This is a genomic window from Serratia marcescens subsp. marcescens ATCC 13880 (genome assembly GCF_017299535.1).
Lineage (GTDB): Bacteria > Pseudomonadota > Gammaproteobacteria > Enterobacterales > Enterobacteriaceae > Serratia > Serratia marcescens.
In genome coordinates, this window is sequence record NZ_CP071238.1 from 4,595,230 (window position 1) to 5,055,263 (window position 460,034).

General features: G+C 60.2%; 417 protein-coding genes, 6 tRNA genes, 7 rRNA genes, 2 pseudogenes and 2 riboswitches (2 of these 434 only partly in view). Of the genes and pseudogenes, 187 read left to right on the plus strand and 245 right to left on the minus strand.

Going from position 1 to position 460,034, the window contains the following annotated elements:
- The 3 genes from lpxP to J0F90_RS21995 all read left to right on the plus strand — a co-directional run.
- Nucleotides 1-285 carry the 3' end of a kdo(2)-lipid IV(A) palmitoleoyltransferase gene (gene lpxP / locus J0F90_RS21985; RefSeq protein WP_016930250.1) on the plus strand. Its footprint begins 636 nt before the window's first position, so the window shows 285 of its 921 coding nt (coding positions 637-921); its start codon lies beyond the left edge, outside the window; its stop codon occupies nt 283-285.
- Between the two features lie 113 nt (nt 286-398).
- On the plus strand, nt 399-1,094 hold the full coding sequence (locus J0F90_RS21990; protein WP_227944621.1) for a CTP synthase C-terminal region-related (seleno)protein: 696 nt from the start codon (nt 399-401) through the stop codon (nt 1,092-1,094).
- A 703-nt stretch (nt 1,095-1,797) separates the two neighbouring features.
- Nucleotides 1,798-5,736 (plus strand): non-ribosomal peptide synthetase, encoded by a 3,939-nt coding sequence (locus J0F90_RS21995; RefSeq protein WP_033639280.1) that lies wholly within the window; start codon nt 1,798-1,800, stop codon nt 5,734-5,736.
- A 41-nt stretch (nt 5,737-5,777) separates the two neighbouring features.
- Here the strand turns inward: J0F90_RS21995 and J0F90_RS22000 are convergent, their stop codons facing one another.
- Both J0F90_RS22000 and J0F90_RS22005 read right to left on the minus strand, forming a co-directional pair.
- Complete coding sequence (locus tag J0F90_RS22000) at nt 5,778-6,467, minus strand: LrgB family protein (RefSeq protein WP_004936833.1); 690 nt, start codon at nt 6,465-6,467, stop codon at nt 5,778-5,780.
- Nucleotides 6,460-6,882 (minus strand): CidA/LrgA family protein, encoded by a 423-nt coding sequence (locus tag J0F90_RS22005; RefSeq protein ID WP_028127545.1) that lies wholly within the window; start codon nt 6,880-6,882, stop codon nt 6,460-6,462. Before J0F90_RS22005 ends, J0F90_RS22000 begins: the two co-directional genes overlap by 8 nt.
- A 140-nt stretch (nt 6,883-7,022) precedes the next feature.
- Here J0F90_RS22005 and J0F90_RS22010 point away from each other — a divergent pair, with 140 nt between their 5' ends.
- Entirely contained in the window at nt 7,023-7,910 is an 888-nt protein-coding gene (locus J0F90_RS22010; protein WP_016930254.1) for a LysR family transcriptional regulator, read from the plus strand.
- 76 nt (nt 7,911-7,986) lie between these two features.
- Here J0F90_RS22010 and J0F90_RS22015 read toward each other — a convergent pair whose 3' ends face one another.
- The 5 genes from J0F90_RS22015 to J0F90_RS22035 all read right to left on the minus strand — a co-directional run bounded on the left by J0F90_RS22015 (nt 7,987) and on the right by J0F90_RS22035 (nt 13,091).
- The gene (locus J0F90_RS22015) at nt 7,987-9,636 is read right to left on the minus strand and encodes a Na+/H+ antiporter (protein ID WP_016930255.1); all 1,650 of its coding nucleotides are present in this window, start codon (nt 9,634-9,636) and stop codon (nt 7,987-7,989) included.
- A 197-nt stretch (nt 9,637-9,833) separates the two neighbouring features.
- Nucleotides 9,834-11,195, minus strand: a complete 1,362-nt coding sequence (locus J0F90_RS22020) for an NCS2 family permease (RefSeq protein ID WP_004936819.1) — start codon at nt 11,193-11,195, stop codon at nt 9,834-9,836.
- A 332-nt stretch (nt 11,196-11,527) separates the two neighbouring features.
- A complete protein-coding gene (locus J0F90_RS22025; protein ID WP_033639279.1) occupies nt 11,528-11,935 on the minus strand; it encodes a VOC family protein in 408 nt (135 codons plus the stop codon).
- 47 nt (nt 11,936-11,982) lie between these two features.
- A complete protein-coding gene (locus J0F90_RS22030; protein ID WP_016930257.1) occupies nt 11,983-12,651 on the minus strand; it encodes a glutathione S-transferase family protein in 669 nt (222 codons plus the stop codon).
- Nucleotides 12,648-13,091 (minus strand): lipocalin-like domain-containing protein, encoded by a 444-nt coding sequence (locus tag J0F90_RS22035; protein WP_033639278.1) that lies wholly within the window; start codon nt 13,089-13,091, stop codon nt 12,648-12,650. The genes J0F90_RS22030 and J0F90_RS22035 overlap by 4 nt, the downstream gene beginning before the upstream one ends.
- A 195-nt stretch (nt 13,092-13,286) precedes the next feature.
- Here J0F90_RS22035 and bhsA point away from each other — a divergent pair, with 195 nt between their 5' ends.
- The 4 genes from bhsA (at nt 13,287) to J0F90_RS22055 (ending at nt 16,068) form a co-directional block, all read left to right on the plus strand.
- Complete coding sequence (bhsA, locus tag J0F90_RS22040) at nt 13,287-13,547, plus strand: multiple stress resistance protein BhsA (protein WP_033639277.1); 261 nt, start codon at nt 13,287-13,289, stop codon at nt 13,545-13,547.
- A 149-nt stretch (nt 13,548-13,696) separates the two neighbouring features.
- The gene (locus J0F90_RS22045) at nt 13,697-14,446 is read left to right on the plus strand and encodes a 3-oxoacyl-ACP reductase family protein (protein ID WP_033639276.1); all 750 of its coding nucleotides are present in this window, start codon (nt 13,697-13,699) and stop codon (nt 14,444-14,446) included.
- Between the two features lie 231 nt (nt 14,447-14,677).
- Nucleotides 14,678-14,890, plus strand: coding sequence for a YdgH/BhsA/McbA family protein (locus J0F90_RS22050; protein WP_004936800.1), 213 nt, complete (start codon nt 14,678-14,680; stop codon nt 14,888-14,890).
- A 221-nt stretch (nt 14,891-15,111) separates the two neighbouring features.
- Entirely contained in the window at nt 15,112-16,068 is a 957-nt protein-coding gene (locus J0F90_RS22055; protein ID WP_015379212.1) for a cyclase family protein, read from the plus strand.
- Nucleotides 16,069-16,153: 85 nt separating this feature from the next.
- On the opposite strand, the gene ssb1 is transcribed toward J0F90_RS22055, so the two are convergent.
- On the minus strand, nt 16,154-16,684 hold the full coding sequence (gene ssb1, locus J0F90_RS22060) for a single-stranded DNA-binding protein SSB1 (protein WP_004936793.1): 531 nt from the start codon (nt 16,682-16,684) through the stop codon (nt 16,154-16,156).
- A 277-nt stretch (nt 16,685-16,961) separates the two neighbouring features.
- On the opposite strand from ssb1, the gene uvrA reads away from it, so the two are divergent.
- Both uvrA and J0F90_RS22070 read left to right on the plus strand, forming a co-directional pair.
- A complete protein-coding gene (uvrA, locus tag J0F90_RS22065; protein ID WP_015379213.1) occupies nt 16,962-19,790 on the plus strand; it encodes an excinuclease ABC subunit UvrA in 2,829 nt (942 codons plus the stop codon).
- Nucleotides 19,791-20,019: 229 nt separating this feature from the next.
- Nucleotides 20,020-21,072: an NAD(P)-dependent alcohol dehydrogenase gene (locus tag J0F90_RS22070; RefSeq protein ID WP_033639275.1), complete on the plus strand. Its 1,053-nt coding sequence runs from the start codon at nt 20,020-20,022 to the stop codon at nt 21,070-21,072.
- Nucleotides 21,073-21,103: 31 nt separating this feature from the next.
- On the opposite strand, the gene maa is transcribed toward J0F90_RS22070, so the two are convergent.
- From maa to J0F90_RS22095, 5 genes are all read right to left on the minus strand, one after another.
- Nucleotides 21,104-21,661 (minus strand): maltose O-acetyltransferase, encoded by a 558-nt coding sequence (maa, locus tag J0F90_RS22075; protein WP_016930262.1) that lies wholly within the window; start codon nt 21,659-21,661, stop codon nt 21,104-21,106.
- 149 nt (nt 21,662-21,810) lie between these two features.
- A complete protein-coding gene (locus J0F90_RS22080) occupies nt 21,811-22,164 on the minus strand; it encodes an MmcQ/YjbR family DNA-binding protein (protein ID WP_016930263.1) in 354 nt (117 codons plus the stop codon).
- Between the two features lie 4 nt (nt 22,165-22,168).
- Nucleotides 22,169-22,585 carry a secondary thiamine-phosphate synthase enzyme YjbQ gene (locus J0F90_RS22085; RefSeq protein ID WP_016930264.1) on the minus strand — a complete coding sequence of 139 codons (417 nt, stop codon included), beginning with the start codon at nt 22,583-22,585 and terminating at the stop codon, nt 22,169-22,171.
- 125 nt (nt 22,586-22,710) lie between these two features.
- Nucleotides 22,711-23,904, minus strand: coding sequence for an amino acid aminotransferase (locus J0F90_RS22090; protein ID WP_016930265.1), 1,194 nt, complete (start codon nt 23,902-23,904; stop codon nt 22,711-22,713).
- A gap of 82 nt (nt 23,905-23,986) precedes the next feature.
- Complete coding sequence (locus tag J0F90_RS22095) at nt 23,987-24,454, minus strand: Lrp/AsnC family transcriptional regulator (RefSeq protein ID WP_016930266.1); 468 nt, start codon at nt 24,452-24,454, stop codon at nt 23,987-23,989.
- A 215-nt stretch (nt 24,455-24,669) separates the two neighbouring features.
- On the opposite strand from J0F90_RS22095, the gene J0F90_RS22100 reads away from it, so the two are divergent.
- Nucleotides 24,670-25,437, plus strand: a complete 768-nt coding sequence (locus tag J0F90_RS22100) for a transporter substrate-binding domain-containing protein (protein WP_033639274.1) — start codon at nt 24,670-24,672, stop codon at nt 25,435-25,437.
- A 44-nt stretch (nt 25,438-25,481) separates the two neighbouring features.
- Here the strand turns inward: J0F90_RS22100 and alr are convergent, their stop codons facing one another.
- Both alr and dnaB read right to left on the minus strand, forming a co-directional pair.
- Entirely contained in the window at nt 25,482-26,561 is a 1,080-nt protein-coding gene (gene alr, locus J0F90_RS22105; RefSeq protein WP_033639273.1) for an alanine racemase, read from the minus strand.
- A gap of 17 nt (nt 26,562-26,578) precedes the next feature.
- Nucleotides 26,579-28,003, minus strand: coding sequence for a replicative DNA helicase (gene dnaB, locus J0F90_RS22110; RefSeq protein WP_025160134.1), 1,425 nt, complete (start codon nt 28,001-28,003; stop codon nt 26,579-26,581).
- Nucleotides 28,004-28,176: 173 nt separating this feature from the next.
- On the opposite strand from dnaB, the gene J0F90_RS22115 reads away from it, so the two are divergent.
- A complete protein-coding gene (locus J0F90_RS22115) occupies nt 28,177-29,160 on the plus strand; it encodes a quinone oxidoreductase (protein WP_033639272.1) in 984 nt (327 codons plus the stop codon).
- A 300-nt stretch (nt 29,161-29,460) separates the two neighbouring features.
- On the opposite strand, the gene pspG is transcribed toward J0F90_RS22115, so the two are convergent.
- A complete protein-coding gene (gene pspG, locus J0F90_RS22120; RefSeq protein ID WP_016930270.1) occupies nt 29,461-29,679 on the minus strand; it encodes an envelope stress response protein PspG in 219 nt (72 codons plus the stop codon).
- 157 nt (nt 29,680-29,836) lie between these two features.
- Nucleotides 29,837-30,847, minus strand: a complete 1,011-nt coding sequence (gene dusA / locus J0F90_RS22125; RefSeq protein WP_033639271.1) for a tRNA dihydrouridine(20/20a) synthase DusA — start codon at nt 30,845-30,847, stop codon at nt 29,837-29,839.
- A 202-nt stretch (nt 30,848-31,049) separates the two neighbouring features.
- Here dusA and J0F90_RS22130 point away from each other — a divergent pair, with 202 nt between their 5' ends.
- A complete protein-coding gene (locus tag J0F90_RS22130) occupies nt 31,050-31,583 on the plus strand; it encodes a tetratricopeptide repeat protein (RefSeq protein WP_033639270.1) in 534 nt (177 codons plus the stop codon).
- An 18-nt stretch (nt 31,584-31,601) separates the two neighbouring features.
- Nucleotides 31,602-32,147 carry an RNA polymerase sigma factor gene (locus J0F90_RS22135; RefSeq protein WP_033639269.1) on the plus strand — a complete coding sequence of 182 codons (546 nt, stop codon included), beginning with the start codon at nt 31,602-31,604 and terminating at the stop codon, nt 32,145-32,147.
- 30 nt (nt 32,148-32,177) lie between these two features.
- Here the strand turns inward: J0F90_RS22135 and J0F90_RS22140 are convergent, their stop codons facing one another.
- Nucleotides 32,178-32,750, minus strand: a complete 573-nt coding sequence (locus J0F90_RS22140; RefSeq protein ID WP_033639268.1) for a sugar O-acetyltransferase — start codon at nt 32,748-32,750, stop codon at nt 32,178-32,180.
- A gap of 245 nt (nt 32,751-32,995) precedes the next feature.
- On the opposite strand from J0F90_RS22140, the gene zur reads away from it, so the two are divergent.
- Nucleotides 32,996-33,508, plus strand: coding sequence for a zinc uptake transcriptional repressor Zur (gene zur / locus J0F90_RS22145; RefSeq protein ID WP_015379223.1), 513 nt, complete (start codon nt 32,996-32,998; stop codon nt 33,506-33,508).
- Between the two features lie 101 nt (nt 33,509-33,609).
- Here the strand turns inward: zur and J0F90_RS22150 are convergent, their stop codons facing one another.
- The 4 genes from J0F90_RS22150 to J0F90_RS22165 form a co-directional block, all read right to left on the minus strand.
- On the minus strand, nt 33,610-33,819 hold the full coding sequence (locus J0F90_RS22150) for a CsbD family protein (protein WP_004936743.1): 210 nt from the start codon (nt 33,817-33,819) through the stop codon (nt 33,610-33,612).
- Nucleotides 33,820-34,133: 314 nt separating this feature from the next.
- Entirely contained in the window at nt 34,134-35,471 is a 1,338-nt protein-coding gene (gene dinF, locus J0F90_RS22155; RefSeq protein ID WP_033639267.1) for an MATE family efflux transporter DinF, read from the minus strand.
- Between the two features lie 103 nt (nt 35,472-35,574).
- Nucleotides 35,575-36,183, minus strand: coding sequence for a transcriptional repressor LexA (lexA, locus tag J0F90_RS22160; protein ID WP_004936736.1), 609 nt, complete (start codon nt 36,181-36,183; stop codon nt 35,575-35,577).
- 102 nt (nt 36,184-36,285) lie between these two features.
- Nucleotides 36,286-36,654: a diacylglycerol kinase gene (locus J0F90_RS22165; protein ID WP_016930276.1), complete on the minus strand. Its 369-nt coding sequence runs from the start codon at nt 36,652-36,654 to the stop codon at nt 36,286-36,288.
- 148 nt (nt 36,655-36,802) lie between these two features.
- Between J0F90_RS22165 and plsB the strand changes: the two genes are divergently transcribed.
- Nucleotides 36,803-39,268 carry a glycerol-3-phosphate 1-O-acyltransferase PlsB gene (plsB, locus tag J0F90_RS22170; RefSeq protein ID WP_033639266.1) on the plus strand — a complete coding sequence of 822 codons (2,466 nt, stop codon included), beginning with the start codon at nt 36,803-36,805 and terminating at the stop codon, nt 39,266-39,268.
- 66 nt (nt 39,269-39,334) lie between these two features.
- Here the strand turns inward: plsB and ubiA are convergent, their stop codons facing one another.
- Together ubiA and ubiC are read right to left on the minus strand one after the other, a co-directional pair.
- Entirely contained in the window at nt 39,335-40,207 is an 873-nt protein-coding gene (ubiA, locus tag J0F90_RS22175; RefSeq protein WP_033639265.1) for a 4-hydroxybenzoate octaprenyltransferase, read from the minus strand.
- 17 nt (nt 40,208-40,224) lie between these two features.
- The gene (ubiC, locus tag J0F90_RS22180) at nt 40,225-40,740 is read right to left on the minus strand and encodes a chorismate lyase (RefSeq protein WP_033639264.1); all 516 of its coding nucleotides are present in this window, start codon (nt 40,738-40,740) and stop codon (nt 40,225-40,227) included.
- A gap of 392 nt (nt 40,741-41,132) precedes the next feature.
- Between ubiC and J0F90_RS22185 the strand changes: the two genes are divergently transcribed.
- From J0F90_RS22185 to J0F90_RS22195, 3 genes are read left to right on the plus strand one after another with little or no spacing between them, the layout of a single operon-like run.
- Complete coding sequence (locus tag J0F90_RS22185; RefSeq protein WP_033639263.1) at nt 41,133-42,515, plus strand: MFS transporter; 1,383 nt, start codon at nt 41,133-41,135, stop codon at nt 42,513-42,515.
- 24 nt (nt 42,516-42,539) lie between these two features.
- Nucleotides 42,540-43,541 (plus strand): LacI family DNA-binding transcriptional regulator, encoded by a 1,002-nt coding sequence (locus tag J0F90_RS22190; protein ID WP_033639262.1) that lies wholly within the window; start codon nt 42,540-42,542, stop codon nt 43,539-43,541.
- Nucleotides 43,542-43,563: 22 nt separating this feature from the next.
- The gene (locus tag J0F90_RS22195; RefSeq protein WP_033639261.1) at nt 43,564-44,547 is read left to right on the plus strand and encodes a nucleoside hydrolase; all 984 of its coding nucleotides are present in this window, start codon (nt 43,564-43,566) and stop codon (nt 44,545-44,547) included.
- 55 nt (nt 44,548-44,602) lie between these two features.
- On the opposite strand, the gene malM is transcribed toward J0F90_RS22195, so the two are convergent.
- The 4 genes from malM to J0F90_RS24845 form a co-directional block, all read right to left on the minus strand.
- Nucleotides 44,603-45,508, minus strand: coding sequence for a maltose operon protein MalM (gene malM, locus J0F90_RS22200; RefSeq protein WP_033639260.1), 906 nt, complete (start codon nt 45,506-45,508; stop codon nt 44,603-44,605).
- A gap of 97 nt (nt 45,509-45,605) precedes the next feature.
- Complete coding sequence (locus J0F90_RS22205) at nt 45,606-46,895, minus strand: maltoporin (protein ID WP_028127550.1); 1,290 nt, start codon at nt 46,893-46,895, stop codon at nt 45,606-45,608.
- A gap of 32 nt (nt 46,896-46,927) precedes the next feature.
- Entirely contained in the window at nt 46,928-48,037 is a 1,110-nt protein-coding gene (malK, locus tag J0F90_RS22210) for a maltose/maltodextrin ABC transporter ATP-binding protein MalK (RefSeq protein WP_033639259.1), read from the minus strand.
- Complete coding sequence (locus J0F90_RS24845; RefSeq protein WP_033641343.1) at nt 48,030-49,001, minus strand: alpha-amylase family glycosyl hydrolase; 972 nt, start codon at nt 48,999-49,001, stop codon at nt 48,030-48,032. The genes malK and J0F90_RS24845 overlap by 8 nt, the downstream gene beginning before the upstream one ends.
- Nucleotides 49,002-49,359: 358 nt before the next feature.
- Between J0F90_RS24845 and malE the strand changes: the two genes are divergently transcribed.
- Genes malE through malG form a run of 3 tightly spaced genes read left to right on the plus strand, consistent with a single transcriptional unit; the run spans nt 49,360 to nt 53,090 of the window.
- Nucleotides 49,360-50,553 (plus strand): maltose/maltodextrin ABC transporter substrate-binding protein MalE, encoded by a 1,194-nt coding sequence (gene malE, locus J0F90_RS22220; protein ID WP_016930286.1) that lies wholly within the window; start codon nt 49,360-49,362, stop codon nt 50,551-50,553.
- Between the two features lie 57 nt (nt 50,554-50,610).
- Complete coding sequence (gene malF / locus J0F90_RS22225; RefSeq protein WP_016930287.1) at nt 50,611-52,188, plus strand: maltose ABC transporter permease MalF; 1,578 nt, start codon at nt 50,611-50,613, stop codon at nt 52,186-52,188.
- An 11-nt stretch (nt 52,189-52,199) separates the two neighbouring features.
- A complete protein-coding gene (malG, locus tag J0F90_RS22230) occupies nt 52,200-53,090 on the plus strand; it encodes a maltose ABC transporter permease MalG (RefSeq protein ID WP_004936696.1) in 891 nt (296 codons plus the stop codon).
- A 207-nt stretch (nt 53,091-53,297) separates the two neighbouring features.
- Here malG and psiE read toward each other — a convergent pair whose 3' ends face one another.
- The gene (psiE, locus tag J0F90_RS22235; protein ID WP_015379238.1) at nt 53,298-53,705 is read right to left on the minus strand and encodes a phosphate-starvation-inducible protein PsiE; all 408 of its coding nucleotides are present in this window, start codon (nt 53,703-53,705) and stop codon (nt 53,298-53,300) included.
- Between the two features lie 225 nt (nt 53,706-53,930).
- On the opposite strand from psiE, the gene J0F90_RS22240 reads away from it, so the two are divergent.
- The gene (locus tag J0F90_RS22240) at nt 53,931-55,364 is read left to right on the plus strand and encodes a capsule assembly Wzi family protein (protein WP_016930288.1); all 1,434 of its coding nucleotides are present in this window, start codon (nt 53,931-53,933) and stop codon (nt 55,362-55,364) included.
- Between the two features lie 61 nt (nt 55,365-55,425).
- On the opposite strand, the gene pgi is transcribed toward J0F90_RS22240, so the two are convergent.
- Nucleotides 55,426-57,072, minus strand: coding sequence for a glucose-6-phosphate isomerase (gene pgi, locus J0F90_RS22245; RefSeq protein ID WP_033639258.1), 1,647 nt, complete (start codon nt 57,070-57,072; stop codon nt 55,426-55,428).
- A 229-nt stretch (nt 57,073-57,301) separates the two neighbouring features.
- Between pgi and J0F90_RS22250 the strand changes: the two genes are divergently transcribed.
- The 5 genes from J0F90_RS22250 (at nt 57,302) to J0F90_RS22270 (ending at nt 68,830) form a co-directional block, all read left to right on the plus strand.
- A complete protein-coding gene (locus tag J0F90_RS22250) occupies nt 57,302-59,110 on the plus strand; it encodes a cation:proton antiporter (protein ID WP_028128300.1) in 1,809 nt (602 codons plus the stop codon).
- Between the two features lie 52 nt (nt 59,111-59,162).
- Nucleotides 59,163-59,356, plus strand: a riboswitch (Lysine riboswitch).
- A 107-nt stretch (nt 59,357-59,463) separates the two neighbouring features.
- Nucleotides 59,464-60,831, plus strand: a complete 1,368-nt coding sequence (lysC, locus tag J0F90_RS22255; RefSeq protein ID WP_028128299.1) for a lysine-sensitive aspartokinase 3 — start codon at nt 59,464-59,466, stop codon at nt 60,829-60,831.
- A 144-nt stretch (nt 60,832-60,975) separates the two neighbouring features.
- Nucleotides 60,976-61,893: a ketopantoate/pantoate/pantothenate transporter PanS gene (panS, locus tag J0F90_RS22260; RefSeq protein ID WP_033639257.1), complete on the plus strand. Its 918-nt coding sequence runs from the start codon at nt 60,976-60,978 to the stop codon at nt 61,891-61,893.
- A 385-nt stretch (nt 61,894-62,278) separates the two neighbouring features.
- Nucleotides 62,279-63,958: a ShlB/FhaC/HecB family hemolysin secretion/activation protein gene (locus J0F90_RS22265; RefSeq protein WP_016930293.1), complete on the plus strand. Its 1,680-nt coding sequence runs from the start codon at nt 62,279-62,281 to the stop codon at nt 63,956-63,958.
- Nucleotides 63,959-64,003: 45 nt separating this feature from the next.
- Nucleotides 64,004-68,830 (plus strand): hemagglutinin repeat-containing protein, encoded by a 4,827-nt coding sequence (locus J0F90_RS22270; RefSeq protein ID WP_033639256.1) that lies wholly within the window; start codon nt 64,004-64,006, stop codon nt 68,828-68,830.
- Between the two features lie 46 nt (nt 68,831-68,876).
- On the opposite strand, the gene J0F90_RS22275 is transcribed toward J0F90_RS22270, so the two are convergent.
- From J0F90_RS22275 to J0F90_RS22300, 6 genes are all read right to left on the minus strand, one after another.
- Nucleotides 68,877-70,526, minus strand: coding sequence for a Na/Pi cotransporter family protein (locus J0F90_RS22275; protein WP_016930295.1), 1,650 nt, complete (start codon nt 70,524-70,526; stop codon nt 68,877-68,879).
- A 241-nt stretch (nt 70,527-70,767) separates the two neighbouring features.
- Nucleotides 70,768-71,760, minus strand: coding sequence for an ABC transporter ATP-binding protein (locus J0F90_RS22280; RefSeq protein ID WP_033639255.1), 993 nt, complete (start codon nt 71,758-71,760; stop codon nt 70,768-70,770).
- 4 nt (nt 71,761-71,764) lie between these two features.
- The gene (locus tag J0F90_RS22285) at nt 71,765-72,550 is read right to left on the minus strand and encodes an ABC transporter permease (RefSeq protein WP_033639254.1); all 786 of its coding nucleotides are present in this window, start codon (nt 72,548-72,550) and stop codon (nt 71,765-71,767) included.
- 17 nt (nt 72,551-72,567) lie between these two features.
- Nucleotides 72,568-73,413, minus strand: coding sequence for an ABC transporter permease (locus tag J0F90_RS22290; RefSeq protein WP_016930298.1), 846 nt, complete (start codon nt 73,411-73,413; stop codon nt 72,568-72,570).
- Entirely contained in the window at nt 73,410-74,219 is an 810-nt protein-coding gene (locus J0F90_RS22295) for an alkaline phosphatase family protein (protein WP_033639252.1), read from the minus strand. The genes J0F90_RS22290 and J0F90_RS22295 overlap by 4 nt, the downstream gene beginning before the upstream one ends.
- A gap of 11 nt (nt 74,220-74,230) precedes the next feature.
- Nucleotides 74,231-75,292: an ABC transporter substrate-binding protein gene (locus J0F90_RS22300; RefSeq protein ID WP_004936660.1), complete on the minus strand. Its 1,062-nt coding sequence runs from the start codon at nt 75,290-75,292 to the stop codon at nt 74,231-74,233.
- A gap of 190 nt (nt 75,293-75,482) precedes the next feature.
- Here J0F90_RS22300 and J0F90_RS22305 point away from each other — a divergent pair, with 190 nt between their 5' ends.
- On the plus strand, nt 75,483-76,193 hold the full coding sequence (locus J0F90_RS22305; protein ID WP_004936656.1) for a UTRA domain-containing protein: 711 nt from the start codon (nt 75,483-75,485) through the stop codon (nt 76,191-76,193).
- A 38-nt stretch (nt 76,194-76,231) separates the two neighbouring features.
- On the opposite strand, the gene metH is transcribed toward J0F90_RS22305, so the two are convergent.
- The gene (gene metH, locus J0F90_RS22310; RefSeq protein WP_103086409.1) at nt 76,232-79,927 is read right to left on the minus strand and encodes a methionine synthase; all 3,696 of its coding nucleotides are present in this window, start codon (nt 79,925-79,927) and stop codon (nt 76,232-76,234) included.
- Between the two features lie 196 nt (nt 79,928-80,123).
- On the opposite strand from metH, the gene iclR reads away from it, so the two are divergent.
- From iclR to J0F90_RS22335, 5 genes are all read left to right on the plus strand, one after another.
- Complete coding sequence (iclR, locus tag J0F90_RS22315) at nt 80,124-80,954, plus strand: glyoxylate bypass operon transcriptional repressor IclR (RefSeq protein ID WP_033639250.1); 831 nt, start codon at nt 80,124-80,126, stop codon at nt 80,952-80,954.
- Between the two features lie 252 nt (nt 80,955-81,206).
- Nucleotides 81,207-81,746 carry a gluconokinase gene (gene gntK / locus J0F90_RS22320; protein WP_004936645.1) on the plus strand — a complete coding sequence of 180 codons (540 nt, stop codon included), beginning with the start codon at nt 81,207-81,209 and terminating at the stop codon, nt 81,744-81,746.
- Nucleotides 81,743-83,080 (plus strand): gluconate transporter, encoded by a 1,338-nt coding sequence (gene gntU, locus J0F90_RS22325; RefSeq protein WP_033641342.1) that lies wholly within the window; start codon nt 81,743-81,745, stop codon nt 83,078-83,080. Before gntK (J0F90_RS22320) ends, gntU begins: the two co-directional genes overlap by 4 nt.
- Before the next feature lie 98 nt (nt 83,081-83,178).
- Nucleotides 83,179-84,993, plus strand: a complete 1,815-nt coding sequence (gene edd, locus J0F90_RS22330) for a phosphogluconate dehydratase (protein ID WP_033639249.1) — start codon at nt 83,179-83,181, stop codon at nt 84,991-84,993.
- A 54-nt stretch (nt 84,994-85,047) separates the two neighbouring features.
- A complete protein-coding gene (locus J0F90_RS22335; protein WP_016930304.1) occupies nt 85,048-85,689 on the plus strand; it encodes a bifunctional 4-hydroxy-2-oxoglutarate aldolase/2-dehydro-3-deoxy-phosphogluconate aldolase in 642 nt (213 codons plus the stop codon).
- Between the two features lies 1 nt (nt 85,690).
- Here the strand turns inward: J0F90_RS22335 and aceK are convergent, their stop codons facing one another.
- From aceK to J0F90_RS22385, 10 genes are all read right to left on the minus strand, one after another.
- Nucleotides 85,691-87,445 (minus strand): bifunctional isocitrate dehydrogenase kinase/phosphatase, encoded by a 1,755-nt coding sequence (gene aceK, locus J0F90_RS22340; protein WP_033639248.1) that lies wholly within the window; start codon nt 87,443-87,445, stop codon nt 85,691-85,693.
- A gap of 70 nt (nt 87,446-87,515) precedes the next feature.
- A complete protein-coding gene (gene aceA / locus J0F90_RS22345; RefSeq protein ID WP_033639246.1) occupies nt 87,516-88,823 on the minus strand; it encodes an isocitrate lyase in 1,308 nt (435 codons plus the stop codon).
- A 41-nt stretch (nt 88,824-88,864) separates the two neighbouring features.
- Nucleotides 88,865-90,463 (minus strand): malate synthase A, encoded by a 1,599-nt coding sequence (gene aceB / locus J0F90_RS22350; protein WP_016930307.1) that lies wholly within the window; start codon nt 90,461-90,463, stop codon nt 88,865-88,867.
- Between the two features lie 374 nt (nt 90,464-90,837).
- The gene (gene metA / locus J0F90_RS22355) at nt 90,838-91,767 is read right to left on the minus strand and encodes a homoserine O-acetyltransferase MetA (protein ID WP_004936623.1); all 930 of its coding nucleotides are present in this window, start codon (nt 91,765-91,767) and stop codon (nt 90,838-90,840) included.
- A gap of 200 nt (nt 91,768-91,967) precedes the next feature.
- Nucleotides 91,968-92,083, minus strand: a 5S ribosomal RNA gene (gene rrf, locus J0F90_RS22360).
- Between the two features lie 45 nt (nt 92,084-92,128).
- Nucleotides 92,129-92,204: transfer RNA gene (locus J0F90_RS22365), tRNA-Thr, on the minus strand.
- 14 nt (nt 92,205-92,218) lie between these two features.
- Nucleotides 92,219-92,334 (minus strand): 5S ribosomal RNA (gene rrf, locus J0F90_RS22370).
- A gap of 99 nt (nt 92,335-92,433) precedes the next feature.
- A 23S ribosomal RNA gene (locus J0F90_RS22375) occupies nt 92,434-95,340 on the minus strand.
- A gap of 239 nt (nt 95,341-95,579) precedes the next feature.
- Nucleotides 95,580-95,655: transfer RNA gene (locus J0F90_RS22380), tRNA-Glu, on the minus strand.
- A gap of 88 nt (nt 95,656-95,743) precedes the next feature.
- Nucleotides 95,744-97,285 (minus strand): 16S ribosomal RNA (locus J0F90_RS22385).
- The 16S, 23S and 5S rRNA genes sit together here with 2 tRNA genes alongside, the layout of an rRNA operon.
- A gap of 507 nt (nt 97,286-97,792) precedes the next feature.
- On the opposite strand from J0F90_RS22385, the gene J0F90_RS22390 reads away from it, so the two are divergent.
- Nucleotides 97,793-98,335: a gamma carbonic anhydrase family protein gene (locus J0F90_RS22390; protein ID WP_004929699.1), complete on the plus strand. Its 543-nt coding sequence runs from the start codon at nt 97,793-97,795 to the stop codon at nt 98,333-98,335.
- A 40-nt stretch (nt 98,336-98,375) separates the two neighbouring features.
- On the opposite strand, the gene aroE is transcribed toward J0F90_RS22390, so the two are convergent.
- From aroE to dprA, 5 genes are read right to left on the minus strand one after another with little or no spacing between them, the layout of a single operon-like run.
- Nucleotides 98,376-99,194: a shikimate dehydrogenase gene (aroE, locus tag J0F90_RS22395; protein WP_033639245.1), complete on the minus strand. Its 819-nt coding sequence runs from the start codon at nt 99,192-99,194 to the stop codon at nt 98,376-98,378.
- A gap of 11 nt (nt 99,195-99,205) precedes the next feature.
- Nucleotides 99,206-99,775, minus strand: a complete 570-nt coding sequence (gene tsaC / locus J0F90_RS22400) for an L-threonylcarbamoyladenylate synthase type 1 TsaC (RefSeq protein WP_016930312.1) — start codon at nt 99,773-99,775, stop codon at nt 99,206-99,208.
- A gap of 7 nt (nt 99,776-99,782) precedes the next feature.
- A complete protein-coding gene (locus tag J0F90_RS22405) occupies nt 99,783-100,328 on the minus strand; it encodes a DNA topoisomerase family protein (RefSeq protein ID WP_025304489.1) in 546 nt (181 codons plus the stop codon).
- A 25-nt stretch (nt 100,329-100,353) separates the two neighbouring features.
- On the minus strand, nt 100,354-100,827 hold the full coding sequence (gene smg, locus J0F90_RS22410) for a DUF494 family protein Smg (protein ID WP_025160381.1): 474 nt from the start codon (nt 100,825-100,827) through the stop codon (nt 100,354-100,356).
- Nucleotides 100,799-101,920, minus strand: coding sequence for a DNA-protecting protein DprA (gene dprA, locus J0F90_RS22415; protein WP_033639244.1), 1,122 nt, complete (start codon nt 101,918-101,920; stop codon nt 100,799-100,801). The genes smg and dprA overlap by 29 nt, the downstream gene beginning before the upstream one ends.
- Before the next feature lie 133 nt (nt 101,921-102,053).
- On the opposite strand from dprA, the gene def reads away from it, so the two are divergent.
- The 5 genes from def to mscL all read left to right on the plus strand — a co-directional run bounded on the left by def (nt 102,054) and on the right by mscL (nt 106,873).
- On the plus strand, nt 102,054-102,563 hold the full coding sequence (gene def / locus J0F90_RS22420) for a peptide deformylase (protein WP_028127622.1): 510 nt from the start codon (nt 102,054-102,056) through the stop codon (nt 102,561-102,563).
- Between the two features lie 17 nt (nt 102,564-102,580).
- Entirely contained in the window at nt 102,581-103,525 is a 945-nt protein-coding gene (gene fmt, locus J0F90_RS22425) for a methionyl-tRNA formyltransferase (RefSeq protein ID WP_028127621.1), read from the plus strand.
- A gap of 72 nt (nt 103,526-103,597) precedes the next feature.
- Complete coding sequence (rsmB, locus tag J0F90_RS22430; protein WP_033639243.1) at nt 103,598-104,887, plus strand: 16S rRNA (cytosine(967)-C(5))-methyltransferase RsmB; 1,290 nt, start codon at nt 103,598-103,600, stop codon at nt 104,885-104,887.
- A gap of 55 nt (nt 104,888-104,942) precedes the next feature.
- On the plus strand, nt 104,943-106,319 hold the full coding sequence (gene trkA, locus J0F90_RS22435) for a Trk system potassium transporter TrkA (RefSeq protein WP_004929716.1): 1,377 nt from the start codon (nt 104,943-104,945) through the stop codon (nt 106,317-106,319).
- Between the two features lie 137 nt (nt 106,320-106,456).
- Nucleotides 106,457-106,873: a large-conductance mechanosensitive channel protein MscL gene (gene mscL, locus J0F90_RS22440; protein WP_025304493.1), complete on the plus strand. Its 417-nt coding sequence runs from the start codon at nt 106,457-106,459 to the stop codon at nt 106,871-106,873.
- A gap of 58 nt (nt 106,874-106,931) precedes the next feature.
- On the opposite strand, the gene J0F90_RS22445 is transcribed toward mscL, so the two are convergent.
- The 42 genes from J0F90_RS22445 to fkpA all read right to left on the minus strand — a co-directional run bounded on the left by J0F90_RS22445 (nt 106,932) and on the right by fkpA (nt 130,627).
- Entirely contained in the window at nt 106,932-107,138 is a 207-nt protein-coding gene (locus J0F90_RS22445; RefSeq protein WP_033639242.1) for an alternative ribosome-rescue factor A, read from the minus strand.
- 75 nt (nt 107,139-107,213) lie between these two features.
- On the minus strand, nt 107,214-107,645 hold the full coding sequence (zntR, locus tag J0F90_RS22450) for a Zn(2+)-responsive transcriptional regulator (protein ID WP_016930321.1): 432 nt from the start codon (nt 107,643-107,645) through the stop codon (nt 107,214-107,216).
- Nucleotides 107,645-108,019, minus strand: coding sequence for a DnaJ family domain-containing protein (locus J0F90_RS22455; protein WP_033639241.1), 375 nt, complete (start codon nt 108,017-108,019; stop codon nt 107,645-107,647). Before J0F90_RS22455 ends, zntR begins: the two co-directional genes overlap by 1 nt.
- Before the next feature lie 148 nt (nt 108,020-108,167).
- On the minus strand, nt 108,168-108,557 hold the full coding sequence (gene rplQ, locus J0F90_RS22460; RefSeq protein ID WP_004929726.1) for a 50S ribosomal protein L17: 390 nt from the start codon (nt 108,555-108,557) through the stop codon (nt 108,168-108,170).
- 40 nt (nt 108,558-108,597) lie between these two features.
- The gene (locus tag J0F90_RS22465) at nt 108,598-109,587 is read right to left on the minus strand and encodes a DNA-directed RNA polymerase subunit alpha (protein ID WP_002919219.1); all 990 of its coding nucleotides are present in this window, start codon (nt 109,585-109,587) and stop codon (nt 108,598-108,600) included.
- Between the two features lie 25 nt (nt 109,588-109,612).
- Nucleotides 109,613-110,233 (minus strand): 30S ribosomal protein S4, encoded by a 621-nt coding sequence (gene rpsD, locus J0F90_RS22470; RefSeq protein WP_004929729.1) that lies wholly within the window; start codon nt 110,231-110,233, stop codon nt 109,613-109,615.
- A gap of 30 nt (nt 110,234-110,263) precedes the next feature.
- A complete protein-coding gene (gene rpsK, locus J0F90_RS22475) occupies nt 110,264-110,653 on the minus strand; it encodes a 30S ribosomal protein S11 (RefSeq protein ID WP_004929731.1) in 390 nt (129 codons plus the stop codon).
- A 16-nt stretch (nt 110,654-110,669) separates the two neighbouring features.
- Complete coding sequence (rpsM, locus tag J0F90_RS22480) at nt 110,670-111,026, minus strand: 30S ribosomal protein S13 (protein ID WP_004929734.1); 357 nt, start codon at nt 111,024-111,026, stop codon at nt 110,670-110,672.
- Nucleotides 111,027-111,174: 148 nt separating this feature from the next.
- A complete protein-coding gene (gene rpmJ, locus J0F90_RS22485) occupies nt 111,175-111,291 on the minus strand; it encodes a 50S ribosomal protein L36 (protein WP_002227352.1) in 117 nt (38 codons plus the stop codon).
- Nucleotides 111,292-111,324: 33 nt separating this feature from the next.
- Nucleotides 111,325-112,656, minus strand: coding sequence for a preprotein translocase subunit SecY (secY, locus tag J0F90_RS22490; RefSeq protein ID WP_004929740.1), 1,332 nt, complete (start codon nt 112,654-112,656; stop codon nt 111,325-111,327).
- A gap of 7 nt (nt 112,657-112,663) precedes the next feature.
- Entirely contained in the window at nt 112,664-113,098 is a 435-nt protein-coding gene (gene rplO, locus J0F90_RS22495) for a 50S ribosomal protein L15 (protein ID WP_004929742.1), read from the minus strand.
- Between the two features lie 3 nt (nt 113,099-113,101).
- The gene (gene rpmD / locus J0F90_RS22500) at nt 113,102-113,281 is read right to left on the minus strand and encodes a 50S ribosomal protein L30 (RefSeq protein WP_048232028.1); all 180 of its coding nucleotides are present in this window, start codon (nt 113,279-113,281) and stop codon (nt 113,102-113,104) included.
- Between the two features lie 6 nt (nt 113,282-113,287).
- Nucleotides 113,288-113,788, minus strand: coding sequence for a 30S ribosomal protein S5 (gene rpsE, locus J0F90_RS22505; RefSeq protein ID WP_004929747.1), 501 nt, complete (start codon nt 113,786-113,788; stop codon nt 113,288-113,290).
- A 14-nt stretch (nt 113,789-113,802) separates the two neighbouring features.
- Nucleotides 113,803-114,156 (minus strand): 50S ribosomal protein L18, encoded by a 354-nt coding sequence (gene rplR / locus J0F90_RS22510; protein WP_004929748.1) that lies wholly within the window; start codon nt 114,154-114,156, stop codon nt 113,803-113,805.
- A 9-nt stretch (nt 114,157-114,165) separates the two neighbouring features.
- A complete protein-coding gene (rplF, locus tag J0F90_RS22515; protein ID WP_004929751.1) occupies nt 114,166-114,699 on the minus strand; it encodes a 50S ribosomal protein L6 in 534 nt (177 codons plus the stop codon).
- Nucleotides 114,700-114,713: 14 nt separating this feature from the next.
- Entirely contained in the window at nt 114,714-115,106 is a 393-nt protein-coding gene (gene rpsH / locus J0F90_RS22520) for a 30S ribosomal protein S8 (RefSeq protein WP_004929753.1), read from the minus strand.
- 30 nt (nt 115,107-115,136) lie between these two features.
- On the minus strand, nt 115,137-115,442 hold the full coding sequence (gene rpsN / locus J0F90_RS22525; protein WP_004929754.1) for a 30S ribosomal protein S14: 306 nt from the start codon (nt 115,440-115,442) through the stop codon (nt 115,137-115,139).
- 13 nt (nt 115,443-115,455) lie between these two features.
- Nucleotides 115,456-115,995: a 50S ribosomal protein L5 gene (gene rplE / locus J0F90_RS22530; RefSeq protein WP_004929756.1), complete on the minus strand. Its 540-nt coding sequence runs from the start codon at nt 115,993-115,995 to the stop codon at nt 115,456-115,458.
- Nucleotides 115,996-116,009: 14 nt separating this feature from the next.
- Nucleotides 116,010-116,324 carry a 50S ribosomal protein L24 gene (gene rplX, locus J0F90_RS22535; protein WP_004929758.1) on the minus strand — a complete coding sequence of 105 codons (315 nt, stop codon included), beginning with the start codon at nt 116,322-116,324 and terminating at the stop codon, nt 116,010-116,012.
- Between the two features lie 9 nt (nt 116,325-116,333).
- Nucleotides 116,334-116,705 carry a 50S ribosomal protein L14 gene (gene rplN / locus J0F90_RS22540; RefSeq protein ID WP_000613954.1) on the minus strand — a complete coding sequence of 124 codons (372 nt, stop codon included), beginning with the start codon at nt 116,703-116,705 and terminating at the stop codon, nt 116,334-116,336.
- Nucleotides 116,706-116,877: 172 nt separating this feature from the next.
- A complete protein-coding gene (gene rpsQ / locus J0F90_RS22545) occupies nt 116,878-117,132 on the minus strand; it encodes a 30S ribosomal protein S17 (RefSeq protein ID WP_004929760.1) in 255 nt (84 codons plus the stop codon).
- Nucleotides 117,133-117,324 carry a 50S ribosomal protein L29 gene (rpmC, locus tag J0F90_RS22550; protein WP_004929762.1) on the minus strand — a complete coding sequence of 64 codons (192 nt, stop codon included), beginning with the start codon at nt 117,322-117,324 and terminating at the stop codon, nt 117,133-117,135.
- The gene (rplP, locus tag J0F90_RS22555) at nt 117,324-117,734 is read right to left on the minus strand and encodes a 50S ribosomal protein L16 (protein ID WP_004929764.1); all 411 of its coding nucleotides are present in this window, start codon (nt 117,732-117,734) and stop codon (nt 117,324-117,326) included. The genes rpmC and rplP overlap by 1 nt, the downstream gene beginning before the upstream one ends.
- 12 nt (nt 117,735-117,746) lie before the next feature.
- A complete protein-coding gene (gene rpsC, locus J0F90_RS22560; RefSeq protein WP_004929766.1) occupies nt 117,747-118,445 on the minus strand; it encodes a 30S ribosomal protein S3 in 699 nt (232 codons plus the stop codon).
- 17 nt (nt 118,446-118,462) lie between these two features.
- A complete protein-coding gene (rplV, locus tag J0F90_RS22565; RefSeq protein ID WP_002223844.1) occupies nt 118,463-118,795 on the minus strand; it encodes a 50S ribosomal protein L22 in 333 nt (110 codons plus the stop codon).
- Between the two features lie 14 nt (nt 118,796-118,809).
- Entirely contained in the window at nt 118,810-119,088 is a 279-nt protein-coding gene (gene rpsS / locus J0F90_RS22570) for a 30S ribosomal protein S19 (RefSeq protein ID WP_004929772.1), read from the minus strand.
- Between the two features lie 14 nt (nt 119,089-119,102).
- Nucleotides 119,103-119,927 (minus strand): 50S ribosomal protein L2, encoded by an 825-nt coding sequence (rplB, locus tag J0F90_RS22575; RefSeq protein ID WP_004929775.1) that lies wholly within the window; start codon nt 119,925-119,927, stop codon nt 119,103-119,105.
- 18 nt (nt 119,928-119,945) lie between these two features.
- A complete protein-coding gene (gene rplW / locus J0F90_RS22580; protein ID WP_004929776.1) occupies nt 119,946-120,248 on the minus strand; it encodes a 50S ribosomal protein L23 in 303 nt (100 codons plus the stop codon).
- Complete coding sequence (rplD, locus tag J0F90_RS22585) at nt 120,245-120,850, minus strand: 50S ribosomal protein L4 (RefSeq protein WP_004929779.1); 606 nt, start codon at nt 120,848-120,850, stop codon at nt 120,245-120,247. Before rplD ends, rplW begins: the two co-directional genes overlap by 4 nt.
- A gap of 10 nt (nt 120,851-120,860) precedes the next feature.
- Complete coding sequence (rplC, locus tag J0F90_RS22590) at nt 120,861-121,490, minus strand: 50S ribosomal protein L3 (RefSeq protein WP_033639240.1); 630 nt, start codon at nt 121,488-121,490, stop codon at nt 120,861-120,863.
- 32 nt (nt 121,491-121,522) lie between these two features.
- Complete coding sequence (gene rpsJ, locus J0F90_RS22595; protein ID WP_001181005.1) at nt 121,523-121,834, minus strand: 30S ribosomal protein S10; 312 nt, start codon at nt 121,832-121,834, stop codon at nt 121,523-121,525.
- A 378-nt stretch (nt 121,835-122,212) separates the two neighbouring features.
- The gene (bfr, locus tag J0F90_RS22600; RefSeq protein WP_004929784.1) at nt 122,213-122,692 is read right to left on the minus strand and encodes a bacterioferritin; all 480 of its coding nucleotides are present in this window, start codon (nt 122,690-122,692) and stop codon (nt 122,213-122,215) included.
- A 73-nt stretch (nt 122,693-122,765) separates the two neighbouring features.
- Entirely contained in the window at nt 122,766-122,960 is a 195-nt protein-coding gene (gene bfd / locus J0F90_RS22605; RefSeq protein WP_015379266.1) for a bacterioferritin-associated ferredoxin, read from the minus strand.
- 131 nt (nt 122,961-123,091) lie between these two features.
- A complete protein-coding gene (gene tuf, locus J0F90_RS22610) occupies nt 123,092-124,276 on the minus strand; it encodes an elongation factor Tu (RefSeq protein WP_015376315.1) in 1,185 nt (394 codons plus the stop codon).
- Nucleotides 124,277-124,346: 70 nt separating this feature from the next.
- Nucleotides 124,347-126,461 carry an elongation factor G gene (gene fusA / locus J0F90_RS22615; RefSeq protein ID WP_028127620.1) on the minus strand — a complete coding sequence of 705 codons (2,115 nt, stop codon included), beginning with the start codon at nt 126,459-126,461 and terminating at the stop codon, nt 124,347-124,349.
- Between the two features lie 93 nt (nt 126,462-126,554).
- Nucleotides 126,555-127,025: a 30S ribosomal protein S7 gene (rpsG, locus tag J0F90_RS22620; protein ID WP_004956203.1), complete on the minus strand. Its 471-nt coding sequence runs from the start codon at nt 127,023-127,025 to the stop codon at nt 126,555-126,557.
- Between the two features lie 96 nt (nt 127,026-127,121).
- Nucleotides 127,122-127,496 carry a 30S ribosomal protein S12 gene (rpsL, locus tag J0F90_RS22625; protein ID WP_004930426.1) on the minus strand — a complete coding sequence of 125 codons (375 nt, stop codon included), beginning with the start codon at nt 127,494-127,496 and terminating at the stop codon, nt 127,122-127,124.
- A gap of 143 nt (nt 127,497-127,639) precedes the next feature.
- Nucleotides 127,640-127,927, minus strand: a complete 288-nt coding sequence (gene tusB / locus J0F90_RS22630) for a sulfurtransferase complex subunit TusB (protein ID WP_019456119.1) — start codon at nt 127,925-127,927, stop codon at nt 127,640-127,642.
- A 9-nt stretch (nt 127,928-127,936) separates the two neighbouring features.
- Nucleotides 127,937-128,296 (minus strand): sulfurtransferase complex subunit TusC, encoded by a 360-nt coding sequence (gene tusC, locus J0F90_RS22635; protein ID WP_033639239.1) that lies wholly within the window; start codon nt 128,294-128,296, stop codon nt 127,937-127,939.
- A 7-nt stretch (nt 128,297-128,303) separates the two neighbouring features.
- Nucleotides 128,304-128,693, minus strand: coding sequence for a sulfurtransferase complex subunit TusD (gene tusD, locus J0F90_RS22640; protein ID WP_016930329.1), 390 nt, complete (start codon nt 128,691-128,693; stop codon nt 128,304-128,306).
- Complete coding sequence (locus tag J0F90_RS22645; protein ID WP_033639238.1) at nt 128,693-129,415, minus strand: helix-turn-helix transcriptional regulator; 723 nt, start codon at nt 129,413-129,415, stop codon at nt 128,693-128,695. The genes tusD and J0F90_RS22645 overlap by 1 nt, the downstream gene beginning before the upstream one ends.
- 372 nt (nt 129,416-129,787) lie before the next feature.
- Entirely contained in the window at nt 129,788-130,627 is an 840-nt protein-coding gene (gene fkpA / locus J0F90_RS22650) for an FKBP-type peptidyl-prolyl cis-trans isomerase (protein WP_016930330.1), read from the minus strand.
- Nucleotides 130,628-130,983: 356 nt separating this feature from the next.
- Here fkpA and J0F90_RS22655 point away from each other — a divergent pair, with 356 nt between their 5' ends.
- Nucleotides 130,984-131,211, plus strand: a complete 228-nt coding sequence (locus J0F90_RS22655; RefSeq protein WP_004930414.1) for a SlyX family protein — start codon at nt 130,984-130,986, stop codon at nt 131,209-131,211.
- A gap of 15 nt (nt 131,212-131,226) precedes the next feature.
- Here the strand turns inward: J0F90_RS22655 and J0F90_RS22660 are convergent, their stop codons facing one another.
- The 7 genes from J0F90_RS22660 to kefG form a co-directional block, all read right to left on the minus strand.
- Nucleotides 131,227-132,399, minus strand: coding sequence for a MalY/PatB family protein (locus tag J0F90_RS22660; protein ID WP_033639237.1), 1,173 nt, complete (start codon nt 132,397-132,399; stop codon nt 131,227-131,229).
- 1 nt (nt 132,400) lies between these two features.
- A complete protein-coding gene (gene nhaC / locus J0F90_RS22665) occupies nt 132,401-133,840 on the minus strand; it encodes a Na+/H+ antiporter NhaC (protein ID WP_016930332.1) in 1,440 nt (479 codons plus the stop codon).
- Between the two features lie 122 nt (nt 133,841-133,962).
- Nucleotides 133,963-134,991, minus strand: a complete 1,029-nt coding sequence (locus tag J0F90_RS22670; protein ID WP_016930333.1) for a LacI family DNA-binding transcriptional regulator — start codon at nt 134,989-134,991, stop codon at nt 133,963-133,965.
- Between the two features lie 92 nt (nt 134,992-135,083).
- The gene (gene slyD, locus J0F90_RS22675; RefSeq protein ID WP_004930407.1) at nt 135,084-135,671 is read right to left on the minus strand and encodes a peptidylprolyl isomerase; all 588 of its coding nucleotides are present in this window, start codon (nt 135,669-135,671) and stop codon (nt 135,084-135,086) included.
- A 112-nt stretch (nt 135,672-135,783) separates the two neighbouring features.
- The gene (locus tag J0F90_RS22680; RefSeq protein WP_015379274.1) at nt 135,784-135,987 is read right to left on the minus strand and encodes a YheV family putative zinc ribbon protein; all 204 of its coding nucleotides are present in this window, start codon (nt 135,985-135,987) and stop codon (nt 135,784-135,786) included.
- 14 nt (nt 135,988-136,001) lie between these two features.
- Nucleotides 136,002-137,810 (minus strand): glutathione-regulated potassium-efflux system protein KefB, encoded by a 1,809-nt coding sequence (gene kefB / locus J0F90_RS22685; protein WP_015379275.1) that lies wholly within the window; start codon nt 137,808-137,810, stop codon nt 136,002-136,004.
- Nucleotides 137,811-137,812: 2 nt separating this feature from the next.
- The gene (gene kefG / locus J0F90_RS22690) at nt 137,813-138,364 is read right to left on the minus strand and encodes a glutathione-regulated potassium-efflux system ancillary protein KefG (RefSeq protein ID WP_028127618.1); all 552 of its coding nucleotides are present in this window, start codon (nt 138,362-138,364) and stop codon (nt 137,813-137,815) included.
- Between the two features lie 129 nt (nt 138,365-138,493).
- Here kefG and J0F90_RS22695 point away from each other — a divergent pair, with 129 nt between their 5' ends.
- Nucleotides 138,494-140,407 (plus strand): ABC transporter ATP-binding protein, encoded by a 1,914-nt coding sequence (locus J0F90_RS22695; RefSeq protein WP_033639236.1) that lies wholly within the window; start codon nt 138,494-138,496, stop codon nt 140,405-140,407.
- A 3-nt stretch (nt 140,408-140,410) separates the two neighbouring features.
- Here the strand turns inward: J0F90_RS22695 and tauD are convergent, their stop codons facing one another.
- From tauD to J0F90_RS22725, 6 genes are all read right to left on the minus strand, one after another.
- A complete protein-coding gene (gene tauD / locus J0F90_RS22700; protein ID WP_033639235.1) occupies nt 140,411-141,259 on the minus strand; it encodes a taurine dioxygenase in 849 nt (282 codons plus the stop codon).
- Nucleotides 141,256-142,092, minus strand: a complete 837-nt coding sequence (gene tauC / locus J0F90_RS22705; RefSeq protein ID WP_033639234.1) for a taurine ABC transporter permease TauC — start codon at nt 142,090-142,092, stop codon at nt 141,256-141,258. The genes tauD and tauC overlap by 4 nt, the downstream gene beginning before the upstream one ends.
- Entirely contained in the window at nt 142,089-142,856 is a 768-nt protein-coding gene (tauB, locus tag J0F90_RS22710; RefSeq protein ID WP_004930385.1) for a taurine ABC transporter ATP-binding subunit, read from the minus strand. The genes tauC and tauB overlap by 4 nt, the downstream gene beginning before the upstream one ends.
- A 9-nt stretch (nt 142,857-142,865) precedes the next feature.
- Nucleotides 142,866-143,861 (minus strand): taurine ABC transporter substrate-binding protein, encoded by a 996-nt coding sequence (tauA, locus tag J0F90_RS22715; RefSeq protein WP_004930383.1) that lies wholly within the window; start codon nt 143,859-143,861, stop codon nt 142,866-142,868.
- Between the two features lie 114 nt (nt 143,862-143,975).
- Nucleotides 143,976-144,758: a PhzF family phenazine biosynthesis protein gene (locus tag J0F90_RS22720; protein ID WP_033639233.1), complete on the minus strand. Its 783-nt coding sequence runs from the start codon at nt 144,756-144,758 to the stop codon at nt 143,976-143,978.
- A gap of 11 nt (nt 144,759-144,769) precedes the next feature.
- Nucleotides 144,770-145,372 carry a LysE family translocator gene (locus J0F90_RS22725; RefSeq protein WP_033639232.1) on the minus strand — a complete coding sequence of 201 codons (603 nt, stop codon included), beginning with the start codon at nt 145,370-145,372 and terminating at the stop codon, nt 144,770-144,772.
- A gap of 118 nt (nt 145,373-145,490) precedes the next feature.
- Between J0F90_RS22725 and J0F90_RS22730 the strand changes: the two genes are divergently transcribed.
- From J0F90_RS22730 to J0F90_RS22740, 3 genes are all read left to right on the plus strand, one after another.
- Complete coding sequence (locus J0F90_RS22730) at nt 145,491-146,471, plus strand: hydrolase (RefSeq protein ID WP_033639231.1); 981 nt, start codon at nt 145,491-145,493, stop codon at nt 146,469-146,471.
- On the plus strand, nt 146,468-146,701 hold the full coding sequence (locus tag J0F90_RS22735) for a YheU family protein (RefSeq protein WP_004930376.1): 234 nt from the start codon (nt 146,468-146,470) through the stop codon (nt 146,699-146,701). Before J0F90_RS22730 ends, J0F90_RS22735 begins: the two co-directional genes overlap by 4 nt.
- Before the next feature lie 151 nt (nt 146,702-146,852).
- Nucleotides 146,853-147,722 carry a phosphoribulokinase gene (locus tag J0F90_RS22740; RefSeq protein WP_016930343.1) on the plus strand — a complete coding sequence of 290 codons (870 nt, stop codon included), beginning with the start codon at nt 146,853-146,855 and terminating at the stop codon, nt 147,720-147,722.
- 38 nt (nt 147,723-147,760) lie between these two features.
- Here the strand turns inward: J0F90_RS22740 and J0F90_RS22745 are convergent, their stop codons facing one another.
- Nucleotides 147,761-148,168, minus strand: coding sequence for an OsmC family protein (locus J0F90_RS22745; protein WP_004930372.1), 408 nt, complete (start codon nt 148,166-148,168; stop codon nt 147,761-147,763).
- A 382-nt stretch (nt 148,169-148,550) separates the two neighbouring features.
- Here J0F90_RS22745 and crp point away from each other — a divergent pair, with 382 nt between their 5' ends.
- Both crp and J0F90_RS22755 read left to right on the plus strand, forming a co-directional pair.
- Complete coding sequence (gene crp, locus J0F90_RS22750; RefSeq protein ID WP_004090925.1) at nt 148,551-149,183, plus strand: cAMP-activated global transcriptional regulator CRP; 633 nt, start codon at nt 148,551-148,553, stop codon at nt 149,181-149,183.
- Between the two features lie 50 nt (nt 149,184-149,233).
- Nucleotides 149,234-151,312 (plus strand): YccS/YhfK family putative transporter, encoded by a 2,079-nt coding sequence (locus J0F90_RS22755; protein WP_033639230.1) that lies wholly within the window; start codon nt 149,234-149,236, stop codon nt 151,310-151,312.
- A gap of 40 nt (nt 151,313-151,352) precedes the next feature.
- Here J0F90_RS22755 and argD read toward each other — a convergent pair whose 3' ends face one another.
- The 3 genes from argD to J0F90_RS22770 all read right to left on the minus strand — a co-directional run bounded on the left by argD (nt 151,353) and on the right by J0F90_RS22770 (nt 154,873).
- Nucleotides 151,353-152,570 carry a bifunctional acetylornithine/succinyldiaminopimelate transaminase gene (gene argD / locus J0F90_RS22760; protein WP_033639229.1) on the minus strand — a complete coding sequence of 406 codons (1,218 nt, stop codon included), beginning with the start codon at nt 152,568-152,570 and terminating at the stop codon, nt 151,353-151,355.
- Nucleotides 152,571-152,701: 131 nt separating this feature from the next.
- Entirely contained in the window at nt 152,702-153,277 is a 576-nt protein-coding gene (locus J0F90_RS22765) for an aminodeoxychorismate synthase component II (protein ID WP_016930347.1), read from the minus strand.
- Between the two features lie 72 nt (nt 153,278-153,349).
- Entirely contained in the window at nt 153,350-154,873 is a 1,524-nt protein-coding gene (locus tag J0F90_RS22770; RefSeq protein WP_016930348.1) for a helicase HerA-like domain-containing protein, read from the minus strand.
- A 218-nt stretch (nt 154,874-155,091) separates the two neighbouring features.
- Between J0F90_RS22770 and J0F90_RS22775 the strand changes: the two genes are divergently transcribed.
- Both J0F90_RS22775 and J0F90_RS22780 read left to right on the plus strand, forming a co-directional pair.
- Nucleotides 155,092-155,358 carry a hypothetical protein gene (locus tag J0F90_RS22775; protein WP_033639228.1) on the plus strand — a complete coding sequence of 89 codons (267 nt, stop codon included), beginning with the start codon at nt 155,092-155,094 and terminating at the stop codon, nt 155,356-155,358.
- A gap of 20 nt (nt 155,359-155,378) precedes the next feature.
- Nucleotides 155,379-155,657 (plus strand): type II toxin-antitoxin system RelE/ParE family toxin, encoded by a 279-nt coding sequence (locus tag J0F90_RS22780; protein ID WP_033639226.1) that lies wholly within the window; start codon nt 155,379-155,381, stop codon nt 155,655-155,657.
- On the opposite strand, the gene btsR is transcribed toward J0F90_RS22780, so the two are convergent.
- The 3 genes from btsR to ppiA all read right to left on the minus strand — a co-directional run bounded on the left by btsR (nt 155,658) and on the right by ppiA (nt 158,793).
- Complete coding sequence (gene btsR / locus J0F90_RS22785) at nt 155,658-156,383, minus strand: two-component system response regulator BtsR (protein ID WP_033639225.1); 726 nt, start codon at nt 156,381-156,383, stop codon at nt 155,658-155,660.
- The gene (locus J0F90_RS22790; protein WP_033639224.1) at nt 156,383-158,068 is read right to left on the minus strand and encodes a sensor histidine kinase; all 1,686 of its coding nucleotides are present in this window, start codon (nt 158,066-158,068) and stop codon (nt 156,383-156,385) included. Before J0F90_RS22790 ends, btsR begins: the two co-directional genes overlap by 1 nt.
- 155 nt (nt 158,069-158,223) lie before the next feature.
- Nucleotides 158,224-158,793 carry a peptidylprolyl isomerase A gene (gene ppiA / locus J0F90_RS22795; RefSeq protein WP_015379288.1) on the minus strand — a complete coding sequence of 190 codons (570 nt, stop codon included), beginning with the start codon at nt 158,791-158,793 and terminating at the stop codon, nt 158,224-158,226.
- Nucleotides 158,794-159,146: 353 nt separating this feature from the next.
- Between ppiA and J0F90_RS22800 the strand changes: the two genes are divergently transcribed.
- From J0F90_RS22800 to tsgA, 4 genes are all read left to right on the plus strand, one after another.
- On the plus strand, nt 159,147-159,485 hold the full coding sequence (locus tag J0F90_RS22800) for a PTS lactose/cellobiose transporter subunit IIA (protein ID WP_016930352.1): 339 nt from the start codon (nt 159,147-159,149) through the stop codon (nt 159,483-159,485).
- A complete protein-coding gene (locus J0F90_RS22805; protein ID WP_016930353.1) occupies nt 159,482-160,789 on the plus strand; it encodes a 6-phospho-beta-glucosidase in 1,308 nt (435 codons plus the stop codon). Before J0F90_RS22800 ends, J0F90_RS22805 begins: the two co-directional genes overlap by 4 nt.
- A gap of 70 nt (nt 160,790-160,859) precedes the next feature.
- On the plus strand, nt 160,860-161,840 hold the full coding sequence (locus J0F90_RS22810; RefSeq protein WP_016930354.1) for a LacI family DNA-binding transcriptional regulator: 981 nt from the start codon (nt 160,860-160,862) through the stop codon (nt 161,838-161,840).
- A 191-nt stretch (nt 161,841-162,031) separates the two neighbouring features.
- Nucleotides 162,032-163,216 carry an MFS transporter TsgA gene (tsgA, locus tag J0F90_RS22815; protein WP_004930336.1) on the plus strand — a complete coding sequence of 395 codons (1,185 nt, stop codon included), beginning with the start codon at nt 162,032-162,034 and terminating at the stop codon, nt 163,214-163,216.
- Between the two features lie 54 nt (nt 163,217-163,270).
- On the opposite strand, the gene J0F90_RS22820 is transcribed toward tsgA, so the two are convergent.
- Nucleotides 163,271-164,539 (minus strand): cytosine deaminase, encoded by a 1,269-nt coding sequence (locus J0F90_RS22820; protein ID WP_033639223.1) that lies wholly within the window; start codon nt 164,537-164,539, stop codon nt 163,271-163,273.
- A 303-nt stretch (nt 164,540-164,842) separates the two neighbouring features.
- Between J0F90_RS22820 and nirB the strand changes: the two genes are divergently transcribed.
- The 4 genes from nirB to cysG are packed head-to-tail and all read left to right on the plus strand — an operon-like array spanning nt 164,843 to nt 169,986.
- Nucleotides 164,843-167,392 (plus strand): nitrite reductase large subunit NirB, encoded by a 2,550-nt coding sequence (gene nirB, locus J0F90_RS22825; protein ID WP_033639222.1) that lies wholly within the window; start codon nt 164,843-164,845, stop codon nt 167,390-167,392.
- On the plus strand, nt 167,389-167,715 hold the full coding sequence (gene nirD, locus J0F90_RS22830) for a nitrite reductase small subunit NirD (RefSeq protein WP_016930361.1): 327 nt from the start codon (nt 167,389-167,391) through the stop codon (nt 167,713-167,715). The genes nirB and nirD overlap by 4 nt, the downstream gene beginning before the upstream one ends.
- Nucleotides 167,716-167,731: 16 nt before the next feature.
- A complete protein-coding gene (gene nirC, locus J0F90_RS22835) occupies nt 167,732-168,532 on the plus strand; it encodes a nitrite transporter NirC (RefSeq protein WP_016930362.1) in 801 nt (266 codons plus the stop codon).
- A 50-nt stretch (nt 168,533-168,582) separates the two neighbouring features.
- Nucleotides 168,583-169,986 carry a siroheme synthase CysG gene (gene cysG, locus J0F90_RS22840; RefSeq protein WP_033639221.1) on the plus strand — a complete coding sequence of 468 codons (1,404 nt, stop codon included), beginning with the start codon at nt 168,583-168,585 and terminating at the stop codon, nt 169,984-169,986.
- 50 nt (nt 169,987-170,036) lie between these two features.
- Here cysG and trpS read toward each other — a convergent pair whose 3' ends face one another.
- From trpS to pilM, 12 genes are all read right to left on the minus strand, one after another.
- A complete protein-coding gene (gene trpS / locus J0F90_RS22845) occupies nt 170,037-171,044 on the minus strand; it encodes a tryptophan--tRNA ligase (protein WP_004930324.1) in 1,008 nt (335 codons plus the stop codon).
- 2 nt (nt 171,045-171,046) lie between these two features.
- Nucleotides 171,047-171,745 (minus strand): phosphoglycolate phosphatase, encoded by a 699-nt coding sequence (locus J0F90_RS22850; protein ID WP_033639220.1) that lies wholly within the window; start codon nt 171,743-171,745, stop codon nt 171,047-171,049.
- Nucleotides 171,738-172,415 carry a ribulose-phosphate 3-epimerase gene (gene rpe / locus J0F90_RS22855; RefSeq protein ID WP_004930320.1) on the minus strand — a complete coding sequence of 226 codons (678 nt, stop codon included), beginning with the start codon at nt 172,413-172,415 and terminating at the stop codon, nt 171,738-171,740. Before rpe ends, J0F90_RS22850 begins: the two co-directional genes overlap by 8 nt.
- 51 nt (nt 172,416-172,466) lie before the next feature.
- Nucleotides 172,467-173,279, minus strand: a complete 813-nt coding sequence (gene dam, locus J0F90_RS22860; protein WP_033639218.1) for an adenine-specific DNA-methyltransferase — start codon at nt 173,277-173,279, stop codon at nt 172,467-172,469.
- 84 nt (nt 173,280-173,363) lie between these two features.
- Complete coding sequence (locus J0F90_RS22865) at nt 173,364-174,377, minus strand: SPOR domain-containing protein (RefSeq protein WP_016930365.1); 1,014 nt, start codon at nt 174,375-174,377, stop codon at nt 173,364-173,366.
- A gap of 156 nt (nt 174,378-174,533) precedes the next feature.
- A complete protein-coding gene (gene aroB / locus J0F90_RS22870; protein WP_033639217.1) occupies nt 174,534-175,634 on the minus strand; it encodes a 3-dehydroquinate synthase in 1,101 nt (366 codons plus the stop codon).
- A 106-nt stretch (nt 175,635-175,740) separates the two neighbouring features.
- Nucleotides 175,741-176,262 (minus strand): shikimate kinase AroK, encoded by a 522-nt coding sequence (gene aroK, locus J0F90_RS22875; RefSeq protein ID WP_004391482.1) that lies wholly within the window; start codon nt 176,260-176,262, stop codon nt 175,741-175,743.
- Nucleotides 176,263-176,611: 349 nt separating this feature from the next.
- The gene (hofQ, locus tag J0F90_RS22880; protein WP_042706084.1) at nt 176,612-177,856 is read right to left on the minus strand and encodes a DNA uptake porin HofQ; all 1,245 of its coding nucleotides are present in this window, start codon (nt 177,854-177,856) and stop codon (nt 176,612-176,614) included.
- Entirely contained in the window at nt 177,853-178,212 is a 360-nt protein-coding gene (locus tag J0F90_RS22885; RefSeq protein WP_028127614.1) for a HofP DNA utilization family protein, read from the minus strand. Before J0F90_RS22885 ends, hofQ begins: the two co-directional genes overlap by 4 nt.
- Nucleotides 178,205-178,699, minus strand: a complete 495-nt coding sequence (locus tag J0F90_RS22890) for a hypothetical protein (RefSeq protein ID WP_033639216.1) — start codon at nt 178,697-178,699, stop codon at nt 178,205-178,207. Before J0F90_RS22890 ends, J0F90_RS22885 begins: the two co-directional genes overlap by 8 nt.
- On the minus strand, nt 178,692-179,231 hold the full coding sequence (locus tag J0F90_RS22895; RefSeq protein ID WP_033639215.1) for a PilN domain-containing protein: 540 nt from the start codon (nt 179,229-179,231) through the stop codon (nt 178,692-178,694). Before J0F90_RS22895 ends, J0F90_RS22890 begins: the two co-directional genes overlap by 8 nt.
- A complete protein-coding gene (gene pilM, locus J0F90_RS22900; RefSeq protein ID WP_033639214.1) occupies nt 179,231-180,064 on the minus strand; it encodes a pilus assembly protein PilM in 834 nt (277 codons plus the stop codon). Before pilM ends, J0F90_RS22895 begins: the two co-directional genes overlap by 1 nt.
- Nucleotides 180,065-180,185: 121 nt before the next feature.
- On the opposite strand from pilM, the gene mrcA reads away from it, so the two are divergent.
- Entirely contained in the window at nt 180,186-182,744 is a 2,559-nt protein-coding gene (mrcA, locus tag J0F90_RS22905; RefSeq protein ID WP_031300057.1) for a peptidoglycan glycosyltransferase/peptidoglycan DD-transpeptidase MrcA, read from the plus strand.
- Between the two features lie 51 nt (nt 182,745-182,795).
- Here the strand turns inward: mrcA and nudE are convergent, their stop codons facing one another.
- On the minus strand, nt 182,796-183,350 hold the full coding sequence (gene nudE / locus J0F90_RS22910; protein ID WP_033639213.1) for an ADP compounds hydrolase NudE: 555 nt from the start codon (nt 183,348-183,350) through the stop codon (nt 182,796-182,798).
- Nucleotides 183,351-183,795: 445 nt separating this feature from the next.
- Between nudE and J0F90_RS22915 the strand changes: the two genes are divergently transcribed.
- The 7 genes from J0F90_RS22915 to J0F90_RS22945 all read left to right on the plus strand — a co-directional run bounded on the left by J0F90_RS22915 (nt 183,796) and on the right by J0F90_RS22945 (nt 190,697).
- Nucleotides 183,796-185,931, plus strand: coding sequence for an intracellular growth attenuator family protein (locus J0F90_RS22915; RefSeq protein ID WP_028127610.1), 2,136 nt, complete (start codon nt 183,796-183,798; stop codon nt 185,929-185,931).
- A gap of 97 nt (nt 185,932-186,028) precedes the next feature.
- Entirely contained in the window at nt 186,029-186,709 is a 681-nt protein-coding gene (gene yrfG, locus J0F90_RS22920) for a GMP/IMP nucleotidase (protein WP_016930376.1), read from the plus strand.
- Nucleotides 186,706-187,113, plus strand: a complete 408-nt coding sequence (hslR, locus tag J0F90_RS22925; RefSeq protein ID WP_016930377.1) for a ribosome-associated heat shock protein Hsp15 — start codon at nt 186,706-186,708, stop codon at nt 187,111-187,113. The genes yrfG and hslR overlap by 4 nt, the downstream gene beginning before the upstream one ends.
- A gap of 25 nt (nt 187,114-187,138) precedes the next feature.
- Nucleotides 187,139-188,017, plus strand: a complete 879-nt coding sequence (hslO, locus tag J0F90_RS22930) for an Hsp33 family molecular chaperone HslO (RefSeq protein WP_015379307.1) — start codon at nt 187,139-187,141, stop codon at nt 188,015-188,017.
- A 194-nt stretch (nt 188,018-188,211) separates the two neighbouring features.
- The gene (gene pckA / locus J0F90_RS22935) at nt 188,212-189,831 is read left to right on the plus strand and encodes a phosphoenolpyruvate carboxykinase (ATP) (protein ID WP_015379308.1); all 1,620 of its coding nucleotides are present in this window, start codon (nt 188,212-188,214) and stop codon (nt 189,829-189,831) included.
- 126 nt (nt 189,832-189,957) lie between these two features.
- Nucleotides 189,958-190,221: a FitA-like ribbon-helix-helix domain-containing protein gene (locus tag J0F90_RS22940; protein ID WP_004930730.1), complete on the plus strand. Its 264-nt coding sequence runs from the start codon at nt 189,958-189,960 to the stop codon at nt 190,219-190,221.
- Complete coding sequence (locus J0F90_RS22945; RefSeq protein ID WP_033639212.1) at nt 190,218-190,697, plus strand: type II toxin-antitoxin system VapC family toxin; 480 nt, start codon at nt 190,218-190,220, stop codon at nt 190,695-190,697. Before J0F90_RS22940 ends, J0F90_RS22945 begins: the two co-directional genes overlap by 4 nt.
- A gap of 33 nt (nt 190,698-190,730) precedes the next feature.
- Here the strand turns inward: J0F90_RS22945 and envZ are convergent, their stop codons facing one another.
- The 4 genes from envZ to cbpA form a co-directional block, all read right to left on the minus strand.
- Nucleotides 190,731-192,101, minus strand: coding sequence for a two-component system sensor histidine kinase EnvZ (gene envZ, locus J0F90_RS22950; RefSeq protein WP_033639211.1), 1,371 nt, complete (start codon nt 192,099-192,101; stop codon nt 190,731-190,733).
- Nucleotides 192,098-192,817, minus strand: a complete 720-nt coding sequence (gene ompR, locus J0F90_RS22955) for an osmolarity response regulator transcription factor OmpR (protein WP_004709363.1) — start codon at nt 192,815-192,817, stop codon at nt 192,098-192,100. The genes envZ and ompR overlap by 4 nt, the downstream gene beginning before the upstream one ends.
- 257 nt (nt 192,818-193,074) lie before the next feature.
- The gene (locus tag J0F90_RS22960; protein ID WP_033639210.1) at nt 193,075-193,380 is read right to left on the minus strand and encodes a chaperone modulator CbpM; all 306 of its coding nucleotides are present in this window, start codon (nt 193,378-193,380) and stop codon (nt 193,075-193,077) included.
- A gap of 5 nt (nt 193,381-193,385) precedes the next feature.
- On the minus strand, nt 193,386-194,348 hold the full coding sequence (gene cbpA / locus J0F90_RS22965) for a curved DNA-binding protein (protein WP_033639209.1): 963 nt from the start codon (nt 194,346-194,348) through the stop codon (nt 193,386-193,388).
- A 230-nt stretch (nt 194,349-194,578) separates the two neighbouring features.
- Between cbpA and greB the strand changes: the two genes are divergently transcribed.
- The 5 genes from greB (at nt 194,579) to J0F90_RS22990 (ending at nt 201,000) form a co-directional block, all read left to right on the plus strand.
- Nucleotides 194,579-195,052 carry a transcription elongation factor GreB gene (gene greB / locus J0F90_RS22970; RefSeq protein ID WP_016930381.1) on the plus strand — a complete coding sequence of 158 codons (474 nt, stop codon included), beginning with the start codon at nt 194,579-194,581 and terminating at the stop codon, nt 195,050-195,052.
- Nucleotides 195,053-195,209: 157 nt separating this feature from the next.
- Entirely contained in the window at nt 195,210-197,543 is a 2,334-nt protein-coding gene (locus J0F90_RS22975) for a Tex family protein (protein WP_033639208.1), read from the plus strand.
- A gap of 606 nt (nt 197,544-198,149) precedes the next feature.
- Complete coding sequence (gene feoA / locus J0F90_RS22980; protein WP_028127609.1) at nt 198,150-198,374, plus strand: ferrous iron transporter A; 225 nt, start codon at nt 198,150-198,152, stop codon at nt 198,372-198,374.
- A gap of 71 nt (nt 198,375-198,445) precedes the next feature.
- Nucleotides 198,446-200,761, plus strand: coding sequence for a Fe(2+) transporter permease subunit FeoB (gene feoB, locus J0F90_RS22985; protein WP_033639207.1), 2,316 nt, complete (start codon nt 198,446-198,448; stop codon nt 200,759-200,761).
- Nucleotides 200,761-201,000, plus strand: coding sequence for a FeoC-like transcriptional regulator (locus J0F90_RS22990; RefSeq protein ID WP_033639206.1), 240 nt, complete (start codon nt 200,761-200,763; stop codon nt 200,998-201,000). Before feoB ends, J0F90_RS22990 begins: the two co-directional genes overlap by 1 nt.
- A gap of 41 nt (nt 201,001-201,041) precedes the next feature.
- Here J0F90_RS22990 and J0F90_RS22995 read toward each other — a convergent pair whose 3' ends face one another.
- Entirely contained in the window at nt 201,042-201,326 is a 285-nt protein-coding gene (locus tag J0F90_RS22995) for a YdgH/BhsA/McbA-like domain containing protein (protein ID WP_004930765.1), read from the minus strand.
- A 270-nt stretch (nt 201,327-201,596) separates the two neighbouring features.
- Nucleotides 201,597-202,367: a pimeloyl-ACP methyl ester esterase BioH gene (bioH, locus tag J0F90_RS23000; protein WP_016930386.1), complete on the minus strand. Its 771-nt coding sequence runs from the start codon at nt 202,365-202,367 to the stop codon at nt 201,597-201,599.
- A 40-nt stretch (nt 202,368-202,407) separates the two neighbouring features.
- On the opposite strand from bioH, the gene gntX reads away from it, so the two are divergent.
- Together gntX and nfuA are read left to right on the plus strand one after the other, a co-directional pair.
- The gene (gene gntX, locus J0F90_RS23005) at nt 202,408-203,091 is read left to right on the plus strand and encodes a DNA utilization protein GntX (protein WP_033639205.1); all 684 of its coding nucleotides are present in this window, start codon (nt 202,408-202,410) and stop codon (nt 203,089-203,091) included.
- A gap of 58 nt (nt 203,092-203,149) precedes the next feature.
- The gene (gene nfuA / locus J0F90_RS23010; protein ID WP_004930777.1) at nt 203,150-203,725 is read left to right on the plus strand and encodes a Fe-S biogenesis protein NfuA; all 576 of its coding nucleotides are present in this window, start codon (nt 203,150-203,152) and stop codon (nt 203,723-203,725) included.
- A gap of 184 nt (nt 203,726-203,909) precedes the next feature.
- Here the strand turns inward: nfuA and malQ are convergent, their stop codons facing one another.
- Both malQ and malP read right to left on the minus strand, forming a co-directional pair.
- Nucleotides 203,910-206,000, minus strand: a complete 2,091-nt coding sequence (malQ, locus tag J0F90_RS23015) for a 4-alpha-glucanotransferase (protein ID WP_033639204.1) — start codon at nt 205,998-206,000, stop codon at nt 203,910-203,912.
- Between the two features lie 9 nt (nt 206,001-206,009).
- Nucleotides 206,010-208,415 (minus strand): maltodextrin phosphorylase, encoded by a 2,406-nt coding sequence (malP, locus tag J0F90_RS23020; protein ID WP_033639203.1) that lies wholly within the window; start codon nt 208,413-208,415, stop codon nt 206,010-206,012.
- Nucleotides 208,416-208,875: 460 nt separating this feature from the next.
- Here malP and malT point away from each other — a divergent pair, with 460 nt between their 5' ends.
- The 5 genes from malT (at nt 208,876) to glpD (ending at nt 215,572) form a co-directional block, all read left to right on the plus strand.
- Nucleotides 208,876-211,590 carry an HTH-type transcriptional regulator MalT gene (gene malT, locus J0F90_RS23025; RefSeq protein ID WP_033639202.1) on the plus strand — a complete coding sequence of 905 codons (2,715 nt, stop codon included), beginning with the start codon at nt 208,876-208,878 and terminating at the stop codon, nt 211,588-211,590.
- A gap of 82 nt (nt 211,591-211,672) precedes the next feature.
- On the plus strand, nt 211,673-211,999 hold the full coding sequence (gene glpE / locus J0F90_RS23030) for a thiosulfate sulfurtransferase GlpE (RefSeq protein WP_004930790.1): 327 nt from the start codon (nt 211,673-211,675) through the stop codon (nt 211,997-211,999).
- A gap of 171 nt (nt 212,000-212,170) precedes the next feature.
- Nucleotides 212,171-213,007 carry a rhomboid family intramembrane serine protease GlpG gene (glpG, locus tag J0F90_RS23035; protein WP_033639201.1) on the plus strand — a complete coding sequence of 279 codons (837 nt, stop codon included), beginning with the start codon at nt 212,171-212,173 and terminating at the stop codon, nt 213,005-213,007.
- A 50-nt stretch (nt 213,008-213,057) separates the two neighbouring features.
- Nucleotides 213,058-213,816 carry a DeoR/GlpR family transcriptional regulator gene (locus J0F90_RS23040; RefSeq protein WP_004930797.1) on the plus strand — a complete coding sequence of 253 codons (759 nt, stop codon included), beginning with the start codon at nt 213,058-213,060 and terminating at the stop codon, nt 213,814-213,816.
- Nucleotides 213,817-214,063: 247 nt separating this feature from the next.
- Nucleotides 214,064-215,572, plus strand: a complete 1,509-nt coding sequence (gene glpD / locus J0F90_RS23045; protein WP_004930801.1) for a glycerol-3-phosphate dehydrogenase — start codon at nt 214,064-214,066, stop codon at nt 215,570-215,572.
- Between the two features lie 59 nt (nt 215,573-215,631).
- Here the strand turns inward: glpD and glgP are convergent, their stop codons facing one another.
- The 6 genes from glgP to asd form a co-directional block, all read right to left on the minus strand.
- Nucleotides 215,632-218,079, minus strand: a complete 2,448-nt coding sequence (gene glgP, locus J0F90_RS23050) for a glycogen phosphorylase (protein ID WP_004930804.1) — start codon at nt 218,077-218,079, stop codon at nt 215,632-215,634.
- 140 nt (nt 218,080-218,219) lie between these two features.
- The gene (gene glgA, locus J0F90_RS23055; protein ID WP_033639200.1) at nt 218,220-219,650 is read right to left on the minus strand and encodes a glycogen synthase GlgA; all 1,431 of its coding nucleotides are present in this window, start codon (nt 219,648-219,650) and stop codon (nt 218,220-218,222) included.
- Between the two features lie 134 nt (nt 219,651-219,784).
- Nucleotides 219,785-221,062, minus strand: a complete 1,278-nt coding sequence (glgC, locus tag J0F90_RS23060) for a glucose-1-phosphate adenylyltransferase (protein ID WP_016930394.1) — start codon at nt 221,060-221,062, stop codon at nt 219,785-219,787.
- 15 nt (nt 221,063-221,077) lie between these two features.
- Nucleotides 221,078-223,060 carry a glycogen debranching protein GlgX gene (gene glgX / locus J0F90_RS23065; protein WP_033639199.1) on the minus strand — a complete coding sequence of 661 codons (1,983 nt, stop codon included), beginning with the start codon at nt 223,058-223,060 and terminating at the stop codon, nt 221,078-221,080.
- Nucleotides 223,057-225,243: a 1,4-alpha-glucan branching enzyme gene (gene glgB / locus J0F90_RS23070; RefSeq protein ID WP_033639198.1), complete on the minus strand. Its 2,187-nt coding sequence runs from the start codon at nt 225,241-225,243 to the stop codon at nt 223,057-223,059. The genes glgX and glgB overlap by 4 nt, the downstream gene beginning before the upstream one ends.
- 443 nt (nt 225,244-225,686) lie before the next feature.
- Nucleotides 225,687-226,790 carry an aspartate-semialdehyde dehydrogenase gene (gene asd / locus J0F90_RS23075; protein WP_016930397.1) on the minus strand — a complete coding sequence of 368 codons (1,104 nt, stop codon included), beginning with the start codon at nt 226,788-226,790 and terminating at the stop codon, nt 225,687-225,689.
- 395 nt (nt 226,791-227,185) lie between these two features.
- Between asd and J0F90_RS23080 the strand changes: the two genes are divergently transcribed.
- Nucleotides 227,186-227,779, plus strand: coding sequence for a YhgN family NAAT transporter (locus J0F90_RS23080; protein WP_004930825.1), 594 nt, complete (start codon nt 227,186-227,188; stop codon nt 227,777-227,779).
- Between the two features lie 30 nt (nt 227,780-227,809).
- Here J0F90_RS23080 and gntK (J0F90_RS23085) read toward each other — a convergent pair whose 3' ends face one another.
- The 4 genes from gntK (J0F90_RS23085) to J0F90_RS23100 form a co-directional block, all read right to left on the minus strand.
- Complete coding sequence (gntK, locus tag J0F90_RS23085) at nt 227,810-228,337, minus strand: gluconokinase (RefSeq protein WP_033639197.1); 528 nt, start codon at nt 228,335-228,337, stop codon at nt 227,810-227,812.
- Between the two features lie 101 nt (nt 228,338-228,438).
- Nucleotides 228,439-229,755 carry a gluconate transporter gene (gene gntT, locus J0F90_RS23090; protein WP_033639196.1) on the minus strand — a complete coding sequence of 439 codons (1,317 nt, stop codon included), beginning with the start codon at nt 229,753-229,755 and terminating at the stop codon, nt 228,439-228,441.
- Nucleotides 229,756-230,095: 340 nt separating this feature from the next.
- Nucleotides 230,096-231,091: a gluconate operon transcriptional repressor GntR gene (gntR, locus tag J0F90_RS23095; RefSeq protein ID WP_033639195.1), complete on the minus strand. Its 996-nt coding sequence runs from the start codon at nt 231,089-231,091 to the stop codon at nt 230,096-230,098.
- Nucleotides 231,092-231,221: 130 nt separating this feature from the next.
- Nucleotides 231,222-231,917, minus strand: coding sequence for a pirin family protein (locus tag J0F90_RS23100; protein WP_004930835.1), 696 nt, complete (start codon nt 231,915-231,917; stop codon nt 231,222-231,224).
- Between the two features lie 389 nt (nt 231,918-232,306).
- Here J0F90_RS23100 and J0F90_RS23105 point away from each other — a divergent pair, with 389 nt between their 5' ends.
- Both J0F90_RS23105 and J0F90_RS23110 read left to right on the plus strand, forming a co-directional pair.
- Nucleotides 232,307-232,822, plus strand: a complete 516-nt coding sequence (locus J0F90_RS23105) for a GNAT family N-acetyltransferase (RefSeq protein WP_033639194.1) — start codon at nt 232,307-232,309, stop codon at nt 232,820-232,822.
- Nucleotides 232,815-233,993, plus strand: coding sequence for a P1 family peptidase (locus J0F90_RS23110; RefSeq protein ID WP_033639193.1), 1,179 nt, complete (start codon nt 232,815-232,817; stop codon nt 233,991-233,993). Before J0F90_RS23105 ends, J0F90_RS23110 begins: the two co-directional genes overlap by 8 nt.
- Before the next feature lie 62 nt (nt 233,994-234,055).
- Here the strand turns inward: J0F90_RS23110 and iolE are convergent, their stop codons facing one another.
- From iolE to iolD, 4 genes are read right to left on the minus strand one after another with little or no spacing between them, the layout of a single operon-like run.
- Entirely contained in the window at nt 234,056-234,952 is an 897-nt protein-coding gene (gene iolE / locus J0F90_RS23115; protein WP_016930404.1) for a myo-inosose-2 dehydratase, read from the minus strand.
- Between the two features lie 59 nt (nt 234,953-235,011).
- On the minus strand, nt 235,012-235,896 hold the full coding sequence (locus tag J0F90_RS23120; protein ID WP_004930845.1) for a sugar phosphate isomerase/epimerase family protein: 885 nt from the start codon (nt 235,894-235,896) through the stop codon (nt 235,012-235,014).
- A 39-nt stretch (nt 235,897-235,935) separates the two neighbouring features.
- On the minus strand, nt 235,936-236,949 hold the full coding sequence (gene iolG / locus J0F90_RS23125) for a bifunctional inositol 2-dehydrogenase/D-chiro-inositol 1-dehydrogenase (protein ID WP_033639192.1): 1,014 nt from the start codon (nt 236,947-236,949) through the stop codon (nt 235,936-235,938).
- Nucleotides 236,950-236,990: 41 nt separating this feature from the next.
- The gene (gene iolD, locus J0F90_RS23130; protein WP_033639191.1) at nt 236,991-238,931 is read right to left on the minus strand and encodes a 3D-(3,5/4)-trihydroxycyclohexane-1,2-dione acylhydrolase (decyclizing); all 1,941 of its coding nucleotides are present in this window, start codon (nt 238,929-238,931) and stop codon (nt 236,991-236,993) included.
- Between the two features lie 549 nt (nt 238,932-239,480).
- On the opposite strand from iolD, the gene J0F90_RS23135 reads away from it, so the two are divergent.
- Nucleotides 239,481-241,412 carry a bifunctional 5-dehydro-2-deoxygluconokinase/5-dehydro-2-deoxyphosphogluconate aldolase gene (locus J0F90_RS23135; RefSeq protein ID WP_033639189.1) on the plus strand — a complete coding sequence of 644 codons (1,932 nt, stop codon included), beginning with the start codon at nt 239,481-239,483 and terminating at the stop codon, nt 241,410-241,412.
- A gap of 203 nt (nt 241,413-241,615) precedes the next feature.
- Nucleotides 241,616-242,452, plus strand: coding sequence for a MurR/RpiR family transcriptional regulator (locus tag J0F90_RS23140; RefSeq protein ID WP_004930856.1), 837 nt, complete (start codon nt 241,616-241,618; stop codon nt 242,450-242,452).
- A 41-nt stretch (nt 242,453-242,493) separates the two neighbouring features.
- Here the strand turns inward: J0F90_RS23140 and J0F90_RS23145 are convergent, their stop codons facing one another.
- The 4 genes from J0F90_RS23145 to J0F90_RS23160 all read right to left on the minus strand — a co-directional run bounded on the left by J0F90_RS23145 (nt 242,494) and on the right by J0F90_RS23160 (nt 245,695).
- Entirely contained in the window at nt 242,494-242,832 is a 339-nt protein-coding gene (locus J0F90_RS23145) for a type II toxin-antitoxin system RelE/ParE family toxin (protein ID WP_004930859.1), read from the minus strand.
- A gap of 14 nt (nt 242,833-242,846) precedes the next feature.
- On the minus strand, nt 242,847-243,116 hold the full coding sequence (locus J0F90_RS23150) for a hypothetical protein (RefSeq protein ID WP_004930864.1): 270 nt from the start codon (nt 243,114-243,116) through the stop codon (nt 242,847-242,849).
- Between the two features lie 174 nt (nt 243,117-243,290).
- On the minus strand, nt 243,291-244,112 hold the full coding sequence (iolB, locus tag J0F90_RS23155; protein ID WP_033639188.1) for a 5-deoxy-glucuronate isomerase: 822 nt from the start codon (nt 244,110-244,112) through the stop codon (nt 243,291-243,293).
- A 77-nt stretch (nt 244,113-244,189) separates the two neighbouring features.
- Nucleotides 244,190-245,695, minus strand: a complete 1,506-nt coding sequence (locus J0F90_RS23160) for a CoA-acylating methylmalonate-semialdehyde dehydrogenase (protein ID WP_015379335.1) — start codon at nt 245,693-245,695, stop codon at nt 244,190-244,192.
- Between the two features lie 556 nt (nt 245,696-246,251).
- Here J0F90_RS23160 and J0F90_RS23165 point away from each other — a divergent pair.
- Both J0F90_RS23165 and J0F90_RS23170 read left to right on the plus strand, forming a co-directional pair.
- Nucleotides 246,252-247,694, plus strand: a complete 1,443-nt coding sequence (locus J0F90_RS23165; RefSeq protein WP_016930409.1) for a sugar porter family MFS transporter — start codon at nt 246,252-246,254, stop codon at nt 247,692-247,694.
- Between the two features lie 32 nt (nt 247,695-247,726).
- Nucleotides 247,727-248,563, plus strand: a complete 837-nt coding sequence (locus tag J0F90_RS23170) for a TIM barrel protein (protein ID WP_033639187.1) — start codon at nt 247,727-247,729, stop codon at nt 248,561-248,563.
- A gap of 36 nt (nt 248,564-248,599) precedes the next feature.
- Here J0F90_RS23170 and fetB read toward each other — a convergent pair whose 3' ends face one another.
- The 5 genes from fetB to J0F90_RS23195 form a co-directional block, all read right to left on the minus strand.
- Nucleotides 248,600-249,373 carry an iron efflux ABC transporter permease subunit FetB gene (fetB, locus tag J0F90_RS23175; protein ID WP_004930878.1) on the minus strand — a complete coding sequence of 258 codons (774 nt, stop codon included), beginning with the start codon at nt 249,371-249,373 and terminating at the stop codon, nt 248,600-248,602.
- The gene (gene fetA / locus J0F90_RS23180) at nt 249,360-250,037 is read right to left on the minus strand and encodes an iron efflux ABC transporter ATP-binding subunit FetA (protein ID WP_033639186.1); all 678 of its coding nucleotides are present in this window, start codon (nt 250,035-250,037) and stop codon (nt 249,360-249,362) included. Before fetA ends, fetB begins: the two co-directional genes overlap by 14 nt.
- A gap of 191 nt (nt 250,038-250,228) precedes the next feature.
- Nucleotides 250,229-250,516, minus strand: coding sequence for a FaeA/PapI family transcriptional regulator (locus J0F90_RS23185; RefSeq protein WP_004930885.1), 288 nt, complete (start codon nt 250,514-250,516; stop codon nt 250,229-250,231).
- A 37-nt stretch (nt 250,517-250,553) separates the two neighbouring features.
- Nucleotides 250,554-251,663, minus strand: coding sequence for an FKBP-type peptidyl-prolyl cis-trans isomerase N-terminal domain-containing protein (locus tag J0F90_RS23190; RefSeq protein ID WP_080286906.1), 1,110 nt, complete (start codon nt 251,661-251,663; stop codon nt 250,554-250,556).
- A gap of 29 nt (nt 251,664-251,692) precedes the next feature.
- The gene (locus tag J0F90_RS23195; RefSeq protein WP_033639183.1) at nt 251,693-252,106 is read right to left on the minus strand and encodes a hypothetical protein; all 414 of its coding nucleotides are present in this window, start codon (nt 252,104-252,106) and stop codon (nt 251,693-251,695) included.
- Between the two features lie 757 nt (nt 252,107-252,863).
- Between J0F90_RS23195 and J0F90_RS23200 the strand changes: the two genes are divergently transcribed.
- From J0F90_RS23200 to pdxR, 9 genes are all read left to right on the plus strand, one after another.
- On the plus strand, nt 252,864-253,394 hold the full coding sequence (locus J0F90_RS23200; RefSeq protein ID WP_015379342.1) for a fimbrial protein: 531 nt from the start codon (nt 252,864-252,866) through the stop codon (nt 253,392-253,394).
- 91 nt (nt 253,395-253,485) lie between these two features.
- The gene (locus J0F90_RS23205) at nt 253,486-254,037 is read left to right on the plus strand and encodes a fimbrial protein (protein ID WP_016930414.1); all 552 of its coding nucleotides are present in this window, start codon (nt 253,486-253,488) and stop codon (nt 254,035-254,037) included.
- Nucleotides 254,038-254,123: 86 nt separating this feature from the next.
- Entirely contained in the window at nt 254,124-256,610 is a 2,487-nt protein-coding gene (locus J0F90_RS23210) for a fimbria/pilus outer membrane usher protein (RefSeq protein ID WP_042706109.1), read from the plus strand.
- A gap of 24 nt (nt 256,611-256,634) precedes the next feature.
- Complete coding sequence (locus J0F90_RS23215; protein ID WP_016930416.1) at nt 256,635-257,381, plus strand: fimbrial biogenesis chaperone; 747 nt, start codon at nt 256,635-256,637, stop codon at nt 257,379-257,381.
- 11 nt (nt 257,382-257,392) lie between these two features.
- A complete protein-coding gene (locus J0F90_RS23220; protein ID WP_033639182.1) occupies nt 257,393-258,004 on the plus strand; it encodes a fimbrial protein in 612 nt (203 codons plus the stop codon).
- 14 nt (nt 258,005-258,018) lie between these two features.
- Complete coding sequence (locus J0F90_RS23225) at nt 258,019-259,023, plus strand: fimbrial protein (RefSeq protein ID WP_016930417.1); 1,005 nt, start codon at nt 258,019-258,021, stop codon at nt 259,021-259,023.
- A gap of 18 nt (nt 259,024-259,041) precedes the next feature.
- A complete protein-coding gene (locus tag J0F90_RS23230; protein ID WP_033639181.1) occupies nt 259,042-259,581 on the plus strand; it encodes a fimbrial protein in 540 nt (179 codons plus the stop codon).
- Nucleotides 259,582-259,689: 108 nt separating this feature from the next.
- Nucleotides 259,690-260,313, plus strand: a complete 624-nt coding sequence (locus tag J0F90_RS23235) for a LuxR C-terminal-related transcriptional regulator (protein ID WP_016930419.1) — start codon at nt 259,690-259,692, stop codon at nt 260,311-260,313.
- Between the two features lie 79 nt (nt 260,314-260,392).
- Complete coding sequence (pdxR, locus tag J0F90_RS23240; RefSeq protein WP_033639180.1) at nt 260,393-261,886, plus strand: MocR-like pyridoxine biosynthesis transcription factor PdxR; 1,494 nt, start codon at nt 260,393-260,395, stop codon at nt 261,884-261,886.
- Here the strand turns inward: pdxR and J0F90_RS23245 are convergent.
- A complete protein-coding gene (locus J0F90_RS23245; protein WP_033639179.1) occupies nt 261,883-262,800 on the minus strand; it encodes a DMT family transporter in 918 nt (305 codons plus the stop codon). The two genes, pdxR and J0F90_RS23245, sit on opposite strands and share 4 nt — an antisense overlap.
- Before the next feature lie 294 nt (nt 262,801-263,094).
- Here J0F90_RS23245 and J0F90_RS23250 point away from each other — a divergent pair, with 294 nt between their 5' ends.
- The 3 genes from J0F90_RS23250 to J0F90_RS23260 are packed head-to-tail and all read left to right on the plus strand — an operon-like array spanning nt 263,095 to nt 269,464.
- Complete coding sequence (locus J0F90_RS23250) at nt 263,095-264,333, plus strand: SrfA family protein (protein WP_033639178.1); 1,239 nt, start codon at nt 263,095-263,097, stop codon at nt 264,331-264,333.
- The gene (locus J0F90_RS23255; protein ID WP_033641341.1) at nt 264,333-267,278 is read left to right on the plus strand and encodes a virulence factor SrfB; all 2,946 of its coding nucleotides are present in this window, start codon (nt 264,333-264,335) and stop codon (nt 267,276-267,278) included. Before J0F90_RS23250 ends, J0F90_RS23255 begins: the two co-directional genes overlap by 1 nt.
- Nucleotides 267,275-269,464, plus strand: coding sequence for a virulence factor SrfC family protein (locus J0F90_RS23260; protein WP_033639177.1), 2,190 nt, complete (start codon nt 267,275-267,277; stop codon nt 269,462-269,464). Before J0F90_RS23255 ends, J0F90_RS23260 begins: the two co-directional genes overlap by 4 nt.
- 33 nt (nt 269,465-269,497) lie before the next feature.
- Here the strand turns inward: J0F90_RS23260 and J0F90_RS23265 are convergent, their stop codons facing one another.
- Nucleotides 269,498-270,397, minus strand: a complete 900-nt coding sequence (locus J0F90_RS23265; protein ID WP_016930425.1) for a LysR substrate-binding domain-containing protein — start codon at nt 270,395-270,397, stop codon at nt 269,498-269,500.
- Between the two features lie 142 nt (nt 270,398-270,539).
- Between J0F90_RS23265 and J0F90_RS23270 the strand changes: the two genes are divergently transcribed.
- From J0F90_RS23270 to J0F90_RS23290, 5 genes are all read left to right on the plus strand, one after another.
- Nucleotides 270,540-271,550 (plus strand): aldo/keto reductase, encoded by a 1,011-nt coding sequence (locus J0F90_RS23270; RefSeq protein ID WP_033639176.1) that lies wholly within the window; start codon nt 270,540-270,542, stop codon nt 271,548-271,550.
- A gap of 54 nt (nt 271,551-271,604) precedes the next feature.
- The gene (locus J0F90_RS23275; RefSeq protein WP_033641340.1) at nt 271,605-272,402 is read left to right on the plus strand and encodes an SDR family NAD(P)-dependent oxidoreductase; all 798 of its coding nucleotides are present in this window, start codon (nt 271,605-271,607) and stop codon (nt 272,400-272,402) included.
- 36 nt (nt 272,403-272,438) lie between these two features.
- A complete protein-coding gene (locus J0F90_RS23280) occupies nt 272,439-272,855 on the plus strand; it encodes an SRPBCC family protein (RefSeq protein WP_033639175.1) in 417 nt (138 codons plus the stop codon).
- Nucleotides 272,856-272,981: 126 nt separating this feature from the next.
- On the plus strand, nt 272,982-273,398 hold the full coding sequence (locus J0F90_RS23285; protein ID WP_033639174.1) for a VOC family protein: 417 nt from the start codon (nt 272,982-272,984) through the stop codon (nt 273,396-273,398).
- 119 nt (nt 273,399-273,517) lie between these two features.
- Nucleotides 273,518-273,757 carry a hypothetical protein gene (locus tag J0F90_RS23290; protein ID WP_033639173.1) on the plus strand — a complete coding sequence of 80 codons (240 nt, stop codon included), beginning with the start codon at nt 273,518-273,520 and terminating at the stop codon, nt 273,755-273,757.
- Nucleotides 273,758-273,760: 3 nt separating this feature from the next.
- On the opposite strand, the gene J0F90_RS23295 is transcribed toward J0F90_RS23290, so the two are convergent.
- A complete protein-coding gene (locus J0F90_RS23295; RefSeq protein ID WP_016930433.1) occupies nt 273,761-274,960 on the minus strand; it encodes a BaiN/RdsA family NAD(P)/FAD-dependent oxidoreductase in 1,200 nt (399 codons plus the stop codon).
- A 300-nt stretch (nt 274,961-275,260) separates the two neighbouring features.
- Between J0F90_RS23295 and pitA the strand changes: the two genes are divergently transcribed.
- Nucleotides 275,261-276,763 carry an inorganic phosphate transporter PitA gene (gene pitA / locus J0F90_RS23300; protein ID WP_016930434.1) on the plus strand — a complete coding sequence of 501 codons (1,503 nt, stop codon included), beginning with the start codon at nt 275,261-275,263 and terminating at the stop codon, nt 276,761-276,763.
- A gap of 73 nt (nt 276,764-276,836) precedes the next feature.
- Here the strand turns inward: pitA and uspB are convergent, their stop codons facing one another.
- Nucleotides 276,837-277,172, minus strand: a complete 336-nt coding sequence (uspB, locus tag J0F90_RS23305) for a universal stress protein UspB (RefSeq protein WP_016930435.1) — start codon at nt 277,170-277,172, stop codon at nt 276,837-276,839.
- A gap of 433 nt (nt 277,173-277,605) precedes the next feature.
- Here uspB and J0F90_RS23310 point away from each other — a divergent pair, with 433 nt between their 5' ends.
- The 10 genes and pseudogenes from J0F90_RS23310 (at nt 277,606) to J0F90_RS23355 (ending at nt 288,742) form a co-directional block, all read left to right on the plus strand.
- Nucleotides 277,606-278,379, plus strand: a complete 774-nt coding sequence (locus J0F90_RS23310) for an SDR family oxidoreductase (RefSeq protein ID WP_033639172.1) — start codon at nt 277,606-277,608, stop codon at nt 278,377-278,379.
- A gap of 104 nt (nt 278,380-278,483) precedes the next feature.
- The gene (locus tag J0F90_RS23315; RefSeq protein WP_033639171.1) at nt 278,484-279,392 is read left to right on the plus strand and encodes a LysR family transcriptional regulator; all 909 of its coding nucleotides are present in this window, start codon (nt 278,484-278,486) and stop codon (nt 279,390-279,392) included.
- 267 nt (nt 279,393-279,659) lie between these two features.
- The gene (gene uspA / locus J0F90_RS23320; RefSeq protein WP_004930988.1) at nt 279,660-280,097 is read left to right on the plus strand and encodes a universal stress protein UspA; all 438 of its coding nucleotides are present in this window, start codon (nt 279,660-279,662) and stop codon (nt 280,095-280,097) included.
- Between the two features lie 199 nt (nt 280,098-280,296).
- Nucleotides 280,297-281,640 (plus strand): NADP-specific glutamate dehydrogenase, encoded by a 1,344-nt coding sequence (gene gdhA / locus J0F90_RS23325; RefSeq protein ID WP_016930438.1) that lies wholly within the window; start codon nt 280,297-280,299, stop codon nt 281,638-281,640.
- A gap of 328 nt (nt 281,641-281,968) precedes the next feature.
- Nucleotides 281,969-282,955 (plus strand): autoinducer 2 ABC transporter substrate-binding protein, encoded by a 987-nt coding sequence (locus J0F90_RS23330; RefSeq protein ID WP_028128102.1) that lies wholly within the window; start codon nt 281,969-281,971, stop codon nt 282,953-282,955.
- Nucleotides 282,956-283,060: 105 nt separating this feature from the next.
- Nucleotides 283,061-284,555 (plus strand): annotated as a pseudogene (locus J0F90_RS23335) (sugar ABC transporter ATP-binding protein).
- Nucleotides 284,548-285,537: an ABC transporter permease gene (locus J0F90_RS23340; protein WP_033639170.1), complete on the plus strand. Its 990-nt coding sequence runs from the start codon at nt 284,548-284,550 to the stop codon at nt 285,535-285,537. Before J0F90_RS23335 ends, J0F90_RS23340 begins: the two are co-directional and overlap by 8 nt.
- A 1-nt stretch (nt 285,538) precedes the next feature.
- Nucleotides 285,539-286,492, plus strand: coding sequence for an ABC transporter permease (locus tag J0F90_RS23345; RefSeq protein ID WP_016930441.1), 954 nt, complete (start codon nt 285,539-285,541; stop codon nt 286,490-286,492).
- A 13-nt stretch (nt 286,493-286,505) separates the two neighbouring features.
- Nucleotides 286,506-288,143, plus strand: coding sequence for an FGGY-family carbohydrate kinase (locus tag J0F90_RS23350; protein ID WP_016930442.1), 1,638 nt, complete (start codon nt 286,506-286,508; stop codon nt 288,141-288,143).
- Nucleotides 288,143-288,742, plus strand: a complete 600-nt coding sequence (locus J0F90_RS23355; protein WP_016930443.1) for a KpsF/GutQ family sugar-phosphate isomerase — start codon at nt 288,143-288,145, stop codon at nt 288,740-288,742. The genes J0F90_RS23350 and J0F90_RS23355 overlap by 1 nt, the downstream gene beginning before the upstream one ends.
- A gap of 28 nt (nt 288,743-288,770) precedes the next feature.
- On the opposite strand, the gene rsmJ is transcribed toward J0F90_RS23355, so the two are convergent.
- The 4 genes from rsmJ to J0F90_RS23375 form a co-directional block, all read right to left on the minus strand.
- Nucleotides 288,771-289,517, minus strand: coding sequence for a 16S rRNA (guanine(1516)-N(2))-methyltransferase RsmJ (gene rsmJ, locus J0F90_RS23360; protein ID WP_028128290.1), 747 nt, complete (start codon nt 289,515-289,517; stop codon nt 288,771-288,773).
- A gap of 8 nt (nt 289,518-289,525) precedes the next feature.
- Nucleotides 289,526-291,568, minus strand: coding sequence for an oligopeptidase A (gene prlC, locus J0F90_RS23365; RefSeq protein ID WP_016930445.1), 2,043 nt, complete (start codon nt 291,566-291,568; stop codon nt 289,526-289,528).
- A gap of 118 nt (nt 291,569-291,686) precedes the next feature.
- The gene (locus tag J0F90_RS23370; RefSeq protein WP_033636385.1) at nt 291,687-292,148 is read right to left on the minus strand and encodes an HIT family protein; all 462 of its coding nucleotides are present in this window, start codon (nt 292,146-292,148) and stop codon (nt 291,687-291,689) included.
- 16 nt (nt 292,149-292,164) lie between these two features.
- Nucleotides 292,165-292,569, minus strand: a complete 405-nt coding sequence (locus J0F90_RS23375; protein WP_033639168.1) for an ASCH domain-containing protein — start codon at nt 292,567-292,569, stop codon at nt 292,165-292,167.
- A gap of 135 nt (nt 292,570-292,704) precedes the next feature.
- On the opposite strand from J0F90_RS23375, the gene J0F90_RS23380 reads away from it, so the two are divergent.
- Both J0F90_RS23380 and gorA read left to right on the plus strand, forming a co-directional pair.
- Entirely contained in the window at nt 292,705-293,547 is an 843-nt protein-coding gene (locus J0F90_RS23380; protein ID WP_004931012.1) for a 23S rRNA (adenine(2030)-N(6))-methyltransferase RlmJ, read from the plus strand.
- A gap of 130 nt (nt 293,548-293,677) precedes the next feature.
- A complete protein-coding gene (gorA, locus tag J0F90_RS23385; protein ID WP_016930448.1) occupies nt 293,678-295,030 on the plus strand; it encodes a glutathione-disulfide reductase in 1,353 nt (450 codons plus the stop codon).
- Between the two features lie 78 nt (nt 295,031-295,108).
- On the opposite strand, the gene J0F90_RS23390 is transcribed toward gorA, so the two are convergent.
- The 3 genes from J0F90_RS23390 to J0F90_RS23400 all read right to left on the minus strand — a co-directional run bounded on the left by J0F90_RS23390 (nt 295,109) and on the right by J0F90_RS23400 (nt 297,208).
- Complete coding sequence (locus J0F90_RS23390; RefSeq protein ID WP_033639166.1) at nt 295,109-295,627, minus strand: DinB family protein; 519 nt, start codon at nt 295,625-295,627, stop codon at nt 295,109-295,111.
- A gap of 66 nt (nt 295,628-295,693) precedes the next feature.
- Nucleotides 295,694-296,545 carry a PhzF family phenazine biosynthesis protein gene (locus J0F90_RS23395; protein ID WP_033639165.1) on the minus strand — a complete coding sequence of 284 codons (852 nt, stop codon included), beginning with the start codon at nt 296,543-296,545 and terminating at the stop codon, nt 295,694-295,696.
- A gap of 33 nt (nt 296,546-296,578) precedes the next feature.
- Nucleotides 296,579-297,208, minus strand: a complete 630-nt coding sequence (locus J0F90_RS23400; RefSeq protein WP_033639164.1) for a LysE family translocator — start codon at nt 297,206-297,208, stop codon at nt 296,579-296,581.
- 139 nt (nt 297,209-297,347) lie between these two features.
- On the opposite strand from J0F90_RS23400, the gene J0F90_RS23405 reads away from it, so the two are divergent.
- The 3 genes from J0F90_RS23405 to J0F90_RS23415 all read left to right on the plus strand — a co-directional run bounded on the left by J0F90_RS23405 (nt 297,348) and on the right by J0F90_RS23415 (nt 301,134).
- A complete protein-coding gene (locus tag J0F90_RS23405) occupies nt 297,348-298,697 on the plus strand; it encodes an aminotransferase-like domain-containing protein (RefSeq protein ID WP_033639163.1) in 1,350 nt (449 codons plus the stop codon).
- A gap of 161 nt (nt 298,698-298,858) precedes the next feature.
- Nucleotides 298,859-299,353: a putative pterin-binding protein gene (locus J0F90_RS23410; RefSeq protein WP_004931017.1), complete on the plus strand. Its 495-nt coding sequence runs from the start codon at nt 298,859-298,861 to the stop codon at nt 299,351-299,353.
- Nucleotides 299,350-301,134 carry an ATP-binding response regulator gene (locus tag J0F90_RS23415; RefSeq protein WP_016930453.1) on the plus strand — a complete coding sequence of 595 codons (1,785 nt, stop codon included), beginning with the start codon at nt 299,350-299,352 and terminating at the stop codon, nt 301,132-301,134. Before J0F90_RS23410 ends, J0F90_RS23415 begins: the two co-directional genes overlap by 4 nt.
- Here J0F90_RS23415 and J0F90_RS23420 read toward each other — a convergent pair.
- From J0F90_RS23420 to J0F90_RS23435, 4 genes are all read right to left on the minus strand, one after another.
- Nucleotides 301,124-301,975 carry a helix-turn-helix domain-containing protein gene (locus J0F90_RS23420; RefSeq protein WP_016930454.1) on the minus strand — a complete coding sequence of 284 codons (852 nt, stop codon included), beginning with the start codon at nt 301,973-301,975 and terminating at the stop codon, nt 301,124-301,126. The two genes, J0F90_RS23415 and J0F90_RS23420, sit on opposite strands and share 11 nt — an antisense overlap.
- A gap of 454 nt (nt 301,976-302,429) precedes the next feature.
- Nucleotides 302,430-305,534 (minus strand): autotransporter serine protease, encoded by a 3,105-nt coding sequence (locus J0F90_RS23425; RefSeq protein WP_373978602.1) that lies wholly within the window; start codon nt 305,532-305,534, stop codon nt 302,430-302,432.
- A gap of 118 nt (nt 305,535-305,652) precedes the next feature.
- The gene (locus tag J0F90_RS23430) at nt 305,653-308,676 is read right to left on the minus strand and encodes an autotransporter serine protease (RefSeq protein WP_042706123.1); all 3,024 of its coding nucleotides are present in this window, start codon (nt 308,674-308,676) and stop codon (nt 305,653-305,655) included.
- 478 nt (nt 308,677-309,154) lie between these two features.
- Nucleotides 309,155-309,808: a TetR/AcrR family transcriptional regulator gene (locus J0F90_RS23435; protein ID WP_042706136.1), complete on the minus strand. Its 654-nt coding sequence runs from the start codon at nt 309,806-309,808 to the stop codon at nt 309,155-309,157.
- 249 nt (nt 309,809-310,057) lie between these two features.
- Here J0F90_RS23435 and J0F90_RS23440 point away from each other — a divergent pair, with 249 nt between their 5' ends.
- Complete coding sequence (locus tag J0F90_RS23440) at nt 310,058-311,275, plus strand: Tm-1-like ATP-binding domain-containing protein (RefSeq protein WP_033639161.1); 1,218 nt, start codon at nt 310,058-310,060, stop codon at nt 311,273-311,275.
- Nucleotides 311,276-311,369: 94 nt separating this feature from the next.
- Here the strand turns inward: J0F90_RS23440 and spy are convergent, their stop codons facing one another.
- Complete coding sequence (spy, locus tag J0F90_RS23445) at nt 311,370-311,861, minus strand: ATP-independent periplasmic protein-refolding chaperone Spy (RefSeq protein ID WP_033641337.1); 492 nt, start codon at nt 311,859-311,861, stop codon at nt 311,370-311,372.
- 531 nt (nt 311,862-312,392) lie between these two features.
- On the opposite strand from spy, the gene pdeR reads away from it, so the two are divergent.
- Nucleotides 312,393-314,387, plus strand: a complete 1,995-nt coding sequence (gene pdeR, locus J0F90_RS23450) for a cyclic di-GMP phosphodiesterase (protein WP_033639160.1) — start codon at nt 312,393-312,395, stop codon at nt 314,385-314,387.
- Between the two features lie 16 nt (nt 314,388-314,403).
- On the opposite strand, the gene J0F90_RS23455 is transcribed toward pdeR, so the two are convergent.
- Nucleotides 314,404-315,270: a crotonase/enoyl-CoA hydratase family protein gene (locus J0F90_RS23455; protein ID WP_016930461.1), complete on the minus strand. Its 867-nt coding sequence runs from the start codon at nt 315,268-315,270 to the stop codon at nt 314,404-314,406.
- A gap of 341 nt (nt 315,271-315,611) precedes the next feature.
- Here J0F90_RS23455 and yhjD point away from each other — a divergent pair, with 341 nt between their 5' ends.
- The 3 genes from yhjD (at nt 315,612) to J0F90_RS23470 (ending at nt 319,151) form a co-directional block, all read left to right on the plus strand.
- Nucleotides 315,612-316,631, plus strand: coding sequence for an inner membrane protein YhjD (gene yhjD, locus J0F90_RS23460; RefSeq protein ID WP_033639159.1), 1,020 nt, complete (start codon nt 315,612-315,614; stop codon nt 316,629-316,631).
- 329 nt (nt 316,632-316,960) lie between these two features.
- Entirely contained in the window at nt 316,961-318,283 is a 1,323-nt protein-coding gene (locus J0F90_RS23465; protein ID WP_033639158.1) for an MFS transporter, read from the plus strand.
- A 100-nt stretch (nt 318,284-318,383) separates the two neighbouring features.
- On the plus strand, nt 318,384-319,151 hold the full coding sequence (locus J0F90_RS23470) for a CDP-diacylglycerol diphosphatase (protein ID WP_033639157.1): 768 nt from the start codon (nt 318,384-318,386) through the stop codon (nt 319,149-319,151).
- On the opposite strand, the gene J0F90_RS23475 is transcribed toward J0F90_RS23470, so the two are convergent.
- Both J0F90_RS23475 and pdeH read right to left on the minus strand, forming a co-directional pair.
- Entirely contained in the window at nt 319,152-321,191 is a 2,040-nt protein-coding gene (locus J0F90_RS23475; RefSeq protein WP_033639156.1) for an AsmA family protein, read from the minus strand.
- Between the two features lie 89 nt (nt 321,192-321,280).
- Nucleotides 321,281-322,072 carry a cyclic-guanylate-specific phosphodiesterase gene (gene pdeH / locus J0F90_RS23480; RefSeq protein WP_016930466.1) on the minus strand — a complete coding sequence of 264 codons (792 nt, stop codon included), beginning with the start codon at nt 322,070-322,072 and terminating at the stop codon, nt 321,281-321,283.
- Between the two features lie 238 nt (nt 322,073-322,310).
- On the opposite strand from pdeH, the gene kdgK reads away from it, so the two are divergent.
- A complete protein-coding gene (gene kdgK, locus J0F90_RS23485; protein ID WP_033639155.1) occupies nt 322,311-323,243 on the plus strand; it encodes a 2-dehydro-3-deoxygluconokinase in 933 nt (310 codons plus the stop codon).
- A gap of 243 nt (nt 323,244-323,486) precedes the next feature.
- Nucleotides 323,487-324,188, plus strand: a complete 702-nt coding sequence (locus J0F90_RS23490) for a LuxR family transcriptional regulator (RefSeq protein ID WP_033639154.1) — start codon at nt 323,487-323,489, stop codon at nt 324,186-324,188.
- A 47-nt stretch (nt 324,189-324,235) separates the two neighbouring features.
- Here the strand turns inward: J0F90_RS23490 and ilvC are convergent, their stop codons facing one another.
- Nucleotides 324,236-325,711 (minus strand): ketol-acid reductoisomerase, encoded by a 1,476-nt coding sequence (gene ilvC / locus J0F90_RS23495; RefSeq protein WP_016930469.1) that lies wholly within the window; start codon nt 325,709-325,711, stop codon nt 324,236-324,238.
- A gap of 168 nt (nt 325,712-325,879) precedes the next feature.
- Here ilvC and ilvY point away from each other — a divergent pair, with 168 nt between their 5' ends.
- The gene (ilvY, locus tag J0F90_RS23500) at nt 325,880-326,770 is read left to right on the plus strand and encodes an HTH-type transcriptional activator IlvY (protein ID WP_004929971.1); all 891 of its coding nucleotides are present in this window, start codon (nt 325,880-325,882) and stop codon (nt 326,768-326,770) included.
- A 9-nt stretch (nt 326,771-326,779) separates the two neighbouring features.
- On the opposite strand, the gene J0F90_RS23505 is transcribed toward ilvY, so the two are convergent.
- The 10 genes from J0F90_RS23505 to J0F90_RS23550 all read right to left on the minus strand — a co-directional run bounded on the left by J0F90_RS23505 (nt 326,780) and on the right by J0F90_RS23550 (nt 337,153).
- Nucleotides 326,780-327,481, minus strand: a complete 702-nt coding sequence (locus J0F90_RS23505; RefSeq protein WP_016930470.1) for a DUF2461 domain-containing protein — start codon at nt 327,479-327,481, stop codon at nt 326,780-326,782.
- A gap of 21 nt (nt 327,482-327,502) precedes the next feature.
- Nucleotides 327,503-328,081 carry an immunity protein Sip4 gene (gene ssi4, locus J0F90_RS23510; RefSeq protein ID WP_016930471.1) on the minus strand — a complete coding sequence of 193 codons (579 nt, stop codon included), beginning with the start codon at nt 328,079-328,081 and terminating at the stop codon, nt 327,503-327,505.
- Complete coding sequence (gene ssp4 / locus J0F90_RS23515) at nt 328,081-329,076, minus strand: Ssp4 family T6SS effector (RefSeq protein WP_016930472.1); 996 nt, start codon at nt 329,074-329,076, stop codon at nt 328,081-328,083. The genes ssi4 and ssp4 overlap by 1 nt, the downstream gene beginning before the upstream one ends.
- Before the next feature lie 112 nt (nt 329,077-329,188).
- Nucleotides 329,189-330,733, minus strand: a complete 1,545-nt coding sequence (gene ilvA / locus J0F90_RS23520) for a threonine ammonia-lyase, biosynthetic (RefSeq protein ID WP_016930473.1) — start codon at nt 330,731-330,733, stop codon at nt 329,189-329,191.
- Nucleotides 330,734-330,738: 5 nt separating this feature from the next.
- Complete coding sequence (gene ilvD, locus J0F90_RS23525; RefSeq protein WP_033631836.1) at nt 330,739-332,589, minus strand: dihydroxy-acid dehydratase; 1,851 nt, start codon at nt 332,587-332,589, stop codon at nt 330,739-330,741.
- Nucleotides 332,590-332,695: 106 nt separating this feature from the next.
- The gene (locus J0F90_RS23530) at nt 332,696-333,622 is read right to left on the minus strand and encodes a branched-chain amino acid transaminase (protein ID WP_016930475.1); all 927 of its coding nucleotides are present in this window, start codon (nt 333,620-333,622) and stop codon (nt 332,696-332,698) included.
- Between the two features lie 23 nt (nt 333,623-333,645).
- Entirely contained in the window at nt 333,646-333,903 is a 258-nt protein-coding gene (ilvM, locus tag J0F90_RS23535) for an acetolactate synthase 2 small subunit (RefSeq protein WP_004929955.1), read from the minus strand.
- Nucleotides 333,900-335,546, minus strand: a complete 1,647-nt coding sequence (gene ilvG, locus J0F90_RS23540; RefSeq protein ID WP_033639153.1) for an acetolactate synthase 2 catalytic subunit — start codon at nt 335,544-335,546, stop codon at nt 333,900-333,902. The genes ilvM and ilvG overlap by 4 nt, the downstream gene beginning before the upstream one ends.
- A gap of 142 nt (nt 335,547-335,688) precedes the next feature.
- Nucleotides 335,689-335,787, minus strand: a complete 99-nt coding sequence (ilvL, locus tag J0F90_RS23545; RefSeq protein WP_013814970.1) for an ilv operon leader peptide — start codon at nt 335,785-335,787, stop codon at nt 335,689-335,691.
- Between the two features lie 133 nt (nt 335,788-335,920).
- Nucleotides 335,921-337,153, minus strand: coding sequence for an MFS transporter (locus J0F90_RS23550; RefSeq protein WP_004929950.1), 1,233 nt, complete (start codon nt 337,151-337,153; stop codon nt 335,921-335,923).
- A 341-nt stretch (nt 337,154-337,494) separates the two neighbouring features.
- Here J0F90_RS23550 and J0F90_RS23555 point away from each other — a divergent pair, with 341 nt between their 5' ends.
- Nucleotides 337,495-339,018 carry a YifB family Mg chelatase-like AAA ATPase gene (locus tag J0F90_RS23555; protein WP_016930477.1) on the plus strand — a complete coding sequence of 508 codons (1,524 nt, stop codon included), beginning with the start codon at nt 337,495-337,497 and terminating at the stop codon, nt 339,016-339,018.
- 27 nt (nt 339,019-339,045) lie between these two features.
- Here the strand turns inward: J0F90_RS23555 and J0F90_RS23560 are convergent, their stop codons facing one another.
- A complete protein-coding gene (locus J0F90_RS23560; RefSeq protein ID WP_004929946.1) occupies nt 339,046-339,384 on the minus strand; it encodes a MaoP family protein in 339 nt (112 codons plus the stop codon).
- Nucleotides 339,385-339,503: 119 nt separating this feature from the next.
- Between J0F90_RS23560 and hdfR the strand changes: the two genes are divergently transcribed.
- A complete protein-coding gene (gene hdfR / locus J0F90_RS23565) occupies nt 339,504-340,331 on the plus strand; it encodes an HTH-type transcriptional regulator HdfR (RefSeq protein ID WP_028128092.1) in 828 nt (275 codons plus the stop codon).
- A 269-nt stretch (nt 340,332-340,600) separates the two neighbouring features.
- On the opposite strand, the gene J0F90_RS23570 is transcribed toward hdfR, so the two are convergent.
- From J0F90_RS23570 to btuB, 9 genes are all read right to left on the minus strand, one after another.
- Nucleotides 340,601-340,676 (minus strand) — tRNA-Trp (locus tag J0F90_RS23570).
- A gap of 51 nt (nt 340,677-340,727) precedes the next feature.
- Nucleotides 340,728-340,804, minus strand: a tRNA-Asp gene (locus tag J0F90_RS23575).
- A 94-nt stretch (nt 340,805-340,898) separates the two neighbouring features.
- Nucleotides 340,899-341,014 (minus strand): 5S ribosomal RNA (gene rrf, locus J0F90_RS23580).
- 99 nt (nt 341,015-341,113) lie between these two features.
- Nucleotides 341,114-344,020 (minus strand): 23S ribosomal RNA (locus tag J0F90_RS23585).
- A gap of 206 nt (nt 344,021-344,226) precedes the next feature.
- A tRNA-Ala gene (locus tag J0F90_RS23590) sits at nt 344,227-344,302 on the minus strand.
- A gap of 38 nt (nt 344,303-344,340) precedes the next feature.
- Nucleotides 344,341-344,417, minus strand: a tRNA-Ile gene (locus J0F90_RS23595).
- Nucleotides 344,418-344,491: 74 nt separating this feature from the next.
- Nucleotides 344,492-346,033 (minus strand): 16S ribosomal RNA (locus J0F90_RS23600).
- Nucleotides 346,034-346,406: 373 nt separating this feature from the next.
- On the minus strand, nt 346,407-347,270 hold the full coding sequence (murI, locus tag J0F90_RS23605) for a glutamate racemase (RefSeq protein WP_033631312.1): 864 nt from the start codon (nt 347,268-347,270) through the stop codon (nt 346,407-346,409).
- Nucleotides 347,215-349,086, minus strand: coding sequence for a TonB-dependent vitamin B12 receptor BtuB (btuB, locus tag J0F90_RS23610; RefSeq protein ID WP_033639152.1), 1,872 nt, complete (start codon nt 349,084-349,086; stop codon nt 347,215-347,217). Before btuB ends, murI begins: the two co-directional genes overlap by 56 nt.
- A 69-nt stretch (nt 349,087-349,155) precedes the next feature.
- Nucleotides 349,156-349,368: riboswitch (cobalamin riboswitch) on the minus strand.
- Nucleotides 349,369-349,490: 122 nt separating this feature from the next.
- Here btuB and trmA point away from each other — a divergent pair.
- Complete coding sequence (gene trmA, locus J0F90_RS23615) at nt 349,491-350,594, plus strand: tRNA (uridine(54)-C5)-methyltransferase TrmA (protein ID WP_033639151.1); 1,104 nt, start codon at nt 349,491-349,493, stop codon at nt 350,592-350,594.
- Between the two features lie 33 nt (nt 350,595-350,627).
- Here the strand turns inward: trmA and J0F90_RS23620 are convergent, their stop codons facing one another.
- Nucleotides 350,628-350,999: a YijD family membrane protein gene (locus J0F90_RS23620; protein WP_016929728.1), complete on the minus strand. Its 372-nt coding sequence runs from the start codon at nt 350,997-350,999 to the stop codon at nt 350,628-350,630.
- A 14-nt stretch (nt 351,000-351,013) separates the two neighbouring features.
- Nucleotides 351,014-351,646: an HTH-type transcriptional repressor FabR gene (gene fabR, locus J0F90_RS23625; protein WP_004931044.1), complete on the minus strand. Its 633-nt coding sequence runs from the start codon at nt 351,644-351,646 to the stop codon at nt 351,014-351,016.
- Nucleotides 351,647-351,864: 218 nt separating this feature from the next.
- Here fabR and sthA point away from each other — a divergent pair, with 218 nt between their 5' ends.
- Entirely contained in the window at nt 351,865-353,262 is a 1,398-nt protein-coding gene (sthA, locus tag J0F90_RS23630; protein WP_004931047.1) for a Si-specific NAD(P)(+) transhydrogenase, read from the plus strand.
- Here sthA and oxyR read toward each other — a convergent pair.
- Nucleotides 353,245-354,162 (minus strand): DNA-binding transcriptional regulator OxyR, encoded by a 918-nt coding sequence (gene oxyR, locus J0F90_RS23635; RefSeq protein WP_015379402.1) that lies wholly within the window; start codon nt 354,160-354,162, stop codon nt 353,245-353,247. The genes sthA and oxyR overlap by 18 nt on opposite strands.
- A 151-nt stretch (nt 354,163-354,313) precedes the next feature.
- Between oxyR and J0F90_RS23640 the strand changes: the two genes are divergently transcribed.
- The 3 genes from J0F90_RS23640 (at nt 354,314) to J0F90_RS23650 (ending at nt 357,058) form a co-directional block, all read left to right on the plus strand.
- Entirely contained in the window at nt 354,314-355,045 is a 732-nt protein-coding gene (locus J0F90_RS23640; RefSeq protein ID WP_015379403.1) for a glutathione peroxidase, read from the plus strand.
- 72 nt (nt 355,046-355,117) lie between these two features.
- Nucleotides 355,118-356,566 (plus strand): dihydrolipoyl dehydrogenase, encoded by a 1,449-nt coding sequence (locus tag J0F90_RS23645; protein ID WP_033639150.1) that lies wholly within the window; start codon nt 355,118-355,120, stop codon nt 356,564-356,566.
- Nucleotides 356,567-356,731: 165 nt separating this feature from the next.
- Complete coding sequence (locus J0F90_RS23650; RefSeq protein WP_016929725.1) at nt 356,732-357,058, plus strand: type II toxin-antitoxin system HicB family antitoxin; 327 nt, start codon at nt 356,732-356,734, stop codon at nt 357,056-357,058.
- Nucleotides 357,059-357,094: 36 nt separating this feature from the next.
- On the opposite strand, the gene argH is transcribed toward J0F90_RS23650, so the two are convergent.
- The 4 genes from argH to argC all read right to left on the minus strand — a co-directional run bounded on the left by argH (nt 357,095) and on the right by argC (nt 361,582).
- The gene (argH, locus tag J0F90_RS23655) at nt 357,095-358,468 is read right to left on the minus strand and encodes an argininosuccinate lyase (RefSeq protein ID WP_016929724.1); all 1,374 of its coding nucleotides are present in this window, start codon (nt 358,466-358,468) and stop codon (nt 357,095-357,097) included.
- 69 nt (nt 358,469-358,537) lie between these two features.
- Complete coding sequence (locus tag J0F90_RS23660) at nt 358,538-359,758, minus strand: argininosuccinate synthase (protein ID WP_004931061.1); 1,221 nt, start codon at nt 359,756-359,758, stop codon at nt 358,538-358,540.
- Nucleotides 359,759-359,783: 25 nt separating this feature from the next.
- The gene (gene argB, locus J0F90_RS23665; RefSeq protein ID WP_016929723.1) at nt 359,784-360,557 is read right to left on the minus strand and encodes an acetylglutamate kinase; all 774 of its coding nucleotides are present in this window, start codon (nt 360,555-360,557) and stop codon (nt 359,784-359,786) included.
- Nucleotides 360,558-360,577: 20 nt separating this feature from the next.
- Nucleotides 360,578-361,582, minus strand: a complete 1,005-nt coding sequence (gene argC, locus J0F90_RS23670) for an N-acetyl-gamma-glutamyl-phosphate reductase (protein WP_015379409.1) — start codon at nt 361,580-361,582, stop codon at nt 360,578-360,580.
- 216 nt (nt 361,583-361,798) lie between these two features.
- Here argC and argE point away from each other — a divergent pair, with 216 nt between their 5' ends.
- Nucleotides 361,799-362,944, plus strand: a complete 1,146-nt coding sequence (gene argE / locus J0F90_RS23675; protein WP_015379410.1) for an acetylornithine deacetylase — start codon at nt 361,799-361,801, stop codon at nt 362,942-362,944.
- 258 nt (nt 362,945-363,202) lie between these two features.
- Nucleotides 363,203-365,839, plus strand: coding sequence for a phosphoenolpyruvate carboxylase (ppc, locus tag J0F90_RS23680; RefSeq protein WP_033641336.1), 2,637 nt, complete (start codon nt 363,203-363,205; stop codon nt 365,837-365,839).
- 105 nt (nt 365,840-365,944) lie between these two features.
- On the opposite strand, the gene metF is transcribed toward ppc, so the two are convergent.
- The 3 genes from metF to metB all read right to left on the minus strand — a co-directional run bounded on the left by metF (nt 365,945) and on the right by metB (nt 370,668).
- Complete coding sequence (gene metF / locus J0F90_RS23685; RefSeq protein ID WP_004931071.1) at nt 365,945-366,841, minus strand: methylenetetrahydrofolate reductase; 897 nt, start codon at nt 366,839-366,841, stop codon at nt 365,945-365,947.
- 228 nt (nt 366,842-367,069) lie between these two features.
- Nucleotides 367,070-369,505, minus strand: a complete 2,436-nt coding sequence (locus tag J0F90_RS23690; protein ID WP_033639149.1) for a bifunctional aspartate kinase/homoserine dehydrogenase II — start codon at nt 369,503-369,505, stop codon at nt 367,070-367,072.
- Nucleotides 369,506-369,507: 2 nt separating this feature from the next.
- Nucleotides 369,508-370,668 carry a cystathionine gamma-synthase gene (gene metB / locus J0F90_RS23695; protein WP_015379413.1) on the minus strand — a complete coding sequence of 387 codons (1,161 nt, stop codon included), beginning with the start codon at nt 370,666-370,668 and terminating at the stop codon, nt 369,508-369,510.
- Nucleotides 370,669-370,972: 304 nt separating this feature from the next.
- Here metB and metJ point away from each other — a divergent pair, with 304 nt between their 5' ends.
- A complete protein-coding gene (gene metJ, locus J0F90_RS23700; protein ID WP_004931076.1) occupies nt 370,973-371,290 on the plus strand; it encodes a met regulon transcriptional regulator MetJ in 318 nt (105 codons plus the stop codon).
- Nucleotides 371,291-371,367: 77 nt separating this feature from the next.
- Here metJ and rpmE read toward each other — a convergent pair whose 3' ends face one another.
- The gene (gene rpmE, locus J0F90_RS23705; RefSeq protein WP_004931078.1) at nt 371,368-371,583 is read right to left on the minus strand and encodes a 50S ribosomal protein L31; all 216 of its coding nucleotides are present in this window, start codon (nt 371,581-371,583) and stop codon (nt 371,368-371,370) included.
- 200 nt (nt 371,584-371,783) lie between these two features.
- Here rpmE and priA point away from each other — a divergent pair, with 200 nt between their 5' ends.
- From priA to rraA, 7 genes are all read left to right on the plus strand, one after another.
- Nucleotides 371,784-373,979, plus strand: coding sequence for a primosomal protein N' (gene priA, locus J0F90_RS23710; protein ID WP_033639148.1), 2,196 nt, complete (start codon nt 371,784-371,786; stop codon nt 373,977-373,979).
- 291 nt (nt 373,980-374,270) lie between these two features.
- Entirely contained in the window at nt 374,271-375,299 is a 1,029-nt protein-coding gene (gene cytR / locus J0F90_RS23715) for a DNA-binding transcriptional regulator CytR (RefSeq protein ID WP_004931082.1), read from the plus strand.
- Nucleotides 375,300-375,364: 65 nt separating this feature from the next.
- Entirely contained in the window at nt 375,365-376,303 is a 939-nt protein-coding gene (ftsN, locus tag J0F90_RS23720) for a cell division protein FtsN (protein ID WP_033639147.1), read from the plus strand.
- Between the two features lie 102 nt (nt 376,304-376,405).
- A complete protein-coding gene (gene hslV / locus J0F90_RS23725; protein WP_004931085.1) occupies nt 376,406-376,936 on the plus strand; it encodes an ATP-dependent protease subunit HslV in 531 nt (176 codons plus the stop codon).
- Between the two features lie 12 nt (nt 376,937-376,948).
- Nucleotides 376,949-378,283, plus strand: a complete 1,335-nt coding sequence (gene hslU, locus J0F90_RS23730; protein WP_004931086.1) for an ATP-dependent protease ATPase subunit HslU — start codon at nt 376,949-376,951, stop codon at nt 378,281-378,283.
- Nucleotides 378,284-378,365: 82 nt separating this feature from the next.
- Nucleotides 378,366-379,283 (plus strand): 1,4-dihydroxy-2-naphthoate polyprenyltransferase, encoded by a 918-nt coding sequence (locus tag J0F90_RS23735; protein WP_033639146.1) that lies wholly within the window; start codon nt 378,366-378,368, stop codon nt 379,281-379,283.
- Nucleotides 379,284-379,358: 75 nt separating this feature from the next.
- On the plus strand, nt 379,359-379,844 hold the full coding sequence (rraA, locus tag J0F90_RS23740) for a ribonuclease E activity regulator RraA (RefSeq protein ID WP_004931090.1): 486 nt from the start codon (nt 379,359-379,361) through the stop codon (nt 379,842-379,844).
- Between the two features lie 59 nt (nt 379,845-379,903).
- Here the strand turns inward: rraA and zapB are convergent, their stop codons facing one another.
- Nucleotides 379,904-380,143, minus strand: a complete 240-nt coding sequence (gene zapB / locus J0F90_RS23745; protein WP_004931092.1) for a septal ring assembly protein ZapB — start codon at nt 380,141-380,143, stop codon at nt 379,904-379,906.
- Between the two features lie 524 nt (nt 380,144-380,667).
- On the opposite strand from zapB, the gene J0F90_RS23750 reads away from it, so the two are divergent.
- The 3 genes from J0F90_RS23750 to glpX all read left to right on the plus strand — a co-directional run bounded on the left by J0F90_RS23750 (nt 380,668) and on the right by glpX (nt 384,204).
- The gene (locus tag J0F90_RS23750) at nt 380,668-381,513 is read left to right on the plus strand and encodes an MIP/aquaporin family protein (RefSeq protein WP_015379417.1); all 846 of its coding nucleotides are present in this window, start codon (nt 380,668-380,670) and stop codon (nt 381,511-381,513) included.
- Between the two features lie 42 nt (nt 381,514-381,555).
- Nucleotides 381,556-383,064, plus strand: a complete 1,509-nt coding sequence (gene glpK, locus J0F90_RS23755; RefSeq protein WP_004931097.1) for a glycerol kinase GlpK — start codon at nt 381,556-381,558, stop codon at nt 383,062-383,064.
- A 129-nt stretch (nt 383,065-383,193) separates the two neighbouring features.
- On the plus strand, nt 383,194-384,204 hold the full coding sequence (gene glpX / locus J0F90_RS23760) for a class II fructose-bisphosphatase (RefSeq protein ID WP_033639145.1): 1,011 nt from the start codon (nt 383,194-383,196) through the stop codon (nt 384,202-384,204).
- A gap of 194 nt (nt 384,205-384,398) precedes the next feature.
- Here the strand turns inward: glpX and emrD are convergent, their stop codons facing one another.
- Complete coding sequence (gene emrD / locus J0F90_RS23765) at nt 384,399-385,583, minus strand: multidrug efflux MFS transporter EmrD (RefSeq protein WP_033639144.1); 1,185 nt, start codon at nt 385,581-385,583, stop codon at nt 384,399-384,401.
- A 297-nt stretch (nt 385,584-385,880) separates the two neighbouring features.
- On the opposite strand from emrD, the gene J0F90_RS23770 reads away from it, so the two are divergent.
- Both J0F90_RS23770 and fpr read left to right on the plus strand, forming a co-directional pair.
- Entirely contained in the window at nt 385,881-386,492 is a 612-nt protein-coding gene (locus J0F90_RS23770) for a helix-turn-helix transcriptional regulator (RefSeq protein ID WP_016929711.1), read from the plus strand.
- A 3-nt stretch (nt 386,493-386,495) separates the two neighbouring features.
- Nucleotides 386,496-387,242 (plus strand): ferredoxin--NADP(+) reductase, encoded by a 747-nt coding sequence (gene fpr / locus J0F90_RS23775; RefSeq protein ID WP_004931107.1) that lies wholly within the window; start codon nt 386,496-386,498, stop codon nt 387,240-387,242.
- An 11-nt stretch (nt 387,243-387,253) separates the two neighbouring features.
- Here fpr and J0F90_RS23780 read toward each other — a convergent pair whose 3' ends face one another.
- The gene (locus J0F90_RS23780) at nt 387,254-387,673 is read right to left on the minus strand and encodes a DUF805 domain-containing protein (protein ID WP_033639143.1); all 420 of its coding nucleotides are present in this window, start codon (nt 387,671-387,673) and stop codon (nt 387,254-387,256) included.
- Between the two features lie 199 nt (nt 387,674-387,872).
- On the opposite strand from J0F90_RS23780, the gene J0F90_RS23785 reads away from it, so the two are divergent.
- Both J0F90_RS23785 and tpiA read left to right on the plus strand, forming a co-directional pair.
- On the plus strand, nt 387,873-388,457 hold the full coding sequence (locus J0F90_RS23785) for a DUF1454 family protein (protein WP_016929709.1): 585 nt from the start codon (nt 387,873-387,875) through the stop codon (nt 388,455-388,457).
- A 127-nt stretch (nt 388,458-388,584) separates the two neighbouring features.
- The gene (gene tpiA, locus J0F90_RS23790; protein ID WP_004931113.1) at nt 388,585-389,352 is read left to right on the plus strand and encodes a triose-phosphate isomerase; all 768 of its coding nucleotides are present in this window, start codon (nt 388,585-388,587) and stop codon (nt 389,350-389,352) included.
- A 65-nt stretch (nt 389,353-389,417) separates the two neighbouring features.
- Here tpiA and J0F90_RS23795 read toward each other — a convergent pair whose 3' ends face one another.
- The 4 genes from J0F90_RS23795 to cpxP form a co-directional block, all read right to left on the minus strand.
- A complete protein-coding gene (locus J0F90_RS23795; RefSeq protein ID WP_033641335.1) occupies nt 389,418-390,407 on the minus strand; it encodes a sulfate ABC transporter substrate-binding protein in 990 nt (329 codons plus the stop codon).
- Nucleotides 390,408-390,590: 183 nt separating this feature from the next.
- On the minus strand, nt 390,591-391,553 hold the full coding sequence (gene pfkA / locus J0F90_RS23800) for a 6-phosphofructokinase (protein WP_004931116.1): 963 nt from the start codon (nt 391,551-391,553) through the stop codon (nt 390,591-390,593).
- A gap of 231 nt (nt 391,554-391,784) precedes the next feature.
- Complete coding sequence (gene fieF / locus J0F90_RS23805; RefSeq protein ID WP_033639141.1) at nt 391,785-392,687, minus strand: CDF family cation-efflux transporter FieF; 903 nt, start codon at nt 392,685-392,687, stop codon at nt 391,785-391,787.
- Nucleotides 392,688-392,819: 132 nt separating this feature from the next.
- Nucleotides 392,820-393,299, minus strand: a complete 480-nt coding sequence (gene cpxP, locus J0F90_RS23810; protein WP_004931122.1) for a cell-envelope stress modulator CpxP — start codon at nt 393,297-393,299, stop codon at nt 392,820-392,822.
- 148 nt (nt 393,300-393,447) lie between these two features.
- Between cpxP and cpxR the strand changes: the two genes are divergently transcribed.
- The 5 genes from cpxR to J0F90_RS23835 all read left to right on the plus strand — a co-directional run bounded on the left by cpxR (nt 393,448) and on the right by J0F90_RS23835 (nt 397,655).
- Entirely contained in the window at nt 393,448-394,146 is a 699-nt protein-coding gene (gene cpxR, locus J0F90_RS23815) for an envelope stress response regulator transcription factor CpxR (RefSeq protein ID WP_004931124.1), read from the plus strand.
- Nucleotides 394,143-395,537 carry an envelope stress sensor histidine kinase CpxA gene (cpxA, locus tag J0F90_RS23820; protein WP_015379421.1) on the plus strand — a complete coding sequence of 465 codons (1,395 nt, stop codon included), beginning with the start codon at nt 394,143-394,145 and terminating at the stop codon, nt 395,535-395,537. The genes cpxR and cpxA overlap by 4 nt, the downstream gene beginning before the upstream one ends.
- Nucleotides 395,538-395,580: 43 nt before the next feature.
- Nucleotides 395,581-396,054 (plus strand): tRNA (uridine(34)/cytosine(34)/5-carboxymethylaminomethyluridine(34)-2'-O)-methyltransferase TrmL, encoded by a 474-nt coding sequence (gene trmL / locus J0F90_RS23825; RefSeq protein WP_033639140.1) that lies wholly within the window; start codon nt 395,581-395,583, stop codon nt 396,052-396,054.
- 51 nt (nt 396,055-396,105) lie between these two features.
- Nucleotides 396,106-396,879 carry a CHAD domain-containing protein gene (locus tag J0F90_RS23830; RefSeq protein ID WP_033639139.1) on the plus strand — a complete coding sequence of 258 codons (774 nt, stop codon included), beginning with the start codon at nt 396,106-396,108 and terminating at the stop codon, nt 396,877-396,879.
- Nucleotides 396,880-396,983: 104 nt separating this feature from the next.
- On the plus strand, nt 396,984-397,655 hold the full coding sequence (locus J0F90_RS23835) for a DUF3313 domain-containing protein (protein ID WP_033639138.1): 672 nt from the start codon (nt 396,984-396,986) through the stop codon (nt 397,653-397,655).
- A 61-nt stretch (nt 397,656-397,716) separates the two neighbouring features.
- Here the strand turns inward: J0F90_RS23835 and cysE are convergent, their stop codons facing one another.
- The 5 genes from cysE to J0F90_RS23860 form a co-directional block, all read right to left on the minus strand.
- On the minus strand, nt 397,717-398,538 hold the full coding sequence (cysE, locus tag J0F90_RS23840; RefSeq protein WP_004931135.1) for a serine O-acetyltransferase: 822 nt from the start codon (nt 398,536-398,538) through the stop codon (nt 397,717-397,719).
- A 106-nt stretch (nt 398,539-398,644) separates the two neighbouring features.
- On the minus strand, nt 398,645-399,664 hold the full coding sequence (gene gpsA / locus J0F90_RS23845) for an NAD(P)H-dependent glycerol-3-phosphate dehydrogenase (protein WP_016929701.1): 1,020 nt from the start codon (nt 399,662-399,664) through the stop codon (nt 398,645-398,647).
- Nucleotides 399,664-400,134, minus strand: coding sequence for a protein-export chaperone SecB (gene secB, locus J0F90_RS23850; protein ID WP_004931139.1), 471 nt, complete (start codon nt 400,132-400,134; stop codon nt 399,664-399,666). The genes gpsA and secB overlap by 1 nt, the downstream gene beginning before the upstream one ends.
- 57 nt (nt 400,135-400,191) lie before the next feature.
- Nucleotides 400,192-400,440, minus strand: coding sequence for a glutaredoxin 3 (grxC, locus tag J0F90_RS23855; RefSeq protein WP_004931142.1), 249 nt, complete (start codon nt 400,438-400,440; stop codon nt 400,192-400,194).
- A gap of 28 nt (nt 400,441-400,468) precedes the next feature.
- A complete protein-coding gene (locus J0F90_RS23860) occupies nt 400,469-400,903 on the minus strand; it encodes a rhodanese-like domain-containing protein (RefSeq protein ID WP_016929700.1) in 435 nt (144 codons plus the stop codon).
- A gap of 297 nt (nt 400,904-401,200) precedes the next feature.
- Between J0F90_RS23860 and gpmM the strand changes: the two genes are divergently transcribed.
- From gpmM to J0F90_RS23875, 3 genes are read left to right on the plus strand one after another with little or no spacing between them, the layout of a single operon-like run.
- Nucleotides 401,201-402,745 carry a 2,3-bisphosphoglycerate-independent phosphoglycerate mutase gene (gene gpmM, locus J0F90_RS23865; RefSeq protein WP_033639137.1) on the plus strand — a complete coding sequence of 515 codons (1,545 nt, stop codon included), beginning with the start codon at nt 401,201-401,203 and terminating at the stop codon, nt 402,743-402,745.
- A 9-nt stretch (nt 402,746-402,754) separates the two neighbouring features.
- Complete coding sequence (gene envC, locus J0F90_RS23870) at nt 402,755-404,089, plus strand: murein hydrolase activator EnvC (protein ID WP_033639136.1); 1,335 nt, start codon at nt 402,755-402,757, stop codon at nt 404,087-404,089.
- 2 nt (nt 404,090-404,091) lie between these two features.
- Nucleotides 404,092-405,045, plus strand: coding sequence for a divergent polysaccharide deacetylase family protein (locus tag J0F90_RS23875; protein WP_033639135.1), 954 nt, complete (start codon nt 404,092-404,094; stop codon nt 405,043-405,045).
- Nucleotides 405,046-405,085: 40 nt separating this feature from the next.
- On the opposite strand, the gene tdh is transcribed toward J0F90_RS23875, so the two are convergent.
- Together tdh and kbl are read right to left on the minus strand one after the other, a co-directional pair.
- Nucleotides 405,086-406,111: an L-threonine 3-dehydrogenase gene (gene tdh / locus J0F90_RS23880; protein WP_016929697.1), complete on the minus strand. Its 1,026-nt coding sequence runs from the start codon at nt 406,109-406,111 to the stop codon at nt 405,086-405,088.
- A gap of 9 nt (nt 406,112-406,120) precedes the next feature.
- The gene (kbl, locus tag J0F90_RS23885; RefSeq protein ID WP_004931154.1) at nt 406,121-407,317 is read right to left on the minus strand and encodes a glycine C-acetyltransferase; all 1,197 of its coding nucleotides are present in this window, start codon (nt 407,315-407,317) and stop codon (nt 406,121-406,123) included.
- A gap of 240 nt (nt 407,318-407,557) precedes the next feature.
- On the opposite strand from kbl, the gene rfaD reads away from it, so the two are divergent.
- The 6 genes from rfaD to J0F90_RS23915 are packed head-to-tail and all read left to right on the plus strand — an operon-like array spanning nt 407,558 to nt 413,931.
- Nucleotides 407,558-408,487, plus strand: coding sequence for an ADP-glyceromanno-heptose 6-epimerase (gene rfaD / locus J0F90_RS23890; RefSeq protein WP_016929696.1), 930 nt, complete (start codon nt 407,558-407,560; stop codon nt 408,485-408,487).
- A gap of 22 nt (nt 408,488-408,509) precedes the next feature.
- A complete protein-coding gene (gene rfaF, locus J0F90_RS23895; protein WP_016929695.1) occupies nt 408,510-409,556 on the plus strand; it encodes an ADP-heptose--LPS heptosyltransferase RfaF in 1,047 nt (348 codons plus the stop codon).
- 2 nt (nt 409,557-409,558) lie between these two features.
- Complete coding sequence (rfaC, locus tag J0F90_RS23900; protein ID WP_033639134.1) at nt 409,559-410,524, plus strand: lipopolysaccharide heptosyltransferase RfaC; 966 nt, start codon at nt 409,559-409,561, stop codon at nt 410,522-410,524.
- Entirely contained in the window at nt 410,521-411,687 is a 1,167-nt protein-coding gene (locus tag J0F90_RS23905) for a glycosyltransferase (protein WP_033639133.1), read from the plus strand. The genes rfaC and J0F90_RS23905 overlap by 4 nt, the downstream gene beginning before the upstream one ends.
- A 28-nt stretch (nt 411,688-411,715) precedes the next feature.
- Nucleotides 411,716-412,957: an O-antigen ligase family protein gene (locus tag J0F90_RS23910; protein WP_033639132.1), complete on the plus strand. Its 1,242-nt coding sequence runs from the start codon at nt 411,716-411,718 to the stop codon at nt 412,955-412,957.
- Nucleotides 412,954-413,931, plus strand: coding sequence for a glycosyltransferase (locus J0F90_RS23915; protein ID WP_033639131.1), 978 nt, complete (start codon nt 412,954-412,956; stop codon nt 413,929-413,931). Before J0F90_RS23910 ends, J0F90_RS23915 begins: the two co-directional genes overlap by 4 nt.
- Nucleotides 413,932-413,967: 36 nt before the next feature.
- On the opposite strand, the gene J0F90_RS23920 is transcribed toward J0F90_RS23915, so the two are convergent.
- Nucleotides 413,968-415,062, minus strand: coding sequence for a glycosyltransferase family 9 protein (locus tag J0F90_RS23920; protein ID WP_025304689.1), 1,095 nt, complete (start codon nt 415,060-415,062; stop codon nt 413,968-413,970).
- Nucleotides 415,063-415,070: 8 nt separating this feature from the next.
- A pseudogene (locus J0F90_RS23925) lies at nt 415,071-416,026 on the minus strand (polysaccharide deacetylase family protein).
- Between the two features lie 210 nt (nt 416,027-416,236).
- Here J0F90_RS23925 and rfaQ point away from each other — a divergent pair.
- The 3 genes from rfaQ to J0F90_RS23940 are packed head-to-tail and all read left to right on the plus strand — an operon-like array spanning nt 416,237 to nt 419,546.
- Complete coding sequence (gene rfaQ / locus J0F90_RS23930) at nt 416,237-417,319, plus strand: putative lipopolysaccharide heptosyltransferase III (protein WP_033639129.1); 1,083 nt, start codon at nt 416,237-416,239, stop codon at nt 417,317-417,319.
- The gene (locus J0F90_RS23935; RefSeq protein WP_016929688.1) at nt 417,316-418,443 is read left to right on the plus strand and encodes a glycosyltransferase family 4 protein; all 1,128 of its coding nucleotides are present in this window, start codon (nt 417,316-417,318) and stop codon (nt 418,441-418,443) included. Before rfaQ ends, J0F90_RS23935 begins: the two co-directional genes overlap by 4 nt.
- A gap of 2 nt (nt 418,444-418,445) precedes the next feature.
- Entirely contained in the window at nt 418,446-419,546 is a 1,101-nt protein-coding gene (locus tag J0F90_RS23940; protein ID WP_033639128.1) for a glycosyltransferase, read from the plus strand.
- 44 nt (nt 419,547-419,590) lie between these two features.
- Here the strand turns inward: J0F90_RS23940 and J0F90_RS23945 are convergent, their stop codons facing one another.
- Nucleotides 419,591-420,604 carry a glycosyltransferase family 9 protein gene (locus J0F90_RS23945; protein WP_033639127.1) on the minus strand — a complete coding sequence of 338 codons (1,014 nt, stop codon included), beginning with the start codon at nt 420,602-420,604 and terminating at the stop codon, nt 419,591-419,593.
- 125 nt (nt 420,605-420,729) lie between these two features.
- On the opposite strand from J0F90_RS23945, the gene waaA reads away from it, so the two are divergent.
- The 3 genes from waaA to coaD are packed head-to-tail and all read left to right on the plus strand — an operon-like array spanning nt 420,730 to nt 423,270.
- The gene (gene waaA, locus J0F90_RS23950) at nt 420,730-422,007 is read left to right on the plus strand and encodes a lipid IV(A) 3-deoxy-D-manno-octulosonic acid transferase (RefSeq protein WP_016929685.1); all 1,278 of its coding nucleotides are present in this window, start codon (nt 420,730-420,732) and stop codon (nt 422,005-422,007) included.
- Entirely contained in the window at nt 422,008-422,781 is a 774-nt protein-coding gene (locus J0F90_RS23955; protein ID WP_033639126.1) for a glycosyltransferase family 2 protein, read from the plus strand.
- Nucleotides 422,782-422,784: 3 nt separating this feature from the next.
- A complete protein-coding gene (gene coaD, locus J0F90_RS23960) occupies nt 422,785-423,270 on the plus strand; it encodes a pantetheine-phosphate adenylyltransferase (RefSeq protein WP_004931181.1) in 486 nt (161 codons plus the stop codon).
- Between the two features lie 3 nt (nt 423,271-423,273).
- Here coaD and mutM read toward each other — a convergent pair whose 3' ends face one another.
- From mutM to radC, 4 genes are all read right to left on the minus strand, one after another.
- Entirely contained in the window at nt 423,274-424,089 is an 816-nt protein-coding gene (gene mutM / locus J0F90_RS23965) for a bifunctional DNA-formamidopyrimidine glycosylase/DNA-(apurinic or apyrimidinic site) lyase (RefSeq protein WP_033639125.1), read from the minus strand.
- A gap of 81 nt (nt 424,090-424,170) precedes the next feature.
- Complete coding sequence (gene rpmG / locus J0F90_RS23970) at nt 424,171-424,338, minus strand: 50S ribosomal protein L33 (protein WP_002442576.1); 168 nt, start codon at nt 424,336-424,338, stop codon at nt 424,171-424,173.
- Between the two features lie 11 nt (nt 424,339-424,349).
- Entirely contained in the window at nt 424,350-424,586 is a 237-nt protein-coding gene (rpmB, locus tag J0F90_RS23975; protein ID WP_004931195.1) for a 50S ribosomal protein L28, read from the minus strand.
- Between the two features lie 262 nt (nt 424,587-424,848).
- On the minus strand, nt 424,849-425,532 hold the full coding sequence (gene radC, locus J0F90_RS23980) for a RadC family protein (protein WP_016929682.1): 684 nt from the start codon (nt 425,530-425,532) through the stop codon (nt 424,849-424,851).
- A 183-nt stretch (nt 425,533-425,715) separates the two neighbouring features.
- Between radC and coaBC the strand changes: the two genes are divergently transcribed.
- From coaBC to slmA, 3 genes are all read left to right on the plus strand, one after another.
- Entirely contained in the window at nt 425,716-426,933 is a 1,218-nt protein-coding gene (coaBC, locus tag J0F90_RS23985) for a bifunctional phosphopantothenoylcysteine decarboxylase/phosphopantothenate--cysteine ligase CoaBC (protein ID WP_033641334.1), read from the plus strand.
- Complete coding sequence (dut, locus tag J0F90_RS23990) at nt 426,911-427,369, plus strand: dUTP diphosphatase (RefSeq protein WP_016929680.1); 459 nt, start codon at nt 426,911-426,913, stop codon at nt 427,367-427,369. The genes coaBC and dut overlap by 23 nt, the downstream gene beginning before the upstream one ends.
- Before the next feature lie 250 nt (nt 427,370-427,619).
- Nucleotides 427,620-428,216: a nucleoid occlusion factor SlmA gene (gene slmA, locus J0F90_RS23995; protein WP_025304700.1), complete on the plus strand. Its 597-nt coding sequence runs from the start codon at nt 427,620-427,622 to the stop codon at nt 428,214-428,216.
- A gap of 31 nt (nt 428,217-428,247) precedes the next feature.
- Here slmA and pyrE read toward each other — a convergent pair whose 3' ends face one another.
- The gene (gene pyrE, locus J0F90_RS24000) at nt 428,248-428,889 is read right to left on the minus strand and encodes an orotate phosphoribosyltransferase (protein ID WP_004931204.1); all 642 of its coding nucleotides are present in this window, start codon (nt 428,887-428,889) and stop codon (nt 428,248-428,250) included.
- A gap of 96 nt (nt 428,890-428,985) precedes the next feature.
- Nucleotides 428,986-429,702, minus strand: a complete 717-nt coding sequence (rph, locus tag J0F90_RS24005; protein WP_025160305.1) for a ribonuclease PH — start codon at nt 429,700-429,702, stop codon at nt 428,986-428,988.
- Between the two features lie 126 nt (nt 429,703-429,828).
- Between rph and J0F90_RS24010 the strand changes: the two genes are divergently transcribed.
- Nucleotides 429,829-430,692, plus strand: coding sequence for a YicC/YloC family endoribonuclease (locus tag J0F90_RS24010; RefSeq protein WP_015379441.1), 864 nt, complete (start codon nt 429,829-429,831; stop codon nt 430,690-430,692).
- Nucleotides 430,693-430,747: 55 nt separating this feature from the next.
- Here J0F90_RS24010 and J0F90_RS24015 read toward each other — a convergent pair whose 3' ends face one another.
- On the minus strand, nt 430,748-431,137 hold the full coding sequence (locus tag J0F90_RS24015) for a hypothetical protein (protein ID WP_033639124.1): 390 nt from the start codon (nt 431,135-431,137) through the stop codon (nt 430,748-430,750).
- A gap of 371 nt (nt 431,138-431,508) precedes the next feature.
- On the opposite strand from J0F90_RS24015, the gene J0F90_RS24020 reads away from it, so the two are divergent.
- Entirely contained in the window at nt 431,509-432,693 is a 1,185-nt protein-coding gene (locus J0F90_RS24020; protein WP_004931212.1) for a NupC/NupG family nucleoside CNT transporter, read from the plus strand.
- Between the two features lie 34 nt (nt 432,694-432,727).
- Here J0F90_RS24020 and J0F90_RS24025 read toward each other — a convergent pair whose 3' ends face one another.
- The gene (locus J0F90_RS24025) at nt 432,728-433,162 is read right to left on the minus strand and encodes a DUF3574 domain-containing protein (protein ID WP_033639123.1); all 435 of its coding nucleotides are present in this window, start codon (nt 433,160-433,162) and stop codon (nt 432,728-432,730) included.
- A gap of 253 nt (nt 433,163-433,415) precedes the next feature.
- On the opposite strand from J0F90_RS24025, the gene J0F90_RS24030 reads away from it, so the two are divergent.
- The 6 genes from J0F90_RS24030 to recG all read left to right on the plus strand — a co-directional run bounded on the left by J0F90_RS24030 (nt 433,416) and on the right by recG (nt 440,106).
- Nucleotides 433,416-434,033, plus strand: coding sequence for a trimeric intracellular cation channel family protein (locus tag J0F90_RS24030; protein ID WP_025304704.1), 618 nt, complete (start codon nt 433,416-433,418; stop codon nt 434,031-434,033).
- Nucleotides 434,034-434,243: 210 nt separating this feature from the next.
- Nucleotides 434,244-434,867, plus strand: a complete 624-nt coding sequence (gmk, locus tag J0F90_RS24035) for a guanylate kinase (RefSeq protein ID WP_004931218.1) — start codon at nt 434,244-434,246, stop codon at nt 434,865-434,867.
- A gap of 54 nt (nt 434,868-434,921) precedes the next feature.
- The gene (gene rpoZ, locus J0F90_RS24040) at nt 434,922-435,197 is read left to right on the plus strand and encodes a DNA-directed RNA polymerase subunit omega (RefSeq protein ID WP_004931221.1); all 276 of its coding nucleotides are present in this window, start codon (nt 434,922-434,924) and stop codon (nt 435,195-435,197) included.
- Nucleotides 435,198-435,215: 18 nt separating this feature from the next.
- Nucleotides 435,216-437,327: a bifunctional GTP diphosphokinase/guanosine-3',5'-bis pyrophosphate 3'-pyrophosphohydrolase gene (gene spoT / locus J0F90_RS24045; protein ID WP_015379445.1), complete on the plus strand. Its 2,112-nt coding sequence runs from the start codon at nt 435,216-435,218 to the stop codon at nt 437,325-437,327.
- Nucleotides 437,328-437,332: 5 nt separating this feature from the next.
- Entirely contained in the window at nt 437,333-438,028 is a 696-nt protein-coding gene (trmH, locus tag J0F90_RS24050) for a tRNA (guanosine(18)-2'-O)-methyltransferase TrmH (protein ID WP_033639122.1), read from the plus strand.
- On the plus strand, nt 438,025-440,106 hold the full coding sequence (gene recG, locus J0F90_RS24055) for an ATP-dependent DNA helicase RecG (protein ID WP_016929649.1): 2,082 nt from the start codon (nt 438,025-438,027) through the stop codon (nt 440,104-440,106). The genes trmH and recG overlap by 4 nt, the downstream gene beginning before the upstream one ends.
- 42 nt (nt 440,107-440,148) lie before the next feature.
- On the opposite strand, the gene gltS is transcribed toward recG, so the two are convergent.
- A complete protein-coding gene (gene gltS / locus J0F90_RS24060; RefSeq protein ID WP_025304708.1) occupies nt 440,149-441,360 on the minus strand; it encodes a sodium/glutamate symporter in 1,212 nt (403 codons plus the stop codon).
- A gap of 240 nt (nt 441,361-441,600) precedes the next feature.
- Between gltS and J0F90_RS24065 the strand changes: the two genes are divergently transcribed.
- Together J0F90_RS24065 and J0F90_RS24070 are read left to right on the plus strand one after the other, a co-directional pair.
- Nucleotides 441,601-443,001 carry a nucleobase:cation symporter-2 family protein gene (locus J0F90_RS24065; RefSeq protein ID WP_019452186.1) on the plus strand — a complete coding sequence of 467 codons (1,401 nt, stop codon included), beginning with the start codon at nt 441,601-441,603 and terminating at the stop codon, nt 442,999-443,001.
- Between the two features lie 128 nt (nt 443,002-443,129).
- On the plus strand, nt 443,130-444,791 hold the full coding sequence (locus J0F90_RS24070; RefSeq protein ID WP_033639120.1) for an AsmA family protein: 1,662 nt from the start codon (nt 443,130-443,132) through the stop codon (nt 444,789-444,791).
- A 38-nt stretch (nt 444,792-444,829) separates the two neighbouring features.
- Here the strand turns inward: J0F90_RS24070 and fabY are convergent, their stop codons facing one another.
- The 5 genes from fabY to typA form a co-directional block, all read right to left on the minus strand.
- Nucleotides 444,830-445,777 (minus strand): fatty acid biosynthesis protein FabY, encoded by a 948-nt coding sequence (fabY, locus tag J0F90_RS24075; protein WP_025304711.1) that lies wholly within the window; start codon nt 445,775-445,777, stop codon nt 444,830-444,832.
- Between the two features lie 21 nt (nt 445,778-445,798).
- Nucleotides 445,799-446,236 carry a D-aminoacyl-tRNA deacylase gene (dtd, locus tag J0F90_RS24080; RefSeq protein ID WP_016929644.1) on the minus strand — a complete coding sequence of 146 codons (438 nt, stop codon included), beginning with the start codon at nt 446,234-446,236 and terminating at the stop codon, nt 445,799-445,801.
- Nucleotides 446,233-447,126: a virulence factor BrkB family protein gene (locus J0F90_RS24085; RefSeq protein WP_016929643.1), complete on the minus strand. Its 894-nt coding sequence runs from the start codon at nt 447,124-447,126 to the stop codon at nt 446,233-446,235. Before J0F90_RS24085 ends, dtd begins: the two co-directional genes overlap by 4 nt.
- A 51-nt stretch (nt 447,127-447,177) precedes the next feature.
- Nucleotides 447,178-447,768, minus strand: coding sequence for a glucose-1-phosphatase (gene yihX / locus J0F90_RS24090; protein ID WP_004931242.1), 591 nt, complete (start codon nt 447,766-447,768; stop codon nt 447,178-447,180).
- Between the two features lie 166 nt (nt 447,769-447,934).
- Nucleotides 447,935-449,758, minus strand: coding sequence for a ribosome-dependent GTPase TypA (typA, locus tag J0F90_RS24095; protein WP_004931243.1), 1,824 nt, complete (start codon nt 449,756-449,758; stop codon nt 447,935-447,937).
- Between the two features lie 370 nt (nt 449,759-450,128).
- Here typA and glnA point away from each other — a divergent pair, with 370 nt between their 5' ends.
- The 4 genes from glnA (at nt 450,129) to J0F90_RS24115 (ending at nt 454,439) form a co-directional block, all read left to right on the plus strand.
- Nucleotides 450,129-451,538: a glutamate--ammonia ligase gene (glnA, locus tag J0F90_RS24100; protein WP_004931244.1), complete on the plus strand. Its 1,410-nt coding sequence runs from the start codon at nt 450,129-450,131 to the stop codon at nt 451,536-451,538.
- A 194-nt stretch (nt 451,539-451,732) separates the two neighbouring features.
- Nucleotides 451,733-452,782: a nitrogen regulation protein NR(II) gene (glnL, locus tag J0F90_RS24105; RefSeq protein WP_004931246.1), complete on the plus strand. Its 1,050-nt coding sequence runs from the start codon at nt 451,733-451,735 to the stop codon at nt 452,780-452,782.
- Nucleotides 452,783-452,790: 8 nt separating this feature from the next.
- Nucleotides 452,791-454,203 (plus strand): nitrogen regulation protein NR(I), encoded by a 1,413-nt coding sequence (glnG, locus tag J0F90_RS24110; protein ID WP_015379452.1) that lies wholly within the window; start codon nt 452,791-452,793, stop codon nt 454,201-454,203.
- 113 nt (nt 454,204-454,316) lie between these two features.
- Complete coding sequence (locus J0F90_RS24115; protein WP_004931250.1) at nt 454,317-454,439, plus strand: YshB family small membrane protein; 123 nt, start codon at nt 454,317-454,319, stop codon at nt 454,437-454,439.
- A gap of 34 nt (nt 454,440-454,473) precedes the next feature.
- On the opposite strand, the gene hemN is transcribed toward J0F90_RS24115, so the two are convergent.
- On the minus strand, nt 454,474-455,847 hold the full coding sequence (gene hemN / locus J0F90_RS24120) for an oxygen-independent coproporphyrinogen III oxidase (RefSeq protein WP_033639119.1): 1,374 nt from the start codon (nt 455,845-455,847) through the stop codon (nt 454,474-454,476).
- A 182-nt stretch (nt 455,848-456,029) separates the two neighbouring features.
- Nucleotides 456,030-456,572 carry a Der GTPase-activating protein YihI gene (gene yihI / locus J0F90_RS24125; protein ID WP_015379455.1) on the minus strand — a complete coding sequence of 181 codons (543 nt, stop codon included), beginning with the start codon at nt 456,570-456,572 and terminating at the stop codon, nt 456,030-456,032.
- 734 nt (nt 456,573-457,306) lie between these two features.
- Between yihI and yihA the strand changes: the two genes are divergently transcribed.
- On the plus strand, nt 457,307-457,951 hold the full coding sequence (gene yihA / locus J0F90_RS24130) for a ribosome biogenesis GTP-binding protein YihA/YsxC (protein ID WP_004931258.1): 645 nt from the start codon (nt 457,307-457,309) through the stop codon (nt 457,949-457,951).
- Nucleotides 457,952-458,229: 278 nt separating this feature from the next.
- Here the strand turns inward: yihA and spfP are convergent, their stop codons facing one another.
- A complete protein-coding gene (gene spfP / locus J0F90_RS24935; RefSeq protein WP_071892919.1) occupies nt 458,230-458,277 on the minus strand; it encodes a small protein SpfP in 48 nt (15 codons plus the stop codon).
- Between the two features lie 191 nt (nt 458,278-458,468).
- On the minus strand, nt 458,469-460,034 hold the 3' portion of the coding sequence (gene polA / locus J0F90_RS24135; RefSeq protein WP_033639118.1) for a DNA polymerase I. It continues 1,233 nt past the right edge of the window; the window shows 1,566 of its 2,799 coding nt (coding positions 1,234-2,799); its start codon lies off the right edge, out of view; it ends in the stop codon at nt 458,469-458,471.

The window sequence follows — 460,034 nt, forward strand, 5'->3', positions numbered from 1 at the left end:
CTGTTCGCCGTCGATCAGGCCGCCACCACCAGCGGCACCTTCATGCTGGCGCGCATGGCCAACCCGGCGCTGGTGCCGGTGGTGCTGATCCGCCGCGAAGGCGGCCGCGGCTACGACCTGCTGATCCAGCCGGCCCTGGAAGACTATCCGCTCAGCGACGAACAGGCGGCGGCGGCTTACATGAACAAAGTGATCGAGAAAGAGATCATGCGGGCGCCGGAGCAATACATGTGGCTGCACCGCCGCTTCAAAACCCGACCGGCTGGTGCGCCCTCGCTGTACTGACCTTTTTTTCAGCCCGGCCGACGCCGGGCTTTTTTGTGCGCCGCGTTTAAAAAATCTGCGGCTCAAAATCCCGCTTTCCTGTAATCTCCTTCTTTACCCGCACAGGAAAGGAAATGATGAAAGCTCAAGTCCGCATTGCTCTGGTCGGTGATTACAACCCGCAAGCCGTGGCCCATCAGGCCATCCCCGTGGCGCTCCAGCTCACCGCCGCCCATCTCGACATCGACGTGCAGCCCCAGTGGCTACCGACCGAAACCTTGACCTCCCCCGATGTCCTGCAAGATTTCGATGCCATCTGGGTGGTGCCGGGCAGCCCGTATCGACACGACGACGGCGCCTTTATGGCGATCCGCCATGCGCGGGAAAACGACGTGCCGTTCCTCGGTTCCTGCGGCGGCTTTCAGTACGCCATCATCGAGTACGCCCGCAACGTGATGGGCTGGCACGACGCCGGCCATGCGGAAACCGACAGCGGTGGCCGGTTGGTGATCGCCCCGCTGAGCTGCTCGCTGGTGGAAAAAACCGGCGACATCGTTTTTCAGCCTGGCACCCGCGTCGCGCAGGCCTACGGCTGCCTGAACACCCATGAAGGCTACCACTGCAACTTTGGCGTGAATCCGGACTTCGTCGCCGACCTTGAGCGCTTCCCGCTGATTATCAGCGGCCACGATGCCGAAGGCGACGTGCGCGCCATCGAACTGCCGGGCCGGCGTTTTTACGTCGCCACGCTGTTCCAATCAGAACGCGCTGCGTTGCGCGGCGAGCTTTCGCCGCTGGTGGTGGAACTGATCAAAGCCGCCGTCTGCTAACCTGCCACCTTCCCCGTAGGATCCAGCCGCAGCGAGACACGGTTCTCGTTGCGTCTTTCATTTCGGGTATCAACTCGACATCAACGTTTCACATTTATTATCTCATTAAAGTTAATCCATTAATCGCTCAATAACGGATCATTCATCGCAGTTTAATTGAAACGTCATACTCCTATGAAAGTTAACAGCAGCATTACGAATAAAGAAATGCATGAAATCACAATAAGCTTTATTTCTTATTATTCATTATTATTTCTTTTATAATAATACAGCATAAGAAATTCTTTATAATTTTTTATGATTCAGCCTGTTATCTCTGGCAGAGAAGCCATCGAACTTGCCCGCTTAGATACCACTCCGTTATCGTTCACGATCCTCCTCAGCGCCGCCCCTTTTCATCAAAAATAAAAAAACACAAATAAAACATAGCATTATACCATTACACCTGCTGATGACACGCAGAAAAAACAGTCAATCTTGATTAACACGCGACAAAAGCAATGACAAAAAATTAGTTTAAAAATAAATAAAATATAAATCATTAATCATGAAAATATTGAATTAATTATAATTAAACAAAACCATTAAAAATATTTAATGTGAAAACAGGCCAACTTAATAATCACCTTTTATAATATTCGAGTGCTTGGCTGCGACTCACTTTATTTAATTCGATTCATTCCTCATTTGTGGAGGTGGTTCCGTGTCCGCTTATTCCCTGACGACCGTGCAACAAGCCGTGTGGCTAGACCAATCTTTAAACCCCGATATCCCCTTATATAACGTTGGGTGTTTATGGCGCGTAGAGCGCGAGATTTCGCTACCGCTTTTTCAAGAAGCCATACGGCAAATACAGCAACAACATGATGCGTTGCAAACCACGCTGAAAGAAACGCCGCAAGGCATTACCCAGGAAACCTGCGACCGGGCCTATATCGACCTGCATTACCATGATTTTTCGCAGAGGCAAGATGCCATCAGCCTGGCAGAAACACACCTTCGTTCTCAATTCCTGCAGCCTTACTCACTGTATGACAGCCTGCTTTGGCGCTGCCACCTGGCCAAAGTCAGCGGATCCAGCACGCTATGGCTGCTTGCTTCCCATCATCTGATTGCGGACGGCACCTCAATTTCCCTGCTGAGCAAAATGATCATGGAGCGCTATAAACAATTAAAAGCAGGGATAAAAAACGAAGCCCCCCGCTCGCGTTACCAAGACTTCGTCATTAGCGATCGCGCCTATCAGCAGTCCCCACGCTACGAGCGCGATCGTGATTTCTGGTTGAAGCGTTTCATCGACGCGCCCCCCTCCATGCTGGAACGCCGCCAAAATCACTGTGAGCAACAAACCTACCCCAGCCATCAGATAATCAAGCGGTTGCCACGCGAGCGTTTCCTTCAGTTGGAACAATGCGCCGCCGCACAGGGCGGTTCTGCCATGCATTTTTTTAGCGCTTTGCTGGCCACCTGGTTCGCCCGGATTTGGCAAACCGATCAATTCACGCTGGGCGTGCCGGTACATAACCGCAGTACCGCCGAACATAAGCAAACTTTGGGCATGTTTTCCTCGATGATCCCACTGCGCATCACGGTCGATTCACAGCAGTCCTTCGGCCACTTACTGCGACAAATCGGCAGCGAGCTGCGCCAGTGTTATCGTCACCAGCGTTTTCCCATTGCCGAACTCAACCGCCAGTTGAACCTGCATCAGCAGGAGCGGCGCCAGCTGTTCGACATCAGCTTTTCGCTGGAGGTTTTTCCGACCGACATCGAACTGGAGGGCAGCCAGTTCAAAGTTGAAAACCTGCACCACGGTCAGGAACAGCTGCCCCTCGGCGTCTACCTGCGCCATTACCATCCGGGCGACGACCCGCTGCTGGAGTTCAACTTCAATCAGGCCTGGTTCGGTCAGGAAGACGGTGAACGCATCGCCGCCCGCATACTGCACCTGCTGAACACCCTACTGGACGGCGATCCGGCGCTGCCGCTGGGGCAGTTGCCGCTGCTGTTGCCGCAGGAAAGACAGCAAATCTTCCATCAATGGAATGAAACCCGACAAACATGGGCAGACATGCCGCAAGGCGTACATCAATTCCTGGAACGGCAGGCCGCGCTGACGCCAGAAGCGCCGGCGCTGTGCTACGAAGACCACGAGATCAGTTATCAACAGCTGAATCAGCGGGCGAATCGATTGGCTGCCTTTCTCAGGCTGCAGGGATTACAGCCTGACGATCGCATCGCGGTATGCGTCAACCGCAGCCCGGATATGGTGATTGCCCTGTACGCCATCCTGAAGGCGGGCGCCGCCTATGTACCGCTCGATCCCGACTATCCGCAAGACCGTCTGCGCCACATGCTGCAAGATTGCGGCGCCAGATTCGTTCTGATCGACAATGGCGGCGAACACGCGCTGCACCCGCTGTGCGATATCGCCGTGCCGCGATTGCATCTTCAGCGTGAGAGTCATCTGTGGCGGCAAGCGCCGGATGGCAACCCGCCGCCGCTGGCCTCCGATCCACAGCGCAGCCTGGCTTATGTGATTTACACCTCCGGCTCGACGGGGAAACCCAAAGGGGTGATGAACGAACACCGCGGGGTGATCAACCGACTACTGTGGATGCAAAAGGCGTATACACTGACGCCGGATGATGTCGTGCTGCAGAAAACGCCGTTCAGCTTCGACGTCTCTGTGTGGGAGTTTTTCTGGCCGATGATGGTCGGCGCCCGGCTGGCCATCGCCAAACCGGGCGGTCACCAGGAACCGGATTATCTCAGCGCCTGCATCGCACAACATGGCGTCACCACACTGCATTTCGTCCCCTCTATGCTGCAACTGTTTCTGCGCCACGGCGATATGGCGCAGTGCGCCTCCCTGAAACGCATCGTGTGCAGCGGCGAGGCGTTGCCGCTCGCTACGGTACAACGTTGCCTGCAGCAGTTGCCGCAGGCGGAACTGCACAATCTCTACGGCCCGACGGAAGCCGCCGTAGACGTTTCCAGTTGGCAATGCCTGCCCGATGATCCTCGCCCACTGGTACCGATCGGTAAACCGATCGCCAATACCCAGCTCCATATTCTGGATGACCAACTACAACCGTTACCGCCTGGCATCGCCGGCGAATTGCATATCGGTGGTATTCAGGTTGCCCGTGGTTATCTGAACCGCGCGGCGCTGAGCGCCGAGCGATTTATCGCCGACCCTTTCAGCGCCGAGCCGCAGGCTCGCCTGTATAAAACCGGCGATCTGGCCCGCTGGCTGCCGGATGGCAACATTGAGTATCTGGGCAGAAACGATTTCCAGGTCAAAATCCACGGCCTGCGCATTGAATTAGGTGAGATCGAGCAACAGCTCAGACAGTGTTCAGGGGTTGAAGACGCGGCCATTCTGGCGCGGGAAGACGAAAGCGGCGGCAAGCGCCTGGTCGCCTATGTCATCGCCCCAGAGCAAACGGCCGCCGCCGCCGAATGGCGTCGGCAATTGCAGCAACACCTGCCGGACTTTATGGTGCCGTCCTGTTTTATCCGGCTGGATGCTTTTCCGCTGTCGCCCAACGGCAAGCTGGATCGCAAAGCGTTACCGGCACCGGCCAACATGCAGGAAACCGCTGCTTATGAAGCCCCGCAAGGCGAGCTGGAACAGCAGTTGGCCGAACTGTGGAGCGAACTGCTGGGCACAACGCGCATTGGCCGCGACGATGATTTCTTCGCGCTGGGCGGCCATTCGCTGCACGCCATTCAACTGCTGGTTAAACTGAAGCGACACGGGCATTCGTTAGGCATTAAGACGCTGTTTGCTCACTCGACGCTGCGCGGCCAGGCCCGTATCCTCACCGACGGCGTGCCCGCAACGGCTCCAGCCACCTCCGAACCCCTGCAGCAGCTGTTGACGCGCCTGAATCAGGCCAGTTTTACCTTTAAACAGGTAGAGCGCCTGAACCACGCCATCACCCCCGACAGCGTTTGGATGATCCATCCCGCCGTCACCGGTTGCGATGTTTATCGCGATCTGGCGAACTATTTAGAAAAAGATTTCAATGTGTTAGGCATCAACAATTATAACCTGTTCCAACAGCCGCACATCACTTCGCTACGCGAGCTGGCGGCGTATTATCTCGGCCATATGCGGTTGTCGCCGGCGCGCCCCGTCCGTCTGTTGGGTTGGTCGCTAGGGGGCCTGATCGCGCTGGAGATGGCAGCTCAACTGGAAAGCCAAGGCTATCGCGATATCCAACTGTTCCTGCTTGATACCTTCTACCGAACCCCATTCCAGATCCGCAGCGAGCCGGGCATGCTGGCGGCGATGCTGGCCATGTTGGGTATTGACGGCGAGGCCGCCGACCGGGCATTAAAGGCCGAGCCGACGGAGCTGACATTGGCGAAACAAACGCTCAGCGCACCGTTGCAACATGCACGCATCACGCTGTTCAAGGCGACCGAAGATGCAAATCTGAATATCACCGGCCTGGGCGATGAGCGGGAGCTGCTGGCGATTGCCGACAATGGCCTGTCGGCAATCTGCCAGCATCTGCAGGTGCATCCGTTGCCCTGCAATCATCACTCTATTATCTTCAGCCACGAGGAGATAGGACGCGCCTTGCGCCAGTCATCGCGCACGCCGGCGATGCTCGGCAACCTTCCTTGACGCTCTACGGTCTGCGGCGCCGTTCGCCGCAGACCGCCTCCTTACCACATCAGCCGGCCGATAAGTGGCGCGGCCACCACCGTGATAATGCCGGCCAACATCATCACCAGGCTCGACACTACGCCCTCCTGTGGCCCCAGTTCATAGGCGCGGGCGGTGCCGGCGCCGTGCGACGATGCGCCAAAGCCGGCCCCTTTCGCCAGGCGGCTGCGTACAGCCAGCCGCAGAAACAGAATGTCGCCCACCGCCATGCCGAACACCCCGGTGATCACCACGAACAGCGCCACCAGGTCCGGCTGGCCGCCCATCTGCTTGGCGGCCTCCAGCGCAAACGGCGTGGTGATCGAGCGCACCGCCAGGCTGCGCTGCACCTCTTCCGGCAGCGTCAGCAGGCGCGCCAGCCACACCGAGCTGTACACCGCCACCAGCACCGCCGTCGTCACCCCGGCGGTCAGCGACAGCCAGTGGCGACGAATGATATGCAGGTTCTCGTACACCGGCACCGCGAAGGCGATGGTCGCCGGCCCCAGCAGCCACAGCAGCCAGTGGGTTTCACCGATGTAGTCCTGATAGGAGATGTGGGTGACCACCAGCAGCAACACCAGAATCATCGGCGTCAGCACCAGCGGCATCAGCAGCAACGTGCGGCGGCGGCGATAGAGTTTCTTGTTGGCGAAATAGAGCGCCAGCGTCGCCAGAAAACAGGCCAGGCTAAGGATAAAATCATTCATGGCGCTGCTTCCGCCGCTGCAGCCAAATCTCCAGCCGATACACCCTGTCCACCACCAGCCCGGTGGCGCCCAGCGTCAGCATGGTGCTGATCGCGATCACCAGAAAGATCTTCCAGCCCTCGACCATCAGCAGCTGGGCATAGTTGACCACCGCCACCACCGCCGGCACGAAAAACAGCAGCATTTCCGCCAGCAGCCAGCGGGAGCCGGCCTTGACCCAGCTGAGCGGCAGAATGCGCAGCAGGATCAGCGCCAGCAGCATCAGCATGCCGACGATATTGGCGGGGAGCGGCAGGTGGAATTGTTGCACCAGACGATCGGCGATCAGGAACAGCGCCGCATACAACGCCACCTGGATCGGTACCTGCAAACGGGTCAGCAGGGAGGGGGCAACGCGGCGTAACGCCAGAGACATGAAAGATGACCTCGAACAATAAATTGACGGCCTACAGTATACGCAGCCGGGAAACCACGCCTGAAATGAATTAAAATTATCGTCATCATGCCGTCCGGGAATAGTTTCCCGCCGGTAGCGTCCCCAAGGAGAACCCTAACGTGGATGTCCGCACCCTGCGCTACTTCGTTGAAGTGGTGCGCCAGCAAAGCTTCACCCGCGCGGCGGAAAAACTGTTCGTCACCCAGCCCACCATCAGCAAAATGCTGCGGCATCTGGAGGAAGAGCTGGAATGCACGCTGCTGATCCGCGAAGGCCGCAAGCTGCGCCTGACCGACAGCGGCCAGGCGGTGTACCAGCGCGGCCTGACGATCCTCGACGAATTCCGCCAGCTGGAGGCGGAACTGGAAGACATCAGCTCGGTGAAAAAGGGCGTGCTGCGGCTGGGCATTCCGCCGATGGTCGGCAGGCAGATCGCCGATCTGATCCGCCGCTTTCGCCAGACCTACCCCGGCATTGAATTGAAGATTTCCGAACTGGGCGGGTTGTCGGTCGAACAGGCGGTGATGTCCGGCGAACTGGATCTGGCGATGACCGTGTTGCCCTTCGATTCGGCGCAGCCGCTGACCTTTCTGCCGCTGCTGGGCCACCCGATGTGCGTGGTGGCGCCGCGCACGCCGCAATGGCTCAACCGCACCCGCATCAATATCGCCGAATTGGCCGACAGCCCGATCCTGATTTATAACGAAGACTTTGCGCTGTACAAGATGCTGATGAAGGCGTTTCGCCAGGCCGGTTTTGAACCGCAAATCGCGGTGCGCAGCGGCCAATGGGACTTCCTCGCCTCGATGGTGCAGGCCGGCGTGGGCATCGCCATGCTGCCGGAGCCGGTTTGCCGCTGGCTGGACAAGGAAAACCTGGTCTGGCTGCCGCTGGAGCCGCGCATGGAGTGGAAAATCGGCCTGATCTGGCGCCAGGGCAGCTACTTGTCGCACAGCGCGCAGGCCTGGATCGCCTGCTGCCGCGACTACTGGCCGCCGCTCAAGTAGCCAAAAAACAAGGGCCGCACAGGCGGCCCTTCAGGACAGAAATAAAGAGGAAAAACGTTAATTCCCCCTCTGAGGTTTACCCTTCGCGTTCGATCAACAGCGCTTCGAGCAGGTCGAGATCGTGCAGCAGTTTTTGCAGCGTCTCGTTGCTGATTTTCTGCGTGGCGCGCAGATGGTACAGCTCGCCGCGCTCGGCGCGCAGCGCCGTCAGGCGGAAACGCCGCTCGAGGTTTTCCATCGCCAACGCATTCTCGATATCGTCTTTCGACGCGATACGCCGCCGCAGCATGCCCGTCACCCGCGAGCTGACCTCTTTCAGCACCTGCGGATCGAGGTTTTCTTCGGTATCGGCAACCAGGCGCTCTTCCATTTTATTCACGCTCTCGATCGCCACCTCGGCCGCCATGGCGATCGCCATGCGCTCTTCCTGCTTGCTGGCGCTCTTGTCGGCCACCTGCACGCCACGCAGCAGCAGCGGCAACGCCAGCACGCCGACGATCAGCGACAGCAGGATCACCCCGGCGGCGATAAACACCAGCTGATAGCGCGCCGGGAAGGCAGTGCCGTCGCTCAGCAACAGCGGTATCGACAGCACGCCGGCCAGGGTAATCGCCCCGCGCACCCCGGCGAACGACGCCACCCACAGCTCACGCGTGCTGTAATCGCCGAACTGCAGCGGACGCTTTTTCATAAAGCGGTTGCTGGCCTTCTTCATTATCCACAGCCAGGTAAAACGCAGCACCAGCAGCGCGGCGTAGATGGTGGCCACGTCGGCGAACAGATACCAGGTCTGGATGGTCGGATCCAGCTCCGCCTGCAGGATGGAGGTTTCAAGAATGCCCGGCAGCTGCAGGCCCAACATGATGAACACCATGCCGTTGAACACGAACTCCAGCATCGCCCACACGCTGTTGGCGCGCAGGCGCATCGCCAGCGGCGCGTTGCGGATCACGCCGGACTGGCTGATGGTCATCCCCGCCGCCACCGCAGCCAGGATGCCGGAGACGCCGATATGTTCGGCGATCAGATAAGAAGCGAACGGCAGCAGCAGCAGGAACACGATCTGGGTCGCCGGATCGTCGCCGCTCCAGCGGCTCATCACCCGCAGCGATTTACTGTAGGTCCAGGTGACCGCCACGCCGGCCAGCAGGCCGCCGATCGCCACTTTGAGGAATTCAAGGGTCGCGCCGCCCACGGTGAACACCATGGTGCCCATCGCCACCGCGATGGCGAACTTGAGCGACACCAGGCCGGACGCGTCGTTCATCAGCGCCTCGCCCTCGAGCACCCCCATGATCGGCTTGGGAATGCGCCCTTTGCCGACGATGCCGGACAGCGCCACGGCATCCGTCGGCGACAGCACCGCCGCCAGCGCGAAGGCCGCCACCAGCGGAATGCCCGGCACCATGGCGTAGATCAGATAACCGACGCCGACCACGGTGATAAGCACCAGCACCAGCGCCAGGCCGAGAATTTCACGCCCGTGATGCAGGAACTCCCGCGTCGGCGTTTTCCAGCCGTCGGCGAACAGCAACGGCGGGATGAACAGCACCAGGAACAGTTCGGGATCAAAATCGACGTGCAGCCCGAAATGCGGCCAGGCCAGCAGGGCCCCGATGGCGATTTGCATCAGCGGCAGCGGCACCTGGAACGGCAACATGCGCGTCACCACCCCGGACAGGGAGACCACCAGGATCAAAATGAGGATTGTAAAAAAGATTTCCATGCTTTCCTTAGACTCTACGATTCAGACGACATCGGCTCAGGGCCTGCGTTGGTCACGATAGTAGATCACTTTTTTTACAGCCGTTAAAGCTTGTTGTGCCTTTCAAAACGCGGTGCAGAGCAGAAGAAGACTTATCTTAAGAAGGGAATTGCCGTAACAGGCTCCCCCGCCCGGCGGGCGAGGGAAACCCAAGGGGCTTAAATCGCCCAGCCGCCGGCGTAGAACGCCACCAGCGCCACGGCGATCAGCACGGTGCCGATGTTCAGCTTGCGCCATTCGCCGGAGAAGATGCGGCCGATGACCAGCGAGCTGAAGCCCAGCATGATGCCGGTGACGATGTTGCAGGTCAGCACGATGAACACGGCGCACAGCAGGCCGGCCATCGCGTCGACGAAGTCGTTGAAGTCCAGCTTGGTGACATTGCTCAGCATCAGCAGGCCGACGTACATCAGCGCCGGCGCGGTGGCGTAAACCGGCACCAGATAGGCCAGCGGCGACAGGAACAGGATCAGCAGGAACAGAATGCCGACCACGGTGGCGGTCAGGCCGGTCTTGCCGCCCGCGGCGGTGCCGGCGGCGGACTCGATGTAAACCGCAGCGGGCGCGGCGCCCACCAGGCCGGAGAAGATGCTGCTAAGGGAATCCGAGGTCAGCGCCTTGCCGCCGTTGATGATCTGCCCGTCTTTATCCAGCAGATTGGCCTGCCCGGCCACCGCGCGGATGGTGCCGGTGGCGTCGAACACCGCAGTCATCACCAGCGCCAGCACGCTCGGCAACACCACCGGCTGCAATGCGCCCATGATGTCCAGGCTGAAGATCAACGACTTGCCGTCAGCGTCCGCCAGGCTCGGCATGGCGAACAGCCCCTGGTATTTCACCGCCGGGTCGAAGATCAGGCCGATGATGGAAATGGCGATGATCACCAGCAAAATGCCGCCGGGCACGCGCAGTTTCTCCAGGCCGAAGATCACCGCCAGGCCGACCAGCGTCATGACGACCGGGAAAGAGGTGAACGCGCCGAGCGCCACCGGCAAGCCATCCAGCGGGTTCTTCACCACCAGGCCGACGCCGTTGGCGGCGATCAGCAGCAGGAACAGCCCGATGCCGATGCCGGTGCCGTGCGCCACGCCCATCGGCAGGTTGCGCAGGATCCAGGCGCGGATGCCGGTGACCGAGATAATGGTAAACAGCACGCCCATCAGGAACACCGCGCCCAGCGCCACCGGAATGCTGATGTGTTGGCCCAGCACCAGGCTGAAGGCGGTAAAGGCGGTCAACGAGATCGCACAGCCGATGGCCATCGGCAGGTTAGCCCACAGCCCCATCAACAGCGACCCCAGACCGGCCACCAGGCAGGTGGAGACGAACACCGCCGCCGGCGGGAAACCCGCTTTGCCCAGCATGCTCGGCACCACGATCACCGAGTACACCATCGCCAGGAAGGTGGTCAGCCCCGCCACCACCTCCTGACGCACGCTGCTGCCGCGCGCGGAAATTTTAAAATAGCCATCAAGCCCGCCGGTTGGTTTTGCGGCGTGGTTCGCTTGAGAGTTCGACATAGGTTACTTCCCCTGTGTTTCATGAATCGGCCCGTCACAGCAGGCCTGTAATCTCGCCCGCGCCCGATCGCCACGTAATCGTTTAGGTCACGTTCCGCATCCTTGCCCTTATGCCACACCGCCAACGGCGATGCGCACCCAGGCAAACGTTTAACTCGCAGCGCGCGGTACGGGTGATTTATGGTGGTTTATTCAAGGCAAACGATTATCCTGCCTTCCCTAGCGTCTAATCAACTAAAGATCGCGGCAATTTATGCAGAAAGCGGCGGTAATGGCGCTCGCGCGATAAAACCGGGACGACGGTCGCCCCGGCGAACGCCGTCATGGCGGGGTTATTGCGTCTGCACCGCAGCGGGATCCATATACATCAATTCCCAGATATGACCGTCCAGATCCTGAAATCCATGGCCGTACATCACGCCGTAGTCCCGCGGCGGGTGGTAGGTGTTGCCGCCGCCGGCGACCGCCTTGCGCACCAGTTCGTCCACCGCCGCCCGGCTGGGTTGCGACAGGCACACCAACACTTCGGTGGCCTGGTTGGCATCGCCGATCGGGTTCGGGGTAAACATCCTGAATTTGTCGTGGGTCAGCAGCATCACGTAAATCGTGTCGCTGACCACCATGCATGCGGCGGTATCGTCGGTAAATTGCGGGTTGAAGCTGAAGCCGAGCTGGGTAAAAAACGCCATTGAGGCGGGCAGATCGCGTACGGGCAGGTTAACGAAGATTTGCGTAGCCATGGGCTACCTCCGATGAAGAATGACCCCATCGAGTATAGCCCATCCGCTTAACTCAGCAGGTCGTAAGGACCGCCCTGCTCCAATGCTCGCTGGTAGGCGGGCCGGGCGTGAATGCGCTGCAGGAAGCCGCGCAGTTTCGGGCAATCATCCAACGCGCCGCGCGCCGCCATCGCCTCCAGCGGGAAGCTCATCTGAATATCCGCTGCGCTGAAGTCGTTGCCAACGAACCAGCTGCCCTTATTCAGGTGCTGTTCGAGGTATTCGCAGTGCGGCGCGATCTGCTTGTCGAGGTATTCCCGCTGCACGCCTTTGCCGATCGCGCCGGCCACCGGCCGCAGCAGCCAGGGGATCGGCGGCTGGCCGAGACGGCTGAACACCAGCTTCATCACCAACAGCGGCATCAGCGATCCTTCGGCGTAGTGCAGCCAGTAGCGGTATTGCTGACGCGCGTGGAAGTCGGTTGGCATAAACATGCCCTGTGCGTCGTAGGCTTCCTGCAAGTATTCGATAATGGCGCCGGATTCCGCCAGCGTCAGATCGCCATCGACGATCACCGGCGATTTGCCCAGCGGGTGGATCTTTTTCAGCGCCGGCGGCGCCAGCATGGTCTGCGGATCGCGCTCGTAGCGCTGCACCTGATAAGGCACGCCCAGCTCTTCCAGAAACCACAGAATGCGCTGCGACCGCGAGTGATTGAGATGATGAACGATGATCATGACGAAGCCCCTGTCCGCTGCCACACCAGTTCGCCAACCTGCACGCCGTTGCCGAGCTGCAGCGGCACCGTGCGCAACGTCAGCCGATCGCCGCTGAAAGCGTAAAAACGCACCTGACGGCTGCCTACCCAGTTGGGGAACGAACAGCCTTCGACCTGATGCACCACCCGCTGCTCGCTTTCTTCCACCTGATAGTGGCCAAAGTAGCAAATCATATTGATGAAGGCGGCGCGGATCTCCCGCTCAGACCCCTGCGCCAAATCGGCGGCGGCGAAACGCGGCCGCACGGCGCTGTAAAGCTGCGCCGCCATCGTGCCGTTGGCCTCATAGTGGATGCGCCCCAACACCTGCTCGCCCAGCGGGTAATTCAGCTCGCCGTTCTGGTTTTTGAACACCGACGACACCAACGCCCAACTGCCGATAAACGCGCTTATCGTCATGACGCTTCTCCGGTTAAGGATCGTCTGTAAAGGGTAGTGGCGATTTTTGCCCCGCGCCAGCGGATGAAAAACAATCAATTTATTTGACAGAGATACTCAAAACTCTCCGATTTTTTATTCACATCCGGTGCACTAGTATTTAACACATCGAGAGACAACGGGCTCTCACCTAACAAACACTCTGAGGAACGCATCATGAAAAACGTCAAAATTTTTGCTACCGCTGCGCTGCTGGCTACCGCTTCTTTCGCAACCTTCGCCGCTGACCTGCCTTCCAGTCAACCTGCTGCAGACGCCCAGAAGATCGGCGTCGTCACCGTGAGCGGCGCCGCTAACCTGAGCGCGCTGGAAAGCGAACTGGCCAGCAAAGCCGCCGCGTCGGGCGCCAGCTCCTACCGCATCGTCGCCGCCGGTGGTCAGAACAAACTGTACGGCACCGCAGAAATCTTCAACTGATCGTCGGACAGCCAACCGACGGAAGAAAGAAGCCCCGCAAGGGGCTTTTCTCGTTGTGGGCAGGCAAAGCTCTTTGTGAACAGTGGCCGCCGGACATTTCACCGATACTGGGAATAACGCCTTACCCTCACCCACTTTGGAGAAATAACATGACCACAGCACTCCCACTGCAAGGCAAAGTCGCATTCGTTCAGGGCGGTTCCCGCGGCATCGGCGCCGCCATCGTTAAACGCTTGGCGAGCGAGGGCGCCGCCGTCGCCTTTACCTACGCCGCCTCGGCCGATCGCGCCGAAGCGGTGGCGAGCGCCGTTACCACCGCCGGCGGCAAAGTCCTCGCCATCAAGGCCGACAGCGCCGATGCGGCGGCGCTGCAGCAGGCGGTTCGCCAGGCGGTGAGCCACTTCGGCAACCTGGATATTCTGGTGAACAACGCCGGGGTATTTACGCTGGGCGGCACCGAGGAACTGGCGCTGGACGACCTGGATCGCATGCTGGCGGTCAATGTGCGCAGCGTATTCGTCGCCAGCCAGGAGGCGGCGCGCCACATGAACGACGGCGGCCGAATCATCCACATCGGCAGCACCAACGCCGAGCGCGTGCCGTTCGGCGGCGCGGCGGTGTACGCGATGAGCAAATCGGCGCTGGTCGGGTTGACCAAGGGCATGGCGCGCGATCTCGGCCCACGCAGCATCACCGTCAATAACGTGCAGCCCGGCCCGGTGGATACCGAGATGAACCCGGACGCCGGCGAGTTCGCCGATCAGCTCAAGCAGCTGATGGCGATCGGCCGTTACGGCAAAGATGAAGAGATCGCCGGTTTCGTCGCCTACCTGGCGGGCCCGCAGGCGGGTTATATCACCGGCGCCAGTCTGAGCATCGACGGCGGCTTCTCGGCGTAGCGCTCAAAGCCCCGCAAGGGGCTTTTTTTCATTCGCTCGCCGACGACCGCTCCCCACCTCGCACGGCATATTCGCCTTCAAAGACAATAATAGAATTAGTTTATGCGCAAAAATGGAATAGTTTATTGACGATTCTGTTATTTATTCACCAGGCCGACGTCTTTATCCTTCGCTCCATCGTGTCGTACCGGACACCCTTATTTTTCGAACCTTCGAACACAGGATAAAGATATGAAAACCATGACCACCGTTATTTCACTCGCTCTGTTTTCCATGCTGTCGTTTAACGCCGCGGCAGAAAGCGTGACCGCAACCGGCAGAACGCTGGACTCCACCGAAGCCCTCATCGCTAAAAAAGCGCAAGAGGCCGGCGCAAGCGGCTACAAAATCACCAGCGCCTACATGGGCAATTTCGTCACCATGAGTGCAGAGCTGAAAAAATAATATCAATGACGCCGCTCGCACGGCGTTATTTATTTCCGCATAAGGAAGTCATCGTCGGGTGGTTATTCACCACGCGTTATAAAGCATTACGCTAAAGCACCCGCGTACTAAAAAATGAGCCTCTTTCTCCACCGGTTATTATTCGGCGGCCTCACGCCGCCAATTTCCGGAGGCTCATTTTCATTCACCCTGCAATACTCCGTTATAAGGATGAGTCACTGATGAAATCATTGTATCGCCTCTCCCTCTTGCTGCCCTTGCTGGCCGCAGTGCCCGCGCACGCCGCAGAATCCGCCGCGCAGTCGTCAGACTGGTATCCTTCCGTTTACGGCGCAAAAGACGAAATCGGCGCAGCCAACCTGCTCACGCCAGAGGTCGTATTACAGTCTGTGCAGTTGGTAAAACAAGGCAAGACATTGCCATTGGCGGTGCCCGTCGATAAAGATTTCCCGGCGTTCCGCCACCGCAGCTTCCGCTTATATAATATTCAGCCTGGTCAGCAGGACGGTAAAACGCTTGGCCCAAATAAATTCACCTTTAATGATGAATTGGTGAATGCCTGGACCGGCGTCGGCACCCAGTTGAATGGCATTGGCCATATCGGCATCGACAACGTTTATTATAACGGCAATAAGGCGGCGGACTTCGTCACCGTAGATGGCGTGAAAAAATTGGGCGTGGAAAAAGTGCCGCCCATGGTCACACGCGGCGTGGTGCTCGATATGACGGCTTATTATAATAAAGCGATCGTTCCGGGCGGCACCGAATTTTCCGTTGCGGATATTCAAGCGGTGCTTAAAAAGCAGGGCATCAGTTTACGCAAAGGCGACGTTGTCTTGTTCAATACCGGCTGGCTGGAGCTGATTGGCAAAGACAATAAAAAGTTCCTGGAAGTTGAACCGGGCATCGGCATGGAAGCGGCGAAATGGTTGGCCGACCAAGGCATCGTGGCCTTCGGCGGTGATACCTGGGCCTCCGAAGTTTACCCTAACCCGAAAAATGACGAAGAGTTCCCGGTCAACCAGTACCTGCTGGCCAAACGCGGCGTCTATAACCTGGAGCTGATCGACAGCCGCCCACTGGTGCGCACGAAAACCTGGGAATTCCTGTTCGTACTGGGGCAACCGCTGTATGTCGGTTCAACCCAGGTCAACATCAACCCGGTAGCAATTTACTGATTGGCGACACCGCCGCAGAAAATCAGCGGCTAACGAGCACAAAAAACCCCGCCTGAGCGGGGTTTTTTTAGCGCTGTCGCCAGGCTTAGAACGGAATATCGTCGTCGAAATCCATTGGTGGTTCGTTGCTGGTCGCCGGTGCGCTGTTCTGCGCCGGGCGAGACTGCTGCTGGCCGCCGCTGAACTGGTTGCCGCCCTGTGGCTGCTGAGGCTGGCCCCAACCGCCCTGGCCGCCGGCAGATTGACCTGCCGGTGCGCCGCCGCCCTGACGGCCGCCCAGCATCTGCATGGTGCCGCCGACGTTAACCACGATCTCGGTGGTGTAGCGATCCTGGCCGCTCTGATCCTGCCATTTACGGGTCTGCAGGGAGCCTTCGATGTAGACCTGAGAGCCTTTACGCAGGTATTCGCCCGCCACTTCGGCCAGTTTGCCGAACAGCACGACGCGGTGCCATTCGGTCTTCTCTTTCTGTTCGCCGGTCGCCTTGTCACGCCAGCTTTCGGAGGTCGCCAGGGTAATGTTGGCCACTGCGCCGCCGTTCGGCATGTAACGGACTTCTGGATCCTGACCCAGATTCCCGACCAGAATTACTTTGTTTACGCCTCTGCTGGCCATGAGCACTTCTCCCGATGATTGATTTCTACACAGTATAAACGCGTCAGTTTACCACGCTGAGTGCGAAACCACACCCGTGTTGATAAGTGCGAATTGCATTCCAGAATTGTCTTTTCGATCGGCCTTGTTGCATTCGCATACTGGATATTCATTCAGGTTTTTTTGTGTCATAATTATGCGTTTCGACCAGGCTGTGCCGGTTTTTTGCGAGATCCATCACAAAATCCCCCGCAAAAATCGCGACAGGCGCGGTGTATCATCAAGACGGGAAGTGTAAATGGACAATATCGAAGTTCGTGGTGCTCGAACCCATAATCTGAAAAACATCAACCTGATCATCCCGCGTGACAAACTGATCGTCGTCACCGGCCTGTCCGGTTCCGGCAAGTCTTCGCTGGCTTTCGATACGCTGTACGCCGAAGGGCAGCGGCGCTATGTCGAATCACTCTCCGCCTATGCGCGCCAGTTCCTGTCGCTGATGGAAAAACCGGACGTCGATCATATCGAAGGCCTGTCGCCGGCGATCTCCATCGAGCAGAAATCCACCTCGCACAACCCGCGATCCACGGTCGGCACCATTACCGAGATCCACGACTACCTGCGCCTGCTGTTCGCCCGCGTCGGCGAGCCGCGCTGCCCGGACCACCATGTGCCGCTGGCGGCGCAAACCGTCAGCCAAATGGTCGATAATGTGCTGAGCCAGCCGGAAGGCAAGCGCCTGATGCTGTTGGCGCCGGTGGTGAAAGACCGCAAGGGCGAGCACACCAAAACGTTGGAAAACCTGGCCGCCCAGGGCTATATCCGCGCGCGCATCGACGGCGAAGTGTGCGATCTGTCCGATCCGCCGAAGCTGGAGCTGCAGAAGAAACACACCATCGAAGTGGTGGTCGACCGTTTCAAGGTGCGCGACGACATGGCGCAGCGCCTGGCCGAGTCGTTCGAAACCGCGCTGGAGCTGTCCGGCGGCACCGCGGTGGTGGCGGACATGGACGACGAAAAAGCGGATGAGCTGCTGTTCTCCGCCAACTTCGCCTGCCCGATCTGCGGCTACAGCATGCGCGAGCTGGAACCGCGCCTGTTTTCCTTCAACAACCCGGCCGGCGCCTGCCCGACCTGCGACGGCCTGGGCGTGCAGCAGTTCTTCGATCCTGATCGCGTGGTGCAGAACCCCGAGCTGTCGCTGGCCGGCGGCGCGATCCGCGGCTGGGATCGCCGCAACTTCTACTATTTCCAGATGCTGCGCTCGCTGGCGGAGCACTATGAGTTCGACGTCGAAGCGCCATTCAACACCCTGAGCGCCAACGTGCAGAAGGCGGTGCTGAGCGGCTCCGGCAAAGAGTCGATAGAATTCAAATACATCAACGATCGCGGTGACACCACCGTGCGTCGCCATCCGTTCGAAGGCGTGCTGCACAACATGGAGCGCCGCTATAAAGAGACCGAGTCCAGCGCGGTGCGCGAAGAGCTGGCGAAGTTCATCAGCAACCGCCCTTGCGCCTCGTGCCACGGCACTCGCCTGCGTGAAGAAGCGCGCAACGTGTTCGTCGAAGACACCACGCTGCCGGAGATCTCCGATCTGAGCATCGGCCATGCGATGACCTTCTTCCAGAACATGAAGCTCAGCGGCCAGCGCGCCAAGATCGCCGAGAAAGTGCTGAAAGAGATCGGTGACCGCCTGAAATTCCTGGTGAACGTCGGCCTGAACTACCTGTCACTGTCTCGCTCGGCGGAGACGCTCTCCGGCGGCGAAGCGCAGCGAATCCGTTTGGCCAGCCAGATCGGCGCCGGCCTGGTGGGCGTGATGTACGTGCTGGATGAGCCGTCGATCGGCCTGCACCAGCGCGACAACGAGCGCCTGCTGGAAACGCTGATCCACCTGCGCAACCTCGGCAACACGGTGATCGTGGTGGAGCATGACGAAGACGCCATCCGCGCCGCCGATCACGTGATCGACATCGGCCCCGGCGCCGGCGTACACGGCGGCCAGGTGGTGGCGGAAGGCACCGTCGACGACATCATGGCGCAGCCGGAATCGCTGACCGGCCAGTTCCTCAGCGGCAAGCGCGAGATCGCCATCCCCGCGCAGCGCGTGCAGGCCGATCCGACCAAGGTGCTGAAGCTGAGCGGCGCGCGCGGCAACAACCTGAAGGACGTGACGCTGACGCTGCCGGTCGGTCTGTTTACCTGCATCACCGGCGTTTCCGGTTCCGGCAAATCGACGCTGATCAACGATACGCTGTTCCCGATCGCCCAGCGCCAGCTCAACGGCGCCACCATCGCCGAACCGGCGCCGTTCCGCGAAGTGACCGGCCTCGAACATTTCGACAAGGTGATCGACATCGATCAGAGCCCGATCGGCCGCACGCCGCGCTCCAACCCGGCCACCTACACCGGCATCTTCACCCCGGTGCGCGAGCTGTTCGCCGGCGTGCCGGAATCGCGCAGCCGCGGTTACACGCCGGGCCGCTTCAGCTTCAACGTCAAGGGCGGACGCTGTGAAGCCTGCCAGGGCGACGGGGTGATCAAGGTCGAGATGCACTTCCTGCCGGACATCTACGTGCCATGCGACCAGTGCAAGGGTAAGCGTTATAACCGCGAAACGCTGGAAGTGAAGTACAAGGGCAAGAGCATCCACGAAGTGCTGGAGATGACCATCGAAGAAGCGCGCGATTTCTTCGACGCGGTGCCGGCGCTGGCGCGCAAGCTGCAGACCCTGATGGATGTCGGCCTGTCCTACATCCGCCTCGGCCAGTCGGCCACCACGCTCTCCGGCGGTGAAGCGCAGCGCGTCAAGCTGGCGCGCGAACTGTCGAAGCGCGGCACCGGCCAAACGCTGTATATCCTCGACGAACCGACCACCGGTCTGCACTTCGCCGATATCCAACAGCTGTTGGCGGTGCTGCATCAGTTGCGCGATCAGGGCAATACCATCGTGGTCATCGAGCATAACCTGGATGTGATCAAGACCGCCGACTGGATCGTCGATCTGGGGCCGGAAGGCGGCAGCGGCGGCGGCGAGATCCTGGTCGCCGGCACGCCGGAAACGGTGGCCGATTGTGAGAAATCGCACACCGCACGCTTCCTGAAGCCGCTGTTGAACCAGTAATGCCGCCGGCGTGCGGGCCGTCGCTCAGGCGGTCCGCACGCTGACCCGTTTCCCCGCAATCAAACAGAAACGGGCAAGATTTCGACATTTTCAGGCATTTCCCTCCGCACTCACCGCTTTTATCATCAATGTTCCCTCGGCGGCCGCCCTGTCTGATTCAGGCCGCGTCTCGCCGGCACTTCGCTGCCGGTCAAACGTTGTCCCCCATACATTGATAACTGGAGCGACCATGAACATTACCCATGCCTATGCCGCGCATGACGCGAAGTCTGCGCTGGTGCCTTTCGATTACCAGCCGCGCGCCCTGCGCGACCACGATGTGCAAATTCAGGTGTTGTTCTGCGGCGTCTGCCACTCGGATCTGCACCAGGCGCGCAATGAATGGAGCAATACGATTTACCCGGTGGTGCCGGGCCACGAAATCGTCGGCCGCGTTAGCGCCGTCGGCGACCATGTCTCGCGTTACCGGGTCAGCGATCTGGTCGGCGTCGGTTGCATGGTGGATTCCTGCCGCAGCTGCCCGAGCTGCGATGAGGGGCTGGAACAGTATTGCGAGAACGGCTTTACCGGCACCTATAACGGCCAGGATCGCCACACCGGCGCCGTAACCTACGGCGGCTACTCCACCAATCTGGTGGTGGATCAGGACTTCGTGCTGCGCGTGCCGGAAAACCTCGATCCGGCCGGGGTCGCGCCGCTGCTGTGCGCCGGCATCACCACCTATTCGCCGCTGCGCCAGTGGGGGGCGGGGCCAGGCAAAAAGGTCGGCATCGTCGGCCTCGGCGGGTTGGGACACATGGGCGTCAAACTGGCGCGGGCGATGGGCGCGCACGTGGTGCTGTTCACCACCTCGCCGTCGAAAATCGAAGACGCCAAGCGCCTCGGCGCCCATGAAGTGGTGATTTCGCGCAACCCGGATGAGATGGCGCAGCACGTTAATAGCTTCGACTTCATCCTCAACACGGTAGCGGCTCAGCACGATCTGAACCCGTTCCTCAACTTGCTGCGCCGCGACGGCACCCTGACGCTGGTCGGCGCGCCGGAGCACGATCATCCGTCGCCGCAGGTGTTCAACCTGATCATGAAGCGCCGCCGCATCGCCGGTTCGCTGATCGGTGGCATCGCGGAAACGCAAGAGATGCTGGACTTCTGCGGCCAACACGGCATCACGTCCGATATCGAGCTGATCCCGATGCAGCAAATTAATGAGGCCTATGAGCGCATGCTGAAAAGCGACGTGAAGTACCGCTTCGTGGTGGATATCGACTCGCTGCGAGCCTGATGACGGCGGGCGCCCGGCGGCGCCCGTTTTTTTATAGCTGCTTGATGACCCTGGCCGGGTTGCCGCCCACCACGCAGTTGGCCGGCACGTCTTTGGTCACCACCGCGCCGGAGGCCACGACCGCATTATCGCCGATGGTCACCCCCGGATTGATCACCGCGCGCCCGCCGATCCACACATTGTCGCCAATCCTGACAGTCTTACCGAACTCCGCGCCGCCGACGCGGGTCTCGGCGTCCAGCGGATGGGTCGCGGTGTAAATATGCACGCCCGGCGCCAGCAGGCAGTTGTCGCCGATATGCACCTCGCACACGTCGAGGATCACGCAGTCGAAATTGGCGTAGAAGTTCTTGCCGAGATAAATGTTATAGCCGTAGTCGCAGCGGAAGGTCGGCTCGATGGTGCCGCCCTGATAGCCGCCCAGCAGCTCACCCAGCCACTGTTTGCGCAGCTCACCCTCTTCCGGCGAGGAGTGGTTATAGCGATGCGTCAATTGGCGCGCGCGCCGACGTTCGCTGCGCAGCAGGTCGTCGCCGGCGTCGTACAGTTCCCCGGCGATCATCTTGCGCTTTTCTTCGCTCATGGCCATGTCGGCCTCCTTAATCTTATCCGCGTTTCTTGAATGCCCAAGCGTAGTCGCTTTTGCCTGGCGACAAAAAGGGAACGTTCCCAATTTAAAACCGCGATCACGATTTAACACGGGAAAACAGGAGAAAAACGGGCGCCGCCGCCCGGCATTCAGGCGCGCAGTTCCTGGCGCACGTGTTCGGGCAGGCCTTCCACCACCAGCTGATAGGAGCTGTCGATCAGCGTGTAAAACTGCGAGTTCGGCAGGTTGCCGTCGAGAAACACCGTATTCCAGTGCGCCTTGTTCAGGCCGTCGCAGGCGACGATCTCCGGATGGTGTTCACGCAGGCTTTCCGCCAGCTCCGGGCTGGACTTGACCGCCAGCGCCGGCCGCCCTTCGATCTCGCACACCATGGCGAACATCACGTCGCCCACCTTGATCTGGCTGGCCTGCCACTGGTTCTGGTCGCTCTGCTCCGCGCCCGGCTTCGCCATGCAGTACTCCAGCAATGCGCTGTTATTCATTGGGTTATTCCCCCTGTAATGTGGCCACAATACGGCGTGCTCCGCCGTGGATGCGGTGCTCCCCCAGCCAGATGCCCTGCCATGTGCCCAACATCAGCCGCCCATGCCTGACGGGCAGCGTCAAGGAAGCGCCCAGCAGCGAGGATTTGATGTGCGCCGGCATGTCGTCCGGCCCTTCGTAGTCATGCTGATAGGGTGCGTTTTCCGGCACCTGACGCAGGAAATGCTGCTCCATATCGGCTCGCACCGTGGGATCGCAGTTCTCGTTGAGCGTCAGCGAGGCCGAGGTGTGCTGCAGCAACAGATGCAGCAAGCCGGTTTGCAGGCGGTGTAAGTGGGTTAACTGGTTGGTGATCTCGTCGGTAACCAGATGAAAGCCACGCGCTTTTGCGCTGAGGATTAGCGTTTGCTGATGCCACATGAGTGAGCGCCCCTCAATCAGTATATTCTCTCTCCGGTTTGCGGCAACTTCGGCGGCGCGCCGGCAATAAAAAAGGAGCGATATCGCTATCGCTCCCGATGAACGTCCGTTCAGACTAACAGGCGTTACTGCACCGCGGCAAACGCCTCGGCCACCTGACGCACGTTGTTGTGGTTCAGGCCGGCCACGCACATGCGGCCGCTGTGGATCAGGTAGACGCCGAACTCTTCACGCAAGCGATCGACCTGCGCCGCGCTGAAGCCGGTGTAGCTGAACATGCCGCGCTGCGCCAACAGGTAGTCAAAGTTGCGCTGCGGCAGCGCGCTCTTCAAGGTGTCCACCAGCGCGTGACGCATTTCGAGAATGCGGGTGCGCATGCTCTCCACTTCGTCCAGCCACTGGGTTTTGAGCTGGGCGTCGTTCAGCACCTTGGCCACCAGCTGCGCGCCGAAGTTTGGCGGGCTTGAGTAGTTGCGGCGCACGGTGGCCTTCAGCTGGCCCAGCACGCGCCCAGCCGCCTCTTCGCTTTCGCACACCACCGACAGGCCGCCGACGCGCTCGCCGTACAGCGAGAAAATCTTCGAGAACGAGTTGCTCACCAGGCACGGCAGGCCGGCCGCCGCGATGGCGCGAATGGCGTAGGCGTCTTGCTCCATGCCGCCGCCGAAGCCCTGATAGGCGATATCGAGGAACGGAATGATTTCACGCTCGGCGATCACCTTGACCACCTCATCCCACTGGGCGGGAGTCAGGTCGGAACCGGTCGGGTTGTGGCAGCACGGGTGCAGCAGCGCGATGCTGTGCTTCGGCAGCTGTTTCAGCGCAGCGAGCATGGCGTCGAACTTCACGCCCAGGCTTTCGCTGTCGAAATACGGATAGGTATTCACTTTGAAACCGGCGCCGCTGAAGATGGCGACGTGGTTTTCCCAGGTCGGATCGCTGACCCACACCTGCGAATCCGGGAAATAGGTTTTCAGGAAGTCGGCACCCACTTTCAACGCGCCGGAACCGCCGACGGTCTGAATGGTGGCGATGCGCCCCTGCTGCAGCATCGGGTGCTGCGCGCCGAACAGCAACTGCTGGATGGCGGAACGGTAGGGTTGCAGCCCTTCCATCGGCAGGTATACCGAGGCGCCGTGCTCGACGCTGTTCAACTGCGCTTCCGCCGCAGCGACCGCCCGCATCTGCGGAATGATGCCCTGCGCATCATAGTACAGGCCGATACTCAGGTTCACCTTGTGCGCACGCGGGTCTTGTTTGAATTTTTCCATCAGCGACAGAATGGGATCGCCGGCATAGGCGTCAACGTTCTGGAACACGGGGTTTTTCTCCTGGTTTATTGTGGTTTGGGCACAGCGTTACGTTCCTAATATAGACGGAAAAGCGCATTCGGTTTTAGCTTTATCTCGTCACCGGCAACAAACCGTTTTCCTTGATGCGATTGAGCACCACCGCCGTTTTGATATGCGCCACGCTTTTGTGCGGCGACAGCGTCTGGCTGATGAATTCGCTCAGCGCCGGCAGGTCAGCCACCGCCACTTTCAGCAGGTAATCGGCGTCGCCGGTGGTCTTGTAAGCGTCGAGGATCGCGTCCACGTCCTCCAGCATCTGATGAAAGCTGTCGATCTGCTCCTGCGCGTGCGTGATCAGGCTGACTTCGATCAGCCCCACCAGCCCCAGGCCGACCGCCTCCGGCGCCAGCCGCGCGTGGTAACCGCGGATCAGCTGCGCCTGCTCCAGGCTGATGCGCCGCCGTGAACATTGGGAAGCGGAAAGCCCCACCAACTCGCTCAGTTCCTGATTGGTCAGACGGCCGTTGGCCTGTAACAGCGTCAGGATTTTCATATCAAAATCGTCAATGTTGTACATAGCCACCTGTAAACTGTGTTAATAAATGTTGACGTTACAGCCTACCAGTTTTTTTACCGTTGCCGACGTCACACCCTGGCGTTTGAATCGCGTACAGCAGCAACGCCCGGCGTTTTCGCCGGTAAGCGGCATAAAAAACGGCTAACTCATGCAAGCAAACGACAATTAACGGCGAAGTAACGCATAAAACCACGAATGTATAAAAAGGACGCCAGATGAAAAAGCTTCTCCCCCTCGCGCTGCTGCTCGCCGCCGGCGGCGCCGGCGCGCAATCCCACCTGGACAAGGTGCTGCAGCAGAAGACCCTGGAGGTCTGCACCACCGGCGACTACAAGCCCTATACCTTCCTCAAGGAAGACGGCGGCTATGAAGGCATCGATATCGACATGGCGGAATCGCTGGCGAAGAGCCTGGGCGCCAAGGTGAAGTGGGTGAAAACCAGCTGGAAAACCCTGACCCCGGACTTCGTCGGCGGCAAGTGCGACATCGCCATGGGCGGCATCTCCGTCACGCTGGAGCGGCAAAAGCAGGTGTTCTTCGCCGACAAGCTGGATACCGACGGCAAAATCCCGCTGGTGCGCTGCACCGACGTGAAGAAATACCGCACGATAGAACAGATCAACAAACCGTCGGTGCGTCTGTTGGAACCGGCGGGCGGCACCAATGAAGCCTTCGTGCACGCCTATCTGCCGAAGGCCAAACTGACGCTGACGCACGACAACATGAGCATTTTCCAGCAGTTGGTGGATCGCAAGGCGGACGTGATGATCACCGACGCCTCCGAGGCGTTGTACCAACAAAAGCGCTATCCGAAGCTGTGCGCGGTGAATCCGACCAAACCGATGCAGTACGGCGAGAAGGCTTACATGCTGCCGCGCGACGATCTGAGTTGGAAACTGTATGTGGATCAGTGGCTGCACCTGGCCAAGGCGACCGGCGAGTATCAGAAGATTATCGATAAGTGGTTGGCGGTAAAGAAGTAACGCGCTGAGAAACGGGGCCGACGCGCGTCGGCCCCTGCGGCGCATCAGTCGCCGATGTATTCCATCGCCACGCGCTGCGTGAGCTTGGTGATCAGTTCATAAGCGCTGATGCCGGTGCAGGCGGCGATACGCTCGACCGGCAATGCCGGCCCCCACAGCACCGCTTCATCCCCCACCTTATCGGCGGCATCCGGCCCGAGATCGACCGAAATCATGTCCATCGACACCCGGCCGACGATCGGCACTTCACGGCCGTTGATCAGGATCGGCGTGCCGGTCGGCGCGCTGCGCGGGTAACCGTCGCCGTATCCCATCGCCACCACGCCCAGCCGGGTATCGCGCGGACTTACCCAGGCGCCGCCGTAGCCGACCGCTTCGCCGGCCTTGTGCTCGCGCACCGCGATCAGGCTGGATTTCAGGGTCATCGCCGGCTGCAGACCATGCTCGGCGCCGCTGCCGTTATCCAGCGGCGACACGCCGTACAGAATGATGCCGGGACGCACCCACTCGTTGTGGGCGTCCGGCCACAGCAGCGTGCCGCCGGAGGCGGCGACCGAGCGCTGGCCCGGTTTGCCGCGCGCGAACTGCTCGAAGCAGGCGATCTGTTTCAGGGTGGCGTCGGACTCCGGCTCATCGGCGCGGCTGAAGTGGCTCATGATATTGACCGGCTGCGCCACGTTGCGGCAGGCGCACAGGCGCTGATAAAACGCTTCCGCCTGTTCGGGACGCACCCCCAGCCGATGCATGCCGGTATCGAGCTTCATCCACACCGGCACCGGGCGCGCCAGTTCGGCCTGCTCCAGCGCTTCGAGCTGTTCGATGCAGTGCACCGCGGTTTCGATGTTGTTCGCCACCAGCACCGGCAGGTCTTCGGCACAGAAGAAGCCTTCCAGCAGCAGGATCGGTTTGACGATGCCGCCGGAGCGCAGCATCAGCGCCTCGCCGATGCGCGCCACGCCGTAGCAGTCGGCGTCTTGCAGGGTGTGTGCTGTTTCCAGCAGGCCATGTCCATAAGCGTTTGCTTTCACAACGGCAATCAGGCGGCTTTGCGGCGCCTGGCGGCGCACCTGTTGCAGATTATGTCGCAGAGCGCGGCGGTCGATTACAGCGGTTGCCGCTTTCATTTCAGTTCCTTAGCTGATTATTCGTCATCGTATTGTGGCCCCGCGTAGTTGTCGAAACGCGACCACTGGCCGTTAAAGGTAAGGCGCACGGTGCCGATGGGGCCGTTACGCTGCTTACCGATAATAATTTCCGCGATCCCTTTCAGATCGCTGTTCTCGTGATACACCTCATCACGATAGATGAACATAATCAGGTCGGCATCCTGCTCGATAGAGCCGGATTCACGCAGGTCGGAGTTGACCGGGCGTTTGTCGGCGCGCTGCTCCAGGCTTCGGTTCAGCTGCGACAGCGCCACCACCGGCACCTGCAGCTCTTTCGCCAGCGCCTTCAGCGAGCGCGAAATCTCGGCGATCTCCAGCGTACGGTTGTCGGACAGGGCCGGCACGCGCATCAACTGCAGGTAGTCGATCATGATAAGGCTAAGCCCGTCGTGCTCGCGGAAAATACGCCGCGCGCGCGAGCGCACTTCGGTCGGCGTCAGGCCGGAGGAGTCGTCGATGTACATGTTGCGCTTCTCCAGCAGGATGCCCATGGTGCTGGAAATGCGCGCCCAGTCCTCGTCGTCGAGCTGGCCGGTACGGATGCGCGTCTGATCCACGCGCGACAGCGACGCCAGCATACGCATCATGATCTGCTCGCCGGGCATCTCCAGGCTGAAGATCAGCACCGGTTTTTCCTGGGTCATCGCGGCGTTTTCGCACAGGTTCATGGCGAAGGTGGTTTTCCCCATCGAAGGACGGGCGGCGACGATGATCAGATCGGACTTTTGCATGCCCGCGGTTTTCTTGTTGAGGTCCTGATAGCCGGTATCGACCCCGGTCACGCCGTCGTGCGGCTGCTGATACAGCTGCTCGATGCGCGACACGGTGTCTTCCAGGATGCGCTCGATGCCCTTCGGGCCTTCGTCTTTGCTGGCGCGGTTCTCGGCGATTTGGAACACGCGGGATTCCGCCAGATCGAGCAGGTCTTCGCTGCTGCGCCCCTGCGGATCGTAGCCGGCGTCGGCGATCTCGTTAGCCACCGAGATCATTTCGCGCACCACCGCGCGCTCGCGCACGATGTCCGCGTAGGCGCCGATGTTGGCGGCGCTCGGGGTGTTTTTCGACAGCTCGGCCAGGTAGGCGAAGCCGCCGACCGAGTCCAGCTCGCCCTTCTGCTCGAGCGATTCGGACAGGGTGATGAGGTCGATCGGCTTGCTCATCTCCAGCAGACGCTGCATCTCGGTAAAGATCAGGCGGTGCGGGCGGCTGAAGAAGTCGTTGGCGACCACGCGCTCCGCCACGTTGTCCCAGCGCTCGTTATCCAGCATCAAACCGCCCAACACCGACTGTTCTGCCTCCAGCGAGTGCGGCGGCATCTTCAGCCCTTCCATCTGACGATCTCTGGAACGCTCTCTGGTTTCGTCCGCGTTTGTTTTGTTGGTTGGTTTTTTTCCTGCCATGAAACGTAGTCTTTATCCGGTTGCGAATGAGGGTGAGGCTGCTGACGCAAGAGTATACGTGATTTTTCCGCACGATTCCGCCGCATAATTGCCACAGGCCGGCGCACGGGCAGGCTAGATCTCCGCAGCCAAAAGGCATAGGGTGAATTCAGATAACCAAATGAGGGTAGAACATGGCCAAGCGCATTCAATTCTCCGCCACCGGCGGGCCGGAAGTCTTGCAATACGTTGATTTTACACCGCTCGATCCGGCTGCCGGCGAAGTGCAGATCGAGAACAAGGCGATCGGCATCAACTACATCGATACCTATGTACGCAGCGGCCTGTATGCGCCGGCGAGCCTGCCGAGCGGCCTCGGCACCGAGGCGGCCGGCGTGGTGACCAAGGTCGGCGCCGGGGTCAGCTTCCTCAAACCTGGCGACCGGGTGGTGTATGCGCAATCGGCGCTCGGCGCCTACAGCGAGATCCACAACGTCTCGGCAGAACGCGTGGCGCTGCTGCCGGACAACCTGAGTTTTGAACAGGGTGCAGCCTCTTTACTCAAAGGGCTGACGGTATACTACCTGCTGCGCCAGACCTATGACGTGCAACCGGGTGAAGTGTTCCTGTTCCATGCCGCGTCCGGCGGCGTCGGGCTGATCGCCTGCCAGTGGGCGAAAGCGCTGGGTGCGCGCCTGATCGGCAGCGTCGGCTCCGACGAGAAGGCCGCGCTGGCGAAACAGGCCGGCGCCTGGGCCACCATCAACTACCACAAAGAGGATATCGCCCAGCGGGTGGCCGAGCTGACGCAGGGCGAGAAGGTCGGCGTGGTGTACGATTCGGTGGGTAAAAGCACCTGGCTGGCCTCACTCGACAGCCTGAAGCGGCGCGGCCTGATGGTGAGCTTCGGCAACGCCTCCGGCCCGGTGACCGGCGTCGATCTGGCGCTGCTGAATCAGAAGGGCTCGCTGTACGTCACCCGCCCTTCCCTCAACGGCTACATCACCAACCGAGCCGAGCTGCAGTACGCCAGCAACGAGCTGTTCTCCCTGATCGGCAGCGGCGCCATTCGGGTGGAAGTGAAAGAAGAGCAGAAATTCGCGCTGGCCGACGCCCAGCGGGCACACCAAGTATTGGAAAGCCGCAGCACCAGTGGCTCCAGTCTGCTGATCCCCTGATCGCGGCAAAAGAAAAGGGCTCCTTGCGGAGCCCTTTCTGTTACTGCGTTTTGTAGGGGTAGAGCAGAGTCCGCCAGAGACCGGGGGTTGCTTCAGCAACACGAATTTTGGTTGTCTCTCACGGTGATGAAATCGGTCGCATCACTGCATCGACCAACATCCTAACAGCCCCGTCCGGCAAAAAACACGCTTTATGTGCCACATCGCCGGGTAAAACTGCCAAGCTGTGATCGCTGCCGCATTAGCGTGGCGGGCAGTTATGCAAGTTTCATCGCGACTGACTGATTATTCGGCAAAAAATCAGTAACGCCGGATCTGGGGTTTCTGCATCGAACGGTAAATCCATACCCCAACCACCGCCAAAATCAACCACGGCAACAGCTTAATCACCACCGCGAACAACCCGCCCAACAGCATGAACGCCGCCGCCGCCAACAGCGCAGCGAAGATCCCCAGCAGCGAGATGCCGGTCACCATCAGCATCACCACAAAGCCAATGAGAAAGAAGATTTCCAACATGATTGCTCCTTTGCAACTCAACGTATCTGCAGAGTGGATTACAAGAAGCGTGCCAGAACGGCGGAAGGGCTAACCTATTGAAAAAACGGGGCAGACATCCGGCAACACGCCGAATGCCTGGCGAAAAAGACTAACTATTGGTCAAACTTTTTGTGGGTTACGCCATTTCGACGCGCGGCTGACGCACCAACGCCAGCGCCTGCTCCACCACCCGCGCATCGGCGCCCGGCTTGTGGGCGTTCTCGCTCAGGTGGCGACGCCACTGGCGCGCGCCCGGCACCCCCTGGAACAAACCGAGGATGTGGCGGGTGATGTGGCCGAGATAGGTGCCGTTGGACAGCTCGCGCTCAATATACGGATACAGCGCTTCGACGATCGCCACGCTGTCCGGCACCGCGGTCTGCGCGCCGAACAGTTCGCTGTCGACCCGCGCCAGGATGCCCGGATTCTGGTACGCCTCGCGCCCCATAATCACGCCGTCCAGATGCTGCAGGTGCTGTTGCGCCTCTTCCAGCGTTTTCACTCCACCGTTGATGGCGATGGTCAGCGCCGGGAAATCCCGCTTCAACTGATAAACGCGCGGGTAGTCCAGCGGCGGCACTTCGCGGTTCTCTTTCGGGCTGAGGCCGGAGAGCCAGGCTTTGCGAGCGTGGATAGTGAACATGTCGCACTCGCCGCGCCCGGCGACGGTCTGGATAAAGTCGCATAGGAAGGCGTAGCTGTCCTGATCGTCGATGCCGATGCGGGTCTTCACCGTCACCGGTATCGATACGACGTCGCGCATCGCCTTGATGCAGTCGGCGACCAGCGTCGCCTGGCCCATCAGGCAGGCGCCGAACATGCCGTTTTGCACGCGATCGGACGGACAGCCGACGTTGAGGTTAATCTCGTCATAACCGCGCTGCTCCGCCAGTTTGGCGCAGTGCGCCAGCGAGGCCGGATCGCTGCCGCCCAGCTGCAGCGCCACAGGATGCTCTTCTTCGCTGTAGGCCAGGTAGTCACCCTTGCCGTGTATGATCGCGCCGGTGGTCACCATTTCGGTGTACAGCAGCGTTTCCTTGGTCAGCAGGCGGTGGAAGTAACGGCAATGACGATCGGTCCAGTCGAGCATTGGCGCGATGGAGAAGCGATTGGCGGCGTAGGTTGGGGCGTGGTTGTCTTTCGTCATGCTGAGTTACTGGCTACCTGAGTCTGTCTGGGTTCAACGAACGGCGCGCGGCCGCAAACGGCTATTATAGCGACAATCGGCGCCGTTGGGAAAACCGCCTTGCCGGCGGCGTAAATAAGCGGGAGTAAGGCGAATAAATTCACGCGTTCAGGTGTTATCTCATTACGGGCGCGCACGGCGCCTCTGCCTTGAGGACACAACCATGAACAGCTTCATTAAACGCCTGCTGGCATCGACCATTGCCGGCTGCCTGCTGTTTTCCGGCGGGGCGCTGGCGATGGGCGGCGACGGCAGCGGCCAAACCCCGCCGACCTGTCCGAAAGGCCAGGTCTATGACAGTAAAACCCAGACCTGCACGGTGGATAAAAGCAGCAAAGTCGACGACGCCGACCGCACTAACTATGCCTATGCACTGGCGAAAAGCGGCCGCTATCAGGAAGCGATCGATATGCTCAACACGCTTAAAAATCCCAACACCGCCGTCGCACTGAATTATCGCGGCTACGCCACGCGCAAACTTGGCCGCACCGATGAGGGTATCGGCTATTATTTAAAATCAGTCGCCCTCGATCCGAAATACCCCAAAGTGCGCGAGTACCTGGGGGAAGCCTATATGCTGAAAGGGCGGCCCGACCTGGCGCGCCAACAGCTGCAGGTGATCCAGTCGCTGTGCGGCACCGGGTGCGAGGAGTACCGTGATTTGGCGGCAGCCATCGACCGCCACCCGGAATCTTGATCCGACGCGCCTGCGGAGGTGACTATCAGCGGCGATGCGATACGCGATGAACTCGGCCACTATCTCTCCCGCCTGTGGCGCTATGCGCTGGTGCTTTCGCACCGGCGGGATATCGCCGACGATCTGGTGCAGGCGACCTGCGTGCGTGCGCTGGAGCGCGCCGCGCAATTCACCCCCGGTTCTCACCTGGATCGCTGGTTGTTTTCCATCCTGCACTCCATCTGGCTCAATGAAGTTCGCGCCCAGCATCTTCGCCAGGGGCAAGGCTGCATGGCGGCGGAAGAGCTTGGCGATGCGGACAACGGTGAACAGCCAGTCTGGCTCAATGAAGTGATGCGGCGCGTAAGCCGGCTGCCAGCGGCCCAGCGCAACGCGCTGTTTTTGGTGTATGTCGAAGGGCTGTCCTACCGGGAAGCGGCGAAAGTGCTGGCGGTGCCAATCGGCACCGTCATGAGCCGCCTTGCGGCCGCACGTCAGGCCTTGGCCGATGACCGCCAGTTGCCAAACGACGATTCGCACCATAAGAAGACCCCTCCTCCCCCCTTGCCCCGCACTCGCCGATAAACCGCTGGCCGCCGATTCGTATTCAGCGCCCTATTCCAACGCGCGGATAACCCGGCACGGCTGCCCCAGCGCCAACACATTGGCCGGAATGTCGCCGGTGACGATGCTGCCCGCGCCGATAGTCGTGCCATCGCCGATGGTCACTCCCGGCAGGATCACCACGTTGCCGCCGATCCACACGTTGCTGCCGATGGACACCGGCTGCGCCGAGGTGCGGAAAGGAAAAGCCGGATCGCCGGTAAAGCGTTCACCGGCCTTCAGCGGATGACTCGGCGTGTAGATTTGCACGTTGGGGCCGATCAGCGTGTTGTCGCCGATGGTGATGGTGTTGCAATCGAGGAACACCGCATTGACGTTGATAAAACAGTTTTTGCCGATGCGGACATGCTGCCCGTAGTCGCACCAGAATGGCGTTTCGATCCAGCTCGCCTCACCCCAGCTGCCGAACAGCTCGCCGAGCAGGCGATTTTTCTCGTCCGCCTGATGCGAATCCAGCGCCTCCAGGCTTTTGGTCAACGCCCTGGCTCGATGGTACAGGGCGATCAGTTCTTCATCGCGGCTGTTGTACTCCAGGCCGCTTAACAGCTTCTCTCTTTCCGTCATCACACAAGGCTCCTGCTTATCACGCGGATGAAGCGCGTTATACCGCTCTCGCCCGCTGCTCTCCAGCGCTAAAATCGGCAACGTTGATTTGCCGTCCGGCGGAGGGGAAAAGTTGTGATGCATCTCTCTTTTAGCGCGCTCAGCGCGCCTTTCTCTGCGCTATCCTCAGGGGAAAAGGGGGCAACTCTCGGCGATTCGCCGTAATCATGGTAAAATCGGCTTTTTTACGTACCGGGATATTTGCGATGAACTCAACCACCCAGGAAAAGCTGCTGGCGCAGGCGGAACGCCTCTGCCAGCAACGCAATGTGCGATTGACGCCGCAACGGCTGGAAGTGCTGCGTCTGATGACTCAGCAACCCGGTGCAATCAGCGCTTACGACCTGCTCGATCTGCTGCGCGTCGCCGAACCGCAGGCCAAGCCGCCGACGGTCTACCGCGCGCTGGATTTTCTGCTGGAGCAAGGGTTTATCCATAGGGTGGAGTCCGCCAACAGCTACGTGCTGTGCCACCACTTCGAACAGCCGATGCATACGTCCGCGCTGTTTATCTGCGACCGCTGCGGCCAGGTGACCGAACGCACCACCGAAGGCGTAGAGGAAACGCTGCAGAAGCTGGCTCAGGAGGCCGGATTTGCGCTGCGGCACAGCGTAGTGGAAGCGCACGGTCTGTGCGCCGGCTGCGTGGAAGTTGAAGCTTGCGACAGCAAGCATGACTGCGCCGAACACGATCACAGCATCGCTATCAAGAAGAAGTAAGACAAAATCAGGTACCTCCCTGTACCTGCGGCCGGAGCGCCAGAGGATGGAGCGACGCCGGCCTGCGCTGTGCAAGCCGCCTTCAATGGCGGCCCTGCAGATTACCAGCGGTGTTTGGTGTGATCTTCCCAGGCTTTCACCTCTTTTTCGGCCGCCTCTTTCTGGTAACCGTAGCGCTCCTGGATTTTGCCGACCAGCTGTTCGCGTTTCCCTTCGATGACCGTCAGATCGTCATCGGTCAGCTTGCCCCATTTCTCTTTCACTTTGCCTTTCAGCTGCTTCCAGTTACCGTCGGCTTGATCTTTATTCATAGTCTCTCCGTTAACCTGTGGTGAATCAGTGATCCCTGTCGCCGGCCGGGGTTAACCAGAAACTTTTCTGGCTGATGCTCCCTTCACCTTAAGAAGCAACGCTCCCCTTCATTTACCAGCCACATGATTCATTCTAGTTAAACATGGAAATAAAAAAGCCAATTTGCAGAATAAAAAACCATTAAAAAACACAATAAAAACAAAAAACGCCAACAAACAACGAGCTAACGCGAACGGATCTGGACTGAAAACATGTAAGCAAACATGAATAAAACATAAGATAAATTAATAAATAACCCAACAAAGCGTTCGACCTAGCGTGCAGCAAACCAGCTGCCGCGCACCTGATGACGGTGCCAAATCCAGCCCAACGCCAGGCCGCGCAGCGCCAGAAACACCGCCAGCGCCAGCCAGAGCCCGTGGTTGCCTAGCAGCGGCACGCTGAACAGCGCCAGACCGTATCCCGCAGCGGCCACCGCCATGCTGTTACGCATCTCGGCGCCGCGCGTGGCGCCGATAAACATGCCGTCCAGCAAATAGCACCATACCCCGACCAGCGGCAGAATGACCTGCCAGGGTAAATAATGGGCGGCCAACGCACGCAGTTCCGGCAAAGAGGTCAATGCCGCCACGATCTGCTGGCCGGTAACGGCATACGCCAGGCCGAAGGCCAACGCGACCAGCCCTGCCTGCCTGCAGGCCGCGTGCCACACCTTGCGCAGTTGGCTGTCGTCCCGGGCGCCGTAGGCGTGGCCCGAATGAGCCTCCACCGCATAAGCAAAACCGTCGAGCGCATAGGCGGTGAACGTCAGCAGATTCATCAATACCGCATTGACCGCCACCACCTCGCTTCCCAGGCGAGCGCCGAAAATGGTCAACGACGCAAAGCACAGTTGCAGCAACAGTGAACGCAGCATGATGTCGCGGTTGAGCGCCAGCAGGCGACGCAGATCGCCACGCCAGGCCTGGCGCAGCATCTGCAGGGTAATACCGCGCAGGCGCATCACCCGCCACGCCAACCACAGCCCGAGCAGCAGCGTAGCGTATTCGGCGATGGCGGTTGCCGCCGCCGCCCCCCGCACGTTCCAGCCCAGGCCCATCACCAGCCAGATATCCAGCACGATGTTCAGCAGGTTGCCGACGATCAGCAGGATCACCGGCGCCCGCACGTACTGCACGCCGAGCAGCCAGCCCAGCAGCACCAGATTGGCCAGCGCCGCCGGGGCGCTTAACCAGCGGATCTCAAGAAAACGCCGCGCCTGTTCCAGCACCTCGCCATCGCCACCGACGATCCGCAGCGCCAGTTCGATCAGCGGATAACGCAGCAGGACGATCGCCGCGCCGCCCAACAGCGCCAGCAGCAGCGGTTGCATAAAGGCGCGCGCCAGCGCTTGCGGGTTCTGTGCCCCCAGCGCTTGCGCCGCGAGGCCGGTGGTGCTCATGCGCAGGAATAACAGCAGCATGAAGAGGAAGCTGGTCGCCACCGCGCCGATCGCCACGCCCCCCAGGTAGATCGGGCTGTCGAGGTGGCCGATCACCGCGGTGTCCACCAGCCCGAGCAGCGGCACGGTAATATTGGAGAAGATCATCGGCAGGGCGAGGCGCCACAGGGCTTTATCGGTGTCGCTGGTGAAGGCGGAAATCAGGCGCATGATGGGATGTTCCTGTGACTGAGTGACAAAGGGCGAGGTCAGAAACAAAAACGCCCCAAAACAGGGGCGATTGATACAGGGAGCGGCGGTGATGGGCCGGCGATTAAATCCAGTCGCCGTTGCGGATCACGCCGACCGCCAGCCCTTCGATAGTGAAATTCTGCTGACGCAGATCGACCACTATCGGTTGGAATTCGTTGTTCTCCGGCAGCAGTTCAACCACATTGCCGTGCTTTTTCAAGCGCTTGACCGTCACTTCGTCTTCGATCCGCGCCACCACGACCTGGCCGTTGCGCACGTCTTGCGTTTTGTGCACCGCCAGCAGATCGCCGTCCAGAATGCCGATGTCGCGCATTGACATGCCGTTCACCCGCAGCAGGAAATCGGCGCTCGGTTTAAACAGGGAAGGATCCACTTGGTAGTGCCCTTCGATGTGCTGCTGCGCCAGCAGCGGCTCGCCGGCGGCGACGCGGCCGATCAGCGGCAGCCCTTCTTCTTCTTCCATCAGCAGACGGATACCGCGCGAGGCACCGGAGACGATTTCGATCACGCCTTTGCGTGCCAGCGCCTTCAGGTGTTCTTCGGCGGCGTTAGGCGAACGGAACCCCAGACGCATCGCGATCTCGGCACGCGTTGGCGGCATGCCCGTTTGCGAAATGTGCTCGCGAATCAGATCGTAGACCTCTTGCTGTCTGGTAGTTAGTGCTTTCATTCCGCCCCCTGTTTGTTTATACAGTCTTGCTGTGAGTATATACAGGTAAGCGCGGATTGGGAACCGAAGAATAAATAAAAATCAGTCAGTAGGCGCTTTTCGTCAGCCGAAATGCTGCCATAGGACCGTGCCCCAAACGAACAGCGCCAGCGCGATCGCCAGCGACACCGCCGCCGATCCCATGTCCTTGGCCCGCCCGGACAGCTCGTGATGTTCGCTGCCGATGCGATCCACCACCGCCTCGATCGCGCTGTTCAGGATCTCGACGATCATCACCAGCGCTACCGATCCGATCAATAAAATGCGCGCTATCGCACCCACATCCAGCCAGACAGCCAGTATGATAGCCAGAAGGGTGACCACCAGTTCCTGGCGGAAAGCCGCTTCGTGCTGCCAGGCGGCGGATAGCCCTTTATAGGAATAGCCGGCGGCCTTGATGATGCGGGTCAGTCCGGTTGCTTGGTTTGCCATGTTTTCGTGCCTTTCTCAGAGGTCGGTCATAATAAAAAGAGTCTAGAACAGTCCGCGCTGACGGCTCTCGGTTTTCGAACACCACAGATCTGCTACCCGGTTTCTGGTATGCTTGCGGCGCATTGCTAACAAGAGGCTTCACGTTGTTATGTCAGGTTGGCGTAAAATTTATTATAAAATATTGAATTTACCACTTAAATTGTTGGTAAGAAGTAAGGTCATCCCTTCAGATCCGGTTACCGAGCTAGGGTTGGATCCCTCACGGCCGATTTTGTATGTTTTACCTTACAATTCCAAGGCGGATTTGCTGACGCTGCGCACCCAGTGCCTGGCGCAGGATCTGCCCGATCCGCTCAACTCGCTGGAGATCGACGGCACCGTGCTGCCGAGCTACGTGTTCATTCACGACGGCCCGCGCGTGTTCCGCTACTACACCCCGAAAGAAGAGTCGGTAAAGCTGTTCCACGACTATCTGGATCTGCATCGCAGCAACCCGGATCTCGACATTCAAATGCTGCCTGTTTCGGTCATGTTCGGCCGCTCGCCGGGCCGCGAAGGCCACGGCACGCCGCACCTGCGTCTGTTGAACGGCGTGCAGAAATTCTTCGCCGTGCTGTGGCTCGGCCGCGACAGCTTCGTACGCTTCTCCAACACCGTGTCGCTGCGCCGCATGGCTACCGAACACGGCACGGATAAAACCATCGCGCAGAAACTGGCGCGCGTGGCGCGCATGCACTTCTCGCGCCAGCGCCTGGCCGCGGTGGGCCCAAGCCTGCCGGCCCGTCAGGATCTGTTCAACAAGCTGTTGGCGTCCAAAGCGATCGAAAAAGCGGTCGAGGACGAAGCGCGCAGCAAGAAGATCTCGCACGAGAAGGCCCAGCAGAACGCCATCGCGTTGATGGAAGAGATCGCCGCCGACTTCTCCTACGAAACCGTGCGTCTGTCCGATCGCGTGCTGAGCTGGACCTGGAACCGGTTGTATCAGGGCATCAACGTCACCAACGCCGAGCGCGTGCGCCAGCTGGCGCAGGACGGCCACGAGATCGTCTACGTGCCCTGCCACCGCAGCCACATGGACTATCTGCTGCTGTCCTACGTGCTGTATCACCAGGGCCTGGTGCCGCCGCACATCGCCGCGGGCATCAACCTCAACTTCTGGCCGGCCGGCCCGATCTTCCGTCGCCTGGGCGCGTTCTTCATCCGCCGCACCTTCAAGGGCAACAAGCTGTACTCGACGGTGTTCCGCGAATACCTCGGCGAGCTGTTCACCCGCGGTTACTCGGTGGAATACTTCGTGGAAGGCGGCCGTTCCCGCACCGGGCGCCTGCTGGAGCCGAAGACCGGCACCCTGTCGATGACCATTCAGGCGATGCTGCGCGGCGGCACCCGTCCGATCACGCTGGTGCCGATTTACATCGGTTACGAGCACGTGATGGAAGTGGGTACCTACGCCAAAGAGCTGCGCGGCGCCACCAAGGAAAAAGAGAGCCTGCCGCAGATGCTGCGCGGCCTGCGCAAGCTGCGCAACCTGGGTCAGGGTTACGTCAACTTCGGCGAACCGCTGCCGTTGACAGCTTACCTCAACCAGAACGTGCCGCAGTGGCGCGAGTCGATCGATCCGATCGAAGCTCAGCGTCCAAGCTGGCTGACGCCGACGGTCAACGATCTGGCCGGCCAGATCATGGTGCGCATCAACAATGCCGCCGCGGCCAACGCCATGAACCTGTGTTCCACCGCGCTGCTGGCCTCGCGTCAGCGTTCGCTGACCCGCGAACAGCTGGTCGAACAGCTCGAGTGCTACCTGCAGCTGATGCGCAACGCGCCTTACGCGCATGACGTCACCGTACCGACGCAAACGCCGGACGAGCTGCTGGATCACGCGCTGAACATGAACAAGTTCGAGGTGGAAAAGGACAACATCGGCGACATCATCATTCTGCCGCGCGAACAGGCGGTGCTGATGACCTATTACCGCAACAACATCCACCACCTGCTGGTGTTGCCGTCGCTGATCGCCAGCATCGTGATGCATCACCGCCGGGTATCGCGCGCCGAGCTGCTGCGCCAGATCGGCATGATCTACCCGATGCTGAAAGCCGAGCTGTTCCTGCATAACGACAAGGAACAGCTGCCGGAAGTGCTGCGGCCGATGATCGACGAGCTGATCCGTCAACAGCTGATCTGCGACAAAGGCGACGATCTGGTGCTCAACCCGGCGCGCATTCGCCCGCTGCAGCTGCTGGCCGCCGGGGTGCGCGAAACCCTGCAACGCTACGCCATCACCATGTCGATCCTCAGCGCCAACCCGAGCATCAACCGCGGCGCGCTGGAAAAAGAGAGCCGCATCATGGCGCAGCGTCTGTCGGTGCTGCACGGCATCAACGCGCCGGAGTTCTTCGACAAGGCGGTGTTCTCCACCCTGGTGGCGACGCTGCGTGAAGAAGGTTACATCAACGACAGCGGCGATGCGATCCGCGAGCACACCCTCGAGGTGTACAGCATGCTGAGCGATCTGATCACGCCGGAAATCAAGCTGACCATCGAAAGCGTCAACATGCCGGAAGAGACTAACGCTCTGCCGCAAACCGATGCGGAAGAAGAGAAAGACGAGTGATTTCGCCCGGCGCGAAAACACAAAAGGCACCCCTTGGGGTGCCTTTTTTCTTGCTGCAGGAAACCGTTACGCCGGCAGATAGCTCAGCGCGATGCCGATAAACACCACCAGCCCGACATAGTTGTTCTGCAGGAAGGCCTTGAAGCAGGCTTCGCGCTCGCGCCCGGCGATCTGCTTCTGCTGGTGAATGAACAGCGCGCCCGCCAGCAACAGCGACCAGTAAAACGCGCCGCCGAGCTGCGCCAGATAACCAACCCACGCCAGCAGCAACAACGTCGCGAACTGCAACAGCCCGACGATCAGCTTGTCATAACGCCCGAACAGGATGGCGGTGGACTTGATGCCGACTTTCAGATCATCGTCGCGATCGACCATCGCATACAGCGTGTCATAGGCTACCGTCCAGCAGATGTTCGCCAGCAGCAGCAGCCAGCAGCTGAGCGGCAACGATTCGCTGACCGCCGCATAGCCCATCGGAATGCCCCAGCCGAACGCGGCGCCCAGCACGAACTGCGGCAGGTTGGTCACCCGCTTCATAAACGGATACACCCAGGCCAGCGCCAGCGCCGCCAGCGACAGCCAGATGGTCATCGCATTCAGCGTCAACACCAGACAGAACGAAATCAGCACCAGCACCACGAACAGCACTTTGGCCTCTTTCGCGCTCACCCGGCCGCTCGGCATCGGCCGCCCGGCGGTGCGCTTTACGTAGCCGTCCACCGCGCGATCGGCGTAGTCATTCACCACGCAGCCGGCGGCGCGCATCAGGAACACGCCGAGCACGAACACCACCAGAATCGACAGCGGCGGCACGCCTTTCCCGGCCAGCCACAGCGCCCACAGCGTCGGCCACAACAGCAACAGCGTGCCGATCGGTTTATCAATGCGCATCAAATGGCTGTAAGCCCGCCATTTACTTTGAGTCACGCTTCCCTCCAACGTCTTGTTCTCCTCTCTTATGCAGGAACCGCTGAATACAGCGGTGAAGCCGGTAAAAACAGTTCGGTCAGCAGCAGCGGCTTGCCCGCCAGCCGCAGCCGTGAACGACGCGCCCACAGCGCGTCCTGTCGGCCGATATGGATATAGTCGCGGGTCAGATCGCCGCTGCTGAACAAATAGCGCCCCAGCGGCAGCGTGCCCAGATCCACCAGCGCCTGGTCGGGGCCGGTCAGCGTATGTTCCGGGATCACCGTGCGCCCCAGCAGCCAGGGCTGGCCGTCGCCCAGCAGCACCACTTCGCGCAGCCAGTAGCGCGGGCTGTCGGGCAGGTGGTTCGCCTCGTCGCCCAGCGCCTCGCGCGTGACGAAGCATTCGCGCTGCGGTTCAACGCGCACCTGGGTGCAATGGCGTTCAAATCGGCGGGTCATGGAGCCTAACTCCATCAGCCAGTCGCTGACGGCGGCGGGCGCCGGAGGATCCTGTTCGGATAACCACTCCAGCGGCGGCAGGATGGAATCCCTGATGCCAGACATTGCTTTACTCCTCGCCTGAACCGCAGCCGGTACGGCGCGCCAGACGATACAAACTGTTAACAGGCCCCCATTGTAGCGCAGAAATGCGAAAGCGGCAGGCTGATTCGTGGCGAAAACGGCAGGTCTGTCGACCGGAAAAACCGGGGTTCTGTCATCTTTTTGCCATCCGCATTCTCTATCTTCGTTTCCCGGCGCGCTGACGATTCTGTGATCGCCCGCAAAGTTTCAGCTTCCTCGCGTTGTGTTATCTACGCGCGTAGATACCCTGATACGGCAGCGTTGAATCGCCATGCGTCCGACATGATTTGTCGGCACACCTTTGTTGCCGGCACCAGGGAAACCATCTTTAACCGCGCCCCTCCAGGCGCAGAACAAAAGAGGATAGCACTGCCATGAGCGAAACAACGCTTGCCCCTTCACAGACCGCCGACGCCGCGCTGGCGGCCGATGAACGCCTGGCAACCAAAGAGGGGCGCAGCCAATTTTGGCGCGCCACCTTCTCCTGCTGGCTCGGCACCGCCATGGAATACGTCGACTTCGCGCTGTACGGCCTGGCGGCCGGCATGGTGTTCGGCGACGTGTTCTTCCCCGAAGCCACGCCGCTGGTGGCGCTGCTGGCCAGTTTCGCCACCTACTCCGTCGGCTTCGTCGCGCGGCCGATCGGCGCGCTGGTGTTCGGCTGGATCGGCGACCGCAAAGGCCGCCGCGTGGTGCTGATCACCACCGTGGCGCTGATGGGCCTCTCCACCACATTGATCGGTCTGATCCCGTCCTATGCGCAAATCGGCGTCTGGGCGCCCGCCTGCCTGGTGATCCTGCGCTTCGCGCAGGGGTTCGGCGCCGGTGCGGAGCTGTCCGGCGGGGCGGTGATGCTGGCGGAATACGCGCCGGCCAAGCGGCGCGGGCTGGTCGCGTCGATCATCGCCATCGGCTCCAACAGCGGCACCCTGCTGGCGTCGCTGGTGTGGCTGCTGGTGCTGCAGCTGGACAAGGAAGATCTGATGAGCTGGGGCTGGCGCATTCCGTTCCTCGCCAGCATTCTGATCGCCGGCGCGGCGCTGTACCTGCGCCGCCACGTGCGGGAAACGCCGGTGTTCGAACGCGAGCTGCAGCAAAACCACCAGCGCATGCTGGACGCCGCCCAGACCGCGCCGGACTCACGCAGCTACCTGCAACGCACCAAGGCGTTCTGGGTGATGCTCGGCCTGCGCATCGGCGAAAACGGCCCCTCCTACCTGTGCCAGGGCTTTATCGTCGGCTATGTCGCCAAGGTGCTGATGGTCGATAAATCAGTGCCGGCGCTGGCGGTGCTGATCGCCTCACTGTGCGGTTTTCTGGTGATCCCGCTGGCCGGCTGGCTCTCCGATCGCTTCGGCCGCCGCATCACCTACCGGTGGTTCTGCCTGCTGCTGGTGCTGTACGCTTTCCCGGCGTTCTGGCTGCTCGACAGCCGTGAGCCGGCGATCATCATCTCGGTGATCGTGGTCGGCATGTGCATCGCATCGCTGGGGATCTTCGGCGTACAGGCGGCCTATGGCGTCGAACTGTTCGGCGTGAAGAACCGCTACTCCAAAATGGCGTTCGCCAAGGAGCTTGGGTCGATCCTCTCCGGCGGCACCGCGCCGCTGATCGCCACCGCGCTGCTGTCCGGTTTCGGTCACTGGTGGCCTGTCGCCTGCTATTTTGTTGTAATGGCGGCCATCGGCTTAATCACCACCTTCTTTGCTCCCGAAACCCGCGGCCGCGATCTCAACCTGCCGCAGGATGCCGCGTAGCGGGAAGGCGAACAGGACCTCAATTTGGATAATCACTCCGCGCGCCGCGTGACCCGCGCCGACGTGGCTCGCATAGCGGGCACCTCCGTCGCCGTGGTCAGCTATGTGATCAACAACGGCCCGCGCCCGGTGGCGGAAGCCACCCGGCTGCGCGTGCTGGCGGCGATCGAGCAGACCGGATACCGGCCGAACGACATCGCGCGGGCATTGGCCTCCGGCAGCACGCAAACCTATGGGCTGGTGGTGCCGGATATTTCCAATCCGTTCTTCGCCACGCTGGCGCGGGCGCTGCAGCAAGAGGCCTTCAGCCGCGGCCGCGTGCTGCTGCTGGGCGACGCCGGCGACGACCGGCAGCGCGAATATGAGCTGATCAACAACCTGCTGCGCCGCCAGGTCGACGGCCTGTTGTACACCAGCGTCGATCGCCATCCGTGGTTCGAGCTGATCCGCGCCTCCGGCACGCCCTGTGTGATGATAGATACCATCGACAGCCAGGCCGGGGTCTGCGCCATTCGCGTCGACGAGCGCGACGCCGCCTGCCAGGCGACCCGCCATCTGCTGCAGCACGGCTATCGCGACATCGGCATTTTTATCGGCCCGCTAACCATGCTCAACGCGCAGGATCGCCTGAACGGCTGGCGCGATGCGCTGCTGGAGGCGGGCATCGCGCCGCGCGACGAGTGGATTTTCGAGGTCCCCTACACTCGCCAGGGCGGCTACCAGGCCACCCAGCGCATGGTGCAAGGCCCGCGCCCACGCGCCGTTTTCACCTCCAACGAGCAGCAGGCGCTCGGCTGCCTGTCGGCGCTGGCGGAACATGGGCTGCGCGCGCCGGACGATCTGGCGCTGATCTGTTTTAACGGCACGCAGCAATCCGAATTCAGCGTGCCGCCGCTCAGCGCGGTCGAGCAGCCGATCGACGCCATGGCCAAGCGGGCCATCGCCATGCTGGCCGCCGGCGCCGCGCCCGCCGAGCTGCATGAATTCGCTTTTCAACTGCGCATCCGCCATTCATGCGGCTGTTAGCGGTTTTTCAGGACACCTTACTATGCGTTTAATCATTGATTGCGATCCCGGTAACGGCGTTCCCGGCGCCAACGTCGACGACGGTCTGGCGCTGGCCCTGGCGCTGGCGGCCAAACCGCAGCTGCAGCTGGAGCTGATCAGCATCGTGGCCGGCAATACCCCGCGCGAAGTGGGCTTCGCCGTCGCCACCGATCTGCTGGCGCAAAGCGGCTACCAGGTGCCGGTCGCCCTCGGCGCGGCGCGCGCCCTGAGCGAGCCGCCAGAGCCATGGCGCGCGCATCTGGACCGCCCAATCGCCGATCCCAAGCTGGCAGCGCTGTGGCGCGACCTGCCCGCGCCCCCGCTGGCCAACGCGCCCGCACCGGACGCCGCCATCGCCATCGGCGAACTGATCTGCCGGCATCCCGGCGAGATCACGTTGGCGGCGATCGGCCCGCTGACCAACGTTGCGCACGCCATGCAGCTGTACCCGCAGATGGCGCAGGCGGTGAAAGAGATCGTGATCATGGGCGGCGTGTTCAACGTCGAAGGATACATCAAGGACACCAATTTTGGTTTGGATCCGGAAGCGGCGCGGCTGGTGTTGAACAGCGGCGCCAATATCACGCTGGCCCCGCTGGACGTCACCACCCAGACCATGCTGACCCAGGCGGATCTGGCCGCACTGACCCAGCCGGATACGCCGCTGTGCCGCTATTTGCGCGCCACCACACAGCCGTGGATCGACTATTCGCGCCATACGCGGCGCCTGCCGGGCTGCTGGATCCATGATGCGCTGGTAATCGCCTGGCTGTTGGAACCGCAGTTGGTCACGACCGAAATGTTCCATGTGGATGTGGCGCTGGAAGGGGCGTTGACGCGCGGCAGCTCACGCCGTTGGCGACCGGGCGGCCTGCGCCTGACGGTCGGCCTGCCGCCGCCGCAGGGCAAGCCGGTGCGCATCATGCAGCAGGTGGACAACCCCCGTCTGCTGACGCTGATCGGCGCAACGCTGGCGCGCGGATGAAAAAAGGTGCGCCAAGGCGCACCAATCATCGAGCCAGCATCGGCAGCGCCGGGTGTTACCCCTTGCCTTTAACGCTGCTGATAAACGTTTTACGCGCAGTGGTCGAGCCCAACTTCTCGGCCTCATTCATCAGCTTCAGCGCCTTGTCGATATCGCCCGCCTTCACCGCCTGCTTGATGCCGTTATTGAAGTAGCTTTCGGTATCGTCGAGCATCGGCTCCGCCGGTTTCTCCGGGGTCGGTGCCGGCGCCGCCACGGCGGCCGGTGCGGTTGATCCCACCACCACCGGCGCCACGGTCGGCGCAGGCTGCAGCATGCCGATCATCACGTTGCCGGTGCCCTGTTCCGCGGTGACCTTAAGCTTCAGCGTGCCGGTCGTCGCGTGGCCGGCGATCGGATCCGGGATATCCGGCACCGCGTTGCCCACGCCCTGCGCATAGGCCTTGGCCGGATTGGTCAGCTGCGTGGTTTTCGCCAAATCCTGGCGGGTGGTGTACACCAGCAGGTAAATCTGTTTTTGCCCGAGCGCCGGCGTCAGCTTCAGCGTGCCTTCGAGACGATCGGAGGACATCGCCCCCGGCGGCTGATACGGGAAATAGCTGCTCGGGTAATATGCCGCCGGGCGCAGATGCTCGTCCAGCACCAGCACGCTCGGCGCGTACAGCGAATTGTTCTTGGCGAGGCTGCTCAGCGTCACTTCCAGCGAACCGCGATCGGCCGGCAGGGTATAGGCGGCGATCGCCCCCTGGATCTCGCCCTGATTGAGCTGCGGGCTGACGGCGTCGAGCTTCACTTCTTGCGACACCGGCGGCTGCAGCGGCTGCCACGGCAGGCTTTGCAGCGTGGCGGCGCTGATGGCCGGCGCGACGGAAACGTTGGCCGGCGTATCGGCATTGGCCGCCAGAGGCGCGCCGACGGTCAGCGCCAGCGACAGGCAGAGTGACAGCAGATTCTTTTTCATCGTTATATCCTCTTTCAGCGCCGCGATGGATCAGGCAAGAGATCCGGCCGCGGCGAATGCGGTTGGGGGAGGGCCTGCGGCCCTCCCCGTCCTGTCGTTACCACCAAATTTCCATCTGGGCGCCGAAGGTGACTTCGTCATCCTTGCCGCGGCTGAAGGTATGCATGCTGGTGTCGTTGTAAGCGGTGCCGGCGTTATACCCGGTGTCATCGCCGGTGGCGTAGCCCCACTTCTCATCCCACTTGGCGTAGGTGGCGAACAGGCGGATGGCCGGACGCGACCAGATGCTGTTGCCCGCCTGCCATTGCTGCGCCAGGGTCACTTTATACTGGCCGTTGCGATCGCCGGTGCGTTGGGACTTGACGTTGTCATAGCCGGCTTCCAGCAAGGTGCTCATGATCGGCGTCCATTTGTACATCGGGCGCACGCCCACGGTGTACCAGGTGGTGCCGTTGTTGTTGTCGCGGTCGATGTCCTGGAACATGGCGACATACATCAGCGCCCATTGATCGTTGAAGTCGATGGCGCCGTGATCCAGCACGCGGATCATCTTGCCGTTGTTATCGATGGTGGCGCCTTCGTTGCGGCCGTTGTTCTGCGAGGTCATCGAGTCGGTCGCGTACTGCAGCACGAACTTGTTGTAACCGTTCAGGATGCTCTGCGTGTGTTCCGCGGTGAACATCCAACCGTCTTTGCTGGCGCCGTCGGCCAGGCGGTAGTTATCCTGCGCATTGGCGCGGCCGTAGTCCACGCCCAGCTCCAGGGTGCCGCCCGGGTTCAACTCCAGGCCGGCCAGACGCAGGTCGAAAGTGTCGTTGACGGTCGGACGCTGTTTCCATTCGTTATCCAGATAGCCGTAAGAGCCGCCGGATTCGGAGTTGCGGGTCACGGCGGCGGACAGCTTGCCGAAGCCCAGATCGATGTTTTCCAGACCGGCGCCCGGGCCGGAGATATCCCAGTAGTAGAAGTCGATCATGTGAACGTCATGACGCTGATAGAAACGCTTACCGGCCCACAGCGTGGAGCCCGGCAGCCACTCGATCAGGTTTTTACCCTGCACGTTCACTTCGCGGAAGCCCGGCGTCACGTCTTCCCAGTCGGAACGCTGCGAGACCGAATAGGCCAGGTTAGTGTCGAAATAGAAGCTCTTGTCGCCTTCTTTCCACACTTCCTGCCCCAGTTTCAGTTCGGCGTAGGTTTCGCATTCGTTGCCGAGACGGTATTTGCTCGCGGCGCCGGTGGCCTTGAAGCACTGTTGCTCACCGCCGCTGCCGGTCCAGCCGATGCCGGAACGGGCGTAACCGTGGAAATCCACGGCCAGCGCCTGAGTAGAGAGAACACCGGCGGCGACAGCCAGTGCCAGAGGAAGTTTGCGCAGAGTAGTCATCATTATTCTCCTGTTATACCGACTTTGATGCTTTAAACGCCCGGCTCCTGGTGCAGCCGTTTACATGCCGTACCGTCTTCACGGAACAGATGGCAGCGGTGAGGCGGCAGGCCGATGGCGAATGTGGCACCTTCTTCTACCAGCACCACGTCGTTCTGGCGGTACACCAGGTTTTGACGGATGGCCGGGATTTGGATGTGGATTTGCGTCTCGTTGCCGAGCTGCTCCACCACCTGTACGTCGCCGGTAAGCCGCACTTCAGAGGCTTCGCCGGGCAGCAGATGTTCGGGGCGAATGCCCAGTGACAGGTTGGCGCCGGGCTGAACGCCCGCGCCTTCCACCGGCAGCCAGACCAGTTGGCGGTTGGGCAGTTCGACCTGCACCTGTCGCGGCTCCGCCGCGGTGACCTTGACCGGCAGGAAGTTCATCTTCGGCGAGCCGATGAACCCGGCGACGAAGCGGTTGGCCGGGTAGTGGTACAGTTCCAGCGGCTTGCCGACCTGCGCCACGCGACCGGCGTCGAGCACCACGATCTTGTCGGCCAGCGTCATCGCTTCGACCTGATCGTGAGTGACGTAAATCATGGTGCGCTGCAGGCGCTTGTGCAGACGGGAGATCTCGATGCGCATCTGCACCCGCAGCGCGGCATCGAGGTTGGACAGCGGTTCGTCGAGCAGGAATACGTCCGGCTCGGCCACCAGCGTGCGGCCGATCGCCACCCGCTGACGCTGCCCGCCGGACAGCGCCTTCGGCCGCCGATCGAGCAGGTGCGCCAGCTGCAGCACCTCGGAGACCTGGTTCACCCGTTGATTGATTTCCGCTTTCCTGGCGCCGGCCAGCTTCAGGCCGAACGACATGTTGTCCGCCACCGACAGGTGCGGATACAGCGCGTAGGACTGGAACACCATGCCGATGCCGCGCTCGGAAGGCGGCACCTCATTCATACGTTTCTCGCCGATCAGCAGGTCGCCGGAGGTGATGTCCTCCAGCCCGGCGATCATGCGCAGCAGCGTCGATTTGCCGCAGCCCGACGGCCCGACAAACACCACAAACTCGCCGTCTTCGATAGTCAGATTGACGTCTTTGGAAATCACGGCCTCACCGAAGGCCTTATAAACGCTGCGCAGTGTCACGCTAGCCATGCGTTACTCCCCTGCTTTCGCAGTTAACATGTCGTGTGAAAATGGCGGAGGCAAAGCCCGCCAAAACCCATTGATGACCCTCTTGCTGCGCGCCGTGCTGCCATGCCAACGGCAAGGTCGCCTCAGACGGCGCGGCCGCCTGAGTATAAGGCTGCAGGTTTATCAGCGCTTCAAGGCATTGATCCTGATGGGTAATAAGTAAGCGCACCACGCCGTCCCGCTGGCTGACCGCGTTCAGCTCGCCGCGCTGGATGAGCGGCGAACGGCGCAGGGCCAACAGCGCCTGGCAGTAACGTAAGGTGGAGTGGCTGTCGTGCTGTTGGCGGCTGATGGCCAATGCGCGGTGTTCGATCGCCACCTGCTGATACCAGCTGATCTCCCCGGCGGTGACCTGTTCGGGGGCTTCATGCCACGGCATCGGCGTTCGCGCGCCGCGCGGATCCTGCAGGCCGGCGGCATGCGGCAGCCCCAGCTCTTCGCCCTGATACAGGCAGATCGGCGCCGGCAACATCGCCAACAGCGTCAAAAAGGCGGCGGCGGAACGCAGGTCGCCTTGCCCCCAGCGGCTGACCACTCTTGGCTGATCGGCGTCCCCGGTGCTCCACAGGCTATCCGTCAACGTGGCGCGGCGGGCGTGCAACACCGCCGCCAGCTTCTCCGCGCTGAACGGCATCACGTCCAGCGCCAGCGCGCCGTGGGCGAACCGCTGCGGCGCGACGGCATTGCGAACGCGGTTGGCTTCATCGCCGTACCACAGCGTCAGCCCTTCGCCCGTCACCGTCGCCTCGGCCTCCGGCGCCAGCGTCTGCGGCAGCAGCAGGCCGTCGATCGACAGCGCTTTCAGGTACGGCAGCGCCGCCAGCATGCCGTGTGCGTCGCCCACGCCGTCCCCGTTTCCGTCACGGAAACTGGCCGGATGGATCCGGTACAGGGTGGGCTGAGTGGCGATAGGCATTGACGACATAAATCCGGTATCCCTGCTGCGCGTGGCGTTAAAAATCGATGGGCCGATAGTGCGGGAGTCACCGGAAAGGGTAATCATCCGTAACAGGATTTTTCATGGGGGAGGAGGCGGGAGGATGAGAGAACGACCGCGGCGATGAGAAGTTCCGCGCTTAAGGCAAATCTGTGATCCGGCTGGCAAAAATCGCCCCCCTATTTTGTGCCTGACGCCACAGAATAGAGCACAACGTTAACTGGATCACACTCCTCATCTTAGGGGCGTAGAGGGGGGGAGGATGAGAATATGTCGCGTTGTGACCCACTATTACCGCGAAACGTCTCTCCTTGATTTATGTGCCCACAAAAAGAAGGACTGGATTATGACTCGCAGCATTACCCTCGCCCGCACGCTGGCGCTCTCGGCACTGGCCACCCTGGTGCTCTCTTCTTCCGCCTTCGCCAAGATTGAGGAAGGCAAACTGGTTATCTGGATCAACGGCGACAAGGGCTATAACGGCCTGGCGGAAGTCGGCAAGAAATTCGAAAAAGACACCGGCATCAAGGTTACCGTCGAGCACCCGGACAAACTGGAAGAAAAATACCCGCAGGTGGCCGCCACCGGCGACGGTCCTGACATCATTTTCTGGGCCCACGACCGCTTCGGCGGCTATGCGCAGTCCGGCCTGTTGGCCGAAATCCACCCGTCCAAAGCCTTCCAGGACAAGCTGTTCCCGTTCACCTGGGACGCCGTGCGCTATGACGGCAAGCTGATCGGCTACCCGATCGCCGTCGAAGCGCTGTCGCTGATTTACAACAAGGACCTGGTCAAACAGCCGCCGAAGACCTGGGAAGAGATCCCGGCGCTGGACAAACAGCTGCGCGCCGGCGGCAAGAGCGCCATCATGTGGAACCTGCAGGAACCCTACTTCACCTGGCCTATCATCGCCGCCGACGGCGGTTATGCCTTCAAGTATGAAAACGGCAAATACAACATCAAGGATGTCGGCGTCGCCAACGCCGGTTCGCAGGCCGGCCTGCAGTTCATCGTCGATCTGGTGAAAAACAAACACATCAACGCCGATACCGACTACTCGATCGCCGAAGCCGCGTTCAACAAAGGCCAGACCGCGATGACCATCAACGGGCCGTGGGCCTGGAACAACATCGAGCAGAGCAAAATCAACTACGGCGTGACGCTGCTGCCGACCTTCAAAGGCAAGCCGTCCAAACCGTTCGTCGGCGTGCTGACCGCCGGCATCAACGCCGCCAGCCCGAATAAAGAGCTGGCGACCGAGTTCCTCGAGAACTACCTGCTGACCAACGAAGGGCTGGCGGACGTCAACAAAGACAAACCGCTGGGCGCGGTGGCGCTGAAGTCCTATCAGGAAGCGCTGGCCAAAGATCCGAAGATCGCCGCCACCATGCAGAACTCGCAAAACGGGGAAATCATGCCGAACATCCCGCAGATGAGCGCCTTCTGGTACGCCGAACGCAGCGCGGTGATCAACGCCGTCAGCGGCCGTCAGACGGTGAAAGCCGCGCTGGACGACGTACAGACCCGTATCACCAAGTAACGACGCCGTGCGGGGCGCCGTGGCGCCCCGCCGTTGCTTCACAGAAAGGAACGCCCTATGCAATTCGCTCACGCCGGGACGCCCGCGCGTAAAAAATCGAAGTGGTGGCAAAGCGACGCGCTGAAATGGCTGGTGGTCGGCCTGTTCAGCCTGGTGACCTGCTACCTGATTGTGTTGATGTATGCACAGGGTGAATACCTGTTCGCCATCCTGACGCTGATCCTGGTCAGCGCCGGGCTTTACGTCTTCGCCAACCGCCGCGCCTACGCCTGGCGCTATGTGTATCCCGGCATCGCCGGCATGGGGCTGTTCGTCCTGTTCCCGCTGATCTGCACCATCGCCATCGCCTTTACCAACTACAGCAGCACCAACCAGCTGACCTTTGAGCGCGCGCAATCGGTGCTGATGCAACGCCAGTTCCAGAGCGGCAAAACCTTCACTTTCGGCCTCTACCCGGCGGAAAATCAGCAGTGGCGTCTGCAGCTGACGCCACCGGACAGTGAACAGCCGCTGCTCTCCGAGCCTTTCCGCCTCGACGCCGCGGCGCCGCAAACCCTGACATTGACCACACAGAGCGCCGCGCCGCAGGGCGAGCGCGCCACGCTGCGGGTGATCACCCAGAACCGACAGGCGCTGAGCCAGCTGGTGGCGCAACTGCCCGACGGCGGTGAATTGCGCATGAGTTCACTGCGCCAGTTCTCCGGCACCCGTCCGCTGTATGCGCTGGACAAAGACGGCAGTACGCTGACCAATAACCAGACCCAGGTGCGCTACCGGCCGAACGGCGACATCGGCTTCTATCAGGCGATCAACGCCGACGGCGGCTGGGCGCAGGAAACCCTGAGCCCGGGCTATACCGTCACCACCGGCTGGAAAAACTTCCTGCGGGTGCTGCAGGACGAGGGCATCAAGAAACCGTTCGTATCGATCTTCATCTGGACCATCGTGTTCTCGGTGATGACGGTGATCCTCACCGTGGCGGTCGGCATGGTGCTGGCCTGCGTGGTGCAGTGGGAGGCGCTGAAAGGCAAGGCGATCTACCGCGTGCTGCTGATCCTGCCCTATGCGGTGCCGTCGTTCATCTCGATCCTGATCTTCAAAGGGTTGTTCAACCAGAGCTTCGGCGAAATCAACATGATGCTCAGCCATCTGTTCGGCATCAAACCCGCCTGGTTCAGCGATCCGCTCACCGCCAAGAGCATGATCCTGATCGTCAACACCTGGCTCGGCTACCCGTACATGATGATCCTGTGCATGGGGCTGCTGAAAGCGATCCCGGACGATCTGTACGAGGCCTCGGCGATGGACGGCGCCAACCCGTGGCAAAACTTCTTCCGCATCACCTTACCGCTGCTGATCAAGCCGCTGACGCCGCTGATGATCGCCAGCTTCGCCTTCAACTTTAACAACTTCGTGCTGATCCAGCTGCTGACCAACGGCGGCCCGGACATGATCGGCACCACTACGCCGGCCGGCTATACCGATCTGCTGGTCAGCTACACCTACCGCATCGCCTTCGAAGGCGGCGGCGGACAAGACTTCGGCCTGGCGGCCGCCATCGCCACGCTGATCTTCCTGCTGGTGGGCGCGCTGGCGATCCTGAATTTGAAAGCCAGCAAGATGAACTTTGATTAGGGAGAATAACGATGGCCATGGTTCAACCCAAATCCCAGCGCCTGCGCCTGTGGATCACCCATATCTTGATGCTGTGCTTTATCGCCCTGATCATGTTTCCGCTGCTGATGGTGGTCGCCATCTCGCTGCGCTCCGGCAACTTCGCCACCGGCAGCCTGATACCGGAAACCCTCTCTTGGGATCACTGGCGGCTGGCGCTTGGCTTCAGCGTCACCCACGCCGACGGCAGCGTGACGCCGCCGCCGTTCCCGGTGCTGCTGTGGCTGTGGAACTCCATCAAGATCGCGGCGATCACCGCCATCGGCATCGTGACGCTGTCCACCACCTGCGCCTACGCCTTCGCCCGCATGCGTTTTCGCGGCAAGAGCACGTTGCTGAAAAGCATGCTGATCTTCCAGATGTTCCCGGCGGTGCTGTCGCTGGTGGCGCTGTACGCCCTGTTCGATCGCCTGGGCCAGTACATTCCGTTTATCGGCCTGAACACCCACGGCGGCGTGATTTTCGCCTACATGGGCGGCATCGCGCTGCACGTCTGGACCATCAAGGGCTATTTCGAAACCATCGACAATTCGCTGGAAGAAGCGGCGGCGCTGGATGGCGCCACGCCGTGGCAAGCGTTCCGTCTGGTGCTGTTGCCGCTGTCGGTGCCGATTCTGGCGGTGGTATTCATTCTGTCATTTATCGCCGCCATCACCGAAGTGCCGGTGGCGTCGCTGCTGCTGCGCGATGTGAACAGCTACACGCTGGCGGTGGGGATGCAGCAATATCTCAACCCGCAGAACTACCTGTGGGGCGACTTCGCCGCCGCCGCGGTGCTGTCGGCGATACCGATTACCGCCGTGTTCCTGCTGGCGCAGCGCTGGCTGGTGGGCGGCCTGACGGCCGGCGGCGTGAAGGGGTAATTTGTGCCACTGCAGTGCGTTTGATGTTTTTCCTTATCTTTTACCCTATGGATTTCAAGTTACAGCTAGGCGACCAGCTCGCTAAGCCCAGGCGCTTACTTCAGTAAGCAACTGGGGTTAGCGATGCAGTCAACAACGCTGTCGCTTGAAAGACGACGGGTAATGATATCCTGTGTCTTTGGCGGCCTTTGGCCGCCATTTTTATCGCTACTCCCGTTTCAGCCGATCGGTATTGGCCAGGTAGAGCGTCACCACCAGCACCAATATCGCCGCGGCGTAGATCAGGGTATCGATGGGGTTTTTGTGGTCCACGATAATCAAACGAATAATCGCGGTAATGCCAATGTAAATAAAATAGCGCAGCGGGAAATGATACCCCGACTCAAAATACTTGACGATCAAAGCGATAAATTCAAAGTACAGGAAATAAATCACGATGCCTTCAATCAACAGGTAAGAGGACGACTCTTCGCTGTTGATAAATAACACCTTCGCCAGATGGATGGTTTCCTTGACCAGAAACACCACCAGAATTGCCGCCAGCAGCAACAAGCCCACGTTCAGCACTCGCTGCAGCCCTTTCGCTATCATGATCGAACGCGACGTTTTTGCCATAAAACCTCTCTCTGAATACCGCTTATATGATTCAACCCTGCCAATATAGGCATTGTCCTAAAAATTCCGTCCCAGGTGAAAGCACTTTAAACCCCATTTAATTCATCACGTTATAATAAGATGTTTCTGCCTTATAGATTTGTAGCAAATCGAAATGTCAACTATCATGGGTCACAGAGATCTTTACATAAAACCAATAACCTCGAATTAACAAGGGAATTCTTTATGCGCGCTAAACTTAACGGACTGGTCGCTGCGGGCCTGTTTACCTGTGCATTGTCCGGCCACGCCGCCGGCCTGGTAGCCCCTGACAACGATCTGCGTAACGATCTCGCCTGGTTGTCTGACCGCGGCGTCATCAACGTCAGCCTGTCCACCTGGCCGCTGAGTCAGGAAGAGATCAGTTCCGTTATCGCGCAGGCCAAGCCGGTGACCAACACCGAGAAAAACGTCATCGACCGCGTACAGCGCCGTGTCGATGCTCTGAAAGCCAACATCCGCGTCAGCGGTTACGCGTCGACCGATAAACCCGGCACCCCGCAGGGCTTCGGCCAAAACGAGTACGCCGACGATCGCCTGACCATCGGCGCCGGCGCCAACGGCGAGTTCTGGGACGTGCGTCTGCAGGGCTCGGTGGAAGGCGATCAGCGCGTCAGCGACGGTTCCAAATTCAACATGAACGGCTCCTACGGCGCAGTGAAAATCTGGAACCAATGGCTCTCCTTCGGCGAGGTTTCCCAGTGGTGGGGGCCGGGTTACGACGGCAGCCTGATCCGCTCCGACGCCGCGCGCCCGGTGGCCGGCTTTATGCTGCAGCGCGCCGACCAATCGCCGTTTGAAACCCCGTGGCTGTCGTGGATCGGCCGCTGGCAATACCAGCTGTCCGCCGGCCAGCTGTCGCAATACGCAGCCGTACCGGACACCAAGCTGATCGGCGGCCGCCTGACCATGATGCCGACCGACTTTCTGGAGCTGGGCGCTTCACGCGTCATGATGTGGGGTGGTGATGGCCGTCCGCACTCCTGGAGTTCCTTCTGGGATGGCGTAACCGGCAACGATAACACCGGCGATCCGAAAAACGATCCGGGCAACCAGTTGGGCGGTTTTGACTTCAAACTCAAGCTGCAGCCGCTCATCGGCATGCCGGTCAGCTTTTATGGCCAGATCACCGGTGAAGATGAAGCAGGCATGTTGCCTTCGCATAACGCTTACATGCTGGGGCTTGAAGGCCATCCGGAATGGGGCCCGACCACGATCAACTGGCATATCGAAGGTTCTGATACCCGCTCTAACGGCAACGCCAACAACGTAATGTACAACCACTACATCTATCGGGGCGGTTACTACCAGCAAGGTTATCCGCTGGGCCACGCGATGGGCGGCGACGGCCAGATGCTGTCCGGGCGCGTGGAAATGGTGCTGGACGATGGCCAACGTTGGAGCACCCGTCTGGTGTACGCCAAGGTGAACCCGAACAACCAAACCATCAACCGGGCGTTCCCGCGTTCCGATACGCTGAAAGGCATTCAGCTCGGCTGGGGTTACAGCTTCGATTCTCAGGTTAAGTTCGATACCAGCCTGTGGTACACCGACAGCGATCACAGCACCGCCGATGACGTGGGTGCAGGCATCAGCTTCGAAGTGCCAATCAATCTGTAACTTTCGCAGACGTAAAAAAACCCGCCGCGGCGGGTTTTTTTATTGGCTTCAGCTCAGGCGCTTAGCGCCATTCCTTGAAGCGGTTGATCAGCGCATTGGTCGAGCTGTCGTGGCTGCTGATTTTCTCGCTGCCCGCCAGCTCCGGCAGGATGCGGTTAGCCAGCTGTTTGCCCAGCTCCACGCCCCACTGATCGAAGGTGAAGATGTTCAGGATCGCGCCCTGGGTGAAGATCTTGTGCTCATACAGCGCGATCAGGCTGCCCAGACTGAACGGGGTGATTTCGCGCAGCAGGATCGAGTTGGTCGGCCGGTTGCCTTCAAACACCTTGAACGGCGCCACGTGCTTGACCTGCTCAGGAGTTTTGCCCTGCGCCGCGAACTCGGCTTCCACCACTTCCAGCGACTTGCCGAACGCCAGCGCTTCGGTCTGAGCGAAGAAGTTGGACAGCAGTTTGGCGTGATGATCGCCCAGCGGGTTATGGCTGATGGCCGGCGCGATGAAATCGCACGGCACCAGCTTGGTGCCCTGGTGGATCAACTGATAGAACGCATGCTGGCCGTTGGTGCCCGGCTCGCCCCAAATGATGGGACCGGTCTGGTAATCCACCGGGTTGCCGTTGCGATCGACGTACTTGCCGTTGGATTCCATGTTGCCCTGCTGGAAGTAAGCGGCAAAACGGTGCATGTACTGATCGTACGGCAGAATGGCTTCGGTTTCGGCGCCAAAGAAGTTGTTGTACCAAATACCGATCAGCGCCAGCAACACCGGCAGGTTTTTCTCCGCCGGCGTTTCGGCGAAGTGCTTGTCCATGGCGTGCGCGCCGCTCAGCAGCTGCTCGAAGTTGTCATAACCGATGGACAGCGCAATCGACAAACCGATCGCCGACCACAGGGAGTAGCGGCCGCCGACCCAGTCCCAGAATTCGAACATGTTGTCGGTATCGATGCCGAACTCGGCCACCGCTTTGCCGTTGGTGGACAGCGCGGCGAAGTGCTTGGCCACGTGCTGTTGATCGGCGGCGCTGCTCAGGAACCAGTCGCGCGCGCTGTGGGCGTTGGTCATGGTTTCCTGAGTGGTGAAGGTTTTGGAGGCCACCAGGAACAGCGTGGTTTCCGGATTCAGCGGCTGCAGCGTTTCGGCGATGTGGGTGCCGTCGACGTTGGAGACGAAGTGCATGTTCAGGTGGTTTTTATAAGGGCGCAGCGCTTCGGTCACCATGTAAGGGCCGAGATCCGAACCGCCGATGCCGATGTTCACCACGTCGGTGATCGGCTTGCCGGTGTAGCCTTTCCACTCGCCGCCGATGACGCGCGCGCAGAACTGTTTGATCTTGGCCAATACCGCGTTCACTTCCGGCATCACGTCTTTGCCGTCGACCAGGATCGGGCTGTTGCTGCGGTTGCGCAGGGCAATATGCAGCACCGCGCGATCTTCGGTGCGGTTGATTTTCTCACCGGCGAACATCGATTTGATGGCGCCTTGCAGATCGGTTTCTTTCGCCAGCGCCTGCAGCTTCTCCAGGGTTTCCTGCGTGATGCGGTTCTTGGAATAGTCCACCAACATTTGGTCGTTGAAGGTCGCGGAGAACCTGGAGAAACGATCGCTGTCCTGGGCGAACAGGTCGGCGATCCGTACGTCTTTCATCTGTGCATAATGTTGCTGCAGGGCTTGCCAAGCAGCGGTTTGACTAGGATTGATATTTTTCATAGCAACACTCTTAGGCTTGAGAATAAAAATGACGCGTTTGTCCGATTGTAGCCTGTTCGACTGTGATTATGATCTCTTTTCTTGCGATAGGCGCTAACTGTCAACGCATTGCCGCCTCGTTTCAGCTTTCACTCTATACTTTTGGCTAACGGCCTGTTATCGGGGTTGCCGAATTGTCATCAGGCTGTGTCATCGTCGCTTATTTCGTCATTTGAAAGGGATCTCGCTTATGGAATTATCCGCCCCGCTCATGTTGGTGCTTATCGGTCTGGCGTCGCTGCTGGCGCAGTGGCTGGCCTGGTTGCTGCGCCTGCCGGCCATTTTGCCGCTGCTGCTGTTCGGCATCGTGCTCGGCCCGACGGTGCATCTGGTGCAGCCGGATCTGCTGTTCGGCGATCTGCTGTTTCCGCTGGTGTCGCTGTCGGTGGCGATCATCCTGTTCGAGGGGGCGCTGACGCTGCGCTTCGAGGAGATACGCGGCCTCGGCGGCGTGGTGCGCAACCTGGTCACCGTCGGCATGCTGGTCACCTTTCTGGTCATCAGCCTCGCCAGCTGGTGGCTGCTGGATTTCCCGCCGGAGCTGGCGGCGCTGATCGGCGCGGTGACGGTAGTGACCGGGCCGACGGTGATCGCCCCGCTGATGCGCGTGGTGCGGCCGAACGCCAACATTAACCAGGTGTTGCGTTGGGAAGGGATCGTCATCGATCCGGTCGGCGCCATCTTCACCCTGCTGGTGTTCGAGTTTATCGTGCTGAAGCAGAATGCGGAGTCCTATACCCACCTGTTTTGGACGCTGGGCGTGACCGCCGCCGTCGGCCTGATCGCCGGCGCGCTGTTCGGCTACCTGCTCGGCCTGGCGCTGCGCCGCGTCTGGCTGCCGCGCTATCTGCAGAACCTGGCGGTGCTGGCGATCATGCTGACCGCCTTCGGCGTTTCCAACGCCATCGCCGACGAATCCGGCCTGCTGACCGTCACGGTGATGGGCATCTGGCTGGCCAACATGCGCGACGTGGACACCAGCGATATTCTGGCGTTCAAAGAGGAGCTGTCGGCGATCCTGATCTCGGCGCTGTTCATCATTCTGGCGGCGCGGCTCGACATCCAGGCGCTGTGGCACATGGGCTGGCCGCTGCTCCTGCTGCTGCTGGCGGTGCAGTTCATCGCCCGGCCGCTGTGCATCGCGGTGTCGACCTGGCGCTCTTCCCTGCACTGGCGCGATCGGCTGCTGCTGTGCTGGATCGCCCCGCGCGGCATCGTCGCCGCGGCGGTCAGCTCGCTGTTCGCGCTGACGCTGCAGCGCAGCGGCTATCAGGGCGCCGACCGGCTGGTGACCGTGGTGTTCGCCATCATCATCGGCACCGTGGTGTTGCAAAGCCTGACCAGCGGCATGATGGCGCGCTGGCTGCGGGTGCAGCAGCAGAAACCGCGCGGCGTGCTGATCGTCGGCGCCAACAGCGTGGCGCGCATGCTGGCGCAGGCGCTGATCAAGCTGAACGTGCCGGTGATCGTCACCGACAGCAGTTGGGAATACTACCGTCAGGCGCGCATGGACGGCATTCCGGCCTACTATGGCCACGCCTACTCCGAACACGCCGAGAACTACCTCGATCTGAGCAATATCGCCCAGGTACTGGCGCTGTCGCCCAATCGCCACCAAAACGCGCTGGCGGTCTACCACTTCGGCCATCTCTTCGGCGAAGATCACGTGTTCGCCATCCGTTCGGGGGCGCCGCTGAAAGGGCGCGGCGCCAGCGCGGAAAGTTCGCGTTTCCGCCGGCATGAAATTTTATTTAATCAGGAAGCCACCTACGGCCGCCTGAGCAGCCTGCTCGCCAGAGGGGCCACCATCAAAGCGACCAAATTGAACGAAAATTTCGGTTGGCTGGAGTATTTGGAGAAACATCAGGGCGTTATTCCGCTATTCAGCCAAAAGGAAGACGGTTCTCTGCAACCGATTGGCGCCGGTTCCACGCCCGCGATGCCCTGTACGCTTATCGCGCTGGTGCAAGATGAAAATCCCTCACCGTCTGTACGTTGACAGAATGGCGATAACCGGCTATTCCTAACAGCCTACTTGCGCACCCGGTGCGCAAGCCAGAAGAGGCGCGTCGCCCAGGTAGAGTGTCAGAGGAGCCGTTTCTCCGTTGACGGCACCCGAGGGGGAGCGACGCCGAGGTACGATAATGGCCGGCCATTATCGTATCGACTACAGGGGCTGAATCCCCTGGGTTGTCACCAGGGGATCGCCACAGGGCGATCGACAAGGTGGGGCGCTTCTGGGTGTATCGTAGCCTGACCTCTACGCCTGCCCCCTGTTTACCGCTCTCCCCTTGTGCCAAGGCTATGGAATTACAGTGCCCCAAACGGGCATCCCTGACACGAGGTTTCTAGATGAACCAAGCAGCACCCCAGAATTCCACCGTGGTAGCCAAGTTCGGCGGCACCAGCGTCGCCGACTTTGAAGCCATGAACCGCAGCGCCGACGTCGTGCTGGCCAATCCGCAGGTCCGCCTGGTGGTGTTGTCCGCCTCGGCGGGCGTCACCAACCTGTTGGTCGCCCTGGCCGAAGGTTGCGAGGCCGACAAACGCAACTACCAGCTTGATGAAATTCGTCGCATCCAGTACGCCATCCTCGATCGCCTCGCGGCGCCTGCGGTGATCCGCGACGAGATAGACCGCCTGCTGGAAAACATTGCCATGCTGTCAGAGGCCGCGTCGCTGGCCACCTCGACGGCGTTGACCGACGAACTGGTCAGCCATGGGGAGCTGATGTCCACCCTGCTGTTCGTTGAAATCCTGCGCGCCCGCAACGTGCAGGCCGAATGGTTCGACGTGCGCAAAGTGATGCGCACCGACGATCACTTCGGCCGCGCCGTACCGGACAGCGCCGCGCTCAGCGAACTGGCCCGGTCGCAGTTGCAGCCGCGCCTGCAGGAAGCGCTGGTAGTCACCCAGGGCTTTATCGGCAGCGAGCCGAAAGGCCGCACTACCACGCTCGGCCGCGGCGGCAGCGACTATACCGCCGCGCTGCTCGGCGAGGCGCTCGGCGTCGGCCGGGTGGATATCTGGACCGACGTGCCGGGCATCTACACCACCGATCCGCGCGTGGTGCCGGCGGCCAAGCGCATCGACAAAATCGGTTTCGAAGAGGCGGCGGAAATGGCCACCTTCGGCGCTAAAGTGCTGCATCCGGCCACCCTGTTGCCGGCGGTGCGCAGCGATATTCCGGTGTTCGTCGGCTCCAGCAAGGATCCGGCGGCCGGCGGCACGCTGGTGTGCAACACCACCGAGAACCCGCCGCTGTTCCGCGCGCTGGCGCTGCGCCGCAAGCAAACGCTGCTGACGCTGCACAGCCTGAACATGCTGCACGCGCGCGGTTTCCTGGCCGAGGTGTTCAACATCCTGGCGCGCCATAATGTCTCCGTCGATCTGATCACCACTTCGGAAGTCAGCATCGCGCTGACCATGGACACCACCGGCGCCACCTCCGTCGGCGGCAGCCTGCTGACCACCTCACTGCTGACCGAACTGTCGTCGCTGTGCCGGGTGGAAGTGGAAGAAAACCTGGCGCTGGTGGCGATCATCGGCAACCAGCTGTCGCGCGCCTGCGGCGTGGGCAAAGAGGTGTTCGGCGTGCTCGATCCGTTCAATATCCGCCTGATCTGCTACGGCGCCAGCAGCTATAACCTGTGCTTCCTGGTGCCGGGCGAAGAAGCCGAGCAGGTGGTGCGAACCCTGCATCACAACCTGTTCGAATAAGTCATTATCCCTGATTGCGGGCGCAGCATGCTGCGCCCCTGCGTCTAAAAAATCCGTTCAAAACCTGCAGGGGTTCAGCATGTTGAGCCCGCAATAAAAACACAACCACACCCGCCGTTCTCAATCTGGCTAAGGAAAACCTGCATGCTGGCACTGCTCACGCGCTTATTCCCCCTCTGGGCGATACTGCTGTCCGTCGCCGCTTATTACACGCCGACCACCTTTACCGGTATCGGCCCCTACGTCAGCCCGCTGCTGATGCTGATCATGTTCGCCATGGGCGTCACGCTGCGGCTCGACGACTTCAAACGCGTGCTGGCGCGCCCCGGCCCGGTGGCGGCAGGCATCTTCCTGCATTATCTGATCATGCCGCTGGCGGCCTGGCTCCTGGCGATGCTGTTCCGCATGCCGCCGGATCTGTCCGCCGGCATGGTGCTGGTGGGCAGCGTGGCCAGCGGCACCGCGTCCAACGTGATGATCTATCTGGCCAAGGGTGACGTGGCGCTGTCGGTGACCATCTCGGCGGTCTCAACGCTGGTGGGGGTGTTCGCCACGCCGCTGCTGACCCGTCTGTACGTCGACGCCAAGATCAGCGTCGATATCATGGGCATGTTGTTGAGCATTCTGCAGATCGTGGTGATCCCGATCGGGTTGGGCCTGATCGTCCACCATACCCTGACCAAGGCAGTGAAACGCATCGAGCCACTGCTGCCGGCGCTGTCGATGGCGTGCATTCTGGCGATCATCAGCGCGGTGGTGGCGGGCAGCCAAAGCCATATCGCCTCGGTCGGTCTGGTGGTGATCGTCGCGGTGATCCTGCACAACGGCATCGGTCTGCTGAGCGGCTATTGGGGCGGCAAGTTGTTCGGCTTCGACGAGTCCACCTGCCGCACGCTGGCGATCGAAGTCGGCATGCAGAACTCCGGGTTGGCGGCCACGCTGGGCAAAATCTACTTCTCGCCGCTGGCCGCGCTGCCGGGCGCGCTGTTCTCGGTCTGGCACAACCTCTCCGGTTCGCTGCTGGCGGGTTATTGGTCCGGCCGCCCTATCAAGAAAAAATAAACCGCCTGCAGGGACGCAAACAATTGCGTCCCTTTTCTTCTCTGCGAAATTTCGTATTTCCCACTGGTCGGATTGTCATAATTTCCCCCATACCCTATCATCCGTGAAAAATAAAAACTCAGATTCTTCCTATCCATGCCGATAATGTTGGCAAGAGGAAGAGACGCTCCACTTTTTTTAATTAATTAAGTCACCAGGGTTGCCCGCCATAAAAGAAGCAGCCTAATTATTATTTAGATATATACCCACCGTCTTATTTGCTGCGGCAAATCAAGATATCTCGCAATGTGCATGTCGCTCATTATTTCGGGCCGGCCGTCGGCCGCCCGTGGTTAACCTCATGGATTGGGCTGGCTGCCCCGGCGGCCTCTCATAATGGATTACAATGATAAAAAAAATCACCGCCTTGACGCTGTTGGTCAGCACGGCCCTTTCCGCTGAAACCCTGCCGGACTCCCACATGATGCAGGATATGTCGATGGGGGAGTCGCGCCGCGCGCTGCAAGACAGCACGCGTGAAGTCAACCAGTTGATTGAGCAACGCCGCTACCAGCAGCTGAAACAACAGCGCCTGCTGGCGGAACCGGAACCGGCCGCGCCCGCCCTGCCGCAGTCCGCGCAGTGCCTGCCGATCGCCGGCGTTTATCTGCAGGGTGTCACCCTGCTCTCGCCGGCCGATTTATCGGCCCTGAGCGCGCTGCCGGAACAGTGCATCAGCAGCAACGATATCAATCGCCTGACCCGTGAATTAACGCGCCTTTATGTGCAAAAAGGCTATATCACCGCGCGCGTGCAAATTGTTCGCCCTAATTCACAAGGAGAATTGGGGTTAAGCGTGACCGAAGGATTTATCGAGAAAATAGAAGGCGGCGATCGCTGGGTCAACAGCCGTTTATTATTTCCGGGGCTGGAAGGCAAGCCGTTGAAATTAACCGAGCTTGATCAGGGATTGGATCAGGCCAACCGTTTGCAATCGAATACCACCAAGCTGGATATATTGCCCGGCCGCCAGGTTGGCGGTTCGGTTATTCGTTTGCGCAATCAGCATGCCAAGCCCTGGCTGATTACCGCCGGCACGGATAATTACGGCCAAAAAAGCACCGGCCGGTGGCTGGCGCGCGCCACCGCCACGTTGGACAGCCCGTTCGGCCTGTCGGACTTTGTCAGCCTGAACGCCAATAGCACACTGGAAAATCCGGCTCACCGCTATAATCGCGCCTATACCCTGCTCTATTCGCTGCCGTACGGCGCGTTCACCTTCAGCGGGTTCGCCAGCTTCTCGTCCTATGAAAACCACCAGCAGTTGCCGCACAACGTGGTCAAACTGCACGGCCAGACCCAACAGTACGGGCTGCGCAGCGACTACGTGTTTTATCGCGATCACGATCAGATAGACAGCCTGAGCGGCCAGCTGACCTACAAGCGCATCGATAACTACTTCGAAAGCGTGCGCCTTGAGGTCAGCAGCCCAACGCTGACCCTGGCCGAACTGAGCGCCAGCCACCTGCAAATTCTGCCCAATGGCGTGTTCAGCGCCAACCTCAGCGTCGAGCAGGGGATGCCGTGGCTGGGGGCCGGCCGCCACCCGAGTTCGGTGCACCTCGACAGCCAGTTCACCAAGGGCAAGCTGTTCGCCAACCTCAGCCAGCGCCTCAGGCTGGGCGACGCCACCTATCAGCTCAACAACCTGTTCTACGGCCAGTACAGCCGCGATCCGCTGCCCGGCGTGGAGTGGCTGAGCCTCACCGATCGCAGCGCCGTACGCGGCTTCAGCCGCAGCACCCAGTCCGGGGACAACGGCTGGTATCTGCAGAATACGCTGTCGCGCAGTTTCAATCTGGGCGCCACCACGCTGACGCCGCGCCTCGGCGCCGACGTCGGCCGCATTCTGCCGCGTCAGGACAACTCTGGCTGGCGCAGCAGCGCCGGTATAAGCACCGGCGCCACATTGCGTTATCAGCGAGCGCTGGTCGATCTGGAGGTCAGCCGCGGCTGGATTTTGTCCAACCACGCTACGCCGGAAGATCCCGTTCAGGTGTTGGCCCGCTTTTCTTACACCTTTTAATCAACAGTTTTGCAGGACCCCACGGCAATATACGGAGAGACATGGATGAAAAATAATAACTTCAGACTTTCGGCGGCAGGCAAACTGGCCGCTGCGCTGGCGATTATTCTCGCCGCTTCCGCCGGCGCCTACGCCGCAGAGATCGTTGCGGCCAACGGCGCCAACGGCCCCGGCGTCTCCACCGCCGCCACCGGCGCGCAGGTGGTCGATATCGTCGCGCCGAACGGCAACGGGCTGTCGCACAACCAATATCAGGACTTCAACGTCAACCAGCCCGGCGCGGTGCTGAACAACTCCCGCGAGGCGGGACTGTCGCAGCTGGCCGGCCAACTGGGCGCCAACCCCAATCTGGGCGGACGCGAAGCCAGCGTGATCCTCAACGAAGTGATCGGCCGCAATCCGTCTCTGCTGCATGGCCAGCAAGAGATCTTCGGCATGGCGGCCGACTACGTGCTGGCCAACCCGAACGGCATCAGCTGTCAGAGCTGCGGGTTCATCAATACCAGCCATTCCTCACTGGTGGTCGGCAACCCGCTGGTGGAAAACGGCGTGCTGCAGGGTTACAGCACCTTCGGCAACCGCAACACTCTGAGCCTCAATGGCACCCTGAACGCCGGCGGCGTACTGGACCTGATCGCGCCGAAGATCGACAGCCGCGGCGAAGTGATCGTGCAAGATTTCAAACAGTCGAATGGTAAAGTGACCTCGGCGGCGATCAACGCCATCAGCGGCCTTAACCGTGTGGCGCGCGACGGCACGGTGCAGGCTAGCCAACAGATGCCGACCGCGCTGGACAGCTACTACCTCGGCAGCATGCAGGCCGGGCGCATCAACATCATCAACACCGCGCAGGGCAGCGGCGTGAAACTGGCCGGCTCGTTGAACGCCGGCGATGAGCTCAAGGTGAAAGCCTATGATATCCGCAGCGAAAGCCGCGTCGACGACGCCAGCAGCAACAAAAACGGCGGCGATAACTATCAAAATTACCGTGGCGGCATCTACGTCAACGATCGCAGCAGCAGCCAGACGCTGACCCGCACCGAACTGAAAGGCAAGAACATCAGCCTGGTGGCGGATAATCACGCGCACCTCACCGCCACCGATATCCGCGGCGAAGACATTACGCTGCAGGGCGGCAAGCTGACACTCGACGGCCAGCAGTTGAAGCAGACGCAAGGCCATACCGACGATCGCTGGTTCTACTCCTGGCAATACGACGTTACCCGCGAACGCGAGCAACTGCAGCAGGCGGGCAGCACCGTCGCCGCCAGCGGCAGCGCCAAACTCATCAGCACCCAGGAAGACGTGAAGCTGCTGGGCGCCAACGTCAGCGCCGACCGCGCGCTGAGCGTCAAAGCGGCGCGCGACGTACACCTTGCCGGGCTGGTGGAGAAGGACAAATCCAGCGAGCGCGGCTACCAACGCAACCACACCTCCAGCCTGCGCACCGGCAGATGGAGCAACAGCGACGAAAGCGAAAGCCTGAAGGCCAGCGAACTGCGCAGCGAGGGCGAACTGACGTTGAAAGCCGGTCGCAATGTCTCGACTCAGGGCGCCAAGGTTCACGCCCAGCGCGATCTGACGATCGATGCAGACAACCAGATCCAGGTCGGGGTGCAGAAAACCGCCAACGCCAAAGCGGTGCGCGATGACAAAACCTCCTGGGGCGGCATCGGCGGCGGCGACAACAAGAACAACAGCAATCGCCGCGAGATCAGCCACGCTTCCGAATTGACCAGCGGCGGCACCCTGCGCCTGAACGGTCAGCAAGGCGTCACCATTACCGGCAGCAAGGCGCGCGGTCAGAAAGGCGGCGAAGTCACCGCCACCCACGGCGGCCTGCGCATCGACAACGCGCTGAGCACCACCGTGGACAAAATCGACGCGCGCACCGGCACCGCCTTCAACATCACCAGCAGTTCGCACAAGGCCGACAACAGCTACCAGAGCAGCACCGCCAGCGAGCTGAAGTCCGACACCAACCTGACGCTGGTCAGCCACAAGGATGCCGACGTGATCGGCAGCCAGGTCGCCAGCGGCGGTGAGCTGAGCGTCGAGTCAAAGACCGGCAACATCAACGTCAAGGCCGCCGAGCGGCAGCAGAACATCGACGAGCAGAAGACCGCGCTCACCGTTAACGGCTACGCCAAAGAAGCCGGTGACAAGCAGTACCGCGCCGGTTTGCGCATCGAGCACACCCGCGACAGCGAGAAAACCACCCGCACCGAGAATAGCGCCTCAAGCCTCAGCGGCGGCAGCGTGAAGCTCAAGGCGGAGAAGGACGTGACCTTCAGCGGCTCCAAATTGGTCGCCGACAAAGGCGACGCCAGCGTCAGCGGCAATAAGGTTTCGTTCCTGGCGGCCGACGACAAAACGGCCTCAAACACCGAACAAACCAAGATCGGCGGCGGTTTCTATTACACCGGCGGCATCGACAAACTCGGCAGCGGCGTGGAAGCCGGCTACGAGAACAGCAAAACTCAGGCGCAAAGCAGCAAGGCGATCACGTCCGGCAGCGACGTCAAAGGCAATCTGACGATCAACGCCCGCGACAAGCTGACCCAGCAAGGCGCGCAGCACAGCGTCGGCGGCGCCTATCAAGAAAACGCCGCCGGCGTCGATCACCTTGCCGCCGCCGACACCGCCAACACCACCACCACCAAAACCGACGTCGGCGTGAACATCGGCGCCAACGTCGATTACAGCGCCGTGACCCGTCCGGTCGAGCGCGCGGTCGGCAAGGCGGCCAAGCTGGACGCCACCGGCGTCATCAACGACATCGGCGGCATCGGCGCGCCTAACGTCGGCCTGGATATCGGCGCACAGGGCGGCAGCAGCGAAAAACGCAGCAGCAGCTCGCAGGCGGTGGTCAGTTCGGTGCAAGCCGGCAGCATCGACATCAACGCCAAAGGCGAAGTGCGCGATCAGGGCACGCAGTACCAGGCGAGCAAAGGCGCGGTCAACCTGACGGCGGACAGCCACCGCAGCGAAGCCGCGGCAAACCGTCAGGACGAGCAGAGCCGCGACACCCGCGGCAGCGCCGGCGTGCGCGTCTACACCACCACCGGCAGCGATCTGACCGTGGACGCCAAGGGCGAAGGCGGCACCCAGCGCAGCAACAGCAGCGCCAGCCAGGCGGTGACCGGCTCGATCGACGCGGCCAACGGCATCAACGTTAACGTGAAAAAAGACGCGATCTATCAGGGCACCGCGCTGAACGGCGGCCGCGGAAAAACCGCCGTCAACGCCGGCGGCGATATCCGCCTTGATCAGGCCAGCGACAAACAGAGCGAAAGCCGCAGCGGCTTTAACGTCAAAGCCTCCGCCAAGGGCGGTTTCACCGCCGACAGCAAAAACTTCGGCGCCGGGTTCGGCGGCGGCACCCACAACGGCGAAAGCAGCAGCAGCACCGCGCAGGTCGGCAACATCAGCGGCCAACAGGGCGTTGAGCTGAAGGCGGGCCGCGATCTGACGCTGCAGGGCACCGACGTCAAGAGCCAGGGCGACGTCAGCCTGAGCGCCGGCAACAAGGTCGCACTGCAGGCGGCGGAATCGACCCAAACGCGTAAGGAAAGCAAGCTGTCCGGCAATATCGATCTGGGCGCCGGCAGCAGCGACAGCAAGGAAAAAACCGGCGGCAACCTCTCCGCCGGCGGCGCCTTCGACATCGCCAAAGTCAATGAGTCCGCGACCGAGCGCCAGGGCGCCACTATCGCCTCAGACGGCAAGGTCACCCTGTCCGCCAACGGCAAAGGCGATGACGCGCTGCATCTGCAGGGCGCCAAAGTCAGCGGCGGCAGCGCCGCGCTCGAAGCGAAAAACGGCGGCATCCTGCTGGAGTCCGCCAAAAACGAGCAGCATAAGGACAACTGGAGCCTGGGCATCAAAGCCAACGCCAAAGGCGGCCAAACCTTCAACAAGGACGCCGGCGGCAAGGTCGATCCGAACACCGGCAAAGATACCCACACGCTGGGCGCCGGTCTGAAAGTCGGCGTGGAACAGCAGGATAAAACCACCCACGCCAACACCGGCATCATCGCGGGCGACGTGGCGCTCAACAGCGGCAAGGATACCCGTCTCGCCGGCGCGCGCGTCGACGCCGACAGCGTCCAGGGCAAGGTGGGCGGCGATCTGCGCGTTGAAAGCCGCAAAGACGTCGAGACAGGCGTGAAGGTGGATGTGGATGCCGGTCTGAGCCACAGCAACGATCCGGGCAGCAGCATCACCTCCAAGCTGTCGAAGGTCGGCACACCGCGTTACGCCGGTAAGGTGAAAGAGAAACTGGAGGCCGGAGTGAACAAAGTGGCCGACGCCACCACCGACAAGTACAACAGCGTGGCGCGTCGCCTCGATCCGCAGCAGGACACCACCGGCGCGGTCAGCTTCAGCAAGGCCGAAGGCAAAGTCACGCTGCCGGCAACGCCGGCCGGCGAAAAACCGCAAGGCCCGCTGTGGGATCGCGGCGCACGCACCGTCGGCGGCGCGGTGAAAGACAGCATTACCGGTCCGGCCGGTCGCCAGGGGCACCTCAAGGTCAATGCCGACGTGGTGAACAACAACGCGGTCGGCGAGCAATCGGCGATCACCGGTAAGAACGGTGTGGCGCTGCAGGTCGGCGGCCAAACCCAACTGACCGGCGGCGAGATCCGCAGCCAGCAAGGCAAGGTGGAACTGGGCGGCAGCCAGGTCAGCCAGCAGGACGTCAACGGCCAACGCTATCAGGGCGGCGGCCGCGTCGATGCGGCGGCCACGGTCGGCGGGCTGTTAGGCGGCGCGGCGAAGCAAAGCGTCGCTGGCAACGTGCCGTTCGCCAGCGGCCATGCTTCAACTCAGCAGGCGGACGCCAAAGCCGGCGTGTTCAGCGGCAAATAACGCGCCTTTCCTGCACAACGCCCCCGGTTTTCCGGGGGCGTTTTTTTTACAGCGTGCTCGGGGTGTCTTCCCAGTCGCGATCGTCATCCTTGGCATCCTGATCCAACACGTTGTAAGCCACGGCGCAAAACAGCGAGTTCAGGCGCTTCATGTCCCCCAACAATCCCAAATGCAACGAACTGGTCTCGATGCTCTGCACGTTTTGCTGGTGCAAACGATCGACGTGCGCGTGCGCGTAGCGGCGATCCAAAATGCGGAAGCGGTGCTTGGAACGGCGCAGGCGTTTGGCGCTGGTGACGTCGCCGGACAGGAACACCGACAGCCCCAGGCGCAGGTTGCCGATCAGCCGTTCGTGCAGCCCGTCCAGCTCCGCCAACCCTTCCGCCGAGAAGGCGCGGCGCGCGGCGTGCGACTTGGCGCCCACGTCGCCGGCCATGCGCTCGATGATGTCGCCCGCCTGTTCCAGGTTGAGCGCCATTTCGATGATTTCCGCCCAGCGGCGCGAGTCTTCCTCGCCCAGATCTTCCTTCTGGATCTGCGCCAGATACAGCTTGATGGCGGTGTACAGCACGTCGACGTCATCGTCGAGGCGCCGCACCTCTTTATCGACCCCCTGCTTACCGTGCAACACTTCACGTTGCAGGATCATCATGTGTTCCACCACGTCGCCCATGCGCAGCGTTTCGCGCGCCGCGTTGGCCAACGCCAGCGTCGGCGTGTCCAGCGCGCTGGCGTCCAGATGGCGCGGCCGCATGCGCGGATCGTCGGCCGCTTCGTCGACGATCAGCCGTTCGCACAGCGTCGCCATCGGCCCGGCCAGCGGGATCATCACCAGGCAGCGGATCAGGTTGTAGAACACGTGGAAATAGATCACCAGCTCTTCGCTGCCGCCCGGCAGTTGAGCCATCAAATCCGCCAGATAGGAGACGAACGGCAGCACCAGTATGCAGCCCACCAGCTTGAACAGCAGGCTGCCGAGCGCCACGCGCCGCCCGGCGGCGTTCTGACCGCTGGCGTTGATCATCGCCAACAGGCCGCTGCCGAGGTTGGCGCCGATCACCAGACAGAGCGCCACCTTCAGCGAAATCACGCCGGTGGCGGTCAGGGTGGCGGTCAGCAGCACCGCCGCCAGGCTGGAATAGCTGACAATGGCGAACAGCGCGCCGGTCAGGGCGTCCAGCATCACGTCGCCGGTCAGCGACGAGAACAGCACTTTCACCCCGGCCGCCTGGGTGATCGGCGTGGCGGCGGCCACGATCAGCTCCAGCGCCAGCACGATCAGCCCGAGGCCGATCAGAACGCGTCCGATCTGGCCGATCCGCATCTGCTTGCGGCTGAGGAACAGGAAGACGCCGACCAGGATCAGCAGCGGCGACAGCCAGGAAAGATCGAAGGTCAGCACGCGCGCCATCAGCGCGGTGCCGACGTCGGCGCCGAGCATGATCACCAGCGCAGGCGCCAGCCCCACCAGCCCCTGTGCGACGAAAGAGGTCACCAGCAGCGCCGTGGCGTTGCTGCTTTGCACCAGCGCGGTCACACCGATGCCAGAAACGAACGCCAACGGTTTTTTCTCAACGCTGTCGCTCAAAACGCGCCGCAGATTGGCGCCGTAAACCCGCATGATCCCGGTGCGCACGATGTGGGTTCCCCACACCAACAGCGCCACGGACGAAAGCAGGTGAAGAAGAGTCAGCACGGAAGATACGCTCCATTAACGCCCGGCCAAAGGAGGCTGATACCCGATGCTTGTCAGGCGGCGCGGACGGACGGAACGGTTCTGTTCGCCCCAGCCGCAGCCGGCGGGCAAAAAAGACTGACGGGTACAGCGCGCGGTCCCGCCTGCCGGGCGTGGGTCTGGCAGGACAGCGGGCGGGGGCAGACCGCAGAAAAGAAGGGTTAAGACGGCGGTGGGAGAGCCCCTGCGCCGCGCTGCGAAGTCATGCAACTTCCCGCAATACAACAGGTTCCAAGTGTAGACCAATTTCCGCGCCGTCGGGCCGCAGATCGGCCACCGAACGGTTGAGCACGTCAACCAGCAACTCTACCTCACGAACCTGAATCCGATAGCGTACCACATTCCCGAGCAAACTGTGGCCCAGGATCACCCCGCCGATCCCCTGTCCGGCCGGCAACAGGCCGATCGATTCGGGACGGATCGCCACCTTGCCGGCATAACTGCGCCCGGTCAGCCGGCCGGCCTGTTCGGCGCTCAGCAGGTTATAGTTGCCGATAAAACCGGCGGCGAAAGCGTCCGCCGGCTGGGTATACAGGGTTTCCGCATCGCCGCTCTGCACGATCTGCCCCTTGTTCATCAGGACGATGCGATCCGACAGGGTCAGCGCCTCTTCCTGATCGTGAGTGACGAAGATCGCCGTCAGGTTCAGCTCGCGCTGAATGCGCCGAATTTGCTCACGCAGGTGTTTGCGGATGCGCGCGTCCAGCGCCGACAGCGGTTCGTCGAGCAGCAGCAGACGCGGGCGAGTGACCAGCGATCGCGCCAGCGCCACGCGCTGACACTGGCCGCCCGACAGCTGATGCGGATAGCGCTTCGCCAGATCGCTCAGCTCCACCAGCGCCAGCGCCTCCTGCACCCGCAGGCCGATCTGCCCGGCCGCCAGCTTCTGCATTTTCAGGCCGAAGGCCACGTTGCCTTCCACCGTCATATTGGGAAACAGCGCATAACTTTGGAACACCATGCCGATGCCGCGCTTTTGCGGCGCCAGCGGCACCAGATCCTGGCCCTGCAGCAAAATATGCCCGCTGTCGACCGGGGTCAGGCCGGCCAGACAGCGCAGCAGCGTCGATTTGCCGCAGCCGCTCGGCCCCAGCAGGGTGACGAACTCCCCCTCTTCGGCGGTGAAATCGATATCCTGAAACACCTGAGTCTGGCCATAGTGTTTGTTCAAACGGGTGACGTTGAGATAAGCCATCGGGTTAGCCCTTGTTTTTATTCAGCAGGTTCGCCAGCCAGGTGACGAGCAGCACCACGGCGAAATAAGAGATGACCAGCGCGCTGGTAAAGTGCCCGCTGCCGTTGCGCATATTGAACAGATAGACCTGCAGCGTTTCATACTGGCTGCCCACCAGCAGGTTGGCGAACACGAACTCGCCGATCAGGAACGAAAACGACAGCAGCACGGCGATCGTTCCGCCCTTGCGCAGGTTCGGCAGCACCACCCACAGCGCCGCCTGCCAGGTGCTGGCGCCGAGCAGGTGCGCGGCGTCCATCAGATCGCGCAGGTTAATCGCCTGCATGTTGTTGCTGATGGCGCGGTAGATAAACGGCAGCGCGATGGTGAAATAGCAGCCCACCAAAATCCAGGGGGTGCCGAGCAGCGGCAGCGGATCGGCGGCGAACAGCTGCATCAGCCCCACCGCCGACACCACCGGCGGCACGGCGAACGGCAGCAGAATCAGCACATTCATTACCGCGTCAAGCCTAGGGAAGTAGTAAGCGATTACAAACATCGCCGGCAGGATCACCACCACCGACAGCAGTAGCGTGCCGAAGCAGATCAGCAGCGAGTGCCACAGCGCCTGCAAAAAGCGCGGGTCGCTCCACAGCGCCGTCAGCCACTTCAGGGTAAAGCCGTCCGGTAAAATGGTGGCGCCCCACTGGGTGGCCAGCGCGTAAATCAGCGTCGCCGCCAGCGGCAGCAGCAGGATCAGCAGCAGCAGGCCGGTCACCGTGCGGTGATAGAGGCGTTCAGCACGCGACATGAGCATTCTCCATCCGATTATGAGCGCGCATTGAGGTAACTCCTGCGCAGCATCCATTGGTGGATCACCGTGATAAACGCCATCATTACCACCAGCAGCATCGCCAACGCGCTGGCCAGGTTCGGATCGAGGGAGATGTCCCCCGCCACCAGCGCCGAGATGCGGATCGGGATCACGTTGAAGTTGCCGGTGGTCAGCGCGTACACCGTGGCGTAGGCGCCCAGCGCGTTGGCCAGCAGGATGACGAAGGTGCCCATCAGCGCCGGCGCCAGTACCGGCAGGCCGATATGCCGCCAGTAGCGCCAGGGGCCGGCGCCGAGCAGCGCCGCCGATTCGCGCCAGTCGGCGCGCAGCGCGTCGAATGCCGGATACAGCAGCAGCACCCCGAGCGGGATCTGGAAGTAGGTATACAGCACGATCAGGCCGCTCTTCGAATAGAGGTTGAAGCTCTCCATCAAACCGTATTTTCGCAGCAGCAGCGTCAGGCAGCCGTTCAGCCCCAGCAGAATGACGAAGGCGAACGCCAGCGGCACCCCGGCGAAGTTGCTGGTCATGTTGGTGAACGACATCACAAAGTCATGAAACCGGGTCTGGCCGAGCTGGCGCAGTGAGTAACTGCCCACTAATGCAATCAGCAAGCCGTAGACGCTCGACCACAGCGAGATCTCCAGCGAGAACTGAAAGGCCTGCAGGTAGAACGGCGACGTGAGGATATCGACATAGTTGCCCCATCCCCAGCCGCTGCTCTCGCTGAAAAAGCTGTGAACGGCGATCCACACCAGCGGGGCGATCTGAAACGCGCCGAACAGCACGATAAACGGCAGCAGGCACAGCGCGGCGATCCATTTGGTTTTGCTGTTCATCGCGCATCCTGCGCCAGCAGCGCCCGGCAGCGCGGCTTGTCGTGCGGCGCCTGCAGCAGATCGCAGATCGTGCCGCACAGCTCGGTTTGCTGCGGATCGGCGTCATCCTGGCTGAAGCCCGCGCCGAATACGAACAGCGGCACCTGGCGCTCTTCCGGCAACACCCCGCCGTGGCTGCGATCGTCGTTCATGCCGTGGTCGGCGGTAACCAGCACCTGATAACCGGCCGCCAGCCACTCGGGCAGGTAACGCGACAGCGAACCGTCGGCGCGGCGCGCCGCGTTGCGGTACTGCGGCGAAGAGAGGCCAAAGCGGTGGCCGGCATCGTCGATGTTCATCGGGTGGATCAGCAGGAAGTCCGGCTGATGACGCTGGCGCAGGCTTTCGGCGTCGTCGAACAGATGGCTGTCGGGATAGCCGTCGTCGTAATAAAAATGCCCGTGCTGGATAGGCAGCTCGGGGGCGTCGGTATGGCGGTCGCGCGCGGCGTCGAACGGCGTGCGGTTATACAATTCGCTGAACCAATGATACGCGGCGGCGGCGGTGGTCAGCCCGGCGGCGCGCGCGTAATGAAACACGCTTTGTTGATGAGAAAGGCGCGAGACGTGGTTATGCACCACGCCGCTCTCCACCGGCGTGACGCCGGTGAGGATGCATTCATACAGCGGCCGGGAGAGCGAGGGCAACTCGCTCTCCAGCAGGTACAACCGCCCGCGTCCCGCCGCGCATTCGGCCTGCAGATACCCCATGGCGTCGTGCGCCACCCGGTAGTTGAGGCCGTCCAGCAGCACGAGGATCGTTTTCATGGTGCGTTAACTCACTGCTGCATAAACATAATGACGTTTTCCTGCCACAGACGCGGCAGCGCTTTGGCGCTCTGTTCCCAGGCCGCCGGATCGGCGATCGGGTGCGCATTCTTGTACTGCTCGGCCGGCAGCAGCTTGGCCTTGACGTCGTCCGGCAGCGTCAGATGCTCGGCGCGGATCGGACGCGCATAGCCGCGCGCCAGGTTGATCTGGCCGGCGTCGGAGAAGATGTATTCGCGCGCCAGTTTGGCGGCGTTCGGGTGCTTGGCGTATTTGTTGATGATGGTGGTGTAGCCGGAGGTGATCGAGCCGTCCGACGGGATCAGCACTTCAAAACGGGTTTTGTCGATCTGGTCGCGGTAGTTCAGGCCGTTGAAGTCCCACACCACGCCAACCTGCACTTCCCCTTTCTCCAGCGATGCGATCACCGGGTTACTCAGGCTCAGTCGGCCGGCCTTGGCCAGCTTGCCGAAGAATTCCAGGCCCGGCTTGAGGTTTTTCTCGTTGCCGCCCATGGCGTAGGTGGCGGCCAGCACGCCGCTGGCCGCCTGCGACGCGGTGCCGACGTCGCCGATGGTGACCTGATAGCTGCCCTTCAGCAGATCGGCCCAGCTGTGCGGGATGTCTTTCACCTGCTGTTTGTTGATGATAAAGGCGATGGTGCCGGTATAAGCCAGCGCCCAGTGGCCGTCTTTGTCTTTCGCCCAATCCGGCACCTGATCCCAGGTAGAAGGTTTGTACGGCTGCGTCACGCCCTTCTGTACCGCCACCGGGCCGAAGGCCGCGCCGACGTCACCAATGTCCGCCGTGGCGTTGTTCTTTTCCGCATCGAATTTGGCGATCTCCTGCGCGGAGCTCATGTCGGTATCGACATGCTTCAGGCCGTACTTGCTCAACAGATCTTGCCAGGTGCCTTTCCAGTTGGCCCAGCTGTCCGGCATGCCGACGCTGTTGACTTCGCCTTCTTTCTTCGCGGCCTGCTCCAGCGCCGCCAGATCGGTATCCGCGGCCCAGCTCATCTGGCTGGATAACACGATGGCACTGGTTAACACAGAAGCGCACAAACGTTTCATAACTGATGCTCCAGGTGGTAGTGTGGGGAGGGCTGGACTAGTCCAGCAAGGACCAAACCAATCTAACGGACGAATGTGATAATTATATGTCAGCTTAAAAAAGCGACAGTTTTATCACCCATTGCAACGGCGAAAACGCGACGCTGGTCTACCTTAAAGGCCAAACGCACTGAAACGGGACACCCGCTGTATGAGTGAAGCACCGACGACCGTCGCCACCATCTGCCAAACGCTGCACGCCCGCATCACCGCCGGCGAGTTCGCCGTGGGCGGCAAGCTGCCCTCCGAACGCGCCCTGAGCGAGCAATTCGCCACCACCCGCATTACCCTGCAGGAGGCGCTCGGCCAGTTGGAGGCGCAGGGCGTCATCTACCGCCAGGTGCGGCGCGGCTGGTTCATCTCGCCGCCACGTTTGATCTACAACCCGCTGCAGCGCAGCCATTTTCACGCCATGGCGCAGCAGCAGGGGCGCGCCGCGCATACCGAAGCGATCGACAGCGCGGTCGTCACGCTCGACGCGCCGCTGGCCGGCCGCCTGGCGCTGCCCTCCGGCGCCGAGGCCTATCGCATTCGTCGGCTGCGCTACATCGACGGACGTGCGGTGCTGTACTGCGAGCACTACCTCAATCCGGCCTATTTCCCCGGCATTCTGGACGAAGATCTGACCCAGTCGCTGACCGCGCTGTACGCCGCGCGCTACGGCATTCACTACGGCCGGGTGCGTTTCGACATGCTGCCCACCCTGCTGCCGCAGCAGGCCGCCGCCATGCTGAAGGTGACCTACGGCAGCCCGGCGCTGTTCATTACGCGGGTGAATCGCGATCAACATGACCGGGTGATCGATTGCGACCTGGAGTATTGGCGGTACGACGCGCTGCATATCGATGTGGAAGCGCTGTAAATGACAAGGGCGCATCGCTGCGCCCTTAAAGAGGAAAGTCAGTCGGCGTCGTAACCGAGGTTTGGCGCCAGCCAGCGTTCGACCTCGCTCACGCTCATCCCTTTACGCGCCGCATAGTCTTCCACCTGATCGCGCTGGATCTGCGCCACCGCGAAGTACTTGCTCTCAGGATGGCTGAAGTACCAGCCGGACACCGCCGCCCCCGGCCACATGGCGAAGGACTCCGTCAGTTCCATGCCGGTGTGGCGGTTGACGTCCAGCAGCTGCCAGATGGTCGCTTTTTCGGTGTGCTCCGGGCAGGCCGGGTAGCCCGGCGCCGGCCGGATGCCCTGATAGTTTTCGCGGATCAGTTCCTCGTTGCTCAGGTTCTCGTCGGCGGCATAACCCCAGTGCAACTTGCGCACCTGTTCGTGTAGGTATTCGGCGAAAGCCTCCGCCAAACGATCCGCCAGCGCCTTGACCATGATTTTGTTGTAATCGTCGTGCTGTGCATCGTACGCCGCGGCCAGCGCGTCCTCCTCCAGCCCACCGGTCACCGCGAAGGCGCCGAAGTAGTCAGCCTTGCCGCTGCTTTTCGGCGCCACGAAGTCCGCCAGACAATAGTTCGGGAAGTCGGTTTTTTCCGTCTGCTGGCGCAGATGGCGACTCACCGCCAGCACCTCGGCGCGCTGTTCGTCGCAGTACACTTCCACGTCGTCGCCGACGCGGTTGGCCGGGAACAAACCGTAAACGCCGCGCGGGTTGAGGCTGCGCTCGGCCGCCAGCCGATCCAACATCTGATTGGCGTCGTGGAACAGGCGCTTGGCCTCTTCCCCCACCACCTCATCCTCGAGGATGCGCGGGTATTTGCCCGCCAGCGACCAGGTCATGAAGAACGGCGTCCAGTCGATATAGTGGCGCAGCGTCTCGATGCCGGCCGACACCGGAAACACGCCAAGCTGCCGCGGCGCCGGCGGCTGATAGTCGGCCCAGTCCAGCGCCATGGCGTTGGCGCGTGCCTTCTGCAAATCGACCGGCGGCGTGCGCGGCTTTTTGCGCGCGTGTTGAATGCGCACCGTTTCATACTCTTTGCGGGTGCGCGCCACAAACTCGTCGCGCTGGGTGGCGGACAGCAGCGCCGACACCACGCCCACGGTGCGCGAGGCGTTTTGCACGTAGGTGGTCGGGCCGCTGTAGTTCTGCTCGATTTTCACCGCGGTGTGCGCCTTGGAGGTGGTGGCGCCGCCGATCAGCAGCGGCAGCGTAAAGCCCTGGCGCTCCATCTCTTTGGCCACGTTGACCATCTCGTCCAGCGACGGCGTGATCAGCCCCGACAGGCCGATGATGTCGACGTTCTCCTCGCGCGCGGTGCGCAGGATTTTCTCCGTTGGCACCATCACGCCAAGATCGACGATTTCATAGTTGTTGCACTGCAGCACCACGCCGACGATGTTCTTGCCGATGTCGTGCACGTCGCCCTTCACCGTCGCCAACAGGATTTTCCCCGCGGAGGTGCCCTGCTGCTTGCTGGCCTCGATGTACGGTTCCAGGTAGGCCACCGCCTGCTTCATCACGCGGGCGGATTTCACCACCTGCGGCAGGAACATCTTGCCCTCGCCGAACAGATCGCCGACCACGTTCATCCCGGCCATCAGCGGCCCTTCGATCACTTCGATCGGGCGTTCGGCCTGCTGCCGCGCTTCTTCGGTGTCCAGTTCGATAAACTCGGTGATGCCCTTCACCAGCGAATATTCCAGCCGCTTCTCCACCGGCCAGCCGCGCCATTCCGCCTGCTGCACCGCCGCTTCGCCGTCTTTGCTGCCGCGGTACTTTTCCGCCAGTTCCAGCAGGCGTTCGGTGCCGTCCTCGCGACGGTTGAGGATCACGTCTTCTACCGCCTCGCGCAGCTCGCCAGGCAGATCGTCGTAAATCGCCAGCTGCCCGGCGTTGACGATGCCCATGTCCATGCCGTTGCGAATGGCGTGATACAGGAATACCGCGTGGATCGCCTCACGCACCGGATCGTTGCCGCGGAACGAGAACGACACGTTGGACACCCCGCCGGAGATCATCGCGTGCGGCAGGTGGGTTTTGATGTCGGCGCAGGCTTCGATAAAGTCGACGGCGTAGTTGTTGTGCTCTTCGATGCCGGTGGCGACTGCGAAGATGTTCGGGTCGAAAATGATGTCTTCCGGCGGGAAGCCGACGCGCTCGGTCAAAATTTTATAGGCGCGGCGACAGATCTCGAACTTGCGCTCGCGGGTGTCCGCCTGGCCCACTTCGTCGAACGCCATCACCACCACCGCGGCGCCGTAGCGGCGCACCAGCCTGGCGTGATGGATAAAGGCCTCTTCGCCCTCCTTCATCGAGATCGAGTTGACGATGCCCTTGCCCTGAATGCACTTCAGGCCTTTCTCGATAACGGACCACTTGGAGGAGTCGATCATGATCGGCACCCGGGCGATATCCGGCTCGCCGGCGATCAGGTTGAGGAAGCGCACCATCGCCGCTTCGGCGTCGAGCATCCCCTCGTCCATGTTGATGTCGATGATCTGCGCGCCGCTCTCGACCTGCTGACGCGCCACGTCGAGCGCCTCGTTGTATTTCTCTTCTTTGATCAAGCGTTTGAAACGCGCCGAACCGGTGACGTTGGTGCGCTCGCCGACGTTGACGAACAGGGTGTTGGCGTCGATGGTCAGCGGCTCCAGACCGGCCAGGCGACAGGCGACCGGGAGCTCCGGCAGCCGGCGCGGCGGCACGCCCTCGACCACCTTGGCCATCGCGGCGATATGTTCCGGCGTGGTGCCGCAGCAACCGCCGATGATATTGAGGAAGCCGGCCTGCGCCCACTCCCCGACCTGACGCGCCATCTCGGCCGCATCCAGATCGTACTCGCCGAAGGCGTTCGGCAAACCGGCGTTCGGGTGCGCGGTGACATAGGTCTCCGAGATGCGCGCCAGCTCGGCGACGTACTGGCGCAGCTCGTCCGGGCCCAGGGCGCAGTTCAGGCCGAAGGTCAGCGGTTTGACGTGGCGCAGCGAATTGTAAAACGCTTCGGTGGTCTGGCCGGACAGGGTGCGGCCGGAGGCGTCGGTGATGGTGCCGGAAATCATGATCGGCAGTTCCACCCCCAGCGCTTCGAATTCGGTTTCCACCGCAAAAGCGGCGGCCTTGGCGTTGAGGGTGTCGAAGATGGTTTCGATCATGATCAGATCGACGCCGCCCTCCACCAGCGCGCGGGTCGATTCACGGTACGCCGCCACCAGTTCATCGAACGAGATGTTGCGGAACGCCGGATCGTTGACGTTCGGCGAGATGGACGCGGTGCGGTTGGTCGGCCCCAACACCCCGGCGACGTAGCGCGGTTTTTCCGGCGTGCGCGCCGTCCATTCGTCGGCGCAGGCGCGCGCCAGGCAGGCGGCCTGATAGTTAATCTCGGCGGACAGCGACTCCATGTGGTAGTCGGCCATGGCGATGGAGGTGGAGTTGAAGGTATTGGTCTCAAGGATATCGGCGCCCGCCTCGAGATAGGCGTAATGAATGGCGGTGATCACTTCCGGCTTGGTCAGCACCAGCAGATCGTTATTGCCTTTCAGATCGCTGCGCCAGTCGGCGAAACGCTCACCGCGAAAATCGCGCTCGTCCAGACGGTAGCTCTGGATCATGGTGCCCATGCCGCCGTCCAACACCAAAATGCGCTGCGCTAACTGGCGGCGCAGTTGTTCTACTCGATTCGTCACTGTAACCCCTTCCATTGCCATCCAGCCCATTGCTCAACTGCCGCAAACACCAACGAGTCATCCTAGCACAGCTTGTAAGGACAAAGGGCCAGGCGACAATTGAGAGTTTTTCAGGTTGTGCGCCAACACCTCCGATGAGCTGACGGCGGCTTGCAATTCATCGACAAAAAACGAAAATGAATTCCATCATACGGAAAAAGGAATCTCACCCATGGCCACCCCTGCTCCCGCCAAGCGCGGCAAGAAGCCCCGCGCAGCAGCCCCCGCCGCCAGTGCGACGACCGGTCAGGTACAATCATTGACCCGTGGCCTGAAACTGTTGGAATACATTTCGGAAGCCCAGGGCAACGTGGCGCTGACCGATCTGGCCCAGCAGGCCGGCCTGCCGAACTCCACCACTCACCGCCTGCTCACCACCATGCAGCAGCAGGGATTCGTGCGCCAGGTCGGCGATCTCGGCCTGTGGACTATCGGCTCGCACGCTTTTGTGGTCGGCAGCAGCTTCCTGCAAAGCCGCAACCTGCTGGCGATGGTGCATCCGACGCTGCGCCGCCTGATGGAAGAGTCCGGCGAAACCGTCAACCTGGCGGTGCTGGATACCAGCGAGTACCAAGCGATCATCATCGATCAGGTGCAGTGTACGGCGCTGATGCGCATGTCGGCGCCGATCGGCGGCAAACTGCCGATGCACGCCTCCGGCGCCGGCAAAGCGTTCCTCGCCACCCTGCCGGACGATCAGGTGACCAAACTGTTGCACAAGAAAGGCATGCACACCTACACGCCGCACACCCTGACGCCACACAACCTGAAAGAGGGGCTGGCGCAGATCCGCAAACAGGGCTTCTCCTTTGACGACGAAGAGCACGCGCTCGGCCTGCGCTGCGTGGCGGCCTGCATCTTCGACGAGCACCGCGAAGCCTTCGCCGCCATTTCCATCTCCGGCCCGGTGTCGCGCATCACCGACGATCGCGTGATCGAGCTGGGCGCGCTGGTGATCCATGCAGCCAAAGAGATCAGCCTGGCCTACGGCGGCGTGCGCTGATCCAGCCCATCCGAGGGGCGCCCCAGCGCGCCCCTGCTCCCCTGCCATGCTCTGTTGTCAGCATGTAACAGGCTGTCGGCATCCTGTTTAGCACACAGGCAAAAAGCTTGAAGCCGATCACAGTTAACGATCCTCACGGCGAAAGCCCATTGCAACCGCTCAAACTTCCTTCGACAATGTTACCGATAACATGTTACCGGTAACAATCAGACTAAACGAAGGTAACGTCACCCGGTGTTTTGGAGCCAAACCATGACCAACAATCAAAATCGCATTTACGTCGTTATGGGCGTTTCCGGCAGCGGCAAGTCCGCCGTCGCCGCCGCCGCGGCCCGCCAACTCTCCGCCGGCTTCCTCGACGGCGACTTCCTGCACCCGCGCAGCAATATCCTGAAGATGGCCGCCGGCGAGGCGTTGAACGACGACGATCGCGCGCCGTGGCTGGCCGCGCTCAACGACGCCGCCTTCGCCATGCAACGCACCAACAACGTGTCGATCATCGTCTGTTCGGCGTTGAAAAAGCAGTATCGCGACCGCCTGCGCGCCGGCAACGGCAACCTGTCATTCATCTATCTGCACGGCGAGTTCCCGGTGATCGAATCCCGCCTGGCGGCGCGCAACGGCCACTTCTTCAAGCCGCAGATGCTGGTCACCCAGTTCGCCGCGCTGGAGCAACCGGGCGCCGACGAGAACGACGTGATGGCGATCGACATCAATCAACCGCTGGACGCGGTGATCGCCGATACCGTGCGCCATATCCAAAGTTTCCTCCCGCAGGACGTGTGCGCGTGAGTACTGTAACGCTGGTCGGTACCGCAGTCGGCTCGGTTTTACTGCTGTTATTCCTGGTGATGAAGGCGCGCATGCACGCCTTCGTCGCGCTGATGCTGGTGTCCATCGCCGCCGGCATTTTCTCCGGCATGCCGCTGGAACACATCGCCGACACCATGCAGAAAGGCATGGGCGACACGCTGGGCTTCCTGGCGATCGTGGTGGCGCTCGGGGCGATGTTCGGCAAGATCCTGCATGAGGTCGGTGCGCTCGATCAAATTGCGGCGCAATTGCTGAAACGATTCGGACAAAGCAAGGCGCACTACGCGCTCGGCATCGCTGGCCTGATCTGCGCGCTGCCGCTGTTCTTTGACGTGGCGGTGGTGCTGCTGATCGGCATCGTGTTCGCCGTGGCGCGCCGCACCGACGGCAATATCGTCAAGCTGGCCATCCCGCTGTTCGCCGGCGTGGCCGCCGCCGCGTCCTTCCTGCTGCCGGGGCCGGTGCCGATGCTGCTGGCATCGCAGATGAAGGCCGACTTCGGCTGGATGATCGCCATCGGCCTGGTGGCGGCGGTGATCGGCATGCTGATCGCCGGCCCGCTGTACGGCAGCTTTATCAGCCGCTTCGTCAACTGGCCAATGCCGCCGGAAGAGAATGAGCCGACGCTGACCAAGGGCAATCTGCCGTCGTTCGGCTTTAGCCTGGCGCTGGTGCTGTGCCCGCTGGTGCTGGTCGGCATGAAGACTATCGGCGCGCGGCTGGTCACCCCCGGCTCGCAGCTGCAGCAGTGGCTGGAGTTTATCGGCCACCCGTTCACCGCCATCCTGCTGGCCTGCCTGATCGTGATTTACGGTCTGGCGAAACCGCGCGGCATGAGCAACGAACAGACCCTGGCCATCTGCTCCGCCGCGGTGCAGCCGGCCGGGATCATCCTGCTGATGACCGGCGCCGGCGGGGTGTTCAAGCAGATCCTGGTGGATTCCGGCGTCGGGCCGGCGCTGGGTGACGCCATGATCGGCGCCGGCCTGCCGATCGCCGTAGCCGCGTTCGCGCTGTCCGCCATGGTGCGGGTGATTCAGGGCTCGGCCACCGTCGCCTGCCTGACCACCGTCGGCCTGGTGCTGCCGGTCACCAGCCAGCTCGGGCTCAGCGGCGGGCAACTGGCCGCGCTGGCCATCTGCATCGCCGGCGGCTCCATCGTGCTGAGCCACGTCAACGACGCCGGCTTCTGGCTGTTCGGCAAATTCACCGGCGCCAACGAACTGCAAACGCTGAAAACCTGGACGGTGATGGAAACCATTCTGGGCACCGTCGGCGGCGCCATCGGCATGATTGCATTCACGATGTTTTAAATCCCAAATCGCCCCCGGCCTTGCACACCAGGGCTGCGAATCACCCCCGGGGGCACCGCCACAGGCGGCGACTATAACAACAGCAATGTGAGGAAGGCATGATTAATCCAACCTTGTCCCGTGTCACACAGCGCATCATCGACCGTTCCCAGGCCAGCCGCGCCGCTTATCTGGCGCGTATCGAGGCGGCCCGCGCCCAAACCGTCCACCGCGCGCAGCTGGCCTGCGGCAACCTGGCCCACGGCTTCGCCGCCTGTCAGCCCGATGACAAGGCGTCGCTGAAAAACATGGTGCGCAGCGATATCGCCATCATCACCGCCTACAACGACATGCTGTCGGCCCACCAGCCGTACGAACACTACCCGCAGCGGCTGAAGCAGGCGCTGAAGGCGGTCGGCGCCGTGGGCCAGGTGGCCGGCGGCGTGCCGGCGATGTGCGACGGCGTGACGCAGGGGCAGGACGGCATGGAGCTGTCGTTGATGAGCCGCGACGTGATCGCCATGTCGGCCGCCGTCGGCCTGTCGCACAATATGTTCGACGGCGCGCTGTTCCTCGGCATCTGCGACAAGATCGTACCGGGGCTGGTGATGGCCGCCCTCTCCTTCGGCCACCTGCCCGCGCTGTTCGTGCCGGCCGGCCCGATGAGCAGCGGCCTGCCGAACAAGGAAAAGGTGCGCGTACGCCAGCTGTACGCCGAAGGCAAGGCTGATCGCCTGGCGCTGCTGGAGGCCGAGGCCGCCTCTTATCACGGCATCGGCACCTGCACCTTCTACGGCACCGCCAACACCAACCAGATGGTGATGGAAGTGATGGGCCTGCATCTGCCGGGCGCCTCCTTCGTCCATCCTGACACGCCGCTGCGCGACGCGCTGAACGACGCCGCCGCGCGCCAGGTGACCCGACTGACCGATACCGCCGGCAACTACCTGCCGATCGGCCGCCTGGTGGACGAGAAAGTGGTGGTGAACGGCATCGTCTCGCTGCTGGCCACCGGCGGCTCCACCAACCTGACCATGCATCTGGTGGCGATGGCGCGCGCGGCGGGCATCATCATCACCTGGGACGATTTCTCGGAGCTGTCGGAGGCGGTGCCGCTGCTGTGCCGCATCTATCCGAACGGCCCGGCCGACATCAACCAGTTCCAGGCCGCCGGCGGCGTGCCGCTGGTGGTGCGAGAGCTGCTGCAACACGGGCTGCTGCACGAAGACGTGCATACCGTGGCCGGTTTCGGCCTGCGCCGCTACACCCAGGAACCGTGGCTGGATAACGGCCAACTGGTGTGGCGCGAAGGCGTGGCCGGCTCGCTCGACGCCAGCGTGATCGCCAGCGTCACTCAGCCGTTTGAACATCACGGCGGCACTAAAGTGATGGCCGGCAACCTGGGCCGCGCGGTGATGAAAACCTCGGCGGTGCCCGCCGACAACCAGATCATCGAAGCGCCGGCGGTAGTGTTCGACAGCCAGCACGACATCGTGCCGGCGTTCGAAGCCGGCAAGCTGGATCGCGATTGTGTGGTGGTGGTGCGTTTCCAGGGGCCGCAGGCCAACGGCATGCCCGAGCTGCACAAGCTGATGCCGCCGCTGGGCGTGCTGATGGATCGCGGCTTCAAAGTGGCGCTGGTGACCGACGGCCGCCTGTCCGGCGCCTCCGGCAAGGTGCCTTCCGCCATCCACGTCACCCCGGAAGCCTATACCGGCGGCCTGCTGGCGAAAGTGCGCGACGGCGATCCGATCCGCGTCAACGGCCGCAGCGGCGAGCTGCAGGTGCTGGTCGACGCCGACGAACTGGCCCGGCGCACGCCATGCCAACCCGATCTGAGCGCGGAACACATCGGCTGCGGCCGCGAGCTGTTCGGCGCGCTGCGCAGCCAGCTGTCCGGCGCCGAACAGGGCGCCTGCTGCATCAAATTTTAATCGATAGCCTGGCCGCATCGCCGCCTGGCGGCGGCCACAGAGGAGAACGTCAGCATGAACAAGTGGACAACAAGCGCCGAGCAGATCCTGACGGCGGGGCCGGTGGTGCCGGTCATCGTGATCAACAAGCTGGAATATGCGGTGCCGCTGGCGAAAGCGCTGGTCGCCGGCGGCGTGCGGGTGCTGGAGGTGACGCTGCGCACCGCCTGCGCCATGGACGCCATTCGCGCCATCGCCCAAGAGGTGCCGGAAGCGATCATCGGCGCCGGTACGGTGATCAATCCGCAGCAGTTGCGGGAAGTGACCGAAGCCGGCGCGCAGTTCGCCATCAGCCCAGGCCTGACCGACGAGCTGCTTAAGGCCGCCACCGCCGGTTCCATTCCCTTGATCCCGGGCATCAGCACCGTTTCCGAACTGATGCAGGGCATGGATTACGGCCTGCGCGAGTTTAAATTCTTCCCGGCGGAAGCCAACGGCGGCGTAAAAGCGCTGCAGGCGATCGGCGGCCCGTTCCCGCAGGTGCGCTTCTGCCCGACCGGCGGCATCTCACCGGACAACTACCGCAGCTATCTGGCGCTGAAAAGCGTGCTGTGCATCGGCGGCTCCTGGCTGGTGCCGGCGGACGCGCTCGAAAGCGGCGACTACGCGCGCATTACCGAACTGGCGCGCGCCGCCGTCGCGGGCGCTCAAGCCTGATTTACATCGCAGCGGTGGCAGCCGGCAGCGCCGCCCCGCTGCGCTGGCTGAACCGCTGCTTCTTGCGATAAGCGAATACGTCTTCCACATGCCCTTCGCGGATGCGCTGCTGCAACCCGCGCCAATACTCCGCGGTAAACAGATCGCTGTGCAGCTCTTCAAACATCTGCCGAATGCGCCGATCGCCGCACAGAAAGTGGCGGAACTCTTCCGGGAACACGTCGTTGGGCGCGATGCTGTACCACGGCTCGCTGGCCAGTTCATCTTCCGGATAACGCGGCGGCGGGATATCGCGGAAGTTGACCTCGGTCATGTAGCAAATCTCGTCGTAGTCGTAGAACACTACCCGCCCGTGGCGCGTCACGCCAAAGTTCTTGAACAGCATGTCGCCGGGGAAGATATTGGCGGCGGCCAGCTGTTTGATGGCATTGCCGTACTCTTCAATCGCATCGCGCATCTGCTGGTCGTTGGCCTGCTCCAGATACAGATTCAGCGGGGTCATGCGCCGTTCCATATACAGGTGCTTAATCACGATGCGATCGCCAAGATCTTCCAGTTTGTCCGGCACTTCGCGTCGCAGCTCCGCCAGCAGTTCCGGGCTGAGGCGCGCCTTGTCGACGACGAAATTCTCGTACTCCTGGGTATCCGCCATGCGCCCGACGCGATCGTGCTCTTTCACCAGCTGATAGCAAGCCATCACCTGCGCCTGCGTCACCTCTTTTTGCGGGGCGAATTCGTCTTTGATCACTTTAAACACCCGATCGAAGGACGGCAGGGTAAACACCAGCATCACCATGCCCTTCACCCCCGGCGCGATGATGAACTGCTCCTGCGAGTGCGCCATAAAAGTCAGGTATTCGCGGTAGCATTCGGTTTTGCCGTGCTTCTGGCAGCCGATCGCCATGTACAGCTCGGCGGTGGTCTTGCCCGGCAGGATCTCGCGCAGCCACTCCACCATCGCCGCCGGCAGCGGTGCGTAGACCATGAAATAAGAGCGGGCGAAACCGAAGACGATGCTGGCCTCGGCCTTGCCGGTCAGGCAGGCGTCGATAAACAGCGCGCCCGATTCGCTGTGGTGGATCGGCAACAGGAACGGGTAAACGCCGTCGGCCAGGCGCAACTTGCCGACCAGCCAGGCGGCCTTGTTGCGATAGAACAGCTCGTTGGCGATCTGGAAGGTCGCCCCCGTCAGTTGCTGTGGGCTGAAGGCGCGCTGCAGCGCCTGAGTGATGTAGCGAATATCGCGCGTCAGATCCTCCCACGGCAGCCGCAGCGGCAGATCGCTCAGCACGCTGCGCAGCATCGCCGGCAGATCGCCATTGGCGGTAAAATCGCGCGCCAGCGGACGCGGAATGTCGCGAAAGCGCCGTTCCGGCTGCGAACTGAAGACGAACAGCTTGTCCGGCGTCAGATCGCGATGCTTGAACAACCGGCAATAAACCGAGTTGAAGAAGCTTTCGGCGATCTCAAAACGCGGGTAGTCCGGCAACAGGTCGATATAGACCGCTTTGACCCGGCTGGGGAAGTCGGCGTCGAAATATTTCTGCCCGGTGATGCATTTGAGCTGCTCCACCACCAGGCCGACGTGATGGTCGTACAGATGGATGCGCTTTTTCATCGCCTGCTGCACCGCCGGCCAATCCGCCTGCTCAAAGCGCTGCTGCGCGCCGGCGGTCACTTCCAGAAAGCGGCCGTACTGCGCATCGAAGCCCTGCAGGATCGTCTGAGCGATCAACAACTCCAGTTTTGCCGCCATCCTTACCCCCCGCCAGAAAAAGAAGCCTGCGCATGCAGGCTCCGGGTGAAACGTCTTCAAGCTTGCCGCATCAGAACTGCTGTTCTTCCGTCGAACCGGTCAGCGCGGTGACCGAAGAGGCGCCGCCCTGAATGATGGTGGTGACCTTGTCGAAGTAGCCGGTGCCCACCTCTTGCTGGTGCGACGCGAAGGTGTAACCGCGCTCTACCGCGGCGAACTCCGCCTGCTGCACCTTCTCGACGTAGTGTTTCATCCCTTCACCCTGCGCATAGGCGTGCGCCAGGTCGAACATGTTGAACCACATGCTGTGGATGCCCGCCAGCGTGATGAACTGATACTTGTAGCCCATGTCCGACAGCGCCTGCTGGAAGCGGGCGATGGTCTGGTCGTCGAGGTTCTTCTTCCAGTTGAACGACGGCGAGCAGTTGTAGGCCAGCAGCTTGCCTGGGTATTTGGCGTGGATGGCGTCTGCGAAGCGCTGGGCGGCATCCAGATCCGGCGTTGAGGTTTCGCACCACACCATATCGGCGTAAGGGGCATAAGCCAGACCGCGGCTGATCGCCTGTTCGACGCCGGCATGGGTACGGAAGAAGCCTTCCGCCGTACGCTCGCCGGTGACGAAGGCGCTGTCATACGGATCGCAGTCAGAGGTCAGCAGGTCGGCCGCATCGGCGTCGGTACGGGCGATCACCAGCGTCGGCACGCCGAGCACGTCGGCCGCCAGGCGCGCGGCGACCAGTTTCTGGATCGCTTCTTGCGTCGGCACCAGCACTTTGCCGCCCATATGGCCGCATTTCTTCACCGCCGCCAGCTGATCTTCGAAGTGCACCCCGGCGGCCCCGGCGGTAATCATCGCTTTCATCAGCTCAAAGGCGTTCAACACGCCGCCGAAGCCGGCTTCCGCATCGGCGACGATCGGCAGGAAATAATCGGTGTACCCTTTGCTGCCCGGCTCAATCTGGTTCGCCCATTGGATCTGATCGGCGCGGCGGAAGGTGTTGTTGATGCGCTCGACCACCTTCGGCACCGAGTCCACCGGATACAGCGATTGGTCAGGGTACATGGCCGCCGCGCTGTTGGCGTCGGCCGCCACCTGCCAACCGGACAAGTAGATGGCCTCGACGCCGGCTTTGGCCTGCTGCAGCGCCTGGCCGCCGGTGAGCGCGCCCAGGCAGTTCACGTAGCCTTTGCGCGCCTTGCCGTTCAGCAACGCCCACAGTTTGGCGGCGCCGTTTTGTGCCAGGGTGCATTCCGGGTTGACCGAACCGCGCAGGTTGATCACGTCTTCAGCGCTGTAAGGGCGGGTAATGCCTTCCCAACGGGCCGATTTCCATTCCTGTTCCAGCTGCTGGATCTGTTGAGAGCGAGAGGTAGACATAATTTTTATCCTTTCAGTCATGTAGGGTTGATTGGGAAAGTTCAGGCCAGCAGCGCATAGCCGGGCAACGTCAGGAAATCGATTAATTCATCTTGCGTGGTGATGCGCTCCATCAGGCGCGCCGCCTCTTCGAACCGGCCGGCGTTAAAGCGCGCTTCCCCTACTTCTTCACGCACCACCAACATCTCTTCTTGCAACATCTGGCGGAACAGCGCCTTGGTGACCGGGCGCCCGTCGTTCAGGCTCTTCTCGTGGTGGATCCACTGCCAGATAGAGGTACGGGAGATCTCCGCCGTCGCGGCATCTTCCATCAACCCATAGATAGGCACGCAGCCGTTGCCGGAGATCCAGGCTTCGATGTACTGCACCGCCACGCGGATATTGGCGCGCATCCCCGCTTCGGTGCGTTCGCCGTCGCATGGCTCCAGCAGCTGCGCGGCGCTGATTGGCGCATCCTGCTCACGCATCACGTCCAGTTGGTTCTGGCGATCGCCCAATGCGTTGCCGAACACCTCCATCACCGTGTCCGCCAGCCCCGGGTGCGCCACCCAGGTGCCGTCGTGGCCATTGTTGGCCTCCAACTCTTTGTCCGCCCGCACCTTGTTCAGCACCCAGGCGTTTTTCTCAGCGTCTTTGCTCGGGATAAACGCCGCCATGCCGCCCATGGCGAAGGCGCCGCGCTTATGACAGGTTTTGATCAACAGGCGTGAATAGGCGCTGAGGAAAGGTTTCTCCATGGTCACCGACTGACGATCCGGCAGCACGCGATCGCCGTGATTCTTCAGCGTTTTGATGTAGCTGAAGATGTAATCCCAGCGGCCGCAGTTCAGGCCAACGATGTGATCGCGTAGGTGATAGAGGATCTCGTCCATCTGGAACACCGCCGGCAGGGTTTCGATCAACACCGTCGCCTTGATGGTGCCGCGCGGCAGATCGAATCGATCCTCGGTAAAGCTGAAGACATCGCTCCACCAGGCCGCTTCTTCCCAGGACTGGGTTTTCGGCAGGTAGAAATACGGGCCGCTGCCCTTAGCCAACAGCTGGCGATAGTTGTGATAAAAATACAGCGCGAAATCGAACAGGCCGCCGGGAATGGCTTCATCACGCCACAGCACGTGTTTTTCCGGCAAATGCAGGCCGCGCACGCGAGCGATCAACACCGCCGGATTCGGTTTCAGCTGGTAGATTTTGCCGGCTTCATTGGTGTAGGAGATGGTGCCGTTAACCGCATCGTGCAGGTTGATTTGACCGTCGATGACTTTATCCCAGCTTGGCGCCAGGGAGTCTTCGAAGTCCGCCATAAACACTTTTACGTTGGCGTTAAGCGCATTGATCACCATCTTGCGTTCTACCGGCCCGGTGATCTCGACCCGGCGATCGCGCAGATCTTGCGGAATGCCGCGGATCTGCCAGTCGCCTTCACGAATGGAATTGGTTTCCGAAATAAATCCAGGCAGCTCGCCGCGATCGATATTTTGCTGCCAGCGGGCACGCGCCGCCAACAGCTCATTGCGCCGCGGCGTGAATTTCCCCACCAGTTCCGCCAGGAATTCAACCGCTTCATCCGTTAATACCTGGCGCTCCGCAGCGGCGAAACCCTGGGTAAACCTTAACTCCGTGCCTGCTATCTGTTGCGTCATGACCTTGCTCCTTCCCATCATTGCGCCCGAGCGACCGGCGCATTTTCATCAGAAATCACTGTGGATCAGGGCGGATGAAACGATCCCAAACTGGTCAGATCTCATCCCGATAGCTCTAAGAATACTCAACAAAAAATAAAAATCAAAAACCATTTCCATTTTATTATTAAATATTTTATTAACACTTTATTATCAATTGGTTAGAACAAATAACATAACCAACGGGTAAGGAAATCGGTTCCAATAGAATCGCAAAGACAGGCTAACACGCTGTTGGCCAATGGTTTTTTAGGAAAAGTGGCGGGTAAAAAGAGGATCGTACAGAGGATCAACAGCGCGGCGGCCTCGATTCAGCCGCCGGCAGGCAGAAAAGATCAGTCGAGAGTCGGATTCATATGGCGCAGATCGTAAGGCGTGATCTGGTAGACGTAATAGTTGAGCCAATTGGAGAACAGCAGGTGGCCATGGCTGCGCCAGGTGGCTTTCGGTGTCAGTGCGGGGTTGTCATCGGGGAAGTAGTTGAGCGGTACGGCAGGATCGAGGCCAGCTTCGTTGTCGCGACAATACTCCCCGGCCAGGGTCAGGGCATCATACTCAGGATGGCCGGTGACAAATGCCAGGCGCTTATCCCTGCTGGCGAACAGGTAGGCGCCAGCCTGCTCGGATTCGGCCAGAATATCCAGGTCGGTATATTGGCGAATCACCTCGGTCGGGAAATCGGCATAGCGTGAATGCGGCGCCAGGAAGCTTTCGTCGAAGCCGCGCGTCAGCAACGCATGCTGCTGCAGCGTTTGGTGCGGATAAACGCCGGAGAGCTTCACTTCGCGCGTCATCTTGGGAATGCCGTACAGGATATTCAACGCCGCTTGTACCGCCCAGCACACGAACAGCGTAGAGGTGACATGGTTTTTGGCCCAGTCAATGACCCGTTCGATCTGCGGCCAGTAGGCAACATCGCAGAAATCAACCAGCCCCAGCGGCGCGCCGGTGACAATCAGGCCATCGAAGTTCTCATTCTGGATATCCTCGAAGTCGCAGTAGAAGTTGTTCAGATGCTCGGCCGGCGTGTTCTTCGATTCGCGGCTGTCGATGCGCAGCAGCTGGATATCAATCTGCAGCGGCGAGTTGGACAACAGACGCAGAAACTGGTTTTCCGTTTCGATCTTCTTTGGCATCAGGTTGAGGATCAGCACTTTCAGTGGCCTGATTTCCTGTGTTTTTGCCCGCGAGGATGTCATCACGAAGACATTCTCACCGCGCAAGAAATTGACCGCAGGTAACTCATCAGGAACACGAATCGGCATTGCTTAACCCTCACATATCCATTTATACGTTTAGACTTCTAGATGCCCGAAGATAGCGTTTTTTTCCGTCGCTGTCGAGCATTCAGCGGAAAGGTGAAAATGTTTCATTGCACGAGGATCGCCAGGATATCGGCGCGGGAGATGAGAAGCCCTAAAAGCAAAAAGGCCATCCTTTCGGATGGCCTCTTGGCTTATTTGATGCTTGGCAGTGTCCTACTCTCGCATGGGGAGACCCCACACTACCATCGGCGCTACGGCGTTTCACTTCTGAGTTCGGCATGGGGTCAGGTGGGACCACCGCGCTATTGCCGCCAAGCAAATTCTTTTTTCTGCCGAACTTCTAAACCCACTTTAAATAAAGTGGTGCTGATACCCAGAGTCGAACTGGGGACCTCACCCTTACCAAGGGTGCGCTCTACCAACTGAGCCATATCAGCACGCTTAATTTGATGCCTGGCAGTGTCCTACTCTCGCATGGGGAGACCCCACACTACCATCGGCGCTACGGCGTTTCACTTCTGAGTTCGGCATGGGGTCAGGTGGGACCACCGCGCTATTGCCGCCAGGCAAATTCTGTTTCATTCCAACCGCTTCACTTCCATGAAGCCATCAGAACCAATCTCGGAACTTCGCTGAAAATCTCTCTAAAAACACCTTCGGTGTTGTAAGGTTAAGCCTCACGGATCATTAGTACTGGTTAGCTCAATGCATCGCTGCACTTACACACCCAGCCTATCAACGTCTTAGTCTTAAACGTTCCTTCAGGGGCCTTAAAGGCCCAGGGAAGACTCATCTTGAGGCAAGTTTCGCGCTTAGATGCTTTCAGCGCTTATCTTTTCCGCACTTAGCTACCGGGCAATGCCATTGGCATGACAACCCGAACACCAGTGGTGCGTTCACTCCGGTCCTCTCGTACTAGGAGCAACCCCTCTCAATCTTCCAACGCCCACGGCAGATAGGGACCGAACTGTCTCACGACGTTCTAAACCCAGCTCGCGTACCACTTTAAATGGCGAACAGCCATACCCTTGGGACCTACTTCAGCCCCAGGATGTGATGAGCCGACATCGAGGTGCCAAACACCGCCGTCGATATGAACTCTTGGGCGGTATCAGCCTGTTATCCCCGGAGTACCTTTTATCCGTTGAGCGATGGCCCTTCCATTCAGAACCACCGGATCACTAAGACCTACTTTCGTACCTGCTCGAGCCGTCACTCTCGCAGTCAAGCTAGCTTATGCCTTTGCACTAACCTCACGATGTCCGACCGTGATTAGCTAACCTTCGTGCTCCTCCGTTACTCTTTGGGAGGAGACCGCCCCAGTCAAACTACCCACCAGACACTGTCCTCACCCCAGATTATGGGGCCGAGTTAGAACATCAAACATTAAAGGGTGGTATTTCAAGGATGGCTCCACGCAGACTGGCGTCCACGCTTCAAAGCCTCCCACCTATCCTACACATCAAGGCTCAATGTTCAGTGTCAAGCTATAGTAAAGGTTCACGGGGTCTTTCCGTCTTGCCGCGGGTACACTGCATCTTCACAGCGAGTTCAATTTCACTGAGTCTCGGGTGGAGACAGCCTGGCCATCATTACGCCATTCGTGCAGGTCGGAACTTACCCGACAAGGAATTTCGCTACCTTAGGACCGTTATAGTTACGGCCGCCGTTTACTGGGGCTTCGATCAAGAGCTTCGCCTTGCGGCTGACCCCATCAATTAACCTTCCAGCACCGGGCAGGCGTCACACCGTATACGTCCACTTTCGTGTTTGCACAGTGCTGTGTTTTTATTAAACAGTTGCAGCCAGCTGGTATCTTCGACTGGCTTCAGCTCCATCCGCGAGGGACTTCACCTACATGCCAGCGTGCCTTCTCCCGAAGTTACGGCACCATTTTGCCTAGTTCCTTCACCCGAGTTCTCTCAAGCGCCTTGGTATTCTCTACCTGACCACCTGTGTCGGTTTGGGGTACGATTTAATGTTACCTGGAGCTTAGAGGATTTTCCTGGAAGCAGGGCATCAACTACTTCTGCACCGTAGTGCATCGTCATCACGCCTCAGGGTTGATATGCAACCGGATTTACCAGGTCACACCCCCTACACGCTTAAACCGGGACAACCGTCGCCCGGCTAGCCTAGCCTTCTCCGTCCCCCCTTCGCAGTAACACCAAGTACAGGAATATTAACCTGTTTCCCATCGACTACGCTTTTCAGCCTCGCCTTAGGGGTCGACTCACCCTGCCCCGATTAACGTTGGACAGGAACCCTTGGTCTTCCGGCGAGCGGGCTTTTCACCCGCTTTATCGTTACTTATGTCAGCATTCGCACTTCTGATACCTCCAGCAACCCTCACAGGCCACCTTCAACGGCTTACAGAACGCTCCCCTACCCAACAACGCTAAGCGTCGCTGCCGCAGCTTCGGTGCATGGTTTAGCCCCGTTACATCTTCCGCGCAGGCCGACTCGACCAGTGAGCTATTACGCTTTCTTTAAATGATGGCTGCTTCTAAGCCAACATCCTGGCTGTCTATGCCTTCCCACATCGTTTCCCACTTAACCATGACTTTGGGACCTTAGCTGGCGGTCTGGGTTGTTTCCCTCTTCACGACGGACGTTAGCACCCGCCGTGTGTCTCCCGTGATAACATTCTTCGGTATTCGGAGTTTGCATCGGTTTGGTAAGCCGGGATGGCCCCCTAGCCGAAACAGTGCTCTACCCCCGAAGATGAGTTCACGAGGCGCTACCTAAATAGCTTTCGGGGAGAACCAGCTATCTCCCGGTTTGATTGGCCTTTCACCCCCAGCCACAAGTCATCCGCTAATTTTTCAACATTAGTCGGTTCGGTCCTCCAGTTAGTGTTACCCAACCTTCAACCTGCCCATGGCTAGATCACCGGGTTTCGGGTCTATACCTTGCAACTAATCGCCCAGTTAAGACTCGGTTTCCCTACGGCTCCCCTATACGGTTAACCTTGCTACAAAATATAAGTCGCTGACCCATTATACAAAAGGTACGCAGTCACACCACGAAGGTGCTCCCACTGCTTGTACGTACACGGTTTCAGGTTCTATTTCACTCCCCTCGCCGGGGTTCTTTTCGCCTTTCCCTCACGGTACTGGTTCACTATCGGTCAGTCAGGAGTATTTAGCCTTGGAGGATGGTCCCCCCATATTCAGACAGGATGTCACGTGTCCCGCCCTACTCATCGAACTCACGACCTGTGCATTTTAGTGTACGGGGCTATCACCCTTTGCTGCGCGACTTTCCAGACGCTTCCACTAACACACAAGCCGATTCAGGTTCTGGGCTCCTCCCCGTTCGCTCGCCGCTACTGGGGGAATCTCGGTTGATTTCTTTTCCTCGGGGTACTTAGATGTTTCAGTTCCCCCGGTTCGCCTCATGCCACTATGTATTCATGACATGATAATGTGTCGAAACACACTGGGTTTCCCCATTCGGGTATCGCCGGTTATAACGGTTCATATCACCTTACCGACGCTTTTCGCAGATTAGCACGCCCTTCATCGCCTCTGACTGCCTAGGCATCCACCGTGTACGCTTAGTCACTTAACCTCACAACCCGAAGATGTTTCCATCGTTCGCGCTGCAAACATTTGAGAGACTCTATGACAGGTTACTCTTTATCCCAATACGTCTACGGAGGGATAAATTTCAGCCGTCATGTTTCAATTTTCAGCTTGTTCCAGATTGTTAAAGAGCAATATCTTAAACATGACTCGGAAGTCATCTTTAAGATATGGTGTATCGTCAGATACTTGAGACCGCCGCTTTCACCGGGTGGGTCGGAAGCTTGGCGTCCCCTAGGGGATTCGAACCCCTGTTACCGCCGTGAAAGGGCGGTGTCCTAGGCCTCTAGACGAAGGGGACACGACACCGTACTTTTATGACGCTTTTGCTCGTTACTTTTTCATCAGACAATCTGTGTGAGCACGCCACTCGAACTAATATCTTTAGGTAAGGAGGTGATCCAACCGCAGGTTCCCCTACGGTTACCTTGTTACGACTTCACCCCAGTCATGAATCACAAAGTGGTAAGCGCCCTCCCGAAGGTTAAGCTACCTACTTCTTTTGCAACCCACTCCCATGGTGTGACGGGCGGTGTGTACAAGGCCCGGGAACGTATTCACCGTAGCATTCTGATCTACGATTACTAGCGATTCCGACTTCATGGAGTCGAGTTGCAGACTCCAATCCGGACTACGACATACTTTATGAGGTCCGCTTGCTCTCGCGAGGTCGCTTCTCTTTGTATATGCCATTGTAGCACGTGTGTAGCCCTACTCGTAAGGGCCATGATGACTTGACGTCATCCCCACCTTCCTCCAGTTTATCACTGGCAGTCTCCTTTGAGTTCCCGGCCGAACCGCTGGCAACAAAGGATAAGGGTTGCGCTCGTTGCGGGACTTAACCCAACATTTCACAACACGAGCTGACGACAGCCATGCAGCACCTGTCTCAGAGTTCCCGAAGGCACCAATCCATCTCTGGAAAGTTCTCTGGATGTCAAGAGTAGGTAAGGTTCTTCGCGTTGCATCGAATTAAACCACATGCTCCACCGCTTGTGCGGGCCCCCGTCAATTCATTTGAGTTTTAACCTTGCGGCCGTACTCCCCAGGCGGTCGATTTAACGCGTTAGCTCCGGAAGCCACGCCTCAAGGGCACAACCTCCAAATCGACATCGTTTACAGCGTGGACTACCAGGGTATCTAATCCTGTTTGCTCCCCACGCTTTCGCACCTGAGCGTCAGTCTTCGTCCAGGGGGCCGCCTTCGCCACCGGTATTCCTCCAGATCTCTACGCATTTCACCGCTACACCTGGAATTCTACCCCCCTCTACGAGACTCTAGCTTGCCAGTTTCAAATGCAGTTCCCAGGTTGAGCCCGGGGATTTCACATCTGACTTAACAAACCGCCTGCGTGCGCTTTACGCCCAGTAATTCCGATTAACGCTTGCACCCTCCGTATTACCGCGGCTGCTGGCACGGAGTTAGCCGGTGCTTCTTCTGCGAGTAACGTCAATTGATGAGCGTATTAAGCTCACCACCTTCCTCCTCGCTGAAAGTGCTTTACAACCCGAAGGCCTTCTTCACACACGCGGCATGGCTGCATCAGGCTTGCGCCCATTGTGCAATATTCCCCACTGCTGCCTCCCGTAGGAGTCTGGACCGTGTCTCAGTTCCAGTGTGGCTGGTCATCCTCTCAGACCAGCTAGGGATCGTCGCCTAGGTGAGCCATTACCCCACCTACTAGCTAATCCCATCTGGGCACATCTGATGGCAAGAGGCCCGAAGGTCCCCCTCTTTGGTCTTGCGACGTTATGCGGTATTAGCTACCGTTTCCAGTAGTTATCCCCCTCCATCAGGCAGTTTCCCAGACATTACTCACCCGTCCGCCGCTCGTCACCCGGGGAGCAAGCTCCCCTGTGCTACCGCTCGACTTGCATGTGTTAAGCCTGCCGCCAGCGTTCAATCTGAGCCATGATCAAACTCTTCAATTAAAAGCTTGATTTGCTTCCACTCGAGAAGCGATGCTCAAAGATTTACTGCATGAATTTTACTTCAGTTAGTCACTCTTCAAGACTTGATATTTTTTTGCATCCGAAGATGCTGGATATCGTCTTGTGGAGTGCCCACACAGATTGTCTGATAAATTGTTAAAGAGCAGTGAGTTAGGCGCTTTCGCTTGCTAACTCGAGGTGGCGTATATTACGCTTTCCTCTTTCAGAGTCAACCCTAATTTTCAGGATTTTTTCTCTTTCTTCCCGGCCGCTGTGTGAAGTGAATCACTTGCGCCGTGTCGATGGAGGCGCATTATAGGGATCCGAGTTTTTTGCACAACCCCTTTTTTGATCTTTTCTTTCCGTTTGCACACTTTTCAGCCCTTCCGGGTGGATCTTGTGCGATCAGGGCCATTTTCCGCAGGATCCGGCGCGGCGACTGGTTGTAATTCCATCGCCAGGGTCTAGTATTGCCGGTAAATATGATCCCGACGTGAGGCAAGCACCATGTCTGATGCAGTACGTTCTTATCTTCAATACACACCCAAACTCGGTCAACGCGTCTTGATCGATCCTTCCAGCGTGGTGATCGGTGATGTCGATCTGGCGGATGACGTCAGCATCTGGCCGTTGGTCGCCATTCGCGGTGACGTCAATGCGGTAAAGATCGGCGCGCGCAGCAATATTCAGGACGGCAGCGTGCTGCATGTGACTCATCGCTCCGAACATAATCCCGACGGTTATCCCCTGCTTATTGGAGAAGACGTGACCGTTGGCCATAAAGCGATGCTGCACGGCTGCGCCATCGGCAACCGGGTGCTGGTCGGTATGGGATCGATCCTGTTGGACGGCGTAGTCGTAGAAGACGATGTGATGATTGGCGCCGGCAGTTTGGTAGCGCCGGGCAAACGCTTGGCCAGCGGCTATCTTTATATGGGTAGCCCAGCACGCCAGGTTCGGCCTTTGACCGCCGCCGAGTTGGAGGGATTGCTTTATTCTTCTAACAACTATGTACGCTGGAAAGATGAATACCTGTCGGAAGACATCTGACGGGCTCCCCGTTCCCTATTAAGAGAACGGGGTAGGGGATTTATGCCGCCAGTTCGCTGCGCAGCTGGCGTAATACCGGTTCGATCTCTGGCATCACTCCGTGCCAAAGCAGGAAAGCATGCGCCGCCTGCCCCACCAACATGCCCAGCCCATCGGCATATTCCGTTGCCCCTTGCTGCTGCGCCCAGGCTAGGAACGGCGTGACGCCCTGCTGATAGAACATGTCATAGCAACGGGTTTGCGCGTTGACTACGCCCGTAGGCAACGCCGGGATCTCTCCACTGATGCCGGACGCCGTCGCATTGATCACCAGATCAAAAGCTTGTTGACCCAATTGATCCATCGGCACCGCCGAGATCTCCCCCAGATGCCGGAAAGCGTCGGCCAACTCTTGGGCCCGGCTGAAGGTGCGGTTGGTGATCGTGAGCCGGCAGCCGAAAGACAGCAGCGGCAGGATCACGCCGCGCGCCGCGCCGCCGGCGCCCACCAGCAGAATGCGATCCTGCGGCCGGATCAATTGCTGACGCTGCAGATCGGTCAGCAAACCGATGCCGTCGGTGTTATCCCCCAATAGCCCACCATTCGGCAACACCTTCAGGGTATTGACCGCCCCGGCCATCGCTGCACGCTCGCTCAGCTCAGAAGCGGCCGAATAAGCTCGCTCCTTGAAAGGCACCGTGACGTTCGCCCCCTGCCCTCCGGCGCGGATAAATTCCTGCAGGCTGATTTCAAAACCGTCCAGCGGCGCCAGCACTGTTCCATAAGGATGCTCTATGTCAGTCTGGGCAGCGAACAGCGCATGAATTCGCGGCGACTTACTGTGGCCGATAGGGTTGCCAAATACCGCAAACTTCTCCATGCCCATTTCCTCTAGCCCTGACGGATCTGTTCGCCGGTCAGAGCATCTCTGATTTCGGAAGGATTAAGACGACCGCCTACCTTGCCGGCCAATACCGGGAAAGCCTCGCCAAATTGCCGTGTGACCTCATCCGCGCTGCGGCACGGTTCTAGCCCACTGAGATTGGCGCTGGTCGACACCAGCGGCTTGCCGTACTGCCGGCACAGCAACTGCACCAACGGATGATCGCTGACGCGCACCGCCAGTGAACTGAAACGCCCGGTCAACAAACGCGGCGTCTCCGGGCGAGCAGGCAACACCCAGGTTACCGGCCCAGGCCAGCTGGCGAACATCGTCGCGCGCTGCTGTTCGCTGAGCGTACTGTCGTCAATATAAGGCTTAAGCTGCGCATAGTCGGCGGCGATCAGAATCAGCCCCTTTTCCCACGGCCGCTGTTTCAACGCCAGCAGCGCATTGACCGCCTGTTCGCTGTCGGGATCGCAACCCAGGCCGAATACCGCTTCGGTGGGATAGGCAATCACCTGCTGTTGATGCAAAGCATCGATGATAGATAAAAGGTTCGGGCTTAATTCTGAATTCATGATGTGATTATTCTGTAGTCGCAACGGGTTTCCCGCACAGCTTGCTGGCACAGCACAGGACGGGGCCTTTTGCCGTGCGCTTTTCCATCAGCAGCGGATAATGGCAATAGGCGCATTCACCGGCGACGGGTTTAACGTTGAGAGCGAACTGGCATTCCGGGTAACGATCGCAGGAGTGGAAAACCTTGCCGTAACGCGACTTGCGCTGCAACAGTTTGCCTTGGCCGCACTGCGGACAGGTAATGGCGGTTTCATCAGGCTTATCGATCACTTCAGTGTGATCGCACTGCGGATAATCGCTGCAGCCGATAAACATGCCATAGCGCCCCTGGCGCAGCACCAACGTCGCCTGACACTTCGGGCACGGTTGCCCATCCAACACTTTGACGATATGCCCATCGGCCTGCGCTTTCAGCGGGCGAATATATTGGCATTCAGGATACTGGGAACAGCCGAGGAAGGGGCCGTGGCGACCGCTACGGATCACCAGCTCGGCCCCGCATTCCGGACAGGGTTCATTTTGCCTGGCGGCAAAAATCGCGTTTTTTGTCATAACGTCTTCTATGCGCGTTATCGGCTCAATGCAGATAACCTTCGTTCACTTCAAACAACAGTTCTTCCATTTGCTGATAGGCGCTTTCATATCCGGGGATATTAAACAGCACCATCAACACGACCCATTTCAGATCTTCGAGATCGAATTCCGCATTATCCAAAGCCATAACGCGGTCGATAACCATTTCACGGGTTTCGAGGTTCAATACCTGAATCTGTTCCAGGAACAGGAGAAAACCACGGCAGCCGGCGTCCAAACGCGCACCTTCCTCTTCGGTATAGATCCGCATTGCCAGCGGATCGGCATCCATAAAGTAAGGGGCATTTTGACCTTCTTGCAGGTCAGCCAACTTCTCAAGCCAATTCAACGCGTTGTAGATATCATCCCGATGAAACCCCGCCTGAGCGAGATCATCGGTCAGTTGATCCTGATCGACGCGCATCTCTGGTTCATTGTGGATATAAGTTTCAAACAAGTACATGAGTACGTCGAACATGGCTTGCCCTCCTTATTCGGACATAGCCGCCGGGTACAGCTGCGATCCACCCTGCTAACTCCAGTTCGAGTAACTTGATTACCACCACTGGCACAGGTTGGCCGGCACGTTCAGCGACGACGTCAACAGGTGTCACCTCATCTCCTACGTTAGCCAACACATCGGCAAATGGCAATTCAACTTCAGCCTGCGACGCACAAATAGTTGTATTTTCGTTCAGTGACAGCCATTGGAGGCCGCTTCCCAGCAATTCGGCGATATCTTTCGGCCCGGTGACCAGATGCGCACCCTGCTGGATTAACCAATGCGTACCCTCACTCATCGGGTTTCCCAATGGCCCCGGCAAGGCGAATACCTCACGCCCCTGCTCCAGCGCATAGCGAGCTGTCACCAAGGTACCGCTGCGCAACGAGGCTTCTATGACCAGAACGCCCTGGCTGAGCCCGCTGATAATACGGTTACGGCGAGGAAAATGGTCGGCCAGAGGCAAGTCGGTGACTAAATGATCTGAAATCACCGCACCGCCCTGCTCGACTATCTGCTCCGCGAGCCGGCGGTGCCGGCGCGGATAGATATTGCCCAGCCCGCTGCCCAACACCGCAATCGTGCAGCCACCGGCCGCCAGCGCCGCACGATGGCAAATGCCGTCGATGCCGATAGCCAGACCGCTGGTGATGGTGAAGCCGCAACGCGCCAATTCCTCGGCGAAATGGTGAGCCCAACGCTCGCCGTAGTGGCTGAACTGCCGGCTGCCCACCATGGCGAGCTGCGGGTGCGACAACGCCTGAGGATCGCCCTCGATCAGCAAAAATAGCGGCGCATCGTCGATCTGGGCCAGGCGTTCGGGATAACCGGCCGCCCCATAGTTCAGCATACGGTGCGCCGGCAGCTCCAACCAACGCAGGCTGGCCGACAGATAACCGGGATCCAACTGGTTGAACTGCGTCTGCTGCCGTTCGTTCAATCCCAGCTCATGCAGCACGCGGCGAGGCTCGCAACCCATTTGCGATAGCTGCTGCACGATCCGGCTGGCCACGACGGTCTGTAGCCCCGTTACCCCTCGCATCCGTAAAGCGATCTCTTCCGGCCGCATCGTCTGTTCCCTCAGCAAAAACGGTGGTATTACCAATCTGAGCAATTGGTGCACAATGCTGTCAATCAGGTCGGGAAATGTCTAGAATAGAGGTTAAACCTCGTTCATTACTCGGATACAGATCTAAAGATATATGTCAGTCTTGCAGGTATTACATTTCCCAGACGAGCGTCTGCGCAAAGTCGCAGCGCCGGTAAAAGAAGTCAATGCAGATATCCAGCGCATCGTGGATGATATGTTTGAAACCATGTACGCAGAGGAAGGCATTGGCCTGGCTGCGACTCAGGTGGATATCCATCAGCGCATTATCGTGATCGACGTCTCCGAGAATCGCGATCAGCGCCTGGTGCTGATCAACCCGGAGCTGCTGGAAAAAAGCGGTGAAACCGGCATCGAGGAAGGCTGTCTTTCCATTCCCGAGCAGCGTGCGTTAGTGCCGCGCGCCGCGCAGGTAAAGATCCGCGCGCTGGATCGCGACGGCAAACCTTTCGAGCTGGAAGCGGACGACCTGTTGGCGATCTGCATCCAGCACGAGATGGATCACCTGATGGGCAAACTGTTCGTCGATTACCTGTCGCCGCTCAAGCGTCAGCGCATTCGTCAGAAACTGGAAAAAATGGCCAAGCTTCAAGCCCGCGCCTAACCGATCAGGAAATCAACGTGTCTGACTCTTTACGGATTATTTTCGCCGGAACACCAGACTTCGCAGCGCGTCATCTTGACGCGCTGTTGTCATCTGAGCACCAGATTGTCGGCGTTTTTACCCAGCCCGACCGCCCGGCGGGCCGCGGCAACAAGCTGACGCCAAGCCCGGTCAAAGTGCTGGCCGAGCAGCACCAACTGCCGGTATTTCAGCCCAAATCGCTGCGTCCCGAAGAGAACCAGCGCCTGGTGGCCGATCTCAACGCCGACGTGATGGTGGTAGTGGCCTACGGGCTGATCCTGCCGCAGGCGGTGCTGGATATGCCGCGTCTCGGTTGCATCAACGTACATGGCTCGCTGCTGCCTCGCTGGCGCGGCGCGGCGCCGATCCAGCGTTCGCTCTGGGCAGGTGACAGCGAAACCGGCGTGACCATCATGCAGATGGACGTCGGTCTCGATACCGGTGACATGATGCACAAGATTGCTTGCCCGATTGAGAGCAGCGATACCAGCGCCAGTCTCTACGACAAGCTGGCCCAGCTCGGCCCGCAGGGCATGTTGACTACGCTGCGCCAAATGGCAGACGGCAGCGCCACCCGCGAAGTTCAGGACGAAGCGCTGGTCACCTACGCCGAGAAACTGAGCAAAGAAGAAGCCCGCCTGGACTGGACACTGTCCGCCGCCCAGTTGGAGCGCTGCATCCGCGCCTTCAACCCTTGGCCGGTCAGCTACTTCACCATCGACGATCAACCGGTGAAAGTGTGGCAGGCCAGCGTACTGGCGCAAAGCGCCAACGCGGAGCCAGGCACCGTTGTCCATGCCGACAAGCACGGTATCCAGGTGGCGACTGCCGACGGTATCCTCAACCTGATCCAACTGCAGCCCGCCGGCAAGAAACCGATGTCGGCGCAAGACCTTTTAAATTCACGTCGTGAATGGTTTACCCCGGGTAACCGGCTGTAAGTCGCTCCACTGCCCGGCCGTTCATCGCCGGGCCGTTATTTTCTTAATGCCGATCGTTATCAGCTTCAGCCTATGAAAAATAATTACAATCTCCGCAGCATCGCTGCCAAAGCCATCGGCCAGGTGCTGGATCAGGGGCAGTCGCTCAGCACTGTCCTGCCGGCGCTGCAAACCTCCATCAGCGACAAAGATCGCGGATTGCTGCAGGAGCTGTGTTTCGGCACGTTGCGCGTGCTGCCGCAGCTCGAATGGTGCATTCAGCAATTGATGGCCAAGCCGCTGACCGGTAAGCAGCGTACGCTACACTACTTGCTGATGGTCGGCCTGTATCAGTTGCTGTATACCCGCATCCCGGCGCACGCCGTGTTGGCGGAAACCGTGGAAGGCGCGGTGGCGCTGAAACGGCCGCAGTTAAAAGGCCTGATTAACGGCGTCTTGCGGCAATTCCAGCGCCAGCAGGAAGAGCTGCTGCAGCGCGCCTCTAACAATGACAGCCGCTATCTGCACCCGAGCTGGTTGCTGAAACGCATTCAACAAGCTTATCCCGCCAACTGGGAACAGATCGTCGACGCCAATAACCAGAAACCGCCGATGTGGCTGCGCGTCAACCGCCTGCATCACACCCGTGACGCTTATCTGCAGCTGCTGAGCGACGCCGGCATCGCCGCGGAAACTCATTCAGACTATGCCGATGCGGTGCGTTTGCTGGCGCCTTGCGCCGTGACCGATCTGCCAGGGTTCGCCGAAGGCTGGGTCACCGTGCAAGATGCCTCAGCCCAGGGGTGTGTCGATCTATTGGATCCGCAAGACGGCGAACAGATCCTCGACCTGTGCGCCGCACCCGGCGGCAAAACCACGCATATTCTGGAAGCGGCGCCGAAAGCGCACGTCATGGCGGTCGATATCGACGAACAGCGCCTGGCGCGAGTCAAAGAGAACCTGCAGCGTCTGCGTTTGCACGCAGAGGTTAAATTGGGCGATGGCCGCACTCCGCAGCAGTGGTGCGGGGACAAACAGTTCGATCGTATCCTGCTGGACGCGCCTTGTTCCGCCACCGGCGTGATCCGCCGTCACCCCGACATCAAATGGCTGCGCCGCGATCGCGACATCGCCGAACTCGCCGCACTGCAGGCAGAAATTCTGGAAGCCGTCTGGCCGCATCTAAAATCAGGCGGCGTGATGGTTTACGCCACCTGCTCTATCCTGCCGGATGAAAACAGCAGCCAGATCGCCGCGTTCTTGCAACGCCACGCCGATGCCAAGCTGGTTGAAACCGGCGATGCGCAACGGCCAGGGCGACAGAATATCCCGCATCCCGAGGACGGCGATGGCTTCTTTTACGCTAAGCTGATTAAAATGTAATGCTTCAGGGCGTGCGTGCGCGCCCTAAGTCTTTCAGTGTGAAGCAGAGAACACGATGAAAATAATTATTCTTGGTGCCGGTCAGGTTGGCGGGACGCTGGCGGAAAACCTGGTGGGTGAAAACAACGATATCACCGTCGTCGATACCGATTCCGGCCGCTTGCGCCAACTACAGGATAAATTCGATTTGCGGGTGGTTCAGGGACATGGTTCCCACCCTCGGGTGCTGCGCGAAGCCGGCGCAGAAGACGCCGACATGCTGGTCGCCGTCACCAACTCCGACGAAACCAACATGATCGCCTGCCAGATCGCCTATTCTCTGTTTAACACCCCCAACCGTATCGCCCGTATCCGCGCGCCGGAATATATCCGCGAGTCGGAAAAACTGTTCCTGCCGGAAGCGGTGCCAATCGACCATCTGATTTCGCCGGAGCAGCTGGTCATCGACTATATCTACAAGCTGATTGAATACCCTGGCGCCCTGCAGGTGGTTAACTTCGCCGAAGGCAAGGTCAGCATCGCCGCGGTTAAAGCCTATTACGGCGGCCCGCTGGTCGGCAATGCACTCTCTTCAATGCGCGAGCACATGCCGCATATCGACACCCGCGTCGCCGCTATTTTCCGCCAGGACAGGCCGATCCGTCCGCAAGGCTCGACCATTATCGAAGCCGGTGATGAAGTGTTCTTCGTCGCCGCCTCACAGCACATCCGCGCGGTGATGAGCGAACTGCAGCGGCTGGAAAAACCGTATAAGCGCATCATGATCGTCGGCGGCGGCAACGTCGGCGCCGGCCTGGCCGCCAAACTGGAAAAAGACTACAACGTCAAACTGATCGAGCGGAATCAGCAACGCGCCGCCGAACTGGCCGAACAACTGCACGATACCATCGTGTTCTATGGCGATGCCTCCGATCAGGAACTGCTGGCCGAAGAGCACGTCGAGCAGGTGGATGTTTTCATCGCCATCACCAACGACGATGAGGCCAACATCATGTCCGCCATGCTGGCTAAGCGCATGGGCGCCAAGAAGGTAATGGTGTTGATTCAGCGCCGCGCCTATGTCGACCTGGTGCAGGGCAGCGTGATTGATATCGCCATTTCGCCGCAGCAGGCGACCATCTCCGCCCTGTTGGGGCACGTGCGCAAAGCGGATATCGTCAGCGTTTCGTCGCTGCGCCGCGGCGTGGCGGAAGCGATCGAGGCGATTGCACACGGCGATGAAAGCACATCCAAAGTGGTCGGCCGCATCGTCGAAGATATCAAGTTGCCACCGGGGACGACCATCGGTGCGATCGTGCGTGGCGACGACGTGATCATTGCCAACGGCAACAGCAAAATCGAACAGGGCGATCACGTCATCATGTTTATTACCGACAAGAAATTCGTGCCTGACGTTGAACGCCTGTTCCAACCGAGCCCGTTCTTCTTGTAGAACGAATTTATTTGGCTATGGTCTATAATCGCGTGGTTGTTCTCTGCCTTGGGAGGAGATAAAACTTCTCTCCTTTTGTGGCAAAGGGAAATTGCTTTGTTAAACTTGAGTTATTAATTCTGCAAGGGGTGCGTTCTATGAGTATGTTGAAAGAGTTTCGCGAATTTGCCATGCGTGGCAACGTGGTCGATCTGGCCGTCGGTGTGATTATCGGTGCCGCATTCGGCAAGATTGTTTCGTCCTTCGTGGCTGATATCATCATGCCACCACTGGGCTTACTGATCGGTGGCGTCGACTTTAAACAGTTCCATCTGGTGTTACGCGAAGCTCAGGGCGCCGTACCGGCGGTGGTAATGAACTACGGTTCATTCATCCAAACCGTATTCGACTTCGTGATTGTCGCCTTCGCCATCTTCCTGGCGATTAAATTGATGAACAAAATGCGCCGCAAACAGGAAGAAGCGCCCGCAGCGCCGCCGGCACCTACCGCAGAAGAGAAACTGCTGACGGAAATCCGTGATTTGCTGAGCCAGCAACAGCAGCCAAAACTGTAAGACAGCGTTTGGTTATGCCAATAAAAAGCCACCTGATGAAGGTGGCTTTTTTAATGCCTTAAAACCAGAAGGCCAGTGGTAAATTATCGCTTGATAGTTTACCACTGGCCTCCCAGTTACCGCCTTTGTTGTGTTTTTCTTTACGCCGATAGCTGCCTTTGCCTTTCACATTCTTTTCTACCCGCTGACGGAATAGCGGATCATGCAGCAGCGCCTCAATGGCGTTATCTTGAATCTGACCTTTGGTGTGACGATATTTCGTCATGATAATGCTCCTGTAAAAGGTAGGGTAATAAAACGAGCCGATAATACTGCCGGCAATATAAAAATTAAAGTGCCGTCAGCAACCTTTTTTGCCTTTATCATCGCTGGCACCCTGTTCCAAGGCTTCCAGAATAGAACAATAGTTGCTGGTATGGGCAGTGCCGCAGCAGGCGTCGCTCAAGCGTTTCAACGATTCGCGCATGCGAGTCAGCTCCGCCAACTTGCTTTCCACTTCGCTCAGGCGAGCATCGACGATCGACTTCGACTCCTGGCAGGTATGATGTTCAGGATCAACCCGGATCGACAGCAGTTCGGCGATCGTTTCCAGAGTAAAGCCCAACTGTTTGGCATAGCGAATAAAACGCAGCCGCTGCAGATCCTGCTCGGTGTAGAGTCGATAACCGCCCTCTGTGCGGACATTGTGATCCATCATGCCCTGCTTTTCATAGTAACGCACGGTATCCGGCGTCACTTCGGCAAGCTTGGCCAACTGACCTATCTTGAACATTACTTCTCCTCCCGAGTGAATTTACCGTCCAGCGCGCGCTGATATTCGCCATGCAAGAAATCGGTGCTCATCCCAGCCTGACGCAACCGATGTTCCAGCAGTGCCATGCGCTTGCTGAGATCGACATAGTCCGGATGCTCACTGTTGATCCCTTGCAGTAAGTGAGCAACGGTCAACGCCTCTTTGCGATCTTCCAGCGCCGGCGGCAGGTAACCGGCATTTTTCAGCAGACGGTAACCGGCGCGCAGCTCAGCAGGCACCGCGCTGTCATCGTCCAGCGCCAGCGGTTGGCCCTGGCCGGGCAGATTGTCGAACTCGCCTTTATCCTGGGCATCAAGGATATGACGTTCCGCCCATTGGTCGAGCAACCCCATAACAGACAGTCTCAGTGAGCCTATTGAATGAGTCTTAGCATAACGGATAGGGGCGAGGATCTTAAGCACGGCGGGGGAATTGAGCACATTTGGCGGGATTTGGACGTAAAAAAACCGGGCAAGCCCGGTTTTTTTACGCGTCTACAGATTACTCTGCAGTTGCTACTTCTGCTTGAGACTCAGCACGATCAACCAGCTCGATGTATGCCATCGGCGCGTTGTCGCCTGCGCGGAAGCCACACTTCAGAATGCGAGTGTAACCACCGGCACGGCTCGCGAAACGCGGGCCCAGCTCGTTAAACAGTTTTGCCACGATCTCGTTATCACGAGTACGGGCGAATGCCAGACGACGATTAGCTACGCTGTCGGTCTTGGCAAGAGTAATCAGCGGCTCAACAACGCGACGCAGCTCTTTTGCTTTTGGCAGGGTCGTCTTGATGATCTCATGACGAACCAAAGAGCCGGCCATGTTACGGAACATAGCCTGGCGATGGCTGCTGTTACGGTTCAGTTGACGACCACTCTTACGATGGCGCATGACCTTATCCTTCTCAGTAAAACCTTAACCTGTGATCCGGTTACTCGTCAGCAATGCTTGCCGGCGGCCAGTTTTCCAGGCGCATGCCCAGAGACAGACCACGTGAGGCCAGCACGTCTTTAATCTCGGTAAGAGATTTTTTACCCAGGTTTGGCGTTTTCAGCAACTCAACCTCGGTACGCTGTACCAGATCACCGATGTAGTGGATAGCTTCTGCCTTGAGGCAGTTAGCAGAGCGGACAGTCAATTCCAGATCGTCAACAGGGCGCAGCAAGATCGGATCGAATTCCGGTTTCTCTTCTTTAACTTCCGGCTGACGCACATCACGCAGGTCAACGAAAGCTTCAAGTTGTTCAGCCAGAATGGTGGCCGCACGGCGGATCGCCTCTTCAGGATCGATCGTGCCATTGGTCTCCATTTCGATGACCAGCTTATCCAAGTCAGTACGCTGTTCTACACGCGCAGCTTCAACATTGTAGGCGATACGCTCTACAGGGCTGTAGCAGGCGTCAACCAACAGACGACCGATTGGGCGCTCATCTTCTTCCGAATGAATTCGGGCAGAAGCCGGCACATAACCGCGACCGCGCTGAACTTTGATACGCATGCTGATAGCCGCGTTCTCATCAGTCAGGTGGCAAATCACGTGCTGAGGCTTGACGATTTCGACATCACCATCATGGGTGATGTCGGCAGCGGTCACAGGGCCAATGCCAGATTTATTCAGGGTAAGAATAACTTCGTCTTTGCCTTGAACTCTCACCGCCAGCCCTTTCAGGTTGAGCAGGATCTCCAGGATATCTTCCTGTACGCCTTCTTTGGTGCTGTACTCATGCAGTACACCATCAATCTCAACCTCGGTCACCGCGCAACCCGGCATAGATGAAAGCAGAATACGGCGCAGTGCGTTGCCAAGAGTATGGCCAAAGCCACGCTCTAAAGGCTCAAGGGTCACCTTGGCGTGCGTCGAACTGACTTGCTCGATATCTACCAGGCGCGGTTTTAGAAACTCTGTCACAGAACCCTGCATTGTGTCCTCTCTTTGGTACTAAGCTTTACTTGGAGTAAAGCTCGACGATCAGGTGTTCGTTAATGTCCGCAGACAGATCGGTACGTTCAGGCATACGCTTGAACACGCCTTCCATCTTAGCAGCATCAACTTCCAGCCAAGTCGGCTTTTCACGCTGCTCAGCCAGCTCCAGAGAAGCTTTAACACGAGACTGCTTTTTAGCTTTCTCGCGGATGCTGACTACGTCATTCGGAGATACCTGATAAGAAGCGATGTTAACAACGCGACCGTTTACCATAACTGCTTTGTGGCTAACCAGCTGACGTGACTCTGCACGAGTAGCGCCGAAGCCCATACGGTAAACAACGTTGTCCAGACGACCTTCCAGCAGCTGCAACAGGTTTTCACCGGTGTTGCCCTTCAGGCGGGTTGCTTCTTTGTAATAGTTGCGGAATTGACGCTCCAGAATGCCGTACATACGACGAACTTTCTGCTTCTCACGCAACTGAACACCGTAATCAGACAGACGCGGTTTACGCGCACCGTGCTGACCAGGTGCTTGTTCAATTTTACACTTGGAATCGATCGCGCGAACGCCAGACTTAAGGAACAGGTCTGTGCCCTCACGACGGCTCAGCTTGAGCTTAGGACCCAAATATCTTGCCATTTTCTTTCTCCAACAATCCTAAAAGCTGCGTTACACGCGGCGCTTTTTCGGCGGACGACAACCGTTATGAGGGATCGGAGTCACATCAGTAATGTTAGTGATGCGGAAACCAGCCGCGTTCAGAGCGCGGATAGTAGACTCACGACCAGGACCAGGTCCTTTAACCATAACTTCCAGGTTCTTGATACCGTATTCTTTCACTGCGTCAGCACAACGTTCTGCTGCAACCTGTGCTGCGAACGGAGTGGACTTACGAGAACCACGGAAACCGGAACCACCGGCTGTTGCCCAACCCAAAGCATTACCCTGACGATCAGTGATGGTAACGATGGTGTTGTTGAAAGAAGCATGGATATGAGCCACGCCGTCAGAGACTTGCTTTCTTACACGCTTACGTGTACGAACAGGTGCCTTTGCCATTATTCAATAACCCCGATTATTTCTTGATCGGCTTGCGCGGACCCTTACGGGTACGAGCGTTGGTCTTGGTGCGCTGACCGCGTACCGGCAGACCACGACGATGACGCAAACCACGATAGCAACCAAGGTCCATAAGACGCTTGATGCTCAGGGTAATTTCACGACGCAAATCACCCTCAACGGTGTATTTGGCAACTGCATCACGAAGCTTTTCGATTTGCTCTTCAGACAGCTCACTGATCTTAACATTTTCAGCAATACCCGTGGATGCACAGATAGCCTGTGAACGGGTTTTACCGATACCGAAGATCGACGTTAAGGCGATAACGGTATGTTTATGATCAGGAATGTTAATGCCTGCTATACGGGCCACTATGCACTCCTACTATTTTATACAGCAACACCATTCTGAAAAGCCCGTTTTCAGGATACTCAAATAATGTTGCAGTGCGACATACAAAAGATTGGCTGGCTAATCTAGCCAGCTCAACCCAACTTTGCAAGAAAAATATGCGAGATAATCAGCCTTGACGCTGTTTATGCTTCGGCTCGGCGCTGCAAATCACACGAACGACACCGTTACGCTTAACGATTTTGCAGTTACGACATAATTTCTTGACGGAAGCACGAACTTTCATTTTTACTCTCCGTAACTTCTCAAACGAATCTGACTAGCGGTTATAGCCTTTCAGATTTGCTTTCTTCAATGCAGACTCGTACTGACTTGACATCATCAGAGTTTGCACTTGAGCCATAAAGTCCATGATGACGACAACCACGATCAGTAGCGAGGTACCACCAAAGTAGAATGGTACTTTCATTGCATCACGCATGAACTCCGGGATCAGGCAGATGAAAGTAATGTACATCGCGCCCACCAGGGTTAAACGCGTCATTACTTTATCGATATACTTCGCCGTTTGCTCTCCCGGACGAATTCCTGGTACGAAGGCACCGGACTTCTTCAGGTTATCTGCTGTCTCACGCGGGTTGAAGACCAACGCCGTGTAGAAGAAACAGAAGAAGATGATTGCAGACGCATAGAGTAACACATAAAGCGGTTGCCCTGGCTGCAAATACAGCGAAATCGTAGTCAGCCAGTTCCAACCGGTACCGCCCCCAAACCATGATGCAATCGTGGCCGGGAACAGAATAATGCTGGAAGCGAAAATCGCCGGGATAACACCCGCCATGTTCACTTTCAACGGTAAGTGTGTACTCTGTGCTGCATAAACACGACGACCTTGTTGACGCTTCGCATAGTTAACGACGATACGACGTTGACCACGCTCGATGAAAACAACGAAGAAGGTTACTGCAAACACCAATACTGCAACCAACAGCAGCAGGAGGAAGTGCAGGTCGCCTTGCCGCGCTTGCTCGATAGTATGGGCCACTGCCGGCGGGAGCCCCGCTACAATACCCGCGAAGATAATGATCGAGATACCGTTGCCGATACCGCGCTCAGTAATCTGCTCACCCAACCACATCAGGAACATTGTCCCGGTTACCAGGCTCACAACCGCAGTAAAGTAGAATGCAAAGCCTGGGTTTAACACCAGGCCCTGCATACCAGGCATATTCGGCAGACCGGTAGCAATACCGATCGACTGGAATATGGCCAATACCAGCGTACCGTAGCGGGTGTACTGGCTAATCTTGCGACGGCCAGCCTCCCCTTCTTTCTTGATTTCCGCCAACGCTGGATGAACCACCGTCAGCAGCTGGATAATGATCGACGCCGAGATATACGGCATGATCCCCAGAGCAAAGATAGAAGCACGGCTGAGGGCACCACCAGAGAACATGTTAAACATTTCAATGATAGTGCCTCTCTGCTGCTCAAGCAATTTGGCAAGCACAGTGGCATCGATACCAGGAATCGGAATGAAAGAGCCGATGCGGAAGACAATCAGCGCGCCGATGACAAACAAAAGTCTGCGCTTCAGCTCGCCGAGCCCGCCTTTAGCACTTTGAAAATCTAATCCTGGTTGCTTAGCCATCTGCTACTTATTCCTCAATTTTACCGCCAGCAGCCTCGATAGCAGCACGAGCGCCTTTGGTGACACGCAGACCACGCAGGGTTACCGGACGAGCGACTTCGCCAGAAAGTACAACTTTCGCGAATTCGATCTGGACACCAACTACGTTAGCGGCTTTCAGCGCGTTCAGGTCGATAACATCGCCTTCAACCAGAGCCAGTTCAGACAGACGAACTTCTGCCGTGATCATCGCTTTGCGTGAAGTGAAGCCGAATTTCGGCAGACGACGGTACAGAGGCATCTGACCACCTTCGAAACCACGACGTACGCCACCGCCAGAACGAGACTTCTGACCTTTGTGACCACGGCCGCCGGTTTTACCCAGGCCAGAACCAATACCACGACCTACACGCTTAGGCGCATGCTTGGCACCTTCAGCCGGAGACAGAGTATTTAAACGCATCTGTTACTCCTCAACTTTAACCATGTAGGAAACCAGGTTGACCATACCGCGAACAGCAGGAGTATCCTCGCGCTCTACGGTGTGACCAATACGACGCAGACCCAGACCGAGCAGAGTAGCTTTATGCTTCGGCAGACGGCCAATTGAGCTGCGAGTTTGTGTAACTTTAATAGTCTTAGCCATGGTCAATTACCCCAGAATGTCGGCAACGGATTTACCACGCTTAGCAGCGACCATTTCAGGAGACTTCATATTCGCCAGAGCGTCGATAGTTGCACGAACCACGTTGATCGGGTTGGTGGAACCATAAGCTTTAGCCAATACGTTGTGCACCCCAGCAACTTCGAGAACGGCGCGCATTGCACCGCCCGCGATGATACCGGTACCTTCATGAGCAGGCTGCATGAACACGCGAGAACCCGTGTGAGCGCCCTTAACAGGGTGCTGCAGGGTGCCGCTGTTCAGCGCGACGTTCATCATGTTGCGACGGGCTTTTTCCATCGCTTTCTGGATCGCTGCTGGAACTTCGCGTGCTTTGCCGTAGCCAAAACCAACGCGACCGTTACCATCACCAACTACAGTCAGTGCGGTAAAGCTGAAAATACGGCCACCTTTTACGGTTTTAGATACGCGGTTTACCGCGATCAGCTTTTCCTGCAGTTCGCCAGCTTGTTTTTCGATGTGAGCCATCTTAAACCTCTTCCTTAGAACTGAAGGCCAGCTTCACGGGCAGCATCTGCCAGTGCCTGGACTCGACCATGATATTGGAAACCGGAACGGTCAAAGGATACTTTCGCAATCCCTTTTTCCAACGCGCGCTCAGCCAGAGCTTTACCTACGGCTGCTGCTGCGTCTTTGTTACCGGAATACTTCAGTTGCTCCGCGATAGCTTTTTCTAAAGTAGAAGCGGCTACCAGTACTTCAGAACCGTTTGGAGCAATCACCTGTGCGTAAATGTGACGCGGGGTACGATGTACCACCAGGCGGGTTGCACCCAGCTCTTGGAGCTTGCGGCGTGCGCGGGTCGCACGACGGATACGAGCAGATTTCTTATCCATAGTGTTACCTTACTTCTTCTTAGCCTCTTTGGTACGCACGACTTCGTCGGCGTAACGAACACCCTTGCCTTTGTAAGGCTCAGGACGACGGTAAGCGCGCAGATCTGCTGCTACCTGGCCAATTACCTGCTTATCAGCGCCTTTCAGCACGATTTCAGTTTGGCTTGGGCATTCAGCAGTGATACCTGCCGGCAGCTGGTGATCGATAGGGTGAGAGAAGCCCAGGGCCAAATTCACCACGTTGCCTTTAACGGCAGCACGATAACCAACACCTACCAGTTGAAGCTTCTTGGTGAAGCCTTCGGTAACACCAACAACCATTGCGTTCAGCAGAGCGCGCGTGGTACCCGCTTGGGCCCATGCGTTAGCAAAACCTTCGCGCGGAGCGAAAGTCAGTGCGTTAGCTTCTTGCTTCACTTCAACGGCGTCGTGGATAGTACGAGTCAACTCGCCGTTTTTACCCTTAATCGAAATAACCTGACCGTTGAGTTTTACCTCTACGCCGGCAGGAATGACGACGGGTGCTTTTGCAACACGAGACATTCTTTCCTCCCGAATTAAGCTACGTAGCAGATAATCTCGCCACCCAGACCAGCCTGGCGAGCTGCACGATCGGTCATAACACCTTTAGAGGTAGAAACAACAGCGATACCCAAACCGGCCATAACTTTTGGCAGCTCATCTTTTTTCTTGTAGATGCGCAGACCTGGACGGCTGATACGTTGAATGCTTTCTACCACAGCTTTGCCCTGGAAGTACTTCAGTACCAGTTCCAGAACAGGCTTGGCGTCGCCTTCGATTTTGAAATCTTCAATAAAACCTTCTTCCTTCAGCACGTTGGCAATTGCCACTTTCAGCTTGGAGGAAGGCATGGTGACCGCAACTTTGTTCGCGGCTTGACCGTTACGGATACGGGTCAGCATATCCGCGATCGGATCTTGCATGCTCATCTGTCTTTACTCCCGTGATTCAATTGGTAATTACCAGCTAGCCTTTTTCAAGCCTGGTACTTCACCGCGCATAGCGGCTTCACGAAGCTTAATACGGCTCAACCCGAATTTGCCCACATAACCATGTGGACGGCCAGTTTGGCGGCAGCGTTTACGCTGACGAGACGGGCTGGAATCACGCGGCAGAGTTTGCAGCTTGAGAACGGCATTCCAACGATCTTCATCGGATGCGTTCACATCAGAGATAATAGCTTTCAGTTCAGCGCGTTTTGCAAAGAACTTGTCAGCTAATTTCACGCGCTTGACTTCGCGTGCTTTCATTGATTGCTTAGCCATCAGTAACCCTGCCTTACTTGCGGAACGGGAAGTTAAAAGCAGCCAGCAGCGCGCGGCCTTCATCATCAGATTTCGCAGTAGTGGTAATGGTAATATCCAAACCACGAACGCGATCGACTTTGTCGTAGTCGATTTCTGGGAAGATGATTTGCTCACGCACGCCCATGCTGTAGTTGCCACGGCCATCGAATGACTTGGCGGACAGGCCACGGAAGTCACGGATACGTGGAACAGCAATGGAGATCAGACGCTCAAAGAACTCCCACATGCGTTCGCCACGCAGAGTTACTTTACAGCCGATCGGATAGCCCTGACGGATTTTGAAGCCTGCAACAGATTTGCGGGCTTTGGTGATCAACGGTTTTTGACCGGAGATGGCTGCCAGGTCCGCTGCGGCGTTATCCAGCAGTTTCTTGTCAGCAATCGCTTCACCAACACCCATGTTCAGGGTGATCTTCTCGACCCGAGGGACTTGCATGACAGAGTTGTAATCAAACTGAGACATCAGTTGTTTGACTACCTCGTCTTTGTAGTAATCATGCAGTTTCGCCATCGTATTACTCCAAATTACTTGATAGTTTCGCTGTTAGACTTGAAGAAACGGACTTTTTTGCCGTCTTCGAATCTAAAGCCTACACGGTCAGCCTTGCCGGTAGCCGCGTTGAAGATAGCAATGTTAGAAACCTGAATTGCAGCTTCTTTTTCAACAATGCCGCCTGGTTGGTTCAGAGCCGGAACCGGCTTCTGGTGTTTCTTAACCAGGTTGATGCCTTCAACAATGACCTTGCCAGCAGACAGGACATTTTTTACTTTACCGCGCTTACCTTTGTCTTTCCCGGTAATCACGATAACTTCGTCATCACGACGGATCTTCGCTGCCATGTTCGCTCCTTAGAGTACTTCTGGTGCCAGAGAGATAATTTTCATGAACTTCTCATTACGCAGTTCACGAGTTACCGGCCCAAAAATACGCGTACCGATTGGCTGCTCGCTGTTATTGTTCAAAATAACGCATGCATTGCCATCGAAGCGAATGACAGAACCGTCCGGGCGACGTACACCCTTCTTGGTGCGCACCACTACCGCCTTCAGAACATCGCCTTTCTTCACCTTACCGCGAGGAATTGCTTCCTTGATGGTAATTTTGATGATGTCGCCGACGCCTGCGTAGCGACGGTGCGAGCCACCTAGAACCTTGATACACATTACGCGACGTGCACCGGAGTTGTCGGCGACGTTCAGCATAGTCTGTTCTTGGATCATTTTAGTGCTCCGCTAATGTCAACTACTACTTTAAAGACCCAAGTAAAAATTAGGCCGTTGAAAAGCCCCATAACCGAGGGCGCAGCATTATAACACCGCTTACTTGGTATGGGTAGAAAAAATAAACGGCTCATTTTCTGAGCCGTTTATTAAGTGAGAGCCAGCTACTCTATTACAGAATCGCTTTCTCTACAACGCGAACCAACGTCCAGGACTTGGTCTTGGACAGTGGGCGGCATTCGCGGATTTCCACCACGTCGCCGGTACCACATTCGTTGTTCTCGTCATGTACGTGCAGCTTGGTCGTACGTTTGATGAATTTCCCGTAGATCGGGTGCTTCACAGTACGCTCGATAGCAACAACGATGGATTTCTCCATTTTATCGCTAACAACACGACCCTGCAGGGTACGGATAACTTCAGTCATTTACACACCCGCCTTTTGAGTCAGTAAAGTCTTAACGCGTGCGACGTCACGACGCACTTGTTTCAACAGGTGAGTTTGTTGCAGCTGGCCACTGGCCGCCTGCATGCGCAAGTTGAATTGCTCACGCAGCAGGTTGAGCAGCTCGGCATTCAGCTCTTCAACGCTTTTTTCACGCAGCTCTTGTGCTTTCATTACATCACCGTCTTAGTTACAAAGGTGGTTTTGATCGGCAGTTTCGCTGCTGCCAGTTTGAATGCCTCGCGGGCAACCTCTTCTGGCACGCCGTCCATTTCGTACAGGACCTTACCAGGCTGGATCAGGGCAACCCAATACTCCACGTTACCCTTACCTTTACCCATACGCACTTCCAGCGGCTTCTCGGTGATCGGTTTGTCCGGGAATACACGGATCCAGATCTTGCCTTGACGCTTAACTGCACGAGTCATTGCACGACGAGCTGCTTCGATTTGACGAGCAGTCAGACGGCCACGGCCAACAGCTTTCAGACCGAAAGTGCCGAAGCTAACATCCGTACCTTGCGCCAGACCACGGTTGCGGCCCTTGTGCACCTTACGGAATTTTGTACGCTTTGGTTGTAACATCAGCGACTCTCCTTACTTGCGGCCTTTACGCTGCTGCTTTTTAGGTTGAGCAGCCGGTTCCGGTTGTTCAACTGCAGCCATACCACCCAGGATCTCACCTTTGAAGATCCATACCTTAACGCCGATTACACCATAAGTGGTGTGCGCTTCAGATGTGTTGTAGTCGATGTCCGCACGCAGAGTGTGCAATGGAACACGACCTTCGCGGTACCATTCGGTACGTGCGATTTCGGCGCCGCCAAGACGGCCGCTTACTTCAACTTTGATACCTTTAGCGCCAAGACGCATTGCGTTCTGTACTGCACGCTTCATAGCACGACGGAACATAACGCGACGTTCCAGCTGAGAAGTGATGCTGTCAGCAACCAATTTAGCGTCGAGTTCCGGTTTACGGACTTCGGCGATGTTGATCTGTGCAGGAACGCCAGCGATGTCCGCTACGACCTTGCGCAGTTTTTCGACGTCTTCACCTTTCTTGCCGATAACGATGCCTGGGCGAGCAGTGTGAATGGTCACACGGATGCTCTTCGCAGGACGCTCGATAACGATGCGAGAAACGGAAGCTTTCGACAGTTCCTTAGTCAGGAATTGACGAACTTTAAAGTCGCTGTCCAGGTTGTCAGCGAATTCTTTGGTATTCGCATACCAAGTAGAGTTCCAAGGTTTGACAATACCCAGGCGAATACCATTAGGATGTACTTTCTGACCCATTGCTAGTCTCCAGAGTCTCAGCGATCGGACACAACCACAGTAATGTGGCTGGTGCGCTTCAGGATGCGATCTGCACGACCTTTTGCACGCGGCATAATGCGCTTCATGCTTGGGCCTTCGTCTACGAAGATTTTCGTAACTTTCAGATCATCGATGTCAGCGCCATCGTTGTGTTCTGCGTTAGCAATGGCAGACTCCAGCACTTTCTTAACCAGACCAGCAGCTTTCTTGTTGGTGTAGGTCAGAGTTTCCAGAGCTTGCGACACTTTCTTACCGCGAATCAGGTCAGCAACAAGGCGAACCTTCTGAGCAGAAGAACGAGCGTGGCGATGTTTAGCGATAGTTTCCATCTCTTCCTCCTACCTTAGCGCTTTTTAGCTTTTTTATCAGCCGCATGGCCGCGATAAGTACGAGTCGGCGCGAATTCACCCAGTTTGTGACCGACCATTTCATCGGAAACGAACACTGGTACGTGCTGACGACCATTATGGACAGCGATGGTCAAACCGATCATGTTAGGAAAGATCGTTGAACGACGGGACCAAGTGCGCAAAGGCTTCTTGTCACCGCTTTCCACCGCTTTCTCTACCTTCTTCAGCAAGTGCAGGTCAATAAAAGGACCTTTCTTGAGAGAACGTGGCATGGCTTATCCTCTAATTATTTTTTGCTACGGCGACGTACGATGAACTTATCAGTACGCTTGTTGCTACGGGTCTTCTTACCTTTGGTCTGAACGCCCCACGGAGTTACCGGGTGCTTACCAAAGTTACGACCTTCACCACCACCGTGCGGGTGATCTACCGGGTTCATCGCCGTACCGCGAACGGTAGGACGAACACCACGCCAACGTGCAGCACCTGCTTTACCCAGAACGCGAAGCATGTGTTCAGCGTTACCGACTTCACCCAGGGTGGCGCGGCAATCAGCTGGAACTTTACGCATTTCGCCGGAGCGCAGACGCAGAGTTACGTAGGAACCATCACGAGCAACGATCTGAACGTAGGCACCAGCGGAGCGAGCCATCTGGCCGCCTTTACCTGGTTTCATTTCTACGTTGTGAACCGTTGAACCAACTGGAATGTTGCGCATCGGCAGGGTGTTACCCGCTTTGATTGCAGCATCAACGCCAGATTGAATCTGGTCACCAGCTTTCAGGCCTTTCGGCGCCAGGATGTAACGGCGTTCGCCGTCTTTGTACAGAACCAGCGCGATGTTCGCGGAACGGTTCGGATCGTACTCCAGACGCTCAACCACAGCAGGGATACCGTCTTTGTTGCGCTTGAAGTCAACCAGACGATAATGTTGCTTGTGGCCACCACCGATATGACGGGTGGTGATACGGCCATTGTTGTTACGACCACCGCTTTTGCTCAGTTTTTCCAGCAGCGGGGCATAAGGTTTACCCTTGTGCAGCTCAGGGTTAACCACTTTAACAACGTGGCGACGACCCGGAGATGTAGGTTTACATTTAACAATTGCCATTGTTCTTACTCCTCCGACTTACTCTGCGCCGCCGATGAAGTCCAGATTCTGGCCTTCTTTCAGGGTGACGTAAGCTTTTTTCCAGTCGCTACGACGACCAACACGCTGACCGTGACGCTTCACTTTCCCTTTAACTACCAGGGTGTTCACGTCTTTGACTTCGACTTCAAACAGTTTCTGCACTGCAGCTTTGATTTCTGCTTTGGTCGCGTCTTTGGCAACTTTGAGAACGATGGTGTTGCTTTTTTCCATCGCAGCGGATGCTTTTTCAGATACGTGCGGTGCACGCAGCACTTTCAGCAAACGTTCTTCACGGATCATGCCAGCATCTCCTCAACTTGCTTCACAGCATCAGCAGTCATAACCACTTTGTCGAAGGCGATCAGGCTAACCGGATCGATACCTGCTACATCGCGCACGTCAACCTTGTACAGGTTGCGAGCTGCCAGGAACAGATTCTCATCCAGTTCACCGGTCACGATCAGCACGTCTTCCAGAGCCATATCTTTCAGTTTCTGTGCCAGCAGCTTAGTTTTAGGCGCTTCTACAGAGAACTTCTCGACAACGATCAGACGATCTTGACGTACCAGTTCGGACAGGATGCTTTTCAGCGCGCCGCGGTACATCTTTTTGTTTACTTTCTGACTGTGGTCCTGTGGCTTAGCAGCAAAGGTCACGCCGCCTGAACGCCAGATCGGGCTCTTTACAGAACCTGAACGCGCACGGCCGGTGCCTTTCTGACGCCATGGCTTTTTGCCGGAACCAGTTACTTCAGCACGGGTCTTCTGAGCACGAGTACCTTGACGGGCACCTGCTGCATAAGCAACAACAACCTGGTGTACCAGCGCTTCGTTGAAATCACGACCGAAGGTAGTTTCGGAAACAGTCAGCGCGCTTTGCGCGTCTTTCAATACTAATTCCATTGCTATCCCCTTACGCCTTCACAGCTGGTTTAACGATCAGGTTGCCACCGGTTGCACCCGGTACAGCACCCTTAACCAGCAGCAGGTTGCGCTCAGCGTCAACACGTACTACGTCCAGGCTTTGAACGGTTACGCGCTCATCACCCAGGTGGCCAGCCATTTTCTTGCCTTTGAACACTTTGCCCGGAGTCTGGTTCTGACCGATAGAACCCGGAACGCGGTGAGACAAGGAGTTACCGTGGGTAGCGTCTTGGGTACGGAAGTTCCAGCGCTTAACAGTGCCAGCAAAACCTTTACCTTTAGAAGTACCGGTAACATCGACTTTTTTAACGTCAGCGAAGATTTCTACGCTAATTTCCTGACCTGCAGCGAATTCTTGACCTTCTTCCAGGCGGAATTCCCACAGACCACGGCCAGCTTCAACGCCAGCTTTAGCGAAATGGCCCGCTTCCGGCTTGGTTACACGGTTAGCTTTTTTGCTACCAGTGGTAACCTGAACGGCACGGTAACCGTCGGTGTCCAGGTTTTTAACCTGAGTCACGCGGTTCGCTTCAATTTCAATTACGGTTACTGGGATAGAAACGCCATCTTCAGTGAAGATACGGGTCATACCCACTTTTTTACCGACTAAACCAATCATTGTTTCAACCTCTCAATCGCTCAATGACCTGATTAACCCAGGCTGATCTGCACGTCTACACCGGCAGCCAGATCCAGACGCATCAGAGCATCAACGGTTTTCTCGGTTGGCTCAACGATGTCAACCAGACGCTTGTGAGTGCGAATCTCGTACTGATCGCGCGCGTCTTTGTTGACGTGCGGAGAGATCAGAACGGTAAAGCGCTCTTTGCGAGTTGGCAGCGGGATCGGACCACGGACTTGCGCACCAGTGCGCTTTGCAGTCTCGACGATTTCCGCGGTTGATTGATCGATCAGACGATGATCAAACGCTTTCAGGCGGATACGGATTCTTTGGTTCTGCATGAGACCAGAGCTCCAATTATTTATAAACGTAAATAATTACTCCTCACACCCATTTCGATTGATGGGGGAGTGTAATCGTCAACATATAACCCCCATATCGGGAGTATTGTTCGAAAGGCAAAAAAGGCCTGCCAATCGACTGATTCGCTAAAATCAGGCTTACCAAGATTAGGTAAGCCCGCGCATTATACGCAAAATGGCCCAGGAAGCAAGCCGCAGTTGGAAATATGCTCAGGAAATCGTCATTTTTGCGCTTTCAGCGACGGTCACGGGATGAAGGTGGTGATCAAGGTATGAATTATGCTTGGCGGGCAGCTCCCCTGCCCCACCGTAAAAACGGTCGCCGGCAGGAGAGGCGATGACGAACGGAAGGCAGGCTTACTCTTTGCGCTCTAAAATCTGGGCCTGGGCATAGTTTTGAATGCCGAGGCGAGCGATCAGATCCAGCTCGGTTTCCAGCCAGTCGATATGCTCTTCTTCATCGGCCAGAATGTCGATCATCAAATCACGGCTGACATAATCGTGAATCGAGTCGGCGTAGGCGATACCTTCGCGCAGGTTCTTGGCGCCCGCCAATTCCAGCGCCAGATCGGAACGCAGCATCTCTTCAATGTCTTCGCCGATGTTCAACTTGCCGAGGTCTTGCAGATTAGGTATTCCTTCCAGGAACAGGATGCGTTCAATGTAGCGATCGGCATGTTTCATTTCGTCGATCGACTCGTGATATTCCTTATCGTTGAGGCGCATTAAACCCCAATTCTTGAACATGCGGGCGTGCAGGAAATATTGATTGATGGCAACCAGCTCGTTGCCGAGCAGTTTGTTGAGGTGAGCAATGATCTTTTTATCGCCTTTCATAGGTAACTCCTCCTGGCCAGTTCTAAAAGTGTAGAACTTGTAAGCCAAGAGTCAAAAATAACCTTACCCTTTGTTAGGCAACTTCATGCATTGGGATGATAGTTCCGCGTTCCTCCACCATAATCTGTCTTGCCTGACGAATGCACTTTCCACAATCGGTACCAATCGGCACAAGTTCACGCAGTTGCTTCATGGTATGGGGGTTGTGCTGACGCACCGCATTACGGATCGCTTTGTCAGTCACCGCATTACACAGACATACATACATAGAGAGACTCACTTCTTAACCAATGCATTGAGTCTAAATAGGAATGGTTTTTATTTCAATTAAGATTTGTACAAATTGCATAAAAAAAGGGCACCTAAGTGCCCTTTTTTGTGTCGAAAAATTATTCGCGATTAAGCGATAACTTTAGCAACAACACCAGCGCCTACAGTACGGCCGCCTTCACGAATTGCGAAACGCAGACCGTCGTCCATCGCGATTGGGTGAATCAGGGTTACAACCATGTTCACGTTGTCGCCTGGCATTACCATCTCTACGCCTTCTGGCAGTTCGATGGTACCGGTCACGTCAGTGGTACGGAAGTAGAACTGTGGACGGTAGCCTTTGAAGAATGGAGTGTGACGACCACCTTCATCTTTGCTCAGGATGTACACTTCAGATTCGAACTGGGTGTGCGGCTTGATGGAGCCTGGCTTAGCCAGTACCTGACCACGTTCGATTTCTTCACGTTTGATACCACGCAGCAGAACACCTACGTTCTCACCAGCACGGCCTTCGTCCAGCAGTTTGCGGAACATTTCAACGCCAGTACAGGTAGACTTAACGGTGTCTTTGATACCAACGATTTCAACTTCTTCGCCAACTTTGATGATACCGCGCTCAACACGACCGGTAACAACGGTACCACGACCGGAGATGGAGAATACGTCTTCGATTGGCAGCAGGAACGGCTTGTCGATAGCACGCTCTGGCTCTGGGATGTAGCTGTCCAGGGCTTCGGCCAGTTCGATGATTTTCGCTTCCCACTCAGCTTCGCCTTCCAGCGCTTTCAGCGCGGAACCGCGGATTACCGGCAGGTCGTCGCCAGGGAAGTCGTAAGCGGACAGCAGTTCGCGAACTTCCATTTCTACCAGTTCCAGCAGCTCTTCATCATCAACCATGTCGCATTTGTTCATGAATACGATGATGAAAGGAACGCCAACCTGACGACCCAGCAGGATGTGCTCACGAGTCTGAGGCATTGGGCCGTCAGTCGCAGCTACTACCAGGATCGCGCCGTCCATCTGAGCAGCACCGGTGATCATGTTTTTCACGTAGTCGGCGTGCCCTGGGCAGTCAACGTGCGCGTAGTGACGAGTCGGGGTGTCATACTCAACGTGAGAGGTGTTGATGGTGATACCACGAGCTTTTTCTTCTGGCGCGTTATCGATCTGGTCGAAAGCACGTGCAGAACCGCCGTAGGTTTTAGCCAGTACGGTGGTGATCGCTGCAGTCAGGGTAGTTTTACCGTGGTCAACGTGGCCGATAGTACCAACGTTAACGTGCGGTTTTGTACGTTCAAATTTTTCTTTAGACACGGCTATATTCCTTACTATAGCGCTCTCCCCTTCTGGAGAGAGCACGGGACTTTGGTTTTAACCCTGCGGCTTATTTGCCACGGGCTTCGATTACGGCCTGAGCGACGTTGTTCGGTGCATCATCATACTTCAGGAATTCCATGGTGTATGATGCGCGACCTTTAGTCAGAGAACGCAGCTGAGTTGCGTAGCCGAACATTTCGGACAACGGTACTTCAGCGTGGATCTTAACGCCAGTCACTTCAGATTCCTGACCGCGCAGCATGCCGCGACGACGGCTCAAGTCACCGATAACGTCACCGGTGTTCTCTTCTGGAGTCTCAACTTCAACCTTCATGATAGGCTCAAGCAGAACTGGTTTCGCTTTCTTAAAGCCTTCTTTAAAGGCGATAGACGCGGCCAGTTTAAACGCCAGTTCAGAGGAGTCAACGTCGTGGTAAGAACCGAAGTGCAGACGAATACCCATGTCTACTACCGGGTAACCAGCCAACGGACCAGACTTCAGCTGCTCCTGGATGCCTTTATCAACGGCAGGGATGTATTCGCCAGGAATTACACCACCTTTGATGTCGTTGATGAACTCGTAACCTTTCGGGTTAGAGCCCGGCTCCAGTGGGTACATGTCGATCACAACGTGACCGTACTGACCGCGACCACCAGACTGCTTGGCGTGCTTACCTTCAACATCGGTAATCTTCGCGCGAATCGCTTCGCGGTAAGCTACCTGAGGTTTGCCCACGTTAGCTTCAACGTTGAATTCACGCTTCATGCGGTCAACGATGATGTCGAGGTGCAGTTCACCCATACCGGCGATGATGGTCTGGTTAGACTCTTCGTCAGTCCATACGCGGAATGACGGGTCTTCTTTAGCCAGACGGCCCAGAGCCAGACCCATTTTTTCTTGGTCAGCTTTGGTTTTTGGTTCAACGGCGATAGAGATTACCGGCTCAGGGAATTCCATACGCTCCAGGATGATTGGAGAGTCTGGATCACACAGGGTGTCCCCGGTGGTCACGTCTTTCAGACCGATCGCAGCGGCGATGTCGCCTGCGCGAACTTCTTTGATCTCTTCACGCTTGTTGGCGTGCATCTGAACGATACGGCCGAAACGCTCGCGCGCAGCCTTAACGGAGTTCAGCACGGTGTCGCCGGAGTTAACAACGCCGGAGTACACGCGGAAGAAGGTCAGGTTACCCACGAACGGGTCGGTAGCGATTTTGAACGCCAGCGCAGAGAACGGCTCGTCATCACTTGCGTGACGCTCAGCCGGAGTGTCTTTGCCATCGTCCAGGATACCGTTGATCGCAGGAACGTCAGTTGGTGCCGGCAGGTATTCGATTACCGCATCCAGCATCGCCTGTACGCCTTTGTTCTTGAACGCAGAACCACAGGTAACCAGGATGATTTCGTTGTTCAGCACGCGCTGACGCAGAGCGGATTTGATTTCTTCCTCGGTCAGCTCTTCGCCGCCCAGGTATTTTTCCATCAGCTCTTCGGAAGCTTCCGCAGCGGACTCGATCAGGTTCTGGCGCCATTCTTCAGCCAGATCCATCATGTCAGCCGGCACGTCTTCGTATTCGAAGGTTACGCCTGCGTCTTCTTCGTTCCAGTTGATCGCCTTCATCTTCACCAAGTCGATAACGCCGGTGAATTTGTCTTCTGCGCCGATAGCCAGCTGCAGAGGAACAGGGTTGGCGCCCAGACGAGATTTGATCTGGCCAACAACTTTCAGGAAGTTAGCGCCCATGCGGTCCATTTTGTTAACGAACGCGATACGTGGCACTTTGTATTTGTTAGCCTGACGCCATACGGTTTCAGACTGTGGCTGAACACCACCAACAGCACAGTAAACCATTACCGCGCCATCCAGCACACGCATGGAACGTTCTACTTCGATGGTGAAGTCAACGTGCCCTGGGGTGTCGATGATGTTTACGCGATGCGGTTCGAACTGCTTGGCCATACCAGACCAGAAGGCAGTAGTCGCTGCAGAAGTGATGGTAATACCACGCTCCTGCTCCTGTTCCATCCAGTCCATGGTGGCAGCGCCGTCATGAACTTCACCGATTTTGTGGTTTACACCGGTGTAGAACAGAATACGTTCGGTAGTGGTGGTTTTACCGGCGTCGATGTGAGCACTGATACCGATGTTACGGTAGCGTGCAATGGGTGTTGTACGAGCCATTTGATTCCTCTATTCCTAGGGCGTTCAAGTTCAGTTAACCCAAGCGGGCCGATTTGACGCGCCCGCTTGGTTAGCATGACTACAGCCGGGTGATTACCAGCGGTAGTGGGCGAACGCCTTGTTGGCTTCGGCCATACGGTGAACGTCTTCACGCTTCTTAACAGCAGAACCTTTGTTCTCTGCTGCGTCAGACAGCTCGTTCGCCAGGCGCAGAGCCATGGATTTATCACCGCGTTTACGTGCAGCATCAACGATCCAACGCATTGCCAGAGCATTACGACGAACCGGGCGGACTTCAACTGGTACCTGATAAGTAGAACCGCCAACGCGACGCGACTTAACTTCTACAGTCGGGCGAACGTTGTCGAGAGCGACTTCGAAAGCTTCCAGGTGATCTTTACCAGAACGCTGAGCCAGGGTCTCCAGCGCGGTATAGACGATTGCTTCTGCAGTAGATTTTTTACCGTCTACCATCAGGATATTTACAAATTTGGCCAGCAGCTCAGATCCGAACTTAGGATCTGGCAGGATTTTACGTTGGCCGATTACGCGACGACGTGGCATGGAAATACTCCGTTGTTAATTCAGGATTGTCCAAAACTCTACGAGTTTATTTTGACATTAAAGTTAAAACGTTTGGCCTTACTTAACGGAGAACCATTAAGCCTTTGGCTTCTTCACGCCGTACTTGGAACGAGCTTGCTTACGGTCTTTAACACCGGAGCAGTCAAGTGCACCACGGACGGTGTGGTAACGCACACCTGGCAAGTCTTTTACACGACCGCCACGGATCAGGATTACGGAGTGTTCCTGCAGGTTGTGGCCTTCGCCACCGATGTAGGAAGTCACTTCGAAACCGTTGGTCAAACGCACACGGCAAACTTTACGCAGTGCGGAGTTTGGTTTTTTCGGGGTAGTGGTGTATACGCGGGTGCATACGCCACGTTTCTGCGGGCAGGCTTCCAGCGCTGGAACGTTGCTTTTAGCAGCCTTCACAGAGCGTGGTTTGCGAACCAGCTGGTTAATTGTTGCCATTAAAAAAGCTCCTGGTTTTTGCTTCGTACTAGCTTCGTAAACATGTGATAAATCCCCTCGTATGCACTATTGGCAAAGTACGAGGACGCAGAATTTTAGGGCTGACCAGTATGGGTGTCAAGAAATATACAACATCACTCTCATTACCAGGCCATTTGGCTGCGGTGTTGTTCGGTTAATTCAACGAAGTGATTATAGCCGACGACAGTGATTTTGTGCGAAAAATGACCAACCAATCCCCGGGCTTCCAGGTCGTCCTGCAACGCATAAAGGGATATGGGGGCGGCGAGCAGCAATTCAAGATGGGCGCTGCCGGCAAGGCCTGCAAGCACGCCGTCCTGCAACAGCAGCAGCGCGTCGCCCTCCGCCGTCAGGCGCAGCAGCGCAGGTAAGTCACATTGGTTTGGCGAATGGCTCAGGGTATACAGCATCAGAGGATCCTAAAACGTCATCACGGCGTCGTAGCCGGCAAGCTCGCGGCGCAGTTCGTCCGGCGCCAGTACTTCCGCATCCAGCACCCAATCGTTCACTTGGCTCAATCCGCGTTCCTGCAGTGAAGCCTGGCACAGATAGCACCGCTCCACGTCATACAGCGGCAGCACGCCGAAGGTGGCAATGTAATTGCGCGCCAAAATCTTTTCCGGTTGCTGGCCCGGCAACAGCTGCAATACGCCATCGCCGACAAAAAACACCCCCACATCTTCACTGAGCGCCGACGTGGCGAGCAGCGCATCCAGCCCTTCCCTGCCGCCGGCACCGCCGTGCGGCCCATGGGTGAAAACAAAAGCGACTCGTTTCATCCTATCCTCAGAACTGCACCAGACGGTCGCAACTTAGCGACGCTTCGGCCAGGGAACCCAGCCCGCTCAGGGTAAAACCGGGCTGCAGGTTGGCGCTTGCCAGCCCCTGCTGCGCCGCCTCCCGCTCGTCGGTGACGCCGCGGCGCAACGCGGCGGCCACGCAGACGTTGAGCGCCACGCCGTGTTGCTGAGCCAGCTGCGCCCAACCGCGCACCAGGTCGAACTCATCGCTGGCGGGCGCGGTCAACTGGTTGGCGTTCAACACCCCTTCACGGTAGAAAAAGACGCTGGAAAGCCGGTGCCCTTTCGCCAGCAGGGCCAGCGCGAACTGATAGGCGCTGCTGGCCTGCTGCGTGCCGTAAGCCGGGCCGGTGACCAACAGACAATAATCGAGCATCAACGGTCGCTTCCCAACAGATCGCCGCTCTTGAACTGGCGGATGTACAAATACACGGTGTGTTTGGAGATATTCAGGCGATCCGCCACCTGATTGATCGCATCCTTGATGTCGAAGATGCCTTTCTCATAGAGGTTGAGCACTACCTGGCGGTTCTTGGCATTATTGGATACCGAGCGATCGGCATTCACCTCTTCGATGGTGAACTCCAGCGTCTGCGCCACCAGATCGTCGACTGAAGACGCGAAATTCACCGACGACGGCACGTCCTGCGTGGCCGGCGGCATAAAGGTCTGCATGATCTGCGAGAACGGCACATCGAGGTTCATGTTGATGCACAACAAACCGATTACCCGCTGTTCGCAATTGCGAATCGCGATGGTCACCGACTTCATCAGCACGCCGCTCTTGGCGCGGGTGAAGTAGGCTTTCGACACGCTGCTGTCGTCGCCGGCCATGTCGTGCAGCATGCGCAGCGCCAGGTCGGTGATCGGCGAACCGATTTTACGCCCGGTATGTTCCCCGTTGGCGATGCGCACCGCTGAGCTGTTCAGATCTTCCAGCGCGTGCAATACGATCTCGCAGTGGCCGCCGATCAACATCGCCAGCCCATCGACCACCGCTTCATAGGATTTCAGGATTTCATGATCCGTTTGAGTAAACGGACGTTCATTCAGCAAATCAAGTTCGCTGGCTTCGCTGGATAAAAGCGAATTCGACATCGAAGATACCACCCTCATAGATCGCCTGTGCCAGGGGGCGCAGCTAAAACCGCTCGGACCGGATCGCTGCCGTCGTCGGCACGCCGCAGCGCGGCTGGCTGAGAGCAGCATAAACGGCACGATGACATCCGCGGGCGAGGCGGCCGGGAACAATTTTAGGTACACGCCCTAAGGGGCAGACGCATGACTGATAAGTCAGAATTATTAGTCTAGCAAAGCGGCCGGAGCAAAGTCCTTGCGTTTGCGCGTGGTATTGACGTTAAGCCCGATGCCCGGCAGGCGTCAAGCGTTCAATGGAGAGAGAGGCGGCGGCGGCCGAAATGAAAACCGCCGCGGAGGGCATCCGCGGCGGTGGCAAACAGAGCGACGAGATTATTTCGCTTTGGCGTCTGCTTTCGCGTCAGCCGGTTTTTCGGCTTTAGCGTCGGCTTTCGGCGCCGCTTTCACGTCCAGCAGCTCAACGTCGAACACCAGCGTGGAGTTAGCCGGGATGCCCGGAACGCCGGTTTTGCCGTAGGCCAATGCCGGCGGGATCACCAGCTTGATTTTGCCGCCTTTCTTGATGTGCTTCAGGCCTTCGGTCCAGCCAGGGATCACGCCGTCCAGACGGAACGACAGCGGCTCGCCGCGGGTGTAGGAGTTATCGAACTCGGTACCGTCGGTCAGGGTGCCCTTGTAGTTTACTACCACGGTGTCGCTGTCTTTCGGCGCTTCACCCGCGCCCGGTTTCTCTACCTGGTACAGCAGGCCGGATTCGGTTTTCTTCACGCCCTTTTCTTTAGCGAAGCTGTCGCGGTACTTGGCGCCTTTGGTTTCGTTGTCCTTGGCGTCCTGTTCCATCTTCGCCTGAGCGGAAGCCTTCACGCGCGCTTCGAAGCCCTGCAGGGTCTTCTCGATGTCGGCGTCGTTCAGCTTGCTCTTGTTGGCGAACGCGTCCTGAACGCCGGCGATCAGCTGATCTTTGTCCAGCTTGATGCCCAGCTTCTCTTGCTCTTTCAGAGAGTTGTCCATGTAACGGCCGAGAGACGCACCCAGTGCGTAAGCGGCTTGCTCGTCGTCGTTTTTGAACTTGCCGGTGCTCGGTGCTGCCGCCGCGTCCGCTGGTTTAGCGGCTTCTGCCGGTTTGGCGGCATCGGCTGCCATGACCTGGGTCGCATTCAGAGCAAAAGCCATGGTGGTTGCCAGAAGCGTGACTTTAAACAAAGATTTCATCCATTTCTCCAGTGTCTGAAGCAATGCCCCAAACAATCATTAGGTAAGATAACCGGGCTACTATAGCTGCCTGAAACAAAACAAAACAGTCGCACAGGTAACCAATCGAGTCAAAGTGTGACTCCCGCTTTGCCAAGAAGTTTCCCCCTGCGTGCTACTCGCATGATAAATCAGATTTTTCTTGCAGAATATTCGGCGAGGTTAGCAAAAAACGGCGTATCGGGCGTGCAACTTTTCAGCACTTTACACTGCCGATCGCAACGTTGCGCGCCGCCTGGAGAAATAGCGCGAGCAAACCCGGCGTCAGCTGTTACCATAGCGCCGAATCAGGATTTTATCGCGTCAGAGGTAGCCTCATGCACAACGCCGACATTCAACGCCTGCTACAGCGGCTTGAAGAACTGGAGAGCCGTCAGGCCTTCCAAGAGCTCACCATCGAAGAGCTCAACCAGACCGTCATCCAGCATCAAATGGAAATGCTGAAGATGCGCGAACACCTGCGCATGTTGACCGACAAGCTGCGCTCGACCCAAACCTCAATGATCGCCTCGCAATCGGAAGAAACCCCTCCGCCGCACTATTGAGGGCCCGCTGCGCGGTTATTTCAGGCGTGCCAGCCCTTCTACGGCACGCTCGAGATACCGGCGCGGGCACCCCAGGTTGATGCGGATAAAACCGCTCCCCTGCGGGCCGAAACCGCTGCCCATCGACGGCGCCAGCTTCGCCACCGCCACCAGCGCCTGCTGTAAGTCAGCATCGTTCAAACCCAGTGCACGGCAATCCAGCCAGGCGAGATAGGTCCCTTCAGCCTGGGTCATCGAGCACCAGGGCGCGGCGGCCGCCAGCGCCCGCTCAAACCAACGCCGATTCTCCGCCAGGTAGCCGAGCAGCTCATCAAGCCAGGCAGCGCCCCGTTGATAGGCCGCGGTCGCCGCCGTCATCGACAGCGCGTTGAATACATCCAGCCCGTGGGCGTTCAGCCGATCGACAAACCCCTGCCGCAGCCGGGCATTGGGGATCAGAAAATTCGAAATGCGCAGCGAAGAGAGTCCGAAGGTTTTGCTGGCGGACGTCGCCGCAATCACCCGCTCGCGATATTCCTCGTCCAGATGCAACACCGACGTAAACGTCTCGCCGGGCAGCAGCAGATCGGCCCAAATTTCATCGGAGATCACCGTGACGTCGTGGGCATGGCAAAGCGCCATGAGCCGCTCCAGTTCATCGCGGCGCCAGCAACGGCCTGTCGGATTGTGCGGATTGCACAGCAACAACAGCGGCGGTTTACGCTGCGCCAGACAGGCAGCCAACTGGTCGAAATCGATCCGATATCCCTGCGGAGTTTCCAACAGAGGATCCTCAAGCACCTCTCTGCCGTTCATGGTGACTATCTTGGCGAACGAGCCATAATACGGCCCCTGCACCACCACGCCGTCCCCCGGCTTGCTGAGCAGTTGGATCAGCATCGCCAATCCGGGCACCACCCCTTCAATCGACGTAAACCACTCGCGCCGCAGCGGCAAGTCGTGCCGCTTGGCGAACCAGTCGATCGCCGCCTGATAGTAGGCGTCGTCGCGCTCGCTGTAGCCAAAGACGCCGTGATCCACCCGCTGATGCAGCGCCTGTTGCACCTCTGGCGGACATGGAAAATCGAAATCGGACACCCACATCGGCAACAGTTCGCTGCCATCCAGTTGCAGATAGCGGTCGATGAAGTCCCACTTCACGGAGCTGGTGTTGTGGCGATCGATGATGGCGTTGAAATGACTCGTCATGTCAGGCTTCCTTACGCTGCAAGTCGTTCTGAGGTTGAAGTTTGGCGATACCGAAGCCGGTGAACCCATAAATCAGGGCGAACACCACCGCGGCATAACATTGGATCGCCCACGGCAGCAGATCGAGCGTGCTGACTCCCAGCGTGGTCGCCATGTAAATACCGGCGGCCGTCCACGGGATCAGCGGCTCGATAACGGTGCCCGCATCTTCGACGGTGCGCGACAGGTTTTTGTTGTCCAGCCCCATGCGTCGATAGGCGCCTTTGAACAGCTCCGCCGGGATCAGCAGCGCCAGCTTGCCGTCACTGGTCGCGCCGGTCACCAGGATGGTGGTGGCAACGGTAGCGGCGATCAGTTGACCGGTGGTGTGCACCACTTTCAGCAGCCGGCTGATGATCACCGTCAGCGCGCCGGTCAGCGTCAAGGCGCCGGCGAAGGAAAAGGCGCAGAACACCAGCAGGATCGTACTCATCATCGAGAACATGCCGCCGCGGTTCAGCAGGCGCGGCACATCGGCGACGATCCCTTCGACGTTATGGCCCTGGCTGGCGAACATCGACAGATTGAAACCGTCCATCAACGCATTCAGCCCCTGTTGCAAGCTAAAACCCTGCAGCGCGACGCCGATGGCGATCGCCAGCGCGCAGGCGGCCAGCATGACGGGGATCACCGGCCGTTTGGTCACCGCGCCCCACAGCACCAGCACCGGCGGCAGGATCAACAGCAGATTGAAATGGTACAACCCCTCAAGCGCGCTGACGATTTCGGTCACTTTTTCCGGCGTTGCCACGCTGCCCACCGCGCCGGTGTGGCCGGCGATCAGGTACACCACGGCGGCCAGGATGAAGCTCGGCAGCGTCGTGTACATCAGATGCTGGATATGGCTGTAGAGATCGGTATCCGCGACGATAGCCGCGAAGTTCGTCGAATCGGACAACGGCGAAATTTTGTCGCCGAAGTAGGCGCCGGACACCACTGCCCCGGCCGCGGCGGCCAGCGGCACGTCCAGACCGGCGGCCACGCCCATCAGCGCCACGCCCACGGTGCCGGCCGCCCCCCACGAGGTGCCGGTGCACACCGAGATCACGCTGGTGATGAAGAACGCGGCGATCAGAATGTATTGGGGGCTAATCAGCTTCAGCCCCCAATACACCATGTAAGGGATTGTGCCGCTGATCATCCAGGTGCCGATCAGGCCGCCCACGCAGATCAGGATCATGATCACCGGCATCGCCTTAGCCAGCTTGGCCACGATGGCCTCGATGATGTCATCCCAGCGGTAGCCTTGCCACCAGGCCAACGCGGCGGCGATGGCGGCGGAAACCAGCAGCAGCGGTTCAATGCGCAGGCCAAACTGGCCATAGCCGATGATGAGCAGCAACAGCATGGCCACAATCGGCAGCGTCGCCAGCCCAAGGTTGAGCGTTTTCTTATTATCCATATACGGCTCCTGTTGAAGAGGGGGTACTGCAACAGCGTAATGGCTTCGGTAATCGGAGGATGTGAGCGCAGGCCACTGGCCATGTAATCGGTTTCATGAGATGGCGTTATGTGAACCGCCTCTCATTCGCCGCGCTTGCTTTGCTCAGGCCTCTCACCATCGGCGACGGAGTCTCGCAGGATAAGTTCGGCCGAAAAGCGGTTGTTCTGCGGCGCGACGTCGCTGCCGCTGTGGATTTGTAGCGCCAGACGCGCGGCACGTCGGGCCATTTTTTCTATGGGGTAATGCACGGTGGTCAACGCGGGGTGGAGGTATTTCGCCAGGGCAATGTCGTCAAAACCGACGATCGACAGCGCTTCAGGCAACGGAACTTGCCGTTGGTGGCAGGTGCGCATCATGCCGGCGGCCATCACGTCGTTGAACGTCACTGCGGCGGTGAAGCGTTGGTCGCTGGCCAGCACGCGCTCGGCCGCCAGTTCGCCCCCTCTTTCATTGAAGGGCACGCTGATGATCCAGCTGCCGGGCACCTCAATGCCGCCGGCGGCCATGGCCTGGCGGTAACCCGCTAACCGCTGCGCGCGGTCGTCGATCGGCAGATCCGTCGTCACGCAGGCGATTCTCCGATGCCCCTGACGAATGAGCAGCTTGGTCGCCGCCTGCGCCGCCTTGGCATTGTCGAGCCAAATACAACGATTGGCGATGGCCGGCAGGTAGCGATTGATCAGCACCAGCGCGGGCGTGTGGGCGGCGTAGCGCAGCAGCTCCTCTTCTCCCATGCGCGTGACGTGCGCCACAATGGCTTCGCATCCCTGATTGATGAGAAAGTCTAGGCCGCTTTTTTCCAGTTCGGCCTGATGCCCGCCGCTGCACAACATCAAACGCACGCCGGCCTGCCGCGTGATGTCTTCCACGCCCCGCGCCAGGCGCGAGAAAAACGGATCGTCGAGGTTGCCGGTCAGCAACCCCAGCATATTGCCGCTTCTTTTCGCCAGCGCCAGCGCGGCGGCGTTGCGGTGGTAGTTAAACTCGCGCATCGCTTTCTCGACGCGTTCGCGGGTCACCGGTTCAACGTAGGCGGTATTATTGATCACCCGGCTGACGGTGGCCGTGGAAACGCCGGCGCGGCGCGCAACGTCTTTCATGGTGGCCATGGCATGTCCTGTTGTGCCGTTCGGCGCCTGGTGCGCCGCGCATAAAAAAGGGCAGCCAATGGCCGCCCTCTTGTCTCGGGATTGCGTTCTGCTTAGTGGCAGCCGCAACCGCCGTTACCGCAACCGCCTTTACCGTGGTCGTGACCATGGTCGTGATCGTGGCTGTGGCCATGACCGCCGCAGCAGCCTTCACCGTGCTCGTGGTGATGGTCGTGCTCGCCGTGTACGTGACCGTGCGCCAGCTCTTCTGCGGTCGCTTCGCGGATCGCGACAACTTCCACGTTGAAGTTCAGGTTTTGGCCGGCCAGCATGTGGTTGCCGTCAACCACCACGTGGTCACCGTCAACTTCGGTGATTTCAACCGGTACCGGGCCCTGATCGGTGTCAGCCAGGAAACGCATGCCGACCTGCAGTTCGTCAACGCCCATGAAGACGTCTTTCGGTACGCGCTGCACCAGGTTTTCGTCGTAGTTGCCGTACGCGTCGTTCGCGCCGACGTGAACGTCAAAACGATCGCCAACGTCGTGGCCTTCGAGCGCTTTTTCCAGACCTGCGATCAGAGAACCATGCCCGTGCAGATAGTCCAGCGGTGCGCTCACCGGAGACTCATCAACCAAAACACCGTCTTCTGTACGTACTTGGTAAGCCAGGCTGACCACCAAGTCTTTTGCTACTTTCATGATATCTCCTACCGTTGGCTACTAGGACGCGCACCGTTATCGGGATGCGCGCCTTTTCCGGACAGATTGTAACGGAAATCTGCCTCGCTGTACCCTCCGGGATAAAAAAACGCTACTTCGGCTGGAAAATGCCGATCACCTGCTCTTGCGGGCGAACGTGTTTTTCCACCTGTTGTTCGGTCTGGCGCTGATGGTGGCCGCACTTGACGCACTCCACCACTTCCACCTGATCCTCCCGCCATACCGCCAACGTATCCATGGCGCTACAGCTCGGGCACACCGCCCCGGCGATAAATCTCTTACGTGTTGCAGACATCGTTATGCTCCCGCTTATTCGTATTCGTCCCAGCCGTCGAACTGGCGACTTTCTTTTTGCATTTCGCGATGGAACAGCTCTTCCAGCTCGCGCCGCGCCTCTTTCACGCGGGAAATTTGCGCCACGTCGCCCTGATGCGGCGGCATCAGTTCACGCAGCATGCGCATGTCCAGGCGGCGGAAATGCTGCTGGGCGCGGAAGGCCTGATGCGGGTGCATGCCCAACTCCATCAACGCCTTGCGCCCCAGTTCCAGCGCGCTGGAGAAGGTTTCGCGGCTGAACTGTTTCACGCCCGCCTGCAGCAGCTCATGCGCCTCCACGCGGCCGCGTGCCCGCGCCAGAATGCTCAGATTCGGGAAGTGCTGCTGGCACAACCGCACGATCTCCATGGTGTCTTCCGGCTCATTGCAGGTTATCACGATCGACTTGGCCTTTTCGGCGCCCGCCGCGCGCAACAGCTCCAGCTCAGTGGCGTCGCCGTAATAAACCTGATATCCGTAACGCCGCAGCACGCCGACGGCGCTGACATCGCGTTCCAGTACGGTAATGCGCATTTTGTTGGCCATCAACAGGCGGCCGATCACCTGGCCGAAACGCCCGAAGCCAACGATGATCACCTGCGGATCGTCGTCCTCTACGTACGGCGTCTCCTCGTCTTCGCCTTTGGCGTTGTAGCGGCGCGCCAAAATGCGGTCGATGGCCTGCATGAGTAGCGGCGTGGTCATCATCGACAGCGTCACCACCACCAGCAGCAAAGAGAGTTGATCCGGCTGCAGCACCTTTTGCGCGCCCGCCGCAGAAAACAGCACGAAGGCAAACTCGCCGCCCTGGCTGAGCACGCCGGCAAACTGCAGGCGCACCGAACTACGCAGGCCGAACAGCCGCGACACCCCGTAGAGCACGCCGGATTTGACCGCCACCAGCGCCAACACGCCGATCAACACCTCGGCCAGATGGGTATAGAGCACGCCGATATTCAACACCATGCCCACCGAGATAAAGAACAGCCCCAGCAGCAGCCCTTTAAACGGCTCGATAGAAATCTCCAGCTCGTGGCGGTATTCGCTCTCCGCCAACAGCACCCCGGCGATGAAGGTGCCGAGCGCCATCGACAGGCCAAGCGTCTCCATAAACAGCGCCGAGCCGAGCACCAGCAACAGCGCCGCGGCAGTGAAGATCTCGCGCACGCCGGAAGCGGCGATATAGCGGAACAGCGGCCGCAGCAGGAAACGGCCGCCGATCAGCATGCCGCCAAACGCCGCCACCTTGAGCGCGATCTTGGCCCAGTCGTCGCTGGTGCCGCCGGCGCCGGCCAGAATGGGGATCAACGCCAGCGCCGGGATCACCGCCATATCCTGGAACAGCAGCACCGAGAAACCCAGCTGTCCGCCTTCATTGCGGTTCATGCCCTTTTCGCGCATCAGCTGCAGCGCCATGGCGGTGGAAGACATCGCTAGGCCGATACCGCCGATCACCGCCGCCTGCCAGGCGAAGTGCGTCAGGTACAGCAGCGCGCCCAGCACCGCCGCGGTGATCAACACCTGGCCGGCGCCGGCGCCAAAAATCGAGCGCCGCAGCTCCCACAGCTTGCTGGGATTCAGCTCCAGGCCGATGATGAACATCAGGAACACCACGCCCAACTCGGAGAAGTGCAGGATCTCGTCGACGTCGCGAATGAAGCCCAACCCCCACGGGCCGATGGCGATGCCGGCGATCAGATAGCCCAGCACCGCGCCAATCCCCAGACGACGGGCGATCGGCACCGTCACCACCGCGGCGAACAGGAACAGCAAAATGGCGGTCAGTAAGGTCGATCCTTCCATGATCACCGCCCTCCATGCGGCAGCGGGTGGCTCAGCCACTCCCCGTAGGCGTCTGCGTGGCTGCGCAGCACCTCCGGCTTTTGCCGCCGCGCCCAATAGACCACGAACGGCGTCAACCAGTGCATATGGCACATCCCGGCGGTCAGCTCGAACGGCCGCAGGATATCTTCCATCGGATAGTGGTTATAACCGCCGGTGCGGTAGGCGCCTTCCGGCTCGCCGGTGGTGATCACCGAGCGCCAGTATTTGCCCGCCAGCGCATTGCCGCCCACGCCGCTGGCGAAGCCGCGCGCCAGCACGCGATCCAGCCACTCCTTCAGCAGCGCCGGGCAGCTGTAGGTGTACAGAGGGTGCTGAAACACGATGACCTGATGCTCACGCAGCAGCTGTTGTTCGTGATGGATATCGATAAAAAAATCAGGATAGTGCGCGTAGAGATCGTGCACGGTGACATGTTCCAACTGCTGCGCCGGTCGAAGCAAAACCCGGTTCGCCACCGAGTCATGAGATTCCGGATGGGCATACAGCAGCAAGACCTTGGGCGGCTGCGACATCATTCCCCTCCAAAGCGTCGTCAGGGTAGCGGTTTTCCGTTACCATGCATCGCAAAGACAAAAACAGCGCGCGGTGCGCGTTCTGTTACCTTAATGATAATTTAACATACTCTGAACATACGGCGCTTTATGATTGTATTCTCCTCGCTACAAATCCGACGCGGCATCCGCGTCCTGCTGGACAACGCCACGGCGACGGTTAATCCAGGTCAGAAGGTCGGCCTGGTGGGCAAAAACGGCTGTGGCAAATCCACGCTGTTGTCGCTGCTGAAGGGCGAGATCGCGGCGGACGGCGGCAGCTTCACCTTCCCCGGCAACTGGGCGCTGGCCTGGGTCAACCAGGAGACGCCGGCGCTGGACGTGCCGGCGATCGAGTATGTTATCGACGGCGACCGCGAGTTTCGCCAGCTTGAAGCCGAGTTGCAGGCGGCCAACGATCGCAACGACGGCCACGCCATCGCCACCCTGCACGGCAAGCTGGACGCCATCGACGCCTGGACCATCCGCTCCCGCGCCGCCAGCCTGCTGCACGGTCTCGGCTTCTCCAACGAACAGCTGCAAAGCCCGGTGCGCGACTTTTCCGGCGGCTGGCGCATGCGTCTTAACCTGGCGCAGGCGCTGGTGTGCCGTTCCGACCTCCTGCTGCTCGACGAACCAACCAACCACCTGGATCTCGATGCGGTGATCTGGCTGGAGCGCTGGCTGAAGAACTATCCCGGCACGCTGGTGCTGATCTCGCACGATCGCGACTTCCTCGATCCGATTGTCGACAAAATCCTGCATATCGAACAGCAGACCCTGAACGAATACACCGGCAACTACTCGTCGTTCGAACGCCAGCGCGCCACCAAATTGGCGCAGCAACAGTCGCTTTATCAGCATCAGCAAGAAAAAGTGGCGCACCTGCAAAGTTATATCGACCGTTTTCGGGCAAAGGCCTCCAAGGCCAAGCAGGCGCAGAGCCGCATCAAGATGCTGGAGCGCATGGAGCTGATCGCCCCGGCGCACGTCGACAACCCGTTCACCTTCAGCTTCCGTCCGCCGGAAAGCCTGCCGAACCCGCTGCTGCGCATGGAAAAAGTCAGCGCCGGATATGGCGATAAAGTGATCCTGAAGTCAATCAAGCTGAACCTGGTGCCCGGCTCGCGCATTGGCCTGCTCGGCCGCAACGGCGCCGGGAAATCGACGCTGATCAAACTGCTGGCCGGCACCCTTGAGCCGCTGAGCGGCGAGATAGGCCTGGCGAAAGGCATCAAGCTGGGTTACTTCGCCCAGCATCAGCTGGAATTCCTGCGCGCCGACGAATCGCCGTTGCAGCACCTAAGCCGCATCGCCCCAAGGGTGCTGGAGCAGCAGTTGCGCGATTATCTGGGCGGTTTCGGCTTCCAGGGCGACAAGGTCAGCGAAGTGACCGAACGTTTCTCCGGCGGCGAGAAGGCGCGGCTGGTGCTGGCGCTGATCGTCTGGCAGCGCCCGAACCTGCTGCTGCTCGATGAACCGACCAACCACCTGGATCTCGACATGCGTCAGGCGCTGACCGAGGCGCTGATCGATTTCGAAGGCGCGTTGGTGGTGGTATCGCACGACCGTCACCTGCTGCGTTCCACCACCGACGATCTGTACCTGGTACACGACGGCCAGGTCGAGCCTTTCGAGGGCGATCTCGACGACTACCAGCAGTGGCTTGTCGACCTGCAGCGCCAGGAAAGCCAGCAGGACGCACCGGAAAAAGAGAGCGGCGGCAACAGCGCGCAGGCGCGCAAGGATCAAAAACGCCGCGAGGCGGAGTTCCGTACGCAAACCCAACCGCTGCGCAAGCAGATCGCCAAGCTGGAACAGCAGATGGAAAAACTGGGCGCCGAGCTGGCGGCGGTGGAAGAGCAGTTGGCGGATCCCGCGCTGTACGACATCAGCCGCAAGGCCGAACTGACCGACCGCCTGCAAAAGCAAAGCCAGGCCAAATCCGCGCTGGAAGAGACAGAAATGACCTGGCTGGAGGCGCAGGAACAGCTGGAACAGTTAACGCAGGCGTTCGACGCCTAAGCTTCAGGCTTTGTAAAAAGGCCTATCCCCCAGAATGGTCGCGCGGTGCATGATGCGCCGCTGCGGCAGATAATCCGCGTTGGCGTAGTGCTGCGTCACGCGGTTATCCCAGATCGCCACGTCATTTTCCTGCCATCGCCAGCGCACCTGAAACTCCGGTTTGGTGATGTGAGCAAACAGGAAGTTCAGCAAAGCGTCGCTCTCCTTCGGCGCCAGATCGACGATCCGCGTGGTGAACCCTTCATTGACGAACAGCGCCTGCCGGCCGGTGACCGGATGGGTACGCACCACCGGATGCAGCAGCGGCGGGTTTTTCTGCACCGCCAGTTGCCAGCGCTGATGCTCCTCTTCACTGCCGCGATGCTTGTGCTCCGGGAACGACTTGGTGAAGTCATGCTCCGCGCGCAGCCCCGCGAGCAGCGTTCTGAACGGCGCCGACAGCGCCTCATAGGCGGCGATGCCGCTGGCCCACAGCGTATCGCCGCCGGTGGCAGGCAGCCTCTTGGCCGCCAGGATCGCTCCCAGCGGCGGGTTCTCGATAAAGGTCACGTCGGTGTGCCAGTTGTCGTTGTCCGGCGGGTTGTCGTCGTGGGTATCGAGCACGATGATCTCTTCCACGTCGGTGGCGTGCGGATAGACCGGATGGATATGCAGATCGCCGAAACGGCCGGCCAGATCGCGCTGCTGCAGCGGCGTGATCGGCTGATTGCGGAAGAACAGCACCTGATGCTTCAACAGCGCATGATAGAGCTGTTCAAACTGACCGTCGCCCAACGGCCGGGCCAACTCGACATTTTCCACCAACGCCCCGATGTAAGGCCCCAGCGGGGTGATATTCAGACGTTCGTTCATTGCTGTACTCCATGCCACGGGGTCAATCGGCGCTGCAGGGCGCGCAGCCCCAGCTCCAACCCAAATGCAATCACCGCAATCACGCCGATGCCGGCCAACACTACGTCGGTCGCCAAAAACTCACCGGCGGATTGCACCATAAATCCCAGGCCGCGCGTGGCGGCGATAAGTTCGGCGGCCACCAGCGTCGACCAGCCGACGCCCAGCCCGATGCGGATGCCGGTCAGGATCTCCGGCAGCGCGCTCGGCAGCACCACGAAGCGCAGCACCTGCCAGCGCGTGGCGCCCAACGCGCGGGCGGCGCGCACCCGCACCTGCGCCACGCTGCGCACGCCGGCCACGGCGGACAGCGTCACCGGCGCGAAGATCGCCAGATAAATCAGCAAGATTTTCGAGGTCTCGCCGATGCCGAACCAAATCACCATCAGCGGCAGATAGGCCAGCGGCGGCACCGGGCGATAGATCTCAATCAGCGGATCGAGGATGCCGCGCACCGTGTCGTTCAGTCCCATGGCGATGCCCACCGGAATGCCGATAATCACCGCCGCCAGCAGCGCCACCAAAATGCGCCCCAGGCTGGCCGCCAGATGCTGCCATAGCGTGGCGTCCATAAAGCCTTGCGGGCTGGCAATGGTGATCAGTTGGTGCAGCACCTGCTGCGGCGCCGGCAAAAACAGCGGGCTGATCAGCTGCAGCGCCGTCACGCCCCACCACACCGCCAGCACCGTCAACAGCGTGGCGCCGCTCAACCAAACGTTGCGCGGCACGCTGAAACGGCGCGCCGCTTTGCCCTGCGGCTGGGCCGCGGCCTTCATAGTGGAATGCAGGCTCATAGCAAGGCCTCGCGCTGTTGGAAAACTTTGCCCAGCACGTATTCGCGCTGCGCGATAAATTCAGGATCGGACTTGATGGCGCGGCAGGCTTCGCCGTCGGCATAGCGCTGGCCGAAGTTCAGCGACAGCCGCTCCACCACCTGCCCCGGCCCCGGCGACAGCAGCAGCAGCTCGCTGGCGAGGAACACCGCCTCTTCGATATCGTGGGTGATCAGCAGTACCTGCTTGCCGGTATCACGCCAGATGGTCAGCAGCAGCTCCTGCATTTGCTCGCGCGTGAACGCGTCGAGCGCGCCGAATGGCTCATCCAGCAACAGCAGACGCGGATCGGCGGCCAGGGCGCGGGCAATGCCGACGCGTTGGCGCATGCCGCCGGAAAGCTGCCAGATGAAGTGCTGTTCATAGCCCGCCAGCCCCACGCGCTGCAGCATCTGCTCCGCCACCTGGCGGCGCTGCGCCTTGCCGATGCCGGCCAGTTGCAGGCCGAACTCGACGTTGTCCACCACGTTGCGCCACGGCAGTAAGCCCTCATGCTGGAACACCACGCCCCGTTCGGCCCCCGGGCCGTGAACGGGCGTTCCATCCAGCGTGATGCTGCCAGCTGAAGGCTCGATAAACCCGGCGATCAAATTCAGCAGCGTGGTCTTGCCGCAGCCCGATGGGCCGAGCACCACCACCAGTTGCCCGGCGGCGATCTGGAACGACACGTCACGCAGCGCGGGCCGCCCCTGATACTCTGCTGAAAGATGATTGACGTTTAGCATCCTGCTTCCTTACGACTGCGGCGCAGCCTGCACCTGTTTCACAAAACGGTCGGTGACGTAAGCGCTGTAGTCGCTGTCGACCTGCGGGATCTTGCCCTGCTGCTTGAGGAATTCGGCGGTATCGCGGATTGCCTTGTCCACCGGCTGGCCGAGTTGGGCAACCTGATCGGCCACCGGCAGATAACGGTTCCCCTTAACCAGTTCCGGCACCTGCGCTTCCGGTACGCCGCTCAGGCGCGCCAGCGTGCTGAGATGGCTCGGATCTTTCAGCCACTGTTCCGGCGCCGCCAGGTAGGCCTTTTGCGCCTGCAGGGCGCTGGCGGCAAAGGCGGTCACTACGTCGGGATGTTTCTCGGCGAAGTCTTTGCGCACCACCCACACGTCCAGCGTCGGTGAACCCCATTCGCCCACCTGCGCGGAGTCGGTCAGCACCTTGCCCTGTTTGGCCAGTTCGTTGACCACTGGCGCCCAGACATAAGCGCCGTCGATGTCGCCGCGCTGCCAGGCGGCGGCGATGGCCGGCGGCTGCAGATTGAGGATCTTCACCTGTTCAGGCTTGATGCCCCAATGTTTGAGCGAGGCCAGCAGGCTGTAATGGGTGGTGGAAATAAACGGCACCGCAATGCGCTTGCCGATCAGATCCTGCGGGCTTTTGATGTCATTTTTCACCACCAGCGCTTCGGAGCTGCCGAGCTGCGAGGCGATGAGGAACACTTCGATGGGGAGTTTTTGGCTGGCGGCCACCGCCAGCGGGCTGGAGCCGATATTGCCGATCTGCACGTCGCCGGAGGCCAGCGCGCGCAGCACGCTGGAACCGCTGTCGAACTTACGCCAGTCGACGGTCGCGCCGGACTGTTTGGCGAAGCTGTTTTCCGCCTGCGCCACCTTGGCCGGCTCCGCCGACGTCTGGTACGCCACGGTCACGTCCACCGCGTAGGCGCTGGCCGCGCTGAGCGACAACGCCAGCAGCGCCGCGTTACGTAAAGAAAAGAGTTTGCCCGCCATGTTGCGCTCCGTTGATAAAAATCTGTTCAGTTGCTGACAGTTTTATCTGAGCGATGACGGGCGATAAAAGAATAAAAAAGTCTTCTTTATTACCTTAGGTAATATTAAAGCGGATCACAGCGCGATCGTCCCGCGCAAGAACACGTGAGCGTAGCCGCCCAGCAGCGTGCGGTCCCCTTGCAGTTCGCAGAACAGCTCGCCGCCGCGCGCCGAAATCTGCCGGGCGTGCAACCGATGGCGGCCGAGACGCGCCGTCCAGTAAGGCATCAACGTGCAGTGCGCGGAGCCGGTGACCGGATCCTCACCGCCGTCGAGCGTGAAATAGCGCGAAACGAAGTCCACGGTGTCACCGAGCGCGGTGACGATGACCGCACGCCCGGCCAGCGCGATCAACGCGGGAATGTCCGGCCGCAGCGCGCGCACCTGCGCCTCATGTTCAAGCACCACCAGCAGCGCTTTCGCCTGCCACACTTCCTGCGGCTGCACGCCCAACAGCGCCGCGAGGCCTGCCGGTTCGGCGACTTTCTGCGGCGGCCGGGCGGGGAAATCAAGTACCAGCCGCTCCCCGTCCTGCGCATCGCGCTTGACGAGCAGCTCGCCGCCGGCCGAACGGAAGCGAATATCTCGCAGCGCCGGGTTAACCGCGCTGAACATCACATGCGCCGCCGCCAGGGTGCCGTGGCCGCAAAGGTCGACCTCGCGTTCCGGAGTAAACCAGCGGATGGCGGTCATGTCGCCGTCATCCCAGACAAAGCTGGTTTCCGGCAGGCCGATCTCGTTGGCGATCGCCTGCAGCCGCTCCGCCGGCAGCGGCTGCGTCAGCAGACAAACCCCGGCCGGGTTGCCGCGCAACCCTTCGCCGGTAAAGGCGACCACGTGATAATAGTTTTCCGCCATCGTTCCGCTCCTTAATGCCAAATCAGTAATACGCAGGCTGCCGTCAGCAGCCCCATGGAAACGTTGAAGATAACCCAGGCCTTTTTGCTGCGCAGCAGGCGGCCGATCAGGGTGCCGAACGCCAGCCAGATAATGCCGGCGACGATGTTCACCGCCACAATGCCCAGCGCGATCGCCGCTATGGAACCGTTGTACTTATCGCCCGCCAGGCTGAAGCTCGCCACCGCGCCCAGCGCCATCAGCCAGGCTTTCGGGTTGAGGAACTGCAGCAGCCAGCCCTGATACAGCCGCACCGGCTGCGGCGGCGCCACGTCGGTTTCCAGCTTTTCATAGGCGGCGGTGGCGACTTTCCACGCCAGCCACAGCAGGTACAAACTGCCGAGGATTTTCAGGATCAGGTGCAGCGACGGGTAGATCAGGATCAGGCTGCCGACGCCGAACGCCACCAGCAGCAAAATGCTTTGCATGCCGAGCATGATGCCGACCATCAGCCACAGCGATCGCATAAAGCCGAAGTTAGCGCCGGAGGTGGTCAGCAGCAGATTATTGGGGCCAGGCGTGATGGCCGCGACCCACAGGAAGCCCAGCATCGAAAGGAATAAACTCGGTTCCATGGCACGGGTGCTCCTCACCCAAGGCGCTTTTTTGCAGTATCATTGTTAATTCTTGGTATTGAAGCTAACAGTGCGCTAGGGATCTCACAATAGCCGCCCACAACATTTTACTCAGCCTATGCCTAACACCTTTCGCCCTCTGACCGGGGCCAGTAACCCGCACCTGCAAACGCTGTTGCCGCGGCTGGTGCGCCGCCGCGTGTTATTGAAACCGCATTGGCAACGGCTGGAATTGCCCGACGGCGATTTCGTCGATCTCGCCTGGAGCGAGGATCCGGCGCAGGCGCGCGACAAACCGCGCGCGGTGCTGTTCCACGGCCTGGAGGGCAGCTTCTACAGCCCCTACGCGCATGGCCTGCTCAACGCCTGGCGCGATCGCGGCTGGCTGGGCGTGGTGATGCACTTTCGCGGCTGCAGCGGCGTGCCCAACCGCAAACAGCGCATCTATCACTCCGGCGAAACCGAAGACGCGCGCTTCTTTCTGCGCTGGCTGCGCGACCGCTACGGCGAAGTGCCAACCGCGGCGGTAGGCGTTTCGCTCGGCGGCAACATGCTGGCCTGCTATCTGGCGCAGCAAGGCGCCGACAGCCTGCTGCAGGCGGCGGTGGTGGTCTCGGCGCCGCTGATGCTGGAACCCTGCGCCTACCGCATGGAGCAAGGCTTCTCCCGCGTTTATCAGCGCTACCTGCTGGGGCAGCTGAAACAAAACGCCACCCGCAAGCTGTTGCACTATCCGGACACCCTGCCGCTCAAGCTATCACAGCTGAACGGTTTGCGGCGCATCCGCGAGTTCGACGATGCCATCACCTCGCGCATTCACGGCTTCAGCGACGCCACCGACTATTATCGCCGCTGCAGCGCCCTGCCGCTGTTGCCGTCCATCCAGACGCCGCTGCTGATCATCCATGCGCAGGACGACCCTTTCATGACCCCTGAGGTGATCCCCGACGTCGCCGGCCTGCCGCGCAATATCGAATATCAGCTGACTGAGTTCGGCGGCCACGTCGGCTTCGTCGGCGGCACGCTGAAAAAACCGCACATGTGGCTGGAGCATCGCATTCCGGCCTGGCTTTCCCCTTATCTGGACATTCCGACGTGATTATTCCCTGGCAAGAACTGGCAACCGACACCCTGAACAGCCTGATCGAATCCTTTGTGCTGCGCGAAGGCACCGATTACGGTGAGCACGAACGATCGCTGGAGCAGAAGGTGGAGGACGTGCGCCGCCAGCTGAAAAACGGCGAAGTGGTGCTGGTGTGGTCGGAACTGCACGAGAGCGTCAACATCATGCCGCGCGGCCAGTTCCGCGCCGGGCAGGAAGAAATTTAGTGGCGCCCGGTTCTATGACTGACGGAAAAAATCAGGTAACAATGGGACATTGCAAACCAGCGCGCGCCATTTTTTCCTGACATAGAGAGCGTCAACAAGAGCCACAATAATCCCCTGACGCCGGCGCATTCAACACGGAGTGACAACCACCATGTCTGCCAAACATCCCGTTATCGCGGTGACCGGTTCCAGCGGCGCCGGCACCACCACCACCAGCGTGGCGTTCCGCAAAATCTTCCAGCAGCTCAACATTCGCGCCGCCGAGCTGGAGGGCGACAGCTTCCACCGCTATACCCGGCCGGAAATGGACGCGGCGATCCGCAAGGCGCGCGATCTGGGCAGACACATCAGCTATTTCGGCCCCGAGGCCAACGACTTCGGCCTGCTGCAGCAGAGCTTTATCGAGTACGGCAAAAACGGCACCGGCCGTTCGCGCAAGTACCTGCACACCTACGACGAAGCGGTGCCCTACAATCAGGTGCCGGGCACCTTCACCCCGTGGGAGCCGCTGCCGGCGCCGACCGACGTGCTGTTCTACGAGGGGCTGCACGGCGGCGTGGTCACCGAGCACCATGACGTGGCCAAACACGTCGATCTGCTGGTCGGCGTGGTGCCGATCGTCAACCTGGAGTGGATCCAGAAGCTGATCCGCGATACCGGCGAACGCGGCCACTCCCGCGAAGCGGTGATGGATTCGGTGGTGCGCTCGATGGAAGACTACATCAACTACATTACGCCGCAATTCTCGCGCACCCACATCAACTTCCAGCGCGTGCCGACGGTGGACACCTCCAACCCGTTCGCCGCCAAGGCCATTCCCTCACTGGATGAAAGCTTCGTGGTGATCCACTTCCGCGGCCTGGACCAGATCGACTTCCCCTACTTGCTGGCGATGCTGCAGGGCTCGTTTATCTCGCACATCAATACGTTAGTGGTGCCGGGCGGCAAAATGGGGCTGGCGATGGAGCTGATCATGGCGCCGCTGGTGCAGCGGCTGCTGGAAGGCAAGAAAATCGAATAAGCGCGTTGAGCGCGGCGCCGAGCCGCGCTCCGTCTCGATTACGCCGGCTGGCGGATCTCGAAGCTGTGGGTCACCGTGGCGGCCTTGTTGAGCATCAGCGCCACCGAGCAGTACTTCTCCGCCGACAGGTTCACCGCTCGCTCGACGATTTTGTCGGTCAGATCCTGGCCGGTAACGATGAAGTGCAGGTTGATATGGGTGAACAAGCGCGGGGCTTCTTCGCGGCGCTCGGAGGTCAGCTTCACCTCGCAGTCGCGCACGTCGTTGCGCCCTTTTTGCAGGATGGAGACCACGTCGATCGCGCTGCAGCCGCCCACCGACATCAGCACCATCTCCATCGGGCTGGGCGCTTTATCACCGGCGTTGCCGTCCATCAGCACCTGATGGCCGGAGGCCGATTCACCCAAAAACGTTAACCCTTCCACCCATTTAACTCTTGCCTGCATTCTGGTCACTCCGGTTGATTTCTTAAAATCAGAGTACGCTTTCGCATAGAAACAGGCAACGTAACCTGATGCTAATCATGCTGAAGCGAGACAACACGAGACACCCGCCTTACTCTGTGCTACAAACAGAGCCGCAATAAATCTTTCCGGGACACTGTATTTCAGGGAAACGCCCAGAGAAAGGCTCCTTTACCGGTATGTTAACAGAATGTAGCTTGCAGCGCTTACGGCAAGTTAATATGCTAGAGCGACAGCGTATTTTTATGACACGCCTCAAAACTTGCCGGTAGCCCTCGCTCATGACTGCGGCTACAGGCGGGTTTTACAGGGAACTCTGACCCCTGTGACACAAGGCAGCGATAACAACAGAGGATAACAGCGAATGGTTCTCGGCAAACCGCAAACAGACCCTACTCTCGAATGGTTCCTGTCTCATTGCCATATCCACAAATATCCATCGAAGAGTACGCTGATTCACCAAGGTGAAAAGGCCGAAACGCTTTACTACATCGTGAAAGGCTCCGTCGCGGTGCTGATCAAGGATGAAGAAGGTAAAGAGATGATCCTGTCCTACCTCAACCAGGGGGATTTCATCGGCGAGCTCGGATTGTTCGAAGAAGGCCAGGAGCGCAGCGCCTGGGTTCGCGCGAAAACCGCCTGTGAAGTGGCCGAAATTTCCTACAAGAAATTCCGCCAACTGATCCAGGTGAACCCGGACATCCTGATGCGTCTGTCCGCCCAAATGGCGAGCCGCCTGCAGGTCACCTCCGAAAAAGTGGGCAACCTCGCCTTCCTGGACGTGACCGGCCGCATCGCGCAAACCCTGCTGAATCTGGCGAAGCAACCCGACGCCATGACTCACCCGGACGGCATGCAGATCAAGATCACCCGTCAGGAGATCGGCCAGATCGTCGGCTGCTCGCGTGAAACCGTTGGCCGTATTCTGAAAATGCTGGAAGATCAAAACCTGATTTCCGCCCACGGCAAAACCATTGTCGTCTACGGCACCCGTTAATCTCCGAAGAAACGGCGCAATCTGCGCCGTTTTTTTATCTGCTCTCTGCCATGTGGCGCCGCCTGATCTACCACCCGGAAATCAACTACGCACTGCGACAAACGCTGGTGTTGTGCCTGCCGGTGCTGTTCGGCCTGCTGATAGGCCAGCTGCAGCTCGGCCTGATGTTCTCTCTGGTGCCCGCCTGCTGCAATATCGCCGGTCTGGACACGCCGCATAAGCGCTTCTTTAAACGGCTGATCGTCGGCGGCTCGCTGTTCGCCTTCAGCAGCGTGCTGTTGCAACAGGCGCTGCTGTGGCACGTACCGCTGCCGGCGCTGATGCTGGGCCTGGCGCTGCTGCTCGGCGTCACCGGTGAAATCAGCCCGCTGCACGCCCGGCTATTGCCGGCGGCGCTGGTGGCCGCCATTTTCGCTCTCAGCACGGCCGGCACGGTGCCTCTCTGGCAGGCGCCGCTGCTGTACGCGATCGGCACCGTCTGGTACGGCTTATTCACCTGGTTCTGGTTCAAGCTGTGGAAAGAGCAGCCGATGCGCGAGACGCTGAGCCAGCTCTACCTGGAGCTGGCGGACTATTTCGAAGCCAAATACTCACTTCTGACCCAGCACACCGATCCGCAAACCGCGCTGCCGCCGCTGCTGGTGCGCCAGCAAAAGGTGATGGATCTGATCAGCCTTTTGTACCAACAGCTCAATTTCCTGCCGCACGCCAACAACCTCGAACAAAAGCGCCTGCAGCGCGCCTTTCAGGTGGCGATGGATCTGCAGGAGCACATCACCGTCAGCCTGCATTTGCCGGAGGAAGTGCAAAAACTGGTGGAGCAGAGCCAGGCCGAAGCGATCATTCGCCGCAATGCACTGGTGATCGCCGGCCGGCTGCGCGTGGTGGCGCACGATATCCTCTACCATCAGCATTCGAAGCGCTTCTCCATGAGCCACGAACTGGCGGCGCTGGAAAAAATGGCGGCGCAGCATCCCGATAACCCGGTCGGCCAGTTTTGTTATTACCACTTCAGCCGCATCGCCCGCCTGCTGCGCACCCAGCATCCGCTGTACCGCCGCGACCTGATGCCCGGCCAGCACCGCCTGCCGTTTTGGCCGGCGCTGGCCAGCTATCTGTCGTTCAAATCCACCGCCCTGCGCAACGCCGCGCGGCTGGGGGTGACGCTGGCGGTCGGCAGCAGCCTGGGTGCGGTCTTCAACCTGCCGAAGCCATACTGGATCCTGCTCACCATCATGCTGGTGAGCCAAAACGGGTATAACGCCACCCGGGTGCGTATTCAGCACCGTGCGCTGGGCACGATTGCCGGACTGTTGCTGGCGGCCGGGCTGCTGCAGCTGCAGCTGCCGGAGGGAGAAACGCTGAGCATCATGCTGGTGATCACCCTGCTGGCCTACCTGGTTTCGCGCAAGAACTACGGGCTGTCGGTGATTGGCTTTACGGTCACGGCGGTTTACACCCTGCAGCTGCTGGCGCTGAACGGCTCGCATTTTCTGGTACCGCGCCTGATCGATACGCTGATAGGCTGCGTGCTGGCGTTCGGCGGCACCATTTGGCTGTGGCCGCAGTGGCAAAGCGGGCTGCTGCGCAAGAATGCCCATCAGGCGCTGGAACACGATCAAACCGCGCTGCGGCTGATGCTGAAGCAACCGGAACCGGACGCCACCGCATTGGCCTATACCCGCATGCAGGTCAACCAGGCGCACAACGCGCTGTTCACCTCGCTCAATCAGGCGATGCAGGAGCCGGGGTTCGCGTCGAATTATCTGGCGGACATGCGGCTGTGGGTCACTCATAGCCAGTTCATCGTCGAACACCTGAACGCCATGACCATTCTGGCGCGCGAGCACTACATGCTGACGCCGAAACTGGCGGAAGCCTATCTGCAAACCTGTGAAATCGCGCTGCAAAGCTGCCAGCAGCGGTTGGAATACGACGGCCCGAGCAGCGGCAACAGCGGCATCATGCAGCCGCCGGATCTGCATCCGGAGATGCCCGTCACCGAGATGGAACGTCATTTGCGGCGCATCCTGTCGCACCTGAACGTGATGCATACCATTTCGTCGCTGGCCTGGCGCCAGCGCCCGCACCACGGCATCTGGCTCAAGCGCAAACTGCGCGATCAATAAGGGCGCGGCATGCCGCGCCCCGTTATGCGCCGCACGGGCTTCAGGCGTTGATCACATCCTGCACCGCCAGCTCGAACAGCGCCATGCCGGCCTCGATATCCTGCAGCTCCACCACCAGCGACGGCGCGAAACGGATCACGTTCGGCCCGGCGTTGAGGATCATCAGCCCACGCGCGGCGGCGGCGGTGAGGAAATCGCGCGCTTTGCCGTGATAATGCGGCGTCAGTTCGGCGCCGATCAGTAACCCCATGCCGCGAATGGCGGTGAAAATACCGTATTTATCGCCGATATCCTGCAAAGCCTGCACATACAGCGCGTGGCGCTGTTCGATGCCGCTCAGCACTTCCGGCGTATTGATCACATCCAACGCCGCCTCCGCCACCGCGCAGGCCAGCGGGTTGCCGCCGTAGGTGGTGCCGTGAGTGCCCACCTGCATCACCGACGCAATCTCTTCGGTGGTCAGCATGGCGCTGACCGGGAAACCGCCGCCCAACGCCTTGGCGGTGGTGAGAATGTCCGGCGTCACGCCATAATGCATATAGGCGAACAGTTTGCCGCTGCGCCCCATGCCGCTTTGCACTTCGTCGAACACCAGCAGCGCCTGATGCTGGTCGCACAGCTCGCGCACGCCTTTGAGGAAGCCGGCGTCGACCGGCGTAATGCCGCCCTCGCCCTGAATCGGCTCCATTACCACCGCGCAGGTATGGTCGTCCATCACCGCTTTCACCGCCGCCAGATCGTTGAACGGCACGTGCACGATGTCGGCCGGCTTCGGCCCGAACCCATCGGAGTATTTGGCCTGCCCGCCCACCGACACGGTGAACAGCGTGCGGCCGTGAAACGCGTTATAGAAGGCGATGATTTTGGTTTTGTACGGGCTGTGGCGGGTGATAGCGTAATGACGCGCCAGTTTGAACGCCGCTTCGTTGGCCTCTGCGCCGGAGTTGGCGAAGAACACCCGGTCGGCGAAGGTGGCGTCGATCAGTTTGCTCGCCAGGCGCAGCGCCGGTTCATTAGTGAAGACATTGCTGGTATGCCACAGGGTTGCGCCCTGGCGTTTGAGCGCCTCGACCAGCGCCGGATGGCAGTGCCCCAGCGCTGTCACCGCGATGCCGCCGGAAAAATCGATGTACTCTTTTCCCTGCTGATCCCAGACTCGGCTGCCTTGGCCGCGCACCGGCACAAACTGGGCCGGTGCATAAACAGGCAGGATCACCTGGTCAAAGGTGCTGCGGCTCACTGCGGATTTTTCAGTCATTTTCGGCTCCACCCTGAAGGTTTTTCAGCGCTATCGTAATATTAGATTGAAAACATAATCACGAAATATGCATAAAAAACCAATCAAGCGCAAACGCAAAACGCCTGACGAGCGAAAAAAACGCATCGGGATTAACGGTTGAGGAAGTTATCCAGCAGCTGATGGCCCTGCTCGCTGAGCACGCTTTCCGGATGGAACTGCACCCCTTCCAACGCCAGCGTGCGGTGGCGGATGCCCATAATCTCGTCGCGCACGCCGTCGCGTTCGCTCCAGGCGGTCACTTCAAAACAGTCCGGCAGCGTATCGGCTTTCAGCACCAGCGAGTGATAGCGGGTCACGGTCAGCGGATCGTTCAGGCCGCGAAACACGCCGACGCCCAGATGGCGAATCGCCGAAGTTTTGCCGTGCATCACCGCGCGGGCGCGCACCACCTCGGCGCCGAACGCCTGCCCCAGCGCCTGGTGCCCCAGGCACACGCCGAGGATCGGCAGTTTGCCGGCGAAATGACGAATGGCGGCCAGCGAGATGCCCGCTTCGTTCGGGGTGCAGGGGCCAGGGGAAATCACCAGATGCTGCGGCGCCAGCCGCTCGATATCGGCCAGCTGCAGCTCATCGTTGCGCTTCACCATCACCTCGGCGCCCAATTCGCAGAAGTACTGGTAAAGGTTATAGGTAAAGGAGTCGTAGTTATCGATCAGCAGCAGCATGTTAGGTCCGGCAGAGAAAAATGCCGCCACAGTGTACTGATTTAACCCGCCGCTGCCGACGATAATTTCCGCTTACTTTTTTCGGCCGCCGGTGATCGAGCCCAGCACGCCACGCAGGATCTGGCGGCCGAGATCGCGCGCCATGCTCTTGGCGGCAGTCTGGACGATGCCGTCGCGTTTGCCGCCGCGCGGGCCGGTGGAACCGAACAGCAGCTCGTTCAATCCGTCCATCAGGCCGCCGCCCGTCTGTTGCTGCGCTTGCGCCTGCGGTTGCTGCCCCTGCTGCGCAGTGCCGACGGTGGCGAAGCCGCCCGACGACAGCTTCTCGTAGGCGGACTCGCGGTCAATCATGTCTTCATAGCGGCCATACAGCGGCGACTTGTTGATCGCGCTGTTCAGCCCTTCCGCGCCGAGCATGCCCATCTTGGATTCCGGCGCGATGACCATCGCCCGCTCCACCACGTTCGGCCGGCCCTTCTCGTCGAGGAATGACACCAGCGCTTCGCCCACGCCCAGCTCGGTGATCGCCGTTTCGGCATCGAAGGCCGGATTGGCGCGCAGGGTTTGCGCCGCCGTTTTCACCGCCTTCTGATCGCGCGGCGTGAAGGCGCGCAGCGCATGCTGTACGCGGTTGCCCAACTGGCCCAGCACGCTGTCCGGGATATCCAGCGGGTTCTGGGTGACGAAGTAAATGCCGACGCCTTTGGAGCGGATCAGGCGCACCACCTGTTCGATCTTGGTCAACAGCGCCGCCGGCGCGTCGTTGAACAGCAGGTGCGCTTCATCGAAGAAGAACACCAGCTTCGGCTGTTCAGGGTCGCCCACTTCCGGCAGGTGCTCAAACAGCTCGGCCAGCAGCCACAGCAGGAACACTGAATACAGCTTCGGCTGATTGATCAGCTTGTCCGCCGCCAGCAGGTTGATCACGCCATGACCGTTGGCGTCGGTTTTCATCAGATCGTTGATGTCCAGCATCGGCTCGCCGAAGAACTGGTTGGCCCCCTGCTCTTCCAGCGTCAACAATCCGCGCTGAATGGCGCCGATAGAGGCGGCAGAGATATTGCCGTACTGGGTTTGGAATTGTTTGGCGTTGTCGCCGACGAACTGCACCATGGCGCGCAGATCCTTCATGTCCAGCAACAGCAGCGCGTTGTCATCGGCGATTTTGAACACCAGCTGCAGCACGCCGCTTTGCACCTCGTTCAGATCCAATAGTCGCCCCAACAGCAGCGGCCCGAGATCGGAAATCGTGGCGCGGATCGGGTGGCCCTTTTCGCCGTAAATATCCCACGGGATAATGGTGCAGGCCTGCGGCTGCCAGTCGGTGACGCCAATCGCCGCCAGACGCGCCTGCAGTTTCTCGGAAGGCGCGCCCTCAGCGCCAATGCCGGACAGATCGCCCTTCACGTCCGACAGGAACACCGGCACGCCGATGCGCGAGAACTGCTCGGCCATTTTCTGCAGCGTCACCGTCTTGCCGGTGCCGGTTGCTCCGGTGATCAGCCCGTGGCGGTTGGCCAACGCCGGCAAAATCACCAGATCCTGTTCCGGTTTTCCGTCTTTCATCGCCTTGGCGATAATCCGTGGTTCACTCATTTTCGATTCCTTTGACGCTGACGCGGCGCAAAACGCGCCTGTTGATGCAATAAAGCTATAAGCGCCGCGTAACCCCGTCAAGGACAAACAAAAAGGGCGCCGTCGGAGCCTGATGAATTCAGATTGCGCTTAACGCCACAGCCTCCGACCGTCCTTGCTTGAACAATAAAGCAGCGGTGTTATAGTGAATATTACGCTGTATATACGAGGTAAATACCATGTCTGAATCTACCGTGGTAATCCGCGTGGATGAAGAGTTAAAAACCGCTTTCGCCAGCGCGGCAAAGGCCGCCGACCGCACGGCTTCACAACTGCTGCGCGATTTCATGCGCGAGTTTGTCAGCCGCCAGGCGCAGCAGGAAGAATACGACCAGTGGTTAAAGGAAAAGGTCGAGGTGAGCCGCAAGGCGTTGCGTGAAGGCAAGTTCGCCGACGATGAAGAGGTGGCCGCTTATTTCGCCGAACGCAGAGCTAAGGCAAAGTAATAAAACACAAAAGGACTTTTGTGAAACTGATATGGACGGAACCCGCCATCGCCGATCGTCTGGCGATTTATGAATGGTTGGAACTTAAAAACCCGGCCGCCGCCGCAGAAAATGATGTAAAAATCGCTGACGCGGCGGCACGCCTCGTGCATCATCCCGCCAGCGGAAAAACGGGTCGGATAGCCGGCACGCGCGAGTTGGTCATCTCTCCGTCCTATCTGCTGGTCTATGAATGGGCGGATCAGCGCGTCATCATATTGGCCATCGTGCATACCCGCCGCCGGTGGCCACCCGTATAGTCACCCCCGCAGCCCCAGTTGCTCCTTCAGCGCTTTCAAATAGCGCCGGCTGACCGGCACCGGATCGCCGGCCGACATGATCATCTCCGCCGCGCCGCCTTCTTCGAAGCGGATCTCGCGCACCTGCTCCAGGTTGACCAAATACTGCCGATGGCAGCGCACCAGCGGCGTACGGCTTTCCAGCGTGCGCAGCGTCAATTCGGTGAAACACTCCATGCCGTCGCTGCGCACCACGAATACCCCGCTCAGTTTGGAACGGATCGCCAACACCTCGTCGAACCGCAGCAGATAGATGCGGCTGTGGCCGGTGCAGGGAATGTATTTCAGGTAACCGGCGCTCTCATCCAGCGCCGTCACGTCCTGCGGCGCACTGCGCTGCCGCAGGCGTTGCAGCGTCTTGCTCAGCCGCTTCGGCTCCGCCGGCTTCAGCAGATAATCGAAGGCGTGCTCCTCGAACGCCTGCACCGCGTATTCGTCGTAGGCGGTCAGAAACACGATGTGCGGCATCCGGTTGGGATCCAGCATGCCGACCATTTCCAGCCCGCTGATACGCGGCATTTGAATATCGAGAAACACCACGTCCGGCTGCAGCCGGTGGATCTGGCTGATGGCTTCGATGGCGTTGGAGCATTCGCCGATGATCGTGATCCCCGCTTCGGCCTCCAGCAGATGGCGGAGGTTGTCGCGCGCGGAAGGCTCATCGTCAACAATCAGTGCGTTTAACATCAGGCGGCCCTCTCCATGGGAACATTGAGCGTAATGCGGGTATAGGCGTCCGGCCGGCAATCCACCCGCACGCCATAGCCTTCGCCGTAGCGCACGCGAATGCGCTTATCCACCAGGTTCATCCCCAGCCCGCTGCAGTTCGGCTTCGGCTGGAACAGCCCGGCGTTGTCCGTCACCTGCAATAGCAGATGTTCGCCTTCGCAGCAGGCGCCGATTTCGATGCGGCCCACGCCCAACAGATGCGAGGTGCCGTGCTTGATGGCATTCTCGACGATCGGCTGCAGCGAAAACGCCGGCAGCCGCGCCGCCAACAGCGCCTCCGGCAACGATACCGCGATCTCCAGCCGATCGGCGAAGCGCGCTTTCTCTATCTGCAGGTAGGCGTTCACATGTTCAATTTCGTCCGCCAGGCTGACTTCGTCATCCGAGCGTTTGAGATTTTTACGAAAGAAGGTCGAGAGGGACTGCACCAGATCGCAGGCGCGCTCGCCATCGCGGCGGATCACCGCTACCAGGGTATTCAAGGCATTGAACAGGAAATGCGGATTGACCTGCGCATGCAGCAGCTTGATCTCCGACTGCGCCAGCAGTTGCTTGTGGCGCTCGTACTGTCCGGCCATAATCTGCGCCGACAGCAGGCTGGCGATGCCTTCGCCCAGCGTACGGTTGATGGTGCTGAACAGCTGGCTTTTCGGTTCATACAGCTTGATGGTGCCGATGACCCGCTGGTTTTCGCCGCGCAGCGGGATCACCAGCGTCGATCCCAGCTTGCAGGCCGGATTGATCGAGCAGCAGTAAGAGAGCTGATTGCCGTCGGCGTACACCACCTCGTTGTTGTCGATGGCGCGATGCGAATGCACCGAGGCGATCGGCGTGCCCGGCAGGTGGTGATCGTCGCCGATGCCGATAAACGCCAGCAGCTTGTCGCGATCGGTGATCGCCACCGCGCCGATGCCCAGCTCCTGATAAATCACCCGAGCAACCTTCATGCTGTTTTCCTGATCGAAGCCCTGCCGCAGGATGCCCTCGGTGCGCTCGGCGATCTTCAGCGCCTTGGAAGAGAAAGCGCTGGTGTATTTCTCGAACATCGCGCGCCGATCCAGCAGGATTTGCATAAACATCGCCGCGCCGACGGTATTGGCGATCATCATCGGCAGCGCGATGTGTTCCACCAGCTGCAACGCCTCGTTATAAGGGCGCGCCACCGCCAGAATGATCGCCATCTGCAGCACTTCCGCCACCAGCGCCACGCCGCCGACGAACAGCGGATTGAACAGCAGCTCGATGCGCCCCCGGCGCATGGCGATGCTGTGCACGATGCCGCCGACCAGCCCCTCGGACACCGTGGAGATCGCGCAGGCCACGTCGGTCATGCCGCCGAGCGTATACCGGTGCAGGCCGCCGGTCAGCCCGACCAGAAAGCCCACGGACGGCCCGCCCAACAGCCCGCCCAGGACCGCGCCTATCGCGCGGGTGTTGGCGATCGAATCCTGAATATGCAGCCCGAAGTAGGTGCCCATGATGCAAAACACCGAGAAGATCACGTAGCAGAGCAGCTTGTGCGGCAGGCGAATGGTCACCTGCATCAGCGGAATGAACAGCGGGGTTTTGCTCAGCAGATAGGCGATAACGAGATAGACGCACATCTGCTGCAACAGCAACAGCACCTGGTTAAATTCATACATGGCAGCAACTCATCCAGAGACAACAAAGGGCGAACGCCGGATTTCCGGTCTGGTTATTGTCTGCCGATTAGAGCATGGGGCGCGGGAGAAAACAGTGATGAAGGCAAGGCTTCGGGAGGAAGGACGGCCGACCCCGACGGGATCGGCCAAAAAATTTACGGCAGCACCTTGGCCGACAGAATCACCACCGGTTTGGTCGGCACATTCTGGTAAGGGCCGACGTTGCCGGTCGGCACCTGAGCGATCTTGTCCACCACGTCCATGCCTTTCACCACTTTGCCGAACACCGCGTAGCCGAAGTCGCGCTGGCCGTGATCCAGGAAGGCGTTATCCGCCACGTTCAGGAAGAACTGGCTGGTGGCGCTGTCCTTGTCGGCGGTGCGCGCCATCGAGATGGTGCCGCGCAGGTTGCGCAGGCCGTTGTCGGCTTCGTTCTTGATTGGCGCCTTGGTGGATTTTTGCTGCATGTCAGCGGTGAAACCGCCGCCCTGGATCATGAAGCCCGGGATCACGCGGTGGAAAATGGTGTTGTTGTAATACCCGCTGTTCACGTAATCGACGAAGTTCTGGGTGGAAACCGGTGCCTTCTGGCTGTCGAGCGCCAATTCGATATTCCCCGCCGAGGTCGTCAGCATGACGTGGGTCTCACCGGCGGCGAGTGCGGCTGGTGCCACTGCGGACAGGGAACACAGCGCGACGAAGGTCACTAAAGTACGTTTGAACATTAACGGGTCCTTTCTCTGAGAGACAAACAACGGAAAAGCGCTTTGATTCTAAAGAGCTGTATCGGCAAGTACCAGCCATTTACCTATATTTACCCAATTACGGGACATATCCTAGGCGGCCCTGAATTTTGCTGCGGAAAGTATGGGCGCAGAAGGCTTTTTTGCCAACCGCATCACGCATTTTTTGCCCCGTGCCGCCCCGGGGCGGTTTTTGCGATCTGCCTCCCAGTTTGCACACGCATTGTCGTTACTCTATATAAATGAGAGCGCTCTCATTATAAAAAGAACGGATACTGAAGCATCCCACGGCGGCGTCGCCGCGCAACCCCTGGAGAAATGACGTGAGTGAATTGATGACTGAAGTCAGCCCCGAGTTTGAAAGCACCATCATGGAACTGCTGGTGTTCTCCGGCAGCGCGCGCAGCAATGCGTTGATGGCGTTGCGGCAAGCGCGCGCCGGCGACTTCGCCGCCGCGGCCAAACACATGGCCGAATCCAAAGAATGGGTGAAGAAAGCACACCTGATCCAGACCGAGCTGATCGGCCTGGACGAAGGCTGCGGCAAGCTGGCGATCAACCTGATCACGGTACATGCGCAGGATCATCTGATGAACGCCATGGTGATCCAGGATCTGGCCGACGACATGATCGAGCTCTATCGCCGTCAGTCGCAAACGGAGGGCCGCCAATGAGCACGCTCAAAATCGCGGTGATCGGCGGCGGCAGCAGCTACACTCCCGAACTGGTCGATGGGCTGATCCAGCGCATCGAGGAGCTGCCGGTCACCGAACTGGCGCTGGTGGACGTCGAGCCGGGCCGGCAAAAAGTGGAAACCATCGCCGCTCTGACCCGCCGCATGCTGGCGCGCCACGGGCTGGAGCAGGTGAAGGTCAGCGTGCACTTCGCGCTGGACGACGCCATTCGCGGCGCCGCTTTCGTGCTGACCCAGTTCCGCGTCGGGCAACTGCCGGCGCGCGCCGCCGATGAACGGCTGGGCCTCAAATACCAGCTGCTCGGCCAGGAGACGACCGGCGTCGGCGGCTTCGCCAAGGCGCTGCGCACCATTCCGGTGATGCTGGATATCGCCCGTCGGGTGGAAAAGCTGGCGCCGGACGCCTGGATCATCAACTTCACCAACCCGGCCGGTATCGTCACCGAGGCGGTGTCTCGCTTTACCAAAGCGAAGATCATCGGCCTGTGCAACGTGCCGATCAGCATGCATCACATGATCGCCAACATGCTGCAGGCGCCTTACGCCGACGTGCAGCTGCGGTTCGCCGGTTTGAATCACATGGTTTGGGTGCATCAGGTCACGCAGCAGGGGCGCGACGTCACCGCCAAAGTGATCGACATGCTGTGCGACGGCGCGGCGCTGACCATGAACAACATCAAGGAAGAGCCCTGGCAGCCGGACTTCCTGCGCGCGCTCGGCGCGATCCCCTGCCCGTACCACCGCTATTTTTACCAGACCCGTGAGATGCTGGCGGAAGAGATGGCCGCCGCCGGCGAGCGCGGCACCCGCGCCGAGCAGGTGATGCAGGTGGAGAAAGAGCTGTTCGAGCTGTATGCCGATCCGCAATTGAACACGAAACCGGAACAGCTCAGCTTCCGCGGCGGTTCTTTCTATTCCGAGGTTGCGCTGGAGCTGATTCGTGCTATCCATAATAATCTCGGCACGCAATTAGTGGTCAACACCGCAAACCGCGGCGCGATCCATGGCCTGCCGGACGATGCTGTGATAGAAATCAACTGTATCGTCGATGCCCAAGGCGCGCATCCGCTGACGTTCGGCCCGCTGTCGGAGCCGATGCAGGCGCTGACGCAGCAGGTGAAAGCCTACGAACGCCTGACCATCGAGGCCGCGGTGCACGGCGATCGCCGCAGCGGCTTGCTGGCGCTGATCGCCAACCCGCTGGTGGGCAACGCGAACCTGGCGCAGCCGTTGCTGGACGAGGTGTTGACGATAAACGCGCCGTATTTGCCGCAGTTCAGGTAAGCGCCTGCGCGGTATGACAGGGGTTCGGCGCGCCGAACCCATTTTTTTAGCCGTAATCAGGAGTTGGACGATGGTGACACTGGAAGATGTCGCGGCGCTGGCGGGCGTTTCGCGCGCCACCGTATCGCGGGTAGTGAACGGCGACAGCAACGTCAAGGCGCCGACCCGCGAGAAGGTTGAACGCGCCGTCGCCCAGCTCGGTTACACCCCCAACCCGGCAGCCCGCGCGCTCGCCTCCAGCCACAGCAATACCCTCGGGCTGGTGACCACGTCGTATCGCGGCGGCTTCTTCGGCGCGCTGATGGACTTCGTGCAGACCGAGGCCGAATCCCACGGCAAGCAGCTGCTGGTGACCCAGGGCCGCAACAGCGCCGAAAACGAATGGCAGGCGGTGCAACGGCTGTTCAGCCTGCGCTGCGACGGCGTGATCCTGCACGTGCGTTTTCTCAGCGACGATCGGCTGCGCCAGCTGGCGGCGGAACAACGTGATTTCGTGTTGCTCGATCGTCTGGTGCCGGGGCTGGAAGACCGCTGCGTCACCTTCGATCACCCGCTCGCCAGCCGCATGGCGACGCAGCAGTTGCTCGACGCCGGGCACCGGCGCATCGCCTGCATCAGCGGCCCGCGCGAGCGCCCGTCGAGCCGCCTGCGGCTGCAGGGGTTTGAAGAGGCGATGCAGGCGGCGAATATCGAGCCGGTGGCCTGTCTGGAGGGCGTCTACGATCTGGAAAGCGGTTACCGCTGCGCCGATCACCTGCTGCAGCAAACCGCACGGCCCAGCGCCATCTACTGCTGCAACGAAGAGATGGCGATCGGCGCGCTGCTGGCGATCAACGAGCACCGCCTGCGGGTACCGCAGGATATCTCCTTGATCTGTTACGACAGCGGCGAACGCGCACCTTTCGTGCGCCCGGCGTTGAGCAGCGTACATTTTCCCATCAGCGAAATGGCCCAATACGCGGCGCGCAGGCTGATCGACCCCGCCACCCCGGCGCACCGGTTTGAGCCGACGATCATCAGCCGTGATTCCATTGTGACGGCACGCAAATAGATCACAATAATGCGTATCATCTCTTCATGGGTTGCATCAAAAAATCGACAGCCATCACAAAAAATCCCGTTGTCTGTGCTAGGATCCGCCCCCTGGTGGCCTGATCGGGACTTTTTTCTGCGTTTGCCAGGAAAAGCCAGCGGCCTTATGCCAGCGTTAAAACCTCTAACAGACATATTCAGGCCTATACAATGAATGACAGTAACCGCATACGGCTTACCTGGATCAGCTTCTTTTCGTACGCGCTGACCGGTGCTTTAGTGATCGTCACAGGGATGGTGATGGGAAACATTGCAGAGTACTTTAATCTGCCGGTTTCCAGCATGAGTAACACCTTTACTTTCCTCAACGCCGGTATTTTGATTTCGATCTTCCTTAATGCCTGGCTGATGGAAATCATCCCGCTGAAGCGTCAGTTGATCTTCGGCTTTGTCCTGATGGTGCTGGCGGTCGCAGGGCTGATGCTCGGCAAGAGCCTGACCATGTTCTCGCTGTGCATGTTTATCCTCGGCGTGGTGAGCGGCATCACCATGTCGATCGGCACCTTCCTGATCACCCACATGTATGCCGGCCGCCAGCGCGGTTCGCGCCTGTTGTTCACCGATTCCTTCTTCAGCATGGCCGGGATGATCTTCCCGATCGTCGCCGCGATGCTGCTGGCCCGCCATATCGGCTGGTACTGGGTTTATGCCTGCATCGGCCTGCTGTACGTGGCGATCTTCGTGCTGACCCTGTGCTCCGAATTCCCGGTGCTGGGCAAGAAAGGCGCCGATGCCGGTCAACCGGTCGAGAAAGAAAAATGGGGCATCGGCGTGCTGTTCCTGTCGATCGCCGCGCTGTGCTACATCCTCGGCCAGCTGGGCTTCATTCAGTGGGTGCCTGAGTACGCCACCAAGTCGTTCAACATGGACATCGGCCAGGCCGGTAAGCTGGTGAGCGACTTCTGGACCTCTTACATGGTCGGCATGTGGGTGTTCAGCTTCATCCTGCGCTTCTTCGATCTGCAGCGCATCGTCACCGTACTGGCCGCGCTGGCTACCGGCGCGATGTACCTGTTCGTCAGCACCGATAATCCGGAACACCTGGGCTACTACATCATGGCCCTGGGCTTCGTTTCCAGCGCCATCTACACCACGCTGATCACCCTCGGCTCGCTGCAGACCAAGGTCTCCTCGCCGAAGCTGGTCAACTTTATCCTGACCTGCGGCACCATCGGCACCATGCTGACCTTCGTGGTCACCGGCCCGATCGTGGCGAAAGGCGGCGCGCACGCGGCGCTGACTACCGCCAACGGCCTGTACCTGGCGGTATTCGTGATGTGTCTGCTGCTGGGCTTCGTGACCAAGCACCGCAGCCACGGTCACGTGACGCACTGATTTCTTCGTATCAAATACATCAAGGGCGCCCGCAAGGCGCCCTTTTTTTGCGCCTTAGCGCCGAAAATTCACCGTCTCATCCTGCTGCAAATGCAGCGTGGTTTCCGCCGGCCGCGTTTCGGCGATCACCGCGCCCTGGCGAATCGAATAACGCACCGGCGTCTGGCGGCGCACCGCGTCGAAACCGCTTTCCGCCGGCAGGATCACCAGGTTGGCGCTGTTGCCGGCCGCCAGGCCGTAGTCGCTCAGGTTAAGCGTGCGCGCGCTGTGGTGGGTGATCAGCTTCAGCCCATCGTCGATTTGGCCATAGCCCATCAGCTGGCACACGTGCAGCCCCATATGCAGCACCTGCAGCATGTTGGCGGTGCCGAGCGGATACCAGGGATCGAACACGTCGTCGTGGCCGAAGCAGACGTTGATCTCCGCCTCCAGCATCTCCTTCACCCGCGTCACGCCGCGCCGTTTCGGATAGCTGTCGAAACGGCCCTGCAGGTGAATGTTCACCAGCGGATTGGCGACGAAGTTGATGCCGGACATTTTCAGCAGGCGGAACAGCCGCGAGGCGTAAGCGCCGTTGTAAGAGTGCATCGCCGTGGTGTGGCTGGCGGTGACTTTCGCTCCCATCTCCAGCTTCAGCGCCAGCGCCGCCACGGTTTCGACGAAACGCGATTGCTCGTCGTCTATCTCGTCGCAGTGCACGTCCACCAGCCGATCGTATTTTTGCGCCAGCGCGAACGCCTTATGCAGCGACTCCACGCCGTATTCGCGGGTGAATTCGAAGTGCGGAATGGCGCCCACCACGTCGGCCCCCAGCCGCAGCGCCTCTTCAAGCAGCGCTTCGCCGTTGGGATAGGAAAGGATCCCCTCCTGCGGAAAGGCGACGATCTGCAGCGTCACCCAGGGCGCCACCTCCTGCTTCACCTCCAGCATGGCGCGCAGCGCGGTCAGCGTAGGATCGGAAACGTCGACGTGGGTGCGCACATACTGCACGCCGTTGGCGATCTGCCACTTGAGCGTTTGCCAGGCGCGCTGTTTGACGTCTTCATGGGTCAACAGCGCTTTGCGTTCGGCCCAGCGCTCAATGCCCTCGAACAGCGTGCCGGACTGGTTCCAGGCCGGCTGACCGGCGGTTTGCGTGGTATCCAGGTGGATATGCGGTTCGACGAACGCCGGCAGCGCCAGCCCGCCCTGCGCATCCAACACGTCGCTGCGCCACTCCTGTCCTTCCGGCTGCGGCACCAGATGCGCGATGCGCCCCTGCTCGATCGCCAGTTGCCACAATCCTTCATGCCCGCTTAAACGCAGGTTGTCGATAAACTTCAATGGACGTTTCGCCACCCTTCACCTCTGCCGTTGCGCTGGTTTTCTTCATCATACTGGCAGCGGATCGCGCTGACAAAGTCGCCGTGTCGTGCCTACCCCCTGCGTTTACTCCCTGCGGGGTAATTTACCTGCAAACTGACTCGCTTCAGCTAAAGATGAATAAAATCCGCAACTTATCAAAAAACGTGAAAAATCATTCATATACCACATTGGAGGTATATGGGAGTGTGATTGATTTGCATCAATAAATTGCTCATCGGGAGGGATAAGGTAACCCTAGGAAACCAGAATTTTGAGGCAATAATGAGCAGAGTCAAACTTGCCGTCGTCGGCAATGGCATGGTCGGCCACCGGTTCATCGAAGATCTGTTGGATAAAGCAGACAAAGACCAATTCGAGATCACCGTATTTTGCGAAGAGCCGCGCATCGCTTACGATCGCGTGCACCTCTCTTCCTACTTCTCTCACCACACCGCCGAAGAGCTGTCGCTGGTGCGCGAAGGCTTTTACGAAAAACACGGCGTGAAGGTGCTGATCGGCGAACGCGCTATCACCATCAATCGCGACGAGAAGGTCATCCACTCCAACACCGGCCGCACCGTCTATTACGACAAGCTGATCATGGCCACCGGCTCCTATCCGTGGATCCCGCCGATTAAAGGCTCGGATAGCCAGGACTGCTTCGTTTACCGCACCATCGAAGACCTGAACGCCATCGAAGCCTGTGCGCGCCGCAGCAAACGCGGCGCGGTAGTCGGTGGCGGGCTGTTGGGGCTGGAAGCCGCCGGCGCGCTGAAAAGCCTGGGGGTGGAAACGCATGTGATCGAGTTCGCTCCGGTGCTGATGGCCGAACAGCTCGACCCGATGGGCGGTGACCAGCTGCGCCGCAAGATCGAGCGCATGGGCGTCAAGGTGCACACCGGCAAAAATACCCAGGAGATCGTCAACGGTGGCGGCACGGCGCGCAAAACCCTGCATTTCGCCGACGGCAGCCTGCTGGAAGTGGATTTCATCGTGTTCTCCACCGGCATCCGCGCCCAGGACAAGCTGGCGCGCCAGTGCGGGCTGGAGATCGGCCGCCGCGGCGGCATCGCCATCAACGACAGCTGCCAGACGTCGGATCCGGACGTGTACGCCATCGGTGAGTGCGCCGCCTGGCGCGATCGCACCTTCGGCCTGGTGGCGCCGGGATACAAAATGGCGCAGGTGGCCGCCGATCGCCTGCTGGGCCGCGAAAACGGCTTCCAGGGCGCCGACATGAGCGCCAAACTGAAACTGCTGGGCGTGGACGTCGGCGGCATCGGCGATGCCCACGGCCGCACCGAAGGCGCCCGCAGCTACGTTTATCTGGATGAAAGCAAAGAAGTCTACAAACGCATCGTGGTCAGCGCCGACAACAAAACCCTGCTCGGCGCGGTGCTGGTGGGCGACACCAGCGACTACGGCAACCTGCTGCAGCTGGCGCTGAACGGCATCGCGCTGCCGGAGAACCCGGACGGCCTGATCCTGCCGGCCCACGCGGGCAGCAAACCGGCCATCGGTGTGGATTCGCTGCCGGAAAGCGCGCAGATCTGCTCCTGCTTCGACGTCAGCAAAGGCGACATCATCCAGGCGGTCAACAAAGGCTGCCACACCGTGGCGGCGCTGAAGGCCGAAACCAAGGCCGGCACCGGTTGCGGCGGCTGTATCCCGCTGCTCACCCAGGTGTTGAACGCCGAGCTGAGCAAGCAAGGCATCGAGGTCAACCATCACCTGTGCGAACACTTCGCCTATTCGCGCCAGGAGCTGTTCCACCTGATCCGCGTCGAAGGCATCAAGTCGTTCGAGGCGCTGCTGGCCAAATACGGCAAAGGCTACGGCTGCGAAGTGTGTAAGCCGACCGTCGGCTCGTTGCTGGCTTCTTGCTGGAACGAATACATCCTCAAGCCGCAGCATACGCCGCTGCAGGATACCAACGACAACTTCCTCGGCAATATCCAGAAAGACGGCACCTACTCGGTGATCCCGCGCTCCGCCGGCGGCGAAATCACCCCGGACGGCCTGCTGGCCATCGGCCAAATCGCCAAGGAGTACAACCTGTACACCAAAATGACCGGTTCGCAACGCATCGGCATGTTCGGCGCGCAAAAAGACGACCTGCCGGCCATCTGGCGCAAGCTGCTCGCCGCTGGCTTTGAAACCGGCCATGCTTACGCCAAGGCGCTGCGCATGGCGAAAACCTGCGTCGGCAGCACCTGGTGCCGATATGGCGTCGGCGACAGCGTCGGTTTCGGCGTCACGCTGGAACATCGCTACAAAGGCATCCGCACCCCGCACAAAATGAAGTTCGGCGTCTCGGGCTGCACCCGTGAATGCGCCGAAGCGCAGGGCAAGGACGTCGGCATCATCGCCACCGAGAACGGCTGGAACCTGTACGTCTGCGGCAACGGCGGCATGAAACCGCGCCACGCCGACCTGCTGGCCGCCGATCTCGATCGCGAGACCCTGGTGCGCTACCTCGACCGCTTCATGATGTTCTATATCCGCACCGCCGATAAGCTGCAGCGCACCTCGGTGTGGCTGGAAAGCCTGGAAGGCGGCATCGATTACCTGCGCAAGGTGATCGTCGACGACAAGCTCGGCATCAACGCGCAGTTGGAAGCCGAGATCGCCCGCCTGCGCGACGCGGTGGTCTGCGAGTGGAAAGAGACCGTCGAGCACCCGGAAACGCAGCTTCGCTTCGCTCACTTCATCAACAGCCCGCTGCGCGATCCGAATGTGCAGGTAGTGGCCGAACGCGACCAACACCGCCCGGCGCGCCCTGATGAGCGCATTCCCGTCACCCTGATCGATACCGAGGAGAGCCACGCATGAGCCAGTGGATTACCGTTTGTCCCGTCGCCGACATTCTGCCCGGCACCGGCGTGTGCGCCCTGATCGGCGATCGGCAGGTGGCGGTGTTCCGCCCCTATGCCGACGAGCAGGTGTTCGCCATCAGCAATATCGACCCGTTCGCCCAGGCCAGCGTGCTGTCGCGCGGCCTCATCGCCGAGCATCAGGGCGAGCTGTGGGTCGCCAGCCCGCTGAAGAAACAGCATTTCCGCCTGTACGACGGCCACTGTCTGGAAGATGACAACCGTTCCGTCGCCAGCTTCACCAGCCGGGTGGTCGACGGCATCGTGCAAGTCGCGGCATAACCTTTCGGGAGGCAACATGTTTACCGATACGATCAACAAATGCGCCGTCAACGCGGCGCGCATCGTCCGCCTGGCGAAGGAGAGCCCGCTCGGCTTCTGGATCAGCTCGGCGATGGCGGGCGCCTACGTCGGCCTCGGCATCATCCTGATCTTCACCCTCGGCAACCTGGTCGACCCAAGCGTGCGGCCGCTGGTGATGGGCGCCACCTTCGGCATCGCGCTGACGCTGGTGATCATCGCCGGTTCCGAGCTGTTCACCGGCCATACGATGTTCCTGACGCTCGGCGTCAAGGCCGGCACCATCCGCCAAAGCCAGATGTGGGCGGTGCTGCCGCAAACCTGGCTCGGCAACCTGCTCGGCTCGGTGCTGGTGGCGCTGATGTATTACTACGGCGGCGGCAGCCTGCTGCCGGTGGATACCAGTCTGGTGCACAGCGCCGCGCTGGCGAAAACCACCGCGCCGGCCGAGGTGCTGTTCTTCAAGGGCGTATTGTGCAACTGGCTGGTTTGTCTGGCGATTTGGATGGCGATCCGCGTTGAAGGCGCCGCCAAGTTCATCGCCATTTGGTGGTGCCTGCTGGCCTTTATCGCCTCAGGTTACGAACACTCCGTCGCCAACATGACGCTGTTCGCCCTCTCCTGGTTCGGCAACCACAGCGAGGCCTACACCCTCGCCGGCATTGGCCACAACCTGCTGTGGGTGACGCTGGGCAACATCCTCTCCGGCTCGGTGCTGATGGGCCTGGGGTATTGGTACGCCACGCCGCGCGCCGAACGCCCGCTGGCGGCGAAAGCCGCCGCACGTCAGACCGCCTGAGTTTTCGGGGGCGCATTTCGCCCCCACATTGATTACCCCGAGGAGTGCCGATGGACTACCTGCCGATTTTCTGCCAACTGCAACACAAAGCCTGTCTGCTGATCGGCGGCGGCGAGATCGCCGAACGCAAGGCGCGCCTGCTGCTGGACGCCGGCGCGGCGCTGACCGTCAACGCCCTGGACTTCACCCCGCAGTTCCGCCTGTGGGCGGAAGAAGGCCGGTTGACGCTGGCCGCAGGCGAATTCAGCCCGGCCCTGCTGGCGGAAAAATGGCTGGTGATCGCCGCCACTGACCGGCTGGAGGTCAACGCGCGGGTATACCAGTGCGCCAACCAGCAACGGGTGTTCTGCAACGTGGTCGACGATCCGAAACGCGCCAGCTTTATCATGCCGTCGATTATCGATCGTTCGCCGATCATGGTGGCGGTGTCCTCCGGCGGCAAAGCGCCGGTGCTGGCGCGGCTGCTGCGCGAGAAGCTGGAAGCGATGCTGCCGCAGCACCTCGGCAAGCTGGCCCAACTGGGCGGCTCGCTGCGGCAGCGGGTAAAACAACGCTTCAGCGGCCTCGGCGCACGCCGTCGCTTCTGGGAAAGGTTGTTCGCCCACGATCGGCTGGCGCAATCGCTGGCCAACGGCGACGCCGCGCTGGCCGAACGCCAGCTCGAGCAGTTGTTCAGCGAACAACGGGAAGATCGCGGTGAAGTGGTGCTGGTGGGCGCCGGACCAGGCGATGCCGGTTTGCTGACGCTGAAAGGGCTGCAACAGATCCAGCAGGCCGACGTGGTGGTTTACGACCGGCTGGTCTCCGAAGAGATCATGACGCTGGTGCGCCGCGACGCCGAGCGCATCTTCGTCGGCAAACGCGCCGGGCACCACTGCGTGCCGCAGGAACAGATCAACCAAATCCTGCTGCAGCAGGCGCTGCAAGGCAAACGCGTGGTACGCCTGAAGGGCGGCGATCCCTTTATCTTCGGCCGCGGCGGCGAAGAGCTGGAGACGCTGGCGGACGCCAACGTGCCGTTCTCGGTGGTGCCTGGCATTACCGCCGCCTCCGGCTGTTCCGCCTACAGCGGCATCCCGCTCACCCACCGCGACCATGCGCAGAGCGTCCGCCTGGTGACCGGCCACGCCAAGGCCGACGGTGGATTGGACTGGGCGACGCTGGCCGCCGGGCAACAGACGCTGGTGTTCTATATGGGGCTGTCGCAAGCGACGGAAATCCAGCGCCGGCTGATCGCGAACGGGCTGCCGGCCGCCACGCCGGTGGCGCTGGTGGAAAACGGCACTTCTTGCCGCCAGCGGGTGATCGAAGGCGAACTCCACCAACTGGGCGACTTGTCCCTGCAGGCCGCCAGCCCCAGCCTGATCATCGTCGGCAGCGTGGTCAGCCTGCGCAGCAAGCTCAATTGGTTCGCCAGCGAGGAATCGCCCGCCAGCCTGGCGCAAATGGCGTGATACCGACGTAAAAAAAGCGGCCTAAGGCCGCTTTTTTATTTGCGCCGGCGTTACGCCTGCGGCGGTACGAAACCGACGGCCTGATAGACCTTCGCCAGGGTTTCCTGCGCGCGCGCGCGCGCCTTGGCGGCGCCGTCGCGCATCACCTGCTGCAGATAGGCTTCGTCGTTGCGGAAGCGGTGGTAGCGCTCCTGCAGCTCAGCCAGCATGCCGGAGACGGCTTCCGCCACCGCGCCTTTCAGATGGCCGTACATCTGGCCTTCGAACTCGGCTTCCAACTGCGCGATGCTCTTGCCGGTCACGCCGGCGAGGATATCCAGCAGGTTGGAGACGCCCGCCTTGTTGACCACGTCGTAACGCACGACAGGCGGCTCTTCCGAGTCGGTCATTGCGCGTTTGATCTTCTTGGTCACCGCCTTCGGATCTTCCAGCAGGCCGATCACGTTGTTGCGGTTGTCGTCCGACTTGGACATCTTCTTGGTCGGCTCCTGCAGCGACATCACGCGCGCGCCGGATTTAGGAATAAACGGCTCCGGCACTTTGAACACGTCGCCGTACAGCGCGTTGAAACGCTGGCCCACGTCGCGGCTCAGCTCCAGGTGCTGTTTCTGGTCTTCGCCCACCGGCACCTGGTTGGTTTGATACAACAGGATATCCGCCGCCATCAGCACCGGATAGCTGAACAGCCCGGCGTTGATGTTCTCGGCGTAGCGTGCGGATTTGTCCTTGAACTGCGTCATGCGGCTCAGTTCGCCGAAATAGGTGTAACAGTTCAGCACCCAACTCAGCTGCGTGTGCTCAGGCACGTGCGACTGCACGAAGATGGTGCTTTTTTCCGGATCGATGCCACAGGCCAGATACAGCGCCAGCGTATCCAGCGTGGCCTTGCGCAGCTTCTCGGCGTCCTGGCGCACGGTGATGGCATGCAGATCGACGATGCAGTAGATGCAGTCGTAGTCGTCCTGCATCTGCACCCACTGACGCAGCGCACCCATGTAGTTGCCGATGGTCAGTTCGCCGGACGGCTGCGCGCCGCTAAATACGATGGGCTTACTCATGTTTAAATTTCCTGATTCTCTAAAGATGACAGCCCAAGAGCGGGCAACAAATCGGCGAAGCGCTCCAACACCCGATCGGGGTGGCTCAGGGCGATCGATTCGCCGTAGTTATAACCGTAGGTAAAGCCGACGCTCGGACAACCGGCGCCCTGCGCGGCTTGAATATCGTTGCGTGAATCGCCGACGAACAGCAGCTCATGCGCGCGCAGCCCAAGCTTGCCGAGCACCAGGTACAACGGCGCCGGGTGCGGTTTCTTTTCCGTCACGTCGTCGCCGCCGATCACCAGCGAGAAATAGTCGCCAATGCCCAACGATGCCAGCAGCGGCGCCACGAACGGCGTCGGCTTGTTGGTCACCAGCGCCATCGGGTAACCGTGCGCGGCCAGGCGGGCCAGCGTCTCTTGCACCTGTGGGAACAAACGGCTGCCGCTGTCGACGGTCTGCGCGTAGAAATGGTCGAAGCGTTCACGCAGCCGGCTGCACTGCGCCGGCGTGCCTTCCGCCTCCGCCCAACGCAGCGCGCGCTGCACCAGCACGTCGGCGCCGTTGCCGATCCAGGTGCCGACCCGTGCCTCACCCGCTTGCGGCAGGCCCGTCTCTTCCAGCGCCATATCGATGGCGGCCGCCAGACCCGGCGCGCTGTCGACCAGCGTGCCGTCCAGATCGAAGGCCAATGCGCGGATCGCGCCGAAATCAGCCATGGGTAACCTTCGCCAGCTCGCTGCGCATTTCGTCAATCACCTTGCGGTAGTCCGGCTGGCCAAAGATGGCGGAACCGGCGACGAACATATCGGCGCCTGCGGCGGCGATTTCGGCGATGTTATCCACCTTCACCCCGCCGTCGACTTCCAGGCGGATATCGCGACCGCTGTCGTCGATCAGTTTGCGCACCTGGCGCAGCTTGTCCAGGGTGCCGTGGATGAACGACTGGCCGCCGAAGCCCGGGTTGACCGACATCAGCAGGATCACGTCAATTTTATCCATCACGTAATCGAGGTAGCTCAGCGGCGTCGCCGGGTTAAACACCAGACCGGCCTTACAACCGTGCTCTTTGATCAGCTGAATGGTGCGATCGACATGTTCGGAAGCTTCGGGGTGGAAAGAGATATAAGACGCGCCGGCCTTGGCGAAATCTGGCACGATGCGATCTACCGGCTTGACCATCAGATGCACGTCAATCGGCGCGGTAATGCCGTAGTTGCGCAGCGCTTCGCACACCATCGGACCGATGGTCAGATTGGGCACATAGTGGTTGTCCATGACGTCGAAGTGCACCACGTCGCCGCCTGCGGCCAGCACGTTAGCGGTATCTTCACCTAACCGGGCAAAATCTGCCGACAGAATGGACGGGGCAATCAAAAACTTTTTCATCCGCTTCTCCAAACGTAGGGTCGAGTTGTTATGCGCCGGGGTGCCCCCGGCTTAGCGATACAGCGCCAAAAGCTCGTTCACTTTACTGCGGCCGAGAATGTTGCGGCTGATTGTGCGGCGCGCTTTCACCACATACAGCGCGGCATGCTGGTACCAGTCGCGCGTCAGCTCGGTATCGTGATTGGAGATCAATACCGGTACCTGGCTCTCTACCGAGAGCTGGTGCGCCAAATGCGCCAGGCTCTGCTGATCGGCGATGCTGAAGCTGTTGGTGTGGTAAGCGGTGAAATTCGCCGTCGCCGACAGCGGCGCGTAAGGCGGATCGCAATACACCACGGCACCGGCCACTGCCTTCGCCATGGTATCGCGGTAATGCTCGCAGACAAAAGTGGCATTGCGCGATTTTTCGGCAAACCAGTAGAGCTCTTCTTCCGGGAAGTACGGTTTCTTGTACCGGCCGAACGGCACGTTGAACTCGCAGCGCAGGTTATAGCGGCACAGGCCGTTATAGCAGTGACGGTTCAGGTACAGGAACAGCAGCGCCCGGCGGTAAGGCTCGGTGCTAGTATTGAACTCTTCTCTCAGCAGGTAAAACTGATCCGAGTTATTGAATTCATCGGCGAAAAGCGTGCGGGCATCGCGCACGAAGTCATCCGTGCGCAGCTTAACGATGTTATACAGGTTGATAAGATCGCTATTGATGTCGGCGAGAATGTAGGCGTCGTAATCCGTATTCAGAAAGACGGATCCCGCACCCACGAAGGGCTCGATTAAGCAGTCTCCCGCCGGCAGATGGCGACGAATCTCATCTACCAGCGGGTATTTTCCACCAGCCCATTTTAAAAAAGCGCGGTTTTTCTTCATGCCGTCAATTAGCTACTTATACAATTCAGAGCGGCGGATTGTACTCTGTTTCAGACAGCACATCAGCGCACAAATTTAAATGATTTATTTTTTAAGATCTTGCTGCACTTGGTGTACAGGTCGGACCCACGGTTTTTTCGCCTGCACATCCGCCGGCAACGAAGCAATGGCGCGCTTCGCTTCTGCGGAAGAAGCATAGTTGCCGCTCACCAGCACGTACCACGGCTTGCCGTCACGCTTGGTGGCGTACACCAGGTAATTCTGCAGTTTCTGCTGTTTGGCGTAGGCGTTCAGCGTATCGGAACGCGAAGCGCTGCTCAGTTGCAAGGTATAGTGGCTGCCCGGCGCAGACTGCAGAGAGCTGCCGCTGCTGGCGACCGCTCCCGCTTTCGCGGTGGAAGACGGCTTGGCCGGCGGCGTATACACCGTGGTCGGTGATTTATGCTGCGTTGCGGTCGGTTTGGCGGCGGCGGTTTTCGCCGGCGTTTTATGCTGTTGCGGCGCGGTTCCCTGCACAGGACGCGTCGCTTCGCGCGCTGCGGCACCGCTCATCACCGTCGCCGGTGCGGTCGGCAACGTCGACGCTGCGCCAGTCATGCCTTGGGTCGCCGCATCCACCTGCCCCTGCTGCTGCGACAGCGCATCCGCCATGTTGCCCGGCAAATCGACGCGCTGCTGCGCACCGCCCTGCTGAGGCTGCGTTTGCGCTTCGGTCGGCGTGCCGGAGATCGGCGGAACGCTGACGTTCTGCGGTTGCTGCGGCTGAGTCGCGCTCACGCCGTTGTTATCGTGGGTATCCGTCGTGCCGCCCGGCACGCCGTTGTTGGCGGTGGTCAGCGACGAAGAACCGGACAGGTTGATATCGCGGGCTCCGCCGTTTTGCGCGCCGTTCTCCTGAGCCGCTTCATGTTTGGTCGGCGCCTTCAGGGCTGAACCGATGCCGATAATCAGCAGCAGCAGCACCAAAATGCCGATGCCAATCATCAAATGTTGGCGCGAAACGGCGAAGCGCGGCGCGGCGGCCGGCTTGCGCGAGCGCGTAGGGCGACGATCGCTGCTATCAGGTCTGAGATCGTCTTCCGGTTTAAACTCGTCCATCTGAAACCCTCCAACTAGAGGCAAAAGCCCGCCACCGTAGACCTACCGTGGCACGGGCAGATTAACCCGATGATGGCAAAGCGACACCCGTCGTGCTCTGCTCACTGTATTAATATAGATGCAAATGGCGGCTAAGCCACTGTTACTTAGTCCGATTTAATTACGCGCCCGCTCAGGCAGGCAGGCGGCGATCGACGCCAACACCAGCTCATGCCCTACGCCGCCGCGCACTTCCGCCGCACCGATCGCGGTCGGCAGCACCAGACGCAGTTCACCCGCCAGCACTTTCTTGTCGCGCAGCATGTGCGGCAGATAGGATTCCGGCGTCATTTCCTGCGGCCCGCAGACCGGCAAGCCGGCGCGCAGCAGCAGCGTTTTGATGCGCTCGATGTCTTCAACGGAGAACTGGCCGAGACGGTGCGCGGTTTCCGCCGCCATCACCATGCCCGCAGCCACCGCTTCGCCGTGCAGCCATACGCCGTAGCCCATTTCGGCTTCGATGGCGTGGCCGTAAGTATGGCCAAGATTCAGCAAGGCTCGCAGGCCGCTTTCGCGTTCGTCGGCGGCCACAACCTCGGCCTTGAGCTCGCAGCAGCGGCGGATACAGTAGGCCAACGCCTGCATATCCAGCGCCATCAGCGCATCGATGTTGTTTTCCAACCAGACGAAGAACTCGCGATCGAGGATGATCCCGTATTTGATGACTTCTGCCAGGCCGGAAGAGAGTTCACGCGTCGGCAACGTTTTCAGGCAATCCAGATCAACCACCACCGAAGCGGGTTGATAGAAAGCGCCGATCATGTTTTTGCCGAGCGGGTGGTTGACGGCGGTCTTGCCGCCCACGGAAGAGTCCACCTGCGACAACAGCGTGGTGGGAACCTGAATGAAGCGCACGCCGCGTTGGTAGCACGCGGCGGCAAAGCCGGTCAGATCGCCGACAACGCCGCCGCCGAGGGCGATCAGCGTAGTATCGCGCCCGTGCGGTTTTTCCAGCAGCGCCGAAAACACCTGCTCCAACACCGCCAGAGATTTGTACTGCTCACCATCAGGAAGGATCACCTGATCCACCACGACGCCGCCCTGCTCCAGCACCTGCCGGACACGCTCCAGATAAAGCGGCGCCAGGGTCTGGTTGGTGACCAACATCGCTTGCTCACCCGCCTTCAACGGCATAAAAGAAGCCGGATCGTTGAACAATCCGGCGGCGATGGTAATCGGGTAGCTGCGCTCCCCAAGCGTTACAGTAATTCTCTCCATGTCGCGCTCAGTTCTCTGTATGGTGCGGCGGTGGTTGATCCCCGCAACTGCGGGGAACACAAATCAGTTATCCGCATTGGCCGACGGCGAACGCGGAAAGCGGCAATCAGTTGCTTTCCAGCATGTTGATGATCTGGTTGGCAACCACTTTAGCGCTCTGATCGTCGGTGCGGATGGTGACATCGGCAATCTCTTCATACAACGGATTGCGTTCTTTCGCCAAGGCTTCCAGCACTTCACGCGGCGGAGAATCGACCTGCAGCAGCGGGCGTTTTTTATCACGCTGGGTACGAGCAAGCTGCTTCTCGATCGTGGTTTCCAGATAGACCACCACGCCGCGCGCGGACAGACGGTTGCGCGTTTCGCGCGACTTCACCGAACCGCCGCCGGTCGCCAACACAATCCCTTGTTTTTCCGTCAGTTCATTAATGACTTTTTCTTCACGATCGCGGAAACCTTCTTCCCCTTCCACGTCGAATACCCAGCCCACGTCAGCTCCGGTACGTCGCTCAATTTCTTGATCGGAGTCGAAGAACTCCATATTGAGTTGCTGAGCTAACTGACGGCCAATAGTGCTTTTGCCGGCACCCATAGGCCCAACCAGAAAGATATTGCGTTTCTCTGCCATGTTTTTCGGTATTACTAAGACAATTCGTTAATGTTAACCCGCCCCGCCAATCAAATCAGCGGCGGGACCTAAACTGAAACCTCATGAGCGATAGTGCGAGATCAGACGAAAAATTATCTCAACACTCTTGGTAGTTTGGCAACCGAATAAATCGCAATCCACGCCGCGGGAGGGAAACCATATGTTTTTAACGGCGTCTTGACGCTAACAAAAAACCTCGGTGCTCAATTCGGTAACCCTTGTAAGCTAAATCGGCCGCAGCGTCAAACGCAGATCCCCCCAAGGGGATAAAAAAGTGTATCTGCTCATCAACTTTAGGAGATTTGCCGCCCAGCCGACAGGCAGCCGCTTATCCCTTAATCAGAGTCGGCGTAATGAAGATCACCAGTTCGCGTTTTTTCTGTTGTGCGCCGCTTTGCCGGAACAAGCCCCCCAGCAGTGGCGCATCCCCCAATCCCGGCACCTTGTCCGCCGTCTTGCCGCTATGCCGTTGAAAAATACCGCCGAGCACCAGGGTTTCGCCGCTTTTCACCGTGATCTGCGTCTTAATCTCTTGTTTATCGATGGTCAATGCCTCACCCGCCCCGCGGCTGATGGCGCGCCCCGGCATATTTTGGCTGATGTGCAGCGTCAGCGTGATGCGCCCGTCCGGCAACACTTTCGGCGTCACCTCCATGCCCAGCACCGCCTCTTTGAACTCGATGGCGGTCGCACCGCTGGCGCCGCTCGACACTTCATAAGGGATCTCCGTCCCCTGTTTGATGCTGGCGGTTTGCAGGTGCGCCGTCAGCAGGCGCGGACTGGCGATGATCTCCACCTGATTCTCCTGCTCCAGCGCCGTCAGCTCGAGGCTCAACAAACGCCCGCTGATGCGCGCCAGATGAAAACCGGCGTTCACGGCGCCGCGTTCCAGCGGCAGATTGACACCGACATTGCCCGGCCGCAACGGCCGCGCCGGCCTGTCGTCGGCCGCCAACCCCCAACGCACGCCAAGCTCACGCAGGCTTTCGCGGTTGATGGTCACGATATGCGCCGCCAGTTGCACCTGCGCCAGCGGCGCGTCCATTTCCGTTATCCGCTTTTTCAACTGCGTCAGGATTGGCGCGGTGTCGCGCAGCAGCAACGTATTGGTGCGTTTATCCGCCAACACGCTGCCACGCTCGCTCAGCAACGCGCCGCGTTGGGCGTTGAGGCTTTCGGCAATTTCCGCCGCATCGCCGTTCTGTAACGTCAGGGTCAGGCTGTGCAGCGGTTGCCGCTGCGCCAACGCCTCTCGCTGCTGCCTTTTTTCCTGCGCGTCCGGCTCCGGCGAGATCAGTATCACGTTGCCTTCCCGCGTCATCGCCAGTTTGCCCATGCGCAGGGTCAACGCCAGCGCCTGAGGCCAGGGCACATTCTCCAGCCGCAGCGTCAGGTTGCCGCTCACGCCGGGCGCGGCGATCAGGTTCATCTGCCGATAATCCGCCAACGCCTGCAGGATGACCGTGACCGGCGCATCCTGAAATTCCAGGGAAACCCGCTGCTTATCCTGCGCCTGCGCGGTGCCGAGCGTCAGGCTCCACAGCGCCACGCCCAATCCAGCACATCCTTTCATGGTTTGCCATCCTTGTTGTCCATCATGAGCGAGACGTCGCCCTGGCTCGCCGGGCAATCCGGTTCGGCCGTCAGCGCCGTTAACGTCAAGCTACGCGCCTGCACCTGCGTCACCTGCCAGCGCTCGGCCAGCACCCGTTGCTGCGGCCGCAGGCGCAACCATTGTCCCGCCGGCGTCACCACCCAGCCATAGCGCAGCGTCGGTTGCCCGATGACGCCTTTCAGTCGCCAGCTCGCCGGCGACGCCTCCGTTTGGGCACAAGCAGGCATCGGAAGCGGCGCAAACGGGTCGCGCGGCTCAGCGCATAGTGCCCATGGCCACAGCAGCCACCACCAACGGCCGGGTCTTTTACTCATTGGGCTGATCCTCGGCGGCATCCTGCAAAACCAACCGCGCCGTCATGCCAAGGGGCGGCGTCTCCACGCTCAGCTGCTCGAGGCGTAAATCGGCGGGCAGCGCCTCCAGCAGCGCCAGCAAACCGGCGTAGTCAATGCGCAAGCTCAGCGTTTGCCGCGGCGGTTTTTCCTGCCGCTGCCAGCGCAACAAGGCGCCTCCCGCCCGTTGCAGCACGCTCGCCAGATCGCCGTTGGTGGACGGAGGAAGCGGCGCCGCCGGGATAGCGGTTTCCGGCACCTCGTCCAGTTGGCGTTGCACCATGGCGATCTGTTGCAACAGGCGCTGTTGCCGCTCCCCCGTGCTTTCCCGCTGACGCCATTCGTCTTGCAGCATCCAGCCACCGCCCAACAGCGCCAACGTGCCGATACCCAACCCTTGCGACAGCAGCAATAGCCAGCCCGGCAAGCTCAGCCAGAGGCGCAGCCCGGATGACAAACGGTTATCCATCACGCCCCCACTGCGCCGCCAGATGAAAGGTGTACAGGCCGTCGTCGCGTTGCGCCACCTCAGCCAAACGCAACCGCGGCAACGCAGGCATCCCCGCCAGCCGCCGTTCGAACTGCGTGATGGCCGCAGGAGAACGGCTCAATCCACGCAGCCGCAGGCCATTCACCGCATCGCTCTCCAGCGCCGTGAGCCACAGCGGTGGAGGAATGCTGGAGGACAATTGCTGCAGCAGATGAAAATAACGCCGGTTATGCTGGGCGTTGCTCGCCTGCCGTTCGGCGCGGGCGCGGTGCAGCGCCCGCTGCGCCCGCTCTTGCTGTTGCTGACGGGCGAGCAACGTCAGTGCCGCCAGCTCTTCACCCAGCATCGCCAGCCGCGCCTGCCGCAGCGCCTGTTGGTGACGCAATTGGCCGGCGACCAGGAACAGCGCCAGCAACAGTGCCGTTACCTGTAACATCAGCACGCCCAACCAGAAATAGCCGCGTCGCCGATCGCGGCGTTGTCGCCAAGGCAGAAAGTTGACCTGATACATCAGCGATCCTCCTCGCGCAGCGCCAGGCCACCGGCCAACGCGAACGCCGAAGGATGCGCAGGCAACGGCGGACGCAGCTGCGTGAAGGCGCTGAGCGGCGACCAGGCAAGGCAACCGGCGGGCAAGGCTCCCGCCAGCACGCTGCCGGCATAGACCGGCCGATCGTCGCCCGCCGGCATCTGAGCTTGCAGCGCCCGCAGCGCCTGCGCGTCATCGTCGCCCGGCGCCAGACCAAAAGCGAACGCGCCGTCGGCCGGCGCCACCCACAGCCATTCTCGTTCGAGACGGTGCATCAGCCCCGCAGCGGGCGGCACGCCTGCCGCCGTCGCCATCATCCGCAGCGCGCAGGGGGTGATATCGACCGCTTGCGGATGCAGGCCAGCCTGACGCAGACAATGCAGCCACTGCTGCAGTTCCTGCCGCCGCGCGGCGGTCAGCAACAGCGCCGCCTCATCCGCCGGCGCGGTGCGATAGTCGAGCGCCAGCGTCTGGCCGTCGAGCGGAAACTGCTTCACACCGTGGCCGCCGATATAGTCGCTGCGTTCCGGCTCGCGCAGCCGCACGTCCGGCTGCGCCATGCGTTGCTGCAACACGCGCTGCGCCGGCAGGGCAATGCGTAAGGAAATATGTCGCGGCAGTTGGACGCGCCATTGCCGCAGCGCCCGGATCAGGAATTCAGAAGGTTCCAGACAGCCATCGCGTAAAACCGCCTGCGGCAGCGCCTGCTGCCACCAGTGGCGCAACTGCCAGCCGTTGCGGCGGCGTTGGGCCGCCACCGCCCGCACGCAGTCGATTTGTATATCCAGCCCCACCTGCCATGCTTGAGGGAACATGTTTCGCAAGCCTCCATAACATCAGATGATAAAAGAACATATCCATGTCGCAGGCTTGCCTTTATACTACCGCGCGGTTGTTTATAAACTGCCCAAATGACTTAGAAATGGGAAATCTCAGGTGAAGTTCGTAAAGTATTTACTAATCCTTGCAGTATGTTGCATCGTGCTGGGAGCAGCCTCGATTTTCGGCTTGTACAAATATGTCGAGCCGCAGCTGCCCGACGTCGCAACGCTGAAAGATGTGCGGCTGCAGATACCGATGCAGGTCTACAGCGCCGATGGCGAACTGATCGCCCAATACGGCGAGAAGCGCCGCATTCCGCTGAAACTGGATCAAATTCCGCCGGTGATGGTGCACGCATTCATCGCCACCGAAGACAGCCGCTTCTATGATCACCATGGCGTCGATCCGGTCGGCATCTTCCGCGCCGCCTCCATCGCGTTGGTCTCCGGCCACGCTTCGCAGGGGGCCAGTACCATCACCCAACAGCTGGCGCGTAACTTCTTCTTAAGCCCGGAACGCACCCTGATGCGTAAAATCAAGGAAGCCTTCCTGGCGGTGCGCATCGAGCAGATGCTCACCAAGGATGAAATCCTTGAGCTGTATCTGAACAAGATCTATCTGGGTTACCGCGCCTACGGCGTAGGCGCCGCCGCGCAGGTCTATTTCGGCAAAGACGTCAGCCAGCTGACCCTGAGCGAAATGGCGACCATCGCCGGCCTGCCGAAAGCGCCGTCCACCTTCAACCCGCTCTATTCGCACGATCGCGCCGTTGCCCGCCGCAACGTGGTGCTGTCGCGCATGCTGGACGAACACTACATCACGCAGGCGCAGTACGATCAGGCGCGCTCCGAAGATCTGGTCGCCAATTACCATGCGCCGGAAATCAGCTTCTCCGCGCCGTATCTCTCCGAGATGGTGCGTCAGGAGATGATCAAGCGTTACGGTGAAAACGCCTATACCGACGGTTACAAGGTTTACACCACCGTCACCAAACGGCTGCAGTTGGCGGCGCAGGAGTCGGTACGCAACAACGTGCTGGCCTATGACATGCGCCACGGTTACCGCGGCCCATCCAACGTGTTGTGGAAAGTCGGCGAAGCGGCCTGGGATCGCAAACAGATTGTCGATTCGCTGAAAAACCTGCCGAACTACGGCCCGCTGGCGCCGGCGGTGATCACCGCCGCCAACCCGCAGGAAGCGACGGCGATGCTGGCCGACGGCAGCAGTATTGCCCTGCCGATGGCGACCATGCGCTGGGCACGCCCATACCGTTCGGACACTCAGCAAGGCCCAACGCCGAAACGCGTCACCGACGTAGTGCAGGCCGGCCAGCAAGTGTGGGTGCGTAAAGTGAATGAAGCCTGGTGGCTGTCGCAGGTGCCGGACGTCAACTCGGCGCTGGTCTCTATCAACCCGAACGACGGCGCGGTGAAAGCGCTGGTTGGCGGCTTCGACTTCAATCAGAGCAAGTTCAACCGCGTCACGCAGGCTCTGCGTCAGGTGGGCTCGAACATCAAACCGTTCCTGTACACCGCCGCGATGGATAAAGGCCTGACGCTGGCCACCATTCTGAATGACTTGCCGATTACCCGTTGGGATGCCGGCGCCGGCACCGACTGGCGGCCGAAGAACTCGCCGCCGACCTACGACGGCCCGATTCGCCTGCGACAGGGGCTGGGGCAGTCGAAGAACGTGGTGATGGTGCGTGCGATGCGCGCGATGGGCGTCGACTACGCGGCGGAATATCTGCAGCGCTTCGGCTTCCCGGCGCAGAATATCGTGCATACCGAATCGCTGGCGCTGGGGTCCGCCTCCTTCACCCCGATGCAGCTGGTGCGCGGCTACGCGGTGCTGGCGAACGGCGGTTATCTGGTCGACCCGTACTTCATCACCAAAATTGAAGACGATAACGGCAATACGGTGTTCGAAGCCAAACCGAAAGTGGTGTGCGGCAGCTGTAACCTGCCGGTGATCTACGGCGACACCCACCGTTCGGCGGTGCTGTCCGACGACAACATCGAAAACGTCGCCACCTCGCAGGAAGGCAACAACAGCACGGTGCCGATGCCTCAGCTGGAGCAAGTCACCCCGGCTCAGGTACAGCAGGACGGCGATCAACAGTATGCGCCGCACGTCATCAGCACACAGCTGGCCTTCCTGATCCACGACGCGCTGAACAGCAACATCTTCGGCGAACCGGGTTGGATGGGTACCGCCTGGCGCGCCGGCCGCGATCTGAAACGTCATGATATCGGCGGCAAAACCGGTACCACCAACAGTTCCAAGGACGCCTGGTTCTCAGGCTATGGCCCGGATACCGTGACCTCGGTGTGGATCGGTTTCGACGATCACCGCCGCGACCTGGGCCGTTCGACGGTATCCGGCGCCATCCCGGATCAGATTTCCGGCGGTGAAGGCGGTGCCAAGAGCGCCCAGCCGGCGTGGGACGACTTTATGAAAACCGCGCTGGAAGGCATCCCAGAGCAGAAAGTCACGCCGCCGCCGGGCATCATCAGCGTCACCATCGACAAGAGCAGCGGCAAGCTCTCTGGCGGTGGCGGCGGCAGCCGTTCCGAGTACTTCATCGAAGGAACGCAGCCGACGGACTACCCATCGCGCGATACCGGCACCACGTTGACCGATCCGGGCGGTGAAAGCCACGAGCTGTTCTGATCGAAAAGGGCCAGAGAAATCTGGCCCTTTTTTTATTCGGCGTGAAGCGTATCAGCGCGACGCGCGCAAAAATGCCTCGGAAAGGAACAGCGCGCTGACGTTGCGCGCCTCACGGAAATCCGGTTCCGCCAGCAGCGCCATCATGTTGGCGATCGGCCAGCGCACCTGCGGCAAGGGCTCCGGCTCATCCCCCTCCAGGCTCTGCGGATAGAGACCGTGCGCCAGCACGATATTCATTTTGCTGGAAAAGTAGGACGGCGCCATCGTCAGCTTACTGAGAAAATCAAAGCGTTTCGCGCCGTACCCCACCTCTTCCATCAGCTCGCGGTTGGCCGCCTCCAGCACCCCTTCGCCGGGATCGATCAGCCCTTTCGGGAACCCCAGCTCATAGGATTCGGTGCCGACCGCATATTCGCGGATCAGCAGCAGGTCATCGCCAATCACCGGCACGATCATCACCGCTTCGCGATCCGAAGGCCGCATGCGTTCATACACCCGCCGAACACCGTTGCTGAATTCCAAATCGACCGACTCGACGTTAAACAAACGCGAACGCGCGACCGTTTCCACTTTCAGAATTTTAGGTTTTTGCAGGTGTTTATCCATGATTGCCTCAAAGAGGTTACCCAGGCGCGGACGGGGCAACCGAAAAAATGATTGGCGTAACGCACGGCTCGTTGGCGCTCAAACGCTGACCAAATTCGATCCTGATCACATTGTGCGTTAAGGGCAAGCTCCGCCGCAACGCGCATGAACAGTAATTTACTTTCTTTTAACAAGCGTAGCCAGCGGCCGGCGATTTTCCGTACTGATTCAGCAAACAGCGCGCAAGAAAATAGGATAATACCGATATCGACGGCAGAGACCGGTTGCTAGTATCACGCAGGCAAGAATCAGTGATAAAATGGCCTTGCGTCATGAAGGAATGAGATCCAGAGCGAGAATCTGTTTGTTCCCTCATTAGTTCTGGGTGCCTCCTGGCGGTTTACTCCGTATAATATTCAGCTTTTCATCAGGTTGGCGAAATTCACGGGTGTGAGATGGGGATTGCATGAGCACAATAGTGTTGATATTGGCCTTAGTGCTTGTCTGCCTGATTGCCGCCGGCCTGTACCTGTGGTTCAAGGCCCGCAACCCGTCGGCGCTGGCGCACGCATTGCCGTTTATCAAGCCTGCCCACCGCAAGCTGACCGACGAAGAGCGCGCTGCAGTCGAGTTCTATCTCAATCAGCAAAACAAGCTGAGCAACAAACTGTTGCCCGGCGGCGGCGCTACGCTGCCCGCGGCCAAGCTGGCGCTCACACCGCAAAGCGATAACGTATATCCGGTCACGCACGCCATCACCCGCTACGGGCTGGCCAGCGACGATCCCAATAAATGGCGCTATTACCTCGACGCGGAAGAGGTGCATCTGCCGCCGTTTTGGGAACCCTATATCACCGCCGACAACCATGTGGAAGTGATCAGAACCCAGACGCTGCCGCTGGTGATTTCGCTCAACGGGCACTCGCTGAAAGATCATATTCACGATCGGCCGCAGCCGCCGGTGGTGGCCGCCACGCCGACCAAAAACGCGTCCATCCGCAAGGAAGAGAGCGAGCATGTCGAGCTGGTCAATATTCGCAAGGAAACGCCGGAAGAGCATGCGCTGAACCGGCCGAACGGCATCCGTGAAGCCGTCATCATCTCCGCCGCGCTGCTGCTGCTGTTCTTCAGCCTGATAAGCCCGGTGCTGGTTATCCCCTGGATGATTTTTGTGGCGGTGCTGATGATCGCCTGGGGATGCTGGAACCTGTTCCGCCGTCCGGCGTCGCGTGAGCTGAAAGAGATCCACTGCCTGCGCGGCACGCCGAAGCGCTGGGGCCTGTTCGGCGAGTCCGATCAGGGGCAGATCAGCAACATTTCGCTCGGCATCATCGATCTTATCTACCCGCCGCATTGGCAGCCGTACCTGACGCAGGATCTGGGCAAGACCACCGATGTGGACGTCTACCTCAATCGGCAGGTAGTGCGCCAGGGGCGCTTCCTCTCGCTGCATGACGAAGTGAAGAATTTCCCGCTGCAGCAGTGGGGCCGCAACGCGGTGCTGGTCGCCAGCTCGGCGCTGGTACTGCTGTTGCTGCTGATCTATATTCCGCTCAACCTGCCGCTGACCCTCAGCATGGCCTGGCTGCAGGGTGCGCAAAAAGTGGAAGTGACCAGCGTGCAAGCCCTGGAAGCCACGCCGCTGCGCATCGGCGACACGCTGAAAGTGCGCGGCAGCGGCATGTGCTATGTGCCGCCGCCGGCCAACGGCGGCGGCACCGTCAATTTTGCGCCGTTCGACTGCTCCGGCATCTATTGGAACAACGCCGCCCCGCTGCCGCAGCCGGAATCGGAAGTCATAGACAAAGCGACGGCCCTGCTGGCCACGGTCAACAGCCAGCTGCATCCGAGCGGCGCCGATCAGAAGGTCAACCCGCAGCTGGCCAGCGCCATCGAGAAATCCGGCATGATCCTGTTGGATGACTTCTCTGATATCGTTCTGAAAACACAGGATTTGTGCCAGGCAGAAAACGACTGCGTGCGGTTAAAAAACGCCTTGGTCAACCTGGGCAACGCCAAAAACTGGAGCGGCCTGGTGAAACGCGCCAGATCCGGCGCGCTGCAAGGCGTCAACGTCCTGCTGCGCCCGGTAAGCGCCGAGTCGCTGGAAAGCCTGACCAAAGTGGCCACGTCGTCGTTCATCTTCAATGAAACGCGCCTGGCCGCCGCGGCGCTCAACAGCCCGCCGCCGGGCGGTTTCCTGATCCGCAGCGATGAAGGCCGCCAGCTGGTCAGCCATCCGCAGTCTTCAGCGCCGCAGAGCGAATACAACGCCCTCGACCAGTGGAATGAGCTGCAGCGCCTTTCCACTCTGCTGCTGCATACCCCGTTCCAGGCGCAAGGGGTGATCACCAGCCTCAGCGTCGATGCCAACGGCACCCGCCACGTGGCGCTGCACAGCGAACCGGACATGATCACCCTGTGGCGCTACCTCGGCACCAGCCTGCTGTTGCTGGCGGTGGTCGTCAGCCTGGGCTATAACGCCTGGCGGCTGGTGCAGCGTCGGCGCATCAATCAGCACCGCGTCGCCGATATCCAGCGTTACTACGACAGCTGCTTCAATCCGCAGATCAATCCGATGTCGATGCGGCCGATGGCCTGAACCTGACGCCGGGCCTCCGCCCTGTCATCTGCTTATGCTACGCTAACGCTATTATTCTCATCTGCGGACCGCCCGTCGGTCCGCCCGTGGAGTTTTTATGGTTCCCGAATTTGATTGGCCGCAGATCGATACCGTGCTGCTGGATATGGACGGCACCTTGCTGGACCTGGAATTCGACAGTCACTTCTGGCTCAGCCTGGTGCCGCAAGCGCTGAGCGAAAGGCGCGCCATTCCGTTTGACGAAGCCCGTCATATCATTGAGCGGGAATATCAGGCGGTGCAGCACACCATGAATTGGTATTGCTTCGATTACTGGAGCGAGCGGTTGGATCTGGATATCTACCGCATGACCAGCGAAGTGGGCAGCCGCGCCCGGCTGCGCGAGGATACCGAGCCGTTTTTACGGGCGCTGCGCGGCGCCGGCCTGCAAACCATTTTGCTGACCAACGCCCATCCGCACAGCCTGGCGGTGAAAATCGAGCATACCGGTCTGGATCGGCACCTTGATTTATTGTTTTCCACCCACACATTTGGTTATCCGAAAGAAGATCAGCGTCTGTGGCAGGCGGTGCAACAGCACACCGGGTTCAACCCACAGCGCACGCTGTTCGTCGACGACGGCGAGCCGATCCTCGACGCGGCGCGCACTTTCGGCATTCGTTACTGCCTGGGCGTGCAAAACCCGGACTCCAGCACGGCGGAGAAAAGCTTCCAGCGCCATCCGTCGATGCGCGACTATCGCCTGCTGATACCGGCGCTGGCCAAGGGGGAAGCATGAAGGACAAAGCGACGCGCGACGACGCGGTCCGGCTGGATAAATGGCTGTGGGCCGCACGCTTCTACAAGACCCGCGCGCTGGCGCGCGAAATGATCGACGGCGGCAAGGTGCATTACAACGGCCAGCGCGGCAAGCCGAGCAAGATTGTCGAACTTAACGCCGAGCTCAAGCTGCGGCAGGGCAACGAAGAACGTACGGTGATCGTGCTGGCGCTGACCAGCCAACGCCGCGGCGCCGGCGAGGCGCAGCAAATGTATCAGGAAACCGAAGCCAGCATCGCCAACCGCGAAAAAATGGCGCTGGCGCGCAAGATGAACGCGTTGACCATGCCGCATCCGGACCGTCGTCCGGACAAAAAGGAGCGGCGCGACCTGATGAAATTTAAATTTGGTGAGCCGGAATAAGCCCTCACCGCAATGAGAGAAGATTATGTCCAACCATGACCAATTGCACCGTTACCTGTTTGAAAACTACGCGGTGCGCGGCGAGCTGGTTACCGTCAGCGAAACCTATCAGCAGATCCTGAATAACCACGACTACCCGGCGCCGGTGCAAAAGCTGCTGGGTGAACTGCTGGTCGCCACCAGTCTGCTGACCGCGACCCTGAAGTTCGACGGCGATATCACCGTTCAGCTGCAAGGCGACGGCCCGCTGAAGCTGGCGGTGATCAACGGCAACAACCGCCAGGAGATGCGCGGCGTTGCGCGCACCCAGGCGCCTATCGCCGACGACAGCACCTTGCATCAGATGATCGGCAACGGCGTCATGGTCATCACCATTTCCCCGACGGAAGGCGAGCGCTATCAGGGCGTGGTCGGTCTGGAAGGTGAAACCCTGGCCGAATGCCTGGAAGCCTACTTCCGCCAGTCCGAGCAGCTGCCAACCCGCCTGTTCATTCGCACCGGCGAAGCGGAAGGCAACGCCGCGGCGGCCGGTATGCTGCTGCAGGTGCTGCCGGCGCAGGACGGCAATCTCGATGATTTCGATCATCTGGTGCAACTGACCAACACGGTCAAAAGCGAAGAGCTGTTCGGCCTACCGGCCAACGAAGTGTTGTACCGCCTGTACCACCAGGAAGAGGTCACTTTGTACGAACCGCAGGACGTGCAGTTCCGCTGCACCTGTTCTCGCCAACGTTGCGCCGACGCGCTGCTGACCCTGCCGACCGACGAAGTGGCGGACATGCTGGAGCAGGACGGCAACATCGACATGCACTGCGACTACTGTGGCAGCCACTATGTCTTTGACCCGGTTGATGTTGCCGCGTTGTATGCGGGTAACACCGGCGAAAGCGACCAGTTGCACTAAGTTACACCCTTTCGGCGGGCGCGCCCGGCGCCCGCCAACGCCCGCCGTTTGCACGTTTGCTTTTTTCCGTGTGCTATCTCTCAGATCGTAACGAAATACCGCCTAAAACGTTAAATATTTGATACCCATCGCGGTTACGCACCGTTAGATCCCTACAATTGCCGCCAGAAATTCTGTGACCAAGGAGTAGTAACATGCGCGTTAAAGGTATAACCCCTCAGGATCTGGCCGCTTACGGCATTCACGACGTTAGCGAAATCGTTCACAACCCGAGCTATGAACTGCTGTTTAAGGAAGAAACAGACCCATCTCTGGAAGGTTTTGAGCGTGGGGTAGTCACCAAGCTGGGTGCCGTCTCCGTCGATACCGGCATCTTCACCGGCCGCTCGCCGAAAGACAAATACATCGTCCGCGACGACATCACCCGCGATACCGTGTGGTGGGCCGATCAGGGCAAAGGCAAGAACGACAACAAACCCCTCAGCCCGGAAGTGTGGGCCGATCTGAAACACCTGGTCACCGAACAACTGTCCGGCAAACGCCTGTTCGTGGTGGATACCTTCTGCGGCGCCAACGCCGACTCGCGCCTGAAAGTGCGCTTCATCACCGAGGTGGCCTGGCAGGCGCACTTCGTGAAAAACATGTTTATCCGCCCGAGCGACGAAGAGCTGGCTGACTTCGAGCCGGACTTCGTGGTGATGAACGGCGCCAAGTGCACCAACCCGAACTGGCAGCAGCAAGGCCTGAACTCGGAGAACTTCGTCGCCTTCAACCTGACCGAGCGCATGCAGCTGATCGGCGGCACCTGGTACGGCGGCGAAATGAAGAAAGGCATGTTCTCGATGATGAACTACCTGCTGCCGCTGAAAGGCATCGCCTCGATGCACTGCTCGGCCAACGTGGGCGAGAAAGGCGACGTGGCGGTGTTCTTTGGCCTGTCCGGCACCGGCAAGACCACCCTCTCCACCGATCCTAAGCGTCAGCTGATCGGCGATGACGAGCACGGCTGGGACGACGACGGCGTGTTCAACTTCGAAGGCGGCTGCTACGCCAAGACCATCAAGCTGTCTGAAGAAGCTGAACCGGACATCTACCACGCCATCAAACGCGACGCACTGCTGGAAAACGTCACCGTGCTGGCCGACGGCAGCATCGACTTCAACGACGGTTCGAAAACCGAGAACACCCGCGTTTCTTACCCGATCTATCATATCCAGAACATCGTCAAGCCGGTGTCCAAGGCGGGTCACGCCACCAAGGTGATCTTCCTGACCGCCGACGCTTTCGGCGTGCTGCCGCCGGTATCGCGCCTGACCGCCAACCAGACTCAGTACCACTTCCTGTCCGGCTTCACCGCCAAACTGGCCGGCACCGAGCGCGGCGTAACCGAACCGACGCCAACCTTCTCCGCCTGCTTCGGCGCCGCGTTCCTGTCGCTGCACCCGACGCAGTACGCCGAAGTGCTGGTGAAACGCATGCAGGCCGCCGGCGCCCAGGCTTACCTGGTCAACACCGGCTGGAACGGCACCGGCAAACGCATCTCGATCAAAGATACGCGCGGCATCATCGACGCCATCCTGAGCGGTGAAATCGACAAGGCGGAAACCGTTACCCTGCCGATCTTCGATCTGGCGATGCCGACCGCGCTGCCGGGCGTGAACCCGGAAATCCTCGATCCGCGCAACACCTACGCCAGTCTCGAGCAGTGGCAGGAAAAAGCGCAGGATCTGGCCGAGCGCTTCATCACCAACTTCGACAAATACACCGATACGCCTGCGGGCGCCGCGCTGGTTAGCGCCGGCCCGAAGCTGTAATTCGGTAACGTTACCTCTTCAGCTAAGGCGCGGATCCCGCGCCTTTTTTTATTTCAATTGATTGCTTTTTAATCGGCAAGACGAGAAAATAAGTCAATGCAATCATTGATAGCAAAGGAGGTTTCAATGGCTACTATCACCGTCAGAAATCTGGACGACGAAATCAAAGAGCTGCTGCGTATCTCAGCGGCGAAAAACGGCCATTCCATGGAAGAGGAAGCGCGCATGATCCTGAAACAGGCGCTGGTGAAAAAGCCGCCGCGCTATGGATTGGGTACCTGGATGCATCAGCACTTCGCCGAATTCGGCGGCGTTGAGCTGGAGATCCCACCGCGTGACGCCGTGCCGCCACGCATCGTCACCTTTGATGATGAAGATGACAACGCATGATCATTATCGACACCAACGTCATTTCAGAAACGCTGCGTCCCAGCCCGTACTACAACGTCATTAACTGGTTAAATGAAAAGGACAATGACGAGCTCTATCTCAGCGCCATTGTCCTCGCCGAACTGTTCAGCGGCGTCGCCTGCATGCCTGACGGCAGGCGCCAGCGGGATCTCAAGCTGAAATTGGCGGACGCCATTGAATTGAAGTTCGAGGGGCAGATATTGCCGTTTGATGGGCTGTGCGCGATGCAATACGCGGAATTGACGGCAAGGAATCGGCTGCTGGGTAAAGCGATGAGCGTGCCGGATACCCAAATCGCCGCCACCTGCCTGCATTACGGCGCCGCCCTGGCCACCCGCAATACCAAAGACTTCCTCCACTGCGGCATCGAGTTAATCGATCCGTGGCAGGCGCCGACCGGCCGTCGGTTGCATGAAGATGCGGCGGAATACTACGTGATGAGCAGAAAGTCCTGACGGGGCCGCAGCGGCGCGGCCCACGCCAGAGTGTCAGGCGTTTTCCCTGCCCGTTTGATGGCCGTTGGTCGACTCTTTTTTCTCCATCGGCAACGGAATATACGCGCGGATCAACAGCCCACCGCGCTCGCTGGTGCCGATATCCAGTTCGCCGTCATGCGCGTCGATAATACGCTGCACGATCGCCAGCCCCAGACCGGTGCCGCTGGTGCTGCGCGCGCTGTCACCGCGTACGAACGGCTGCAACAGGTGCTTCAATTCTTCCGGCTTGATGCCCGGGCCGTCATCTTCCACCTGGAACCAGCCGCGCTGCAGCTCGCGGCCGCTGCTGACCTTGATCCAACCGTTGCCGTAACGCGCCGCGTTCACCACCATGTTCACCGCCGCCCGCTTAATCGACAGCGGATGCACATTCATCATCAGCTCGCCCTGCGACAGCGCGGTTTCAATCACCCGCTCATAGCCGCTTTCCGCCGCGACCACTTCGCCTAAAATGGCGTTCAGATCGCTGCTTTCGGTCGGCATCTCCTGCCCGGTACGCAGATAATCGATGAACTGCTCGATGATGGCATTGCACTCTTCGATGTCTTTATTGATCGACTCGGCCAGATAACCGTCTTCGGCGCTCATCATCTCCGTCGCCAGCCGAATGCGCGTCAACGGCGTGCGCAGGTCATGGCTGACCCCGGCCATCAGCAAGGTGCGATCGTCCGCCAGCTGCTTGACGCCCGACGCCATCTGATTGAATGCGCGAGTCACTGACCGCACTTCGGAAGCGCCATACTCGCGCAGCGGCGGCGGAATGATGCCCTTGCCCACCTGCAGCGCCGCATGTTCCAGCTCCACCAACGGGCGGTTTTGAATGCGGATAAACAGCCAGGCGCCGCCGATCGCGAGCAGCATGATCGCCAGCGTATAGCGGAACAGCGGCGAGAAGTCGCCCTGGTGGATTTCCGTCAGCGGCACGCGCACCCAGATATCGGGCTGCAGCCAGGTTTTCAGCCACACCACCGGGGAGTTCTTGTTCACCTCCACCCGCACATCAGTCGGCCCACCGAGCTGCTGCGCCATCTGCTGGCTGAGGAACTGGTAGTGCTGCGCCCAGCGCAGGCCGCTCTCCTCCGCCGCCGAATTCGTGTAGAGAGAGATGCCCAGTTCGCGGTAGATCTCACGGCGGAATGCCGGCGGCACTTCCAGCAGCGTGCCGTCTTCCAGCTGCAGCCGATCGGTCATCAGCATACGCACTTCGTAGGCCAACACCTTGTTGAACTGCTGCAGGCTGGGCAGGATGGCGAAGTTCAGCACCACCAGATAGGTCGTCACCAGGCTGACGAACAGCAAGGTGACGATCAACAACAGGGTTCGGGCAAACGAGCTACGCGGTGAAAAGCGCAATCGCCTCATGCCTTGCTGCCGTCCGGTACGAAGACGTAGCCGAGACCCCACACGGTCTGGATATAACGCGGATGCGCCGGATCTTCTTCAACCATGCGGCGCAGGCGAGAGATCTGCACGTCAATGGAACGCTCCATGGCGCTGTATTCGCGGCCACGCGCCAGGTTCATCAGCTTATCGCGCGACAGCGGTTCACGCGGGTGGCTGACCAGCGCCTTCAGTACCGCGAACTCGCCGCTGGTCAACGGCATCGGTTCGTCTTCGCGGAACATTTCGCGGGTGCCGAGGTTCAGTTTGAATTTGCCGAACGCGATCACCGCCTCTTCCTGCGAAGGCGCGCCCGGCAGTTCGTTCGCCTGGCGGCGCAACACCGCGCGGATACGAGCCAACAGCTCACGCGGGTTGAACGGTTTAGGAATGTAGTCGTCGGCGCCGATTTCCAGGCCCACGATGCGATCGACCTCTTCGCCTTTCGCGGTGACCATAATGATCGGCATCGGGTTGCTCTGGCTGCGCAGGCGGCGGCAGATGGACAGGCCGTCTTCGCCCGGCAACATCAGATCGAGCACCATCAAATGGAAGGATTCACGAGTCAGCAAGCGATCCATTTGCTCAGCGTTGGCAACGCTGCGAACCTGGAAGCCCTGCTCGGTTAAATAACGTTCTAAAAGCGCGCGCAGGCGCATGTCATCATCGACAACCAGGATCTTATGATTCTCTTGCATGGTATTACTCCCAAAGGCTTTATTGCCTGACTCGAATATTGTTAGAAAACCTTGCCATTTGAGACAGCGTTTAATGGTATGTATTCTAGACGAAATTGTTACAAAGCTTATTCTTTTCCCCATTTATCAACAATTTTCAGTGAATGTCGACGGGGGTTCGTTAAAATTTCGCCCTTTATCGGCGCAATGTGGGGCGACGGCCCAATTTTGCACAATTTCGCCACCGGCGAACCGACCGGTGGCGTTTAGCCGTCGGGTCAGGAAGTCTGCATGAAACGCGCCAGCTGCCGGCGCAACTGCCGGTTCTCTTGCTGCAGCGCATCAACCCGATCGAGCAACGTCAGCGCCATGGCGATCCCCGGCCAATCCAGATCCAGCTCGGCACGCAGCCTGCGCGCGCGCTGCAGATGGCTCAGCGCCGGGTAATCGAACTCCCAGCGCGGCTGCGCCGGCTCCAGCGGCACGATCACGCCCAGGCCGACGATCTCGACCAATTCGTCCTCTGAAATCTCCACTCGCTGACACAGTTCCACCACGGTGAATGTGATCTCTTTCTTCATCATGTGCTTTACTCCCATTCCGCACGCGGATTGAACGCCGCCTGCTCAGCCAGCTCTCGCCACAGGGCGCTGGCCTTCTCGTTCGGCTTCGGCGGCATCACCACCTTGAGAATGACATACAGATCGCCGGGCTCTTTCTTGCCCGCCAGCCCTTTGCCCTTGACCCGCAGCCGTTTGCCGCTCTGGCTGCCGGCCGGCACGGTCAACGCGATTTTGCCGGTCAGCGTCGGCACCTCGATGCTGGCGCCGAGCGCCGCTTCCCACGGGGCGAGCGGCGCCACGATGCTCAGATTGTGGCCATCAATTTCGAACAGCGGATGCGGCGCGAGGCGGATGACCAGATACAGGTCGCCGTTCTGGCCGCCACCCACGCCGGCAACGCCCTGCCCCTTGAGGCGAATGCGCTCGCCGTCGCCCACGCCGGCCGGGATTTTCACGTTCAGCGTTTTGCTGGCTTCGCTCACCTGCCGCCCCAGCTCGTCGTACACCGGCAGCGTGTAGGATATCTCGCGGCTTTGGCCATGCAGCGTTTCCTCGAGGAACAGCGGCACCTCCATTTCGAGATCCTGGCCGCGGAAGCCATGCCCGCCGCGCGAGTGCGAAGCGGAGCGATGCCCGCCCGCCGCCCGCCCGCCGAACATGCTTTCGAAGAAATCGGAGAAGTCTTGCGCGTCGGCGCCGCCGCCGTGCCATGAAGCGCTCTGCTGATAGCCGCCGTGATCGCCGCGCGCCTGGCGGCCAAAGTTCGGATCGTTGCGATGCAGCCGGATCTGATCGTACTCGGCGCGGCGCTCCTCGTCCTTCAGCACCTCATAGGCTTCGGCCACTTCCTTGAACTTGCTTTCGGCGTCGTCTTCAGTGCTCACGTCAGGGTGATATTTACGCGCCAGCCGACGGTAGGCCGTTTTGATGGTTTTCAGATCGGCGTTGGGCTCAACGCCCATCGTGGCGTAGTAATCTTTAAATTCCATGCGGTAATACCTTCAATGTGTTGGGTTGTGCGCCAAAATTCCTTGTCTCTCTCGCCAGATATCCTCCTTTCGTCACATTCCTTTTCCGCTATCGCTAAGCATACTCCCGATTGTTAAAAGCTGCGCAAACTGAATAAAAACCGTGCGACAACGCGCAGGCCCGCGCGCCATTTCTAAAGCCCCCCGCATTCACGTACACTGTGGCGGTGACCCCATAAAGATAAATCACGATGAGAACTCAACTGATAACCCGTGAAGGGTATGACAAGCTCAAACAAGAGCTGGATTACCTCTGGCGCGAAGAACGTCCCGAGGTGACCAAGAAAGTGACCTGGGCCGCCAGCCTGGGCGACAGAAGCGAAAACGCCGATTACCAGTACAACAAGAAGCGGCTGCGCGAAATCGATCGCCGCGTCCGCTATCTGACCAAATGCCTGGAGCAGTTGAAGATCGTCGATTACTCCCCGCAGCAGGAAGGCAAAGTGTTCTTCGGCGCCTGGGTAGAGGTGGAGAACGAAGACGGCGAAATCAAACGCTTTCGCATCGTCGGTTACGACGAGATCTTCGGCCGCAAGGATTACATCTCCATCGACGCGCCGATGGCGCGCGCCCTGCTGAAAAAAGAGGTCGGGGACGTCGCCACCGTCAATACGCCGCTGGGCGAGGCGCAATGGTACGTGAACGAGATAGACTACCCGAAGTAAGCTTTCAGCTTTTTCCGAACCGCCGCCAACGCCGCCGCCTGAGCTGTTCTCCACGCCGCGGCCGCGCGGCCGCGGCCCGCTCCACTGGCATTTTCCCCGATCAATCCGTATAACTGTCCCCTGTTTATTCACCGTTCTCAATACAGATACCAGACCTATGAATGACCCACTGAGCCGCATTATTGCAACAGAACTGCAGGCCCGGCCGGAGCAAGTCGACTCCGCCATCCGTCTGCTGGATGAAGGTAATACCGTGCCCTTTATTGCACGCTATCGTAAGGAAGTCACCGGGGGCCTGGACGACACCCAACTGCGCCAGCTGGAAACCCGCCTGGGTTATCTGCGTGAACTGGAAGATCGTCGCCAGACCATCCTGAAGTCGATCGATGAACAGGGCAAACTGACTGAACAACTGGCGGGGGCGATCAACGCCACGCTGAGCAAGACCGAACTCGAAGACCTCTACCTGCCGTACAAACCGAAGCGCCGCACCCGCGGCCAGATCGCCATCGAAGCCGGCCTGGAACCGCTGGCGGACACGCTGTGGCAGGATCCGCAACAGCAGCCTGAACAACTGGCCGAACGCTACGTCGACGCCGACAAGGGCGTGGCGGACGTGAAAGCCGCCCTCGACGGCGCGCGCTATATCCTGATGGAGCGCTTCGCCGAAGACGCCGCGCTGCTGGCCAAGGTGCGCGACTACCTGTGGAAAAACGCCCATCTGGTGTCCAAAGTGGTCGAGGGCAAGGAAGACGAAGGCGCCAAGTTCCGCGACTATTTCGATCACCACGAACCGATTTCCCAGGTGCCTTCGCACCGCGCGCTGGCGATGTTCCGCGGCCGCAACGAAGGCGTGCTGCAGCTGGCGCTGAACGCCGATCCGCAGTTTGAAGAAGCGCCGCGCGAAAGCCAGGCGGAGCTGATCATCATCAATCACCTCAATCTGCGCCTGAACAACGCTCCGGCCGACGCCTGGCGCAAGGCGGTGGTCAACTGGACCTGGCGCATCAAGGTGTTGCTGCACCTGGAAACCGAGCTGATGGGCACGGTGCGCGAGCGCGCGGAAGATGAAGCGATCAACGTGTTCGCCCGCAACATGCATGATCTGCTGATGGCCGCGCCGGCCGGCATGCGCGCCACCATGGGCCTCGATCCGGGCCTGCGCACCGGAGTGAAAGTCGCCGTGGTCGACGCAACCGGCAAGCTGGTCGCCACCGACACCGTCTACCCGCACACCGGGCAAGCGGCGAAAGCCGCCGCCATCGTCGCGGCGCTGTGCATCAAACACAACGTGGAGCTGGTGGCCATCGGCAACGGCACCGCTTCACGTGAAACCGAGCGTTTCTATCTCGACCTGCAAAAGCAGTTCAGCGACGTCCGGGCGCAGAAAGTGATCGTCAGCGAAGCGGGCGCGTCGGTGTACTCCGCGTCCGAACTGGCGGCGCAGGAGTTCCCGGATCTCGACGTATCGCTGCGCGGCGCGGTGTCCATCGCTCGCCGCCTGCAGGATCCGCTGGCGGAACTGGTGAAGATCGATCCGAAATCCATCGGCGTCGGCCAATATCAGCACGACGTCAGCCAGAGCCAGCTGGCGAAGAAGCTGGATTCGGTGGTGGAAGACTGCGTGAACGCCGTCGGCGTCGATCTGAACACAGCGTCGGTGCCGTTGCTGACCCGCGTGGCCGGCCTGACGCGCATGATGGCGCAGAACATCGTCAATTGGCGCGACGAGAACGGCCGCTTCAGCAACCGTGAACAGTTGCTGAAGGTCAGCCGCCTGGGGCCGAAAGCGTTCGAACAGTGCGCCGGCTTCCTGCGCATCAACCACGGCGACAACCCGCTGGATGCCTCCACCGTTCACCCGGAAGCCTATCCGGTGGTGCAACGCATCCTGGCCGCCACCGAGCAGGCGCTGCAGGATCTGATGGGCAACGCCTCCGCGGTGCGCAGCCTGAAAGCGGTTGATTTCACCGACGACAAGTTCGGCGTGCCGACGGTCACCGACATTCTGAAAGAGCTGGAGAAGCCGGGCCGCGATCCGCGTCCGGAGTTCAAAACCGCCACCTTCGCCGAAGGTGTGGAAACCCTCAACGATCTGCAGCCGGGCATGATCCTGGAAGGCTCGGTGACCAACGTCACCAACTTCGGCGCCTTCGTGGATATCGGCGTGCATCAGGACGGCCTGGTGCACATCTCCTCGCTGGCGGACAAATTCGTCGAAGATCCGCACACCGTGGTGAAGGCCGGCGACATCGTCAAAGTGAAGGTGATGGAAGTCGATCTGCAGCGTAAACGCATCGCGCTGAGCATGCGCCTGGATGAGCAACCGGGCGAAGGCTCGCCGCGCCGCGGCGGCAACGCGCCGGCACAGTCGCGCGACACCGCCAACCGTTCGGCGGGCGGCAACAAGGCCAAACCGCGCAACGCGGCGCCGGCCGGCAACAGCGCCATGGGCGACGCGCTGGCGGCGGCATTCGGCAAGAAACGCTAAGTCAGAGCCAACAGGGCGGAGCCTGCTCCGCCCTTTCTGATGAATAAAACTTGCGGCATTTCTTGACCCGTCTCAATAAACCGTCATCTTTTTATTTCCCGTTCCTGCGTGACCACCCTCTCATTATTCAGCCAGCAAAAATGCCTTCTGCAGCCATTTATTAACAACTTTGTTAACACGCATTTTTCATCTCGCCAATTGTGAGAGAAACACAAATGGTTACCGCTCGCATTACGGCGGAATAATGTTATCGAATTGCTTTTCAGCGGAAATAAATAAAGGGAAAAAACCCTCGATATTTGCAAACGAGAAAACTTGGCTACAAATACGCAACTGATTTAACTCGCCATTCTCATTTGTTCCCCATCGCAAGCGGTGGTAAAACGTCGTTAGTCAAGACAACGCCATCAAAAACTGTCGACGCCATAATAATTGGTTACAATACCCCTACTTTTTGTATTGAACGCGATAATGATAATTACTATTATTTGCGCTCACTTTATTGCATGACCTTATGGATGAATACCGCCGACGGCGTGGCATTTTCGCCGGCAACGTCCAATTATCATCAGCCCGATGTTCATCGGCACCCGGAAGGTTAATCACATGCAGCTTCAACCTAAACACACATATAAGATTATCGGCTTTTCCGGTGAAATTGCGCCGGCCTACCGCCAGAAACTGTTATCGCTCGGCATGCTGCCCGGCTCTTCGTTCGACGTGGTGCGCGTCGCGCCGCTGGGCGATCCGATAGAAATTAAAACCCGCCGCGTCAGCCTGGTGCTGCGCAGGAAGGATCTGGCGCTGCTGCAGCTCGACGGCCAGCCCTGAACCGGCACGCCTCCATTTGCCGACGCGCCCTTGCGCCGGCGCTGTTCTCCTTGAAGACGACACGCTGAACTATGAAAAAACTCACCATCGGCTTAATCGGTAACCCGAACTCCGGCAAAACCACGCTGTTCAACCAGCTGACCGGCGCACGCCAACGGGTCGGCAACTGGGCGGGCGTGACGGTCGAACGCAAAGAAGGCCATTTCACCACCCCGCAGTCCGACGTGCGGCTGGTCGATTTGCCCGGCACCTACTCCCTCACCACCATCTCGGAGCAAACCTCGCTCGATGAGCAGATCGCCTGCCACTACATTTTGAGCGGCGACGCCGATCTGCTGATCAACGTGGTCGACGCCTCCAACCTGGAGCGCAACCTCTACCTGACGCTGCAATTGCTGGAGCTGGGCATCCCCTGCATCGTGGCGCTGAACATGCTCGACATCGCCAAAAGCCAGCATATCGATATCGACGTCGCCGCGCTGTCGGCGCGCCTCGGCTGCCCGGTAGTACCGATGATCTCCACCCGCGCCGACGGCATCGGCGTGCTGAAACAGATGATCGACAATCATCGCATCAACGAACAGCAGGCGCTGGTGAACTACCCGCCGTTGCTGCTGAAAGCGGTCGCCACGCTGAGCGACGCCATGCCGCAAACGCTGCCGGCGGTGCAACGCCGCTGGCTGGCATTGCAGATGCTGGAGGGCGACATCTACAGCCACCGGCTGGCCGGCCCCGCCGTCGCGCTGCTGCCTGCGGCCATTCAGGCGTTGCAACAGCAGCAGCAAGAAGACCCGGCGCTGGTGATCGCCGACGCGCGCTACCAGTCCATCGCCGCCCTGTGCGACGCGGTCAGCAACTCGCAGCAGGCGATGCCCAACCGCCTGACCGATATGCTGGATAAAGTGATCCTCAACCGCTGGCTGGGTGTGCCGATCTTCCTGTTGGTGATGTACCTGATGTTCCTGCTGGCGATCAATATCGGCGGCGCGCTGCAGCCGATCTTCGATATCGGCTCGGCGGCGATCTTCATTCAGGGCATTCAGTGGCTCGGCTACACCCTGCACTTCCCCGACTGGCTGACCGTATTCCTGGCGCAGGGCGTCGGCGGCGGCATCAACACCGTGCTGCCGCTGGTGCCGCAGATCGGCATGATGTACCTGTTCCTGTCGTTCCTGGAAGACTCCGGCTACATGGCGCGCGCAGCGTTCGTGATGGATCGCCTGATGCAGGCGCTCGGGCTGCCGGGCAAATCCTTCGTGCCCCTGATCGTCGGCTTCGGTTGCAACGTGCCGTCCATCATGGGCGCCCGTACGCTGGACGCCCAGCGCGAGCGCCTGATCACCATCATGATGGCGCCGTTCATGTCCTGCGGCGCCCGTCTGGCGATCTTCGCGGTGTTCGCCGCCGCCTTCTTCGGCCAGGACGGCGCTGGGGTGGTGTTCTCGCTGTACATGCTCGGCATCGCGGTGGCGATCCTGACCGGCCTGGTACTCAAATATACCCTCATGCGCGGCGAAGCCTCGCCGTTCGTCATGGAGCTGCCGGTTTACCACGTGCCGCACCTGAAAAGCCTGCTGCTGCAAACCTGGCAGCGATTGAAAGGCTTCGTGTTGCGCGCCGGTAAGGTGATCGTGGTGGCCAGCATATTCATCGGCGGCCTGAACAGCTTCTCGTTCAGCGGCAAAACGGTCGACAACATCAACGACTCCGCGCTGGCTTCGGTCTCCAAGGTGCTGACGCCGTTGCTGCAGCCGATGGGCGTCCACAGCGATAACTGGCAGGCCACCGTCGGCCTGGTGACCGGCGCGATGGCGAAAGAAGTGGTGGTCGGCACGCTGAATACGCTGTATACCGCCGAGCACATCAACAAAGAGGCGTTCGACGCCGCCAACTTCAACTTGCTCGATGAACTGGGCGGCGCGCTGCAGGAAACCTGGGACGGCCTGAAAAACACCTTCAGCCTGAGCGTGCTCTCCAACCCGATCGAAGCCAGCAAGGGCGACGGTGAGATGGGCGTCGGTTCGATGGGCGTGATGAGCAGCAAATTCGGCTCCGGCATTTCCGCCTACAGCTACCTGATCTTCGTGTTGCTGTACGTGCCTTGCGTCTCGGTGATGGGCGCTATCGCCCGTGAGTCAAGCCGCGGCTGGATGACCTTCTCAATCCTGTGGGGGCTGAACGTCGCCTACTCGCTGGCGACGCTGTTCTATCAGGCGGCCACCTTCAACCAACACCCGCAGTACAGCCTGACGGCGATCCTGGCGGTGGTGCTGGTGAATCTGCTGGTGCTGTTCGGCCTGCGCCGGGCGCGCAGCCGCGTCACGGTGCGCCTGGGCAACGCCACGCCGGCGGCCTGTTGCCAGAGCGCCAAAGGGAGCTGTCACTGATGGCCGGGCTGCTGCAGGTGCGCGATGCGCTGGCGCTGCGCGGCAGCGCCCAGGCGCAGCAGCTCAGCCAATCGCTGGCGACGCCGCTGCCGCTGGTGCAGGCGATGCTGGATCGTTTGACAGCGATGGGGAAAGTGGAACGTATCGAACAGGATGGCGGCGCCTGTCTGAGCGGCAGTTGCAAAAGCTGCCCGCAGGGCCAGGGATGCAGCACGGTGTTCTACCGGCTGAAGGCCTGACGATCAGGGGCGCCGCAGCGGCGCCCCTTGCCGTTCAAGGCTTATTGCTTGTCTTTGTAAACTTCGGCGATGGCGCTGAATTTACCGTGTTCGCGGCCCGCCAGGATCACGTAGTATTGACCGCCCTTTTCGTCCGCCAGTTTGGACAGCTCTTCCTTGGCATCCATCGGTGACGTGGTTTCCGCCGTCGTGGTGACGGTGCCGATCTTCTCGTATTTACCCGGATTCTTATCCAGATCTTCCTTGGTCAGCAGGGTTGCCGCCATGGAGCCGAAAGACACCGAACCCAGCACTGCCGCTGCAATAATCATCTTCAATGATTTCATGACACTAACCTCTCAATGGATAATTTATCTGTTATGAAAGCCGTCCAGGATCCATGCGTAGTACCGCAGGCTGCCGCGACATCCTCAGGCCTCGTTGCTTTCCCTGACGGGGCCTGTTTCCCAGAGACGAAACGCCAAAATGAAAATCGCCGCACGCGGTCTTTTCATTTTGCAGCCAACGCATTGACTCACTAAGTATTGAACAGCTTTGTCTTTTATCCACCCGGCGGCGTTTTTTTTCGCGCTCTATCGTGCGTTTTCCCGCTGCATTCAATGTGCTGCAATAAACGCTTCGATCATCGTCACAAATTCATCGGGATGAGAGATAAACGGCGCATGGGCGGCTTTGGCCACGATCTGCGACGTGGAGTTCGGCCAGGCGGCGTCGAGCAGCTCGGCGACCTTGCGCGGCACCAGCCCGTCCAGATAGCCGTAGATCCGCAGCAGCGGCAGATTCAACTCCGCCAGCGGCGCGCGCAGATCGGCGGTGCGCAGGATCTCCAGCCCGCCGTTCAGTACCTCGACGCTCGGCGTCGGTTGGTTGAGCACCACCGCTTTCAGCTGGCGCGCATCCTGACGCGCGCTCTCGGTGCCCAGCGTCTGCAGCGCCAGAAAACGCTCGACGGTGCGCTGGAAATCCAGGCTTAGCTGGTGCTGGAAACCGCTCAGCACGTCCGGACGGATCCCCGGCCACGCATCGCGGGCGGCAAAGCACGGCGAAGAGGCCACGGTGATGAGCCCGCTGACCCGCTGCGGCTGCATCAGCGCCGCCTGGCTGGCCACCAGTCCGCCGAGCGACCAGCCGAGCCACCAGGCTTGCGGCGGGGCGGCCGCCAGCACGATCTCCGTCATCTGCTCCAGCGACAGGGCGCCGAACCCCTGGCTGCGGCCGTACCCCGGCAGATCGACCAGGTGCAGGCGAAAATGCGGCGTCAGCCGCGCCTGAATGCAACGCCACACTTCGGCGTTCAATCCCCAGCCGTGCAGCAGCACAAGATCGCGTTCGCCTTCGCCTATTGTTTGCCAGTACAGCGCTGTCATTGGTTATTGTCCTTTCATGCTTACCCGTCTCGGAGACGCTATGCTATCAATCCGCAGCCGCTGTTGGCTATGCCGACAACCGTTGAGCCTGATGCGTCATGGCATCTGCAGTTGCTGCCTGCGCCATCTGCCGGCCCACCCGCCGTGTTGCCCGCGCTGCGGATTGCCCGCCGGGAAGGCGCGAACGCCCTGCGGCCGCTGCCTGCAACGGCCGCCGCCCTGGCAACGGCTGGTGTTCGTCGGCGACTACGCTGCGCCCCTCAGCCAACTGGTAAAAAGGTTCAAGTTCCACCGCGCGCCCGAGCTGGCGCCGACGCTGGCGCGCCTGATGCTGTTGCGGTGGCAGCAGGCGCGCAGAGAGCAGTATCTGAACAGACCCGACCTGATTTTAGCGGTACCCTTGCATGCATCACGCTGCTGGCGCCGTGGCTATAACCAGAGCGATCTGCTGGCGCGGCCGCTGGCGCGCTGGCTGGGCTGCGCCTATCAGCCCGCCGCCTTGCGCCGGGTGCGCAAAACCGCCCTGCAACAGCGGCTGAGCGCCTCTGCCCGCAGACGCAATCTGCAGCACGCGTTCGCCTGTAGCGTGCCGGTCGCCGGCCGGCATATCGCCTTGGTGGATGACGTGGTGACCACCGGCAGCACCGTCGCGGCGATCGCGGCGCTGCTGCGGCGGCAAGGCGCCGCCTCGGTGCAGATATGGTGCGTTTGCCGCACGTTGTAGTGCCACGGCAATGGGCGTATTATAACCGACTATAGAAGTCAACTATTGAGCTAATGCTATGATCCGTATAACAGATGCTGCACAGGAACACTTTGCCAAACTGCTGGCAAATCAAGAAGAAGGCACCCAAATCCGCGTATTCGTGATCAACCCGGGCACGCCGACGGCCGAATGCGGTGTCTCTTATTGCCCGCCGGACGCGGTAGAAGCGACGGATACCGAACTGAAGTTCGACAAACTGTCCGCCTATGTCGATGAGCTGAGCGCGCCGTATCTGGAAGACGCCGAAATCGACTTCGTGACCGACCAGCTGGGTTCTCAGCTGACGCTGAAGGCGCCGAACGCCAAGATGCGCAAGGTCGATGACGACGCGCCGCTGATGGAGCGCGTGGAGTACGTGCTGCAGTCGCAGATCAACCCACAGCTGGCGGGCCACGGCGGCCGCGTAACGCTGATGGAGATCACCGACGACAACATGGCTATTCTGCAGTTCGGCGGCGGTTGCAACGGCTGTTCGATGGTCGACGTCACGCTGAAAGAAGGCATCGAGAAAGAGCTGCTGCAGAAATTCCCGGAGCTGAAGGGCGTGCGTGATTTGACCGAGCACCAGCGCGGCGAGCACTCCTACTACTGATACCCTTCTTACTTGAAGTTGCAGCGTTGTTGGCCGCATGCGCGCACCCCAGTCACTTACTTAAGTAAGCTCCTGGGGATTTACGCACTTGCCGCCTAGCTGCAACTCCAATTAATTCGGGTATCCGTCATTTGGATGGGACTAAAGTTCTCGTCCTTTGACCTAATACAACGACACCTCATCGTCACCCCACCGACACCTTGCGTCGGCGCTTGTCCAAATCCTTCAGCAGCCGGTTTATCCGCGGGTCGGCGAACATCTCCTCCAGCGTCCGGGTCAGCTTGCGCCGCCAGTTAGGGTACTGATCGCTGGTGCCGGGAATGTTAACCGGATCCGCCATATCCAGCCAGTCTTCCGGCTGCAGGCCGAGCAAGGCGCTGGCGCTGTCGGCGACATAACGCTGCAGGCCGCGGTTGAGCAGCGGGCTCATGCCGAGCAGCGCCGCCTTCTTGCCCACCTTCTGCGGCACGCAGCCATAGCGATGCAATCCGTCCAGCAATCCCTGCTTGGCGCGTTCCCGATCGGCGAACAGCGCCCGCAGGATTTCCGCGTCCGGGTAAAGACCCAGCCGGTTGCCGAGCGTCAGGTCGTCGCTTTGCCAGTAGCCGCGCAGCGTCGGCAGATCGTGGGTGGTGATGGTCGCCATCGCCTGCACCGGATAGGCCTGCGGCGCGCGGAAATGGTGTTCGCCGTCGCTTTCGAAATAGAGCACTTTGTAGGAATAGACGCCGCTGTCGCGCAGCTTGCCGACGATTTCCACCGGCACCGTGCCGAGATCCTCACCGATCACCATGCAGCGGTGGCGCTGGCTTTCCAGCGCCAGTACCGCCAGCAGATCGTCCACCGGGTATTTGACGTAGGCGCCGCGATCGGCGGTTTCGCCATACGGGATCCACCACAGCCGCAACAGCGCCATGACGTGATCGATGCGCAGCGCGCCGCAGCTGGTCATGTTGGCGCGCAAAAGATCGATGAACGGCTGATACCCGCGCGCCGCCATCACGTGCGGATCCATCGGCGGCAGGCCCCAGTTTTGCCCCAGCGGCCCCAGAATATCCGGCGGCGCCCCGACCGACGCTTTCAGGCAGTACAGCTCACGGTCACACCAGGTTTCCGCCCCGCCTTCCGCCACCCCGACCGCCAGATCGCGATACAGGCCAATCGGCATCCGCTGCTGTTGACTCTGGTCAAAACACTGCGCGAACTGCGTGCCCGCCAGCCATTGCAGCCACAGGTAGAAGCGAACCGCGTCCTGATGTTCAGCGCAGAACTGCCGCACCGCGTCGCTCTGCCCCTGCCGATAACGTTCGGGCCAGGCCGGCCAGCCCCACTGGCTGGCGTCTTTGGCCGCCAGATGGGCGTGCAGCGCATCAAACGCCGCCTGCTGATACAGGCTGTCGCCGCCCTCAGCCACAAACAGCTCGAACGCCTGACGCTGCGCGTCGTTCGGCTGGCGCGCCTGAAACAGCGGGAACGCCAGCTTCAGCGCCGCCAGCTTCAGCTGCATCACGGCGGTGTAATCCACCCACTCCGCGGCGCGCGCCCTGGCCAGCTGCTTCTGCGTCGCCGGCTTCTGCCACCAGCGCTGCGCCGCGTCGCTGCGCTGGAAATCCTCCACCGCGTTGACGTCGATATACGCCAGATTCAGCCAGCGGCGCGACGAGGGGCTGTAGGGGCTGGCGCTCTCCGGGTTGGCCGGATACAGCGCATGGATCGGATTGAGGCCGACGAAGGCGCCGCCGCGTTCCCCCACCTGCTCCACCATCAGGCGCAGATCGCCGAAATCGCCGATGCCCCAGTTGCGATCGGAACGCAGCGTATACAGCTGAACGCAGGCGCCCCACAGTTTCTTGCCGGTCAGCAAGGCGTCCGGCTCGAAGCAGCGCCTCGGCGCGACGATCACGCGGCATGACCACTGCCGCACGCCCTGGCTCAGCGTCAATTGATGGTAGCCCGCCGGCAGATCGCCGGGCAACGTCAGGGTCTTGCGCGCGCCGACGCGCCCCTGCAGGCATTCGCCGTCTTCACGCTGCAGCGCCCACAGGTACTCGCCTTCACCCGCCGGGGTCAACGCCAGCGGCGCGCCCTGATAGAACACCTTGACCGCCGGTAACGGCGACGCCGCGCCTTCCTGCGCGGCATCGGCCCGATTCATGGCCGCCAACAGCTTGCGCTTGGTCTCCGGTTCAATCGCCTGCCGCTTGCCGTGGGCATTGATGAAATCGGCAGCGATCCCCGCCTGCGCTGCCGCCTGATCGATACGCTTGCGATCCATTCGCTCTCCTTAACGTTTGGCTTGCCAGATGCGCTGCTGATAATCGCGGATCGAGCGATCCGAGCTGAACATGCCGACGCGCGCGGTGTTAAGGATAGCCCGCCGCGTCCACTCGTCCCGATCGCGATACAGTTCATCGACCCGGCGCTGCGCCTGGCAGTACGAGGCAAAGTCCGCCAGCACCAGGTAGGGATCGCCGCCTTCCAGCAGGCTGTGCAGCATCATGTCGAACGCGTGCTTGTCGCCGTGGCTGAAGGCGCCGCTCGCCAGCTCGTCCAGAATCGCCTTCAGGTGCTTGTCTTTCTTGCGGTAGCTGAGCGGATCGTAACCCTTCGCCACTATCGCCTTCACCTGCTCCACGGTATTGCCGAAGATAAAGATATTGTCTTCGCCCACCTGCTCGGCGATTTCGACGTTGGCGCCGTCCAGCGTGCCGACCGTCAGCGCGCCGTTCAACGCCAGCTTCATGTTGCCGGTGCCGGAGGCCTCTTTGCCGGCGGTGGAGATCTGTTCGGAGATATCCGCCGCCGGGATCATCAGTTCGGCCACCGAGACGCGGTAGTCAGGGATGAACGCCACTTTCAGGCGATCTTTCACCAACGGATCGTTGTTGATCTTCTCGGCCGCCTGATTGATGGCGTAGATGATGTTCTTCGCCAGGTAGTAGCCCGGCGCCGCCTTGGCGCCGAACAGGAAGACGCGCGGCACGATGTCCAGGTTGGGGTTGTCGCGCAGCTGGCGATACAGCGACAGGATGTGCAGCAGGTTCAGGTGCTGACGTTTGTATTCATGCAGGCGTTTGATCTGCACGTCGAAGATCGCGTCCGGGTCGAGCTTCAACCCCATCACGCCGTGCACGTAATGGGCCAGCGCCACCTTGTTGTCGCGTTTGATCTGCTGATAACGCTGGCGGAACGCCGCGTCGTCGGCGAATTTTTCCAGCCCGCGCAGCGCGTCGAGATCGCTCGCCCACTCCACCTTCAGCGTCTCGTCGATCAGGCCCGACAGCGCCGGGTTGCACTGTTTCAGCCAGCGGCGCGGCGTGATGCCGTTGGTGACGTTATGGAATTTGTTCGGCCACAGCTGGTGATATTCCGGGAACAGATCTTTCACCACCAGATCCGAGTGCAGCTGCGCTACGCCGTTGACCGCAAAGCCGCTGACCACGCACAGGTTGGCCATGCGCACCTGCTTGTTGTGGTGCACCGCCAGTTTGGCCCACACCGCCTCGTCGCCCGGCCAATGCTTATCCACCAATTTTTTAAACCTGGCGTTGATTTGTTTGATGATGGAGAAATGGCGCGGCAGCAGGCTGCGCACCAATTTTTCATCCCAGCATTCCAGCGCTTCCGGCATCAGGGTGTGGTTGGTATAGGCGAAGGTGTTGCTGGTGATCGCCCAGGCCGCCTCCCACTCCAACTGGTGTTCGTCCAGCAGAATGCGCAGCATTTCCGGAATGGCGATGGTCGGGTGGGTGTCGTTCAGCTGGATCACTTCGTACTTCGGCAGCTCTTCAATCTTGCGGCCGGCCTGATGGTGCTTGCGCAAAATGTCCGCCACCGAGCAGGCGCACTGGAAATACTGCTGCATCAGGCGCAGGCGCTTGCCGGCCTGATGGTTATCGTTCGGGTAGAGCACCTTGGTCAGCTTGTCGGCTTCTACGCCCTGCTTCTCCGCCTGCAGGAATTTGCCGTCGTTGAAATCGCTCAGGTTGAACGGATGCTGATGGGTCGCCTGCCACAGGCGCAGCGGCTGCGCCACGCCGTTGCGATACCCCAGCACCGGCAGATCCCAGGCTTCGCCGCGCAGGGTGAAGGCGGGGCGCCACAGTTCGCGGCCGTCGGCCTGCTTTTCCAGCTTGCCGCCGATGCCCACGTCCACCGCCAGCGCGGCGTTGTGGCGGAACCACGGGTAGCTCTCGCGCTGCCAGTTATCCGGCGCCTCTTGCTGTTGCCCTTCGCGGAACGACTGGCGGAACAGCCCGTACTGGTAATTCAGCCCATAGCCGGTGGCCGGTTGTTCCACCGTCGCCATCGAGTCGAGGAAACAGGCCGCCAGCCGCCCCAACCCGCCGTTGCCCAGCGCCGGATCGGTTTCCTGCTCCAGCAGATCCGCCAGCTTGACGTTCTGCTCGGCCAGCGCCTGCTCGACGGTGTCGTACCAGCCCAGGTTGATCAGGTTGTTCGCCGTCAGCCGGCCGATCAGAAACTCCATCGAGATGTAGTTCACGTGGCGCAGCGGTTTGGCGCTTTTGCGCGGCGCCGGCTGCGCGGCCAACTGCTCGGCCAGCGCCGCACTGACGGCTTCCCACCATTGATGTTGCGTCATCTGCTGTGCGGAACTGAGGCCGAACCGTTGCCACTGACGGGCGAGCGCCGCCAGAAAAGCATCCTTCTTGAGCGTAGGCTGTGACATAAGGAAAACTCTCTATCCAGTAAGTGGGTCAAATTGCCGCTATCGTGCCGGTGAGAAAGCCTGACGGCATCATCCCGCCTGGGGATTAGCTGGGGAGGAGGATTGGGGCGTAGCTGGAATTGTGATCTCAGGCACTGTTTGACTCCCTTGCAACGATGCAAAAAAGCCCGCCAACGCGTGCGGCGAGCACTGAGAACGTTAACCATGACGTTAGCACAAGTATTCGCGCTGCTGAAGTTTTGTCCATGGCCGGAAATGCGATCCGCCGCCGCATCGCCGCGCGCCGGCGCCAAACGTAAAAAAGTGTGATCGATAGCAACTTAACTCCAAGCCGATGCGGAAGCTTGTTGCAATACGTTTAGGGTTGGCAGAAGTTAGGGGGAGCTATTAATTACGAACCATAAAATAATTAGCGCCACTCCAATCCCGGCGGGAACCGCGATTTATACCCTGGAATACTATGCTGATCCCATCAAAACTGAGCCGCCCGGTACGGCTGCAAAATACCGTGATCCGCGATCGCCTGCTGGCCAAACTGGCCAGCGCGGGCAACTATCGTCTGACACTGGTCAATTGCCCGGCGGGATACGGGAAAACCACGCTGATCGCTCAATGGGCGGCCGGCAAGGCCGATCTGGGCTGGTATTCCCTGGATGAGAGCGACAACCAGCCGGAGCGCTTCGCCAGCTACCTGATCGCCGCGCTGCAGCAGGCCAGCGGCGGCCGCTGCGTCAAGAGCGAGGCGCTGAGCCAGAAACACCAGTACGCCAGCCTGTCGGCGCTGTTTGCCCAGCTGTTTATCGAGCTGGCCGACTGGCATCAACCGCTGTACCTGGTGATCGACGACTATCACCTGATCACCAACGACGCCATTCACGAAGCCATGCGCTTTTTCCTGCGCCATCAGCCGGAAAACCTGACGCTGATCCTGCTCTCGCGCACCTTGCCGCCGCTCGGCATCGCCAACCTGCGGGTGCGCGATCAGCTGTTGGAAATGGGCACGCAACAGTTGGCGTTCACCCACCAGGAGGCCAAACAGTTCTTCGATTGCCGTCTGGCGGCGCCAATGGAACAGCAGGACAGCAGCCGCCTGTGCGACGAAGTCGAAGGCTGGGCCACCGCGCTGCAGCTGATCGCGCTGTCGGCCCGCCAATCCGCCTCCTCAGCTCAGCTGTCGGCCAAACGGCTGGCGGGGCTGAACGCCAGTCACCTGTCCGACTATCTGGTGGACGAAGTGCTGGACCACGTCGATGCCGATGCGCGCGCTTTCCTGCTGCGCTGTTCGGTGCTGCGCTCAATGAACGACGCGCTGATCGTGCGGCTGACCGGCGAAGACAACGGCCAGCAACGGCTGGAGGAACTGGAACGCCAGGGGCTGTTTATCCACCGCATGGACGACACCGGCGAATGGTTCAACTTCCATCCGCTGTTCGCCTCTTTCCTGCGCCAGCGTTGCCAGTGGGAACTGGCGCTGGAGCTGCCGGGGCTGCATCGCGCCGCCGCCGAGGGCTGGCTGGCGCTGGGGTACCCGGCGGAGGCCATTCACCACGCGTTGGCAGCCAGCGACGTCAGCATGCTGCGCGATATCCTGCTGCAACACGCCTGGTCGCTGTTCCACCACAGCGAACTGGCCTTGCTGGAGGAGTGCCTCAACGCGCTGCCCTATGAACGCCTGATCCAAAACCCCAAGCTGGCGCTGCTGCAGGCCTGGCTGGCGCAGAGCCAGCACCGCTACAGTGAGGTCAACACCCTGCTGGAGCGCGCCGAGCGCACCATGCGCGAGCAGAAAATCGAGATAGACCAAACGCTGCACGCCGAGTTCGACGCCTTGCGCGCCCAGGTGGCGATCAACGCCGGCAAACCGGAAGAAGCCGAGCGGCTGGCGACCGAAGCGTTGAAATTCCTGCCGCTGTCCAGCTACTACAGCCGCATCGTCGCCACCTCAGTGACCGGCGAAGTGCACCACTGCAAGGGTGAACTGGCGCGCGCGCTGCCGATGATGCAGCAGACCGAGCAGATGGCGCGTCGTCATCAGGCCAACCATTACGCGCTCTGGGCGCTGCTGCAGCAGAGCGAAATCCTTATCGCCCAAGGCTTCCTGCAGGCCGCTTACGAAACCCAGGATAAGGCGTTCGAACTGATCCGCGAGCAGCACCTGGAACAGCTGCCGATGCACGAATTTCTGCTGCGCATCCGCGCCCAGATCCTGTGGTCGTGGTCGCGGTTGGACGAAGCGGAAGACGCGGCGCGCGCCGGGCTGAAAATTCTGGCCAACTACCAACCGCAGCAGCAGTTGCAGTGCATCGCCATGCTGGCCAAATGCTCGCTGGCGCGCGGCGATCTGGACAACGCCAATACCCATCTGCAGCGCTGCGAAACCCTGCTGCACGGCGCCCACTATCATCGCGACTGGCTGACCAACACCGACAAGTCGCGGGTGATCCACTGGCAGATGACCGGCGACACCGCCGCCGCCGCCCAGTGGCTGCGCCACACCGAAAAACCCGGCATGGCGGACAACCACTTCACGCAGGGCCAATGGCGCAACATCGCGCGGGTGCAAATCCTGCTCGGCCAGTATGAAGAGGCCGGCGTGGTGCTGGATGAACTGAACGAAAACGCCCGTCGCCTGCGGCTGGTGAGCGATCTCAACCGCAACCTGCTGCTCAGTAACCAGCTCTACTGGCTGCTGGAGCGCAAGGGCGAAGCGCAGCAGGCGCTGATCGAAGCGCTGTCGCTGGCTAACCGCACCGGCTTTATCAGCCACTTTGTCATCGAAGGCGAAGCGATGGCGCAACAGCTGCGTCAGCTGATCCAGCTCAACACGCTGCCGGAGCTGGAGCAGCATCGCGCCCAGCGTATCCTGCGCGACATCAACCAGCATCATCGGCACAAGTTCGCGCATTTCGACGAGAACTTCGTCGATAAGCTGCTGACCCACCCGCAGGTGCCGGAACTGATCCGCACCAGCCCGCTCACCCAACGCGAATGGCAGGTGCTGGGGCTGATCTATTCCGGTTACAGCAACGACCAGATCGCCGGCGAGCTGGACGTGGCGGCCACCACCATCAAGACGCACATCCGCAACCTGTATCAGAAACTGGGCGTGGCCCATCGCCAGGAGGCGGTGCAGCAGGCGCAGCAACTGCTGAAGATGATGGGCTACGGCGCGTAAAAACCCTGATGTCCCTCTGGTCTTAAACGCCGCAGAGTTGGTTACAATAGCGGCGTCCCCCTATTACGAGGCAGTCAGCAGTATGGAACAGTTCGAAGCGATCAACGTTGAGCAGGCGTACACCCGCTGGAAAGAGGGCAGCGCCGCCCTGGTCGACATCCGCGATCCGCAAAGTTTTGAAGCCGGGCATACGCCGGGCGCCTTTCACCTCACCAACGCCACCCTGTCGGCCTTTATGCAGCAAAACGACTTCGAGCGGCCGGTGATGGTGATGTGCTACCACGGCAACAGCAGCCGCAGCGCGGCGCAGTACCTGCTGCACCAGGGGTTCGACGCGGTCTACAGCATCGACGGCGGTTTCGAGGCCTGGGCCCGCCAGTATCCGCAAGACGTGGAAACCTCTGCCTGATCCCCGCCGCCCGCCGCGCGTCGGCGGGCTTCCCCTTCGTTTTTATGCGCGTTTTCGCGGGTTTTTCGCAGATCCGTTTGCCAGCGCTCAGGATTTCGACGTTATAATCGGCCGTCAGGGTCGCCGGCGAGCAAGCCGCGGCCAAAATCATTCACTTACGACGGAAGAGCAATGGTTAGAGTAATCGCCATATCCAACCCGCGCCTGGCGCTGGCCTTTGTCGACTATATGGCGACCCAGGGCATCCGGCTTGAGCTGCGCAACAGCAGCGAGGCGGCGGAAATCTGGCTGGCCGACGACGGTCACCTCGAGCAGGTGCAACACGAGCTGCAGCAGTTTCTGGCCGATCCGCTCAACCGCCGTTATCAGGCCGCCAGTTGGCAGACCGGCCATACCGACGCCGGCCTGCATTATCAGAGCGAATCCTACCTGCACACCCTGCGCAGCAAGGCCGGTCCGCTGACGCTCGGCGTGATGGTGCTGTGCATCGCGGTCTATATTCTGATGCAGGCGCTGGGCGACGATACCGTGATGTACTGGCTCTCCTGGCCGCAGGACAGCAGCCAATACACCCAGCTGTGGCGCTGGATCAGCCATGCGTTCCTGCATTTCTCCCTGCTGCATATCCTGTTTAACCTGATGTGGTGGTGGTATCTCGGCGGCCAGATGGAAAAACGCCTCGGCGCCGGCAAGCTGTTCGTGCTGGCGGTGGTGTCGGCCTTCTTCAGCGGCTGGGCGCAATCGCTGTTCAGCGGCGCGCTGTTTGGCGGGCTGTCGGGCGTGGTCTATGCGCTGATGGGCTATGTGTGGCTGTCGGGCGAACGGGCGCCGGAGCGCGGCCTGATGCTGCCGCGCGGCCTGATGGTGTTCTCGGTGTTGTGGCTGGTGGCCGGATATTTCGATATTTTAGGAATGTCGATCGCCAACGCGGCACACGTAGCCGGTTTAGTGTTAGGGTTATTGATGGCATTTTGGGATACGCGTCATCGCGCACACAACGAACAATAACAGCCGGGAGCTATGTCCAGCGGGCATAGCGGGCGTTTTAGGGGATTATCGTGAAGCAAACACAGCGTCATGACGCAATTATCGAGCTGGTGCGCCTGCAGGGTTACGTCAGCACGGAAGAGCTGGTCGAACATTTTGACGTCAGCCCGCAAACGATTCGCCGCGATTTGAATGACCTGGCCGACCAGAACAAGATCCAGCGTCACCACGGCGGCGCGGCGCTGCCTTCCAGCTCGGTCAACGCTGCCTATAACGATCGCAAGGTGATGTGGTCGGAAGAGAAGGCCCGCATCGCGCAGCGCGTCGCCAGCCAGATCCCGGACGGCGCCACGCTGTTCATCGATATCGGCACCACGCCGGAAGCGGTGGCCCATGCGCTGATGAACCACAAGAACCTGCGCGTGGTCACCAACAACCTTAACGTCGCCACCCTGTTGACCGCCAAGGAAGACTTCCGCCTGATCCTGGCCGGCGGTGAAGTGCGCACACGCGACGGCGGCATCATGGGCGAAGCCACCCTGGACTTCATCTCCCAATTCCGTCTCGATTACGGCATTCTCGGCATCAGCGGCATCGATATGGACGGCTCGCTGCTCGAATTCGACTATCACGAAGTGCGCACCAAACGCGCGATTATCGAAAATTCCCGCTGCGTGATGCTGGTCACCGACCATTCCAAATTCGGCCGCAACGCCATGGTCAACCTGGGCAACATGAACCTGATCGACTACCTGTTTACCGACCAACTGCCGCCGCCGAGCGTGATGAAAATCATCGAACAGTACGACGTGCAGCTGGAGTTGTGCTGATTCGGCCTTAACCTGCGGGGCGCGCCGCCGCCCCGTTTCATACCTTCAGGCTCCCCTCATCGACAGCCGTTTGCGCGCCCGCGCCATATCCATACTGCTTGTGTGACTATCATCACTAAACTGTTACCTCTATCACGCCTAAATGTTTTTGTTTGGTTAACTCTTGGCTTGCCTGTTGGTTTTTGATTACAATCATGAGCGAAAACGAACATGAAAGAGCTATTTCGAACATCTGGAGGAAGATGACGTGGAAACCAAAGACTTGATCGTTATCGGTGGCGGCATCAACGGTGCCGGCATCGCGGCGGATGCTGCCGGGCGCGGGCTGTCGGTACTGCTACTGGAAGCGCAAGACTTGGCCTGTGCTACGTCTTCCGCCAGTTCCAAACTGATCCACGGTGGCCTGCGCTACCTGGAACACTACGAATTCCGTCTGGTGAGCGAAGCGCTGGCCGAACGTGAAGTGCTGCTGAAGCTGGCGCCGCACATCGCGTTCCCGATGCGTTTCCGCCTGCCGCACCAGCCGCACCTGCGTCCGGCCTGGATGATCCGTATCGGCCTGTTCCTGTACGATCACCTGGGCAAACGCACCAGCCTGCCGGGCAGCAAGGGTTTGCGCTTTGGACCAGAGTCGGTGCTGAAGCCTGAATTGAAGCGCGGTTTCGAATATTCCGACTGCTGGGTCGACGATGCTCGCCTGGTGGTGCTGAACGCGCAGGAAGTGGAAAAACGCGGCGGCGAAGTGCGCACCCGCACCAAAGTGACCCGCGCATGGCGTGAAAACGGCCTGTGGATGGTGGAAGCGGTCGATATCGACAGCGGCAAAACCTTCACCTGGCGCGCCAAAGGCCTGGTGAACGCCACCGGCCCGTGGGTGAAAAACTTCTTCGACGACGGCCTGAAGCTCAAATCACCTTACGGCATCCGCCTGATCAAAGGCAGCCACATCGTGGTGCCGCGCGTGCACGATCAGCCGCAGTCTTACATTCTGCAGAACGAAGACCACCGCATCGTGTTCGTGATCCCGTGGAATGACGAGTTCTCCATCATCGGCACCACCGACGTGGAGTACAAAGGCGATCCGAAAGACGTGAAGATCGACGAGAACGAAATCGCTTATCTGCTGAAAGTGTACAACGATCACTTCAAGAAGCAGCTGGGCCGCGACGACATCGTCTGGACTTACTCCGGCGTGCGTCCGCTGTGCGACGACGAGTCCGATTCACCGCAGGCGATCACCCGCGATTACACGCTGGACGTGCACGATGAGCAGGGCAAAGCGCCGCTGCTGTCGGTCTTCGGCGGCAAGCTGACCACCTACCGCAAGCTGGCCGAACATGCGATGGAAAAACTGGCCCACTACTACCCAGGCTGCGGCCCGGCGTGGACCAAAAACGCCACGCTGCCGGGCGGTGACATCGACGGCGATCGCGACGGCTACGCGGCCAAACTGCGCCGTGCGCACGGCTGGCTGCCGGAAGCCCTGGCGCGCCGCTATGCCCGCACCTACGGCAGCCAGAGCGAGCTGATCTTGGCCGGCGCCAACGGCCTCGCCGATCTGGGCGAAGATTTCGGCCACGGTCTGTATGAAGCCGAGCTGCGTTACCTGACCGAGAAAGAGTGGGTCGTAGAGCTGGACGACGCCATCTGGCGCCGCACCAAGCTGGGCATGTGGCTGGACGAGGCGCAGCAGGCGCGAGTGAAAGCCTGGCTGGCGGAACACGCGAAAACGAAAGCGCTGTCTCTGGCTTCCTGAGCTGCAGCGTAACGACAAAGGGCCGGTTATCCGGCCCTTTGCTTTTTTCCTCTCCCGCTTTACAGCTTCACCGGCTTAATGTGCCAAATTTCATCCGCATACTCCTGAATGGTGCGATCGGATGAGAAGTAGCCCATATTGGCGATATTCAGCACCGCGCGCCGCGTCCACTCGTCCTGATTGAGATACACCTCGTCCACCTTGTCCTGCGTGTCCACATAGCTGCGGTAATCCGCCAACAGCTGATAGTGATCGCCGAGGTTGACCAGCGAGTCGAACAAATTGCCATAGCGTTTCGGCTCTTCCGGGCTGAACACCCCGGTGGCGATCTGCGTCAGCGCCTGATGCAGCTCCGGGTCTTGCTCATAGTACTGGCGCGGGTTGTAACCGTTGCGGCGCAGTTCCTCAACCTGCTCGGCGGTATTGCCGAAAATAAAGATATTCTCCTCCCCCACGTGCTCGCGCATCTCGACGTTGGCGCCGTCCAGCGTGCCGATGGTCAGCGCGCCGTTCAGCGCGAACTTCATGTTGCTGGTGCCCGAGGCCTCGGTGCCCGCCAGCGAGATCTGTTCCGACAGATCCGCCGCCGGGATAATGATCTGCGCCAGGCTGACGCCGTAGTTCGGAATGAACACCACCTTCAGTTGGGTATGCACGCGCGGATCGTTGTTGATCACTTTGGCCACGTCGTTGATCAGACGGATGATCTGCTTGGCGGCATAGTAGGCAGAGGCCGCCTTGCCGGCGAAGATCACCACCCGCGGCACGCGCTCGATGTCAGGGTCAGCCAGCAAACGGTTATACAGCGTGATGACGTGCAGCACGTTGAGCAGTTGCCGTTTGTACTCGTGGATACGCTTGATTTGCACATCGAACAACGCATCCGGGTTGACCACCACGTTGAGCGTTTTGGCGATATACAGCGCCAACCGCTCCTTGTTCTGCCGTTTGGCGCGCTGCACCGCCTGCAGGAAGCTCGGGTAATCGACGTTGGCTTTGATCTCGCTCAGTTGGCTGAGATCGGTGCGCCAGGTTTGGCCGATGCAGTCGTCCAGCACCGCCGCCAGCGGCGGGTTGGCCAGCGCCAGCCAACGGCGCGGCGTCACCCCGTTGGTTTTGTTGCAGAAACGAGTCGGGAACAGCCGGGCGAAGTCGGCGAACAGCGACTGCACCATCAGTTCGGAATGCAGGGCGGAAACACCGTTGACCTTGTGGCTGGCCACCACCGCCAGCCACGCCATGCGCACCCGGCGGCCGTTGGTTTCGTCGATGATCGAGACCCGCGCCAGCAGGTCGTTGTCGTCCGGCGCCACTTCCTGCACCATCTTGAGGAAGTGATCGTTGATTTCGAAAATCAGCTGCAGATGGCGCGGCAAGATGCGGCCAATCATGTCCAGCGGCCAGGTCTCCAGCGCCTCGCTCATCAGCGTGTGGTTGGTGTAAGAGAACACCTGCTCCACCACTTCCCAGGCGTCGAGCCACTTGAATTTGTGCTCGTCGATCAGCCGGTGCATCAGCTCGGGGATCGACAATACCGGGTGGGTGTCGTTGAGGTGAATGGCGATCTTGTCCGCCAGGTTGTCGAAGGTTTTGTGCATCAGCCAATGGCGGTTAAGAATATCCTGCACCGTGGCCGACACCAGGAAATACTCCTGCCGCAGCCGCAGCTCGCGCCCGGAGGAGGTCGAATCGTCCGGATAGAGCACGCGCGACACGTTCTCCGAGTGGTTTTTGTCTTCCACCGCCGCGAAGTAATCGCCCTGGTTGAACTTGCCGAGGTTGATCTCATTACTGGCCTGCGCGCCCCACAACCGCAGGGTGTTGGTAGCGTCGGTGTCGAAGCCGGGGATCACCTGATCGTAGGCGATGGCCACGACCTCTTCGGTCTCCAGCCAACGCGCCTTGGCGCCCTCCTGCTGCACGCGGCCGCCAAAGCGCACCTTGTAGCGGGTGTTATGGCGCGGAAACTCCCACGGATTGCCGTACTCCAGCCAGTAGTCCGGCGACTCCATCTGTTGGCCGTTGACGATGTTCTGCTTGAACATGCCGTATTCATAGCGAATGCCGTAGCCGCGCCCCGGCAGCGCCAGCGTCGCCAGCGAGTCGAGGAAACAGGCCGCCAGCCGGCCCAGGCCGCCGTTGCCGAGCCCGGGGTCGTTTTCTTCCTCCAGCAGCTCCGCCAGGTTCAGCCCCATCTCGTTCAGCGCGTTGTCGATGTCCTGATAGATGCCCATCGACAGCAGCGCGTTTGACAGGGTGCGGCCGATCAGGAACTCCATCGACAGGTAATACACCTGCCGCACGTCTTGAGACAGCTGGGCGCGGTTGGAACGCAGCCAGCGCTCCACCATGCGATCGCGCACCGCGAACAGCACGGCGTTCAGCCAATCGTGCCGGTTGGCGATGGCCGGATCCTTGCCGACGATAAACATCAGCTTATAGGCGATGGAGTGTTTCAGCGCTTCCACACTGACCGTAGGTGAGGTGTAACTAAACGGTGAAGTCATGGCTTTTTAATCCCTTGTGGGGAGCCCGCCATTCGCCGCGGAATAGCGGGCTCCGCTGAACATGGACGCGGCACGCCGCGCCCCGACAATCTACCCTTACGGCTGCCCGCCGCGCGTCAACCCGAGACGCGAAACGCGGGCTACAAGCGTTGATAAAGCGATAAATACTCTTTCGCCGCCACCGGCCAGCCGAAGTCCACGCTCATGGCGTGGCGCTGAACGTGGCGCCAGTGTTTCGGCCGGCTCCACAGCACCATGGCGCGGCGGATGGCGTTGCCCAGCGCGACGGCGTCGCAATCGTCGAACACGAATCCGCTGGCGGTGCCGTCGGCCAGGTTCTCCAGCGCGCAGTCCACCACCGTGTCCGCCAGCCCGCCGGTGCGGCGCACCAGCGGCAGCGTGCCGTACTTCAGACCGTAGAGCTGCGTCAGACCGCAGGGCTCGAAGCGGCTCGGCACCAGAATAACGTCGGCGCCGCCGATGATGCGGTGGGAGAAGGATTCGTGATAACCGATCTGCACGCCGACCTGTTCAGGGTAGTCGGCGGCGGCGGCCAGAAACGCCTGTTGCAGCACCGCATCGCCGGCGCCCAGCAGCGCCAGCTGCCCGCCCTGCGCCAGCAGTTCAGGCAACGCCTGCAGCACCAGATCCAGGCCTTTTTGGCTGGTCAATCGGCTCACCACCGCGAACACCGGCAGCGATTCGTCCACCTTCAGCCCCATGGCCTTTTGCAGATGCAGCTTGTTTTTGACCTTGCTTTTCAGATCGTCGGCGTCATAACGGGCGCTCAGCCGCGGGTCGTGGGCCGGATCCCAAATCTTGTCGTCCACCCCGTTGAGGATGCCGCTCAGCCTGCCCTGCCGCTGCCGCTCCTGCAGCAGCCCCTCCATGCCGTAGCCGAACTCCGGCCGGGTGATCTCGCGCGCATAGGTCGGGCTGACGGCGGTCACGTGGTCGGCATAAAACAGCCCGGCCTTGAGGAACGACATCTGGCCGTAGAACTCCAGGCCATAGACGTTGTAAAACGACGCCGGCAGCCACAGTTCGGTCACGTGATGGGCGGAAAACAGCCCTTGATAGGCCAGGTTATGCACCGTGAACACCGAACGCGCCGGGTGGCCGTTGGCGGCCAGATAGGCGCAGCTAAGACCGGCGTGCCAGTCGTGGGCATGCACCAACTGCGGCCGCCAGTAGCGATCCATCCCCTTGGCCAGCTCGCAGGCCATCCAGCCCAGCAGCGCAAAGCGGCGGTGGTTGTCGGGGTAGGCGTACATGGACTGATCGTGGTACGGGCTGCCCGGCCGGTCATACAGCCAGGGCGCATCGATGAGATAGATGCCCACGCCATGGTAGGTGCCGTAACGCAGGCCAACCCGGCCGGCGAACGAGTCGATTTCCGCCACCAGCACGGTGTCGGGTATGCCGTTGCGTACGTCAGGGAAAGCGGGCAATAGCACCCGAACATCGGCGCCTTCGGCGATTTGCGCCGCCGGCAGCGCGCCAACCACGTCTGCGAGTCCGCCCGTTTTCAGCAGGGGGAACATTTCAGAACATACGTGTAAGACCTGCATTATCACTCCTGAAAGTCGGCCGAAGGCCTCTGGATAAGAAATAAAGCAGGCTTGCCGCTGTTATGTGTGCCGCGTTGCGCAAGCCATCGAACCGTTCATCGGGCGGCAGGCTATCGTTCTGCCCCCACGTTAACTCACAATTTTGACAACATTTCGCGCGTCACCAGCACGATGCCGCCTTCCGAGCGATAGAAACGCTTGCTGTCCTCATCGGCGTTTTCCCCGATCACCATGCCCTCCGGAATATGGCAGGCGCGGTCGATGATGCAGCGCCGCAGGCGGCAGGAACGGCCGACGTTCACGTCCGGCAACAATACGGTAGAGTCGATGGTGCAGAACGAGTTCACTCGCACGCGCGGGAACAGCACCGAATGCACCACCACCGACCCTGACACGATGCAACCGCCGGACACCAGCGAGTTCATGGTCATGCCATGGCTGCCGGAGCGATCCTGCACGAACTTGGCCGGCGGCAGCGGTTCCATGTGGGTGCGGATCGGCCAGGCGCGGTCGTACATGTCCAGCTCCGGTGTCACCGACGCCAGATCGAGATTGGCGCGCCAATAGGCGTCCAACGTGCCCACATCGCGCCAGTACGGCGGCAGATCGGGATTGGACGTCACGCAGGACAAGGTAAACGGATGCGCCCACGCCGCCTGCTGCGCGGTGATTTTCGGGATCAGATCCTTGCCGAAATCGTGGCTGGAGCCGGGGGTCGACATATCCTCTTGCAGCAGCTGGAACAGGTAGGCGGCATTAAAAATATAGATGCCCATGCTGGCCAGCGACATATCCGGGTTGCCCGGCATCGCCGGCGGATCGGCGGGCTTTTCCAGAAACTCGATGATGCGGTCGCTTTCATCCACCTTCATCACGCCGAATTCGCCGGCTTCGCTGCGCGGCACCGGCAGACAGGCCACAGTGCACTGAGCGCCCTTCTCGACGTGATCGATCAGCATGCGTGAATAATCCATCTTGTAGATGTGATCGCCCGCCAGGATCACCACGTATTCGGCCTCGTAGCGGCGGATGATATCCAGGTTCTGGTACACCGCGTCGGCGGTGCCCTTGTACCAATGCTCGGTGCTGAGGCGCTGCTGGGCCGGCAGCAGATCGACGAACTCGTTCATTTCCTCGTTGAGGAATGACCAGCCGCGTTGAATGTGCTGCACCAGCGTGTGCGACTGGTATTGGGTGATCACGCCGATGCGGCGGATGCCGGAGTTCAGGCAGTTCGACAAGGCGAAATCGATGATGCGGAATTTGCCGCCAAAGTGGACGGCGGGCTTGGCGCGGGTGGAGGTCAAATCTTTCAAACGTGAGCCGCGGCCGCCGGCCAGGATCAGCGCTACGGATTTAATCGGCAACTGGCGCGCCAACATCAGGGGGTCTTTATTTTCAAACCTAACCATAGCGGACTCCTTTTATTATTTCCGTACCAGTACGCAAAGCGAGCGCGCGGCCTGGTGCCAGGCGGGCAATACCGCCCGTGAGTCTTCCTGAGTGAACGGAGCGACAACCTGCCAATCGCCTTCCGGCAATCTCATCTCCGTCGTTTGCGGCGTGGCGTTGACCAGCAGCAGCCAGCGCTGCGACAGCAGGATCTGCATGAGCAACTCGCCCCGCTCCCACTGCTGCGCGTCGAGCGGCTGGCCTTGCGCGTTCAGCCACTGCACGCTGCCGTCGTCCTGCTGCCACCAGCGGTCCTGCTGCAGCGCGGGGATCTGGCGGCGCAGCGCGATCAGCGCCGCGACGTAATCGGTCAGCGCGTCGTCCGCCGTGGCCCAGTCGAGCCAGGTGGTGGCGTTGTCCTGACAATAGGCATTGTTGTTCCCCTGCTGGCTGTGTCCCTGTTCATCGCCGGCCAGCAGCATCGGCGTACCCTGGGACAGCAACAGCGTGGCGAGCATCGCCCGCTGGCTGGCCCTGCGGCGTTGCACAATGGCGTCGTCGGCGACCAGGCCTTCGACGCCGTGGTTGTTGCTGAAATTGCGATCGCTGCCGTCGCGGTTGCCCTCGCCGTTCGGCTGATTGTGTTTCTCGTTGAAGCTGACCACGTCCTGCAGGGTAAACCCGTCATGGGCGGTCAGCATGTTGACGGTGGCGTAAGGCGCCCGCCCGCGCTGGTTGTACAGATCGCTCGAGGCGGCAAAACGCCGGGCGAACTGGCCGAGCGACACGCCGCTCTGCAGCCAGAAACGGCGCATGTCGTCGCGGTAATGGTCGTTCCATTCGGCGAAGCGGCCGGGGAACGCCCCCACCTGATAACCGCCGGGGCCAATGTCCCAGGGTTCGGCGATCAGCTTGCAGCGCGACAGCAGATCGTCCGCCAGCATCGCCTGGAACAGCGGCGCATCGCGATCGAACCCCGGCGTGCGGCCGAGCACGCTGCCCAGATCGAAACGGAAGCCGTCGACGTGGCACTCCCGCACCCAAAAACGCAGGCAATCCATCACCCAGGCCACGCCCTGCGGCTGATCCAACCGCAGCGTGTTGCCGCAGCCGGTATCGTTGACATAGTCCCCTTCGGGCGTCAGCCAGTAGTAGCTCAGGTTATCGATGCCGCTCAGCGACAGCATCGGCCCGTCCCTGTCCAGCTCGGCGCTGTGGTTAAACACCACATCGAGGATCACTTCGATGCCGGCTTGGTGCAGCGCCTTGACCGCATCGCGGAATTCGTTGAGCGGCGTGGCATCGGTGCTCAGGCTGGCGTAGCGGTTGTCCGGCGCATAGGGCGCCAGCACGTTATAGCCCCAATAGTTGATCAGCCCCAGCCGCTGCAGGCGCGGTTCGGAGGTATGTTGCTGCACCGGCAGCAGTTCCAGCGCGGTGATGCCGAGGCGTTTGAAGTGGGCGATCATCGCCGGGTGCCCCAATGCGGCGAAGCTGCCGCGCAGCGCCGGCGGTATCTGCGGGTGCAGCAGCGTCAGACCGCGCACGTGCGCTTCGTAAATCACCGTCTGCCCCCAGGGCGTGGCGGGCGGGCGATCGTCCTGCCAGTCGTACCGTTCGTCCACCACCACGCATTTCGGCATCAGCTCCGCGCTGTCGTGCGGGTCCGGCTGCTCGTAACCGCCGTGCAGGTGCGGGTGGTCCGCCACCGGCCCTTCCACCGCGCGCGCGGCCGGATCGAGCGCCAGTTTGTTGGGGTTGAAGCGCTGCCCGTTCGCCGGATCAAACGGGCCGTAGACCCGGTAACCGTAACGTTGTCCCGGCTTGCCGCCCGGCAAATAGCCATGCCAGATATCGCCGCTGCGCGCCGGCAGCGGCAGGCGCACTTCGCGCTGCTGGCCGTCGAACAGGCACAACTCCACCCGCTCGGCGTGCGCCGAGTACAGGGTAAAGTTGATGCCTTCGCCGTCGTACTGCGCGCCCAGCGGCGCGGCGAGGCCGGCTGTCAGCTCCGTCATGGCGCCTCCCGCAGCAGATAAATGGTCGCCAGCGGCGGCAACGTTACGCAGATGGAGAAGTCGCGGCCGTGGCTGCCGACCGCTTCGGAAGAAACCCGCCCCTGATTGCCGGCGTTGCTGCCGTGATAGTGGTGCGAATCGGTATTGAGGATCTCGCGGTAGTCACCGGCGCGCGAGAGGCCGATGCGGTAGCGGTAGCGCGGCACCGGGGTAAAGTTGCTGATGGCGATCAACTCATTGCCCTGCGAATCGTAGCGCGCGAAGGCGAACACCGAGTTGTCGTGATCGTCGACCACCAGCCATTCGAAGCCGTCCGGGCGGTAGTCGCGCTCGTACAGCGGCGCCTGCTGGCGGTAGCAGTGGTTCAGATCGCGCACCAGCCGCTGCACGCCGTTATGCCAGTTATCCAGCCCTTCCAGTAAATGCCAGTCAAGGCTGGTATCGAAATTCCACTCGCGCCCTTGCGCGAACTCGCAGCCCATAAACAGCAGCTTTTTGCCCGGATGCGCCCACATAAAGCCGTAATAGGCGCGCAGGTTGGCGAACTTTTGCCAGGCATCGCCCGGCATACGGTCAAGGATCGATTTTTTGCCGTGCACCACTTCATCGTGCGAGATAGGCAACACGAAGTTCTCGGTATAGGCGTAAAGCATGCCGAAGGTCATCTGGTTGTGGTGATACTTGCGGTGCACCGGATCGCACTTCATGTAATTGAGCGTGTCGTGCATCCAGCCGAGGTTCCATTTGTAGTGGAACCCCAGGCCGTTGGCATCCGGCGGCAGGGTGACGCCGGGATAGTCGGTGGACTCCTCCGCCAGCGTCACCGCGCCCGGCTGCGCCTGGCCGATAGTCTGGTTGGTATAACGCAGGAAGGCGATGGCCTCCAGGTTCTCGTTGCCGCCATAATAATTCGGCACCCACTCGCCGTCGGCGCGGCTGTAGTCGCGATAGATCATCGACGCCACCGCATCGACCCGCAGCGCGTCGATGCCGAAACGCTCCAGCCAATACAGCGCGTTGCCCGCCAGGTAGTTGCGCACCTCGTGGCGACCGTAGTTGTAGATCAGCGTATTCCAGTCCTGATGGTAGCCCTCGCGCGGATCAGCGTACTCGTACAGCGCAGTGCCGTCGAAATTCGCCAGGCCGTAGGCGTCGCTCGGGAAGTGCCCCGGCACCCAGTCGAGGATCACGTTGATGCCCGCCTCATGCGCCGCCGCCACAAACGCCCTGAAGTCGGCCGGCGTGCCGAAGCGCCGGGTCGGCGCATACAGCCCCAGCGGCTGATAGCCCCAGCTGCCGTCGAACGGGTGCTCGTTGATCGGCAGCAGCTCGATATGGGTGAATCCCATGTCCTTCACATAGTCGATCAGCTGCACCGCCAGCTCGCCGTAGCTGAGCCAGAAGTGGTTGTCAGTGTGGCGGCGCCATGAGCCGAGATGCACCTCGTAGATGGCGATCGGCTGGTCAAAATCGTTGGCGCGGCGGCGCGCCGGCGTCGACGGCACCACCTCCGGCAGCGGCGCCACCAGCGAGGCGGTGTCCGGGCGCATCTGCGCCTCGAAGGCGTAAGGATCGGCTTTCAGCTGGGTATTGCCGTAGCAATCGACGATTTCATATTTGTACAGCTGGCCGGCCCGCACGCCGGGCAGGAACAGCTCCCAGATGCCGTTTTCACGCCGCAGACGCATCGGATGGCGGCGGCCGTCCCAGAAGTTGAACTCCCCCACCACCGAGACGCGCTGGGCGTTGGGCGCCCAGACCGCAAAACTGACGCCGTCGATGCCATCCAGCGTAACGAGGTGGGCGCCCAGCCGTTCATAGGGACGCAAATGCGTGCCCTCGGCCAATAGCCAACTGTCGATATCCTGCAGCAGCGGGCCAAACCGGTAGGGATCGTCGACAGTCTGTTGGTGATCGCGCCAGCTGACCTGCAGCTGATAGCGGAAAGGATTTTTTCGCCGCGGCACCACCGCGCTGAAGAAACCGCGCGGATCGTCGCAGTTCAGCTGCACCAGCCGCCGGCCGGTTTGCTGTTCTACCAGCCAGACTGCGCCGGCGTCCGGCAGCAGCGCGCGCACCTGCAGACCGTTATCGGTCGCATGCATGCCAAGCAGAGCAAAGGGGTCGGCGTAATGGCCGGAGATGATCTGATCAATCACGTCACGATCGGGAAGTACAGGCATAGTCTTCTTCCTTAGATTAACAGCATGATCTAAGCACGGCTTGTTGGTTATTCCTTGGCCGTTTTGGTCATCATGCAATGCATTCGGACTCTAAAGCGTGATTGCGGTCGGTTATTGACCAATCTTTACTCTGCCGACCTGAATTTCGCTCTTTATGCTTATTTTTTGAAATATTTCAGTCATGGTGAAAAAGTGTTCACCCATGCGTTAAGCATAGCCAATGTCTGTTAAAAACTGCTCGGCATTGGTGAGGAAAATTCTTCATTAAGAAAACTGCCAGCCTGGCGGCGTTTGCATGCAATGACTGACGAGGAGATAGGCGGGATCCCGCCCATTGAAACGAGGCTTGCGATGACGTTGCCCGACGCGGTGCGCGGCGAACAAAAAAGCGGAAAATAAGGCATTAGGGGGCTGAAAGCAGCCAGCCCCCTGGAAGTGCGGGTTTACAGCAGGATGCGCAGCATGCGGCGCAGCGGCTCGGCCGCGCCCCACAGCAGCTGGTCGCCCACGGTGAACGCCGATAGATACTCAGGCCCCATATTCAGCTTGCGCAGACGGCCGACCGGCGTATTCAGCGTGCCGGTCACCGCCGCCGGCGTCAGTTCGCGCATGGTCAGTTCGCGGTCGTTCGGGATCACGCGCACCCAGTCGTTGTGCGTCGCCAGCATCTGCTCGATTTCCGGCAGCGACACGTCTTTTTTCAGCTTCAGGGTGAACGCCTGGCTGTGGCAGCGCAGCGCGCCGACGCGCACGCACAGACCGTCGACCGGGATCACGCTGCCGGTATTCAGAATCTTGTTGGTTTCCGCCTGACCCTTCCACTCTTCACGGCTCTGGCCGTTGTCGAGCTGCTTGTCGATCCACGGGATCAGGCTGCCGGCCAGCGGGACGCCGAAGTTATCGGTCGGCAGTTTGCCGCTGCGCGTGGCTTCGGTCACCTTGCGCTCGATATCCAGGATGGCGGAAGCCGGATCCTGCAGCTCTTTCGCCACGTCGGCATGCAGCATGCCCATTTGGGTCAGCAGTTCGCGCATGTGGCGCGCGCCGCCGCCGGAGGCCGCCTGGTAGGTGGCGACCGACGCCCACTCCACCAGATCGTTGGCGAACAGGCCGCCGAGCGACATCAGCATCAGGCTGACGGTGCAGTTGCCGCCGACGAAGGTTTTGATGCCTTTGTCCAGGCCCTGCTGAATCACCGCGTGGTTGACCGGATCCAGGATGATGATGGCGTCGTCCTGCATGCGCAGCGACGAGGCCGCGTCGATCCAGTAACCCTGCCAACCGCTGGCGCGCAGCTTAGGATAAACTTCGTTGGTATAATCGCCGCCCTGACAGGTAATAATGATATCGAGCGCGCTCAGCGCGTCGATGTCATACGCATCCTGCAGCGTGCCCTGCTGGCCGCCGAAGGCCGGCGCGGCGGAACCGTGCTGCGAGGTGGAGAAAAAGACCGGGCGAATGGCGTCGAAATCGCGCTCTTCCGTCATGCGTTGCATGAGAACCGAGCCGACCATTCCGCGCCAACCGATGAAACCAACGTTTTTCATAATATCTGTGTCCCGCCCGGATAAGGGCTTATGTAGGTGATAACGAGTTGTGTGCAATATCTCCTCACCTTACAAAATGTCGGCGCGGGCGCAAAGTGAATTTATTCGATGGCTGAGGATTTCTCAGCAATCCTTCTTATATACCCGTCGTCTTTCAAACTGCAGCGTTGTTACCTGCACGTAGTTACGTGGCCCATCCGTGGGCCACGCCCCAAGGGGCCGCTGCGAGCAGCGTTCAAATCTGCTCCCGGCAGATTTGTCATACCCCAGTCACTTACTTGAGTAAGCTCCTGGGGATGCGATCGCTGGGCGCCTAGCTGCAATTTGAAATCCATAGGGGATAGGCAAGGATGCGGCCGGAAAGGCCGAGGCGTTTTCCCGATCACGAGGTCACCATGACAGAGATGATTTCCGCTACGGTATTGCTGTTTTTAATTATGGATCCGCTGGGCAATCTGCCGATTTTCATGTCGGTGCTCAAGCATCTGGAACCGCGCCGCCGCCGGGTGGTGCTGATCCGCGAGCTGCTGATCGCCCTGCTGCTGATGCTGATTTTCCTGTTCGCCGGCGAGAAAATTCTGGCGTTCCTCAACCTGCGCACCGAAACCGTCTCCATTTCCGGCGGCATCATCCTGTTTCTGATCGCCATCAAGATGATTTTCCCCACGCAGGAGGGGAACAGCTCCGGGCTGTCCGCCGGCGAGGAGCCGTTCCTGGTGCCGCTGGCGATCCCGCTGGTGGCCGGGCCGTCGATTCTGGCTGCATTGATGCTGCTGTCGCACCAATACCCGCATCAGTTGCCCCATCTGGTGGCGGCGCTGCTGATCGCCTGGGGTCTCTCTGCGGCCATTTTGCTGATGTCGAACCTGTTCCTGCGCCTGCTGGGCAGCAAAGGCGTCAGCGCGCTGGAGCGGTTGATGGGGCTGATTCTGGTGATGCTGTCGACCCAGATGTTCCTGGATGGCGTGCGGGCTTACATGAAGCTGTAGGCGCCTGGCGGCGCCGACAACGGTCCGCGCTCAGCGGGCGGTAACGCGGCGAATATGGGCGAGCGTATCGGCGACCACGCCGTCCAACGGCTGGTTGATGTCGATCGCTTGCACATCCGGTTCCTGCTCGCCCGGCTCTTCCAGCGTGGCGAACTGGGAAATCAACATCTGCGGCTTGAAGAAGTGGCCCTTGCGTTGCTTCAGACGCTCCTCGATCACCGACTGGTCGCCTTTCAGATACAGGAAATGCAGGTTGAGATTGCCGTCGCGCAGGCGATCGCGATAGCTTTTCTTCAGCGCCGAGCACACCAGCAGCGACACGTCGTTGGTGCGCTGCATGGCGAAGATGGCGTCGTTCAGGGCCGCCAGCCACGGAGCGCGATCGTTGTCGTCCAACGCATGCCCGGAGGACATTTTGATGATGTTGGCGCGCGGGTGCAGGTAGTCACCATCCAGCATGGCGGCGTTGGCCTCGTGGGCGACGGCGCTGGCCACGGCGGATTTGCCGCTGCCGGAAACGCCCATCAAAACAAATACGTGATTCTGCGGATTACTCATTGTGTCATGCCCTTATGGGAACTGGCGCGAGCGCGCCAAATGCGTCCCAACTGATAAAGATACTCTGGAACGCCGACGCCCCGCAGGGCGCCGGATAAAGATTATACGACCGTCGCCAGCAGCAGACAGCCCACCAGGCCACACACCGAGATAATGGTTTCCAACACCGACCAGGATTTGATGGTTTCCATGATGCTCAGGTTGAAGTACTCCTTGAACAGCCAGAAGCCCGGATCGTTGACGTGCGAGAAGATGACGCTGCCGGAACCGACCGCAATCACCATCAGCTCGGGGCTGACGCCGGTGGTGGCGATCAGCGGCGCGACGATGCCGCCGGCGGTGATCGCCGCCACGGTGGCGGAACCCAGCGCCAGACGCAGCGCGGCGGCGATTGACCAGGCCATCAGGATCGGCGAAACGTTGCTGCCTTCCATCAGGCCGGCGATGTACTGCTCGACGCCGCTGTCCACCAGCACCTGCTTGAAGGCGCCGCCGCCGCCGATGATCAACAGCATCATGGCGATGATTTTAATCGAATCGGTGATGGTGCCCATCACTTCATCCATGGTGCGGCCGCGGTTCAGGCCGAAGGTGAAGATGGCGATCAGCACGGCGATCAGGGTCGCCATCACCGGGTCGCCGAAGAACTCGGCGAAGCGCAGCAGGCTGTGGCCCTTCGGCAGCACCATTTCAGCGACCGCGCGCAGCGCCATCAGGATCACCGGCACCAGCGACGTGGCAACGCTGACGCCAAAGCTCGGCATCTCCGTGTCGGTAAAGGTTTTCGGGTTGTACAGGCCTTCCGGCACCGGCTTGTCAATGCCTTTCAGGAAGCGGGCATAGACCGGGCCGGCCAGGATCACCGTCGGGATCGCCAGCAGCGTGCCGTACAGCAGGGTTTTACCCATGTCGGCATGGAAGATGGTGGCGATGGCGGTCGGGCCTGGGTGCGGCGGCAGGAAGCCGTGAGTCACCGACAACGCGGCGGCCATCGGCACGCCGACGTACAGCAGCGGAATGCGCGCGGAGGCGGCGATGGTGAACACCAGCGGCAGCAACAGCACGAAGCCCACTTCGTAGAACAGCGCGAAGCCGACGGTGAAGCCGGTCAGCACCACCGCCCATTGAATGTGTTTTCTGCCGAACTTGTCGATCAGCGTGGTGGCGATGCGCTGTGCGCCGCCGCAGTCCGCCAGCAGCTTGCCGAGCATGGCGCCGAAGCCCATGATCAGCGCCAGGCTGCCCAGCGTGCCGCCCACGCCGGCCTTGATGGAGCCGATGACCTTATCGACCGGCATACCCTGTGCAATCCCGACCGCCAGGGCAACCAGAACCAGAGAGATAAAGCCGTTCAGCTTGAAGCGGATCATCAGCAGCAGCAGCAGCGCTACGCCGCCTGCAACAATCACTAATGGCATAGTTTTTCTCCAACCTTTTATCGCGACTCTCTTTACGATAGGCGTAAAGCGTGCGGTTGTTTTATTTTTAGGCTCTTTCCCGGTGTTTAAGAAGAGCTGTAGGTGTTGTTGAGTCAGAGGTTCAGTCTTGCAGCAAGATGACCGCGCACTCGTTGTTACCGGTATCATGATACCGGTAACAGAATAAGCACCGGAACCGGGTAATCGGCTAAAATTCGCGTTCTGGGACAGAGATCAAACTTATGTCGGCAACGAGCTGCGGGCTTACAGGCGGGATAACCAGCGCGCCTCAGGGCGCGCTGCAAAAAGAAAGGGTGTTAAAACAGAACGTTAAAATGGCTCAGATACTGCCGCCGGGGATCACGGTGAAACCGACGTCCACCATGCGCGGGCACACCGTTTCACCGCGCAGCCGGGCCAGCAGGCGCTCGGCGCCGATCTGCCCCATGCGTTCACGCGGCGTCAGCACGCTGGCCAGCTTCGGCACCATCACCTGGCCGATGTCATGGCCGTGGAAGCCAGCGATCGCCATCTCCTGCGGGATCGACAGCCCCTGCCGCTGGCATTCAAAGGCCGCGCCGATCGCCAGGTCATCGTTGGTGCAGAAGATACTGTCGATCTGCGGATAGTCACGCTGCGCCTGGCGCAACAGCTCCCCGCCGGCGGAATAAGAGGAAGAACGCGCGGTCATGATGCTGTACGGCTCCAGGCCGGATTCGCGCATCGCCTGCTCATACCCCTGCTGCTTGATAATAGTACGCTCATCCTGGCGAGCGCCGAAATAGACTACGTGACGGTGGCCGTGCGCGATGATCTGTTGGGTCATCTGGCGCGCCGCCTCGAAGTTGTTGAAGCCCACCGCCAGATCGATGCACGGCGAGACGCAGTCCATCAGTTCCACCACCGGAATGCCCGCCACCTCGATCATCTTCAGGGTGCGCGGCGTATGGTGGCGCTCGGACAGGATCAGGCCGTCGATATTGTAAGAAAGCAGCGAAGTCAGACGCTCTTCTTCACGCTCCGGCAGATAACCATAGTGCGCCAGCATGGTCTGGTAGTTGTGCGCGTCGGTGACGCTTTCGATGCCGCGCAGCACTTCGGCGAACACCTGGTTGGTCAGCGACGGCAACAGCACGCCAATCGCCCGGCTGGTGGCGTTGGAGAGGATGTCCGGCGCGCGGTTGGGGATGTAGCCCAGCTCATCCAGCGCGACGGCGATTTTTTGCTGCAGGGCGACGGAAACCTGGTCGGGATTGCGCAGATAACGGCTCACCGTCATCTTGGTCACGCCCACCTTGTCCGCCACATCCTGGAGTACCGGCCGTTTTTTCTTCATTATCAATGAACTGACTAACCATGAATGGGCAGTCATTTTAGCAAAAAAAACGGCGGGCCGATATTGTCGGTTATGCGACGGCCAACGCAAAAAGGGCTCACACCGTGAGCCCTTGATATTTACCGCTTAATCACACTGGCGGCAGATCGAACAGCAGGATTTCGCTCTCTTCGTCGGCCTGGATCGTCAGCGCCGATTCATCCCACACCGCGAACGCGTCGCTGATGCCGGCGGTCTGGCCGTTGACCGAGACCTTGCCGCGCACCACCTGGATCCAAACGCGACGGCCGGCGGCGATCGGGCATTCCCCCTGCTCGCCTTTATTCAGCGCCCAACGCGACAGCGTCATATCCTGGAACACCTTCAGCGAACCGTCGCGCGCATCCGGCGACAGCACCAGCTGACGGCCCTGCGGCGCATCAAACATGCGCTGCTCGTAGCGCGGCTCCAGCCCGACCTGATCCGGAATGATCCAAATCTGGTACAGGTGCAACGGGCGATCCTGATTGGCATTGTACTCGGAGTGACGCACCCCGGTGCCCGCACTCATGATCTGGAATTCACCGGCCTGGATCTGCTCCTTGTTGCCCATGCTGTCCTGATGTTCCACCGTGCCGCTCAGCACGTAGGTCAGGATTTCCATGTCTTTATGCGGGTGAGTACCGAAACCCTGCCCTGCATCGATCACATCTTCGTTGATCACCCGCAGCGCCGAGAATCCCATAAAGTTCGGATCGTAGTAATCGGCAAATGAGAAGGTGTGCCAGCTATCCAGCCAGCCATGATTGGCGTGGCCGCGGTCTTCCGCTTTACGTACATAAATCATATTCAACTCTCCTCAATGTTTTTTTACAGTCTAGTCCTGCCAGCAGAATAAGAAAGCGTAAAAAACTCATGCCTCTGTTCAAAAATTTCGATGGAATGAAACAGCTGATGGGCAGCGGATTTGTTGAAGGCGGAAACGGCTGAAAAAAGGGCAAAAAAAAGCCAGCACCCGAGCTGGCTAAGTAAACACTGGAAGCAATGTGAGCAATGTCGTGCCTTCGCAGCGAGAGTATCAAGGGTTGATGCCCTCCCCGGAACGCATCGCAATAATAATCATTATCATTCGCACCTGTAAAGCGTTTTTTTTGACCCGTTGAAATAATATTGACTCAAGACAGTAAACGGATAAATTCAGAGGTTATTCAACCGGTAAGCAAAAGGAGCAGCGAGATGAGCGAGATCGCGATACGCCACGTGGAAACATCGGATGCGCAGGCCCTGCATCATCTTTATTCTCAGACGCCCGTCTACCGCGATACGCTGCACCTACCGCTACCGACAGTCGACCTGTGGCATAAACGCCTCGCCAATCCCGAACCGGGCACGCATAACCTGGCGGCCTTCGTTGACGGACAGCTTGTCGGTCAGTTAGCCGTGATGCTGAATCAGCGCGTGCGCCGCCGCCACGTGGCCACCTTCGGCATCGGCGTCGATCCGCGCTACCACGGTAAAGGCGTCGGCAGCCGCCTGATGCAGGCGATGATCGACCTGTGCGACAACTGGGCGGCCATCGAGCGCATCGAACTGACGGTGTTTACCGACAACCCGGCGGCCATCGCGCTGTATCGCAAGTTCGGTTTTGAGATTGAAGGCACCAGCCGCGCTTTCGCCATGCGCGACGGCGTGCTGGTCGATGCCTACCATATGGCGCGTTTTCGCTCCGGGCAGCCGCGCGGCGATGCGTGATATCATCCCCCCGCAGGGGCCGCTGCGCCGGCCCCTGAATATCAACCGCCGAACCTTTTTACACGCGCTGGCCGGCCTGACCGCCGCCGGCATGTTCCCCCCCTTCACCCCATTAGGTGCCGCTATGCCAACTTCCGCCGCCGGGCGCCCTGGCGCCCGCAACCTGATTACCGATGTACCCGGCCTGAAGGTCGGCGTGGCGCAGGACAGCCGGGTGCGCACCGGCGCGACGGTGATCCTGCCGGACGGCCCGGCGATTGCCGCCGTGGACGTGCGCGGCGGCGGCCCCGCCACCCGGGAAACCGACGCGCTGGGTGAGGACAATTTGGTACAGACCATCGATGCGCTGACGTTCAGCGGCGGTTCGGTATACGGCCTGGCGGCGGCGGACGGCGTCGCGGCCTGGCTCGGGCTACAAGGCAGAGGCTATGCGCTGCGGCCGGCTCCCGGCGTGCCGGTCTCACCTATCGTGCCCACCGCCTGCCTGTACGACCTGGCCAACGGCGGCGATAAAAACTGGCAGCTCACGTCGCCGTATCGCCAGCTAGGCATCGACGCGGTCGGCAAGGCCGGCCTGGACTTTCCGCTGGGCACCGTCGGCGCCGGCTACGGCGCCATGACCGGCATGGGCAAGCTGAAAGGCGGGCTTGGTTCGGCATCGATCGTTGCCGCCAATGGCGCTACCGTCGGCGCACTGGTGGCGGTCAACAGCCTGGGTGCGGTGGTAGCGCCCGGCACCCGCGCCTTCTGGGCGACGCCCTATGAAATTGATGGTGAATTCGGCAACGGCGGCGCGGCGGCTCTGGCGCAGCTGCGTGCGCAGGGCGAAGACGGGATGGTGCAAGAGCCGCAGGGCGGCAGAAAGAACACCACCCTGGCCTGCATCGCCACCGACCTGGCGCTGACGCGGGTGGAGTTGAAACGGGTGGCCATCATGGCGCAAGACGGCATGGCGCGCGCCATCCGCCCGCTGCACAGCCCGTTTGACGGCGACGTGGTGTTCGCCCTGTCCACCGGGCAGCGCGAGGTGCAGGGCAGCCGTGAACTGGCGGTGCTGCAGATCGGCGCGCTGGCGGCGGACACCCTCGCTCGAGCGATCGCCCGTGGCGTATACGCCGCCACGCCGTGGCCGGGCAGCCAGGTCACAACCTGGCAAACGCTCGGCGGCTAACGCGCCGCCATCAAAAAAAGGGGCGCCGGCGGCGCCCCTCGATCTCTATTGCCCCTCGCAGCCTAAATGCCGGCGGTTTCCCGAATATAACGGCGCGCCTTCACCGCATACTCGAACGGGTTGGCCAGCGCCGGATCCTGCTCGGCCTCCACCACCATCCACCCTTTGTAACCGCGCTCGTCCAGCAGCTTGAACACCGGTCTGAAATCGATCACGCCATCACCCGGCACGGTGAAGGTGCCCTTCTTCACGCCATCGAGGAAACTCAGCTTGTTGGCCTTCACTTCCGCCACCACCTCATCGCGCACGTCCTTCAGGTGGACATGGTTGATGCGCGGCAGATACTTCTCCAGGATCGCCATCATCGCCTGTTGGCTGCCTTCCGAATAGTAGGCGTGGCCGGTATCGAACAGCAGATAAACGTCGTCGTTGACCATGCTCATGTAGCGATCGATTTCGGCCGTGGTCTGAATGCCGGTGCCCATGTGGTGGTGCAGGCACACCTGCATGCCTTTATCGGCGGCGATCTTCGCCAACTCGTTGTAACCGTCGGCCACCCGCCGCCACTCTTCATCGCTGAAATACGGCTTCTCTTCGAACACGCCTTTGGTGGTGCCCTGAATGCTCTTGCTCTGCTCGGAACAGCCGATCACCCTGGCGCCCATGGCATGCAGGAAATTCATGTGGTTGATAAATTCATCAATGGTTTTGTCTTTCTGGCCGTCGGCGAAAAAGGTGCTGAACCAGGCGTTGCAGATCTGGATGCCGCGAATATCCAGCATCGGTTTCAGCACCGCCGGATCGCGCGGGTATTTGCTGCCCACTTCGCTGCCGGTGAAACCGGCCAGCGCCATTTCACTGACGCACTGCTGGAAGGTGTTTTCCTTGCCCAAATCGGGCATGTCATCGTTGGTCCAGCCGATCGGCGCAATGGCCAATTTCACGTTGTCTTTATTCATGGTTTGCCTCGGTCCTTGCAGGGCCGCCGGTACAAACGCCGCCGGCGAGCCGAATCAGATTATTTGCCCAACAGCTCTCTTTCGATGCGTTCTCTGGTCGCCACCGCCTGGCTCGGCATCTTTTCCGGGTAGCCGAACAGCGAGGTGCAGATGATCGATTCGCCGCCGACCTTGAAGCTGCGGTTGGCGAATTCCATGTCGCGCAGCGTCTGGAACAGGGCGTCGAAATTCACTTCGCCTTCGCCGATGCCGACGTGCTGGTGCACCGCGGCGTCAACGCCTGGCGGGTTGACGATATAACGGCAATGCTTGGTGTGATTCATGGTGTCGGCGATCAGCACGTGGGAAAGATCGTCCCCGGCGTACTGCAGCATGCCGGCTACGTCACCCTGTCCCTTGTCGTAGTAGAAGGTGTGCGGCACGCTGTAGAGGTATTTGACGTGGTCGCTGCGCAGCGACTTCACCAGATCGGCGGTTTCGTTGCTCAGCTCGCAGAAGTCCCACGGGTGCGACTGGATCTCCATACGAATACCCTCGCGCTCAACGATCGGCAGCAACTCCTCCATCGAGCGATACCACAGCTCCTCGCAGATCTCCGGTTCGTTGGGGTTGCCGGCCAGTTCGGTGTTGATCACCTGCACGCCCATTTCCACCGCGATTTCGATCATCCGCCGCCAGTTTTTGACCGCCGCCTGGCGGCGATCTTCCCCCGGCCCGGACCAGCGATACACCACGATAAATGAGGAGATCTCCACGCCGGTCGCTTTCAGGGCGTTTTTATACTCCGCCATGATTTCGCGGCTGGCCTTCGGATGTTTGTAAAACGGGTTGATCTGCGGGTGCGGCGACTGCTCGATGTATTTGTAGCCCCAGTCCGCCACCTGCTGAACCATTTTGGTGACGCCCAAATCCCGGATAACGTCGACATCAAAAGCGATCTTCATGGTCACTCCTCTACAATCATGGGTACGCGCTGCGAGCGGTTATTTGCCGTAAAACGCCGGGCGCGCCGGCAGGGTCAGCGGCACGATCTCGCCGCTGAGCTGGGCGGCCACGCAGGCGTCGGCGGTCACGGCGGCGGCGTAGCCGTCCCAGGCGGAAGGCCCGGTCAATTTGCCCGCGGCCACGTCGTTGATGAACCCCTGCAGCTCGACGTCATAGGCGTCGATAAAGCGATCCTTCCAGTCGGTCAGGATTTCGGTCGACAGGCGGGCGCCGCTGCGCATCTGCACCGAGGACGGCTCCGGCAGTTTGGCGATGCCGGTTTCCCCCACCACTTCACACTGAATGTCGTAGCCGTACTGGCAGTTGACGAAGATTTCGACGTCGATGCGCGTCCCTTTGGCGGTTTCAAACAGCACAATTTGCGGATCTTTCAGGTGCGGGAACGCCTTCGGGCTCTTGCGCGGGAACACCACCTGCACCGACACATAGTCGTCGTCGAGCAGCCAGCGCAGCACGTCGATTTCGTGGATCAGGGTGTCGGTGATCGCCATATCGGTGGTGTAGGCCTCGCCGACCGTCGGATTGCGGTGCGCGCAGTGCAGCATCAGCGGCTCGCCGATCTGGCCGCTGGTCAGCACCTGTTTCAACGCGCGATACCCCTGGTCATAGGGGCGCATAAAGCCGACCTGCACCAGCCGCTTGCCGTGCTTCGCTTCGGCGTCGACGATGTTTCTGCAGCCCTGCGCGGTCACCGCCAGCGGCTTCTCGCAGAATACCGGTTTGCCGGCGGCGATGGCCGCCAGCACGAACTCTTCATGACTCGGCCCCCAGGAGGTGACCAGCACCGCCTGCACGTCGGCGGCCTTGATCAGATCGTGGCCGTTGTCATACACCCGCGCATCCAGCTGCAGATCGCTCACCACCTTGGCGGCGTTGTCGCGATTGATGTCGTTCACCGCCACGACGCGGGCGCCCTGCAAAACTTTGCTGCAGCGGCGGATATGATCGCGGCCGATGGCGCCGGTGCCGATAACCCCAATGTTCAATGTCATTTTCGCTACCCTCTGGAAAGTGTGTTGTGTTCGAAAACGAATCAGTAATCGCGCGCCTTATCGATGTTTTCCTGCAGCTTGCGCGCCACTTCGACGATTTTCTCGCTGTCGGCCACCTGAGCGCCGCCCACGCGCCACCAGCTGAGATATTTGTGCACCATGGTCTTCGGCAGCACCTTGATGTCGAGCAGCGTGGACACGGTCTGCCTGCGGGCGTCGGCCAGCGCATCGAGCAGCTGCTGCTCGGTGGTGACGCGATAGGTTTTGCAGCCGTAAGCCGCCGCCAGCATGGCGAAATCGACCGGCACCAGTTTGCCGTCGAGCTTGCCGCCCTCTGGATTGCGGAAGCGGAATTCGGTGGTGTAACTGTCCATGCCATGTTCCATCTGCAGGTTGTTGATGCAGCCGTTGGTCATGTTGTCGAACAGCACCACGTTGATCTTGCAGCCTTCCTGAATCGAGGTGACCAGCTCGGAATGCAGCATCATGAACGCGCCGTCACCCACCATCGCGTACACCTCACGCTGCGGCTCGGCCAGCTTGACCCCCAATGCGGCGTTCACCTCGTACCCCATGCAGGAGTAGCCGTATTCCACGTGGTAACCGTGCTCGCCGCGGTTGTGCCACACCCGCTGCAGGTCGCCCGGCAGGCTGCCGGCGGCGGCGACGATCACGCTGTCCGGCGGCAGTTCGCGGTTCAGCACCCCCAGCACCCGGCTTTGCGTCATCGCCGAGTCGGTCTGAGCGATAAATTCGGCGAACACCCGCTCGCGATCGAGGTGATCGTCGATCTCCGGCACAAAGCCTGCGCCGCTGTATTCCACCGCGTAAACCCGCTCGGTCTCTTCATGCTGCGCGCTGCGCGCCGCGGCGATGGCGTCGCCCCAGCCGGCGCGATAATCGGCCTGCGCCAGCCGTGCGCCCAGTTCGCTCAGCGCCTCGCGGGCGTCCGCCAGCACCTGCACGCCGTCAAGCTTGCCGGCGTCGAAGGCGCTGACGTTGACGTTGAGGAAGCCGACGCTCGGATGTTGGAACAGCCATTTGGACGAGGTGGTGAAATCGGTGTAGCGGGTGCCGACGCCGATCACCAAATCCGCCTGTCGGGCCAGCGTGTTGGCCGCCAGGCAGCCGGTTTCGCCGATGCCGCCGAGGTTGAATTCATGGTCGCTCGGCACCGCGCCTTTGCCGGCCTGGGTCTCGGCGAACGGAATGCCGAAGCGCTCGGCGAATTCGCGCAGCGCCCGCCCGGCCTGCGAGTATTTCACGCCGCCGCCGCACACCAGCAGCGGTTTGCGTTTGGCCGTCAGCAGCGCCAAGGCGTCCGCCAACATGCCCTCGGTCGCCGGGCGACGATCGAGCCGATGCACGCGTTTTTGGAAGAAATAGTCGGGATAGTCGTAGGCTTCACCCTGCACGTCCTGCGGCAGACACAGCGTCACCGCGCCGGTTTCCGCCGGATCGGTCAACACGCGCATCGCATTGATGCAGGCGCTCATCAGCTGTTCCGGGCGCACGATGCGATCCCAGTATTTGCTCACCGCACGGAACGCGTCGTTGGTGCTGATGCTGAGATCGTAAGACTGTTCGATTTGCTGCAACACCGGATCCGGCTGGCGAGAAGCGTAAACGTCGCCCGGCAGCAGCAATAAAGGGATGCGGTTAGCGGTGGCGGTGGCGGCGGCGGTGATCATATTGGCGGCGCCGGGGCCGACTGATGAGGTGCAGGCGTAAATTTGCCGACGCAGCTTCTGTTTGGCGAAGCCGATCGCCGCATGGGCCATCCCCTGCTCGTTGCGGCCCTGGTGCACCCGCAGATCGCCGCTATCCTGTTCCAGCGCCTGCCCCAGCCCCAGCACGTTGCCGTGGCCGAAAATCGCGAAAATGCCCGCGACGAATTTGGTTTCCACGCCGTCGGCCAGCAGATACTGGTTATCGAGAAATCTGACGAGCGCCTGCGCCATGGTTAACCTGATCTTGCCCATTTACTCACCCTTTAGATTGAGGGCCGCCCCGGAAAGCGCTCATGCCGAGCCGACAATCCCGTGTTTGTGTTACGCGGCGGCAGCTATTATCTTGAGCAGACGATGCCCGCGCTGCTCACGAAGTCGACAACCTGAAACGTGAAGCGATTATAAACAAATATATTTTTCATAAAATCACATTACAGAAGAAACATTTCATTTTGCGATAAAGATCGCATATTACATGAAAAGCGCGTTTCATCTCGTGGTTCAGCCTTCATGGGCTTCGTGCCGCGCACCGGCCGTTAAAAGTCGTTGGCACATGGGCTGACAGCCTTTTACCCTGCCCTCACCCCCCCCTTTATGTACGGCCCCGGCGGCCCTTCTCCAGCCGGTTCACCGCCTTTTCCCACGCCTCTGTCGATGTTTTAAACACATCACATTTTTGGGGTGTAAATTTCATTTCATATTGAAATTGAAATTTTCATTCCCCATACTGTCCCCATGCTTCCTGCAGGGCGCCACGCTCGGGCCGCCGCCGGAGTTTTGCTTAAACAGAAGGAAACGGGTATGGCTACACAACAAAAACAGCTTGATGTCATTTGTCTCGGGCGCATCGCCGTCGATTTCTATGCTCAGCAGATCGGCGCGCGTCTGGAAGACGCCGGCACATTCGCCAAATACCTCGGCGGCTCTTCCGGCAACGTGGCCTACGGCACCGCCATTCAGGGGTTGAAATCCGGCATGCTGGCCCGCGTCGGCGATGAACACATGGGCCGCTTTCTGCGTGAAGAGCTGCAGCGCGTCGGGGCCGATACCCGCTGTCTGATCACCGACAAGCAACGATTAACCGGCCTGGTGATCCTCGGCATCAAGGATCAGGAAACCTTCCCGCTGATCTTCTACCGCGAAAACTGCGCGGACATGGCGCTGACGCCGGACGACATCGACGAGGCCTACATCGCCTCCGCGCGCGCGCTGGCCATCACCGGCACACACCTGTCGCACCCGAACACCCGCGCCGCGGTGCTGAAGGCGCTGGAGTATGCGCGCCGCCACGGCCTGCGCACCGCGCTCGACATCGATTACCGCCCGGTACTGTGGGGGCTGACGTCGCTGGGGGACGGCGAAACCCGCTTTGTGGAATCAGACCAGGTGACCCGTGAACTGCAGGAGGTGCTGCACCATTTCGATCTGATCGTCGGCACTGAAGAGGAATTTCATATCGCCGGCGGCAGCACCGACACGCTGACGGCGCTGAAAAACGTGCGCCGGGCCACGGCGGCCACGCTGGTGTGCAAGCGCGGCGCGCAGGGCTGCTCGGTGTTCGAAGATGACATCGCCGACGACTGGGAACGGGTGAAGCTGCACGCCGGCGTGCGGGTGGAGGTGCTGAACGTGCTGGGGGCCGGCGACGCCTTTATGTCCGGGTTGCTGCGCGGCTACCTGAACGATGAAGGCTGGGAGCAGGCCTGCCGCTACGCCAACGCCTGCGGCGCATTGGTGGTTTCGCGCCACGGCTGCGCGCCGGCGATGCCGACCAAACGGGAGCTGGACGACTACCTGCAGCGTGAACAACAGGTCACGCGCCCGGACCGCGACGCACGCCTGAACCACCTGCACCGGGTCACCACCCGCAAGCAACAGTGGCCGGAACTGTGCGTGTTCGCCTTCGATCACCGCAAGCAGCTGGCGGACATGGCGCGCGAAGCCGGCGTCGGCGAGGAACACATTCCGCGCCTGAAGACCCTGCTGCTCACCGCGGCGCAACAGGCTGCCGCGCAGGCCGGCCTCGACGGCAACAGCGGCATTCTGGCCGACACCACTTACGGGCAGGCGGCGCTGAACGAAATCACTGGCCAGGGATGGTGGATCGGCCGGCCGGTGGAGCTGCCCAGCTCGCGCCCGCTGCGCCTGGAGCACGGCAATATTGGCTCGCAATTGATCGACTGGCCGCAGGAGCACGTGGTGAAGTGCCTGGTGTTCTATCACCCGCACGACGCGGCGGAACTGCGCCGCGAACAGGATGAGCTGATCGCCGACGTCTACCGCGGCTGCTGCAAATCCGGCCACGAACTGCTGCTGGAGGTGATCCTGCCGGACAGCAACGCCGACAAAGACGAACGCTATTACCTGGAGATGATTGAACACTTCTACCAGTTGGGCATTCAGCCGGACTGGTGGAAACTGCCGCCGCTGAGCGCGGAAAACTGGCGGCAGGTCGGCGCCCTTATCGACGCCTACGATCCCGACTGCCGCGGCGTGCTGATCCTGGGGCTCGACTCCCCGGAGGCGGTGCTGAAGGCGGGCTTTGCCGCCGCCGCGGATGCGCGCTGGGTCAAAGGTTTCGCCGTCGGCCGCACCATTTTCGGCCAACCTTCGCGCCGCTGGCTGCAGGGGGAAATCGACGACGCGGCCCTGATCGAGCAGGTGAAACAAAAATACCTGACGCTGATCGGTTTCTGGCGCCAGTACCGTCCGCAGGCGGGCGGCGCGCACTGACAGCCACAGCAGGTTCACGTCCCCTTAAGGCCATTTCGCCGCTTTAAGGGGATTTTTTTGCCCATTTTCTGTGAAGTCGCGCAATGTGCGATCGAATAAATCGCTTTTTGAGGAAATGAAATTTCCGCTCCGTCTGTTAAAATACCCTGTCAATATTTCAGGCGTCAGGCCAATGCGCCTTCACCCCACTGCGAGCCGAATGGATGAACAACCCAACTCAACTTTCGCTGTTACAGGACGAGATCCGCCACCGTTATGAAACGCTGAGCAAGCGTTTGAAGCAGGTGGCGCGCTATATTTTGGATAACAGTAACAGCATCGCTTTCGATACCGTTGCCTCCATCGCCGCACAGGCCAGCGTGCCGCCTTCCACCCTGATCCGTTTCGCCAACGCCTTCGGCTTCAGCGGCTTCAACGAAATGAAGCAGGTGTTCCGTCAGCATCTGATGGAAGAAACGGTGAACTATACCGAGCGCGCACGCCTGTTCCGCCAAACCTCCACCGACGACAACGTCGCGCCGGAGAAGCCGGCGGAGATTCTCAACGTATTCACTATGGTCAACGCGCAGGCGCTGCAGCAGCTGGCGATGCAGATCGCCCCCGAGCAGTTGGATCGCGCCGTCGAGCTGCTCAACAACGCTGAAAACATCTACGTTATCGGCCTGCGCCGCTCGTTCAGCGTCGCTTCCTACCTCACCTATGCGCTGCGCCATCTGGAGCGCCGCGCGTTTCTGATCGACGGCCTGGGCGGGATGTTCACCGAACAGCTGAGCATGGTGAAACCGAAGGACGTGGTGATCGCCATCAGCTATTCGCCATACGCCCGCGAGGCGGTGGAACTGGTGGAATTGGGCGCCAAGCGCGGCGCGCAGCAGATCGCCATCACCGACAGCCAGGTCAGCCCGCTGGCCGCCTTCAGCGACGTCTGTTTCGTGGTGCGCGAAGCGCAGGTGGACGGGTTCCGTTCGCAGGTGGCTTCGATGTGCCTGGCGCAGACGCTGGCGGTCTCGCTGGCGCTGAATAACGCCCGGGACGAGTAAGGCGGATGTGAACGCGCCCGACTGGCTCGGGCGCGGCGGGATTATTGCAGCAACAAATAGCGGTAGAGCGCGCTTTCCAGATCCTGCTTCATGCTGATGAAAAGCAGAATCTCCACCGTTTGGCCGTCGTAGTCATAGATGACGCGGTATTCGCTGTCGGGATCCAATCGTTCGTGCAACCGCACTCCCATGCCCGCCAGCACGGCGTTGAAGCGGTAGCGGGCGGGATCGTCGGCAATTGCCGCGAGGGACGATAACAACAGATTGTCCACGAACATCCCGGCTGCGACGGCCCCTATCGTTCCGCTCTTATAAGACTCGATGTCTTTCAGGCTCCATTCCGCCGCCGGCGCGACGGTAAAACGTATTTCCTGGGGCATCCTGCACCTCGGGTCTATTTCCGCGCGTCACGCAGCCGCTGCAAGGTTTCTTCGGGCGACAGACCGCGCTGATTTTTAATCTCTTGCTTCGCCATCATAGTCAGTTTCAACAACGCGTTGGACTGGCGCTCGAGATTGCGTTCCCGTATTTCGGCCTCTCTCTCAGCCGCCGTTTGTACAAACAGCTCGGCAACACCATTTTTTGTGACGTAAACCCCGCCTTCAAACAGATCGGGCGAACCTAATCCTTCGCGCGCCGCTTTTTGAGACATGGTGGTTGTCATAATTTTTCCTCCTGTGTACCGGCATTCTCACTGCATAACAGCGGTTCGTTAGATTCACTCAGCCAGGGAGCAATCGCGTGCGGACAGGTTATCATTTGAGCAAGATAGAGGGCAAATTTAGGTCAAATTTATCCCCTGATAAAGAGAAAGCCCGGCAAGCCGGGCCTCAAGCGCTTATTGCGCGGCGGGATAGCCGTCGCCGTTAATCCAGGCGTGGTCTTTTTCCCAGGTGAATTTCCACTGCCGCACCGGCCCGGCCATCACGTTGAGGTAATAGTTGTCGTAACCCGCCAGGGTCGCCACCGGGTGATAACCGCGCGGCACTTTCACCACGTCGCGATTGTAGACCGGCATGCATTCGTCGAGCGTGCGATCGTCGGTATAGACGCGCTGCATGCAGAAGCCTTGCTCCGGCTGAATGCGGTGATAGTACGTCTCTTCGAGATAGGTTTCGTCCGGCGAGTCTTCTTGATCGTGCTTGTGGCTCGGGTAGGAGCTGGTGTTGCCCTCGTCGGTGTAAACCTCCACCACCAGCAGACTGTCTGCCGGCTCGCTGTCCGGCAGAATGTTGTGCACCAACCGCTGGTTGCGCCCCTTGCCGCGCCGCTCCACGCCGATTTCCGCCGGCGTGATCAGCCGTGAAGGCAGGTGGCCGCTGCCGGGCGCGCTGCACACCGCCAACTCCAGATCGGTTTCTGCCCGCACGTCGATGCGATCGTGGTGCGGCACGTACACCGCGTAAGGCGGCGTGCGCTCGAACGGGCTCATGCGTTTGCCGATATGCGGGTATTCGGCGCGCAGCGTGGCGACGGAGGCGATACCGGCCACCAGCACCAGACACAGTTCCCTGCCACCGCATTCCAACTGCAGCGACTGCCCGGCGGCCAGGCGGTAAACGTCAAAGCCGACATAGCCCCAACCGGCATTTTCCGGCGTCACGTGCTGGATGCGCCCCTCGGCGTTCGGCGCCTGACATTTGGCAAGCAGTGAAGACATTTCGATTCTCCTGTTAACTCCCCGTGCAAAGGCCGCTGCCCCAAAGGAGCAACGGCCCGCTCATATTCTGCGATCGCTTAACCCAGCGTCGGCATGCTGAATTCGGACACCGTCTGCTGCCCGGCCGGCCAGCGCGCGGTGGCGGTCTTCATGCGCGTGTAGAAGCGCACGCCGTCGGTGCCGTGCACGTTCAGCGCGCCGAACACCGAGCGCTTCCAGCCGCCGAAGCTGTGGAACGCCATCGGCACCGGCACCGGCACGTTGACGCCGACCATCCCGGCCTGCACTTCCTGCACGAACTGACGCGCGTAGTGGCCGCTGCCGGTAAAGATGGCGCTGCCGTTGCCAAACTCGTGGCCGTTGACCGTGTCGATGGCGGTGCGATAGTCCGGCACCCGCACGATGCCCAGCACCGGCCCGAAGATCTCTTCGCGGTAGATGCGCATGTTCGGCTTCACATGGTCGAACAGCGTGCCGCCGACGTAGTAGCCTTCAGGGTAGCCCGGCACCTGATAATTGCGGCCGTCGGCCACCAGGGTGGCGCCTTCTTCCACGCCCAGATCGATGTAGCCCAGCACCTTTTTCTGATGGGCGGACGACACCAGCGGCCCCATTTCATTCTCTTCGCCACCCTGCTGCAAGCCCGGCCCGACGCGGAGCTGCGCGATCAGCGGCTTCAGTTTGGCGATCAGTTTGTCAGCGGTATCGTCACCGACCACCACGGCGATCGGCAGCGCCATGCAGCGCTCGCCGGCAGAGCCGAACGCGCCGCCCATCAACGCGTTGACCGTGGCGTCCAGATCGGCGTCCGGCATGACGATCGCCTGGTTTTTCGCCGCGCCGAAGGCCTGTACCCGCTTGCCGTGCGCGCTGGCGGTGGTATAGATATGTTCCGCCACGGTGGAGGAACCGACGAAGCTCACCGCCTGAATGCGCGGATCGGTGCACAGCTGCGCCGCATCTTCATTGGCGCAGTGCACCACGTTGAACACGCCGTCCGGCAGGCCGGCTTCTTTCAGCAACTCCGCCAGGCGCACCGAGGCCGAAGGCACCAGCGCCGGCGGCTTGAGGATAAAGGTATTGCCGCAGGCCAGCGCGATGGGGAACATCCACATCGGCACCATCGCCGGGAAGTTGAACGGGGTAATGCCCGCCACCACGCCCAGCGGCTGCATCAGCGAGAAGCTGTCGACGCCGCTGCCGACGTCCGGCGAATACTCGCCCTTGATCAGATGCGGGATACCGCAGGCGAATTCGACCACTTCCATGCCGCGCGTCAGTTCGCCCAGCGCATCCGAATACACTTTGCCGTGCTCGCTGACGATAAGCTCGGCCAGCTCGTCGCGGTGCTGTTCCAGCAGCGCCTTGAAATTGAACATGATGCGCGCGCGGCGCAGCGGCGTGGTGCGCGACCAGTCGGCGAACGCCCGGTGGGCCACGTCGATGGCCTGTTTGACTTCGGCGGCGGTGCTCTGCGTAACGCGCCGCTCAACCTGCCCGCTGGCCGGGTTGTGCACGTCGACGGTTTGATTGCTGCTGCTCAGGCACACCTGCCCGTCAATAAAGTTACCCACGGTTTTCATGTCACGCCCTCTTTTCAAGTCCGCTGTCGCCTGGCCACACCCAGGCGGCGCGGCGTTAATCGTCCCGCTCGCCAAACTCCGTCGGCAAGCCGGCTAAATCCTGACCGGATGCAGCAAACTCTATTTCATTGAAAAAAAAGTTTCAAATAAATTGTTTTGAAAAATTTGTTTTTAGTGCGTGAAGTCGCAATTTTGCGGTGTCGATCGGGCGAGCGCTTGCATTGCCGTGCCAGGGAAAGCGCAACGGCGGCGGCGAAAGTTGGGGGAATGCACACTGACTTTGCTACAGAAAACCCGCACTGCGCCTACCCTGTCGCCGTTACCGCACGCCCTCGTTCGCCCAAGAGACCCGGCACAGAGGTGACGGTTTTTTTTGAACTGGATCTAAAAATCAATATTCCATTATTCACTAATTATGAAATAAATGTTCCTGTTTGTTCCAGCATTTATCGACGACATCGCCTTGATGACAGGCACGGTTCACACCCTTCCGCTCGCCCCCTTCCCGACACCCCAACCGTGCGGACGGAAGCCAGGATAAAAATCGGAGCAACACATGTCATATCAGCGTAAGCACAATACCGGCTACATATTGCGAATTTGCGGCATCGCCGCCCTGGGCGGCATTCTGTTCGGCTACGATACCGCCGTGATCTCCGGCGCGATCGAAGCGTTGAAAGCCTATTTCGATCTCAGCCCGGCCGAAACCGGCTGGGCAGTCTCCAACGTGGTGATTGGCTGCGTGGTCGGCGCCTTCGCCGCCGGGCCGCTGGCGGCGCGCTGGGGCCGTAAAAAGGCGCTGATGCTGGCGGCGCTGCTGTTCACCGTGTCCGCCGTCGGCGCAGCCTTGGCCCCGACCTTCACCTGGTTCGTCATCTACCGCATCATCGGCGGGCTGGCGGTCGGCATTGCCGCCACCGTGTCGCCGATGTACATGTCGGAGGTGTCGCCGAAAGACATGCGCGGGCGGGCGCTCAGCATGCAGCAATTCGCCATCGTCTTCGGCCAGATCGTGATTTTCTACGTCAACTTCAAAATCGCCAGCATCGCCAGCGAAGCCTGGCTGGTGGAAATGGGCTGGCGCTGGATGTTCGCCTCGGGCGTGATCCCCTGCATTCTGTTCTGCATCCTGGTGTTCGTCATTCCTGAATCGCCGCGCTGGAACGTGATGATGGGCCGCGACGATCAGGCGCTGGCGATGTTGACCAAGGTATCCAACGCCGCCCACGCGCAGAATCTGCTGAAAGAAATCAAAGACTCGCTGCAGCAGGATCAACAGCAGCAGCACCGGAAGCTGAACTACGGGGATGTGCGGGTGCGGTTCATTCTGTTCGTCGGCTGCATGATCGCCATGTTGCAGCAGGTCACCGGCGTCAACGTGATGATGTATTACGCGCCGGTGGTGCTGAAAACCGTCACTGAAAACGCGCAGGAAGCGCTGTTCCAGACCATCTGGATCGGCGTGCTGCAGCTGGTCGGTTCGGTCATCGGCGCCATGCTGATGGATCGCATGGGCCGCATTCCGCTGATGCGTTACGGCACGCTGGGCGCCATCGCCGGCCTGCTGCTCACCTCGTACGCGCTCTACACGCAGGCCACCGGCTATTTCGCGCTGTTCGGCATGCTGTTCTTCATGGTGTTTTATGCGCTGTCCTGGGGCGTCGGCGCCTGGGTGCTGGTATCGGAAATCTTCCCGAACCGCATGCGCGCGCAGGGGATGAGCATCGCCGTCGGCTGCATGTGGGTCGCCAACTTCGCGGTGTCGCAGTCGTTCCCGATGATCAACGACCACCCTTACCTGTTCTCGCATTTCCACGGCGCCTTCCCGATGTGGATCTTCGCCGCCTGCTGCCTGTTCAGCTACTGGTTTATCGGCCGCTATATTCCGGAAACCAAAGGCGTCTCGCTGGAAAAAATGGAACAGGTGGTGCTGGCCAAACGCCACCGCCAACCCCTGCCCGACGGCAAGCCGCTGCCGCTGGAAAACGGCAAATCCTGATCTCTCACCCCTGACCGCTGGAGTAATGCCTCATGACCATTGCGCTGAACCGCTTCTGCATTAACCGCAAGATCGCGCCGAATCTCGATCTGGACAATTTTTTCCGCCTGGTGAAACGCTGCGGGCTCAGCAAAGTTGAGCTGCGCAACGACATGCCCAGCGGCAAGGTGACCGACGATCTGAGTAACGCGCAGCTCAACGCGCTCGCCGAGCAATACGGCATTGAAATCGTCACGATCAACGCCCTCGGCATGTTCAATCGGGTGGATGACCCGGCGGCGCTGCAGCAGCGCGCCGAAGCGTTGCTGGCGCAGGCGCAGGCTATCCACAGCCGGGCGCTGGTGCTGTGCCCGCACTGCAGCGCCGACGACACGCGCAGCGAGCAGCAAAAACGGGACGACACCCTCGCCGCGTTGCGTCTGCTGGCGCCGCTGTTTGCCCGCTATGGCGTGCAGGGATACGTCGAACCGCTGGGCTTCGGCATCAGCTCGTTGCGATCGTCGCTGCTGACCCAAGCGATCATCCGCGATTCGGGCGCGCCGTACCGCATCGTGCTCGATACGTTCCACCACTACCTGAGCGATGTGACGCAGGCCGACTTCGACGCGCAGATCCAGGTGGCGCAGATCGGCCTGGTGCATCTGTCCGGCGTGGAGGACGGGCGGGATAAAGGCGCGTTGAGCGACGAAGAACGCATTATGCTGAGCGAGGGCGACCGGCTGGAAAGCCGCCGCCAGGTACAGAACCTGGAACGCCTGGGCTATACCGGCGTCTATGCCTTCGAGCCCTTCTCTTCACAGCTGGACGGCTGGAGCGAGGCCGATATCGAACGGGAAATCCGCCAGAGCATCGCCCTGCTGCAAGGGTAAAAAAAACGGCCTCCGCGGAGGCCGTTTTTCATGGCGTTACTTCAGGTTGCCGACCACCAGTTGGTGGCGCGCGTTGTAGAACTTACGGTAAGCCAAATAGCAGGCGATGATGGTCGACAGGCTGGCGGTGGAAAGCAGCATAAAGGTCACCATAATCTGGTATTTAATCGCTTTCACCGGGTCGATGCCGGCAAAGATCAGCCCGGACATCATGCCCGGCAGGCTGACCAGCCCAACGGTTTTCGCCGAGTCCACGGTCGGGATCAGCGAAGCGCGGATGCTGTCGCGGATCAGCGCCGCCGATGCGAACTTGGGCGTCGCTCCCAGGCTGAGCATCTCCTGAATCTTCTGCTGCTCGCTTTTGAAACGCTGGCCGAGGTTGGTGTAGCACAACCCCACCGCCACCATGGCGTTGCCGGCGATCATCCCGGAGATGGGGATCACCTGCATCGGCGTAAATTCGATGGAACCGGTCAATACCAACACCGCCAACGTCAGCACCGCGCCGGTGGTGATGGCGATAAACGACGTCACGAACGCGTGTTCGACGTACTTGCTGCGTTTCTTGGCGTTATAGGCCGCGTTAAAGCAGATGAAGAGCACCATCAACACGGTGAGAACGGCGTTATCCAGGTCGAAAATATACTTCAGCACGTAGCCGACGATGATCAGCTGCACCACCGCGCGGCAGATGCTCCAGATAATGTCCTTTTCCAGCGCCAGCTTTTCCCGGTGGCTGATCAGGATGGCGACCACCACCAGCACCATCGACAAGCCCAAGGATTCGTTGGTGATGTTATGCTGATTCATGTTGTTGCTCCTGTTGCTCGGCGCCGTGCGCGCGCAGGGTGATCACTTCGTCCGCATGCGCTATCTCTTCGGTATCGTGTGTCACCCACAGCACCGCCAGCCGGTGTTCCGCCGCCAGCTGATGCACGATCTCATTGACGTTGCGTTTGTTTTCCTCGTCCAGCGCGCTGGTGATCTCGTCGAGCAACAGCACCCGCGGCATAAACTGCAGGTTGCGGATCAGGGACACCCGCTGCTTCTCCCCGCCGGACAGTTCATTGATGCTTTTGGTCAGCATCGCCTCCGGCAGCCCGAAACGCGCCAGATCGGCCTTCATTTTTCGCTCGGCTGGCGGTTCCTGGCGGATCTGGTAAGGCAGCGCCAGATTGTCGTAAACCGTATTGCCGAACAGTGACGGCGTCTGGAAGCAGTAAGAGACCTGCTTGCGATACGCCTCCGGCGACATCTCGTCGATCGCCTGCCCCTCGAAATAGAGCTTTCCGCTGGTCGGATCCATTAAGGAAGAGATGATTTTCAGCAGGGTGCTTTTCCCGCAACCGGAAGGCCCGGTGATCAGTTTGAACTCGCCTTCACCCAGCGTGAAAGAGACGGAATCCAGGATCACCTGACTGTCTATTTGATAATGAATATCATCCAATCTCAGTATGTCTTTCTTTTCCTTCATTACGATGCCGGCTCCCTACACCTGTTCCCGTCTGAGCGATAAGTATATGGCCGCCAAAAACATCTTAGCAATGGCTGTGCGGATGGCAGCGAACGAAGGGGGAGGATTGACGGAGCGTAACGCTCCGTCAAATGATAAATTTAATTAATGATTAGCTGTAGAAATAGTCAAAAGCGACCGCCAGGGTCGAATCACTCTTTTTTTATCGCTGCCTGTTCGTCGCAGCTGTACCAGCGGAGGGAATTGTTGATGCTGCGGTGGGTGCAGTGAACCTTACCCTCCTTTTCCAGCGCCAGCAGCAGGGTGCGGGTGGTATAAATATTTTCGCCGCATTTATCCGCCAGCTCGCGCGTCTTCGGCCACTGCTCCGGCGGGGGATGATGGCCCCCAGATCCTTCCACACGCTCCCTGCACAATCCTTGCAACACATTCAGCATCAGCGATTTTCTGCTTTCAAACGTTTTCGGCGCCTTGGCCATAGCATTCCTCCTGAGTGGTTACTGCTGAGCACCCCGCTCACGGCTGCACGTCAGCGATGCGCAGGGTGTAAATCATGGTGGCATTCGGGGGGATCGCCGGCGGGTTGCCCTGTTTGCCGTACGCCAGCGCCGGCGGCACCACCAGCGTGATCGCGCCATGGCGCTGCAGCTTCTCGATAGCCGCGCGAAACAGCGGCGGGTAGCGCGTCAACGGCTGCGAGATCACCGTCCCCGCCAGCTCCATGTCTTTGACCACCCGGCCGTCGGTCAGGCTTTCGCGCACCACGATATCCACCCGATCATCGGCGCCGATCGCCCCGCTGCCGGCATAGTCCACCCGGTAATAGAAACCGAGCGCATCCTGCTTGCCCCCCTCCTGACGGACGAAATTGGCCAGGTAGGCGTTGTCATCCCGAGGTGGCGCCTGCGTCTGTTGCGCCTGCTGCAACCGCTGCTGCGCCGTGTGCAGCGCGCCGTCGATGGCGGTTTCATCGAGCCGCAACCGCCCGGCCAGGGTATCGGCGATGCCCGCCAGCAATAGCTGGGTATCCGCTTCCAACCCCGCGCGCCGGTTCTCCTGCTGCAGATGCAGAATGTCGCGTCCGAGCGACACGCCGGCGGCATACGCCTGCTTGTCCGCCTCGCTGGCCAGCGCGGGCGGCTCGGCCGCCTGCTGCCGTTCGGCCAGCAAGGTCTCTACCCGCCGGCGCTGCTGCGCCAGCTGCGCCGCCAAACTTGCGCTGCGCTGTTCGGCCCGCGTTAACGAAGCGGCCAGCACGCTCACTTCAGGCACCGGCGCAACGGCGTGCCGCAATCCCTTCAGGGCATCGGCCAGCGGCCGAATATCGACGACGGCCGGTTCCCGTTTCGGCGCCGCCGCGGCCTGAGCCGCCGCCAACTGCCGCTCCAACTGACGGATTTTCTCCGTCTGCTGTTGCAAAGACTGCTTCAACGACGTTAAACGAGCGCTGTCTGCCCCGACGATAGCGGCCGGTTTGGCGGCCGGTGCTGACGCCGATTGACGCACGGTGTCTTCCCTGGGCGCGGCCGGTGGCGCCTGCCGCTGTTCGGCAAACTTCAACAGCGCGGGAATGCCGTCATCGGCGGCGCAAGCGGCCCCGCTCGCCGCCAACAGCAAAAGAGCCATCGCCCATCCTTGCGCGCATCGCTTCATGGCTACAGATTCTCAACCCGGCTGGACAGATCGGACATCAGCTCATGCTCGACGTCGGCGCAGAATTTCTCGGTTTTATATTGATAAAGAGCATCAATCGCTTTACGGGTACTCTCATCCACGTTGCCGCGCACCCCGGCATATCCCGAAGCGTTGGAAAGCAGGCCATTAAAATAGGCGATGCGTTTTTGGTAACTTTGCGGATTAATATTCTTTAATGAATTAACCCGCTGCTGACAAAGCGCGATGCGTTGCTCATCGGATTTATCATTAGGATTGTTCTGTGAGATTTTTTTCACGGAATTCAGTTTTGTCTTGCTCCCGCCCGCACAGCCAGAAAGCGCCATAAAAGACAGCAGAAATAGGGTCAACCCCACCCAACGGCGCCCGCCGCAAGCATTAATCATCGTTATCATTCCGTTTATAATCCTTTAATTGTCACTTAGGTCATCATTATGTGGCGAACGGCAGCAGCACATGCCTTAATTTGATTAATCAAAATGGGTTAGGCAGCGAAAAATCCCTATTCCGCAAGGTGATAGGATAATTCACTACCGGTGAAATTGTTATTTAATTGTTAATCAACTAGGCTTAAACGCGAACTAAACGCGAATAAGAAACCCAATCTCTCGTGAACAGAAAATCACTAAACAACAATAAAAACAATAAATTATGTTTTATATTTTGTTTCTAAAGGGAAATGCATCATCTGCTGCCTCAGAGCGATATTAGCAAAACAATATTGTGAATTGTAGGTGCCGCCCTATTTCCCCCGATCTAATATCTCGCATATCGTTATTTATATAGTGATTTATACTGGATAATATTTGTATACGATCTATTGATTTTAAAGCAAATATGTTTCTTTTTCCTTTTGGTTTTATATTCTGAATTTGACTTAATTTAATAAAATCTATTTCCAAGCAATACTATTATTTGCAAGAATATTCCCAGCAACACGCCACACGTAAAAATCGTATTTTATTTACCAGAAAATCCATTATCGATTTTCCAAATCTCGTTATTTCTCATAAATAACGGATGTCGGCGTATTGCCCAGAGCAAAAGGATCTGGCTCCAACCGCACGGACGGCGACATGGCGTTGCCGCCGCCGCGGGGGATTTAGATGTGCTGTTCTTTTTATTTAAAAACTCTCTACAGGAACCTGAGAAATGAAACTGAATAAATTAATGCTGGCAACCGTGATTGCTTTCGCTTCCGCATCTGTTGCTCATGCCGCATCTAATCAGGGCAGCGGTAAAGTCACCTTTACCGGCGAAATTATCGATGCGCCATGCAGCGTCGCGCCGGAATCCGTTGACCAAACCGTGCCGATGGGCCAGATCAGCAGCCGCATCCTGGCCAACCAGGGTAAATCCAGCATGCAGCCTTTCAACATCGAACTGAAAGATTGCTCCATCTCCACCATGAAAAACGTCAAAGTGACCTTTACCGGCACGCCTGATCCGGTCAACAACAAACTGCTGGCCCTGAGCGGCACGGCAACCGGCGCCGGCATCGTGATCTACGACAACCTGCACTCCAAAGAGGTGGAACTGGGCACCGCGACCGACGGTCAAGGCCTGAACGACGGCGACAACTCGCTGAAATTCGCCGCTTATCTGCAGGGCAGCAGCGCCTCAAGCGCCGTGGTGCCGGGCGACTTCACCAGCGTGGCGAACTTCACTCTGGCTTACCTGTAATACCCCACAGGGGATGTCTCAGGGCATCCCCCGCTTTATTGCATGCCGAGGATACCGGCAAGGGAACAGGGAAAGACAGGGAGACGCCAGCATGACTATCCGCCTTTGCGGCCTGTTGCTCATCGCGCTCAGCGTCGGCAGCGCGGCGGCGGCAGCGAAAAATCAGGGCCACGGCAAAGTCAGCCTGGGCGGCACCATCGTTGAAACGCCGTGCGGCATCGCCAGCGACAGCCTGGATCAAACCGTCGATTTTGGTCTGATTTCCATGACCGACGCCTCGCAGGACGGGCAGTCGGTGCTGATCGGCAGCCGCCGCCATTTCACGATCAAACTGGTGAACTGCGAACTGGCCAGCCAGGTGAAGCCTGACTTCATCTATCGCGCGGCCAACGTCACGTTCGACGGCACCGCCGACAGCGGGGATCCGTCCCTGCTCGGCGTTTACGGCGAGGCGAAGGGCGTGGCTATCGAGCTGTTGAACGATGCCGGCGCGCCGATCCCGCTCGGCAGCACGACGGCGGATTACCAGATCGTCGCCGGCGACAACACGCTGCGCTTTGGCGCGCAGTTGCGCCTGCATCCCGACAAGGCGCGGGCGGGCGGCTTCAGCTCTCTGGCCAAATTCACCCTGTCTTATCTCTAGCGCCGGCGGGCGCTGCACAGCATTACGTATTCAGGTCGTACGGATGACCTGCTATTGGGCGCGGACTTGCCATGAGTGATTATGCTATGACGTCATTACTGACACGGAAACACCTACCTCTCCTCGTCATTCTATCTTTCCTCTGGGTGCGTCCGGCATTTTCCGCCACGGAATTCAATACCGACGTCCTGGATATCGGCGAGCGCAGCAAAGTGGATCTTTCGCGCTTCTCCGACGCCGACTACGTCATGCCCGGCGCTTATTTGCTGGACATCAAGATCAACCAGAAAACGCTGCCCCAGCGCAGCATTCAGTATTTCCCGTCACCGGATAACAAGAGCGGCAGCCAGGTGTGCCTGCCGCCTGACCTGGTGGAAAAAATGGCGTTGAAAGAAGAAGCAGCCAAAAAAATCACCCTGTGGCACGACAACCAGTGCGCCGACATTCGCGGCATCAAAGGCGCGACCATCTCCGATCGCATCGGCGGCGGCGTGCTGGCGATCACCATCCCGCAGGCGTGGATGAAATACTCCGATCCCGACTGGACGCCGCCCGAGCAGTGGGACGACGGCATTCCCGGCCTGCTGCTGGACTACAACCTGAGCGGCCAGTTAGGCAAGCAGAGCCACAACAACAACACCGCCCAGAACCTGAGCAGCTATGGCACGCTGGGCGCCAACCTGGGCCCCTGGCGCCTGCGCGCGGACTACCAAGCCAATTACAATCAGCAGGCCGGCGATCGCAGCACCGGTTTCGACTGGAACCAGATCTACGCCTATCGCGCGCTGCCGATGCAGGCCGCCAAGCTGACGCTGGGTGAGATTTATCTCGACTCCGGGGTGTTCGACGCCTATCGCTTCACCGGCCTCAACCTGGCCAGCGACGAGCGCATGCTGCCGCCCAACCTGCAGGGTTATGCGCCGGAAGTGCGCGGCATCGCCAAGAGCAATGCCAAGATCACCGTTTCGCAGGAAGGCCGCACGCTGTACGAAACCACCGTGCCCGCCGGGCCGTTCGCCATTCAGGATCTCAACAGCTCGGTGCGCGGCAAGCTGGACGTCAAGGTGGAAGAACAGGACGGCACCGTCTCGACCTTCCAGGTGGATACCGCCACCATTCCGTACCTGACCCGCCCGGGTTACGTGCGCTACAACGTGGCGCTCGGCAAAACCTCGGCCTACGATCACCGCACCCAGGGGCCGCTGTTTTCCGCCAGCGACTTCTCCTGGGGGCTGAGCAACGCCTGGTCGCTGTATGGCGGCGCGCTGCTCGGCGGCGACTATAACGCCTGGGCGCTCGGCCTCGGCCGCGATCTGAACGTGTTCGGCGCCATGTCGCTGGACGTCACCCAGTCGATCGCTCGCCTGCCCGGCGAGCCGACCGCCAGCGGCATGTCGTTCAAGCTCAACTACGCCAAACGCTTCGACGAGCTGAACAGCCAGATCACCTTCGCCGGCTACCGCTTCTCGCAACGCAAATTCATGAACATGTCGCAGTATCTGCAGGAGCGCTACGGCGATTACGACAAGAATTACAACGGCCGTCAGAAAGAGCTGTATACCATCACCGCCAGCAAAACCTTTATGGCGGAAGACAGCGCCAGGGCGATCACCACTTATCTGACCTACTCGCACCAGACCTATTGGGACGCGCGAACCCAGGATCGTTACGGGCTGTCGACCAGCAAGTTGTTCAGCATCGGCGATATCAGCAACATCACCGCCTCGCTGTCGGCTTACCGCACCTATTACCAGGGCCGCACCGACGACAGCGTGATGATCAACTTCACCGTACCGATCGGCGATCGTCGGCGCGTCGGCTATGCGCTGCAAACCAACAACGGCGACGTCACGCAGACCGCCTCGTACAACGACTACAGCGATCCGGACAATACCTGGCAGGTCAGCGGCGGCTTTAACCAGTCCGGCAAATCGCTGGCGCGCGGGTACTACACCCACAACGCCTCGTTCGGCTCGCTGAACGCCAGCGCCTCTTACCAGCAGGACAGCTACTCGTCGATCGGCGGCTCGTTCCGCGGCGGTCTCACCGCGACCCGGCACGGTATCGCGGCGCATCAGAACTCGAGCAACGGCGGCAGCCGCATGATGCTCGACACCGACGGCATCGCCGGCGTGCCGATCAATAACGGCCGCGCCTATAGCAACCGTTTCGGGCTGGCGGTGATTTCCGACATCACCAGCTACTACAACACCGACACCCGCATCGACGTCAACAAGCTGGCGGACGACGTCGAAGCCACTCGCGCCGTGGTGCAAGGCACGCTGACCGAAGGCGCCATCGGCTACCGCCACTTCGAGGTGGTGAAAGGCAGCAAGCTGCTGGCCACCATTCGCCTCGCGGACGGCAGCGAACCGCCGTTCGGCGCCGCGGTGCTGAGCGAGAAAGGCCGCGAGGTCGCGGTGGTCAACGACGGCGGCTCGGTCTACCTGACCGGCGTACAGCCGGAGGAAAAACTGGACGTCGCCTGGGAAGGCCAACGCCGCTGCCGCATCGTGATCCCGGGCGCCGCCAAGCCGCTGGACCAGCTGCTGCTGCCGTGCGCCACCCTGTAATCCGTAACGCTGAGAAATAATGACATGAACAAACACCCGATAACGCTACTGACCGCCGCCGGCCTGGCCCTGAGCGCCGTACTGCCCACCGCCGACGCGGCGATATCGCTGGATCGCACGCGCGCCGTCTATGTGAGCGACGCCAAATCGATCAGCCTGAATATCGTCAACGAAAACAAAGAACTGCCTTTCCTGGCGCAGTCCTGGCTGGAGAACGAGCAGCATCAGAAAATCACCTCGCCGCTGGTGGTGCTGCCGCCGTTGCAGCGCGTGGAGCCGAGCGAGCGCAGCGTGGTGCGCATCACCAAGACGCCGGAGGCGGATCGCCTGCCGCAGGATCGCGAGTCGGTGTTCTACTTCAACCTGCGCGAAATTCCGCCGAAAAGCACCAAAACCAACGTGATGCAGCTGGCGCTGCAAACGCAGATCAAACTGTTCTACCGGCCGAAGGCGATTGTCGCGCCCAAGGGTGAAGTGTGGCAGGAAAAGCTGGTGTTCCGTAAAAGCGGCGGCGCCATCACCGTCGACAACCCGACGCCGTTTTACATCACCCTGACCGGCATGACGCGGCAGACGCAAAAACAGGGCGGCGGCGCGATCGGCGGTTTTCAACCGCTGATGCTGAAGCCGAAATCCAGCGAAAGCCTCAAGCTGCACGACACCGGCATGAACAGCTTCGTCATCACCTACATCAACGACTACGGCGGCCACCCCGAGCTGCGCTTCGCCTGCAACGGCAGCGTTTGCACCGCCGTGCCCGAGAAAAAATAAGGAGGTCCAGCATGGCTGAATTCACCGATCGACTGCGCCCGCTGCTGCTCGGCGCGCTGTTGTGCGGCGGCGGCGCGCTGGCGGCAACGCCGCTGGGCGTGATCGAAGGCACCACCGGCACCGTCAGCTTTCACGGCGGCCTGCTCAGCTCTCCCTGCAGCCTGACGCCGGACAGCCGGGATCAGTCCGTCGATCTGGGCGACGTCAGCGCACGCGACTTCCGCAACGCCGGCGATCGCAGCGCGCCGGTGCGTTTTCGCCTCTCGTTCCGCAACTGCCTGCTGGGCGCGCGCGCGCTGGCGGATAATCCGGCCGGCCCGCGCAACGGCGACGCCAGCCGCCTCTACCTGCAGGGTGAACAGGCCGCCACGCTGGTGTTTCTCGGCGAAAGCGACGTCGACAACCCGTCGCTGCTGAAGCTGAACGGCGGCGTACAGGGCATCGGCCTGCGGCTGCAAGACCAGCAGGGCCAGGCGTTGGAGCTGAATCAGCGCAGCCGCCCCTACATTCTGCAACCCGGCAGCAACACCCTGTGGTTCAGCGCCAGCGTGGAATCCACCCAGCGGGCGGTGATGGCCGCCGGTTTCGCCGCCGTGGCGCACATTCAGGTGATTTACCTGTGAGGCTCGAGAACGCGATGAAAACACAACTGACCAAACTCTGCCTGCCGCTGGCGATCGCGCTGGCGGCCCCCGCCGCCTGGGCCAACGGCTACGTCACGCCGGACGGCGGCCCCAAACAGTTCTATATCGATCTGAATGAAAGCAACATCACCAACCAGGTGGGGTTCACCAAACTGTTTCCCTATGATCTGGGCGGCACCTATACCGGCAAGGTGTATTGCGATACCCCTATCCCCACCAGCCCGCACTTTTACAAGTCGGATTCGTCGTTGCCCCCCTCCGACTACGGCAACGGCTATTTAAAGCTGAATGACTTTTTGGATTTAAAAGCCGAGGTGTGGATTGCCGGCAACAAGAACGCCTACGTCACCGTGCCTTTTTACAACGAATCGAATTTGCTGAGCCAACACCGCTGCCAGCCGCCGTACTTACAGGTCAACAACTACGGCAGCGGCTCCAAAGGCAAGATCACCTTCCGGGTGCGCAAAAAAATCATTAACGGCGTTGAGATTAACGATCGGCAGATCATCGAGATGTACGGCCGCCTCGGCTCGACCGACGGCGGTTTCGGCCCCAATCCGATGGCGCAGGTGTTTATCCAGTCCGCGATCCTCTACGTGCCCGATAAATGCGTGGTGAATGAAGGCCAGTTGATCAACGTGGAGTTCGGCGAGATCGGCGGCAGCGATCTCAACGGCTCCAACTACCCGCAAAGCATTCCGGTGCGCTTCCAGTGCGAGGGCGGCAGCTTCGAGGACGGCACGCTGAATATCAAGCTGGCGGTGTCGGGCACGGCGGCCTCCTTCAGCAACGAGGTGTTCAAAACCGACAAGAACGATCTCGGCATCCGGCTGACGCACAACGGCCAGTTGGTTATCCCGAATGAGTTTTACCCGGTGCCGAACATCGGCAACGGCGGCTCCTGGAATCTGGTGGCGGCGCCGTTCGCCAACGGCGGCGCAGAGATCGGCGAAGGGGAATTCAACGCATCGGCCACCATCGTGGCGGCATTCCAGTAACCGAGGGAGGAACGGAAAATGCGTCTACGCGCTTTAGCGCTGCTGAGCTGCGCGCCCTGGTGGTTTGCCGCCATGCCGACGGCGGCGAACACCGAACTTATCGGCGCGCCGGTGCAGTTCCACGGCACCGTGGTGAGCCGCCCATGCAATATCGAACCGCAGTCCGCCGATCAGCTGGTGGAAATGGGCACGGTGATCGTCAAAACCCTGTACCGCTATGGCCACACCACGCCGGTGCCATTCAGCATCAAGCTGACCGACTGCAAGACCACGGTATTCAAATCCGTCAGCGTGACCTTCAGCGGCGCCGAAGACGGTGAGCTGCCGGGCAAGCTGGCGATCAACAACGGCGCGAACGGCGCCGCCATCGCGCTGTTCGATCATCAAGGGGCGGACATCGACCTGAATAAGGCCACCAGCGCCGTCGCGCTGCAAAACGGCCCCAACAGCCTGAACTTTACCGCCTATGTGCAGGGGCGGCCGAGCGCGATCCAGAACCAAAGCATTACCGAAGGCGAATTCACCTCCGTCGCCAATTTTGTGCTGGCGTACCAATAAGCCCCGCACCGCCCAGGGAAATCAGGAAAACGACCGGCGCGCGAACGCCGGCAATGGGCCGTCACCGTTCGCTCCGGCGCGGCGCCACGGCCTTTTAAGGAGCCACCCATGCCAGATATTCGCTTCACGCTGTTCGACAGCGATAACTTCTACCAGCAGGGGCTGCGTCTGCTGCTGCAGGATTATCTGCACTCCCTGAACGAATGCCAGCGCCTGTACCCGCAGTTCTCGCCGCTGGCGCTGCAGGCGTTGGATAACATCGAAATCGTGTTCCGCACGCCGGAAGAGCGCTGGGGCTGCGCCTGCTGTTACCAGAGCCCCTACGGCATCCCGCGCCAGCGGCAGCTGACTTTGCTGATCCTCGACGACGCGACCCAGCAACAGGTGAAAAACCTGCCGCCGCTGTTCAGCATCCACCGGCGCGATTCGGCCTACGCCATCCGCCTCAAGCTGCAGATGGCGCTGGAAAAATTTATCCAGCATCCGTGGATGGCGCTGCACGCCGCCGGCATGTGGAAATGCCAGGCCTGCCGCATCGCCGCGCTCAGCCACTGCGAAAAAAAAGTGCTGGGGTTGATGAGCAGCGGCATGTCCGCCTGCAGCATCGCCGGCCTGCTGCAGCGCAGCCAGAAAACCATCAGCGCCCATAAGCGCTCGGCGATGCGCAAGCTTAACGTGCGTAAAAACAGCGAGTTGAATAAAGTGCTGCTGAATCAGCGTGGGCTAAGCTGACTGACAACGGACTCGCGAGCGCCGACAGAGTGGTTTACTCTGAATACTCATTTTCGCACTGCAAAGCGAGCCGGAATCCATGCCCAGAACAGCCAAAGTCGTTGACGTCCCCGCCCTCGGCGAGCTCGATCGCCAGGCGGGCCAGCTAAGCCACCAGTTGGCGCAGGCCCTGCGTCAGGCCATCCACCGGGGCGATCTGAAAGCGGGCGATCTGCTGCCCTCGACGCGCCGGCTGTCGGCGGCGCTGACTCTGGCGCGCGGCACGGTATTGGAAGCCTTTGCTCAACTGACGGCGGAAGGCTTTCTCGAACCGCAGCCCGGTTCCGGCACCCGAGTTGCCCACTATCAGACGCCGCGCCGCGCGCCGCACGCCACGGTGCAGGCGAGTTCGGCGGTAGCGGCTCCGCTTTCTTCACAGGCGCAGCATCTGGCGCGCTTTGCCACTCAGGCGCGAGCGCTGCCGCCGGTGCCGTTCACTGTGTCAGTGCCAATCGGCGATACCGCGCCCGACGATATCTGGCGGCGGCTCGGCAACCGCATCCGCGCCCGCGGCCCCGGCGCGCCGTCGGGCTACGGCGATCCGCTGGGCGCGCTGCCGCTGCGCGAAGCGATCTGCGACTATGTGCGCCGTTCCCGCTCGGTAAACTGCACGCCGCAGCAAATCCTCATCACCTCCGGCACCCAACAGGGACTGTATCTGGCCGCGCAGATCCTGTTGGACGCCGGCGACAGCGCCTGGGTCGAAGATCCTGCCTACGTCGGCATTACCGCCATTTTCGATAGCCTGTTTCGCGATCGGCGCATGATTAGGGTGCCCGTCGCCGACGACGGCATCGACGTCGCCGCCGGCGTGCGTCTGGCCGCCAATGCCCGCGCCGCCTTTGTCACGCCGTCGCATCAGTATCCGCTGGGCATGCCGATGAGCATGGCGAAAAGAAGCGCCCTGCTGGCTTGGGCCAGAGAGCGGCAGGCCTGGATCGTGGAAGACGATTACGACAGCGAGATGCGCTACGCCGGCCACCCGTTCCCTTCGCTGCAGGGGCTGGCGCCCGAGCGGACGCTTTATCTCGGCACCTTCAGCAAGGTGTTGTTCCCTTCGCTGCGGTTGGGTTACGCCATCGTGCCGCCGCCTCTGGTCGACGCCTTTTGCGGCGCCAGGATCCTGATGGATCGTCACCCGCCCAGCGCGGATCAATACGTGCTGGCCGCCTTTATTGCCGAAGGGTATCTCGACCGGCATATCCGAAAAATGCGCGGCGTCTACGCCGAAAAACGTCGGGTGCTGATCGAGGCGATCAACGCGTACATCCCGGCCGAGCTGGCGGTGGTGCAGCCCTGCGATCAGGGCATGCACATGGTGCTGTGGTTGAGGAAAGATCTCGACGACGTGCGTGTCGCCCAGCAGGCCAACGAAGCCGGGTTGGCGCTGCGGGCGGTGTCGCCGATGTATGCGCCCGGCCAGGGTGAGCCGGGCCTGGTGCTGGGGTTGGGCGGTTACGCCGACCGCCAGGTGCAACAGGCGGTGGAACGGCTCGGACAGGTGATCCTGGCCTGCGCCGGCAGCGGCGCCTAGCGGGAAAAACGTTTGGCGCCGAACACGCAAACCACCACGCCGGCCATCACGGCGATCATCATCGGCTGGACGGCCTCATGCAGCAGCCAGCCCGCCAGCGCCAGGCCGAAGAACGGCTGCAGCAGCTGCAACTGCCCGACGGCGGCGATGCCGCCCTGCGCCAGGCCGCGATACCAGAAAATAAACCCAATCCACATGCTGAACACCGAGACGTAAACCAGCGACAGCCAAGCGGCGCCGCTGACCACGGGCCAGGCGGCCGGCGCCGCCAGCCAGGTGGCCGCCAGCGTCAACGGCAACGCCACCACCAGCGCCCAGGAGATCACCTGCCAGCCGCCGATCCGACGCGACAGCACCGCCCCTTCGGCATAACCCAGACCGCACAGCAGCACCGCGCCGACCATCAGCGCATCCCCCTGCCAGGCGCCGCCGCTCCCCTGGCTCAGCGCGAAAGCGCCCACCAGCGCGGCGCCGACGCCCGAAAAAGCCCAAAAAGCGGGCTTGGGCCGCTCTCCGCCGCGCAAGACGCCAAAACCGGCGGTCGCCAGCGGCAGCAGGCCGATATACACCAGCGAATGCGCCGACGTGGTGTGCTGCAGCGCCAGCGCCGTCAGCAGCGGAAAACCGATGACTACGCCGAGCGCCACAAACAGCAGCGGCGGCAAATCGGCCCGCGTCGGCCGCGCCTGGCGGGTGATCAGCAGCGCGCACAGGGCCAGCAAGGCGGCGATCGCCGCCCTGACCGCCGTCAGAAACAGCGGATCGAGCTCCAGCACCGCCACTCGCGTGGCGGGCAGAGAACCGCTGAAGATAATCATGCCAAGAAAACCGTTCATCCAGCCCTGGGCCGAATGCCCGGCGGCGGGATGTGCAGGGGTAACAACGAGAGTTTTTTCAGACTGGCTGTCCGTCATGTGAACGCTCCGCACGCCTGAGGCATACCGAAATCGGCAACCCGCGAGGCGATGTCATAGTGAAAGAGAACATCGTTCCCCGGCGTCGCTTGCCGGGCCTGCGTTCTATTTTTCAGATAAAGCGGTTCACAGACAGGTCCAGATAGCGAGATTTTCACTGTGCCGGTTGCCAAAGTGCGCCGCTAACGCCAAAGAAGGGCGTTTTTCGGGCTGTCCTTGGCCGTTTGGCGGCTCTGCCCGCGAGGTATCATGGACTTTTATGCGTTTTTGCAGAACAGGACAAGGTGCGGCGCCGTGGTGAAACCCTTCTTACGCAGTGGCAGTTTGGATGATGTGCTGGCTTTAGGCGAAAACGGGCAATCGATCTACGCCTGCGCGCAGCAGCTGCGGGAAACCCTGCGTCTTCGCCGGCAGCAGCAGGCCGCCGACTGTCTGGCGATCCCCCAACCGAACGAAAGCGGCACCCGCATCGACTGGTATGCGCCCTTTCCAGGCAAGGTGACCTCCTGGCTGGCGGCGAGCGACGCCCAGCGCGCTCAGGCGGTGCGCCATCTGGAACACTGCCTGACGACCTTCCGCAGCCTGACCGAACAGGCCCGGGCGACCGATCACCCCAGCCATCGCCTGTTCGGCGCGCTGCTGACCAAAGCGATGCACATTCCCGATCCCAACCACGTCTACCTGGTGGACGATCGGCCGGTGCTGACCTTTTGGGGCTTTATCAAACCGCAGGCGCAGAGCCCGGACGATCCTTTAGCCTGCCTGCGCCCTGCCGAAACGGAGGTAGAAAAACCGGCGCCGATCGCCGCCGCTCCGCGCAAACCGGCCGTTGTCGAGCCGGCCAAACCGGCTCCGACGGCAGAGCCTGAACCGGTGCCCGCCCCGGCGACGCCCGTCGAATCCCCTGGCGTTGTTCGCCCGCGCCGGCGTCACGCCCTCTGGCTGTTACCGGTACTGCTGCTAGGCAGCGCGGCGCTGGCCGCCTGGCTGCACCGCTCGCCGGCCCCGCAACCGGCGATGCCGGCGGAGGTGCGCCATCCGGCGCCGCCGGAAAAAACCGCCGCGCCATTGCCCAAGCTGCGCTTGCCGCTGGCGCACGCCACGCTGATGCCGCCGCCCCCGGCGCCGGCCATCCCGCAACCGCTGGACAAAAATGCGCTGGTGCTGCCGCCCGAGGCGGTGAAGGCCGGCTCCACCCGTTTCCTTAACGGCAAATGGCGCGCCACAGTGGCGCTGAAAGATCCGATCACCGGCAAGCGCCCCAGCCTGCAATACCGCCTGAACGCGGGCAAAGGCAGCGCCGTCATCGCCTACGGCGACGGCGTCACCTGCCGGGCGGCGGTCGAGGCCGGGCTGATGCAGTCCGGCAATCTGGTGATCAACAGCCGCACCAAGGCGCGCTGCAGCGACGGCAGCCGCTATCAGATCCCGGAAATCGTTTGCCGCCAGGGCGAAACCGGCGCGGCGGAGTGCACCGGCCGCTACGATGCGGACACCACCTATCCCATGACGTTCAAGCGCGAGAGTAAATGATGCTGGCCCCCCTAACTGACTACAAACACGGCATTACGCTGATTCAGGACAGCGGCATTCAGTTTCTGGACTTTGCCCTGACGCCGCGACTGGACGCCGAGTTTCCCGGCAAATTCGTGCGCAAGACCGCCAGCGGCCCGCTGCTGCGCCTGCAATGGGAGGCCGAGAGCGGCAAATACCAGTTGCCGGCCGTGGGCGACCAGGCCGCCGAAGTGGTGCGGCCGGAGTTCAGCTATCCGCTGCAGCAGTCGCTGCACCTGCTGGATAAGCTCTGGCTGCCGCTGCCCTTCTTGCGCCACACCCCGGCGGGCCTGTTTTTGTCGGGCCCGGACAACTGGGCGCGCCTGCAGGTGGTGCAGCTGGATGAACCGGATCAGGACGGCAACCTGCTGCGGGTGGTGCTGGCCTTCGACACCCGCGCCGCCGCGCCCGGCCAGGAAGCATTGGCGCCAAGCGAGAGCGATCTCGGCGCCGGCCTCAGCTTTGCGCTGGCGCACCGCAACCACGAGCTGGGCGAGTTCCTCGATCTGACCTGGGTGGACGGCTGGCTGCGCGAGGCGTTCAGCCAGCGCGCCGCCGAACGGGAACAGCGCGCCGAGGCGGAGATCAACGCCGGGCTGAAAACCTTCGAGTATCAGGCGCACTACCTCAACCTGTTGCACATGCTCGGCCATCAGTCGACGGTGCCGCAGATAAAAATGGCGGCGGCGACGCTGCAACAGCCGGCGATCGACGTCGATCTGGTGCTGGACGTCGGCAATTCTCACACCTGCGGCGTGCTGGTCGAGGACCATCCGGAAGAGAGCAACGGCCTGAAGCAAACCTATGAGCTGCAGCTGCGCTCGCTGTCCGAACCGCACTGCGTCTACAACGAACTGTTCGAGAGCCGGGTGGAGTTTTCTCGGGCCTCGTTCGGCAAGCCGCATCTGTCCTTCCAGAGTGGACGCGACGACGCCTTCCAATGGCCGTCCATCACCCGCGTCGGCCGTGAAGCCGCGCAATTGGCGCAGCGACGCGAAGGGCATGAAGGCACCACCGGCATCTCCAGCCCACGGCGCTATCTGTGGGACGAGGAGCGCTATGCGCCCGGCTGGCGCTTCAACGAGCGGCACGAGCCGATGGCCGCCGCCGCGCCGTTGACCACCTTGATCAACGACGAGGGCGTGCCGCTGTCCGCCCTGCCGACGTCCCAACGGCTGCCGGTATTCGCCGCCCATTACAGCCGCAGCGCGGTGATGAGCCTGATGCTGAGCGAGCTGCTGGCGCAGGCGCTGATGCAGATCAACAGCATCGCCCAGCGCAGCCGCATGCCGAACGCCGCCGCGCCGCGCCGTTTGCGCGCCATCATTCTGACGCTGCCTTCGGCGATGCCGAAGCCGGAGCGCGAGATTTTCCGCCGCCGCATGCAGGAGGCGATCGGGCTGGTGTGGAAGGCCCTCGGCTGGCACCCGCAGGATGCGCCGTTCGACGGCGCGCGCACCCGCTTCCCGGCGCCGCAGGTGCAGATGGAGTGGGACGAGGCCACCTGCGGCCAGATGGTCTATCTGTACAACGAAACCCAGGTGAACTTCGCCGGCCGCACCGACGCCTTTTTCGCCGCCATGGCCCGGCCCGACCGGCCGCTGGCGCCAAGCGAACAAGCAGGCAAAACGCTGCGCATCGCCTCCATCGACATCGGCGGCGGCACCACCGATCTGGCGATCACGCACTACTCGCTCGACGACGGCGTGGGCAACAACATCAAAATCAACCCGCGCCTGCTGTTCCGCGAGGGCTTTAAGGTCGCCGGCGACGACATCCTGCTGGACATCATCCAGCAATTTGTTCTGCCCGCCGTGCAACAGGCGTTCGAAGCCGCCGGCGTGAGCGCCGCCGCGGCGCTGATGGACAAACTGTTCGGCAACGAAGGACGCATGGACGGGCTTTCCACCCTGCGCCAGCAGGCCGCGCTGCAGATCTTCATGCCCGCCGGACGCGCGCTGCTCGGCGCCTATGAAGAATACGATCCGCTGGACAGCCGGGCGGAAATCGCCGCCAGCCTGGGCGATCTGCTGCCGCAGCCGCCGACGCCGCAGGTGCTGGCGTTTATCAACGGCGAAGTGCAGCGCGAAGCTGACAGCAACGCCTTCGATATCCTGCACACCCCGCTGGTGATCCGCCTGGCCGATCTGCACGCCGCCTTCTTGTCCGATCGCATCGGCATCGGCCGCTGCCTGCGCCTGCTGGCTGAGGTGGTGGCGCTGTACACCTGTGACGTGCTGCTGCTGACCGGCCGCCCGGCGCGCTTCCCCGGCGTGCAGGCGCTGCTGCGCCACCTGCAGCCGCTGCCCGCCAGCCGCATTCTGCCGCTGGAGGGGTATCACACCCGCAGCTGGTACCCGTTCAACAAACGCGGCCGCATCGACAACCCAAAATCCACCGCCGCCGTGGGCGCCATGCTGTGCCTGCTGGCAATCGACCTGCGGCTGGAGAGCTTTTACTTCAACGTCGGGGATTTCCAGCCCTACTCCACCATTCGCTATCTGGGCATGCTGGACGGCAACAACATGCTGGCGGACGATAACGTCTATTACCGCGACATCGATCTGGATCGCGCCGATTTCGCGCTCGATCCCGCCGGCAGCTTCCAGCTGCGCGGCCCGCTGCGCCTGGGCTTCCGCCAGTTGGACAACGAACGTTGGCCGGCCTCGCCGCTCTATACGCTGACCATCAATGACGCCCAGTTGGCGCGTAAGCTGGCCGGTGACGCGGTGATCAGCCTGCGGCTGGCCATCACCGCCAGCGCCGAACAGGGCGCCGAAAGCGTCAAGATCGCGCAGGCGGTGCTGGCCGACGGCAGTGCCGTCCCGGCGCACCATCTGCAACTGAAACTCAATACCCTGGCTGCCAGCGCCTCCGGCGCGACCCACTACTGGATAGACAGCGGGAGCATTTACCCACGATGAAAGCGACTACCACCGTCCAATCAGCCCCAAATAACGCGCTCAGCGCCGGCATTCTGCAGGCGATCGACTGGGTGGACGCCGCGCGCCGGCAGTCCGCCCGTTTGGAACAGGAGGCGGATCGCCTGACGCTGCGCCTGCGCCGTTGCCATAATCGCGCCGTCCAGTTGGAAAACACCCAGCCTGCGCAGGTCGCCATCGGTTTGTATGGCCACAACGCCGCCGCCAAGGCCCACCTGCTGGCGGCGCTGGCCCCTGGCGCAAAGCGCTTCAGCGCGGACCTTTCGCTCGCGGTGCGCTACTGCACGGCGGCCGAGGCGGGGCCCGCCGAGTATCCGATCGCCCTCGCCCTGCTCAATGAAGCGCAGTGGCTGGCCATCACGCTCGATGCCGCCGCGATGGGCGGCTTCCGGCTGGACTGGGACGCCCGCGCGATCGCCGGCCATCTGCAAACGTTGGCACGCCACCGCCAAGCCGTCGCCCCCGACGGCCTCAGCGACAGCGATGTGCTGGCGCTGTGGGATAGCCAACGCCGCCACGGCGACAAGGGGCAACAGACGCTGGACAGGCATTTCTGGCCGCAGGCCGTGGCGCTGGCGCCGCAGCTGAGCATCGACGATCGCGCGCGCCTGTTTGCGCCGCTGTGGGGAGAGGAAACGACGCTGACGACGCATTATCGCCAGCTGGCACATACGCTGCATGCCCTCGGTGACAGCCGACAGGTTCATGCCCCGCGCCGCGCCTTGACGCTGCTGACCGCGAGCGCCGCACCGGAAAACACGGCAATCGTCGTGATGGCCGAACACGGCGGTGAACGGGAGATCGCGCTGAGCGATCTGGCCTGGCTGACCGCCGAAGTGACCACCGGTCTGCCGCAGACGGCGCAGGCGGGCCTGCCCGCCGACGTGGCGCTGATCGACCTGCCCGGCAGCCGCGCCCGCCCGCAGGCGGAGCCGGCGCAGCGGCTGCAACAGGCGAAACGCGCCCATTTGCTGACCCGCTGCGCGGACGGCCTGCACGCCAACCTGCTGCTGGTGACCGATGCCGCCGCCGCGCCGCAGGACGCCGCGCGCATCGGCCAGGCGCTCGCCGGTTGGGTCGACCACACCCAGGGGGAAACCCCGGCGCTGCGCCAACGCCGCAAACCCGGTTTAATCTGGGCAATCACGCCGTTCGACCCACGCCAGGAAGGCAAACCGCGCCCTGACGACGCCGTTCAGCGTCAGGTCGGCGAACCCGGTGACAGCTGGGCCACGCTGCTGGCGCTGGATGAGCAGGATTGCCGCCGCATGGTGAACTACCTGGCCGCACAGGCGCGCCCGGCCCACAAGCAAGCGCGCCTGCTCGAGCTGCGCGAAGAGTTGCAGCGCGAGCTGACGGACAGCCTGCTCGGCAACTGGCTCACCGCCGCCGATCCGTACGCGACCCAGCAACGCGCCCAACAGCTGCTGCGCGCGCTGCAGGCGCAGGCCGGCCGCCACGGCGAACTGCTGGAACGACTGTTGCCCCAGCGCGATACGCTGCGCCAGCTTTACCAGCAACAGCAGCACGCCGCGCCGACCCCGGCGACGCCTGCGCCGTTCGGGCTCGACATCGATCTGTTCGGCGCACCGGAAACGCCGGCCTCCGGCGAGCCCCCCGCGTCACCCTTTGCCGCGCGGGTATTCGCGGATTGGATCAACCATCTGCGCAGCCTGCCGGACAACCGCCGGTTGCTGGATCTGCTCGGTGTCGACAAACCGCATCTCGAACTGCTGGTCGATGCGTTGATCGGCGCCGCCTGCCGCCAGCGGCTCGACGACGAACTGGAGCGAGCGCTGTGCGCCGGCGGCCTGCCGGAACAGGGAGAAGATCGGCAGATCAGCCAGGCGCTGGCGCTACTGGGCGACTTCGTCGCCTGGCTCGGCTTCCAGCGGCGCGATGCGGCAACGCGCCCCGAGAGCCGCGTCAATCCCGGCCAGCCGATCTTTACCCCGCCGCCGCAGCCGGCGGTGGACTGGAGCGGCCAGCAGCGGCTCACCCGGCTGGCGCCGACGCCAACCAAAAATACCGCGTTTTATATCTATGACTGGCTGATCGGCCTGCAGACCCTGCTGGCGGAAAATGCCGCGCAGGCGCAGCCCGCGCTGGCAGACGAGCAGCGCGGCGCACTGACGGCGATCGTCGCCGCCCTACGCGCTGTGCCGTAGCGGGCGCAAGCCGGGCCGGACACCGCCGCGCAGTCAGTGGCAGGCCGGACCGGCCGACATCACTTCGCGGAAATGGGTGACCAGCGGGCGCAGGTTGGCCTTGTGCCACACTGCCCACAGCTGCGTGGTGTATTGCATCCAGGGCAGTTCGCGCAGCACTACGCCTTGCGGCGCGTTATGCCGCAGGCTGTGCTGGATCAACGTCATCCCCAATCCGGCGGCGACCAGCCCCAGCGCGGTCAGCGGCTCGCCCGCCTCCAGCCGAATATCCGGATCGAACCCGGCCTTCACGCAGGCCGCCACGAAGTCGTCGCGCGAATGGGCATCCTCTTTGTGGATCACCGAGATCCAAGCCTGATCGGTGAGATCCGCCGGCTGCAGCGTTTCCCTGTCCGCCAGCGGATGCGTCTGCGGCAAGGCCAGCAGCATGCGATCGTCCAGCACCTGCGTATATTCAAAATCCGGATCCGCGCGATCCGGCGCCGTATTGACCAGCGCCACGTCCAGGCTGCGCTGCCGCAGCCCTTCCAGCTGCATGGAAGAAGGCTGGCTGTAAAGCACGATGTGCACATCCGGCCGGGAAACCCGCAGCGACCGCAATGCGTTCGACAAGACGCCGGAGTGCATCGCATTTTCGATATAGCCGATGCACAGCCCGCCGTCTTCCCCCCGCCCCAGGCGGCGCCCGAGCGATTCGAGCCGGGTGGCGTGCGTCAACAGCGCGCGGGTTTCGGCCAGAAACGTCTGGCCATCGGCGGTCAGGCGGATGCGCTGCTGATTGCGCTCGAACAGCATCAAACCCAGACGTTCCTCAAGCTGGGAAATCTGCCGGCTCAGCGGTGACTGGGAAATGTGCAGCCGTTCGGCGGCGCGGCCAACGTGCTCCTCTTCCGCCACCGCCACAAAGTATTTCAACTGACGTAAATCGATCATCTCAGACCTCAAAGGACTTAACTTAGACAAATTATGTCCTATCAAGTCACAACTTGCCAAGTTATCTTTAGCCTCGTGACGGGGCAGACGCTGTATGAGCCCCACAAGTTTCCCTGAAAAGATAACGTATTGAGGATTCACCATGAGCATCAAAAATATTTTACCCGGCAAGATCGGTTTGGGCGGCGCGCCGCTCGGCAATATGTACCGCGCCATTCCAGAAGAAGAAGCGCTGGCTACCGTAACCAGCGCCTGGGACTTGGGCATCCGCTACTTCGACACCGCGCCGCTTTACGGTTCCGGCCTGTCGGAAATTCGCATGGGCGAAGCGCTTTCTCAGTACCCACGCGATGAGTTCGTACTGAGCACTAAAGTGGGCCGCATCATGCTGGACGAAATGGAAGATCCCGCCGCCCGCGATCTGGGTGAGAAAGGCGGCCTGTTCGAACACGGTTTGAAAAACAAGATCCTGAATGACTACTCGGAAGACGGCACGCTTCGCTCCATTGAAAACAGCCTGAAGCGCCTGAAAACCGACCGTCTGGATATCGTCTGGATCCACGACGTCGCTCAGGATTTCTACGGCGACAGCTGGCTGGAACAGTTCAATATCGCCCGTACCGGCGCCTTCCGCGCGCTGTCCCGCCTGCGTGACGAAGGCGTGATCAAAGCCTGGGGACTCGGGGTCAACCGCGTCGAGCCTTGCGAGCTGACGCTGGCGCTCGATGAACCTAAACCGGATGCCTTCTTGCTGGCCGGTCGCTACAGCCTGCTGGATCACGAACGCGCCCTGCAACGCCTGATGCCGGAAGCGCTGGAACAGAATGTCGATATCGTCGTCGGCGGCCCATACAGCTCCGGCGTGCTGGCCGGCGGTGAACATTTCGAATATCAGAAAGCGTCCCCGGCTATTCGCCAACAAGTCGCGAAAATCAAAGAGATCGCCGCTCGCTTCCAGGTAGACGTCAAAGCCGCTGCGCTGCAGTTTGCGCTGGCTAACCCGGCCGTCGCCGCCGTGATCCCCGGTTCGAGCCGTCCTGGCCGCATGGCCGAAGATCTGGCGGCGCTGGATGCAGTGATCCCGGCTGAGTTCTGGGCGGAGATGCGCCGTCAGAAACTGGTGGCCGACAACGCACCGCTGCCGATTCGTTAAGTTTTATGGGGCCGCCCCCGGCCCCATTACCCACATTACAGAGTGATATACATGATGAAACTGGATCTTTCAGGCAAAGTCGCCGTCGTCAGCGGCTCCACCTCCGGCATCGGCTTGGGCATCGCACGCGGACTCGCCAAAACGGGCGCCACCGTGGTGATCGTCGGCCGTCAAAAAACCGGGGTCGATAACGCTATCGCCGACATCAGCGCCAACGTGCCCGGCGCGCAAGTGCGCGGCGTGGTCGCCGATCTCGGCACGGAACAAGGGGCAGAAACCCTGTTCGCCGCGGAGCCTAAAGCTGACGTGCTGATCAACAACCTAGGCATTTTCAACGATAAAGACTTCTTTACCGTGCCCGACAGCGAGTGGATGCACTTCTATAACGTCAACGTCCTCTCGGGCGTGCGTCTGGCGCGCCACTACGCGCAGAACATGACCGAACAGGGCTGGGGACGCATTATTTTCGTGTCGTCCGAATCCGGCGTCGCCATCCCGGCGGACATGATCAACTACGGCGTGACCAAAAGCGCCAACCTGGCGGTGTCTCACGGCCTGGCGAAACGCCTCGCCGGCACCGGCGTGACGGTCAACGCCATCCTGCCAGGGCCAACCTTTACCGAAGGCCTGCAGGAGATGCTGGCGGATGCGGCGGCCAAATCCGGGCGCAGCGCGCGCGATCAGGCCGACGAGTTCGTTAAAACCGAACGCCCAAGCTCCATTATTCAGCGCGCGGCGGACGTCGATGAAGTGGCCAACCTGGCCGTTTACCTTGCGTCCCCGCTGTCTTCGGCCACTACCGGCGCGGCACTGCGCGTCGACGGCGGCGTCGTCGACACCCTGGCAATGTAATTCCGTACCCTAAACCGATATCAAGAGAGAACGAAAATGGCTAATACATCCGTATCTATGAGCATCCCGGCATCCGCCGACACCGTATGGCAACTGATCGGCGGCTTCGACGCCCTGCCTGACTGGCTGCCGTTCATCCCGAAAAGCGTCATTTCGGAAGGCGGCCGCGTGCGTACCTTAACCACCGCCGACGGCGGCACCGTCATCGAGCGGCTGGAAGCGTTCGACAACCGTCAACGCAGCTACAGCTACTCCATCATGCAGGCGCCGTTCCCGGTGGTGAATTACCTGTCCACCCTGTCAGTGCACGCCACCGACGACGCCAACGTGGCGCGCGTGGAATGGTCGGGCAGCTTCACGCCGGTCAACATCAGCGACGACGAGGCCGTCGCCCTGTTCAGCGGCATCTACCAGGGCGGCCTGGATGCGCTGAGCGGCAACTTCCCGCGCTAACGCCGGTATGCTCAAGCGCTCGCGGCCGATGGTGAAAGCCATTGGCCGTTTTTTTGTCTTTAGCTCTGGAGCAGGATAAATCCGCCAGCGCCGTTTATGCTGTAAAGGAGACTTCCGTTTGAGGAGATGGCCGTGCGCCCTTTCAGCCTGAAGACTATCGACCATGTGGTGCTGCGCGTGCGCGATATGCAGAAAAGCCTGCATTTTTATACCCAGATCGTCGGCTGTGATATCGCCAAACAGCGGCCGGATTTGGGGCTGATGCACCTGCGCGCCGGAGCGGCCATGATCGATCTGGTGGATATTAACGGCGTGTTGGGGAAAAAAGGCGGCGCGGCGCCCGATCATCACCGGCAAAATGTCGATCACGTCTGCCTGCGCATCGATCCTTTCAACGAGGACGAGCTGCTGGCCTATCTGCGAGCGCAGGGGATCGGCGTGGATCCCGCCGAATCGCGCTATGGCGCTGAAGGCGACGGCCCGTCCATTTATTTCAGCGATCCGGACGGCAATCGCGTGGAATTGAAGGGGCCGGCGGGATGAGACTAATGGGCCATAGATAATAGAGCCTTATCGGCTCCATCTGTTTGAACGCTACGGGTAGGTATTGGCACCAACAATAAGCGGCTAGCCTATATTGGCGATGAGAGGCGCGGCCCCGTATGAGAAAACCGATCGCCTCGGTGATTTTTGTCCTGGTATTCGCTGTCTTGCCGAACATCATTCCCTCTCGGCTACTGCTGACACCGGACATGGCGTTAGAAATGGTTCACAAGTCTAATGAATGGGGTCTCGGCGATCCGCAAGCGCTTTCGACAACCGACCTGCTAATGCTTTATGGCGCTCGCTGGGTTGTATCTGCGTTTTATGCCAATAACATCGGCCTGACCCGTCACCGCTGAACGCTAACGCCCCTGCGCCGCCAGCGCCTGGGCGCAGGCCCAGGCCGAACTCCAGGCCCACTGGAAGTTGTAGCCGCCCAGCCACCCGGTCACGTCCACCACTTCGCCGATGAAATAGAGCCCTGGCGCCTTGTGGGCTTCCATCGTCTTGGAAGAAAGTTCGTTGGTGTCAACGCCGCCGAGCGTCACTTCCGCCGTGCGGTAGCCTTCGGTGCCGTTCGGCTGCACGCGCCAGTTTTGCAACAGATCCACCAACGCCGCCTGTTGCGGCGCATTCAGTTGCTTCAGCGTCGCCTCCGGCAATTGTCCCAGGGTCTGCAAACACTCCACCAACCGCTTCGGCAAATGCAGCGCCAGGGTGTTTTTCAGGCTTTGGTTCGGGTGCTCTTGGCGTTGGTTATCCAGGAAGCCCGCCAAATCCAGCTCAGGAAGTAAGTTAACGCTCACATACTCACCCGGTTGCCAGTAGCTGGACAGCTGCAATACCGCCGGGCCGGAGAGACCGCGATGGGTGAACAGGATGCTTTCACGGAAGCTGACGCCGTTCTCGGCGGTGATCACCGCCGGCACCGACACGCCGGACAGCGTCTGCACATGCTCCAGCAGCGGCTTATGCAGGGTAAAAGGCACCAGCCCGGCGCGCGTCGGCAACACCCTGAGGCCGAACTGCTCCGCCAGTTTGTAACCGAACGGCGACGCGCCCAACCCCGGCATGGATAATCCGCCGCTGGCCACCACAAGTGAGCGAGCACTTACTTTTTCGCCATTGAGCGCCAGCTGGTAGCCGCTCTCGGTTTTCTCCACGCCCAATACTTCGCTGCGCAGGCGCATCGTCACCTGGCCCAGCTCGCACTCTTTGACCAGCAGATCCACCACCTGCTGCGCCGAATCGTCGCAGAACAGCTGCCCCAGCGTTTTTTCATGGTAGGCGATGCCGTAGCGGTTGATCAGATCGATGAAGTCCCACTGGGTGTAGCGCGCCAGCGCCGACTTGCAGAAGTGCGGGTTGTTCGACAGATAGGCCGCCGGTTCGGCGTACATGTTGGTAAAGTTGCAGCGCCCGCCGCCGGACATCAGGATCTTGCGGCCTGGTTTTTTGCCGTTGTCGAGCAGCAACACGCGGCAACCGAGTTGCCCCGCCTGCGCGGCGCAAAACATGCCGGCGGCGCCCGCCCCAATCACTACGACATCAAACTGTTCCACCTGAGCCTCACTTATCAAAACCACAATCGCGACAAAAGAGCGCCATATTACGCCGTTTCGCCGCCGGTCACCGCCAAATTCACGGCGGCAGATTGTAAAGCCCCGGCGCCGCCAACGCCACAGTAAGAAAATATTACAGAGGTCAGAGGAGAATAACGCGTTGATATTCAATATTTTTGTTATAGGCGCGTCATCGTTTCGTCATGTCCAAATCAAAAAAACGTCATATTTTCCTTTTCCCCGGCCCCGGTTGTCACTGATAATGCGCGGCGTTCATGTCCACAAACTGGCGTAACGCTTATGCTGCATTTGTTCGCTGGCCTGGATTTCCATACCGGCCTGATGTTAATTCTCGCATTGTTGTTCGTGTTGTTTTATGAAGCCATCAACGGTTTTCATGATACGGCCAATGCGGTCGCTACAGTTATTTATACCCGCGCCATGCGCTCGCAACTTGCGGTCGTGATGGCAGGTTTGTTCAACTTTCTTGGCGTAATGCTCGGCGGTTTGAGTGTTGCTTACGCCATCGTCCACTTGCTGCCTACCGATCTGTTGTTGAACGTCAGTTCAGCACACGGATTAGCCATGGTCTTCTCCATGCTGTTGGCGGCAATCATCTGGAACCTCGGCACCTGGTATTTCGGTCTGCCGGCGTCCAGTTCCCATACGCTGATAGGCGCAATCATCGGTGTCGGTTTAACCAACGCCCTGATGACCCACACTTCGGTGGTGGATGCGCTTAACGTCCCGAAAATGATTGGCATTTTCCTTTCTCTGCTGTTCTCGCCGCTGGTCGGCATGATGGTGGCGGGAGTGATGGTGTTCGCCTTGCGCCGCTATTGGAGTGGCACCAAGAAACGCCAGCGTATCCACATGACTCCTGCGGAACGTGAAAAGGTCGACGGCAAACGCAAGCCGCCGTTCTGGACCCGTATCGCGCTGATCCTGTCGGCGATTGGCGTCAGCTTCTCGCACGGCGCCAACGACGGCCAGAAAGGCATCGGCCTTATCATGCTGGTGCTGATCGGCGTTGCGCCGGCCGGCTTCGTGGTCAATATGAATGCAACCGGTTATGACATCACCCGTACGCGTGACGCCGTGACCCACCTGCAGCAATATTACCAGCAGCACGGCGACGCGCTGTCGCATGCGGTGTCGCTGACGCCGCTGGTGCCAAGCCCGGATGACGAAGCTGCGTCTGGCAAGCCTGCCGAGTTCCACTGCGACAGTTCGCGCGCCATGCCGGCCATCGAACTGGCTCAGGGCATGCTGACCAACCTGCAAAGCTACGATCAGCTGACGGTTGACCAGCGCAGCCACCTGCGCCGCCTGCTGATGTGCGTGACCGACACGGCGGATAAAGTCGCCAAGCTGCCGGAAACCTCATCCGCCGACCAGCGCTTCCTGAAGAACCTGCGTCAGGATCTGCTGCAGACCGTCGAGTACGCGCCGATGTGGATCATCGTCGCCGTCGCGCTGGCGCTGTCGCTCGGTACCATGGTGGGCTGGAAACGCGTGGCCACCACCATCGGCGAGAAGATCGGCAAGAAAGGCATGACCTACGCCCAGGGCGTATCGGCCCAGATGACCGCGGCGCTGTCGATCGGCGTGGCGAGTTATACCGGCATGCCGGTCTCCACCACCCACGTCCTCTCTTCGGCGGTTGCCGGGACGATGATTGTGGACGGCGGCGGCGTGCAGAGCAAAACCGTGAAGAACATCCTGTTGGCCTGGGTACTGACCCTGCCAATCTCGATTCTGCTTTCCGGTGCGCTGTATTGGGTTGCGTTGAAGCTGATCTAAGCGATAAGCACCACGAGAAAGGCGGCCGCAGGGCCGCCTTTTTTTTGCCTGCATCAAGGGAAACAGGAAGGCATTAATACCAGATCATCAGCGCTATCAGGCTGATGACCACCAGGCCGCACAGGGCCGAGGTCAGCATAAACTGCCCGCGCACCCGCTCACAGCGGCGAATAAACTCCGGATCGTGGTGTTCGACATAGCGCTGCGCGAAGATATAGCGCACCAGCCTCAGCTGCTTGCTGGGTTGCCCGTGGGCGGTGAAGAAGCCGCCGCCGTCGACGTATTGGTACAGCAACGGGTCACAGCCGCGCAATACCACCAGCAACGCGCGCAGAGAAGAGTAATACCGCACCATGTTTACCACACACACCACACATAAGGCCCAAAACAGCGCGACGGTACTGATCATGATTACCCCCTCAAGGCGTTGTTATCCGCGGCCATCCGCCGGGTCCAACCGCCCTACCTCATTACCCGATACTCTGCTGGAGCTTACCGCTCTCATCCCCTTTTTTTGCCTGCACGAGCCACGCCCATAACCCACCGCCTCCAAAGACGTTGCCGCGCCGCACAGAGAGATTTGCACGGCATGGTTCTACTCAGAGGAGAAATGGTGAAGCCCATATCCATCATTGTAGGTTAATGGAACGCAAACTGGCCTGAGCAGTGGATAAAATTTACCGCCCTGTACCGAAAAGTCACCTGCCGGGGCGTTATAAGCGATAACCATCCGTTTCGATTATGTCGCTTTTCTGGATAGTCTATCCCGCGCCGCGCCGCTGATCTTTCCCCCCACGCTGGCTAGACTCAGGTTTCCGTTACGTTCATCCAAGGAAACTGTTATGGCAAACCATTCAATCAAGGGAAAAACCGTCCTCATCGCCGGCGGCGCCAAGAATCTCGGCGGGCTGATCGCGCGCGATTTGGCTGAACAAGGCGCCAAAGCGGTGGTGATCCACTACAACAGCGCCGCTTCCAAAGCCGAGGCGGAAAAAACCGTCGCCGCCATTCAGGCCGCCGGGGCGCAAGGTGTCGCGCTGCAGGCCGATCTCACCACCGCGGGCGCGGTCGAGAAGCTGTTCGCCGACGCGGTCGCCGCCGTCGGCAAGCCGGATATCGCCATCAATACCGTCGGCAAAGTGTTGAAAAAGCCGATGATCGACATCAGCGAAGCCGAGTACGACGAAATGACCGCGGTCAACGCCAAAACCGCGTTCTTCTTCCTGAAAGAGGCGGGCAAGCACCTTAACGACAACGGTAAAATCTGCACGCTGGTCACCTCGCTGCTCGGCGCCTTCACGCCGTTCTACGCCGCTTACGCCGGCACCAAAGCGCCGGTGGAGCACTTCACCCGCGCCGCCGCCAAGGAGTTCGGCGAACGTGGCATCTCCGTGACGGCAGTCGGCCCCGGCCCGATGGATACCCCGTTCTTCTACCCGGCTGAAGGCGCGGACGCCGTGGCCTACCACAAGACGGCGGCGGCGCTGTCGCCGTTCAGCAAAACCGGCCTGACCGATATCGAAGACGTGGTGCCGTTCATCCGCCATCTGGTCAGCGACGGCTGGTGGATAACCGGCCAAACCATCCTGATCAACGGCGGCTACACCACCAAGTAAGTTCGACGGGGGCGGAGAGGCCCCCGCACCTGCTCGCGCGCAACCGCGCCATGCGGCTACACTCTACTGTCAGAAACGGCGCCAAGGAACAGCAGGTCAGCGAGATGGACAGATTCAATCAATACCGCGTATTCGTACAGGTGGCGGAAATGGGCAGCTTTATCCGGGCGGCCCATGCGCTGGAGGTGCCGCGCGCCTCGGTGTCCGCCGCCGTGCAGCAATTGGAAACGCAACTGGGCGTACGGCTGCTGCACCGCACCACGCGGCAAGTGCGGCTGACCGCCGACGGCGAACAGCTGCTCGAGCGGCTGCGCCCGCTGCTGGCCGAAGTGGAAGACATCGATCAGTCATTTCAGGCCAGCCAGCGGCAGGCCTCCGGGCGGCTCAGCGTCGACGTGCCGAGCCGCATCGCCCGCCGGCTGATCGCTCCGGCGCTGCCCGGCTTGCTGCGGCGCCATCCTCACCTGCAGCTGGCGCTCGGCTCCGCCGATCGCGCCATCGATCTGGTGCAGGAAGGGGTCGACTGCGCGGTGCGCGTCGGCGATCTGCACGACAGCAGCCTGGTGATGCGCCCGCTCGGCCATATCGCGCTGATCAACTGCGCCAGCCCCGCCTACCTGAGCGAATTCGGTCATCCGCTCCACCCCGACGATCTCGTCGAGGGGCACTGGAGCATCGGCTACGCCTCGCCCAGAACCGGCCGCGAATCCCCCTGGGAATACCTGACCGGCGACGGCCATACGCAACGGCTCGAACTGCCCAGCCGGGTGGTGGTCAACAACGCCGAAAGCTATATCGCCTGCTGCCGCGCGGGGCTGGGGCTGATGCAAATCCCGCGCTACGACGTACAACACCTGCTCGACGCCGGTGAACTGGCGGAAGTTCTACCCGGTTACCGCGCCGCCTCCATGCCGATCGCCCTGATCTACCCCCATCGCCGCCAGCGCTCAAGGCGTCTGGCGGTGTTTCATGAGTGGTTTGAAAGCCTGCTGCAGCCGCATCTGGAGCGCTGATTGCACATTTAGCGCTATACTTTGTTTAATAACGCTTATAATTCAAGCGGTCAGACCGTTAAAACCCGCATAACCCATAGGCTTTTACGCCGCGCGGGTGTACAACGAAAGGTATCGTGCGCAGAGATTTCCGATGCGGCGCAGTGTGATCGCCCCAACATATCATTGCGTTATCCAAATGATACTATGGAACCAACAGCGCCAGGCGGGTACACGGAACGCCTGCTAACCCTTTTTAATCGGCATGTTTATGGAAGGAGTATTCTTATGGCTTACAAACACATATTGATCGCGGTGGACCTATCCCCGGAAAGCAAGATCCTGGTAGAAAAAGCCGTCTCTATGGCGCGGCCGTATAACGCCAAAGTTTCTCTGATCCACGTCGATGTCAACTATTCCGACCTCTATACCGGCCTGATCGACGTCAATCTCGGCGACATGCAAAAACGCATCTCTGAAGAAACCCATCAGGCGCTGACCGAGCTGTCGCAAAACGCCGGCTACCCGATCACCGAGACCCTGAGCGGCAGCGGCGATCTGGCGCAGGTGCTGGTGGACGCCATCAAGAAATACGATATGGACCTGGTGCTGTGCGGCCACCATCAGGACTTCTGGAGCAAGCTGATGTCTTCCGCGCGCCAGCTGATCAATACCGTGCACATCGATATGCTGATCGTGCCGCTGCGCGACGAAGAAGACGAATAAAGTAAGCGCCTGCTAACTTAACTGACCAACGCCCGCGCCCTGCGGGCGTTTTTCATGCCGCCACGCCGATTAATCGCTTGATAATCAACCGCCCTCCGATGATATAGTCGCTAAAGACACAACATCCTCCCCCGAGCATCGCCAACACCCAAATCTATAAGAAATAGCGGGGGAAATTTAATGCGAAAAGGAGTTATCCATGGAATATGCCGTATCGGTAGAGTCTTTCCTGTCCTCGTTACAACGCCATAACCCCCACCAGCCGGAATATCTGCAGGCGGTGCGCGAAGTGTTCACCTCGCTGTGGCCGTTTATCGAACGCAATCCGCGCTATCGCGAACAGGCGCTGCTGGAGCGCCTGGTGGAGCCCGAGCGCATCATTCAGTTCCGCGTCAGCTGGGTGGACGATCGCGGCCAGGTGCAGGTCAACCGCGCCTTCCGCGTGCAGTTCAACTCGGCCATCGGCCCCTACAAGGGCGGCATGCGCTTCCACCCGTCGGTGAACCTGTCGATCCTGAAATTCCTCGGCTTTGAGCAGACCTTCAAGAATGCGCTGACCACCCTGCCGATGGGCGGCGGCAAAGGCGGCTCCGATTTCGATCCCAAAGGCAAAAGCCAGGGGGAGATCATGCGCTTCTGCCAGGCGCTGATGACCGAGCTGTATCGCCATCTGGGCCCGGACACCGACGTGCCGGCCGGGGACATCGGCGTCGGCGGCCGCGAAGTCGGCTTTATGGCCGGCATGATGAAAAAACTGTCCAACAACACCGCCTGCGTGTTTACCGGCAAGGGTCTCTCCTTCGGCGGCAGCCTGATCCGCCCCGAGGCGACCGGCTATGGCCTGGTGTACTTCACCGACGCCATGCTGCAGCGCCACGGCCTGGGCTTTGAGGGCATGCGGGTGGCGGTATCCGGCTCCGGCAACGTGGCGCAGTACACCATCGAGAAAGCGCTGGAACTGGACGCGCGCGTGATCACCGTGTCGGACTCCGGCGGCACCCTGGTGGACGAAGACGGCTTCACCACCGAGAAGCTGGCGCACCTGGCGGAGATCAAGAACCAGCGTTACGGCCGGGTGGCGGACTACGCCCGCGAACGCGGCCTGACCTATCTGGCGGGCCAGCAGCCGTGGAGCGTGCCGGTGGATATCGCCCTGCCGTGCGCCACCCAGAACGAGCTGGATCTCGAGGCGGCGCAGACGCTGATCCGCAACGGGGTGAAAGCGGTGGCGGAAGGCGCCAACATGCCGACCACCATCCAGGCCACCGACGCCTTCCTTGACGCCGGGGTGCTGTTCGCGCCCGGCAAGGCGGCCAACGCCGGCGGCGTGGCCACGTCGGGGCTGGAGATGGCGCAAAACGCCGCGCGCATCGGCTGGCGGGCGGAAAAAGTGGATGTACGTTTACAACATATCATGGCGGATATTCACCATGCCTGCGTGGAATACGGCGGCGAGGGCAAGCAAACCCACTATGTACACGGCGCGAATATCGCCGGTTTCGTTAAGGTTGCGGAGGCGATGCTGGCGCAGGGCGTGCTGTAATCGGGCGCAAAGGTGATCTTGTTCACACATCGATTAAATGCTTCAATGCCGGCTCCTTCGCCGGCATTTTTTTTCGCGTCCAAGCCATCAAAATGATGCACATACGTTAATTAAAAGTTAATAAAAAGTTATTTACAGCCGTTTAGTTGGTAGTAAATTTACCACCGTCAAATAATTAAACATTTATTTAACATTAAATACGTCAATATTTTACTTAAATGTGCGCAGATCACATTTCGTTAACTTCGGCTACGCCCCCTCTTCCATTCCTTTGTAATCTGCAGCGGTGGAAAAACCGCCACCCCTACAGATAAAAAAGGTACAGCTAATGAAATTTAACCTCGCATTATTAAATGCATGTGTGGTTTCTGCGTGCATGTTATCGACAACACCTGTGTTCGCCGCTGATAAATATGAGATTGCCGTGGTCGCCAAAGTGACCGGCATTCCGTGGTTCAACCGCATGGAAGTGGGCGTCAACGAAGCGGCGAAAAAGCTCGACGTCAACGCTTACCAGACCGGCCCTTCTACGCCGGATCCGGCCGCGCAGGTCAAGGTGATTGAGGATCTGATCGCCAAGAACGTCAACGCCATCATCGTGGTGCCGAACGACGCCAAGGTGCTGGAGCCGGTGCTGAAAAAAGCGCGTGACAAAGGCATCGTGGTGCTGACCCATGAATCCCCGGACCAGCAGATCGGCCAGTGGGACATCGAGACCATCGACAGCGAGAAATACGCGCAGGCCAACGTCGATGAACTGGCGAAAGACATGGGCGGCAAAGGCGGCTACGCCATCTACGTCGGCTCGCTGACCGTGCCGCTGCACAACGCCTGGGCCGATTCCGCCATCAAGTACCAGAAAGAAAAATACCCGGACATGTTTGAAGTCACCTCGCGCTTGCCGGTGGCGGAAAGCATCGACAAATCCTACGCCACCACGTTGGATCTGATGAAAACCTATCCGCAGATGAAGGGCATCATCGGCTTCGGCTCGCTCGGCCCGATCGGCGCCGGCCAGGCGGTGGCCAAGAAGCGCGCCAAGGACAAAATCGCGGTGGTGGGCATCGCCATGCCGGCGCAGGCCGCCCCTTACCTGATGCGCGGCGACATCAAGAAAGCGCTGCTGTGGGATCCGAAAGACGCCGGTTATGCGCTGGTGACGGTGGCCGATCAGCTGCTGCAGGGCAAGGACGTGAACAAAGACCTGTCGATCGAGGGCCTCGGCAAGGCCGACGTCGATATGGAACACAAAGTGATTCGGTTTAATAAGATTTTGGAAGTGACCAAAGACAACGCCAAATCGCTCGGATTCTGATTTTTCGCGTAATTTCGCTACACCGGGAAAGTAGTTAAACCCTCGTAGGGGCGCAGCGTTGCTGCGCCCAGGGCTTCGGCCGCTACGCAAGCACAGGTTAACGTTATGACAGCCTCCCCCGCATTTATCACCCTGGAGAATATCAGCAAGCGATTCCCAGGCGTGCTGGCATTAGACCAGATCAACCTGACGCTGAATAAAGGCGAAGTGCACTGTCTGGCCGGGCAAAACGGCTGCGGCAAAAGCACCATTATTAAAATCATCTCCGGCGTCTATCAGCCGGAAAAAGGCGCCAATATTTCGCTGGAAGGCAAACTCTTCCACGCCCTGACGCCGCAGCTGTCCGGTTATTACGGCATACAGGTGATCTACCAGGACCTGTCGCTGTTCCCTAACCTGACGGTGGCGGAAAACATCGCCATCCACCGTTACCTGCCCGGCGGCCACTTCTGGGTGCGCAAGCGGGTGATGCGACAGACGGCGCTGGACGCCATGGCGCGGGTCGGCGTACACATCGATCCCGATAAAAAGGTGGAAAAACTGTCAATCGCCGATCGGCAGCTGGTGGCGATTTGCCGCGCCATCGCCGCCGAGGCGCGGTTGGTTATCATGGACGAACCGACCGCCTCGCTGACCCGCCAGGAGGTCGACGGCCTGCTGCGGGTGGTTAACGAACTGAAAGCAGCCGGCATCTGCGTGGTGTTCGTCAGCCACCGATTGGATGAAGTGATGGAAGTCGCCGATCGCATCAGCGTGATGCGCGACGGCAAACTGGTGGGCACCTGGCCGGCCAGCGAACTGGACAGCCATGAACTGGCGTTCCTGATGACCGGCCAACGCTTCCATTACAGCCCGCTGCCGCCGCTGCCGCCGGCCGAACAGGCGCCGCTGCTCGAGGTGCGCAACCTCAGCCGCGGCGAGAAATACCGCAACGTCAATCTGGCGCTGCGCGGCGGCGAGATCGTCTCGATCGTCGGCCTGCTCGGCGCCGGCCGCACCGAACTGTGCCTCAGCCTGTTCGGTGCGGCCGGACAGCGGCGAGATCCGCATCGAGGGCCGGGCGGTGCAGCTGCACAACAACCGCGAAGCGGTGCGCCACGGCATCGGCTATGTGTCGGAGGATCGCCTGACGCAGGGGTTGATCATGGAGCAATCGATCTACGACAACACCATCGTCACCGTCTTCGATCGGCTGCATACCTCGCTCGGGCTGTTGGATCACGCCAAGGCGACCGAGCTGGTCAACCGGCTGATCCGCGATCTGAACATCAAGGTGTCCGACAGCGCATTGCCGGTGAAAACCCTGTCCGGCGGCAACGCCCAGCGCATCGCCATCGCCAAATGGGTGGCGACCCAGCCGAAGATCCTGATCCTCGACTCGCCCACCGTCGGCGTGGACATCGCCAACAAAGAGGGGATCTACCAGATCGCCCGCGATCTGGCGCAGCTGGGCATGGCGGTGCTGATGATCTGCGACGAGATCCCGGAAGCCTATTACAACAGCCATCGGGTGATGGTGATGCGCAAGGGCGAACTGATCGCCGAATTCGCGCCGCACCAGAGTACCGAACAACAGATCGCCGAGGTGGTGAATGGATAAGTCATTATTGGCCCGCCTGGCCGGGCGACACGAGTTTTATCTCGGCCTGTTGGTGTTGCTGCTGGCGATCGGCCTGAGCGCCAGCACCGATGAGTTTCTGACGCTCGGCAACCTGACCGATGTCGCCACCAGCTACGCCATTCTCGGCATCCTGGCCTGCGGGCTGTTCGTGGTGCTGATCGCCGGCGGCATCGATATTTCGTTCCCGGCGATCACCGCCATCGCCCAGTACGTGATGGCCAGCTGGGTGATCCAGCACGGCGGCAGCTTCCCGCTGGCGTTCGCCCTGGCGATCGGCGTCGGCCTGCTGCTCGGGTTGGTGAACGGTTTCCTGGTGTATTGGCTCAAGGTGCCGGCGATCATCATCACCATCGCCACCCTCAACCTGTTCTATGGCCTGCTGGTATACGCCACCAACGGCACCTGGCTGTACGGCTTCCCGGACTGGTTCATGAACGGCATCAACTGGTTCTCGTTCCAGGGCGCCGACGGCTACGACTACGGCCTGACGCTGCCGCTGCTGTGCCTGCTGGCGACCATCGTCGTCACCGGCGTGCTGATGAACCGCACCCGGCTGGGGCGCCAGATCTACGCCATGGGCGGCAACCGCGACGCGGCGTCGCGCCTGGGGTTGAACCTGCTGCGGCTGCACTTCTGCGTCTATGGCTATATGGGCATTCTGGCCGGCGTCGCGGCGGTGGTGCAGGCGCAGATCACCCAGTCGGTGGCGCCCAACTCGCTGCTCGGCTTCGAGCTGACGGTATTGGCGGCGGTGGTGCTGGGCGGCACCAGCATGAGCGGCGGCCGCGGATCGTTGACCGGCACCCTGCTCGGCGTGGTGCTGCTGGCCTTCCTGCAAAACGGGCTGACGCTGCTCAGCGTCTCGGCCTATTGGCACCAGGTATTCAGCGGCGCGATCATTTTGATCAGCATCAGCACCACCGCCTGGAACGAAAAACGCAAGCTGCTCAAGGAGATCTGACATGACGCAGTTAACTCGGTTGATCCCAAACGATCGGATCATTCGCCTGCAGGGCGCGATCATCATCGCGGTGGCGCTGCTGTTCGCCGGGCTGCTCGGATCGCGCTTCTTCAGCCTCGGCAACTTCCAGTCGATCGCCTCGCAGCTGCCGATCCTCGGCCTGCTGGCGCTCGGCATGGGCATCACCATGCTGACCGGCGGCATCAACCTGTCGATCATCGCCGGCGCCAACGCCTGTTCGCTGGTGATGGCGGCGATCATCGTCAGCCATCCCGACCAGCCGCTGTTCCTGGCGCTGGCGCTGTTGGCCGGCCTGTTGGTGGCGGTGGCGATCGGCGCGCTGAACGGCGCGCTGGTGGCCTGGATCGGCGTTTCGCCGATCCTCGCCTCGCTTGGCACCATGACGCTGATCACCGGCCTGAACATCCTGCTGTCCAACGGCGCGGTGATCTCCGGCTTCCCGGCGGCGATTCAATTTCTCGGCAACGGCGCCGTGCTCGGCGTGCCGGTGGCGCTGATCCTGTTCCTGCTGGTGGCGGTGGGGCTGTGGCTGCTGCTGGAGCACACCACGCTGGGGCGCAGCCTGTACCTGATCGGCTCCAACGAGCAGGCCACCCGCTTCAGCGGCGTGAACACCGCGCGGGTGCAGATCGCGGTGTATATCCTGTCGGCGCTGCTCGGCTGGGGCGCCGCGCTGCTGATGATGGCCAAGTTCAACTCGGCCAAGGCCGGCTACGGCGAATCTTATCTGCTGGTGACCATTCTGGCCTCGGTGCTGGGCGGCATTAACCCGGACGGCGGTTTCGGCCGCATTCTGGGGCTGGTGCTGGCGCTGATCGTGCTGCAAATGTTGGAAAGCGGCCTCAATTTGCTGGGGGTCAGCAGCTACCTGACCATGGCCCTGTGGGGCGGCGTGCTGATCCTGTTTATCGCGTTACAGAATCGAAAAGCTTAGGAGAAAACAGATAATGGCGAGCTATTTTATTGGCGTAGATGTGGGCACCGGAAGCGCGCGCGCGGGCGTATTCGATCTCAATGGGCGCATGGTCGGCCAGGCCAGCCGGGCCATCGATCTGTACCGGCCGAAGGCGGATTTCGTCGAGCAGTCGTCGGATAACATCTGGCAGGCGGTGTGCAATGCGGTGCGCGACGCGGTCAACCAGGCCGACATCAACCCGATCCAGGTCAAAGGGCTGGGCTTCGACGCCACCTGTTCGCTGGTGGTGTTGGATAAAGAAGGCAAACCGCTGACCGTCAGCCCCTCCGGCCGCACCGAGCAGAACATCATCGTGTGGATGGATCACCGGGCGATCGCCCAGGCCGAGCGCATCAACGCCACCAAACACCGGGTGCTGGACTTCGTCGGCGGCATCATTTCGCCGGAGATGCAGACGCCGAAACTGCTGTGGCTGAAGCAACACATGCCCACCACCTGGGCCAACGCCGGTTACCTGTTCGATCTGCCGGACTTCCTCACCTGGCGCGCCACCCAGGACGCCACCCGTTCGCTGTGTTCAACGGTATGCAAGTGGACCTATCTCGGCCACGAGCAGCGTTGGGACAAGAGCTACTTCCAGCAGATCGGGCTGGAAGACGTGCTGGAACACGACGCGGCCAAGATCGGCAGCGACGTTAAAATGATGGGCGAGCCGCTGGGCCACGGCCTGACTCAGCGCGCCGCCGCTGAAATGGGACTGATCGCCGGCACGGCGGTGAGCGTATCGATCATCGACGCGCACGCCGGCACCCTCGGCACGCTGGGCGCCACCGGCGTCTCCGGCGAGGTGGCCGACTTCAATCGCCGCGTCGCGCTGATCGGCGGCACCTCCACCGGCCATATGGCGATGTCGCGCACCGCCCGCTTTATCGGCGGCGTCTGGGGGCCGTATTACTCGGCGATCCTGCCGGAATACTGGCTGAACGAAGGCGGCCAGTCCGCCACCGGCGCGCTGATCGACCACGTCATCCAGTCGCACCCGTGCTATCAGGAGCTGCTGGCGCAGGCGAAAACCCAGGGGCAGACCATCTATGAGGTGCTGAACGCCATTCTGCGCCGCATGGCCGGCGAACCGGAGAACATCGCCTTCCTGACGCAGGACATTCATATGCTGCCGTACTTCCACGGCAACCGCTCGCCGCGCGCCAACCCGACGCTGACCGGCATCCTGACCGGGCTGAAGCTGTCGCGCACGCCGGAAGACATGGCGCTGCACTACCTGGCCACCATTCAGGCCATCGCGCTCGGCACCCGCCACATCATCGAAACCATGAACCACAGCGGCTACAGCATCGATACCATCATGGCCAGCGGCGGCGGCACCAAGAACCCGATCTTCGTGCAGGAGCACGCCAACGCCACCGGCTGCGCCATGCTGCTGCCGGAGGAGAGCGAAGCAATGCTGCTGGGCGGCGCGATGATGGGCACCGTGGCGGCCGGCGTATTCGACACCTTGCCGGAGGCGATGAGCGCCATGAGCCGCATCGGCAAGACGGTTACGCCGCAGACCAACCAGATAAAAAGCTACTACGACCGCAAATACCGGGTGTTCCACGAACTGTACAACGACCACATGAAATACCGCCGGCTGATGCAGGAGGAGGCGTGATGCAGCAGGAATGGCGGCAGGCCGTACAGGGCTGGCAAACTTACAGCCGGGAACTGGCGCAGCTGGGCGAGCGCCTCGACGCGCACACCTGGCAGCGGCTGCTGGGGCTGCTGGCCGGCTGCCGCGGTAAAATCGCCGTCACCGGCGTCGGCACCTCGGGAATTGCGGCGCGCAAGATAGCCCACATGCTGGCCTGCGTGGAGCGACCGGCGGTCTACCTCGACGCCACCGGCGCGGCGCACGGCGATCTGGGCTTTCTGCGCGCGGACGATCTGCTGATCCTGATCTCGCGCGGCGGCAATTCCGATGAGCTGACCCGTCTGCTGCCGACGCTGCAGACCAAGGGGGTGCCGCTGATCGCGGTGACGGAAAACCCGCACTCCGCCATCGCGCAGGCGGCGCAGCTGACGATCGCCACCGGGGTGCAACAGGAAATAGATCCGCTGAATATGCTGGCCACTACCTCGATCGTGCTGGTGTTGGCGATCTTCGACGCCGCCTGCGCCTGCCTGATGGCGCGCAGCGGTTACGACAAGAGCGCCTTGCTGGCGGTGCATCCGGGCGGCGGCGTGGGGAAAAGTTTGCGAGAGGAAAACTGAGGGCCCGACACGGCGGGCCCGGCAGACATTACAGCGGCATGTAGATATCGAAACGGTGGCTTTTGGTCAGCGTGGCGGCGTGCGCCGGCACGTCGGCCAGCGGCGGCGCGTAGTCCGGGCGTTTCACCACCACGCGCTTGGTCGCCAAACGGCGCGCCGGTTCCAGCAGGCCGTCGGCGTCATCGTCGCTGCCCACCAGCGATTGAAACACCCGCATTTCTTTCTTCACCAACGCGCTTTTCTGCTTGTGCGGGAACATCGGATCGAGATACACCACCTCGGGGCGCGGGCTGAGATCCGCCAGCGCCGTCAGGCTGGAGGCGTGCAGCAGCGTCAGACGCTCGCGCAGCCACGGGCCGATTTCCGCATCCTGATAGCCGCGCTGCAGACCGTCGTCCAGCAACGCCGCCACCACCGGATTGCGCTCCAGCATCCGCACCCGGCAGCCCAGCGCCGCCAGCACGAAGGCGTCGCGCCCCAGCCCGGCGGTGGCGTCCACCACGTCCGGCAGGTAGCTGCCCTTGATGCCGACCGCCTTGGCCACCGCCTCGCCGCGGCCGCCGCCGAAGCGGCGCCGATGCGCCATGGCGCCGGAGACGAAATCGACGTAGATCCCGCCCAGCTTCGGCTCGTCGCGCTTGCGCAGTTCCAGCCGCTGCGGGGTCAATACCAGCGCCATCGGCGCGTCGTCGTCGGACGTCAGCCGCCAGCGCTGCGCCAAAACAGACAAGGCGCCGGGATCGGCGCCTGCTTCACACAATAAACACACGCTCACGTGTCGGGTTATCCTTTAATGCCGTAATGGCGCAGCATAGCATCCAGCTGCGGCTCGCGGCCACGGAAGCGTTTGAACAGCGCCATCGGCTCTTCCGACCCGCCGCGCGACAGGATGTTGTCGAGGAAGGATTTGCCGGTTTCGGCGTTGAAAATCCCCTCTTCTTCGAAGCGCGAGTAGGCGTCGGCCGACAGCACTTCCGCCCACAGGTAGCTGTAGTAACCCGCCGCGTAGCCGCCGGCGAAGATGTGGCTGAAGGCGTGCGGGAAGCGGCCCCAGCTCGGCGAAGGCACCACCGCCACCATTTTCTTCACTTCCGCCAGCGTCGGCAGGATCTGCGCGCCTTTTTCCGGGCTGTATTCGAAGTGCATGCGGAAATCGAACAGGCCGAATTCCAGCTGGCGCAGAATGAACAGCGCCGCCTGATAATTCTTGGCCGCCAGCAGCTTGTCGAGCATGGCCTTCGGCAGCGGCTCGCCGCTCTGGTAGTGGCCCGAGATAAACGCCAGCGCTTCCGGCTCCCAGCACCAGTTTTCCATAAACTGGCTCGGCAGTTCGACCGCATCCCACGGCACCCCGTTGATGCCGGAGACGCCGGCGGTATCGATCTGCGTCAGCATGTGATGCAGACCGTGGCCGAATTCGTGGAACAGCGTGGTCACTTCGTTATGGGTGAACAGCGCCGGCTGGTCGCCCAGCGGACGGTTGAAGTTGCAGGTCAGGTAAGCGACCGGTTTTTGCAGCGTGCCGTCGGCCTTGCGCAGGCTGCCGACGCAGTCGTCCATCCAGGCGCCGCCGCGTTTGTTCTCGCGGGCGTACAGATCGAGGTAGAAGCTGCCGCGCAGCTCGCCGTCGGCGTCGAACAGATCGAAGAAGCGCACGTCCGGATGCCAGGTTTCCACGTCTTTACGCTCTTTGGCGGTGATGCCGTAAATGCGTTTCACCACTTCGAACAGCCCTTCCACCACCCGCTGCTCCGGGAAGTACGGGCGCAGCTGCTCGTCGCTGATGGAGAACAGGTGCTGCTTCTGTTTTTCGCCGTAGTAGGTGATGTCCCAGGCGTCGAGCTCGTCCACGCCATAGTGCTGTTTGGCGAAGGCGCGCAGCTGCGCCAGCTCTTGCTCGGCCTGCGGGCGGGCGCGTTTGGCCAGATCGCTCAGGAAGCCGATCACCTGCTCCGGGCTTTCCGCCATTTTGGTCGCCAGCGACTTGTCGGCGTAGGTGGCGAAGCCCAGCAGCTGAGCCAGCTCGTGGCGCAGCGCCAGCGTTTCCGCCATCACTTCGCTGTTGTCCCATTTGCCGGCGTTCGGCCCCTGGTCAGAGGCGCGGGTGGCGAAGGCGCGGTACATCTCTTCACGCAACGCGCGGTTGTCGGCGTAGGTCAGCACCGGCAGGTAGCTCGGCATGTCCAGCGTCAGCAGCCAGCCGTCTTGCTCTTTGGCCTGCGCCATCGCCTGCGCCTGCGCCAGGGCGCTTTCCGGCAGGCCGCTCAGCTCGGCTTCGTCGGTGATCAGTTTGCTCCAGCCCATGGTGGCGTCGAGCACGTTGTTGCTGTAGGTGGAGCCCAGTTCGGACAGGCGCGCGACGATCTCGCCGTAGCGCTGCTGTTTGTCCGCCGACAGGCCGATGCCCGACAGTTCGAAGTCACGCAGCGCGTTGTCCACCGCCTTGCGCTGCGGCACGCTCAGCGCCTCGAACGCCGCGCCCTCTTTCAGGCTGCGGTAGGCCTGGTACAGCCCTTCGTGCTGGCCGACCCAGGTGCCGTACTCGGACAGCAGCGGCAGCGCCTGCTCATAGGCGGCGCGCAGCTCCGGGCTGTTTTTCACCGAGTTCAGGTGCCCGATCGGCGACCAGATGCGCGACAGGCGATCGTCCGACTCCGCCAACGGCTGACACAGATTGTCCCAGGTGAACGGGCCCGGCTGCGCGACCACGCGCTCTACCGCAGCGCGGCAGTCCGCCAGCGCGGATTGCACCGCTGGCACGATATCTTCAGGGCGGATCGCCGAGAAAGGCGGCAGGGAAAACGGGGTCAGCAACGGATTTGTCATAGGGCAGTCCTGATTAGCGTTGGGGCCCGCCGCACGGGCGAGCCTTAAAATGCGTATGAATCTCTAACATGGAGCCAGGCAGCAGGAAAATCAATGCCCGGCGTTGATCGTTCGTGCCTTAAATGGCGCTTTGGCGGATGCGGGCAGCCAGCGCCGCCAGCTGCTCGTCGTCGGCACGCGCGGCGTCATGGGAGGAAATATAGCCTTCGTAACGCGCGAAAAACTTCGGCGAGGTCGATTCGATCGGCCGCCACTGTTCCAGCGACGCGGTGCCGTGCAGCGGGATCAGTTTGGCGTGCACGTGGTCGACGCCGTAGCCCTCAAACACCATGCCGCAGCGGCCGACATCGTCGAACGCGCGATCCAGCTGCTTTGCCACCCGCTTGGTCGCCAGCATCAACGCGCTCAGCACCTCGTCCGGCAGGTCAAAGGCGTAGCTCGGGTGGTGCGCCTTGGGGATCACCACGCTGAAGCCGTCGGTGTTGGGAAAGATGGACAGGAACGCCAAATGGTCGTCGTCTTCCCAGATTTTATGGCACGGCGCCTTACCCGCCACGATGTCGCAAAAAATGCAGCTCATCCTTTCTCCTTGTGATTCACAGCGTTTCAACCCATTCGAACTCTTCGAACACCAGCCACATGTCCGGCGCAAAGGTGCCCTCGCGGGTGAAGAACGCCTGATGCCCCTGGCGCCAAAACGCCAGGCTTTTGTCGCCTTCACCCTCTTTGGCCGCCATCTCGGCGGTCACCCGATCGTAGCGCATCAGGCGCAGCGCCAGGGTTCTGATCACGCAGGCCGGTTCGCCGCGGCCATCGAGAACGATGCTGTAATCGCCGATCCGCGGGGTTTGTTCCCGACGATAGCTCGCATAGGAACTGCAGGTGGCGGTTTTATCCCCGCTCAGCACCAATCCCAGCAGTTCGTCGGCTAACGCCGGGCCGTCGCCGAACGCCCAGCGCGCCGCGTCGGGGTAATTCGCCAAAATCGCCTGTTTGCTCATCGTCCTGTCCCTTTCTGTTAACGTCTGCGGCAACGGAGTCCGGTTTTTCCCGGCCAGACAGTTTATACTGTGCAGATTATAAGCCTTATTGCATTGAATGCTCCGTCTGCGGAGCACAAGGAACCGCCACCCGTCATGTTAAGTTATCGCCACAGTTTCCACGCCGGCAACCACGCCGACGTGCTCAAGCACACCGTTCAGAGCCTGATCATCGAGTCGCTGAAGGAAAAAGAGAAGCCGTTCCTGTATCTGGATACCCACTCGGGCGCGGGCCGTTATCAGCTCAGCGGCGAACACGCCGAGCGCACCGGCGAATACCTGGAAGGCATCGGCTTGCTGTGGCAACGCGACGATCTGCCGGAAGAGCTGGCGGCCTACATGAGCGTGGTGCACAACTTCAACCGTTCCGGCACGCTGCGCTACTACCCCGGCTCGCCGCTGATCGCCCGCCAGCTGCTGCGCCCGCAGGACAAAATCCACCTGACCGAGCTGCACCCGAGCGACTACCCGCTGCTGCGCAGCGAGTTCCAGAAAGACGAGCGCGCCAAAGTGCAGCGCGCCGACGGCTATCAGCAGCTGAAATCCCAGCTGCCGCCACTGTCGCGCCGCGGCCTGATCCTGATGGACCCGCCGTATGAAATGAAGACCGATTACCAGGACGTGGTCAAAGGCATTCAGGAAGGCTACAAGCGCTTCGCCACCGGCACCTACGCGCTGTGGTACCCGGTGGTGATGCGCCAACAGATCAAACGCATGCTGCGCGATCTGGAAGCCACCGGCATTCGCCGCATCCTGCAGATCGAGCTGGCGGTGAAACCCGACAGCGATCAGCGCGGCATGACCGCCTCCGGCATGATCGTCATCAACCCGCCGTGGAAGCTGGAACAGCAGATGAAGAACGTGCTGCCGTGGCTGCACAAGGTGCTGGTGCCGTCGGGCATCGGTCACCATCTGGTGAACTGGGTGGTACCGGAATAATCCCCATCAGGGCGCGGTTTGCCGCGCCCTGCGTCCACCTATCGCAGCCATCGACGCAATCTTTGCGACAAACCCCGGTCAGGCGTTAAACTCTTACCCTCTTCAAATTCACAACTCATGGAAATCCCAGATGACGAAACATTACGATTATCTAGCAATTGGCGGCGGCAGCGGCGGTATCGCATCGATCAACCGGGCAGCCATGTACGGCCAAAAGTGTGCGCTGATTGAAGCCAAAGAGCTGGGCGGCACCTGTGTAAACGTGGGTTGTGTACCGAAAAAAGTCATGTGGCACGCGGCGCAGATCGCCGAGGCCATCCATCAGTACGGCCCGGACTACGGCTTCGACACCACCGTCAACGCCTTCGACTGGAAAAAGCTGGTCGCCAACCGCACCGCCTATATCGACCGCATCCACAATTCCTACGACAACGTGCTGGGCAAGAACAAGGTCGACGTGATCAAAGGCTTCGCGCGCTTCGTGGATGCGCACACCGTGGAAGTGAATGGCGAAACCATCACCGCCGACCACATCCTGATCGCCACCGGCGGCCGCCCGAGCCATCCGGCTATTCCGGGCGCGGAATACGGCATCGACTCCGACGGCTTCTTTGAGCTGGACGCCATGCCGAAACGCGTCGCCGTCGTCGGCGCCGGCTATATCGCCGTAGAGATCGCCGGCGTGCTGAACGCGCTGGGCGCGGAAACGCATCTGTTCGTGCGCAAGCACGCGCCGCTGCGCACCTTCGATCCGATGATCGTCGAAACCCTGGTGGAAGTGATGAACACCGAAGGACCAAGCCTGCACACCGAATCGGTGCCGAAAGCGATCGTCAAGAACGCCGACGGCAGCCTGACGCTGCAGCTGGAAAACGGCAAGGCATTCACCGTCGACTGCCTGATTTGGGCCATCGGCCGCGAACCGGCGACCGACAACCTGAACCTCGGCGTCACCGGGGTGAAAACCAACGAACAAGGCTACATCGACGTCGATAAGTTCCAGAACACCAACGTCAAAGGCATCTATGCGGTGGGCGACAACACCGGCGCGGTAGAGCTGACCCCGGTCGCCGTGGCCGCCGGCCGCCGTCTGTCCGAGCGCCTGTTCAACAACAAGCCGGACGAACACCTGGATTACAGCAACATCGCCACCGTGGTGTTCAGCCACCCGCCGATCGGCACCGTCGGTCTGACCGAGCCGGAAGCCATCGAGAAATTCGGCGCGGACAACGTGAAGGTGTACAAATCCTCCTTCACCGCCATGTACAGCGCCGTGACGCAGCACCGTCAGCCGTGCCGCATGAAGCTGGTGTGCGCAGGTAAAGAAGAGAAGATCGTCGGCCTGCACGGCATCGGCTTCGGCATGGATGAAATCCTGCAGGGCTTCGCGGTGGCGGTGAAGATGGGCGCCACCAAGAAGGACTTCGACAACACCGTGGCGATCCACCCGACCGCGGCGGAAGAGTTCGTCACCATGCGCTGAGGCGCAACCTCGCCGGGTTCCGGCGCGTAACAGGCCAGGCGCGAAAGCGTCTGGCTTTTTTTATTTATCTCGCTCGCCTCACGGCGCCCGGCGGTAATGATCGCGAAGAAACACCGGCAAATCGTTCGCCGGTGAAGCAAAGGGCACCTGATAGAGCATATCGCCGACAAAACCGCGATGATAGGTAGCGTGGTTGACGACATGCAGCACGATTTCCTGGCGCGTCATGCGGCCTTCCCCCCCGCCGACGAACTCGAAATGCACCACCTGCGCCAGCGCCTCCGGCGACCAGTTGTCCACCTGTTCGATATACCAGCGATCCATTTCCTCCACCGCGCACCGCAAGTCGTCAAGCGCAGGCGTTTGCTCGGTGTTGCGCGCGAGGTAGCCATGCTTGCGGCCTTGCAGATGGTGCCTGAAGATATCGTCCACCACATACACATGATTCAAGGTATGCACCATATTGCCGAAACGGGTCGGGCGCGGCCGCAGCGCTTCGCCTTCCGGCAAGGCCGCCACACAGTCAAAGGTCAAGGCGTTCGCCCAGGCTTTGTAACGCACCAGCATTTTCAAGGTATCGATGGCCGTTGCAGACATACTGCTCACTCCTTGTCGGATGAAAATCGATATTCAGCTCAGCCGCACGCGGTGCGGCGGCGCGTTCTACGCCGCGCCAATCCCTTGCAGCCGCCCTTCGACCTGCGTGCGCGTATCGCCGCCCACCCAAATCCGGCCGCTCGCGTCGCGGGTGACATGCACGCGTCCGTTGCGCCCACGGCAGCGCCCCTGAGCGGCGATATAGCCGCCGCTGACCACGCCGGTTGCGAACAACCACTGGGCCAGGGAGGCATTGAGGCTGCCGGTGACCGGATCTTCAACGATAGCGCCAAGATGATCGCTCAAAAAGGCGCGAACTTCGAAGGCTGCGTCACCATCGGCATGTGGGCCGACGACGCCAATGTCGACCCTGCGCGACCAGCTTCTCGCCGGCGTCAGGGAAAGCACACGCTCGGCGCTGGCCAGCCGGATCCCCAACCACCCCGGACCGTTATCGATCCAGGCGGCATCGAGCGCCTCCTCAGGCGCGATCCCCAAAAACCGCAGCGCGTCGGCCAACGCCGCTTCTGAAGGCGCCCCGGAGCGAATCAACGGCGGCGCGGCAAAACACAGCCGTCCGGCCTCGCGGCGAATGCTCACCAAGCCCGCCCCGCACTCCTGGATGATCTCCGTCTCATTGCGCGGCATACCCTCCGCAGTAAGCCAGGCATGACAACTGCCGAGCGTCGGGTGCCCGGCAAACGGCATTTCACGATCCAGCGTGAATATCCGCACCCGGTAATCCGCCTGGGGGTGCGTCGGCGGCAGCAAAAAGGCCGTCTCCGACAGGTTGAACCAACGCGTCAAACGCTGCATGTCCTCCGTCGACAACGCTTCGGCGCCCGTGATCACCGCCAACGGATTGCCGGCGAGCGGCCCGGCGCCAAAGACATCCACCATCTGCATGCCAAAAACCATCGCTTATCTCCTCAGGTTAACGCCGGGCGTTCATTACCCCCGCGATATCAACAGCTCCAGGCCCGCCAAAGCGAACAGCAGCGCAAGCGTTCCTTCAATCCAGCGCCTCACCCGGGTGTAAAACGCGATCATCGGCGCCGTTGAGAACAGCAGGGCATACCCCCCGAAAATCGTCACGCCGAGCAGCGCGCAACCGCCAATAATTGCCGGTAAAACCTGCTCAGGCGCGCCTTGCCGCAATCCCAGCGACATGATCGCCATCCAGGACATGATGGCCTTGGGATTGCCGAGATGCATCAGCACGCCCTGCCGATAAAGCGCCCGATAAGGCCGCGCATCGCGCCCCGCGGCCATGCCCGACGTCGCGGCGGACGTGCGTAACGCGGACTTTCCGGCGCGCAGCGCCAGATACAGCATATACACGCCGCCAACGATCTTGATGGTCCACAGCGCCTGCGCATACGTGGCCAACACGGCGGAAAGGCCGGTCGCGGCCAACATCGCCCAGCACAGCGATCCGGTCATCACGCCGGCGGCCAGCACCAATGCGGGCCTGCGGCCGTCACGCATCGCCACGCCCATGATCGCCATGTTGCTGGGGCCGGGGCTGGCGGTTGCGAGGAGATAGGCGCCGTAAACCAACGCAAGCTGACTGACCATCATGGAAAAACTCCGCTGACCCGCCTTACGGCCGAGCCGTTGTTGAAAACGCCGGGACTCCTCACCAACATAGTATGTGTTACACTTTTCGCCTATTTAAATAGTGTCACGTGACACTATATTCTTTCTCCGGAGAGCGACCATGCGGCTTCAATCCCCCTGGCAACCCCGCCTGGCCAACGTAGAAGCCACTACCGTCGAACGGCTGGTGCTGGCGTTGGCTGACGACATTATCGAGGGCAAGCTGCAAGGGGGCGATCGTTTGCCGGCTCACCGTCCCCTCGCCTGGCAATTGGCGATCGGTCTGGGCACGGTGACCAAAGCCTACGCCATCCTGGAACGACGCGGGCTGGTTCGCAGCGTGAAAGGCCGCGGGATGTTCGTGGCGATTCGCCGCGCCCGTGAAAAACGCGAAATCGATCTTTCAGCCAATGCGCCGCCGGCGATGCTTACCGATCGTTTGCTGGCGCGCACGCTGGCCGGCATTGCGCGGAAAATGGATGCGGATCATCTGAACTTCTATTCCCCACCGACCGGGCATCTGGAGCACCGGCGTTTGTTGGCCCGCTGGCTGGAAAACGCCGGCGTCACGATCGATCCGTCGCACCTGGCGCTGACCAGCAATGCCCGTCAGGCGATTTCGCTGGCGTTTGACCTGGCCTGCGGGCCACGCGGCACGATACTGACGGAGAGACTCACCTACCCCGGCGCGATCGCGCTGGCCCGGCGTAAAGGCCATCGCCTGATCGGCGTGGAGATCGATGCGCAAGGCATGGTGCCGCAGGCGCTGGCGAGCGCGCTCGAGCGAGTCTCCTCCGGCCATACCGCGGTCTATCTGACGCCGACGCTGCATAACCCGACGACCGCCACCATGAGCGCCGAGCGCAGGCAGGCTATCGTCGAGATATGCCGGCAGGCGAATGTCTGGATCATCGAGGATGGCGTCTACGCGCTGGGTCACTCTGCGGCGCCTGCGCTCGCGGCTTTAGCGCCCGAGCGGGCGTTCCATGTCAATGGCCTGTCGAAAACGCTCGGCCCGGGGTTGCGGATCGGCATGCTGACTCTGCCGCCCGGCATGCAAACTGCGGCGGAAGAAGCCTTGCAAGATATTCCTTTCGCGCCTTCGCCACTGTCTTGCGCTGTGGTGGAGGAGTGGTTGTCCAGCGGCGCAATCGAGACGATACCGCAAGCGTTGCGCCATGAGGCTCAGCGAAGAGTGCATCTGGCCACCTCGATATTTGATGCCGACGACTGCGTATCGCATCCCGACGCTTATCATGTCTGGCTGCCGATGCCGCGTGAAACCGCCGAGTCGGTGGCCGCCGCCGCCGCATTGGTCAACGTAAAGGTGACGCCGCCGGACACCGTGATGGTGGCCCGCGACGAACGTGCGACGGGCATTCGCCTGTGCCTGGGTTCCCCCTCGCCGGACGAGCTAACGGCAGGCCTGACGCAGCTGGCACAGCTGTTGAAAGAGCATCGGAACGGCTGACAAACGGAAGAGAAAGGTTACGCGCACGGGCCGACCGGCTCAGGACTGTTCTTTTTGTGCGGTTTACTATTCCCTTCGCACCCGCCTGCTTTTTCTGCCATTATTCTGCCTGATAAATTAGCGGGACTGATACAACCTCCCCGCGCCTCTGGAGAACACCGATGCTGTTCAAACTATGCAAAACCCTTGCGATGGCCTGCGTGGCCCTGATTATCGCCCAGAGCAGCGCGCTCAGCTTTACCCTAGAAGTGGCGGGCAAGATCGACAACGTGACCGACCCGGTCAAAAAAAGCTATCTGTTCACCGATAAGCAGCTGTTGGCGATGCCGGTGCGCAGCATCACCACCTCCACTTCCTGGACGCCGCAGAGAAAATTTGAAGGGATTTCGGTGGCCGATATCCTGGAGCGCGTCGGCGCCAAGGGCGAGACGCTGACTTTCTACGCGCTGAACGATTATTACATCGACGTGCCGCTGTCCGACGTCAAGAAATACAACATGATCCTGGCCTACAGGATGGACGGGGAAATGCTGAAGCTCAGAAACTTCGGCCCGCTGTTCCTGGTTTACCCACGCGACGCCGCCGGGCCTGAACTGAACTCGCCGTTGTACAATTCACGCTTTATCTGGCAAGTCGACAGGATCGTGATCAAATGAAGCTGACGACCTTTAAGAACGGCAGCAGGCTGGCGATCCCGGCCATCTTTGCCGCGCTGTTTTTAGTGGCTTCGACCGTCACGCTCTATTACTACAGCGCCACCCTGTCGAAAAAAGGGCTGTATGCCATCGCCGGCACGCAGGAGAATTACTCCTGGTCTATCGCCAAGTTCTCCATCAAGCTGGCGGAGTTCGACACGCTGGTCGAGCAGCAAAGCCATGCCGCGCAGGTGGACAGCGACAATCTGCGGCTGCGGTTCGAAATCCTCTATTCGCGCTTTTACGTGCTGGAAACCGTCTCCGAATCCACGCAACCGCTGTACGCCGAGCCGGGCTACCCGGAAGTGGTCAAGCAGATGCGCCTGCAGATGGATCGCATCGATAAACTGCTGGATAACCCGAAAATCGACTTCAGCCAGGTTTTCGCGGCCATGAAGGCCATCAAGCCTTACGCCATCGAAATGGCCAACCTGACCGACCACGCCGAGGTGAAGCAGCGCACCGCAGCCTATGAGGATTACATCGAGAAACGGCACATTATTTTCTATGGGCTGGTGATCGTCATGTTCTCGGTGATCGCGCTGATCGCCATCACCCTGATCGTGTTCCGCCAGCAGCGGCTGACCATTCGCCAGCAGGCCAAAGCCATTGAGGCGGAGAAAGCGACGCGCACCAAAAACGCCTTCCTCGGCGCCATCGGCCACGAGCTGCGCACCTCATTGCAGAGCGTGATGTCGGCCATCGACGTGCTGGTGAACACCCGAGTGTCGGCGGAGCATGCGGACACTTTCCAGCGGCTGGAGACCGCCGCGCAGCAAATCGAAAGCCAGATGAAGGATCTGACCGACTACGCGCACCTCGACAGCGGCATGATGGAATTGCGCATCGTGCCGTTCGACGCGCAGAAGCTGATCGCGGAAACCGCCAACGAAATCGCCACCCTGACCCGCAAAGAGCAGGTCAAACTGAGCTGCGAAGTGGAGTGCAGCCACCTGTTGGTGCACTCCGATCCGCTGCGCATCCGGCAGATTATCGTCAACCTGCTGACCAACGCCTACAAATACACCGAAAGCGGCAGCATTACGCTGCACAGCTGCCTGCGCCGCCAGCCGGGCGGCAATTCGTTGATCATCGAAGTGACCGACACCGGCATCGGTATTGAAAAAGACCAGCTCGATCAGATATTCAAACCCTTTACCCAGTTGGATCAGTCGCATACCAAACAGTATGCCGGCGTGGGGATGGGGCTGGCGATCGTGCACGGCCTGGTGACGCTGCTCAACGGCACCATCACGGTATACAGCGAAATCAAGAAAGGCAGCACCTTTATCGTCAGCATTCCGGTGCAGATCAGTGAAGAAGAGCGCGCCGACGAGCCCGCCGCCGCCAATGCCCCCCTGCAGCAAAAGCCGCAGCAGGTGCTGGTGGTGGATGACAACAAGTCGGTGGGTGACGCCTTTGCGGCGCTGCTGGACAAGCTGGGCTACCAGCACGAACTGTGCGACTCGCCGGAGCGCGCGTTGCAGAAACTGCTCAGACGCCCTTACGACGCGCTGTTGCTGGATCTGCAGATGCCGGGCATCGACGGCGCCGCCCTGGCCAGGCAGCTGCGCAATCGTCGCGGCCCCAACCGCCATGTGCCAATCATCGGCATCAGCGCCTATACGCCGGAGCAGCTGACGGCGGATCAGCGCGCCCTGTTCGATAACTACCTGATGAAACCGGTTCGGCTGGATGCGCTATCGAGCGCGCTGGCCGAGGTGTTCCCCGCTAAAGATTAAAACAGCGTTGCAGTGCGGCTTCGATCACATGGAGCCGCACCGGTTTTTCATAAGGACCGAGCACATCGTACTCGCGCATCGCCTGAGCGATCTCCGACTCGCGTCGGTCGGTGCCCAGTTCGCCGGTCAGCACCAGTACCGGCGCGTCCGGGTTGTCGGAGGCGCGGATGGTGGCGATACAGCGATCCGCCGTTTCCTCACCGATCAGCCAGTCCACCACGTAACCGTCGAACAGGCTTTGCTGCAGCGCTTGGCAGAAGCTGTCGACATCGTAAAACGCCACTGCGTTGAAACCGCAGCCGCCGAGGTACTTGGCCAGCTCATCGGCCGCCTGATGCGAATCGTCCAATACCGCGATGCTCAACCGCTCGTCATCGCCGTAACCGGGCCGAATTTCTATCAGTTCGACGCCGTAACGCGGGCCTGCCGGCGCCTCATCGGCGCGATAGATATGCCATTGCCCCTCCACGCGCAGCGCCACAAATTCCGCCGGCCGCCCGGCAGGAAGTTCGTCGCCAATGTGCCCGACGCAGGGCATCGCCACCCCCGCCACGAAAAAGATGGCATCACGCGCCATGTTTGGCTCGGTCGTCTCATGTTCGGCGCTCAAATCGGCGATCGCCGCCGGCGTTTCTCCCAACGCGGCCGCGACGCTGTTGATCTGTTCCAGCGTCCAGGGGCTTTGCCCTTTCAATTTGCGGTGCGCATGTGAAAAACTCAGATCCAAGATGCGGCTGAGTTCGCGGGCATGCTGACGTTTTCCAATCCCGTAATGTAAAAACAGCTCCCTGACCCGATTGGCAATCGACTGTGAATCGAATTTTTGATGATTGTTATCCATTTGTTCCTTCGATTTTTTTTACTGATTTATCAGTCGTTTTGATTATTTCTGCTGAAAAAGCCACACCTAAAACTAGCATCCCATGCAATTATGCGTTAAAAACGTTGCTTGACATACCATGTTGTATCGTCAAACATGGTATCAAAAGAGACATACAGCAATACACTATAAAAAATAACACCAGCACGATTTTTAATAATAACCATAGTAACACCAGGGAAAATTTGTTCCGTTGCCGCTACTGAGACGATGCTCACATCGCTTGGACTGCATAAGCAAAACGGGGCTTGAGCCTTTAGCGCTAATCTGTTTTACCCACTTTTAAGCCGGGATCCGTCAGGGTCCCGGTTTTTTATTGCCCTGGTGCCGCGCCATCATACGGACTCACCCCGCAGCCGCAAATAAAAACGGAGCCGGCATGCCGGCTCCGTTCACCCTGTAATGACCGCTTGGCTTAGAAACGCCAGGTGAAACCGGCGTTGACGCTGTTGTCCTGGTGGTTCTGCGACAGCAGCCCGCCGTAGCCCAGCGACAGCGAGGCGTTCTCGTTCACCGCCACTTCCGCCCCCGCCTTCAGCACCATCCCGTCGCGCGACACCGGCACGCTGTCCACCACGAACGGCGCGTTGCCGCCGTTGAACCGCAGCCCGGTGCCACGCTCCAGCCCGCCGTACTGGTGTTGCCACCCCAGCTCGCTGCGCAGCGCCACCGTCGTGCCCGGGCTCACCTGCCACTCAGTGTCCGCGCGCAGTCCCAGCGTCGACACCGTCGCGTCGGTGTGCTGCTTGTCGCCGCGCAGCGCCGCTGCGCCGCCGCTTTCCGCAATGCCGTTGTTTTCAAAGTTCACGTACGCCAGGTTGACGAACGGCTCCAGGTTCAGCCACTCGCCCTTCACGCTGTAGCCCGCTTCCGCGAACAGCTGCTCGGTGCGCGCGCTGTACTTCGCCGTGTCGCGGTCCGACTGCATCCCGTAGTTCACCGACCGCTTGGTGTCGATGCGGTGCCAGGTGTAGCCCGCCCCGCCGCGTAGCGCCAGCGCCCCGAACTGCTTGTCGCCGTACGCCGCCAGGTGGTAGTTGTCGCTGTCCGCCTTCGACCCGTACCCGCCGTGCAGCGAGGTGCGGGTGTAGCCGGTCGCCACCCCCAGCCGCCAGTCGGCCGCCGCCGCCGAGTCCAGCCCCACCAGCACCCCGTAGGTCGAGGCCTGATAGCCGGTGGCGTTGGCGTCGCCCGACGCATGGTCCCACGCTCCCAGCAGCTGCGCCCAGGCGCCGTCCTCGTCCGCCTTGATGGCCGACGAGCTCGCCAGCCCTTCCGCCTGACGCAGACGCCCGTTCAGCGCCTCACGCAGGTAGCGGCTGTCGTTCACCAGCGCCGACGCGATGTCCGCATGGATTTGCCCCGACAGCTGACGGAACGCCTGCCGCGCCTCGCCCGCCGTGCCGCTGTTGAGCAGGCTCTCGTACACCGGGTTGCCCGCCGCCAGCGCATCCGCCGCCGCCGCCACCGCCCGTTCGTTCGGCGTCTGCGCCACGCTGGCGAAGCTTGTGCCGTTGCGCCCGACGCTCAGCGTTACCCCGGTCGGCTGGTAGCTCAGCCCGGTGCCGAGGAACAGGTAGTTCGGCGCCACCGCGTCAAACTGCCCGCTCACCCCCTGCTGCGCGCTCAGGATGGTGTACTGCTGGCCCAGCAGGCTGCGCACCTCGCTTTGCGTCAGCAGGTTGCTGCTGTTCTCCAGCGTGACCGCCACCTCGCCGCCGCCGATCGTCGCCGCTCCACCGCTCTGGATCCGATCGCTCTGGCCGTTCGGCCCCACTTCCACCGCATAGCGCGAACCCGGCTCGAAGCTGACGTCGCCGGCCACGTTCAGGGTGCCGATCGAGTTGCCCGGCGCCACGGTGCCGCCGCGGCGGGCGGTCAGCGAACCGACGGTGCCGCTGCCGCCGACGATGCCGCCGCTCTGCACGCTGACGGCCGAGGTGACCGAGCCGTTGATCGCCAGCCGCCCCTGATTGACCAGCGTCGGCCCGGAATAGGTGTTGGCGCCGGTCATGACCAGCGTGCCCCTCCCTTCTTTGGTCAGGCCGCCATGGCCGGAGATGTTGTTGGAGTAGACTTCCAGTTCGCAACTGATGTCGTCACACTTTCTGGCGTGCAGCGTGCCGGCATCCACCTCGGCGCCCAGACCCGGAATATTGGCGACAAACTGGGTCGGGCCGTAGGCCACGCCCGTCGGATCCGGAATGCGGAACTCCGCAGGAATATCTTCGACGGTATAGAACATGCCCGGGCCGTTGATGGCTTTGCCCAGGTTGATCATCCCCCAGCCGTAGAGCGCGTCGATGCCCGGCGCGCCCATGTCGGTGGCGGTGGTTTTCAGCACGTCGGCAATCTGCGCCGAGCTCATGTACGGGAAGCGCTGCAGCAACACCGCCACCGCGCCGGTGACGTGCGGCGTCGCCATCGAGGTGCCGTTTTTATTGCCGTAGTCCGACACCAGGTTGGCCGGATCGGAACCGTTGGCCACGGTGCTGTAGATTTTGCTGCCCGGCGACGAGACGCAGAAGCTGGCGGTATAGCCGCAACGGGAAGAGAAGCTGCTGATGGTGTAAGGCACGCTGTTGGTCGATGTCGCATCCTGCGCCACGCTGGCGACCGACAGCCAGTTCGGCGCGATGTCCGGCACGAAATAGGCCAGGCCGCTGATCACATCCGGCTGATTGTAGTTGCCGTCGTTACCGGCGGCGAACAGCACCAGAATATTTTTGCGCGCCGCGTCGATGGCGCCCTGATAGCCTGCGCCGGCCAAACTGCCGAGCAGCGGTTTGACCTGATCGAACTGTTCCTGCGCATCCTTCAGCTCAAAGTGCAGCGCGTTGGGATCGCGGCCGCCGTCGGACAGGAAATCGGGAATACTGACGCCCCAGCTGTTGTTGATCACCCGCACGCCGCTCTTGATCATCGCCTGCCAGCCGGCATTGGTGACGGCGCCGTCCAGGCCGAGGAATTCGCCGTAGGCCGGGCCGTCGTTGTCATTATCGACGCTGATCACCTGCGAATCGAAGGCCACGCCGTGCATGCCGACGCCGTCGCGGTTCGCCGCGCTGATGCCCGCGACGTGCACCCCGTGATTGCTCAGCATGCCCTGTGAACCGCTGTAGAAGTGGAAGGTGCCGTCGAAGTAAAAGCGATCGCCGGCGTTAATCCCCGGCCGGTGCGGATCGGTATAGGCGCGATAGCCTTCGGTGACCACGTTGATCAGTTTGCCGTCGCCGGCGAACTCGGGATGGCGGTTGACCGGGGTATCGAAAATGCCCACCTTCTGCCCTTTGCCGGTGTAGCCGGCGGCATAGGCCTCATCGGCGTGGATCGCCCCCAGCCCCCAGTTGGCGTTGAATTCGGCGCTGCGCCAGCTGGCCGGATCGCCGGCTTGGCCGCTCACCTCGTGCGGCGCCGCCTGCGCATACCCCGCCAGCGCCATGCAGCAGACCAGCGCGTTCAGCCGCCACGGCGAGCGGCGAGCGTTTCCTTTGCTATCAAAACCCATTGTTGTTGTCATTTCCTTACCTTTTGCTTGTTATTGGCCGACGCCCCAGGTGCGCCGGGTTCTCATTAGCAGGATGTGAAAAAGGAACCGCCCGCAGGCGGTTCCCGTACAAGGATTGAGTCGATGTTGCTTAGAAGCGCCAGGTGAAGCCGGCGTTGACGCTGTTGTCCTGATGGTTCTGCGACAGCAGCCCGCCGTAGCCCAGCGACAGCGAGGCGTTCTCGTTCACCGCCACTTCCGCCCCCGCCTTCAGCACCATCCCGTCGCGCGACACCGGCACGCTGTCCACCACGAACGGCGCGTTGCCGCCGTTGAACCGCAGCCCGGTGCCACGCTCCAGCCCGCCGTACTGGTGTTGCCACCCCAGCTCGCTGCGCAGCGCCACCGTCGTGCCCGGGCTCACCTGCCACTCAGTGTCCGCACGCAGTCCCAGCGTCGACACCGTCGCGTCGGTGTGCTGCTTGTCGCCGCGCAGCGCCGCTGCGCCGCCGCTTTCCGCAATGCCGTTGTTTTCAAAGTTCACGTACGCCAGGTTGACGAACGGCTCCAGGTTCAGCCACTCGCCCTTCACGCTGTAGCCCGCTTCCGCGAACAGCTGCTCGGTGCGCGCGCTGTACTTCGCCGTGTCGCGGTCCGACTGCATCCCGTAGTTCACCGAGCGCTTGGTGTCGATGCGGTGCCAGGTGTAGCCCGCCCCGCCGCGCAGCGCCAGCGCCCCGAACTGCTTGTCGCCGTACGCCGCCAGGTGGTAGTTGTCGCTGTCCGCCTTCGACCCGTACCCGCCGTGCAGCGAGGTGCGGGTGTAGCCGGTCGCCACCCCCAGCCGCCAGTCGGCCGCCGCCGCCGAGTCCAGCCCCACCAGCACCCCGTAGGTCGAGGCCTGATAGCCGGTGGCGTTGGCGTCGCCCGACGCATGGTCCCACGCTCCCAGCAGCTGCGCCCAGGCGCCGTCCTCGTCCGCCTTGATGGCCGACGAGCTCGCCAGCCCTTCCGCCTGACGCAGACGCCCGTTCAGCGCCTCACGCAGGTAGCGGCTGTCGTTCACCAGCGCCGACGCGATGTCCGCATGGATTTGCCCCGACAGCTGACGGAACGCCTGCCGCGCCTCGCCCGCCGTGCCGCTGTTGAGCAGGCTCTCGTACACCGGGTTGCCCGCCGCCAGCGCATCCGCCGCCGCCGCCACCGCCCGTTCGTTCGGCGTCTGCGCCACGCTGGCGAAGCTTGTGCCGTTGCGCCCGACGCTCAGCGTTACCCCGGTCGGCTGGTAGCTCAGCCCGGTGCCGAGGAACAGGTAGTTCGGCGCCACCGCGTCAAACTGCCCGCTCACCCCCTGCTGCGCGCTCAGGATGGTGTACTGCTGGCCCAGCAGGCTGCGCACCTCGCCTTGCGTCAGCAGGTTGCTGCTGTTCTCCAGCGTGACCGCCACCTCGCCGCCGCCGATCGTCGCCGCTCCGCCGCTCTGGATCCGATCACTCTGGCCGTTCGGGCCCACTTCCACCGCATAGCGCGAACCCGGCTCGAAGCTGACGTTGCCGGCCACGTTCAGGGTGCCGATCGAGTTGCCCGGCGCCACGGTGCCGCCGCGGCGGGCGGTCAGCGAACCGACCGTGCCGCTGCCGCCGACGATGCCGCCGCTCTGCACGCTGACGGCCGAGGTGACCGAGCCGTTGATCGCCAGCCGCCCCTGATTGACCAGCGTCGGCCCGGAATAGGTGTTGTTACCGGTCAGCACCAACGTGCCGATGCCCTGTTTGGTCAGGCCGCCATGGCCGGAGATGTCGTTGCTCCAGACGTCCAGCCCGCACAACACATCGCTGCAGACGCGCTCGGTCGGTTTGCCCTTGTCCAGCACCGCGCCGACGCCCGGCAGATCCACTACAAACTGGGTCGGGCCGTAAGCCACGCCCGTCGGATCCGGAATGCGGAATTCTTCGGGAATATCCTCGGCGGTCACCAACATGCCCGGGCCGTTGATGGCCTTGCCCAGGTTGATCATCCCCCAGCCGTAGAGCGCGTCGATGCCCGGCGCGCCCATGTCGGTGGCGGTGGTTTTCAGCACCTCCGCCACCTGCGCGCCATTCAGATACGGGAAACGCTCCATCAGCACGGCAACGCTGCCGGCCACGTGCGGCGCCGCCATCGAAGTGCCGCTGTATTTGGCGTAACCGGTCGTCAGATTCTCCACGCTGGTGCCTTCGATTACCGAGCTGTATACCCGGGTGCCCGGCGCCGAGACGCAGAGGCTGGCGGTGTAACCGCAGCGAGAAGAGAAGGTGCTGATGCTGTAATCGCCGGTATTGGTCGGATCCTGCAGGCTGGCGACCGACAGCCAGTTCGGCGCGATGTCCGGCACAAAATAAGCCAGACCGGCCATGGCATCGGGGTTATTCAGATTGCCGTCGTTACCGGCGGCGAAGATGGTGACCACGCCGCTGCGGGCCGCGTCGATCGCGCCCTGATAGGCGCCGCCGGGCTTGGTGCCGAGGATCTGTTTGATCTGATCGAACTGCTTTTGCGCATCGTTTACTGTGAAATGCGGATAAGCCGGGTCATAACCGCCCTCATCAAACTTTTCGGTGATGCCGATGCCCCAGCTGTTGTTGATGATGCGCGCGCCGCTGGCCACCAGCGCATCCCAACCGGCCTGGTACACCGCGCCGTCGTTGCCGAGGATGATGCCGTCCTCCGGGCCGGGATCGCCGTTTTCCGCGCTGATGATCTGCGCGTTGAACGCCACGCCGTGCATGGCGCCGCCGTCTCGGCTGCCGGCGGCGATGCCGCCCACATGGGTGCCGTGCGAACCGAGCGTACCATCGGAATCCACGCTCGGTGTGCCGTCATAGCGGAAAGCGTCGCCTTTTTTCACCGGAATATAGGGGTCGGTATATTCGCGGATGCCTTCGGTAACCAGATTGATCACCTTATTCTCACCGGCGAACTCCGGGTGCTTGGCGTAGACTGGCTGATCGAAAATGCCAAGTTTGATGCCTTTTCCGGTATAACCGGCGGCGTAGGCCTGGTCGGCGTGGATTGCCCCCAGCCCCCATTCCGCATTGAACTCACTGCTGCGCCAGCTGGCCGGATCGCCCGCTTTGCCGTTCTCTATATAGCTGGAGGCCTGCGCCCCGCCAATCGCCGTCAGGCAGATCAGCATCGCGCTCCATTGTGCGCGATTAACTCCGATTTCAGGCCAGCCGAAGGCCGCCCGAGCGGATTTGACTCCTCTAAGTTTCTTCTCCATCCCAGATACCGTCCGTTGTTGTTTGCAAATGTTTTATAAGATTTTTTGTGTAACAGTTTGGTAACACCAAATAAATAAAGCACAACAATCTCAAGTGCGCTTAATGTGTCATCCGGCAGCTCGACGGGAGGAGAGAATGTTTCAAGGGTGAATCAGGCCAGTGCCGATAAGAAATGACAATGACGTTTGCCGGTATCAAAATGGCGATAACACGTGAAGGGATAAATTATAATCTGCTGATAAATAAAAATATAACCTAGGGAGACATAAAGAATGCGGCCGCCTGAAAAGTGCTTAACAGGCGTCTTTTATCACTTTTAATTATAAATTTTGCCAATATTCACTCAGTGAATTATGCTGGTTTTTCACTCGGTCATCGGCAAAAATTGGATTATCCTGCTGATGTTTTTTTGCAGTTCGTCGCGTCCTCTTCCGCCTGACGCAGAATGGCTTTGGCCATCCATTGCGTGACGTCCTGAATGCTCTCAAGCTCCAGCCCCCAGATATCTTTCAGCACCAGGAACACCTCCGAGCCGTAAATCAGCGAGAAAGCATGAATCACTCTCTGCAGAGAGTCCGGCGGCAGTTTGCCCTGCAGCGGTTCCACCGCCAGCGCCAACAGACGCTTGCGGTTGCCGCGCACGAATTTCTCGCCCGGCGTCGCGTGCGCCCACTGTTGCAAAGAGAGTTGCAGCGCCGCGCGCAATGCTCCCTCGTGCCGCTCCATCTGAGGATAGGCGAAAGTCAGCAACTGCCGGATGCGTTTCAGGGCGTCATCGTCTTGCGGGCGCCATTCCAGAATAGGCCCCAGGCTTTCCGCCACCACGGCGCTAATCAGCGCACTCTGGGTCGGAAAATAGCGGTAGGCCGTCGCACGCGATACCTGCGCATGCGCCGCCAGTTCGGTGATCGAAGGAAACGCCCCTTCGTCATACAGCGTCATCGCGCTGGCCAGCAACAAACGGTAGGTTTTTGCCCGGGTGGAAGTCAGTGAAGGATCAAACGGGGTGGGAAAGGCATCTATCGGCACATAAACCTCATGCATCTGCACACGCTTGCGCAACAGAGGATGCGCCTCTGTCGACTGGCTGCCGGCAAAGCGCCGGCCACGTTGAAAAGCCAAAAATGAGACAGGAGTCCCATTTTGCACTGAGCTGCCCTTGCAAAAATGATACTGCCGTCTCATTATATAAATACATTAATCAATTTAATTTAAACGCCAACACCAGGGCACCCTATAAAAATATAATAAAATGATTTTTAAATAAAAACTAGAAACACCCTAGGGAAATACATGAAAGACACTTCAAATTTTGTCTATATTGCTACCACAGCAGATACGAAAGGACAAGAGCTGGAGTATGTACGGCGGCTGATCGCTGCCCTGAATTTACCCACGCGAACCGTCGATCTTTCCACTCGTCGCTTGCCGTTTGACTCCCCGGCCGATATCGGTCCAGAGGACGTCGCACGCCACCATCCGGCAGGCGCCGACGCGGTCTTCTGCGCCAGTCGCGGCCAGGCGATCGCCGCCATGGCGACCGCTTTCGAACGTTTTATCCTGACGCGCCGCGATATCGCCGCCTTGCTTGGCCTGGGCGGTTCCGGCGGCACCGCCATCATCACGCCGGCCATGCAGCAGCTGCCGATCGGCCTGCCGAAAGTGATGGTCTCGAGCATGGCGGCGGGAGACGTTTCCGCCTATGTCGGCGCCAGCGATATCAACATGCTGTATTCGGTCACCGATCTCGCCGGCCTGAATCGCATCTCGCGACGGGTGCTGGGCAACGCGGCGCGCCAGATAGCCGGCGCAGTGCACTTCGCCGCCGTCGACTATCACGACAACAATCCCGCGATCGGCCTGACGACGTTTGGCGTCACCACGCCCTGCATTCAGGCGTTGGTTGCCGAGCTGGGATCGCAATGGGATTGCCTGACGTTTCATGCGACCGGCAGCGGCGGCAGATCGTTGGAAAAACTGATCGATAACCGCCAACTGCACGGCGCCATCGATTTGACCACGACCGAAGTGGCCGATTACCTGTTTGGCGGCATGCTGCCCTGCAATGCGGATCGTTTCGGTGCCATCGCGCGTACCGGCATCCCGTGCGTGCTCTCCTGCGGCGCGATAGACATGATCAACTTCGGCGCGCCGAATACGGTGCCGGCTCGCTATGCCAACCGTCTTCGTCACCATCACAACCCGCAAGTGACGCTGGTGCGCACCAGCGCGCGAGAGAATGCGTTAATGGGGCGTTGGATGGGCGAAAAAATCAACGCCTGCGCGGGCGAAGTGCGTTTCGTTATCCCGGCGGGCGGCGTATCGGCTTTGGATGCGCCCGGCCAACCGTTCTGGGATCCGGCGGCGCTGGCCGCCTTTACGCAAGCGCTGGAAGAAACGGTGCACGCCACCGGCAAACGCCGGTTGATAAAAACGCCTTATCATATTAACGACCCGCGCTTTGCGCAGGCCGTTGCCGAACAGTTTCGGCACATTGTCGGCGGAGAATGATGATCACCCACGGCAAAGCCTGCCGGTGATAACGCCAAATAGAAAAAGGGCCAGACAAATAGTCTGGCCCTTTATTATTTACCGCGAGCGAATATTACTGACCGGCGGACATCTGCTCCTTCATTTTATTCATGTGGTCCATCATCTTTTGCTCGCGTTTCTGATAATTCTCATTGTATTGTTTTTTCTGCTCAGGCGTCAGCAGGTTATACATTTTATTTTCCGCTTTGGCGCGTGCCAGCATGCGTTCGGATTGCGCTTTACCGATCGCGTCAATTTGCGCCTTCGCCTTCGCTTCGTCAAAGCTGTCGGAAGCGACCAGATTGTGCAGCGCCTGGCGCTCCTCTTTCATGCCCGGCCCGCGCTTCTGGTGCGACTCTTTCATGATGTCGCGCATCTGCTGGCGCTGCTGCTCGGTCAGGTTCAGCCCGGCGAACGGGCCGCCTTTGCCTTCACCCTTGTGATGCATCATTTTCATCGGCGCCGCATCCGCCGCCGGAGCCGTCGCCGTATCGGCGGCGAACGCCGCGGAAGCAGAACCCAGAGCCAGCGTGGAAGCAATAAATAAAGCCGTCAATTTACGCATAATCATTTCCTTAAAAATTTTCTTCATCAGGAGCGCTGTACGTTAACAGGCTCATTCGTTGTCGGAGATAATAATAGGCTGATAAATTTCAAGTAATGCGAGGGTGTGTAAACTTTTTAAAACCCGCCTCGGATTTATTCACCAATTATGAGAAAACTATGAAGATGGCGTTTATTTGATGGAAATTTTAATTTCTCGGCAAAAATCCCCCCGGTGGAGTTATTTTTCCGCTTTCCCCTCATCGCTATAATTTACTCACCTGCACGGCAACCTTGCATCAACCGTTTTCCGATAGCAGGGGAAATCAGTAAGCATCACACGATCCGATGTTCTCCTACACTTTAAGACAAGCAGCGCCGGGCGACGTTTACACCGCAAAACTAATCATTGCTTATATAATAGTTTCCATCACCCGCCCCGCCTGTGAAAACCTGTTATATGATGCACAGATGCGTACGGCGATCGCTTTCGGGCCAACAGGCTGCCCGGGGCTGTGCCGCCCGCCCGCCCGTGCTCTTTTGAGGAATCGTCATGCCCGCAGACCAAGGCCCTGAGCTTCTTAGCGCTCACTTCGGCACCCAAAGCCCCCACTGGCGGCTGGCGTTTGACAGCAATGCCCTGGAGCTGTCCGCCGTTAAGGGCAAAGCTCATATCGCGGTAGCGCTCAGCGCCATGGAAGCGGCGAAAATCCGCCGTCTGACCGGCGTGACCGCCAGCCTTGAGCTGACCATTACGTTGGCCGGTGAACCGCTGCATCTGCATCTGGTCGGGCGCCGCGTCAACAACCTCGAATGGGCGGGCACGGCTTCCGCCTTCAGCGACACCCAATCGGTGGCGCGCGACCTGGTGCACGGCCTCTCCTTCGCCGAGCAGGTGGTGTCCGAAGCCAACTCGGTGATCGTGATCGTCGATCAGCACGGCCGCATCCAGCGCTTCAACCGACTGAGCGAGGAGTACACCGGACTGCACGAACACGAGGTGATCGGCAAAAACGTTTTCCAGCTGTTTATGAGCCCGGAAGAAGCCGCCGCTTCGCGGCGCAACATCGCCGGCTTCTTCCGCAACGGTTCGTCCTATGAGGTGGAACGCTGGGTAAAGACGGTCAAGGGCGAACGGCTGTTCCTGTTCCGCAACAAATTCGTGCACAGCGGCAGCGGCAAAAACGAAGTCTTTCTGATCTGCTCCGGTACCGACATCACCGAAGAACGCCGCGCGCAAGAGCGGCTACGGGTGCTGGCCAACACCGATCTCATCACCGGCCTGCCGAACCGCAACGCCATCCAGGACAAGATCAATCACGCCATCGCCACGCGCGGCGAAGAGAGTTTCGGCCTGGTGTACCTCGATCTCGACAACTTCAAAAAGGTCAACGACGCCTACGGCCATATGTTCGGCGATCGGCTGCTGGTCGAGGTCGCGCTGGCGATCCTCGGCTGCCTGAGCCCGGATCAAGTGCTCGCCCGCCTCGGCGGCGACGAATTCTTGGTGCTGGCGCCGCAAAGCGATCGCGAGCGCCTGCAAACGCTGGCGCAGCGCATTATCGACAGGCTGAAGACCCCTTTTCGCATCGGTCTGATTGAGGTGTATACCGGCTGTTCGATCGGCATCGCGCTGTGCCCGGAGCACGGCAACGATCTCGACAGCCTGATCCGCAGCGCCGATACCGCCATGTACGTCGCCAAGGAGCACGGAAAACGCACCTATACCGTCTTCTCGCCGGAGATGAACAAACGCGTCGCCGAATACATGTGGCTGGACACCAATCTGCGCAAAGGGTTGGAACAAAATCAGCTGGTGCTGTATTACCAGCCTAAAATCGACGCGCACAGCGGCGAAGTGCACAGCGTGGAAGCGCTGGTGCGCTGGGATTCGCCGGAGCGCGGCCTGATCCCGCCGCTGCAGTTCATCTCCTATGCCGAGGAGTCCGGCCTGATCGGCCCGTTGGGCCAATGGGTGCTGCAAACCGCCGCCGGGCAGGCGGCGCAATGGCAAGAGCAGGGATTGAATCTGCGGGTGGCGGTCAACCTCTCTGCCCGTCAGCTGGCCGACGACGGCATCGTCAACGACCTGCTCGGGGTGCTGCACCGTCACCGCATGGCCCCCTGCCTGCTGGACTTCGAGTTGACCGAAAGCAGCCTGATTGAAGACGAGAACCGCGCGCGCGCGCTGATCACCCGGCTGCGCGAACTGGGCGCGCAGGTGCATCTCGACGACTTTGGCACCGGCTATTCGTCGCTGGCGCAGCTGGCACGCATTCCTCTGGACGCCATCAAGCTGGATAAAAGCTTCGTGCGCGGGGTGAATTTCAATCCGGTATCGCAATCGCTGGTACGCGCGATCGTCGCGGCGGCGGAGGCGTTGGCCTTCCGCGTGATCGCCGAAGGGGTGGAGACCGAGAGCGAAAACCACTTCCTCGACGAGGTCGGCGTGGACGAAAAACAGGGCTTTCTGTTCGCGCGGCCAATGCTCCCGGAACAGCTGGAGCATTGGCTGCAGTCCTATCGCCCGCGCTCACCCTCCGCATGAGGCGGGCGCGTTAACGTTAGCCGGCACGACGCAGGTTCAGGGTATGGCGATCCTGCAACATCACCAGCCGCTCGATGTAGGCACGGTCTTTTTCCTCAATGGTAAAGGCCGAGTGCACCCAATCTTCGGTAATGTCCATCAGCTCGGAACGCGTCAGCTGCAACACGCGCTGACGCGCCCGCAGCATGGCGCGCATGCCGTTGAGCTTCGGCCGGATGGTATCGATGAAGGTGCGCGTCGCCAGGTAGGCGTCGCCGGGCTGGAACAGCTGGTCTACCAGCCCGCGGCTCTCGAACCACTCTGCGGTGTGCGACTCGCCGCCCCAAATCAGCTCCTCGGCCAAGCGCATGCCCGCCTTGCGCGCCACCAACGAGTAACCGCCCATACCGGGAAACAGGTTGAACGCAATCTCCGGGAACCCCATGCGCGCATTGTTTTGCGCCAATACGAAATGGTGCGCCAGCGCCGCTTCAAAACCGCCGCCCAGCGCACTGCCTTCAACCATCGCAATGCTGATCGCACCGGTGTCGAAACCGCGTGCCGCCGCATGCACGCAGTCGATGCAGGCGCGCGCGTAGGCCATCATCGCCTCGCGCTTGCGGTTTTTGATCGCTTCGGCGAAGAACTGCAGATCGCCGCCGACGTTGAACATGTTCGGCACCAGCGAGCCGGTGACCCAGAAGTCGAACCGCAGCGAAGACTCCTTCGCCGCCTGCGCCAGCGTCATGATGTCTTCAATCAACGCCTGGTTGAAGCAGGGGCGCGGCGCGGCGCGCAGCAGCATCCACATGATGTGCCGCCCCTCTTCATAGTAGGCGGAGATCTGCGACAGATTGCCCGCTTCGGTAAACGGACGACAGGTGGGGTGATTAAGCAATTTCATAAGACCTTCCAGTTTTTCTGTTGATGACGGATGAGACCGTTCCAGCCCCTACGGCTGCAGCGGAGCGGCGAGCGGCAAAGCGCGACGCCACATCATGAGTAAACGCTTTCTCGCCGACGAAACAGATAAAAATTGGAGGTAGAGAAGTGAAAAAAACCGAGGCGCCACGGGGTTTTCATAGGAATTTTACCTATCGCGCCATCCCCGGCATTTCATGCCGGGCGCTAACGCGTTAAGCTCGGAAATTGACCGTTTGCCGCCCCGGCGCTCAAAACGCCGCAGGGCTTTGGCTATAATCAACGCTGATACATGCCGTTTAACGTTAAGGAAATCGTGAAGTAATGCCTACAGGACCAGACCAGGAACGCCGCCAGCCCACACAAGACACGCCGCCGAAGCCGCTTATCGCCATCAAGACCGGCCATGAGACTCTCGACCGCCGCATCAGCGGTTTTTCACGTCTGATTGAACGCATCAAAGCCTGGCCGAGCGTGGCGCACCTGCTGCGCGCCGCCGAACGCTTTAACGATCGGCTGGGCAGCCAGTTTGGCGCCGCCATCACCTACTTTTCATTCCTCTCGCTGATCCCGATCCTGATGGTGTCGTTCGCCGCCGCCGGTTTCGTGCTGGCTTCCAACCCGGATCTGCTGGCCCGCTTGATCAACCGGATCGTCGGCAGCATCAGCGATCCGACGTTGGCCAGCACGCTGAAGAATACCGTCAACACCGCCATTCAGCAGCGCACCACCGTGGGATTGACCGGTCTGGCGCTGGCGCTCTATTCCGGCATCAGTTGGATGGGCAACCTGCGCGAGGCGATCCGCGCGCAGTCGCGTGACGTCTGGGAGCGCAATCCGCAGGATCAGGAGAAAATCTATTTCAAGTACACCCGCGACTTCATCTCGCTGACCGGCCTGGTGGTGGCGCTCATCATTACGCTGTCGCTGACCTCGGTCGCCGGGTCGGCGCAGGCGGCGATCGTCAACGCGCTGGGGTTGGACGGCATCGAATGGCTGCGGCCGGCGTTGACAACGATCGCGCTGTCGATCTCGATTTTCGCCAACTATCTGCTGTTCCTGTGGATTTTCTGGATGCTGCCGCGCCACAAACCGAAGAAAAAAGCGCTGCTGCGCGGCACCTTGCTCGCGGCTATCGGCTTTGAGGTGATCAAGTTCGTGATGACGATGACGCTGCCGCAGGTGGCGAAGTCGCCTTCCGGCGCGGCCTTCGGCTCGGTGATCGGGCTGATGGCGTTCTTCTACTTCTTCGCCCGTTTGACGCTGTTTTGTGCCGCCTGGATCGCTACCGCCGACTACAAAGGCGACAAAGCCTTGCCGGAACGCGAGCCGCCGGCCCCCTGAAGCCATGCAATCGTGCCGGTGTTATCGCACACGCCGGCACTTTCCTCTGGTTAATAAGCAAAAACCCAGTCAATCCCTCTAAATCATGCGGCATGACATTCGGAAAACCAGCATAACAAACTACCCATTCACTTTTCTTTCCCGTTTTTACAGCCATTCCCTCTGTATGAAACCCATTTCTCAACGTTTAACGCTACAGAAAAGAAGCCCGGTAAAACATTAGTCTTTTTAACCGGTTAGCGGCGGCGTTGCCCAAAGTTACAGCGTTGAAAAGGCGGAATGCTGTCACTAAGATGGATTTTTACCCCCTCCAACAATAAGAAATAGATATGCAAGCCACCATCGCACCCCCACTCGACGCCGACGACGCGTCTACACCGGTGAATTCCCGCGGGAAAGTCATCGTCGCCTCGCTGGTCGGCACCGCCATCGAGTTCTTCGACTTCTACATCTACGCCACCGCCGCGGTGATCGTGTTCCCGCACATCTTCTTCCCGCAGGGCGACCCGACCACCGCGACGCTGCAGTCGCTGGCCACCTTCGCCGTCGCTTTTGTCGCGCGCCCTATCGGCTCTGCGCTGTTCGGCCACTTCGGCGATCGCGTCGGGCGCAAGGTCACGCTGGTCGCCTCGCTGCTGACCATGGGGATTTCCACCGTGCTGATCGGCCTGCTGCCGAGCTATGAAACCATCGGCATCTTCGCCCCTATCCTGCTGGCGCTGGCGCGCTTTGGGCAAGGCCTGGGGCTGGGCGGCGAATGGGGCGGCGCAGCCCTGCTGGCGACGGAGAACGCGCCGGCCAAAAAGCGCGCGCTGTACGGTTCTTTCCCCCAGTTGGGGGCGCCTATCGGTTTCTTCTTCGCCAACGGCACCTTCCTGCTGCTCTCGTGGCTGCTGAGCGACCAGCAATTTATGGAATGGGGCTGGCGCGTGCCGTTCATCCTCTCCGCGGCGCTGGTGCTGATTGGCCTGTATGTGCGGGTATCGCTGCATGAAACGCCGGTGTTCGCCAAAGCGGCCAAGGCCGGCAAACAGGTGAAAGTGCCGCTCGGCACGCTGCTGAGCAAGCATCTGAAAGCCACCATCCTCGGCACCTTCATCATGCTGGCGACCTACACGCTGTTTTATCTGATGACGGTGTATTCGATGACCTACGGCACCGCGCCGCAGCCGTTGGGCCTCGGCTACTCCCGTAACAGCTTCCTGTGGATGCTGATGGTGGCGGTGATTGGTTTCGGCGTGATGGTGCCGATCGCCGGTCTGCTGGCGGACGCGTTCGGCCGCCGCAGGACCATGATCGCCATTACCCTGCTGATGATCGGCTTCGCGTTCCTGTTCCCGACCCTGCTGGGTTCCGGCAACCAGGCGCTGGTGATGGGCTTCCTGCTGTGCGGCCTGAGCATCATGGGGCTGACCTTTGGCCCGATGGGCGCGCTGCTGCCGGAGCTGTTCCCTACCGAAGTGCGCTATACCGGCGCGTCATTCTCCTACAATGTCGCGTCGATCCTCGGCGCGTCCGTGGCGCCTTATATCGCCACCTGGCTGGCGGCCCACTACGGGCTGTTCTACGTCGGCATGTACCTGGCGGCGATGGCCGGGCTGACGCTGCTGGCGCTGCTGCTGATGAAAGAAACCCGCCACCAGTCGCTGTGATCCGCTGCGGCCCCCTCACTGCGGGGGCCGCACGCGTTGTTCGTTTCCTGTCATAAAACCGGGCTATGCTGAATGTTTCTCTCGGTAACAGGATCGGCCGATGTCTTTGCGTCGTGGGGTATTTGTCTGCGTGGCGCTGCTGGCGGCTCTCGCCATCGCGCTCTATTACGGGTTGAAGCCTGACCATCCCGATGCGCTATGGCGCATCGTCAGCCAGCAATGTCTGCCCAATCAGCAAGCGCATGACAACCCGGCGCCCTGCGCGCAGGTGGATGTGCCGGCCGGTTTCGTGGTGTTTAAAGATCGCAACGGGCCGCTGCAATACCTGCTGATGCCCAGCGCCAAAATCACCGGTATCGAAAGCCCGGCGGTGCTGGACGCCGCCACGCCGAACTTCTTCGCCCAGGCCTGGCGCGCGCGCCACGTGATGGCGGAGCGTTATGGCAAACCCATCGACGACGGCGATATTTCACTGGCGATCAATTCGGAATATGGCCGCACGCAAAACCAGCTGCACATTCATATCTCCTGCCTGTCGCCGGCGGTAAAACAGCGGCTGGCGCAGATTGGCACCGATTTCATCGAGCAATGGCAACCGCTGCCCGGCGGCCTGTTGGGGCATGACTATCTGGGGCGGCGGGTGACCCCCGCCGAACTGGAACAACAGGGCGCCTTCCGCCTGTTGGCTTCCGGCCTGCCGCGCGCCGACGGGCGCATGGGCAGCTTCGGCCTGGCGATGACCGCGCTGCCGGACGGCGATTTCCTGCTGCTGGCGACCGAGCGCAGCCTGCTGCCGTTTACCCTGGCCTCGGCGGAAGAGATCCAGGATCACGACTGCCGGCTGCTCACGCCGCCGCCGCACGCCTGATTATTTTTTGCCTTTAATCTCCCGCAGGATCTGCCCGCACGGATTCTCCTCGCCGCCCTCACTGGGCGAGACCAGCGCCAGCAGCGCCGCCGCCGGCGTCAGCACCGCCCCCAACGCCACCGCCGCCGCGCCGCGCGCGATCAGCGGTCCGGCTTTCACCCCGGCGTCGGGGTGCTTGAAGGTCCCTTTCACGTACAGCGGCGAGCGCAGGGTCAGCACGCGCATGCCCTTGCTTTCCGGATCGATGGACAAATCCAGCCGTTCGGTGGCGAGGTTGGTGTTGCCGGTGATGTTGATCACCGCGTTCTCGGTGTCGAACACGAACAGCCGCGGCGCGGCGACGCCGCTGCGGATGCCGACGTCCGCCGCCGCGCAGTTGATGCCCACCACGTCGTCACCGAACAGCTGCGCCACCAGATAGTTGCCGACGTTCAGACCGAGGATCTCCATCAGGCTACGGCTGATCACCCCGTTATTGATCAACAGGCGCAGGTCGCCGTTGCTGGTCGCCAGCAGCTCGGCCACCGAATTGCCGCTGCCCGTCAGCCTGGCGTCGCCGTTCATCTGCCCGAGGCTGCGCTTCATCGCCGCCACGTTCGGCAACAGCTGTTTGAGCTGGAGTTTGCGCGCGTGCATATCTACCTGACCGCGCATCGGCTTTTTGCCGCCGTCGAGGCGCACGACGGCGCTCAGGCTGCCGCCCGCCATCCCGAAGCGCAGCGGATCCAGACGCAACTCGCCATTGTTCAGCTTCAGGTGTGTGGCCAGATCGCTCAGCGGTAAATCGCTGCCGCGCTCGATGCGCGCGGCGGCAAACTTCACGTCCGCATCCATCTTGCGCCAGCTTTGCGTATCGAACTGTTCGACCGGCAGCACCTTATCCGCCGGCTGGCGGCTCTTCTCGCCGCGCCCGGCTTTGGCGGCGTTGGAGTCCGCACCGATCAGCGGCGCCAGATCCGCCAACCTCAGCTGCCGGGAGCTCACCGCGCCGCTCAGCGTCGGCCGCGGTTTACCGGCGACGTATTTCAAGCTGCCGTGAATATCGCTGTCGCCGATTTTGCCGTCAAATTTCTGATACTCGAACACGGCGCCGCCCGGCTGATGCAGACGAGCCATCAGATGGCCATCGGTCGCATACGGCGGCGTGTTCGGCAGCAGCACGCCGGTCAGGCCATAGAGATTCCCCAGGCTTTCACCGGAAAATTTCAGCTGCACGTCCAGGCCGCCGAGATTCAGCGGATCGGACAAGGTGCCCGCCACCGCCACCCGGGTGCTGCCGGAGCGCACATCGGCCTGCAGCGGGAACGGCAAATCGGCGCTCTGCAGCGACAGCATGCCGCCGATCTTGCCGCTGCCGCTCAGCGGTTCGCCGTTATATTTGCCTTTCACCTGCCAGCCGAAAACATAATCGGGTGTAGCGCTCTTGCCGCCGCTCTGTTTGCCGGTCACTTCACTGAACGGCAGCGGTTTGCCGAGCGGATCGATAACGGCGCGGAAATCCGCCTTTAGCGTGGCGTCTTTAAAGGCGATCTGTCCCTTGTCGAACACGATATCGTGAACGGTGAACGACCAGGCGGAAGGCGGCTGCTTGGGATCCTGGCCGCCGGCCAGGTCAAACGTCCAGTTGTTGTCGCCGTTGGCCAGGCGTTGCAACGACGCATTCGGCTGCTTGAGCCAGATGCGCGGGACAAGCAGTTCTTTCCTCAGCAGCGCCAGCGGTGCGATGCTGGCGTCGACGCGCTGCAGCGTCACCATGCTGTCGCCGGGGATGTTTTTCGGATTACCCAACCACACGTCTTCGGCATGAATATGCGGCCAGGGCACCCAGGCGCGCCAGCCGCCCTCCTCAGGGTTACGCGACCAGTCGACGCCCAGATCGCCGCGGATAGCGAAGGGCCGCCGCAGTTCGGCCGACACCTTGTCGTTGATGGTAGGCTTGAGTCGATTCCAGTCGAAGGTGGCGATGAAGATCGCCAGCGCGGCGATCGCCAGCAGCACAATGCCGCCCAGCCAGCTGAAAACCTTTCCTGTTCTTGTCATAGCGGCTCCCTCAGCGCATAAACCGGGCTGCCGAATAAGGAAAAGGAATTAGCAGCCCCGTTTAAGCCTAGCTGAGGATAGGCCGGAGTTCACGCCGGCGCGCCGGGCGCAGCGAACAGCGTCGGCACGCTGTGCAGCGTTTCAAAGCACGCCGGACGGGAAAGGTAGTAGCCCTGTGCGGCCAACGCGCCGGAGCGCTGCACCAGGCGCCACTCCTGCTCGGTTTCCACCCCCTCGACGATCACCCCGTCGCTGTGCTGGTTCATCATCTTGATCAGGGTGCCGAGCAGCTGCACCCCCTCTTCCGACTGTTTGAGCAAGGTGAACAATTCGCGCGCCACCTTGATGTATTGATACCGCCAGGCACCGACGGCGGAGAAGTTGGCCAGCCCGCTGCCGAAATCGTCCAGCCACAGCCGCTCGCCGCCGACAATCTGCTGCAGCGGGCGGTTTGATGCCGTTGCGGCGTGCTCCACCAGCTCGAAGCGCAGATAGGGCATCTCGGCGATCTGCCGTTGCAACGCGCGATGACGCTGCAATGCTTGCAGCGCGATGCCGTCGATATTGACCGATACCATCACCGCGTGGCGGATGAACAACGCCTGCCAGCGCTGCAACAGCGCCAGCTGTTCCTGAACCACCCGCAAACGCTGGGCGACGCCGAGCGAGGCAAAATACTGTTCCGGGGATTGCCGCTTGTCCGGCTCATTCGGGTGATGCACCGCCGTCAGCAGTTCCACCGCCAACAGCGCGCCGCTGGTGCGATAAATCGGCTGGAAGGTATACAAGCGCCGGCATTGCCGCCAGTAGCGCCGCGATTTGGCGCAGGCATAGAGGGCAAAACAGGGCGCCAGCAGACCCGAGATCAGATTGGTTATCATCGGTACTATCGCCGTGGCGGGGAAGTGAGAGCGCTGCCGCTGTTTCTTTACCCAACTTATCGGCCACGCCACGTAAAACTTTAAGCACGAATTGCCGCACGCTTTCCTCTTCACCCTGTCGGCGTTGGCCGATCGCGATCATAAAAAATTAAAACACTGTTTTAATTTATTGACTCCCTTATCGCCTTGCGTGGAGACTGGTGGCTGTTGCTTCTTCTTTAGCCAGGGCTTATTGACGATGACTATCCGAAACCTCGCCGTGATCGGCGAATGCATGATCGAGCTGTCACAGCAGGGCGCACAGCTGACGCGCGGCTTTGGCGGCGATACCCTCAACACCGCCGTCTACCTCGCCCGCCAAATGCCGAAACAGACGTTGCAGGTGCATTACGTCACTGCGCTCGGCACCGACAGCTTCAGCGGCGAGATGCTGCAGGCCTGGCGGCAGGAGAAGATCGAGACCGGGTTGATTCAGCAGTTCGACAACAAGCTGCCGGGCCTGTACGTGATCGAAACCGACGCCGCCGGCGAACGCACTTTCTACTATTGGCGCAATGACGCCGCCGCCCGCTATTGGCTTGCTGGACCGCAGGCCGACGCACTGTGCGCGCGGCTGGCGCAGTTCGATTACCTGTACCTCAGCGGCATTAGCCTGGCGATCCTCGCGCCTGCCGACCGCACGAAGCTGCTGACGTTGCTGCGCCGCTGTCGCGCCAACGGCGGCCAGGTGATCTTCGACAACAACTACCGCCCGCGTCTGTGGCCAAGCCGTGAGGAAACGCAGCAGGCCTACCGCGAGGTGCTGGCCTGCACCGACATCGCCTTTTTGACGCTGGATGACGAAGAATTGCTGTGGGGTGCGCAGCCGGTTGAACAGATAGTGACGCGCACGCAGGCGCTCGGCGTCGGCGAGATCGTTATCAAACGCGGCGCGGATGCCTGTCTGGTGTTCAATCTGGAGGGGGAGCGGCTTGAGGTGCCGGCGATCGCGCTGCCGCCGGAGCGCGTGGTGGATACCACTGCAGCGGGCGACTCTTTCAGCGCCGGCTACCTGGCGGTGCGCCTGAACGGCGGCGGCGCCCGGCAGGCGGCGCAGCGCGGCCACCAGCTTGCTGCGACGGTGATCCAACATCGCGGCGCCATCATTCCCGCAGCGGCGATGCCCGCATAATCAATAAGGCGGCGCCGAAGTCGCCCCGCCGCCCACGCAATGGATCCCAGAAGCATTGATCAGAGGATGATTGAAAGAATTTCCCTGGCGTTGGCTTATTTCCGCCCAGAGCTGCTAAGCTCGGGTCTTGGCATTGCCGTCTTTTTGAATTTATTAGCCGAGTATAAATTTCAATCCGCCGCACTGACTAGCTGGACTTTGGTGCAGGTCGGGCTGAGCCGCCGAACGACAGGGAGGTTACCGATGGCCGTCACATTCGCCAACGCCGTCGCCGCAAGACTGCATCTTGATGGCCGGCTACAGGCCTTCAGCCAATTCAAATACGCTTACTTGACCTTCAACAAACATCATCCCGATCGCCATCTGTTGGTATCGAGCTACCCGCAAGAATGGCTGGACATCTACAGTGCCAATCGCTATCAGCGCATCGATCCCGTCGTGCGCGCCGCCCATAACCGCTGTGCGCCCTTTATGTGGCACGACACCGCCCTCACCACCGAGGATCGGCATTATCGGAAGATCTTCAGCCAGGCGCGGGAGTACGACATCGTGCACGGCTGCAGCTTTGTTTTGCACGATCACGACAACAATCTGGCGATCTTGTCGATCAGCGCGACGGCGGCCGATGACGCCGAACTGCGGCAGCTAATGGAGGAAGAAAGGGCCAGCCTGCAGATGGTCTTGGTCGATACCCACCAGCACGCGCTTGCGTTGGCCAGCGCCGAGGCGAGCCGAAAGGATCGGCTCTCGCCGCGCGAAGGGGAAATTCTCTATTGGGCCAGCCAGGGCAAAACCTATAATGAGATCGCGCTGATCCTGGGGATCAAAACCGGCACGGTGAAGTTTCATATCGGCAATGCGGTGCGGAAGCTGGGGGTCGCCAACGCCAAACACGCGATCCGGCGCGGCCTTGAACGGCAACTGATCGCGCCGCCGCAGGCATAAAAAAGCCGGCATTGCAGCCGGCTTTTTGTTTTTTATCTTGCGGAAAATCAGCCCGCAACGGCGATACGTTTCATGTCGGTCATGTAGCCACGCAGTTTGCGGCCGACGGTTTCGATTGGGTGGCTGCGCACCGCTTCGTTCACGTCGCGCAGCTGCGCGTTGTCCACCGCCGTACCCGCCACGGCTTTGCCCAAATCGCCCGCCTGCAGGGTGGTCATGAAGTCCTTCAGCAACGGCACCGCCGCGTTGGCGAACAGGTAGTTGCCGTACTCCGCGGTATCGGAGATGACCACGTTCATTTCATACAGACGCTTACGCGCAATGGTGTTGGCGATCAACGGCAGCTCGTGCAGCGACTCGTAGTAAGCCGATTCTTCGATGATGCCGGCATCGACCATGGTTTCGAACGCCAGCTCAACGCCCGCTTTCACCATCGCCACCATCAGCACGCCGTGATCGAAGTACTCTTGCTCGCTGATTTTGCCTTCAAACTGCGGCGCATTCTCGAACGCGGTTTTGCCGGTCTCTTCGCGCCAGGTCAGCAGTTTCACGTCGTCTTCCGCCCAGTCGGCCATCATGCCGCTGGAGAAAGCGCCGGAGATGATGTCGTCCATGTGCTTCTGGAACAGCGGCGCCATGATGGTTTTCAGCTGTTCGGACAGCGCATAGGCGCGCAGCTTGGCCGGGTTGGACAGGCGATCCATCATCAGCGTGATGCCGCCCTGCTTCAGCGCTTCGGTGATGGTTTCCCAGCCGAACTGAATCAGTTTCTCGGCGTAAGCCGGATCGGCGCCTTCAGCAACCAGCTTGTCGAAGCACAGCAGAGAACCCGCCTGCAGCATGCCGCACAGAATGGTCTGCTCGCCCATCAGGTCAGATTTCACTTCAGCGACGAAGGAGGATTCCAGCACGCCGGCGCGGTGGCCGCCGGTCGCCGCCGCCCAGGCCTTGGCGATCGCCATGCCTTCGCCTTTCGGATCGTTTTCCGGGTGAACCGCAATCAGGGTCGGCACGCCGAAGCCGCGCTTGTACTCTTCGCGCACTTCGGTGCCCGGGCACTTCGGCGCGACCATCACCACGGTGAGGTCTTTGCGCACCTGCTCGCCCACTTCAACGATGTTGAAGCCGTGGGAATACCCCAGCGCCGCGCCGTCTTTCATCAGCGGCTGCACCGCACGCACCACGGAAGAGTGCTGCTTGTCCGGGGTCAGGTTAACCACCAGATCCGCCTGCGGGATCAAATCTTCGTAGGTGCCAACCTTAAAGCCGTTTTCGGTCGCCTTGCGCCAGGAAGCGCGCTTCTCGTCAATCGCTTCTTTGCGCAGGGCATAGGCGACATCCAGACCGGAATCGCGCATGTTCAGTCCCTGGTTCAGGCCCTGGGCGCCACAGCCGACAATCACCACTTTTTTACCTTTCAGGTAGCCGGCTTCGTCAGCAAATTCGTCGCGCGCCATAAAGCGGCATTTACCCAATTGCGCCAACTGCTGACGCAGGTTCAATGTGTTGAAATAGTTAGCCATGGTGGTACTCCGGTTTGATGTTGTCTTGCATTGTTATTTTCATTCCCCGCCCTGTCTGTGCGGAGATTCGTTAAACTCAATGTATAACAGGAAATGCGTTGCTTAAATTGATATATTGAGAACGTGACATTGCAATTTTTGCAACACTTTCACTGCGAGCGTATCGATATGGATTTACGTGATTTAAAGCTGTTCCTGCATCTGGCCGAAAGCCATCACTTCGGGCGCACCGCCAAGGCGATGCACGTCAGCCCGTCGACGCTCTCCCGCCAGATCCAGCGGCTGGAAGAGATCCTCGGGCAGCCGCTGTTCCTGCGCGATAACCGCACCGTGCAGCTCACCGACGCCGGCGAACAGCTGAAAGAATTCGCCCAACAGACGTTGCTGCAGTATCAGCAGCTGAAACACTCGCTCGGCCAGCACGGCCCTTCGCTGAGCGGCGAACTGCGGCTGTTCTGCTCGGTGACCGCGGCGTACAGCCACCTGCCGCCGATCCTCGATCGCTTCCGCGCGCAGCACCCGCTGGTAGAGATTAAGCTGACCACCGGCGACGCCGCCGACGCGGTCGACAAGGTGCAATCCAACGAGGCCGATCTCGGCATCGCCGGCCGGCCGGAAACGCTGCCCGCCAGCGTGGCGTTCACCAAAATCGGCGAAATTCCGCTGGTGCTGATCGCGCCGGCGCTGCCCTGCGCGGTGCGCAGCCAGGCGTTCGCCGACAAGCCCGACTGGGCCGAGATCCCGTTCATCCTGCCGGAGCACGGCCCCTCGCGAAAACGCATCGAGCTGTGGTTCCGCCGCCACCGCATCAGCAATCCGCTGATTTACGCTACCGTCGGCGGCCACGAGGCCATCGTGTCGATGGTGGCCCTGGGCTGCGGCATCGCGCTGATCCCAAGCGTGGTGGTGGACAACAGCCCGGAGCCGGTGCGCAACCGCATCTCGCAGCTGGATAACATCTCGATGGTCGAACCCTTCGAGCTGGGGGTTTGCGTTCAGAAAAAGCGCCTCAGCGATCCGTTGATCGACGCCTTTTGGCGGTTGCTGCATCCCCGCTGACGCGGGGTTTCAAAGGTCTGCCGGATCGATCTGCTTCATCGCCTCTACCTGCATCAGCCAGTGGTAGAGCGGCTCAAGCTGCAAAAACGCCCCGGCCAGCAGCGGCGCCAGATCGGCGTTGAACAGCTTTTCCACTTCGCTGTCCGTCACCATCACCGCAAACGACTTGCGGTTGTACCAGGTGGCGATCTCCGCCGCCTGCTCCTTCACCAGCGGGCGCTTGTAGCTTTCGCCCACCAGCTCGAACGGCGGCCGGCAGCAGGCGGCCACCTCCAGGAAAGGCTGCGGCCGTTGTTTCAGCGTATGGCGGAACAGATCCATGGTCGGCTTGTTGGCGCTGTAGTAGCCGAGCCCATAGCGCAACATGTCCGGCCCCAGTTCAAAAAAATAGACCGGCGCATCTTTCCAGTCTTTGCTCGGGCGTTTGAACGTCAGCCACATGCGGCTGCGGTAGCGCGACTTGTCGTGAGAAAACCGCGTATCGCGATGAATGCGCGACAGCGTTTTGCCGATCGCCGGGCGAGTCTCAAACTGCGGATCGATCGCCAGCATGCCGGGAGCCAACTGCTCCACCAGCGCGCGAAACGGCGCCAGCAGTTCGCGATCGTAGATGTCGCGGTTGCCGTCGAACCACGCCTTATCGTTCTCGATCCGCACCTGCTGCAGGAAATTCAGGCCCTGCTGGCTAAAGCCGGAGAAAGGTTGCGTCATAAGTTTTTCCGTTCTGACGGTTTATCGGGTGTTGCGCAGATCTTCCCTCTGCCAACGGCGTTTGATAAACACGCGCCGACGCGTGCGGAAATAGGCGACATACAGGTAGAACGCCGCCCGGTTGCTGAACAGCGCCCCGCCAACCGCGCCCCCCAGCAGCAGGGCGCCGGTGGCGATGCCGGTCATGCCCGCCGCCCACGCCGCCGCGGCGCCGAGGCAACACAGACCGAGCATGCCAAGGTAATATTGCAGCAATACCACCCCGCTGTTTTTACCCTGCACCAGTTGGAACAGGATCAGCGTCATCCACACCGCCACGATCGCGCCGCTGCCCATTAGAACGGCGGCAGAAGTCTTGCCGCTCCAGGCGGCCGCCACGTCCGTGGCCAGGCCCATCACACCCGCCAGCCCCAGCGTCAGGCATACCATCAGCAACATGACGTTGCCGACGCCCGGCGGTGACAACCGCTGGCCCGGCGTCAGGAAATGCTGCTCAAGCTGCGCATCCACGCCGGCGAAAAGCGCACGATCGCGCGCCGCGATTTGGCTTTCCATTTCCCGGCCCTGCACAATCAGGCGTTTAATCATCCAGTCCGCCATTACCTCACCATCTGCGGCAATTTCTGCATAATGCCCACAAAATACTGCCCGGTGGTTTTCACATTCACCGGCGCAGACAGGGTGCCGCTGATGCCGCTGCCCACGAACGTCAATGAGTTATTGAGCGCCGAATGCAATTGCTGACGCAGCCCGTTTTGGATCGCTTCCGTCGGATAGCGCTTCGGGTATAAGCCGTTCTTCACCATCTCTTTCAAGACGTTATTGGAAATCCCCGGGTTTTCCGCCCGAATGATGTTTTCGGTCAGCCGCTTCCTTTCGCTGCGGGGCATGCTTTTCAGCCATTCCGTCGCCTTGCGCGCCGAAATGCGGCGCATGGCGCGGTAGGTCATCGTCGCTTCCTTCAGGGCAGCCCCGGCGCTGGCCAGCGAGATCACATCGAGTACGGTGCTGGTGGCGATATACCACTGCTCTGAATCGAGCTGAGCCAATTCATCGCCTTTCCCGTCATAAAGCTTGTTGACGCGGTACAGCCCATTGCCGCACTGCAGCGCGCTGGCGGCCATGCCGGCATAGCCCAGATAAGCCACCGCTGAGCTGGTGCCGCCGGTAAACGGCACGGCGACGCTGCCCGACGCCAGTAAAAAGACCGATACCAGCAGCGTTCCACACGACAGCGCGGCCGAGGCCAGCTCTTTGCTGACGCTGGGTTTGCTCAGCGCTTCCGACAGCGTATTGGTCGCGGCAACGCGCGAGGTATGAGCCACCGTTTTGCTGATGACCACATGAGTGACCTGCGAAGCGTTTGAGTAACCGGTGTGCTGCGTCGGGCGGACTAAAAATGAGTTTTGCCCGTCGGAAAAAATAATCCCCACGCCATGAAAGGCGAGGCTGCAGTCCAGCGAGTCCTGCAGGGCTTGCAGATTAATATCGCGATAGAATTCTTGTACCCCGGCATTGCCCAACAAGCGGGCAAATTCGGCGTTGGTCAAATCGTCTTCGGGAGAACCGAACGGCGTAGAAAAAGCAGTTTTCATTGTCGTGCATCCCTATACGTCAGAAGTCTTGGCAGTATAAAAATGCACGACAAAATCACAACCACGCAACCTATAAACTGACTAACGCGTCACGGTTGCTTATCAATCCGGCTCACCCCTGCAAAAAGAAGCGGAACGCCGGGTTGTCGGTTTCGTCGTGGCAATCGTAGCCCAGCGCCTGCAGGTGCCGCTCGAATTCCGGCTCGCTTTGCGCCAGCTCGAAGGCCGCCAGCACCCGGCCGAAGTCGGTGCCGTGGCTGCGATAGTGGAACAACGAGATGTTCCAGTGCGTGCCCAGCGTTTGCAGGAACTTCAGCAGCGCGCCCGGCGACTCCGGAAACTCAAAGCTGTACAGCCGTTCGCGCAGCGGCTTCGACGGACGCCCGCCCACCATGTAGCGCACGTGCAGCTTGGCCATCTCATCGTCCGACAGATCCACCACCTGATAACCGCCGGCGTTGAGTTCGTCGATGATCTCCCGTCGTTCGGCGTGGCCGCGCGTCAGACGCACGCCGACGAAAATGCAGGCGTTGTCGGCATCGGCGTAGCGGTAGTTGAATTCGGTCACCGAGCGCCCGCCCAGCAGTTGGCAGAACTTGAGGAAGCTGCCCTGTTGTTCCGGAATGGTCACCGCCAGCAGCGCTTCGCGTTGTTCGCCCAGTTCGCAGCGCTCGGAAACGTAACGCAGCCCGTGGAAGTTGAGGTTGGCGCCGGACAGCACGTGCGCCAGACGCTCGCCCTGAATGTTGTGCTGCTGGACGTACTTTTTCAGCCCCGCCAGCGCCAGCGCGCCGGAAGGTTCGGCGATGGCACGCACGTCCTCGAACAGATCTTTGACCGCCGCGCAGATGGCGTCGCTGTCCACGGTGATCACGTCGTCCAGATACTCACGGCACAGGCGGAACGTTTCGTCGCCGATGCGTTTCACCGCCACGCCTTCGGCGAACAGCCCGACGCGCGCCAGATCCACCGGATGGCCGGCATCCAGCGCCGCGCGCAGGCAGGCGGAGTCTTCCGCTTCGACGCCGATCACTTTGATCTGCGGCATCAGCTGTTTGATCAGCACCGCCACCCCGGCGGCCAGGCCGCCGCCGCCGACCGGCACGAAGACCCGATCCAGATGCGCGTCTTGCTGCAGCAGCTCCATCGCCAGCGTGCCCTGCCCGGCGATCACCGTCGGGTGATCGAACGGCGGCACGAAGGTCATGCCCTGCTGTTGGGAAAGTTCAATCGCCTTTGCCTTGGCCTCGTCGAAATTGGCGCCGTGCAGCAACACTTCGCCGCCGAAGCCGCGCACCGCATCCACCTTGATGTCCGCGGTGGACACCGGCATCACGATCAGCGTTTTGATGCCCAGCCGTTTACCGGAGAAGGCGACGCCCTGCGCGTGGTTGCCGGCCGAAGCCGTCACGACGCCGCGCGCCTTCTGCTCTTCGTCCAGCCCGGCGATCATCGCATAGGCCCCGCGCAGCTTGAAGCTGTGCACCGGTTGGCGATCTTCGCGCTTCACCAAAATGGTGTTGCCGAGGCGCGAAGAGATTTTGCTCATGGCCTGCAACGGGGTGACCTGCGCCACCTCGTAGACCGGCGAGCGCAGTACCGCTCGCAGATATTCCGCGCCGCAGGGGGCGCTGGGTAGGGGTTGAGAGACCGCCATGCTGCTTATCCCCCCAGTTTGCTCTTGTCGCGCACCGCGCCTTTGTCAGCGCTGGTGGCCAACGAGGCGTAGGCGCGCAGCGCGAAGGATACCTGACGTTCACGGTTTTTCGGCGTCCAGGCCGCGTCGCCGCGCGCCAGTTCCGCCTCATGCCGCGCCGCCAGCTCCTGCTCGCTGACGTCCAGTTGGATGCCGCGATGAGGAATGTCGATGGCGATCATGTCACCGTCCTGCACCAGGGCGATCAGGCCGCCGCTGGCCGCTTCCGGCGAAGCGTGGCCGATGGACAACCCGGAGGTGCCGCCGGAGAAACGCCCGTCGGTGATCAGCGCACACGCCTTGCCCAGCCCCATCGATTTCAGGTAAGTGGTTGGATAAAGCATTTCCTGCATGCCCGGGCCGCCTTTCGGCCCTTCGTAACGGATAACGACCACGTCGCCCGCTACCACTTTGCCGCCGAGGATGGCGTCTACCGCCTCATCCTGGCTTTCATAGACTTTGGCCGGGCCGCGGAAGGTGAGGATTTCTTTGTCCACGCCGGCGGTTTTGACGATGCAGCCGTTTTCCGCCAGGTTGCCGTACAGCACCGCCAATCCGCCGTCCTGACTGTAGGCGTGCTCACGGGTGCGGATGCAGCCTTCCTTGCGGTCGGTGTCCAGCGAATCCCAACGGCAGTCCTGAGAGAATGCCTGCGTGGTGCGGATACCGGCCGGACCGGCGGAGTACATTTTCTTGACGCTTTCGTCGCGGGTCAGCATCACGTCGTAGGCTTCCAGCGTCTGCGGCAGGGTCAGCCCCAGCACGTTGTTCACCTCACGGTTCAGCAAGCCGGCGCGATCCAGCTCGCCGAGGATGCCGATCACGCCACCGGCGCGGTGCACGTCTTCCATGTGATATTTCTGCGTGCTCGGCGCCACCTTGCACAGGTGCGGCACTTTGCGCGACAGGCGATCGATGTCCTCCATGGTGAAGTCCACCTCGCCTTCCTGCGCCGAAGCCAGCAGGTGCAGCACGGTGTTGGTCGAGCCGCCCATGGCGATGTCCAGCGTCATGGCGTTTTCAAACGCCGCCTTGTTGGCGATATTGCGCGGCAGCGCGCTCTCGTCGTCCTGCTCGTAATAGCGTTTGGTCAGCTCGACGATGCGCTTGCCGGCGTTGAGGAACAGTTCCTTGCGATCGGCGTGGGTGGCCAGCAGCGAACCGTTGCCCGGCTGCGACAGGCCCAGCGCTTCGGTCAGGCAGTTCATTGAGTTGGCGGTGAACATGCCGGAGCAAGAGCCGCAGGTCGGGCAGGCGGAACGCTCGATCTGCTCGCTGTCGGCGTCGCTGACGTTCGGGTTCGCGCCCTGGATCATCGCGTCCACCAGATCCAGCTTGATGATCTGGTTGGAGAGTTTGGTCTTGCCGGCTTCCATCGGACCGCCGGAGACAAAGATCACCGGAATATTCAGGCGCAACGCCGCCATCAGCATGCCCGGGGTGATCTTGTCGCAGTTGGAGATGCACACCATCGCATCGGCGCAGTGGGCGTTCACCATGTATTCGACCGAGTCGGCGATCAGCTCGCGCGACGGCAGGGAATAGAGCATGCCGCCGTGGCCCATGGCGATGCCGTCATCCACCGCGATGGTGTTGAACTCTTTGGCCACGCCGCCGGAGGCTTCGATCTGTTCGGCGACCAGTTTGCCCAGATCGCGCAGATGCACATGGCCAGGCACGAACTGGGTAAAGGAGTTGACCACGGCGATGATTGGCTTGCCGAAATCGGCGTCGGTCATCCCGGTCGCGCGCCACAATGCGCGGGCACCCGCCATATTGCGGCCGTGGGTGGTGGTGGCGGAACGGTACTTAGGCATGCTCTTTTCACTCCAAATGTATTTATGACAGGCGGCGAACGAACCGCCTGGATATTCTTATCTTGTCTGTCTTGTCGTCCGCCACGCTGCGCGGCGAACCTTGTCGTTACGGATTGACCGGATCCAGCCAACCGTATTTGTCTTCGGTCTTGCCGCTGAACAGGCCGAAGAACGCCTGTTGGATCTGTTTGGTCACCGGGCCGCATTTGCCGATGCCGACCTGAATGCCGTCCACGCTGCGCACCGGCGTGATCTCCGCCGCGGTGCCGGACATGAACACTTCGTCGGCCAGGTACAGCGATTCGCGCGACAGCACCTGCTCGCGCACCTCGAAGCCCATGTCTTTCGCCAGCTTGATGATCGCGTCGCGGGTGATGCCCGGCAGCGCCGAAGAGGTGAACGGCGGGGTATAGAGCACGCCGTCTTTCACTTCAAACAGGTTTTCGCCCGCCCCTTCGGAAATGTAACCGTGCACGTCGAGCGCAATGCCTTCCTGATAGCCGTGGCGACGCGCTTCGCTGCCCACCAGCAGGGAGGAAAGATAATTGCCGCCGGCCTTGGCCGCAGTGGGGATCGTGTTTGGTGCGACGCGGTGCCAGGAGGAGACCATCGCATCGATGCCTTGATCCAGCGCTTCTTCACCCAGGTAAGCGCCCCAAGGAAACGCCGCGATAATCACGTCCGTTTTATAACCGGCCGGCGGGTTGACGCCCATGCCGACATCGCCGACGAACACCAGCGGGCGAATGTACGCGCTGACCAGGTTGTTCTTGCGCAGCGTAGCGCGGCAGGCTTCCATCAGCTCGTCGACGCTTTGCGACACCGGCATGCGGTAGATTTTCGCCGAATCGTGCAGGCGCTGCATATGCTCGCGATGACGGAATACCACCGGCCCCAAGTGCGAGTCGTAGCAGCGCACCCCTTCAAATACCGACGTGCCGTAATGCAACGCGTGCGACATCACGTGCACTTTGGCCTCGGCCCAAGGAACCATCTCACCATTGAACCAAATGTAATCGGCTTTCTTTGTCATTGTTATTTATCCTTCTCGGCGCCTCAGGCGCGTATTTGTTGTGATGTTGGCTGCTGGATCTCGACGCAGGAGACGTCCATCAGTTTGCTTAATTGAGATGACAACAGGGCGACCGGGCGCGGGCTGGCAACGGTCAATTCGATATTGATGCTGTCGGCGTTGGCCGGGGAAACCATATTCATAGCACAAACCTGAAAGCCGCGATGACGCACGACCCGCAATACGCGCTCTAACATTTCGGGGCGAAAACGCGCCTGGATCGAGAGTTGATGCTGCATCATGATATTTCCTCCAACATGGTTTCGTTGCCGGCGCCCGGCGGCACCAGCGGCCAGACGTTTTCGAGTTCGTCGATAGAGACCTGCAGCAGATAAGGGCCTTCGGTGTTGAACAGCGCCTCGAGCGCGCCCTCCACCTGATCCTTGCGGCTGATGCGCTGGCCGGGAATGCCGAAGGCGGCGGCCAGCATCAGGAAGTCGGGGTTATCGGACAGGTTGGTTTCGCTGTAGCGGCCGTCGAAGAACAGCTGCTGCCATTGGCGCACCATCCCGAGACGCTGGTTGTCCAGCAGCACGATCTTCAGCGGCAGCTGTTTGCGCTTGATGGTGCCCAGTTCCTGCACGTTCATCATGAAGGAACCATCGCCCGAGACGCAGATCACCGTATCTTGCGGACGGGCAATTTGGGCCCCTACCGCCGCCGGCACGCCGAACCCCATGGTGCCGAGACCGCTGGAGGTGATGAAATTCTCCGGGCGCTCGAACGTCATGTGTTGCGCGCTCCACATCTGGTGCTGGCCGACGTCGGTGGTCACCACGCTGTTGGCCGGCTTGCGGGCGGACAGCTGGCGCAAGAACAGCGGCGCGTAGATCGGCTGGCCGGGGTGATCGTAGCGGCAGGCGTGCTCGGCTTTCAGCGCCGTCACCTGCTGCTGCCAGGCGGCGATATTCAGCGGGCGCTGCAACGCCGGCAGCAACGTTTTCAAATCGCCCTGCAGGGCCACATGCGCCTGGCGCAGCTTGCTCATTTCCGCCGGGTCGATATCCATGTGGATCACTTTGGCGTGCGGCGCGAAGGCGTTCAGTTTGCCGGTCACGCGGTCATCGAAACGCGCGCCGACGGCGATCAGCAAATCGCACTCCTGCACCGCCAGGTTGGCGGCCTTGGTGCCGTGCATGCCCAGCATGCCGAGGTACAACGGATCTTGCGCATCCGGCGCGCCCAGCCCCTTCAGGGTGGCGACGTTCGGCATGCGGGTCACCGCGATGAACTCGCGCAGCGCCGGCACCGCCTGCGCCATGCCCACGCCGCCGCCGACGTACAGCATCGGTTTATGCGCTTGCGCCAGCAGCTCAGCCGCCTCGGCCAACGCCGCCGCCGGGAACGCCGGCGCTTCGTCGACCGGCATCAGATGCGGGTGCAAGTCGCCCTGCGCCAGCTGGATGTCTTTCGGGATATCGATCAGCACCGGACCGGGACGGCCGCCTGCGGCGATGGCGAACGCTTCCGCCATGATGCCCGGCAAGGCGTCCAGCGACTCCACCAGGAAGCTGTGCTTGGTGCAGGCCAGAGACAGGCCGAGAACATCGATCTCCTGAAAGGCATCGGTGCCGATCAGCGCGGAACCCACCTGACCGGTGATGGCGACAACGGGAACAGAATCGAGCAGCGCATCAGCCAGGCCGGTGATCAGGTTGGTGGCGCCGGGGCCGGAAGTGGCGATGCAAACGCCGACTTTGCCGGTGGCGCGGGCGTAGCCGATGGCGGCCATGGCGGCGCCCTGTTCATGGCGGCACAGCAGGTGTTCCACGCCGCCGTCATACAACGCATCGTACACCGGCATGATTGCCCCGCCCGGATAGCCGAATACGGTATCCACCCCCTGCGCACGCAACGCTTGAACTACCCACTGAGCGCCATTCATGGTTATTTCCCCGCCTTACTTCGACAACTGCATGATTTTGTTCTGTTTTTCATGTTCTGCCCCTTGCTCCACTTTTCTCTTGCCAATAAAAAACCCCCGGACCTGACGGTGCGGGGGTTCTCTTGCGATTCCGGCTTGTTTGCTAAGCCTTTCTTCGTCCAAGTGCAGCCCCGCACGGTGGGATAATAATCACCACCACGCTAATCACGACTAGGCTAATCACTTGGGCAAAGGCTTTCATAATGGGTTTGTTCACTGTGCTCATTCAGAACTAATGCTTACAGAGGTATCATAGTCACGCGCGGCATGACAACACTTTTTTTGCGTTATTATTCGGCGCAATCTGGTCATACCTCACGCGAATCGCCCATCTTTCACACGTTGGCGCGCATACCCGGATTTTCTACCGCGTCGGTGATCGCCTTGCCGCGCGTATCCTTGCCGAAGAACACCAACAGGGCGATCGCCACCGCCACCGTACCGGCGACGATCGCCATCGCCAGGCCGTAATTATGCCCATGATGCTCGGCGATGGTGGCTTGCAGCGTGGCGTTGACCGAAGCGATCAGGTTACCCAGTTGGTACACAAACCCCGGCAGCACCGCGCGGGTGTTGGCCGGCACCAACTCGGTCAGGTAGGTCGGCACCACGCCCCAGGCGCCCTGCACCATGAACTGCATCAGGAAAGCGCCGATCCCCAACATCAGCGAACCGCTGGAAAACGCCCACAGCGGGATCACCGGCAGCGCCAGCAGCGCGGCAATGATGATCGCTTTTTTGCGGCCGATCTTTTCCGACAACGAACCGAAGAAAACACCGCCGATAATTGACGCGATATTGTAGCTAATGGCGATGATACTGACGGTTTTAGGGTCGAAACCGTGCTGAACTTTCAGAAACACCGGATACAGATCCTGCGTGCCGTGGGAGAAGAAATTGAACGCCGCCATCAGCAGCACCAGATAGCAGCACAGCTTCCAGTGGCTCTTCAACACCGGCAGCAAGGCGGTGCTCTCTTTGCGTTCACGCGCCGCCAGCCACACCGGCGACTCCTGCACGCAATAATAAATAAACGGCAGCAGCAGGATCGGCGCCGCGCCGATGACGAACATGCCGCGCCAGCCGACCGTCTCGAACAGCAGGCCGTACACCACCGCCGCCAGCAGATAACCAAACGGATAGCCGGCCTGGAAAATACCCGACATCAGGCCGCGTGAGCGGTCCGGTATGGTTTCCATCGCCAACGACGACGCCACGCCCCAGATGCCGCCCATCGCGACACCGTACAACACCCGCAACAGCAAGAAGACCGTCAGCGAGGGCGCGGCGGCGGAGAGCAGCTCAAACACCGAGAAAAAGACGATATTCAACATCAGGATCGGTTTGCGGCCATACTTTTCCGCCGCACGCCCGAAGATCAGCGCGCCAATCGGGCGCACCGCCAGCGTGAGCAGAATCGCCAACGTGACCTGTTCCAGACCGACGTGAAAGGATTGCGCGATGTCGCTGAGTAAGAATACCAGCACGAAAAAATCGAAAGCGTCGAGCGTCCAGCTTGAAAAGCTGGCGATTGCCGCGTTGCGTTGCAGCGGGGTCCAACCAAACATAGTGTTATCCCTACCGTAGAGTACGAAGTCAGGAGGTTTAGCGGCTGCCGGGCAGAATGCGGCGGCGGTCGGAGCTTGTTAAAGAAGTGATTTTTCTTTTAATCAATTGTTAAATACACCCGTTAACCCTATGATTGCAATGCGTATGGGCCGCTAATGTGTTGCAGCCTTCAGCGAATTGTTAATGGGTATTGCCACAGGTTGCGAGGCGGCTCGCACAATCTCATTTACTTCGATGAAAATGAGCAATTACGCTGCGAAACCCCTAGAAAAACCACCAATAACGCCGCGCAATGCCAGGATGAACCTCGCATCATGTCGTCCTCAGCAAGGAGAGCGATATGTCACTGGCGTTAATCTATAGCCGCGCCATCATCGGCGTTCAGGCCCCTTCCGTAACGGTGGAGGTGCATATCAGCAATGGCCTGCCCGGCCTGACGCTGGTCGGCCTGCCGGAAACCACGGTAAAAGAGGCGCGCGATCGGGTGCGCAGCGCCCTGATCAACAGCGGTTTCACCTTTCCCGCCCGGCGCATCACCGTCAATTTGGCGCCCGCCGATCTGCCGAAAGAAGGCGGGCGTTACGATCTGCCGATAGCGCTGGCGATCCTCGCCGCCTCCGAGCAATTACCCCTCGCGCCGTTGGCGCGCTACGAGTTTCTTGGCGAGCTCGCGCTGTCTGGCTCACTGCGCGCGGTCAGGGGAGCGATCCCGGCGGCACTGGCGGCGGCTGATGCCGGGCGGCAACTGATCCTCTCGACGGACAACGCCGCCGAAGTCGGCCTGATCGCGCAGTCGCGCTCCCATACCGCCCAACACCTGCTGGAAGTCTGCGCTTTTTTGCTCGGCCAAGGCGAACTGCCGGTAGCGGCCACGCCCCCCGATGCGGACAACGCGTGCGAAAACGCCGACCTGCGCGACATCATCGGTCAGGAACAGGCCAAGCGGGCATTAGAGATCGCCGCCGCCGGCGGGCATAACCTGCTGTTGATTGGGCCACCGGGCACCGGTAAAACCATGCTGGCCAGCCGTCTCACGGGCTTGCTGCCGCCGCTGACGGAGGCTGAGGCGCTGGAAAGCCTGGCGATCGCCAGCTTGCAGCATCACATTCCCGCCGCGCTACCATGGCGCCAGAGGCCGTTTCGCGCGCCGCACCACAGCGCCTCGATGGCGGCATTGGTCGGCGGCGGCTCACTGCCGCGACCGGGCGAGATCTCGATGGCGCATAACGGCGTGCTGTTTCTGGATGAACTGCCGGAATTCGAGCGTAAGGTACTGGATGCGCTGCGTGAGCCGTTGGAATCCGGCGAGATCGTGATTTCACGCGCCAACGCCAAGGTCTGTTTCCCCGCCAGGGTGCAACTGATCGCGGCAATGAACCCCAGCCCGACAGGGCATTATCAGGGGTTGCACAATCGCGCCTCACCGCAGCAGGTGTTGCGCTATCTGGCCCGGCTGTCAGGGCCTTTTCTCGACCGTTTCGATCTGTCTATCGAAGTGCCGTTGTTGCCGCCGGGTACGCTCAGTCATCGGAAAGCTCATGGAGAAAGCAGCGAACAAGTACGGAAAAGGGTGCAGCAGGCACGCGCCCGGCAGCTCGAACGCGCCGGTAAAGTCAACGCGCTGTTGAGCAACCGTGAAGTGGAACGAGATTGCGTTTTGCAGGCGGCAGACGCCGAGTTTTTGGAAGCGACATTAAACACGCTGGGGTTATCGGTCCGCGCCTGGCAGCGCATCTTGAAAGTGGCGCGCACGCTGGCGGATTTGGCGGGAGATGCTGAGCTCGACAGGCGCCATCTCAGCGAAGCGCTGGGCTATCGCAGTATGGACCGTCTGCTGTTACAACTGCATCGCAGTCTGGAATGAAAATGGGGCCCGCAGGCCCCATCGTCTTTAGTCTTCGCTGTCGCTGTAATCTTCTACTGCGTCAGCCTGCGGTTTACCGCCGGACAGAGTATGGAATTTCTTCGGGCGACGTGTGCGCGCCAGATATTTAGCCCATACTTTTTCCTGCTCGGTAGCCGCTTCGCGCTCACCGCGGCACACTGCGACGAACAGCTGTTCTTCTTCAGTGGCCGGCTGGCGTTTACCCGAGTCCAACTCGTTAAACGCGTAGCCGAAGCGCTCTAGCAATTGCGCCTCTTTAATGGTGAAATCGCCGTGACGGGAGAACCCGCGAGGGTAATGTTTATTATCAAAAAAACGATTGGTCGTGGTGAAGCTATCCGCCATCTGACACGCTCCTAATTCTCTTATGGCCGTGCTGTTTATGGCGCGGAGTATTAGATAGGCTTGACAGCGTGTAAAACAAAACATTTAAATCTTAACGACAAATTTTTTTGGAGATAGGTGTGGATACCGAATTACTGAAAACCTTTTTGGAGGTCAGTAGAACGCGTCACTTTGGCAGAGCCGCAGAATCTTTGTACTTAACGCAGTCCGCGGTCAGTTTCCGCATCCGTCAGCTAGAAAACCAGTTGGGCGCAAATTTATTTACCCGTCATCGCAATAACATCCGCCTGACGCCTGCCGGTGAGCGGCTTCTGCCCTATGCCGAGAGCCTGATGAACACCTGGCAGTTGGCGAAGAAGGAAGTCGTGCGTTCGCTGCAACACACCGAGTTGTCGATCGGCGCTACCGCTTCGTTGTGGGAGGCCTATCTGACTCCCTGGTTGCAAGCACTCTATCAACAACGCGAGGCGCTGCAGCTAGAAGCCAGGGTGGCATTAAGGCACTCTTTGGTAAAACAACTGCATGAAAGGCAGCTCGATTTACTGATCACCACTGAACCGCCGAAGATGGATGAGTTGGCCAGCCAGCAACTGAGCAATTTCTCATTACGCCTGTTCTCATCCGCTTATCGTGACAAACAGGCCCCAATGCCCTACATCAAGCTGGAATGGGGAGCCGACTTCCACCAACAAGAAAACCGCATGTTGGAAGGTGATAACGTACCGGTGCTTACCACCACCTCCGCTCACCTGACGCGTCAGCTGTTGGAAACCACGGGCGGATGCGCTTTCCTGCCCAGCCATTGGGAAAAAGAGTACCCACAGCTGGTGGCCGCCACCGAGATCCCGCCGATTATCCGCCCACTGTATGCCGTCTGGTTGCAAAACAGCGATCAACAACCTTTGATTCGGCAATTACTTAAAATACCTTTAAATACCGCAGCCTAAAGCGCCATGGCGGCCTTAAAAGCCGCCACCGTGGTCTTGGCTGTCTATCATGCCAAAAGCCGCCCATCGCCTTCTGAGAGAAGAAAATGCAAAATGGTAGGAGAATCAGGAGGTCCGCGGGGGTAAAGATCGAAAGGCTATGGAGCAACTCGGATCAGATAAGCATCAGCATAGAGCAGCAGATGCGCTCTTTTCCAAAACGATAACGCTCTAAGGATCGGGATAATAGGCAAAAAAAAACCCTTTGCTTTCGCAAAGGGTTCTTAATATGGCAGGGGCGGAGAGACTCGAACTCGCGACACCCGGTTTTGGAGACCGGTGCTCTACCAACTGAGCTACGCCCCTAAATCTCGCTTAACATTATGCCTGCTAATAAAGCAGGCATAATTAAATAAGTGGCGGAACGGACGGGGCTCGAACCCGCGACCCCCTGCGTGACAGGCAGGTATTCTAACCAACTGAACTACCGCTCCACCGATTCTTTTACGTTGCATCTTTCGATGCCGGCAACATCGCGTTCTGCGATTTGCGCATTACCAGTCGTCACACTGATAACGTTTATTTGATGCCTGGCAGTGTCCTACTCTCGCATGGGGAGACCCCACACTACCATCGGCGCTACGGCGTTTCACTTCTGAGTTCGGCATGGGGTCAGGTGGGACCACCGCGCTATTGCCGCCAGGCAAATTCGTTTCATTCCAACCGCTTCACTTCCGTCAAGCCATCAGAACCAATCTCGGAACTTCGCTGAAAATCTCTCTAAAAAACACCTTCGGTGTTGTAAGGTTAAGCCTCACGGATCATTAGTACTGGTTAGCTCAATGCATCGCTGCACTTACACACCCAGCCTATCAACGTCTTAGTCTTAAACGTTCCTTCAGGGGCCTTAAAGGCCCAGGGAAGACTCATCTTGAGGCAAGTTTCGCGCTTAGATGCTTTCAGCGCTTATCTTTTCCGCACTTAGCTACCGGGCAATGCCATTGGCATGACAACCCGAACACCAGTGGTGCGTTCACTCCGGTCCTCTCGTACTAGGAGCAACCCCTCTCAATCTTCCAACGCCCACGGCAGATAGGGACCGAACTGTCTCACGACGTTCTAAACCCAGCTCGCGTACCACTTTAAATGGCGAACAGCCATACCCTTGGGACCTACTTCAGCCCCAGGATGTGATGAGCCGACATCGAGGTGCCAAACACCGCCGTCGATATGAACTCTTGGGCGGTATCAGCCTGTTATCCCCGGAGTACCTTTTATCCGTTGAGCGATGGCCCTTCCATTCAGAACCACCGGATCACTAAGACCTACTTTCGTACCTGCTCGAGCCGTCACTCTCGCAGTCAAGCTAGCTTATGCCTTTGCACTAACCTCACGATGTCCGACCGTGATTAGCTAACCTTCGTGCTCCTCCGTTACTCTTTGGGAGGAGACCGCCCCAGTCAAACTACCCACCAGACACTGTCCTCACCCCAGATTATGGGGCCGAGTTAGAACATCAAACATTAAAGGGTGGTATTTCAAGGATGGCTCCACGCAGACTGGCGTCCACGCTTCAAAGCCTCCCACCTATCCTACACATCAAGGCTCAATGTTCAGTGTCAAGCTATAGTAAAGGTTCACGGGGTCTTTCCGTCTTGCCGCGGGTACACTGCATCTTCACAGCGAGTTCAATTTCACTGAGTCTCGGGTGGAGACAGCCTGGCCATCATTACGCCATTCGTGCAGGTCGGAACTTACCCGACAAGGAATTTCGCTACCTTAGGACCGTTATAGTTACGGCCGCCGTTTACTGGGGCTTCGATCAAGAGCTTCGCCTTGCGGCTGACCCCATCAATTAACCTTCCAGCACCGGGCAGGCGTCACACCGTATACGTCCACTTTCGTGTTTGCACAGTGCTGTGTTTTTATTAAACAGTTGCAGCCAGCTGGTATCTTCGACTGGCTTCAGCTCCATCCGCGAGGGACTTCACCTACATGCCAGCGTGCCTTCTCCCGAAGTTACGGCACCATTTTGCCTAGTTCCTTCACCCGAGTTCTCTCAAGCGCCTTGGTATTCTCTACCTGACCACCTGTGTCGGTTTGGGGTACGATTTAATGTTACCTGGAGCTTAGAGGATTTTCCTGGAAGCAGGGCATCAACTACTTCTGCACCGTAGTGCATCGTCATCACGCCTCAGGGTTAGTATGCAACCGGATTTACCAGGTCACACCCCCTACACGCTTAAACCGGGACAACCGTCGCCCGGCTAGCCTAGCCTTCTCCGTCCCCCCTTCGCAGTAACACCAAGTACAGGAATATTAACCTGTTTCCCATCGACTACGCTTTTCAGCCTCGCCTTAGGGGTCGACTCACCCTGCCCCGATTAACGTTGGACAGGAACCCTTGGTCTTCCGGCGAGCGGGCTTTTCACCCGCTTTATCGTTACTTATGTCAGCATTCGCACTTCTGATACCTCCAGCAACCCTCACAGGCCACCTTCAACGGCTTACAGAACGCTCCCCTACCCAACAACGCTAAGCGTCGCTGCCGCAGCTTCGGTGCATGGTTTAGCCCCGTTACATCTTCCGCGCAGGCCGACTCGACCAGTGAGCTATTACGCTTTCTTTAAATGATGGCTGCTTCTAAGCCAACATCCTGGCTGTCTATGCCTTCCCACATCGTTTCCCACTTAACCATGACTTTGGGACCTTAGCTGGCGGTCTGGGTTGTTTCCCTCTTCACGACGGACGTTAGCACCCGCCGTGTGTCTCCCGTGATAACATTCTTCGGTATTCGGAGTTTGCATCGGTTTGGTAAGCCGGGATGGCCCCCTAGCCGAAACAGTGCTCTACCCCCGAAGATGAGTTCACGAGGCGCTACCTAAATAGCTTTCGGGGAGAACCAGCTATCTCCCGGTTTGATTGGCCTTTCACCCCCAGCCACAAGTCATCCGCTAATTTTTCAACATTAGTCGGTTCGGTCCTCCAGTTAGTGTTACCCAACCTTCAACCTGCCCATGGCTAGATCACCGGGTTTCGGGTCTATACCTTGCAACTAATCGCCCAGTTAAGACTCGGTTTCCCTACGGCTCCCCTATACGGTTAACCTTGCTACAAAATATAAGTCGCTGACCCATTATACAAAAGGTACGCAGTCACACCACGAAGGTGCTCCCACTGCTTGTACGTACACGGTTTCAGGTTCTATTTCACTCCCCTCGCCGGGGTTCTTTTCGCCTTTCCCTCACGGTACTGGTTCACTATCGGTCAGTCAGGAGTATTTAGCCTTGGAGGATGGTCCCCCCATATTCAGACAGGATGTCACGTGTCCCGCCCTACTCATCGAACTCACGACCTGTGCATTTTAGTGTACGGGGCTATCACCCTTTGCTGCGCGACTTTCCAGACGCTTCCACTAACACACAAGCCGATTCAGGTTCTGGGCTCCTCCCCGTTCGCTCGCCGCTACTGGGGGAATCTCGGTTGATTTCTTTTCCTCGGGGTACTTAGATGTTTCAGTTCCCCCGGTTCGCCTCATGCCACTATGTATTCATGACATGATAATGTGTCGAAACACACTGGGTTTCCCCATTCGGGTATCGCCGGTTATAACGGTTCATATCACCTTACCGACGCTTTTCGCAGATTAGCACGCCCTTCATCGCCTCTGACTGCCTAGGCATCCACCGTGTACGCTTAGTCACTTAACCTCACAACCCGAAGATGTTTCCATCGTTCGCGCTGCAAACATTTGAGAGACTCTATGACAGGTTACTCTTCATCCCAATACGTCTACGGAGGGACAAATTTCAGCCGTCATGTTTCAATTTTCAGCTTGTTCCAGATTGTTAAAGAGCAAAATACTTCGCAGCATACTGTCGCCAATATACTCTGAAGTATTAAATACCGGACTATATGGTGGAGCTAAGCGGGATCGAACCGCTGACCTCCTGCGTGCAAGGCAGGCGCTCTCCCAGCTGAGCTATAGCCCCATACAGTCACGCGCAGTACCTTTTCCACTTCCGAGAAGTGGTAGGCCTGAGTGGACTTGAACCACCGACCTCACCCTTATCAGGGGTGCGCTCTAACCACCTGAGCTACAAGCCTATAAAGGTATTTCTGCTCGTTACTTTCTATCAGACAATCTGTGTGAGCACGCCACTCGAACTAATATCTTTAGGTAAGGAGGTGATCCAACCGCAGGTTCCCCTACGGTTACCTTGTTACGACTTCACCCCAGTCATGAATCACAAAGTGGTAAGCGCCCTCCCGAAGGTTAAGCTACCTACTTCTTTTGCAACCCACTCCCATGGTGTGACGGGCGGTGTGTACAAGGCCCGGGAACGTATTCACCGTAGCATTCTGATCTACGATTACTAGCGATTCCGACTTCATGGAGTCGAGTTGCAGACTCCAATCCGGACTACGACATACTTTATGAGGTCCGCTTGCTCTCGCGAGGTCGCTTCTCTTTGTATATGCCATTGTAGCACGTGTGTAGCCCTACTCGTAAGGGCCATGATGACTTGACGTCATCCCCACCTTCCTCCAGTTTATCACTGGCAGTCTCCTTTGAGTTCCCGGCCGAACCGCTGGCAACAAAGGATAAGGGTTGCGCTCGTTGCGGGACTTAACCCAACATTTCACAACACGAGCTGACGACAGCCATGCAGCACCTGTCTCAGAGTTCCCGAAGGCACCAATCCATCTCTGGAAAGTTCTCTGGATGTCAAGAGTAGGTAAGGTTCTTCGCGTTGCATCGAATTAAACCACATGCTCCACCGCTTGTGCGGGCCCCCGTCAATTCATTTGAGTTTTAACCTTGCGGCCGTACTCCCCAGGCGGTCGATTTAACGCGTTAGCTCCGGAAGCCACGCCTCAAGGGCACAACCTCCAAATCGACATCGTTTACAGCGTGGACTACCAGGGTATCTAATCCTGTTTGCTCCCCACGCTTTCGCACCTGAGCGTCAGTCTTCGTCCAGGGGGCCGCCTTCGCCACCGGTATTCCTCCAGATCTCTACGCATTTCACCGCTACACCTGGAATTCTACCCCCCTCTACGAGACTCTAGCTTGCCAGTTTCAAATGCAGTTCCCAGGTTGAGCCCGGGGATTTCACATCTGACTTAACAAACCGCCTGCGTGCGCTTTACGCCCAGTAATTCCGATTAACGCTTGCACCCTCCGTATTACCGCGGCTGCTGGCACGGAGTTAGCCGGTGCTTCTTCTGCGAGTAACGTCAATTGATGAACGTATTAAGCTCACCACCTTCCTCCTCGCTGAAAGTGCTTTACAACCCGAAGGCCTTCTTCACACACGCGGCATGGCTGCATCAGGCTTGCGCCCATTGTGCAATATTCCCCACTGCTGCCTCCCGTAGGAGTCTGGACCGTGTCTCAGTTCCAGTGTGGCTGGTCATCCTCTCAGACCAGCTAGGGATCGTCGCCTAGGTGAGCCATTACCCCACCTACTAGCTAATCCCATCTGGGCACATCTGATGGCAAGAGGCCCGAAGGTCCCCCTCTTTGGTCTTGCGACGTTATGCGGTATTAGCTACCGTTTCCAGTAGTTATCCCCCTCCATCAGGCAGTTTCCCAGACATTACTCACCCGTCCGCCGCTCGTCACCCAGGGAGCAAGCTCCCCTGTGCTACCGCTCGACTTGCATGTGTTAAGCCTGCCGCCAGCGTTCAATCTGAGCCATGATCAAACTCTTCAATTAAAAGCTTGATTTGCTTCTACTCGAGAAGCGATGCTCAAAGATTTACTGCATGAATTTTACTTCAGTTAGTCACTCTTCAAGACTTGATATTTTTTTGCATCCGAAGATGCTGGATATCGTCTTGTGGAGTGCCCACACAGATTGTCTGATAAATTGTTAAAGAGCAGTGCCGAGAAACTCATCGGCGCGGGCTGCGTATACTACGCTTTTCGCCCGGAGAGTCAAGCGTTTATTTCGCTTTCTTCTCGCTGACCCGGCGGCTTGTCAGTCGTTGTTCCCGGTCAGTGGAGGCGCATTATAGGGAGTTCTCGGCGGGCCGCAACCCCTATTTTCAATATTTTTTCCAACCGTTGAATGTTTGACCAAAACACCGTTAAAGCGGCAGTTTTTTCAACGATTTAAAGCCGTAGCCCTGCAAAACGGGCAATAAAGCGTCAGTATCTTCATTTAACGCCATGCAATACGCCAGATTCTCTTCCTGGCTCGAGACCAGGCTTTCCTGCGTAGAGATGAGCCAGGCTGTGCGGCGGGCAATCGCCGCGCCGGAATCCACCAATCGGGTGCCTTCCGGCAACACCTGCATCAGCTCTTCAGCTAACAGAGGAAAATGGGTGCAGCCCAGCACGACGGTATCCGGCGGCTCGCGCATGCTCAGCCACGGATGCAGGATCTTCTTCAGCACCGGCAGCGGCACGGCTTCGCCATGCAGCTTGGCTTCCGCCAGCTCCACCAGTTCTGAAGAGCCCAGCAGTTCAATCTTGCAGTCGGTGGCGAAACGGGAAATCAGTTCGTGGGTGTAGCTGCGCTGTACGGTGCCGCGGGTCGCCAACAGGCCGACAATGCCGTTGACGGTAAGACGGGCCGCCGGTTTAATGGCGGGCACCACGCCCACGACAGGGAAACTGAAACGCTCGCGCAGGGCCGGCAAGGAAACGGTGCTGGCGGTGTTGCAGGCAATGACGACAATCGCCAGAGGATGACGCTGCTGCACCGCGCCGACAATCTCCAGCACGCGCTCAACGATAAACTCTTCGGACTTCTCGCCGTAGGGGAACGCCACGTTGTCGAACGCGTATATATAGTGGAGATCCGGCAGCAACTGCCGAATCTCCTGATACACCGACAGCCCGCCGACGCCGGAATCAAAAACCAGCACCGTCGGGCGAGGTGTGGCGGTGCTGTTAGAAGGTATAGCTTCCAGTGAGGTAGTATTCTCTTCCTGGAGTAGCGTAGCCATAGGCCGTCTCATAATCTTTATCAAACAGGTTGGCAATTCTACCACGAACTGTCAGATGAGATGTGACCGGATACGAAACTGCGAGATCCCACAGACTCACGCCGCCAAGTTTAACGCTTTGTTCCGGATAGGTACTGTAATCCTTGTCATAACGTTGACCCAGATATTGATAAGTCACCGCCCAGTCAAAGTCATACAGCTGCCAGTCCAGCTCATATTTCACCTGCTGCTTGGCGCGCCGCAGCAGCACTTCATTGGTCTTGGCGTTGCGAGGATCGACATAGTCATAACCAATCTGATGCGTCAACGGGCCGGTATCAAACGAGGCCGTAGCTTCAATCCCTTTGATGGTCGCCTTACCCACGTTGTAATAGACGTAGTTGGTTTCCCCCGTGGAATCGATCAAATTGTCGATGTCGTTGCGATAACCGGAGATGCGCCAGGTCACCGGGCCGGTCAGCCCTTCAAAGCCACCTTCCCACTGCTTGCTTTCTTCCGGTTTCAGATCGGTGTTGTTACCGAAGTTGCCGTATAGCTGGCTCATATTCGGTGCTTTGAACGCCGTGCCATACGACGCGATAAAACGGTATCCCTCGACGAATTCCCATGCCGCGCTGGTTTGCCAGGTGCCATGCCAGCCAAACTCGGAATGATCGTCACCTCGAACCGCGCCTTCCAGCGTTACCGGGCCAACCAGTTGCTGCGCAGTCAGATAGATGCCTGCATCACGTTGGCTTTTTTCACCCTTCACGGTGGTGGAATCCGGTTTGATTTTCTGTTGCTGCCAGTCGACGCCAGAGCTTACGGTACCCTGTCCAACCTGCAGCGTATTGCCCCACTGCAGGTTGTACTGTTCGGAATCCACCAGGCTGGCAGAGCTGTCATGCATGCCGAGGCGAGGATCGTAATCGTAATCCTTGCTATGGCTGTAGCTGCCAATCACTTGTGTTGCGTAAATGCCTTCTTTATAGCGCAATCCGGTATCCCAGGTTTGGCTATACAGTTTGCGCGTATCCAGCAGAGGGCTGGTCGGTGAGGAATAATAACTATCATACGCCGTGCGGTTGTCGTAACCATACCCGCGCACAAAACCGCTGACCGATTCGCTGAACTGGTGCTCAAGCGCACCATACAGCGACTTACTCATAAAGCCATCGCGATCCTGCTGGCTTTGCATGCCGGTGCTGCCGTAGGCCACCACGTCATACCCTTTGGTGTAGGTGTAGTCACCCGCCACCGTCGCCACGGTGCTGTCGCCCAACGGCTGTTGAGTCGACGCGTCATAGGATTGATAGCCGTTGGAGCCGACGCCGGCTGAGAGCGTAGTACCGTTCTTTTCACGCGTGGTAATGATGTTGACTACGCCGCCGATGGCGTCGGAACCGTATACCGCCGAACGCGGGCCGCGAATGTATTCGACTTTCTGCACCAGAGAAATCGGGATTTGGCTGAGATCGGAAGAGCCGCTGACGCCCGCCTGATTAAGGCGAATGCCGTCAATTAGCACCAGCACGTGGCTGGAGTTGGTGCCGCGAATAAACAGCGAGCTCTTTTGCCCCAACCCGCCGTTTTGGCCAACGTCCACGCCCGGCAAACGGCGCATCACGTCGGTCAGGCTCTTGGCCTGCCAGCGATCGATATCGTTACGGGTGACGACAGAGGTCGGCGCCAATACGGAAGAAACCGGCTGCGGGAAGCGGTTGGCGGTCACCACCAGGTTATCGCCATTCGTGGCAGTGGTGTTGTCTTGCGCCCATCCAGAAAAAGCCGTGACGGAGGAGACCACCGCCAGCAGCGTATTTTTTGTAATTGTCATGAGAAAAGCATCCAAACTTAATTGGCGGATGCCGCAGGATCATGGCCGGTAGTTCGCGACGGCCACGGACATTGCGACGTAACACCGGCAGGTCTTCGGGCTTGGGATTTGCGGGCCGCGGGGCGCGACCGGCAACGGGCGATGACTTCCCATCCTGCAATGGACAGTGTCTGCGTCGAAACGCTATCGCCGTGACTTCCCCTTACCGCTGCGCGTCAGCTCCGGATTCACACCGGATTCCCTTTTCACTCGCTGTTTGAGGCCGGACGGCAATGCTACGATCAATGCAAATAGATGTCTAGACTGCTATTAATGTTACAAATAATAAACGCGACAAAACTGGACTTCACGGGCTGATTCCCTACAATCCCCGCTGATCAAATTTGCCTGACGAGAAGACACACATGACGCCCGAGAATTTGCCTATTGAACGTTACGATGACCAACTGGCGGAGAAAGTCGCCCGCCTGAAGACGTTGATGTCACCGTTCGCGGCGCCCGAGCCGGAAGTGTTCCGCTCGCCAGTCGACCACTACCGCATGCGCGCCGAGTTCCGCATCTGGCACGACGCGGACGACATGTATCACATCATGTTCGATCAGCAGACCAAGCAGCGTATTCGCGTCGATCAATTCCCGGCCGCCAGCGAACTGATCAACCGCCTGATGAGCGCCCTGATCGCCGCGCTGAAACCGGAGCCGATCCTGCGCCACAAGCTGTTTCAGATCGATTATCTGTCGACGCAAAGCGGTAAAATCATCGCCTCGCTGCTGTACCACCGCAAGCTGGATGACGTTTGGCAACGGCGCGCCGAGCAGCTGCGCGACGAGCTGCGCGCTCAGGGTTTTGACCTGCAGTTGATCGGCCGGGCGTCGAAGACCAAAATCATGCTCGACCAGGATTATGTTGACGAAGTGCTGACGGTCGCCGGCCGCGATATGATCTATCGCCAGGTGGAAAACAGCTTCACTCAACCCAACGCGGCCATGAACGTGCAGATGCTGGAATGGGCGCTGGCGGTCACCGCCGGTTCCAAAGGCGATTTGCTGGAACTGTATTGCGGCAACGGCAACTTCTCGCTGGCGTTGGCGCGCAATTTCGAGCGCGTGCTGGCGACCGAGATCGCCAAGCCGTCGGTGGCGGCGGCGCAGTACAACATCGCCGCCAACCATATCGACAACGTGCAGATCATCCGCATGGCGGCGGAAGACTTCACCCAGGCGATGAACGGAGTACGCGAATTCAACCGGTTGAAAGGCATCGATCTGAGCGGCTACAACTGCGAGACGATTTTCGTCGATCCGCCGCGCAGCGGGCTGGACGCGGAAACGGTGAAGATGGTGCAGGCTTACCCGCGCATTCTGTATATTTCATGCAATCCGGAAACGCTGTGCGCCAACCTGGAAACGCTGCAGGCCACGCACCGGGTCAGCCGTCTGGCGCTGTTCGACCAGTTCCCGTATACCCATCACATGGAATGCGGCGTGTTGCTGGAAAAACACCGCTGATACGACAGGGGCGCCATATGGCGCCCCGTTTCATTACGGCTCTTGAGTCGGCGCATCCAGCGTCTTGCGCGCCTTCAGCTTGACCCCAATCCACAGCACCAGCGCCACACACACTACCGACGGCAGGAAGTTGGAACCGATCTGCGGGTATTCGGCGCGCACGATGGCGCTGTACATCAGCAGCCCCAGCAGGAAGCAGGCCGCCGCCAGCTTCGGCATGCCGTCCGGCATGGCGCGGTTCAGGTAACGCTGATGCAGGCAGTACACCGCCAGCACCAACGCAATCAGCGGGAAGATCGAAAACGGCACCACCGAGCTGAACAGCGCGGCAAAGGAACCGTTGATCGAAAGGCCGGCAATCAACGCCAGCAGTAAGGTGCCATTTTCACGGCCTGGTTTTTCCATCATTGTTTACCTTTTTATACGTGGGACACAGAAGCTTTTTCTTGTTCGCGACGATACCAGTAATACGCCCCTTTGGAGATCATACGCAATTGCAGCACCAGCCGCTCTTCCAGCTGCTGCCGCTGCTCGACGTCGATATCCAGCGCTTCCGCGCCGGCGCTGAACACGATGGTGACCATCGCCTCCGCCTGCGCTTCGGTAAAGCTGCGCGGCATATGGTTTTCCAACTCGAGGTAGTCCGCCAGTTCGGCGATGAAATGCTGGATCTCGCGCGCCACCGCCGCACGGAATGCCGCCGACGTGCCGGAGCGCTCGCGCAGCAGCAGGCGGAAGGCGTTCGGGTTGTTGCCGATAAATTCCATAAAGGTGGACACCGAGGTGCGGATCACGCTGCCGCCCTTGGCGATGCGTTGGCGCGCCTGGCGCATCAACTGACGCAGCATCAGGCCGCTTTCGTCCACCATGGTCAGCCCCAGCTCATCCACGTCGCGGAAATGGCGGTAAAACGACGTGGGCGCGATGCCCGCCTCGCGTGAAACTTCCCGCAGGCTCAGGCTGGCGAAACTGCGTTCGGCGCTCAGCTGGCTGAATGCGGCTTCGATCAGGGAACGACGAGTCCGTTCTTTTTGTTGTGCTCTGACGCCCATATGCATATCCGGATAGGTTCCATTCTCTCAGTCTAACGCCCTAGACTCGGCAATATAGCAAATTTTATTGCAACAGCATTTATACTAACGCGCTCTATCACACTTCCGCCCTGAGCCGATTGTGCTTTGACTCAAAAAGCCTAATGGTGATTGGGTGAGCAGCGCTATGATGTTAAGATACCGTTGTAATCTTGTATAAAAAAACAGGTCTCTCCTACATGCAACAGCACTATCAATTTGATGCCATTGTGATTGGCTCGGGCCCTGGTGGTGAAGGTGCCGCCATGGGGCTGGTGAAACAGGGCGCCCGCGTGGCCGTTATCGAACGGTACAACAACGTAGGCGGCGGATGTACCCACTGGGGCACCATCCCTTCCAAAGCCCTCCGCCACGCCGTCAGCCGCATTATCGAATTCAACCAGAACCCGCTTTACAACAACTCGCGCACGCTCAGCGCGACCTTCCCTGACATTTTACGCCACGCCGATAACGTCATCAGCCAGCAGACCCGCATGCGCCAAGGGTTTTATGAGCGGAACCAGTGCAAACTGTTCGCCGGCGACGCACGCTTCATCGACGCCAACACCGTCAGCGTCAGCTACATGGACGGCACCCAGGACACCATCCGCGCCGACCACATCGTGATCGCCTGCGGCTCGCGCCCTTACCATCCGGCCAGCGTCGATTTCAATCACCCGCGCATCTACGACAGCGACTCCATTCTCGAGCTGAGCCATGAACCGCGCCACGTGATCATTTACGGCGCCGGGGTGATCGGCTGTGAATATGCGTCTATCTTCCGCGGTCTGAACGTCAAGGTGGATCTGATCAACACCCGCGACCGCCTGCTGGCGTTCCTCGATCAAGAGATGTCGGATTCGCTCTCTTATCACTTCTGGAACAACGGCGTGGTGATCCGCCACAACGAAGAATTCGAGAAGATCGAAGGCACCGAAGACGGCGTGATCGTGCACCTGAAGTCCGGCAAGAAGGTGAAAGCGGACTGCCTGCTGTACGCCAACGGCCGTACCGGCAACACCGATTCGTTGGGGTTGGAGAACGTCGGTCTGGAGTCGGACAGCCGCGGGTTGCTGAAGGTGAACAGCATGTATCAAACCGCGCTGTCGCACATCTACGCGGTCGGTGACGTGATCGGCTATCCGAGCCTGGCTTCCGCCGCCTACGATCAGGGCCGCATCGCCGCCCAGGCGATCGCTTCCGGCGAAGCCAGCGGCCATCTAATCGAAGATATCCCGACCGGCATCTACACCATTCCGGAAATCAGCTCCGTCGGCAAAACCGAGCAGGAACTGACGGCGATGAAAGTGCCGTATGAAGTGGGCCGCGCCCAGTTCAAGCATCTGGCGCGCGCGCAGATCGCCGGGATGAACGTCGGCAGCCTGAAGATCCTGTTCCATCGCGACACCCTGCAGATCCTCGGGATCCACTGCTTCGGCGAGCGTGCGGCGGAGATCATCCACATCGGTCAGGCGATCATGGAACAGAAAGGTGAAGGCAATACTATCGAGTATTTCGTTAATACGACCTTCAACTATCCGACCATGGCCGAAGCCTACCGGGTGGCGGCGCTTAACGGCTTAAACCGCCTGTTTTAACGCGCTGTCGATGTAGCCCTGCATGTGCTCGCGGATCGCTTCGGCCAACTGCTCATAACGGCTGCGCAGTGGGGAACCGGGGCGATACACCAACGCGATGGTGCGCTTCGGTTCCGGCTTGTAGCAATCCAGATAGCACACGCCGTCGCGTTCGCGCTGCGGCGGCACCGCCAGTGACGGCAGCAGGGTAATGCCGCTGCCGGCAGCGACCATATTGCGCAACGTTTCCAGACTGGTGGCGCGGAAGTGAGTATCTTCGTCCGCGCCCGCCTGGAAGCAGAAGCCCATCGCCTGATCGCGCAGGCAGTGGCCATCTTCCAGCATCAGCAGCTTCTCTCCCGCCAAATCCGGCATCGCCACGCGCTCGCGCTGCGCCCACGGGTGATCGGAATACACCGCCAGCTTCATCGGTTCATCGAACAGAGGCACTTCGATAAACGCCTCGGTTTCCTTCACCAACGCCAGAATGGCGCAGTCCAGTTTGCCGCTGTCGAGTTGCGCCAGCAGTTGGTGAGTTTGCGCTTCGTGCAGGTACATTTCCAGTTTCGGGAAGGTTTTGTGCAGTGTCGGTATGATCTGCGGCAGCAGATAAGGCCCCACGGTCGGGATCAGGCCGATGTGCAGCGGCCCGGACATGGCTTCGCCCTGCTGGCTGGCCATCTCCTTCAACACTTTCACTTCGCGCAGCACGGTACGCGCCTGCTCCACCAGCAACAGACCCGCCTGGGTGAACAGCACCTTGCGGCTGGTGCGCTCGAGCAGCATGACGCCCAACTCGTCTTCCAGCTTGCGGATCTGCCCGCTCAGCGTGGGCTGGCTCACATGGCATGAATCGGCCGCACGGCGGAAGTGCCGGTGCTCAGCCAAGGCGACCAGATACTCTAAATCACGAATATTCATTGTTTCCCTCCATTCCATGATAGCTCATGGCGATAGATAAGATAGCAATGAGCGATTAGATCTATCAAGCCCCAGCGACAATAATGTGTCCCAACGAAGCGATATCGCGCTAAATGCTAAAAATTACTTTTCCTAATTAAGGGGTTAATCAATGTTTACCAGTCAAGAAGGCAAGAAAGTTCCTCAGGTTACTTTCCACACCCGTCAGGGCGACCAATGGATTGATGTGACCACTGATGACCTGTTCAAAAACAAAACCGTTATCGTGTTCTCGCTGCCGGGCGCGTTTACGCCGACCTGCTCTTCAAGCCATCTGCCGCGTTACAACGAGCTGTCCAGCGTATTCAAACAACACGGCGTCGACAGCATTCTGTGCGTCTCGGTGAACGACACCTTCGTGATGAACGCCTGGAAAGCCGACCAACATGCGGAAAACATCACCTTCGTGCCGGACGGCAACGGTGAATTCACCAAAGGCATGAACATGCTGGTCGAGAAAGCGGATCTGGGCTTTGGCCCTCGCTCATGGCGCTACTCAATGCTGGTGCGCAACGGCGTGGTCGAGAAAATGTTTGTCGAGCCGAACAAGCCGGGCGACCCGTTTGAAGTGTCCGATGCCGACACCATGCTGAAATACCTGGCGCCGGAATTCAAAGTGCAGGAATCGGTCTCTCTGTTCACCAAACCGGGCTGCCCATTCTGCGCCAAAGCCAAGCAGATGCTGCAAGAGCGTGGCATTCAGTATGAAGAGATCGTGCTGGGCAAAGACGCCACCACCGTCAGCCTGCGCGCCGTCAGCGGCCGCGCCACGGTGCCGCAAGTATTCATCGGCGGTCGTCACATCGGCGGCAGCGACGATCTGGAAACCTTCCTGTCAGCTTAATAAGTAATAACAAAGCCAACGTGAACTTTGGCGGGCTACGGCCCGCCCTTTTTTTACCTTTCAGGAGCGGATATGAAACTGTTGAACGTTGATGTCGCGGTCATCGGCGGCGGCACCGCAGGGCTCGGCGCCTACCGCGCGGCCAAACTGTCTACCCCCAGCGTGGTGATGATTGAAGGCGGGCCTTACGGCACCACCTGTGCGCGCGTCGGCTGCATGCCATCCAAATTATTGATCGCCGCCGCCGAAGCGGTGCATCAAATCGAGCGCGCGCCTGGCTTTGGCGTGCACCCAACCGGCAAAACGCGTATCGACGGACGCGAGGTGATGGCGCGCGTCAAACGCGAACGCGACCGTTTCGTCGGCTTCGTGCTGGAAGGCGTGGACGAGATCCCGGCCGCCGACAAAATTCAGGGCTATGCCCGCTTTATCGACGACAACACGCTGCAGGTCGATGACCATACGCGCATCGTGGCGCAGCGCATCGTGATCGCCACCGGTTCCCGCCCCAGCTGGCCGGCGCCGTGGAACGAACTGGGCGATCGCCTGATCGTCAACGACGACGTGTTCAACTGGGATGACTTGCCGCAATCCGTAGCGGTATTCGGCCCCGGCGTCATCGGGCTGGAGCTGGGGCAAGCGCTGCACCGCCTCGGCGTCGACACCAAGGTATTCGGCATCGGCGGCGCCGTCGGGCCGCTGACCGACAGCGCCGTGCGCGATTACGCCGCCAAAGCGCTGGGGGAAGAGTTCTACCTCGACGCCGACGTGAAGGTAGAGATGATGCAGCGCGAAGGCGACCGCGTATTTATCCGCTATCAGGATCTGCAGGGCCAACCGCAGGAGATCCTGGTGGACTACGTGCTGGCCGCCACCGGCCGCCGCCCCAACGTCGATCGGTTGGGCCTCGAAAATACCGGCTTGCAGCTCGACGCCCGAGGCGTGCCGCTGGCCGACCGCCTGACGATGCAAACCAGCGTGCCGCATATTTTCATTGCCGGCGACGCCAGCAACCAACTGCCGCTGCTGCACGAGGCCAGCGATCAGGCGCGCATCGCCGGCGCCAACGCCGGCAGCTTCCCGGAGATCAATCCGGGTCTGCGCCGCAGCGCGATTTCGGTGGTGTTCTCCGATCCGCAGATCGCGATGGTCGGCTCAACCTTCCGCGAGCTGAGCGAGAAGTTCAGCGCCTGCGGCTGCTTTGAAGTGGGCAACGTCTCGTTTGAGAATCAGGGCCGCTCGCGGGTGATGCTGCGCAACAAAGGCATTCTGCACGTCTACGGCGAGCAAGGTACCGGCCGTTTCCTCGGCGCGGAAATGATCGGTCCGGACGCCGAACACATCGCGCACCTGCTGGCCTGGGCGCACCAGCAGCAGATGACCGTCGATCAGATGCTGGACATGCCGTTCTATCATCCGGTGATCGAAGAAGGCTTGCGCACCGCGCTGCGCGACCTGCAGGCGAAGCTCAAGCTCGGCGCGACCGAAATCGAGCGCTGTCAGCGCTGTCCGGGCGAGTAACCTCTTATTCTCCGTTCATCCCCACCGGGCCTTCAGGCCCGGTTTTTTTGCGTAGCACTTCCCTCTTGCCTCACGGCCCTTCTGCGCTCATTTTTATGCGTCGACATTGAAATGATACCAATAGTGACACCAAAACGAAGAAAGGAGCCAAAATGGAGGAAGAACATGGAAAGGCATGAACACTATACCTATCGCATCACCTGGTCAGCGGAAGATCGTGAATATGTCGGGCTGTGCGCCGAATTCCCCTCGCTGTCCTGGCTGGCCGCCACGCGTACCGGCGCATTGGAGGGTATCGAGAAAGTGGTGAGCGAAACGATCGCCGATATGCTGGCGCAAGGCGAAACGCCGCCGCAGGCGCTGGCGGAAAAGAACTTCAGCGGAAAACTGGTGTTGCGCATGACGCCGGAACAGCATCGCCGGCTGGCGATCGGCGCGATGGAGGAAGGCGTGAGCCTGAACCGTTACCTGTGCGCACGCCTGGCGGGGTAAAGGTTCAAGGGCGGCGCAGGGCCGCCCTTGTCGTCGTCACGCCAAACGCTGTTTCGCTGCGGCGATTGCCGCCGCGACCTGCTGCGGCGCGACGCCGCCTTTGGCCGCACGCTTGTCCAGGCAGGATTGCAACGCCAGGATCGGGTAGACATCGTCGCCGATCGTCGCGCTGAACTGCTGCAAATCCGCCAGCGGCAGCGCTTCCAGCGGTTTGCCTTGGCGAATCGCTTCTACCACCGCCTCACCGACGATATGGTGCGCTTCGCGGAACGGCACGCCTTTGGCGACCAGGTAGTCCGCCAGCTCGGTGGCGTTGGCATAACCCTGCTCCGCCGCTTCCCGGCAGCGCGGACGCTTCACCTGAATGCCGTCCAGCACCAGCGCCGCCATCTGCAGGCAGTCCATCCAGGTGTCGAGCGCGTCGAACAACCCTTCTTTGTCTTCCTGCATGTCTTTGTTGTACGCCAGCGGCAGGCCTTTCAGCGTCATCATCATGCCGGTCAGCGCGCCCTGCACGCGGCCGCACTTGCCGCGGATCAGCTCCAGCGCATCCGGGTTTTTCTTCTGCGGCATCAGCGAAGAGCCGGAGGTCACGCGGTCAGACAGCTCGACAAACGCCGCCTCGCCGCTGTTGAAGAAGATCAGATCTTCGGCGAAGCGCGACAGGTGAACCATGCTGATGGCGGCGTTGGACAGCAGCTCCAGCACGTGATCGCGATCGGAGACGCTGTCCAGGCTGTTGCGGGTCGCCGAGGCAAAGCCCAGCCAGCCGGCCAGCTGCTCGCGATCGATAGGATAAGCGGTGCCGGCCAGCGCGCCGCTGCCCAGCGGGCTGACGTCCAGCCGTTTCAGGGTATCCTGCAGACGGCTCTCATCGCGCGCCAGCATCTCGACATAGGCCAGGCACCAGTGCGCGAAAGTCACCGGCTGCGCGCGTTGCAGGTGGGTATACCCCGGCATCACCGCATCCTGGTTGGCTTCAGCAGTCTCCACCAGCGCCTGCTGCAGTTGGACGATCGCCTGATGCAGATCGCCGATCTGCTGTTTGCACCACAGCTTCAGATCGGTCGCGACCTGATCGTTGCGGCTGCGGCCGGTGTGCAGCTTCTTGCCCAAGTCGCCGACCTTCTCGATCAGCTTCTGCTCCACCCAGCTGTGGATGTCTTCCGCATCGCTTTGGACGATCGCCAAAGGATCGGCCTGGACTTCCTTCAGTAGCGCATTCAGCGCCTGCTCCAGCTGCTGTTGCTCCGCTGCGGTCAACACGTTAACGGTCACCAGCGCCTTCGACCAGGCCACCGAGCCCACGATATCCTGCTCCGCCAGGCGATAATCGAACCGCAGCGAATCATTGAGTTGTTTGAACCGCTGATCCGCCGCCTGAGTGAACCGTCCGCCCCAAAGTGCCATACCTTTACTCCTGAATTTTTATGCGAAAGGGCGCAGCATGCTGCGCCCTTGCAGAGTCACGCCAATCGGTTATTTATTCTTTTTCTCGTTCAACGCGCGGATGCGTGAAGACAGAGAGAACAGGCGGATAAAGCCGCCCGCGTGGCTGTGATCGTAAACTTCGTCTTCGCCGAAGGTGGCGAACTCTTCGGAGTACAGGCTGTTGGCGGATTTTTTCTGGGTCGCCGTCACCTGGCCTTTGTACAGCTGCAGCACCACTTCGCCGTTCACCTCTTCAGCCAGCGCTTCGGCAGAGGCCTGCAGCGAACGGCGCAGCGGCGCGAACCAACGGCCGTCGTACACCACATAAGACATCTCCAGGCCCAGCTGCTCGCGCCATTTGAAGCTGTCGCGATCCAGCACCAGCTGCTCGATGGCGCGCAGCGCCGCCACCATGATGGTGCCCCCCGGGGTCTCATAGCAGCCGCGGGATTTGATACCCACCAGACGGTTTTCCACGATGTCGATACGGCCGACGCCGTGCTTGGCGCCCAGCGCGTTCAGGGTTTCCAGGCACTGGTACGGCGACAGTGCTTTACCGTTAACCGCCACGACGCGGCCTTTCTCGACGGTAACGGTCACCTGCTCAGGCTGGTCCGGCGCTTCCTGCGGATCGACGGTCCATACCCAGCAATCCTTGTTCGGCGCATTCCACGGGCTTTCCAGCACGCCGCCTTCGGTGGAAATGTGCCAGGCGTTCTCATCGCGGCTGTAAATCTTCTCCAGCGACGCGGTGGTCGGGATGTTGCGCTCTTTCAGGTAATCCAGCAGCGCTTCACGGGAACGCAGGTTCCACTCGCGCCACGGCGCTACCACTTTCAGCTGCGGCGCCAGCGCGGTGTAGGTGGTTTCGAAACGCACCTGATCGTTGCCTTTGCCGGTCGCGCCGTGGCACAGCGCGTCTGCGCCCACTTTCAACGCCAGCTCGACCTGCGCCTTGGCGATGATCGGCCGCGCCATCGAGGTGCCCAGCAGGTAGCTGCCTTCGTACAGGGCGCCGGTCTGCAGCACCGGATAAACGTAATCGCGGATAAATTCTTCACGCAGATCGACCACGTGGCATTCAGAGGCACCGGACTGCAGGGCTTTTTGCTCCACGCCTTCCAGATCGCTGCGCTCCTGGCCGATGTCCGCCACGAACGCCACCACTTCACAGCCGCCGTAGTTCTCTTTCAGCCATGGAATGATGGCCGAGGTATCCAGGCCGCCGGAGTACGCAAGAACGATTTTTTTGATGCCTTGGTTTTGCATGATCTATTCCTTTCTAATTCTAAAATTAAGCGAGGATCCGGGTGCCAATCGACACGCCGTTAAACAAAGCAGGAAGCTGATCGGCATGGCGCCAGCTGGCGATATCCACCGGGCGGCCGAGGGTGCGGGCGGCGTCGAGCGCCGCATTCACCTTCACCACCATACCATCGGTGATGATGCCTTGCGCGATCAGTTGTTCCGCTTTTTGCGCCGTCATTTCCGCAATGCGTTGCCCCTTGCCGTCGAGGATGCCGCTGACGTCCGACAGCAGGATCAGATCCGCCCCCAGCGTCGCCGCCAGCGCCGTCGCCGCCTGATCGGCGTTCACGTTCATTAACTGCCCTTCGGCGGTGATGCCGATGGAGCTGATAACCGGCAGGTAGCCGGCGCCCAGCAGGGTATTGAGCAGCGCGGGCGAGCCGGGCTGCGCGTTGCCGACGTGGCCCAATGCCGGATCGAGCGGGGTCACGACCGCGCTGCCGCCATCCGCCAGGCTCAGGCCGACGGCGTTGATTTGGTGTTTAATCGCCCACGCCAGCAGCGTTTTGTTGGCGGTGCCGGCCAGCGCGCCGGTGATGATGTCGATCTGATCGGCCGGCGTGACCCGCAGGCCGTTCTTTTTCACCACCGGCAAAGCGAGCTGCTTCATCAGTTCGTCCACCACGCAGCCGCCGCCGTGGACGATCACCAACGGGCGCTGGTGCTGCTGCCGATAGCTGTCCAACGCGGTAAACAGACGCTCCAGCGCTTCTTCACTGTCTAATAACACGCCACCTAACTTGATAATTAACGGGTTCATTGCTGTTTACTCACGCTGGTTTAAAGGAGTGATTGGGTTTCCGGGAAGCCGAAACGGATATTCAGGCATTGCACCGCCTGCGCCGCCGCGCCTTTCAGCAGGTTGTCTTCCGCCGCCACGGCGATCAGATGCTCGCCCTGCACCGCAAAGCCGATGTCGCAGAACGGCAGCCCCACCACCGCTTTCAGCGCCGGCACGCCCTGGTCGTACAACCGCACCAGCGGCTTGTCGTCATAGGCGGCGTGATAGGCGGCGGCCACGTCCTGCGCGGTCACGCCGGCTTTCAGGCGGCAGGTGATGGTTTCAAGGATGCCGCGCGGGAAGTTGCCCAAGTGCGGCGTAAAGATAACCGGCACGCCCAGGTGCGCGGCGATCTCCGGCTGGTGCCGGTGAGTGAAAATGCCGTACGGCTGCAGGCTCACTTCGCAGAAACTGGTGGTCATGCTGGCCTTGCGCCCGGCGCCGCTGACGCCGCTGGTGGCGTTGATCACCGGCCACTGATCCAGATTCAGCAACTGTTTTTCGATTAACGGTTTCAGCGCCAGCTGCGCCGCCGTCGGGTAACAACCCGGCACGGCGATCAGCTGCGCCTGTTTGATCTTGTCGCTCTGCCACTCCGCCAGACCGTATACCGCCTGCTCCAGCAGGGCGCCATGCTGATGTTCGAAACCGTAGTACTGGCTATAGAAACCGGCATCCTGCACGCGGAAGGCGCCGGACAGATCGAACACCACGCAGCCTGCCGCCAGGAAGGCCGGTGCGATATCGTGGCTGACTTCATGAGCGGTGGCGAGGAACACCACGTCGATGCCCTGCGCCGCCTTGGCGACGTCGGTCAACGGCTGCAGCGGCAGATCGACGATGCCTTTCAACTGGGGATGGAGATCGGAAAGCAACTTTCCTGCATCTGCACTTTGCGCTGAAACCGCTAAAGCGGTTATGTTCATGTGTGGGTGGCGATTCAGGTAAGCCGTGAGCTCCGCTCCGGCGTAACCGCTGGCACCAACGATCAGCGTATTCAACATGTGGCCTTTCACCTTCTAAACTGACGTGCGGTCGCTTGCGACCCAGGTAACAGGGCTCGCCAGCGTTGTTGCGCCGTTCACCCACGGAGCCAGGCGTTGATGCTTTTATAAACATCCGGGTATCGGGTTCCCTTACGCTTCGGCTTACTGTATTTTTATTCAAAATAAATGCATGAATATTGATACTATCCTAACCAAAGGCTGTCAACAGTGAAGATGAAATTACCTCCATTTATTGAGCTGTACCGGGCGTTGATCGCCACTCCGTCGATCAGCGCCACCGATGCCGGCCTCGATCAGAGCAATGAGGCGTTAATCAACTTGCTGGCCGGATGGTTTGCCGACCTGGGCTTTCGCGTCGACGTACAGCCGGTGCCGGAATCGCGCCACAAATTCAACCTGCTGGCCAGCATCGGCGAAGGCAGCGGCGGCCTGCTGCTGGCCGGCCACACCGATACGGTGCCTTACGACGAAGGCCGCTGGACGCGCGATCCCTTCACCCTGACCGAGCACGACAACAAGCTCTACGGGCTGGGCACCGCCGACATGAAAGGCTTCTTCGCCTTTATTCTGGACGCGGTGCGCGACATCGACGCGAGCAAACTGACCAAGCCGCTGTACATTCTGGCGACCGCAGATGAAGAAACGACGATGGCCGGCGCACGTTATTTCGCCGCCTCCACCGCCATTCGGCCGGATTTCGCCATCATCGGCGAACCGACCTCGCTGCAGCCGGTGCGCGCGCACAAGGGCCACATGGCCAACGCCATTCGCATCGTCGGCCAGTCCGGCCACTCCAGCGATCCGGCGCGCGGCGTCAACGCCATCGATCTGATGCACGAATCCATCGGCCGCCTGATGGAGCTGCGCAAAACCCTGCAGGAGCGCTACAACAACCCGGCGTTCGCCGTGCCTTATCCCACCATGAACTTCGGCCATATCAGCGGCGGCGACGCGGCCAACCGCATCTGCGCCTGCTGCGAGCTGCACCTGGACATCCGCCCGCTGCCCGGCATGACGCTCGACAACATCAACGAACTGATGCATCAGGCGCTGGAGCCGGTGAGCCAACGCTGGCCGGGCCGCCTGACCATCGAAGAGCTGCATGCGTCGGTGCCGGGCTACGAGTGCCCGACCGACCACCGCATGGTGGCGGTGATCGAGGAGCTGCTGGGCACCCGCACGCAGGTGGTCAACTACTGCACTGAAGCGCCGTTCGTGCAGCAGGTCTGCCCGACCCTAGTGCTCGGCCCCGGTTCCATCGATCAGGCCCACCAGCCGGACGAGTACATCGACACCGCGTTTATCGAACCGACGCGCAAACTGCTGGGCCAACTGGTCAATCACTTTTGCCGGCAATAAACCCGACATTTAGCAGGGGAAATGCTTTATGCTTTCCCCTAACTCAAAATAAGTAGAAAACGGCGAAATAAGCCGTGCTGATAACCGACGCGCCGTAATTAAATTTCAGAAAATGCGCCGATTTTGATGTTTTTTTGCTAAAAATAGTGTCAATTGACGATTGGACAGGAACGCGATGTGATCAGGCAGGCGGTCTGCGCCTGACGCGTGAAATTTATTTACAAGATAAAAATCATACAGAACTGGGTCAGGGGTTATATGAACGAACAATATTCGGCAATGCGCAGTAATGTCAGTATGCTCGGCAAATTGCTCGGCGATACCATCAAAGAAGCGCTGGGTGAGCATATTCTCGATCGCGTTGAGACCATCCGTAAGCTTTCCAAATCCTCACGCGCCGGCAACGAAGCGCATCGCCAGGAGCTGCTCTCCACCCTGCAGAACTTGTCCAACGACGAGCTGCTGCCGGTGGCGCGCGCCTTCAGCCAGTTCCTCAACCTGACCAACGTCGCCGAGCAGTACCACAGCATTTCGCCCAACGGCGAGGCCGCCAGCAACCCGGAAGCGCTGGCTCAACTGTTCAGCCGTCTCAAAGACAAAAAGCTCAGCGACAAAGAGCTGCAGCACGCGGTATCGCAACTCTCCATCGAGCTGGTGCTGACGGCGCACCCGACGGAGATCACCCGCCGCACCCTGATCCACAAGCTGGTGGAGGTCAACACCTGCCTCAGCCAGCTCGATCACAACGATCTGGCCGACTACGAGCGCAACAAGATCATGCGCCGCCTGCGTCAGCTGGTGGCCCAGTCGTGGCACACCGATGAAATTCGCAAACACCGCCCTTCCCCGATCGACGAAGCCAAATGGGGCTTTGCGGTGGTGGAAAACAGCCTGTGGGAAGGCGTGCCGGCGTTCCTGCGCGAATTCAACGAACAGCTGGAAAACTCCATCGATTACAGCCTGCCGGTGGAAGCGGTGCCGGTGCGCTTTACCTCCTGGATGGGCGGCGATCGCGACGGCAACCCGAACGTGACCGCCGAAATTACCCGCCATGTGCTGCTGCTCAGCCGCTGGAAAGCCTGCGACCTGTTCACCCGCGATATCCAGGTGCTGGTCTCTGAGCTGTCGATGACCGAATGCACCCCGGAGCTGCGCGCCCGCGCCGGCGGCGATGAGGTGCAGGAGCCGTACCGCGAAATCATGAAGCAGCTGCGCAGCCAGCTGATGAGTTCCCAGGCTTATCTTGAAGGCCGCCTGAAGGGCGAGCGCGTGCTGAAACCGCACGACCTGCTGGTGAACAACGAGCAGCTGTGGGAGCCGCTGTATGCCTGCTACCAGTCGCTGCAGGCCTGCGGCATGGGCATCATCGCCAACGGTCAACTGCTGGATACCCTGCGCCGCGTGCGCTGCTTCGGCGTGCCGCTGGTGCGCATCGACGTGCGTCAGGAGAGCACCCGCCATACCGAAGCCATCGCCGAGCTGACCCGCTACCTGGGGCTGGGCGACTATGAAAGCTGGTCTGAAGCCGATAAACAGGCGTTCCTGATCCGCGAGCTGAACTCCAAACGCCCGCTGGTGCCGCTGAAATGGCAACCGAGCGCCGACACGCAGGAAGTGCTGGAAACCTGCCGGGTGATCGCCGAAGCGCCGCAGGGTTCGATCGCCGCCTATGTGATTTCGATGGCGCGCACGCCTTCCGACGTGCTGGCGGTGCACCTGCTGCTGAAAGAGGCCGGCTGCCCGTTCGCGCTGCCGGTCGCCCCGCTGTTCGAAACCCTCGACGACCTGAACAACGCCGACGACGTGATGACCCAGTTGCTGAACATCGACTGGTATCGCGGCTTCATCCAGGGCAAACAGATGGTGATGATCGGCTATTCCGACTCGGCGAAAGACGCCGGCGTGATGGCCGCTTCCTGGGCGCAGTACCGCGCGCAGGACGCGCTGATCAAAACCTGTGAAAAGGCCGGCGTGGCGCTGACGCTGTTCCACGGCCGCGGCGGTTCCATCGGCCGCGGCGGCGCTCCGGCGCATGCGGCGCTGCTGTCGCAGCCGCCGGGCAGCCTGAAGGGCGGCCTGCGCGTCACCGAACAGGGCGAGATGATCCGCTTCAAGTTCGGCCTGCCGGAAGTCACCATCAGCAGCCTGGCGCTGTATGCCGGCGCGATCCTCGAGGCCAACCTGCTGCCGCCGCCGGAACCGAAGAAAGAATGGCGGGCGCTGATGGACGACCTGTCCGAGACCTCCTGCCGGATGTATCGCGGCTACGTGCGTGAAAACCCGGACTTCGTGCCTTACTTCCGCGCGGCCACGCCGGAGCTGGAGCTGGGCAAACTGCCGCTGGGTTCACGCCCGGCCAAGCGCAAGCCGAACGGCGGCGTAGAGAGCCTGCGCGCCATTCCGTGGATTTTCGCCTGGACGCAGAACCGCCTGATGCTGCCGGCCTGGCTCGGCGCCGGCGCCGGATTGCAGGAAGCGGTGAAAGCCGGCAAACAGACGGAGCTGGAAGCGATGTGTCGCGACTGGCCGTTCTTCTCCACCCGTATCGCCATGCTGGAAATGGTGTTCGCCAAAGCCGACCTGTGGCTGGCGGAATACTACGATCAGCGCCTGGTGGATAAAGCACTGTGGCCGCTGGGCCAACAGCTGCGCGATCAGCTGGAAAGCGACATCAAGGTGGTGCTGACCATCGCCAACGATGCGCACCTGATGGAAGACCTGCCGTGGATCGCCGAATCCATCGCGCTGCGCAACGTTTACACCGACCCGTTGAACGTCTTGCAGGCCGAATTGCTGCACCGTTCTCGTCAGCAGGAGCAACCGGACGCCCGCGTCGAGCAGGCGTTGATGGTCACCATCGCCGGCGTCGCCGCCGGGATGCGCAACACCGGCTAGTGAGCCTCATCGCGGCCCCGTTTATCGGGGCCGTTTTTTTATGCCTTCCCCCACAAAAAAAGGGCGCCGCGGTAAAGCGGCGCCCTTTTAAATGGAACAGACCCGTCAGGCGGCGGCCACCGGACGCACGCCCAGCGTGTGGCAGATGGCGTAGCTCATCTCGGCGCGGTTCAGCGTATAGAAGTGGAAATCTTTCACCCCTTCGCGGCTGAGGATCTTCACCATGTCCATGGCGATGTTGGCGCCGACCATTTTGCGGGTCTCCGCATCGTCGTCCAGCCCTTCGAACATGCTGGTCATCCAGCTTGGCACCCGCACGTTGGTCATGGTGGCGAAGCGCTGCAGCTGCTTGAAGTTGGACACCGGCAGAATGCCCGGCACGATTTCCACGTCGATACCGGCGGCAACGCAGCGGTCGCGGAAGCGCAGGTAGCTCTCAACGTCGAAGAAGAACTGGGTGATGGCGCGACTGGCGCCGGCGTCAATCTTGCGTTTCAGGTTAATCAAATCGGCCTGGGCGCTCTTCGCCTCCGGGTGCACTTCCGGATAGGCGGCGACGGAAATGTCGAAGTCGCCCACGTCTTTCAACAGCGCCACCAGATCGGTCGCGTACATGTCCGGCTTGCCGCCGCCCGGCGGCAGATCGCCGCGCAGCGCCACGATATGGCGGATGCCGCTGTTCCAGTAGTCGGTCGCGATGTCGCGCAACTGCGCCGGGCTGGCGTCGATGCAGGTCAGGTGCGGCGCAGCCTCCAGGCCGGTGCGCTCCTTGATCCCCTTGATGATGCTGTGGGTGCGATCGCGCTCGCCGGAGTTGGCGCCGTAGGTGACGGAAACGAATTTAGGTTTGAGGATGCTCAGACGATCGATCGACTGCCACAGGGTCTCTTCCATCTCGCTGGTGCGTGGCGGGAAGAACTCGAATGATACGTTAATCTGGCCGTTCAACTCCGCCAGACTCTGATTCAGCGCTTCCCGCTGGTTTGCGTGGAAAAAACTCATACCCTGCTCACCTCTTCTCGATCACTGTTTTTATTTCATCTTGATGAGCGTCTATACGTTTAGACGTCTAGATAGAAAATGCCGCATGTTGGCTAAAGAGTCAACAGGAAAATGAGGGGAATAAGATGATTAATCCTCACCCGCTCAAAGAGGAAATTTCATGACAGCGGCAGGGATAAGTATGGCAGGAAAAGCAAAGGGGCGCGGTGAACCCGCGCCCGCAGAGGATTAAAGCAGCTGCGCCAATCGGTTAAGGTCTGACTGGATCGCGCCGGCGGTCACATCGCGGCCGGCGCCCGGCCCGCGGATCACCAGCGGATTATCGCGATACCAGCGGCTCTCGATGGCGAACACGTTGTCGCACGGCAGCAGCGAGGCCAGAGGATGCTCAGGGCGCACCGCCTCCACGCCGACCCGCGCCTTGCCGTTGGCGTCGAAACGCGCCACGTGACGCAGCACCAGGCCCATTTCGCTGGCGGCCTCAAAGCGCTGTTGCATCTGCTGATTCAGCGCCTCGCCGTTCTCGAAGAACTGATCGACGGAGCCCAGTTCGCAGCCCGCCGGCACCAGTGACTCGACCCGCACCTGGTTCGGTTCGATGTCATAGCCCGCCTCACGCGCCAGGATCACCAGCTTGCGCATCACGTCCTGGCCGGAGAGATCGACCCGCGGATCCGGTTCGGTGAGCCCCTGCTGCCAAGCCTGATCCACCAGCTCGGTAAACGGCACCGTGCCGTCATACTGCAAGAACAGCCAGGAGAGCGTGCCGGAGAAGATGCCGCTGATCGCCAGAATGCTGTCGCCGCTGTCGCGCAGATCGCGCACCGTGTGGTTGACCGGCAGGCCGGCGCCGACGGTGGCGTTGTACAGCCAGTGGCGGCCGGTTTTGGCGAAGGCGTCGCGAATTTGGCGATAGCTGTCGCTGCACGAGGCCCCCGCCAACTTGTTGGCGCTGATCACGTGGAAACCGTGGCTGGCGAAATCCAGATACTGCCCGGCCAGCTCTTCGCTGGCGGTCACGTCAAGCACCACCAGATCGTCGAACGGGTGCGCGCGCATCCACAGGAACAGCGATTCTTCGTCCAGTTCCTGCGCCTCATCCTCAAAGAACGCCAGCGCGCGGCTGGCATCCAGCCCGTCGTAGTTCAGCAGGCTGCGGCGGCTGTCCACCACCCCCGCCAGGATGAATTCGAAGCCGCTGCGCGCGGAAATATGGGTCTGCTCGCGGGCGAACAGCTCCAGCCAGCGGGAGCCGATGTTACCCTTGCCGAACAACACCAGGCCGATGCGCTTCTCGGCGCGGAACAGGCTTTGGTGCAGCCCCTGGATCAGCAGCGCGGTCGGCCCCTGGCGCAATACCGCCACCAGGCTGATGCCATCTTCCGCCTGCCAGATAAACTCGACCGGCTGATCTTTCAGCTGCTGATAGAAACGGTGGCTGTGCAGCGGATTCTTGCATACCCCGGCGCCGACCATCGCCACCAGCGCCAACCCTTCGCGCAGGCGCAGCTCGCCTGGCAGCGCCGCGGCCTGCAGCGTCGCCAGCGCGCTGTTGACCACCTCGGAGGTGTAGCACAGCTGCACCCGATTGCGGTCAGGGTGGATGCCCACCGCCAGCGGTTTGATCTGCGCGCGCTTGAGCACCAGATCCAACTCTTTCTGCGCCAGTTTGAAGTCATGCTGAGCGGCGACGTGCAGTTCAATCAGGCACACGTCATCGTGGCTGGTGACAATCTTGGCGCCGGTGCCGGACGCCAATACGCGCTCGATGCGCGTCGAGCCCTGCTCCGGCTGATAGCTGCAGCGCAGCTGAAGATCGATATCGCTGCCGGAGACCGGCTGCAGAGTACGGGTGTGCAACACCGGCGCCGCCAGACGCGCCAGCTCGCTGGCTTCGTCCAGACGCAGCAGCGGCAGCAGGCAGGCGTCTTTCACCTTGCGCGGATCGGCGCTGTATACCCCGGCCACGTCGCTCCAGATGGTGACGCGAGCAGCGCCGGCCAACGCGCCGACCTGAGTGGCGGAGTAGTCGCTGCCGTTACGCCCCAACAGCACGGTTTCCCCGGCGTCATTGCGCGAAATGAACCCGGTCACCACCAGGCGTTTGCCCGGATGTTGGGCCAACAATTGCTGCAGCAATGGGTAAGAACGGCCTTCATCCACCTGCGGCTGCGCGGCGCGCTCGGCGCGCAGGAAATCACGCGCGTCCAGCCAGGCCGCCTGCATATCCAGGTGGTTGAGCACCGCCGCCATCAGGCGCGCCGACCAGATCTCGCCGTGCCCGACCACTTCGGCATAGCACACGTCGTCGACGTTGCCGTCCAGCAGCGCCGCCAGACGTTCCAGATCCTGAATGAACTTGGCGATCAGCGGCTCGGCGCTTTCCGGCGGCAACAGGCCGCTGATAAGATCGCTGTGATAGCGACGCAACGTCTGCTGCACCTGGTGCGCAGACAGGCGATCGCTCTGGCTGAGCTTCAGCCAGTTGATCAACTGGTTGGTGGTACTGCCGGCGGCCGATACCACCATCATGTCGCCCGGCTGGCTGTATTCCGCCATAATCCCGGCCACACGCAGATAACACTTCACATCCGCCAGACTGCTGCCGCCAAACTTGTGCAGTTGACGCCCGCTCACCGGCCCTGCTACAGCAATTGCATTCATGCTTACCTCGTTGCCGCCGCCTGGAAAGCGCGTTCCAGATCGGCAATCAAATCTTCACTGTCTTCAATACCCACGGAAATGCGCAGCAGGCTCTCGGAGATGCCGGCCGCTGCCCGCGCCTCCGCCGCCATGCCGGCGTGAGTCATGGTCGCTGCATGCGAGATCAGGCTTTCTACGCCGCCCAACGATTCTGCCAGAGTAAACAGCTCAAGGGCAGAGAGAAAACGGCGCAGCACCGCTTCATCGCCGTCCAGTTCAAAACTCAGCATCGCGCCGAAACCGCGCTGCTGACGGCGGGCGATCTCATGCCCCGGATTCTCCGGCAGGGAGGGATGATACAGCTTTTTCACCAGCGGTTGCTGCTGTAAATAGTCAACAATCGCTTCAGCATTTTGTTGCGCCGCCTTGATGCGCGGCGACAGCGTGCGCATGCCGCGCAGCAACAGATAACTGTCGAACGCGCCGCCGGTCACGCCAATGTTGTTCGCCCACCAGGCCAGCTCGACCGCCAGCTCGGGATCTTTGGCAATCACCGCCCCGGCCACCACGTCCGAATGCCCGTTCAGGTATTTGGTGCAAGAATGGACCACCAGATCGGCACCGAGTTCGATCGGCTGTTGCAGGGCCGGGCTGAGGAAGGTGTTGTCCACCACCGTCAACGCGCCCGCCGCATGCGCGGCAGCGCAGATCGCCGCGATGTCCACCACCCGCAGCAGCGGATTGCTGGGGCTTTCTATCAGCACCAGCTTCGGCTTTTGCGCCAGCGCCTGCTGCAGGGCTTCTTCATTACCCTGATCGACGAACAGCACGCGATAGGCGCCGCGCTTGCTCAGGCTGTCGAACAGCCGATAGCTGCCGCCGTAGCAGTCGTGCGGCGCCACCAGCAGATCGCCGGGCTTCAACAACACGGTGGTCACCAGATGGATCGCCGACATCCCGCTGCCGGTCATCACCGCGCCGGCGCCGCCTTCCAGCTCCGCCAACGCGCGCTGCACTACGTCGCGCGTCGGGTTGCCGCGTCGCGAGTAGTCATGGGCTCGGGGTTGGTTGAAGTCGGTAAAGTTATAGGTGCTGGACAGATGAATCGGCGGGACAACGCAGCCGTACTGTTCGTCGTCGTTCAGGCCGCTGCGTACGGCAATCGTGGCTGGTTTACGCGTCATGGGCTCGCTCGGCTCTCGGTTCGGTGGATGAGGCCTAAAGAGTAATCGCAGGATTGATAGACGTCAATACATCTGGACATCTAAACTTCTTTGCGTATAGATTGAGCAATGACACAATACCCGCTAAAATTATGCCGATATGACATGACGATAAGATGTTAAGCGGCAATGCCTGGCCGAAGCGGGGCATTCAGTGACCCTGGTCGCGTAAAATTGACATTTATTTAGTGAGAACAGTGAAGATCGGGCATAATTGGCCGGTTTTTAGAATTTTGTAATTTTTCTGACAAAGTTAAGGTGTCCCATGGCTGAGTGGAACGGCGAGTATGTCAGCCCTTACGCTGAACACGGTAAAAAAAGCGAGCAAGTCAAAAAGATCACGGTATCCATTCCGCTGAAGGTCCTGAAAATCCTCACCGACGAACGGACCCGTCGCCAGGTGAACAACCTGCGCCACGCCACCAACAGCGAACTGCTGTGCGAAGCGTTTCTGCATGCCTTTACCGGCCAGCCGCTGCCGAACGATGAAGACCTGCGCAAAGAGCGCAGCGATGAAATCCCGGAAGCCGCAAAAGCGTTGATGCGCGAACTGGGTGTCGATCCCGATACCTGGGAATATTGAGAACCGCCCGGCGAACGCCGGCGGCAGAAAAGAAAAAAGGCGCCCAGGGCGCCTTTTTCATCGGTCGATAAGAAATCTTATTTCTTAGCGCCTGGTACGCTGAAACGCTTGTTGAAGCGGTCAACGCGGCCACCGGTAGCAACGTCACGCTGCTTGCCAGTGTAGAACGGGTGGCATGCGCCACAAACGTCCAGGTTCAGATCGTGGCCCACGGTGGAGCGGATCTTCATCACGTTACCGCAAGAGCAGTTAGCAGTAACTTCTTCGTATTTTGGGTGGATACCTTGTTTCATGGGAAACCTCAGTTAAGGCCGTGTCGCTATCCAGCCCTGTTTCGCCAGACACCACACGTGGTTGATAATAGAATTTTGGTATCGAATTATACCAAAGGCGGCAAATTATACAGCATTAGTCGGGGCGCGCAATCGGAACCGTACATTTGCCGATGCGCCGTGTAAACTGATGCCCACTTTTTTTCAATTTGGATGAGATCATGCCCGTCGTACACGTTGCTTTGCCGGTCCCCCTCGCCCGCACCTTCGACTATCTGCTGCCGCCCGGCATGCAGCCGGTGGCCGGCGCGCGCGTGGGCGTGCCCTGGGGCAGGCAGCATGCAATCGGCATCGTCACCGGCTGCAGCGACACCAGCGAACTGCCGCTGGACAAGCTCAAGCCGATCGACAGCGTGATCGACACCGAGTCGCTGTTCTCTCCCAGCCTGTGGCGCATCCTGCGCTGGGCCAGCGATTACTATCACTATCCCATCGGTGAAGTGCTGTTCCATGCGCTGCCGATCCTGCTGCGCCAAGGCAAACCGGCCGAGGCCGCGCCGCTGTGGCAGTGGTTCGCCACCGAAGAGGGGCGCGCCACCCCGCCCGAAAGCCTGAAACGCGCGCCGAAACAGCAGCAGGCGCTGGCGGCGCTGCTGCAACGCCCGGTCTATCGCCATCAGGTCAGCCAGCTTGAGCTGACGGAAAACGCTCTGCAGGCGCTGCGCGCCAAAGGGCTGATCGACCTGCGCGCTCAGGTCGCGGCCACGCAGGACTGGCGCCCCAACTTCGCGGTGCTGGGCGAGCGGCTGCGGCTGAATACCGAACAGGCCACCGCCGTCGGGGCGATCAGAAGCGAGGATGAGCAGTTTGCCGCCTGGCTGCTGGCCGGGGTCACCGGCTCCGGCAAGACCGAGGTGTATCTCAGCGTGCTGGAGAACGTGTTGGCCAAAGGCCGGCAGGCGCTGGTGCTGGTGCCGGAAATCGGCCTGACGCCGCAAACCATCGCCCGCTTTCGCGAGCGCTTCAACGCGCCGGTGGACGTGCTGCACTCCGGGCTGAACGACAGCGAACGGCTGGCGGTTTGGCTGCGCGCGCGCAGCGGCGAAGCCGCCATCGTCATCGGCACCCGCTCGGCGCTGTTCACGCCGTTCCGGCAGCTGGGCGTAATCATCATCGACGAAGAGCACGATAGTTCTTATAAACAGCAGGAAGGCTGGCGCTACCATGCCCGCGATCTGGCGGTGTTCCGCGCCCGGGAAGAAGACATCCCGATGGTGATGGGCTCCGCCACGCCGGCACTGGAAACGCTGCACAACGTGCAACTGGGCAAATATCGCCAGTTGAAGCTCACCCAGCGCGCGGGCAACGCCAAACCGGCAGCGCAGCACCTGATCGATCTGAAAGGGCTGCCGCTGAAGGTCGGCCTGTCGCAACCGCTTTTGAAAAGCATGCAGCACCATTTAAAAGCCGGCAACCAGGTGATGCTGTTCCTCAACCGCCGCGGTTACGCCCCGGCGCTGCTGTGCCACGAGTGCGGTTGGATCGCCGAGTGCCAGCGCTGCGATCACTACTACACCTTCCACCAGCATCAGCGCCAGCTGCGCTGCCACCACTGCGACAGCCAGCGACCGGTGCCGCACCAGTGCCCGCAGTGCGGCTCCACCCACCTGGTATCGGTCGGCGTCGGCACCGAACAGCTGGAACAGGAGCTGGCGCCGCTGTTCCCCGACACGCCGATCACCCGCATCGATCGCGACACCACCAGCCGCAAAGGGGCGCTGGAGCAACACCTGGCGGATATTCATCGCGGCGAAGCGCGCATTCTGATCGGCACGCAGATGCTCGCCAAAGGCCACCATTTTCCCGACGTCACGCTGGTGGCGTTGCTGGACGTGGACGGCGCGTTGTTCTCCGCCGACTTCCGCTCCGCCGAGCGTTTCGCTCAGCTGTATACCCAGGTCTCCGGCCGGGCGGGCCGAGCGGGCAAACAGGGTGAAGTGTTGCTGCAAACCCACCATCCGGAGCACCCGCTGCTGCAGGTGCTGCTGCAACAGGGTTACGACGCCTTCGCCAAACAGACGCTGGCGGAGCGCAACAGCGTGTTTCTGCCGCCCTACACCAGCCACATCATCGTGCGCGCCGAAGATCACGATAACCAACAGGCCCCGCTGTTCCTGCAGCAGTTGCGCAACCTGCTGGAAGCCAGCCCGCTTAAGGACGATTCGCTGTGGGTGATGGGCCCGGTGCCGGCGCTGCAATCAAAACGCGGCGGCCGTTTCCGCTGGCAGCTGCTGCTGCAGCACCCGACGCGGCGCGTCCTGCAACAGCTGATGAAAAGCTCGCTGCCGCTGATCGGCACCCTGCCGCAAACGCGCAAGGTGAAATGGACGCTGGATGTCGATCCGATCGACAGCTGATCCCGGAAAAGTCCGATTTAGCTGCCGCAGTGCAAACGTTTACCCTTGAAATTGCGAGCGAACGCTAAAAAACCTTCTCAGGTCACATTTTTTATGCAAATTAGGTAACAAAGGCGGGGCGTATTCTGTTTAGAATGTCTGCGAGGGCAAATTTTGTCGCCACATCGCAGCGCGACGGAGTGCCCGAACGCGAGTGGCGCTCAATGACAACAATCCCGCCACCGCATGCCGGACATTGTGAGCAAACAGCAGTAGTGGCGTCGGCATGGGGCTGACGCAAGGAGAAAGGCGTTGGAACACAAGAAAGAGTTATCCATGGCGACCATGAAAGACGTCGCCGAAATGGCGGGCGTTTCAACGGCTACCGTATCGCGTGCGCTGATGAACCCGGAAAAGGTGTCAACGCCAACGCGCCAGAAAGTGGAACAGGCCGTGCTGGCCGTGGGTTATTCTCCTCATGCTCTGTCACGCAATATCAAACGCAACGAATCCCGCACCATCCTGGTGATCGTGCCCGACATCTGCGATCCGTTTTTCGCCGATGTGATCCAGGGGATCGAACAGACCGCGGCCCAACAAGGTTATCTGGTGCTGATCGGCGACTGCGCGCAGCAAAATCAGCAAGAGCGCACCTTCGTCAATCTGATCATCACCAAACAGATCGACGGCATGCTGCTGCTGGGCTCCAACCTGCCGTTTGACGCCAGCAAGGAAGAGCAGCGCAACCTGCCGCCGATGGTGATGGCCAACGAGTTTGCCCCCGAGCTGGAACTGCCGACGGTGCACATCGATAACCTGACCGCCGCCTTTGAAGCCGTGCATTATTTGCACCAATTGGGCCACCGGCAGATCGCTTGCGTCGCCGGGCCGGAACAGATGCCGCTGAGCCATTATCGGCTGCAGGGTTACGTTCAAGCGCTACGTCGTAATGGCATTACCGTCGAAAGCAGCTATATTACCCGGGGTGATTTTACCTACGAAGCCGGCGCGCAAGCGCTGACGGCGCTGATGGCTCAGCCGAAACCGCCGACGGCGGTGTTCTGCCACAGCGACGTCATGGCGATCGGCGTGCTGTCCCAGGCGAAGAAAATGGGGCTGCGGGTACCGCAGGATCTGTCGATCGTCGGCTTTGACGACCTCAAGCTGGCGCAGTATTGCGATCCGCCACTGACCACGGTGGCGCAGCCGCGTTTCCAGATAGGCCAACAGGCGATGTTATTGCTGTTGGAGCAGTTGAACGGCCAGACGGTGGCCAGCGGCTCCCGGCTATTGGACAGTGAATTGATTATCAGAGGCAGCACCGCTGCCCCGAAACGCTAGTCAAATATTTTAGGGTTCAGTAACATGACGGACTTATCCTCTCATCAGGACACAGCGGAATAATAGTGGCACAAAAAGACTATGTAAGCCGTGGGCGCGCAGCAGGAGCTAAGCGTAAAACCCCCAGCCGTAAAAAACGCAGTTCTCCGAAGGTTTCCAAAACCGTGCTGGCGTTAGCCGCCGCGTTGCTGGTTATCTTTGTCGGTGGCCTCTATTTCATTACCCACAACAAGCCGGAAGACGCGCCGTTGTTGCCTGCGCACACCACGCGCCCCGGCAACGGCCTGCCGCCGAAGCCGGAAGAGCGCTGGCGCTACATCAAAGAGCTGGAAAACCGGCAGATCGGCGTGCAAACCCCGACCGAACCGACGGCCGGCGGCGAGCTCAATTCCAAAACTCAGTTGACCGCCGAACAGCGGCAGTTGCTGGAACAAATGCAGGCCGACATGCAGCAGCGCCCGACGCAGCTGAACGAAGTGCCGTATAACGATCCGGGCCAGGTCAACGCGCGCAGTAACCGCCAGCAGCAGCAGATGCAACAACAGCAAATGCAGCAGCAGCCGGTACAGCAACAGCAGCAGCAGGTTACCCAGGCGCCGCGCAACCCATTCAACAACGGGGCCGCCACCGCGCCGGTGCAGCAGCACCAGCAGCCGAAGCCGGTCACCCCACCGCCGGTGCAGGCGAAACAGCCTGAGCCGAAGCCGCAACCGAAGCCGGAGCCGAAACCGGAAGTGAAACAGGAAACGGCCAAGCAGGACACCAAGCCGGAATCGAAACAGAAGTGGATGGTGCAATGCGGTTCGTTCCGCGCCACCGATCAGGCTGAATCCGTGCGCGCGCGCCTGGCGTTCGAAGGCATCGAGAGCCGCATCACCGCCGGAGGCGGCTGGAATCGCGTCGTGCTCGGCCCCTACAGCAGCCGCGCCGCAGCGGATAAAACCCTTTCACGCCTGAAGGGCGTCGGCATGTCGAGTTGCATTCCCCTCTCCGTTGGGGGTTGAAAAGCGTCAATCCCCCCCCATCTATACTCTCAATATGCCTCGTAGCGTCTGCGAAAGCAGGCGCTGCGGGGACTTCTTTCCGTCTTTAACGAGGGTCTGCTCGTGACAACAATTGTAAGCGTACGCCGCAACGGCCAGGTCGTCATCGGTGGTGATGGCCAGGCAACCCTGGGTAATACGGTGATGAAGGGTAACGTCAAGAAAGTGCGTCGCCTGTATAACGACAAAGTGATCGCCGGTTTCGCCGGTGGCACCGCTGACGCCTTCACGCTGTTTGAACTGTTTGAACGCAAACTGGAAATGCATCAGGGCCACCTGGTGAAAGCCGCCGTCGAACTGGCGAAAGACTGGCGCACCGACCGCATGCTGCGCAAGCTCGAAGCGCTGCTGGCGGTCGCCGATGAAACCGCCTCGCTGATCATCACCGGCAACGGCGATGTGGTGCAGCCGGAAAACGATCTGATCGCCATCGGCTCCGGCGGCCCGTACGCCCAGGCCGCCGCCCGCGCCATGTTGGAAAATACCGAGCTGAGCGCCCGCGACATCGTTGAGAAATCCCTCAACATCGCCGGCGACATCTGTATTTACACCAACCATTTCCACACCATTGAAGAATTGCCTTCCAAAGCGTAAGGATCGAATACCATGTCTGAAATGACCCCGCGCGAGATCGTCAGCGAACTGGACAGCTATATCATTGGCCAAAACAAGGCCAAACGCGCTGTCGCCATTGCCCTGCGCAACCGCTGGCGCCGGATGCAGCTCAACGAGATGCTGCGTCACGAAGTGACCCCGAAAAACATTCTGATGATCGGCCCGACCGGCGTCGGTAAAACCGAAATCGCCCGTCGTCTGGCGAAGCTGGCCAACGCGCCGTTCATCAAGGTTGAAGCCACCAAGTTCACCGAAGTGGGCTATGTGGGCAAAGAAGTGGACTCCATCATCCGCGATCTGACCGATGCCGCCATCAAAATGGTGCGCATGCAGTCGATCGAGAAAAACCGCACCCGCGCCGAAGAGTTGGCCGAAGAGCGCATTCTCGACGTGCTGATCCCGCCGGCCAAGAACAACTGGGGCCAACCGGAAGAAAATCAGGAACCGTCCGCCGCCCGCCAGGCATTCCGCAAGAAACTGCGCGAAGGCCAACTGGATGACAAAGAGATCGAAATCGATCTGGCCGCCGCGCCGATGGGCGTGGAAATCATGGCGCCTCCGGGCATGGAAGAGATGACCAACCAGCTGCAGTCGATGTTCCAGAACCTCGGCGGCCAAAAGCAAAAACCGCGCAAGCTGAAGATCAAAGAAGCCTTCAAGCTGCTGGTGGAAGAAGAAGCCGCCAAGCTGGTAAACCCGGAAGAACTGAAAGAGCAGGCGATCGAAGCGGTTGAGCAGCACGGCATCGTGTTTATCGATGAGATCGACAAAATCTGTAAGCGCGGCGGCCAAAGCTCCGGCCCGGACGTTTCCCGCGAAGGCGTGCAGCGCGATCTGCTGCCGCTGGTGGAAGGCTGCACCGTGTCCACCAAGCACGGTATGGTGAAGACCGACCACATCCTGTTCATCGCCTCCGGCGCGTTCCAGACCGCCAATCCGTCGGATCTGATCCCGGAACTGCAGGGCCGTCTGCCGATCCGCGTTGAGCTGCAGGCGCTGACCACCGAAGATTTCGAGCGCATCCTGACCGAGCCGAGCGCGTCGCTGACCGAACAGTACAAAGCGCTGATGGGCACCGAAGGCGTCAATATCGAGTTCACCGCCGACGGCATCCGCCGCATCGCCGAAGCCGCGTGGCAGGTCAACGAAAGCACCGAGAACATCGGCGCGCGTCGTCTGCACACCGTGCTGGAGCGTCTGATGGAAGATATTTCCTACGATGCGAGTGAAATTAATGGCCAATCCATTACAATTGATGCGGATTACGTGCGCAGTCATCTGGATGAACTGGTGGCGGATGAAGATTTGAGTCGTTTTATCCTATAATCGCTCAATCATTGTCTTGTCAGTCATCTGTGTGGGAGGCATTGCCTCCCACAATTATTTCTAACGGACACAGAAGCGAAACATGAGCTCATCAACCCCCACCACCCCGATCTCCGCCTGGCTGGAAAGTCTACGCCCCCGCACCCTGCCGCTGGCCTTTGCCTCCATCGTGGTCGGCTCGGCAATCGCCGCCTGGCACGGCAGCCTGAAACCTGAAGTGGCGCTGCTGGCGCTGTTGACCGCCGGCCTGCTGCAGATCCTCTCCAACCTGGCGAACGACTACGGCGATGCGGTCAAAGGCAGCGACAAAGAAGATCGCATCGGGCCATTGCGCGGCATGCAGAAAGGCATGATCACCCAGGCGCAGATGAAACGGGCACTGGTGGTGACGGTGGTGCTGATCGCCCTCGCCGGCTGTTCGCTGATCGCCGTCGCCTGCGAGCAACCCAGCGACGTGGTGGGCTTTCTGGTGCTGGGCGGGCTGTCTATCGTGGCAGCCATCACCTATACCGTCGGCAACAAGCCCTACGGATATTTGGGGTTGGGCGACATCTCGGTACTGGTGTTCTTCGGCTGGCTGAGCGTGGCCGGCACCTACTATCTGCAAACGCACACCTTCGACAGCGTGGTGATGCTGCCTGCCACCGCCTGCGGCCTGCTGGCGACGGCGGTGCTCAACATCAACAATCTGCGCGATATCGAGAGCGATCGCGAAAACGGCAAGAACACGCTGGCGGTGCGTCTCGGCCCGCACAAGGCGCGCATTTACCATGCCCTGCTGCTCGGCGGCGCAGTGCTGTGTTTCGCGCTGTTTACGCTGTTCAACCTGCACAGCCCGTGGGGTTGGCTGTTCGTGTTGGCGATCCCGCTGCTGATGCGCCACGGCCTGCGCGTGCTGCGCGATCCGACGCCGGTCGGCATGCGGCCGATGCTGGAACACATGGTCAAAGCGGCGTTGCTGGCCAACCTGCTGTTCGCCATCGGCGTGGCGCTCAGTTAAAAACTGATGATTTTGCCAACAGGGCGAATAAAGGGATATACTGAACATTCCAGCGGCAAACAGACGTAAAATCCTATGAAATACGATACTTCCGAACTTTGCGACATCTATCATGAAGAGGTAAACGTTGTTGAACCTCTGTTCTCCAATTTTGGCGGGCGTACTTCATTTGGCGGGCAGATCACCACGGTGAAATGCTTTGAGGATAACGGCCTGTTGTTCGATCTGCTTGAAGAAAACGGCCGCGGCCGCGTGCTGTTGGTCGACGGCGGCGGTTCGGTACGCCGGGCGCTGATCAACGCCGAACTGGCGCGCTTGGCCGCCCAGAACGAATGGGAAGGCATCGTGGTGTACGGCGCGGTGCGCCAGGTGGACGATCTGGAAGAACTCGACATCGGCATTCAGGCGATGGCGGCGATCCCGGCGGGTGCCGTGAGCGAAGGCGTGGGCGAAAGCGATATCCGCGTCAACTTCGGTGGCGTCACCTTCTTCTCCGGCGACCACCTGTATGCCGACAACACCGGCATCATCCTCTCCGAGGACCCGCTCGACATCGAGTGATTTCCGGTCATGAAAAAGGGCGCCTCAGGCGCCCTTTTCGTTGCGACATGGCGTGAGGATTAGACCTCTTCCATTTTGCCCAGCAGCGCGCGCAGGCGATCTTGCCATACGTGCTGTTCTTCTTTCAGCTGTTGGTTTTCGCGCACCAACGCTTCGTGGTTGCCGGAGGCAGCCTGAACTTCCTGCGACAGAGAGTTGTTTTTGTCTTTCAGCTCTTCAATTTCCATCTGCAACAAGGTGATGGTATCAATCGCCTGCTGTACTTTTGCTTCCAGTTTCTCAAATACTTCAAATGACATGCTTCAGTCCCCTCATGATAGCAAGGCGTACATCTATAAGTAGCGGCCGCAACATCGGCTGCAGCTACTGCGAATATTGCATCGCGCTCAGTGACGCGCGCCGTTACGAAAGGCGCGCCGGTCTCGATTCGTTAAAAACGATTGTAAGTAGCCAGTCTCCGCCTGTCTAGCAACATACCGGATCATCGCGCAGTCTGTTGCAATTTTCCTGCCCCCGCCATCAGCAAAAACTGAAAATCCCCATCGCCGCCGCCGCGAGTTGTTAACAACCCTCAGCAAACCACTGGTCAGATCACACTTTTATGGCTCAGAAAGAACACTAAACGACGCGAAATCGCTCAATTTTATGACGCGCCACACACATTTTGATTTCGCTATTTCTCGTTTATGTTCGTTAACGATAAATTTACATCACGTCCTCATTCAATAATTGGACGAGATGAAAAAAACTGTGCCCATAGGCCGGATCTCTATCCAACTGAGCCTATAAACCAACAACCGCCGTTTTGCAGGACAACAACATTATGAGCCAAACCACCAGTCCGACATTAAAAGGCCAGTGCATCGCCGAGTTCCTCGGCACGGCGCTGCTGATCTTCTTTGGCGTAGGCTGCGTTGCCGCACTGAAACTGGCGGGCGCCAGCTTCGGCCAGTGGGAAATCAGCATCATTTGGGGCCTCGGCGTCGCCATGGCCATCTATCTGACCGCCGCCATTTCCGGCGCGCATCTCAACCCGGCGGTCACCCTCGCCCTGTGGCTGTTCGCCTGCTTCGACGGGCGCAAAGTGGTGCCTTACATCATTGCGCAGGTCGCCGGCGCCTTCTGCGCAGCGGCCTTGGTCTACGGGCTGTACTACAACCTGTTCTTCGACTTCGAAGCGGCCCACCACATGGTGCGCGGCAGCAACGAAAGCCTCGAACTGGCCGGCATCTTCTCGACTTACCCTAACGCGCATATCTCCGTCGGCCAGGCCTTCCTGGTAGAAATGGTGATCGCGGCAATCCTGATGTGCCTGATCCTGGCGCTGACCGACGACGGCAACGGCATTCCGCGCGGCCCGCTGGCGCCGCTGCTGATCGGTATTCTGATTGCCGTGATCGGCGCCTCCATGGGACCATTGACCGGCTTTGCGTTGAACCCGGCGCGTGACTTCGGGCCGAAACTGTTCGCCTACCTGGCCGGCTGGGGCAAAGTCGCCTTCACCGGCGCACGTGATATCCCGTACTTCCTGGTGCCGATCTTCGCCCCTATCGTCGGCTGTGGCCTGGGCGCTTTCGGTTACCGCGCGCTGATTGGCCGCCACCTGCCGTGCGACGTCTGCGTGACGGAAGAAGAGCCCGACGCCAAGACCCAGCAGCGTAAAGCATGATGGGTGCAGTTTTAAACGGTTAACAACAGCAGGATAATTACCATGACTGTAGAAAAAAAATACATTGTCGCACTCGACCAAGGGACCACCAGCTCACGCGCCGTCGTGCTCGATCACGACGCCAACATCGTTGCGGTATCGCAGCGCGAATTCCCGCAGATCTATCCAAAGGCCGGCTGGGTTGAGCACGACCCGATGGAGATCTGGGCGTCGCAAAGTTCGACGCTGGTAGAAGTGCTGGCGAAAGCCGACATCAATTCCGATCAGATCGCCGGCATCGGCATCACCAACCAGCGCGAAACCACCATCGTCTGGGAAAAAGAGACCGGCAAGCCGATTTACAACGCCATCGTTTGGCAGTGCCGCCGCACCGCCGACATCTGCGAGAAGCTCAAGCGCGACGGCCTGGAAGAGTACATCCGTCACAACACCGGCCTGGTGGTTGACCCGTACTTCTCCGGCACCAAGGTGAAGTGGATCCTGGACAACGTCGAAGGCGCCCGCGAGCGCGCCAAGCGCGGCGAACTGCTGTTCGGCACCGTGGATACCTGGCTGGTGTGGAAAATGACCCAGGGGCGCGTACACGTCACCGATTACACCAACGCCTCACGCACCATGATGTTCAACATCCACGAACTGGACTGGGACGAACGCATGCTGGAAGTGCTGGACATTCCGCGCGCCATGCTGCCGAAAGTCCGTCCGTCCTCCGAGGTATACGGCCAGACCAACATCGGCGGTAAGGGCGGCACGCGTATTCCTATCGCCGGTATCGCCGGTGACCAGCAGGCGGCGCTGTACGGCCAGCTGTGCGTTCAACCGGGCATGGCGAAGAACACCTACGGCACCGGCTGCTTCCTGCTGATGAACACCGGCAAAGAAGCGGTACGGTCGAAAAACGGTCTGCTGACCACCATCGCCTGCGGCCCGCGCGGTGAAGTGAACTATGCGCTGGAAGGCGCGGTGTTCATCGGCGGCGCGTCTATCCAGTGGCTGCGCGACGAGCTGAAACTGATCAGCGACGCCGCCGACTCCGAATACTTCGCCACCAAGGTGAAAGACAGCAACGGCGTCTATGTGGTGCCGGCCTTCACCGGCCTGGGTGCGCCTTACTGGGATCCGTATGCTCGCGGCGCCATTTTCGGCCTGACCCGCGGCGCCAACAGCAACCACATCATCCGCGCCACGCTGGAATCCATCGCCTTCCAGACCCGTGACGTGCTGGACGCCATGCAGGCCGACGCCAACACCCGCCTGCAATCGCTGCGCGTGGACGGCGGCGCAGTCGCCAACAACTTCCTGATGCAGTTCCAGTCCGATATTCTCGGCACCCGCGTAGAGCGCCCTGAAGTGCGTGAATCGACGGCGCTGGGCGCGGCGTTCCTGGCGGGCCTGGCCATCGGCTACTGGAACGATCTGGATGAAGTGAAGAGCAAAGCGGTGGTTGAGCGTGAATTCCGCCCAAGCATCGAAACCACCGAACGCAACTACCGCTACAGCGGCTGGAAAAAAGCGGTGGCTCGCGCTCAGGCATGGGAAGATCACGAGTAATCCCGAAGTTGCCGTTTCGCCAACAAGCGCTGCCTGCGGGCGGCGCTTTTTTTTTGCCCCGCCCTGCCGCCACCGCGCTGTGATAGACTTTGTCGATATTTTCTTCCCTTTCTCACAGACAGGTTTGCCATGAAACGTGAATTAGCCATCGAATTCTCCCGCGTTACCGAAGCCGCCGCGCTGGCGGGCTACAAATGGCTGGGGCGCGGCGACAAGAACGCCGCCGACGGCGCGGCGGTCCACGCCATGCGCATCATGCTCAACAAAGTGGATATCGATGGGCGCATTGTGATCGGCGAAGGCGAGATCGACGAAGCGCCGATGTTGTATATCGGCGAGCAGGTCGGTACCGGCCAAGGCGACGCGGTCGACATCGCGGTCGATCCGATCGAAGGCACCCGCATGACCGCCATGGGCCAGTCCAACGCGCTGGCGGTATTGGCGGTGGGCGATCGCGGCACTTTCCTGCACGCGCCGGACATGTACATGGAGAAGCTGGTGGTCGGCCCGGCGGCGCGCGGCGCCATCGATATCAACCGGCCGCTGGCGGAGAACCTGCAGAACGTCGCCGAACGACTGGGCAAACCACTGTCGCAGTTGACGGTGATCGTATTGGCCAAACCGCGCCACGACGGCGTCATCGCGCAGATGCAACAGTTGGGCGTGCGAGTATTCGCCATTCCTGACGGCGACGTGGCGGCCTCCATTCTCACCTGCATGCCCGAAAGCGAGGTCGATGTGATGTACGGCATCGGCGGCGCGCCGGAAGGAGTGATCTCAGCCGCGGTGATCCGCGCGCTGGACGGCGACATGCAGGCGCGTTTGCTGCCGCGTCATGAGGTGAAAGGCGACAGCGCCGAAAACCGCCGCATCGGCGAACAAGAGTTGGCCCGCTGCCGGGAGATGGGTATCGAAGCCGGCCAGGCGCTGCGTCTGGATCAGATGGCGCGCAACGACAACGTGATCTTCTCCGCCACCGGCATCACCAAGGGCGATTTGCTGGAGGGCATCAGCCGCCAGGGCAACATGGCCACCACCGAAACGTTGCTGATCCGCGGCAAGTCGCGCACCATCCGCCGTATCCGTTCGACCCACTATCTGGATCGCAAAGACCCGGCGCTGCACGAGTTTCTGCTGTAACGAAACAGGGCGCCGAATGGCGCCCTGATGATTGATGGCAAACCTCATGCCCTTGCCGGGTCGGCAGAGAACAGTGAATAAAAAACAAGGAAAATCAATTTATTGAATTTCGGCTAATAACCACAAAGGGGAGAAAAACCACGCTTTTTCTTCCCTTTGTCAACGGTATGAGGGCGCCGAATGGCGCCCTGTCGTTATGCGGTATGTCCTTGATGCTGCATGCGATTGGACAGCGGCCACCAGCACAGCAGGATCAGCAGCGCCATCGCGAACATCAGCAAGCCGAGGCTGAACTGCCCGGTTTGCGGCAGCATGGCGGAAAGCCAGGTCGCCAGACCGGACCCCATGTTCTGCATGCCGCCCACCAATGCGCCCGCCGCGCCGGCCAGGTAAGGGAACGGCTCCATCGCCCCGGTGGTCGCCAGCGGGAACAGCATGCCGGCGCCGAAGAAGAACAATGCGGCCGGCACGATCAGCGTCCAGATGTTCATCACGCCGAACCAGCCCGGGATCCACATCATCGCCCCCGCCAGCAGGCAGCTAATCACCGAATGCCACATCAGCGTGTGGAAGGTCTTGCCGTCGCGCCCGGCGTACCAGGCGCCGAAAAACGCCGCCGGGATCGGCAGAATGAACAGGATGCTGACGGTCAGCCCACTCAGTCCCAACACGCCGCCCATCAACACGCCGCAGCTGGCCTCGAATACCGCAATCCCCGCCAGCGCGCCGATCAGCATCACCAGATAGCAACTGAAGGTGCTGTCACCCAGCAGTTGGCGGAAACTGGCCAGCATGCGACGTTTTTCCGTTTGCACCGGACGGGTTTCCGGCAGCCAGCGGAACATGGCGAAGGCGACGCAGGCGCACAGCCCCAGCAGGAAGGCGTAGCAGGCGCGCCAGCCGAACACCATCGCCAATGCGCCGCCGATCACCGGCGCCAGCAGCGGGCTGACCAAAATCCCCATGTTCAACAGGCTGTTGGCGTAGCGCAGTGCGGTGCCGGCATACAGATCGCGCGGCATGGTGCGCGCCATCACGCCCGCCACGCCGGTGCCCATGCCCTGAATCGCGCTGGCGGCAACCAGCATCGTCAGATTGGTGGACAGCAGTGCGCCCAGCGCACCGGCCAGGAAGATCATCATGCCGGTCAGGATCACCGGGCGACGCCCGATACGATCCGATATCGGCCCGTAAATCAGCTGGGAGAAACCGTAGGTCAGCAGATACGCCGCCATCACCCGTTGCACAGCGCCGGTGCGAACCGACAGATCGTGGGCGATATCAGCAATCACGGGAACATAAATGGTTTGCGCCATCTGGCCGACGGCGACCAACAGGATAAGCATCACCAGCAGGTGAAAATTCTCTAGTTTTCTCATTATCTTCGTTAACGTTTCAACTCGTCACAGCGTCCCGGTATGGCCGTTGCAGCAGCCAGAACGGCGAGCAGCCCTCTATGGCGGCATAAACTAATCAAATCTGATTTTTTTAGCGAGTTTCAGGCAGATATTGATCCAGGTCACACTGGCAGCAAACCCGACCAGGCTCGTAAATTAAACTGTACGTCTAACGCTTTGGAGTTAAAAATAGCGCCCTTGCAGTAGCCGCGCTTTAGCATTTAATCGATAATTATTTTCATCAACTTGAAATAAAATAACACCATAGGGATTTGGTTCATGAAAACACCTGAGCTGATTTTATTGCAGTTAAAGGCTCTCGGCCCGCACTCGGCCAAAATGCTGGCGGAGCGTCTGGACATCACGCCGATGGGCATCCGACAACATCTGCAATCCCTGGAAAAACGTGAGTTGGTTTGTTACGAAGAAGCGCGCAGCAAGGTCGGCCGCCCGACGCGCTACTGGTCGCTGACAGCGCGAGGGCACGCTTTTGCGGCCGCCGATCAGGAGCGGCTGCGGGCATCCGCGCTGCGGCTGTTTGGCGGCGCCGGCGTGGAACCGTTGCTGAGCGCGCGCGAAGAGCAGCTTTATCTGCGCTATGCCGAAGAGCTGTCCGCCGAGCGCAGCCACCAAGAGCGGTTAGCCCGATTGGTGCGTCTGCGGCAACATGACGGTTACATGGCCGAATTGCTCGATCATCCGCACGGTGCGCTGTTGGTGGAAAACCACTGTCCGATCGGCGTGGCCGGTTCCAACTGCAGCAGCCTGTGCAATTCCGAGCTGCAGCTGTTTCACCGCCTGTTCGGCAACGACTACCGGATAGAGCGCACCACGCACGCCATTTCCGGCTCACGACATTGTGCTTATTTGATTCGACCACGGGAGCTTTAGAGTATGGCTGAATGGGTAAACGGCAAGGTTACGCAGGTAAAACAATGGACCGACGGGCTGTTCAGCCTGGTGGTCAATGCCCCCATCGATCCTTTCACTGCCGGGCAATTCGCCAAACTGGCGCTGGAGATCGACGGCGAACGAGTGCAACGCGCTTACTCCTACGTCAATGCCCCCGATGACGCCAACCTGGAGTTCTATCTGGTGACGGTGCCGGAAGGCAAACTGAGCCCGCGCCTCAATCAGCTACGGCCAGGGTCGGATGTCATGGTGACCAAAGAAGCGGCCGGCTTCTTCGTGCTGGATGAGGTGCCCGACTGTGACACGCTGTGGATGCTGGCGACCGGCACCGCCATCGGCCCCTATTTATCGATTCTGCAGCAAGGCGTCGGCCTGGAACGCTTTAACAACCTGGTGCTGGTGCACGCCGCGCGTTTTGCGCGCGATCTGAGCTACCTGCCGCTGATGCAGCAATTGCAGCAACGCTACAACGGCAAGCTGCGCATCCAGACCGTCGTCAGCCGCGAAGAAACGCCTGGTTCACTGACCGGCCGCGTGCCGGCGCTGATCGAGGACGGCCGGCTGGAAGCGGCGATCGGCTTGACCATCGACGCCGAAACCAGCCACGTGATGCTGTGCGGCAACCCGCAGATGGTGCGGGACACCCAGCAAACGCTGAAAGACCATCGCCAGATGCGCAAACACCTGCGCCGCAAACCGGGCCACATCACCAGCGAACACTACTGGTAACCCAAAGGGGATCAGCGGAACTTCACCGGTTCGGCTTCCGGGCCGAACCGATTGTCTCCCGGCGTGCCGACGAAGGCGCCCAGATCGATCATCATCATCACGATAATCAGCGTCGGGATGAAACGCCCGACGCCCCATTGCCAGATCGGCGCCAGCATTTGCCAGTTGCCCGCCGCCAGCATCCACGCCAGGATCAGCAGCAGCGCCCACCAGCCGGCCTTGTTGCGATCGTGCAGACGTTTGACCAGCACCGCCGCCGTCGGCCACAGCAGCGCCACGATAAAGAAGGCGATGGATTGGATGGCGATCAATTGATAATTGGCCAGCGTAAACGCCGCCGCCATCAGCGCCAACCACAGCCCCATCCAGATCCAGAAGTCGCGCCGCCCGATGCGGCCCTTAAAAGAAAAACACCACTGTTGTAACGTCATCGATTCCTGCGCTCTAAGCCTGCCCATATTCTGCGCCGCAGTGTAACATAGGCGCTGCCGGGCCGAGTTTTCCGCCTTGCATAACGCGGTGCGCCGCACAGCTTTCTCGTCAGCGAACCGATAATGGCGCGGGATCTTTGACAAGGCCCGCGAGTTATCGCTTTAATCGGAGCCATCTTTGTCCTTGATGCCATACGCCATGCTGAGAAAAACCCTCGTCATTGCCTGTCTGTTGCAGGCCGCCGCCAGCGCCTGGGCCAATCCGCCGCCCGCCGATGCAACGCCCGCCGCACCTTACCTGCTGGCCGGCGCGCCGACGTTCGATCTGACGGTGGTCAAATTCCGCGAAAAATACAATCGCGACAACCCGAAGCTGCCGATTGGCGAATTCCGCGCCATTCCGGCCACCGAAGACGATTCGCCGCTGCTGACGCGCGCCGCCAGCAAACTCAACGAAAACCTGTATGCCTCCACCGCGCTGGAGAAAGGCACCGGCAAAATCAAAACGTTGCAGATCACTCACCTGCCGCTGCAACAGGCCAATGAAGAAAAAGCCGCGCGCGCCATCGCCATCAACTACATGGCGGCGCTGATGCGCCAGTTCGAACCGGCGTTGACGGTGGAGCAGAGCCAGAACAAGGTGAACAGCCTGCTGGAAAAAGGCAAAGGATCGCGCTTTTACCAACAGCAGGTCGGCGCCATTCGCTATGTCGTCTCGGACAACGGCGATAAAGGCGTAACCTTCGCGGTTGAACCGATTAAGCTGGCGCTTTCCGAGCCGTAACGGCGCGGCATTTAATGACGAAAAGCAAAGCCTTCGCGCTTAATGATCTCTATACTGTTGGGCAGGTAAACTGCCGGTCCGGCAGTTGTCATTTCGACTCTCGCGTTCCCTAGTTGGAGGAAAAAACATGCGTCATCCATTAGTTATGGGTAACTGGAAGCTTAACGGCAGCACTCACATGGTCAACGAACTGATCGCCGGTCTGCGCAATGAGCTGAGCAGCGTTGACGGCTGTGGCGTCGCCATCGCCCCGCCGGTGATGTATCTGGATCAGGCCAAGCACGCGCTGGCCGGCAGCCGCATCGCGCTGGGCGCGCAGAACGTGGACGTTAACCTGTCCGGCGCCTTCACCGGTGAAGTTTCCGCCAACATGCTGAAAGACGTCGGCGCTCAGTACATCATCATCGGCCACTCCGAGCGTCGCACCTACCACAAAGAAAGCGACGAAGTCATCGCCGAGAAATTCGCCGTGCTGAAAGAAGCCGGCCTGATCCCGGTGCTGTGCATCGGTGAAACCGAAGCGGAAAACGCCGCGGGCAAAACTGAAGAAGTGTGCGCGCGCCAGATCGACGCCGTGCTGAAAACGCTGGGCGCACCGGCGATGAAAGGCACCGTGATCGCCTATGAGCCGGTCTGGGCCATCGGTACCGGCAAATCCGCCACCCCTGCGCAGGCGCAGGCCGTGCACAAATTTATCCGCGATCACATCGCCAAGCACGATGCCGCGGTTGCCGCTGAAATCATCATCCAGTACGGCGGTTCGGTGAACGACAAGAACGCCGCAGAGCTGTTCTCCCAGCCGGACATCGACGGCGCGCTGGTTGGCGGCGCCTCGCTGAAAGCCGACGCTTTCGCCGTGATCGTCAAAGCCGCCGCAGCAGCGAAAAAAGCCTGACGGCCCTAGGCTTGCCATAAAAAAACCCCGGCTTGCCGGGGTTTTTTATTGCCGCTTAAACGGCATCAACGTTTGCTGATTTCGTCGAATACGCCGCCGGTGGCGAAGTGCACCTTCTGCGCTTCGGTCCAGCCGCCGAAAGTGTCATCCACGGTGAACAACTTCAGCTGCGGGAACTGCCCGGCGAACTTGGCCGCCACCGCCGCATCGCGCGGGCGATAATAGTTCTGCGCCGCAATAGTCTGCCCTTCCGGTGAATACAGATACTTCAGGTAGGCGGTCGCCACCTCGCGGGTACCGCGTTTATCGACCAGCTTATCCACCACCGACACCGTCGGTTCGGCCAGGATCGATTCGCTCGGCGTAATAATCTCGAACTTGTCTTTGCCCAGCTCTTTCTCCGCCAGCAGCGCTTCGTTTTCCCAGGCGATCAACACGTCGCCGATGCCGCGCTCAACGAAGGTGTTGGTCGAGCCGCGCGCGCCGGAATCCAGCACCTCAACGTTCTTGTACAAGTTTTTGACGAAGTCCTGCGCCTTGGCCTTATCGTTGTTATTGTGATGCAACGCGTAGCCCCAGGCGGCCAGGTAGTTCCAGCGGGCGCCGCCGGAAGTTTTCGGATTCGGAGTGATCACCGACACGCCCGGCTTGATCAAATCAGGCCAGTCATGAATCTGTTTCGGGTTGCCTTTGCGCACCAGGAAGACGATGGTCGAGGTGTAAGGCGCCGAGTTGTCCGGCAGGCGTTTGATCCAGTCTTTCTCGATGCGCCCGCGTTCGGCGATGGCGTCGACGTCATAGGCCAGCGCAAGCGTCACCACGTCAGCCTCGATGCCGTTGATCACCGAGGTCGCCTGTTTGCCGGAACCGCCGTGCGACTGGCGCACCGTCACCTTGTCGCCGGTTTCCGCCTGGTAGTGCTTGCTGAACGCCGTGTTGTAAGCCTGATAGAACTCACGCGTCGGATCGTATGACACGTTCAGCAACTGAATATCCTTCGCCATGGCGCCGGACGCCAACAGCACCAATGTCAGACCTACACCCCATTTACGCATCGACAGGCTCTCCCAGAAAATTAACGCAACCTCAATCGGTTGATTTAGCATCAGAGCCTGCCAGAAACTTTCCCGGCAATTAAAGAATAAAAAATTTTGGGCTAGATGATTCTGGAATATGTCGCCGGTGAGCATAAAAAAGCCCCCGCAAGCGGAGGCTTTCAGCGCGCGGTGAGCGGCGAATCAGTACAGCTTTTTCGCCGTTTCCAGCCAGTCGCCCTTGAACGGACGCTTCATGTTTTCGATCGCGTCGATGATGTCGTGATGCACCATCTTTTCGTTCTGGATACCGACGCAGCGGCCGCCGTACCCCTGCAGCAGCAGTTCGATGGCGTAGGCGCCCATGCGCGAGGCCAGGATGCGGTCATAGGCGACCGGCGAACCGCCGCGCTGAATGTGGCCCAGCACGGTGGCGCGGGTTTCACGCTTGGTTTCCTGCTCAATGTGGCGCGCCAGCTCATCGATGTCGCAGATGTGCTCGGTGATCGCCACGATGGCGTGTTTTTTGCCTTTGGCGATACCGGCCTTGATTTCGCACACCAGATCTTCGCGGTTGAATTCGATTTCAGGCAGCACGATGAACTCGCAGCCGCCGGCAATCGCCGCCGCCAGCGTCAGATCGCCGCAGTAACGGCCCATCACTTCCACGATGGAGATACGCTGGTGCGACGAGGAGGTATCGCGCAGGCGGTCGATCGCTTCCACCACGGTTTCCAGCGCGGTGAAGTAACCGATGGTGTAGTCGGTACCGGCGACATCGTTATCGATGGTGCCCGGCAGACCGATGCACGGGAAGCCTTCTTCCGTCAGGCGTTTGGCGCCCATGTAGGAACCGTCGCCGCCGATCACCACCAGCGCGTCGATGCCGCGATTCTTCAGGTTTTCAATCGCCTTGGCGCGCACGTTTTCATCCCTGAATTCCGGGAAGCGGGCCGAGCCGAGGAAGGTGCCGCCGCGGTTGATCATGTCGGACACGCTATAACGGTCCAGCTGCTCCATGCGATCTTCGTACAAGCCAAGGTAGCCATCGTAAATACCAAAAACTTCCAGACCTTCTGAAAGCGCAGAACGCACAACGCCGCGGATTGCAGCGTTCATACCCGGCGAATCACCGCCGCTCGTCAGTACACCGATTTTCTTGATCATGACTACCTCTGAACTGTGTAGATGCAATTTCTTAAGAATTCTGTCTCCGCCGATCGTCTTGAAACCTCTCCGGCTGCAGAAAACCAGCTTTATGGCTTATTGCTGGATATTATATCAAAAACACCCAGCTGAATTGATTCAAGTCACGCAATATAACGGTTAAAACACCGCATGGCACGCTGAGCTAACTCAGATATTCATGATAATACTTCGATCTGTGCCTCTATCTGATTATAGCTCCCAATGCCCCTGCCTACCCGGCGGCACCACGGAGCATGGATCCAGGTGAATGATGACGTCCGCCCCCGCAAAACGGTGCCGCAACGCCTGTTCCACCTGATCGGCCAACCGATGCGCCTCGCGCAGCGGCAGCGTGTCGTCCATCTCAAGATGCAGTTGGATAAAACGCGTCGGCCCTGACTGCCGCGTGCGCAGATCGTGCGCGCCTTTCACCCCGGGCCAGGAGGAAACCACGGCGATAATCGCCTGGCGCTCGTCATCCGGCAACGCCCGATCCAACAGCGACTGCACCGCTTCGTAGCCCATGCGCAGCGCGCTATACAGGATGTAAACGCCGATGCCCAGCGCAAACAGCGCATCCGCGCGCTGGAAGCCGTACCAGCTTAGCCCAAGAGCGATAAGAATAGCACCATTCATCATGACATCTGACTGATAATGCAGCATATCTGCGCGCACGGCCTGGCTGCGCGTTTTTCTGACCACCCAGCGTTGATAGGTGACCAGCATCAGGGTGCTGACCAACGCGATCACCGTCACGACGACCCCAACGCCGGGATCGCGCAGCGTTTGCGGCGCATACAGATGCTGGAAGCCGGTGAGAAACAGAAACAGGGCGGAACCGGAAATAAACATGCTTTGCGCCAGCGCCGCCAGCGACTCCGCTTTGCCGTGGCCGAAGGTGTGCTCGGCATCGGCCGGCTGCAGCGAATAGCGCACCACCAGAAGGTTGGTCAGCGATGCCGCGATATCGACCAGCGAATCCACCAGCGCCGCCAGCAGACTGACAGAACCGGTGTGGTACCAGGCGACGATTTTGATCAACAACAGCGACGACGCCAGCGCGGTAGCGGCCAACGCAGCGGACTTTACCAGGCGTGCATAGCGCTGTTCCATTGAGGGATCCCGGTCAAAAGGTATGGCGCTCAATATAGCGAAATGTCGGATAAAAAAAACCCCGCCATCATGGCGGGGAAGACAGGGATGGTGTCTATGGCAAGGAAAAACAGGGGACTACTCAGTCGTACTTCACTTCTGGGCAGAAGCTTGCTGCAAACCAGAAATTTGCTGCTCCATCTGCTGCATGCGCTGCTGATGTTTCTGGTCTAAAACACTTTTTTGCTCTGGCGTCAGCAGGTTATACATTTGGTTGCGCACCCGGGCCATTTCGACCTGGCGCTTGACCTGCTGTTGGGCCATCTTTTCCGCCTGGGCATACACGGCGGCTTCGTCAAATTTCTCTGCGGTCACCAGTTTATGCATGGCTTCCATTTCAGCTACATTGACACCAGGCAGATCGTGCCGGGCCTGGCGCATCAAATCGCGCATTTGCTGGCGCTGCTGTTCGCTGAGGCTGACACCGTCGAACATATGGTGCTGGCCGGGTATTCGGGTCATCGCGTCGTTGCCGGGAGGTTGAGCTGTGTCCGGTATAGTGTCGGCAGCGAAGGCAGCGGTCGAACCAATTGCCAGCAGTGATGCCATAACTAATGCGGTCACCTTACGCATTTCAACTCCTCAAGCTTTCTCACTTTGCGAATCAACGAGGAGCAGTGTACCGCCACACCTGAAAACCTGCGTCAGTGCATGTAAAACTACGTAAAGTCATGGAATGGCAACAGTTGATGACGTATTTTGCGTCTGGAGGTAAATCATAATGAACAAGATTCTGTTAGTTGACGACGACCGCGAGTTGACCTCGCTGTTAAAAGAACTGCTTGAAATGGAAGGTTTTAATATCGTCGTCGCGCACGATGGCGAGCAGGCGTTGTCGCTGCTGGACAGCTCCGTCGATCTGCTGCTGCTCGACATCATGATGCCGAAGAAAAACGGCATCGATACGTTGAAAGAACTGCGCCAACATCACCAAACGCCGGTCATCATGCTGACCGCGCGCGGCAGCGAACTGGACCGCGTGTTGGGCCTGGAGCTGGGCGCCGATGATTACCTGCCGAAACCCTTCAACGATCGCGAACTGGTCGCGCGCATTCGCGCCATTCTGCGCCGTTCCAACTGGAGCGAACAGCAGCAGCAGGTCGACAGCGGCGCCCCGACGCTGGATGTCGATGGCCTGCAGCTGAACCCCGGCCGCCAGGAGGCCAGCTTCGACGGCCAGGTGCTGGATCTGACCGGCACCGAGTTCACCCTGCTGTATCTGCTGGCGCAGCACCTCGGCCAGGTGGTGTCACGCGAACTGCTGAGCCAGGAAGTGCTGGGCAAACGCCTGACCCCGTTCGATCGCGCCATCGACATGCATATCTCCAACCTGCGGCGTAAGCTGCCGGATCGCAAAGACGGGCATCCGTGGTTCAAAACCCTGCGCGGGCGTGGTTATTTGATGGTATCTGCAACATGATCAACAGTTTGACGGCACGCATCTTCGCCATTTTCTGGTTCACGTTAGCCTTGGTGCTAATGCTGGTGCTGATGGTGCCCAAGCTCGACTCCCGCCAGATGACCTCATTGCTCGACAGCGAGCAGCGGCAGGGGTTGATGCTGGAACAGCACGTCGAGGCCGAGTTGCAAAACGATCCGGCCAACGATCTGATGTGGTGGCGCCGCCTGTTCCGCGCCATCGACAAATGGGCGCCGCCGGGCCAGCGCCTGCTGCTGGTCACCAGCGAAGGCCGGGTGATCGGCGCGCAGCGCAACGAAATGCAGATCGTCCGCAACTTCATCGGCCAATCCGACAACTCGGATCATCCCAAGAAGAAAAAGTACGGCCGCGTCGAGCTGGTCGGGCCGTTCGCGGTGCGCGACGGCGAAGACAACTACCAGCTGTACCTGATCCGTCCCGCCAACAGCCCGCAATCCGATTTCATCAACCTGATGTTCGACCGGCCGCTGCTGCTGCTGATCGTCACCATGCTGATCAGCGCCCCGCTGCTGCTGTGGCTGGCCTGGAGCCTGGCGAAACCGGCTCGCAAGCTGAAGAACGCCGCCGATGACGTGGCGCGCGGCAACCTGAAGCAGCATCCGGAACTGGAGGCCGGCCCGCAGGAGTTCCTGGCCACCGGCGCCAGCTTCAACCAGATGGTCAGCGCGCTGGAACGCATGATGAACGCCCAGCAACGGTTGATCTCGGACATCTCGCACGAGCTGCGCACGCCGCTGACTCGCCTGCAGCTGGCCACCGCGCTGATGCGCCGCCGCCACGGCGAAGGCCACGAGCTGGCGCGCATCGAAACCGAAGCGCAACGGCTGGATTCGATGATCAACGATCTGCTGGCGCTGTCGCGCGGGCAGCAAAAGGGCGAGCTGGCGCGCGAGCAGTTGAAGGCCAACGAACTGTGGGCCGACGTGCTGGATAACGCCCGTTTCGAAGCCGAACAGATGGGCAAGCAGTTGGAGATCGCTGCGCCGCCCGGCCCGTGGACGCTGTTCGGCAACGCGAGCGCGCTGGACAGCGCGTTGGAAAACATCGTGCGCAACGCCCTGCGGTATTCACACACCCGCATCGCCGTGGCGTTCAGCGCCGACAATCAGGGCGTGACCATCCAGGTTGACGACGACGGCCCCGGCGTCAGCGCCGAAGACCGCGAGCAGATCTTCCGTCCGTTCTACCGCACCGATGAGGCGCGCGACCGTGAGTCCGGCGGCACCGGCCTTGGCCTGGCTATCGTCGAGGCGGCGGTCAATCAGCATCGCGGCTGGGTGAAGGCCGAAGACAGCCCGCTTGGCGGTCTGCGGCTGGTGCTGTGGCTGCCGCTGCATCATCAACGCCTATCGTCTAAGACAGAACAGTAAGAGTTTGCTATCCTGCGCCCCTCGTTCACGAGGGGCCTGCAACATGCTGAACATCGTTTTATTTGAACCCGAAATTCCACCCAATACCGGCAATATCATCCGCCTGTGCGCCAATACCGGCTTTAATCTGCACCTGATCGAACCGCTGGGTTTCCCGTGGGACGACAAGCGCCTGCGCCGCGCCGGGCTGGACTATCATGAGTTCACCCGCGTTAGCCGTCATGCCGATTACGCCGCCTTTCTCGCCGCCGAAAACCCGCAGCGGCTGTTTGCCCTCACCACCAAGGGCACGCCGGCGCACAGCGCCGTCAGCTACCAGACCGGCGACTACCTGCTGTTCGGCCCGGAAACGCGCGGGTTGCCTGCCGACATCCTCGATGCGCTGCCTGCGCAGCAAAAAATCCGCATCCCGATGCAGGCGCAAAGCCGCAGCATGAACCTGTCGAATGCCGTATCGGTAGTGGTGTATGAAGCCTGGCGGCAGCTGGACTATGCCGGTGCGCTGATCAAGGCGTAATTCGCAACGTCGCGCCATACTGGAAAGGTTAACCCCTTCCAGGCACGGCACATGGCTTTCGTCGCAGAGATTGTCACCCAGTTTCGCCGGCTCGAACCGGCGCTGAACGAGGCGCTGTTGCGGCTGCAACAGGCGCAAGACAGCGAAGCGCTGCATGACTTGCGCGTCTGCCTGCGCCGCATTCGCAGCCTGCTGCGTCCGTTGCGCGGCTGCCCCGGCGCAACCCGGCTCGATCGGGACGCCGCCGAATTAGGCAAGCTCACGACGCCGCTGCGCGATCTCGAGGTGCTGATCGCCGAGCTGGCGCGTCATCGCCTCGATTGGCAGGCCAACGCGCGCCAGAGCGAACTTCAGGCCCGCTGCCGTCAACTGCTCGCTCATCCGCAGCTCATCGGCTTTCCCTCGCTTTTGCACGCCTGGCCGCGCCGCTTTCGCCGCACCGCGCGGCGCGGCGCCAAACACCGCCTGAATAGACGCCTGCAGCGCCAGCAGCGGCAATTGCGCCGGGCATTGGCCGATACCGGCTACGATCGCCATCGCCTGCGGCTGCTGATAAAACGCCTGCGTTACGCGGCTGAAGCCTATCCGCAGCGCCTTCCCCTCTCTCCCGCCGCGATGGCGAGCCTGAAAGCGGCGCAAAACGCCCTCGGTGACTGGCACGATCGGGAGATCTGGTGCCTGCAGGCAGAACATCAGGCGGATCTCTGGCCCTTGTTGCCCCGGTGGCAAGCTGAGCAACGCCAGGCGCTGGTCAGAGCGGACGCCTTGCTCGCCGCCTTATCACCGGCACTGGCGGCGAAAACCGGCGGCGCATCACGATCCTGAAAAAAGGCCGAAGCAGGGCACGCCCGGCCCCGAAAATGCCCGATGAGGCGCAGATAATGCGCTATGTTTTGTAAGGGTAATCACCACTCATCATAGGAAACCACATGAAAAAACAACGCTTGAGCGTTGCCATGGCCGTTCTGGCAGCGGGCCTGTTGCTGGCGGGCTGTTCGTCCAAAGTCACCCAAACGTCGCAATATTCGGGCTTCTTGTCCGATTACAGCAAACTGCAGGAAACCACCTCACCAAGCGGTCATAAAACGCTGCGCTGGGTAGATCCAAGCTACAAGGAATCCAACTATCGCGGCATCTATTTCCAACCGGTGGTCTATTTCCCGTCGGAGAAACCCACGGCGCGCGTCAGCCAGGACACGCTGAACAAGATTAAGGCCTACGCGACCCAGCGAATCAAAACCGCGCTGCAGAACCGCTTTACCATTCTGCCAAGCCCGACGGGCTCGCGCGTTCTGGTGGCCAAACTCGCCATCACCGCTGTTTCGGCCGAAAACGAAGACATGAAGTTCTATGAGGTGGTGCCTGTCGCGGCGGTGGTTGCCAGCACTATGGCGGCTACCGGGCACCGGACGCAAAATACCGCGCTGTATATCGAAGGCGAGTTGATCGACCAGGATACCGGTAAAACGGTGCTGGAAGTGGTACGCAAGGCCTACGGTAAAACCGTCAACAACGACAGCACGCCGGTCACGGCGGATGACGTCAAGGCGGCGATCGACGACATCGTTACCGATATCACCAACTTCCCTAAGCAGGGCTGACCGCCGCCTGAAAAACACAGGGGGAGCCGAAGCTCCCCCTGAATGGATACGCAAACGGCGTTCAAATGCCGTCGCCGTACTCGAAGCCGTGATTGGTGCCGTTGAAGTATTGGTCCATATCCATCGACGGCGTATCGCTCTCCGGCCGCCCGACGATGCGCGCCGGCACGCCGGCGGCGGTGGTGTGCGGCGGTATCGCCTGCAAGACCACCGAGCCCGCGCCGATCTTCGCGCCCTTGCCCACTTCGATATTGCCGAGAATTTTGGCGCCTGCGCCAATCATCACCCCTTCACGGATTTTCGGATGACGGTCGCCGCTGGTTTTACCGGTACCGCCCAGGGTGACCGACTGCAGGATAGAGACGTTGTTCTCCACCACCGCCGTTTCACCGATCACGATGCCGGTGGCGTGGTCGAGCATGATGCCGCAACCGATGGTCGCCGCCGGGTGGATGTCCACGCCGAAGGCGACGGAAATTTGATTTTGCAGGTAGATCGCCAGCGCCTGCCGCCCTTGCTGCCACAGCCAGTGACCGATGCGGTAAGCCTGCAGCGCATGGAACCCCTTCAGGTAAAGCAGCGGCGTGGAGTATTTATCGACCGCCGGGTCGCGCAGGCGCACCGCGAGGATATCGCGCGCCGCCGAAACGATCATCTGGTTGTCAGACTTGTAGGCCTCTTCCACCACCTCGCGCACCGCGATGGCGGGCATGATCGGCGTGGCCAGCTTGTTGGCCAGCATATAGCTGAGCGCGCTGCCCAGATTCTCGTGCTTGAGCAACGTCGCATGGAAAAAGCTGGCCAGCATCGGTTCACAATCAGCCAGTGCTCGCGCTTCTGATTTAATGCTGTTCCAGACCTGTTCCAACTCTTCTGACGACATCACATACCCCTTTACCTTGCCAAACGGGCCGCTTCACACGGTAGCGCGAAGCGGCCCAGGTCATTTGCGGGGTCAGCATTCAGCTGCCCCGACATATCGTTTTATGTCACGCGCTGGGTTTTTCGTCCTTTCGGGCTCGCCCCAGCAGGCTCAGCGCCGCTTCGCGGGCGTCCTTGTGGCAGTAAAGCACCTGATAAATCTGTTCGGTGATCGGCATTTCCACACCGTGCCGCTGCGCCAACGCCAACACCTCTTTGGTATTGCGATAGCCCTCGACCACCTGACCGATACTGTCCTGCGCTTCCTGCACGCCTTTACCCTGCCCCAGCATAATGCCGAAGCGACGGTTGCGCGACTGGTTGTCCGTGCAGGTTAGCACCAGATCCCCCAGCCCCGCCATGCCCATGAACGTCGAAGGATCGGCGCCCAGCGCAGAACCCAGACGGCTCATTTCCGCCAGCCCGCGTGTAATCAACGCGGTACGGGCGTTAGCGCCGAAACCGATGCCGTCGGACATGCCGGCGCCGATGGCGATCACGTTCTTCACCGCGCCGCCAAGCTGCACGCCGATGAAGTCGGGATTGCTGTAGACGCGGAAGCTCTTGCCGCAGTGCAGCAGCTGTTGCAGATCGTCGGCGAACTGCGCATCGGTCGCCGCCAGCGCGATCGCCGTCGGCAGGCCGGCGGCCAGCTCTTTGGCGAACGTCGGCCCGGAGAGCACCGCCAGCGGGATCGTCTCGCCCAGCGCCTCACGCGCCACGTCCTGCAGCAACCGACCGGTTTCCGCTTCCAATCCCTTGGTGGCCCACACGATGCGGGCATCCGGGCGCAGATGCGGCTTCAGCTGGCGCAGCACGTCGCCGAACACGTGGCTCGGCACCACCACCAGCACGTCGCGGCTGGCGGCCAGCGCACGCGCCAAATCGGCTTCAAGCAGCAGGGTATCGGGGAAGGGAACGTCGGGCAGAAACGCCTGATTGCAGCGATCGTGCTGCAACGTTTGAATTTGCGCGGGGTTGTGCCCCCACAGCACCACGGAATGGCCGTTACGCGCCAGCGTAATGGCCAATGCGGTGCCGTACGAGCCGGCACCGATAACAGTCATTGAAGCATTGACGGTGTTCATCAGGCATCCTGATGTGGTGCGGCACCTTCGCCTTCCGCCTGCTGCTGCAGATAGTTCATGAACAGCGCGTCAAAGTTGACCGGTGCCAGGTTCAGCTGCGGGAAGGTGCCGCGGGAAACCAGGCTGGTGATGCACTCGCGCGCATACGGGAACAGGATGTTCGGGCAGTATGCACCCAGGCAATGCGCCAGCTGCGTGCCTTCGATGCCTGCTACCGAGAAGATGCCCGCCTGTTGCACTTCGCACAGGAACGCCGTCTCTTCGCCCAGGGTCGCCGTCACGGTTACGCGCAGTACCACTTCATACACTTCGTCAGCCAGCTGGCTGGACGCGGTATCCAGATCAAGTTTAACTTCCGGCTGCCATTCCTGCTGGAAAACCTGCGGCGCGTTCGGCGCTTCGAAGGAGATATCCTTGGTATAGATACGTTGGATCTGGAAAGCCATTTCGGTGCTGTTTTGTTCTGACATGTGAGTAATACCCTTGGTTAAACGTCCTTATTGACACTCGGTGAACCGGCAAGCTGCTTAAAGCAGCGGATCCAGGCCGCCGCGAGCATCGAGTTCATATAAATCATCACAGCCGCCGATATGCCGGCCGTCGATGAAAATCTGCGGCACGGTGGTGCGCCCGCTGCGCTCGATCATCACTTCGCGCTTGGCGTTATCGCCGTCGATGGCGATCTCGTTAAACGCCGCGCCCTTGCTGTTCAACAGCGCCTTGGCGCGATGGCAGAACGGACAGGTCGCTTTGGTGTAGATATCAATGTTAGCCATGGATTGCCACCTCAAATAGGTTAAACGGTTACTTACCGCGCACCAGCGGCAGGTTTTCTCCGCTCCAGCCGGCGATGCCGTCTTTCAGCATCGTCACCTTTTCAAAACCGGCCTTGCTCAGGTTCTCCGCCGGCTCGCGGGAGGCGGTGCCGTTGGCGCATACGACGATGATCGGCTGCGCTTTGTGTTTTTCCAGCTCGCCCAGGCTGCCGCTTTTGATTTCGCTGGCGGTCAGGTTAATGGCGCTGGCCAGGTGACCACGGCGGAAATCGTCGCGGCTGCGGGTGTCGACCACCACAGCTTCTTCTTTGTTGATCAGGCGGATAGCTTCACCGCGGGCGATCTCTTTGACCTTGGAGAAACGGCTTTTGAAAGTCATGACGATCACGGCGACCAGCAGAGCGATCCAAGCCAGGCTCAGAATCGGGTGTCTGCTTACGAATGGCATAATTTCTTGCAGCATGGGGTGTAACAACTCCCGTCAGTTAAGGGATAAATAAGTCAAGGTTCCAGAGTATACCTGCCGAGTGCGGCAAATACAGCCAATAAGCAAGCGCGATTGTAGAAACTGCGGGCTGCGCTGAGAAATTCCCGAGGTCAGAGCATAAAAGCCCGCGCGATTCGCCGCAACCTTGATCTCTTTGGGCTATTTCTCGCCGGCGGCGATGTAAAATCAGCCGGTTTTTCGAGGGCGAATAGCCATGCTTGCGGCGGGCGCATGGCTATTCGCAGCTTAAAAAGTTCATAAGAGGTCAATGCAATGTCGAACAACAAAAAACCGATGGTCCTGGTGATCCTGGACGGTTACGGCCACCGTGAAGAGCGGCAGGACAACGCGATCCTGAACGCCGGCACCCCGGTGATGGATCGTCTGTGGCGGGAGCAGCCGCATACGCTGATCGCCGCCTCCGGGCTGGATGTCGGCCTGCCCGATGGGCAAATGGGCAACTCCGAAGTCGGCCACGTCAATCTGGGCGCCGGGCGCATCGTGTACCAGGATCTGACCCGGTTGGACAAAGCGATCGCCGACGGCGACTTCTTCGCCAACCCGGTGCTGACCGCCGCCGTGGATAAGGCCGTGGCGGCCGGCAAGGCGGTGCATATCATGGGCCTGCTGTCGCCGGGCGGCGTGCACAGCCATGACGAGCACATCCTGGCCATGATTAAACTGGCCGCTCAGCGCGGCGCCAAAGCCATTTATCTGCATGCCTTCCTCGACGGGCGCGACACGCCGCCGCGCAGCGCCGAAGCCCCGCTGCAACGCTGCCGCGACGCCTTCGCCGCGTTGGGCGTCGGGCGCATCGCCTCGCTGATCGGCCGCTACTACGCGATGGACCGCGACAACCGCTGGGATCGCGTGCAGCTGGCCTATGACCTGCTGACCGCGGCCAAAGGCGACTCCGTGGCCGACGATGCGGTCGCCGGCCTGCAGGCCGCTTATCAGCGCGGTGAAAACGACGAGTTCGTCAGACCGACCGTGATCCGCGCCGCCGGTGAGGCCGATGCCGCAATGCAGGACGGCGACGCGTTGATCTTCATGAACTTCCGCGCCGATCGCGCGCGCCAGATCACCCGCGCCTTCGTGAACGCGGATTTCGACGGTTTCCCACGCGCCAAACAGGTGCAGTTCGGCGATTTCGTGATGCTGACCGAGTACGCCGCCGACATCGCGACCGCCTGCGCCTATCCGCCGGCGTCGCTGTCCAACACCTTCGGCGAATGGCTGATGAAGCACGACAAAACCCAGCTGCGCATCTCGGAAACCGAAAAATACGCCCACGTCACCTTCTTCTATAACGGCGGCGTGGAAGCGCCGTTCAAAGGGGAAGACCGCGTGCTGGTCAATTCGCCGAAGGTCGCCACCTACGATCTGCAGCCTGAGATGAGCGCCGCCGAACTGACCGACAAACTGTTGACCGCCATCCGCAGCGGCAAATACGACGCCATTATCTGCAACTACCCGAACGGCGACATGGTGGGGCATACCGGCGTGTATGACGCGGCGGTCAAAGCGGTGGAAACGCTGGACGCCTGCATCGCCCAGGTGGTTGACGCGGTGCGCGACGTCGACGGTCAGCTGCTGATCACCGCCGATCACGGCAACGCCGAGCAGATGCGCGATCCGGCCACCGGCCAGGCGCATACCGCCCACACCAGCCTGCCGGTGCCGCTGATTTACGTCGGCAAACCGGCGCAGGCGGTCGAAGGCGGCAAGCTTTCGGACATCGCGCCAACCCTGTTAACGCTGATGGGAATGGAAATCCCGCAAGAGATGACTGGTAAGCCGCTGTTCATCGTGGAATAATCCTTCTCCATGAGGGAGAAGGCGTTTTTTGCACTATTAAGGGTAACCCGAAGCGCAAACGCAGGCAGCCGTCCGCTGCCTGAACGCACCGCGCCAAGGACGTTCACCGCCATGTGCGCCAGCGTATTTTGCGCTGGCGTCTTGCTGTTGCCGCTCGCCGGCCAGGCGGCGGAAGACAATAAATCCCAGCTGAAAGACATTCAGCAGAGCATCGCCGAGAAAGAAAAAGCGGTGAAGCAGCAGCAACAGCAGCGCAGCTCGCTGCAGGATCAGCTGCGTCAACAGGAAAAAACCATCGCCCAAGCCAGCCGCCAGTTGCGCGACACCCAGGGCACGCTCACCCAGTTGGGCAAGGACATTTCCGGCCTGAACGCCTCGATAGCCAAACTGCAAAAGCAGCAATCGACCCAGCAAAACCTCCTCGCCAAACAGCTCGACGCCGCCTTCCGACAAGGGCAGCACAGCGCCGTGCAGCTGATCCTCAGCGGTGAAGAAAGCCAGCGCAGCGAACGTATTCTGGCCTATTTCGGCTATCTGAATGAAGCGCGCCAGAAAACCATCGAAGAGTTGAAACAGACCCGCGCCGAGCTGGCGAAGCAAAAAACCACGCTGGTGGCTAAACAGGGCCAGCAAAAATCCTTACTGAGCGAACAACAGACACAGCAGCAGAAGCTGGAGCAGGCGCGCGGCGCCCGCAAGAAAACGCTGACCGCGCTGGAAGCTTCGCTGGAAAAAGACCAACAACGCCTGGTGGAACTGCGCCAAAACGAAGCCCGCATGCGCGACAAGATCGCTCGGGCGGAGCGCGAAGCCCGTGCGCGCGCCGAACGCGAAGCGCGTGAAGCGGCCAAAGTGCGCGAACAGGTGCGCATCAAGGAACAGCAGGCGAAAAAAACCGGCACCACCTACAAACCTAGCGAAGCCGATCGCTCGCTGATGGCGCGAACCGGCGGCCTCGGTCGTCCGGCCGGCCAGCTGATGTGGCCGGTGCGCGGCCGCACGCTGCACGGCTTTGGCGAACAGCAGCAGGGCGAGTTACGCTGGAAAGGCATGGTGATCGAAGCCCGCGAAGGCAGCGAAGTGAAAGCCGTCGCCGATGGCCGCGTGCTGCTGGCCGACTGGCTGCAAGGCTATGGCCTGATGGTGGTGGTCGAACACGGTAAAGGCGACATGAGCGTGTACGGCTACAACCAAAGCGCGTTGGTCAACGTCGGGGCGCAGGTGCGCGCCGGCCAGCCGATCGCACTGGTCGGCACCAGCGGCGGCCAGGGAACGCCGTCGCTCTATTTCGAAATCCGTCGTCAGGGACAGGCGGTTAACCCACTGCCGTGGTTGGGAAGATAGATTTGCGTTATGTCAAAACCCGTACAGCTTTGTTAATCGGCTGTCTGCTGCAGGCTTACGCTGCGCAGGCAGGAAAACTCTCCATCGTCATCGATGACGTGGGCTACCGCCCTCACGAAGAAAACGCGGTGCTGCAAATGCCGACGGCGATCTCGGTCGCAGTCTTGCCCAACGCGCCGCACGCCCGCCTGATGGCCACCCGCGCCCACAGCCAGGGCCGCGAAGTGCTGATCCACATGCCGATGGCGCCGCTCAGCAAGCAGCCGCTGGAGCGCGATACCCTACAGCCCGCCATGAGCAGCGACGAGATCCAGCGCATCATCCGCAACGCGGTGAACAACGTGCCCTACGCGGTCGGCATGAACAACCACATGGGCAGCGCCATGACCTCCAGCCTGCCGGGCATGCAGAAAGTGATGCAGGCGCTCGAAAGCTACCGTCTGTACTTCCTCGACAGCATGACCATCGGCAACAGCCAGGCGACCCGCGCCGCGGCCGGCACCGGCGTGAAGGTGATCAAACGCAAGGTGTTCCTCGACGATACCGCGAACGAAGCCGACATCCGCCGTCAGTTCAACCGCGCGGTTGAATTGGCGCGGCGCAACGGTTCCGCCATCGCCATCGGCCACCCGCGCCCGGCGACGGTGAAAGTGCTGCAGCAGATGCTGCCGTCGCTGCCCGCCGATATCGTGCTGGTCAAACCGAGCGCGCTGCTGAACGAACCGCAGGGCAACGGCGGTGGCAGCTACGTCCCGCCGCCGGTCAAACCGCAAAAACCGCAGCCGAAGAATCCGTTCAGCGGCGGCATCAAGCAGTGCAAGGTCAAACCGCCGAAGGAAAAAACCAACGCCGGCACCGCGCTGGGCGTTATCGCCGACAGCATTGCCACCTCGCCGCCGGTGAACTTCATCAAGCGTCATTGGCAACACTGGACGCAAGCCAAACCGCAAGCATAAAAAAGGGCCGGAATTCCGGCCCTTTTCACATTTGCCGAGATTAATCCCAGCTCAGCACCACTTTGCCCGACTTGCCGGAGCGCATGGCGTCGAAGCCCTGCTGGAACTCGTCGATCGAGAAACGGTGGGTGATGATCGGAGTCAAATCCAGACCGGACTGGATCAGCGCCGCCATCTTGTACCAGGTTTCGAACATTTCACGGCCGTAAATCCCTTTGATAAACAGCCCTTTGAAAATCACCTGATTCCAGTCGATCGACATATCCGAAGGCGGAATGCCCAGCATGGCGATACGCCCGCCGTGGTTCATCGCATTAAGCAGCGTGCGGAACGCCGGCGGCGCGCCGGACATTTCCAAACCGACGTCGAACCCTTCGGTCATGCCCAGCTCGGCCATCACGTCGCTGAGGTTTTCCTTGCTGACGTTCACCGCACGGGTCACGCCCATCTTGCGCGCCAGTTCCAGGCGGTATTCGTTAACATCGGTGATCACCACATGGCGAGCGCCGACGTGTTTGCACACCGCCGCCGCCATGATGCCGATCGGGCCGGCGCCGGACACCAGCACGTCTTCCCCGACCAGATCGAACGACAGTGCGGTGTGCACCGCGTTACCGAACGGATCGAAGATCGAAGCCAGCTCGTCGGAGATGTTATCCGGGATCTTGAAGGCGTTGAACGCCGGGATCACCAGGTATTCCGCGAAGCTGCCCGGACGGTTCACGCCCACGCCGACGGTGTTGCGGCACAGGTGCGTGCGGCCGCCGCGGCAGTTGCGGCAGTGCCCGCAGGTGATGTGGCCTTCGCCGGACACGCGATCGCCGATGCTGAAGCCTTTGACTTCCTGACCGATCGCCACCACTTCGCCCACATATTCATGGCCGACCACCATCGGAACCGGAATGGTTTTTTGCGACCACTCGTCCCAGTTGTAGATATGCACATCGGTGCCGCAGATCGCGGTTTTGCGGATTTTGATCATGATGTCGTTGTGGCCCAGCTCCGGCTGAGGCACGTCGGTCATCCAAATCCCTTCTTCCGCTTTCAGTTTTGACAGTGCTTTCATGGTTTTACCTTATGCAATAACGCCAAGATCCTTACCGATACGTGTAAACGCCGCCACTGCGCGTTCGATTTGCTCCGGGGTGTGGTCGGCGGACATCTGGGTACGGATGCGCGCCTGGCCTTTCGGCACCACCGGATAGAAGAAACCGGTCACATAGATGCCTTCCTTGAGCAACGCATTGGCGAATTCCTGCGCCAGCTTCGCCTCACCCAGCATCACCGGGATGATGGCGTGATCGGCGCCGGCCAACGTGAAGCCGGCGGCGGTCATTTTTTCGCGGAACAGACGCGCGTTGGCCCACAGGCGATCGCGCAGGGCATCGCCCTCTTCCAGCAGTTCCAGCACTTTGATCGACGCGGCGACGATCGCCGGCGCCAGCGAGTTGGAGAACAGGTACGGGCGCGAACGCTGGCGCAGCCACTCCACCACTTCTTTCTTGGCGGCGGTGTAGCCGCCGGACGCGCCGCCCAGCGCTTTGCCTAACGTACCGGTGATGATATCGACGCGGCCCATCACTTCGCAGTATTCATGGGTGCCGCGCCCGTTGGCGCCGACAAAGCCCACCGCGTGAGAGTCATCCACCATCACCAGCGCCTGGTATTCGTCCGCCAGATCGCAAACCCCTTTCAGGTTGGCGATCACGCCGTCCATCGAGAAGACGCCGTCGGTGGCGATCAGAATGTGACGCGCGCCGTCGGCTTTGGCCTGCTTCAGCTGCGCGGCCAGCTCGGTCATGTCGTTATTGGCATAGCGATAGCGCTTGGCCTTGCACAGGCGCACGCCGTCGATGATCGACGCGTGGTTCAGCGCATCGGAGATAATGGCGTCTTCCGGGCCGAGCAGGGTTTCGAACAGCCCGCCGTTGGCGTCGAAGCAAGAGGAGTACAGGATCGCGTCTTCCATGCCCAAAAAGGCCGCCAGTTTCTGTTCCAGCTGCTTGTGGCTGTCCTGGGTGCCGCAGATGAAGCGCACCGACGCCATGCCGAAACCGTGGCTGTCCATGCCAGACTTGGCGGCGGCGATCAGCGCCGGGTGGTTGGCCAGGCCCAGGTAGTTATTGGCGCAGAAGTTGATCACATGGCTGCCGTCGGCGACGGCGATATCCGCCTGTTGCGCGGAGGTGATGATGCGTTCTTCCTTGAACAGCCCTTCACTGCGCGTGGCGGCAAGCTGTTGTTCCAACTGCTGATAAAAAGACGCTGACATTCGGTTATCTCCAGGATTGGGCTATTTGCGGCATATTTTACTGATTTGTAACCAAACTGACGAGAATGCGCGGGAGAGAATATTAAAATTGCAGCAGATATCACGGCAAACGGCGGACTTCAATGGCAATGCGGGATATTCGGAGCCCTTCCGCTGTTTGCCGCGGCATGAAATGCTATTATAACCGCCATTGAGCGTGGGGCATTGTGCCCCGCCAGGCAGCTTAGCAGGGGTAACCCAATGATTATCGTCACAGGCGGCGCCGGCATGATCGGCAGCAACATCATTAAGGCACTGAACGACAAGGGATATCGCGATATCCTGGTGGTGGATAACCTGAAAGACGGCACCAAGTTCGTCAACCTGGTCGATCTGGACATCGCCGACTATATCGATAAAGAAGACTTTATCGCCAGCATCGTGGCCGGCGACGATCTGGGCGATATCGAAGCGGTGTTCCACGAAGGCGCCTGCTCCGCGACCACCGAGTGGGACGGCAAGTACATGATGGACAATAACTATCAGTACTCCAAAGATCTGCTGCACTACTGCCTGGATCGCGAAATCCCGTTCTTGTATGCCTCCTCCGCCGCCACTTACGGCGGCCGCGAAGAGTTCATCGAAGAGCGTGAGTATGAAGCGCCGCTCAACGTGTACGGCTACTCCAAATTCCTGTTCGATCAGTACGTGCGCGAGATCCTGCCGGAAGCGGACTCGCAGATCTGCGGCTTCCGCTACTTCAACGTTTATGGCCCGCGCGAAGGCCACAAAGGCAGCATGGCCAGCGTCGCCTTCCACCTGAATACCCAGATCAACCGCGGCGAAAACCCGAAACTGTTCGCCGGCAGCGAAAACTTCAAGCGTGACTTCATCTACGTCGGCGACGTGGCGGCGGTTAACCTGTGGTTCTGGGAAACCGGCAAATCCGGCATCTTCAACTGCGGCACCGGCCGAGCGGAAACCTTCCAGGCGGTAGCCGACGCGGTGGTGGACTTCCACCAGAAAGGCGCTGTGGAATACATCGAGTTCCCGGAGAAGCTGAAAGGCCGCTATCAGGCGTACACCCAGGCCGATCTGACCAAGCTGCGCGCCGCCGGCTACGACGCACCGTTCAAAACGGTCGCCGAAGGCGTGAAAGAGTACATGGCCTGGTTGAACCGCACCGCATAAGCTGAAGGAATTAACGCTGGGTATGAAAATACTGGTTATCGGCCCTTCTTGGGTTGGCGACATGATGATGTCGCAAAGTCTCTATCGCACCCTGAAGGCCGAATACCCGTCGGCGGAGATCGATGTGATGGCGCCGGCTTGGTGCCGCCCGTTGCTGGCGCGCATGCCGGAAGTCAATCAGGCGCTGGCGATGCCGCTGGGCCACGGCGCGCTGGGGCTCGGCGAGCGCCGCCGCCTGGGGCGCGCTCTGCGCGCCAATCGTTACGATCGCGCTTACGTTCTGCCCAACTCGTTCAAATCCGCGCTGGTGCCCTTCTTCGCCGATATCCCGCAGCGCACCGGTTGGCGGGGCGAAATGCGTTACGGCCTGCTGAACGATGTCCGCGTGCTTGACAAGGCCGCCTTCCCGCTGATGGTGCAACGCTATGTGGCGCTGGCCTATGACAAAGGGCGCATTCAGCGCGCCGACGATCTGCCGCAGCCGCTGCTGTGGCCGCGGCTGCAGGTGAGCGACGAAGAGATCGCCGATACCACCGCGGCCTTCAACCTGACCGACAGCCGCCCGATCGTCGGCTTCTGCCCGGGCGCAGAATTCGGCCCCGCCAAGCGCTGGCCGCACTATCACTACGCGGCGCTGGCACAACGGCTGATCGAGAGCGGCTATCAAATCGCGCTGTTCGGTTCGGCGAAAGACCATGAGGCCGGCGAACAGATCCGCGCCGCGCTGCAGGAAGACGCCCGCGATTTCTGCCTTAACCTGGCCGGAAAAACCCAGCTGGAGCAAGCAGTTATCCTGATCGCAGCCTGCCGGGCGGTGGTCAGCAACGACTCCGGTTTAATGCACGTTGCCGCAGCGTTGAACAAACCGCTGATAGCCTTGTACGGCCCAAGCAGCCCCGACTTCACGCCGCCGCTTTCCGACAAGGCGCGGGTCATTCGTCTGATCAGCGGCTACCACAAGGTGCGTAAGGGTGATGCCGAGCAGGGATACCACCAAAGTTTGATCGATATTCAGCCGCAGCAAGTGTTGGACGCGCTGACGCCGTTACTTGTCGCCAGCGAGGAATAATCATGCAGGTGTTAATTGTAAAAACCTCCTCGATGGGGGACGTGCTGCATACACTGCCCGCCCTGACCGACGCGCTGCAGGCCATTCCCGATATCCGCTTCGACTGGGTGGTGGAAGAAGGCTTCATCCAAATCCCCACCTGGCACCCGGCGGTAGATCGCGTGATCCCGGTGGCCATTCGCCGCTGGCGAAAAAATTGGTTCGGCAACGACACTCGGCAACAGCGCTGCGACTTCAAACGCGCGCTGCAAGAACGCCGTTACGACGTGGTGATCGACGCGCAGGGCCTGATCAAAAGCGCCGCGCTAATCACGCGCATCGCCAAAGGCGACAAACATGGCCCGGACTGCAAGAGCGCGCGCGAACCGTTCGCCAGCTGGTTCTACAATGTGCGCCATGAGATAGACAAGCAGCAGCACGCGGTGGAGCGCACGCGCGAACTGTTCGCCAAAAGCCTTGGCTACGACAAGCCAGGCAGCTACGGCGATTACGCCATCGCCGCACGCTTTCTCAGCCGCCCGCCGGCCGATGCCGGGCAGTATTTGGTGTTTTTGCACGCGACAACCCGTGACGATAAGCATTGGCCGGAGCAAAACTGGCGTGAGCTGATCTCACTGACGGCGGACAGCGGGCTGAAGATCAAACTGCCGTGGGGCGCAGAGCATGAACATCAGCGCGCGCTGCGCTTGGCGGAAGGTTTTTCACATGTCGAAGTGCTGCCGAAGCTCAGCCTGCAGCAGGTGGCCGAGGTGCTGGCCGGCGCCAGGGGCGTGGTCTCGGTCGACACCGGGCTCAGCCATTTGACCGCCGCGCTCGACAAACCGAACATCACGCTGTTCGGGCCGACCGATCCCGGTCTGATCGGCGGCTACGGGCAAAATCAGCACTCGCTGATTTCGCCGGAAAAAAGCATGGCGACAATTGACGCCGATACGGCATGGCAGGCGTTGCAAAAGGTTATAGCATGAAAAAACTGCATATTATCAACCTGGGTAAAATGGGCGGCGTCGAGCGCCTGTTTCTGCAGTACATCAACGATACCACCGACGGCAGCAACCAGGTCTTGTGCATCAGCGGCGACATTGGCGAAGAGATCCGCCGCCAGTTGCCTGCGCATCAGCCCGTCACCTTCGCCAACCGCCTGATCAATGCGCTGCCGCTGCGCTGCCCGCAGTTCCTGCGCAAATTTTTGCTGAAGTGGAAAATCGAGCGGGCCAACGCCGACGTGGTGATCGTCTGGGACCTGGTGCCGGGGCTGGCGGCCAAACCCAAGCGCGGCAAGCTGGTTTACTACGATCACGGCTGCTCCTGGCGTTACCCCAAGAATAAAAAGACGCTGCGTTTCTTCGCCATGCTGGACGGCGTCATTTCCGCCTCACACGCGTCGAAGCGGGTGATGGAGCTGCGCTTTAATCTGCCTTGCCCCAATCACGTGGTGATCAACCGCATCAAGACGCCGGCGGGGATCGACGCCGCGCCGAAAACGCTGTCGCAGCCGGTCAGGATCGGCACGGCCTCACGCCTGGTCAGCCTGAAAGGCATCAGCGTTTCATTATTGATGATGCAGGAACTGCTGCGGCGCGGGCATGACGTCACGCTGGAAGTGGCCGGCAAAGGGCCGGATCGCGCGGCGTTCGAGGCGCTGGCGGATCGGCTTCAGCTCGGCGATCGCGTCACTTTCAGCGGTTATCAGGATGACGTCGCCGGCTTCTTCAATCGCACGCACATCTACATGAGCACGCCGATCACCGAGCCGTTCGGCTTGTCCTGCATGGAATCGCTCTATTTCGGCGTGCCGGTCATCTTCCCGCAGGTCGACGGCCAGCCGGAAGCGGTGAAAGACGAGGTCTGCGGCATTGGCCTGACGCCGTCGGTCACCATCGAACAGCACCGGCAGCTCACCGATATCGAGGTCGACTTCCCGCATGAGGTCTACGATCCGTTGACCGATAGCCTGGTGGCGCCCAAGCTGCTGTCGCATATCGACTGTGCGGATGCCGTTGAGAAATTGCTGGAGCGAGAAACCTACCAGACTCTGAGCCGAAATGCGCAGCGCTATCCTGCGGAACATTTCAACTATGCTCAGTTCAAAGTTGAGTTCGACGACACGCTGCGCTCCTTCATCGCTTAATTAAAACGTGAGCCGGAAAACACGCCCAATGTTAAAATACAGAACGCCGCACCCTGCCTTCAGCTATCTGATCTATCTGGGGTGCGCCATCGCTTTTTGCACCATTCCTTTCGGTTCCGCGACCGGACGCAATCTGTTTTATATTTCCAGCTACATCGCCTTTATCGCCGTTTGCCTGTATCCGCGCTATTACCTCAGCAACGTTAAAAATCTGCTGTTGCCGGCGCTGATGTTCAGCGTCGGCATGGGGACCATCCTCTGGATGCACCACTTCAAACAGCCGGGTGACTACATCAATATTTATCGCTCTTATATGTCGACGGGTAAACTCCAACTGGCAACCGCCTTCATCCTGCTGATTGCGCTTAATGAGCGGTTGTGCGTGCAGCGCCTGCTCGTTGTCGTGGCCCTCATTACCGGCATGGCGGTCAACGGTTATTCACTCTATCAGGGGTTGCGGCTGGATATCCCGCGCGTAGAGCTCAACTTCGATCGCGCCACGGTCGTTGCCTACCTGATGACCGCCATCGATCTGGTCATGATGCAAGCCATCCTGATGCTGCGCACCCGCTACCGTCTGGTGTTGTACATTGCTGCGTTTCTGCTGTCCTTCTCTGCGCTGGTGCTCACCGGCACGCGCGCGGCCATGCTGGTTTACCCGGTGGCGGTTTGTCTGTCACTGCTGGCGACCAAACATCTGGTCTCCAGAAAACACAAGTTTTTGCTGGTCTCCTCGGTGCCATTATTGCTGCTCATCTGCGGATTCGTCTTTAAAGCGCAGATTGAACAACGTATTGCCGACTTCAAAACCAACATGCAACTGATCGATAAACCCGAGATAGATAACTCGATCATTTCCCGGCTGTCGATGCAAACGCTGGCATGGCGCACCGGCTCACAAGCCCCTTGGGGCCAATCCGCCGAGCGACGCGGTGAAGAGATCCGCGCCATCGTCGCGCAGCAGCCACATCTGTCCGGCGTCATGCCCTATATCAACGTCCACCTGCACAACGAGCTGCTGGAAACCTACTCGCTCAAGGGCGTCTGGGGCGTACTGCTGCTGCTGGCGCTCTATGTCTGCCTGTTCTTCTCTTCGTTCCGGCCGCAGCGCAACGCGCTGTTGCTGAGCGTGAGCGCCAGCCTGTTCGTTTACGGGCTGAGCGACGTCATCTTCTTCAGCACGGAAGGCACCGCCATGTTCTGTCTGGCGCTGATCGCTGGGGTGCTCTCCGTGGCGAGACAGCCTTCCGCACAGGAACAGGCCGCGTGAACATTCAGCCACCGCTGCTCAGCGTTATCGTGCCGTTTTATAATAACGAAGCGTTCGTCATCGCTGCGCTGGATTCGTTATTTACGCAGATTTCTGATGATATTGAGGTGGTGATCATCGACGATGGCTCTACCGATGCGTCGGGGGCGCTGGTCAGCCGGTATCTGGCGCAGCGGCAGCATCCGCAGGTGGCTTTTATTTCTCAGGCCAACGGCGGTATTGCGCACGCCCGCAATGTCGGCCTGCAGCAAGCCACCGGGCGCTACGTCACCTTTCTCGACGGCGACGATCTGCTAAGCGACGACTATCTGGCGATCCTGCATCCCCTGCTGATCGCCGGTGAGTATGACCTGATCGATTTTAATTATCAGAAGTTCACCGAACAACCGCCGAAATCCGAGAACCGCGCGACGCAGCCCGTAGCCTACGACTTTTCATCGTTGGGGCTGAGCTGCCTGCAACCGCTGTTCGCGCGCTCAATGTGGCATCTCTGGAGCCGGGTATATAAACGCACGCTGCTGGCAGGGGAAGCGTTCGAAGACGGCAGGCGCTATGAAGACGTGATTTTCACGCCTTTTCAGTATTTCAAAACTCGCCGTATCGCCCATCTTGAGTGCGAACTCTACTTCTATCGGGATAACAACCAGGGCATCACCCGCAATATCAAACCCAAAGATATTGACGATCTGTTGTTCGCTATGGAGAAAATGCTGCGCTTTGTGGCGCAACATCCTGGGGATGAGCCGCTGCGCCGGTTGGCCGCCCTGATGCTGGCCAACTGCTTTTCCGAGGTGAAAAGCATGTCGAAGGCGGTGTACGGGTATTATCATTACGCGCCGGCAACGCTGCACATTCTGCGCCGCGCCGCCGCTGTCTGCCGCAACAGCGACGTGCCGGGCAAAAAAGTCCGTCAGATGCGCTATGCGCGAGTGGATACCTTGCTTTCTAAGCTGCGCGGGCGCAGGCCGCGCTAACCGCATCGGCCTCGCGGCCGATGCGTCGCCGCACCTTTAGCGCGCTAAAGGCACGTGCGCGACCAGTTCGTCATAAATCCGCTGCGGTTGAATAACCCCCATCGGGCTTTCCGCCTCCAGCGGCATCGTATAGCCGGTACGCGACACCTGAATGATGCGGTGCAGTTCAGGATCCTGAATCGGCCCGGTGGAGCGTGAATCGGCGGTCACGAACAGGCTGATGGTTTTCACCTTCAACGCCACCGCCAGATGCAGCGGCCCGGTGTCGCCGGTGACCAGAACATGGAAACTGTCGAGCAACGTCAGCAAGCCTTGCAGCCCCGTTTTGCCGATCTGGTTATCCACGCAGGCCTGCGTTTGCGGGCCGATCAGGCTCATAAACTGTTTGGCCTTGCCGTCATCAAACGGTGCGCCAATCAGCACGATGCGTACATTGGGGTGCTTCGCCACCAGCTCATCGGCCAGCCGCGCATAGTGTGAAACCGGCCAGCAACGCGACTCCGTCGATGCCCCCAATTGAAACCCGATGGTGGGGTGGTCGCTGCTTTTGACGCCGCGCTGATAATCCACGGGAATTTCCATCGTCGGATCGTCGCTGCGGCAACCTAAAATGGAAATCAGCTCCAGCTTGCGGCGCACGAAGTGGCCGTAATAATGGAAGACATAGTTGGTCAGCCAAGGCTCCAGCCCGCAAATGCCCGAGCTGTAGTTATCGCGGATAATGTACTTCGCCCCGGCCAGTACGGCGCTGATGATGTCATAAGGCAGATGGGAGTGCAGGATCAGCGCCAAATCCGGCTGATGTTCGCGCAGCGATTTCAGCAACGGGCGTATCGTCTTGATCTTGCTGTCCCAATACACCACGCGATCGTAATAGCGGCCGTTTTCCACCAGCTCGCGGTTTTTCTTGTGCACCACCAGCGTGATGTGCGCGTTGGGGTAGCGTTCCCGCATCGCCCTCAATGCCGGCGTGTTGAACATGAAGTCGCCCAACGCCGTGGTGGAATAGATGACGATATTGTCAAACTGCTGGGCGCCGTCGAACGTCGCCTTGTCCTGAAAACGGCCGTATTTCGCCGTATAGCGCCGCAAGAACCAGTCGGCAACCTTGATTTTCCATTTCTTCGACATGTGCGTGCTTAGTTCGCTTTAAGTTGATAATACTCGGCCAGCGTCATGCCCACCGTGCGCTGCTGCAGCCAGTCAAACAGCTGCTCCAGATCGCGGTACAGCCCTTCGATATCCTGCTCGGTTTTGAACGTCGGGCTGCCGCCCGGCATAAATTCGGAGGAGTGCAGCATGAATTCAACGTAGTCATGCCCCTGCGCCAGCGATGCCTCAGCCACGCTGATCATCTTAGCCACGTTGCCGCCACTCGGCCGCAGCCAGTTGACGGACGGCGAACGCCGCTTGCCGCGCAGCCGATCATAGCCCTGCTTGAACGCATTCATCAGCGCCGAATGCTTGTACTGGATGCTCATCGGCACTTCCAGCAGCGCCGAAGCGCCCGGCTTGGCGATGTTCTGCGGATCGATGAAATAGGCCTGCGACGGGAACCGGCTGTAATCGGTACCGCCGTTGCCCTGCGGGTTACCCGGCGAAAACTGCCAGTTGACCCGCGGCGTCACCGAACAGTCCACCTGATAGCCGTATTCCAGCAGCAGTGAGGCATAGTATTCGTTGAACGCCAACGACCGGCGCGATGGCTAAGCATTTTGGTCTGGAAGGCATCTTCCAGCAGCTTGGTCATGTGATCGACCTTGGCGCGGATCTGATCGGCGGGATACTCGATCAAATAAGGCTTGTGGCGCCAGTCATCGTCGGTCAGCGGCGTCAACGGCGGGCTGTTCCAGGCGTGCAGGTGCATGCCGACCTCGCCGGCGTCGCGGGCGATCACGTCGCGCGCGAACTCGACGTAAGCCGGGTCCATCGCCATTTCATAGTTGGTGAGATAAACCGGTTTGAAGGCGTATTTCTCGCACAGCGCCTGAAAGCGCGGCAAGAAACGCGTGTTTTCGGTCGCGATGCGATCGTGGTTTTGCCACAGATTATCGCCTTCGGTATCAATGGTGATGAGAAACGCCGGTTTAGTCATGAATATCGAGCCTGATATCAACAGAATGCACTATGTTACGCAGGCCGTTTCGCCAGGGCAAACGACTTTGCTGCCTGGTTTGGACAACGTTGAAGCGCATTCGTCCCCGGCTCGGCGATTTTTTTGCGGCCCGGCAAGAAAACCGTGCAACAGTAGCCACATGCGATCGGGTCATTTAGAATCAAAGATTGGTTTCCCAGAAAGCGACTCATGATGAACGACGCGCCAGCACTAACTTCCGCCCCATCCGTACAGCGTATTTTGATCATAAAACTGCGCCATCACGGCGATATGCTGCTGGTCACGCCGGTCATCAGCAGCCTGCGGCAAAACTACCCGCAGGCGCAGATTGATGTGCTGCTGTATCAGGAAACGCAGGAGATGCTGGCCAGTAATCCGGAACTGTCGACGCTGTTCGCCATCGACCGTCAATGGAAAAAACAGGGCGCCCGCGCGCATCTGGGGCACGAACTGGCGCTGCTGCGCCGCCTGAAGGCGCAACGCTACGATCTGGTGGTCAACCTGGCCGATCAGTGGCGCAGCGCCATCATCACGCGCCTGACCGGCGCGCGCATCCGTTTGGGCTTCGATTTCCCCAAACGCCGCGGCTTCCTGTGGCGCCATTGCCATACGCAGCTGGTGCCGGTCGACAATCACGCCCACCTGCATACCGTCGAACAGAATCTTTCGCTGCTGGCGCCGCTGAACCTGCCCGCGCTCAATGAACATGTGACCATGAGTTACGATCCGCAGGATTGGCAAACCTGTGAGCAACGGTTGCAGAAACAGGGCGTCGCCGGCGGTTATATTGTGGTGCAGCCCACCTCGCGCTGGTTCTTCAAATGCTGGAGCGAAGAGAAAATGGCCGCCACCCTCACCGCCTTACAGGCCGACGGACACCAGTTGGTGATCACCTCCGGCCCCGACGCCAGAGAAAAAGCCATGGTCGAGCGCATTTTGGCGCTCTGCCCGCCGCAGGGCGTAATCTCGTTGGCCGGCCAGCTGACGCTGCGCCAACTGGCCGCCCTGATCGACCACGCCAAATTGTTTATCGGCGTGGATTCAGTGCCGATGCACATGGCCGCCGCGCTGCAAACGCCGTGCGTGGCGCTGTTCGGCCCTTCCAAGCTGACTTTCTGGCGGCCGTGGCAAGCTACCGGCGCCGTGATCTGGGCCGGCGACTTCGGCGAACTGCCCGATCCGGACGCCATCGATACCGGCACCGACGAACGGTATCTCGACCTTATTCCTACAGACGCGGTGATTGCAGCCGCGCGGAGCACGCTGGCATGAAAGCATTTCGTTTGGCGATCGTTCGCCAAAAATACCGCCCGGACGGCGGAGCCGAACGTTTCGTTTCCCGCGCCCTGGAAGCGCTGGAGCAACAGGATCTCGATCTGAACGTCATCACTCGCGAATGGCAGGGTGACGCCAATCCCAACTGGCATATCCACCTGTGCAATCCATTAAAGCTCGGCCGCATCAGCCGCGAACGGGGCTTCGCCGTGGCGGCCAGAGCGCTGTGGCAGAAAGAGCGCTTCGATCTGGTGCAAAGCCACGAGCGCATTCCCGGCTGTGACATCTATCGCGCCGGCGACGGCGTACACCGCCGCTGGCTGCTGCAACGCGCGCGGCTGCTGCCCGAGTGGCGCCGCAAGTGGCTGTTCTCCAATCGCTATCACCGCTATGTGATGTGCGCCGAACGCGCCATGTACGCCGCGCCCGAGCTGAAAGCCGTCATCTGCAACGCCGAGATGATCAAGCAGGAAATCATCGCCGACTTTGGCGTGCCCGCCGACAAGATCACGGTGATCTATAACGCCATCGACAATCAAAAATTCCCGCCCGCCGACGAGGCCCAGCGTCAACGTCTGCGCGAGCAATATCAGATCCCGCAACAGGCGCACTGCCTGATCTTCGTCGGCTCCGGCTTTGAGCGCAAAGGGCTGGCCGCCGCCATCCGCGCCGTGGCGGCGACCGACAGCCACCTCCTGGTGGTCGGTAAAGACAAAGCCGAAAAACGCTATCGGGCGCTGGCGCAGTCGCTGGGCTGCGGCGATCGCATTCACTTTATGGGCGTGCAGAAGCAGACCCTGCCGTTCTATCAGGCCGCGGACGCGCTGCTGCTGCCGACGCTGTACGATCCATTCCCGAATGTGATTCTGGAAGCCATGTCATGCGGCCTGCCGGTTATCACCAGCACCACCTGCGGCGGCGCCGAGTTTATCACCCCAGGCCAGAACGGCTTCGTGACCGACGCGCTCGATGTACCGGCCATCACGGAGGCTATTCGGGCACTGCCGCGCCAGGCGCTGGGTTCATCCATGGGCGAAGCGGCGAGATTGCGCATTATGACGGCTACGCCGGCACATCTGTCCGAACAGCTCATTTCCCTCTATAACCGGTTACTGGATTAGCTATGCGTATTCTGATGATCATCGATGGTCTGCCGGGCGGCGGCGCGGAAAAAGTGGTGCTGACCCTGTGTCAGGGCATGCAGCAACAGGGACATGACGTCAGTCTGATCTCGCTGCGCGACGTCTGCAATTACCCTATCCCGTCAGGCATTGATTATCAGGTGGTAGCCGATCGCAGCCGTGCCCCCTGGCGCAAGCTGACCGAGCTGCCGCGCCGCGCCGCCGCGCTGGATCGCGCGATAGCCGAACACGAGCGCCAACGCGGCGCGTTCGATCTGGTGTTCTCCAACCTGCATAAAACCGATCGCATCGTCAGCCGCAGCAAGCGGCTGGCTTCGGACCGTCTGTGGTTCTGCATTCACGGCATTCTCTCCACCTCCTACCTCGGCCACCGCAAGGGTCTGGATCGCTGGCTGAAGCAACGCAAAATCGCCAACGTTTACCAGGGGAGAAATATCGTCGCCGTTTCACAGGCGGTCGGCGACGATCTGCAGCGGAACTTGCCGATCCGCCCGCGCCGCCTGGCGGTCATCAACAATCCGTTCGACATCGACGCCATCCGGCAACAGGCGGCGGCGCCTTGCGAACTGGCCGGCCAGGACTATCTGGTGCACGTCGGCCGCTTTCACGCCACCAAGCGGCATGACCGCCTGCTGAAAGCCTATGCGCTCTCCGGCATTCAGGCGCCGCTGGCCTTGATCGGCACCGGGGATGACGCCCGCGTCGCCGAGGTCAAGCGTCTGGCGGCAGACTTGGGCATCGCAGAGCGCGTGCTGTTCCTCGGTTTCCAGACCAATCCCTATCCGTTTATCCGCCATGCCTCGCTGTTGGTGCTCAGCTCCGATAGCGAAGGGTTTGGCAATGTGCTGGTAGAATCGCTGTTGTGCGACACGCCGGTGGTCAGCACCCGCTGTCCGGGCGGCCCTGCGGAAATTCTGGAAAAAGCCGGCATGGCTAACGCGTTGGCGGAATTAAACGAAGCGTCGCTGGCAGAAAAAATGGCGGAAATTTACGCCAACCCGCCACAGATAAATCAACAGCAATTGCTGAGCTACGGGCTTGAGCCTATTTGCCATCAATATATTGAGCTGAAAGAAAAATAATAAAAAAATAAATAAGGCAGGGGATGCCTGCCTTATTTTCTTCGTTAGTTGAGCGCCTGCATTTTCTGCCAAACCTCATCGACAGAAACATCTTCACAGTGCCCCGACCCGCTCTGCAAAATATGATGACGGCCAGTCCATGGATGCCAGGACGTTTTATCGGTATCGCCAAAGAACACCACCATGTCCTTATTCAACGCAGCGGCAAGATGCATCTGCCCACCGTCGCTGCACAGCACCCGGTCGCATAAATCAAACCCGCCCAACAGCTCGCGCACCGACGCCGTCGGATAAAGCGCGACGCGTTCGTTTTGGCACAGCGCCAGCAGCTGTTCGGCGCGCTGCTGATCGCCGACGTCGTCCGGCGCCAGCGTGCCCTGCGGCGACCAAAAGATCAGCACGCCGGTGTGGGGATCGGCGGTCAGACGGTTGATGATTTCGGCATAGCGTTCAACCGGCCAGCGTCTTTTCGGGCTGCGGCTGCTGATATGCACGGCGCATACCCGTTCGACCGACGGCAGACGTTCCTGCAGCCGCTGCGCCGCCAATTGCCGCTCTTCAGGCGTCAGGAATACCCGCACCGGCGGGATCGGAATGGATTGATCGGTGATCGCCGATAAATAGCTGTAGGTATGTTCGACCTGATGGAGGCCGCGGAAATCGTCCTTGCGGAACGGGCGATGAATATCTTTCGTGCCCAGATCGGCGCCGATGATATGGGTGGCGCCGGCCATTTTCGCTAAACGCAGGCTGTATTTGCATGGCACCGGGTTGGCCAGAATGACCGCATCGAACTTTATTTTGCGCAGCTTCAGGAAGATCATCAGACGTTCGAAATAAACGCCCAACGTCGTTTCATTTTTCGCCTTGTGCTTGGCCTTTTTATAGACAAAGACTTTCTCGAGATGAGGGTTGTTTTTAACAACGTCCTGGCTGACTTTATTGATCAGCAGATAAACTTTTGCGTCTGGATAGGCAATTTTCACCCCTTCAATCAGAGGCGTGGTGCAAACAAGATCGCCGATGTTGTCGCGGCGAATAATTAAAATATTCTTCATTCCGAGCCTATCGGCGAAATCGCTCGCCGGTTGTCTGAAACTGACACCCAAGGTTACCAAATTAGCGCCTTTCCCTTCCAGTTATGGTACTATTCCGAATAACCCATATAAATGAAATTGATAGAATGTTGCTGCGTTTATATCAGGTACTACTCTACCTCATCCAACCCCTGATCTGGCTCCGCTTACTGCTGCGCAGCCGCAAAGCTCCAGCCTACCGTAAACGCTGGGCGGAACGCTATGGCTTCTGCGCCGGGAAAGTCGTGCCGGGCGGCATCATGCTGCATTCCGTCTCCGTCGGCGAAACGCTGGCGGCCATCCCGCTGGTGCGGGCGCTGCGCCATCGTTACCCCGCTTTGCCGATAACTGTGACCACAATGACCCCGACAGGTTCAGAACGCGTCCAGTCCGCTTTCGGCAAAGACGTGCATCATGTCTATCTGCCCTACGATCTGCCCGGTTCCATGAACCGCTTCCTCGACCAGGTGAATCCCAAGCTGGTGATCATCATGGAAACCGAGCTGTGGCCTAACCTGATCAACGCGCTGCATCAGCGGCAAATCCCCCTGGTGATCGCCAATGCGCGCCTGTCGGCCCGCTCCGCCGCCGGCTATAAGAAAATTGGCGGATTCATGCGCGATATGCTGCGCCGCATTACGCTGATCGCCGCACAGAACCAGGAAGACGGCGATCGGTTTATCGAACTGGGCCTGAAACGCTCGCAGCTGGCCGTAACCGGCAGCCTGAAATTCGATATCTCCGTCACCCCGGAACTGGCCGCCCGCGCCGTTACGCTGCGCCGCCAATGGGCGCCGCGCCGCCCGGTGTGGATCGCCACCAGCACCCATGACGGTGAAGAAACCATCCTGCTGGAAGCGCACCGCAAGCTGCTGGAAAAACACCCCGACCTGCTGCTGATCCTGGTGCCGCGTCACCCGGAACGCTTCCCGACCGCCAAGGAGCTGGTGCAGAAAGCCGGCTTCAGCTACACCCTGCGCAGCAGCGGCGAAATCCCGTCTGGCAGCACCCAAGTGGTGATCGGCGATACCATGGGCGAACTGATGCTGCTGTACGGCATCGCCGATCTGGCCTTTGTCGGCGGCAGCCTGGTGGAACGCGGCGGGCACAACCCGCTGGAAGCCGCCGCGCACGCCATCCCGGTGCTGATGGGCCCGCATACCTTCAACTTTAAAGACATCTGCGCCAAGCTCTCGCAGGCCGAAGGCCTGATCACCGTGGCCGACGTGGATTCGCTGGTGAAGGAAGTGGAAACCCTGTTGACTGACGAAGATTACCGTCGCTACTACGGCCGCCATGCGGTGGAAGTGCTGTATCAGAATCAGGGAGCGTTGCAGCGCCTGCTGCAGCTGCTTGAACCGCATCTGCCGCCCCGGAGCCACTGAATGAGCAGCCGCAAAAGCCTGTCGGTGGTGATGATCGCCAAAAACGAAGCCGGGCTGTTGCCGGACTGTCTGCGCTCGGTCGAGTGGGCCGATGAAATCATCGTGCTGGACTCCGGCAGCGAGGACGACAGCGTCGCCGTCGCCGAAAGCCTGGGCGCCAAAGTCTTCACGCACACCGACTGGCAAGGATTCGGCAAGCAGCGTCAGCTGGCGCAAAGCTACGCCAGCCATGACTACGTTTTGATGATCGACGCCGACGAACGCGTCACGCCCGAACTGCGGCAATCCATCGAACGGGTGTTGAACGCACCGGACGACGGCGCCGTCTACAGCTGTGCGCGGCGCAACCTGTTCCTTGGCCGCTTCATGCGCCACAGCGGCTGGTATCCCGACCGCGTCAACCGCCTGTACGCCAACCCACGCTATCGCTACAACGACGATCTGGTGCACGAGTCGCTGAACATCGGCGACGCCAAAGTCATCCCCCTCAGCGGCGATATGCTGCACCTGACCTGCCGCGACCTCTTCGCCTTCCAGCGCAAACAGCTGCGCTATGCCGAAGAGTGGGCCACACAGCGTCATCGAGCCGGCAAGCGTTGCGGCTATCTGTCTATCCTGACCCACACGCTCGGCGCCTTCGTCAAAACCTGGCTGCTGCGCGCCGGCTTCCTGGATGGCAAACAGGGGTTGCTGTTGGCGGTGGTCAACGCGCAATATACCTTCAATAAATATGCCGCATTATGGGCATTGGGCCGCAACTACTCAGAGAAGTGAATCATGACCAGCAAAGCCATCTATCCCGGGACGTTCGATCCCATGACCAACGGCCACCTGGATTTAGTGACGCGCGCGTCGCTGATGTTCGATCACGTGATTCTGGCCATCGCCGCCAGCCCAAGCAAAAAGCCGCTGTTTAGCCTGGATGAGCGCGTGGCGTTGGCGACGCAGGTCACCTCGCATCTGGACAATGTGGAAGTACTGGGCTTCAGCGAGCTGATGGCGCACTTTGCCGCTCACCAGAATGCCAACATCCTGGTGCGCGGCCTGCGTGCGGTGTCTGACTTTGAATACGAACTGCAGCTGGCGAACATGAACCGCCATTTGATGCCGACGCTGGAAAGCGTGTTCCTGATGCCTTCCGAAGAGTGGTCGTTCATCTCCTCCTCACTGGTGAAGGAGGTCGCGCGTCACGGCGGCGATATTGCGCCTTTCCTGCCTGATGTGGTTACGCAAGCGCTGATGGCGAAGCTCGCCGCCGAGTGATGCTCAGCGCTGGCAGCGCCGGCAAAAGAAGGTGCTGCGCTGCCCGTGCTTGGCGGATTCGATCGGCGTGCCGCACGCGCGGCAAGGTTCTCCCGCCCGCCCGTAAACCTGCAACTCCTGCGCGAAATACCCCGGTTTGCCGTCCGACTGCAAAAAGTCGCGCAATGTCGTGCCACCCTGCTCGATAGAGCGCTGCAACACCGTCTTGATGGTCTTCGCCAGCAGTTCCGCTTCGGCTTTGCTCAACGATCCCGCCGGACGATCGGGCAGGATCCCGGCGCTGAACAGCGATTCGCTGGCGTAAATGTTACCGACGCCGACCACCAGCTTGTTATCCATCAGCCACGGTTTGATCAGCGTGCGCTTATTGCGTGATTTTTCATACAGGTAGTCGCCGTTGAACGCTTCGCTCAGCGGTTCCGGCCCCAGATGCGCCAACACGCTGCTGGTCGCCAAGTCTTCGCACCACAGCCAGGCGCCGAAACGGCGCGGATCGGTATAGCGCAGGATCATGCCGTTGCTGATCACCAGATCGACGTGGTCGTGTTTGCCGGCCTCGTCTTCGTTTTCCTCGCGCAGCATGCGCAGGCTGCCCGACATGCCCAGGTGCACGATAATCCAACCGTTCTCCAGCTCGATCAGCAGGTATTTGGCCCGGCGCTGCACGCTGAGCACCGGCCGATCGCTCAGCGTCAGGATCTGTTCGGAAACCGGCCAGCGCAGGCGCGCGTTGCGCACCACCGCATACTGAATGCTGTGGCCGACAAGATAAGGCTCTATACCGCGTCTGCTCGTCTCAACTTCCGGTAATTCAGGCATCTGGCTTCCCCTCCGACGTTTTCTACCCTTTATAAAACAAAAAACCCGGCCAAGGCCGGGTTTTTCATTAATCCACTAAAATTATTTAATTTTAGCTTCTTTGTATACTACGTGCTGACGGACAACTGGATCGAATTTCTTCAGTTCCAATTTTTCCGGCTTAGTACGCTTGTTCTTCGTGGTGGTATAGAAGTGACCAGTACCAGCAGAAGAAACCAGCTTGATCTTCTCGCGAACACCTTTAGCCATGATTCAGTTCCTTAATACTTCTCACCACGGGCACGCAGATCGGCCAGAACCGTCTCAATACCCTTCTTATCGATAACACGCATACCTTTAGCAGATACACGCAGAGTTACAAAGCGCTTCTCAGCCTCAACCCAAAAACGGTGTGAGTGCAGGTTAGGCAGAAAACGGCGTTTGGTCGCGTTCATTGCGTGGGAACGGTTGTTACCGCTCACCGGGCGCTTGCCAGTAACTTGGCAGACTCGGGACATGTCTATTCTCCAAAAATCAAATCAGCTCGAGCTTCGTATAGGGTATGGCCGCCTCGTCAGGCTTTTAGAGCCCATCTCAGCAAACTTCATACTGAGGAGACTCTCGTCATCAGGTAGAAACCACACATCAGGTCAGAAACCTGCTGAGATAGGCTCTTGCGCCAAACCCAAGATTCTCAAAGGTGGCGTAGTATACGCTCTGAAGCGTAAGTGCTCAAGTCCCGAACAGCTAAAGATCCCACAAGGATCGCGAAAAAATCGCTTAAAGCCATCCGCGCTCGGCAAAAGAGACGCATTCACCCCGACCGATCACCAAATGATCAAGCACTCGGATCTCCAATAACTGACAGGCTTTCACCACCTGTTCCGTTATTAAACGGTCGGCATGACTGGGTTCAGCCTTACCCGAAGGGTGATTATGCGCGAGAATCAGCGCGGCGGCATTAGCCTTCAACGCTTCACGCACAATTTCTCTCGGGTAGACGACGACGCTGCTGATGGTACCAGCAAACATCTCCTGATGGCGAATAACCCGGTGCTGATTGTCTAAAAACAATACCAAAAAGACCTCTCGCTCGCGATGCGCCAGCAGGCTTTGCAGATAATGCTGGGTGACGCGCGGATTGAGCATGGCGTTTTCCTGCGACAAATGGCTGGAAAAGAAGCGCAGCGCCAGCTCGGCAATCGCCTGCAGCTGCGTATAGCTGGCGTCGCCCAGGCCTTTTTGACTGCAAAACGCCTGATGATCGGCCGACATCAGGTGGTAAAGCGAGCCGAACCGGCGCAGCAGCTGCTCCGCCAGCTGCATCACGTGCACGCCGGGCAACCCGGTGCGCAAGAAAATGGCTAACAGCTCCGCGTCGGACAGCGCCGCGGCCCCCTGCATCAACAGCTTTTCACGCGGCGCCAGCGCGCCCGGCCAGCACGCCACAGTCGGGTTGCTCATCGTGTTCCTCCCTGAAAGGGCTACAGCATGCCACGCGCCGCCCGGCGCGTTCGACAGGTGTTTGATAACATTGCGAAGTGTTTCGCAAAGCACAATGTAACGCCCTGCAGCCATTGCGGAATCACTCACCTGAACGGCGGATATGCTAAAATGGCGCATCTTTCGGCTTTCAATCGGACAATGATGATGACGGGACTTTCCGGCAAACATATTGTGCTTGGCATCAGCGGCGGCATCGCCGCCTACAAATGCCCAGAGCTGGTGCGCCGCCTGCGCGACAGGGGCGCAGAAGTGCGCGTGGTGATGACCCACGCCGCCAAGGCGTTCATTACGCCGCTGACGCTGCAGGCCGTTTCCGGCCACCCGGTGTCCGACGATCTGTTGGATCCCGCCGCCGAGGCCGCCATGGGCCACATCGAACTCGGCAAATGGGCGGATCTGGTGATTCTGGCGCCGGCGACCGCCGATCTGCTGGCGCGCGTCGCCGCCGGCATGGCCAACGATCTGCTGACCACCGTCTGCCTGGCGACCGACGCCCCCATCGCCGCCGCCCCCGCCATGAACCAGCAGATGTATCGCGCCGCCGCCACGCAGGCCAACCTGCAAACGCTGCAGGCGCGCGGCATGCTGCTCTGGGGGCCGGACAGCGGCAGCCAGGCCTGCGGCGACGTCGGCCCGGGCCGCATGCTGGATCCGCTGGACATCGTCGAGCTGGCGAACGGTCATTTCTCCGCCCCGCAGGATCTGCAACATTTGCAGGTTATGATCACCGCCGGCCCGACGCGCGAAGCGCTGGATCCGGTGCGTTTCATCAGCAATCACAGCTCCGGCAAAATGGGCTTCGCCATCGCCCGCGCCGCCGCCGCCCGCGGCGCGCAGGTGACGCTGATCGCCGGGCCGGTGAGCCTGCCGACGCCGCCGAGGGTCGCACGCGTGGACGTCACCAGCGCGCTGGAGATGGAACAGGCGGTGCAACAGCGCGCCGCGCAGCAGCAGATTTTCATCTCCTGCGCCGCCGTGGCTGACTACCGTCCCGAGCGGATCGCCGATGAAAAAATAAAAAAACAGGGTGATGAAATCGTCCTCAAGATGGTAAAAAACCCCGATATCGTCGCCGGCGTGGCGGCGATGACCAAAAATCGACCGTTTGTCGTGGGGTTTGCCGCCGAAACCCAGAATGTGGAAGAATACGCGCGGCAAAAACTGGCGCGTAAGAAGCTGGATTTGATTTGCGCTAACGATGTTTCGCTTGCAGAGCACGGGTTCAACAGCGACACCAATGCCCTGCACCTTTTTTGGCAGGATGGAGAAAAGCGCCTGGCGCTGAGCGACAAGGCACTCCTTGGCCAACGTTTAATAGACGAGATAGTCAGCCGTTATGATGAAAAAAATCGACGTTAAGATCCTCGACCCGCGCATCGGTCAGGATTTCCCGCTACCGACCTACGCTACGCCGGGCTCCGCCGGTCTCGACCTGCGCGCCTGTCTGGATAGCGCGGTAGAGCTGGCGCCGGGTGAAACCACGCTGCTGCCTACTGGCCTCGCGATCCACATCGCCGACGCCGGCCTGGCGGCGGTGATCCTGCCGCGCTCAGGCCTGGGCCATAAGCACGGCGTCGTGCTGGGCAACCTGGTCGGCCTGATCGACTCCGATTATCAGGGCCAGCTGATGGTGTCCGTTTGGAACCGCGGCCAGAAGCACTTCACCATCGAGCCGGGCGAACGCATCGCGCAGATGGTCTTCGTGCCGGTGGTGCAGGCCGAATTCAACCTGGTGGAAGAGTTCGACAGCAGCGAACGCGGCGAAGGCGGCTTCGGCCACTCGGGGCGCCACTAAGCGCCACCCAATGCACGAGGGCCGGCAGGGAAACGTCGCCTGAACCTTGCTTTCCGGGGAGAGGGATGTCTCTGCGGCAAGGTTTTACCGCGACAATTGCAGCGCACACCAGGCAGCGCGGAAAAAGGCCGTTAAGGCCGCTGACCCCAGCATCGTAAAAAAGCTATCACATAAGCCGCACAGAGCCTGCTCTGCAGCGGCCGGTGCCCGGGTTTCCGTCAGTTAAGTTTTAGCAAGGGTCTAATCAGACATGGCAGAAAAAGAAAATACGAAAAGGAATCGGCGCGAGGAAATATTGCAGGCGTTAGCCCAGATGCTGGAATCCAGCGACGGCAGCCAACGCATCACCACCGCCAAGCTCGCCGCAAACGTGGGTGTTTCTGAAGCTGCGCTGTACCGGCATTTCCCCAGCAAGACACGGATGTTCGACAGTCTGATCGAGTTTATCGAAGACAGCCTGATCACCCGCATCAACCTGATCTTGCAGGACGAGAAAGAAACGTTCAATCGTCTGCGCCTGATTTTACTGCTGATTCTGGGCTTTGCGGAACGCAACCCGGGGCTGACGCGCATCATGACAGGCCACGCGCTGATGTTTGAACAGGATCGCCTGCAGGGCCGCATCAACCAACTGTTCGAACGCATCGAGGCGCAGCTGCGTCAGGTGCTGAAAGAGCGCAAATTGCGCGAAGGCAAAGGCTTTATCGTCGATGAAACGCTGTTGGCCAGCCAGCTGCTGGCCTTCTGCGAAGGCATGTTGTCGCGCTATGTGCGTTCGGAATTCCGCTATCGCCCCACACAGGAATTCGACGCCCGCTGGCCGCTGTTGGCGGCACAGCTGCAATAACGAACACGCCGGGCATGCCCGGCGTTGTTATTTATACCCCGTACTGCTCGCGGTAAGCGCGCACCGCCGCCAGGTGGTCCGCCATCTCCGGTTTCTCTTCCAGATAGGCGATCAGATCCTTCAGCGTGACGATTGAAATCACCTTGCAGTGATAGTCGCGCTCCACTTCCTGAATGGCGGAGATATCCGCGCGGCCGCGTTCCTGACGGTCGAGGGAGATCAGCACGCCCGCCAGCGAAGCGCCGCTGGCGCCGATGATTTCCATCGATTCGCGGATCGCGGTGCCGGCGGTGATCACATCGTCCACCAGCATCACGCGCCCCTGCAGCGGGCTGCCCACCAGCGAACCGCCTTCGCCGTGCGTCTTGGCCTCCTTGCGGTTAAAGCAGTAAGGCACATCGCGCTCATGGTGTTCCGCCAGCGCCACCGCCGTGGTGGTGGCGATAGGAATTCCTTTATAGGCCGGGCCAAACAGCAGATCGAAATCGATGCCGGAATCCATCAGGGCTTCGGCGTAGAAGCGCCCCAACAGCGCAAGATCGCGCCCGGTATTAAACAGGCCGGCGTTGAAGAAATACGGGCTGGTGCGGCCGGATTTCAGGGTGAACTCGCCGAATTTCAATACCTGCTTGTTAAGCGCGAACTCGATAAACTGGCGCTGATAGGCTTTCATTACTGCTTCTCCTCGTCTGAATCTGCTTGGGTCTTGTCATTACTGCCGCCCGATCGCCGGGCATAAAAAAGGCGACTTCTCAGTCGCCTTGAAAAATCAGTCCGCCAGCGCCGCTTTCTGCGCCTGGAAGATGGTTTCGATGCCCCCTCGGGCCAACGCCAACAGCGCCAACAGCTCATCGTGGCTGAACGGCTCGCCTTCGGCGGTGCCCTGCACTTCAATCATGCGGCCGTCTTCCATCATCACTACGTTCATGTCGGTTTCCGCCGCGGAATCTTCCACATACTCCAGATCGCACAGCGCTTCGCCATTGACGATGCCGACGGAAACCGCCGCCACCATGCCCTTCATCGGATTGGCTTTCAGCTTGCCGTTGGCCACCAGCGTGTTCAGCGCGTCGGCCAGCGCCACGCAGGCGCCGGAGATGGAAGCGGTGCGGGTGCCGCCGTCGGCCTGCAGTACGTCGCAGTCGAGGGTGATGGTGAATTCACCGAGCTTTTTCAGATCCACTGCGGCGCGCAGCGAGCGAGCGATCAGGCGCTGGATCTCCAGCGTGCGGCCACCCTGTTTGCCTTTGGCGGCTTCACGGGCGTTGCGGCTGTGGGTGGAGCGCGGCAGCATGCCGTACTCGGCGGTGATCCAACCTTGCCCCTGGCCTTTCAGGAAGCGCGGAACGCCCTCTTCTACCGTGGCGGTGCACAAGACTTTGGTATCGCCAAACTCAACCAGCACTGAACCTTCAGCGTGTTTGGTATAGTGACGGGTCAGTGTCAGGGGGCGAACTTGCTGTGGTGCTCTGCCTGCAGGACGCATGGGCTCTCTCCGGCTTCAAATCAACTATTGGCTGCGCATTATACGGGCTTCGTGACGTAATGCCTATCCTGCCCGCAGCCGCGACGCTATAATCGCCCCATCTTTTCCTATTACGGGTACGCATCAATGATCCGCAGCATGACCGCCTACGCCCGGCGTGAAATCAAGGGTGAATGGGGCAGCGCAGCCTGGGAGCTGCGTTCCGTTAACCAGCGCTACTTAGAAACCTACATCCGCCTGCCGGAACAATTCCGCAGCCTGGAGCCGGTGATCCGTGAACGTATCCGTGGCCGCCTGACCCGCGGCAAAGTCGAATGCAACCTGCGTTTCGAACTGGATCCAAGCGCGCAAAGCTCGCTGATCCTGAACGAAAAACTGGCCAAACAGCTGGTCGAAGCCGCCAACTGGGTGAAAATGCAGAGCGACGAAGGGGAAATCAACCCGATCGACGTGCTGCGCTGGCCGGGCGTGATGTCCGCGCAGGAGCAGGATCTGGACGCCATCAGCGCCGAGCTGATGCAGGCGCTGGACGGCGCGCTGGATGACTTTATCGTCGCACGCGAAAGCGAAGGCGCCGCACTGAAAACGCTGATCGAACAGCGCCTCGACGGCGTCAGCGCCGAAGTGGTTAAAGTGCGCGCCCAGATGCCGAACATCCTGCAATGGCAGCGCGAGCGCCTGGTCAGCAAGCTGGAAGAGGCGCAGGTGCAGCTGGAAAACACCCGCCTGGAGCAAGAGCTGGTGCTGATGGCGCAGCGCATCGACGTCGCCGAAGAGCTGGATCGTCTGGAAGCGCACGTGAAAGAGACGCACAACATCCTGAAAAAGAAAGAAGCCGTCGGCCGCCGCCTCGACTTTATGATGCAGGAGTTCAACCGCGAATCGAACACCCTGGCCTCCAAGTCGATCAATGCCGACGTCACCGCCTCCGCCATCGAGCTGAAGGTGCTGATCGAGCAGATGCGCGAGCAGATCCAGAACATCGAGTGATCCCGCTCCGCACGCCATCAAGCCCGCGTCAAGCGGGCTTTTTTATGGCTGCAGATCAGCGATAGGCGGCCGCCTGCTCTTCCTCCATCAGCCCCATTTTCTGCAGCTGCACCGCAATGCTCCAGGTTGAGCGCTCAAACTCATCACTCAGCGCTTCCAGCGTCGCCCCGGCCGCATGGCTCTCACGCAGCCGCAGTTTTTCTTCTTCCGGCCAGGGGAAGTAGGCATTGGCCGGCCGGCCCTCGGCCAGATTCTTCTGCCGCTTCTCCTCCGGCGTCAACCTGGCTTTTTTCTGCAGTTCGGATTCACCGTCGAACTCGCTGGCCAACGCGAACAGCAGCCGGATAGCCTCCGGCGCGCAGGCCGCTGAAGCCGGTTTCAACAGCTCGCCGGTGTCGGGATTAACGCCGTTGGCCAGCGCCCTGAGCAACATGCCGGTATTCATCGTTCGCCTCCTGGTTTGAGAAAATGCGCGCCAGTCGCGGCGCCTTGCCCAAACATGTTTCTCCGCCTTAGCCGAGAAAACCACATTTTGCGCCGGGAAAAATCCCCCATTGCGAGCCAGATTCCAGGCGCCTGAACCTGCGGGACGGTGGTTGCATCAGGCTGCGAGCCGGCAGGCATCATGGAAGACAGCCCACTAAGGCACTTCGGGGGCTTATGAAAAACTGCCGAGCAGCGCGTGCGGATGACAATCGGCAAGATATCCCGCATGCCATAAGTATTTTGTTCTAATTATCACGCAAGGTAATGAAAGGACGGCGATGCTGTGGCTAAATGTGTTTTTTTCCTGCCCGTGAACCGTACGGACCGTTTATGCCACAAATTCTGCAATTTATTATGGCCCTGGTGGTGATCATCGCCCTGGCGCTGCTGGTCAGCAATAATCGCAAGAAAATCCGCCTGCGCTATATCATCCAGCTGTTAGTGATCGAAGGCGCGCTGGCCTACTTCTTCCTGCACTCCGCCAGCGGGCTCAGCGTGATCAAGCACGTCGCCGGCTTCTTCGACACCCTGCTCGCCTACGCCGCCCAAGGGTCGGAGTTCGTGTTCGGCGGCATGAGCAAGGATGGCCTGGCGTTTATCTTCCTCGGCGTTTTGTGCCCTATCATCTTTATTTCCGCCCTGATCGGCATTTTGCAGCATTTCCGCATCCTGCCGCTGATCATCCGTCTGGTGGGCACCCTGCTGTCCAAGGTCAACGGCATGGGCAAGCTGGAATCGTTCAACGCCGTCAGCACGCTGGTGCTGGGGCAGTCAGAGAACTTCATCGCCTACAAGGGCATCATCGGCGACATCTCGCCGCGCCGCATGTACACCATGGCCGCGACCGCCATGTCGACGGTTTCGCTCTCCATCGTCGGCGCCTACATGTCGATGATCGACGCGCAGTACGTGGTGGCGGCATTGATCCTTAATATGTTCAGCACCTTCATCATCCTGTCGATCATCAACCCGTATCAGGTCGAAGACGAGCCGGAGCTGAAGCTGAACAAACTGCATGAAGATCAGAGCTTCTTCGAAATGCTGGGCGAGTACATTCTGGCCGGCTTCAAGATTGCGATGATCATCGCGGCGATGCTGATCGGCTTTATCGCGCTGATCTCCGCCGTCAATGCGCTGTTCTCCGCGGTGCTTGGCATCAGCTTCCAGCAGATCCTCGGCTATGTGTTCTATCCGCTGGCCTGGCTGATCGGCATCCCGGCGGAGGAGGCCCTGAAGGCGGGCAGCATCATGGCGACCAAACTGGTGGCCAACGAATTCGTGGCGATGATTGAGCTGAAGAAGATCGCGGCGGAGCTGTCGCCGCGCGGGTTGGGCATTCTGTCGGTGTTCCTGGTGTCGTTCGCCAACTTCGCCTCCATCGGCATCGTCGCCGGCGCCATCAAGGGGCTGAACGAGCAGCAAGGCAACGTGGTTTCCCGTTTTGGCCTGAAGCTGGTTTACGGCTCGACGCTGGTGAGCCTGTTGTCGGCGGCCATCGCCGGCCTGGTGCTGTAATCCCCACTCCCGGCCACAGGGCCGGGAGTTCGTTTTAAAACGCCACGCACACCGGCGCATCCACCCGCATCACCGAATCCTGCGCAAACTGCTGCTTATAACCGCTGCGCAGCGCCTCGATATTCGCCTCGCTCTCTTTGCCCGGCGCATGGATCAACAGCAGCGCCTTGCTGTTCTCGCGCGCCAGCTTGCCGTCGTGGCCCAGCCACTGGCCTTTGGCATCAAACACCGTCAGCCCGTCTTTAAAGCGCGGCGTCACCTGGCTATCGACGAAGGTTTGCCACTCGGTGGCGGTGATCGCCGGCCCCGCAGGGCGGTTCAGGCCGAAGTAGAGCGTTGTTTGCACCAGCGGATCTCCGGTGCGGCAAACCGGGGCGGGTGACGTTGCCTGGTGGCCTGGCGCCACGCAGCCGCTCAGCAGCAGGGCGGCCACCACGGCGCCGGCGGCCAGTCTCGGGGAGTTTTTCATCTGCAGTCTCGGTTTCTCGGTTGAAGGATTAGCTGCAAAAAGCATAGTCAGCGATGGAAATCAGCGCGAAATTTCTAATGCTTTTATCAACATCCAGATGTTAAAAAAGGCTGTTTATCGGCAATAAAAACGGAATTTGGATTAGCTAAATTAATCCGAAACGCCATCGGTGAAAAAAACTCAGTGGCGCGCGTCCTCGGCGGCAATTACCCTGCCGGCCATCATTCTGACGCAAGTACGCTGTGAATCCCTTATGTTACTGAGCATCCTTTATATCATCGGCATCACCGCCGAAGCCATGACCGGCGCGCTGGCGGCCGGCCGCCGCCAAATGGACATGTTCGGCGTGATCATCATCGCCTCTGTCACCGCAATCGGCGGCGGGTCGGTGCGCGATATGTTGCTCGGGCATTTTCCATTGGGCTGGGTCAAACACCCGGAATACATCGTCATCGTCGCGATAGCGGCGATCGTCACCACCTGGGTGGCTCCCCTGATGCGCCATCTGCGCCGCCTGTTCCTGGTGCTCGACGCCGTCGGACTGATCGTTTTCTCGATCATCGGCGCCCAGGTGGCGCTGGATATGGGGCACAGCGCGATTATCGCCGCCATCGCCGCAGTGATCACCGGCGTCTTCGGCGGGGTGCTGCGCGATATGTTCTGCAACCGTATCCCGCTGGTTTTCCAGAAAGAGATCTACGCCGGCATCTCCTTCAGCGCCGCCTGGCTGTATATCGGCCTGCAGCACCTCAGCCTGCCGCACAATCTGGTGGTGATCCTCACGCTGGTCGCTGGCCTGAGCGCGCGTCTGATCGCCCTGCGCTTCCGCCTCGGTCTGCCGGTGTTCAACTACCAGCATCCGGATCACTGATCCCGGGGCGGCAGCGCGCCGCCGCTGGGCCAAAACCGCCAAAATGTCGCTCTTCAGCGCGCATATTCGCTCATTCGACGCTTTTTCCGCGCAAAGCCACGGGCAAAATGCGAGCTAACGCTGCACCCGGCGCGTTAGCCGTGTATACTGTGCGGAGAAAATACACATCCGCTGTTTTTGGCATATCAACCGTTATCAACGAACATCATCATGGCTCAAGGCACGCTTTATATTGTCTCTGCTCCCAGTGGCGCAGGTAAATCAAGTCTGATTCAGGCTTTGTTAAAGACGCAACCGCTGTACGACACGCAGGTTTCGGTTTCGCACACCACGCGCGACAGCCGCCCGGGTGAAAATCACGGCGAGCACTATTTCTTCGTCTCGAAAGACGAATTCCGCCGGATGATCGAGCAGGATGCGTTTCTTGAGCACGCCGAAGTGTTCGGCAACTATTACGGCACCTCGCGCGCCGCCATCGAACAAGTGTTGGCGACCGGCGTAGACGTGTTTCTGGATATCGACTGGCAGGGCGCGCAGCAAATCCGCGCCAAAATGCCGCAGGCGCGCAGCATCTTCATTCTGCCGCCGTCGAAGGAGGAATTGGGCCGTCGCCTGCGGGGGCGCGGGCAGGACTCCGAAGAGGTGATCGCCAAACGCATGGCTCAGGCCGTGGCGGAAATGACGCATTACGCGGAGTACGATTACCTGATCGTGAACGATGACTTCGATCTGGCGCTGTCCGATCTGAAGACCATCATTCGCGCCGAACGCCTGCGTTTGGGCCGCCAGTTGCTGCGGCATGACGCTTTAATCAGCAAACTATTGGCAGACTGAAGGCAGTTTCAGTATCATGCCCAGTCTTTTCGTCACCTGTGGAGTAGCACAAATATGGCACGCGTAACTGTTCAAGACGCTGTAGAGAAAATTGGTAACCGTTTTGACCTGGTGTTGGTCGCTGCTCGTCGGGCGCGTCAGATCCAGACCGGCGGCAAAGATGCACTGGTTCCGGAAGAGAACGACAAGTACACCGTTATCGCCCTGCGCGAAATCGAAGAAGGCCTGATCACCAGCCAGATCCTCGACGTGCGTGAGCGCCAGGAGCAGCAAGAGCAGGAAGCCGCAGAGATTCAAGCGGTTACCGCGATTGCTGAAGGTCGTCGTTAATTAGACAGCGAGTCCGCCTTGTACCTGTTTGAAAGCCTGAATCTGCTGATTCAACGTTACCTGCCCGAGGAGCAGATTAAGCGCCTCAAACAGGCATACCTCGTCGCGCGCGACGCGCACGAGGGCCAGACACGCTCCAGCGGTGAGCCCTACATTACTCACCCGGTCGCCGTGGCCTGCATCCTGGCGGAAATGCGTCTCGACCACGAGACGCTGATGGCGGCGTTGTTGCACGACGTCATCGAAGACACCCCGGCCACCTATCAAGATATGGAACAGCTGTTCGGCAAGAGCGTCGCCGAACTGGTTGAGGGCGTCTCCAAGCTCGACAAACTGAAGTTCCAGGACAAGAAAGAAGCGCAGGCGGAAAACTTCCGCAAGATGATCATGGCGATGGTGCAGGATATCCGCGTCGTGCTGATCAAGCTGGCCGACCGTACGCACAACATGCGCACCCTCGGTTCGCTGCGCCCCGACAAACGCCGGCGCATCGCGCGTGAAACCCTGGAAATCTACAGCCCCCTCGCCCACCGTCTGGGTATTCATCACCTGAAAACCGAGCTGGAAGAGCTGGGCTTCGAGGCGCTGTACCCAAACCGCTATCGCGTGATCAAGGAAGTGGTGAAAGCCGCGCGCGGCAATCGCAAAGAGATGATTCAAAAAATCCTCTCCGAGATCGAAGGGCGGCTGACCGAGGCCGGCATCGCCTGCCGCGTCAGCGGAAGGGAAAAACACCTTTACTCCATCTACCTCAAGATGCACCTGAAAGAACAGCGTTTCCATTCCATCATGGATATCTACGCGTTCCGGGTGATCGTAAAAGAGGTCGATACCTGCTACCGCGTGCTCGGCCAGGTGCACAGCCTGTATAAACCGCGCCCGGGGCGGGTGAAAGATTACATCGCCATTCCCAAGGCCAACGGCTATCAATCGCTGCATACCTCGCTGATCGGCCCGCACGGCGTGCCGGTCGAAGTGCAGATCCGCACCGAAGACATGGACCAGATGGCTGAGATGGGGGTGGCCGCGCACTGGGCTTACAAGGAAAGAGAACAGGGCGAAACCGGCACTACGGCGCAGATCCGCGCCCAGCGCTGGATGCAAAGCCTGCTGGAGCTGCAGCAAAGCGCCGGCAGTTCGTTTGAATTTATCGAGAGCGTCAAATCCGATCTGTTCCCGGATGAGATTTACGTTTTCACCCCGGAAGGCCGCATCGTCGAGCTGCCCGCCGGCGCCACGCCGGTCGACTTCGCCTATGCGGTGCATACCGATATCGGCCATGCCTGCGTCGGCGCGCGCGTCGATCGTCAGCCGTACCCGCTGTCGCAGTCGCTGACCAGCGGCCAGACCGTCGAGATCATCACCGCGCCGGGCGCGCGGCCCAACGCCGCCTGGTTGAACTTCGTGGTCAGCTCGAAAGCGCGCGCCAAAATTCGCCAGATGCTGAAGAACCTCAAGCGCGACGACTCCGTCGGCCTCGGCCGCCGTCTGCTCAACCATGCGCTGGGCGGCAGCCGCAAGCTGGCCGAAATTCCGCAGGAAAACATTCAGCACGAACTGGACCGCATGAAGCTGGCGACGCTGGACGATCTGCTGGCGGAAATCGGCCTGGGCAACGCCATGAGCGTGGTGGTGGCGAAGAACCTGCAGGGCGATCAGTCCAGCCTGGGCACCACCTCCGGCGTGCGCAACCTGGCCATCAAGGGCGCCGACGGCGTGTTGATCACCTTCGCCAAGTGCTGCCGTCCGATTCCGGGCGACCCGATTATCGCTCACGTCAGTCCGGGCAAAGGGCTGGTGATCCACCATGAATCTTGCCGCAATATTCGCGGCTATCAGAAAGAGCCTGAGAAGTTCATGGCGGTCGAGTGGGATAAAGAGACCGAGCAGGAGTTCATCGCCGAGATCAAGGTGGATATGTTTAACCACCAGGGCGCGCTGGCCAACCTGACGGCGGCGATCAACGCGGCCGAGTCCAATATTCAGAGCCTGAACACCGAAGAGAAAGACGGTCGGGTTTATAGCGCCTTTATCCGCTTGACCACCCGCGATCGCATCCATTTGGCAAACATTATGCGTAAAATCCGTATCATGCCGGATGTGATCAAAGTTAACCGCAACCGAAACTAGCGCTTATGAGTCCTGAACGCTATGCGCGGATTTGTGAAATGCTTGCGACCCGGCAGCCGGATCTGACGGTCTGCCTGGAGCAGGTGCACAAGCCGCATAACGTCTCCGCCATTATCCGCACCGCCGACGCCGTCGGCGTGCATCAGGTCCACGCCGTGTGGCCCACCACCCGCATGCGCACCCTGGTTTCCTCCGCCGCCGGCAGCAACAGCTGGGTCAGCGTTAAAACCCATCCCACCATCGGCGACGCGGTCGGTCACCTGAAAGCGCAGGGCATGCAAATTCTGGCCACCAACCTGTCTGCGCGCGCGGTCGATTTCCGCGAGGTGGACTACACCCGGCCAACCTGCGTGCTGCTCGGCCAGGAAAAAACCGGCATCACCGAAGAAGCGCTGGCGCTGGCCGATCAAGACATCGTCATTCCGATGATCGGCATGGTGCAATCGCTCAACGTCTCCGTGGCCTCCGCGCTGATCCTGTATGAGGCGCAGCGCCAGCGGCAGAACGCCGGTCTGTATCGCCGCGACAACAGCATGCTGGACGAAGAAGAGCAGCAGCGTCTGCTGTTCGAAGGCGGCTATCCGGTGCTGGCCAACGTGGCCAAGCGCAAGGGGCTGCCGCGTCCGCAGATCGACGAACAGGGCCAGGTGGTCGCCAGCGCCGAATGGTGGGCGGCCATGCAGGCGACGGTGCGCAAATGAAAGGCCGCCTGCTGGATGCTGTCCCACTCACCACGCTTTCCGGGGTTGGCGCCAGCCAGGCGGGCAAACTGGCCAAGCTTGGCCTCGACACCATTCAGGATCTGCTGCTGCACCTGCCGCTGCGCTACGAAGACCGCACCCGTCTCTACCCGATCAACGATCTGCTGCCGGGCATCTACGCCACGGTAGAAGGGGAAGTGCTGCGCAGCGACATCAGCTTCGGCCGCCGCCGCATGCTGACCTGCCAGATCAGCGACGGCACCGGCATCCTCACCATGCGGTTCTTCAACTTCAACGCCGCAATGAAAAACAGCCTGGCCACCGGCCGCCGCGTGACCGCCTACGGCGAGATCAAACGCGGCAACCACGGCGCGGAGATCATCCATCCGGAATACCGTATTCAGGGCGAAACCAGCGAGGTTGAGCTGCAGGAGTCGCTGACGCCGGTTTACCCCACCACCGAAGGGGTGCGGCAGGCCACGCTGCGCAAGCTGACCGATCAGGCGCTGGCGCTGCTGGATACCTGCGCCATCGCCGAGCTGCTGCCGCCGGAGCTGAGCGGCGGCCTGATGAGCCTGCCGCAGGCGCTGCACACCCTGCACCGCCCGCCGCCGGACATCCAGCTGGCGGATCTGGAGCTGGGCAAACACCCGGCGCAAAAGCGTCTTATCCTCGAAGAGCTGCTGGCGCATAACCTCAGCATGCTGGCGGTGCGCGCCGGCGCGCAGAGTTATCAGGCGCAGCCGCTGCTGCCGGACGATCGGCTGAAAAACCGTTTTCTCGCCCAGTTGCCGTTCTCGCCGACCGGCGCGCAAACGCGCGTGGTGGCCGACATCGAAGCCGATATGCAAAAAGACTTCCCGATGATGCGGCTGGTGCAGGGCGACGTCGGCTCCGGCAAAACGCTGGTGGCGGCGCTGGCGGCGCTTCGCGCCATCGCGCACGGCAAGCAGGTGGCGCTGATGGCGCCGACCGAGCTGCTGGCCGAACAACATGCCAACAACTTCCGCCAGTGGTTCGAACCGCTGGGGTTGGAAGTCGGCTGGCTGGCCGGCAAGCAGAAAGGCAAGGCGCGCATTGCACAGCAGGAAGCCATCGCCAGCGGCCAGGTGTCGATGGTGGTCGGCACCCACGCCATCTTCCAGGAGCAGGTGCAGTTCAACGGCCTGGCGCTGGTGATCATCGATGAGCAGCACCGCTTCGGGGTGCATCAGCGGCTGGCGCTGTGGGAGAAAGGCGAAGAGCAAGGCTTCCACGCCCATCAGCTGATCATGACCGCCACGCCGATCCCGCGCACGCTGGCGATGACCGCCTACGCCGATCTCGATACCTCGGTCATCGACGAGCTGCCGCCGGGCCGTACGCCGGTGACCACCGTCGCCATTCCCGATACCCGCCGCGCCGACATCATTCAGCGGGTGAAAAGCGCCTGTCTGGAAGAGGGGCGACAGGCTTACTGGGTGTGCACGCTGATCGAAGAGTCCGAGCTGCTGGAAGCGCAGGCGGCGGAAGCCACTTGGGAAGAATTGAAAGCCGCGCTGCCGGAGCTGAAGGTGGCGCTGGTGCACGGCCGCATGAAAGCGCAGGAAAAGCAGGCGGTGATGCAGGCGTTTAAACAGGGCGAGCTGCAGCTGTTGGTCGCCACCACGGTGATCGAAGTCGGCGTCGACGTGCCGAACGCCAGCCTGATGATCATCGAAAACCCGGAACGGCTGGGCCTGGCGCAGCTTCACCAGCTGCGCGGCCGCGTAGGGCGCGGCGCCGTGGCCTCACACTGCGTGTTGCTGTACAAAACGCCGCTGAGCAAAACCGCGCAAACGCGCCTGCAAGTGCTGCGCGACAGCAACGACGGCTTCGTCATCGCGCAGCGCGATCTGGAGATCCGCGGCCCGGGCGAGCTGCTGGGCACCCGCCAGACCGGCAGTGCCGAATTCAAGGTGGCGGATCTGCTGCGCGACCAGGCGATGATCCCCGAAGTGCAGCGCGTCGCTCGCCATCTCCATCAGCACTATCCGGAACACGCCCAGGCGCTGATCGAACGCTGGCTGCCGGAGAAGGCGCGCTACTCCAACGCATAAAAAAGGGCGCCTGCGGCGCCCTTTTCGTGGTGACTCGCGATATCACCCCACCGCCGGGAACACCGGCAGCAGCAGATACAGCTTGATGACGATGGCGTTGGCGATATCGATAAAGAACGCCCCCACCATCGGCACCACCAGAAACGCCAGATGCGACGGGCCGAAGCGATCGGTGATCGCCTGCATGTTGGCGATCGCCGTCGGCGTGGCGCCCATGCCGAAGCCGCAGTGGCCGGCGGCCAGCACCGCCGCGTCGTAGTTCTTGCCCATCACCCGGTAAGTAACAAAGATCGCGTACAGCGCCATCACCAGCGTCTGCACCGCCAGGATCGCCAGCATCGGCAACGCCAGCGAAGCCAGCTCCCAAAGGCGCAGGCTCATCAACGCCATCGCCAGGAACAGCGACAGGCTGACATTACCCAGCACCGATACCGCCCGTTCGAACACGGTATAGAAACCGGTGAAGGCCAGGGTGTTGCTGAGGATCACCCCGACGAACAGCACGCAAACGAAGTTAGGCAGCTCAAACACCGTTCCGTTCAGCAGGCCGGCAATCAGCTGCCCCAGGCTCAGACAGATGGCGATCATGGCGATGGTTTCGATCATCACCAGCGAGGTGATCAGGCGGCCGCTTTCCGGCTTCTCGAAACCGCTCGGCTGCACGCTGTCTTCCGGGGTGCCTTCCGGCGTAGAGGAGTGTTTGACCAGATAGCGCGCCACCGGGCCGCCGATCAGGCCGCCCAGCACCAGGCCGAAGGTGGCGCAGGCCATGGCGACTTCCGTCGCGTTTTCAAAGCCGTAGCGCTCGATGAACAGCTTGCTCCAGGCCGCCCCGGTGCCGTGGCCGCCCGACAGGGTGATCGACCCGGCGATCAGGCCCATCAGCGGATCCAACCCCAGCATTTTCGCCATGCCGATGCCGATGGCGTTCTGCACCAGCAGCAGCCCCAGCACCACGAACAGGAATACCATCAGCGCCTTGCCGCCGGCGCGCAACCGCGCCAGGTTGGCGTTCAGGCCGATGGTGGCGAAGAAGGCCAGCATCAGCGGATCCTTCAGCGACATGTCAAAGCTGATTTCCCAGTTGGCGAACTTTTTCAGGGCTAACAGCAGGAGGGCCACCAGCAAACCGCCGGCGACGGGAGCGGGAATGGTATATTTTCGCAGCAGGGGAATGCTTCTGACGCACTTGCCTCCGAGAAGCAAAACCAGCGTCGCCGCGACTAACGTGCCATAAGTATCAAGATGAAACATCCAGGTACTCCATGTAAGGGAAAAGATCCAAATAAAAATAATAAGTTATAGAAAACCACTTAGTTTTTAAACTTGATGAGTGCAGGATTAGAAGTAAAAAACGCTGAGATGACAAGAAAAAATGAATGAAAATGCGACATAAACGAGAAAGTCGGCAACATAATATTTGCGCGCAACCGTTTGCTTTTGCGGGGCGGGGCATTAAAATGCCTGCTTTGCCGTATCTGGAAACGCCACACCATGAGCATGTCATCCTCCGAGCTTGATGCCGCGCGCCAAGCCGCCTCAGAACCCCGCGCCAGTGAACTGATTTATCGCCTGGAAGATCGCCCGCCGCTGCCGCAAACGCTGTTTGCCGCCGGCCAGCATCTGCTGGCGATGTTCGTCGCGGTGATCACACCGGCTCTGCTGATCTGCCAGGCGCTGGGCCTGCCAGCACAGGATACCCAGCACATCATCAGCATGTCGCTGTTCGCCTCCGGTCTGGCTTCCATTCTGCAAATCAAAACCTGGGGACCGGTGGGTTCCGGGCTGTTGTCGATTCAGGGCACCAGCTTCAATTTCGTTTCGCCGCTGATCATGGGCGGTCTGGCGCTGAAAAACGGCGGCGCCGACGTGCCGACCATGATGGCCGCGCTGTTCGGCACCCTGATGGTCGCTTCTTGCACCGAAATTTTACTGTCGCGCGTGCTGCATCTGGCGCGCCGCATCATCACCCCGCTGGTTTCCGGCATCGTGGTGATGATCATTGGCCTGTCGCTGATTCAGGTCGGTCTGACCTCGATCGGCGGCGGTTATGCCGCGATGAACGATCACAGCTTCGGCTCACCGAAAAACCTGCTGCTGGCCGGCGCGGTGCTGGCGGTCATCATCCTGCTGAACCGCCAGCGCAACCCTTACCTGCGCGTCGCTTCGCTGGTGATCGCCATGGCGGTCGGCTATCTGTTGGCCTGGGCGATGGACATGCTGCCCGCCGACGCACCGGCAGCTCCAACGGCGGCGATCACCATCCCCACGCCGCTCTATTACGGCCTGGGCTTCGACTGGAACCTGCTGCTGCCGCTGATGCTGATCTTTATGGTCACCTCGCTGGAAACCATCGGCGACATCACCGCCACTTCCGACGTCTCCGAACAGCCTGTCAGCGGGCCGCTGTACATGAAGCGCCTGAAGGGCGGCGTACTGGCCAACGGCCTGAACTCGATGCTGTCGGCGGTGTTCAACACCTTCCCCAACTCCTGCTTCGGCCAGAACAACGGCGTGATCCAGCTAACCGGCGTCGCCAGCCGCTATGTCGGCTTCGTGGTGGCGCTGATGCTGATCGCGCTGGGGCTGTTCCCGGCGGTGGCCGGCTTCGTGCAGCACATCCCCGAGCCGGTACTGGGCGGCGCGACCATCGTGATGTTCGGCACCATCGCCGCCTCCGGCGTGCGCATCGTGTCGCGCGAGCGCCTGAACCGCCGCGCCATCATGATCATGGCGCTGTCGCTGGCCGTCGGCATGGGCGTCTCCCAGCAGCCGCTGATCCTGCAGTTCGCGCCGGACTGGCTGAAAACCCTGCTCTCTTCCGGCATCGCCGCCGGCGGCATTACCGCCATCGTGCTGAACCTGGTGTTTCCGCAGGAACACGAGAAAAAGTAACCCGCCCATTGGCGTTCAAACGGCCGCTTGCGGCCGTTTTTTATTGTCTATCAGACCATTGCCCTTGAGATGCCCAGCCAATTGCGGCATAAACAGGGTATCTTTTTTGACCGATGCGGATGTAGACGATGAAATTTATCGGAAAGCTGTTGCTGACGTTGCTGCTGCTGATCGTGCTGGCGGTGGTGCTGCTGTACCTGGTCGGGCAAACCCGCTGGGCGGCAGGCCGCCTGAGCGCCTGGATCAGCGACAACAGCGAATACCGCCTGTCGATAGGAAAAATCACCCATTCGTGGCGCCAACCGGACCAGATCGCTCTGGAAGACGTGCGGCTGGCGCGCAGCGGCCAGCCGCAGGCGCTGGTCGCCAAACGCGTCGATCTCGGCCTCAGCCTGCGCCAAATCACCGAACCGCGCTATTTCCACAGCGTCACGCTGCGTGACGGCACGCTGAACGTGCAGCCGCAGACTGCGGCGCTGCCTGTACAGGCCGACGTGCTGCAACTGAGCAACATGGCGCTGCAATCCAACGATAACGCGTGGCAGCTCAACGCGCAGCAGGTCAATGCCGGCATCACGCCGTGGCGCCCGCTGGCCGGCCATCTGCTGGGGGACAACAATCAGTTCCAGTTCAGCGCCGGTTCGATGACGCTGAACGGCATCCCCGCTTCGAAGGTGTTGGTGCAGGGGGAGCAAAAGCAGGGTCAGCTGCTGTTGAACAATTTCGGCGCCGATCTGGCGCAGGGCGACCTGACCGGCGTAGCCAGCCGCGCCGCCGACGGCAGTTGGCAGGTGGATCGCCTGCGGCTGAGCGGCGTGCGCCTGCAGACCCCGATGACGTTGGCGGAATTCATGCGGCGCTTTACCGCCCTGCCGCCGGTCACCCTCAAGCGTTTCGATCTGATCGACGCGCGCCTGGAAGGCAAGGCGTGGGCGTTTAACGATCTCGATCTGTCGCTGCAAAACGTCAGCATCGAAAAAGGCGATTGGCGCAGCGAAGACGGCTCACTCAACGTCAATGCCAGTGATGTGATCAACGGCGGTTTCCATCTGATCGACCCGATCGCCACCCTGCGCCTCTCCTCCGCCGGCATCGCCATTCAGCAGTTCACCACCCGTTGGGAAGGCGGGCTGCTGCGCACCTCCGGCAATTGGCTGCGCGCCGGCAAACGCCTGCAGCTGGATGAAGTGGCCATGGCGGCGCTGGAGTACACCCTGCCTATCGACTGGCGCGAGCTGTGGCTGAAACCGCTGCCGGACTGGCTGGCCGAGGTGTACGTCACCAAGCTGACCACCAACCGCAATCTGATTATCGATATCAACCCGGCATTCCCGTTCCAGATCACCGCGCTGGACGGTTACGGCAGCAACCTGCTGCTGGCGCGCGACCACCAGTGGGGCATATGGTCCGGTTCGCTGAACCTGAACGGCAGCGAGGCGACCTTCAACAAGATCGACGTGCGGCGCCCTTCGCTGGCGCTGAACGCCGACGCCAGCCAGATCGCCGTCACCGAACTCAGCGCCTTCATGCCTAATGGGTTGCTTGAGGCCAAAGCGACCGTCGATCAGTTGCCGGGCAAGCCGTTCCAGCTGATGCTGCACGGCCGCTCGGTACCGCTCAATACCTTGCAGCAATGGGGATGGCAGCCGGTGCCGCTGACGGGCGACGGCAACCTTGAGCTGCAGTTGAAAGGGCTGCTGAACAGCGACGGGCCGTTCAAAGCTTCATTGAAGGGGACTCTGCAAGCCACCGCCGGCGACGGCCAGACGGTGAACCAACAGCTGCCGTAATGCACTGCGCGGCCCGCCCTCAGGGCAGGGCCGCCGCCTTACTCCTCCAGCGCTTCAGAGCCGCCCTGATCCAGCGGCACATCCGGCTCGGCCGGCAACACCATGTAAGTGCCTTCGAACACCGCGCCCTTATCCTCATCGCCGAACAGATGCACTTCGGCGTGCACGCGCGCGCGGCGGCCGCGCGCCAGACGCGCCAAGTCGCCGCTCAGCGAACCAAGATCCGCCACCGCCCGCGGCCTGCCGGTGATCGGTTTGCTGTAGCGAATGTGCGCGTCCGCCAGAATGATGGTGCCGCCGAGATGGCGCTCGCGCAACAGCAGCCAAATCAGCCCCCAGGCGGTCAGCGTCGCCAGTGAGAACAGGCTGCCGGCAAACAGCGTATGGTGCGGATTCTGGTTGCCGATCTCCGGCATGGTGGTGACGAAGCGCTGGCCGGTGTATTGGCTGATGCGCACGCCCATCTTTTCGCTCAGCGGGATATGTTCATACCAGGCCTGCTGCAATTGGCCGCACCAGTCGGGGCGATGCAGGATATCGTCCAGCGTCGCTACCGGTTTAATCATCAAGAAGTGACGGATCGGGGTGGTCTGCGGCGCGGTGATCTCGCCCTGATTGACGAACCCCAGCTTGGCGAAGAAATCCACCGCGTCTTCACGGGCGCTGCACACCACCCGCTTCACGCCTTCCTGCCGCGCGACGGACTCCAGCGTTATCGCTACCAGCGTCCCGAGCCCTTTATCCTGCAACGTCGGGTCTACCGCCAGAAAACGGATCGCCGCCTCGTTGTCGGCATTGATGTACAGCCGCCCAATGGCGACGATTTTACCGGCCTCGTCCACCACCATTTGGTGATGGGCCATGGCGTCATAGGCATCCTTTTCCGAACCCACCGGCTGGTGCAGCGGCTTGCGCAGCATTTCCCAGCGAAACTGGTAATATTCCTTCAGTTCTTGCTCTGTTACGGGTACTCGTAGGTGATACATAGACGCCTGTTCTCCGAATGCTTAGACCTGTAGCCAGAATGTCACCGGACCATCGTTGACCAGCGCCACCTGCATGTCGGCGGCGAACTCGCCGGTCTGGGTCTCTACGCCGCGTTCGCGGCATTGGCCAACAAAATATTGATACAACCGATCGGCGACCAAAGGCGCGGCGCCGCGCGAGAAGCTGGGCCGCATGCCCTTCTGGGTGTCCGCCGCCAGGGTGAACTGCGAAACGACCAGCACGCTGCCCCCGGCCTGCTGGACGTTGAGGTTCATCTTGTCGTTCTCGTCGCCGAAAATGCGGTATCCCAACACGCGTTCGCACAGGCGCTGCGCTTTTTGCTCGTTATCGCCCTGCTCCACGCCCAATAACACTAACAAACCGGGGCCAATTTTGCCTACCGTCTCGCCACCTACCGTGACGCTGGCGTTTAACACCCGTTGAATCAACGCAATCATTCCTGCTGCCCTTCTGGTTTTGGTTCCTGTTGCTCCGCCTTCTGCCGGCGGTAGTCGCGGTATTCGCCGATGGTCACGGTGATTTCCGCGCCGAGTAACACGATACACCAGCTCCAGTAGACCCACAGGAATAAAATCGGGATCACCGCCAGCACGCCGTAAATCAGCTGATAGGAAGGGAACATGGTGACGTACAGCGCGAATCCCTTCTTGCCCAGCTCGAACAGCAATCCGGCCACCACCGCGCCGATCAGCGCGTCTTTGGGCGGCACGCGCACCGTCGGCACGATGCAATACAGCAGCCAGAAGGAGATGCACGACAAAATCAGCGGGAAAATGCGTAGCACCTGATCCACCAGCCCGTTAACCCCGGTCTGCGCCAGCCAGTTGAGCGACAGCAGGTAGGAGCTGATGGCCATGCTGGCGCCCACCAGCAGCGGCCCCAGCGTCAGCACCATCCAGTACACGGCGAAGGAGAAGACGATCGGCCGTTTGTTCTTGCTGCGCCAGATGGTGTTCAGCACGCTGTCCACCGAGGAGATCAACAATAGCGCGGTGACAATCAGCCCGCAGGTGCCGACGGCGGTCATCTTGTTGGAGTTGGCGACGAACTGCTCCAGGTAGTTCTGGATCACATTGCCGGCGGCCGGCACGAAATTGGCAAAAACAAAGCGCTTCAGCTGTTCGCTGATGTCGGCAAACATCGGGAAAGCGGCGAACAGCGCGAACACCACGGTGACCAACGGCACCAGCGACAGCAGAGAAACATACGCGAGATGGCCCGCCAGCATCGTCAGGCCATCGTTGTCGATGCGCTGGTACAGCAAACGCCCAAAAGTAACGCCGGGCTTAATCGCAGGGGGCAGCTTCTTGCGGCGGAAAAACGACATGGTCACTCCTTGATGTCCGTTGATACGCCTTAAGCTTAACGCGCCCTGCGCTCATTGGGCAAAATAGGCCGGCACCACGTCGCGATCGGTGACGTGCACCGTCTTGATCCCCAGCGCCTGCGCGGCGAGGACGTTCGCCGGGTGATCGTCGAAGAACACCGCGTCTGCGGCGGCGGTGTTTTCCGCGGCCAGCACATGTTGATAGATATCGGCCTCCGGCTTGCGCATGCCGAGATCTTGCGACAAATAGAGATGATCGGCGGCGGCGGCCACTTCAGGATAGTGCTGCGGCCAGTAGTTGCAGTGCAGACGGTTGGTGTTCGACAGCACCACCACCCGGTGGCCTTCGTTGCGCAGGCGCTGCATGATGTCGATCACTTCCGGGCGCAGCGCGACGAATACCGCCTGCCAGCCGGTGGCGAATTGTTCGAAGCTGAGCGCGATGCCCATTTCATCGCACAGCTTGCCGGCGAAGTCTTCGTCGCTGATTTCACCGCGCTCATGTTGCTGGAACACCTCACCCATGGCGAAACGATCGGACAGCACCGCCAACGGCGTGCCGCTCAAATTGCTCCACACGCCCAGCACACGCTTGAAATCGATATCGACGATCACATTACCTAAATCAAAGATATACAGCATAGTCCTCTCCTGATGGGCCGGTGAGATTTCACTGTAGCGGGAAAAGGAACAGCTGAACAGGGAGCGAACGGAAAAGCGCATAGCGCGCCGCACAAACGGGGAACAACAGAGGAAAAAACTCAGGGCGCGAGAACCGCGCCCTAAGCATGAGACACTCAATCAGCGATTAAGCGTCTTTTGGACCGCGGCTGGCACGCTTACGATCGTTTTCCGTCAGGTGACGCTTACGGATACGGATCGAGGTTGGCGTCACTTCTACCAGTTCGTCGTCATCGATGAACTCCAGAGCTTGCTCCAGGGTCATTTTGATGGCCGGAACCAGGGTAGTCGCTTCGTCAGTACCGGAAGCACGCATGTTGGTCAGCTTCTTACCGGTCAGGCAGTTTACGGTCAGGTCGTTGGAACGTGAGTGAATACCGATGATCTGGCCTTCATACACTTCCGCACCGTGGCCCAGGAACAGCTTGCCGCGATCCTGCAGGCCGAACAGCGCGAACGCGACCGCTTTGCCCTGGCCGTTGGAGATCAGCACGCCGTTCTGACGCTGGCCCACTTCGCCCGGACGCACGTCGTCGTAGTGGCTGAAGGTGGAGTACAGCAGACCGGTACCCGAAGTCATGGTCATGAATTCGTTACGGAAGCCGATCAGACCGCGGCTTGGGATCACGTAGTCGAGACGCACGCGGCCCTTACCGTCCGGATCCATGTTTTTCAGGTCGGCTTTACGCTCGCCCATCGCCTGCATCACGGAACCCTGATGCTGCTCTTCGATATCCAGCGTCACGTTCTCGAATGGCTCCTGCTTGCGGCCATCGATTTCGCGGAAGATAACTTTCGGACGGGAAACCGCCAACTCGAAACCTTCACGGCGCATGTTTTCGATCAGCACCGACAGGTGCAGCTCGCCACGACCGGATACGCGGAAGGCGTCCGCATCGTCGGTTTCTTCAACGCGCAGCGCCACGTTGTGCACCAGCTCTTTGTTCAGACGGTCAAGGATCTGACGCGACGTCACGTACTTGCCTTCTTTACCGCAGAACGGCGAGGTGTTGACGTTGAAGAACATGGTGACGGTCGGTTCGTCGACGGACAGCGCCGGCAGCGCTTCTACGGCGTTGGTGTCGCAGATGGTGTCGGAGATGTTCAGCTCGCCCAGGCCGGTGATGGCGATGATGTCGCCCGCTTCCGCCAGGGTGCTGTCGATACGCTCCAGACCCAGGTGACCCAGCACTTTACCCACTTTACCGTTGCGAGTTTTGCCTTCGCTGTCGATGATGGTGACCTGCTGGTTCGGCTTCACTTTACCGCGCTTGATGCGGCCGATGCCGATAACGCCCAGGTAGTTGTTGTAGTCCAACTGGGAGATCTGCATCTGGAATGGCGCTTCCAGCTCAACCTGCGGCGCAGACACGTGGTCGACGATCGCCTGATACAGCGGGGTCATGTCTTCCGCCATGTCGGTGTGGTCGACGCCGGCGATGCCGTTCAGCGCAGAAGCGTAGATGATCGGGAAGTCGAGCTGCTCGTCGGTCGCATCGAGGTTCACGAACAGGTCGAACACCTGATCCACAACCCAGTCAGGGCGCGCGCCAGGGCGGTCAACCTTGTTGATGACCACGATCGGCTTCAGACCATTGGCGAAGGCCTTCTTGGTCACGAAGCGGGTTTGCGGCATAGGGCCATCCATTGCATCCACAACCAGCAGCACCGAGTCAACCATCGACATCACGCGCTCTACCTCGCCGCCGAAGTCGGCGTGTCCTGGGGTATCCACGATGTTGATGCGGTAACCGTTCCAATTAATGGCGGTGTTTTTTGCGAGGATGGTAATCCCACGCTCTTTCTCCAAATCGTTGGAGTCCATTACGCGTTCGGTGGCTTCCGCACGCTCTCCGAAAGTACCGGATTGTTGCAGCAGCTTATCAACCAGGGTGGTTTTACCATGGTCAACGTGGGCAATAATGGCGATGTTACGCAAATTTTCGATCACAGCTTTGCCTCGGGCATTAGAAATAGCGCGCTATTGTACACGTATTAAGCGAGGGACTAAACAAGATCACAACCATCTCTTATAAACAACCGCGTACCGGTCAGTTTGTGATCCCTTTCACGGTGCAAAAAGCCGCAATCGTTGCACTTTTGCACCATTTCAGTGCCCTCACTCACTCCGATTGCACCACTTCGGTGCAATTTATCACTGATGGTGCATACTGGGGTTGGGTAAAACCCGCGCAGAAAGGCGATGAAAGCCTTTTTTAAAAGTTGGCACGCTTTTCGCTTTAGTCTTTTCAAGGCGAAAAAAAGCCAGTTCCACAGATTCGTTCCACGACGACGACAATGATAAACCGGGAGAGTTAAGTATGTCCGCTGAACACGTTTTGACGATGCTGAATGAGCATGAAGTGAAATTCGTAGACCTGCGTTTCACTGACACCAAGGGTAAGGAACAGCACGTGACTATCCCGGCTCACCAGGTAAACGCCGACTTCTTCGAAGAAGGTAAAATGTTTGACGGCTCCTCTATCGGTGGTTGGAAGGGCATCAACGAATCTGACATGGTGCTGATGCCGGACGCCAGCACGGCGGTTCTGGATCCGTTCTTCGAAGAACCTACGCTGATTATTCGCTGCGACATTCTCGAGCCGGGCACCATGCAAGGCTACGATCGCGACCCGCGCTCCATTTCCAAACGCGCCGAAGACTTCCTGCGCTCCTCCGGCATCGCGGACACCGTGCTGTTCGGGCCAGAGCCTGAGTTCTTCCTGTTCGACGACATCCGCTTCGGCAGCAGCATCCGCGGTTCCCACGTGGCGATCGACGATATCGAAGGCGCCTGGAACTCCGGCACAAAATACGACGGCGGCAACAAAGGCCACCGTCCGGCGGTGAAAGGCGGTTACTTCCCGGTTCCACCGGTCGACTCTTCGCAGGATCTGCGTTCCACCATGTGTCTGACCATGGAAGAGATGGGCCTGGTGGTTGAAGCGCACCACCACGAAGTGGCGACCGCCGGTCAGAACGAAGTGGCGACCCGCTTCAACACCATGACCAAGAAAGCCGACGAAATTCAGATCTACAAGTACGTAGTGCACAACGTGGCGCACGCCTTTGGTAAAACCGCAACCTTCATGCCGAAGCCTATGTTCGGCGACAACGGTTCCGGCATGCACTGCCACATGTCGCTGTCCAAGAACGGCACCAACCTGTTCGCCGGCGACAAATACGGCGGCCTGTCTGAAACCGCGCTGTTCTACATCGGCGGCATCATCAAGCACGCCAAGGCGATCAACGCGCTGGCCAACCCGACCACCAACTCGTACAAACGTCTGGTGCCGGGCTACGAAGCGCCGGTGATGCTGGCTTACTCCGCCCGTAACCGCTCCGCGTCCATCCGTATCCCGGTGGTCGCCAGCCCGAAAGCGCGCCGCATCGAAGCCCGCTTCCCGGATCCGGCGGCTAACCCATACCTGTGCTTCGCCGCGCTGCTGATGGCCGGCCTGGACGGCATCATCAACAAGATCCACCCTGGCGACGCCATGGACAAAAACCTGTACGACCTGCCGCCGGAAGAAGAAGCCGAGATCCCAAAAGTGGCCGGCTCGCTGGACGAGGCGATGGCCGCACTGAACGAAGACCGCGAGTTCCTGACCCGCGGCGGCGTGTTCACCGACGATGCGATCGATGCCTACATCGAACTGCGCAAAGAAGAGATGGACCGCATTCGCATGACGCCACACCCGGTCGAGTTCGAACTGTACTACAGCGTCTAAGTTCTACCCGCGCCGTCTGCCCTGGCGGACGGCGCCCACAATTTTTGTTATCGCTTTTTTGTTGCCGTGGAAACTTTCAGCCCATCTTCGGATGGGTTTTTTTCTCCACCGTATTTTCTGCAAAACTATTCCATACCGTGTCGATCCCGGATGGAGTAGGATAGATGCACTAAAAAGGTGCAGGAGTCTGCTGTATGGCAACTGGCAAGCTGCCCGATGCTGGGCAGATCCTCAATTCACTCATCAACAGCATCCTGCTGTTGGATGACTCACTGGCGGTTCACTACGCCAACCCGGCGGCACAGCAGCTGCTGGCGCAAAGCTCCCGCAAGCTGTTCGGTACGCCGCTGCCCGATTTGCTCGGTTATTTTTCGCTGAACGTCTCTTTGATGCGCGAAAGCCTGCGCGCCGGGCAGGGCTTCACCGATAACGAAGTGACCCTGGTGGTCGACGGCCGCGCGCATATCCTTTCCCTGACCGCTCAGGCGCTGCCGGAAGGCTATATCCTGGTCGAACTGGCGCCGATGGACAATCAGCGCCGCCTGAGCCAGGAACAGCTGCAGCATGCCCAACAGGTAGCAGCCCGCGATCTGGTGCGCGGTTTGGCGCACGAAATCAAAAACCCGCTGGGCGGCCTGCGGGGCGCGGCGCAGCTGCTGGCCAAGGCGCTGCCCGATCCGGCGCTGACCGAATACACCAAGGTGATCATTGAGCAGGCCGATCGGCTGCGCAATCTGGTGGATCGTCTGCTCGGGCCGCAGCGGCCCGGCCAGCATATTACCCAGAGCATTCATCAGGTCGCGGAGCGCGTCTGCCAACTGGTGTCGCTGGAAATGCCGGATAACGTCACGCTGGTGCGCGACTACGATCCGAGTCTGCCGGAAATGGCTCATGACCCGGATCAGATAGAACAGGTGCTGCTGAACATCACCCGCAATGCGCTGCAGGCGCTGGGCGAGGCGGGCGGCACCATCACGCTGCGCACCCGCACCGCGTTTCAGATTACGTTGCACGGTACCCGCTACCGACTGGCGGCGCGCATCGACGTCGAAGACGACGGCCCCGGCGTGCCGGCGCAGCTGCAGGACACGCTGTTCTACCCGATGGTCAGCGGCCGTGAAGGCGGTACCGGCCTGGGATTATCCATCGCCCGCAATCTGATCGATCAGCATTGCGGAAAAATTGAATTCAACAGTTGGCCAGGTCATACCGAATTCTCGGTCTACCTGCCCATTCGTCAGTGAGGTTTGCAATGCAACGAGGGATAGTCTGGATCGTCGATGACGATAGCTCCATCCGCTGGGTGCTTGAGCGCGCGCTCACCGGCGCGGGCCTGAGCTGCGCCACCTTCGAAGGCGGCAATGACGTGCTGGAAGCCTTGGCCACGCAAACCCCCGACGTGCTGCTGTCCGATATCCGCATGCCGGGCATTGATGGTCTGGCGCTGCTCAAGCAGATCAAACAGCGTCACCCGATGCTGCCGGTGATCATCATGACCGCGCATTCGGATTTGGACGCCGCCGTCAGCGCTTATCAGCAAGGGGCCTTCGACTACCTGCCGAAGCCGTTCGACATCGACGAAGCGGTGGCGCTGGTCGAGCGCGCCATCAGCCATTATCAGGAACAGCAGCAGCCGGTGCGCAGCCAGCCGGCCAGCGATCCGGCGGCGGACATCATCGGCGAGGCGCCGGCGATGCAGGACGTGTTTCGCATCATCGGCCGGCTCTCGCGTTCGTCGATCAGCGTGCTGATCAACGGCGAATCCGGCACCGGCAAGGAGCTGGTGGCGCATGCGCTGCACCGCCACAGCCCGCGCGCCAAGTCGCCGTTCATCGCCCTGAACATGGCTGCCATCCCCAAGGATCTGATCGAGTCCGAGCTGTTCGGCCACGAGAAAGGCGCCTTCACCGGCGCTAACCAAATCCGCCAGGGGCGCTTTGAACAGGCCGACGGCGGCACGCTGTTCCTCGACGAGATCGGCGATATGCCGCTCGACGTGCAAACGCGCCTGCTGCGGGTGCTGGCGGACGGCCAGTTCTACCGGGTCGGCGGCTATGCGCCGGTGAAGGTCGACGTGCGCATCATCGCCGCCACGCACCAGAACCTGGAGCTGCGGGTACAGGAAGGCAAGTTCCGCGAGGATCTGTTCCACCGCCTGAACGTGATCCGCGTACACCTGCCGCCGCTGCGCGAGCGCCGTGAAGACATCCCGCGGCTGGCGCGCCACTTCCTGCAGATCGCCGCCAAAGAGCTGGGCGTCGAGGCCAAGAACCTGCATCCGGAAACCGAAACTGCGCTGACCCGCCTGCCCTGGCCGGGCAACGTGCGCCAGTTGGAGAACACCTGCCGCTGGCTGACGGTGATGGCCGCCGGGCAGGAAGTGCTGATTCAGGATCTGCCGGGTGAGCTGTTCGAAACCGCCGCGCCGGAGAGCCCCAGCCACAGTCTGCCGGACAGCTGGGCCACGCTGCTGGCGCAGTGGGCCGATCGCGCGCTGCGTTCCGGTCATCAAAACCTGCTGTCGGAAGCCCAGCCGGAAATGGAGCGCACGCTGCTCACCACCGCCCTGCGCCATACCCAGGGGCACAAACAGGAAGCCGCGCGCCTGCTGGGCTGGGGGCGCAATACCCTCACCCGCAAGCTTAAAGAGCTGGGTATGGAATAGGAACGGGGATGGATGATGAAAAACGCAGTCCGGCGCACAAAAAAACGCCAACCGCAGGCTTTACAGCCGGTGCGGGCGCAGTATGATCGTGTCGCACACTCTGGAGGTTGACGATGCTGGACTCATTCATCGCATTCATTTCTCAGGGCGCGGAGCTGGGCTCCGCCGCCAGCCACACTCCGCAGGCGGCGGTCGCCGCGGTGCTGTGCGCCGCGCTGATTAACTTCTTCAGTTAAAAAAACAGCCGCATCAGCGGCTGTTTTTTCATCCTCAGATCACCCGAGAGAACTGCTGGCTGCGTGCCTGTTGCCGCAGATAGCGGTCGAAACACATACAGATATTGCGGATCAGCAGGCGCCCGCGCGGCGTGACGCGAATGCCTTGCTCATCGCGCTCCACCAGCCCATCGCGTTCAAACGGCGCCAGCAGCTGCAGGTCTTCGGCGAAGTAAGCGGTGAAATCGATGCCGTATTGCCGTTCGAGCGGCTGATACGCCAACCGGAAATTGCAGATCAGGGTTTTGATCAGATCGCGCCGCAGGCAATCGTCGTCCGTCAGCGCCAGCCCGCGCCACAGCGCGTTGCCCTGCGCTTGCACGCTGTCATAGTAATGCTTCAGCTCTTTCTGATTCTGCGCATAGCTGTCGCCGAGCATGCTGATAGCCGACACGCCCAGCCCCAGCAGATCGCTGTCGCCCTGAGTGGTGTAGCCCTGGAAATTGCGGTGCAGTTTGCCTTCGCGTTGGGCGATCGCCAGCTCGTCGTCCGGATGCGCAAAGTGATCCATACCGATGAACTGATAGCCGGCGTCAGTCAGGAACGCGATGCTCTGCTGCAAGATATCCAACTTCTGCTGCGCGCTGGGCAGATCGGCGTCTTTGATTTTGCGCTGGGCGGCGAACAAATTCGGCATATGCGCGTAGTTGAACACGCTGAGGCGATCGGGATTCAGTTCGGCCACCCGCTGCAGCGTGAAAGCGAAGCTTTCCGGCGTCTGTTTCGGCAGGCCGTAGATCAGATCGATATTGGTTGAGCGGAAGCCCAGCGCTTTGGCCCGTTCGATCAGAGCGAAGATGAAGGCTTCGTCCTGCTCGCGGTTGACCAACTGCTGCACCTGCTTGTTGAAATCCTGCACCCCCATGCTCAAACGGTTAAAGCCTTCGGCGCGTAAATGATCGAGCACATCCAGCTCAATCTCGCGCGGATCGACTTCGATCGACATCTCCGCATCGGGCAGAAAATCAAAATGTTCGCGCAGCAGCGCCACCAGCCGGCTGATTTGCGCTTTGTCCAGGTAGGTTGGCGTACCGCCGCCCCAGTGCATCTGGCCAACCTTGCGGCCGGCGAACAGCGGCGCACGGCTGGCGATCTCTTGCGCCAAAACGTTCAGGTATTCGTCGGCCTTGTGCGTCTGGCGCGTCACCAGCTTGTTGCAGCCACAGAAATAGCACAGCTTATGGCAGAAAGGGATATGCACGTACAGCGACAGCGGCCGCTCAGGGTAGCGCGCCGCGGCGCGTTGAAACGCCGCTTCGTCGTAGCGCTGGTTAAACTCCAGCGCCGTGGGGTATGAGGTATAACGCGGCCCTGAGTAGTTATATTTTTGGATCAGGGCCAAATCCCAGACAATCGTCTGCTCTGACATGCTCACTCCTTCCGATATCTTTTTCTACCGGGCCGGGAGAGGGGCGGTTGTCTGCGCTGTCTGGCCACGGAAGCGCTGCGAAAACGCGCTTTGCGCTTAGACAGCCGCCATAGTTTACCGAATAACCACAGCAGATAACACATCAAGAGTAGGGCTATTGTCGGGATCAGCCACATGGCGCGTTAAAAAGCATCCTTCGGGTTGCCGCCTTTCAGCAGCTTCAGAATATCTTCCTGCTTCTCTTCTTCTTCCTCGTCGTCTTCATCGCCCAGCTCGATGCCCAGCACGTCCATCAGCACATCGATACGATCCAGCGTCTTATCGACATACGCCTGTTCTTGCGCGTTCAGCGTTTCGCCATCGTCGATGCGATCCAGCAGCGCGTTCAGGCGTTCGTCATTTTCCAGCTTCGCCAGCTCTTCTTCCGGCGACAGGCGCGGTTTCGCTTCGGCCTTTGGCTTCGGCTGCGGTTTGGCCTTCACTTTGGTTTCGTCGACCACCAGCGCAACCGGCACTTTACTGCCGATACGCGGATCTTTGGCTTCCGCCGCCGATTTGTTTTTTTGGCTGCCGGACTCAACCTGGGTGCGTGAACCGGAAGCGTGGCCGCGGCGCTTTTTCAGGCGTTTGCGCTCGCGCGCTTCCTGATCGAGCTCCATACGGCTTTTCTTTTTCGTTTTTGACTTCGCCGCGCTGCCGCGAGGTGCTTTTGATGGCTGGTTCATAGCGTGTGCTCTTAGGTATGTAGATTCAGTATAGAATTGCGGCGGAATCTAGCAGAAAGCGGACAAAGAAAAAAGGCGGCAGGTTAAACCTGCCGCCTATTTCGCACCTTCTTGCGAAGGGTATTCCTGTTACGCGCTCCTTGCGTACATGCAACATCCCGGTTTTTCCTTCTGCTATAACCGCATTCCCTGCCACTACGTCCTTCATCCTGAAAGGAAAATCGTCCATGGCGCAATCCATTCGCATCCGCTCTTCCCGAACGTGCTTCCTGCGGGCATCCAAACTGCCGATACTTCACCATCCGATGTGCCTGCCGCCTATTCCGGTGCGAAAGGGTCACTTCCTTTTGCGTTCATCCTGGCACTCATTGCACGCCCTGTGCATTCCCTGAGATTTGTCATCCTTCCCGGATGTTCCCTAATCCTGCGCAACCCTGCGTTAACGAGTACTTTACGTTATTGTTGCGAAGGCTCAAGGCACCTGACGCCGATTTGACTGACATTTCCACACAACGAAAAAACAACACATTGTTTTTAAAATAGAAACAGAAATATCGCTTTCGAATAAAGCGACATTACCCGCGATTCGAATGGCAAATGTCTCACAACGTACGGTCGGCATAACTGCCGTTTTATCGCGCCCCGCCGCTTAAAAACGGAGAAACACGCCATTTTTACCGCTGATGCAGTTATAATCGCCAACCAGTTAGCCATCCTCACGGAGACGAAAAATTTTGACCAGCAAGAACTACAACTATCATGTGACCCATTTCGTCACCAGCGCACCCGATATTCGCCATCTGCCGGGGGATGCAGGAATTGAAGTCGCCTTTGCCGGCCGTTCCAACGCCGGTAAATCCAGCGCGCTGAATACGCTGACCAATCAAAAAAGCCTGGCGCGCACCAGTAAGACGCCGGGGCGCACCCAGCTGATCAACCTGTTCGAAGTGGAAGACGGCATTCGTCTGGTCGACCTGCCGGGTTATGGCTACGCCGAAGTGCCGGAAGAAATGAAGCGCAAATGGCAACGCGCGCTGGGCGAATACCTGCAGATGCGCAACAGCCTGAAAGGGCTGGTAGTGCTGATGGATATCCGCCATCCGCTGAAAGATCTCGACCAGCAGATGATCCAATGGGCGGTCGACGTCGGCACGCCGGTGCTGGTGTTGCTGACCAAGGCCGACAAGCTGGCCTCCGGCGCACGCAAGGCGCAACTTAACATGGTGCGTGAAGCGGTGCTGCCGTTTATGGGGGACATCCAGGTCGAAGCCTTCTCATCGCTGAAAAAGATCGGCGTCGACAAGTTGCGCCAGAAGCTGGACACCTGGTTTAACGAGATCCCGCCGGAAGTGCTGCCGGAAGAGGACATCGGCGAATAAGCCCTGATCGCACGTTTGAGCCGATGCCTCGCCGCATCGGCTTTTTTATGCCCGCAGATCGGCCGCAGGCGGGATTTTTCGTTATCTAATTACATTTTTGAAATAAAGCCATCATAAAGACTTATTGCCAAAACGGGCTTGTCTCGCCGAATTACGCGGATTGAGGGAGCGGAAGCTGAAATGAAAAGCGGGGCCGAGCGATAGGAAAAACGTATGGTTTGCTGCTGTTTTTACAATAAAAAACGCCCCAGTCAATACTGACTGGGGCGGCTAAATATTCAGCCAAATCCGATTACGTGAAGTAAAAGGTCTGAAAGATAGAACATCTTACCTCTGTACCCTACGCCTGTAACTCTACATCATTTTTTCGCAGGGAAAAAGAATTTTTTGTAGTTTACTTACACAATTTGCGGCGCAAGAACGGCGAAGTTGGGGAAACTATCGCCGCATCTTGTAGCTTAATTACGAAAAGTGCTTAGGTTATCGCCAGTTAGCGCATACGGCGATAACCCAACGATCAATGCGCCTCATCCCAGTTCATGCCGACGCCCACATCGACCTTCAGCGGCACCGCCAGCGTCATGCTGCCTTCCATCAGTTGGCGGATACGCTGGCTGGCTTCGTCGATCACCGATTCATGCACCTCGAACACCAATTCATCGTGCACCTGCATGATCGCGCGCACCAACGGCTTCTCCTGCCCCTGCAGCCAGGCGTCGACCTCGATCATCGCACGCTTGATGATATCGGCCGCCGTGCCCTGCATCGGGGCGTTGATGGCGGCGCGCTCGGCCGCCTTGCGGCGCATGGCATTGCTGGAGCGGACGTCCGGCAGATACAGACGGCGGCCGTCCAGCGTGCTGACATAGCCCTGCTCGGAAGCCTGCTGACGGGTGCGCTCCATGTAATCCAGCACGCCCGGGTAACGTTCGAAGTAGAGATCCATATAGCGCTGGGCTTCCCCACGCGGGATCCCCAGCTGACGCGCCAGGCCGAAAGCGCTCATGCCGTAAATCAAACCAAAGTTAATCGCCTTGGCGCTGCGGCGCTGCTCGCCGGTCACTTTATCCAGCGGCACGCCGAAAACTTCCGACGCCGTGGCGCGGTGAATGTCTTTCCCTTCGGCGAAGGCCTTCAGCAGCCCTTCATCCTGTGACAGATGCGCCATGATGCGCAGCTCGATCTGCGAGTAGTCGGCCGCAACGATGCGGTAGCCTTCCGGCGCAATAAAGGCCTGGCGAATGCGCCGCCCTTCTTCGTTGCGCACCGGGATGTTCTGCAGGTTCGGATCGCTCGAGGAGAGGCGGCCGGTGGCGGTCACCGCCTGATGGTACGAGGTATGCACCCGCCCGCTGACCGGATTGATCATCAGCGGCAGCTTGTCGGTATAGGTGGTCTTCAGCTTCGCCAGGCCGCGGTATTCCAGGATCACCTTCGGCAGCGGGTAGTCCAGCGCCAGCTCGGCCAGCACCTCTTCGTTAGTGGACGGCGCCCCGCCCGGGGTTTTCTTCAGCACCGGCAGCTTTTGTTTTTCGTACAGGATCGCCTGCAGTTGCTTGGTCGACGCCAGGTTGAACGGCTCTTCCGCCAGCTCGTGGGCCTGCGCTTCCAGCTCAGCCAGACGCTTGGCCAGCTCTTGGGAGTGGGCCGACAAAATGGCCGGATCGATCAGTACCCCGGTGCGTTCGATATGTGACAGCACCGGCAGCAGCGGCATTTCAATCTCATTGAATACCGTCAGCAGTTCCGCGCTCTGTTTCAGCTGCGGCCACATCGCCAGGTGCAGCTGCAGCGTGACATCGGCGTCTTCGGCGGCGTAAGGCGCCGCCTGCTCCAGCGCGATCTGGTTGAACGTCAGCTGGTTTTTGCCCTTGCCGGCGATCTCTTCAAAGGTGATGGTTTTGTGGCCCAGATAGCGATCGGCCAGGCTGTCCATATCGTGACGGCCGCCGACGCTGTCCAGCACATAGGACTCCAGCATGGTGTCGTAGGCGATGCCGCGCATCTCGATGCCATAGCGCGCCAGCAGGCTCATGTCGAACTTCAGGTTTTGCCCGACCTTGAGCGCCTTCTCGTCTTCCAG

Excerpts from the sequence above, each read along its gene's own strand:
- rph (WP_025160305.1), bottom strand. The coding sequence starts at position 429,702 with ATGCGTCCTGCAGGCAGAGCACCACAGCAAGTTCGCCCCCTGACACTG.
- J0F90_RS22945 (WP_033639212.1), top strand. The coding sequence starts at position 190,218 with ATGATCATTATCGACACCAACGTCATTTCAGAAACGCTGCGTCCCAGC.
- J0F90_RS22300 (WP_004936660.1), bottom strand. The coding sequence starts at position 75,292 with ATGAAACGTTTGTGCGCTTCTGTGTTAACCAGTGCCATCGTGTTATCC.
- aceA (WP_033639246.1), bottom strand. The coding sequence starts at position 88,823 with ATGTCTACCTCTCGCTCTCAACAGATCCAGCAGCTGGAACAGGAATGG.
- J0F90_RS23440 (WP_033639161.1), top strand. The coding sequence starts at position 310,058 with ATGAAAGACACTTCAAATTTTGTCTATATTGCTACCACAGCAGATACG.
- metH (WP_103086409.1), bottom strand. The coding sequence starts at position 79,927 with ATGGAAGGGGTTACAGTGACGAATCGAGTAGAACAACTGCGCCGCCAG.
- tauB (WP_004930385.1), bottom strand. The coding sequence starts at position 142,856 with ATGCTAAACGTCAATCATCTTTCAGCAGAGTATCAGGGGCGGCCCGCG.
- J0F90_RS23315 (WP_033639171.1), top strand. The coding sequence starts at position 278,484 with ATGGACAGATTCAATCAATACCGCGTATTCGTACAGGTGGCGGAAATG.
- J0F90_RS23415 (WP_016930453.1), top strand. The coding sequence starts at position 299,350 with ATGAAGCTGACGACCTTTAAGAACGGCAGCAGGCTGGCGATCCCGGCC.
- smg (WP_025160381.1), bottom strand. The coding sequence starts at position 100,827 with ATGTTCGACGTACTCATGTACTTGTTTGAAACTTATATCCACAATGAA.
- rfaC (WP_033639134.1), top strand. The coding sequence starts at position 409,559 with ATGCAGGTGTTAATTGTAAAAACCTCCTCGATGGGGGACGTGCTGCAT.
- yihI (WP_015379455.1), bottom strand. The coding sequence starts at position 456,572 with ATGAACCAGCCATCAAAAGCACCTCGCGGCAGCGCGGCGAAGTCAAAA.
- J0F90_RS24020 (WP_004931212.1), top strand. The coding sequence starts at position 431,509 with ATGCCACAAATTCTGCAATTTATTATGGCCCTGGTGGTGATCATCGCC.
- uspA (WP_004930988.1), top strand. The coding sequence starts at position 279,660 with ATGGCTTACAAACACATATTGATCGCGGTGGACCTATCCCCGGAAAGC.
- ppiA (WP_015379288.1), bottom strand. The coding sequence starts at position 158,793 with ATGTTCAAACGTACTTTAGTGACCTTCGTCGCGCTGTGTTCCCTGTCC.
- pfkA (WP_004931116.1), bottom strand. The coding sequence starts at position 391,553 with ATGATCAAGAAAATCGGTGTACTGACGAGCGGCGGTGATTCGCCGGGT.
- J0F90_RS22810 (WP_016930354.1), top strand. The coding sequence starts at position 160,860 with ATGGTGACACTGGAAGATGTCGCGGCGCTGGCGGGCGTTTCGCGCGCC.
- J0F90_RS23185 (WP_004930885.1), bottom strand. The coding sequence starts at position 250,516 with ATGGCCAAGGCGCCGAAAACGTTTGAAAGCAGAAAATCGCTGATGCTG.
- panS (WP_033639257.1), top strand. The coding sequence starts at position 60,976 with ATGCTGGCACTGCTCACGCGCTTATTCCCCCTCTGGGCGATACTGCTG.
- tsaC (WP_016930312.1), bottom strand. The coding sequence starts at position 99,775 with ATGAATTCAGAATTAAGCCCGAACCTTTTATCTATCATCGATGCTTTG.
- zntR (WP_016930321.1), bottom strand. The coding sequence starts at position 107,645 with ATGTTCAAGATAGGTCAGTTGGCCAAGCTTGCCGAAGTGACGCCGGAT.
- grxC (WP_004931142.1), bottom strand. The coding sequence starts at position 400,440 with ATGGCTAACATTGATATCTACACCAAAGCGACCTGTCCGTTCTGCCAT.
- trpS (WP_004930324.1), bottom strand. The coding sequence starts at position 171,044 with ATGAGTAAGCCCATCGTATTTAGCGGCGCGCAGCCGTCCGGCGAACTG.
- def (WP_028127622.1), top strand. The coding sequence starts at position 102,054 with ATGTCAGTCTTGCAGGTATTACATTTCCCAGACGAGCGTCTGCGCAAA.
- fusA (WP_028127620.1), bottom strand. The coding sequence starts at position 126,461 with ATGGCTCGTACAACACCCATTGCACGCTACCGTAACATCGGTATCAGT.
- glpK (WP_004931097.1), top strand. The coding sequence starts at position 381,556 with ATGACTGTAGAAAAAAAATACATTGTCGCACTCGACCAAGGGACCACC.
- J0F90_RS22140 (WP_033639268.1), bottom strand. The coding sequence starts at position 32,750 with ATGACGGAAAGAGAGAAGCTGTTAAGCGGCCTGGAGTACAACAGCCGC.
- ubiC (WP_033639264.1), bottom strand. The coding sequence starts at position 40,740 with ATGTCTGGCATCAGGGATTCCATCCTGCCGCCGCTGGAGTGGTTATCC.
- gltS (WP_025304708.1), bottom strand. The coding sequence starts at position 441,360 with ATGTTTCATCTTGATACTTATGGCACGTTAGTCGCGGCGACGCTGGTT.
- ssp4 (WP_016930472.1), bottom strand. The coding sequence starts at position 329,076 with ATGAAAACTGCTTTTTCTACGCCGTTCGGTTCTCCCGAAGACGATTTG.
- J0F90_RS23100 (WP_004930835.1), bottom strand. The coding sequence starts at position 231,917 with ATGATTTATGTACGTAAAGCGGAAGACCGCGGCCACGCCAATCATGGC.
- J0F90_RS22205 (WP_028127550.1), bottom strand. The coding sequence starts at position 46,895 with ATGACTACTCTGCGCAAACTTCCTCTGGCACTGGCTGTCGCCGCCGGT.
- malF (WP_016930287.1), top strand. The coding sequence starts at position 50,611 with ATGCAATTCGCTCACGCCGGGACGCCCGCGCGTAAAAAATCGAAGTGG.
- envC (WP_033639136.1), top strand. The coding sequence starts at position 402,755 with ATGAGGGAGAAGGCGTTTTTTGCACTATTAAGGGTAACCCGAAGCGCA.
- envZ (WP_033639211.1), bottom strand. The coding sequence starts at position 192,101 with ATGAGGCGATTGCGCTTTTCACCGCGTAGCTCGTTTGCCCGAACCCTG.
- J0F90_RS23920 (WP_025304689.1), bottom strand. The coding sequence starts at position 415,062 with ATGTCGAAGAAATGGAAAATCAAGGTTGCCGACTGGTTCTTGCGGCGC.
- hslR (WP_016930377.1), top strand. The coding sequence starts at position 186,706 with ATGAAGGACAAAGCGACGCGCGACGACGCGGTCCGGCTGGATAAATGG.
- J0F90_RS23210 (WP_042706109.1), top strand. The coding sequence starts at position 254,124 with ATGACGTCATTACTGACACGGAAACACCTACCTCTCCTCGTCATTCTA.
- argE (WP_015379410.1), top strand. The coding sequence starts at position 361,799 with ATGAAATTACCTCCATTTATTGAGCTGTACCGGGCGTTGATCGCCACT.
- J0F90_RS23080 (WP_004930825.1), top strand. The coding sequence starts at position 227,186 with ATGACAGAGATGATTTCCGCTACGGTATTGCTGTTTTTAATTATGGAT.
- J0F90_RS22285 (WP_033639254.1), bottom strand. The coding sequence starts at position 72,550 with ATGTCGCGTGCTGAACGCCTCTATCACCGCACGGTGACCGGCCTGCTG.
- J0F90_RS23345 (WP_016930441.1), top strand. The coding sequence starts at position 285,539 with ATGACGCAGTTAACTCGGTTGATCCCAAACGATCGGATCATTCGCCTG.
- sthA (WP_004931047.1), top strand. The coding sequence starts at position 351,865 with ATGCAACAGCACTATCAATTTGATGCCATTGTGATTGGCTCGGGCCCT.
- J0F90_RS22195 (WP_033639261.1), top strand. The coding sequence starts at position 43,564 with ATGCGTTTAATCATTGATTGCGATCCCGGTAACGGCGTTCCCGGCGCC.
- glgP (WP_004930804.1), bottom strand. The coding sequence starts at position 218,079 with ATGACTTCACCGTTTAGTTACACCTCACCTACGGTCAGTGTGGAAGCG.
- recG (WP_016929649.1), top strand. The coding sequence starts at position 438,025 with ATGAAAGGCCGCCTGCTGGATGCTGTCCCACTCACCACGCTTTCCGGG.
- rpmJ (WP_002227352.1), bottom strand. The coding sequence starts at position 111,291 with ATGAAAGTTCGTGCTTCCGTCAAGAAATTATGTCGTAACTGCAAAATC.
- rplX (WP_004929758.1), bottom strand. The coding sequence starts at position 116,324 with ATGGCAGCGAAGATCCGTCGTGATGACGAAGTTATCGTGATTACCGGG.
- J0F90_RS24010 (WP_015379441.1), top strand. The coding sequence starts at position 429,829 with ATGATCCGCAGCATGACCGCCTACGCCCGGCGTGAAATCAAGGGTGAA.
- J0F90_RS23355 (WP_016930443.1), top strand. The coding sequence starts at position 288,143 with ATGCAGCAGGAATGGCGGCAGGCCGTACAGGGCTGGCAAACTTACAGC.
- rplP (WP_004929764.1), bottom strand. The coding sequence starts at position 117,734 with ATGTTACAACCAAAGCGTACAAAATTCCGTAAGGTGCACAAGGGCCGC.
- J0F90_RS22015 (WP_016930255.1), bottom strand. The coding sequence starts at position 9,636 with ATGGAAATCTTTTTTACAATCCTCATTTTGATCCTGGTGGTCTCCCTG.
- ilvY (WP_004929971.1), top strand. The coding sequence starts at position 325,880 with ATGGATTTACGTGATTTAAAGCTGTTCCTGCATCTGGCCGAAAGCCAT.
- J0F90_RS23275 (WP_033641340.1), top strand. The coding sequence starts at position 271,605 with ATGAAACTGGATCTTTCAGGCAAAGTCGCCGTCGTCAGCGGCTCCACC.
- J0F90_RS22885 (WP_028127614.1), bottom strand. The coding sequence starts at position 178,212 with ATGAGTAAAAGACCCGGCCGTTGGTGGTGGCTGCTGTGGCCATGGGCA.
- J0F90_RS22895 (WP_033639215.1), bottom strand. The coding sequence starts at position 179,231 with ATGTATCAGGTCAACTTTCTGCCTTGGCGACAACGCCGCGATCGGCGA.
- J0F90_RS23910 (WP_033639132.1), top strand. The coding sequence starts at position 411,716 with ATGTTAAAATACAGAACGCCGCACCCTGCCTTCAGCTATCTGATCTAT.
- J0F90_RS22805 (WP_016930353.1), top strand. The coding sequence starts at position 159,482 with ATGAGCACGCTCAAAATCGCGGTGATCGGCGGCGGCAGCAGCTACACT.
- malK (WP_033639259.1), bottom strand. The coding sequence starts at position 48,037 with ATGGCTAGCGTGACACTGCGCAGCGTTTATAAGGCCTTCGGTGAGGCC.
- oxyR (WP_015379402.1), bottom strand. The coding sequence starts at position 354,162 with ATGAATATTCGTGATTTAGAGTATCTGGTCGCCTTGGCTGAGCACCGG.
- rpe (WP_004930320.1), bottom strand. The coding sequence starts at position 172,415 with ATGAAAAAGTTTTTGATTGCCCCGTCCATTCTGTCGGCAGATTTTGCC.
- pitA (WP_016930434.1), top strand. The coding sequence starts at position 275,261 with ATGCTGCATTTGTTCGCTGGCCTGGATTTCCATACCGGCCTGATGTTA.
- metB (WP_015379413.1), bottom strand. The coding sequence starts at position 370,668 with ATGACGCGTAAACCAGCCACGATTGCCGTACGCAGCGGCCTGAACGAC.
- J0F90_RS23120 (WP_004930845.1), bottom strand. The coding sequence starts at position 235,896 with ATGAAGATCGCTTTTGATGTCGACGTTATCCGGGATTTGGGCGTCACC.
- J0F90_RS22445 (WP_033639242.1), bottom strand. The coding sequence starts at position 107,138 with ATGACGAAATATCGTCACACCAAAGGTCAGATTCAAGATAACGCCATT.
- rplN (WP_000613954.1), bottom strand. The coding sequence starts at position 116,705 with ATGATCCAAGAACAGACTATGCTGAACGTCGCCGACAACTCCGGTGCA.
- J0F90_RS23380 (WP_004931012.1), top strand. The coding sequence starts at position 292,705 with ATGTTAAGTTATCGCCACAGTTTCCACGCCGGCAACCACGCCGACGTG.
- tauD (WP_033639235.1), bottom strand. The coding sequence starts at position 141,259 with ATGAACGAACGTCTGAATATCACCCCGCTGGGGCCTTACATCGGGGCG.
- J0F90_RS23405 (WP_033639163.1), top strand. The coding sequence starts at position 297,348 with ATGCGGCTTCAATCCCCCTGGCAACCCCGCCTGGCCAACGTAGAAGCC.
- ppc (WP_033641336.1), top strand. The coding sequence starts at position 363,203 with ATGAACGAACAATATTCGGCAATGCGCAGTAATGTCAGTATGCTCGGC.
- trmL (WP_033639140.1), top strand. The coding sequence starts at position 395,581 with ATGCTGAACATCGTTTTATTTGAACCCGAAATTCCACCCAATACCGGC.
- J0F90_RS22055 (WP_015379212.1), top strand. The coding sequence starts at position 15,112 with ATGAAATCATTGTATCGCCTCTCCCTCTTGCTGCCCTTGCTGGCCGCA.
- J0F90_RS23330 (WP_028128102.1), top strand. The coding sequence starts at position 281,969 with ATGAAATTTAACCTCGCATTATTAAATGCATGTGTGGTTTCTGCGTGC.
- gpmM (WP_033639137.1), top strand. The coding sequence starts at position 401,201 with ATGTCGAACAACAAAAAACCGATGGTCCTGGTGATCCTGGACGGTTAC.
- J0F90_RS22670 (WP_016930333.1), bottom strand. The coding sequence starts at position 134,991 with ATGGCCACCATGAAAGACGTTGCGCGCCGCGCCGGCGTTTCCACGGCC.
- J0F90_RS23270 (WP_033639176.1), top strand. The coding sequence starts at position 270,540 with ATGAGCATCAAAAATATTTTACCCGGCAAGATCGGTTTGGGCGGCGCG.
- J0F90_RS22150 (WP_004936743.1), bottom strand. The coding sequence starts at position 33,819 with ATGAATAAAGATCAAGCCGACGGTAACTGGAAGCAGCTGAAAGGCAAA.
- malG (WP_004936696.1), top strand. The coding sequence starts at position 52,200 with ATGGCCATGGTTCAACCCAAATCCCAGCGCCTGCGCCTGTGGATCACC.
- J0F90_RS23140 (WP_004930856.1), top strand. The coding sequence starts at position 241,616 with ATGAACAACCCAACTCAACTTTCGCTGTTACAGGACGAGATCCGCCAC.
- spy (WP_033641337.1), bottom strand. The coding sequence starts at position 311,861 with ATGCGTAAATTGACGGCTTTATTTATTGCTTCCACGCTGGCTCTGGGT.
- psiE (WP_015379238.1), bottom strand. The coding sequence starts at position 53,705 with ATGGCAAAAACGTCGCGTTCGATCATGATAGCGAAAGGGCTGCAGCGA.
- dut (WP_016929680.1), top strand. The coding sequence starts at position 426,911 with ATGATGAAAAAAATCGACGTTAAGATCCTCGACCCGCGCATCGGTCAG.
- J0F90_RS22730 (WP_033639231.1), top strand. The coding sequence starts at position 145,491 with ATGCCTAACACCTTTCGCCCTCTGACCGGGGCCAGTAACCCGCACCTG.
- coaBC (WP_033641334.1), top strand. The coding sequence starts at position 425,716 with ATGATGACGGGACTTTCCGGCAAACATATTGTGCTTGGCATCAGCGGC.
- cbpA (WP_033639209.1), bottom strand. The coding sequence starts at position 194,348 with ATGGAATTTAAAGATTACTACGCCACGATGGGCGTTGAGCCCAACGCC.
- rpsJ (WP_001181005.1), bottom strand. The coding sequence starts at position 121,834 with ATGCAGAACCAAAGAATCCGTATCCGCCTGAAAGCGTTTGATCATCGT.
- rfaQ (WP_033639129.1), top strand. The coding sequence starts at position 416,237 with ATGATGAACGACGCGCCAGCACTAACTTCCGCCCCATCCGTACAGCGT.
- J0F90_RS24025 (WP_033639123.1), bottom strand. The coding sequence starts at position 433,162 with ATGAAAAACTCCCCGAGACTGGCCGCCGGCGCCGTGGTGGCCGCCCTG.
- J0F90_RS23245 (WP_033639179.1), bottom strand. The coding sequence starts at position 262,800 with ATGACGGACAGCCAGTCTGAAAAAACTCTCGTTGTTACCCCTGCACAT.
- uspB (WP_016930435.1), bottom strand. The coding sequence starts at position 277,172 with ATGATCAGTACCGTCGCGCTGTTTTGGGCCTTATGTGTGGTGTGTGTG.
- J0F90_RS24845 (WP_033641343.1), bottom strand. The coding sequence starts at position 49,001 with ATGTCGTCAATGCCTATCGCCACTCAGCCCACCCTGTACCGGATCCAT.
- nfuA (WP_004930777.1), top strand. The coding sequence starts at position 203,150 with ATGATCCGTATAACAGATGCTGCACAGGAACACTTTGCCAAACTGCTG.
- J0F90_RS23560 (WP_004929946.1), bottom strand. The coding sequence starts at position 339,384 with ATGGCGGATAGCTTCACCACGACCAATCGTTTTTTTGATAATAAACAT.
- glnG (WP_015379452.1), top strand. The coding sequence starts at position 452,791 with ATGCAACGAGGGATAGTCTGGATCGTCGATGACGATAGCTCCATCCGC.
- emrD (WP_033639144.1), bottom strand. The coding sequence starts at position 385,583 with ATGAGAAAACTAGAGAATTTTCACCTGCTGGTGATGCTTATCCTGTTG.
- J0F90_RS24070 (WP_033639120.1), top strand. The coding sequence starts at position 443,130 with ATGAAATTTATCGGAAAGCTGTTGCTGACGTTGCTGCTGCTGATCGTG.
- J0F90_RS22115 (WP_033639272.1), top strand. The coding sequence starts at position 28,177 with ATGGCCAAGCGCATTCAATTCTCCGCCACCGGCGGGCCGGAAGTCTTG.
- J0F90_RS23430 (WP_042706123.1), bottom strand. The coding sequence starts at position 308,676 with ATGCTGATCTGCCTGACGGCGATTGGCGGGGCGCAGGCCTCCAGCTAT.
- slyD (WP_004930407.1), bottom strand. The coding sequence starts at position 135,671 with ATGAAAGTAGCAAAAGACTTGGTGGTCAGCCTGGCTTACCAAGTACGT.
- gntT (WP_033639196.1), bottom strand. The coding sequence starts at position 229,755 with ATGCCATTAGTGATTGTTGCAGGCGGCGTAGCGCTGCTGCTGCTGCTG.
- cysE (WP_004931135.1), bottom strand. The coding sequence starts at position 398,538 with ATGTCGTCAGAAGAGTTGGAACAGGTCTGGAACAGCATTAAATCAGAA.
- iolB (WP_033639188.1), bottom strand. The coding sequence starts at position 244,112 with ATGTCTTCACTGCTTGCCAAATGTCAGGCGCCGAACGCCGAGGGGCGC.
- J0F90_RS22250 (WP_028128300.1), top strand. The coding sequence starts at position 57,302 with ATGGAATTATCCGCCCCGCTCATGTTGGTGCTTATCGGTCTGGCGTCG.
- dtd (WP_016929644.1), bottom strand. The coding sequence starts at position 446,236 with ATGATTGCGTTGATTCAACGGGTGTTAAACGCCAGCGTCACGGTAGGT.
- J0F90_RS23265 (WP_016930425.1), bottom strand. The coding sequence starts at position 270,397 with ATGATCGATTTACGTCAGTTGAAATACTTTGTGGCGGTGGCGGAAGAG.
- J0F90_RS22755 (WP_033639230.1), top strand. The coding sequence starts at position 149,234 with ATGTGGCGCCGCCTGATCTACCACCCGGAAATCAACTACGCACTGCGA.
- J0F90_RS23135 (WP_033639189.1), top strand. The coding sequence starts at position 239,481 with ATGGCTACACAACAAAAACAGCTTGATGTCATTTGTCTCGGGCGCATC.
- J0F90_RS22975 (WP_033639208.1), top strand. The coding sequence starts at position 195,210 with ATGAATGACCCACTGAGCCGCATTATTGCAACAGAACTGCAGGCCCGG.
- J0F90_RS22720 (WP_033639233.1), bottom strand. The coding sequence starts at position 144,758 with ATGGCGGAAAACTATTATCACGTGGTCGCCTTTACCGGCGAAGGGTTG.
- rfaF (WP_016929695.1), top strand. The coding sequence starts at position 408,510 with ATGAAAATACTGGTTATCGGCCCTTCTTGGGTTGGCGACATGATGATG.
- gntX (WP_033639205.1), top strand. The coding sequence starts at position 202,408 with ATGCTATCAATCCGCAGCCGCTGTTGGCTATGCCGACAACCGTTGAGC.
- prlC (WP_016930445.1), bottom strand. The coding sequence starts at position 291,568 with ATGACAAATCCGTTGCTGACCCCGTTTTCCCTGCCGCCTTTCTCGGCG.
- glpE (WP_004930790.1), top strand. The coding sequence starts at position 211,673 with ATGGAACAGTTCGAAGCGATCAACGTTGAGCAGGCGTACACCCGCTGG.
- J0F90_RS24030 (WP_025304704.1), top strand. The coding sequence starts at position 433,416 with ATGTTACTGAGCATCCTTTATATCATCGGCATCACCGCCGAAGCCATG.
- dinF (WP_033639267.1), bottom strand. The coding sequence starts at position 35,471 with ATGCGCCTGATTTCCGCCTTCACCAGCGACACCGATAAAGCCCTGTGG.
- fieF (WP_033639141.1), bottom strand. The coding sequence starts at position 392,687 with ATGGAACAGCGCTATGCACGCCTGGTAAAGTCCGCTGCGTTGGCCGCT.
- bfd (WP_015379266.1), bottom strand. The coding sequence starts at position 122,960 with ATGTATGTATGTCTGTGTAATGCGGTGACTGACAAAGCGATCCGTAAT.
- kdgK (WP_033639155.1), top strand. The coding sequence starts at position 322,311 with ATGACTATCCGAAACCTCGCCGTGATCGGCGAATGCATGATCGAGCTG.
- J0F90_RS23390 (WP_033639166.1), bottom strand. The coding sequence starts at position 295,627 with ATGTCTGCAACGGCCATCGATACCTTGAAAATGCTGGTGCGTTACAAA.
- ssi4 (WP_016930471.1), bottom strand. The coding sequence starts at position 328,081 with ATGGCGGACTGGATGATTAAACGCCTGATTGTGCAGGGCCGGGAAATG.
- rpsD (WP_004929729.1), bottom strand. The coding sequence starts at position 110,233 with ATGGCAAGATATTTGGGTCCTAAGCTCAAGCTGAGCCGTCGTGAGGGC.
- J0F90_RS23400 (WP_033639164.1), bottom strand. The coding sequence starts at position 297,208 with ATGATGGTCAGTCAGCTTGCGTTGGTTTACGGCGCCTATCTCCTCGCA.
- J0F90_RS22390 (WP_004929699.1), top strand. The coding sequence starts at position 97,793 with ATGTCTGATGCAGTACGTTCTTATCTTCAATACACACCCAAACTCGGT.
- pdeH (WP_016930466.1), bottom strand. The coding sequence starts at position 322,072 with ATGATAACCAATCTGATCTCGGGTCTGCTGGCGCCCTGTTTTGCCCTC.
- rplW (WP_004929776.1), bottom strand. The coding sequence starts at position 120,248 with ATGATCCGTGAAGAACGTTTGCTGAAAGTGCTGCGTGCACCGCACGTA.
- J0F90_RS22940 (WP_004930730.1), top strand. The coding sequence starts at position 189,958 with ATGGCTACTATCACCGTCAGAAATCTGGACGACGAAATCAAAGAGCTG.
- iolE (WP_016930404.1), bottom strand. The coding sequence starts at position 234,952 with ATGAATAAAGACAACGTGAAATTGGCCATTGCGCCGATCGGCTGGACC.
- J0F90_RS23420 (WP_016930454.1), bottom strand. The coding sequence starts at position 301,975 with ATGGATAACAATCATCAAAAATTCGATTCACAGTCGATTGCCAATCGG.
- J0F90_RS23375 (WP_033639168.1), bottom strand. The coding sequence starts at position 292,569 with ATGAGCAAACAGGCGATTTTGGCGAATTACCCCGACGCGGCGCGCTGG.
- malE (WP_016930286.1), top strand. The coding sequence starts at position 49,360 with ATGACTCGCAGCATTACCCTCGCCCGCACGCTGGCGCTCTCGGCACTG.
- J0F90_RS24065 (WP_019452186.1), top strand. The coding sequence starts at position 441,601 with ATGAGCATGTCATCCTCCGAGCTTGATGCCGCGCGCCAAGCCGCCTCA.
- J0F90_RS23235 (WP_016930419.1), top strand. The coding sequence starts at position 259,690 with ATGCCAGATATTCGCTTCACGCTGTTCGACAGCGATAACTTCTACCAG.
- fpr (WP_004931107.1), top strand. The coding sequence starts at position 386,496 with ATGGCTGAATGGGTAAACGGCAAGGTTACGCAGGTAAAACAATGGACC.
- J0F90_RS23105 (WP_033639194.1), top strand. The coding sequence starts at position 232,307 with ATGAGCGAGATCGCGATACGCCACGTGGAAACATCGGATGCGCAGGCC.
- malM (WP_033639260.1), bottom strand. The coding sequence starts at position 45,508 with ATGAAAAAGAATCTGCTGTCACTCTGCCTGTCGCTGGCGCTGACCGTC.
- J0F90_RS22050 (WP_004936800.1), top strand. The coding sequence starts at position 14,678 with ATGAAAACCATGACCACCGTTATTTCACTCGCTCTGTTTTCCATGCTG.
- fabR (WP_004931044.1), bottom strand. The coding sequence starts at position 351,646 with ATGGGCGTCAGAGCACAACAAAAAGAACGGACTCGTCGTTCCCTGATC.
- rfaD (WP_016929696.1), top strand. The coding sequence starts at position 407,558 with ATGATTATCGTCACAGGCGGCGCCGGCATGATCGGCAGCAACATCATT.
- bhsA (WP_033639277.1), top strand. The coding sequence starts at position 13,287 with ATGAAAAACGTCAAAATTTTTGCTACCGCTGCGCTGCTGGCTACCGCT.
- J0F90_RS23280 (WP_033639175.1), top strand. The coding sequence starts at position 272,439 with ATGGCTAATACATCCGTATCTATGAGCATCCCGGCATCCGCCGACACC.
- ilvL (WP_013814970.1), bottom strand. The coding sequence starts at position 335,787 with ATGAAAGCCTTTGCCCAAGTGATTAGCCTAGTCGTGATTAGCGTGGTG.
- J0F90_RS22655 (WP_004930414.1), top strand. The coding sequence starts at position 130,984 with ATGCACAACGCCGACATTCAACGCCTGCTACAGCGGCTTGAAGAACTG.
- tauC (WP_033639234.1), bottom strand. The coding sequence starts at position 142,092 with ATGAGCCTGCATTCCACTATGAAGGCCGCGGCCCAGCCGCAGGGCAAA.
- J0F90_RS22280 (WP_033639255.1), bottom strand. The coding sequence starts at position 71,760 with ATGGCTTATCTCAACGTCACCCGTTTGAACAAACACTATGGCCAGACT.
- J0F90_RS23340 (WP_033639170.1), top strand. The coding sequence starts at position 284,548 with ATGGATAAGTCATTATTGGCCCGCCTGGCCGGGCGACACGAGTTTTAT.
- J0F90_RS23835 (WP_033639138.1), top strand. The coding sequence starts at position 396,984 with ATGAAAAAACAACGCTTGAGCGTTGCCATGGCCGTTCTGGCAGCGGGC.
- rpsG (WP_004956203.1), bottom strand. The coding sequence starts at position 127,025 with ATGCCACGTCGTCGCGTAATCGGCCAACGTAAAATCCTGCCAGATCCT.
- J0F90_RS22165 (WP_016930276.1), bottom strand. The coding sequence starts at position 36,654 with ATGGCAAACCAAGCAACCGGACTGACCCGCATCATCAAGGCCGCCGGC.
- kbl (WP_004931154.1), bottom strand. The coding sequence starts at position 407,317 with ATGTCAGCGTCTTTTTATCAGCAGTTGGAACAACAGCTTGCCGCCACG.
- hslO (WP_015379307.1), top strand. The coding sequence starts at position 187,139 with ATGTCCAACCATGACCAATTGCACCGTTACCTGTTTGAAAACTACGCG.
- J0F90_RS23150 (WP_004930864.1), bottom strand. The coding sequence starts at position 243,116 with ATGACAACCACCATGTCTCAAAAAGCGGCGCGCGAAGGATTAGGTTCG.
- trkA (WP_004929716.1), top strand. The coding sequence starts at position 104,943 with ATGAAAATAATTATTCTTGGTGCCGGTCAGGTTGGCGGGACGCTGGCG.
- J0F90_RS23165 (WP_016930409.1), top strand. The coding sequence starts at position 246,252 with ATGTCATATCAGCGTAAGCACAATACCGGCTACATATTGCGAATTTGC.
- pckA (WP_015379308.1), top strand. The coding sequence starts at position 188,212 with ATGCGCGTTAAAGGTATAACCCCTCAGGATCTGGCCGCTTACGGCATT.
- J0F90_RS23215 (WP_016930416.1), top strand. The coding sequence starts at position 256,635 with ATGAACAAACACCCGATAACGCTACTGACCGCCGCCGGCCTGGCCCTG.
- pdxR (WP_033639180.1), top strand. The coding sequence starts at position 260,393 with ATGCCCAGAACAGCCAAAGTCGTTGACGTCCCCGCCCTCGGCGAGCTC.
- J0F90_RS22800 (WP_016930352.1), top strand. The coding sequence starts at position 159,147 with ATGACTGAAGTCAGCCCCGAGTTTGAAAGCACCATCATGGAACTGCTG.
- J0F90_RS23530 (WP_016930475.1), bottom strand. The coding sequence starts at position 333,622 with ATGACAAAGAAAGCCGATTACATTTGGTTCAATGGTGAGATGGTTCCT.
- gntR (WP_033639195.1), bottom strand. The coding sequence starts at position 231,091 with ATGAAGAAAAAACGGCCGGTACTCCAGGATGTGGCGGACAAGGTGGGC.
- J0F90_RS23475 (WP_033639156.1), bottom strand. The coding sequence starts at position 321,191 with ATGACAAGAACAGGAAAGGTTTTCAGCTGGCTGGGCGGCATTGTGCTG.
- J0F90_RS22030 (WP_016930257.1), bottom strand. The coding sequence starts at position 12,651 with ATGATCATCGTTCATCATCTCAATCACTCGCGGTCGCAGCGCATTCTG.
- glgB (WP_033639198.1), bottom strand. The coding sequence starts at position 225,243 with ATGCCTGTACTTCCCGATCGTGACGTGATTGATCAGATCATCTCCGGC.
- J0F90_RS23550 (WP_004929950.1), bottom strand. The coding sequence starts at position 337,153 with ATGTTTGGTTGGACCCCGCTGCAACGCAACGCGGCAATCGCCAGCTTT.
- J0F90_RS24085 (WP_016929643.1), bottom strand. The coding sequence starts at position 447,126 with ATGTCGTTTTTCCGCCGCAAGAAGCTGCCCCCTGCGATTAAGCCCGGC.
- btsR (WP_033639225.1), bottom strand. The coding sequence starts at position 156,383 with ATGTTAAACGCACTGATTGTTGACGATGAGCCTTCCGCGCGCGACAAC.
- J0F90_RS23650 (WP_016929725.1), top strand. The coding sequence starts at position 356,732 with ATGGAAAGGCATGAACACTATACCTATCGCATCACCTGGTCAGCGGAA.
- ilvG (WP_033639153.1), bottom strand. The coding sequence starts at position 335,546 with ATGAATGGCGCTCAGTGGGTAGTTCAAGCGTTGCGTGCGCAGGGGGTG.
- rpsS (WP_004929772.1), bottom strand. The coding sequence starts at position 119,088 with ATGCCACGTTCTCTCAAGAAAGGTCCTTTTATTGACCTGCACTTGCTG.
- feoA (WP_028127609.1), top strand. The coding sequence starts at position 198,150 with ATGCAGCTTCAACCTAAACACACATATAAGATTATCGGCTTTTCCGGT.
- J0F90_RS23230 (WP_033639181.1), top strand. The coding sequence starts at position 259,042 with ATGCGTCTACGCGCTTTAGCGCTGCTGAGCTGCGCGCCCTGGTGGTTT.
- J0F90_RS23200 (WP_015379342.1), top strand. The coding sequence starts at position 252,864 with ATGAAACTGAATAAATTAATGCTGGCAACCGTGATTGCTTTCGCTTCC.
- pdeR (WP_033639160.1), top strand. The coding sequence starts at position 312,393 with ATGCCCGCAGACCAAGGCCCTGAGCTTCTTAGCGCTCACTTCGGCACC.
- J0F90_RS22465 (WP_002919219.1), bottom strand. The coding sequence starts at position 109,587 with ATGCAGGGTTCTGTGACAGAGTTTCTAAAACCGCGCCTGGTAGATATC.
- J0F90_RS23350 (WP_016930442.1), top strand. The coding sequence starts at position 286,506 with ATGGCGAGCTATTTTATTGGCGTAGATGTGGGCACCGGAAGCGCGCGC.
- yhjD (WP_033639159.1), top strand. The coding sequence starts at position 315,612 with ATGCCTACAGGACCAGACCAGGAACGCCGCCAGCCCACACAAGACACG.
- priA (WP_033639148.1), top strand. The coding sequence starts at position 371,784 with ATGCCCGTCGTACACGTTGCTTTGCCGGTCCCCCTCGCCCGCACCTTC.
- metF (WP_004931071.1), bottom strand. The coding sequence starts at position 366,841 with ATGAGTTTTTTCCACGCAAACCAGCGGGAAGCGCTGAATCAGAGTCTG.
- pyrE (WP_004931204.1), bottom strand. The coding sequence starts at position 428,889 with ATGAAAGCCTATCAGCGCCAGTTTATCGAGTTCGCGCTTAACAAGCAG.
- J0F90_RS23935 (WP_016929688.1), top strand. The coding sequence starts at position 417,316 with ATGAAAGCATTTCGTTTGGCGATCGTTCGCCAAAAATACCGCCCGGAC.
- trmH (WP_033639122.1), top strand. The coding sequence starts at position 437,333 with ATGAGTCCTGAACGCTATGCGCGGATTTGTGAAATGCTTGCGACCCGG.
- secY (WP_004929740.1), bottom strand. The coding sequence starts at position 112,656 with ATGGCTAAGCAACCAGGATTAGATTTTCAAAGTGCTAAAGGCGGGCTC.
- rpsH (WP_004929753.1), bottom strand. The coding sequence starts at position 115,106 with ATGAGCATGCAAGATCCGATCGCGGATATGCTGACCCGTATCCGTAAC.
- uvrA (WP_015379213.1), top strand. The coding sequence starts at position 16,962 with ATGGACAATATCGAAGTTCGTGGTGCTCGAACCCATAATCTGAAAAAC.
- nirC (WP_016930362.1), top strand. The coding sequence starts at position 167,732 with ATGTTTACCGATACGATCAACAAATGCGCCGTCAACGCGGCGCGCATC.
- glnL (WP_004931246.1), top strand. The coding sequence starts at position 451,733 with ATGGCAACTGGCAAGCTGCCCGATGCTGGGCAGATCCTCAATTCACTC.
- malP (WP_033639203.1), bottom strand. The coding sequence starts at position 208,415 with ATGTCACAGCCTACGCTCAAGAAGGATGCTTTTCTGGCGGCGCTCGCC.
- J0F90_RS22000 (WP_004936833.1), bottom strand. The coding sequence starts at position 6,467 with ATGAATGATTTTATCCTTAGCCTGGCCTGTTTTCTGGCGACGCTGGCG.
- J0F90_RS22790 (WP_033639224.1), bottom strand. The coding sequence starts at position 158,068 with ATGTATGAATTTAACCAGGTGCTGTTGCTGTTGCAGCAGATGTGCGTC.
- crp (WP_004090925.1), top strand. The coding sequence starts at position 148,551 with ATGGTTCTCGGCAAACCGCAAACAGACCCTACTCTCGAATGGTTCCTG.
- J0F90_RS23770 (WP_016929711.1), top strand. The coding sequence starts at position 385,881 with ATGAAAACACCTGAGCTGATTTTATTGCAGTTAAAGGCTCTCGGCCCG.
- J0F90_RS23830 (WP_033639139.1), top strand. The coding sequence starts at position 396,106 with ATGGCTTTCGTCGCAGAGATTGTCACCCAGTTTCGCCGGCTCGAACCG.
- coaD (WP_004931181.1), top strand. The coding sequence starts at position 422,785 with ATGACCAGCAAAGCCATCTATCCCGGGACGTTCGATCCCATGACCAAC.
- J0F90_RS23690 (WP_033639149.1), bottom strand. The coding sequence starts at position 369,505 with ATGAATGCAATTGCTGTAGCAGGGCCGGTGAGCGGGCGTCAACTGCAC.
- lexA (WP_004936736.1), bottom strand. The coding sequence starts at position 36,183 with ATGAAAGCACTAACTACCAGACAGCAAGAGGTCTACGATCTGATTCGC.
- hemN (WP_033639119.1), bottom strand. The coding sequence starts at position 455,847 with ATGTCAGAGCAGACGATTGTCTGGGATTTGGCCCTGATCCAAAAATAT.
- mscL (WP_025304493.1), top strand. The coding sequence starts at position 106,457 with ATGAGTATGTTGAAAGAGTTTCGCGAATTTGCCATGCGTGGCAACGTG.
- glpX (WP_033639145.1), top strand. The coding sequence starts at position 383,194 with ATGAAACGTGAATTAGCCATCGAATTCTCCCGCGTTACCGAAGCCGCC.
- hofQ (WP_042706084.1), bottom strand. The coding sequence starts at position 177,856 with ATGAAAGGATGTGCTGGATTGGGCGTGGCGCTGTGGAGCCTGACGCTC.
- J0F90_RS23205 (WP_016930414.1), top strand. The coding sequence starts at position 253,486 with ATGACTATCCGCCTTTGCGGCCTGTTGCTCATCGCGCTCAGCGTCGGC.
- rpsC (WP_004929766.1), bottom strand. The coding sequence starts at position 118,445 with ATGGGTCAGAAAGTACATCCTAATGGTATTCGCCTGGGTATTGTCAAA.
- tusD (WP_016930329.1), bottom strand. The coding sequence starts at position 128,693 with ATGCTCGATTATTGTCTGTTGGTCACCGGCCCGGCTTACGGCACGCAG.
- ilvC (WP_016930469.1), bottom strand. The coding sequence starts at position 325,711 with ATGGCTAACTATTTCAACACATTGAACCTGCGTCAGCAGTTGGCGCAA.
- J0F90_RS23555 (WP_016930477.1), top strand. The coding sequence starts at position 337,495 with ATGTCACTGGCGTTAATCTATAGCCGCGCCATCATCGGCGTTCAGGCC.
- dnaB (WP_025160134.1), bottom strand. The coding sequence starts at position 28,003 with ATGGCAGGAAAAAAACCAACCAACAAAACAAACGCGGACGAAACCAGA.
- tauA (WP_004930383.1), bottom strand. The coding sequence starts at position 143,861 with ATGGCGGGCAAACTCTTTTCTTTACGTAACGCGGCGCTGCTGGCGTTG.
- malT (WP_033639202.1), top strand. The coding sequence starts at position 208,876 with ATGCTGATCCCATCAAAACTGAGCCGCCCGGTACGGCTGCAAAATACC.
- asd (WP_016930397.1), bottom strand. The coding sequence starts at position 226,790 with ATGAAAAACGTTGGTTTCATCGGTTGGCGCGGAATGGTCGGCTCGGTT.
- J0F90_RS23465 (WP_033639158.1), top strand. The coding sequence starts at position 316,961 with ATGCAAGCCACCATCGCACCCCCACTCGACGCCGACGACGCGTCTACA.
- aroE (WP_033639245.1), bottom strand. The coding sequence starts at position 99,194 with ATGGAGAAGTTTGCGGTATTTGGCAACCCTATCGGCCACAGTAAGTCG.
- rplO (WP_004929742.1), bottom strand. The coding sequence starts at position 113,098 with ATGCGTTTAAATACTCTGTCTCCGGCTGAAGGTGCCAAGCATGCGCCT.
- J0F90_RS23395 (WP_033639165.1), bottom strand. The coding sequence starts at position 296,545 with ATGGTTTTTGGCATGCAGATGGTGGATGTCTTTGGCGCCGGGCCGCTC.
- rpsE (WP_004929747.1), bottom strand. The coding sequence starts at position 113,788 with ATGGCTCACATCGAAAAACAAGCTGGCGAACTGCAGGAAAAGCTGATC.
- nhaC (WP_016930332.1), bottom strand. The coding sequence starts at position 133,840 with ATGGATAATAAGAAAACGCTCAACCTTGGGCTGGCGACGCTGCCGATT.
- J0F90_RS24015 (WP_033639124.1), bottom strand. The coding sequence starts at position 431,137 with ATGAATACCGGCATGTTGCTCAGGGCGCTGGCCAACGGCGTTAATCCC.
- glnA (WP_004931244.1), top strand. The coding sequence starts at position 450,129 with ATGTCCGCTGAACACGTTTTGACGATGCTGAATGAGCATGAAGTGAAA.
- J0F90_RS22025 (WP_033639279.1), bottom strand. The coding sequence starts at position 11,935 with ATGGCTACGCAAATCTTCGTTAACCTGCCCGTACGCGATCTGCCCGCC.
- btuB (WP_033639152.1), bottom strand. The coding sequence starts at position 349,086 with ATGACAATTACAAAAAATACGCTGCTGGCGGTGGTCTCCTCCGTCACG.
- glpG (WP_033639201.1), top strand. The coding sequence starts at position 212,171 with ATGGTTAGAGTAATCGCCATATCCAACCCGCGCCTGGCGCTGGCCTTT.
- J0F90_RS22890 (WP_033639216.1), bottom strand. The coding sequence starts at position 178,699 with ATGGATAACCGTTTGTCATCCGGGCTGCGCCTCTGGCTGAGCTTGCCG.
- J0F90_RS22695 (WP_033639236.1), top strand. The coding sequence starts at position 138,494 with ATGATTGTATTCTCCTCGCTACAAATCCGACGCGGCATCCGCGTCCTG.
- J0F90_RS22305 (WP_004936656.1), top strand. The coding sequence starts at position 75,483 with ATGAGTGAAGCACCGACGACCGTCGCCACCATCTGCCAAACGCTGCAC.
- J0F90_RS23785 (WP_016929709.1), top strand. The coding sequence starts at position 387,873 with ATGCTGAGAAAAACCCTCGTCATTGCCTGTCTGTTGCAGGCCGCCGCC.
- nirD (WP_016930361.1), top strand. The coding sequence starts at position 167,389 with ATGAGCCAGTGGATTACCGTTTGTCCCGTCGCCGACATTCTGCCCGGC.
- J0F90_RS23370 (WP_033636385.1), bottom strand. The coding sequence starts at position 292,148 with ATGAGCTGCATTTTTTGCGACATCGTGGCGGGTAAGGCGCCGTGCCAT.
- pspG (WP_016930270.1), bottom strand. The coding sequence starts at position 29,679 with ATGTTGGAAATCTTCTTTCTCATTGGCTTTGTGGTGATGCTGATGGTG.
- J0F90_RS23285 (WP_033639174.1), top strand. The coding sequence starts at position 272,982 with ATGGCCGTGCGCCCTTTCAGCCTGAAGACTATCGACCATGTGGTGCTG.
- J0F90_RS24115 (WP_004931250.1), top strand. The coding sequence starts at position 454,317 with ATGCTGGACTCATTCATCGCATTCATTTCTCAGGGCGCGGAGCTGGGC.
- J0F90_RS22265 (WP_016930293.1), top strand. The coding sequence starts at position 62,279 with ATGATAAAAAAAATCACCGCCTTGACGCTGTTGGTCAGCACGGCCCTT.
- murI (WP_033631312.1), bottom strand. The coding sequence starts at position 347,270 with ATGGCTACGCTACTCCAGGAAGAGAATACTACCTCACTGGAAGCTATA.
- J0F90_RS22865 (WP_016930365.1), bottom strand. The coding sequence starts at position 174,377 with ATGGACGAGTTTAAACCGGAAGACGATCTCAGACCTGATAGCAGCGAT.
- J0F90_RS22725 (WP_033639232.1), bottom strand. The coding sequence starts at position 145,372 with ATGGAACCGAGTTTATTCCTTTCGATGCTGGGCTTCCTGTGGGTCGCG.
- rsmB (WP_033639243.1), top strand. The coding sequence starts at position 103,598 with ATGAAAAATAATTACAATCTCCGCAGCATCGCTGCCAAAGCCATCGGC.
- ssb1 (WP_004936793.1), bottom strand. The coding sequence starts at position 16,684 with ATGGCCAGCAGAGGCGTAAACAAAGTAATTCTGGTCGGGAATCTGGGT.
- J0F90_RS23260 (WP_033639177.1), top strand. The coding sequence starts at position 267,275 with ATGAAAGCGACTACCACCGTCCAATCAGCCCCAAATAACGCGCTCAGC.
- metA (WP_004936623.1), bottom strand. The coding sequence starts at position 91,767 with ATGCCGATTCGTGTTCCTGATGAGTTACCTGCGGTCAATTTCTTGCGC.
- rpmC (WP_004929762.1), bottom strand. The coding sequence starts at position 117,324 with ATGAAAGCACAAGAGCTGCGTGAAAAAAGCGTTGAAGAGCTGAATGCC.
- aroB (WP_033639217.1), bottom strand. The coding sequence starts at position 175,634 with ATGGAGAGAATTACTGTAACGCTTGGGGAGCGCAGCTACCCGATTACC.
- J0F90_RS22290 (WP_016930298.1), bottom strand. The coding sequence starts at position 73,413 with ATGAACAGCAAAACCAAATGGATCGCCGCGCTGTGCCTGCTGCCGTTT.
- J0F90_RS22745 (WP_004930372.1), bottom strand. The coding sequence starts at position 148,168 with ATGCAGGCAAGAGTTAAATGGGTGGAAGGGTTAACGTTTTTGGGTGAA.
- J0F90_RS22270 (WP_033639256.1), top strand. The coding sequence starts at position 64,004 with ATGAAAAATAATAACTTCAGACTTTCGGCGGCAGGCAAACTGGCCGCT.
- cpxA (WP_015379421.1), top strand. The coding sequence starts at position 394,143 with ATGATCAACAGTTTGACGGCACGCATCTTCGCCATTTTCTGGTTCACG.
- J0F90_RS22085 (WP_016930264.1), bottom strand. The coding sequence starts at position 22,585 with ATGTGGCATCAGCAAACGCTAATCCTCAGCGCAAAAGCGCGTGGCTTT.
- J0F90_RS23735 (WP_033639146.1), top strand. The coding sequence starts at position 378,366 with ATGAGCTCATCAACCCCCACCACCCCGATCTCCGCCTGGCTGGAAAGT.
- tdh (WP_016929697.1), bottom strand. The coding sequence starts at position 406,111 with ATGAAAGCACTGTCAAAACTGAAAGCGGAAGAAGGGATTTGGATGACC.
- plsB (WP_033639266.1), top strand. The coding sequence starts at position 36,803 with ATGTCAGGTTGGCGTAAAATTTATTATAAAATATTGAATTTACCACTT.
- J0F90_RS23160 (WP_015379335.1), bottom strand. The coding sequence starts at position 245,695 with ATGAAAACCGTGGGTAACTTTATTGACGGGCAGGTGTGCCTGAGCAGC.
- rplB (WP_004929775.1), bottom strand. The coding sequence starts at position 119,927 with ATGGCAATTGTTAAATGTAAACCTACATCTCCGGGTCGTCGCCACGTT.
- glgX (WP_033639199.1), bottom strand. The coding sequence starts at position 223,060 with ATGACGGAGCTGACAGCCGGCCTCGCCGCGCCGCTGGGCGCGCAGTAC.
- J0F90_RS22185 (WP_033639263.1), top strand. The coding sequence starts at position 41,133 with ATGAGCGAAACAACGCTTGCCCCTTCACAGACCGCCGACGCCGCGCTG.
- J0F90_RS22130 (WP_033639270.1), top strand. The coding sequence starts at position 31,050 with ATGAACAGCTTCATTAAACGCCTGCTGGCATCGACCATTGCCGGCTGC.
- iclR (WP_033639250.1), top strand. The coding sequence starts at position 80,124 with ATGGCCACCCCTGCTCCCGCCAAGCGCGGCAAGAAGCCCCGCGCAGCA.
- J0F90_RS23435 (WP_042706136.1), bottom strand. The coding sequence starts at position 309,808 with ATGCATGAGGTTTATGTGCCGATAGATGCCTTTCCCACCCCGTTTGAT.
- cpxR (WP_004931124.1), top strand. The coding sequence starts at position 393,448 with ATGAACAAGATTCTGTTAGTTGACGACGACCGCGAGTTGACCTCGCTG.
- argC (WP_015379409.1), bottom strand. The coding sequence starts at position 361,582 with ATGTTGAATACGCTGATCGTTGGTGCCAGCGGTTACGCCGGAGCGGAG.
- J0F90_RS22035 (WP_033639278.1), bottom strand. The coding sequence starts at position 13,091 with ATGACGATAAGCGCGTTTATCGGCAGTTGGGCGTTGGTGTCGTCGGTG.
- J0F90_RS23255 (WP_033641341.1), top strand. The coding sequence starts at position 264,333 with ATGCTGGCCCCCCTAACTGACTACAAACACGGCATTACGCTGATTCAG.
- glgC (WP_016930394.1), bottom strand. The coding sequence starts at position 221,062 with ATGGTTAGGTTTGAAAATAAAGACCCCCTGATGTTGGCGCGCCAGTTG.
- rplE (WP_004929756.1), bottom strand. The coding sequence starts at position 115,995 with ATGGCGAAACTGCATGATTACTACAAAGACGAGGTAGTCAAACAACTG.
- J0F90_RS23220 (WP_033639182.1), top strand. The coding sequence starts at position 257,393 with ATGGCTGAATTCACCGATCGACTGCGCCCGCTGCTGCTCGGCGCGCTG.
- fabY (WP_025304711.1), bottom strand. The coding sequence starts at position 445,777 with ATGTATCACCTACGAGTACCCGTAACAGAGCAAGAACTGAAGGAATAT.
- rplQ (WP_004929726.1), bottom strand. The coding sequence starts at position 108,557 with ATGCGCCATCGTAAGAGTGGTCGTCAACTGAACCGTAACAGCAGCCAT.
- rplD (WP_004929779.1), bottom strand. The coding sequence starts at position 120,850 with ATGGAATTAGTATTGAAAGACGCGCAAAGCGCGCTGACTGTTTCCGAA.
- J0F90_RS23110 (WP_033639193.1), top strand. The coding sequence starts at position 232,815 with ATGCGTGATATCATCCCCCCGCAGGGGCCGCTGCGCCGGCCCCTGAAT.
- J0F90_RS23425 (WP_373978602.1), bottom strand. The coding sequence starts at position 305,534 with ATGACAACAACAATGGGTTTTGATAGCAAAGGAAACGCTCGCCGCTCG.
- dprA (WP_033639244.1), bottom strand. The coding sequence starts at position 101,920 with ATGCGGCCGGAAGAGATCGCTTTACGGATGCGAGGGGTAACGGGGCTA.
- J0F90_RS22775 (WP_033639228.1), top strand. The coding sequence starts at position 155,092 with ATGTCTGAATCTACCGTGGTAATCCGCGTGGATGAAGAGTTAAAAACC.
- waaA (WP_016929685.1), top strand. The coding sequence starts at position 420,730 with ATGTTGCTGCGTTTATATCAGGTACTACTCTACCTCATCCAACCCCTG.
- secB (WP_004931139.1), bottom strand. The coding sequence starts at position 400,134 with ATGTCAGAACAAAACAGCACCGAAATGGCTTTCCAGATCCAACGTATC.
- J0F90_RS23170 (WP_033639187.1), top strand. The coding sequence starts at position 247,727 with ATGACCATTGCGCTGAACCGCTTCTGCATTAACCGCAAGATCGCGCCG.
- J0F90_RS22335 (WP_016930304.1), top strand. The coding sequence starts at position 85,048 with ATGAACAAGTGGACAACAAGCGCCGAGCAGATCCTGACGGCGGGGCCG.
- J0F90_RS22740 (WP_016930343.1), top strand. The coding sequence starts at position 146,853 with ATGTCTGCCAAACATCCCGTTATCGCGGTGACCGGTTCCAGCGGCGCC.
- ilvD (WP_033631836.1), bottom strand. The coding sequence starts at position 332,589 with ATGCCTAAGTACCGTTCCGCCACCACCACCCACGGCCGCAATATGGCG.
- kefB (WP_015379275.1), bottom strand. The coding sequence starts at position 137,810 with ATGGAAGGATCGACCTTACTGACCGCCATTTTGCTGTTCCTGTTCGCC.
- radC (WP_016929682.1), bottom strand. The coding sequence starts at position 425,532 with ATGAGCAACCCGACTGTGGCGTGCTGGCCGGGCGCGCTGGCGCCGCGT.
- J0F90_RS22770 (WP_016930348.1), bottom strand. The coding sequence starts at position 154,873 with ATGAGTGAACCACGGATTATCGCCAAGGCGATGAAAGACGGAAAACCG.
- mutM (WP_033639125.1), bottom strand. The coding sequence starts at position 424,089 with ATGCCTGAATTACCGGAAGTTGAGACGAGCAGACGCGGTATAGAGCCT.
- rplR (WP_004929748.1), bottom strand. The coding sequence starts at position 114,156 with ATGGATAAGAAATCTGCTCGTATCCGTCGTGCGACCCGCGCACGCCGC.
- rpsL (WP_004930426.1), bottom strand. The coding sequence starts at position 127,496 with ATGGCAACAATTAACCAGCTGGTTCGCAAACCACGCTCTGTGAAGGCT.
- J0F90_RS23750 (WP_015379417.1), top strand. The coding sequence starts at position 380,668 with ATGAGCCAAACCACCAGTCCGACATTAAAAGGCCAGTGCATCGCCGAG.
- J0F90_RS23640 (WP_015379403.1), top strand. The coding sequence starts at position 354,314 with ATGTTTACCAGTCAAGAAGGCAAGAAAGTTCCTCAGGTTACTTTCCAC.
- ompR (WP_004709363.1), bottom strand. The coding sequence starts at position 192,817 with ATGCAAGAGAATCATAAGATCCTGGTTGTCGATGATGACATGCGCCTG.
- J0F90_RS22660 (WP_033639237.1), bottom strand. The coding sequence starts at position 132,399 with ATGACGAGTCATTTCAACGCCATCATCGATCGCCACAACACCAGCTCC.
- pilM (WP_033639214.1), bottom strand. The coding sequence starts at position 180,064 with ATGTTCCCTCAAGCATGGCAGGTGGGGCTGGATATACAAATCGACTGC.
- gorA (WP_016930448.1), top strand. The coding sequence starts at position 293,678 with ATGACGAAACATTACGATTATCTAGCAATTGGCGGCGGCAGCGGCGGT.
- J0F90_RS22455 (WP_033639241.1), bottom strand. The coding sequence starts at position 108,019 with ATGGGGTTGCTCGACCAATGGGCGGAACGTCATATCCTTGATGCCCAG.
- glgA (WP_033639200.1), bottom strand. The coding sequence starts at position 219,650 with ATGCAGGTCTTACACGTATGTTCTGAAATGTTCCCCCTGCTGAAAACG.
- J0F90_RS22100 (WP_033639274.1), top strand. The coding sequence starts at position 24,670 with ATGAAAAAGCTTCTCCCCCTCGCGCTGCTGCTCGCCGCCGGCGGCGCC.
- feoB (WP_033639207.1), top strand. The coding sequence starts at position 198,446 with ATGAAAAAACTCACCATCGGCTTAATCGGTAACCCGAACTCCGGCAAA.
- J0F90_RS22070 (WP_033639275.1), top strand. The coding sequence starts at position 20,020 with ATGAACATTACCCATGCCTATGCCGCGCATGACGCGAAGTCTGCGCTG.
- J0F90_RS23620 (WP_016929728.1), bottom strand. The coding sequence starts at position 350,999 with ATGGAAAAACCAGGCCGTGAAAATGGCACCTTACTGCTGGCGTTGATT.
- slmA (WP_025304700.1), top strand. The coding sequence starts at position 427,620 with ATGGCAGAAAAAGAAAATACGAAAAGGAATCGGCGCGAGGAAATATTG.
- maa (WP_016930262.1), bottom strand. The coding sequence starts at position 21,661 with ATGGCCATGAGCGAAGAAAAGCGCAAGATGATCGCCGGGGAACTGTAC.
- tpiA (WP_004931113.1), top strand. The coding sequence starts at position 388,585 with ATGCGTCATCCATTAGTTATGGGTAACTGGAAGCTTAACGGCAGCACT.
- metJ (WP_004931076.1), top strand. The coding sequence starts at position 370,973 with ATGGCTGAGTGGAACGGCGAGTATGTCAGCCCTTACGCTGAACACGGT.
- pgi (WP_033639258.1), bottom strand. The coding sequence starts at position 57,072 with ATGAAAAATATCAATCCTAGTCAAACCGCTGCTTGGCAAGCCCTGCAG.
- cysG (WP_033639221.1), top strand. The coding sequence starts at position 168,583 with ATGGACTACCTGCCGATTTTCTGCCAACTGCAACACAAAGCCTGTCTG.
- rpsK (WP_004929731.1), bottom strand. The coding sequence starts at position 110,653 with ATGGCAAAGGCACCTGTTCGTACACGTAAGCGTGTAAGAAAGCAAGTC.
- cpxP (WP_004931122.1), bottom strand. The coding sequence starts at position 393,299 with ATGCGTAAGGTGACCGCATTAGTTATGGCATCACTGCTGGCAATTGGT.
- iolD (WP_033639191.1), bottom strand. The coding sequence starts at position 238,931 with ATGGGCAAGATCAGGTTAACCATGGCGCAGGCGCTCGTCAGATTTCTC.
- zur (WP_015379223.1), top strand. The coding sequence starts at position 32,996 with ATGAACTCAACCACCCAGGAAAAGCTGCTGGCGCAGGCGGAACGCCTC.
- argD (WP_033639229.1), bottom strand. The coding sequence starts at position 152,570 with ATGACTGAAAAATCCGCAGTGAGCCGCAGCACCTTTGACCAGGTGATC.
- rpsQ (WP_004929760.1), bottom strand. The coding sequence starts at position 117,132 with ATGACTGAAGTTATCCGTACCCTGCAGGGTCGTGTTGTTAGCGATAAA.
- tusC (WP_033639239.1), bottom strand. The coding sequence starts at position 128,296 with ATGAAACGAGTCGCTTTTGTTTTCACCCATGGGCCGCACGGCGGTGCC.
- J0F90_RS22680 (WP_015379274.1), bottom strand. The coding sequence starts at position 135,987 with ATGTCTGCAACACGTAAGAGATTTATCGCCGGGGCGGTGTGCCCGAGC.
- tusB (WP_019456119.1), bottom strand. The coding sequence starts at position 127,927 with ATGCTGTATACCCTGAGCCATTCGCCAAACCAATGTGACTTACCTGCG.
- fkpA (WP_016930330.1), bottom strand. The coding sequence starts at position 130,627 with ATGAAATCTTTGTTTAAAGTCACGCTTCTGGCAACCACCATGGCTTTT.
- aroK (WP_004391482.1), bottom strand. The coding sequence starts at position 176,262 with ATGGCAGAGAAACGCAATATCTTTCTGGTTGGGCCTATGGGTGCCGGC.
- J0F90_RS22405 (WP_025304489.1), bottom strand. The coding sequence starts at position 100,328 with ATGACAAAAAACGCGATTTTTGCCGCCAGGCAAAATGAACCCTGTCCG.
- J0F90_RS23455 (WP_016930461.1), bottom strand. The coding sequence starts at position 315,270 with ATGAAATTGCTTAATCACCCCACCTGTCGTCCGTTTACCGAAGCGGGC.
- tsgA (WP_004930336.1), top strand. The coding sequence starts at position 162,032 with ATGAATGACAGTAACCGCATACGGCTTACCTGGATCAGCTTCTTTTCG.
- gmk (WP_004931218.1), top strand. The coding sequence starts at position 434,244 with ATGGCTCAAGGCACGCTTTATATTGTCTCTGCTCCCAGTGGCGCAGGT.
- rplF (WP_004929751.1), bottom strand. The coding sequence starts at position 114,699 with ATGTCTCGTGTTGCAAAAGCACCCGTCGTCATTCCTGCCGGCGTAGAG.
- J0F90_RS22960 (WP_033639210.1), bottom strand. The coding sequence starts at position 193,380 with ATGATGAAGAAAGAGATCACATTCACCGTGGTGGAACTGTGTCAGCGA.
- bioH (WP_016930386.1), bottom strand. The coding sequence starts at position 202,367 with ATGACAGCGCTGTACTGGCAAACAATAGGCGAAGGCGAACGCGATCTT.
- J0F90_RS22005 (WP_028127545.1), bottom strand. The coding sequence starts at position 6,882 with ATGTCTCTGGCGTTACGCCGCGTTGCCCCCTCCCTGCTGACCCGTTTG.
- J0F90_RS22990 (WP_033639206.1), top strand. The coding sequence starts at position 200,761 with ATGGCCGGGCTGCTGCAGGTGCGCGATGCGCTGGCGCTGCGCGGCAGC.
- rplC (WP_033639240.1), bottom strand. The coding sequence starts at position 121,490 with ATGATTGGTTTAGTCGGTAAAAAAGTGGGTATGACCCGTATCTTCACT.
- J0F90_RS23190 (WP_080286906.1), bottom strand. The coding sequence starts at position 251,663 with ATGGCTCTTTTGCTGTTGGCGGCGAGCGGGGCCGCTTGCGCCGCCGAT.
- rpsN (WP_004929754.1), bottom strand. The coding sequence starts at position 115,442 with ATGGCTAAGCAATCAATGAAAGCACGCGAAGTCAAGCGCGTGAAATTA.
- J0F90_RS22850 (WP_033639220.1), bottom strand. The coding sequence starts at position 171,745 with ATGGCTGATTTCGGCGCGATCCGCGCATTGGCCTTCGATCTGGACGGC.
- J0F90_RS23940 (WP_033639128.1), top strand. The coding sequence starts at position 418,446 with ATGCGTATTCTGATGATCATCGATGGTCTGCCGGGCGGCGGCGCGGAA.
- greB (WP_016930381.1), top strand. The coding sequence starts at position 194,579 with ATGAGAACTCAACTGATAACCCGTGAAGGGTATGACAAGCTCAAACAA.
- argH (WP_016929724.1), bottom strand. The coding sequence starts at position 358,468 with ATGGCACTTTGGGGCGGACGGTTCACTCAGGCGGCGGATCAGCGGTTC.
- rpmB (WP_004931195.1), bottom strand. The coding sequence starts at position 424,586 with ATGTCCCGAGTCTGCCAAGTTACTGGCAAGCGCCCGGTGAGCGGTAAC.
- aceK (WP_033639248.1), bottom strand. The coding sequence starts at position 87,445 with ATGGCGGCAAAACTGGAGTTGTTGATCGCTCAGACGATCCTGCAGGGC.
- J0F90_RS22240 (WP_016930288.1), top strand. The coding sequence starts at position 53,931 with ATGCGCGCTAAACTTAACGGACTGGTCGCTGCGGGCCTGTTTACCTGT.
- nirB (WP_033639222.1), top strand. The coding sequence starts at position 164,843 with ATGAGCAGAGTCAAACTTGCCGTCGTCGGCAATGGCATGGTCGGCCAC.
- J0F90_RS22045 (WP_033639276.1), top strand. The coding sequence starts at position 13,697 with ATGACCACAGCACTCCCACTGCAAGGCAAAGTCGCATTCGTTCAGGGC.
- J0F90_RS23490 (WP_033639154.1), top strand. The coding sequence starts at position 323,487 with ATGGCCGTCACATTCGCCAACGCCGTCGCCGCAAGACTGCATCTTGAT.
- J0F90_RS22020 (WP_004936819.1), bottom strand. The coding sequence starts at position 11,195 with ATGTCGAACTCTCAAGCGAACCACGCCGCAAAACCAACCGGCGGGCTT.
- zapB (WP_004931092.1), bottom strand. The coding sequence starts at position 380,143 with ATGTCATTTGAAGTATTTGAGAAACTGGAAGCAAAAGTACAGCAGGCG.
- J0F90_RS22295 (WP_033639252.1), bottom strand. The coding sequence starts at position 74,219 with ATGAAAACGATCCTCGTGCTGCTGGACGGCCTCAACTACCGGGTGGCG.
- aceB (WP_016930307.1), bottom strand. The coding sequence starts at position 90,463 with ATGACGCAACAGATAGCAGGCACGGAGTTAAGGTTTACCCAGGGTTTC.
- malQ (WP_033639204.1), bottom strand. The coding sequence starts at position 206,000 with ATGGATCGCAAGCGTATCGATCAGGCGGCAGCGCAGGCGGGGATCGCT.
- J0F90_RS23290 (WP_033639173.1), top strand. The coding sequence starts at position 273,518 with ATGAGAAAACCGATCGCCTCGGTGATTTTTGTCCTGGTATTCGCTGTC.
- J0F90_RS22765 (WP_016930347.1), bottom strand. The coding sequence starts at position 153,277 with ATGCTGCTGCTGATCGATAACTACGACTCCTTTACCTATAACCTTTAC.
- J0F90_RS22080 (WP_016930263.1), bottom strand. The coding sequence starts at position 22,164 with ATGAATAACAGCGCATTGCTGGAGTACTGCATGGCGAAGCCGGGCGCG.
- J0F90_RS22095 (WP_016930266.1), bottom strand. The coding sequence starts at position 24,454 with ATGTACAACATTGACGATTTTGATATGAAAATCCTGACGCTGTTACAG.
- lysC (WP_028128299.1), top strand. The coding sequence starts at position 59,464 with ATGAACCAAGCAGCACCCCAGAATTCCACCGTGGTAGCCAAGTTCGGC.
- J0F90_RS23145 (WP_004930859.1), bottom strand. The coding sequence starts at position 242,832 with ATGCCCCAGGAAATACGTTTTACCGTCGCGCCGGCGGCGGAATGGAGC.
- J0F90_RS23905 (WP_033639133.1), top strand. The coding sequence starts at position 410,521 with ATGAAAAAACTGCATATTATCAACCTGGGTAAAATGGGCGGCGTCGAG.
- J0F90_RS23410 (WP_004931017.1), top strand. The coding sequence starts at position 298,859 with ATGCTGTTCAAACTATGCAAAACCCTTGCGATGGCCTGCGTGGCCCTG.
- rpmG (WP_002442576.1), bottom strand. The coding sequence starts at position 424,338 with ATGGCTAAAGGTGTTCGCGAGAAGATCAAGCTGGTTTCTTCTGCTGGT.
- J0F90_RS23780 (WP_033639143.1), bottom strand. The coding sequence starts at position 387,673 with ATGACGTTACAACAGTGGTGTTTTTCTTTTAAGGGCCGCATCGGGCGG.
- J0F90_RS23225 (WP_016930417.1), top strand. The coding sequence starts at position 258,019 with ATGAAAACACAACTGACCAAACTCTGCCTGCCGCTGGCGATCGCGCTG.
- nudE (WP_033639213.1), bottom strand. The coding sequence starts at position 183,350 with ATGGATAAACACCTGCAAAAACCTAAAATTCTGAAAGTGGAAACGGTC.
- J0F90_RS23470 (WP_033639157.1), top strand. The coding sequence starts at position 318,384 with ATGTCTTTGCGTCGTGGGGTATTTGTCTGCGTGGCGCTGCTGGCGGCT.
- J0F90_RS23795 (WP_033641335.1), bottom strand. The coding sequence starts at position 390,407 with ATGCGTAAATGGGGTGTAGGTCTGACATTGGTGCTGTTGGCGTCCGGC.
- J0F90_RS23505 (WP_016930470.1), bottom strand. The coding sequence starts at position 327,481 with ATGACGCAACCTTTCTCCGGCTTTAGCCAGCAGGGCCTGAATTTCCTG.
- alr (WP_033639273.1), bottom strand. The coding sequence starts at position 26,561 with ATGAAAGCGGCAACCGCTGTAATCGACCGCCGCGCTCTGCGACATAAT.
- fetA (WP_033639186.1), bottom strand. The coding sequence starts at position 250,037 with ATGAAGGAAAAGAAAGACATACTGAGATTGGATGATATTCATTATCAA.
- fetB (WP_004930878.1), bottom strand. The coding sequence starts at position 249,373 with ATGAATCAGCATAACATCACCAACGAATCCTTGGGCTTGTCGATGGTG.
- trmA (WP_033639151.1), top strand. The coding sequence starts at position 349,491 with ATGACGCCCGAGAATTTGCCTATTGAACGTTACGATGACCAACTGGCG.
- J0F90_RS22645 (WP_033639238.1), bottom strand. The coding sequence starts at position 129,415 with ATGTCGAATTCGCTTTTATCCAGCGAAGCCAGCGAACTTGATTTGCTG.
- hslU (WP_004931086.1), top strand. The coding sequence starts at position 376,949 with ATGTCTGAAATGACCCCGCGCGAGATCGTCAGCGAACTGGACAGCTAT.
- J0F90_RS23860 (WP_016929700.1), bottom strand. The coding sequence starts at position 400,903 with ATGCTGCAAGAAATTATGCCATTCGTAAGCAGACACCCGATTCTGAGC.
- gpsA (WP_016929701.1), bottom strand. The coding sequence starts at position 399,664 with ATGAACACCGTCAATGCTTCAATGACTGTTATCGGTGCCGGCTCGTAC.
- kefG (WP_028127618.1), bottom strand. The coding sequence starts at position 138,364 with ATGTCGCAGCCGCCCAAGGTCTTGCTGCTGTATGCCCATCCGGAATCT.
- gntK (WP_033639197.1), bottom strand. The coding sequence starts at position 228,337 with ATGAGTAATCCGCAGAATCACGTATTTGTTTTGATGGGCGTTTCCGGC.
- J0F90_RS23955 (WP_033639126.1), top strand. The coding sequence starts at position 422,008 with ATGAGCAGCCGCAAAAGCCTGTCGGTGGTGATGATCGCCAAAAACGAA.
- J0F90_RS23310 (WP_033639172.1), top strand. The coding sequence starts at position 277,606 with ATGGCAAACCATTCAATCAAGGGAAAAACCGTCCTCATCGCCGGCGGC.
- J0F90_RS23195 (WP_033639183.1), bottom strand. The coding sequence starts at position 252,106 with ATGATAACGATGATTAATGCTTGCGGCGGGCGCCGTTGGGTGGGGTTG.
- J0F90_RS21990 (WP_227944621.1), top strand. The coding sequence starts at position 399 with ATGATGAAAGCTCAAGTCCGCATTGCTCTGGTCGGTGATTACAACCCG.
- gntK (WP_004936645.1), top strand. The coding sequence starts at position 81,207 with ATGACCAACAATCAAAATCGCATTTACGTCGTTATGGGCGTTTCCGGC.
- rpmD (WP_048232028.1), bottom strand. The coding sequence starts at position 113,281 with ATGGCTAAGACTATTAAAGTTACACAAACTCGCAGCTCAATTGGCCGT.
- J0F90_RS23660 (WP_004931061.1), bottom strand. The coding sequence starts at position 359,758 with ATGCAAAACCAAGGCATCAAAAAAATCGTTCTTGCGTACTCCGGCGGC.
- rraA (WP_004931090.1), top strand. The coding sequence starts at position 379,359 with ATGAAATACGATACTTCCGAACTTTGCGACATCTATCATGAAGAGGTA.
- rplV (WP_002223844.1), bottom strand. The coding sequence starts at position 118,795 with ATGGAAACTATCGCTAAACATCGCCACGCTCGTTCTTCTGCTCAGAAG.
- dam (WP_033639218.1), bottom strand. The coding sequence starts at position 173,279 with ATGAAGAAAAACCGCGCTTTTTTAAAATGGGCTGGTGGAAAATACCCG.
- edd (WP_033639249.1), top strand. The coding sequence starts at position 83,179 with ATGATTAATCCAACCTTGTCCCGTGTCACACAGCGCATCATCGACCGT.
- iolG (WP_033639192.1), bottom strand. The coding sequence starts at position 236,949 with ATGACATTGAACATTGGGGTTATCGGCACCGGCGCCATCGGCCGCGAT.
- argB (WP_016929723.1), bottom strand. The coding sequence starts at position 360,557 with ATGAACCCGTTAATTATCAAGTTAGGTGGCGTGTTATTAGACAGTGAA.
- rpmE (WP_004931078.1), bottom strand. The coding sequence starts at position 371,583 with ATGAAACAAGGTATCCACCCAAAATACGAAGAAGTTACTGCTAACTGC.
- J0F90_RS23945 (WP_033639127.1), bottom strand. The coding sequence starts at position 420,604 with ATGAAGAATATTTTAATTATTCGCCGCGACAACATCGGCGATCTTGTT.
- J0F90_RS23645 (WP_033639150.1), top strand. The coding sequence starts at position 355,118 with ATGAAACTGTTGAACGTTGATGTCGCGGTCATCGGCGGCGGCACCGCA.
- yihX (WP_004931242.1), bottom strand. The coding sequence starts at position 447,768 with ATGCTGTATATCTTTGATTTAGGTAATGTGATCGTCGATATCGATTTC.
- yrfG (WP_016930376.1), top strand. The coding sequence starts at position 186,029 with ATGGTTCCCGAATTTGATTGGCCGCAGATCGATACCGTGCTGCTGGAT.
- gdhA (WP_016930438.1), top strand. The coding sequence starts at position 280,297 with ATGGAATATGCCGTATCGGTAGAGTCTTTCCTGTCCTCGTTACAACGC.
- rpoZ (WP_004931221.1), top strand. The coding sequence starts at position 434,922 with ATGGCACGCGTAACTGTTCAAGACGCTGTAGAGAAAATTGGTAACCGT.
- J0F90_RS22995 (WP_004930765.1), bottom strand. The coding sequence starts at position 201,326 with ATGAAATCATTGAAGATGATTATTGCAGCGGCAGTGCTGGGTTCGGTG.
- bfr (WP_004929784.1), bottom strand. The coding sequence starts at position 122,692 with ATGAAAGGCGATAAAAAGATCATTGCTCACCTCAACAAACTGCTCGGC.
- J0F90_RS22915 (WP_028127610.1), top strand. The coding sequence starts at position 183,796 with ATGAGCACAATAGTGTTGATATTGGCCTTAGTGCTTGTCTGCCTGATT.
- ilvA (WP_016930473.1), bottom strand. The coding sequence starts at position 330,733 with ATGGCGGTCTCTCAACCCCTACCCAGCGCCCCCTGCGGCGCGGAATAT.
- dusA (WP_033639271.1), bottom strand. The coding sequence starts at position 30,847 with ATGACGAAAGACAACCACGCCCCAACCTACGCCGCCAATCGCTTCTCC.
- ilvM (WP_004929955.1), bottom strand. The coding sequence starts at position 333,903 with ATGATGCAGCATCAACTCTCGATCCAGGCGCGTTTTCGCCCCGAAATG.